Here is a 374,822-nt window from a genome sequence, read left to right on the forward strand (position 1 = left end):
TACATTCCGAACCCGGAAGTTAAGCTTCCCTGCGCCGATGGTACTGCACTCGGGAGGGTGTGGGAGAGTAGGTCATCGCCGCACAATTCTTATGGAAGAGGGCCACCCTTCGGGGTGGCCCTCTTTTTTTGTGCATATTCATGGGAAAGCGCAAGCCGCTCCTGGAAGCTCTGGAACCAGGGCGGTGCGGTCCTCTGAACAGCAAAGTCCTACCATCCACGGCGGAATACCGTTGGGCTTCTGAGATCGCGGCGGGTAAGCGCATCGCTCGCGCACCCGCCGCGATCCTCACCCGGCCGCGTTGCTCGGCGGGCCTCCCGGAGCACCTGGCGACCCGGGCTGTCCACGCCGATCCGCGCAGCCCACGACCAGGATGCGGTCGTCGTCGGCGACTGGCGAGCCGCGGCCGTCCTTGTTGCTGGTGCTGACCAACAACTGGCCGCGAGCCGTGGCGGTCACAGCACGCAGCCGGCCATACTGCCCCTCGAACAGCGACTCAGGAGTGCCCAGCGCACCGTTGGTCGAGACCGGAACGCGCCAGAGCCGGCGACCGCGCAGTGCGCCCACCCACAGAGACCCGTTGGCGTAGGCGATGCCGGCGGGGGAGGCCACGTTGGGGGTCCAGGTGAGGGCCGGATCGATGAAGCGGGGATCATGGGCCACGCCCTCGACCAGGGGCCAGCCGTAGTTCCCGCCCTTCTTGATCAGATTGATTTCGTCGAAGCGGTTGGACCCGAACTCGGTGGCGTACAGGCGGCCCGACCGGTCCCATGCCAGTCCTTCGATGTTGCGGTGACCATAACTCCAGATCCGGCTGTTGAACGGGTTGCCGGGAGCCGGTTGGCCGCTGGTGGTCAGTCGAAGGATCTTGCCGGCCAGGGAACCGAGATCCTGGGCCAGATTTGCTCGGCTTGCGTCGCCCGTGCTGGCATAAAGGTACCCGTCGGGTCCGAAGGCCAGACGGCCGCCATTGTGGATAGGGCTCTTTGGTATGCCGTTGACGATCACAGTGGCCTCGGTCAGGCCGCTGGCGCGGCTGTATCGGTAACGCACGATCCGGTTGTCGGAGTCGGTGCTGTAGTAGAGGAAGACGTAGGGGGCCCGCAAGAAATGCCGCGACACCGCCACGCCCAGCAGGCCCCCCTCACCGTCGGGTCGTGCCTCGTTGATGGTCGCGACCTCGGATACCCTGCCGGAACGGGAGATCCGGAGCAGTCGCGCCGTATCGCGCTCCGTCACTAGGGCCTCGCCTGTGGGAAGGAGCGCGATTCCCCAGGGCACCGCCAGGTTCCGCGCTATGGTTTGCGCGCTCCACTGCTGACATAGCGCGGCGTCCGTCTCGGCCTTCACCGGCGAGCACGGGCTCGCCAGCACCACCGCGACCGCGAGCGCCGTCCATGCTGTTCGGCGTGCGCCACGGTACTTCTTTCCGACCATGCAATCCTCCGTCGTAGGGTGCGATCTTGAGTCCGTACGACGTGTGCCCAGCGATGCCTCAGGAAGATCCCTTAACTTGGACAAGATGCCCCACGAGTCCCATTGGTATCGCTCGTTCAGCCGATCATCCGGCTCTGGGGTGGTTTGCTCCGCCTGTCACCCTTTTGGGGCGCCTGGCCGATTCCGTGCGCAGCTACGTTCCGGGGCTTTTCCAGTTGTTTTACTCGCGTCCACTACGCAATTCTGAGACAGCAAACAGCTGTCTGACAGGGTTGTGGCGCTTATGGCCACATGTAGGAATGCACGGGGCCTTTGGTGCGGTTCGGTGCAGGGACGCTCGTTCGTGCCATCGGTGCGCGACTCCTCGGCTGAGTGGCCTGAAGAGGTGTTCTTTCGGGTGGGCGGAGTCGAAGATGAGCCGTGGGATCTGCACGTCGCGGTGGAAGTACTACAACGTCGCCGTCGAGGGCGCCGGCCGCGACCGACCTCTGGGGTCCGCCTGCGCGACGTGAGCCGGTCCACGTCAGCCACCAGCTCCCATGACGGCGGTGTCCGCACCGCGCAGGTGTGGACACCGCTGATCATCGAGTATCACGTGCCTTTGTGTGAAGACACGCCAAGGTGCGGAAGGAAGACGGCGGGCGTCCCATGGTGGTCGCCTGGCCGGATCGCGATAACAAGGGTGTTCGTGCGGCAGATCACCGAAATCGGGATCTTGAAGGCACTCGTCACTCGATTTCGACATGTAACGGTCAGTGACAGCGAACGGTCGATCGATTACTGTCTGTGACGATCGTCTCTCGGGCGCAGTGGCAGCCGCTGCCGGATATGCGGACAGCGTCCCTCCGGGGTCATGATGACCGAGGGCTTTGACCGAAGGAGAAAGCATGTCCATCGCAAGGTCCACGACCGTCGCCCTGTCTGCTGCCCTGGCGTTCGGGGCCACTCTGATGACAGGAGTGAGCGCGCATGCCGAAGCTCGCCACGGTGTCAAGCCGGCGGCCAACGCACTGGCGGCGGATACGACCCAGAGGATCGCCTCCGGGGCAACGGCACCGGGACAGGGCTGGGTGCTCTACGACAGCAACACGCCCGGCCTCTACATCGACGTCGACACCAGCGCCGCAGGTTTCACGGGCAGCCCCACCTACACGGTCTCGGTCGGCGGCCTGGGCCATCACTTCGAGTTGACGGGCACGAGCACCGTTTACCAGGCCACCAAGACCGGATTCCGCGTCTACATCCGGTGGGCTGATGACTCGCGCGCTCCTCTGACCGTGCAGGATGCGGTGGAGTGGGGCTGGTACGTCAACTGGGTCGGCGTCGACAACCCGTGAGTCCTGTCGTAGCCGTACCTGCTGCTCTTAGGCGGGCCACGTAGGGGAGCCCGCCAGGTGTGGTCCGCTTTCGCGGACCACACCTTTGTGTAGCCGGTTACGGTGAGCGGCTTCTCGAACTACCGAATGCGGGCCCGCATGTCCGGTGGTGTGAGAGGAGGGTGAGGCAACCTCACCCTCCTACTCGATTTCAGTGAGTGCCGAGCGTGGCGGTCGCGACGCGGCCTTCGGGATGCGGGTCAGAGGCGTTCGACGTTGGGGCCGCGGCAGCGGTTCCGGGTGTCGAAGACGAAAGGGCTCGCCCGCTGGACGAGGTCGTAGTCGAACTGGTCGTGGTCGGTGAGAATGACCACCACGTCGGCCGCGGCGAGTTCCTGACGGGTGGCTTCGACGATTTCGACGCCCTGCGGTAGCTGGAAGTCGTCGATGTACGGATCGGCGGCGCGGACGTGGGCGCCGAGCTTGCAGAGCGATCGGGCGATGTGGATGGAAGGCGATTCGCGGCAGTCTCCGACGTTCTTCTTGTAGGCGAGGCCGAGGAGAAGCAGTCGGCTGCCCCTGACGGGCTTGGCGCGCTCGTTCAATGTTCCGACCAGTCGGCGTACGACCTGGTCCGGCATGCTGTTGTTGATGTCGTTGGCCAGCTCCACGAAACGGAAGTTGTGCCCGAGCCCCCGCTTGACCGCCCATGACAGGTACGACGGGTCGATCGGCAGGCAGTGGCCCCCGACGCCGGGGCCCGGGAAGAAGCGCATGTAGCCGAACGGTTTGGTGGCGGCGGCTTCGACGGCCTCCCAGACGTCGATCCCCAGCTGGTGCGCGAAAATGGACAGCTCGTTCACCAGGGCGATGTTGACGTGCCGGAAGGTGTTCTCCAGGAGCTTGCACAGCTCGGCGGCCTGGAGCGAGGACACGGGGACCACGTGCTGCACGAGCCGCTGGTAGAAGGCGCGGATCCGCTCCAGCGACGCCTCGTCGATGCCGGAGACGACCTTCGGCGTGTTCTCCAGCTGCCACCGCTGGTTGCCCGGGTCGATGCGTTCGGGACTGTAGCCCAGGTGGAAGTCCTCAGGGGCGCGCAGCCCCGAACCCTCCTCCAGGAGTGGCAGGAGGTACTCCTCCGTGGTGCCGGGGTAAGTCGTGGACTCGAGGATCACGGTGGCTCCGGGCCGTACCAGTGGTGCGATGGAACGGCCCGCCGACGCGATGTGGCGCAAGTCGGGTGCGCCATCACAGAGTGGCGTGGGCACGGTGATCAGGCAGATGTCGAACGCCTCGGCGTCCGCGTAGTCGGCGCTGGCCAGGTAGCGGCCCGAGCGAAGGGCCTCGGTCAGCCGTTCGTCGCTGATGTCTTCGACGTAGGACTCGGCGGCGTTGAGCCGCTTCACTCGCCACGGGTCCACGTCGATCCCCACGACGTCGAATCCCGCTTCGACCGCTCGCATCGCCAGGGGCAGGCCGACATAGCCCTGGCCGACGACCACTAGCTTATCTCCCATATCGTGACCCCCGTCAGTTGGAATGAGATACCCCAGACTGTAAATACCGACCTTCGCCTGTAGCCGGTTCGACGGCTGACGCGGCGTGTTGCTTGGTCAGCGCCGATCCGGGGGCGCCGTGATGGTCGTCAACCAGGCAAAGAGCGGCAATGACATGACCGCTGCCGAATGTCCCAGCGTGTCTGGAGCGGCCCGCTGACGAGACTTGCTGGCATGGCCAACCGCTCGCCTCGTTCCTGGATTTCCTTGGTGCTGGTAATGGGTGCGCTGGGTTTTCTGCCGCCGAGCGCGACCGCCCGGCAGACAGCCGTCGACCTGGACGACGCATGGGACACGGCGGTCCTGGCGGGAAGGGCCGTCAACAGCACGGATCTCACCAGGGTCACCGGCGACGTCGTCGTGAGCCCCGGCTTCATCGTCACCGGCTTCCCTCCAGGAGTGGTGGAGGAGGGGCAGATCCACAGGAACGACGCCGCGGCCCAGGCGGCGAAGGCCGACGCGGTCGCCGCCTACAACGACGCGGCGGGACGCACGCCCACCTCGACCCCGCCGGCGCAACTCGGCGGCAGGACCTTGGGCCCGGGTGTTTACAAGAGCAGGGACAACGACACGTTCCTGATCAACGGGACGCTCACTCTGAACGCCGGCGGCGACCCGGACGCCATCTTCATCTTCCAGTCCGACACTCTGCAAACGGCGAGGGTCAGCAACATCGACCTCATGAACGGCGCCCAGGAGAACAACATCGTGTGGCAGGTCGGCAACACCGCCACCTTGGGGGCGTATTCGACCTTCCGCGGGAACGTCCTGGCGCTGAACGCGGTGACGGTGTCAGAAGGGGCCGCCGTGTACGGACGGGTGATGGGCCTCAACACCACGGTCGTCCTCGACGGGACGAGCACACTGCCCGCGACCCGTGTGACCATTCCCGGCATGCCCAGTGCCACGGCGGCGCGTCGCGCAGCCCGGAGCGGGACGGCCAGAGCACCCGACCAGCCACCGTACCGCCCGCCCACCAGCACGTCAGTGTCCTCATCGCCGAACCCCTCGAGGTTGCATGAGCCGGTCACCTTCATCGCCGTGGTGAGCGGGGACTACGACGGGCAGCGCCCGACGGGCCCCGTCCTGTTCAAGGACGGCTCCACGATCATGGGCTCGGCTCTGGCCGACGACGAGGGCTTCGCCAGGTTCACCACGTCCGAGCTGACCAGAGGCGTGCATGAAATCACCGCCGTCTACGTGGACGACGGCACAGGAGCCTACGAGGCATGGGTCTACTTCGCTCCGAGCGAATCCCCCGTACTGCAACATCAAGTGCTCAGCCGCCGATGACGCCGGGCCGCCGGCATGGGCGGAGCAGAGGGGGAAACAGTGTGTCGTGTTAGGAACATGTCGGCGCTCGTGCTGACGATGGCCTGTGCCGTTTGGGGGCTGTCCGGCGTTGAGGCAGCTCAGGCGAGCCCAGTCGCGGGCCAGCAGACGCTCAAAGAGCGCTTTGTCGGCGCTCACGGGCATTGCCGCAGGAAGCGCTGCGGATGCCGGGGCCCGTGGTGCGTGCGGCGCGGACCACACGGACCGCGCGGCAGAAGGGGGCCCATAGGCCCGCGGGGGTTTCCCGGTCCTGAGGGACCCGTCGGCCCGCAGGGGTTTTCCGGCGATGACGGATCCGCCGGCCCGCGGGGGTTTTCCGGCGATGATGGACCCGCCGGCCCTCGGGGACCTGTCGGTCCTCGGGGACCCGTCGGCCCTGAGGGTCCCGCTGGGCCCGCGGGCCGTAACGGCCCGAAAGGGCCCGCCGGTCCTCCGGGTGCCACTGGCCCGCAGGGTCCTCCCGGTCGTCCTGGTCCTGCCGGCCCTCCTGGCCCCCAGGGTCCCGCCGGCCCCGCCGGAGCCACGTCGAGCGTCGACTCGACACTGGTCTCGCTCACCTTCCCTCCGTTCGACACGAACTTCACGGCGTACACGACGGATGGCGTGACCTGGATCCGCGATCCCCGCGCCGAACCGCCGCTGGCGTGGCACAGGATCGACGGGTTGGACGGCTACCCGGAAGGGGCGACAGGCGTTTCCCTGACGGAGGCCGTGCCGCTCAACGCCCTGCTGGTCACCGTCGTGGGCGCGGACGGGGTCGTGGCCCAGACCACATGTGCGATCAAGCCTGGCACGCCACCGCCTGGAGCCGACTGGGCGAAGGCGTACTGCGCCGCTTTCACCCAGATCACCCCACCGACGAAATGACGGTCCCGGTCGGTGACCGGTAAGGCTTATGCAACGGCTCGCCCACATACGGTGAGCGCAGTACGCGACGGCCGGACACGCGGGTGTTCACTGCGATCGTGAGCGCAACCGGACTGAGAACCGTTCCCTTCAACAGGCCGCATGTCACGGAGAACGAGCTCGACTACATGGCAGAAGCCGTGCGCAGCGGGCGGACCTCGGGCGACGGGCCGTTCACCCGCCGAGCCGCCGCGCTGCTGGGCGAGCTCACCGGGGCGAGCAACGTGCTGCTGACCACGTCGTGCACGCACGCGCTGGACATGTCGGCGATCCTGCTGGACCTGCGGCCCGGCGACGAGGTGATCGTGCCGTCGTTCACATTCGTGTCGACGGCCAACGCCTACGCGTTGCACGGTGCCGTCCCGGTGTTCGTCGACTGCCGGCCGGACACGTTGAACATCGACGAACGCCTCATCGAGGCGGCCGTCACCGACCGCACGCGAGCCATCGTGGTGGTCCACTACGCGGGCGTGGGCTGTGCGATGGAGGCCATCGGCGAGGTGGCCGAGAGGTACGGCCTCGTGCTCATCGAGGACAACGCGCACGGCCTGGGAGGTCACTACCAGGGCCGGCCGCTCGGCTCGTTCGGCTCCATGGCCACGCAGAGCTTTCACGAGACCAAGAACGTCCACTGCGGGGAAGGCGGTGCGCTGCTCGTCAACGACCCCGCTCTCATGGCGCGGGCCGAGATCATACGGGAGAAGGGCACCGACCGCAGCCGGTACTTCCGCGGGCAGGTGGACAAATACCGATGGGTCGACATCGGCTCCAGCTACCTTCCGTCCGACATCTTGGCGGCGCAGCTGACCTCGCAGTTGGAGTCCTTCTCGACGCTGCAGGAACAGCGGCACGCGGTGTGGCGGGCGTACCACGAGGGCCTGGCCGACTGGGCCGCGGGCAACGGCGTCTCCCAGCCCATGGTCCCCGATGCCTGCGCCCACCCGGCCCATCTGTACTACCTGCTGTTCCCTGATGTCGCCAACCGTCAGGCGTTCATCGGGCATCTCGCGGCACACCGAGTGCAGGCGCTGTTCCACTACCAGCCGCTGCATTCCGCGCCTGCCGGGCGGCGGTACGGCAGGGAGGCCCCCGGTGGCTGCCCGGTCACGGAGCAGGTGGCGGACAGGCTGGTACGGCTGCCGCTGTTCGCCGATCTCGGCGAGACGGACGTGGCGCACGTCATCGACGCTGTGTCGAGCTACGAGGTGGGCTGATGTCCTGGCAGGATGTGATGGAGGCGCGGGCCGTACGGGCACAGGAGTCCCCGCTGGAGTCGGCCAGGTTCGGGCGGTCGGTGGAGCGCCTCACCGTCGCGGCCGGATCGGAGACGCCGTTGCGGGCGGTGCTCGAGGCCGTACAGGATTCGACGGCGGATGTCGTGATCCTGCGCTACCCCGCCGAGCACGTCGGATGGTTCGCGGAGCTGGCCGGGTTGGGCAGGACGGCTCTGTTCGCCGACTGCCTGGTGTACTGGCGGTTGCGCGCGGGGGAGGGGCGCCCGCCCGAGCCCCAGCCCCGGCTGCGGACGGCATGGCTGACCGGCCCGGCGGAGGTCGAGGCGCTGGTGGGCGACATCTTCGCCGCGTACGGGAACCACTACATGGCCAACCCGCTCTTCGACGTCGCCGCGGCTCTGGAGGGCTACCAGGAATGGGCGCTGCGGTCCGCCGTCGAGGGGAGCTGCCTGGCACTCAGTGACGAGTCGCGGGTGCTCGGCATCGCCACGCTGGAGGACACGGACCCGAGAACGGAGATCCTGCTCGCCGGCGTCGTCTCGGACGCCCAGGGCCGAGGTCTGTACGCCCATCTGCTCAAAGGCGTCGAGGACCACGTGCTGGACCGCGGTGCGAAAGAGGTGGTCATCTCCACCCAGGCGCACAACACGCGGGTGCAGCGCGCCTGGGCCAGGTACGGGTTCGAGCCGGTGCAGACGCTCGTCACCGTGCACCTGGTGGGGGCACGACCGACGGGTGCGGACAAGGCGTGAGCCTACGAGCCGGCTGGTCCGGCCCGGGGCCGGGCCTCCGGCACCGGGCCGCCTATCTGGCGGGAGGGGCCATGACCGCCGTGATCTACTACGGGCTCTTCGCCTGCGCACTGTACGGCTTCCATGACCGGGTGCCGTACCTCGCCGTGGTCGTGGTGAGCCATCTCGTCGCCGTGCTGATCGTTTATCCGTGGTACCGGCTGGTCGTCTTCCCCGGCGCCGGCGGGTCCTGGCTGGCCGGTTACCTGCGGTTCTACGCGGTCGGGCTGGCGTTTCTCGCGGTCTGCGCCGTGGGGCTGCCGATACTGGTGGAGGTTGCCGGGATCCCGATCCTGGTCGCCCAGGCGTGCGTCATCCTCATGTCGGTGTCGGTCAGCTACGTGCTGCACAGGATGTGGACGTTCCGTTCTCGCAGATCATCTGGTCGTGGCAAGCAGCCCGACAATCTTCTACAAAGGGCCGGAGCGGTGAAAAGCCACTGACCCGGCGTGACGCATAGTTTCGGGCGGACGGCTGGTCAACGCGGCCATGCGCGCTTCGCGAAAGGATTTCAAGGAGCGATGAAGGCGCTTGTTCTGGCGGGTGGAAAAGGGACGAGGCTGCGTCCGCTGACCCATACCTCGGCGAAACAACTGGTTCCCGTCGCCAACAAGCCGGTCCTGTTCTACGGGTTGGAAGCTCTCAGGGATGCCGGCATCACGAGCGTGGGCATCGTCGTGGGCGACACCGGAGCGGAGGTTCGCGAGGCCGTCGGCGACGGCTCACGGTTCGGGCTCGAGGTGACCTACATCCCTCAGGAGGCCCCGCTCGGGCTTGCCCACTGCGTCCTGATCGCCGGAGACTTCCTCGGCGAGGATCCCTTCGTGCTGTACCTCGGCGACAACTTCCTGGTGGGGGGCATCGCTGATCTGGTGGAATCCTTCGGCGGAGCCGGACACGACGCCCAGATCCTGCTCACCAAGGTTGCCGAGCCGCAGTTCTACGGGGTCGCCGAACTCGGCCCGGGCGGCGAGATCCTCGCGCTGGAGGAGAAGCCCGAACATCCGCGCAGCGACCTCGCCATTGTCGGGGTCTACACCTTCTCTCCAGCCATCCATGAGGCGGTACGGGCCATCACGCCGTCCGCGCGGGGTGAACTCGAGATCACCGACGCGATCAAGTGGCTCATCGACCACGGCTACCGTGTCCACTCCCACTTCGTCAGCGGCTACTGGAAGGACACCGGGCGGCTCCAGGACATCCTGGAGTGCAACCGCATCGTCCTGGAGGCCATCGAGCCGGACAACCGTGGGACCGTGGACACGCTCTCCGAGATCAGCGGAAACGTCGTCGTGGCGCCGGGAGCCTTCGTGGAGAACTCCGTGATCAGAGGTCCTGCGGTGATCGGCACGGGCACCAGGATCAGCGACTCCTACATCGGTCCGTACACCTCCATCGGTGAGAGCTGCCTGATCGAGGACGCCGAGGTGGAGTACGCCATCGTGCTGAGGGACTCCACGATCAAGGGGATCTCCCGGCTCACGTACTCGCTGATCGGGCGGAACGTCGAGGTCACCCGGGCTGAGGGAGTGCCCAACGCCCACCAGCTCATGGTGGGCGACCACAGCAGGGTTCAAGTGAAGGCCTGAAGGTCTGGCCCACGACCGACAGGTTCGATGGAGGGGGAAGCATGGAGGCCACGGAGATTCGCCGGACGGTGGAGCTGGAAGACCACCACTGGTGGTACCGGGAGCGGCGGGCCATTCTCGCCCGTGAGCTCCGCGAACTGAGCCGCCGCGGCGCGCCCGGCAGGGCGCTCGACATCGGCGCGGCGGGCGGTGGCAACACCCGTGTGCTGGTCAGGCACGGATGGGACGCGCTGGTCGCGGACTTCTCCGAGATCGCCGTGGAGCTTGCGCGGGAGCGCGGTCTGAAGGCCATCCACGCCGACGCGCGGGACCTGCCACTGCCCGACGGGTCGTTCGATCTCGTGCTGGCCTTCGACGTGCTGGAGCACATCCAGGAGGACCACCTGGCCGCTCGCGAGATCGTGCGCGTGCTGCGGCCAGGCGGCACGGCGCTCATCACGGTGCCGTGCGACATGGAGCTCTGGTCGGCTCACGACGTGGCCTCGGGACACGTCCGAAGGTACACCCGCGACGGCCTGCGCGACCTGCTGACGAGCCAGGGACTGGTCCTGGACCGGCTCTGGAGCTGGAACGTGCTCCTACGGCCGGTCGTCGCGCTGCGCAGGAAACACACGTCGGGCTCCGACGTCGTGGAGACGTCTCGTCTGGTCAATCTCGCGCTCTCCACCGTGATCGTGGCGGAGCGGTATCTGCCGGTGAGGTCGCTTCCCGGCGTCTCCCTGATCGCGCGGGCCCATCGGCCACGGTCACTCTCGGTTAGCATAACATAGCGTTGCTGTCCAGTTACGGAGAGATTAAAGTAGCAGTAGAACTACGTTGTGAAGCACCACCAAGAGCCCTATCCAGCGACCCCGGCTCAGTCGCGTCTCTCTCTTTTCTCGCCGCGTATGCGCCACGCGCGTCGGCGGGGTGCTCTTCGCTCTGCCGCGGCGATCCTGCTCGCCTTGGGGCTGGTCGTCGTGACGCCCGGCACGGCGACGGCACAGCCGTCGATGGATCTCGGTGACGCCGCGTCGTTCGGAGTTCTCGCAAGCACGGCGGTCAACAACACCAACCAGACCGCGATCACCGGAGATCTCGGTGTCAGCCCGGGCAGCACGGTCACCGGCTTCCCGCCCGGCACCGTGAGCGGCGCCACCCACGCGGGCGATGCCACGGCGGCGGCGGCCATGTCGGATGCGACCGCGGCCTACGACGAAGCCGACGGCGCGCCGACCACGGCCTCGGTCGCCGCGCAGCTCGGCGGCACGACGCGGACACCGGGCGTCTACCAGCCGTCGTCGGGCACCTCCTTCCTGATCAACGGCACTCTTACGCTTGACGCACAGTACGACCCGACCTCGGTCTTCGTCTTCAAGACGGCGACCCTCACCACCGCCAACGTCAGTAACATCAGCCTCACCCATGGCGCACAGGCCGACAATGTGTTCTTCCAGCTCACGGACACCGCGACCCTCGGGACGTTCTCGACGTTCCAGGGGAACGTCCTGGCCTCGAACGGGGTCACCGTCAGCACCGGCGCCGCCGTGAAGGGACGCGTGTTCTCGCTCACCGACGCCGTGGTCCTGCAGGGCACCACTTCAGGACCGAAGACCCGCGTCACGGTGCCGGACGATCCGGCCACGACCACGACGCTGTCCGTATCACCCAACCCTTCGAGGGCCGGGCAGACGGTCACCCTGGCCGCCACGGTCAGCGCCGTGTCCGGCGACATCGTGCCGCAGGGGGAGGTCGCCTTCAAGGACGGGACAACCCTGCTCGGTCATGACTTCGTCGACGAGAACGGTGACGTCAGCCTTGGCGTCTCCACCCTTGATGGCGGAGAACACCAGCTCACCGCTGTCTATATGGGCGGCGACACGTCCGACGGTGAGGGGATCATCCATTTCGCCCCGAGCACATCGCCCGGAGTCGTACAGGTGGTCTACAACACCATATGGCCGAGTTCGGCCACGCCGGCGATCCAGAACGCCTCGGACACCAGGTCGGTCGTGCTGGGCGTCAAGTTCACCGCGTCCACCACAGGGCTCGTCACGGGGATCCGCTTCTACAAGGGATCGCAGAACACCGGAACGCATGTGGGCAGTCTGTGGACCAGCAGCGGCACGCAGCTCGCGAGCGTGACCTTCTCCGGTGAGACGGCCTCCGGGTGGCAGCAGGCGAACTTCTCGACGCCCGTGTCGATCAACGCGAACACTACCTATATCGCCTCGTATTTCACGACATCTGGCCGTTTCTCGTACGATGTCAACTACTTCACCAGCGCGCAGAGCAGCCCGCCTCTCACTGCGCTGGCGAACGGCGCGGAGGGCGGCAATGGCGTGTACGCCTACAGCGGCACGAACACGTTCCCCACCAGCACCTTCATGGCCGCCAACTACTGGGTCGACCCGGTGTTCCAGCCGTCGGACTCCGTGTGGGACAACTCGGCGACGCCGGCGGTCGCGAACGCGCCGGACACCCGATCGGTCGTGCTGGGGGTCAAGTTCCGAACGGCCACGGACGGAGTCGTCAGAGGGATCCGTTTCTACAAGGGATCGCAGAACACCGGGACGCATGTGGGCAGTCTGTGGACCAGTGGCGGCACGCAGCTCGCGAGCTTGACCTTCTCCGGTGAGACGGCCTCCGGGTGGCAGGAGGCCTACTTCTCGACGCCCGTGTCGATCAACGCGAACACTACCTATATCGCCTCGTATTTCACGACATCGGGGCGCTTCTCGTACACGCTCCTGGGCTTCTACCGAGCGCAGAGCAACTACCCGATCACTGCACTGGAAAGCGACGACGCCGACGGCAACGGCGTCTACGTCTACAGCGCCACGAACGCCTTCCCCACCAATACCTACCAATCCGCGAACTACTGGGTAGACGTGCTGGTCGACTCCGACTGAGCGCGCTGCGGCTCTCAGGAGCGCTCGGCGGGGAGCGCTCCTGAGAGCGCGGTTCACTCCTGGCCGCTGTCGTCCAGCGCGAGCCACCAGGGATTCGCCCGGGCCCACTCGACCGTCCGGGCGAGCCCCTCGCGCAGAGGGGTCGAGCTGCGCCAGCCGAGCACCTGGTGGGCCTTGGTGGCGTCCGGGATGCGCCGCTCCAGATCCTGGTAACGCTCACCGAGGCACTCTCGCGTGTCGACGGCGACCATGCCGGTCCCGCCTCCCGCGAGATCGGCGACGAGCTGTACGGCCTGCCGTACGGTTGTCTCGTCCGAGCTGCCGATGTTGAAGCACTCGCCGTCGGACTTCTGGCTCGTTCCCGCCATGACCGTGGCGGTGATGGCATCATCGACGTACGTGAAGCACCGGGTCTGCCTGCCGTTGTCATACACGACGGAAGGAAGACCGCGGAGCGCTCGGTGGATCGTCCTGCTGATGACGAACGCCGGCCGTTGGCGCGGGCCGTACACGTTGAAGTAGCGCACGATCGTCGCTCTCAGGCCCCGCTGGCGGATGAAGGCGAACGTCAGGTGCTCGGCCAGCGCCTTGCTCGAGGAGTAGCTCCACCGGTCGATCGCCGTGCTGCCCAGCACCCGGTCGTCGTCCTCCGACCAGGGGACCGCGGGGTTCCTGCCGAACACCTCGCTCGTACTGGCGACCACCACCTTCGCATCGGCCCGTTCGGCGAGCTCGAGCACATTCCTGGTGCCTGACAGGTTGATGTCGATGACGTCCAGCGGCTGGTCGAGATAGCGGTCGACACCCACCACGGCGGCGAGGTGGTACACGACGTCCACACCTCGAGTGATGGCCCGGGCCAGCTGAGCGCGGTCCCTGATGTCGCCCGTGACGTATTCGGGCGTGGCTCCGCGTGACAGGGCATCGCCTGGCGGCGGTCCTGCATGGTCGAAGACCGTGACCTCGTCGCCTCGCTCTGCGAGGCGTTCGGCGAGATGGCTTCCGACGAAACCGCCGCCACCGGTGACGACAACACGAGCCATGGCGTCTACCGTCCTATTCCGCGGTAGGCGAAGCCGAGCTCCCGCAGCCGGCCGATCGTGTCGCGCGGGAAGTAAGCTCGTCCGTCGACCACCGCGCACGAGGCGGCGACCCGCTCACGCAGGTCCGCGAAGTCCAGATCGTGGAACTGCTGGTGCCAGGCCAGGACCGCCAGACAGTCGGCGTCACGCACCGTCTCCTCCAACGAGCTCTCCGGACGCAGCCCGAAGGTCTTCTCGGCCTCGTCGTCGTCCACCAGCGGATCGAACAACGCAACCCGCGCTCCCGCCTCTCGCAGACCGGCGATGACCGGCTGGGTGGGCGTCGCGCGCAGGTCCCCCGTGTTGTTCTTGAAGGCCAGTCCCAGCACCGCGATCTTGGCGGCGGCCAGGGACTTACCGCACTTCGCCAGCTCTTCCGCTATGAGGCCGAAGGTGTAGTGCGGCATGCCGTCGTTCACCTCTCGCGCCGCGGGAATCGTGCGGAGCTCCAGACCGCGGTCGCGGGCCGAGCGCCACACCATCCACGGGTCCTTCGTCAGGCAGGAGCCACCGACGCCGACGCTCGGAAGCAGGATGTTGACGCTTCCGTGACCCTTCTTGATGGAGTTCGCGGCAGAGATCACGTCGAGCACGTCGACGCCGACCAGATCGCACACCTTGGCCAGTTCGTTGGCCATCGCGATGTTGTGGTCGATCCACCAGTTGTCGGCGAGCTTGACCATCTCCGCCGTCTCCAGCGAGGCGCAGCGAATGACCTCTACGCCCAGGCTGGAGTGCCAGAACGCCGCCGTGGCCGCGGCGCTTTCGTCGCACCATCCGCCGACGACTATGGGGAAGGTGCGCAGCTCGTTCAGCGCGTTGCCCTCGGACAGCCGCTCGGGGCAGAACGCGAGCCCGAAGTCGGCTCCGCACCTCAGTCCCGAGCGCTCTAGCAGCGGGACGACGAGGTCGCGCGTCATGCCGGCGGGCACGGTGCTCTTGAAGATCAGGAGCTGACCGGGGCGTAGGTGCTTGCTGAGGTCCTCACACGCGCTTCTGAGCTGGACATCCATGAGCATGCCCTGGTCGCGAACGGGCGTGCCGACCGTGACGACGATCACGTCGGCGGCCGACACCGCAGCGCAGTCCGTCGTGACGCGCATTCTCGGGGTGCCCGTCAGGCGGGACACGAGTTCCGGGAGCCCTGCTTCGCTGAACCGGCATTGCCCGGTGCCCAGCTCATCGACCAGCGTGGCGTCGGTGTCCACGCCGATGACGTCGACTCCTTTGTCGGCGAGGGCGGCGGCTACGCAGGATCCGACATATCCCAGGCCGATCACTCCGGCGGTGATGGGTTCCCGGTCAGGCAGGAAACGCACACTCACTCCATTCGACGAGTTCTTTATCGAGCCGGCGAGATCGGGTGGGCCGGTCTCGCGTTCTCCCCGGCACGTTGATGCGGAATTCCCGCTGGTCCGGGTTCTGCTCTCCTTCTAACCCGGCGGCGTGGAAACCCATCGGGAAGGCGCGCCTCCCGGCCGATTCGCGGGCGATAGCTTGGCTCGCCGGAGAAGAATCGTTGACGAAATGGGCGCCGGCGGGGATCGCCCTAAAGAGCTTTTCCGGCGCCGCTGTTCTGCAACGGAAGCTCGTAATGCGCGGGTGCCCCGACACGCTCGCGCACCACGTAAGTCGGGCGGCCCATCCCGCTGCCGTGAATGCGGCCGATGTATTCGCCGAGAACACCGATGGAAATGAGCTGCGCCGCGGAGAACAGCGCGACCATCGACGCGATCGTGGTGAATCCCGCCACCGCCGTGCCTCCCGTGGCGAACCGCCACAGAACGGCCCCTCCCAGCAGTAGGCCGAATGTGCCGACGAGGAACCCGAGGTAGCTTGCCACGCGCAGCGGAGCGGTGCTGTAGCCGAGCACCATGTTCGCCGCATGCCGGATCAGCAGGCGGAGGGAGTAGTTGGAGCGCCCGTGCTCGCGGTGGTCCATCCGCACCCGCAACGAGCCGACCCGTGTGGTCGCCCAGGACAGGGCCACATCCAGGGAGGCGTGTGGCCCCGACAGCTCCTCGAAGCCGGCACGCAGGTGGGTGCTGAACGCACGGAAAGCGCTGATCTTGCGTGCCGTGCCGATGCCCAGCGCGGCGGACATGCCCGCCTTGACCGAGCGGGACGCCAGGCTCCGGAGGAACCCGTGCTCCTCCACGTGCGGTACCCCGTAGACCAGGTCGAGCCGGTCGCCCTCCATCGCGGCCAGCAGGCGCGGCACCTCCTCGGGCAGGTGCTGCAGGTCGTCGTCCATCGTGACGACGACGTCGAGCTGCGCCTCCCTGATGCCCGCGACGAGCGCGTTGTGCTGTCCGTAGTTGCGCGACAGGTGGATCGCGCGAACACCCTGCGTACGGCGGGCCAGGCTCGCGGCGGTGTCCCAGGTGTCGTCGGGGCTTCCGTCGACCACGAGGATCACCTCGTACGGCACGCCCAGATCGCGCAGGACCGAGACGAGCCTGGGCACCAGCGTCGGAAGGGTCCGCGCTGATCGGTAACACGGGATGACCACCGATACCGACATGAGTCCTCCGATCGTTTCCCGGCATGCGCGTGCCCGGATTTCCGCCGCGGCTCCTGACGCCCCATCGCATCACATAGGTGTCGGTGGCAGGTATGACGGCTACGGCCTCTTGCGCTCTCCTTGGGCGGCTATTACCAGCCGTCGAGAAACCGGCCGTCGATACCTGTCAACCGTCGGCGTCAGTTGGCATAGAAGACCACGTCGACCCAGTAGTTGCTGGCCTTGAAGGTCTGGTTCGGCCATTTGTTGATATCGCTCGTGTACCGGTAGACGCCGTTCCCCTCGATGCCGCTCGCCGGTGCGATCAGCGGGGAGTTGAGATAGGCAGTGGTGAAGAAGTTCTGGTTATAGGAGAAGTGTCCGGTTGTCGTGTAATAGGAGGCTATATAAGTGGTATTTGCGTTGATCGGCACGGGTTGGGCGAACAGCACCTGCTGCCACCCGGATGCGGTTTCATCGGTGAACGTGGCTCTCGCGATCAGCTGACCGGTGTTCGTCCAGAGGCTCGCGGTGTGCGTGCCCGTGTTCTGCGAGCCCTTGTAGAAGCGGATACCTCTGATGGTGCCGCTCACCTCGCTGCTGAACCGCACGCCGAGGACGACGGGGCGTGCGTCGGTGGCGTTCTCCACCGCCGGCACCGCGTCGCTGGGGAAGAGGCTCGTCGGCGAGTACACCACGTCGACCCAGTAATTGGACGATCGGTAGGTGCTTGTCGGGAAGCTGCTGCTCGAGCCGTATCTGTACACGCCGTTACCTTCGGTGGCGGTGCTGGCGGGCGCGAGCAGCGGGCCGTTCACGTAGGTCGATGTGAAGTAGTTGGTGTTGATGGAGAATCGGCCGTTCGGCGCGAAATAGGAGGCGATGTAGGTGGTGCCTGGTGTGACCTGCACGGGCGTGGCGAACTTGACCTGCTGCCAGCCGCTCGCCGTCTCGTTGGTGAAGGTGGCGCTGGCCAGGAGCTGACCGGTGCTGCTCCACAGGTTGCCGATGTGCGTTCCTGTGCTGAGGTTGCCCTTGAAGAACCTGATGCCGGAAATGGCGCCTTCCTGCGTGGCCTGGAACTTCACGCCGAGCTCCACAGGCCTCGAGTCGTTGTAGTTGACGACCGCGGGCACCGTGGTGTCGGGCCACAGGGTGCACGGGCAGTTGAGGGACACCCGCACAGTGCGTGAGAAGGGTGTCGTCTGAAGGTTGCCGATGTCGTCGACCGCCCTGGACATGATCGCCACCTCTCCGATGGCTCCAGGCGTCCAGGTGAACGACCAGTTGGTGAGCCCCGTGGCCGCGTTCCATGTGGAGCCGCCGTCCACCGAGACCTCGACGCCCGCGACGGCGCCACCGCCCGTGTCGGCGGCCGTGCCGGTGATGGTCACGGGGGTGCCGATCTTCACGGAGGCGTTGGCGAGCGGGTTCGTGATGGCTGAGATGGGTGGGGCCGTGTCCGTGGAGGGGGTGGCCGGGACGAGTCCCGGCTGGAGGGTGGCCGGCTGCACGTTCATGTCCGCGAACAGGTTGACCGTGGCCTGCTGCATGCGGATGTCCGTGGGGGTGCCGTCCCTGTCATGGTGCGCGTCCAGCCCCCACGGCCACTGAACGGTTCCCGAGCCGAAGACCAGTGCGCCGCTGGGCGCCCGGTAGAGCGTGAGGTGGTGGGTGGCGGTGCCGGCGCCATAGGTGCTGCCGAAGTCGAGCAGGACTTTGTTGGTATAGGACAAGGTGGTGGACGAGAACCGGGCCAGGCCAGGAGGAGCGAAGCCGTTGTCAGGCGTGTCGTCCCACTCGAACCCGAGCGTGCCGGTGGGGAAGGTGGCGACCTGTCCCGGGGTGAGGTTGGCGATGGAGGTGTTGCGCCACAGCCGCATGGGGGCGTAGTCGGAGGGCACCGTCATCGCGTTGTTGACGAGACCGTTGATGATGAACACGGTGCCGGTGAGTTGGTTCTCCGGTTTGCCGCCGTCGGATGGGGGAGAGAAACGTGGATCACGCCAGGTGCCCGTCCACTGAGGGCTGGGGTCGATCTTGGCGTTCGCGTGTGTCTCCTTGTAGCAGACCAATGTGCGGAACGGCGTACTCGATCCGTCGATGCTGTTCTCCCAGCGGATCTTCCAGAAGACCTCGTTCGCGGAGAAGAAGCCAAGGTGGACGCCGTCGTCACGAGCGGCGGCGAAGTTGTCCCGCATCTCCTTCGACCAGTATTCGTCGTGGCCGACCGACAACAACAGATCGTGGCCGAGCAGGTCCGCCGGCCGGGCCGTCGCGTCGATGCTGGAGATGTAGCTGACGTCGTAGGCGTTGGCCTCCATCCAGCGGATCATGGGATATTCGGCGTTGTAGAAGTAGCTCTGCGGTCCGTTGGCGACCTCGCGCACGGTGAGCGGGCGGTTGTAGCTGACCTTGTAGGCGCGGTTGGCGGGCTGGCCGAAGTACAGGCTGTTGCCGCCGTACCTGTTGTACGCCTGCCAGGTCGTGTCGGAGGTCTTGAACAGGACGTCCGACGCTCGCTCGTCGTCGCGGACAACGAAGATCATTTGGCTGACGCCGATGGTGCCGTCCTCGCGGATCAGATTCCCGATGTAGACGCCGGAAACGGCGGTGGCCGGGACCGCCCAGGAGGCGGACACCGCCCAGTTGCCACAGTCGACCAGCCCTGTCGATGTGTCGCTCAGGCACGTGGGCTGCGTTTGGGGCAGGGGGACGGACGGCTGGACCGTCGTGATGAACCGCGCGCCGTCGCCACCGTAGTAACCGATGCGGTAGATGTCCAGGCGGTAGTCCGTCGCCGGAGTGTTCACCTTGAACTGGATGGTCTCGCCGTGGTTGACGCTGATCTGGGTGGGGTAGCCCTGAATGTCCGGGGTGCCGGCCTTGATGATCTCCCATTGGCTGGGCGGGGACCCCGGCAGGCTGTTCTCCTCGCAGATGATCGAACCAGGCGGACAGTTCTGCCGCGAGTGTTTGGGCCGCAGGCGTCCCGGCGCGCCGGCGGGCGCCAGCGACGCGACCGCCTCTCGTACGGCGGCGCCCTTGTGGCCCGAGATCACGCGTGGGCCGGTGACGCTCCGCGGCGAGGTCTTGAGTTCGGGAAAACGTTGCACCTGGACCTGGGCCGCAGTGAGGGTCCGGTACCGGTGCAGGTCGTCGATCACCTGACGCCAGCGCGCGCGCATGTCCGCGTACCCCTCGCCGGAGCTGCCAGGATGCCGGATGGCCGCGGCCACGTAGGCGCCCTCGGCCACGGTGAGCTCTTGGACCCTCTTGCCGAAGAACGCCTGCGCCCCCGCCTGGAGGCCCTCGGGTCCCCGGCCGACGTCCAGCACGTTCAAGTATCTCTCCAGGACCCAGTCTCTCGACTTGGTCAGTTCGACCTTGAAGGCGACCCGGAGATCTCCGAGGCGCTGCAGGAAGCCGGGTTCCTGGGCATGGTGGTTGCGGACCATGCGCATGGTCATCGCGGTGTCCTTGAGATCCCGTCCAGATACGGCGTACCACAGCACCCCGGCGAGCCGTTCCAGTGTCACGTCGCCTTTCTGGGCATATGCGCGATTCTCGGCCGCGTTGATCGCTTTGAGCAGGTGATCCGGCACCTGTTCCAGCGTGATGGGCACCTGAGCGTCGCTCGGGATGGGCGTCAAGGCCCATGCGGTCCAGAGGAGGGCGCCCAAGAGAGCGAAGCCTCCGAGAGCGGTCAGCACCACGCGGTGCGCCCGCCTCCCACGTGTTGTCTCCTTCCCGTCCCGCATGAAGCCCCCAAGAATGTGCCAGCCAGGTAAAAGCCAGGCAAAGTCGTGCGTCTACGCCTCAGAGGAAGAGTACGGATGAATTCCGCCGCGCCCGTTGCATGCACATCAATGGCTGCACTAGGTGGGGAATGGGCGTGTCGCGGGACAGTATTAGAGATGTACGAAAGTCGTAGATCTGCTCCTTGTGCCGCGATGGTTGCGGAAGTGCGAATCTTGGGCCCCGGTTATTTCACCATCTTGTTTGGGAATGGCAAGAAGTCCGCCCAGCGCCGGGTGCCCGGACTCGCGCTGATCATCGGCGCCGTCAGACTCCGTTCATGGCCACATCACAACAAGGCTATGCGCACAGGTCGCCGAAAAACCTTCAACCGACCCTGCTTCCTGGGCGGGCGCGCTTTCTGGCACGCTCCGCGTGGGCACGCCGCGCGTTCGCCTGGCTGCCGGGGCTGCTCACGGCCGGATTCACTGCGGCCGTCCTTCTTCGATACGGTGTCTCGGCCTCCGAACTGGCTGTTTACACCGCGTACCTTGTCCTTTGCCTCGTGCTCCCCGGCGTGCTGTTGATCCGTATGCTCTACCCTGGGAGGCGCACCCTGGCGGAGGAGGTGGCGCTCGGCCTGGCGCTGGGGTTCGCCGTGGAAATCGCGACCTACATCGCGGCCAGGGCCGTTGGACTTCCTCTGCTCGTTCTGGCGTGGCCCATCGGCACGTACGTCAGCTTCCTGGCCGTGCCGCGGCTCCGCGCGCTCTGGAAGGCGGGCCCCAGATCGGAGGCACCGGTCTGGTGGGCATGGGGGCTCGCGCTGATCGTCTGCTACCTGGTCGCCAAAAGCGCCTACAGCTATTTCAGCATCGGTCCGCTCACCTGGCCGGAGCTGGCGAGGTATTCCGACGACGTGCCTTTCCACCTCGGCCTGATCGGCGAGTTGAAGCACCACATGCCGCCGATGAGCGCCATAGTCGCCGGCGAATCGCAGTTCTACCACTGGTTCGTCTACGCGCACTGGGCGGCCGCGAGCTGGATCACCGGAGTCGAGCCGCTGGTGCTGCTGCTCCGCCTCGGCGTTCTGCCGATGCTGGCGGCGTTCGTCGTGTTGATCGGACTGCTCGCCCGGCAGGTGACGAACTCGTGGAAGGGAGGCATGCTCGCCGTTCTGGCCACGCTGGGCGTGGGCGCTCCTCGCCTGTTCCTCGGCTCGGTCGGAACCTTCACCTGGGGCGGGATCAACGATGCCGCGTGGGGAAGCCCCACGTTCACCTTCGGGGCGCTGCTGTTCGTGCCGGTGGTCCTGCTGGTGGCCGACCTGCTCGGGAAGCGACGGCACGAGCGCGCGGCGTGGCTGCTCCTTGGCGTCTTCCTCATTGCGGTGATGGGGGCCAAGGCCACGTATCTGCCCCTGCTCCTCGTGGGGCTGCTGCTGGCGGTGGTCGCTGGCGCGATGCGGCGCCGGGTGCCGTGGCCCGCGCTCCTCGCGCTCGTGCTGGCCGGGGCGTGCCTGCTCTTCGCGCAGTTGGTGCTCTTCGGCGGGCAGCGGCAGGGACTGCTCGTCGCGCCCTTCTCCTACATGGGGACCGTCTGGCAGGACCTCACCGGTGCGTTGGTGGACGTCAGCCCGTCACTGACCTCAGTGCTCGGCGTCACGGTGGTGTACCTGCTGGCGTGGGCCGTCACGTGGAGCCCGGTGCTCGGGCTACTGAGCCGGCCAGGTCTCGTCATCCGCTCCGACGTGGCCGTCATGCTCGGTATAGCCGCCGCGGGTCTCGGCGCGACGGTGGTGTTCGACCATCCGGGGAGGAGCCAGGTCTACTTCCTTTGGGCGTCTTATCCCTACCTCGCGGTCCTCGCGGTGTTCGGCACCCTTGTCATTCTGCGGCGAGCGTGCGTGCCGCGCCGCATGACGCTGTGCGCGGTCGGGGCCGGATTGGTCGGCGCCTACGTGATTCCTCTCTTGTGCGGCGTCCGCGCGCCGCTCGGCCCCGGACGGCCGGACTTCGTCCTGCTCCTGCCGTACATCGCGCTGGTGGTCGTCGCCGGCCTCACCGTCATCGTCCTGGCCGGCCTGCGGCGGGCGATGCGCGGGTGGGCCCTGATCATCGTGGCGATGGCCGTCATCGGGCTGCCTGCCGCTCACCACGCGCGTGCACTGTCCTTCCTCTCACGTGGCGGCACGGAGCCGTCCGCACCAGAGGTTCCGGCATCGGTGATCCCGCAGGGTGTGCTCTCAGCCGCGCGATGGGTGCGCGGTCACTCGACCCCTGACGACCTCATTGCCACGAACGTGCACTGCCGCTGGGGCTTGGAGAAACCGTGCGACAGCCGCCAGTTCTGGCTGTCCGCGCTGGCCGAGCGGCACGTGCTGGTCGAAGGATGGGCCTTCACGGCGAAGAACGTGGATCGCTGGACGCCTGGACAGGTGGAGCAGTACCAGCCCTTCTGGGATCGGGAACGTTTGGCGGCGAACGAAGCGGTCTTCCTGTCGCCGTCGACGGCCACGATCCAGCGGCTGCGGGATCAGTACGGCGTGCGGTGGCTCCTCGTGGACGAACGCCGGTTGCCTCAGGGCTCGCGGCTCGGAGATTTCGCCGAGCTGCGTTACCGCGCGGGCGACTACGCCGCGTACCGGCTTCCCGCGTAATGACGAGGACCCGCGGCCCTGGCGATGGCAAGGGCCGCGGATCCCATGGCGAGCGATGCGCCGGTCGTCAGACGGGGTAGCCGTACTTCTGCAGATGGTGGAAAAGGGAACGATCCAGCAGCGAAACCTGTCGAGGTGTGAGGTCCCTTTTGAAGGCCTCTGTCCGGCTTCCGGAGAACCTTTCGTGTTCCAGGCTCCGCTCGAAGTCGGGTGTCCAGGAAAGCCCGAGGTGCTGCAGGATGACGTCCATGTGCTTGCGCGGGTCGGCGAGCAGATCTTCGTAGCGCATCTCCAGCCAGAGATGCGGCGGCACGGCCGCACGAGCCACCTCATAGGCGTCCATCATCACCTTCCAGCCGATTCCCGCCAGATGCGCGAGGCATCGCCCAGAGCTCTCCCACTCCTCCGCATACAGGGCGGGCAGTGGGCCGAAGCGCCAGCCTGGAATGCCGAGGTGGCCGCGCCACCAAGGCATCTGAGCAAGGGAATTGGCGACGGCGCGCCCGTCCCGCACGATGTGCACGAAACGGGCCTCAGGGAAGACCTCATGGAGGAACGCGGCACGCGGCCAGCCGGTGAACTTGTGAGTGAGGTCTTCTCGCCCTGGAGATTTCCTGCGCTCGAAGAACTCCCGCAGGCGCTGCGCCAGCCATGGAGTGACGTCCCGGGCCGTCAGATCGCGGAACGGGTCGGCGAGCATGGGCGACACCTCGCGACTCAGCGCGGAGTACGCCTCGGAGGGGGCGAGCACCATTCCGCTCCTCGACATCAGCCCTCTCGGGAGTCGGCGGTAGATCGTCCCGCTGTGCCGCCGTACCGGTCCTGGGACGTGTGCCCACCGGTTGTCCAGACCTGAGATGAAATGCACCCCCGGATGGCGAGCGAGCACTCCGTATACCAAAGTGGAACCGCAGCGTCCGGTGCCGATGAGAAAATCGGGCACGTAAGCCTCCCCGTTGGAGACACTCAGGAAACGGGCCTGTTCAGGGCGGCTGGATCCGAGCGTCTCAGCATGTTCGTCAGTAGCGAGGTCACCTCGACGGTATGGCCAACGTGCGCTTTCTTGTTGGAGGTTGAGGCTGGGTCGTGTCGCTCCCGCCGGGCAGCGCCCTCATCCGGTAATGCCGGCGGCACGGGCGGGCAATATTTCCCGCAGCCGGAGCGCCACCATCGCCGCAGACTTCGCAATGGTGATGATGGCGTTTGTGGTGACCATGACGCATGTCTGCGAAGTGATCAAAACACTCGATATCGTCGGCGGTGCGGAGACGCTGCTCATCGAGCGGCTGCTCGCGGCACCGCGCCGGGCGACGCGCTACACGGTGGCGTGCCTGTCGGCATCGGATGACAGCGTTCAGCGACTTGAGGCTGGGGGCATCGACGTCGTCCACATGGCCTCGTATCCGCGCCCGCTTAGGCTCATTGGACTGGCCGCCGCGGTCAGGCGGTTGCGGCCCGACGTCATCCACCTGCATTCGCCGCTGCCCGCTTCGCTGCTCCGGTTGACGTCTTTCTTTTCCACACCTCGCCCCGCGCTGATCTCGACCGCGCATGGTGTCCGCTATCGCTTGCCGACGATGCTGCTCGACCGCGCGACAGGGTGGCTGGACACCCACACGGTAGCGGTCTCCTCCCAGGTCGCCCGCGCTTTCGTCACCAGAGGGGCCCGCAATCTGTCCACGAGGATGCACGGTGTCAAGGTCGCGGAGCAGCGTCGCCGAGCCAGGGAAGCCGGACTGGTCAGAAGAGAGTGGAACGTTCCACAGTCCTCATTCCTGATCGTGCACGTGGCCAACTGCCGCCCGGAGAAAAGGCACGAGCTCCTGCTTGAGGCGGCGGCCAAGGTAGTGAACGTCTCTCCGCGCGCGCTGTTCCTCCTGGCGGGCTCCGGCCCGCTGGAAGGCCAGATCGCCCGGCGCGTGGCCGAACTGGGATCGGACGCCGTTCGGTTTCTCGGCTGCGTGCCGCGCGCCGCGCGCCTCATTGCGGCCGCCGACCTCCTGGTGCTCAGCTCCGCCAACGAAGGGCTGCCCGTCGTGGTCATGGAGGCCCTCGCGGCGGGTGTACCGGTGGTGTCCACCGCTGTCGGAGGCGTCCCAGAGCTGATCGAGCATGGCAGGAACGGCTACCTGACCAGGCCGGGAGATTCCGACGATCTCGCTGAGAGAATCCTGGGTGCGATGCGGCCCGAGAACCACGCCTGGCTCCGTGAAGGCGCGCGGCAGAGCGCCGACCTGGTGGACATCACCCGGACGGCCGAGTGGTTCGAGCGGCTCTACGAAGAGGTTCGGGTGCCGTGACGCCACAGCGGCGTACCGAATATCCGACGCGTCATAAGAAGGACGCGTCATAACAAGGGAGCCGCGCCCTGATCGGACGCGGCTCCTACGAAATCACGGTGGTCATTTGACACCGCGGATCACGTAAATCCCTCGGTGACGTTCGACGGAGAAGCTCTGCAGCCGCAGATCTGTCGCCCACCGGTGCAGGCGACGGCGTGACTGAGGTCGCTCATATCGCGGCGCGAGCCAGTCGAACGTGTCGAGCACCGACCAGTCGCGGATGGTTTTCCTGTCCGGCAGGTTCAGGTGCCGGTGAATGGCGACGGGAACGAGCCGGGCCAGGCACGGCCCCGCGACCGGAACGTCGGCGAGCGCCATGGCGAGCGGGAGCAGCCTCGGCGCTGTCTGGTCCACGATGGAGTACAGCCGCGCGGGAGGAATGCGCTTGGTCAGCGGGCGCAGCAGTTGCCGGGGATGTAGATAGGAGACCGGGGCCGCGTACACGTCAATGCAGAACCGGCCTCCGGGGCGCAGATAACGGAACAGCGTCTTGAAGGTGCGCTCGACGTCGGGCGTGTGCTGGATGACGCCGAAACAGAACAGGAAGTCGAACGATTCCTCGGGCAGCGGCAGGTCATAGACGCTGGCCTGGAACAGTCGCAGGTTGGGAAACCGGCCGTTCGAGGCGGCGTTGGCGTGGACCGCGCTGGAGATGTCAAACGACGTCACGACGGCGCCGGTCTCGCACAGCACCTCGGTGAAACGCCCGGCCCCGCTGCCGCATTCGAGCACCTTCTTGCCGCGGAGTTCCTCAGCCGTCCAGCCGCTCGCCTTCATGACGCGATCGCGGGAGATGGTGGTGCCGGAGTGGGAATCGAGCTGGGTCAGCCGATGCCGGTTCCATTGGTACCCGAATCCATCCGCATAGTTGTCCGCAGGAACGAATCTCGGGACGCCGCAGTCAATCGGATAGGCGGCCTGGCAGCTCCGGCAGACGAGTTCGTCCCGTTCGACGTGAAGCGAGGCGCGGCAGCGGAGGCAGCGCAACGCGGAACACCAGGGAATCCCCGGATCGACGCCGGGCGGTGCTTGCTTCGGAAGAGTCATGTGACTGACCGTTCGGTAGGCGAAAGAGCTGACCGCGGCCAAGAGCGGCCACATCTCACAATCGCTTCATGTTACGATGCGTGATCGTCTCGCTACGAATATGAATGGCGGCGTGTCCCCTGGCCGACCGGCGAGCATGCGACGGGGCAGGGAAAACGCCTGCCAAGCGACGGCAAGGACATCGCGCTGTCCGGGCGTTGGCACTGCGTTCCCGACTCTTGCGTCGCCAGGCTTCGCGCATGACCGAAGCCAAGCTCTTGCCGCGTTCGGAGCCGTCTCCTGCATCCGGTGCCGAGCCGGTCAGAGGTAGTCAGGCGGCTCCATGGCGGGCCTGGAGGTGGGCTCCGGCAGCCGCCCTGGTCGCCTGCGTCGGAGCGGTGTGCGGCCGCTACGGCGTCGCCCTCTCGGATCTGACGCTGTTCAGCCTTTATGTGGTGCTGGGCCTGGCGCTGCCCGGCCTGCTGTGGATCCGCGCGCTGCACCGCCGTGATCACACCTTCCCCGAGGAGGTCGCGCTAGGCGTGGCGTTGGGCTACGCCCTGGAGGTGCTCGCCTACATTCCCGCCCGTGCGATCGGCGCGCCCTTGCTGGTCGTGGCTTGGCCGCTCGGCACGTACGTGCTGTTCCTGGTGGTGCCACGGCTGCGCGGTCACTGGAGGGGCAGGCCGCGCAGCGGCCGCGCGCCGCGCTGGTGGCCGTGGTCCCACCTGCTGATCGTGATCTGCCTGATTCTCTGGACCGCCGGTGAGTTCTACGACGCCCACGCCCTCACCTGGCCGGCGATGGCGTCGTCCTATGTCGACATGCCCTACCACCTCGCCCTGGCCGGAGAGGTGAAGCACCACATGCCGCCCACGACGCCGGGCGTCGCCGGGGAGCCCTTGGCGTACCACTGGTTCGTCCACGCGCATGTCGCGGCGGCCAGCTGGGTGACGGGGGTGGAACCGCTGGTTCTGCTCTACCGCCTCGCCGTTCTGCCCATGCTGGCCGCGCTCGTCGTGCTCCTGGGGGCGGTCGGCCGCCGGATCACGGGATCGTGGGCGGGCGGGCTGGCCGGCCTGGTGAGCGCGGTGTTCGTCGTGGCGCCCAACATGTACGTGGGCTCCGTCGCCGGCGTGTTCAGCTGGGCGTCCGCGCAGTCGTGGTCGAGCCCGAGTCAGGTCTTCGGCGCCCTGTTGTTCGCTCCTGTCGTGCTCCTTGTCATCGATCTTCTCGGCCGGTCGGGGACAGGGCGGGGCCGCTGGTTGCTTCTGGTCATCAGCATGTCAGCGGTCATGGGTGCGAAGGCGACGTATCTGCCGCTGCTGGCAGCTGGGGTGGCGGCGGTGGTGGTTGTCGAGGCGGCCCGGTCTCGCAGGCTGCCGCGGCGCGCTCCGGCCGTACTGGCGGTGACTGTGGCGTGCCTGGTCCTGTCCCAGTTGCTGCTGTATGGAGGTGCGCGGCAGGGCCTCGTCTTCGATCCGCTCTCGATCTTGCGCGTGACCTGGAGGAACCTGACCGGCGTGGGCGCGTCGGCGGAGGTGCCCTGGACCGCCGTGGCCGGGGTCGGCCTCTTGTGCCTGCTGTGTGGCGGGATCACGTGGTGTGGCGTGCTAGGCCTGGCTGTGCGGCCACAGCAGCTCCTACGGACGCCGATCGTGCTCACGCTCGGCATGAGCGTGGCCGGTTTCGCGGCGTTTCTCCTGCTCGGACACCCGGGTCTGTCACAGGGGTACTTCCTGCAGGCCGCCTGCCCCTATCTGGCCATGGTCGCGGTGTCAGGAGCGGTGCTCGCCGTCCGGGAGGCAGGACTGACGGCCAGGGTCGTCGCCTGTGCCGGAGGCGCGGGCCTGCTGACCGCGGCCGCCGTCCGGCTGCTCTTCGATGTCAGGATCCCGCTGCGTCCTGGCCAGAGCGATCTGATCCTGTACCCGCCGTATCTGGCCCTCCTCGGCGTGGTCGCCCTCGTGGCCGTCCGCCGGAGTGGGCGCCGTACGCTCGCGCTGACGATCTGCCTGGTCACGGCGGCAGGGACGCCTGCCGCGTGGTTCGGCCGTACGCTGCCGGATCCGTACGGCGAGGAATCGGCGCAGGGCGTGCCTCCAGGGCTCCTCGCGGCGGGCCGGTGGCTGCGCGACCACTCGGCCCCGGATGACATCGTGGCCACCAACACGCACTGTCGCCTCGGACGCGAGAGGCCGTGCGATCACCGTGCCTACTGGATGACCGCGCTGAGCGAGCGGCGCGTCCTCGTCGAAGGGTGGGCCTACACGGCGCACAACACCGATGGCTGGCGTCCTGGTCAGTCGGTGTCCGGTCGTCCGTTCTGGGATCGGGAGCGCATCAGGGCCAACGACACGGTCTTCGAGCGCCCTTCCGCGGAGGCGGTCCGACTGCTGCGCGAACGCCACGGAGTGCGATGGCTCTTCGTGGACGAACGCCGGCTGCCGTCCGGCTCCGCCTTCGAGACGTTCGCGAGCCTGCGGTTCCGCTCGGGTGGCTTCGGCGTCTATCAGCTGGGTCGGCCCGTCCTGCGGTGACGCAGGCAAGGGTCTGCCGCATGCGCTTCCGCGGACGGCCCGCCGGAATGAGGCGCGACACACCGCCGCCCGTTCCGCGTCGTGGACTCAAGTGCTGCTTACTGTGAGTAAGGCCATGATTTCTAAGGGTGATCACACGATATCGCCCACCCATTCAATGGAGGCATCGTGTGCGGCATAGCCGGAATGGTGTCGATGTCGCGGTCGGACCCGATGCTGGTTGGTCACATGTGCGACGTGATGAGGCATCGAGGGCCTGATGGCGTCGGGTTCCACGATGACGGCCGTGCCGTACTCGGCATGCGCAGGTTGGCGATCATCGATGTAGCGACCGGAGAGCAGCCGGTCTACAGCGAGGACGAGCGCGTCGTCGCGGTCTTCAACGGTGAGATCTACAACTTCCCCGAGCTCCGTGAGGAGCTGACGAAGCGCGGGCACCGGCTGCGCAGCACGGGCGACTCCGAGTGTCTCGTCCACCTCTACGAGGAGTACGGTGTCGATCTGGTTCATCGGCTCCGCGGCATGTTCGCGTTCGCCATCTGGGATCGGGATCGTGAAAGGCTGGTCCTCGCGAGGGACCGGGTCGGGAAGAAGCCGCTCTACTGGCGGGCGGACCACGAGTCGATCAGCTTCGCGTCCGAGCTGAAATCCCTTGCCCAGGACCCCACCATGTCCCGCGAACTGGACCTGATGGCCCTGCATCACTACCTGAGCTTCCGCTACGTCCCCGCGCCGCAGTCGATCTATCGCGACGTGCGGAAGCTGCCGCCGGGCCACGTTCTCGTCTGGGAGCGCGGGCAGGTCTCCGTACGTCGCTACTGGCGGCTCGACCACGTGCCGCGGCCGGTGGTCGACGAGAACGAGGAGCTGGAGCGGCTGCGCGAGTTGCTGCTCGAGGCCACCCGCATCCGCATGGTGAGCGAGCGTCCGCTGGGGGCCTTCCTGTCGGGAGGGATCGACTCCTCGGCGGTGGTGGCGGCGATGGCCATGCAGAGCTCCGCGCCGGTCAAGACGTTCTGCGTGGGATTCGACGACTCCTGGTACGACGAGCGCCACAAGGCGCGCATGGTGGCCAGGAAGTACGCCACGGATCACCAGGAGTTCGTCGTGACGGCCGGACTCGCCGACGTCCTGCCGACCCTCGCCTGGCATTTCGACGAGCCGTTCGCCGACTCCTCGGCCGTTCCCAGCTTCTACGTGGCACAGATGAGCCGGCGGCACGTCACCGTCGTGCTCAACGGCGACGGCGGTGACGAGTGCTTCGGTGGCTACCAGCGTTACGCCCTGATGGACAGGGCAGGCAAGATCCCCGCCATTCCCACGCCCATCGCGGCGGTTTCGGGCCGCCTCGGCACGCACATCATGAACAGGTCCCGCTTCGGCACGTTCCCCCAGCGGCTCGGGCGGCTGATGCGGTTCGTCGGAGAGAGACCGGCACACCGCTACGCCTCGCTGATGTCGTGCTTCACGCGGGAACAGAAGCTGTGCGTCTACAGCGACGCGTTGCGGGGGGAACTGGCGGACGTCGACAGCTACCGGCTCTTCACGGAGATCTTCCGGGACTCCTCGGCGGTGACCGAGGTGGGCCGCGTACAGGACGTCGACACACTCACCTATCTTCCCGGCGACCTGCTGGTGAAAGTGGACATCACCACCATGGCCAACTCACTCGAGGCGCGATCTCCCTTCCTGGACCACCATCTGATGGAGTGGGCGGCGACCGTGCCGAGCTCGTTGAAGGTACGCAACCTGCAGACGAAGCTGCTGCTCAAGAAGGCCGTCGCCCCCTGGCTTCCCGAAGAGTTGCTGCACTACCCCAAGCGCGGGTTCGGCGTGCCGCTCGCCATGTGGTTGCGCGGGGAGCTGCGCGAGCTGGCCCACGACGTACTCACCGACGACACCGCTCGCGGGAGGGGCCTTTTCAACCCCGTGGCAGTCCGTGACCTCCTCAGAGAGCACATGGAGGGCGCGGACCACGGTGAGCGGCTCTGGGCGTTGCTGCAGTTCGAGCTCTGGCACCGTGCGCACGACGTGCCGAGCGGTCCTGCCGGGACGCGGGGACCCGCACCCCGTGCCGTGACCACCTGATCGAGAAGAGCCAACGAAAGGTCCTGCGGTGGCGCCAAGAGACGGAACCAGCCTGCGGCGCGTCGCGCTCCTCATCGGGCAAATGGGATTTGGCGGCACCGAGACGCAGGTATCACTCCTGGCACGGGAACTGCGCGGTCGCGGCTTCGTCGTGGACGTACTTCTCCTGTCCGAGGGAGGCGCGCATGAGCCGGTCCTGCGCTCGGCCGGCGTCGGCGTCCATCACCTCGGCTTCTCGCGGCAGCCGTCCGGCCGGGCCGCGGTGGTGAAGAACCTGCGGGCCTTCGTTCGACTGGTGCGGTTGCTGCGCAGGCTCAGGCCCGACGTGCTGCATGCGTTCCTCCTGGAGAGCTATGTGCTCGGTGCGCCCGCCGCGCGGCTGGCCGGAGTGCCTGTCGTGATCGCCGGACGGCGTGGGATGAGGGAGGTCGAACGGGCACCGCAGTGGTGGTCCACGCTCGGAGGCGCGATGATGCCCATCATCGATCACGTGGTCGCCAACGCGGTCGCTGTGGCTGAGGAGGCCAGGACCGTGCTCGGCGTTCCCCCGAACAAGCTCAGCGTCATCTACAACGGCGTGCCGGAGTCCGCGTTCGACGCCGTCGAGCCGGAGAGTGTCGACACGAGCCTGCCTGTGGTGGTGTGTCTGGCCCGCTTTCGCCCGGAGAAGGGACACGAGCCCCTCCTCGACGCTGCCGCGCTGCTTTCCAGGCAGGGCACCCCCTGCACGCTGGTGCTCGTCGGCGACGGTCCAGAAGAGAACAGGGTCAAGGAGTACGCGAGCGGGCTGGATGTCGACGTGCGGTTCGCAGGTCCCGTGACGGATGCCAGGGCGTGGCTGGCCCGCGCCGACGTCGTCGTCCTCCCGTCGCTGTCCGAAGGGCTGAGCAACGCGGTCATGGAGGCGATGGCCCAGCGCAGGCCGATCGTCGCCACGGCCGTCGGCGGCACGCCGGAGCTCCTGGTAGACCGGGGGGTGCTCGTGCCTCCGGGCGATCCCAAGGCGCTCGCGGAGGGCATCGCCCGCCTCCTGCGCGATCCGGATCTCGCCGTCCTTCTCGGCGCTGCGGCTTGTGCCTGGGCCATGAAGCAGCTCGACGTGACCACCTTGGTCGAGGAGCATGTCAAGCTCTACCGCCGGCTCCTGGAACGACGATGCCGGAGGTAGCGACCACGAGGTCGGCCGCGGGCGTGGTCTTCCGCACGCTCGTGACGCGGGCGGTCCGGCTGGGTCTGAGCATGGTCACCGGTCTGGTGATCGCACGCATGCTCCAGCCCGAGGGAAGGGGCGTCTACGCGGTGATCACCACGGTGGCGAGTGCCGCGATCATCGTGGGTCACCTCTCGCTGGAGAAGTCCCAACTCGCCATGTGGTGCGACTCGTCGCGGCATCGCTTGCTGACGACGCACGGCGCGATCCTGGGGCTGGTCGTCGGCTCCCTCTCCGCCCTGGGTGCCATCCTGCTGGTGCCCGTGGCCGGGTGGCCGGGAGAGCTCTGGCTGTGGGCGCCGGCGCTGTCGGCCGTGCCTTTCGCCGCCGCCGCCATCAACCTGAACAGCATCCTCATCCTGCAGTCGCGCATGGACCTGCTGAATCGTAAGACGGTCTGCTGCGCGCTCGTGCAGTGTCTGCCGATCCTGGCGCTCGCCGCCGCAGACCGCGTGACCATCGCCAACGTGGTCGTCTGCTGGGCGGTGGCGGTCGCCCTGCCGTTCTTCCTCGCGGCCCACGGGCTCCGGCCCATCTCGCTCCGCTGGAACCGTGATGTCCTACGGCGCCAGCTCAGCCTTTCCAGCAGGTACCACGTGGGCTGGGTGGCGATGTACCTCGTCGCCAACACCGTTGACGTCGTGCTGCTCAACGCCATGGACTCCCCGGCCACAGTCGGCATCTACGCCGTCGCGGTCACCGTCATGGCGCTCACCCGCATCCCGGGGGAGACGATCACCCAGGTCACCCTTCCCGCGCAGGCCGCCAGCAACGTGGAAGATGCCAAGCACATCACCGCCAGGGCGCTCCGGCTCAGCATGCTCGTGTCGTTCGCCGTCGTCGTCTGCCTCGCCGCGGTTTCACCCTGGCTGATCCCGCTGCTCTACGGCCAGTCCTTCGCGGGCAGTGTCGCCCCGCTGATCGCGCTTGCGCCAGGAACGGTCGCGCTGATGATGGTGAGGCCGGTGGAGCAGCATCTCGTACGGCTCGACCGGCCGACGGCGATGACCGTCGTCTCGATCATCGCGCTGGTCGTCAACATTCTGCTCAATCTGGTGTTGATTCCCCGGTGGGGGGCGGTGGGCGCGGCATTCGCGTCGAGCGTCACCTACATCTTCATGGCATTCATGGAAGCGTCGCGCTTCGTCAGATCGACGGGCCTGCCGGTGTGCGAGCTGATCCCCGGACTGGCGGACCTGCGGTTGTTGCTCCGGCCGCTGGCCGTCAAGCTGCGGCGCGGCGCGGCGGCATCTTGATCACTATCCCTTCCGCGGCGGTGCCACCACGCGGATCAGGCGCGTCCGGCGGCCCTCTTCAGGGAGACGGCGTCTGCCTGCTCTGAGGGGACGGCCTGGTCTCGCCGGGTGCGGGTCCAGGCCACCGCGGCGAGCAGGCTGGTGACGAGGACGATGGGGATGCGCTGGCGGAAGATCAGCCCGATGTTCGCCATGGTCGTGGCATAGACGATCGTGCCTGGCACGATGAACAGCATCAGCACGAGGAGCGTCCTGCGGTCATGGCGCCAGAGCCGGAAGGCGCCACGGATCGAGCAGTAGAGCAGGAAGTACCAGATGAGCACGTCGATCTTGCCGAGCTGCAGCGCGAGGCTGCCCTCCGACCACGGGAACGGCGACAGGACCGTGTACACCAGCTTGGGCCCGAGGCCGGCCCACGCGTTGGCGCCGTCGTAGAAGTCGACCCCGGAGCCCCCGCCCGCGTTGGAATGGCGGACGGCATCCGACTGGCCCATGTCGAGCTGCTGCTGCATCTGCTCCAAGGGCGTGTTGCTGAAGACGCCGCCGGCGAACAGCATGCTCGCGGCGAGCAGAGCGCTGAAGGCGACCAGCTTGCGAACGGAGAAGCGCGACCTGGCGGCCACCACGCCCATGAGCAGTGGGATGGCGCACATGAAGACCATGTATGGACGCACATGCCATTGGCACCACAGCAACGGCGCAGCCAGCAGCAGCGTGCTCACCCTGAAGCGCTTGGCCAAGGATGCGCCGATGCCGACGCAGGCGACCACGAGGAAGGCGTTGAACCCGTCCTTGTAGGTATCGGCCGTGTGCAGGAGGAAAGCCGGCATGAAGGCCGTGAACACGAGGAGTTGGAGCGCGGCGCGCGCGTCGGCCCCGATCAGTCTCGCCAACCTGTAGATGACGAGGCAGAGCGCGCATGCGAGCAGCGCCACGACGGCCGTGCAGGCCAGTGGCGCGGGCCCGCCGCACAGGTAGATGACCAGTGCGAAGACGTTGCACGGCACGGCGACGGAATAGAGCGAGCTCAGCTCGTCGGCCGTGACGAACGAGAACCCCTCGAAATGCCAGTAGCTCACGATGTCCAGGGCACGCTGCTCGTAGTCGAGGTTGTCGCCGCCGTACTCGATGAGACCCGCGCGCAATACCAGCACGTGGACGAGCAGCCGCACCGCGAAGGCGGCGAGCAGAATCGGCACCACCCGTCGCGCCGCCGCCGCGTCCAGATTCGTCTTGACCAGCAGAACGAGCGTCACGGCTGCAGCGGCGACGATGACATATTCCATGAGAGCAGACCTTCTGGAACAAGCAACACGGCGACGACGACGCTAGCGTTGAGCGCTGCTCGACAGTGCTTTCCGCAGACCGGCCTGGCCCGCTGATTACCCCACTTTGTGAATTCTTTTCGACAAGGCCCGCTTTCTCGGTGAAGACCGTGCCGAGGGCGCGTCGCAGGACTTTGGGGAAGGTAAGCGCCGACTGCCCGACGATCACGTCTAGGTAGGGAGCGAGAAAACATTTCACCACTCACCGCGACGGCGTGAGCGTTACTGACCGATTCCCTAGCTAGCTTCGCGGACGTGGGCCAGACCGTCGTCAAGGAGCCGCATGCAGCTGGACAGTCGAATTCGCATCATGGAAGTGATCGCGCGGTTGAACGTCGGCGGTCCCGCTACTCAGGTGCTCGGGCTCTCGGAACGGCTGAACGCGGAAGAGTTCGACCACCGCCTCTACACCGGCTATGTCGACGACGAGGAGGGCGACCATCTGGGCCTGCGAGGCCGAGATGTGCGCGTGCACCGGATTCCCGGCCTCGGCCGATCCATCCGGCCGACCGACGACGCACGTGCCCTTTTCCAACTCGTGTCCGCGATGCGCGGCTTCCGGCCGCATGTCGTGCACACGCGTACGGCCAAAGCGGGCGCGCTCGGGCGGGTGGCCGCGAAGCTGTCGGGCGTCGGAGCCGCCGTCGTTCACGTCTTCCACGGCCACTTGCTCAACGGCTACTTCACCGGTGCGAAACGCGCGATTTATGTGCGCTCTGAGCGCCTCCTGGCGACCATGTCGGATCGCCTGGCGACCGTGGGCGCCGAGGTCCGCGATGACCTTCTCCGTGCGGGGATCGGGCGCCCTGAGCAGTATGTCGTGATCCCTCCGGGCGTCCGGTTGGGTCCGGTGCCGGATCGCGCGTCCGCCCGCCGCGCTCTCGACCTGCCGCTGAGCGCTCCCGTGGTGACGTATGTCGGCCGGCTCACGCAGATCAAGCGGCCCGACCGATTCGTCTCCGCGGCGAACAGGATCCTGGCGCGGGTGCCGGACTGCCGCTTCGTCATCTGCGGCGGTGGCGACCTCCTCGACCAGGTCAAGCAGGACATCGCGCCGGTGCGGCACGCCTTCCACCTGGTCGGCTGGCGCAAGGACGTGGAGACCGTCTACGCGGCGTCCGACGTGGTGCTGCTGACCTCCGACAACGAGGGCACCCCGCTCACGCTCATCGAGGCGCAGATGGCCGGCACGCCTGTGGTCTCCACCCGCGTGGGCAGCGTCGCCGAGGTCGTCCAGGACGAGCGCACCGGGTTGCTCTCTTCGACCGATCCAGCCGCACTGGCGGAACAAACCGTACGAATCATCTCAGACCCCCTGCTCGCGCACCGGCTTGGCGAGGCTGCGCGCGGCTGGTCAACCGCCTCGTTCGACGTGGGCCGCCTCGTCGCTGACACCGAGGCCCTATATCGATCACTGGGCGAGCCGCGCCGGGATCGTCGTGTCACCACAGGAGGGATCAACAGGTGAATGTACTCGTAACCGGCGGGGCCGGCTTCATCGGCGCGAATCTCTGCCGGGCGCTCGCCGCGCGGCCCGAGATCCACAACGTCACAGTGCTGGACGACCTGAGCAGCGGGGACGTCGCCAACCTCGATGGCGTCGCGGTGCGTTTCGTCCAGGGCAGCATCCTGGACCCGGCTCTGCTGGCCGACCTCGTCGCGGACGCCACGACGGTCGTGCACCTCGCGGCGCGCCCTTCGGTACCCAGGTCGCTGGCGGATCCGCTGGCCACGCACGACATCAACGCCACGGGGACGCTGCGCGTCCTCGAGGCATGCAGGGCCACGATGCCGCACGTGATCCTCGCGTCGTCGTCATCCGTCTATGGCGACTGCACGGAGCCGTACAAGCATGAAGAGCTGCCGACCAGGCCGCTCAGCCCGTACGGGGTGAGCAAACTGGCCACCGAGGCGTACGCGCTCGCGTACGCCGCCAGCTTCGGCCTGCCCGTCCTGCCGTTCCGCTTCTTCAACGTGTACGGCCCGCTCCAGCCCGCCGACCACGCCTACGCGGCGGTCATCCCCTCGTTCGTCTCCAGAGCGTTGGGGGGCCGTCCGGTGCCGATCTTCGGCGACGGGCTTCAGACGCGTGACTTCACCTACGTGGGAACGGTCACGCAAGTCATCTGCGACGCCGTCGCCTGCCGCGTGACGAGCGGGAAACCGGTCAATCTCGCATACGGCGCCCGTACGTCGCTGCTGGAGCTCAAGGACATTCTCGCCTCAGTGCTCGACAAGCCCATCGAGGCCGAGTTCCTTCCGCCGCGGGCAGGCGACATCCGTGAGTCGCAGGCATCCCCTCACCTGCTCAAAGAGCTGTTTTCCGGCGTGCATCCGGTGTCGGTTGATGACGGGCTCCGCCAGACGGTGGCCTGGTTCCAGACGGCGGTGGTCGCGAGTTCCGGCGTACCCGCCTGAGCCGCCGCCATCTCCGGCCGCAGAACGCATTAGCGAGGAAAGCCAGTGAGTAAAGCATCGAAGTGCACATATCTGATCACGGGCGGGAGTGGATTCATCGGATCCCACCTGACCGACGCATTGATCGCCCGCGGTGACTCCGTCGTCATTCTGGACAACCTCTCGACCGGGAGGCTCGCCAACCTGCGGCCGCACCCGAGCATGCGCTTCGTCCAGGGGTCGATCCTGGACGAGCTGATCGTCGACGAGCTCGTCCACCAATGCGACGTCGTCGTCCACCTCGCCGCGGCCGTTGGCGTCAAGCTGATCGTCGAGCAGCCGCTGCGATCCCTGACGACCAACATCCGGGGCTCGGAGATCGTCATCGAGGCCGCGCACCGGTATCGCAAGAAGATCCTCATCGCGAGCACGAGCGAGGTCTACGGCAAGAATTCATCTGGACCGCTCCAGGAGGACGCCGACCGCATACTCGGCAGCACAGCCGTCGTCCGCTGGGCCTACAGCACCGCCAAAACGGTGGACGAGATCCTGGCCAACGCATACCACACGGAGCGCGGCCTGCCTGCGATCGTCGTCAGGCTCTTCAACACCGTGGGGCCGCGACAGAGCCCGGCCTACGGCATGGTGATTCCCCGCCTGGTACGGCAGGCCCTGGCTGGCACGGCGCTGACCGTCTTCGGTGACGGCACCCAGACGCGCTGCTTCGCGCATGTTGCGGACGTGGTCGACGGCCTGGTCCGGCTCCTCGACGACGAGGCGGCGGTCGGTCAGACCTTCAACATCGGCTCGGGCGACGAGGTGAGCATCCTGGAGCTGGCCAAGCTGATCGTCGAACACACCGGCTCCACGTCGGGGGTCGAACTGATCCCCTATCACGAGGCCTACCAGCAGGGTTTCGAGGACATGACCCGGCGGGTCCCGGACACCACCAAGATCCGCAAGCTAACCGGCTGGGCTCCACGACACACGCTCGACGAGATCCTCAGCGACACCGTCCAGGAGGCCCGCGAGGAGCTCGCGGCGACCATGCGGTGAGCGGAACAGCGACGTTGGCTGCCGGTGCGGCGGCCTGTCTGCTCAGCGCCTCGGCGGCCATCCCGTTGAAGCGCCTCGCCTTCCGGTGGGGCCTCACCGACCGGCCAGGCGGGCACAAGTCGCACGCCCGGCCCACCCCGTACCTGGGTGGCATCGCGATCCTGCTGGCCACGGTCCTGATCACGGCGGCTGCCACTGGCCTCGCCGACTGGCAGCTCATCGCGATACTGCTGGGCGGCACGGCGGTGGCCGCGATTGGGCTCATCGACGACGTCGGGTCGCTGCCGGCCGTCACCAGACTGGTTGTGGAGACGGTGGTGACCACCGCCGTCGTGCTCTCCGGAATCAGGCTCACCGTGACAGGAGGATGGCCAGACGTCCCGATCACGGTGATCTGGATCGTCCTGATCACCAACTCCTTCAACCTTCTGGACAACATGGACGCTTCGCTCGGAGCTGTCGCCACCGTGACCGCCGTCTTTCTGGCTGCCATGGCGTTGCTACAGGGCCGGCCGGACCTGGGAATCTTCCTGGCGGTGCTCACCGGTGCCGCGTTCGGCTTCCTCCTGCACAACTGGCCTCCCGCGAAAATGTTCATGGGGGATTCGGGATCCCTGTTCATCGGCTTCGCGCTCACCTGCTCCGCGGTCGTCCTGATCGCCGGGCCTGGCCCCGACGTGGTGGCGGGAGGGCTGCTCCTGTCCACCTTCGTGGCGACGGTGGACACCGGGGTCGTCGTCCTGTCCCGGATACGGGCAGGCCGGCCGCCGCTGATGGGCGGCACCGACCACGTGTCGCACCGGCTACGCAAACTGGGCTTGAGCGCGCGGCTGGTGGCGGTCGTGCTGGGCCTCATCGCCGCGCTGACCTGCGGGTTGTGCACGGCGATGATCCTGGGCCGGGTGTCGCCGCTCGCCGCGGCGCTGGTCGCGGGAGGGGCCGCGGTCGCCTGCGTCTGCCTGCTGCAGGGTGTGAACGTCTATCCGCCACACCGCTCACTTGAGAAGCCTTCACGAATCCGCGAAAGGCGGCGATGACCAGTTGGACCTGCTCTACTTCATACGACTGGCACGTAAGAACTGGGTGCTCATCCTGCTGTCGCTGATCATCTCGCTGGGCTCGGCGCTGATCGTGACCGTCAACATGCCGCCCAAGTACGTGGCGACGATCACCATGCTGTTCTCCAGCTACGACAAGCAGGGCGGCTTCTCGCCCGCCTATCAGGTGGGCACTCTGTCGCAGGGCGCGCAGTCCTATGCCAACCTGCTGACGAGCCGGAGCATGGTCAGCCGGATCACGACGGACGAGGACATCGCGCGCCTGCAGCAGAACATCACCGCGGAGGTCGTGCCAGGAACGGTGCTGCTGCGCGCCATGGTCAGCGACCAGGATCCCGTGCGTGCCGCCTCGCTGGCCAACGCGTTGGGGGACAAGTTCGCGCTCCTCGTCGACCAGATCGAGCGGCCGACGCCCACCAGCCGGCCGACGGTCAAGGTCACCATCGTGGATCAGGCAGAGGTCCCCACGGAGCCCGTCAGCCCGATGCCCGTGGTGAACCTCCTGGTCGCCATGCTGATCGCGCTGGTCGTCGCGTTCAGCTCACTCATTCTGCGCGACCGGCTGGACACCACCATCAAGAGCCCCCACGAGCTGCAGGAGAAGTCCAACAGCTCCACGCTGGGCATCATCGGCTACGAGCGCGCGGCACGCCGCCACCCGCTGATCGTACGGACGCAGGGGCGCTCCAGCAGAGCCGAGGCGTTCCGCTCGCTCCGCACCAACCTGCAGTTCATCGGGATCGACAGGCAGCCCAAGTCGCTCGTGATCACCAGCTGCCTGCCGAACGAGGGCAAGTCCTCGACCTGCTCCAACCTCGCGATCACCCTTGCGCAGGCGGGCTGGCGGGTCCTGCTCGTGGACGCCGACCTGCGCCGTCCGCGCCTTCCCGACTACTTCGGGATCGAGGGCGCGGTCGGCCTGACGGACGTGCTCATCGGCAAGGCGCGGCTGGACCAGGTGATCCAGACGTGGGGCGAGCCGCGGCTCTTCCTGCTGCCCAGCGGCCAGATCCCACCGAACCCGAGCGAGCTGCTCGGCTCGCGCATCATGCGCCAGCTGCTCGACCAGCTCACCGGCAAGTTCGACATCGTGATCATCGACGCGCCGCCGTTGCTGCCCGTCACCGACGCCGCGACCCTCGCGGCCGTCTGCGACGGAGTGATGCTCGTCGCCAAGTACGGCGGGACGCGGCAGGAGCATCTCCAGCGCGCCATAGAGCAACTGTCGTCAATCAACGCCAGGATCGTGGGCACCGTGCTCAACTTCGTCCCGGCCAAGGCGAGCAAGTACGGCGGCTACGGATACGGCTACGGGTACTACGAGTCGGAGACGGCCAAGGAAGAGACCAAGGAGACCGTCAAGACGGCGACGGTTTGAGCAGCTCCAGCGGGACGGAGAGCGCCTTCGCGATTCTCCGTCCCGCCGCCTTGTAGGCCCAGATCCAGCGGCCCATGGGGTCGCGGATGTCCGGCCGGTCCACCTTGACCAGGCCGCGCAGCGCCTGCGCCTGCTCGACCAGAGCGCGGGCCCGCCGTACGGCGTCGCGGTGACGCGTGATCTCCTCGCGCTCCGCCGCCGCGGCGAGCGCGCCGAATTCGACGATCGTGAAGACGCGGGGCGCGGCCTGCAGATGCCTGGTCACCGACTCCGCCCGGTGCTCCCTGGCGGCGGTCAGCACCAGATCGGCGCCGGCCAGCAACTCCGCGGTCAGCGGCTGGGAGACGAACCCGGCCGGGTCACCGCCGAGGCGTGTCAGAACCTGCTGAGCCCTTTCTGCCATCTCCATGCCGGGCTCGGCGTGGGTGCCCGCGCTCGTCACCACGAACGGCGGGCCGAGAGCAGACCGGGTCAGCCGCTCGGCCAGCGGAGAGCGACACATGTTGCCCGTGCACACGAACAGGATGTGGAAGCGGGCCTCCCCTGACGTCATGGGCGTGACGATAGGGGGAACGGGCCCGGTGGCCTGTCACGGCGCACCGGGCTTTACCTCTTCTGTCGCTCGGTTCTATCGCTCGGTGTCACGATCCGCCGGGGCACAGGCCCCGCCGTACAGAGCGAGCCTGGTCTGCTGCGGGCGGGCCAGAGGCTGCACGGGGATCACCGGCAGCGCGAGTGAGGCGGGTTCCAGCATGACGAACTCCAGCGTCCGGGTCCGCCTGGGGGCGAAGTTGAGCACGGTGGAGTAGACGGGGTGGGAACGCTCGACTTCCTTGATGATCGGTGCGGGCTTCCCGTCGATGCGCACGGCTTTGATCTCGGCGCCGACAGCGGCGTAGAACGACACCCATGCCTGGTTGGATCCGACAGCGGGGCGACGTTTCCAGGCGTCGAGCCGATCGGTGACGTACGAGGGCAGCTTCACGCGCGGCACGTCGTTGGTGAGCTGGATCCGCGCCCTCGTGAGGCGCCGCCCGTCGCCACGGCAGGAGCCCAGTTCGTATTGGAGCGAGCGGTCCAGGTAGTAGTCGAGCTTGGTGCCGGCGGAGTTGTTGATCACGAGCCCGGCGAACGGCCCCGACTCCTCCGGCAGCACGCCGCCGAGCGAGGTGGCCGCCAGGCGTTCCTGCTCGGCGTCCCTGCGGCTCCAGACCTGCACTCTTCGCTCGTTCACCAGCTTCGACAAGGTCGGCAACACCGCCGTGGGATCCAGGCTGGCTCTGGTCATCGCCTCGCTCACCGCACTGGCGACCGTGATGAGAAACGCCTTGCGCTCGATCGGGTCGGTGAAGCGGGAGTAGGCCTGTCTCTCGGTGAGAAAGACCACGTTCTCCGCGGTCACTGTCTCGCCGGTCGGGAGCTTGACGGGCCCGATCAGCTTCAGCAGGTAGGACAGGCCGACCGGATCGGTGGCGATCGCGCCGTCCAGCTGCCGGCCGGTCTGTCGTCGCCACAGCGCGGTCCAGGTCTCCGCCGCGTACGGGAAGTGCGGGGAGAGGTTGGTATTGGACAGCAGGGAAGCCGCGCTGGGCCCGTAACGTGAGAGGAAGGCCGGGCCATGATCGGTCACCTGGGCAGAGCCGGACTCCAGACCGTTGTTGGGGGAGAGCCGCTTGATGCCGATGCGGCCGTGGCCGGCTTTCAGGATGCCGAACGCACCGACCAGCCCTCCGGTTCCGCGTGCTTCGGCGTTGGTCTGGAAGGCCAGGAAGTAGCGGCGCGGGCCATGGTGGCCCAGCATCGGGGGAAGCAGGGCCGCGGCGTCGTCGGCGGCGCCGAGCCAGCCGCTCAGCTCGTCGATCTCCTCGAGAGCGGTGGCGCGGGCCTGGTCGATCGCGTCCACACCGGTGCCGTCGGGAGTGGCGGCCAGGCGGGAACGCGTCAGATCGATCCGGTCGGAGGCGGCATGCAGGGCCGGCGCGGCTGATTCCAGTTTGGCCAGCAGGGTCCCCATGCTCTTCATGGAAAGCCCTCTGGCCTGGATCAGCCCGGCGCCGGCCTGCTGGAGGTCCGTCAGGGCACTCGTCAGCTCGGCTGCGGTCTCGGCGAGCCCACGGACGGTCGTCGCGCCCTCTCCCACCACGGGAGTGTGGGTGAGCAACGACCAGTCCAGGCCACTCGTGAGCCGACGTGCCTCTTCGGCACGCCGTCTCGCGTCTGCGAGCGCCACGGCCGCTCCCGCCGGGTCGCTTGTGCGAAGCCGGACCAGTGCGTCCCTGGTCGCCTGCAGGTGATCCCGCACGCTCAGACCAAGATGCGCCGACCAACCCGCGGCCAGCGCGAGGCCTGCCGAGAAGCAGAGCAGACCCGTGACGACGCGCCGGCGCTTCTTACTTGGCACTGGCTGTTCGGCGGCGCCGTACGGCGATGATCGTGCCCGCGGCACCTATGATCAGCAGGCCCGCGCCCGCTGCTGCCAGAGTCGACACGGGCGCGCCGGTGAACGGCAGTTCCCTAGCCTCGGGGCTGCGGTAGTGGTGGACGAAATCACGCGGGACGCGATCGTCGACCTCGACGTTCACGAACGACTGGTTGCGCTGGAAGGACGTATCCGTGTCGCGATCGAAGTCGTCCTCGTCCTCGATCTCGGTGCTGGGATCCTCGATCTCCACCTCCTCCACTGTGACGGTGGGTGAAGGCGGATACAGCGTCGTGGTGATGGTCGGCGTGGACGTGATATGTGTGCTCATGGGCTTGACCTGGTCGATCGGCCCCGCGCTTGCGAACGCCAGTCCGGCGCCCCCCAACGCGAGTCCGCTCCCGAGCACTGCCGCGAGCAATACAGGTCTTGCGATCTTCTCTGCCATTTCGGTCTCCCGTAACGGTTCCTCGGCCAAGCGAATATTTCGCCCGGAATGCTGGCGACATGTTCGCTACGGAACCGTTATATGTGGTCAGCCGGTGGATGCTCCTCCCCTCGTACGTTTCTTGCCAAATGGTCACCGAAGGTTCTCCGTACTTTGACGATCGAACCGATCTTGCTCGTTGACATCTTCGAACAGCGACTCTGACCAGCGGAAACGTTGATTTTACGCGGTAGTTCGCCCCGTGGGGCCGTGCGTGCGGGACACGCATTGCCGGGTGTCGGTAATCGACTTGCCCGTGCGCCTGGGCAGCCCTATATCCTGCGAATTCCGCAATATCCCGCCTCTCTTGTAAAAAAGCACAAATTCCGATCAAATGGGTATATGTCGTGCCTCAGTCGGGTGTCGTCACGGCGTGCCGCCGTCGTGGATGGACCCCTGCCCTCTCCCGTGCCGCCGAGCCGCTCCGCCCGGTAAGGGGTCAGGGTGCGGCGCGCCGGAGCCCGTGGCCGAGTCCGTCCCGGAGGCCTTTTTCTTCCACTCGAGCTCCACCGGCAGCTCGAGGCGGCTTTTCCGGCCCACGCCGCAGCGGCGTCGAGCACGTTTTCCAGGCCGTGAGCGCACCGCCATGGCCGGAAAACGATGGCGGCCCTGCCCTTCACCAGGCGATTCACGGTAAGCGAGCCGCCTGCCGTCCGGAATTCGAGCCGACCCGTGGTAGCGCCCGCCGAATAAAGTCGTGAGCGTGACGCTTGCCCCGACGCCGCATCGCCGAGCACGACGGCGGTCCCGGAGAGGTCCGGCTCGGCGGCTACGCTCCGCATGCGACGTCAGTAACCGGAGAGTCCAGTGGGCAGACAGCGGCGGGATTACCGTGGAAAGCTGTGTCCGTGAAGGCACCCACAGTGAACACGCGCAGCGCAGGGGGGCCGGATATCCAGCTGCAAGCGGGCTGCAAGCCGTACAAAATGGAATTAGGGCTGGGCGTGTCGCGTGGCGAATGCGGAATCGTCGGTTACCGTCCAATGCGTAGGGACGTGCCGATTACGGTGAGTTCCTGAAGAAAGGACAAGCCGATGGGGGCAGTGCGCAAGGTGGTGAGCTACCTTGGCCTGAGCGGGGTCGATCACTACGACGAGGGCTATGACGACGACGAGCACTACGAGGACGAGTACGTCCCCGCGACCGAGCGGGCCGCCAGGCGGTGGCGCGCGAACGTCGACTCGTCGCGCATCGTGATGGTCCAGCCGCTCAAGTACAACGACGCGCCGTTGATCGGTCAGCACTTCCGTGAAGGGCAGACGGTGATCATGGACGTCTCGGGCATGCCGATGCCCGAGGCGACGAGGATGGTCGACTTCGCCGCCGGGCTGGCCTATGGGTGCGAGGGGCGGATCGAGCGCATCGCCGACCGCGTCTTCCTGCTCGCGCCTGCTCACGTGGAGATCGAGACCACCTGAGCGAGGCGCCGGCCTCAGGCCGGCGTGGTATGCGGCGCGCGAGCGGTGCCGGGCCAGTCAGCTATGCGGCGCGCGGGCCGCGCCGGATCAGCCGGGTCAGCTCGGCTGCGTCCTCCGCGGCCTGTTTTGCGCGCGTGTCCGCCTCCCGCGCGTAGGCGTGCAGGGCCCACACCGCGCCCTCGGCCAGCTCTCCCAGCTCGTTGACCTGCGCGGCCGCGTATCGCGCGTCGGCCTCGACGAGCTTGCGGCGCTGCCAGAGCTGCCAGCCGGCGAGGCCGATCATGGCCACCCCGGCGGCGGCGAGCAGGCTGCTGGCGAACACCGCGCCGACGAGGCAGGCGACCCCCGCCACGAGCAGCACCATGGCGGCCCACGGACGAGGGCGGGGCACGAAGCCGTCCGCGATGATCGCGCTCTCGGCGGCGGCCAGCGACGCCGGCTCGGGACCCTCGGGGCGCAGCTCGATGCGATGCCCGAGCAGCGCCACGGTGAGCGTGGCGGGCGGCGCGAGGCGGCTGTCGGCCTCGAGCTCCTCGGCCATGCCCCGCAGGATCGGCGCCGCCACGTGCAGGGCGATGGCGGCGAGGTGCGGGTCGGCACCCGGGCGAAGGTCCTCGAGCAGGTACGTGTTGAGCGAGGCCATCGGCCCGGCCGGGCCGCCCGAGCCGATCAGGGAGCGCAGGACGGCGAGCGGCTCGTCCTCGGCCCAGGTGGCGGCCGGGATGCCGGAGCTGTTGTCGAGGGGGACGGAGGAGTCGCGCTCGGACTGCCGCGTCGAGGTGATCTCCGCGCACCGCCCGCGCAGCCTGGCCAGCCGGGCGGCCGCCACCGCGGGCCTGGCCAGCTCGGGGATCTCCGCCATCTCGGGGAAGTCGACCAGCGAGGGCGGGACGACGACCGACGGCTCGCCCGGCACCAGTGCCTGCACCCACTGCTCAGGATCGGTGTGCTCCTGCACGGCCAGGGCGTCGAGCTTGCGCAGCACGAAGATCTTGCCGGCGGGGCCGTACGCGCCTCTGGCGGCGGCCAACCAGAGCGAGCGCTGGCCGTGGGAGACCGGCCGGTCGAGTGACAGCTCGCCGAAGGCGGTGCCGAGCCAGGAGGCGTGGATGCGGCTGCCCTGCCCGGACACCGCGAGTGCCAGGCAGAGGAAGAGCGCGGTCTGCTGCTGGTCGCGGCCCGCGGCCTTGCTCAGGGGCTCCAGCGGGTCCTCGCCCGAGAGGATCGCGACCAGCGCTTCGACGGCCGGGGGCAGCCAATAACCGGGTATGTCGCGAAAACTCGGTGCGGCGGGAGGTGTGGCGCCCCTCGCAGCGAGGTGCGCCAGCAGCGCCTCGGCGTAGCGATGCAGCTCCGCAGCTGCTGGGGGGCTCGCAGACAGGTCCGTGCTCAAGGCAGAGAACTCCCCCATTTCAGCCTCTGTTCATGACCGCGCAAAAGCCTAGCCCTTCGGGCGCGCCAACCAGGCGAAGGCGCGCCCACGACAGATCTGCGGACTTTGAGCTGTTACATACGCTCGGGGACGGGGACGCCCAGAAGGTCGAGTCCGGTCTCCAGCACGCGCAGGGTCAGCGCGCAGAGGGCCAGGCGCTGCTCCCTGGTCTCCGGATCGACGCCCTCCTTGATCACTGGGCACTCGTCGTAGAACGTGCTGAACAGGCTGGCGGTCTGGAAGAGGAAGCCGCACAGCCGGTGCGGCTCGGACTCCACGGTGACCTGGGAGATCAGCTCACCGAAGCCCAGCACGTGGAGGCCCAGCGCGCGCTCGGCGGGCTCGGCCAGCACGATGGGGGCTTCCGCGTCGGCCGCGTCCACTCCCGCCTTACGGAAGATGGAGCGGATCCTGGCGGTCGCGTACTGCATGTAGGGGCCGGTGTTGCCGGTGAAGGCGAGCATGCGGTCGAAGTCGAGCACGTACTCGCTGTCGTGGCTAACCGACAAATCGGCATATTTCACCGCACCCATGCCGACGGTGTGCGCGATCTCCTTGATGGTGGCCTCGTCGTAGCCCCGGTCGGCGATGGCGGCCGTGGCCCGGTCGATGGCCTCCTGGAGCAGGTCCATCAGCTTGACGGACTCGCCGGAGCGGGTCTTGAACCTGCGCCCGTCCTTGCCCAGCATCATGCCGATCTGGACGTGCTCGGCCGAGACCGAGTCGGGCAGCCAGCCCGCCAGCCGCGCCCCGGCGAACACCATCCGGAAGTGCAGCGCCTGCTCGTTGCCCACGACGTAGAGGATGCGCTCGGCCTTCAGGTCGTGGACGCGGTAGCGGATCGCCGCCATGTCGGTGGTGGCGTACCCGTAGCCGCCGTCGCTCTTCCTGATGATGAGCGGCAGCGGCTTGTCGTCGGAGCCGGTGAAACCGGGCGGGAACACGCAGAGCGCGCCCTCGCTGATCACCGCCGTCCCGGACGCCTCCAGGTCGTCGCACGTCTTCTGCAGCATGGGGTTGTACATGCTCTCGCCGGCGAGGTCGGCGTCGGTGAGCGTCACGCCCAGCAGCTTGTAGACCTTGTTGAAGTAGCGGACGGTGGCGTCCATGAAGACGTGCCAGAGTCGCATCGTCTCGGGGTCGCCCGACTGCAGCGTGGTGACCCGCACCCGGGCGCGCTGCCTGAACGCGTCATCGCCGTCGAACTTGGCCCGCGCCGCCTGGTAGAACTCCGTGCCCTGACCGGCCTCCAGCTGCGCGACCGCGGCCGCCTCGCCGACCTCGAGCAGGTGCTCGATGAGCATGCCGAACGGCGTGCCCCAGTCGCCCAGGTGATTCTGCCTGATCACGGTGTTGCCGAGGTGCTCGTGCAGGCGAGCCAGCGAGTCGCCCACGATCGTGGTGCGCAGGTGGCCGACGTGCATCTCCTTGGCCGCGTTGGGCGCGGAGTAGTCGACCACCACGGTCTGCGACGGCGTGATCGTGCCGACGCCGAGCCGCGGGTCGGCCAGCATCCGCGTGGCCTCGGACTCGATCCACGACTTGTCGAGCGTGATGTTGAGGAAGCCGGGGCCGCTGACCTCGACCGTGCCGGGAAAGTCGGACAGCTCCGCCTTGATCGCCTCGGCGACCTCCCGCGGCGCCCGTCGCAGTCGCTTGGCCAGACTCATCGCGACGTTCGCCTGGAAGTCGGCGAACTGGGACGGCCGGATCAGCGGGTCTGCGTCGGCGTGCTCGGAGCCGAACGCGCGGACCAGCGCCTGCTGGACGCGCTCGGTGAGCATTATCTGCGGGTCGGTCATGTTCTAAGGGTACCGGCGACCTTGACAGCGACGCTTATCATTACCGCCGCCACGACCGAGATGCCGACGGCGGTCAGGTCGTTGCTGACGTCGCCGGGTTCGAGCGCGAAGAAATGGCGGACGAAGGGGATCGCCAGCCCGATCGCGAACGCCGCCGCCATGGCGCCGACCAGGGCGATCCGCCACCAGTTGAGCGGCCTGGCGATCAGCACGAGCACCCACCAGGTGGTGAGGAAGAGTGTGATCACCGCCGACGTCTGGTCCTCGACGAGGGTGGACGTGCCGCTGTGCGCGGCCCAGAACGACAGTAGCACCGCCGCCGCACACAACACCCCGGCCGGTACGGCGAAGCGCAGCACCCTGCGGACGAAGCCGGGCTTCGAGCGTTCGAGCGTCGGCGCGAGCGCGAGGAAGAGCGCGGGCACGCCGATGGTCAGGGCGTTCGTCAGGGTGGAGTGGCGGGGCGCGAACGGGAACATCACCCCGGCCACCCCCACGCACAGCGACAGCACGATCGCGTAGAAGGTCTTGGTGAGGAACAGGTTGGAGACCCGTTCGATGTTGGCCAGCACCCGCCGGCCCTCGCCCACGACGTGCGGCAGCGTGGCGAACTTGTCGTCGAGCAGCACCACCTGCGCCACGGCCTTGGTGGCCGGGCTGCCCGCGCCCATCGCGATGCCCAGGTCGGCGTCCTTCAGCGCGAGCACGTCGTTGACGCCGTCGCCGGTCATGGCCACGGTGTGGCCCCGGGCCTGGAGCGCCGCGACGAACTGGCGCTTCTGCCGGGGGCTGACGCGGCCGAAGACAGCGTGGGAGTCGAGCAGCTCGCCCAGCTTGTCCGGGTCGTCGTGGGGGAGGGTACGCGCGTCCACGGAGCGGTGGGCGTCCGGGATGTCCAGGCCGGCGGCGATGGCGGAGACGGCGACCGGGTTGTCGCCGGAGATGACCTTGACGGTGACGCCCTGTTTGGCGAAGTAGCGCAGGGTCTCCCGGGCGTCGGGCCTGATGCGCTGCTTGAACGTGACGAGCGCCACCGGCTCCAGGCCCTTCGCTTCCGGGAGGGACTCGGTGCGGCAGAGCGCGAGCACCCGGGTGCCGGTGGCGGCCAGTTCGGCGGCCTTGTCGTAGCCGTCCCCGCCGTCGAGCAGCACGTCGGGAGCCCCGAGCACCCACGCGCCCCGCTCGCCGAAGTCGGCCCCGCTCCACTTGCGCGCCGAGGAGAACGGCACGGTCGCGTCGGCCCGCCATCCGTCCCCGGGGGCCGGGTAACGGGCCCGGACGGCCTCGGCGGTGGCGTTCGGCCGGCTGTCGAGGTGTGCCAGGGCGGCCAGCGCGTCCTCGACCGGCTGGCCGTCGCGCAGGGGCAGCACCTGGTCGAGGTCCATGCCGCCGGCGGTGAGCGTGCCCGTCTTGTCCAGGCACAGCACGTCCACCCTGGCCAGCCCCTCGATCGCGGGCAGCTCCTGGACCAGGCACTTGCGCCGGCCGAGCCGTATGACGCCGACGGCGAACGCGATCGAGGTCATCAGCACCAGCCCCTCGGGGATCATGGTGACGATGCCCGCGACCGCGCCGGTGATCGCGGTACCGAAGTCGGCGGAGTGCTTGAGCTGGCTGTAGATCAGCAGCGCGCCGATCGGGATGACCAGCCAGGTGATGTACTTGATGAAGTTCGCCACGCCCGCACGCAGCTCGGAATGGGCGAGGTGAAACCTGCTCGCCTCTTCCGCCAGCTTCACCGCGTACGCGTCGGTGCCGACCTTCGTGGCCACGAACGCGCCCGCGCCCGCCACCGCGAAGCTGCCCGACAACACCTGGTCGCCCGGCCGCTTGTGCACGGGGTCGGCCTCGCCGGTCAGCAGCGACTCGTCCACCTCCAGCCCGTCGGACTCGACCACCTCGCCGTCGACCAGCAGGCGGTCGCCGGGGCCGAGCAGGACCAGGTCGCCCAGCACCACCTGGCGCGGCTGGACCTGCCGCTCCCGGCCGTCGCGGCGCACCCTGACCGGGGCCTCGTTGATCACCGCGAGCTTGTCGAGCGTGCGCTTGGCCCGTAACTCCTGAACGATCCCGATCAGCACGTTGGCCACGATGACCAGCCCGAACAGGCTGTCCTGCCACTCACCGAAGATCAGGACCAGCGCCCAGAGCACGCCGATGACCAGGTTGAACAGCGTGAAGACGTTCGCCCTGACGATCGCGCTCAGCGACCGGCTCGACCTGCGCGGAACATGGTTGGCCTGCGCCACCGCCGCCTGTGCCGAAGTGAGCCCGTGCACCACTGACTCCACATAGCCCCCTGTTTCTGTGGATCGGTGCCACCCTACGGGGTCACCAGAGCCGGTGGGAGCGATGCGTGGCGGCCAGCTTGTCGCCGATCCGGGAGACGATTCCGGCCCCGGACAGATCCGCCGCGAGCTTGCAGGCCGCGCTGATCCCATCGGCCCTGGACGAGCCGTGCGCGATGACGACGGTGCCGTTCAGTCCGAGCAGCACGGCGCCCCCGTACGCCTCGGGGTCGAGGCGGCGGCGCAGCTCGCGGATGCGCGAGCGCTGCATCGCGGCGCCCAGCCTGGCCACCCTGCTCTCGCTGACGGCCTCCTTGAGCTCGGAGAACGCGTAGCGGACCGCACCTTCCATGGTCTTCAGCGCCACGTTCCCGGTGAACCCGTCGGTGGTGATCACGTCCGCCTTGCCGGCCAGCAGGTCGTGGCCCTCGACGTTGCCCGTGAAGTTGATGCCGGGGGAGGCCAGGAGGAGTTCGTGGGCGCGCTTGACGAGCTTGTTGCCCTTCTCGGCCTCGCTGCCGATCGTGAGCAGGCCGACTCTGGGCGCCTCGATGCCGTACGCCTGCTCGGCGTAGGCCGTCCCCAGATGAGCGAACTGCACCAGCATTTCCGGCTTGGCCTCGGCGTTCGCGCCCGCGTCGATGAGCAGGGTGGGCTTGGGGAGGGTGGGGATGGCGACCGCGATGGCCGGTCTGAGCACGCCCTGCTGGCCTTTGAGCCGGAGCCTGCCGGTGGCCACGATGCCCGCCGTCGAGCCCGCGGACACGACCGCTGCGGCGTCGCCGCGGCGTACGAGGTGGCAGGCGACGGCGAGACTGGAGCGGGGCCGGCGCAGGCTGGCCAGCGCGCCCTCGTCCATGGACAGGGCCTCCTCGGCCCGTACGATCGGGACTTCCTTGGTGGCGTCGTGGTCGGCGAGCGCCTCGTAGAGCACGCGGGGGGAGCCGACGAGCACGACGGACAGACCGCGCTCCCGCACGGCATGCACCGCTCCCGCCACGATCTCGTGCGGTGCGTGGTCGCCGCCCATGGCATCGAGCGCGATGGGCCTGCTGTCGGACAATGATCACCTCGTACGGCATCGAGCCCGCCGCCACGGCTGGACCGGGACGCGGGCTCGGGGTATGTCCGCATCGTAGGCAAGGCAGTAGCCAGGTTAACCGGCGGGTATCAGTGGAGGTTCCAGTCGTCCTTCCCGCGCGACACGATCACCTTGGAGAACTTCGACGACCCGGTGACCCGGATCAACGGCCCGTCCGCCTGCGAGCCGCCCGTCACGTTGCGCTTGCCGAACATCGAGCTGCCCTCGTCGATCACGTGGGCGTTGTCGGGGACGCGCACGATCATCTTGCTGAACCACGCGTTCGTCTCGATGGTGATCTCGCGTCCGGGCAGCACGGCGTCCGACAGGTCGATGATGAGGGCGCCGAACCGGGCGGACAGCCGGGTGTTGCGGGAGGCCACCCACCGTCCCTTACGGACGATCTTGCTGAACTTCGAGTCGATGACCTGCTGCTCGATGGCGGCGGGCACGTCGGACGCGGACACCTCGGGCAGGTCCCGGGTGAGGGGGACGAGCTCGCCCATCGTCTTCGCCGTGTAGGCGACGTCCAGGCGATCGGCGTGCTCGACGCTGGTGAGTCTTCCTGTCGCGAGAGCCTCGGCCAGGACCGCGGCCACGCGGTCGCGATCGGCGTCGGAGGCCCGCAGGTCCGGATCGTGGGTCACAACAAATCAGTGTATGACGATTCGCGATATGTCGCGAGTGCCCACAAACCTGAAGGAAAACTTGGAGCCCTGTGGAACCGCTGACGCCGCTGATAGCGTCCGGGTATTAAGAACCGTAGACGCGCGACCGGGTCGTGAGGTTTACACGCGAGCGAACAAAAAAGATGGGAAACGCCTAGTGATCTTGAACCAAGCAGGCACGCGACGCTTCAAGGCGTACACGTCCAAGCACCTTGACGAACTCCTGAAGCGCGCGGGGCTCGACGACGAGGAGCGGCTGAAGGTCCGTGCCGTCGCCACGGTGCTGCCGTTCCGGACCAACGCCTACGTCGTCGATGAACTCATAGATTGGGCGGCCGCGCCCGACGACCCCATATACCGGCTCGTCTTCCCGCAAGAGGACATGCTGCCCGCTGCCGACGTCGCCCGGCTGGCCGACCTGCTCAAGGCCGAGGCGCCGAACGCCGAGATCCAGGCCGAGGCGAACCGGGTACGCGCGCAGCTCAACCCGCATCCCGCGGGCCAGAAGGAGCTCAACGTCCCGAAGATGGGCGACGAGCCGGTGCCTGGCATGCAGCACAAATATTCGGAGACCGCGCTGATCTTCCCCAAGCAGGGGCAGACCTGTCACGCGTACTGCACCTACTGCTTCCGGTGGGCGCAGTTCGTCGGTGACGCGGACCTGAAGTTCGCCTCCGACGACATCGGCCAGATGGTGGCCTACCTTCGCCGGCATCCCGAGATCACCAGCGTCCTGATCACCGGCGGCGACGCGATGATCATGGGCGAGCCCGTCATCAGACGATATATCGAGCCATTGCTGGAGCTGGACCAGCTGGAGTCGATCAGGATCGGCACCAAGGCGCTGGCCTACTGGCCGCAGCGCTTCACCACCGACCCCGACGCCGACGCCACGCTCGGTCTGTTCGAGGAGGTGGTGAACGCGGGCAAGAACCTCGCGTTCATGGCCCACTTCTCGCACCCGCGCGAACTGGAGTCGCCGCTCGTCGAGTCGGCGGTCAAGCGCATCCTCGGCAGCGGCGCCACGATCAGGACCCAGGCGCCGCTGATCAGGTCCATCAACGACGACCCCGCCGTGTGGTCGCAGATGTGGCGGCGGCAGCTGCGCATGGGGATGATCCCCTACTACATGTTCGTCGAGCGTGACACCGGGCCGCAGGACTACTTCGCGGTGCCGCTGGCGCGCGCCTACGAGATCTTCAGGGACGCGTACTCGAGCGTCTCCGGGCTCTGCCGCACGGTCCGCGGGCCGTCGATGTCGGCCACGCCGGGCAAGGTGTGCGTCGACGGCGTGACCGAGATCGCGGGGGAGCAGGTGTTCATGCTCCACTTCATCCAGGCGCGCGACCCCTCGCTGGTCGGGCGGCCGTTCTTCGCGCGCTACGACCCGTCGGCGGTGTGGCTGACCGACCTGCGCCCGGCCTTCGCCGACCGTTTTCCGTTCGAGCCGGCGGACGCCCTGCTGCCCGCCTGACCGGTCGCGCAACCGTCGCGACCAAGAAATCCGTGCCCCGGCCCGTGACATTTGTTTTCCCCTCCCCTCTTGTCACGGGCCGCCGGGGACTGAAATTTCCACGTGTACGCGGTCCGGGCCCGTGCGTCCGCGGCGCCGAACCCGAGCGCGTGCAATATCGGAAACAAGACCCTCCTATTTCCCGTTCTGTCCCCCCGCTCAACGGTCTCCCTCCACTCGGTAACCGACCTGCAAACCGCGGTTACATGGGCATTCATGCGCCTGCGGCCGATCATGGCCAGTGGTAGAACTGCTCGCGTAGCCCAGCCGTGACGGCACGCTCCATGCGGTGCCCATAGCGCGCCCGCCATGGCATTCGGGGGTTATCGATTCGCATTTCCACCTCATTCGAGAGCGATCGATCAGGAGCCGGGAAGGCAATCATGAATCGACTAGTCAAGACGGCGGCCGCCGTCACAGCATTCGGCTTGGCGGCGGCTTTGGCCGTGCCGGCCCACGCGGAAGTTCGATACGACACCGCCAGGTACAAGGGCCAGGGCCAGGGCACCACGGCGGGAATCCCGGTCAGCGGCCTGCTGGGCGGCGTGGTCGGCGGGAAACTGGTGAGCGGCCTGCTGGGCGGCGTCACCCAGGTCAAGCCCGGCGCTCGCCCCGCGGGCCGGATGTCAGAGGCCAAGCCCGGCGCTCGCCCCGCAGGCAGGATGTCGGAGGCCGAGCTGGCCGCCGCCTACGCGAACCGGCGCAAGCGCGCCACCACGCCGAACGCGGCTGAGGACGTCACCCGCCAGAACGGCCCGCTGCCCGAGCTGTCGCCGATCGCGAACGGGCTCACGCTCGGCGGAGGGGGCCTGACCGAGTCTCTGCCCGTGCCCGTCGTGCCGGGCGCGGCACGCCTGGCGCAGCCTGCGGCGCCCGCAGCGGTCGACGGCACCACCCTGCTGCCGGCCACCGGCTCCAGCGTGGCGGACCTCAGCCGTGCCGCGGCCAAGACCATGAACAGCACCACCAAGGGCGTCGACTCCCTGTCGGCCGGAAGTGTCGTGACCGGCCTCAGCCAGGCCGCCGGGCGCGCGCTGCCGCACGCCAGGAGCGGCCGGCTGTCGCCGGTGATCGGCCAGGTCGCGCCCTCCGAGATCGCGCCGGTCGTCGAGGCGCTGCCCGGCGCCACGCGGGCCGCCTCCATGGAGGGGCTCACGCCGCTCGTCGAGGACGCCTCCGGCTTCGTCTCCACCAACGGAACCAGGGCCGGCAGCACGTACAGCGACGTGCTGACCGCCCTTGGCTGGACCACCGACGCGCTGACGAGCTCGGTGCGGGACTCCTGGGTCCGCAACTAGACGCGGATGCAGGCGCCCGAGCGGCGGCTCGCCGAGGGCCGGCGTGACGGTTCGCGGGTGTCCTAGGTGCCGACACCCGGGGACCGGCCATGCCGGCGACGACGCGGCCCCGTCCGTGCGCCCCAGCTGTTCCCTGATGACGTCATTTCCCTTTCCCGGGGCCCAGCGCCGACGTCCGGCGCGGTGGTCCGCGTGCCGATTGCGCGGCGCGGCGACTGTGCGCGTCCGTCGGCACGGTGATTTCCACGCATCCGTCGGCACGGTGGTCTGCACGCGTCAATTGGCGCGCGCCGGCCTGTGTGCGTCCCTGTGACGCGGCAGGCTTGACGCGGCAGGCCGCAATGCCGTCGCCGTGGCGTGGCGGTCCGTGTGCCGCCGTTCCGGCGCGGCAGGCCGTAAGCCGTTGCTGGAGCGCGGCGGTCCGCGTGCCGTTCGTTCTGGTGCTGGAGGCCCGGTGCCGCCGCTCTGGTGCGGCAGGTCGGCGGGGCCGATGGGGAGACGTCGTCGCACTGACGCGGCAGGCCGAAGGGCGATCACAGGTGCCAAGACGCCCGAGGCACTGACGCGCGTTGGGTTGTGAGACCCCGCGAAAGCAGGCGGTCTCATGACGGGTCTGGGCGGACGCGCCCACGCCCTGGTTTGCGCACTGCGCCGCCACTGCAGGGCAGCGGTGCTGCGCGAGCCCCGCCGCCGGCCCCACAGCTAGTCGGGGTCGGCGGCCTTTGCTTTGTCGCGGTTACGCCGCCGCCTTCTTGACCCCCCGCTCCCTCAGGACGGCTATGGCAGGCGGACGCCGGTGCGGCGGGCTATCTGGGCCTGCAGCCTGGCCATCTGCCAGTGCAGCTCCAGCAGCTGCTCCGCGAGCTGCATCCGGGGAATCTCGGACACGTCCTCGGTGGCCAGGTGGTCGATCGCGGTCGAAAGCTCCACCATCGCGCGCTCCCACTCCATCAGCGACCCTCGGATCGAATTGACGTTCGAATCCTATCGGAACGGCAGGCTCGCTGTCAGTCATTTGCCACACGGGTCGCCCGTGTTTCGCACAAGAGATCGAACTGGTGGCGAACCCGGGTTGAGGTCCGGTAAGGGGGTGGTGGAGGTCCTGCGCGGCGTCGGGCGGGACACGTATCGGCCGGTGTCCGGGTACGCGGCGGCGGCGCCACCCTGAAGGGGGCGCTGGTGAAGACCGGCCGAGGCGCGGGAGGGAGTCAGCCCTTGTTGTAGGCGGCGATGACTTCCTTCGGGTCGCCGTCCATCTTGATCTTGCCCTTGTGCAGCCAGATGACGCGGTTGCAGGTCTCCTCGATGACCTTGAGGTCGTGGGCCACGAGGAAGACCGTGCCGGCGGACTCGCGGATCTCGCGGATGCGCTGCTCGCTCTTCTTGCGGAACTCGCGGTCTCCGGTGGCCAGGGCCTCGTCGATGAGGAGGACGTCGTGGGTCTTGGCCGAGGAGATGGCGAAGCGGAGGCGGGCGCCCATGCCGGAGGAGTAGGTGGACATGGGCAGCTGGACGAACTCGTCGATGCCGGAGAAGTCGACGATCTCCTGGTATTTCTCGCGGACCTCGGTAGGCGTCATGCCCATGGCGTAGCAGCCGAGGATGATGTTGCGCTCGCCGGTCAGCTCGCGCATGAGGGCCGCGTTGACGCCGAGCAGCGAGGGCTGGCCGTCGGTGTAGACGGCGCCCGCGTGCGGCGGGAGGAGGCCCGCGATGGCCCGCAGCAGCGTGGACTTGCCCGAGCCGTTGCGGCCCACGATGCCGATGGCGTCGCCGTGGTAGGCCACGAACGTGACGCCCTTGACCGCGTGGACCTCTTTCATCTGCGGCCGGCCCTGGCGCTTGAGCATGCGCGTGAGCGCGTTGACCGCGTTGCCCTTTTCCGTGTCCGAGGCCGCACCGTAGACGCGGTAGACGATGTGGAGGTCGTCGACGATGACGGTCGGAGTGCCCGTGGGGACGTCGAGCGGCGACTTGCCCTGAGGCTCCGGATTGGGATGCACCCTCACATCCTTGCCGGGGACGGCGGGCTTCTCGCCCTTCACCTGTGACAGCTCCTTGGTCAGTTCAGCCACGCCCGTACCTCTCCTCGGCCCGCCAGAAGTACCAGAAGCCGAATCCGAGAGCGAACACCGCCCAGGATACGCAAGACACCCACACCATCGTCGGCGGGTGGTGGCCGTACTCCTCATTGTGGGTCCGGATGAGGATCTCCCGCATCCACTCGATGTAGGACGCGGCCGGGTTGAGGTACATCACGTTGGCGACCCATTGGGGCAGCCCCGCGGACCCGACGACCTTGTCCTGGATCGCGAAGAAGACGCCCGACGCGTAGAGCCAGGTGCGCGTGATGAACGGCAGCAACTGGTTGAGGTCGCGCATGGTGGCGCCGAGCCGGGCGATCACCAGGCCGGCGCCGATGTTGAACATCGTCTGCAGCCCGAGCACGACGGGGATCATGAGCCAGTACCAGGTGGGCCATTCCTGTGTGGCGACCACGAGGGTGAGGAGCACGCCCATGGAGATGGCGAGCTGCTGGAGCTCCTGGATCGTATAGGCCAGCGGCAGCGACGCCCGGGGGAAGTGGAGCGCGCGGATGAGCGACAGGTTGCTCGAGATCGACTTGGCGCCCGCGGTGATCGTGCGCTGCGTGAACGTGAAGACGAACATCCCGGTCAGCAGGAACGCCGGGTAGTTCTTGATGTCCTTGCTGCCGCCCAGGATGAGGCCGAACATCAGAAAGTAGATCGCGGCGTTCAGGAGCGGCGTGAGCACCTGCCACAGCTGGCCGAGGGCCGAGTTGGAGTATTTCGAGACGTTGCGCGAGGTCGCGTACGTCAGGATGAAGTGTCGGCGCTCCCACAGCTGGCGCAGGTAGACAGGGAACCTCGGCCGCGCGATGGCACGGCGAAGCCCGTATCTCTTGGCGAGCTTGGCCAGCGGCTCCTGCCCGCTATGGCCGCCCGCCTGGGCGTCCGCGACAGCGGATTCCGGCTGGCTCATGGCAAGGACTCTATTGGATCCCGGTCGGTGGGGTGCCTGTCGCGCGGGTTGGCGACAGTCAGTTGGACGGAGTCTTGGGACGCCGGGTTCCCAAGGCGCCGTCAAGACCTGCTCAACCGTAGCCCAGCGAGCCGGGGTGTGGTGGCAAGGGCACGACCACTCCCGTGTAGGGGGTAATTTTCAACGTCTGTTCACGTCCGGGCCGTGCCGGTTGCATCTTGTTTGTACGGTTTAATGCTCCTTGCGCTGAATGTCTGTGACGCTGGATTGGCACACGTGTGACCGAACTGCAACGCGCCAGAGACTCCCTGGTGGCAAGTAGTAAGGGATAGTCGCGATCGACTGGCAGGGCGTCGGCTGGTTTGACCATGTCAGCCAAACCCGGGGGGATACCAGGACCCTCCGTCAGGCTGCTCACGATCACCGCAGCTCAGCGCTTACGCCCATCTGTAGAGGGAGGAATTCTTTCACCATGCGTGTTACTAAGGGCGCACAGATCGTCGCCGGTACCGCGCTGCTCGCCCTCGCGGTTGCCGCGTGTGGCGGCGGTGGCTCTGACAGTGGCGGCACTGCCGCGGGCGGCGGCGAGACGCCGGTCCGCATGGAAGTCGGTGAGCCCCAGGAGCTTCTGGTTCCGCCGAACACGTCGGAGACCGAGGGTTCCGAGGTCCTCGCCGCAGTGTTCTCGCCGCTCGTGGGCTACGACGCCAACAAGCAGCCAGTCGAGGAAGCCGCCGAGTCGATCACGACGTCGGACAGCAAGGTCTGGACGATCAAGCTCAAGTCCGGCTACACGTGGCACGACGGCACGCCGGTGACCGCCGCGGACTACGCCCGCGCGTGGAACTTCGCCGCCAACCAGGACAACGCCATGAGCGCGTCCTACTTCTTCGGTCGCGTCGACGGCTACGCCGACGTGCACCCGGGTGAGGGCAAGACGCCGACGGCCAAGGAGATGAAGGGCCTCAAGGTCGTCGACGACCTCACGCTCGAGGTCACGCTCTCGGCGCCGTTCTCGCAGTTCAAGACGATGCTCGGCTACACCGCTTTCTACCCGATGCCGAAGTCGGCCTTCGGCCCCGACGGCAAGGTGACCCAGGCCTACGGCGAGCAGCCGATCGGCCAGGGCGCGTTCAAGCTGGACAAGCCCTACAAGAAGGGCACCGACCAGACCATCGACATGACGGTCTACGACAAGTTCTTGGGGCCGAAGCCGAAGAACTGGAAGAAGCTCCAGTTCAAGATCTATACCAGCGCCGAGACCGCGTACAACGACCTGCAGGCCGAGAACCTCGACATCGACGACTCGCTGCCGGCCTCGGCGATCGCCAGCGCCAAGGCCGCGCTGGGTGACCGCTACTTCGACGAGCCCGACGCCGCTGTCGGCTACATCGGCGTGCCGCTGAAGTACAACCCGGACTACAAGAACCCGGACGTCCGCAAGGCCATCTCGATGGCCATCGACAGGAAGACCATCACCGAGACGGTCTTCTCCGGCACCCGCGCGCCCGCCGACGACTTCATCAACCCGGCCATCCCCGGCTACCGCCAGGGCGCGTGCACCTCGTGCACGTACAACCCGGCCGAGGCCAAGAAGCTGTACGACGCGGCCAAGGGCCCCAAGACGATCGAGCTGGGCTACAACGCCGACGGTGGCCACAAGGAGTGGATCGAGGCGGTCGCCAACAACCTCCGCGCCAACCTGGGCATCGAGGTGACGCCGAAGCCGTTCGAGAAGTTCCAGGGCATCCTGGACGCTCTGGACGCCAAGGAGTACAAGGGCCTGTTCCGTATGGGCTGGTCCATCGACTACCCGTCGGCCGAGAACTACCTGACCCCGATCTTCGGCACCGGTTCCATCGGCACCGGTTCGAACTACGGTGGCTACTCCAACAAGGAGTTCGACGAGCTGGTGGCCAAGGGTGACCAGGCGGCCGACCCCGCCGAGGGCCTGAAGTTCTACCAGCAGGCCGACGACATCCTGATCAAGGACCTCCCGTACATCCCGGTTTACTTCTACCGGAGCAACTTCGGGCACTCCACCAAGGTCAAGAATGTCAAGCTCAACCTGCTCAACCAGGTTGAATGGGCGGACATAGAGAAGGCCTGACGTCATTCGCGAGGTGGGCGGCGAGAGCCGCCCACCTGTCGGAGGGCTGAGCTTGGAGGCAGCCACCCGAGCCGGGTGAACCAAGGGCTCCGGGGGCTGCCTCCAAGTCATGTACCGGAGGGCTTCAATGGGCCGTTATGTCATCAGGCGTCTGATCCAGGCGATACCCGTCCTGCTCGGCGCCACCCTACTCATATTCATGATCGTCTTCGCGCTGCCAGGGGACCCCGTCGCGGCGCTCTTCGGAGACAAGCGCCCGGACCCCGCGGTGGCCGAGGTCCTGCGCGAGCAGTATCACCTGAACGATCCGCTGCTGCTGCAGTACTGGTATTACATCAGCGGCGTGCTCTTCCGCGGCGACTTCGGCGTGAACTTCGCCGACATTCCCGTGTCCCAGATCATGGCCGGCAAGTTCCAGGTCACCCTGAACCTCGCCCTGACCGCCCTCGTCATGGAGGCGATCATCGGCGTCGGCCTGGGGCTGTGGGCGGCGCTGCGCCGTGGCAAGGCCACCGACACCGCCATCCTCGCCTCCACACTGCTGCTGATCTCGGTGCCCACGCTGGTGACCGGCTTCGTACTTCAGCTCGTCCTGGGCGTGAAGCTCAAGCAGTGGACGGGTGCGGACATCTTCCCCGTGGCGGGCACGTTCGCGGGCTTCCGCAGCTACCTGCTGCCCGGCTTCGTGCTCGCGGGCACGTCGATCGCGTATCTGACCAGGCTCACCAGGACCAGCCTGGTGGAGACGCTGAGAGCGGACTACATCCGCACGGCCACGGCCAAGGGCCTGTCGAGGCGCCGCGTCATCGGCAGGCACGGGTTGCGTAACGCGCTGATCCCGCTGGTCACCTATCTCGGTGCCGACCTCGGTAACCTGATGGGCGGCGCGGTCATCACAGAAACGATCTTCAATCTCCAAGGGATCGGGAATCAGCTCTTCAATTCGGTCTACTTGCGAGAACAACCGGTCGTGGTGGGCATCGTCACCGTCCTGGTGCTGATCTACATCCTGGCCAACCTGGTCGTCGACTTGTTGTACGCCGTGCTCGACCCGAGGATCCGCTATGAGTAACCCAACCCCGCCGGTGGGGCCCGGGCTCCCGGAGACGCAGACTCTGGTCAGCGACACGGGGGCAGCCCCGGCGACCCCACGACACGGCAAGAAGGCCAAGGAGGGCAAGCCGGCCAGCCTGTGGACCGACGCCTGGTATGACCTCAGGCGCCGGCCGATGTTCATCATGTCGGTGATCATCATCCTGATCCTGCTGGTCATGTCGGTCTGGCCGTCGCTGTTCACCTCGATCGACCCGTACAACGCCAGGACCTGCGACCTGTCCACGGCGAGGCAGGTGCCCAGCGCCGGCCACCTGTTCGGGAAGGACAGCCTGGGCTGCGACGTCTACGCCAGGACGATCCACGGCGCGCGCAACTCCATCATCATCGGCGTGTTCACCACGATCATCACGGCGCTGATCGGCGGCCTGCTCGGCATCGTGGCCGGCTACCGCAGCGGTGTGGTCGACACGGTGTCGTCGCGGGTCACCGAGGTCTTCTTCGCCATCCCCCCGATTCTCGGCGCGCTGCTCATCGCCGCCACCTTCCGCGGCCGGGCCAACAGCATCATGCTGGTCATCCTCGCGCTGGCGGTGCTCGGCTGGCCGATGACGTTCCGCATCATGCGGGCGGCCGTGATCACCGCGAAGAGCCAGGACTTCGTGGTCGCGGCCAGGGCGCTGGGAGCGGGAGCGGGGCGGATCATGTTCCGCCACCTGCTGCCCAACTCGCTGGCCCCGGTCATCGTCGTGGCCACGATCAACCTGGGTGGCTTCATCGCGGCCGAGGCCGCGCTGTCGTTCCTGGGCGTCGGCGTGCAGTCGCCGGACATCTCCTGGGGCCTCATGATCGCCGACGCGCGGAACAGGTTCCTGGAGGCGCCGCTGCCGCTGGTGTTCCCGGCCGTGTTCCTCAGCATCACGGTGCTCGCCTTCATCATGATGGGCGACGCCGTACGCGACGCTCTCGATCCGAAGCTCAGGTAGAAGGGGGGATCAAGTGAAGAAGACGTCACCGGATGTGTTGCCCGCCGAGGGAGGGCTGGGCGACGAACCACTGCTGGCGGTCGACAACCTGCACGTGGAGTTCCGCACGCGCCAGGGGGTCGTTCGCGCGGTGAACGGCGTGAGCTACACGGTCGCCCCCGGCGAGACGCTCGCCGTGCTGGGCGAGTCGGGTTCGGGCAAGTCCGTGACCGCTCAGGCGATCATGGGCATCCTGGACGTGCCGCCGGCGGTCATCCCCAAGGGGGAGATCCGGTTCAGGGGCACCGACCTGCTCAGGCTGTCGGAGGAGGCACGCACGCAGGTGCGCGGCCAGCGCATCGCGATGATCTTCCAGGACGCGCTCTCCGCGCTCAACCCGGTGTTCACCGTGGGCTGGCAGATCAGCGAGATGTTCCGGGTGCACCGGGGCATGTCCAAGGCCGACGCCATGAAGAAGGCCGTCGAGCTGATGGACCGGGTGCGCATCCCGGCCGCCAGGCAGCGCGTGAACGACTATCCGCACCAGTTCTCCGGGGGCATGCGGCAGCGCATCATGATCGCGATGTCGATCGCGCTGGACCCCGAGGTGCTGATCGCGGACGAGCCGACCACGGCGCTCGACGTGACCGTCCAGGCGCAGATCATGGAGCTGCTGGCCGAGCTGCAGCGCGAGAGCCAGATGGGCCTGATCCTGATCACGCACGACCTCGGCGTCGTGGCCGACGTGGCCGACAAGATCGCCGTCATGTACGCGGGGCGCATCGTGGAGAACGCCCCCGTGCACGACATCTACAAGGGGCCCGCCCACCCGTACACGAAGGGCCTGCTCGAGTCGATCCCCCGGGTCGACCTCAAGGGCCAGGACCTGTACGCGATCAAGGGCCTGCCACCCAACCTGCTCGACCTGCCGACCGGTTGCGCGTTCCATCCCCGGTGCCCGTACCGGCAGGACAACTGCGTGACTGACAGCCCCCCGCTCCACGAGATCAGCGGCACCCGAGGCAGCGCGTGCCACTACTGGAGGGAGGTCCTCGATGGCGATCGGTGAGCGCATCCTCGAGGTGCGGGACCTGGTCAAGCACTTCCCGCTGACCCAGGGCATCGTCTTCAAGCGGCAGATCGGCGCGATCAAGGCCGTCGACGGCGTGTCGTTCGACCTGCACAAGGGCGAGACGTTGGGCGTCGTCGGCGAGTCGGGCTGCGGCAAGTCCACCCTCGCCAAGGTGCTGATGGCGCTGGAGCGGCCCACCTCCGGCTCGGTGCTGATCAACGGCCGCGACATCGGCAAGGCCAGGGGCAGCGAGCTCAAGCGGGTGCGCCGCAACATCCAGATGGTGATGCAGGACCCGTACACCTCGCTGAACCCCCGGATGACCGTCGGCGACATCATCGGGGAGCCGTACGAGATCCACACCGAGGTGGCGCCACGGGGCGACCGCCGCAAGAAGGTGCAGGAGCTGCTGGAGGTGGTCGGCCTCAACCCCGACCACATCAACCGCTACCCGCACCAGTTCTCCGGAGGGCAGCGGCAGCGCATCGGCATCGCCCGAGGGCTGGCGCTCCAGCCGGAGATCATCGTCTGTGACGAGCCGGTGTCCGCCCTGGACGTGTCCATCCAGGCACAGGTGATCAACCTGCTCGAGCGGCTGCAGAACGAGTTCAACCTGGCGTACATCTTCATCGCCCACGACCTGTCGGTGGTGCGCCACATCTCCGACCGGGTGGGCGTGATGTACCTGGGCAAGTTCGTGGAGCTCGGCAAGGACACCGAGATCTACGACAAGCCCGCGCATCCGTACACGCAGGCGCTGCTGTCGGCGGTGCCGGTGCCGGACCCGGAGGGGCGGGAGCAGCGGGAGCGGATCATCCTGCAGGGCGACCCGCCGTCCCCGGCCAACCCGCCGTCGGGGTGCCGCTTCCGTACCCGGTGCTGGAAGGCACAGGAGATCTGCGCCGAGGAGGAGCCCCTGCTGCAGGTGCGGCCGGGGACCGGGCACGAGAGCGCCTGCCACTTCGCGGAGACGCACGACGTGGTGCACGCGGGCTGACCCCCTTCGCGCCGAAGGCCCTCCGAGGAGCTCTCCTCGGGGGGCCTTCGCGTCACGTGGTGACGATCAGGGCGGAGCCGTGGCCGAAGAGGCCCTGGTTGGCGGCGAGGCCGACGCGGGCGCCGGCGACCTGGCGCCCGCCCGCCACGCCCCGCAGTTGCAGGGTGAGCTCGCAGAGCTGGGCGATCGCCTGGGCGGGGATCGCCTCGCCGAAGGAGGCCAGGCCGCCCGAGGGGTTGACCGGGATCCGGCCGCCCGGCCCCGTCTCCCCGTCGTGCAGGAGCTTGGCCGCCTCGCCGGGCGGGCACAGGCCGATGTCCTCCATCCAGTCCAGCTCCAGCGCCGTGGAAAGGTCGTACACCTCCGCCAGAGAGACGTCCTGCGGCCCGATCCCCGCCTCCTCGTACGCCGCGTGCGCGATCGCGGCTCTGAAGGGCCTCTCAGGGGCGGGTGCGGCGGCACAGGAGTCGGTGGCGAAGTTCGGCAGCTCCAGGACCGTGTTGGGGAAGGTGGGGGTGACGGTGGACACGGCGGCCACGCGTACCGAGCCGGACAGGCCCCGCCGCCGCGCGTAGGACTCGGAGGCCAGGACCACCGCCGCGCCCCCGTCCGAGGTGGCGCAGATGTCCATGAGGCGCAGCGGGTCGGCGACCATGGGGGAGGCCAGCACCTCCTCGGCGGTGACGGGCTTGCGGTAGCGGGCCATGGGGTTTAGCGATCCGGCCAGCGAGTTCTTGACCTTGACGGCCGCGAAGTCGGCGGGGGTCGAGCCGTACAGGGCCATGCGCCTGCGGGCGTACAGGGCGAAATATGCGGGGTTCGTGGCGCCCAGCAGCCGGAAGCGCTGCCAGTCCGGGTCGTCCGGGCGGTCACCGCCGACCGGTTTGAAGAAGCCCTTCGGGGTCGAGTCCGCCCCCACCACCAGCGCCACGTCGCACAGGCCCGCCAGGATGCGGGTGCGGGCGATGTCGACGGCCTGGGCGCCCGAGGCGCAGGCCGCGTAGCAGGAGGCGACCCTGGCGCCCGACCAGCCCAGCGCCTGGGCGTACGAGGCTCCCGCGATGAAGCCCGGGTAGCCGTTCCTGATCGTGTCCGCCCCGACCACGAACTCCACGTCGGTCCACGCCACCCCGGCGTCGCTCAGCGCCGCGCGGGCGGCCGCCACTCCGTACTCAAGGAAGGGGTGGCCCCACTTCCCCCACGGATGCATCCCGACGCCCAGGACCACGACACTCATGAGGCCCGCCCCCACATCCACACCAGCGGCCCGTCGGCCAGCGGCCCGGAGGTGAGCTCCAGCTCCATGCCCACCTCGAGCTCCGCCGCCGTGAGGCCCTTGACCTGCCCGAGCACCACGATCCCCACCTCGTCCAGCGCCACCGCGGCCAGCGTCACCGGCACGTACGGCTCCGCCGCGACGTAGGGCGCAGGGGGCGGATAACAGGCGTTCGTGTACGACCACACCCTTCCGCGACGGGGGAGCCGGACCGTCTCCGTCGACGTCCCATCGCAGCGTGGATCGGGGCAGAGGGCGCTGCGGGGCGGGAAGCAGACGGTTCCGCAGGTGGCGCACCTGGTGCCCAGCAGGAAGACGCCGTCCTCGTCGATGGCGAACCAGCCCTCGATCGCAAACGTCATAGTCCGGAGTATCGCACAAGCGCTTGCTAGGTTGGGAGGGGTCTCTCCGAGGGTCACCGGCGGCGTTTGCGATGGCGTACGAGCACGTGTGCCGACATCGCCGCCACCAGCACCACCATGCCCGCCACCACCGGTCCTCTGGAAACGGGTGGTGGCCCGTCGCCGGGGTACGGTCCCGGGCCGGCGAGGCGTGGCGCGGGCACGTCCAGGCGGTCGGCCTCCCGCAGGGCGAGCAGCGCGTCGGCCACCCCGTGCCCGTAGGCGGCGCTGTGGCCGTTCGCGGGCCGTTTGCGGGTGCCGAGCTCGATCGCCGTCCGTACGTCGTACGGCGACATGTCCGGATGAGCCGACTTGATCAGGGCCGCGATGCCCGCCACCATGGCCGCCGCCGAGCTGGTGCCGTCGCTCATCACGTACGAGTCGTCTCCGTCGGCCGTGACGATCTCCGTGCCGGGGGCGACCACCGAGAGGTAGTCCTGGCGGTTGGAGAACCTGGTCACGTCCAGCGACCGGTCCACCGCTCCCACGGCGATCACTCCGGGGTAGGCGGCGGGGAAGTTCTTCCTGTTGGCCGATTCGCCGTCATTGCCCGAGGAGGCCACCAACACCGCCCCCTTGTCGATCGCGTACTTGACGGCCTCCTCCTCCGACGCCGAGCCCTCCCAGGCGCCGCTGCCGCCACCCAGGGACATGCTGATCACGTCGGCGCCGTGGTCGACCGCGTACCGGATGCCCCTGGCCAGCGCGTCGTGCCCGCCGGAGCGCTGCTGCACGCGCAGCGGGTCGCCGTTCTCCAGCGTGACCCTGATGGACAGCACCCTGGCCGCGGGGGCCACCCCGATGACGCCGCCCTTGCGCTCGTCGCCGTGCCCGCGCCCGGCGATCAGGCTGGCCATGGCGGTCCCGTGCCACCCCCAGAGGCCCTTGGCGGCGCCGGTCAGGTCGGGGCCCTGGACCACGGCGCCCCGCAGGTCGGGGTGGCAGCAGTTCACGCCGGTGTCAAGCACGGCCACGACCGCGCCCTCGCCCTTGCTCGACCGCCACGCCTCGGGCAGCCGCATCGCGGCGAGCTGCCACTGCCCGGCCCGCGCGGCCTCGCCCACGTCGTCGAAGCTCACGTCGTCCGAGGCGCTCGCCGGGGCGATCCCGACCACCAGCGCGGCCACCAGGACGGGGACGAGGAGCCTGCTCATCGGGCGCGCCAGCGCTCTGACACCGGCGGCTCCGGCAGTGGCCAGATCGCGGACAGTATGGAGAGCAGCACAACGGACAGCTGGTACACGTTGACCTCGAGCGGGAGATCTCGGGAGGGGGAGGATGCCCGCGTGTGCATTCTGGCATGCGACTGGAGGTCATTTGGTGAACAGACCGATACGCGGAGTAATTTCCGATCTGCGAAGCTCATCACTAAGAAGTGGGAGAAAGTCGGACATGCGCTCCAGGCGGGAGCCCCAGCCGCTGCGCCGCGTCACCTGAATTGACCGCGATCGCGATCAGCCCCGCCGCATCCGCGAACGCCACCAGCTCGCCCGGCGGCACCGCCGCGAACGTCTCCCGGTACGGCAGCGCCAGCTGGCGCCGGCCCAGCCACACCCCGAGCGTGTCGCCCACCCGCACGCCCAGCGCGTGCAGGTCGCCGGCCGCGATCGAGAGCTGGGTGTTGCCGTAGCGGTCGACCGAGACGACCTCGCCCTCCACCGAGCCCTCGCGCAGCAGCGACGTCGGCTTCGGCAGCGAGACCAGCCGGCCGACCGGCACCTCGGGCCCCAGGTCGGCGGTTCTCAGCCCGCCGAACAGCCGCCCCGCGACCGGTGAGAACACGTCTCGCCCGTGGAAGGTCGGGGAGACCGGCCGCAGGAAGTGCTCCTCGTTGCTGATCTCGTACGCGGCCTCGGCGCCACCGCTGGCGTGCACCGCCCACGACAGCAGCCCGTTGTCCGGGCCGATGAACACCCGGCCGCCCGCCTCGATGGCGACCGCGCGCCTGGCGCCGCCCGCGCTGGGATCGACCGCGCCGATGTGGATGCCCTTGGGGAGGTAGGGGATGGTCTGGGCGAGAACCGCCGCACCGCGCCGTACGTCTCCCGACGGGATCAGGTGACACACGTCGATCACCCGCGCCTCGGGGGCGATTCCGGCGATCACTCCGTGACACGCTGCTACATAGCCGTCTTCGAGCCCATAGTCGGTGAGGAGTGTGATGACTGAGGTCACATTTCGTGACTGTACGTCGCCCAATCCGCCGTGAACAGCCGCACTCGGCACATTACGATTGGCTCGGGCCCCTGCGCGCATCGGCCCACGCCCCTTTCGAGGAGGACACCATGGGAGCACCGCTCAGCGGTGACAATGCTGCCCAGGAACCGTCCCGCCAACCACTCTCAGAACGCGATATCGAACTCCTCGCCTTCGAGCGCCAGTGGTGGCGCTACGCGGGCGCGAAGGAGCAGGCCATCAAGGAGAGCTTCGGGTTCTCCGCCACGCGCTACTACCAGTTGCTCGGCGAGTTGATCGACAGGCCGGAGGCGCTCGAGCACGATCCCATGCTGGTCAAGAGGCTGCGCAGGTTACGGTCCACCCGCCAGCGTGACCGTGCGGCCAGAAGGCTCGGCATGCGTCCCTGACCGGCTGGGTACGGCAGCCGCGTGAGGAACATCCCTGGAATGGAAGCGATCTTGAGCGATCCGGCCGGTGCCGTGATCGGGCTCGACTTCGACGGGACCCTGTCGCCGATCGTGCCCGACCCCGCCAAGGCCGTGATCCACCCGAAGGCCCCCGAAGTACTCGCCGAGCTGGGCGCCCACGTCCTGGCGGTGGCCATCGTGACCGGCAGGCCGCCTGCCACCGCGCTGGAGCTCGGGCCGGGCCTGGCCGACGTGCCCGGGCTGGTCGTGCTCGGGCACTACGGCTTCGAGCGCTGGGAGGGCGGCCGGATCTCCGGTCCGCCGCCTCCTCCGGGCGTGCCGCGGGCCGAGGCCGAGCTGCCGCTGCTGCTCGGCACGCTCGGCCTGGAGGGCGTGGCCGTCGAGGACAAGGGCCGGGCCGTGGCCGTGCACACCAGGCGCAGTCCGGACCCCGAGGGCGCGCTCGCCAAGCTGCGCGAGCCGCTGGCCAAGCTGGCCGAGAAGCACGGCCTGGTGGTCGAGCCGGGGCGCTTCGTGCTGGAGCTGCGGCCCCCCGGCATGGACAAGGGGCAGGCGCTCGGCCTGTTCCTGGCCGAGCGGGCCGCCAGGTCCGTCATGTTCGTCGGCGACGATCTGGGCGACCTGACCGCGTTCGCGGCCGTCCGCGCCTCCGGGCTGCCCGGCGTGACCGTGTGCAGCGGCTCAGCCGAGGTCATCGCCCTGGCCGAGCAGGCCGACATCGTGGTGGAGGGGCCCGACGGCGTCGTGGCGCTGCTGCAAGAACTTGCATCGGCTTTCAGCCGTTCGTGATTGGTCTGCAAGTCCCGAACTCTAGGGTCGGGCGCATGTCCAAGCGATACCTCGCCGCCGCGGCCGTGGCCGCGGCCACCCTCCTCGCCGTCCCCTCACCCGCGAGCGCCGCGCCCGCGCAGCCGCTCAAGCTCAGAGGCGGCCTGACGATCTATCTCCCGATCGAGTGGAAGGTCTATCGGGTCGACCCCGACTGGATCCGGGTGGTCACCGGCAAGTGCGGCAACCCGAAGGGCGGGTACGGCGTCCCCGAATGCGACAGCTTCTGGGTGCTCGGTCCCAAGGCCATCAAGCAGGGCGACGAGCTCTTCGCCCCCTACACCGGGGCCGAGCCCTTCTACCCGGCGACCGATGTGCAGCTGTGCCCGCACAACCGCAAGTGGGGCCAGACCATGGGCCCGGCGAAGGTCAAGGGCCTGCGCCCGGTCGGCCCCGGCCACAAGGCGGCCTACCGCGAGTGGAAGTTCAGCTGCGTCAGCTATTCGACCGGCAAGGTGAAGTCCCGGTACATGCAGCGCGAGTGGTTTCTACCGAAGACGAAGATCCTGGTCGTCGACCAGTGGAACACGCCGGGGCTGGCCGACGCGCTCAAGAACGCCGACTGGAGCTGAGGACCGTCCTAGATCTCGGCGAGGGCGTCGAGCTGGGCCGCGAGCCACTTCTGCGGCGGCAGGGCGGTGGCCGCCGCGTGCAGCTTGTCGCGGCGCATCCGGCGCTCGTCCTCCGGCATGACGAGCGCCTTGTGCAGCGCGGCGGCCGTGCCGCTGATGTCGTACGGGTTGACCACGAGCGCGTGCGGGCCCAGCTCGGCCGCCGCCCCCGCCTCGCGTGAGAGCACCAGCGCGCAGCGCGGCGACAGGATCGGGCCCTCCTTGGCGACCAGGTTCATCCCGTCGCGGATGGGGTTGACCAGCAGCACGTCGGCCAGCCGGTAGGCGGCCAGCGAGCGCGGGTAGTCGTCGTTGACGTTGAGGATCAGCGGGTCCCAGTCCTCGGTGGCGTAGTCGTCCTCGATCTGCTGGGCGCAGCGCTGCACCGACGCGGTGTACTCGCGATATTCGGGCAGGTCGTGCCGGCTCGGGTACGCGAACGCCAGATGCACCACCTTCCCGTGCCACTCGGGGTGCGCGTCGAGGAACTCGCGGTAGGCCACCAGGCCGCGCACGATGTTCTTCGACAGCTCGGTGCGGTCGATGCGGACGATCAGCCGCCGGTCGCCCACCTGCTCCCTGAGCGCGGCCATGTGCGACTCGACGTCGGGCTCGCAGGCCCGCTCCCACAGCGCCTCGCCGTCCACGCCCAGGCTGTGCACGCCGATGCGGGTGGTCCTGCCCCCGTAGGTGACGCTGCGGCCGGCCCGGTCGGCCTCCGCGCCCAGCAGCGCCTCGCAGCAGTCCATGAACGCCTGCGCCCACCGGTCGGTGAGGAACCCGGCGTGATCGGCGCCCAGAATGCCTTCCAGGACCTCTCCGGCCACTTCGTCGGGCAGCAGCGAGAAGTACTCGGGCGGCGCCCACGGGGTGTGGCTGAAGTGCGCGATGCGCAGATCGGGCCGCTCGGCGCGGAGCATCGCCGGGGTCAACGTCAGGTGGTAGTCCTGCACCATCACGCGGGCGCCGTGGCCGGCCTCCTCGGCCAGCGCCAGCGCGAACGCGCCGTTGTAGTCGCGGTAGGACTCCCACTCCCGCTCGAACCTCGTGCCGAAGTTGGGCGAGTTGGGGATGTCGTAGAGCAGGTGGTTGACGAACCACAGGGTGGAGTTGGCCACCGCGTTGTAGGCCCGGTGGAAGGTGGCGGGCGGGATGTCGAGCATGCGCAGCGGCCCCGTGTCGTAGCCGGCCTGGTCGATCCTGCCGCCGGGCGCCAGGCGGACGGCGCTGCGGTCGCCGTCCGACAGCGCCGCGCACACCCACAGGACGCCGTCCTTCTTGGCCACCCCGGACAGCCCCGACACCAGGCCGCCGCCACCGCGCTTCATGGTCAGCTCGCCGTCGTCGGAGACGGTGAACGAGACCGGTCCTCTGTTGGAGGCCACCAGGACGCTGTTCATCTGAGCTCCCTTCGCCCATAGGATCCCAGCTATGGCGCTTGATGAGCTAACCGAGGAACTCGCCCGCTCCGCCGCTGGAGGAGATCATCGCGCACTTGGCGAGCTTCTGGCGCGGATCGAGCCGGATGTGTTGCGGCACTGCGCCCGGATCCTGCCCTACCACCAGGACGCCGAGGAGGCCTCGCAGGACACCTTGCTGGCCGTGGCGCGCAACATCGGGCGGTTCGAGGGCAGGGCGAGGTTCAGCACCTGGCTCCACATCGTGACGGCCAACTGCGCGCGCACCACGTACAGGTCGCTCAAGCGCAGGGCGGCCGAGCAGAGCTCCGACGAGCTGCCCGTGCAGAAGCCCGACGTGCGGCGGGTGAGCGTGATCGCCGGCTCGCGGCTCGACCTGCTCGACGCCATGGAGGCGCTGGAGGCCGACAAGCCCGACCTGGCGCAGGCGCTGGTGCTGCGCGACATCGTCCAGCTCGACTACAACGAAGTCGCGGAGCAGCTCGGCATCCCGCTCGGCACCGCCAAGTCGCGCATTCACCAGGCGCGCAAATACGTGCAAGGAGTGCTGGGCGACGACTATCGTTGAGACGCCGCATCTCACCTGCTGAGACGAGTCGCCATTTAGGCCCCCTGGGCAGGTAGAGTCCATTTCAACAACTGAATATTGCTCATCCAGAGGGGTGGAGGGACCGGCCCTGCGAAGCCCCGGCAACCCTCCCGGCTTGAGGCTCGCGACCTGGCGAGGCCGACCGGGACAAGGTGCCAATTCCGGTCTGCGGTCAAGGTGGCCGCGGGCGAAGATGAGGGAAGGCCTCGCTTCATGTCGCTCGACTTTGGTCCTGCAGTCGCTCTCTCCTGCCGCGAATGCGGTACGCGCTACCCCCTCGGTCCCAGCTTCGCGTGTCTGGAGTGTTTCGGGCCGCTCGAGGCGGCCTATTCCTTCGGCGCCGTGACCCGTGCGGACATCGAGTCGGGTCCCGCCAACATCTGGCGTTACCGATCCTTGCTCCCGGTTCCTGCGGACGTCGCCAGTAAACCCAACATGAACCCGGGGTGGACCAAACTGGTCAAGGCCGGAAACCTCGGGCGCAAGCTCGGTCTCAAGTCCCTGTACGTGAAGGACGACTCCGGCAACCCCACGCATTCATTCAAGGACCGCGTGGTCGCCATCGCCGTCGAGGCGGCGCGTAACTTCGGCTTCCGCACGCTTTCCTGCTCCTCCACCGGCAATCTCGCGGGCGCGGTCACCGCCGCGGCGGCGCGGGCCGGGCTCGAGGCGTGCGTGTTCATCCCGGCTGATCTCGAAGCGGCGAAGATCGCCATGGCCCGGGTGTTCGGCGGCAAGCTGATCGGCATCGACGGCACGTATGACGAGGTCAACCGGTTCTGCTCCGAGCTGATTGGCGACCCGCTCGGCGACAAGTGGGGATTCGTCAACGTCAACCTGCGGCCGTACTACGCCGAGGGCTCCAAGACGCTCGCGTACGAGATCGCCGAGCAGCTCGGCTGGCGGCTGCCCCAGCAGATCGTCATCCCCATCGCCTCGGGCTCGCAGCTCACCAAGATTGACAAGGGCTTCCGCGAGCTGGTGCAGCTGGGCCTGGTCGAGGACACGCCGTACAAGATCTTCGGGGCGCAGGCGGCCGGGTGCTCGCCGGTCTCCACCGCGTACAAGGCGGGGCACGACGTCGTGCAGCCGGTCAAGCCCAACACCATCGCCAAGTCGCTGGCCATCGGCAACCCGGCCGACGGGCCTTACGTGCTGGACATCGCCCGGCGCACCGGAGGGGCCGTCGAGGACGTCAGCGACGCCGAGATCGTGGCCGCGATCAAGCTGCTGGCCTCGACCGAGGGCGTCTTCGCCGAGACCGCGGGCGGGGTGACCGTGGGCGTGCTGAAGAAGCTGGCCGAGAGCGGTCGGCTCGATCCCGAGGCCGAGACCGTGGTGCTCAACACCGGCGACGGACTCAAGACACTCGACGCGATCAGCGACGATGCCAAGCCCACGGCCGTGATCCGGCCCTCCCTCGACGCGTTCCGCGCGGCTGTCTGACAACCAGGAAAGGCGAGTTTAACCATGAGCGTTACTGTGCGGATTCCCACCATTCTGCGTACGTACACCGGGGGCAACGCGGAAGTCAGTGGCGAAGGCGCGACTCTTCGTGACGTCCTCGCCAAGCTTGACTCCGACTACCCCGGGATCGGTGCGAGAATTCTGGATGAATCGGGCAAGATTCGTCGTTTCGTCAACGTTTACGTTGGGGAAGAGGACGTCCGTTTCGCCGACGGGCTCGACACTCCAGCACCTGAGGGCACTCAGATCTCTATCATCCCGGCAGTCGCCGGCGGCTGAGTGCCATAGATCACAGTCTCGGATGAAGGCGCCCCCTAGTGGGCGCCTTCTGCTTTTCCAGGCCAAATGAACCTTTCAACGACCTTCCATCCGAAGAAATGCGCTGTTTGTGGATTGACTCTGTTGCCAAACCCCGTGCCACAGGTATGGTCGAGGGCGATCGTCTGGCTGATTTTCCGTTAAGTCAGGCGATTACGGGTCTCGCGGAGGAATGGGCGAGATCTGTGGGCCCAGTAAGAGGAGTCGGAAGTGGCGCAGGGCACCGTCAAGTGGTTCAACGCGGACAAGGGCTACGGCTTCATCGCGGTAGACGGTGGTAAGGATGTATTCGTCCATTACTCAGCGATACTGATGGACGGGTACAGAGCTCTCGAACAGGGGCAGCGCGTCGAGTTCGAGATCACGCAGGGCCAGAAGGGTCCCCAGGCAGAGGCCGTTCGCGCGGTCTGACGCGCCCCACTGGTATGCACCGGCAGGATCACGCGGCAGCGCAGTCCGGGCGAACCTGCCACCTCTCTTTCGTCGACTCGGGTGCGGCGAGCCGCATGGGGTTGGCTCGCCGCACTCCGCTGATGGCCTCCACTCCGTGGAGGCGGGCTCGGTCGCCATTGATGCCGTCGCCTTCCCCCGCTCTGGTCGCTGCGCTCCCGCCGCTCCTCCAGGCGCCGGCGGCTCCCTCGCAGGTGACCTGGGAGGAAACACCCGGCAGGAGGGTTCTCGCTTGCACTCGGCAGGGTAGAGTGCTAAACAGTTCGTTGGCACTCTGTACAGCAGAGTGCCAACGATTCGGATCGGGACGATGGGGTCTGCCGAAGGAGATGCTGACCCATGCCGTCGCGGGCGTCGGCTCGGTCCACGACAAGCCACCCTGCATCTGGGAGGTCTAGCCTTATGGCAGCCAAGATGATCGCGTTTGACGAGGACGCCCGGCGCGGTCTCGAGCGCGGTATGAACCAGCTCGCCGACGCCGTCAAGGTGACCTTGGGTCCCAAGGGCCGCAACGTCGTGCTGGAGAAGAAGTGGGGCGCTCCCACGATCACCAACGACGGTGTGTCCATCGCCAAGGAGATCGAGCTCGAGGACCCTTGGGAGAAGATCGGCGCCGAGCTGGTCAAGGAAGTCGCCAAGAAGACCGACGACGTCGCGGGCGACGGCACCACGACCGCCACCGTGCTCGCCCAGGCGCTGGTGCGTGAGGGTCTGCGCAACGTCGCCGCCGGCGCCAACCCGATGGGCCTGAAGAAGGGCATCGAGGCCGCCGTCGAGCGCGTCAGCGAGGAGCTCTCCAAGCTGGCCAAGGACGTGGAGACCAAGGAGCAGATCGCCTCCACCGCCTCCATCTCCGCCGCCGACCCCGAGATCGGCTCGCTCATCGCCGAGGCGATGGACAAGGTCGGCAAGGAAGGCGTCATCACCGTCGAGGAGAGCAACACCTTCGGCCTCGAGCTCGAGCTCACCGAGGGCATGCGCTTCGACAAGGGCATGACGTCGATGTACTTCGTCACCGACTCGGACCGCATGGAGGCCGTGCTCGAGGACCCGTACATCCTGATCGTCAACAGCAAGGTCTCGGCCAACAAGGACCTGCTGCCGCTGCTCGACAAGGTCGTCCAGTCGGGCAAGCCGCTGCTGATCATCGCCGAGGACATCGAGGGCGAGGCCCTGGCGACCCTGGTCGTCAACAAGATCCGCGGCCTGTTCCGCTCCGTGGCCGTCAAGGCCCCGGGCTTCGGCGACCGCCGCAAGGCGATGCTGAACGACATCGCCATCCTGACCGGTGGCCAGGTCATCGCCGAGGAGGTCGGTCTCAAGCTCGAGAACGCCACCCTCGACCTGCTGGGCCGCGCCCGTAAGGTCGTGGTGACCAAGGACGAGACCACGATCGTCGACGGCGCCGGTGACGCCGAGCAGATCGCCGGGCGGGTCAACGAGATCCGCGCCGAGATCGAGCGCACCGACTCCGACTACGACCGTGAGAAGCTGCAGGAGCGCCTGGCCAAGCTGGCCGGTGGCGTGGCGGTCATCAAGGCCGGCGCGGCGACCGAGGTCGAGCTGAAGGAGCGCAAGCACCGCATCGAGGACGCCGTGCGCAACGCGAAGGCGGCCGTCGAGGAGGGCATCGTGCCCGGCGGTGGCGTGGCGCTGCTGCAGGCCGGCGCCAAGGCGTTCGACAAGCTGGAGCTCAACGGTGACGAGGCCACGGGCGCGGCGATCGTGCGCAAGGCCCTGGAGGAGCCGCTGAAGCAGATCGCGGTCAACGCCGGTCTCGAGGGCGGCGTCGTGGTGGAGCGCGTTCGCAACCTCACCCCGGGTGAGGGCCTGAACGCCGCTTCGGGCGAGTACGTCAACATGTTCGAGGCGGGCATCCTCGACCCGGCCAAGGTGACGCGCTCGGCGCTGCAGAACGCCGCTTCCATCGCGGCGCTCTTCCTCACCACCGAGGCCGTCATCGCGGAGAAGCCCGAGAAGACCCCTGCCGCTCCGGCCATGCCGGGCGGCGGCGACATGGACTTCTAGGTCTCTTCTCGCCGTTCGAACGAAGGGCGGCCCGGGGTTTCCCGGGCCGCCCTTGTACGTTCCAGCACAGATCCGCCGGTCATACGCCGTAGACGGGGACGATGTGGCCGCGGGCCAGGGTGTTGGCGGTGATGTTGAAGCCCACCACCGCCGGGCTGGCGTCGCTGTCCACGCCCAGCTTGTCGACCCCCAGAGCGTGGACCGTGAAGACGTAGCGGTGCGGGGCGCCGGGAGGCGGGGCCGCGCCGCCGTACTCCTTCTTGCCGTAGTCGTTGCGGGCGTGGGCCGTCCCGGCGGGCAGGCCCTTGAACTCAGGGCCGGTGCCCGCGCCACCGGGCAGCTCGGTCACGGAGGCCGGGAGGTCGAACAGCACCCAGTGCCAGAAGCCGCTGCCCGTGGGGGCGTCGGGGTCGTAGCAGGTGACGGCGTAGCCGCGGGTCTCGGCAGGCGCGCCCGACCAGCGGAGGTGGGGCGACTGGTTCTGGCCCGTCATGCCCCAGTCGTTGAAGACGTGGAGGTCGCTCAGCCGCTCGCCGTCCCGGATGTCGTCGCTCTCGACCACGAGCGCGGGGACCGACGGCAGGTATTCGTGTGGAAGCGGTGCTGGCACGGCATCCTCCTAGGTTGAGAGCTGCTTGCCCAGCCATCCTAGAAGCGGCCGTGCCCGCCGCCGGTCAGGTGATCAGTGCGTCGCCGTGCCTAGACCGTCAGCTCGGCGGGCAAGGGCTTGTCGTGCAGGACCGTCAGTGACGTCACCGCTCGGGTCAGCACGACGTACAGCCTGGCCAGGCCTCTGGGCTCGGCCGCGACGATGTCCGCGGGCTCCACGACGATGACGTGGTCGTACTCCAAGCCCTTGGCCAGGGTCGCGGGGACGATCAGGAGGCGGTGCTCCTCGGTGGAGTCCGGGTCCAGCACGGCGTGGGGCAGGTCGGCCAGCGCGCGGGAGACGTCGCTGATCAGCGCGTCCGGGACGATGACGCCGATGGAGCCCTCTCTGGACAGGGCCTCCGCGGCGGCCTCCGTGACCGAGCCGCCGGGGCATACCGTGAGCGAGCCGAGGCCGGGGCGGAGTGAGCGGGGGGCGGCCAGGCCGGGGGCGATGGAGGAGAGCAGTTGGGCGGCGTAGTCGAGGACCTCACGCGGCACGCGGAAGCCGAGCGTCAGCTCCGTCACCTCGCCCTCGCGCTGGCCCAGATGCTCGAGCACCGACTTCCACGAGCTGGTCGACCAGGGGGTCGTGCCCTGGGCCAGGTCACCCAGGACGGTGGCCGAGCCGTTGCGGCAGCGGCGGCCGAGCGCTCTCAGCTGCATCTCGGAAAGGTCCTGGGCCTCGTCCACCACCAGGTGGCCCAGGGATGGAGTGCGTTCCATCAGGTCGCGGAGTTCGTCGAGGAGGGCGGCGTCCGCGGCCGACCATTTGGCGGACTTCCAGCTCCGGTACGGGTTCCGCCAAATGAGCATTTCTTGCTCTTCCGGCGACAAATCGGATTTGGCGGATTTCTCAAGAAAATCCGGGTCGGAGAGCAGGCGATAAAGGACCTGTTCTGGCGTTAGTTTAGGCCAGACCGTATCCACGAGCTGCTTCACTGGTTTCGACCTGGCCACCGCGTCCTGAACCCGGTCGTCGGGCGATTCGCCGCGCTGCTCCATTCGCACGAGCACCATATGAGCCAACCGCTGGGCCAGCGCCGCGCGACCCGGGTTGTACCGCGTGGTGCCGCGCAGGGAGGCCACGATCTCGCGTACCTCGTAGTCGGCCACCCGGTAGCGGTACGCCCCCTTGGTGAACACCACGCCCTCCTCGGGCTTCACGATGTGCAGCCAGAGCGCGCGCTCGAGCACCGCCGCCATCCTGGCGTCGCCCTTCACCGCCGCCACCATGGGGTCCTCCGGCGCCGCGTGCTCGCCGAGCAGCCCGGCGACGGTGGTCTGGTCGACCTTGACCTCGCCGAGGGCGGGGAGCACGGAGGAGATGTACGAGAGGAAGGCGCGGTTGGGGCCGACGATCATGACGCCCGCCCTGGCGAGGCGCTCGCGGTGGGTGAACAGCAGGTACGCCGCCCGGTGCAGGCCCACGGCGGTCTTCCCCGTGCCGGGGGCGCCCTGGACGCACACCGTCTGGGCCAGGGTGGAGCGGACGATCTCGTCCTGGTCCGGCTGGATCGTGGCGACGATGTCGCGCATCGGGCCGGTTCGGGGGCGTTCGATCTCCTCGGTGAGGATCTTCGACGGGCCGATCTCGACGCCGTCGCCGAGCGGCTCGTCCTCGAACGCCGTCAGCGCGCCGCCGTGGTATCCGAAGCGGCGCCGCCGTACGACCCCCATGGGATCTGTGGGGCTGGCCTGGTAGAACGCGCGCGACACCGGGGCGCGCCAGTCGATGACCAGGGGCTTGCTGTGGCCGTCGTGCACGTGGCGGCGGCCGACGTAGATCGTGCTGGGAAGGTCGTCTCCCGCGGCGCGGTCGAGGCGGCCGAAGAACAGCGGCGTGTCCGGATGGTCGGCGAGCGCCGCCACGCGCTGGTCGAGGAGGGCCTGGAGGATCTGCTGCGAGACCCAGTCGCCCGCCGCGTCCGCGGACAACGACTGGGTGTGTGCGCGCATGGCCTTGAGCGCGGCTCTGGACTCGGCCAGGTGCGCCTGTTCGGCGGCGAGGACGTCCGAGGGAAATATGTCGGGGGCCAACTGGTGTCCGGGCATGCGAAAGCGCCTCCCTGGGTGGTGTTCGGAGGTGGTTAAGGCAGCGAATCGGCCAGTCTAGTGGCGACGCCGGGCGGCTTCCAAAGCATTTACCGGCCGCGTCGGCTGGTCCTCCGGGCAGAAGGGCGCGAGGTCACCGCCCCGCCGCTTGGAGGTCGTCCGGGCGGGGTAGGGATGGGTGGTGGCGCGGATTCAGCTGCGTTTTTCGCCGATCATTCCCACGATCGCGAGCTTCCTGCTCGCCGCCCTCTGGGCGTTGTCGGTGTTCGCCGGTTGGGGGCTGGAGGCGTTCTGCGTGCGCGGCGAGTCCGCTTCGACGTGCTCGCAGCGACTTGGTACGGTCTCCACGGTGTCAGGGCTGTTCGCCGTGCTCGCCGCCGGCTGCACGGCGGCCGCCTGGCTCCTCCCGCAGTCCAGGAACGACCCGCGCACCTTCGGGCGGATCATGGGCGCGGGCGTGGTCGCCTGGATCGTCGCGGAGGGCGTGCTGTTCCTGGGCGGCCTGATGGCGCGGTAGGCACCGGCTCGGGCCTCACCGCAGCGAACCCCCCGATAGGCAACTAACTGGAAATACCGAAAAAATCGGGCATATCAGGTGGGTTTGTCGGATCATGGGGGTATGTCGCAGGCGGCGTGATAGTACGCAGGTGAGGGGGGTGGTTCGATTGTCTTCGGCCCGCGGAGTCTCGTGGACGTGAGACCATGCTGAACATGCCTGGTCGCTCGAGGCGAGCGGCCGGGCATCACACCCCGCCGAACACGTCGTCGGCGTCGATGATCTGGTACGCGTACCCCTGCTCGGCCAGGAACCGCTGCCGGTGCGCCGCGAACTCCTGGTCCACCGTGTCCCTGCTGACGACCGTGTAGAACCGGGCGCCCCCGCCGTCGGCCTTGGGCCGCAGCACCCGGCCGAGCCGCTGGGCCTCCTCCTGACGCGAGCCGAACGTGCCCGACACCTGGATCGCGATGGCGGCCTCCGGCAGGTCGATGGAGAAGTTCGCCACCTTCGACACCACCAGCACCTGGATCTCCTTGTCGCGGAACGCCTGATAGAGCCGCTCGCGCTCCTTGATCCGGGTCTCGCCCTTGATGACCGGCGCGTTGAGGTGCTCGCCGAGCTCGTCGAGCTGGTCGATGTACTGGCCGATGACCAGCACCTGCTCGCCCAGATGGCGGCGGACCAGGGCCTCGGTCACCTGCGTCTTGGACGGCGTGGTGGCGCAGAAGCGGTAGCGCTCCTCGGATTCGGCCATCGCGTACGCCAGCCGCTCCTCGTCCGTCAGCGTGACGCGCACCTCCACGCAGTCGGCGGGCGCGATCCAGCCCTGGTTCTCCATCTCCTTCCAGGGCGCGTCGTACCGCTTGGGCCCGATCAGCGAGAACACGTCGCCCTCGCGCCCGTCCTCGCGCACCAGCGTCGCGGTCAGCCCCACGCGCCGACGGGCCTGCAGGTCGGCGGTCATCCTGAAGATCGGCGCGGGCAGCAGGTGCACCTCGTCGTAGACGATCAGGCCCCAGTCACGGGCGTCGAACAGCTCCAGGTGCGAGTAGACCCCCTTCCGCCGGGTCGTCATCACCTGGTAGGTGGCGATGGTGACCGGGCGGATCTCCTTCTTCGAGCCGGAGTACTCGCCGATCTCGTCCTCGGTCAGCGAGGTGCGCTTGAGCAGCTCGGTCTTCCACTGGTGGGCCGAGACGGTGTTCGTCACCAGGATGAGCGTGGTGGCCTGCGCGTGCGCCATGGCGGCCGCGCCGACGATGGTCTTGCCCGCGCCACAGGGCAGCACGACCACGCCGGAGCCGCCGTTCCAGAACGCGTCCGCCGCCTCCCGCTGGTAGGGCCGCAGCGCCCACCCCTCCTGCTGCAGCTTGATCGGGTGGGCCTCGCCGTCCACGTAGCCGGCCAGGTCCTCCGCCGGCCAGCCCAGCTTGAGCAGGGCCTGCTTGACGTTGCCGCGGTCGCTCGGGTGCACGATGACCGAGTCGGCGCCGAGCCGCTCGCCCAGCATCGGCTGGATCTTCTTGGAGCGCAGCACCTCCTCCAGCACCGCCCGGTCGGTGGAGGTCAGCACCAGGCCGTTGACCGGGTCCTTCTCCAGTCGCAGCCGGCCGTACCTGGCCATGGTCTCGGCGATGTCCACCAGCAGCGCGTGCGGCACGGGGTAGCGGCTGAAGCTGATCAGCGCGTCGATGACCTGCTCGGCGTCGTGTCCGGCGGCGCGGGCGTTCCAGAGTGCCAGGGGGGTGACGCGGTAGGTGTGCACGTGTTCTGGAGCGCGCTCGAGCTCGGCGAACGGCGCGATCGCCTTGCGGCAGGCGTCCGCCCGTTCGTGGTCGACCTCGAGCAGCAGTGTCTTGTCCGACTGGACGATCAGCGGTCCATCGCTCACTGGCATGTCTCCGTGGGTTCCGTACGGGGCCTGGCGCAACAGGACCATCGTCTCCTGATCCCGGCTGCCCCGCTCCGAGACTCCAACAACCCGCGAGCCCGGATTAGTCCTTGGGCCGCCCAAGGGACGGCAGACCTCAGCTCCGGTCCTCCAGGTAGCCGGCGAGGCCCAGGAAGAGGAATATGCCGATGCTCAGCGCGAAGCCGAGCCCGAACAGGACCCAGCTCCAGATCACCATCGTGCGCGCGGCCTCGGGCTCCGTGCGGCTCCTGCCGATCGCCAGGCCCGCCAGGATCGCGCCGGGCAGGCCGAGGATGTTGCAGCACGAGACGAGCGCGAGGAGGTTGAGCACGAGTGAGACGATCGCGTTGGCGCTCGGCCCGTCGTTGCGCGGCGGGGGATAGCCGTACCCGTACCCGTAATGCGGCGGCGGCTGCTCGCCGTAAGGCGCGCCATAGGGCTGGTACGGATAGCCCGACGAATCTTCCTGGCTCATGGTCACCTCCAGACACGTCAACACTTATCACGGAATTGAGAGGTGCCTGACCGCAGTGCACGAACTGGCCATGGATCTCGGCCCCAACGGCCGGCAGGTCCCGCCTTCGAGCTAGAGCCGCGCCCGCAGGGCCTTCCTGTCGAGCTTGAGCACGCTCGTGACCGGGACCGAGTCCACGAACCTCACCTCGCGCGGATACTTCACCCGGCCCACCCGCTCGCGCGCCCACTCGATCAGCTCCTCGGCCGTCGCCGACGCTCCCTGCCTGAGCTGGACGAACGCCACGACCTCCTCCCCGACGCGCGGGTCCGGCCGGCCCACGACGCCCGAGATCACCACGTCGGGGTGCTGGTTGAGCGCGTCCTCGACGTCGCGCGGGAACACGTTGAACCCGCCGCGGATGATCAGGTCCTTCTTCCTGTCCACGATGTAGAGGTAGCCGTCGTCGTCCAGGCAGCCGATGTCTCCGGTCCGCAGCTCTTCGCCGACCAGCGCGGTGCCCTCGGGGTCCGGCTCCTGCTCACCCCAGTAACCCTGCATCAGCGAGTCGCCCGAAACACAGATCTCGCCGACGTCACCGATCTCCATCGCCTCGCCGTCGCCGTCGCGGATGGTGATCGTGTAGCCGGGCAGCGGCAGGCCGACGCTGCCTGTCCTGCGCCTGCCCGGCGGGTTGAACGTGGTGACGGCGCTGGTCTCGGTCAGGCCGTACCCCTCGAGGATCTGCACGCCCGGCATCCTGCGTTCGAACTCCTCCAGCACGTCCCTCGCGAGCGGCGCCGCGCCGCAGGTGAGGTAGGAGAGGTCGGGCAGCGGGTGCGACTCGAGCGGCTCGTCGAGGAGCTGCTGGATCATGGTGGGCACGACGGTGCCGTACTGGACGCGCTGCCCGGCGGCCAGGTCGAGGAAGGCCTTCGGCTCGAACCAGCGCATCAGCACCGTCTGCTGCGGCTCCGTGGCGTGCATCGAGGCCACCGAGATGATCAGCCCGTACGCGTGCGAGAGCGGCACGGGCAACAGGGCGCGGTTCTTCCCCTCCTGGTGGGACATGTCCCAGGCGTCCTTGGCCACTTTCCAGAGTCCCCGGTGGCTCAGCATGACGCCCTTGGCCTTGCCCGTCGTGCCGCCGGTATACATGAGCGCCGCCAGATCGCCCGGGTCCCTGGCCACCGGGCCGCGTTCGGCGGCCCGTTCCAGCTCGCCCGTCTCCACATGAATCGGGATGTCGACGGCGGCGGCGCGTACGGTCTCCGCCAGCTCCGGCGAGGTGACGATCGCGGACGCGCCGCTGTCGAGCAGGATGTGCCGCAGCTCCTCGGCGCCCACCAGGAACACCACCGGCGTCACCACCGCGCCCGCGGCCCAGAGCGCCTGGTAGATCAGCGGCACCTCGGGCGAGGTCGCCATCATCACGACCACCCGGTCGCCGGGCCTGATCCCCGCCTCGACGAACCCGCCGCACATCCGGCGTGCCCGTTCGGCGAGCGCGTGGCTGCGATGCCAGACTCCCTCGTAGAAGATCGCGTCGTGGTCGTCGAATCGGCCCCATGACTCCTCGGCCAGTCGGCCCAGCGTCTGCTCGGTCATCACATGCCCAACCTGATGCGATCAAGGTGGCGCAGTCAACCCTTGACTCGCCCCAGTGGACAGGGCTCGGCTGGGGGGTAAATAGCGACAAATCGCCTTTTATGGGTATTCGTGTTTTCTTGCTGGCCTGGATCGTGCGATGGTTGGAGATCTAGGTTCCGTGGGGTCCGCCAAGAGCGATGGAGGGCATGATCGACATGTCCTGGTCAGTGGCTCTGACTGTTACGTTCGCGCGAAACCCCTGTTCGGAGCCGCTTCGTGACGCTGTGCGATCGGCCCGTATTAGCGAAAAAACTTGTTAGGCGAAGATATTTTCTGTAGAAAAGTTTCCAGTCAACCCTGGGGTGACTTTCGTGACCGAAACGCCTGAATCGGGCGAGATCGATCTCGACGACAGAGCGCTCCGCCAGCGCCTCAAAACGGTCTCCGACTTCGTACGGTCGGTCGCCGCGCCGGTCACCAGAGACCTCAACAGGCGGGAGGCGGACGCGCTCCTGCGCTCCTACCTGGAGCCGGACTGCTTCCCCGAGGCGGTGCGCCGGCTCTCCATCCGCCACCTGCTCGTTCTCGTGGGCAAGGAGGAGTCGGGCAAACGATTAGGCGCCATGGCCCTGCTCTCCCGCATGTCCCTGGCCGACGGCGCGATCACCGTGCTGTCGCCCGCCCGTACCGCCGCGGAGCTGCTGTCCAGGATCGAGTACGAGCCGGGCAGGGCGTACCTGCTGCACGACTGGATCGCGGCGAGCACCGACAGGATCGAGCTGGTCAACCTGGCGCGCAAGCTCGCCGAGCAGGGCTCGTACCTGGTCATCACCAGGAACGGCGCGCTCTCCGAGTCGGCCGAGGTGGAGCAGCCGTGGTCCGCGCCCGATCCGGGGGAGCTGTTCGACTTCTGCCTCAGCACGTACGGCGTGCGCGCGAGGCGGCCCCCCGAGGAGCTCGCCCGGGCCAGGGACCTGGCGCTGACCCTGCCGACGCCGGCCGAGGTCGTGAGCCTGGCGCGGGCCGAGGAGCCGGTGGGGGAGGAGGTGGCCGCCTGGTTCGACACCAAGCCGCCGCTGCACGAGGTGCGGGAGGCGGCGGCGCTGGCGTTCCTGCACCGGGTTGCCGAGCCCGTCTTCGAGCAGCAGTTCGCCCGGCTCGAGCAGATCTGCCAGACACATGAGAAGCGCGGTCCCCAGCCGGCCGGGGCTCCTCATCCCTTGATCGGCTCCACTGAGGGGCTGGCCGGCTTCCTGGCGCCGCATCACCGGGGGCAGGTGCTCGCCGAGCTGGCCGGGCGGTACGGGTTCTGGCTGTGGCAGCCGTTGCACGAATGGGTACGGTCGCTGGCCTTGGAGGGGCCCGACGTGTCGGTACGGGCTTCGGAGGGCGTGGCGGTGCTGGCGGCGTACTCGCTGGGGCAGGCCCGCGAGGAGTTCCTCGAGGTGTGGGCACGGGGCGCGGGCGCGGAGCGGCTGGCGGCGGGGAACGCGCTGTCGTACATGTGCGCCGACGACACGCTCGCCCCCGAGGCGCTGAGGCTCGCGCTGGCCTGGGCCGACGACCCCGCTGACCCGCGGGCCACGGCGGCGGTGGTGGCGCTGGGCGGCGGGCTGTCCGTCCGGTACCCGGCCGACTCGCTGCGCCACCTGCGGCGGCTGGCATGCTGCGACGAGCCCGTGGCGAGGGCGGCCAAGGGGGCGCTGGCGCTGCTGCTCAAACAGGCCGCCAAACGCGACGACGCGCACGCCCGCACGCTGATCGCCCTGGCCGCCACTACCGCCACGGGCCCCTGACCTGGCATGGTCCGCGCAGAGGTCAGAGGCCGGCGACGCCGGTGATGCGGTGGAGGGCGAAGCGGTGGACGGCGGCCCGGGTCTCGTCGTACGCGGTCAGGTAGCCGCCCTCCATCCGGGCCGGCTCCAGGATGCGCGAGGTCGCGTTGCCCTGCGAGTCGAGGTAGCCGATCCACACGCGTACGCCCTGCTTGATCGCCTCCTGCAGGGCCGAGATGGTGGCCGTCGCGGGCCCGCGCGGCACCTGGCCGCCCGGCGCTTCGACGGGCTCGCGCCGCGCCAGGTGCGCCGCGTCGCCGGCCCGCAGCGCGCGTACGGCCGCCGCCGCCACCTCGGGATCCAGCCCGTTGCCTGAGGAGACGGTACGGACGGGCGCAGGCCCCTCGGTACGGCGGCTGTCGAGCTGCGAGATGATCACATCGCCGTCGAGCGACTCGGCCACGGGCGCGTACCCCATGGCACGCAGCGAGTCGACCAGCGCCGCCCTGGACGAGCGGGAGGCGATCACGGTGGGGGCCAGCCGGCGCAGCCGCAGCGCGGCGGAGCGCCGGTCGGCGGTGATCTGGTCGAGCAGCGCGGGGTCGTCGCAGCGGATGTACGCGCTGGCGGTGCCCACGCGGATGCGGCCGTGGCGCCTGGCCACGTCTGTCACGAGGTACGACAGCGCCTGCGGCACCGGCGTGGCCGAGTGGCGGGCCAGCATCGACACCAGCTCCTCGCCTCCGTGCCCGGCGTCGAGCGCCCGCCGGATGGAGCTCTCGCTGAACCGGTAGACCGTCGCGCCGCCCTTCGACTCCACGTCGGCGGTGAGCGTCATCCAGCGGTTGAGCTCGCTCGTGAGCGGCCCGGGCGCGACGGCGGTCAGATCGGCCTGGAGCAGCACGTGATCGACGGGCTCGGGCAGCAGCGGCGCCAGCGCCTCCGCCGGCTCGCCGCCCTCGAGCAGCGCCCGCCCATGCGCCGACAGCGCACCCAGCCCCGTCACGCCCACCTGCTCGGCCTCCCGCAGCGCGAACTCGGTGAGCCGCTCCCGCAACGGCCCCCGGCGGCGCGGTTGCTCCCACGCCAGCCGTTCGAGCACGGAGTCCCGTGCGGGCGCGAGGCCCGGCGCGGCGGCCAGCACGCCCAGCGTGGCCGCCCTGACTCCGGGCGCGGAGGCGCGGCGCAGGTCGGTGTGCAGGGCGTTGAGCGGCCTGTCACGCTCATCCCGCTCTCCCACCAGGCCGGGCACGCGGTCCATGTGCAGCCACGTGGTCGCGAGCGTGACCCACCGGTCGGCGGTCGCCCTGACCCGCCACAGGTCGTAGCCGGAGGTCGGCAGCCACTCGCCGTCCACGCCGCCGCCGGCCGCGATCAGCCCGGCCGCGTACGCGACCTCGATGACCAGTGCCGCCACCCACTCGGGCACGTCCAGCTCGCCCGCCGTGCGCTTCAGATCGCGCACGCCGAGGCCGCCGGTACGCAGCACGCCCGGCGGATCGACACTCCACCGATCGCAGAGCTCCTCGACCGACCTGACGAACGAGAACGCCTGCCCGGCCGCCGTTCGATCGGCCAGGTCCTTGTCACGCGTGGCGCCTTCGAGCGGCGGGGGAACGGCCAGCAGGCCGCGGTGCACCCGGCCGCCGCGCAGGTAGAGCCCCACTTCGCGGGGAAGCGTCACGCTCTCCTCGCCCGTGGCCGCCAGCAGCCCTCGGGCCAGCAGCTCCTCGATGGGCGAACGGGCGGACGCCACGCGTACCTCGCGCCTGGCGTTGGGCACGCGGCCGGTCGGCGGGCCCCAGGCGAGCTGCTCGAGAGCGCCCCTGGCCTCCGGCGAGACGGACTCGACGAGTGCGGCGGGCTCGGCCAGCGCGGCCGCCAGCCGTTCCTTGCCGGAGCCCCGGGTGTCCGGCGCGATGTCGTCGGCCATCTCGTCGAGCTGCTCCGGCGGGTGGTGCCGGAACGCGTCAACCGCTCTGGGCCCCAGCCCGGCCGGGTCCTCGAGCACCTTGCGCACGCCGGGGCCCAGCTCGAGCGCGTCGTCGGGCCCGTAGACCAGCGCCAGGTCGCACAGCCTGTCGAGCGCCGCCGACAGCGCGGGCTCGGCGTCGCCCCCGCCGCCCGCCGTGCCGGGCTCGCCGCCGGCGGGCAGGGCCGCGCTCACGAGCTCGCGCAGCCGTTCCTTGGCCACCGGCCCGTCCTGTACGGCCAGCGTCTCCACGACGGCGAGCGTGAAACGGTCGAGCCGGTCGAGCACCCTGCCGATCGCCGACGGGCTGCCCGCCCGCGACGCCAGCCCCTCCAGATGTGCGGGCACCGGAGTGATCAGCTCGGGCCGCGCGGAGACGAGCGCCCGTAGCTGTTCGTCGGTGCGCCCCCTGATCCACTCCGTGAACTCCATCGTTGCCATGGTATGTCCCCCCTGATTGGGGCAGCATTGCTAGACGTGATAGAGCGCGCGGACCAGCTCGTGCTGAACTACGTCTCCAGGGCGGCCGATGCCGCCCACGGCGTGCTCAGGGCCGACCAGCGGCTCGACTTCGCCAAGCGGCTGCGGGCCAGGATCGAGGTAGAGCGGCGCGGCAGCCAGAACGCCCGCGAGGTGTCGAAGGTGCTGGCCAGGTTCGGCGACCCGGTGGCCCTGGTGGAGCGGGAGGCCCGCAGGCTCGCCGAGGCGGGCGTCCCCACGAAGCGCGACCCGGCGGCGGGCGTCGCCGGGGCCGCGGCTGAGACGCCGCCACAGCGCGCCGCGGCGCCCGAGCAGCGTCCGGGGACGCTTGAGTCGGGGTCGGCCCTGCGCCAGGAGGCGGGCTCCACGATGCGTTTCCCCACGATCGTGGACGACGGTGACGTGCCTCCGGGCGTGCAGGCGTACCGGAGGATCGCTCAGGAGAGTCTCGGCAGGCGGCCGGGCCGGGGGCTGCCGTTCGCGGGACTGCGCAGAGTAGCCATGCGCAGCGCGAACCCGATGGCGACCGGCGGCAGGGATGCCAGGACCATCGTTAAGGAGCACTCGCGCGAGACCGCCGCGATGGCCATCCTCGTGGTGGCGGCGTTGCTGCTGCCGTTCGACCTGCCGCCGGTGGCGATCTTCGAGGTTCCCGTGCTGGTGTGGGCGGCCGGTGCGGTGATCGTGCTGTTCAGCGAGAGCTGGAACCTGCGTGACAAGCTGCTCGGGATCGGCGCGCCGCTGCTCGGCTACTCGGTGGGCGGCGTGCTCGTCGGGGGCCTGCGGGTGGGGAGCGAGCCGGGGCTGCAGGCGTTCTTCACGCAGTTCTACGACGTCAGCGGCACGATGTTCATGATCGGGACCGGGCTGGGCGTGGTGTGGCTGGCCTACCGGCTGCTCGACGTCAGCTGACGGGCGCGGGGCTTGGCAGGAGGCCGACCGCCAGGCGTACCCAGGCGGTGACGAACTGGTCCTTCTCCGCGTAACCCGGCAGCTCGCCCACGGTCTCCTGGAACAGCCGGTAGTGCACCACGGCGCCGCCGAGCACCGCCGAGATGCCCGTCCAGTCGAGCTCGACGTCCTTGTACTCGGGCTGCGCCCTGAACCAGGTCACGATCGCGTCGAACATGGGCTGCAACAGCCCCTCCCGCACCACGGCGACCAGCTCGGGGAACTGGCTGAGGTCGCGGAAGAACACCCGCGTCAGCTCGGACTCCTCGCGCACCTTGGCCAGCCCGGCGCGGCACACGTGGGACAGTCGCTCCTCCAGGTCCACCGACGCTTCCATGGCGCTCAGCTCGGCCAGGCTCTCCGCCACCTGGCTCCTGGTACGGCTGGCGTGCTCGTTGATCGCCGCGGCCAGCACCTCGTACTTGGACTTGAAGTGCCTGTAGAGCCCCCCGGCGCCGGGGGACAGCCCTGAGGCGGCCTCGATCTCCGCCACGGAAGTGGCGGAGTAGCCCCGCTCGGCGAACAACCGCAGGGCCTCATCGATGATCCGCTCACGGGTTGATCTGGTCATGTCTATCCTGTTACCTCCGCATAGAGAGTAGTCGTTACTGCAAGTAGCGGGGGCTGCGGTCATGGAGCGGCACGCCGGATCAGACCCGCGAGCGCGGAGCCGATGATCAGCCAGACGACCGCGGCGAGGCCGTAGTTGACCAGCGTCGTCCAGCGCGGGTCGGCGAGCTCGAACAGGTTGGCCAGGCCCAGGGCCAGCGACGCGGCGAGCGACTCCACGAACTGGTACCAGGCGTTGGCGGGGTTGGCCTTGAACACCGTGAACACCGCGTACAGCACCACGACCAGCGCGGCCAGTCTGGAGGCGACCTTGACCACGTAGGCCAGGGCCGACACGGTCCGGCTCCAGAGCGTCACGGTCGGGCCGCCCGGCCTGGCGGGCCTGTGCGGGCGGGGCGGGGCGGAGGAGGCGACGAGCCGGTCTCCGACATGTGGCGGCTTGGGGGTGTCAGTCACAGCCGCTCCTCTCCGATAAGTAATTCCTTTCATCCCATTCCTACGGTCCCACAACAAGGGGTGTCAGAGGGGGGCGCCGTTACGTGTGCTTGGGTGCCGTTTGGCATCCTGCACATGTGACGACTTCGGTGGGATTCGACCTTGACATGACATTGGCGGACACGCGAGAGGGTATCGCTGCTGTTTTCGACGAGCTGGCCGTGCGTTTGGGGGTTCCCATTGACTCCGCGGCAGTGGTGAGCAGGCTGGGGCCGCCGCTGGAGGTGGAGCTGGCCAACTGGCTGCCTGCCGAGGAGGTCGCGGCGGCCGCCGACCTCTATAGGGAGCTGTATCCGGAAATGGGGGTTCCGGTGCACACGGCCATGGCGGGGGCGTACGACGCGATCGAGGCCGTACGCGCCCGCGGCGGCCGGGTGATCGTGGTGACGGGCAAGAACCTGCGGGACGCCATCGGCACGGTCAAGCTCCTCGGCCTCGCCGTGGACGAAGTGGTCGGCTCGGTTTTCGGTGCTGCCAAGGGTTCGGCACTCGCGCGGTTCGGCGCGGCGGCTTATGTTGGTGACCATGTCGCGGACATCGAGGCGGCACGTGCGGGCGGCGCCGTGAGCGTGACAGTCGCGACCGGCCCTTACACGGTGGGAGAGCTGCGTGAACACGGAACAGATGTGGCGCTGGCCGACCTGACCGAATTCGCCACCTGGTTCGCCGGTTGGCGCAAGCATGATGAACTCCGGTAATTGTTCGGGATTTACCCGGTCGCCCTGGCGCGCTCAGGGGCATAACCTACATCCATCCATCTTTTCGACTGTTTGAACGAGGTCCTCCTGTGCCGAGTGGCAAGGTCAAGTGGTACGACGCCGACAAGGGTTTCGGCTTCCTCACCCGCGACGACGGCGGTGAGGTCTTCGTGCATTCATCCGCGCTGCCCACCGGTGCTGCCCCGCTCAAGCCCGGCCAGAAGGTCGAGTTCGGGGTGGCAGAGGGACGTCGTGGCCAGCAGGCGCTCTCGGTGCGGATTCTGGAGCAGCCGCCGACCCTGGCCAAGACCAAGCCCAAGGGCAAGCGGAAGAAGCCGGACGAGATGGTCGTCATCGTCGAAGATCTGATCAAGCTGCTCGACGGCGTCTCGACCTCGTACCAGCGGGGCAAGCACCCGGACTCGGCGCACGCCAAGAAGATCGCGCAGGTGCTCAGAGCCGTCGCCGACGACCTCGACGCCTGAGGAGGCCACGCCTTCGGCCGCCACAGGCGCGCATCCGACGCCGCGCATCGCACTCCGCACCCGCGCCGCCGCGTCGTGCCTGCGCCGCGTCGGCGGGTCGGCTGTGCTCGAAAGGGCGGCTCAGCCGTTGGGGTTGGTGAGGGGTTTGGTCGGGTCGAGGGTGTCGGCCCGCTGCGGGTCGCGCCCGCCGGCCTCGGCGCGTTCCCTGTGGAGCTTGGCGTCGGTCGCGCGCACGCGCTTCCGCCTGGAGATCAGCAGCCAGCCGAGCGCGGCCGTCAGCGCGACGGCCAGTGTGACCAGCCCCGCCAGGCTGCTCTGGCTCAGCGACAGCACCAGCCCGACCAGGCCGCCGAACACCCAGGCGAGCTGGAGCACCGCCTCGACCACGCCGAACGTGGACGAGCGCACCTCCTCGCCGATCTCCCGCTGCACGATCGCGTCGAGCGCCAGCTTGCCCAGCTCCTGCGCGAAGGCCGTGACCAGCGAGATGGCCAGCGCGGTCCACAGGCCGAAGAAGATCGCGCTCACGATGCTGGTCACGACGGTCACGGCCAGCGTGACCAGCACGATGACCTGCGGAGCGTGGTTGCGCGTCCAGTTGGCCACGGCGGCGCCGACCAGACCGCCCAGCCCGGCCGCGGCCGCCAGCAGCGCGATCGTCTTGGGGATGTCGAAGAACGGGTCCTGCGCCCCCGCGGCCAGCCAGGGCACCGCCCTGTCCTGCACCAGGAACAGCAGGAAGAACAGCAGGAACCCGGAGAAGACCCGGAGCGCCACGTTCGCCCAGACGGCCTCGGCGACGGCGGGGCCCACCTTGAGCAGGGTGCGCCACCGGGGCGCCGCGCCCTCCTCCTCCAGGTCAGGTGAGTCGATGTGGCGCGGCAGGCGTACCGCGACGACTCCGAGCAGCAGGAAGCCCACCATCGCGACGCGCAGCACCATCGCGCTGCCCAGCCAGGCGGTCAGCCCCGCGCCGATCGGCACCGCGATTCCCGCGGAGACCAACGTGAACAGCGCCACCCGCGCGTTCGCCGACACCAGCGTGATGTCGGCGGGCAGCACGCTCGGCATGATCGCCGCTCGCGACACGTTGAACGCCTTCGACAACACCAGCACGCCCAGCGCCCCGATGAACAGCGTCGGCAGGTCGCCAGGCCCCACCGCGGCGGCCATCGCGAAGCAGAGCAGCCCCCGCCCGAACAGCGTGCCCGCCATCACGTAGCGCCGCCCCGACCTGAACCTGTCGAGTATCGGCCCCACGAAGGGCGCGAGCAGCGCGAACGGCAGCATGGTGATGACCAGGTAGAGGGCCACCGAGCCGCGGGCCTCGCCCACGGGCACGCCGAAGAACACCGTGCTCGCCAGCGCCACCGTGACCAGGGCGTCGCTCGCGCTGTTGCCCGCCGACAGCTCGATCAGGCGGCCCAGCCCGGTGCGGTCGGCGCCATTGGCGTATGTGAGGCGGCGCGTCGCTTTGCCGACTTTTCGCGCACCTTTTGCCGTGGCCCTGCTCGCCCTGGCCGTGCCGCTGGCCGTGGCCCGGCTCGCGCGCGCAGTCGCCCGCCCCGCGTCGGCGACGCCGCGCGCCACCCGCCGCGAGACCTCACGTGCCCGGCCCCAGCCTCCCTCCACGCCTACCAGTCTTACCCGATTAGTCCGCGATCTCGGAGCCGGATCCCACGTTGTGGGCGTCTCAGGTCCGCCCATGGGTGAGAATGAAGTGTGAGCGAACAGCACCTTTCGGCGGAGGCCGCCCGATGAGCCGCACCAGGGCCCGCGTCTCCGCTCCCGACCAGGCCTGTGTCGCCGCGGTCGATCTGGCGCGCGCCGCGGCAGAGGAGCTCGCGCGTCCGGGGGAGCCCGGCGAGCACCTCGGCTTCGAGAGCGAAGGCGACCGGATCGTCACCCACTACTTCGCCTGTCTCGACAAGGCCTATCGCGGCTGGCGCTGGGCCGTCACCGTCACGCGCGCCTCGCGGGCCAAGAAGGTCACGGTCAGCGAGGCCGTCCTGCTGCCCGGCTCCGGAGCGCTGCTAGCGCCCGAGTGGCTGCCGTGGAGCGAGCGGCTGCGCCCCGGCGACCTCGGCGTGGGCGACCTGCTGCCGAGCCCGGAGGACGACGACAGGCTCACGCCCGGTTTCACCGACACCGACGACGATGCCGAGCAACAGGCGGTTTTCGAGTACGGCCTGGGCCGGGCCCGTGTGCTCTCGGCCATCGGCAAGGACCGGGCGGCCAGGCGCTGGCACTCGGGCGAGCACGGGCCGCACACGCCGATCGCACACGCCGCTCCCGCGCAGTGCTCCACCTGCGGCTTCTACTGGCTGCTCGCGGGTGGCTTGCGGCAGATGTTCGGGGTCTGCACCAATGAGTACGCGCCGGACGACGGCAAGGTCGTGGCCGCCGATCACGGCTGCGGCGCCCATTCCGAGGCCGCCGTGCTGCCGCCGACCGTCGAGCAGGCCATTCCCATCCTCGACGACCTGGGCTACGACCTGATGGAGGAGGAGGCGGCGGGCTCGGTCGACGAATCCGCCACCGAAGAACTCGGCCACTCCTGATCGCGAAGGCCGCTACCCTACGCCTGGCCTCAACCTCTCAATCAGGATCGTGATCGATGACGCTCGACAACTCTGGCACCTACGGCACTGACCGGATGCGAGCCGCCGTCCTGTCCGCGTGGACGGCCTCGCCCGCCAGGTTCCGCGAAGACGCCAACGCCGAGGAGGACTTCGCGCTCGGCGGCTACCGCGACCGGCTGATCGTCGAGCTCGCCCAGAACGCCGCCGACGCGGCCCTGCGTGCGGGCGTGCCTGGGGTGCTGCGGTTGACGCTCGAGGGCGACGTGCTGACGGCCGCCAACACCGGCGCCCCGCTCGACGCCACCGGCGTGGAGGGCCTGTCGACGCTGCGGGTCTCCGGCAAGCGCGACGAGATCGGCGCGGCGGGGCGGTTCGGCGTCGGGTTCGCGGCGGTGGTGTCGGTCTGCGACGAGCCGTCCATCGGCTCGCGCGGGAGCGGCGGGGTCCGCTGGTCGCGTGCGGAGACCTCCGCCGCGGTGTCGGAGATCCCCGCGCTCGTGGGCGAGCTGGCCGACCGCTCGGGGCACGTTCCGCTGCTCAGACTGCCGTTCGACGCGCCGCCGCTCGACGTGCCCGAGGGTTTCGACACGCTCGTACGCCTGCCGCTGCGCGACCAGACCTGCGTCGAGGCGGTCCGCCGCATGCTGGCCGAGACCAGCCCGGCGCTGCTGCTCGGCATGCCGGCGCTGGAGAGCATCGAGATCGACCTCGACGGGTCCGTACGCACCGTGGCCGCCGACGGCTGGCACGTCGTGTCGGAGTCGGGGGAGTTCACGCCCGAGGAGGTGAGCCGGCTCTTCGCCGACCGGCCCACCGAGGAGCGCGCCCGCCCCTACTGGTCACTGCGCTGGGCGGTTCCGGTCACCGGCAGCGGCGAGCCGGGGCCGCTGCCCGCCACGGTGCCGCCCGTCGTGCACGCGCCCACGCCCAGCGACGAGCCGCTCGACCTGCCCGCGCTGCTGATCGCGTCGTTCCCGATGGCCACCGACCGGCGCCACTTCGCCAAGGGGCCGCTGGCCGACTTCCTGGTCGAGCGGGTGGCCGACGCCTATGTGCGGCTGCTGCGGGAGCTGCCGCGCACGCCCAAGCTGCTCGACCTGGTGCCGTCCCTGATGGGCAAGGGCGAGCTGGACGCCAGGATCCGCCGTGCCGTGCTGGCCAGGCTGCCCTCGACGCCGCTGCTGCCAGCGCTGTCCGCGCCCGCGCCCGCCGTGCAGACGCCGTCTTTCGCCGACGCCGAGGTCTACGAGCCCGACGCCGAGTGGCGGGTCGAGCACCCCGCGCGCGAGCCCGACGGCGACGGGTGGGTGGTCGCCGGCCGTGAGGCGGCCGTGGTGCCGTCCGGCACGGGCGAGCTGCTTGCGGCGGTCGCCGACTTCGTGCCCGGGCTGCTGCCCGCCGGGTGGCCCGCCAGGCACCCGGCCATGGCCGCGCTGGGCGTGCGCCGGGTCGAGCTGGCCGACGTGGTCGATCTGCTGTCGGGCGAGGCCGTCGAGGCCCGCGAGCCGTCGTGGTGGCGTTCGCTCTACGAGGTGCTGCCCGCCGACGACCCCGAGTCGCTGGGCGCGCTGCCGGTGCCGCTGACCGACGGCCGGCTGGTGCGCGGGCCGCGCGGCACGCTGATCATCACCGACGGCGGGGCGGAGCTGGACCTGACGCCGCTGGGGCTGCGCATCGTGCACCCCGAGGCGGCCCACCCGGCGCTGCTCAGGCTGGGGGCGGCCGAGGCGACGCCGCGTACGATCCTCGAAGACCCGCTGACCAAGGCCGCCGTGGCGCAGTCGCTCGACAGCCCCGACCCCGAGCCGGTGGCGCGGGCCGTGCTGTCGCTGGTGGAGGCGTCGGCGCTGGCGCCGGGGGAGGCGCCGTGGCTGGCCGAGCTGGCCCTGCGCGGCGCGGACGGCGAGCTCTACCCGGCCGGGGAGCTCATGCTGGCCCACGGGGCGCTGGCCGGGCTCCTGGAGCCTGACACGCATCTCGGGGTGGCCGCTGCCGAGCTGGAGGAGGAGTACGGCGCGCGGGTGCTGGCGGCGGCGGGCGTGCTCGACGGGTTCGCGGTGGTGCACGAGGCCGACGTGCTGCTTGACCACGACGACTGCGACCACGACCTCGACGGCGAGGACGACTGGCTCGACCACGTGCTCGACCTGCTGCCGGAGCTCGACGTGCCGCCGCTGGTGCCGGAGTTCGTGGCGGTGCGCGACCTGGAGCTGGTGGCCGACTGGGCGGCCGCTCTGGAGCTGCTGACCCGCCCGCCGCTGCGTGCCGCCCTCCACCCGCTGCGGGTGGCCGGGGTGGAGGTGCCCTCCTATACGGCGTGGTGGCTGGCCAACCACCCGGTGCTGGGCGGACGCAAGCCCTTGGCGCTGCGGCTCCCCGGGGCCGACCCGCTGCTCCAGGGCCTGTACGAGGACGCGCCCGCGGGCCTCGACGAGACGGCCCTGTCCATGCTGGGCGTCCGCACGACGTTGTCGGAGCTGCTCGCCTCGCACGGCGGGCCCGAGGAGCTCCTTGACCTGATGGCCGACGACTCCGTCGAGGTGGACCGGGCGCAGCTGCGCGCCCTGTGGATCGCGCTGGCCGCCGTGGATCCTTCTCGAGTGGCGCCGCCGTCCCGGGTGCGTGCGGTGCTGGAAGGCGCCATCGTGGTGGCCTCCGCGGACGACGCCGTGGTGGTGGAGGCGCCCGACCTGCTGCAGCTCGTGGCCGGCCGGCCGCTGGTGCTGGCGCCGTACGATCTGGCGGAGTCGCTGTCGGAGCTGCTGGACCTGCCGCTCGCCGGCGAGCTGACGTCTGGCGAGGTCACCTCGCAGGGGCAGGTGCGTTCCGTGCCTGCTGAGGTGCTGGCCCTGCTGCCCACGGCGCCCTCCACCTATGTGGAGCACGAGAAGCTGCTGGTGGCCGGGGTGGAGTGCGCCTGGCGCTTCTTCGAGGGCATGGTGCACTGCACGGGGCTCGACGGCCTCGCGCGCGGCCTGGCCTGGGCGACCGGCCAGTGGAACGACCGCCTCGCGGTGGCGGCCCTGCTGCGCGACCCCGCCTCGGTGCCCCTCCTTCTCGCCGAGTCCGACCTGTCCTGACGACGCGGTTCCTGCCCCGGCGCTCCCTTCACGGGCGCAGGGGCAGCTCGTCGAGAATCGACTCGGCCAGCTTCGCGGCGGTGGGCCCGTAGCGGTGGGCCAGCGAGTGGAACAGCGTCTCGGCGCGGATCGCCGGCCAGTCGGCGGGCAGGTGCTCGGCGGGGAGATGCGGGTCCTGGCGTACGAGCTGGAGCCAGTCGGTGTGCAGGAGCAGCTGCCTGGCCAGGTCGTCGGCGGCGGGGAGCGGGTGCGGCGTGTCCCAGCGGTCGAGGAAGGCCCGGTAGCGTGCGGCGATCTGATCGGTGTCGAACGCCCGGCGGACGAGGTCGGCCGACTCCGTCGGCTTGAGCGCCCGAGCCTGGAGCACGGTGACGTTGTCGCCCAGCCCGAGCGGGGCGAGCGTCGCCTCGATGTCCTTCGTGCCCGGCGCGATCCACAACCCGCCCTGCAGGAGCCCGAATCCGGCCCAGATGAGCTGGGAACGCAGGTCATGGCGGGTGCTGCGCTCGCTGCCGGGCAGGGAGAAGCCGACGAGCGTCCAGGTGCCGTCCCAGCCGCGGTTGACCGCGCCGGTCTCCCAGACCCGCCTGCGCCCGTCGTCGAGCACGTCGACGGCGTGCGGGGTCAGCCCGAAGTAGACCTTCTTGCCCTGGCGGTGCCTGGTCAGCAGGTCGCGCTTGGCCATGCGGGTGAGCGTCGAGCGCACCGCCTCCTCCGAGACGCCCAGGCGGGCGAAGACGTCGATGACGCTGCCCGAATAGACCGCAATGTCACGCCCCAGCACGTAGATGCCCAGAAAGCTGAACATCAGAGACTGGGGGCGCTGCGACGGAAGCAGCGGCTGGTCCTCGAGCTCCACAGGCAAGAGCTTGAACTCCTCTCCACCGTGTGAACGGTGGAGATTCTTCCCGTCACCCTCAGGTGCGGGGGTTCGCGCTTCACCGACCCGGGCAACCCCGAGTCTCCACGCGCTGTCACCGCCGTTCCGGCGGCCTTGCTGTACCGACAAGGACACGATCTCCCGATGGGCTTGGCTATCGCCTTCCCGTTCGATCACTCGAACCATACCCACAGTGGCCGAGATAGTGCAAGAAGTTACGGTCAACGGCACGCTCGCGCCCCAGGGGGCACTCACGCGGGCCTTCACCTCCCGCCTAAAGGACTCTGCTGAGAAATTCACCTATCAGGCCGAAGCGTGACTGTCTGTCGCGCATCGTTGTGGTGACCGAGTGGCTGGCCGGATGCGGGGAAGCGCCGGGTCCGCTCTTTGCCGATGACCGTTTCGCTGAGGCGTTTTGCCGTCGGGGTCGTCCCGCGATCTCCCCTGGAGCGCTGGCGCTGGTGTCGATGTTGCAGTATGCGGAGGGGCTGACCAACCGGCAGGGCCGCTGACCAGGTGCGGGCCCGTATGGCTTGGAAGTTCCTGCTCGGGTTGGAACTGGACGATCCCGGATTATGTTGGGCAGAACTTTGACCGCAGTCATGAAAGTGACTTACATTCAGGGGGTCGGCAGAAGCCTGAGGTGTTCGGGGTGAAATAGATGGATTTGTCGGGCAAGGTGGCCGTGGTCACCGGGGCCGGGCGCGGCCTCGGGCAGGCGTACGCGCGGGCTCTGGCCGCCGCCGGCGCGGCGGTCGTCGTCAACGATGTGGACGCCGAGGCGGCCGCCCAGGTGGCCGGCGCCGTCGCCGCCGCGGGCGGCAGGGCCGTGGCCGAGGCGGGTGCGGTCGGCGGGAGTGAGGTCGCCCAGCGGCTCGTGGAGACCGCGGTCAAGGAGTTCGGCCGGCTCGATGTGATGGTGACCAATGCCGGGATCCTGCGGGACCGGGTGCTGTGGAAGATGTCCGATGAGGACTTCGACAAGGTCGTCGAGGTGCACCTGCGCGGCACGTTCACCTGCGCCCGCGCCGCCGCCGTGCGCATGCGCGAGCAGGGCGAGGGCGGCCGCCTGATCCTCGTCTCCTCGCCGGCCGGCCAGCGCGGCAACTTCGGCCAGACCAACTACGCCGCCGCCAAGGCCGGCATCGTGGCCATGGCCCGCACCTGGGCCATGGAGCTCGCCCGGTCGAACATCACGGTGAACGCCGTCGTCCCGGTCGCCGCGACCGAGATGACCAGGACGATCCCCGTCTTCGCGCCGATCCTCGAGGAGGCCGAGCGCACCGGCGTGCCGCTGCCCGCATGGCTGCGCAGGGACGAGGGCCTGGGCACGGTCGAGGACGTCGCGGGCCTGATCACGTTCCTCGCCTCGGACGCCGCCCAGGACATCACCGGGCAGGCGATCGGCATCGGCGGGGACCGGCTGGCCCTGTGGGCGCACCCGAAGGAGAAGGCGGTGGCCCTCGCCGACGGCGGCTGGAGCGCCGACGCGATCGCCGCGCAGTGGCGCACGGGCGTGGGCGCCGACCTGGAGACGTACGGCATCCCCGCCCCGAAGGGACCCTCGTCGTGAAGCTCGATGAGCTGGTCGCGATCGACGTCCACACCCACGCCGAGGTCTCCAGGGACGGGCACGGCTCGCTCAGCCCGGAGCTGTTCGGCGCCTCCGAGGAGTATTTCGGCTCCCACCAGCGGCCCACCATCGCGCAGCTGGCCGCCTATTACCGGGAGCGGAAGATGGCGGCCGTGGTGTTCACCGTGGACGCCGAGCACGCCACCGGCCATCCGCGCATCTCCAACGAGGAGATCGCCGAGAGTTGCAACGAGCACGCCGACGTGCTGATCCCGTTCGGCAGCGTGGACCCGTGGAAGGGCCGGGCGGGCGCCAGGGAGGCCCGCCGTCTGGTGGCGGAGCACGGCGTGCGGGGCTTCAAGTTCCACCCCAGCATCCAGGGCTTCTCCCCGAACGACCCGATGGCCTATCCGCTGTACGAGGTCATCGAGGAACTGGGCGCGATCGCGCTGTTCCACACCGGTCAGACCGGCATCGGCGCGGGCGTGCCAGGAGGCGCCGGCATCCGGCTGAAACACTCCAACCCGATGCTGGTCGACGACGTCGCCGCGGACTTCCCGCACCTGAAGATCATCCTGGCTCATCCGTCGTTCCCGTGGCAGGACGAGGCGCTCGCCGTCGCCACCCACAAGCCGTCCGTCCACATCGACCTGTCCGGCTGGTCGCCGAAGTACTTCCCGCCGCAGCTCGTCCGCTACGCCAACTCGCTGCTCCAGGACAAGGTGCTGTTCGGCTCCGACTATCCCGTGATCACCCCGGATCGCTGGCTGGCCGACTTCGCCAAGCTCGACATCAAGCCCGAGGTCCGCCCCAAGATCCTCAAGGACAACGCCGCCCGCCTGCTCGGCCTCACCCCCAAGGAGCTGCCATGACCACCATCGCGAACGGCCTGGAGGCGCTGAAGGGCCTCGCCGGGAAACACCTCGGCCGCAGCGACTGGCTGGAGATCACCCAGGACCGGGTGAACACCTTCGCCGATGCCACCAACGACCACCAGTGGATCCACGTCGATCCGGAGAGGGCGAAGGACGGCCCGTTCGGCGGCACGATCGCCCACGGCTACCTGACCTTGTCCCTGCTCATCCCGCTGTTCAACGAGCTGCTCGACATCCGGGGCGTGCAGATGAGCATCAACTACGGGCTGGAGAAGGTCCGTTTCCCGAGTCCGGTCAAGGTGGGCGCCAAGATCCGCCTGGCCGCCACGGTGGCCGAGGTCGAGGACGTGCCGGGGGACGGCGTGCAGATGCTGCTCGACTTCACCGTTGAGATCGACGGCGTGGCCAAGCCCGCGTGCGTCGCCCGCGCCGTCTACCGGCACTACGCCTGACCCTCCGGACCTGGGGAGGCTTGCTCATGCGGAATGCGGGCATCGGTGGCTGGCCGGCCCGGCGGGCACTGATGACGCCGGATCGCACGGCCTTCGTCTTCGGCGAAAGGTCCCTGACGTACGCGGAGGTCCACGAGCGGGTGACGAGGCTGGCGGCACGGCTGCGGGACAGCGGCGTGCGTGCCGGGGACCGGGTCGCCTACCTCGGCCCGAACCACACCGCGTTCGCCGAGACGATGTTCGCCACGCACCTGCTCGGCGCGATCTTCGTCCCGCTGAACTTCCGGCTCGCCGCGCCCGAGATCGACTACATGCTGGGCCACTGTGGCGCGAAGGTCCTGATCCACTCGCCGCAGTGCGCCGGCGTGGTGCACGCGCTGACCGGCCTCCCGGCCCTGGACGAGATCGTGGCGCTCGACGACTACGAGAGCTGGTGCGCGCAGGGCGACCCCACCCCGATCGACGTGCCGGTGGCGCTGGACGACCTCGCTCTCGTCCTCTACACGTCCGGCACCACCGGCCGCCCCAAGGGCGCCACGCTCAGCCACGCGAACCTGGTGTGGAACACGTTCAACATGCTCATCGGGGTGGACGTGGCCGGCGACGAGACGACGCTGGTCAGCGCCCCGCTGTTCCATGTCGCGGCGCTGAACCAGACGCTGCTGCCGACCTTCGCCAAGGGCGGCCGCTCGGTGATCATGCCGTCGTGGGACGTGGACGCCTGCTTCGACCTCATCGAGAGGCACGGCGTGACGTGGATGTTCGGGGTCACCACGATGTTCGCCGCGCTCGCCGGCTCGCCGCGCTGGGCGGGTGCGGACCTGTCCTCGGTGCGCACGCTGATGTCCGGGGGAGCGTCGATACCGCCCGCGCTGATCCGCGCCTACCAGGAGCGGGGGCTGGTGTTCTGCCAGGGGTACGGGCTGACCGAGACCTCGCCGGGTGCCACCTTCCTGGAGGCCAGCCAGAGCGAGCGCAAGGCCGGCTCGGCCGGTGTTCCGGTGTTCTTCGCCGATGTCCGCGTCGTCCGCCCCGACCTCACCGACGCCCGGATCGGCGAGCCCGGCGAGGTCCTCATCAAGGGCCCGAACGTCACCCCCGGCTACTGGGACGATCCCGCCGCCACCGCCGCGGCATTCGCCGGGGACGGTTGGTTCCGCTCAGGCGACATCGCCACCCTCGACGAGGAGGGGCACCTGTACATCGTGGACCGGGTCAAGGACATGTACATCTCCGGCGGCGAGAACGTCTATCCCGCGGAGGTCGAGTCGGCGCTCTTCGAGCACCCGGCGGTGGCCGAGGCAGCGGTGGTCGGCGTCCCTGACGAGAGGTGGGGGGAGACCGGTCGCGCGTTCGTGGTCACCCGCCCGGGGCACGCCGTCACGGGGGAGGAGCTTCGCGACTTCCTCCAGACCCGTCTGGCCAAGTACAAGATCCCGCGATACGTCACCTTCGTGGAGGACCTGCCGAAGACCGGCTCCGGCAAGATCCAGAAACTCAAGCTCCGCGACCTGTCACTTCCCTAGTGGGGTGGCACGTCCGACAGGGCCGTCCGGCAGCGGTTGAGGTAGGCCTCCAGGTCGCGGCGCTGCCGCGGGGTGAGGCCGGAGAGCATCCGCTCCTCCAGGGCCCCCATGGCCTCGTCGTGGGTCGCGAGCAGCTCACGGCCCGCATCGGTGAGGCTGATCAGCATGGCGCGGCGGTTGTCCGGGTCGCGGCGGCGGGCGATCAGGCCGCGCCGCTCCAGCGTGGTGATCATGTCGGCCATGGACTGGGCGGTGACGAAGGAGTTGCGGGCCAGCTGCGCCGAGCTGAGCCCGTCCCGCCGGCGCAGCACGGTGAGCGCGGTGTACTGCAGCGCGGTGATCCCGGCCGGCTTGAGCAGCTCGTCCATGTGGGACCGCGCGGCGAGCTCGACCTGCTTCACGACGTACAGCAGCGACGGGCGCGGGCCTGCCGTGACCGTGCTGTCCGTGGTGTGCGCCACGTTCTCTCCCTGGCCCTCGACAATCAGGTTTCCTGATTATGCAACACCCTCTTGCCAGCACCGTAATTCAGGCGTAATTATCAGGAAACCTGTTGGTCGCGGTGGTGTGACCAGGATCAACGCGGTGCGGCGTGCGGTCGCATCGGGAAGGTGGGCGGGCTATGACCGACTCCGCAGTTGAGAGCGTCCCGAGCGTGAGCCGGCCGCGTGCCGAGCCGGGCAAGCTCTTTGTCGGCGGCGCGTGGTGCGAGGCGAACGCCAAGGGCAGGAGGGACGTCACAGACCCGTCCACCGCGAAGGTGATCACCACCGTCGCCGAGGCCGACGCCACCGACGTGGACGCGGCGGTCGTTGCCGGGCGCGCGGCCTTCGGCGCGTGGGCGCAGACGACCGGTCGCGAACGCGCCCGCATTCTGCACCGCGTCGCGGACCTGATCAGGCGGCGCGAGGACGAGCTCGTCGCGGTGGAGAGCGCCGACGTCGGCAAGCCGGTGACCCTGTGCCGCGCCGTCGACGTGGCTACGACCGCCGAGATCTACGAGTACTACTCGGGGCTCGCGCAGACCATCGAGGGCGCGACCCGGCAGATCCCGATCCCCGCGCACGCCTACACCCGCCGCGAGCCGTTCGGCGTGGTCGGCGCGATCACCCCGTTCAACTTCCCGCTGATCCTCAGCAGCTCGAAGATCGCGCCGGCGCTCGCCGCGGGCAACGTCGTGGTGCACAAGCCGGCGGAGGAGACCCCGCTCAGCGCCCTGCTGATGGCGGAGATCCTGGCCGAGGCCGGCGTGCCGGACGGTGTGCTGAACGTGGTCACCGGCGGCGCCGAGGCTGGCGAGGCACTGCTGCGCCACCCGAGCGTCGACAAGATCGCCTTCACCGGCTCGACCAGGATCGGCCGGTACGCCGCCGGTACGGCAGGAGAGGCCCTCAAGCCCGTCACGATGGAGCTCGGCGGCAACGCCGCGCAGATCGTGTTCGAGGACGCCGATCTCGACAAGGCGATCGGCTCGGTCATCAAGGCCTTCGTCTTCAACACCGGCCAGTTCTGCATGGGCGGGCCGCGCCTGCTCGTCCAGCGCTCGCTCCACGACACCGTGCTGGAGATTCTGGCGGGAGCCGTCGCCGGGGTGCCGGTCGGCGACCCCTTCGATCCGGCGACCGTCGTGGGGCCCATGGCCGCCGAACGGCACCGCACCAAGGTCGAGGACTATGTGCGGCTCGCCACGGAAGAGGGCGGCCGGGTCGTCGTCGGAGGCGAGCGCCTGGAGCTCGGCGGCGGCTACTACTTCAGGCCGACCGTCATCGCCGGCCTGAGCAACGACTCCCGCGTCGTCCAGGAAGAGATCTTCGGCCCCGTCCTGACCGTCCAGCCCTTCGACACCGAGGACGAGGCCGTGTCCATGGCCAACAGCACGCCGTACGGGCTGGCCGCGGGCCTGCAGACCACCGACCTGGCCCGTGCCCACCGCGTGGCGGCGCGGCTGGAGGCCGGCATCGTCTGGGTGAACGACTGGGCGATGCTCGACCCCGCGATCCCCTTCGGCGGCGTCAAGCAGTCCGGCCACGGGCGGGAGTACGGGCCCGAGGTGCTGGAGTCGTACACCAAGGTCAAGTCCGTCGTCATCTCCCTCGCACCCTGACCGGGAAAGGAACCGCCATGACCACCACTGCAGCGGCCGTCGTCGAGTCCGCGGGCGCGGGCTTCCATCTGAGCGAGATCGAGCTGGCCGATCCGCGGCCGGACGAGGTGCTGGTCCGGATGGTCGCCGCCGGGATCTGCCACACCGACCTGGGCGTCGCCGCCGGCGGCCTGCCGTTCCCGCTCCCCGGAGTTCTCGGGCACGAGGGCGCGGGCGTCGTGGAGGCGGTCGGCTCCGCGGTGACCCGGGTCAGCCCCGGCGACCAGGTGCTGCTCTCCTTCACCTCGTGCGGGAGATGCGCGAACTGTCGTGACGGGCACCCCGCCTACTGCGCGGTCTGGCTGCCGCTGAACCTGCTCGGCGGCGCCCGCGCGGACGGCTCGCCCACGGTGACCAGGGACGGCGCGGTGATCGGCGGGCACTTCTTCGGCCAGTCGTCCTTCGCCAGGCACGCCCTGGTCGACGAGCGCAGCCTCGTCAAGGTGCCCGCCGACGCGCCGCTCGAACTGCTGGCGCCGCTCGGCTGCGGCGTGCAGACTGGCGCCGGGGCGGTATGGAATGTCCTGCGCCCCCGCCCCGGCGCCACCCTCGTCGTCACCGGGGCGGGCGCGGTCGGGTTGTCCGCGGTCATGGCGGCCCGGCTCACCCCGGCCACCCGTGTCATCGCGGTCGACCGCGTCCCGTCCCGGCTGGAGCTGGCCCGCGAGCTAGGCGCCACGCACACCGTCGACACCGGGACCGCCGACCTCGCGGACGCGATCTCCGAGATCACCGGCGGCCAGGGCGCCGACGGCGTGGTGGAGACGACCGGCAACCTGGCGATCGCGGCCGCGGCTGTCGCCGTACTCGCCGCCCGCGGCACCGCGGTGCTGGTGGGCGCACCGCCGTTCGGCTCCTCGGTCCCCGTGGACGTCAACTTCATGCTGCCGGGCCGCAAGGTTATGGGCCTGACTCTGGGCGACAGCGAGACGGAGTCGCTGATCCCGGTCCTCGTGGAGCTCGTGTCCGCCGGGCGGTTGCCGATCGACCGGCTGATCAGGCACTACAAGTTCGAGGAGATCCAGCGCGCGGTGGGCGACATCGCCGCCGGCGACACCATCAAGCCGGTCCTGCGGTTCTAGGGACATTCGGTTTCCGGCATCCGGGAAACGACGTTCCGCGATCTGCATACCCGAGGTAACCATCGTTCCCATCAGGGATTATCCGAAGGAGCCGTCCGATGTCGAGCATCCCCCGCGACCAGTGGTACGTCGCCGCGTACGGGCGCGAGATCGGCCAGGAGTTGTTCAGCCGCACCGTCTGCGGCGAGTCGATCCTGTTCTGGCGCACCCGCGCCGGGACCGGGACCGTCACCGCGATGTCGGACCGTTGCGTGCACCGCCGCTTCCCGCTGTCGGAGGCACCCAGCCGGCTGGTCGACGACCAGGTGGTGTGCGGCTACCACGGCTTCACCTACGGCGCCGACGGGGTCTGCGTCGCCGTCCCCGGCCAGACCCGGGTGCCGCGCACCGCCCGGCTGAAGAACTACCCGGTGGTTGAACAGGACTCGTTCGTCTGGGTCTGGATCGGCGATCCCGCCGAGGCCGACGCGGCACGCATCCCGCGGGCGCCCTGGCTGGTCTCGCCGGACTACACCACGGTGTCCGGGATGGAGCCGCTCAAGGCGCGGTTCGAGCTGCTGGTGGACAATCTCCTCGACCTGTCGCACGAGACGTACCTGCACGGCGGCTACATCGGCACCCCCGAGGTGGCCGCCACCCCGATCACCACCGCGGTGGACGAGGCGGCTGGCGTCATCCACGTCAGCCGCCACATGGACGACGCCGAATGCCCGCCCTTCTACGCCAAGTCCACCGGCCTGACCGGGCGCATCATGCGCTGGCAGGACATCGAGTACACCCCGCCGTGCCTGTACAAGCTGCACTCGCGCATCGCCCCGCTCGGCGTCCTGCCGAACGAGGACGGCAGCGATCCCGGCGCCTTCCACGTCGAGGTCGTCTACGCCATCACCCCCGAGACCGAGCACACCACCCACGACTTCTGGGCTGTCGCACGCGACTTCGCCCTCGACGATCAGGGCGTGTCGGACTTCCTGGCCGAGCAGAACCGCACAGTCGTGCTGCAGGACGTGGCCGCCCTGGACGTGCTGGAGCAGGTGATCGACACCGAGCCCCCGGGCTACCAGGAGCTGTCGATCAACATCGACACCGGCGGGCTGGCGGCCCGCCGTCTGCTTGCCGAGCTGGCCGGGCAGGACGGCCCCGCCGCGGTGCACCGCTCATGATCCCCATCCAGCCGGTGCTCGCCGGTCGCGAGGTGCTCCGGGTGATCTGGCTGCCGGGCAGCGACCTTCTGCTGGGCACCTGCCACTGCGGCGCGACACACGTGGCCGAGGGCCCGGCCGAGGTGTGGGAGTGGCTCCTCGCCCATCCCGTCGGCCACATGGCCCCTTCCACGGACGAGGCTCCCGATCCGGCCGCCCTGTCCACCGCGGGAGTCACACGATGACCGGCGTGCAGCCCGGGGGCCGCGGGACGGCCGGTGCCGGTCCGCAGGTCGAGCGCAAGCTGGTCGTCCACGGCCGTGAGCAGGTGGCCGACGGCGTCGTCGCTCTCGACCTGCGTGACCCGGCCGGCGCCGAGCTGCCCGCCTGGACGCCCGGCGCGCACGTCGACCTAATTCTCGCCGACGGCCTCGTTCGTCAGTACTCGCTGTGCGGCGACCCGGCCGACCGCATGACGTGGCGCATCGCCGTGCTGCGTGAGACCGGCGGCCGCGGCGGTTCGGCGTTCGTCCACGACGAGCTCCACCCCGGCACGACGATCCTCGCCCGCGGCCCTCGCAACCACTTTCCCTTCCACTCCGCTCCGCGCCACCTGTTCATTGCGGGAGGGATCGGCATCACCCCCATCCTGCCGATGATCGCCGTCGCGGGCCCGCAGTGGAGACTGGTCTACGGCGGCCGCACGGCCACGTCCATGGCCTTCGCCCGCGAGCTCCAGGCGGCTCATGGCGACCGGGTCGTCCTGCGGCCGCAGGACGAGCACGGACCGCTCGATCTCGACGCCATCCTGGCGGACGAGCCGCCGGATGCCCTCATCTACTGCTGCGGTCCCGCGCCGCTGCTGGAGGCCGTCGAGCAGCGCTGCGCCGACCGGCCGAGCGGCACGCTCCGCATGGAGCGCTTCACGCCCAAGGACCCGGGCGCCCCCGTCGTGGCAGAGTCCTTCGAGGTCGAGCTGGCCGTCACCGGCCGCACCCTCACTGTGCCCCCGCGGCAGTCGATCCTCGAGGTCGTGGAGGAGGCGGGCGTGCCGATCCTGTCGTCGTGCCGCGAGGGCACCTGCGGCACCTGCGAGACCACCGTGCTCGCGGGCGAGGTCGACCACAGGGACGCCCTCCTCACCCCGGACGAGCGGGCGGCCAACGACACCATGTTCATCTGCGTCTCCCGCGCCGCCTGCCCCAAACTGGTGCTCGACCTCTGACCCCAGGAGCCGCCGATGCCGATCCCCCGCGAGGTCAGGCGGCGCAGGTGGTGGCGGAGGCGGGGACCTTGCCCTCCAGCACGTACGCGTCCACCGTCCGCAGGACGCAGGCGTCGCCGGTCAGGTACGCCCCATGTCCCTCGCCCTCGTAAGTGACCAGCACACCCGTCTTGAGCTGGGCCGTGAGCCGGGTCGCCCACTGGTACGGGGTGGCGGGGTCGCCCCTGCCGCCGATGACCACGATGGGGCCGGAGCCGGTCGCGTCGATGTGCCTGGCCGCGTCGTCACCCCGGACCGCCCAGTGGGCGCAGGGGGCCGAGCCCTCGGCCGCCAGGATCGGGAAGGTCTTCTCCACCCGGTCGTTGATCTCGGCGGCCTCGGCGGCGGTGAGCCGCTCGGTGGTGTCGGCGCAGCTGATCGCCTGCATGCTCGTCATCGACGTCGTGTACGTCCCGTCCGCCTTGCGCCCCGTGTACGAGTCCGCCAGCGTGAGCAGGGTCCGGCCGTCGCCCTTGATCGCCGCCGCGGCGGCCTGCTCCAGCACCGGCCAGGCGGCCTTGGCGTACAGCGGGGTGATGACGGCGAGCTGGGCCAGCCCGTACGTGAGCTCGCGGTCCCCCACCTTGAGCGGCTTGGTCTTCAGCCCGTCGAGCAGGCCCTCGACCGCCCTCTCGACGGCGGCGGGGTCGGCGCCCAGCTCGCAGCTCTGCGCCACGCAGTCCTTCGCGAACGCCCCGAACGCCTGGTGGAACCCCTCCGCCTGCGTCACCGCGCGGTCCTCCCACGTGACCGTGGGGTCGAAGGCGCCGTCCAGGACGAAACGGCCGACGTTCTTGGGGAACTGGGTGGCGTACACGGCGCCCAGGTGCGTGCCGTACGAGAAGCCGAAGTAGTTGAGCTTCTTGTCCCCGAGCGCGGCCCGCAGCAGGTCGAGGTCCTTGGCGGCGTTCACGGTGCCGACGTACGGCAGGACCTTGCCGGAGTCCTTCTGACACGCGGAGGCGAACTCCTTGGCCAGCCGGTCGCCGTCGGTCCGCGCCGAGGCGTCGATGAGTTTGCCGATCTGGCCGCCACACTTGACGCCGGAGCTGCGCTCGACGCCGCGCGGGTCGAAGCTGACCAGGTCATAGCGGGTGCCCAGGTTGCCGAACGCCCTGGAGGCCTGTGCCAGCGTGTCCACGCCAGACGCGCCAGGACCGCCGAAGTTGAAGACCAGTGAGCCCAGGCGGTCGCCGGTGGCCTTGACGCGGATGAGCGCGAGGTCGATCTTCTCGCCGTCCGGCTTGGCGTGGTCGAGCGGGACCTGGAGCTTGCCGCACTCTATGCCGGAAGCCGGGGCGGCCGGCTTGCCGTCCGCGCCGAGCAGGTCGGTGCACATGCTCCACGCGACCGTACCCGGGTCCTGGACGGGAGCCTCGCCGCATCCGGCGAGGACGGCCGCGCCCAGGAGGAATGTCACTATGGCCTTCTTCATGCTGACAAGCATGATCAATCGGGGGTCCGCCTAGGTAGTGGGCCGAAACACCACTTGAAGATGACTAATGTCAATTCCGGCGCGGCCGGCGTACGAACCAGATGCCGAAGAACCCGAACCCGATCCCGACCAGACAGGTCCAGATCCACCACGTGTGCTCCGGGGCGGGGCGGAAGATCAGCAGGACGACCAGCGCGACGGCCCAGAGCCCGATGCCCACGGCGATGGCGTCGGTGTCGTTGGTCTTGATGGGCTCCGGATCGGGATGCCACTGCTGCTTCACGTTGTCCAGCCTAGCTTCCAATCGGGTCTCGATCTCATTACTGACTCTTTCCGCAGGTCACCGCGACTGTCACTCTTCGCGCGTGAGTGACACTCGTAACGCAATAGATCGTTTCTTCGCAATCTCCGCAAGAGGTTCAACAGTCTCCCGTGAGATACGCGGCGGCCTGGCCACGTTCTTCACCATGGCCTACATCGTGGTGCTGAACCCCATCATCATTGCCAACGGCACGGACGTGCAGAAGCAGGTCATCGGCGACGGCACGACGCCCAACGTGGCGCTCGTCGCCGCCGGGACGGCTTTCGTGGCAGGACTGCTGACGATCCTCATGGGCGTCGTCGGCAGGGTGCCCTTCGCGATGGCGGCCGGGCTCGGGCTGAACGCCTTCGTGACCTTCAACATCGCCACGGTGATGACCTGGGAGGAGGCCATGGGCCTGGTCTTCCTCGAAGGCGTCATCATCGCCGTCCTGGTGCTGACCGGGCTCAGGACGGCGGTGTTCCACGCCATCCCGGCCCAGCTCAAGACCGCCATCAGCGTCGGCATCGGCCTGTTCATCGCGTTGATCGGCTTCGTGGACGCGGGCTTCGTGCGGCGGGTGCCGGCCGGGCCGCCGCTGGAGATGGGCATCAAGGGCACGCTGACCTCGTGGCCGATCTTCGTGTTCATGGTCGGGCTGCTCGTCACGGCGGCGCTGGTCGCGCGGAAGGTCAAGGGCGCCATCCTGATCGGCATCGTCGGCACCGCCGTGCTGGCGATCATCGTCGAGCAGTTCACCAAGTCCGGCGCGTTCTCGGCCAAGAACCCGGACGGCTGGCAGCTGAACGTCCCAACCATCCCCAAAGAGATCTTCGGCTTCCACAACCCGCTCACGCTGTTCACGGAGTTCGACCCGTTCGGCGCGTTCAGCCGGGTGTCCGTGCTCCTGGCCGTGCTGTTCGTCTTCACCCTGCTCATCACGGACTTCTTCGACACGATGGGCACCATCGTGGGCGTCGGCCGCCAGGCGAACCTGGTGCAGGAGGACGGGACCCTGCCGCGTACCAGGGAGATCCTGCTCGTCGACTCGATCGGCGCGGCGGCCGGCGGCGCCGGCTCCGTCTCCTCCAACACCACCTACATCGAGTCGGCCGCCGGCGTCGGCGAGGGCGCGCGCACCGGTCTGGCCAGCGTGGTCACCGGGTTGCTGTTCCTCGTGGCGATCTTCTTCGCGCCGCTCGTCACGGTCGTCCCGTACGAGGCCGCCGCGCCCGCGCTGGTCGTGGTCGGTTTCCTGATGATGACCGCGATCCGCGAGATCGACTGGAACGACTACGAGATCGCCATCCCGGCGTTCCTCACCATCGTCGTCATGCCGTTCACCTACTCGATCTCCAACGGCATCGGCGCCGGCTTCATCAGCTACGTGCTGATCAAGGCCGTGCGGGGCAAGGCACGCGAGATCCACCCGCTGCTGTGGGGGGTCACGGTCCTGTTCGTCCTGTACTTTGCGATCGGGCCGATCCGGGCGCTGTTCGGAGTCTGAGTACGCGGGAAGGAGCCGCCCTGCGCGTGCGGGGCGGCTTCGAGGTACCAAGGAGGCAGCCCGATATTTGATTGGGGAAATATCTTGAGATGCCGTATAGTTAGCAAAGGTAATGACACATGCTAACCAACACCCAGCACAAGACAGACCTGCGCAGCGACGCAGGCCTGGCTTCAGCCCTGCGCGTCTCACTGGCAAGGCTGACCAGGCGCCTACGACGACAGGCGGCAGCCCACCCGCTGACTCCCACACAGTTCGCGACGCTCGCCGCAGTGGAACGGCATTCCGGGATAACCCCCGGCGAATTGGCCGAGCTCGAGAAGGTGCAACCGCCCTCGATGACACGCGTGATCGCCGCGCTCGAGGAGCGCGGCCTGGTGTCGCGCTCCCCGCATCCGACCGACCGGCGGCAGGTGACCGTGAGCGTGACCGAGGCCGCCCAGAAGCTGCTGAAGGAAGAGCGGCGCCGCAAGGAGGCGTGGCTGACGCAGCGGCTGAAGGAGCTCACGCCGGAGGAGCGGTCGATTCTCCGGCAGGCGGCACCGATCCTGGAGAAGCTCAGCAGGATATAGAGCCCGAAGAACCCAAGACCGGCATGTTCCGGTCTCTCAAGGTTCGTAACTATCGCATGTTCGCAGCCGGGGGCATCGTCTCCAACGTCGGCACCTGGCTGCAGCGCACCGCCCAGGACTGGCTGGTGCTCGATCTGACCCACGGCAGCGCGGCGGCGCTCGGAACGGCGACCGCCCTGCAGTTCCTGCCGATGCTGCTGTTCGGGATGTTCGGCGGCGTGCTCGCCGACCGCTACACCAAGCGGCCCATCCTCATCGCCGCCCAGTCGCTGATGGCCGCGCTGGCGCTCACCATCGGCGTGCTGACCATGACGGGCGCCGCCCAGGTCTGGCACGTGTACGTGATGGCGTTCCTGCTCGGCCTGATCTCCTGCGTCGAGGTGCCGACGCGGCAGGCGTTCGTGGTCGAGATGGTCGGGCGGCGCGACCTGCCCAACGCGATCGCCCTGAACAGCTCGATCTTCAACCTCGCCCGCGTGGTCGGGCCGGCGCTGGCCGGTGTGCTGATCTACGTGCTCGGCGGCACGGGCCCCATCTTCCTGATCAACGCGCTGACCTTCGGCGCGGTGATCTCGAGCCTGGTCTTCATGAGGTCGTCCGAGCTGAACTCCGCCGCGCCCGTGCCCCGGGCCAAGGGGCAGCTCCGCGAGGGGCTCCGCTACGTGATCCAGCGCGAAGAGCTGCTCATGCCGGTGCTGCTGATCGGGTTCGTGTCGATGTTCTCGCAGTCGTTCTCGATGTCGATCGCGCTGATGGCCCGCGAGGAGTTCGGCGCGGGAGCGTCCTCGTTCGGACTGGCCTCCAGCATGTTCGCGGTGGGTGCGCTCGGCGGCGCCCTGCTCGCGGCGCGGAGGGCGCGGCTGACGCGGAAGCTGCTGATGGCGGGGGCGCTCGGCTTCGGGCTCTTCCAGATCGCCACCGGGCTGGCCCCGTTCTACCCCGTCTACCTCTTGCTGCTGATCCCGACCGGGATCGCGCTGATCACCATCAACACGGCCGCGAACGCCAGCGTTCAGATGGCCACGTCGCCGGACATGCGGGGGCGGGTCATGGGGATCTACATGCTGGTGTTCACCGGCGGGGCTCCGCTGGGCGCGCCGCTGATCGGGTGGCTGTCCGAGCTGGGCGGTCCGCGGATGGGCGTGATCCTGTCCGGCGTGCTGGTCCTGGTCGGCACCGGACTTGCGGTGCTGATGACGCGGCTGATCAGCTCCCGGGTCGCCAGGCCGTCACTCGCCGTCGCCTGAGCCCGGCCCCTGAAAGGGGGCCCGGGGCGGTGGCGGGGGAGAATCGGGTGGCATGAGGCTCTTTGCGGCGCTGGTGCCGCCCGACGAGGTGCTGGACGAGATCTCGCACGCGATCGCCCCGTACGTCGGGCAGGTGCCGGGGCTGCGCTGGCCCGACCGGGCCACCTGGCACATCACGCTGGGCTTCTTCGGTGAGGTGCCCGAGCAGGTGCTGCCCGAGCTGGAGGTGCGCCTGGCCCGCGCCGTACACCGCTACAGCGTGCTCGACCTGGCCTTCGAGGGCTTCGGCGCCTTCTCGTCCGCCCGCCGGGCCAGGGTCTTCTGGGTGGGCGTCACCGGCGACTCCATGACCAGGCTGGCGGACTCCGTCAAGGCGGGGGCGCGGCGGGCCGGAGCCGTACAGACCGATGAGAAGCGGTTTCACCCGCACCTCACGCTCGCCCGGGCCAAGACGGAGACGGACCTCCGCCCGCTGGTGGAGTCGCTGTCCGGGTTCAGCGGCTCGCCGTGGCGGGCGGAGCACGTCCATCTCGTCCGCAGTCACTCCGGGCCTCAGGTGAGGTACGAGTCACTCGCCGAATGGGCGCTGGCACCCGCGGGCGAGAGCTAGGCTCCAGGTCGTGGATCGTCCTCGCCCGTGGCTGCTGCCCATCGTGCTCGGCCTGCTGCTGCTCATCGTCGTGATCGGCGCGCTGCTCACGTGACTTACCAGGCGTAGTCCTCAGGGGCCGTCTTGTGACCCGGGAAGATCTCGTCGAGCCGGGCCAAAGTGGCCTCGTCGAGGTCGATCTCCAGGGTGCGCAGGCTGCCCTCGAGCTGCTCAAGGGTGCGCGGGCCGATGATCGGCGCGGTGACCGCCCGCTGCTTGAGCAGCCAGGCCAGGGCCACGTGCGCCGGGTCCTCGCCCAGCTCGTCGCAGAGCTTCTCGTACTGCTCGATCTTGTCGCGGTGCTTCTCGAGCTGCGTGACCATGTGGTCGGCAGCCGAGCGGCCCTTGTCGATCTTGCGGAGCACGCCGCCGAGCAGGCCGCCGGCCAGCGGGCTCCACGGGATCACGCCGAGGCCGTAGTCCTCGCAGGCCGGCAGCACCTCCAGCTCGACCGTGCGGGTGAGCAGGTTGTAGTGGGACTGCTCGCTGACGAGGCCGTTGAAGTTGCGCCTGGCGGCCGACTCCTGGGCCTTGGCGATGTGCCAGCCGGCGAAGTTCGAGGAGCCGACGTAGACGATCTTGCCCTGCTGGCGCAGGACCTCCATCGCCTCCCAGAACTCCTCGAACGGGGTGTCCCGGTCGATGTGGTGCGCCTGGTAGATGTCGATGTAGTCGGTCTGCAGGCGCTTGAGCGAGGCGTCGCAGGCTTTGCGGATGTGGAGCGCCGAAAGCTTCTGGTCGTTGGGCCAGTCGCTCATCGGGCCGTTGAGCTTGGTTGCGATGACGGTCTTCTCCCGGCGGCCGCCGCCCTGTGCGAACCACCGGCCGATGATCTGCTCCGTGATGCCCTCGCCCAGCTTCCATCCGTAGACGTCGGCCGTGTCGAAGAAGTTGATGCCCAGATCAAGGGCCCTGTCCATGATCGCGAAGGAGTCTTCCTCCGAGGTCTGCGGGCCGAAGTTCATGGTGCCGAGGCAGAGCGGGCTCACCTGGAGGCCACTGCGTCCGAGGTTGACATAGTCCATGGCTCAACCCTAAAGAGCTGGAGTGCACTCCAGGCCATACACTAGGTCCATGATCTCGAAAGGAGCGCTGCGGGAAACCCGCGCTTCATGATCGCATTACTCCGCACGGCCGTGCCGCTCTTCCTGGCGATGATCGCGGGCACGGTCGGCTCGCTGGTGGTCACCTCGGTGCTGGGCAAGCATGACACCGTGACCCTCGCCGCGTTCGCGGTCGTGACCGCCGTGCTCAATCCGGCCGGCGCCGCGGTCCAGGGCGCGCTGCGCGGGCTCGGGCCGTTCATCGCTCCCTACCGGGACGACCCGGCGGGGGCCGTGCCGATCGTGCGGGACGCGCGCTGGCTCAGCCTCGCGACCGGCGCGGCCGGCGCCCTCGCCGTGATCTGCGTGCCGCTGCTCGCGAGCGTCACCGGAGTGCCCGGCGAGGTCGTGCGCGAGATGGGCCTGCTGCCGTACCTCCTCGCGGTGCAGCTCCTGGTCTTCGCCTCCACCGGCGGCTCGAGCACCATCCTGATCGCGCTGGGGCGCAGCCGTAGCGTGCTCTGGCCGACGCTGGTCTCCGGCATGCTGCTGAGCGTGCTGACCGTCGCGCTGGTGCCGCCGCTGGGGCTCGACGGGGTGGGCCTGGCCTGGGTGATCGCGGGCATGGCGGCGGCGGGCGTGGCCACCTACAGCGTGCGGCGCGCGCTCGGACGGGCCGTCGGGCAGGCCAGGCCCAGGGTCGGCGAGATCGTCAAGCTGGCGAAGGTGAGCATCCCGCTGGCCGGCACCGTGCTGATCAAGTTTGGTGTGCTGGGGGTCGTCACCTTCGCCGCGAGCACCACGAACACGCGCGACACCGCCGCCCACGCGGTGCTGACCACGCTCACCGGCTTCATCATGCTGGCCTCGCTCTCCATCGCCCAGGCGGCCGTGCCGGACGTGGCCCGCGCCTGCGACGCGGCCGAGGCGCGCCGGGCCAACCGGAGTGCGGCGCTGCTCGCCATCGCAGGGACGCTCGTCGGCGCCGGCTTGCTGCTCGGGTTCGGGGACCGGCTGCTGGTGCTGTTCAGCGACGACGCCGCGGTGCGGGACCGCGTGCTCTCGCTGCTGCCGCTGATGCTGCTGTCGTCGGTGCTCGACGGGGCCCAGGCGGTCCAGGGCACCGGACTCACCGCACTCAAGCGCTCGGCGTCGAGCCTGGGCTACTTCGCGATCGGGTACGGGCTGCTGGTCGTGGCCGCCGTACCCGTGGCCAGGACCTGGGGGATCACGGGCCTGTGGGTGGCCGTGACGGTGGCCAACGGGCTGCTGGTGGTGCTGCAGGGCACCGGCTTCCACCGCCACAGCGCCAAGGTGGGCTCAGAGGATCAGAACCCCGGCAGCCAGCAACGCGAGCGGGAGCGTCGGAAGCCGGCACGTGGGGCATGATGTCCGGGTGGGGGATGTCGTGTTCCGGGCGTCGGGGGCTGTGGTGGCGGCGGCCTGCCTGCTGCTCGCCGTTCCCGCCCAGGCGATGGCGGACGATGGCGAGGACCAGGTCTTCACCTTCAAGGATCCCCGGATCACCGAGTCGAGCGGCCTGGCCGTCTCGCCGACGCATGACGGCGTCTACTACACGCACAACGACAGCTCCGCCGCCCCCACCTTCTACGCCGTTGACGGCAAGGGCCGGACGAAAGCCACCTTCCGGGTACGAGGCGCCCAGGCCAGGGACTGGGAGGCCATGGCGGCGACCAAGGATCCGGCGACGGGGCGGGGCGTGCTCTGGTTCGCCGACATCGGCGACAACCTCGACGGGGCGTGGCCGGACGTCTCCGTCTACCGGGTGATGGAGCCGCAGACCCTCAAAGACGCGACGCTGCCCGCGACCCGCTACCGCTTCCGCTACGCCGACGGCGGCCGCAACGCCGAAGGCATCATGGTCAACCCTCGGACGGGCCGCCTCTACGTGGTGTCCAAGGAGTTCTCGGGGTCGGTCTACGCCGCGCCGAAGAAACTCCGCACCGACAAGACGAACATCCTGCGCAAGGTGGCCTCCGCCCCCCTCATGGCCACGGACGCCGCGTACGCCCCCGACGGCTCCTCTTACGTCATCCGCACGTACTTCTCGGCCACCCTCTACCGCCCGTCTGGCGAGACGATCGCCAAGGTGTCGATGCCGGAGCTGAAGCAGGCGGAGTCGATCGCGTACACGGCCGACGGGAAGGCCCTCCTCACGGGCACGGAGGGCTCGCGCAGCCCGGTCTACCGCGTCCCTCTCCCCGCCGGCGCCACGCCCACCCCGTCCACCTCTGCGAAGACCTCGATCCCGGCCACTCCTGCGGCCGCGGACACGGGTCAGGCACGTGCGGCGGAAGGCGGCTTCACGGCCAAGAACATCCTGATCTGGCTCGCCGCCGCCGCAACCGCCCTGGGCACCATCACCTTCATCGCCCGCCGCACCCGCTGACGCGGTCACGGGACGAGGAGCCCCCAGTACAGGGCCCAGGGGATGAACAGCGTGCCAGCGACCGCGACCATGCGCACCCTGGCCGAGGCCGTACGCCACCGGGAGAGACAGGTGATCACGGCGACGGCGGCCACGGCGGCGAGCAACTGGGAGGCGAGCCAGGTGACGGGGCGGCCGAGCAGCATGGGGCCTGTCGTGACGCCTTGGCCGTTGGACGTCATGAGCAGGCTCATCAGCGTGTACGACGTGCCGACGACCGACAGGGCGCCCGAGACGGCGAGGACGCGGGCGGGCCAGGAGCCCGCACCCAGCCGGCGGACGGCGTAGGCCAGGAAGGCCAGAAGCATCAGCGCCATGCCGCCGATCATCAGTTGCCACGACTCCCACCACGCCGACGGCGGAGTGTCCACGCTGCGCGACTCCTGCGCGGGATAGGGCTCCGCGCTGGAGGCCGGCACGTTTCCCGCGGCCACGTTCTTCACCCAGGTGCCCACCGCCTCGGCGTACCCGGGGGTGAGCGTGTTCTCGTCCGAGTGCAGCGCGTGGGGAGCGTCCTTGAAGAACTTCACGGTCAGGCTGCCGCGCACGTACGCGCGGAACCGCTCGGCGCTCTCGGCCGGCATCACCTGGTTGTCCTTGGCGCCCCACATGGCCAGCACCGGCTGCGTGAGCTTGCCGAGCGTGGCCGCCGGGTCGTAGTACGCCTCGGGGAAGCGCCCGGCGTCGGCCACGAGCCGGTGCAAGCCGGCGTAGGCCCCGCGCAACGAACCGCGTACGCCGGCACGGTCCAGCTTGTTCGCCGCGTTCCAGGACTGGGTGCGTAGCGGAGCGAGGCCGGGGCCGCCCACGGTGACCAGGAACTCCACGTCCTTCGACCGGGTGGCCGCGATCGGCGCCACCCAGCCGCCCTCACTGAGCCCCCACAGCCCGGTGTGCCCCACGCCGGGCTGCTTCTTGAGCACGGCCAGCGCAGCAAGCGCGTCATCGGCCAGTTGTGAGTAGTCGCGGTGAGTTTTGTCGTAACCGACGGCGCGCTTGTCGGGGGCCAGAACCACCATGCCCTGCTTGGCGAAGGCCTCGGCCTCGGCCCTCAGCTCCCGCCGGCTGTTGCCGGCGCCCGAGCCGTGCACGAGGAGGAGGCCCGGCAGCTCGCCGGTCGCGTGCGCGGGCTGGAGGATCTCGCCGCCCAGCCGCTGCCCGTCCGTGGTCGTGAAGGTCACGTCGGTGGTCTTCAGCTGGACGTCATGGGTGGCCGGGGTGTGGAGGGACGCTGCCAGCAGAGCTGCGGCCACGAGCTTCATCGGTGTTTCTCCGTCTACGAAGTGCTGTGAACGCCAACAAGTCTCGAAAAATCAGCTTTTGAGGGCATCGCCGACGCAGGCGATGTTGCCCCTCCCTCGCGCGGGGGAGGGGCAGGGGATACTTGGCCCTTGTGCCCGAGCTGTTCAGGAATCTCAAGGAGCGTCTGCGCGCGTTCCCACCGGCCGCCGTGGACTTCGCCATAGCGCTGGCGGTGCTGGTCGGGCAGACCGTTCCGTTCCTGTTCGCGCGCAGGATGTCCGGGCCTGAGCCGTGGACCCTGGCCGAATACTGGCCGGTGCTCCTCAGCTCGCTGCCGCTGCTGGTGCGCCGCCGCTTCCCGATGACGGTGTTCGTCGTGGTGGCGGTCGCCTCGATGGTCTACTCGCTCAAGGATCCCGACATCCCGCCCCAGCCCGTTCCCTACGGTTGGCTGGCCGGTCTCTATACGGTCGCCGAGCTGTGTCCCGGCTGGCAACGGCTGCTGGCGATCCTGCTCAGCCTGGCCCCCGGGTTCACGGTCTCGCCGGCGACCTTCGTACGCAGCGCGCTGACCGCCGGGGCCGCCTATGTCATGGGCCGCGCCGTGGTGCAGCACAGGCGGTACGCGGCTCTGGTGGAGGAGCGGGCCGCCGAGCGGGAACGGGCCAGGATCGCCCGTGACATGCATGACATCCTGGCCCACGGCATAAGCGTCATGATCGTCCAAGCGGAGGCCGGGCCGTACGCCGTGCGCAGCGCGCCGGAGCGGGCCGAGCAGGCGTTCAGAGCGATAGCCGGCGCGGGCCGGGACGCGCAGGGCCAGCTCCGCCGCATGCTCAACCTGCTCAGGGACGGCGACTCCGGGCGCGCCCCGCAGCCCACCCTGGGCACCCTCCCAGACCTGGTCGCCCGGGTCTCCGCGACGGGCCCCGCGGTACGGCTGGCCGTCGCGGGCACCCCGTACGCGCTGCCGGCGGACGCCGAGGTGGCGGCCTACCGGATCATCCAGGAAGCGCTCACGAACATGGTCAAGCACGCCCAGGCCACGACCGGCGAGGTCAGGCTCGACTGGAAGGACGACGAACTGATGATCAGGATCTCTGACGACGGCCGCGGGCCCGTTCCCGGGGGCGGCGGCCACGGCCTGGTCGGCATGCGCGAGCGGGCCGCGGCCTGCGGCGGCACCGTCACGTACGGCGCGGGCTCCACGGGGTACGAGGTCGTCGTCAGGCTGCCGGTCGGGGAGTCGATGTGACGATCAGTGTGGTGGTGGCGGACGACCAGGAGCTGGTCAGAAGCGGATTCGCGCTGATCGTGGACTCCCAGGCGGACATGCGGGTCGTCGCCGAGGCCGGCGACGGGCGGGAGGCGGTCGACGCGGTCCGCCGCCTCGCCCCCGACGTGGTCCTGCTGGACATCCGCATGCCCGGCATGGACGGCATCGAGGCCGCGAGGGTCGTGTGTGCGCAGACGACCGCGAAGGTCATCATGCTGACCACGTTCGACCAGGACGACTATGTCTACGACGCGCTCCAGGCAGGGGCGAGCGGCTTCCTCCTCAAGGATGTGCGCGCCGACGACCTGGTTCACGCGATCCGGGTTGCCGTCGGCGGGGAGGCCCTGCTGGCGCCCGCGGTCGCGCGCCGGCTGATCGACGACATCGTCCGCAAGCGGGCTCGCCCCGGGCCGCCGCCCGCGGACCTGGGCAGGCTGACAGGGCGCGAGAGGGAAACCCTCACCCTGCTCGGCCGCGGCCTGTCGAACGCCGAGATCGCGGCGCAGCTGGTGGTCAGCGAGCACACGGTGAAGACGCACGTCAGCAACGTGCTGACCAAACTCGGCCTCCGTGACCGGATCCAAGCGGTCATCGCCGCCTACGAGACGGGCCTCATCCAGGCACGCCCTGGCAATCGAACGTGAGTACGATGTACTTGTGTATCTTCCGCCGGAGTGGCCGCCTGAGGTGCGGCCCCCCAGCGTCCCTGACTGGGAGGTGTCCGCCACCGCCTGGCTCCTGGACGCGCTTCCGCCGGACTATCGGCAGTACGAAGTTCTTCCCCGGAAGATCGCCCTGTTGCCGCACCTGGTGTTGTGGCGATGCAAACAAACGTCGTGTTGCGTAGAAGCCGACAGATAGGTGTGATTGGCAGCGACCAGTGCTTTGTCCCCGGTGGCAGTCGAGTACTGCGCACTTTGTGGCCGGTTCTTCCTTATAGGCGGCTATTAAGCGTGGTCGGCCTGGCTGATCAGGTGCCTGCCCAACAGTTGCGCCGGCAGCTCCACCCATCGCCAGGTCAGCGCACACAGACCAAGCAGCACCGTGTACACCGCCACCAGCAGTGTCAGGCGCACTGCCACCGGTACGGCCGACGGGTCCGGCAGGAAGAACTCCACGCTCTCCAGCAGCAGCGGATGCAACAGGTAGATCGAGTAGGAAACCAGGCCCAGCCAGGTCAGCCACGACGGCATCGTGCGGTGGCGCAGTGCCATCCCGGCGGCGAACGTCAGCCAGGCCGCCGCGATCGCCAGCTGGGATCCCAACTCGGCGCGCGCCGGCCACAACCCCGCCAGCGGTATCAGCGCCACCCAGGCGATGTGCCGGTGACCGAATTGGCCGGTCTCAACACGGTACAGCGCAGTGCCGGCGAACATGGTCGCCAAGATGAACAGTCCCTGCCACGGCCCGGGATAACTCTGGTTGACCGCCAGCAGCAGGAGGATCGTGCCTGCAATGGCCACGGCGCCCACCTGCCGTACCCGCCTGCCGCCGCGCAGCACCACGGCTAGCCCGGCAGCCAGCACGGCGGTCACGACGACCACGACCGTGAGCATGCGGCCCGCCCCGCCGGCCGACAGGAGCGTCACCGGCAGCAACCGGCGCCCAGCACCGCGGCCGCCGCGAACGTGAGCGCGGCCGCGGTGCTGCGCCGGTGTACACCAAGGGTGAACATCGCCGTCAGCAGAAGGTAGAAGGCCATCTCGTAGGACAGCGTCCACAGCACATTGACCAAGTTCGGCACGTACATCAGGTTCTGCAGCATGCTGGCGTGCGCCAGGGCCAGTGCCACCGGCCGACTGCCCCACCAGATGTGCATGCCGTCCCAGCCGACCGCCGTCAGCAGCACCATACCGGCTACGCACACGGAGAACAGCGGCCACAACCGGAAGAACCGCGAGATCCAAAAGGCCCGCACGCTGCCCCGGCGTTCCAGCGACGCCGGCACGATGTAGCCACTGACCAAGAAGAACACCAATACGCCATACCAGCCGGGATCGAAGACGGCCTTGATCGGCAGCCGCGCCTCCGGCCACAGCGGTTTGAGCGCATGCTCGAAAACCACCACCATCGCGGCTAGTCCGCGCAGCGCGTCTAACCAGGCTAGACGCCGGGTATGTGGCGAAGCCGCGTCGGCGGCAGCGAGGGGAGCAGAGAAGAGGCTCTGTGCCTCGATCGTCCACCGCCGCACCTTCAACGCCACCATCGACACCGGCACCCGCTCCTACTGATTCGCCCGATCACAAAACCGGCACACCAACCTCGCCTGACCTTGAGCACGACCCGGCCTGGTTGTGGCAGCCGGAACTGGCGCCACCCTCGAGACGCGGCCTGCGCGGACTCCACGAGGGAGACAGCCAAGGCAGACCGGAGAGGGGCTACACCCTGGCTGGAACCGGGCGCCGTCTCCTGCTGTGGGCTCAGTCCGGCATGTCGTACCACTGGGGTTCGGGGTGCGGGCTGGGGGCGGGGCCCGTGTCCTTGCCGGGGGTCACGTACAGGTCGACGGTGTCGGAGCTGTGGAAGCGGGTGGACGCCACGATCCAGTCGTCCTTGATCCGGCTCCCCGGCGCGGCCTCGTCGAACCACGAGATACCGCCGTCGTCCTCGTCCCTGTACTTCCAGACCAGCCGGTAGCCGGCCTTCAGCCCGCGTCGGCTCAGCTCGGCCCGTACGTCCGCGACCGTCTTGCCGTGGCTGGTGTAGCCGGACAGGGCCTCATCGCCCTCCGGGTCAACAGGGCCGTCTCCGACGTACGGCTCGCCCGGCTTGGCGGGGCGGCCGATGCCGAACATCACCCGCCCGGGAAAGTCGGCCGGCATCCAGACCTTGGCGCAGAACGCCGACGAGCACGGCGTGATCCCCTGAGTGCCGATGCTGCCGTGCCACTTGAAGCCGCCCGGGACGACGGGGCCGATCAGCTTCCCCACGTCGGAGGGCGCCACCGGGACCACCTTGACCGTGACGTTCAGCCCGACCGCCCGGAACGCCTCCTCGAAGCGATGGCGGTCGGCCGTGGGATCGGTGATGTTCACGCTGAAGTACTCGCCGGTCTTCTCGATGGAGACGGCGGCGTTGGCGTAGCTGGTCACCGGGCCGCCGACCAGGCTGGTGCCGACGGCGACGGCCGCGGCTGTGGCCATGGTCGCGAGGCCCAGCACCAGCCCTCGGCGGACCTTGCGGCGGGGCCGTGTCACGATGACCGGCTTCCGCTCCACGAACATGATCGCGTGCATGAGTTCCTGAGCCTCCGGCGCGGACGCCTCTCCGGTGAGGTCCTTGTCACCGACGCGGGCGAGATCGGCGAGGTTCACAGCGAGCTCCCTTCCAGGGCGACGGCGCGAGGGTGGTCGATGCCGGCTTTCGCCAGGTCCCGAGCGAAACGCTTGCGGGCGCGGTAGAGCCTGATCCGGACCGCGTTGCGGGAGATGCCGAGCATGCGGGCGATCTGCCCATGGTCTAGCGCCTCCCAGGCGACCAAGGAGAGCAGCTCCCGGTCGTCGTCGGGCAGGCCGCGGAAGACCCTTCCCATCTGCGACATCTCGTCCTCCGGCGGGCGGGCCAGCGCGGGGGAGGCGGCGAGCCGCTCGCGCAGGGCCGCCGTACGCTGCTCGTGGCGCTCTTCGCCGCGCCGATGGTTGGCGAGCACCCGGCGCGCTACGCCGTACAGCCACAGCCTCGCCTCGTCCCCCTCGGGTAGCTCCTCGATGCGACGCCACGCTGTGGTGAACGTCTCGGCCACCACGTCGGCTGCGTCCTCCGGGTGCTGGCAGCGGCGCAGGACGTACCCGAGTATGGGTTCGTAGGCGGATTCGTAGATCTCCACGAACCGGCTACCGGGATCGGCTCCCATCCGGTCTCCTTAACTGGATCATCGGTCATCACGTCCATGTCCGGAATTTTGGGGGCATTTCCATGAAGGTCTCGCGGTTTGGAACGTCCCCTGGCTCCCGAAGAGCCCGGCGTGCGCTGTTTCACGGCCCGCCGGTCGTGGCGTCCTCGTCTTTCGGGTTCATGTGGCGGTGCGCGGGCGAAAGTCAGCCTCGCGCCAGAACAATGACGTCGTCTGGAGTGACGCGGTCGTTCGCCCGCTCCTCCAGGACGGTCACGCCGTAGGCGACATCCAGGAACGCCTGCCTGACCAGCTGGAGTTCAGGCTCTTTCTTGCTAGGACCGCTGGCGTCATAGGTGGCGATCTCGGCGGTGACCGATTCTTCGCGCTCACAGTTCTCCGGGACGGCCTGCCAGGGGTTCGGCGAGAGCGATCAGGTGACCCTCTTCACCAGGCTCCGCGTCGGCGGGCCGGGTCTGGGACGGCCGCGCCAGGCTCACACGCCCGGCTTGTGGTGGGCGGTTTCAGAGTTGGACGGGCGATTCCACTGTCGCCCTTCCGCCCACGGCGCCCGACTGCTCGTAGTGGACGTGGGCGTCAGCGCCTTCCATCCCAGGAGTAGAAGGCGCCCTGCAGGTGCTCGAAATAGTGATCGATGTGATCCTCTGACCACTCCACATCGTCAAGAAGTCGGGCTGGATCGCCCTGTGGACTCCAGGCGTAGCCGTAGGGGCTCTCCAAGGCCTTGCCCTGTTGGAAAACGACCACCCCACGCTCGCGGCGGACCTCCTCGAACTCCATCCCGCCGACGGTGCGGAGGCCGAGCCGCTCGCCGTCCCGCATTGTGCGGGCGAACGCCTCGATCTGCGGACGCGCGGAGGAACCGCTCGTCGCCGGTGCCGCCGAAAACCACGAGCGCCACCATCACGACGCCCGCGAGGGCGAGGATGCCGAAGAACGTCAACACTCCCCGACGAGAAGAGGTAGGGGGAGGCGTCTGCACCGCGTCTGGCGGTCATCGCCCAATGCCACGTAGCAAAGTTGATCATGCAGTGGACGAACCCTGCATCGATCCCTAAGAGGAACCCCTTCCGTTGGCGGCGTGGTGGAGGAAGGCGGATGCGAGAGTGGTCAGGTCGCCGGTGCGCCAGACGATGGCGTAGTCGAAGGCGGGACCGTGGGCGATCGGTAAGCAGGTTAGGCCGGGGCGTGGGTAGAGCTGTTCGGTTTGGGCGCCGACGATGGCCACGCCATGGCCAGAGGTGACGTAGGCCAGCATTTCTTGGAAACCGGGCAGCCGGGTGATCGTGGGCCGGGTGAGTGGCAGGTGGTGATCGATCCAGTAGTCGGGAAGATTCTGGGCGAACAGGAAGGTCTCCTGAGTCAGGTCCTCGGGGGTCACTTGGTCGCGTCGGGCCAGATGGTGGTCGGCGGGGACGGCGAGCAGTGCGGCTTCGGACAGCAGCACAGGCCCGACCGTGAGGTCCGGTTCGGCAACGGGCAGCGGCAGGATCGATAGGTCGACTTCGGCGCGGCGCAGTGGCCCGTAGAGGTCGTTCAGTGCGGTCTCGCGGATGGTGACCCGGCAGCTCGGCGTACCGGCGTGGAAGGCGTCGACCAACGGCAGGACGCGGCGGGCGATGGCGGCGGACATGTAGCCGAGGTGGAGCTCACCTGTGGTGCCGTGGCCGGTGGCAATCGCTCGCGCGATCGCCGTCTGGACCTGTGCGTAGGCCGGGCCGAGCTCGTCCAAGAGCTGCCGGCCGAGCGGGGTCAGCTCCACCCGGCGCGTGCTTCTGGCGAACAGTGGCGCCCCGAACCGGCGCTCGAGCTTCTTGATCGTTTGGCTGACCGAGGCAGGCGCGACCCGCAGCCGCTCTGCGGTGCGGGTGAAATGCAGCTCCTGAGCCAGAGCCAGAAACACCTCGATGTCCTGCCGTTCCATCCCCCCCATTGTTCACCCTGGCTGAACGATTGTTGACAAACCCGCCGTTGATGGCGGGGTTGCCGGCGTTCAGGATTGCCCTGATGTCACAACGAACTGCAGGACTGACGATGTGGGAAACGGTACGGCGGCTGCTGGCTCAGCATCGCTACCTCGTCCTCGGCACCGCGGACGGCGAGGGTCGGCCATGGGCCAGCCCGGTGTTCTTCGCCGCCGACGGGCAGCACCGGGTTCTGTGGGTGTCCTCGCCGGACAGCTGGCATTCACGGAATATCGCAGCGCGTCCGGAGGTGGCGATCACCGTCTTCGACACGGCTGCGCCCGTCGGCGGGGCGGAAGCGATCTACCTGGAGGCAACTGCGGGGTCGGCTGCCGACGACGCCCGCGCGGCGGACCTCGCCTTGCTCAACACCCGCCTGCCGACCGGTCACCAGCTAGTGCCGGAGGACCTCGAACCGGCTGGGCCGTTGCTGGTCTATCAGGCCGCGATCTCCAGGCATTTCGTGCTCATCCGCGGAGGGGATGCCCGTTTCGACAACGTCACCGATGCCCGGCTCGCGGTGTTTCCACCCGACCCCGAGCACACCACCCACACCATCTGAAGGAGACGCATGGCAAGGCTCATCTACTCGATGATCACCTCGCTCGACGGCTACGCCGAGGCGGCGGACGGAAACCTCGGCACCGGGGCGGAGGATCCGGAGGTGCATACCTTCATCAACGACGTCTTCCGTCCCGTCGGCACATACCTCTACGGCCGACGGATGTACGAGACGATGGTCTACTGGGAGACCGCGCACACCGAGCCCGACCAGCCACCGCACATCCTGCAGTACGCCCGCGACTGGCAGGCCGCGGAGAAGATCGTGTACTCCACGACGCTGGAGTCGGTGTCCAGCGCGAAGACCAGGATCGAGCGGACCTTCGACCCGGACGCGGTGCGCAGGCTCAAGGCCGAGGCTGATCACGACCTGACCGTCGACGGTCCGAACCTCGCGGCCCAGGCGATCGCGGCCGGCCTGGTGGACGAGTACCACCTGTTCGTCACCACGAGCGTGGTCGGCGGCGGCAAGCGGTTCTTTCCCGACGGCGTGCGCCTCGAACTCGAGCTGGTCGAGGAACGTGCCTTCGACAGCGGACTGATCTACGCGCGCTACCGGACCCGCTGAGCCGCGCCGGTTGCTGACATTGCGCCGGCTTCGGCTGTGCGGCGCTGGGGGCGTACCGCCACCTACATCGCCGTCGCGGTGCCCCTGATCTACTGCCTGACGCGATGGGCGTGGGCGCTCGGCATCCCCCTCGGCGTATCGCCCGAGCTCCTGCGGGCATCTCCACAGGCCACCGCGGGTTATCGCTCGTCTAGTGCGGTCACGGCTAACACCGCCACGGCGGTGGCTTACGACCTGAAGGTGTTCTTCGCGGTGGTTGCATGAGGCGGAGCGGGCCAAAGGTCAGCGTCCATCCGGCGTTTCGGGCCGCGTTTGCTCCCGCGTCTCGATGAGGGCAAGGTTGCCAAGAACCGGGTGCATCTCGATATCCACGTTGATGCTGACCGAAAGGTCGCCGAGGTCGAACGTCTGATAGGGCTCGGTGCCCAGCTGATCGAAACTCATAGCGATCGCGGACCCGTGACGTATGTCATGCGCGACCCGAAAGGCAATGAGTTCTGTCTGCACTAGAGCGACCTCGCGCCTGCCCTCCATGCGATCAGGAAGCCGAGGGCAGGATCGCCACGAGGCTCGATAAGGACTCCTGGAGGGGTTAAGGACACTATCTGACCGACTCCCACCGTGTCTGGGGCAGCGGAGCGCCCCGTCGAGTTTCGTGTTGGACGGGCGATGCCACTGTCGCCCTTCCGCCCACGGCGCCCGACTGCTCGTACTGGACGCAGGCGTCAGCGCCTTCCATCCCAGGAGTAGAAGGCGCCCTGCAGGTGCTCGAAATAGTGATCGATGTGATCCTCTGACCACTCCACATCGTCAAGAAGTCGGGCTGGATCGCCCTGTGGACTCCAGGCGTAGCCGTAGGGGCTCTCCAAGGCCTTGCCCTGTTGGAAAACGACCACCCCACGCTCGCGGCGGACCTCCTCGAACTCCATCCCGCCGACGGTGCGGAGGCCGAGCCGCTCGCCGTCCCGCATTGTGCGGGCGAACGCCTCGATCTCTGCGGACGCGCGGAGGAACCGCTCGTCGCCGGTGCCGCCGAAAACCACGAGCGCCACCATCACGACACCCGCGAGGGCGAGGATGCCGAAGAACGTCAACACTCCCCGACGAGAAACGCCGTCTGACACCGCGGCCTCCAGGTAATCGTCGCGAGTGGGGGGCTTCTGGTGATCGTAAACGGGCCAGCCTGGCAGGCGCCACGCGCGGGCGCATTGGTCGAGAGCGCCCTCCCGTCATCAATCGAACCTAAGTACGATTGGCGTATGTATCTCCCGCCGGAGTGGCCGCCCGAGGTCCGTCCACCCAGCGTTCCAGAGTGGGAGACCTCGGCTGTGTCCTGGTTGCTCGACGCCGTCCCGCCTGATTATCGGGCATATGAGGTGCTGCGGCGCCACCCGATAGCGCTGGCCAGGATGGCCCTTCACCACGTCAATTCGGCTGTCGAGGCCGCCAGGGCGGGATACCGGAGCGCCGCGGTGGACCTCAAAAGCCAACTCCCTCCTCATGCTGTCGAGGCGGTGCTCGACGTCTATCGCGAGGAGGGGCCACGCCTGGTCCGCCTGGCCCGCTCCATCGCCGTCGTCGAGCAAGCCTTGCGTGGCGACATGTTCACCGCGACCATGCGCAACTTCCGATGACGTACGACATGGTCATCTCCGAGCGGGGAGCTTGATCAGCTAGAGGGTCTGAGCGGCCTGAGCGCGAGAGCCGGGGGAACGCGGCGGACCGGTGGGCCGCCGCGTTCTGGAAGGGCGCGGGGTTCATGCGGCGGGGGCGGCCTGCTCCTCGTCGCGGGGGAAGAAGGGCAGCTCGAGGTAGACCCGGTCGGCGGCGGCGAGGATCTTCGAGGCGTCGTCGACCGGCGGGTGGATGTGCTGGTTGATCCGCTTCTTGACGGTCGCGCCGTCGGCACCCGAGGCCATCACCCTGCGGTCCCAGCCCCGGGTGAAGACCGCGCCGGCGCCGCCCAGGTCCAGGCAGGTGACGTACGGGCCGGGGGTGAAGTCGCGCAGCGGCACGTCGAGCAGGTCGGCCGCCGCGTTGTACCCGGCGACCTTGCCGAGCGGGGTGGCGTGCTGACATGCCTGCATGACCGTGTGCTCGGCGTCGAACGCCGCCGCGGCCGTGTCCCCGGCGACGAACACCTCGGGAAGGGCGCGCAGCCGCTGGTCCACCGGCACCCGGCCGAGGTGGTCGAGCTCGTCGGAGATCTGCCGGGTGAGCTCGCTGGCCCTGATCCCCACGGACCAGACCACCGCGTCCGCCTCGACCTTGGTGCCGTCGGAGAGGACGGCGTATCCGTCGCCCACCTCCGTCACCGTCGTCCCGAGGCGGCGTTCGACGCCGAGTTCGTCCAGCGCCGCCTCGATCTCCTCGCGCGGGCCCGGCCCGAGCTGGTCTGCGACCACCTCCGACCGGTCCACCAGCAGCACCCGGCCCTGGGCGGACAGTGCGGTCGCGGCCTCCAGGCCGACGAACCCGGCGCCGACGACCACGGCGGAGTAGTCCTCCAGGTCGCGTAGATGGTAGGTGAGCCGCCGCGCCCCGTCCAGGGTGTCGATGTCGAAGAGCCGTTCAGCGCCGGGCAGGCCCTCGGGCTGAACGAGCTTGCTGCCCGCCGCCAGCACCAGGCGGTCATAGCCGAGCTCCGCGCCGTCGGCCACCACCACGCGGCGGTCGGTGTCGATCGTGCTCACCGAGGCGTGCAGGTGCTCGACGCCGATCGGCTCGAGGATCCTGCGCAGCTCCACCTTGGCCAGGTCCGGCTCCGGCTCGTACAGGCGCGGCCGCAGCACCAGGTGCTCGTTCGGCGCGATGAGCGTGATGCGCAGGTCCGCGTCCCCGCGTGCCAGTGCCGCTCCCGCCGCGCTCCACACGCCCGCGAAACCGCCTCCGATGATCACAACGTGTGCCACTGTCTCGTCCTTCTCTCTCACCTGGGATGGTCGGCAGGGAGACAAGATGGCGGGTTCAGATGTGACCGATGCGGGCGAGTTTCTTGGGATTAGTCATTCTCCTGAACGTCGTGATCCGCCCGTCGGCGATCTCCACGGTGTCGAGCCAGACCAGCTCGCCGCCGTGGTAGGTCGCCAGGGCCGGGTGCCCGTTCACCTCGATGATCTGGACCGCGTCGGGGCGCCTGATCTCGATCTGCCTGACCGCCAGCAGGGCGATCGTCTCGGCGCCCCGGACCGGCCTGCGCGCGGCGGTCGCCTTGCCGCCGCCGTCGGCGACATAGACGGCCTCGGGGTGCAGCAGGCCGACGAGTGCGGCCATGTCTCCCGCGTCGGCGGCCGCCTTGAACGCCTTGAGCACGCGTTCGGTCTCGGCCCTGGACGCCTGGGGCCGCTCCTTGACCGCGGCCACCCGCGCCCGCGCGCGGGAGGCGAGCTTACGGCTGGCGGCGGGCGTGCCGCCGAGCACCTCGGCGATCCGGGCGAACGGGAAGTCGAAGACGTCGTGCAGCACCAGCGCGACGCGTTCGGCGGGGGTGAGCCGCTCCATGACCACCAGCATCGCGGTGCTCACCGACTCGTCCATGAGCACCTGGGCGGCGGCGTCGGGCCCGCTCAGCAGCGGTTCGGGCAGCCAGGGTCCGACATAGGACTCGCGCCGGACGCGCGCCGACTTCAGCACGTTGTAGGACGTCCGGGCGGCCAGGGTCACCAGCCAGGCCCGCAGATCCCGCACCTCGGACAGGTCGGCGGCGGCGGCGCGCAACCAGACCTCCTGCGTCACGTCCTCGGCCTCGGCCACGGTGCCGAGGATCCGGTAGGCCGCCCCGAAAACCGCGGGGCGATGCGCTTCCCAGTCGGCTGCCACCTCGGCCTCCTACGCCCTCGGATCGCTGATCGACCCCTGATTCTAGGCAGGGCGATTTCCTTCGGATCAGCGCAGGGGGTGCGGTGCAGGCCGCAAGTTACGCTTTCATCATGAACCGCCGGGGTAATCGGTCCCTGCCGACCAGCAAGGATGTCGCCGCACTCGCAGGGGTGTCGCAGAGCACGGTCTCCTATGTGATGAGCGGCAAACGCTCCATCTCGGCAGAAACGCGGAAACGTGTCGAGGACGCGATCGCTCGCCTGACCTATGAGCCCAATGCGGGAGCCCGGGCGCTACGTGAGCGTCGCTCCAACGTGATCGCGCTCGTGGTGCGGATGTCGGAGGAGGTCGATGGGGCGGACACGATCCCGTACGTCGACGCGGTCGTCGAGGAGGCCGGCAAACGCGACATCGAAGTCGTTCTGGTCACTGCCGAGGCAGGGCCGGACAGACTGATCCGCCTGGCCAAGCGCTCGATCTGCGACGGCATGGTGCTGATGGATATCCGCCGGCACGACGATCGTGTTCCCGTCGCGGCGAGTCTCGGCGTGCCGGTCGTGCTCATCGGCACGCCACAGGACAGCCATGGGCTGCACTGGGTCGATTTCGACCACCGTCGGGCCGGCGAGCTCCTGGTGGCGGAGCTCGCCGACGCCGGGCATCGGCACGCGGTCTTCATCAACGAAGACTTCGTCAGCGAGGCGCCGGGGGTCGAGACGGAGTATCACTTCATCAACGAGTTCCGCGCCGGATTGGCGAGCGCCGCCGACGCCCGCGGTCTGGATCTGGAGATGGTGCGTCCGCGGCGCCCCGGCTGGACAGGGGTCAGCGAGGTGGCCGAACGGCTGTTCCGGCGGTCGGGCGACCGCTTGGGGCTCATCGCCAGGACGCCGAAGGTGGTCGGCTGGGCCTTCCAGCTCTCTGCCATCCATCGTCTGATGCCGGGACGGGACTTCTCGCTGGTCGGTCTGTGCTCCGACAGCGTCGCACTGAGTTACGGCGTTCCCGTCACCAATGTCTCGCCCGAGCCCCGCGACACGGCCAGGCTGGCGATGTCGGTCCTCTTCGACCAGCTGGACGGCGTCGTCCCGGGCGGCGAGGACCGTCACGTCGTGGAGCCGCGCGGTCTCACGCGGCGTGCCAGTACCACGGTGTTCTCCGAAAGGCCGTGACGGCCGGCCCGAACGCCGAGCGGCCCGTACTGCCGTAGGGGCCGGAAAGTTCTCCTTGCCACATTCCTGCCCGCCGTGATGTGATGTCCCGCGATTCGATACGTATCGACAATGAGCCGATGGGGTTGAACGTGACGCGCAGGTTCGAATTCGGTGGGGGGAGCGTGCTCCTGGGACAGGACGGCGCGCCGGTGTCGTTCGAGCACGCCGCCGACCCTGACCGGCTCTATCTGCTGGACGAGGCGCTGGACACTTGGCACGGCCCCGACCACTCCTGGGGATCCGGCTTCATGATCACGCCGGAGGGATCCGGCCGCTGGGCGTCCCCGGTCGATCTCGATTGGCGTGCCGACGGTGTGACGGCTCGGCACCGCCCGCTTCCCGGGCTCGGGCTGGAGGTCACCCGACGGGCGCGCAACGGGCGTTTCACCGAGACCTACACCTGGACGAACACCGGCGACCACGAGATCGCCCTCACGGGGCTGGCCGTCAACACGCCGATCCGCGACCTCTACGACGGGGCGGCGACCGCGCTGGCGCGCAGCTGTCATGCGCACGTGTTCACCGGAGGTGCGTGGTCATGGCTGCTCGCCGAGCCGATGTCGGGGAACGCGCCGCTGCTCGGCGTGATCGTGCGAGAAGGCAGCCTGTGGGCGTACTCGGTGGAGTCCCGCAACAGGCACACGTCCTCGGACGCCCGGGGACACCTCCTGGTCCACCCCACTGACCACGCGCGGAACCCGGACTCGTTCGGCGGACAGCCGATCTTCACGCTCGCCCCCACCGAGAGCTACCAGCTGACCTGGGAAATCAGCTGGTACGACAGTCGCGAGGCCTTCCTCGCCGACACGGACGCGCCGGCGGAGCTGCCGGCGTTGACCGCACCGGCCGGCGACGCCCTGCGGGTGGAGCTCGCCGACGGGGCGAAGCTCGTCCCCGGGGACGGTGTCGCCGGCGACCGGGTCATCGCCACTCGTCACGGCGTCACGTACATCGATCTCGAGCGCGACGGGCGGCGCAGCCGGACCGGGGTCGCCTTCCTGGCACCGGTGCGCGACCTGGTCGAGGCTCGGATCGAGCGGATCCTGCGCGAGCACCGTCCGGACGAGCGACCCGAGCCCGATCGGTATGCGTTCGTCCCGGTCGACACCCGCACCGGGCTGCGGCAGACCGAGAACGCCTGGCCGGACTGGGGACACGGGGGCGAGCGGGTCGGCATGGCCGTCCTCCTCCAGCAAGCCCGGCTCCGAGGCTGGGGCGACCAGCCGGCGATCGATGACGCACTGCACGGGTTCGCCGGTTTCGCCCGCCGGCGTCTCGTGCGGCCGGACGGCTCGGTGGGACGAAGCGCCGGACAGGGCACGGAGCCGCTCCGGCTCTACAACACCCCGTGGCTGGCACACTTCTTCCAGACGCAGTTCGACCTCTACGGCGACGCCGCCGATCTGGACCTCGCCGCATCGTTATTGGCGGCCAGCTATGCGCTGGGTGTGTCCGATCACCTCTCGATCGGGCACGCGGAGGCTGTTGTCGCGGTGGCGGCGGCGCTGGAAGGGCGGGGCGACCTGGAACGTGCGGCCGCACTGCGCAAGGCCTTGATCGGGCACGCTCGCCGGTTCGCCGACCTCGGCACCGACCTGCCGGCACACGAGGTCACCTACGAACAGTCGATGGTCGCGCCCCTCGTCAGCCTGCTCGCGACCGCGTTCACCATCCAGCCCGACGACCACTTCCTCGCGCCCCTGCGTACGGCTGTCCGGTGGCTGCGGGCATTCGGTGGCCCGCAGCCGCACGTGCGGCTGCGGGACATCGGCATTCGTCATTGGGACGGCTACTGGTTCGGCATCGACCGGCAATGGGGCGACACCTTCCCGCACTACTGGAGTGTCCTCACCGCCGTCGCGCTGCGGCAGCTGCCTGACGAGCTGACGGATGACGAGACCCGTCGCGCGGCGGATGCGATCTTCGCCGCGAACCTCGTCGACTTCGGCGCCGACGGCGATGCCACCTGCGCGTTCATCATGCCCAGCTGCGTCGACGGCCGACCGGCCCACCGAGCCGACCCGCTGGCCAACGATCAGGACTGGGCGCTGGCCCTGCTCCTGAGATCCACCCCATCCCGACCATGAACGACCGACCAGCCGCGACGAGAGTCACCGCCTTGACGGCGAGGAGGAGAAGAGCGTCCAGACAAGGGAGGGCGTGATTCATCAAGATATGGCGGGGACGGCCGGTTAGCCGGAAAATCGGCAGTGTGACGGAGAAGATCGGGGTCGTGGGAGCCGGCATCGTCGGCCTGGCCGTGGCGCGCGAGCTGGCCAAGGCCAGGGGTGCCGAAGTGACCGTGCTGGAGAAGGAGTCGCGCGTCGGCGCCCACCAGACCGGGCACAACAGCGGCGTCGTCCACGCGGGCATCTACTACCCGCCCGGCTCGCTCAAGGCCAGGTTGTGCCGCGAGGGTGTGGCGCTGCTCAAGGAGTACTGCGCCGCGCACGCGCTGCCGTACGAAGAGGCCGGCAAGCTGGTCGTCGCCAGTAACCAGGCCGAGCGGCCGCTGCTGAGCGCGCTGGCCGAGCGGGCGCGCGCCAACGGCGTGCCCGGCATCGCCGAGCTCGACGCGCTCGGCCTGCGCGAGATCGAGCCGTACGCGGTCGGCGTCGGCGCGATCCACTCGCCGCACACAGCGATCTGCGACTTCCCCGCCGTCGCGCGCCGGCTCGCGCTTGATGTGGCGGAGATGGGCGGTTCTGTACGCCTTTCGCATCCGGTCAGGGGGATCAGGGAGCGTTCAGGAAAAGTCGAGGTGGTCGCGGCGAATCGGAAGTTCGCCTTCGACCGCCTGGTGGTGTGCGGCGGGCTGGAGACCGACAAGGTGGCCGAGATGGCGGGATATCCGGGTGAGGTGCGGATCGTCCCGTTCAGGGGGGAGTTCTACGCGCTCCGGGGTGCGGCCAAGGACCTGGTGCGCGGGCTGATCTACCCGGTGCCGGACCCGCGGTATCCGTTCCTGGGAGTGCATCTGACCCGGCAGATCGACGGCGGAGTGCTGGTGGGGCCGAACGCGGTGCTCGCCCTGGCTTATGAAGGCTACCAATGGCGAAATATCCGTGATTTCGGGCAAATTCTTGGCTGGCCCGGGACGTTGCGCATGGCCATGGCCCACTGGCGTACCGGGATAAAGGAGGCGTACGGATCTTTCGTCAAGAAAGCCTTCCTCAATGGAGCCCGCCGCTACATTCCCGAGCTCACCGCCGCCGACCTCGTACGAGCTCCCGGCGGCGTCCGCGCCCAGGCCGTCTCCAGGGACGGCAACCTGCTCGACGACTTCGTGGTGGACGTGCACGGCAACATCGTCCTGGTACGCAACGCGCCTTCGCCCGCGGCCACCTCCAGCCTGGCAATTGCCCGGCATATCGCCGGAATTGTCCCAGCACTCGTCCGATGAGTGCATCCTTGGATGTGATGGAATCACGCCTGCTGATAGTCGAGGACGACCCGAACATCCTCGAGCTCCTCGCCGCGAGCCTGAGGTTCGCGGGATTCGACGTGACCACCGCGAAGAGCGGCCACGACGCCGTGGCCGCCGTGCAGCGGCACCGCCCTGACCTCGTCGTGCTCGACGTGATGCTGCCCGACCTGGACGGGTTCGAGATCGTCAGGCGGCTGCGCGGCGGCGGGTTGCACACGCCCGTGGTGTTCCTCACCGCGCGTGACGAGACCGAGGACAAGATCCGCGGGCTCACGATCGGCGGCGACGACTACGTGACCAAGCCGTTCAGCCTGGAGGAGGTGGTCGCCAGGATCCACGCGGTCCTGCGCCGTACGAGCGGCGACCTCCCGGCGGCCCCGCCGCGGCTGACGTTCGCCGACATCGAGCTCGACGAGGAGAGCCACGAGGTGTGGCGCGGGGGCAACGCGGTGGCGCTGTCGCCGACCGAGTTCAAGCTGCTGCGCTACTTCATGACGAACGCCGGCCGCGTCCTGTCCAAGCCGCAGATCCTCGACCACGTGTGGGACTACGACTTCCGGGGCGAGGTGGGCATCGTCGAGTCGTACGTGTCCGTGCTGCGCCGGAAGATCGACAACCGCAGCCCCCGGCTCATCCACACCCTGCGCGGTGTCGGCTACGTCCTACGCCTGCCACCGAGTCCCTGATGCGCGGCCTGCCGCTGCGGATCAAGCTCATCGCGTCGATGCTGGCCCTGCTCGGGTTCGGCCTGACCTTCATCGGCCTGGTGAGCGTCTCGGTGCTGCACGGCTATCTCATGGATCGGGTGGACAGCCAGCTCACTCTGCTCAGCGCCCGCATGGTCAAGAAGGTCAGGAGCGACTGGCGCAACGACAGGGAGACCTCCGACCGGCCGATCCTCATCGAGTCCGACGCGATCGCCCTGGTCAAGGAGCCGGGCGGCCAGTTCGTGCCGATGCTGACCGACCGCGACGTGGACGTGAAGCCGAAGCCGGTGCTGTCGCCGTCGCCGGGCGCGGATCCGTACACCACCCGCGCGATCAGCGGCACCGGCGAGTGGCGGGTGCTGGAGAGCACGGTCCAGCGGCGCACGCTCGTGGTCGCGGTGGACATGGAGGAGGTCGACGCGATCACCAGGCGGCTCGTGCTCATCGAGCTCCTGGGCGGCGGCGGCATCCTGCTGCTGCTGGCCGTCGTGGGCATCACCATCGTGCGGCGCAGCATGCGCCCGCTCGGCCAGATCGAGCGCACGGCCGAGGCCATCGCCGGGGGAGAGCTGGGCCGCCGGGTGCCGGACGCCGACCCGCGTACCGAGGTCGGACGCCTGGCCAGGTCACTCAACGGGATGCTCGCCCAGATCGAGGCCGCGTTCACGGCGCGGTCGGCGTCCGAGGCGGCGGCCCGCCGCTCCGAGGACCGCATGCGCCAGTTCGTCGGCGACGCCTCGCACGAGCTGCGCACCCCGCTGACCTCGATCCGCGGGTTCGCCGAGTACGCCAGGCAGAACCCCGGCGCCGACCCCGCCGAGCTGATGCAGCGCGTGGAGAAGGCCGCGGGCCGGATGAGCCTGCTGGTGGACGACCTGCTGCTGCTGGCCAGGGTGGACCAGCAGCGGCCGCTCAAGATGCGCCCGGTGGACATGCTGGCCCTGGCCGCGGACGCCGTACAGGACGCCAGGATCCTCGCGCCTGACCGGATCATCAAGCTGGACGTGGTCGGCGGCGCGGCCCTGATCGTCTCGGGCGACGAGGTACGGCTGCGCCAGGTCATCAGCAACCTCGTCACCAACGCCATCATCCACACCGAACCCGGCTCGCCGATCATCGTCCGGGCCGGGGCGGGCGCGGACACGTTCTTCCTCGAAGTGGTCGACCAGGGCCCGGGACTCACCCCCGAGCAGGTCGAGCACGTCTTCGAGCGCTTCTACCGCGCCGACTCCGCCAGGTCGCGCCGCCGTTCCGGTGAGGACAGGGGCAGCGGCCTCGGCCTGGCCATCGTGCAGGCCCTCGTCCGCGCCCACGGCGGCACGGTGACGCTGGACAGCTCGCCGGCAGCCGGCTCCACCTTCCGGGTGGAACTCCCACTCGCCTTGGAGTGAGCCTTCAGCTAACCCTCAGGTGGTTGAGTCACTCTAAGTAGGTGACGAAACCCGAGGCGCTGATCATGGTGGTGGACGACGAACCCAGCATCAGGGATCTGCTCTCCGCCAGCCTGCGCTTCTCCGGGTTCGAGGTGCTGACCGCCGCCGACGGGCAGGAGGCCGTGGAGGTGGCCGATCGGGCCTCGCCCGACCTTGTGGTGCTCGACGTGATGCTGCCGGACCTGGACGGGTTCGAGGTGGCCAGGCGGATCGACGCCCCTGTGCTGTTCCTGACCGCCCGCGGCGACACCGAGGACAAGATCGCGGGGCTGCGGGTGGGCGACGACTACGTCACCAAGCCGTTCAGCCTGGAGGAGGTGCAGGCCAGGATCCGGGCGGTGCTGCGGCGCACGCGCGGGGAGGGCGTGCCCGCCAGCAAGCTCAAGGTGGCCGACCTGGAGCTGGACGAGGACGCCCGCGAGGTGTGGCGGGGCGGGCGGCAGGTGCGACTGTCGCCGACGGAGTTCAAGCTGCTGCACTACTTCATGGTCAACGCGGGCCGCGTCCTGTCGAAGGCGCAGATCCTGGACCACGTGTGGAACTACGACTTCGGCGGCGATGCCGGCGTCGTCGAGTCGTACGTCTCCTACCTCAGGCGCAAGGTGGACGACGTCGAGCCGCGGCTCATCCACACCCTCCGCAGCGTCGGCTACGTGCTCAGGGAACCGCCTCCGGGTTAGGTGCAACATCCGCTGAACGCGGTCAACCGTGGGTAGCTTGAGCTTATGGACCTGCTGGCCGCGTTGGAGGCGCTGCGCCGGCCGCTGGATCGCGAGCTGTTCCCGCTGGCGGTGGGCGAGGCAGCGCGCGATCGGCGCGCGCAGCGTGAGCTCGCCGGACAGCTCGACGACTACCTGCTGCCCCGGCTGCGCGCCCTCGACGCGCCGCTGCTGGCCGTCGTCGGTGGATCCACGGGAGCGGGCAAGTCCACGCTGGTCAATTCGCTGGTCGGGGCCGACGTGACTGAGCCCGGCGTGCTGCGGCCCACCACGCTGGTGCCCACGCTCGTGGTCAGCCCGGCCGACCGTGCCTGGTTCATGGGCCAGAACGTGCTCCCCAGCCTGTCCCGTGCCACAGGCACCGGACCGGGTGCGCTGCGGGTGGTCACGTCGGATGCGCTCGGCGCCGGTCTCGCGCTGCTCGACGCGCCCGACATCGACTCAGTGGTGGTCGCCAACCGGGAGCTCGCCGCCCAGTTGCTGGCCGCCGCCGATCTCTGGCTGTTCGTCACGACCGCTGCCCGGTACGCCGACGAGGTGCCGTGGAGCTTCCTGCGTTCCGCCCGCGAACGCAGCACCGCCCTGGCCCTCGTACTCGACCGGGTGTCCCCGGACGCGGTCGGTCCCGTCTCGCGCGACCTCTCCCGCCTGCTCGCCGAGAACGGACTCGACGGCACCCTGCTGTTCACCGTCCCCGAGGCCGTGCTCCCCGCGGAGAAGGCCAGGCTGCCTGCGGAGACCGTACGGCCCATCTCCTCCTGGCTCACCGGGCTGGCCGCCGACGCCGCGGAGAGATCTCGCGTCGTACGCCAGACGCTGTCGGGAGCGCTCGACAGCCTGGCCACCCGGGTTCCCGCGCTGGCCGAGGCCGTCGAACGCCAGCAGGCAGCCTTCGACGGCCTGCGCTCCATCGTGGCGGGCGCTTACGCGGGCGGGCTGGCCGACTTCGACGCGGGCATGCGTGACGGGTCGCTGCTGCGAGGCGAGGTGCTGGCCCGCTGGCAGGACTTCATCGGCACCGGCGACCTCATGCGCTCCCTGGAGAGCCGGGTCGGCTGGCTGCGCGACAGGATCGTCGGCTTCTTCACGGGGCGGGTGCCCGAGCTCCAGCTCAGGGACGCCCTGGAGAGCGGCGTGGAGGCGCTCATCAGGGGCGCCGCCGACGGGGCCGCCGAGCGCGCCCTGGAAGGCTGGTCGGCCGCGCCCGGCGGGCCCGACCTGCTGGAACGGCTCGGCCCCATGGAGTCCGCCCGGCTCGGCCGCGCCTCGGCCGACCTGGGCAAGCGTTCGGAGTCGGCGGTCCGCGGGTGGCAGGAGTACGTCCTTGACCTCGTACGAGAGGAGGGGGCCGAGCGGCGGACGGCCGCCCGCGTGGCGTCGTTCGGGGTGAACGGGGCGGGGCTGCTGCTCATGCTGGGCGCGTTCGCCTCGACGGGCGGGTTGACCGGGATCGAGGTGGGCATCGCGGGCGGGACGAGCCTGCTGTCGCAGAAGCTGCTGGAGGCCGTCTTCGGGGATCAGGCGGTGCGTACGCTGACCGTGGCCGCGCGGGCGGACCTGCGGGATCGGGTGCGAATGCTGCTGGAGGAGGAGTCGTACCGGTTCATGGCTCAACTGGAGGCGGTGGAGCCGCCGGGCGGGACGGCGAACGCGCTTCGGGTGGCGGCCGAGCGCATCCACATCCACCGCGCGGAGCTCCCGCTGACCACGGGGGAGAGCCCATGAAGCTGCTTCGCCGCAAGGAAGGCCCGTCTCTCGACTCCCGGCTGGCGGCCCTGCTCGAGGCGGCCTCGCTGGCCGAGGGGCGGCTGGCCGAAGAGGCGGTGTCCGGCGCACGCGCGGTCGCGGAACGAGCCGGGGCGCGCCGCAACCTCTCCGTCGACCACACGGTGGCCGCGCTGGCGGGTGCGACGGGCAGCGGCAAGTCGTCGCTCTACAACGCCCTGGCCGGGGAGGAGCTGGCGGCGGTGGGCGTCGTACGGCCCACCACCTCGACCGCCCAGGCGGCGCTGTGGGACGGCGAGGGCTCCGGTTCGCTGCTGGACTGGCTGGGCATCCCCCAGCGCCACTCCGCCGCCCCTGCCCCCGACTTGTCCGGACTTATCCTCCTGGACCTGCCCGACCACGACTCCATCCAGCTCTCCCACCGCCTGGAGGTGGACCGCCTGGTGGAGCTGGTGGACCTGCTGGTGTGGGTGGTGGACCCGCAGAAGTACGCCGACGCCGCCCTCCACGACCGCTATCTCCGCCCGCTCTCCGCCCACCGGGACGTGATGCTGGTGGTGCTCAACCAGGCGGACCGCCTCCCCGCGCACGCTGTCGAGCGCTGCCTCGGAGACCTCCGCCGCCTGCTGGACGAGGACGGCCTGACGGGCGTCCCGGCCCTTGCCGCCTCGGCCCGTACGGGTGCCGGGCTCGCGGAGCTCCGCTCGCTGCTCGGCGAGCGTGTCGCGCACCGCAGGTCCTGGTCCACGCGGCTCGCCGCCGACGTCACCACCGCCGCCACCCGTCTCGGCGGACCAGCGGCGGAGGACGGTACGGCGAGCGGGGTGGCAGAGGGCGGCGCGGGGCGGACGGCGGGGATGGACCGGGCGCTCACCGCTGCGCTGTGTGACGCGGCCGGGGTGCCGCTGGTCGTGCAGGCCGTGGCGAAAGGACATCGGCACCGTGCTGTCGTCGCCACCGGATGGCCCGTCACCCGCTGGATCCGCAAGTTCCGGCCCGACCCGCTCCGCAGGCTGCGCATCGGCACCACCGCTCCGGCAGGCGAACGGCCGAGCCGGCCGCCGGACAGGCGACCCGGCGAGCCGCCGGGCAGGCTGCGGGCCGAAGTGGCGGGCAAGCCGCGGGGCGAGCTGGCGGGCGGGCCACGGGACGAGCTGCCGGGTGAGCCGCCGGGGGGATCGGCCGACCGGCCGCCGGGGGTGGGGATCGTCGGTCGTACGTCCGTGCCCGCGGCCTCGGCCGTACAGAGGGCGAAGGTTGAGACGGCGATCAGGGACGTCGGCGAGGCGGCCGCGGCGGGTCTGCCCGGCCCGTGGGCGGCGGCGGTGCGGCAGGCGGCGCGGTCCCGGTCCCGGGAGCTGGCCGACGAGGTGGACCGCGCGGTGGCCACGACGTCCTTCCGCGCCACCAGGCGTCCCAGGTGGTGGCGGGCGGTGAACGTGCTGCAGTGGCTGGTGTTCGCGGCCATGCTGGCCGGTGCCCTGTGGCTGGGCGGGTTGTTCGCGATGGACTACCTGCGCCTGCCCCAGCCGCCGCTCCCGACCGTGGGCGTGGTGCCGTGGCCGACGGTGTTGCTGCTGGGCGGTGCGCTCGCCGGGGTGCTGATCGCGTTGTTGTCCCGGCTGGCCGCGTGGGCAGGCGGAAGGAGAAGGGCCAGGCGTACGGCCAGAGCCCTGCGTACGGCCATCGGCCAGGTGAGCGACGAGCTCGTGCTGGCACCCGTAAGAGTGGAGCTCGACCGGTACGCCCGCTTCATGGCGGCGATCAACCGAGCCCTAGACGGCACGTGAAGGCCGGAGCAGCACGGCCGCCAGCCCCACCCCGAGCACCAGCATCAGCCCCACGAGCCGTGCCCCGGCCCGGTACCCCCAAGATCGGGTGCCGTAGGCGGCGGAGGAGTCACGTGGCGGTCCTTCCAATTGGCGAACACACCGGAGGAGATGTCCGGATAAGCCGGGATGTTTCACTCTGTCCCGAGGGAGCCGGCAATCGTGCGCAGCGTCGACAGGAGCGGGCGCAGGAGGGGGTGGGCGTCGGCACCGCGGCGAATGGCGGCGAAGACGCGGCGCTCGGGCCCCGGCGTCTGGCGGACCACGACCCCCGCCAGCGCCATGTCGCGCAGGGCCAGCCGCGGCACGAGAGCCACTCCTGCCCCCGCCCCGACCAGGGCGACCACGGCGCGGAAGTCGTCGGAGCAGTGCGCGAGGTTCGGCGTGAAACCCGCCTGCCGGCACGCGAACGTGATCACGTCGTGCACCGGGTTGCCGGGATACGGCCCGATCCAGGTCGCATCGGAGAGCGACACGAGGGTGGCAGAACCCGCCAGCGGGTGGTCCTGGGGGAGCACCAGGTCGAACGGCTCGGCGTACAGCGGCAGACGCGACAGGCGCCGGTCGGCCGCGTCGGGCGCGCCTCGGTACTCGACCGTGATGGCCAGGTCGGCCTCGCCGTCCAGCAGCATGGCCAGGCTGTGGTCACCCTCGGCGTCCAGCACGCGTACGTGCACGCCGGGGGACGTGGCGCGCAGGGCGGCGATGGCGGGGGAGAGCACGGCGCTGATGGCGGTGGCGAAGCAGGCCACCGTGACCTCGCCCGCCTCGCCCGTGGTGTACGCGGCCACCTCGGCCTCGGCGCGTTCGAGCTGGGCGAGGACCTCGTTGGCGTGGCCGAGCATGATCTTGCCGACGGCGGTGAGGTGCACGCCGCGCCCGTCACGGGTGAGCAGCCGGTGGCCCACCTCGTGCTCCAGCGCGACGAGCTGCTGGGACACCGCCGACGGGGTGAGGTGCAGTGCGGCCGCCGCGCCGGTGACCGTGCCATGGTCGGCCACCGCCCGCAGCGTGCGCAACCGCCGCGTGTCTATCACGCAGCGAGAATACTCACCTTCGGGCCTGGATGAACGCCTGGACGGCGTGATCCACGTCCTGCTCCGAGTGGGCGGCCGACAGCTGGACGCGGATCCGGGCCTGGCCGTGCGGTACGACGGGATACGAGAAGCCGATGACGTAGATGCCGAGGTTGAGCAGGCGTTCGGCCATGGCGGCGGCCTCGGCCGCGTCGCCGATCATGACGGGCACGATCGGATGGTCGCCGGGCAGGATGTCGAACCCGGCCCTGGTCATCTCGCTGCGGAAGCGCGCGGTGTTGGAGCGGAGCCGCTCGCGGGCCTCGTTCGAGGTCTCCAGCAGGTCGAGGATGCGCAGCGACGCCGAGGCGATGACGGGGGCGAGCGAGTTGGAGAACAGGTACGGGCGCGAGCGCTGCCGCAGCAGATCGCAGATCTCCTTGCGGGCCGAGACGTAGCCGCCGCTGGCGCCGCCGAGCGCCTTGCCCAGCGTGCCGGTGATGATGTCGATCCGGTCGGTGACGCCGTGCAGTTCAGGGGTGCCGCGGCCGGTGGGCCCGACGAAGCCGACGGCGTGGGAGTCGTCGACCATCACCATGGCGTCGTACCGTTCGGCCAGGTCGCAGATTTCCCGCAGCGGCGCGAGATATCCGTCCATGGAGAACACGCCGTCGGTCACGATCAGCCGCCGCCGCGCCTCCGACGCCTCCTTCAGCCGGGCCTCCAGTTCGGCCATGTCGCGGTTGGCATAACGGAAGCGCTGGGCCTTGGAGAGCCTGATGCCGTCGATGATGCTGGCGTGGTTGAGCGCGTCGGAGATCACCGCGTCCTGGGCGTCGAGCAGGGTCTCGAAGACGCCGCCGTTCGCATCGAAGCACGAGCTGTAGAGGACGGTGTCCTCCATGCCGAGGAAGTCCGACAGGCGCGTTTCGAGCTCCTTGTGCACCTCCTGGGTGCCGCAGATGAACCGTACGGATGCCATGCCGAACCCCCACCGGTCCAGCGCCTCCTTGGCGGCCTCGATCACGGTGGGGTTGTCGGCGAGGCCGAGGTAGTTGTTGGCGCAGAAGTTCAGGACCTCGCGCCCGGCCACGCTCACCGACGAGCTCTGCGGGGTGGTGATCACGCGCTCGGGCTTGAGCAGCCCGGCCTCGGTGATCTCGTCGAGCGTCGTACGCAGCTGCTCGCGGACATTTGTGAACATCAGGCGCTCCTGTTCATGGTCGCGGCCGCTTCGGCCTCCGTTGGCTCGTTCCTCGCTCTCTCCGGCCGAGCTCCTCCGCTCCAGTCCAATATGACCTTGCCCGTCCTGCCGCTGGCGGCCGTGTCGAAGGCAGCGTCGAAGTCCTGGTACGGGAACCGGTCGGTGATCACAGGGGAGAGATCGAGCCCCTTCTCCAGCAGGACGGACATGTTGTACCAGGTCTCGTACATCTCCCGGCCGTACACGCCCTTGATCGTGATCATGGACGTCACGACGGTCGACCAGTCGACCGCGAACTCCTCCGCGGGCAACCCGAGCATGGCGATCTTCCCGCCGTGGGTCATGTTAGCGATCATGTCGCGCATGGCCTGCGGGTTGCCGGACATCTCCAGCCCCACGTCGAAGCCCTCGCGCAGGTGGAGCTGCCGCATGCCGTCGGCGATCGACGACCTGGAGACGTTCAGGGCGAGGGAGACGCCGAGCTTGCCGGCCAGGTCGAGCCGCTCGTCGCTGACGTCGGTGATCATCACGTTGCGCGCGCCCACGTGCGTGGCCACGGCCGCGGCCATCAGCCCGATCGGGCCCGCCCCGGTGATCAGCACGTCCTCGCCGACCAGGGGGAACGACAGAGCCGTGTGCACGGCGTTCCCGAACGGGTCGAAGATGGCCGCCACGTCGGGGTGGACGGGGACCCGGTGCACCCAGACGTTGGAGGCGGGCAGCGTGACGTATTCGGCGAAGGCGCCGTTCCTGTTGACGCCGAGGCCGATCGTGTTGCGGCACAGGTGCCTGCGGCCCGCCATGCAGTTGCGGCACTTGCCGCACACGATGTGGCCCTCACCGCTGACGAGGTCGCCGACGGAGACGTCCTCGACGCCCGGCGCCACCTCGACCACGTGGCCGCAGAACTCGTGCCCGACGATCAGCGGGAGCCGCAGGGTTTGCCGCGCCCAATCATCAAATTTCCGGATATGTAGGTCGGTGCCGCAGATGCCGGTCCGCAGCACCCGGATCTTCACCTCGCCGGGGCCCACTTCCGGCTCGGGCACGTCGGCAAGCCAGAGGCCGGCCTCGGCCTTCTCCTTGACCAGCGCTTTCATGGCTTCACTCCCCCTAGTCCGAACCTAACGCACTGTGCCCGCTCACCTCCGAGCATGTCCATCGAGGGATTCTTAAGTGCCCCCACAGCTCTGCTTCACGCCGCGGCAAAGCCAGGCATAATTAGGTAAGTAACTTGTACTTAATGCTATGGAGGTCGCGGTGCGGCAGCAGAGCGGCGACGCCTCCCTTCTGCGCAGGCTCAACTCGGCGGCGATCCTGCGCATCCTGCGCGAGGCCCAGGTCGCGACGCTGTCCGAGCTGGCCAGGGCGGCCAGGGTGTCCAGGCCGACGGCCGAGGTCATCGTGGACGAGCTGGTGGCGGAGGGCTGGGCCGAGGAGTGCGGCGAGGAGCCGGGCGATCGCCAGCGGGGGCGCCCGGCCAGGCGGTTCAGGTTCCGCGCGGCGGCGGCTCACGTGCTGGGGATCGGGATCGGCGGCTCCCGGCTGCGTGCCATGGTCACCGATCTCAACGGCACGATCGTGGTCAACCGTCGCGCGCCCAACCACCGCGACATGCCCGCGGGCGAGCGGCTCGACGCCGTCGCCGCGCTGGCCGCCGAGGCCGCCGCCGAGGCGGGCGTCGCGCTCGCGGACGTCGCCGTCGTAGGCGTGGGCACCACGGGTACGGTGGACGGCGCGGGGCGGGTCGTGAAGAGCATGGTCCTGTCCGGCTGGACCGGCCTCGACCTGCAGGGCGAGCTGAGCCGCAGGCTGCCCGCGCCGGTGCTGGTCGAGAACGACATGCGCCTGGCCGTGCTGGCCGAGCACTGGCGCGGCGCCGCCAGGGGCCGCCACGACGTGATCTACCTGTTCACCGGCGACAGGATCGGCATGGGCCTGCTCATCGGCGGCCGCCCGCACCGGGGAGCCCACGCCGCCTCCGGCGAGATCGGCGCCCAGCCGTACAACAACTGGACCGCCTACCGCCACGTGATGGACTACGCCATGGCCGTGGAGCCGGGGGAGCTGCGCTCCAGCAGGCAGAGCGCGGAGTTCGCGATCGCCAGGGCGCGGGCGGGCGACGAGAAGGCCGGGCACGCGGTCAGGGAGCTCGCGCGCGGCCTGGCCGCCGGGCTGATCACCGTGGTCAATCCGCTCGACCCCGAGATGGTGGTGATCGGCGGCAGCCTGTCCTCGGCCGGTGACCTGCTGGTGGAGCCGGTCAAAGAGCTGTTCGCGGAGTTCTGTGCTTATCCGCCCGAGGTGGTGGCCTCGGAGCTGGGCAGCGAGTGCATCACGCTCGGGGCGGTGCGGTTCGCGCTGGACCACGCCGACCGCCTGCTCTTTACGTAGACGACTTGGCTAATTAGGTAACTCTTCCGTCACGGCCAGGTCGCTGAGCGGCATCGATCCCTCTGCCGTGCTCAGAGCTGCAAGATTTACCCTAGTTATTTGCATAAATACGGACTAGCCTCCAGCCAACTCGTACGGACTGGAGGTGAGCGTGGCCGCTGTTCCCCTGCTCGGGCGGCTGAAGCGCGACTGGACGCTGCTGGTGCTGTGCCTGCCCGGCATCCTGTATTTCGCAGCGTTCTTCTACGTTCCCCTGCTGGGCAACGTGATCGCCTTCAAGGACTACGCGCCGTTCCTCGGCATCGCGGGCAGCCCGTGGGTGGGGCTGGACAACTTCGTGATGCTGCTGGAGGAGCCGGAGTTCTGGAGCGCGGTCGGCAACACCCTGCAGATCACCGTGCTGCAGCTCGTCCTCTATTTCCCCGCCCCGATCGCGCTCGCGCTCCTGCTGAACTCGCTCGTCGGCCACCGGATCAAGCGCTTCGTCCAGACCGTCGTGTACCTGCCGCACTTCCTCTCGTGGGTGGTCGTGGTCGCGATGTTCCAGCAGGTCATCGGGGGTGCGGGGACGGTCAGCACGTTCCTGAACGCGCACGGGATCACCATCGGCAACCTGATGTCGAACCCGGACACGTTCAAGCTCCTCGTGACGGCTCAGGTGATCTGGAAGGACTGCGGCTGGGGGACGATCATCTTCCTCGCCGCCATCACCGCCATCGACATGAGCCACTACGAGGCCGCCGCGATCGACGGCGCCGGCTGGAAACGCCGCCTGTGGCACGTCACGCTGCCCGGTATCCGCTCGGTCATCCTCATGATGCTCATCCTGCGCCTGGGCGACATCCTGTCCGTCGGCTTCGAGCAGATGGTCCTGCAGCGCGAGGCCGTGGGCGCGGGCGCCGCCGAGGTGATCGACACGTACGTCTACTACCACGGCATCCGCGACGGCGACTGGGGCATGAGCACCGCCGCCGGCCTCATGAAGGGCCTCATCGGCGCGGCGCTGATCTACGCGGCGAACAAGCTCGCACACCGCTTCGGAGAGCAGGGGATCTATCGATGAGGCCGCCGTGGATGGAGCGCCCGGCGATCGCGGGGCGCACGCTCAAGTTCGTGGTGCTGGCCGCGATCACGCTGGCCGTCCTGTACCCGTTCGGGCTGGCCGTCGGCACCAGCCTGATGAGCCGCGCGGAGAGCATCGCCAACGGCGGCAGCTACGTGTTGTGGCCGTCCCACCCGACCTTCGAGGCGTACGAGCTGATCCTGTCCGGCGGCGCGGTCACCAGGTCGGTGCTGATCAGCATCGGCATGACGGTCACCGGCACCGCGCTCAGCCTGATCTGCACGGTCTTCCTCGGTTACGCGCTGTCGCGGCGCGGCATGCCCGGCGGCCGGCCGATCCTGCTGATGGTGCTGGCCACGTTCCTGTTCACGCCGGGCATGATCCCCAGCTACCTCATGGTCAAGGAGCTCGGGATGATCGACACGTACCAGTCGCTCATCTTGCCCGTGCTGGTCAACGCGTTCAACGTGGTCGTCGTCAGGGCGTTCTTCCAGAACCTGCCGGAAGAGCTGTTCGAGGCGGCGCGCATCGACGGGTGCGGCGAGTTCCGGATGATGTGGCGGATCGCGATCCCGCTGTCAAAGGCGGTGATCGCGGTCGTGGGGCTGTTCTACGCGGTCTCGTACTGGAACACGTTCTTCAACGCGATTCTCTATATCAACGACCAGACCAGGCACCCGATCCAGGTCGTGCTGCGCCAGTACATCTTCCGCGGCACCGCGGCCACCGGCTCCGACGTCGCGATCGTGCGCGACCTGCCCGCCTCGTCGGTGCAGATGGCAGTGCTGATCATCGCGCTCGTGCCGATCCTGCTGGCCTACCCCTTCCTCCAGAAGTACTTCACCAAGGGCGTCCTGACCGGCGCCATCAAGGGCTGAACCCCCCGTTCGCAGGAGAGAACCATGTCATCAACCCTGTCTTCGACACTGTCCCGCCGCGGCTTTCTCGGACTCGCGCTCGCCGGCGTCACGGTCGCCGGGCTCGCCGCCTGCGGGGGCGAGGGCGGTACGGCCGGCGTGAAGAAGGGCGGCGCCGAGCTGTCCAAGAAGCTGGCCCTGCCGACCTTCACGGCGGCCAAGATCCCCGCCCCCGACCTGCCGACCGACGCCGGCCAGGACCCCGCGTACCTGAAGTACCCGAGCGAGCTGGTCAAGTCCGTCGCGGCCCCGCCCGGGGACGGCAAGAAGATCACCTCGCTCACCCAGACCTGGGACGTGGCGCCGCCCGCCCCCGGCGAGAACACCTACCTGCAGGAGCTGAGCAAGGCCCTCGGCTCCGAATGGAGCATGAACATCGTGGTCGGCGACGGCTACCCGGACAAGTTCAACGCGATCGTCGCCAGCGACAACCTGCCCGACCTCGTCTGGTTCCCGCCGAACCAGGGCCTGCAGCGGGTGCCCGAGCTGCTTGAGGCCAAGTTCCACGACCTGACGCCCTACCTGAGCGGCGACGCGATCAAGAAGTATCCGAACCTGGCCAACCTGGGCGACCTGACCTGGAAGTCCGCCGTCACCAACGGCAAGATCTTCGGCGTGGCGGTGGCGTACAGCAGGTTCGGGCAGATCTTCCTGGTGAACCAGGACTACTGGGAGCCCGTCGGGGGCGTCGGGTTCGCCAGTGCCGACGACTTCCTGGAGAAGGCCAAGCAGCTGCTCGACGTCGGCAAGAACAAGTACCCGCTCGAGCCGTCCTACTACAACCACGTCCACATGTTCAGCCACTGGTACGGCGCGCCGAACACCTGGCGGCTGGCGGGCGGCAAGCTGACCCACCAGTTCGAGACGCCCGAGTACCAGGCGGCGCTGGAGCTCGCGGTCAAGTGCTTCAAGGCGAAGCTGTTCTGGCCCGACCCCAGCCTGGCCACCATCCAGGACAAGGTGGCCAACGGCCAGATCGGGGCCTTCGTGGAGTCGTTCCCCGGCTTCGTCAACCTCGCCAGGACGCAGAAGTACAAGCTCGGCGCCATCGTGCCCTTCGCCGCCACCCCGTCGTCCAAGCCGGTCTACAACGCGGGCCTCGGCTCGGTGGGCTTCACCTCGATCAGCAAGAAGGTCGACCCCAAGCGCATCGAGACGCTGCTGGGCGTGCTGAACTACATGGCGGCGCCGTTCGGCACCGAGGAGTACCAGCTCGTCAACTTCGGCGTGGCGGGCACCCATTTCACCAAGAAGGACGGCGATCTGACCCTCACCGACAAGGGCAGGGCCGAGGTGCCCACCACGCTCCAGCCGATCTCGTTCGTGATCGGCTCGCCCTCCGCGCTCTTCCTGCCCGGCCAGCCCGAGCACACCAAGCTGATCCACGACTTCGAGACCAAGGTGGCGCCGATGCTCCAGCAACGCGTCACGACCGGCCATTTCTCCGACACCTACACGCAGAAGAACGGCGAGCTCAGCACCATGGGCTCGGACATGGTCGTGGACATCGTCACCGGCCGCAAGCCGCTCTCTGACTGGCCCGCGTTCGTGAAGAAGTGGCTGAGCAGGGGCGGCGAGGCGATGCGGGCCGAGTACGAGGCCTCCATCGCCAAAGGTTGATCATTTCTCTTGAGAGGACACCAGTGGAAGACCTGCGCATCGGCGTCATCGGCCTCGGCCTGCGGACGAGCCTCGCCCTGCACGCGCACCGGCCGGGCAGGGGCTCGATCGTGACCGCCCTGTGCGACTCCGACCCGGCGGTGCTCAAGCGGCAGGCGGGCAGGTTCGAGGCGGAGTTCCTGACGGGGGACTACCGCGAGCTGCTCGACCGGCGCGACCTCGACGCGATCGTCGTCAACACCCCCGACGACACCCACGAGACCATCGCGATCGACTGCCTCCAGGCCGGGAAGCCGGTCTACGTGGAGAAGCCGATGGCGATCACGGTGGAGGGCTGCGACAACATCCTGCGCGCCGCCCGCGACACCGGGACCCGCCTGTACGTGGGGCACAACATGCGCCACATGGGCGTGGTCCGCGTCATGCGCGACATCATCCGCAAGGGCGTCATCGGCGAGCCGAAGACCGTCTGGGTGCGCCACTTCGTGTCGTACGGCGGCGACTACTACTTCAAGGACTGGCACGCCGACCGCACCCGTACCACGGGCCTGCTGCTGCAGAAGGCGGCGCACGACCTGGACGTGATCCACTGGCTCGCCGGCGGCTACACGACCAGGGTGAACGCCTTCGGCGACCTCATGGTCTACGGCGACCTGCCGCGCCGCGCGCCCGGCACGCCGCGGCCCGACGGGTGGTTGCAGGAGTACGAGTGGCCGCCGGCCTCGCGCACCGGCCTGCACCACATCGTGGACGTCGAGGACGTGTCGGTGATGAACATGCGGCTGGACAACGGTGTCATCGCGGCGTACCAGCAGTGCCACTTCACGCCCGACTACGTGCGCAACTACACGGTCATCGGCACGGAGGGCCGCCTGGAGAACTTCGGCGACGGGCCGGGGGACACGGTCAAGGTGTGGAACACGGGCCCCACGGCCTACCGGGACGACTGCGACATCGCGTACAAGGTGCCGCCCGCGGAGGGGTCGCACGGGGGCGCGGACTCGCAGATTATGGCGGAGTTCTGCCGGTTCGTCCGGGACGGCGGCGCGACGGACACCTCTCCGGTGGCGGCCAGGATGAGCGTGGCGGCGGGCTACATGGCCACGATGTCGCTGCGGAACGGCGGCATGCCGTACGACGTGCCGCCGCTGGATCCGGAGCTGGTCGCGTACTTCGACGCCGGGCAGGGCTGACCGGGATACGCTGGGGGGAGAGATGTCTCGGGAGCGGGCCGGGAGATGACCACCTTCGAGGATCTGCCACCTGGGTTACGGGAATACGCCGAGACTGTCCTCCCCCCTTCCCTGTGCGACCTCCACGGCCCCGCACGTGGGATCCTGTCGCTGCCACGCCGGGTCGCCTGGTCGGGTCGGGTCGGGTCGACTACGACTTGTCGGTCTATGAGCAGCGCCTCGAAGCGTATGCCCGCGTGCTGGAGGCAGGGACCCGCCATGGGGGCGAACGTGGTGGTGAACTACATCCCTTACGGCAAGAAGTGCAGCCCGCAGCCGCGCAGCAGCCACTTCCTCAGTAAGGAGGAGGCGCCGCTGTCGGTCTTCCCGCGCCCTGAGGGCTGGGAGCCGAAGGAGGGCTCGGAGCCGGGCTTCCTCATCGACCCGAGCGTGATCGGCCCGGGCCAGACGGGCGTGCTGGAGTTCAGCGTCTCGGAGAACGACCGTGGGGGCATCGTGGCGGGCATCTGGGCCGCCGTCGGCCGGGACCCGATCGCGGAATGCGAGCTCGTGGACACCACGGAGGCGCCGCTGTCGCACTGACCAGGCGATACGACGGCGCCCGGCGGCACGTTCGTGTGCGGCGGGCGCCGTTGTCGTTAGTTAGGGCTCCAGGGTTGGAATTGCCGTTCTAATTGTGTAACACTGTTGCAAGCTTGGAACATGGTCAGTCGAGGTAGACATCAACACAACGAGATCAACGCGGCCCTCAGAGTGATCCGCGAGATCGGGTGGTTGACCGTGGCGGAGAGCCACAACGGTCACCGCTGGGGATCGGTCGAATGCGTCTGCGGACGCGATCCGTACACAATCTGGTGCACGCCGCGAAACCCAGGCAACCACGCGAGAAGAATTCTCAAATGGGTTCGTAAACATACCGTGTGCGCCAAGAGCGAGGAGGAGTCATGATCACCTGGGACTTCAGCATCACTCTTAACCGAGTACCCACCGGCGAAGAGGCAGATGCGCTCTACGAGGCCGGTCTCGACGACTGCTCGATAGGGGGCGCCTACCTCCATTGCGACCGTGAGGCGAAGAGCCTGATGGACGCGATCGAATCCGTTCTCATCCAGATCAGGACCGTCCCGGGTCTCTGGGCGACCGGCGTGGGAGAGGACGACGGGGTGACGCTGGGGGACGCGGCGCGCCGCCACGGGGGCCGCACGCAGGCCAGCCTGCGGCAGCTCGCCACGGGGCAGCGCGGTCCCGGTGGTTTCCCGAAGCCGCTGATCGAGGCCGACAACATCAGCCTCTACTCCTGGGCCGAAATCTCGGAGTGGCTGCGCACCAAGATGGGCGATGACATCCCGCCGGTGAACCGCGACATCGTCATCGCCGATGCTGCGGTCAAACTGGCCTGCCGCGCCCGGGAGACTCACCAGCAGGCCCAAGTGGGTCACATCTACGAGATCGCCTGCTGATCCCGGCGGACGGCTCACTCCTCAACTGACCTGCCGTCCGCCGGGAAAGGTCAGCGCTCGGCCTCCTTGGGTTCCCGGTCGAGGTCCGGGAACGGGGACGGCTCCTGGGCGCCCTCGGTGAGCTGGCGCGGCCCCCTGGGGCTCTCCGCCTCCTGGGCGTCCGCGACCGCCTCGGCGGCCGCCTCCGAGGCCTTGAGCACCTCCTCGTCCGTCTGCGACGTCTCGGGCACCTCCTCGCGCGTCGCCGCCGACCGGGGCAGCGCCTCCGTGAACGCCTTCGAGACGCCCTGCAGCGCCGACGTGACCTCGCTCGGGATCACCCAGAACGTGTTGCCGTCGCCCTGCGCGAGCTGCGGCAGCACCTGCAGATACTGGTACGCCAGCAGCTTCGGGTCGGGGTCGTTGCGGTGGACCGCCTGGAAGACCTGGTCGATGGCGCGTGACTGGCCCTCGGCCTCGAGGATGGCCGCCGTGCGCTGGCCCTCGGCGCGCAGGATGCGGCTCTGCTTGTCACCTTGTGCCGTGAGGATCTGCGACTGCCGCTGACCCTCGGCGGTGAGGATCGCGGCGCGCTTGTCGCGTTCGGCCCGCATCTGCTTCTCCATCGCGTCCTTGATGGTCTTGGGCGGGTCGATGGCCTTGATCTCGACGCGGTTGACGCGGATGCCCCACTTGCCCGTGGCCTCGTCGAGCACGCCGCGCAGCTGGCTGTTGATGGTGTCACGCGAGGTCAGGGTCTTCTCCAGGTCCATGGAGCCGACCACGTTACGCAGTGTGGTGACGGTCAGCTGCTCGACGGCCTGGATGTAGTTGGCGATCTCGTACGCCGCCGCCCGCGGGTCGGTGACCTGGAAGTAGAGGACCGTGTCGATCTCGACGACGAGGTTGTCCTCGGTGATGACGGGCTGCGGGCGGAAGGAGACGACCTGTTCGCGCAGGTCGATCATGGGGTAGACGCGGTCGATGTACGGGATGACGAAGTTGAGACCCGGCTTGAGCGTGCGGTGGTAGCGGCCGAGCCGCTCGACGTTGCGCGCCCGCGCCTGCGGGACGATCCGCACGGCCTTGAGCACGGTGAACACGGCGAAAAGTATGATCAGCAGTCCGACCAGCAACAGCGGATCCATGTGTCACTCCCGGGGATAGACGAGGGCTGTCGCCCCTTCGATCTCGATGATGTCGACGGTCGCCCCCTCGGGGATCACCAGCGTCTCGTCGTAGGCGCGCGCCGACCATTCCTCACCCCCGATGCGTACGCGACCGTCGCGGCCCGTCACCTCCGAGACGACGTAGGCGGGCTTGCCGACCAGTGCTTCCACGCCGAACCGCGGCAGCGTCGGCTGCCTGATGTGGCGCATCGCGATCGGCCTGAGCAGCAGCAGGCCGGCCGCGGACGAGACGGCGAAGCACAGCAACTGCAGAGGGACGGGCAATCCGATGGCCGCGGTGAGCGCGGTCAGGAGAGCGGCCGCGCCCAGCAGCCCGAGCGAGGCCGTGAGGGTGAATATCTCGGCCACGCCGAGGACTACCGCGAGGATTACCCAGACGATCCAGTCATCCATGTCCGGCCCTCCTGATGGGACAACGGGCCTGTGTCTCCTAGTGGTTCCCCCCCTCTACCGTAATCCTGGAATCATCCCTGCGGCACCCGGTCACCCGCGGGCTCGGCGTCGGCCAAGGCGCTTCCCTGCCGCCATCTCTTCCACGACAGCTGCCAGAAGCCCCATCCGTTGTTCCATTCGAGCTCGCGGTCGGTGCCGGTGATCGTGACCGGGTCGCCGCGCAGCGAGCTCCGGAAGAACCAAGCTGCCTGGTCAGGCCTGGAATTGATGCAGCCGTGGCTGACGTTTGCCCGGCCCTGCGCCCACACATTGTCCTTGGCGTGCACGTATTCGCCGCTGTTGGAAATGCGCACCGCATGGTCGATCATCAGGTCGTAATAGCCGGGATCGCCTTTGACGCGCCCTGGGGAAATCATGCGGACCGGGTTGCCCTTGTCCATGGTCAGGTGGATGCCGCTGGTCGTGGTGTATTCGGGGGTGGTGGCCAGGCCCGCGCTGATGGCCATCCGCTGCACGATCGCGCCGTCGCGGCGGACGAGCATCTGGTGGCTCCTGGTGTCGATCGAGCTGGTCTGCGCGCGGCCGACGGTGAAGGTGAAGGTGGAGTCGGTGGCGCCGTAGCGGCCCGTGCCCGCGCGTACGCCGGCCAGATGCGCGGTGACCGTGACCTGCTGGTGGGGGGCCCAGAACCGGCGGGGGCGGTAGACCACCTGGGTGTCGCTGGTCCACCGCCACGCGCCCTCGACCGGGCTCTCCGCCTTGACCTCCAGCGTCCGCTCGACGGCCGCCTTGTCCGCTATCGGAGTGTCGAAGTCGATGATGACCGGCATGCCGGTGCCGACCGTCTCGTCCGGCAGCGGCGTCGTCGAGGCCACCTGGAAGCCGCGCGCGACCGCGCGGGTGCGGAAGCGGCCCATGGCCACCGTGGCCGGGCCGCGGACGCCCGCGGCCGTGGCGGTCACCGTGTATTCGGCCGCGGGTTTGAGCGTCCAGGAGGAGCGCCAGACCGTACGGGAGTCGTCGAGCCGGCCGGGCACCTGCGCCCCGCCCTCGGAGACCAGCACCCGGCTGAGCGTGCCGCCGCGCGCCCTGACCACCAGGCCCCGGTCGGTGCGGGCGCGCTTGACGTCGAAGGCCGGCGAGACCTGCACGACCGGAGGCGAGAGCGGCGTCTCGGCCGTCACGGACGTGCAGCCGCTGACCAGGAAGAGGAAGGTGACACAAGTCAGCACCGCCTGCCGCATGTCACTCCTGTGAGTCCGAGGGAGGGTCGATCCCAGGGTAGCGGCGAGTCAGCAGGCAAGCACGTTGAGTCACTTATGCGATTGTTCCGGAAACTTCTCCCAATGTCAGGTCGCCGGCGGTGGCCCGGATGGTCACCGTGTCCCCGTCCTCGAGGAACGAGCGGGTCTCGCCGCTCGCGAGCTTGAGAGGCTCGCTCCCGTTCCAGGTCAGTTCGATGAGCGAGCCGCGCTCGCCCGGCGATGGCCCCGAGATTGTGCCGCTGGCGAACAGGTCTCCGGTACGCAGCGAGGCCCCGTTCACCGTCATGTGCGCGAGCATCTGGTCGGGCGTCCAGTACATGCTCGAGTACGGTGGCCGCGCCACGACCTCCCCGTTGAGCAGGACTTCGAGTGAGATGTCCAGTCCCCAGTCGCTCTGCCTGCGCAGGTAGTCCAGCGGCGGGGGATCCTGGGTGCGGCCGGGGATCCTGGGCAGCGCCTCCAGCGGCGTGATCCACGGCGAGATCGACGTGGCGAAGGACTTGCCGAGGAACGGCCCGAGCGGCACGTACTCCCACGCCTGGATGTCGCGCGCGCTCCAGTCGTTGACCAGCGTCACCCCGAACACGTGGTCCTCGAACGCCCCGGCAGGCGAGCCGAGCGAGGTCGGCGCGCCGACCACGAACCCCAGCTCCGCCTCGATGTCCAGCTTCGCGCACGGCCCGAACAGCCCCGGCCCGAGCTGCCCGTGCGGGCGCTTGACCGGCGTGCCCGACACGACGACCGTGCCCGCCCTGCCGTGGTAGCCGACGGGCAGGTGCCGCCAGTTCGGCTGCAGCGGCTCGGTGCCGGGCCGGAAGATCTGGCCGATGTTGCTCGCGTGGTCGATCGAGCAGTAGAAGTCGACGTAGTCGGCCACCTCGAACGGCAGGTGCAGCCGCACCTGCTCCAGCGGGATCAGGTGCCGCTCCGTCATCGAGGTGTCGCCGGTGAGCTTGTTCTGGATGAGCGCCCTGGTGTCGTGCCAGGCCCCGCGCCCGCGTGCCATGAACGGGTTGAGCGAGGGGGCGTTGAAGACCTCGTCGTGCAGGGCGGGCGCCAGGTCGAGCACATGGTCGCCGTACCGCACGCCCACCCGGGGCGCCTCGCCGGGGCGCGAGAAGACCCCGTAAGGAAGATTGTCCACTCCAAAAGTCACGCGATCAGCCCCAGTGTGCGCAGGTCCTCGACGGGGATGCTGGTGCTGCATGAGCCGTAGCTCACCAGCAGCTGCCGCGCCCGTTTCGCGGTGTCGTCCTGTACGGACTGCGCCAGCCGCACGATGTGGCCGACGTCGGTGGTGCGGAGCACGGGCACGGGGTCACGCCCGTCCACGGCTTCGCAGACCGCCAGCACCAGGTTCAGGAAGCCGTGCCGGTCGACGCCGAGCGAGGGGTCGAAGTGGCGTACGGCGTGGTGCAGCCCGGCCGTGGCCTTGAACGGGATGTCGTGCTCGACGCAGAACCTGATGAACGCCGCGAGATGCTCCGCCGGCGGGAACGCCTCCGCCGTCAGCCCGCCGCAGCGCACCTTCAGCCCCACGCCCTCGGGCACGTCGACGCCCAGCTTCCCCGGCGGCACCTCCACGAAGAGCCGCACGCTCGCCGGCAGCCCAAGCCCCCGCGCCAGCCGGTCGACCGTCATGTCGTCCGGCAGCGCGGCCTCCACGAAGTCCACGGGCAGGTCGTCGAAGCCGGGCACCTCCTCCTGGTCCACGATGAGCCCGATCCGCCGCGGCCGGTACTCCATGTCGCGCAGCCGGTGCAGCCGGCTGGCCGGGCAGAGGAAGCGGTGCGTGAGCACGGAGCTGCCCTGCTCCAGATCGCGCTGGTTGCGGGCCAGCGCCTCGTCCATGTGCAGGGACGTCGGCGGGAACAGCCCCGCGTCGTCCACCAGTGCCGTGTAGACGTTCATCGTGACCACGTCCAGGCGTAGCCGGGGTCCTCGCAGGACAGCGCGCCCTGGCCCAGGTCGAGCGGGCGGAACGTGTCCACCATGACGGCCTTCTCGCTCGTCGTCGTGACGCCGCGGGAGACCGCGTCGATCACCGCCTCGACCGCCCCGGGCTGCGGCCCGTGCGTGAACCCGGCGGGATGCAGCGAGATCGAGCCGACGTCGATGCCCGAGCCCTTGCGCGCGGAGTAGTCGCCGCCCACGTAGAACATGAACTCGTCGGAGTCCACGTTGTGGTGGTTGTACGGGATCGGCACGGACTCGGGATGGAAGTCGAGCGGCCGCGGGCAGAACGAGCACACCACGAACCCCGGCCCCTCGAACGTCTGGTGGACGGGCGGCGGCGCGTGCGTCTTCTTCACGATCGGCTCGAAGTCGTCGATGTTGAACGCGAACGGGTAGAGGTAGCCGTCCCAGCCCACCACGTCGAACGGGTGGTTGCGGTAGACCAGCCTGGTCAGCCCGCCACGCGTGCGCACCAGCACCGGCACCTCCTCGCCCTCGACGAGGAGCGGCTCGGCCGGGGCACGCAGGTCACGTTCGCAGTAGGGCGCGTGCTCAAGGAACTGCCCGTACTGCGACAGGTAGCGCTTGGGCGGCCTGATGTGCCCGCCCGCCTCGATGGCCAGCACGTTGACCTGGCCGTCCGGCACCCAGCGGTGGATCGTGCCGGTCGGGATGACGATGTAGTCGCCCGCCCCGGCCTCGATCACGCCGTACGTGGACTCGAACCTGACCCGGCCGCCCTGCACGTAGACGCACTCGTCGCCCATCGAGTTGCGGTAGAGCTCGCTCGGCTGGTCGCTGGTGGCGTACGACAATCGGACGTCGCCGTTGCCCGCCAGCAGCATGCGCCCCGTGACCAGGTCGCCCGCGCTGGACAGCTCCTGCGTGCGGAAATGGCGCGGCGAAAGCGGCAGGTTGGGCTCCAGCCGCGTCTCCGCCGTGGGCGTGACCGCCTCCGCCTTGATGATCGCGGTCGGCAGGTGGCGGTGGTAGAGCAGCGAGGAGTCGGACGAGAAGCCCTCCTCGCCCATCAGCTCCTCGGCGTAGAGACCGCCGTCCGGCCGCCTGAACTGCACGTGCCGCTTGCGCGGCACCTCCCCAACGACGCGGTAGTACGGCATCCCTACCTCCGAAGAAGTGTCCGTTAATCGGACGGAAGTGTCCTTTATGTGTAACAACCGTCCGCCATTCGGTCTGGAGATGTCAACCCAGCGCGGCGGCCAGCTCGGCGGCGGCGGCGATCACCCGAGAGCCCGTGGACTCCTCCAGCGGCCCGAACGTCACCACTCCCACCGACGCCTCCAACCAGGGCAGACCAGTGACGGGCGCGGCGACACCCCGCGCCCCTTCCTGCAACTGCCCCTCCGACGTGAAGTAGTCGTCACGCCCTTCGCGCAGAGCCAGGATCGCCTGGCCCGCCGCGCCTTTCGCCAGCGGATGGCGCGCGCCCTCGCGGTAGGCCACGTGCATGTCGGTCCAGGACGGCTCCACCACCGCCACGGCCAGCCCGTCATCGCCCTCGGCCACGGTCAGGTGCGCGGTCGCGCCCACGTCCTCGGCCAGCCGCCGCAACGTCGGCACGGCCGCCGCCCGCAGCAGCGGCTGCACGGCCTGCGCCAGCACCAGCACCCCGAAGCCCAGATGCACCCGCCCCTCGGCGTCCCTGCGCACGAACCCCTCGCTCATCAGCGTCGTCAGCAGCCGGTACACCACGGGACGGCTCAGCGACAGCTCGGTGCTCAGCTCGGTCGGCGTGCGACCGCCCTTGCCGTCGGCGAGCAGTCTGAGCAGGCGGAGCCCGCGTTCCAGGGTCTGAGCGGATTCAGCGGCCATGCGACCGATTATCTGTGACGCAGTGAACACACGGGGTACATAGCGGAATGGACCGTCGGGGGGATGACGATGCGGCAGTGGTGGGTGCTCGGGCTCGCTGTGCTCGCCATGTGCGCGCTGTACTCGGCTGTGCCCAGGCTCGCCGTGACGTTCATGGCCCGGCAGATCCCCCTCGATCCGCCCGGCGGCAGCCTGGTCGAGGACACGTTCGACCTCACCGAGGGCATCGAGGTGCGCAGGCAGCTGCTGCCCACCGCCAAGGGCGTCACGTTCGGCCCCGCCTATCTCGCGGTCGGGATCAAGATCGACCAGAACGGCCTGCTGTACGGCACGCCGCAGCGCCCCGGCACGTACGTCGCCCCCGTCCAGATCTGCGCCGGCCAGTCGTGCCAGGAGCAGCGGCTCACCCTCGTCGTGCACGGCAACGTGCCCTGGGAGCCGCGCGAGCTGACCTTCCCCGGCCGGACCGGCGCCCCGCTGAGCGGTGAGATCGGCGTCAACGGCGGCCCGCCGGGCGTGCTGCCCACGTTCACCGTGACCGACCGCGCCAGGCTGCCCCACGGCGTGACCATCGGCCCCGACGGCCACGTGGGCGGCGTGCCCGCGGCGGCCGGCATCTCGGAGGTGCCGGTGCGGATCTGCGTGGCGGGCAACTGCGCGGGCGTCGTGGTACGGCTCATCGTCGTCTGAGTCTTGCGGTCGCGTGCCGTTTCCGGTCACCGTGGTCCCATGAAATCGGTCATTGTGGTCGGAGCGGGCATATGGGGCTCATCGCTGGCGCTGTGGCTGGCCGACGCCGGCTGGGAGGTGACGCTCGTCGAGCAGCACAGGCCGGGCCACGTACGGCAGGCCAGCGCGGGGGAGACGCGCCTGTTGCGCTGCGCGCACGGCGACGACGACTGGTACGCCGGGCTCGCCTGGCAGGCACGGGACGGCTGGCGGCGGCTGGAGGAGAGGGCCGGCGAGCGGCTGTACCACGAGGCGGGCATGGTGTGGTTCGCGCAGACGCCGGACGGGTGGGAGCAGGCCAGCGCCCGAGTCCTGAAAAATCTGGACATTCCGTGTGAGGTGCTGGACCCGGCCGACGGGGCGCGGTTCTTCCCCGACTTCCGCGGTGACGACCTGAGCTTCCTGCTCTGGGAGCCGCACGCGGGCGTGGTCAGGGCCAGGCGGGCGACTCAGGTGACGGCCGGGCTGGCGGTGGCGGCGGGGGTCCGGCTGGTGAGGGCGCGTGCGGTGCCTGTGCAGGAGCCTGGGACGGGACCTGTGCCCGGGGCCGCGGCCGTCGAGATCGACGGCGAGGTACGGCACGCCGACCGGGTGGTGTGGGCCTGCGGCGCGTGGCTGCCCGAGCTGTTCGAGCACGTGCCCATCACGGTGACCAAGCAGGACACGCTGCACTTCGCGGTGCCGGCCGCCTGGTCCGTGCCCGAGACGCCCGCCTGGGTGGACTATGGGGCCTCCGCCTACGGGCACGGCGACGTGGACGGGGTCGGGATGAAGGCCACCTCGGACCTGGAAGGGCCGCCGTACGAGCCGGAGCACGGCGAGCGCGTGGTGGACGCGGACAGCGCCGAGCGGGCCAGGAGCTACCTGCGGCGCAGGTTCCCGTCGCTGGGCGACGTGCCGGTGCTGTTCAGCCAGGTGTGCCAGTATCCGCTCACGCCCGACGCCGAGTGGCTGATCGCCGAGGTGTCGCCCGGAGTGTGGCTGCTGGGCGGCGACTCGGGGCACGGGTTCAAGCACGCTCCCGCGCTGGCCGCGTACGTGGCGGGCGTGCTCGAGGGCGAGCACGGGCCGGAGCCGCGCTTCGGGCTGCACGAGCGGGCCCCCTCCCGCGGGCTGAGGACGAGCGGACAGCCCTGGTAGGGCGCGCCCTACCGGAACTCGGGGGACGGCGGGCATGATTTCGCCCGGGCTCGCGGCGGACACTCGTGATACAGCCGCTCAACTATCGGAGGTCCGCAATGAGCATCGTCATGGATCCGCGCAGGACCGACCCGCCGCCCGTCGTGCAGACGGCCGCCATGCTCTGGCTGGCGGCCGTGGCGTTCGGCGCGTTCGAGGCCGTCCTCATGGTCTCCCAGCAACTGTACGAGGGCACCGCCACGTTCGCGGAGATGCTGCCCCAGGCCGGGTTCCGGCTGGCGGTGTTCGCCGGGGCCGTCTTCCTGGCGCTGCGGCTCAAGCGCGGGGAGAACTGGGCGCGCCTGACCCTCGCCGTGACGCTCGGGATCTTCGGCACGCTCTCGCTCGTGATCGAGCCCGCGCGGTGGCTGCTGGCCGGGGGCTCGATCAGCGAGGCCGTGGCCGGGGCGGGCGCGATGGAGCTGATCTTCGCGGGCAGCAGGATCCTGCACCTGATCGCCGTGCTGGGGGCGGTCACGCTGATGTTCCAGCCCAGGGCCAACGCCTACGTCAAGTCAGCGTGAGACCAGCTCGCCCTCCGGCGCCCTGAGATTGCGCACCCCGGGGGAGAGCAGGGCGGCGAGCGTGGACAGCACGATGATGACCGCGCACCCGAGCAGGGACTCCTCCGTGCCGAACCAGTCCGCCGCCCGCCCCGCCAGCATCAGCCCGATCGGGCCGAACATCAGCGACCCGAGCAGGTCGTACGAGCTGACCCGCGACAGCGACTCGCGCGGGACCTCGCGCTGCATCGTGGTCTGCCACAGCACGCCGAACACGTCGAAGCACACGCCCAGCACGAACGCCCCGATCACGATCGCCCAGAGCGGCGCGTCCAGTCCGAGCAGCGCGTACGGCAGCGCCGGCGGCAGGCAGAGCAGCACGGCCACCAGAATGGGGCGGCGCGGCCGGAGCCGCATCGCGGTCAGCACCCCGACGATCGTCCCGACGGCCTCGCCCGCCAGGAACGCGGACCAGGCCGCCGGGCCGCCCAGTGACTCCTTCGCCAGCAGCGGGCCGAGCACCCCGTGACCGGCCTGGATGGCCATGACCATCAGCGAGAACTGCGCGACCACCACCCAGATCCACTGCCGCGAGCTGAACTCGCGCCAGCCTTCCCGTAGGTCGGCCAGCACCGAGTGCCGCTGCCCAGCCTCCCGCGGCTCCGCGGCCGGCTGCGATCGCATCATGGCGATCAGCAGGCCCGCCGCCGAGAACATCGCGCCGCTCACGATCAGCGCCCAGCCGCCGCCGACGAGCACCACCGTGGCGCCGCCCAGCACCGCGCCCGCCACACGCGCGGCGTTCCCGCCCAGGCCGATCAGCGCGTTGCCGGCCTGCAGCCGGTCCACGGGCACGACCTCGGGGATGATCCCGGTGAACGCGGGGAACGCGATCGCCGTGGCCACCCCGCTCAGCGCCGCCGCCACACACAGCGCGGGCAGCGGGGTCCAGCCGGTGAGCAGCATCGCCGCCAGCGCGAAGTACCCCGCCGCCATCAGGAAGTCGCCGGCCATCAGCACCCAGTTCCGCGGCAGCCGGTCCGCGAGCACGCCGCCGAACAGGGTGAACGCGATCATGGGCACCGCCTCGGCGGTCAGCACGACGGACAGGGTGGCGGCGGTGGCGCCGGGCAGGGCGAGCACGCCGAACGCCAGGGCCACCGGCGCGAACGCGCTGCCCAGGACCGCGATGGTCCTCGCCGACAGCAGCAACGCGAAGCGGCGGTCCCGGAGCAGCCCGAGATCGCGTAGATAGCTGTGCACCGCTGCAGACCCCCTGGAAAATGGCCAAACTCCGCTATTCTGCCGTTGTTCTCGGCCTCTGTCGTGTGAATATTCCTCCGGTAACAAGACCGGACGCGGAATGTGTTCACCTTTGGCAAGAATCCGGCCCCCGTTCTCCCGTAACTTGCTAGGGCCCGGCTGTCGGCGAGGGGACTCCATGGGTCGGCTGGTCTATCGCGGTAGGTGGACGCTCCTGGCGCTGAGCCTGGTGGCGGCCCTGCTCGTCGCGCCGCTGGCCATGTCAGGGCGGGTGACGAGCGGCGGCTTCGAGGACCCGAGCGCCGGCTCCGTGACCGCCGCGCGCTGGGCCGAGCAGTGGTACGGCGGCCAGAGCCCCGACGTGGTCGTCCTCTACCGGCACCCGGCGGTCAAGGTGCGCGACCCGCGGTACAAGAAGGCGGTGCACAACTCGCTGCGCGGGCTGCCGGCGGACCATGTGCGCCGGAGGGCCACGTACTGGACGACGGGGTCTGAGGAGATGGTGTCCGGGGACGAGCACTCGACGTACGCGCTGATCACGCTGAAGGGCGCCAAGAGGGAGAGCTACGCGGCGGTCGCGGAGCAGCTCAGGAGCGTCAAGAACCTCAACGTCGAGGTCGGCGGTGCGGTGCCGATGCAGGCGGAGCTGGACGGGCAGGCGGCCGCCGACCTGGCCCGCGTCTCGGCCATCGCGGGGCCGGTGCTGCTGGTGCTGCTCGTGGCGCTGTTCGGGAGCCTGGTGGCGGCGCTGCTGCCGCTGGTCGTGGGGCTGCTCGCGGTGCTCGGCGCGCTGGCGCTGCTCCCCGAGGTGTCCGTCTACTCCTGGTACGCCGTCGTGCTGCTCGGGCTCGGGCTGGCCGCCGGCCATTCGCTGCTCATGCTCAGGGCGTTCAGAGCAGAGATCGGGGGCGGGGCGTCGAACGAGCAGGCGGTGGTGCGGACGATGGCCTCGGCCGGGCGGGCCGTCGCCGTCTCAGGGGCGACGGTGGCCGCGTCGCTGCTGGGGCTGCTGCTGTTCCCGCAGCCGTTCCTGCGCTCGATCGGGCTGGGGGCGGCGGCGGTGGCGCTCGTCGCGGCCGTGGCCGCGCTCGTCGTGCTGCCTGCCCTGCTGGGGATACTCGGCCCACGCGTGGACGCGCTGAGGGTGATCCCCGACTTCGGGGCCGTACGGCAGGACGGCGGCGGGTGGCACGCCGTCGCGTCCAGCGTGGTGCGCCGGCCGGTCGTGTACCTGGTGGCGGTCACGGTCGTGCTGGTGTCGCTGGCGGCGCCGCTCTCGCACCTCCAGTTCGGGAACGCGGACCACCGGGCGCTCCCCGCCGCCTCCGAGAGCCGCCGGTTGGCCGAGACCCTCGACCGCGACTTCCCCAGGAACGCTCTCTCGCCGATCGACGTGCACGTGCTGGCGGACGGCTCACTCTATGCCCGGCCCCTCATGGAGCAGGTGGAGCGGCTGCCGCACGTCAAGGGTGTCGAGGTCGCGGGGGAGTCGAGGAAGAACGGCGCCGTGCGGCTCGCCGTACGGCACGACCTCGACCCCATGTCGGCCGAGGCAGAGGAGCTGGTCAGGTCGATCAGGTCCCTGGCTCCCGGGCCGGGCGTGCGGCAGGTCCTGGTCGGCGGGCCCACCGCCGCGCGGCTGGACCTCATGGACAGCCTCTCGGCCACCCTGCCGTGGCCGGCGGTGGCGGTCTGCTCGGTGCTGCTGGTGCTGCTGTGCGCGGCGTTCGGGTCGCTGGTGCTGCCCGTTCGCACGCTGCCGGCGATCGTGCTGTCCGTCGGGGCCTCGTTCGGGGTGCTGGCGTGGGCGTTCCAGGGTGGCCTGCTGGGTTTCGCGGGACCTGTCGATGTTTCCGTGGCCGTGCTGATCGTGGTCGTGCTCTTCGGGGTGTCCGCGAACCACGAGGTGTGCCTGGTCTCCCGGGCGCGTTCCGAGTGGCTGCGTACCGGGGACCACGCCGGGGCCGTGGCGGCGGGGCTGCGGGAGACGGGCGGAGTGATCACGGGTGCGGCGCTGCTGCCTGCGGCGGTCGCCGGGGCGTTCGCGGCGGCCGGGATCACGGTGGTGCGGCTGCTCGGGGTGGGGCTGTGTGTGGCGATCGCGGTGGACGCCCTGCTGGTGCGCGTGCTGCTGGGGCCTGCCTCCATGCGGTTGCTGGGCCCCGCGAGCTGGTGGCCGCTCCGTCCCCGCGAGCGCGCTGAGCCGCGCGAGCTGCCGCCCCGTCCGCTGCCACCAGTGGATCGTCCTTCGATCACGGCTGGTGGTTCGGAGCGTCTCCCGGTGCTGACCGTCAAGGGAAGGCCGGCCGTCTTCGGCGCGGACACCGATCCGGTGCCGGTGCCCGCCGAGCCCGCGGAGCTCGCGCGGCCGGGATGGGAGAAAGTGGCGGTGGGGCGTACCAGGGCGGTGCGCGCCAACGCCGACGGGTCCGGCTGGCAATGGGTCGAATTGGACGAGTGAGGCGGACGTTAAGTGGGATTTCATTGAACGTTATTGATCGTCCGGATAGTGTGCGATATGCCCACGATCATCCCCTGGAAGTTAAGGTGCCATGCGACTACGGTTACGGCAGCTCTTCGTCATCGGACTCGCCCTCTCACTCCTAGGCATCGGTGTTCCGGCGTGGTCGGAGGACGACCCCAAGAGCTGTAACGACCTGCTGTCCGCCGACACCCCGGCGTACGTGGTCTGCCGGTGGATGGCCACCCCCGAGGAGGCCGCGGACATCGCGGCGTTCTGGCTGGAGAACGACGGCCAGCGCATGGGTGAAGCCGACCCGGTGGATCCCATCACGGTGGACTGTACCGAAGAGGGCAACGAGTGCCCCGACTCCGAGGGCGACGGCGAGATGCACGACGTCGACTCCCCGGACGTCCCCGGCGCCGAGGACGGCGGCACGCCCGACTGCCAGAACGGTGACGAGTGCGGCTACGTCGACCCCACCGGGGTCACCGCCGCCGAGAAGACCGCCGCCCAGGCGACCCCGGCGGGCAAGGCCGCGCAGGCCGTCGCGCAGACGAACATGCGCCTCTGGATCGAGACCGAGCTGGCCGACGACTACAAGGCGGGCAAGCTGGCCGAGGCGGTCAAGAAGGTCGCCGCGCTGGTCGCCGCGCAGCCGGGCGTCGTCGGGATCAGGTTCACCTCGCAGCTCGGCTTCAACCAGACGTTCACCACGGCGGACGAGCTGGACAAGTTCGTCGCCGAGACCACGGCCGCGCTGCGTACCGCGGTGCCGGGCAAGAGGCTGGCCGCGCACACGGTGGTCCCGGTGTTCGGTTGCGGCGCGAACGACGCCTGCAAGGCCGAGATGACCAAGAAGTACCCGCTGCTCGACCCCGAGCGCATCGGCGCGTGGCTCTTCAAGGGCCTGATCGACCAGCTCGCCCTCGACAACGGCCACCTGGCCACCGAGTACGCGACCTGGAAGATCGACGCCGCCGAGGCCCAGCGCAACCAGTCGATCCAGGTACGCGCCCGCGCCTGGGACGCCTACGCCCAGATCGCCGCCGAGGACGCCACCTTCGCCGCCTCGGGGACCTCCCAGCTGACCGAGGAGCAGGCCACCAAGGCGATCACCGAACGTGTCGCCTCCCCGCTCCAGGACGACGCCGCGGAGACCGTCACGCTGTGGACCCGCTGGCAGAACGACCAGGGCCAGGTCAGCCGGGTGTACGGCGAGAAGTGGGCCGCCAACACCACCTGGGACCAGCTCAAGAAGCTCGACTCCGTGCGCGCCCGCCTGGCCACCATCTACGACCCGGCCAACCCCGAGGTCGACGTGGCCACCGACCTGAAGAACCTGTCTGAGGTCTTCGGCCAGGTCTACCTCCACGCCGCCTGACCTTCCCCGACGGCCCGGGCACCGCGTCTCCACGACGCCGGTACCCGGGCCTCGTCGTTACTGTGGAAACATGCGGCCGGCGGTCTGGGTGACCGCGAATCGCATGGCGCTAAGGGGATAAGAGCCCACAAGTCGCGCCATTCATCGACGCGCTACGACAAGTCGCCACTAAGGTCTGACGCGACATCGATTCCGTTGGAAGGGCGACACATGAGCGACTACGCCATCACCTTCGACCTCATCGACGCCGACAACGACGGCCGCATCTCCGCCGTCGAGCTCGTACGGCTGATGGAGGTGATCGGCCAGCCGATCACCCTGGAGGCCGCGCAGGAAGGCGTGCTGAAGCTCGACAAGGACGGCGACGGCCTGATCGACAAGGAGGAGTTCGCCGGCTTCCTCCAGAAGTGATAAAAACAAGCTCTTGCTACACAATCTCCTGTTGCCTGGGTCACAATGGCGACGGGAGGGACGATGATCATCACGAGTGATATCCCCGTGCAAGCACTCAGGGCGGGCATCGGCACGGTCACGGAAGAGGTGATCGAGGAGATCCAGGCCCGGATCCCCGAGTACGCCCGGCCATCGGACGATCTTTACATCAAGGTCATCAGGATGGCGGTCGAGCAGGCCATCGAGGGCTTCCTCAACCGCATCGAGAACCCGGGCGCCCCCTGGGACCCCGAGCCGTTCCGCATGATCGGCAAGGGCGAGGCGGCCGAGGGCCGCAACCTGGAGCCGCTCCAGACCGCGATGCGGCTCGGCGCCCGGGTCGGCTGGCGGCGCCTCACGGAGCTCGCGGAGCCGCTCGGGCTGTCCCCGCAGACCCTGTACGACCTGGGCGAGGCCATCTTCGTCTACCTCGACCAGCTCGCCGACGCGGCGGCCGAGGGCTTCGAGGAGGCCAGGGCGCACGCGGCCGGCGAGATCGAGCGCCGCCGCGCCCGCCTGCTCGACCTGTTGCTCAGCCGCCCGCCCGCCAGCGCGGAGGCCGTCGCCGACCTGGCCAAGTCCGCCGGGTGGCGGCTGCCCAAGACCGTCGCCTGCGTGGCGCTCGACGACCGGCACGGCGCGCCCGCGCTGGCTCCCGACGTGCTCGTGGGCGTGGACAGGACCGTCCCGTGCCTGCTCGCGCCCGACCCGAACGGACCCGGCCGGGCCAAGCTGCTCGAGCACGCCCTGCGCGGCCGCCGGGCCGCGATCGGCCCCGCCGTGCCGCTGGCCGCCGCCGAGACCTCGCTGCGGTGGGCCGGAGAGGCGCTGGAGCTGTCGCGGCGCGGCGTCCTGCCCAGGGGGCCGCTGCGGTGCGAGGACCACATGGCGACGCTGGTGGTGTTCAAGGACGAGGAGCTGGTCAACGCGCTGGCCGAAGTGCGGCTCGCGCCCCTGGCCCACCTGCGGCCCGCGCAGCAGGACCGGCTGGCGGAGACATTGCTGGCCTGGCTGCGGTACGGGCGCGGCGCGGGCGAGGTGGCCGCCAGGCTGCACGTGCACCCGCAGACCGTGCGCTACCGGGTGCGGCAGCTCGAGGAGCTGTACGGAGATCAACTCGCCGATCCGGACATCCGCTTCGAGCTGGAGATAGCGCTCCGGGCCAGGCAGGCCGCCCAGGGAGCCTGAGGGCCCGGAGCGCATTCCGGAAGCCGGCGTAGGTCACGGACAGTTGTGGACGTCGCTCCTTGCCGCGGAGACCACGACATCGGCGACCCCCGGAGCACTGATGTGGATCGCGTTGACGAGCAGTCCGGCCGAGGACCCCGGAACCGGCTTCTGCTCATTGAGCGTGATCGTCGCTGTGCCGACCCGGATGACAGTGTTCGGCGCCACCGTGGTGGTGGGCTGGACGATGCCGCCGACGGTCAGCGATCCAATGGTCACAGTCCCTGTCGCCGTCGCCGTGAACGGGCCGGCCTGGCAGGTGCTCTGCGAGGTGGCTCGCACGTTGGTGGCGCGGATGACCGGAAGGCCGGGGACACCGATCGTCACGTCCCCCGTGGTGGCCATCCCTGTTGACGTTCCCGCTCCTGTCGTGACGCTTGCGCTGACCGCGGACGCGGAGACGATCCCGAGGGACACGGAGGCAGCCGACTTCTCATTGGCCGACTTGGCCGCCGTCGAGACCTCGCCGGTGTCGCTCACGACGGTGGGCGGGAGCAGGGCGACCTTGGCCGAGAGACCGTACGACCTGCCGGTGTAGTAGAGCAGCTTGACCGTGGCGGACGCGCCGGCCGGAAGGAAGAAGTCGTCGCCGGCGAAGGCCACCTGGACGCCGGCGCCGGTGGCGGTGGCGGGCTGGGCCACGTTCGGAATGGTGCACTTCGCGTGACCTCCGGCGTCCGTGGTCCCGCTGCACTTCTGCGCCGACGAACCGCTGCCCACGGTGAAGGTGACGGTCCGGTTCTCCAGCGGAATGCTCCTGTCCTCCTGGGTCAGGGTCGCCTGGAACGTCGCCGGGAAGTCGTTGGCGATGTTGGACGGCCCTCCGTAGCTGACGGATGCCTTCCCCTTCAGGGCTTCCACTGTGGCGTCCGCGGCCGACGCGACGTAGAAGTCGTCACCCGCGAAGGCCACTCGCATCGCGGTCTGCCCCGCGGGCTGCAGCACGCGCGAGATCTCGCACCGGGCGACGCCTGCCGGGTCGGTCTTCCCGCTGCACGTCTGTGCCGTCGCTCCCGTCCCCAGGGTGAAGGACACCGTTCGGCCCTCGATCTGGTCGCCGTCCTTCTCGGCGAGGCCGGCCTGGAACGTGACGGCCGAGCCGTTCGTCACCTTGGAAGGACCGGTGTACTGGACAACCGTGTTCCGCTTGTTGATCGTGAACGTCTTCGCACTCGTCTGCGCGTTGTAGACGTCGTTGCCGGCATACGAGGCTTCAACGGAATACGTGCCGGGAACCTGGTCGAGAACGATCTGGCAGGAGGCCCGCCCGGATACGTCAGTGACGTCGGAGCAGCTCTGCGAGCCGAGCGACAGGTTGACCCGGGCGTTGGGGATCGGGGCGGCGCTGGGGTCCACCGCCAGATCGGCGGTCAGGGTGACCGGGTCATGGTAGTCGCCGCTGGTGGGGCCGGAGTAGGCGAGTTTCGCATTGATCTTGCACGAGGCGAGCGTCACGACGCCTGTGGATGCCGGGGTCGGGTCGATGGAGTTGACCGCCACATAAGCCTTCTGCGCGGCGTCCGCGTACACCTTTCCCGCGGTCATCCCGTCCGCCGCGTCCACCCAGTACGAAATGTTGTCCTGGCCCTTCAGGTGCAGGACGAAAGCATCTTGGGGAATGCCCAGATCCCAGCCCGACTTCGACCGCAGCTCGACCGTGTAGTAGTCACTGGTGGTCGTCGACGTGGTCTGGCCGCTGGAATCCGCCGCGTTGGGAATGCGCACGCTCGCCGGGATCCGCAGCTCAAGAGGGCCGCCGGCCTCGGGATGGTTCAGGGCGGCCATGGTGTAGGTCTGCTGCCGGCATTGGTTGTTGTCGAAGGTCGAGACGCGGTTCGGCGGCAGCCATTGCGCGATTTCGAGCATGACCGCGTTCAGCCCCGGCCCGCCATCTCCTTGATAGGAATGCTCGGGGGTCACATAGCACCCGAAGCAGCTCATCACGTCGTACTTGTCGTTGTAATGCGAGGTGGAGGTGGAGAGCTTACGGGAGTGGTCCAGCCCGAACGAGTGCCCGGTCTCGTGCAGGATGCCGGAGAGGGCCTGGTCCTCTTCCGCGGCCATCCTGCCGAGCGCGGGGTACGTCTTCCCGCCGATCTGCGTGGGTGGCCCGCCCCCGAACAGGGGCCCGTTCAGGTTGGTGTGGTTCGTGAGGACCACCACGCCCGCGAAGTCCTCGAAGGCGATGTCGGGGTCGGCCTTGGACGCGCACACGTCTATCTGGCTGGCCCGATTCAGCACATTGAACTCGGCCACGGTCTTGTCCGCCGTGTACCAGCCCTTCACGACTGTGCCGGTAAGGTCGAGGTTGCCGTAAGAGACATCCTTCCAATAGTCGAACACGCCTTTCTTCCCGGCTCCACTCTGGGAGAACATGTCCTCGTAGTAGGCCACATTGTGGGGCTCGTCCTGCTGGTCCGTGAATTTGCACAGCACCACGGCAAGAGGATGATTGCCGGAGATGGCACGGGCAGGGGACGGCACCGCCCATATCGCCGTCAGAGCGAGGACGGCGACCAGGAAAACGGACGGTTTTGCCAAAGGCCTGCGCATGGTATCCCTCCTTTGTAATGGTTTATGGACGGGACAGCTGAACCATCATTGTGTGCGGGTCCGCGAGCAACGACCTGAGCACCCCGCTACTCAATTTTTCCTGGCCATTGTTTTGATGAGGGCCTGGTCGTTCGGATGCCCGTGTCCGGGGTAGCGCCTGCGTATGCGTCTGACCTATACCTCTGATGTCTGGTACAAGAACGCCGTCGTCTACTGCCTCGACGTGGAGACGTTCAAGGACGGCAACGGCGACGGCGTGGGTGACTTCCGCGGGCTGACGCAGCAGATCGACTACCTCGCGAGGCTGGGCGTGACGTGCCTCTGGCTCATGCCGTTCTTCCCCACCCCCAACAGGGACGACGGGTACGACATCACCGACTTCTACCGCGTCGACCCGCGTCTGGGCACGCTGGGCGACTTCGTGGAGTTCATGCGCACCGCCCACGACCGCGGCCTGCGGGTGATCGCGGACCTCGTCGTCAATCACACGTCAGACCAGCACCCCTGGTTCGTCGAGGCCAGGTCGAGCAGGGAATCGCCCATGCGTGACTGGTACGTCTGGTCCGACGCCCCCGAGCCGGACGACCCCGCACAGATCGTCTTCCCCGACAAGGAGAACAGCGTCTGGCAGTACGACGAGGGGTCGGAACAGTACTACCTGCACAGCTTCTACCGGCACCAGCCGGACCTGAACGTCGGAAACCCCGAGGTCAGGGATGAGATCGCGCGCATACTCGGCTTCTGGATGGAGCTCGGGCTGGCCGGGTTCAGGGTGGACGCGGTGCCGTTCCTCATCGAGAACGTCAACCCGAAGCTGGCGAACCCGCACGAGTTCCTGGCGGACCTGCGGGCGTTCATGACGCGGCGCAAGGGCGGGTCGATCCTGCTGGGCGAGGTCAACGTCCCGTACCAGGACCTGATCTCATACTTCGGCGACGGCCTCGGCGACCAGCTCAGCATGTGCTTCGACTTCATCGGCATGCAGAACGCCTGGCTGTCGATGGCCCGCAACGACGCCACGCCCCTCGCCCGCGCCCTGCGCGAGCGCCCCCAGCCGCCCAAGGACTGCCAGTGGGCCATGTTCCTGCGCAACCACGACGAGCTCACCCTCGACAAGCTCACGGAGGAGGAGCGGCAGGAGGTCTTCGAGGCGTTCGGGCCGCGTGCGGACATGCAGATCTACGGCCGGGGCCTGCGCCGCCGCCTGCCGACCATGTTCGGCGGGGACCTGCGGCGCATCAAGATGGCCTACAGCCTGCTGTTCTCGCTGCCGGGCACGCCCGTGATCTTCTACGGCGAGGAGATCGGCATGGGGGAGAACCTCGACGAGGAGGGCCGCATGGCGGTCCGCATCCCCATGCAGTGGTCGGCGGACGGCGGGTTCACCCAGGGCTCGCCGGTACGCGAGATCCCGGAGGGCTCCTTCGCGCCCGACCGGGTGAACGTGGCCGACCAGAAGCGGGACGTGAACTCGCTGCTGCGCTGGTTCCAGCTGCTGATCGAGCGCTACCGCGAGTGCCCGGAGCTGGCGTGGGGCCGCCACACGGTGCTGGAGACCGGCCACCGCGCGGTCCTCGCCCATCGCTGCGACGCCGACGGGGCCACGGTGGTGGTCACGCACAACCTGTGCGACACGGCCAGGGACGTGGAGCTGACGCTGGCGGGGTTAGCGGGTTACCACCTCACGGACCTCCTGGTGGACGGCACGCTGGAGGTCTCGGCGGACGGCTCGGTACGGGTCCCGCTGGACCCGCACGGCTGCCGCTGGTTGCGCGCCTCACCCCCGGAGATCCCGCCGGAGGACGCCTCGGTCAAAGCCCAGTGACCCGCGCGGGGTCAGGGTGAGGGGGTGGCGGGCCAGGCGGACATGGCGAGGGTGGCGACGCTGAGGAGGTCCGCGTGGGAGGCGCCGTCGCGGGACTGCGTGGACATGCCCTGGATCACCGCCGCGTAGAACGTCGCCAGCCCCGCCGTGTCCGTGTCCGCGGGGAGCCGCCCGGCCGCCAGGTCCTCGTCGATCCGCGCCTTCAGCGCCGCCTTGGTGGCCTCCCTGAACCCCCGCAGCAACTCCTGGACCTCGGCCGACTCGGGCCCGCAGTTCACCGCGGCCGTGATGATCAGGCACCCCGCCGGATGGGAGTCGTTCGCGAACTCGGCGGCCGACTCCCGTAGCACCCGTTCGATGGCCGCACGCCCCGTCGGCTCCTCCGCGAGCGCCCGTGTCGTGGAAGCCCCGTACGTCTCCTGGTATCGCCGCACCGCCTCCTCGAACAGCCGCCGCTTGTCCCCGAAGGCGGCGTACAGGCTGGGCGGCCTGATCCCCATGGCGGCGGTCAGCTCGGCGACCGAGGTCGCCTCGTAGCCGTGCCGCCAGAACGTGAGCAGCGCCCGCTCCAGCGCCGCCTCCTTGTCGAACGCCCGCTGTCTGGCCATGCCAAGCATTCTATAGCGATCGCTATGTTATGGTTTCTGTATCGATCGCTAAAGAAAGGTGTGACAGGGATGAAGACTGCCCTCGTGACGGGAGCCAGCAGGGGGATCGGCCGCGCCATCGCGTTGCGCCTGGCCAGGGACGGCTTGCGCGTGGCCGTCAACTACGTCGAGGACGAGACGGCCGCCAAGGAGGTCGTCGGCCTGATCGAGCAGGAGGGTGGCAGCGCGTTCGCCGTGCAGGCCGACCTGGGACGGCAGGAGGACGTGCACCGGCTCGCGGAGCGGCTGAGAAGCGCGACGGCCGTCCTGGACGTGCTGGTCAACAATGCGGGCATCGGCATGCCCAAGCCCATCGCGGAGGAGACGCCCGAGGCTTACGACCGGGTGTTCGCGGTCAACGTCAAGGGGCTGTTCTTCCTCACCCAGCAGCTGCTGCCGCTGATCCCCGACGGCGGCAGGATCGTCAACATCACCTCGGGCGTGGCCCGCATCGCCTTCCCCGAGGGGATCGCGTACGCGATGACCAAGGGCGCCGTGCAGGTGTTCACGCTGGCGCTGGCCAAGGAGCTGGGGCCGCGCGGCATCACGGTCAACAACGTCGCGCCCGGCATCATCGACACAGACGTCAACGCCGCCTGGCTGCGTGGTGATCCGGAGGCGGAGGCGTACGCGGCAGGCAGGCACGCGCTCAACCGGATCGGCCAGGTGGACGAGATCGCGAACGCGGTGGCGTTCGTCGCCTCGCCGGAGGCGAGCTTCATCACCGGCAGCACCATCGACGCCACCGGCGGCGGGAACCTCTAGGAGACAGCGAGTACGCCGAGCTGGACAGCGGCCACGTCGTCCTGCACGAGCGGCCGGCCGAGGTCACGAAGCTGATCCGGGAGTTCATCACCGCGTAGGAGTCAAAGGTAGGAAGGTCCCGTGACCCGGTGCCTGAACGTCCACCACACCCAGCCCTGGGCGGCCACCAGCAGCGGGATCAGCGCCAGGATGACCGGCACCAGCACGGAGCCGGACGTGCCGGGGTGCAGCGGCAGCCGGAGCCCCGCCAGCACGCCCACCGCCAGGAGCGTGGCGGCCGTCAGCGCGTAGGTGCGGGCCTCGCCCGCACCGCCCGACAGCACGGCGGCCCGCTCCCGGAGGGTTCCGCGCAGCCGCAGCGCCGCGAAGGCCAGCCCGTGCGTGGCGAACAGGGCGGCCACCACCAGGGCGGACAGCACGGCGATCGGGGCGCGGACGCCGAGCAGCACATGGCTGAGCAGCGCACCCCAGCTCAGCGCCAGCCCCCAGCTCCCGGCCACGATCGCGCCGTCCCAGAACGCCTCCCACCGCGCCCCCGGCACCCGTCCACGCAGCCACAGGCCCATGTCGCGGACGATCCACGCCAGGAGCAGCGTCACGACCAGCGTGTAGTTGCCGCTCAGCAGCGTGCCCTCCAGCTCGGGGAACAGCCCGGCGAGCACCCCCGCCGTGGCCACCAGCCAGACCTCGTTGCCCAGGAAGAAGGGCGCGATGGCGGCGATCACCTCCCGCCGCTCGTCCGCCGACCTGCCCAGGTACGGCAGCGCCATGCCGACCCCGATGTCGGCCCCGGCCAGCACGAGGTAGCCGAGCGCGAAGAAGGCCAGGATGAAGATCTCCATGATGGCTCCTCAGAGGGAAAGGGCGGGGGCGGGGGCGGGGGTGGCAGCGGTGGCGCCCAGTGCCGCGGCGGCGGGCCCGCGGCGGGCGTGCCTGGCCAGCAGCCAGTAGTTGATCGCGATCAGCACGGCGAACACCGTGGCGAAGGCGGTGATGGAGAAGCGCATCTGGGCCGCGGACACCGGTGACATCGCGTCGGCCGTCTTCAGCAACCCGTACACGGCCCACGGCTGGCGCCCCACCTCGCGGAAGACCCAGCCGGCCAGCATGGTCACGAACGGGACCGGGATCGTCAGGGTCAGCAGCCAGTGCCACAGCCTGAACCCGCGCACGGCCGGGCGGAAGAGCACGAGCAGGGCGCTCAGCGACGCGACCACCGTCATCACCATCCAGAGCATCAGCATGGTGATGCCTGCGGCTTGCACGGTGTCCACCGGCGGTAGGTAGTCGCCGGCTCCGTGGGCGGCCTCCATCTGCGCCTGGATCGCGGCCCGCTCCGCGGCCGAGCCGGACCACGCCGCCGCCTTGGACGGTTGCAGGGTGTCGAACCCGAGCCCGCCGAACGCCGCGGTGACGAACAGCGCGGGCACCGCCATCCCGATCCCGATCCGCAGTGACTTGCGGAAGAAGTCCTGCTCGGCGGTGCGCTTACGCAGGTGGTACGCGCTCACCCCGGCCATGAAGAACCCGCCGGTGATCATCGCGCCGCCCATGACGTGGCCGAACGCCGACAGTCCCGCCGGGTTGGCCACCATCGCCCCGAAGTCCGCCAGCCGCAGCACGCCGCCGTCCACCACGTGGCCGGCCGGGTGCTGCAGGAAGCCGTTCGCGACCATGATCCAGAATGCCGACGCGTACGCGGTCAGCGTCACGACCCAGATCAGCGCCAGGTGCACCCACCGGTTCAGCCGGTCCCAGCCGAAGATCCACAGGCCCAGGAACGTGGACTCGACGAAGAACGCCACCAGCGTCTCGATCGCCAGCGCTGACCCGAAGACGTTGCCCGCGTACTCCGTGAGGCCGCTCCACGACAGCCCGAGCTGGAACTCCATCACCAGCCCGGTGACGATGCCCATCGCGTAGTTGATGATGTAGAGCTGGCCCCAGAACCGCGTCATCCGCAGGTGCACGGGATTGCCGCTGAAGGTGGCCCAGGTCTGGATCGCGGCGACCAGCGTCGCCAGGCCGAGCGTCAGCGCCACGAAGAGGAAGTGCGCGCCCGCCGTGAGCGCGAACTGCAGGCGGGCCAGGTCCACGGTGTCCATGGTCCGAGATTCCCGGTACGGCTCCACCCGCCGCGTCATGCCCGGGCGGCAACCTGCCGTACATCTCTGGTCGCATGAGATCGGCAGGCGTACGACTCAGGGTGTAACCCAGCCCGGGACGATCATGCCGGCCTCGTACGCGATGATCACGAGCTGCGCCCTGTCACGTACCGACAGCTTGGTCATGATGCGGCTGACGTGCGTCTTCGCCGTCGCGGGGCTGAGCACGAGCCGGGCCGCGATCTCGTCGTTCGACAGGCCGCCGGCCACCAGCGTCATGACCTCGCGCTCGCGCTCGGTGAGCGCGTTCAGCTCCGGGCCTGGCTCTGGGCGCTTGACCCGGCCCGCGAACTCGGCGATCAGCCGCCGCGTGATCGACGGGGCGATCAGCGCGTCGCCCCTGGCCACGACCCTGACCGCGTGGATCAGCTCGGCCGGCTCGGTGTCCTTGACCAGGAAGCCGCTCGCGCCGGCGCGCAGCGCGACGTACACGTAGTCGTCCAGGTCGAACGTGGTCAGGATGATGACCTTGACGCCCTCGAGCCGCGGATCGCCGGTGATCTGGCGGGTGGCCTCCAGGCCGTCGAGCTCCGGCATGCGGATGTCCATGAGCACCACGTCGGGCCGGTGCTCGCGGGCCGCGGCCACGGCCGCCGCGCCGTTGGCGGCCTCGGCGACGACCTCGAAGTCGTCCTCGTCGCTGAGTATGGACCGGAATCCGGCCCGTACCAGGGTCTGGTCGTCGGCGAGCAGTACGCGGATCATCCGGCCCCGTTCGATGGCAGGTTCAGTGGCAGGCGGGCGACCACGCGGAAGCCGCCCTCGGCGCGGGGGCCGGCCTCCAGGGTGCCACCGAGCGCGGTGGCGCGCTCGCGCATGCCCTGCAGGCCGAAGCCGCTGCCTTCGTCGTACGTGGCGCCCGGCCCATCATCCTCCACGCAGATCACGATATTTCCGGACGCGTTGTTGATCGTGAGCGTAGCCTGCGTCGTGCCGGAATGGCGGGAGACGTTGGTCAGTGACTCGCTGATGATCCGGGCGGCGGCCAGGTCCACCTCCGCCGGCACGGCGTCGAGCGGTCCTGACAACTCCGTACGCACCTCCAGCCCCGAAGCCGCGACCAGCGCGTCCAGCCGCGCCAGGCTGTCGGGGGGCGAGGTCGGCGCGTCCTCGTCCACCTGGCGCAAAACGCCCAGGGTGGTCCGCAACTCGCGCAGCGTCTCCTTGCTGGTGTCCTTGATCGTCCGCAGCGCCGTCTCGGCGTCCTCCGGCCGCTTCTTCAACCCGTGCAGCGCCGCCGCGGCCTGCACGTTGATCATGGAGATGTTGTGCCCGAGCACGTCGTGCAGCTCGCGCGCGATCCGCAGCCGCTCCTCGCTCGCCCGGCGCCTGGCCTCCTCTTCCTTGCTGTGCTCGGCCTCGAGCGCACGCTGCTCGACCGCCCGCAAATAGAGGCGGCGGCTGCGGGTGACGCTGCCGAACGCGATCGCCGCCACCTCCCAGCCGGTGATCATGAGGAACAGGGTGTTCTCCACGTGCCTGACACCGCCGAGCTCTCCCAGCCCCATGCCCAGCAGTGACGCCGCTCCGACGGCGATGGCCGCGCTGAGGTGACCTCGGTCAGCAGCGGTGTAGAGGTTGACGAACGGCAGGACGCCGAGCGGCCCGTCGAGCCCCGCATACCGGTAGTACGCAGAGACGCTCACCATCACCACGATCAGTGTGCCGACGGGATAGCGCTCCCGTAGCAGGACCACGCAGCAGGCGATGGCCGGCAGTAGCCAGTCGAGGATGTTGGTCTGCTTGTCGCCCCGCGTCGCGAAGATGAGGGCCGTGCCGGCCAGCGTGGCCGCGATCACGACGAGTGACACGATCGTGCTGGTGGACAGCCTGCGCATGCCTCCCATTGTGGGGGGTAATCGGCGGGACGCATCTGGGTAGAGCAGGTAAATGACCACAAAGGACGAACTCCGGCAGATCGAAGAGGATCTGGCCCGGTTGAAGGCCGAGAACAAGGATGTGCGCAACCAGATCCGGGACTTCGGCGCGACCGACCAGATGGAGATCTCGGCCGTGATCAGTCAGGCGGACGAGCAGGAAGAGCTGATCGCCCAGCTCGAGCGCCGCCGGGACGTGCTGCTCCAGCGCCTCCAGCAAGAAGGCGTCACGTAGGTTGGCAGGGTGATCTACACGAACACCCCGCTGACCCCCGAGATCCGCGAGGCCGTGGCCGTGACGTGGGGGTTCACGGGCGAAGGCGAGCGCCTGCACGGCGGCGAAGAGTCCGCCGCCTACCGGCTGGACGGCCACGTCGTCCGCGTCGGCCCCGCGGGGCGTGCCGCCGTCGAGTCCGAGTGGTGCCACACGACAGCCCTGCACGCCGCCACCACTCTCCCCGAGGCCGTCGCACCTGTTCCCACCGCTGACGGGGCGACGGTCATCACGGTGGCGGGCCGCCCGATCTCCTGCTGGCCGTACGTGGCGGGCGACTGGCCCGACTCCGACGTTCCCGCGCAGCGCGCGGCGGGGGCACGGCTGCTGGCCAGGCTGCACGAGTCGCTGGCCACGTTCCGCCCGGCCCCGCGCCCCGTACCCGCCTTCCAGGAGTCCGGTCTCTACGGCGATCCGCCCCAGGACGCACTCGACCTTGACGATCCCGCGCTGGACCGCTGGCTGGCGGAGTTCCACGCCCGGCACCCGCTGCGCCACCCGCTCCACGGCGACTACTACACCGGCAACACGCTGGCCAGGGACGGCGACATCGTGGCCGTGCTCGACTGGGACGAGGCGTTCGTCGGCGCCCCCGAGGTGGAGCTGGCCGCGGCGGCGCTCGAATGGGGCGATGACGAGCTCGGGCCGAGCAAGGAGTTCGTGGACGCGTACCACGAGGCGGGCGGCACCGCCGGAGAGCTGGACGAGGCGGCGCTGGCCCAGCTCATCAGGCACAAGCTCCGCAGGGAGTACGCCTACTTCCACAAGGCGGTGCGCGCGGGGATGCGGCACGACGAGGAGGACCTCGAATACCACCACGCCCGCGTGGCGCTGTTCCATCGGCTGCGCCCCTGAAAGCCGCAGGGGCGTCGACTACATCGGCTATCACGGGGAGGAGAGCGGCCTCAACGCGTACCTCTCGGGGTTCGGCATCGCCGCGCCCCTCGCCGACGCCGCGCGGTAGCCGTCCTTGCCCAGCGCGGCCAGGCACTTGCCCGCCAGCTCGTTGACATGGGGATCGGCGGACTCGTCGATCCCGCGCAACGCCCGGGCGGCGCCGAGCAGCTCGGCCGCCGCCACCGGCTCCAGGTGCTCGGCCACACCCTCCAGCACGGTCGCCCGCGCGGTCCTGTCGGAGCACGTGGCCATCAGCTCCAGCGCCCGGCGCAGCGGCTCGCGGGGCTCGCGCACCCGGGCGAGCTCGACGTTCATGTACGCCCTGAGCTGGGCCGACAGCTCGACGTCGAGCGCCAGCGCCGCCTCCAGCAGCCGGGCGGCCCCGTCCAGGTCGCCGGTGCGCCTGGCCAGCTCGGCCCTGGCGTGCATCACCCTGGCGACGATCGCCCGGTCCTCCGACCGTACGGCCGACTCCCAGGCCCGTTCCAGGGCGCGGGCCGCTCCGGCGTGATCGCCCGCGCGTGCCTTGAGCTGACCGACGCGGACCAGGAACGTCATCGGCCCGAGCGGCGTGTCGAGCCCGGAGAGCTCGGTGGCCAGCCGCTCCGGCTCCTCGGCCAGGGCGACCGCGGCGGCGAAGTCCCCGCGGTTCTCCGCGACCAGCGACAGCCAGAAGAGCCCCGCCCACTGCCCCCACCGGTCCCCGACGGCCCTGAACCCGTCGACCGCCGGCTCCAGCAGGTCCTCGGCTCCGGCCACCGCCCCGTACTCGAACCGCACGATGCCCGCGCCCAGCAGCGCAGCCGACCTGGTCCACAGGTCGGGGTGGTCGCGCAGCTGTGCCGCCTGCCGCTCGGTGAGCTGCACCACGTCGGCGGGCGTGCCGACCCCGGCCAGCGCCCACGAGTTCAGGGCGGCGGGGTGGTCGGACCCGAGCACCGCCTCGGTCGGCGGGCCCCCCGACAGCACCTGGCAGATCCCGTGCGCCAGCTCCCGGCCAGGCGGCGGCTCGTCGCCCACCCTGCGCAGCACCGACGTGGCCTGCTCGCCGATCTCGCGATGCCTGCCACGTATGATCCACGGCCAGAACCGCGGCAGGATCAGCCTGAGCGGGTCGTCGGAGTGGCGCAGCGCCGCGTCCAGGTTGCCCTGCTCGGCATCCAGCACGGCCAGCCACTTGAGCTGCTCGCCGGTCCGCAGGTGAGGGTCGGCGGTCTCGGCCAGCCCGGTGTAGTAGCGGGCGTGGGCCTGGCGGAGCGCGGGGAGGTCGGCGGCGGCGTACTGCCTGATGGTCTCCAGCATCGTGTAGCGCTCGCCCGAGACCGCGATGAGCGACTTGTCCACCAGCGAGGAGAGCAGGTCCAGGTCGCCGCCGCAGACCTGGGAGATCGCCTCGTACGTGGCGCCGCCCGAGAACACCGTCAGGCCGCGGAGCAGCTCGCGCTCACGCTCGGAGAGCAGGTTCCAGCTCCAGTCGATGACCGCGCGCAGCGTGCGGTGACGGGGCTCCGACGTGCGGCCGCCGCGGAAGGCCAGCCGGTCGCCGAGCTGCTCGACCAGCACCGACACCGGCATCGTACGCAGGCGCGCGGCGGCCAGCTCGATGGCCAGCGGGATGCCGTCGAGCTCGCGGCAGATCCGCGCGGCCTCCTGCCGCCTCAGCCGGAGGTCGGGCCTGGCGGCGGCGGCCCGGTCCACGAACAGCTCGGCCGCCTTCTCCTCCGGCAGCGGCAGGACCTGGTGCAGCGCCTCGCCCGGGATGTCGAGCGGCTCCCTGCTGGTGGCGAGGATCCTCAGCTCCGCTGCCTCGGACAGCAGCCACTGCGCGGTCCGGGCGGCGTCCTCGATCACGTGCTCGCAGTTGTCCAGCACGATCAGGGGCGCGGTGCCGCGCAGGGCTCTGGCGAGGTCGGTCGTTCTGAGCACGCTCTCCACGGCGGCCCGCACGTCGGTGGCGGCGGCCAGCTCGACCAGCCACACGCCGTCCGGCACCGTCAGTTTCGCGGCCACCTCCACGGCCAGCCGGGTCTTCCCCGCCCCGCCGGGGCCGGCGAGCGTGACCAGCCTGGCCCTGTCGAGCAGCCCGTTCAGCCGGGAGATGTCCTCGGATCGGCCCACGAAGCTCGTGAGCCGGGCGGGCAGATTGCTCTTCGGCTCGGCGTCCTTAAGCGCTTCCAGGTGGGCTTCGCGCAGCTCGGGTCCGGGATCGACGCCCAGCTCCACGGCCAGGGCGGCTCTTGTCCGTTCGAAGACGTCGAGCGCCTCCGCCCGCCGCCCATTCGCGGTCAGCGCGCGGATGAGCAGGGCGTGGAACGGCTCGTGTAACGGATGAGCGGCGACCAGCCCCTCCAGCTCGGCCACCAGCTCGGTCCCGCTGCCGGCGGTGAGGTCGCCGGCGATCCTCGTGGCCAGGGCGGTGAGGCGCAGCTCCGCCAGGCGGGCCGCCGGGGCCTCGGCGAAGGGCAGCTCGTACGCGTCCGCCAGCGCCGCGCCCCGCCACAACGCCAGCGCCCCGTGCACGTCACCGGCCCGTACGAGCCGCTCGAACGCCCACGCGTCCACCTCGTCCGGCGGCACGTCGAGCACGTATCCGGCGGGGTGGGACGTGATCAGGCCGGGTGCTTCCCTGCGTGCCCTGGACACCAGCGACTGCAGCGCCGCCATGGGATGGACGGGCGGCTCGTCCGGCCACAGGTCGTCGATCAGCCGGTCGGCGGTCACGACGCGGCCGGGGTCCAGCGCCAGCCGCACCAGCAGCGCCCGCACCCGGGCACCGCCGACCTCGCATCCCGCCACCTGAAGCGGCCCCAGGATCCCGACCCGCACCCCACCCTCCCCGCGTACGCCGACTCCACATTACGACCGCGCTCCGCTTTCCTCCGCACTCCGGCCGGGGTCCCCCGGAGGGGAGAGGGGACGTCCGCAAGGGCCGAGGCACGGGGGCACTCCGAGACAGGCGGGTCAGGAGAACGCCTTGGCCTTCAGCGAGGGGAAGCGCCGCGCCAGCCGGAGGAAGGTCTTGAACCCTGCCCGCGCCACCCGGCTGTCGCCGACGAACTGCTCGGCCGCTCGCAGCGAGTCGCGGACCGCGGCGAAGCCGTACTCGCGCATCTGGGCCTCGTAGTCCGCGATGGCCTCGATCGAGCCGCCACCGGTGAGGGCCTGGCAGAGCAGGCGGGCGTCGCGGAGCGCGGTGTTCGCGCCGATGCCGCGCATCGGCGTCATGCTGTGGATGGCGTCGCCGAGCAGGGTGATGTTCGTGGCCTGCCAGGGGGCGATCGGGACGGAGGTACGGATCGGCAGCAGGGTGACCGTGTCGGGGTGCGACATGTCGACCAGCCTGCGCAGATCGGGGTCCCAGGATTCGATCATCCGCGCCACGGTGGCCTTGAGCCGCTCGCCCGACATTTCGGAAATGTCGGCGGGGAAGCGGGAGCCGCTCGCGCCGAACGCCCACAGTATGTAGCTGCTGGTGTTGTCCATCAGCGCGCCCTCCTGCTCAGTCACCCCGATCCCGCCGTACGCGACCTCGCCGTTCAGATCGTGCGGCGCGGTGAACAGCCCCATGCCCTTCGGCGGGATGACGTTGTTCGGCCCGTCCGTCAGCCGCGGCGCCACCAGCTTCCTGGTCTCTTCGGTGAGCGGGAACTTGCCGGCCACCGTCGTGATCCCGGTCTCCACCCGCTCGGCGTGCGGCAGGTACTGCCTGCGCACCCGCGAGTTCCCGCCGTCCGCGCCGACCACGATGTCCGCGGTCTCGCTGGTGCCGTCCGCGAAGAACAGCTCGACCCGCCCGTCGGGGAGCCGCTCGTACCTCTCGTACGACTTGCCGAACCGCACCACGTCGTCCAGCCCGGACAGCAGCACCTGCCTGAGCGTGATGCGGCTGACCGAGTGATGGTCGTCGGCAGGGTCGGCCGCCTCGGGCGTCTCGAGCAGCGTGAGGAGCTCCAGCCGCTCGGTGAGGAAGCCGAAGTCCTGGCCGCTGTGGCCGGTCGTGTCGAGGAAGGCCCGCCACAGATGCGGGGGCAGGCAGTCGTGCAGCGCGCGGGCGCCGTCCGGGTCGATGTGCACGCGGTAGCCCTGCAGCCGGTCCGCCGGGGTCCTGTCCCGCTCGTAGACGGTCACGTCGAGGCCCGCCTTGCGCAGCCCCTGGGCCAGGCAGAGCCCGCCGATGCCGGCACCGATGATCGCGATGTTCTGGGTCATGGCAGCAACTATCATCCGCTTGGATGATTCTGTCAACCATCCGGATGGATGATAAAGTCCGCCGCATGAGACGAGCACCGGAGGAGAAGCAGCGCGACCCCGAGCGCACGAAGGCCCGCATCCTGCAGGCCGCGCTGGAGGAGTTCGCGGCCAAGGGGTTCGCTGGGGCACGGGTCAGCGAGATCGCCGCCCGGGCCGGGGTCAACAAGCAGCTGATCTCCTACTACTTCGGCGGCAAGGAGGGCCTGCACCAGGCCCTGACCACGCGCTGGCAGGCCGAGGAGAGCGCGTTCGCCGACCGCTCGTCCTCGCTCGGCGCGCTGGCCGCCGGATACGTGCGGGGCAACGCCGAGCGCCGCGACTACGGCAGGCTGATGCTCTGGGAGGGCCTCGCCGACGACGCCCGGCCCGACCCCGCGTTCGTCGAGGACGTACGCAGGGAGCTCGAGCACCTGCGGCAGCGCCAGCGGGACGGGGAGTTCCCCGCGGACCTCGACCCGGCGGCGATGCTGGTGGCGCTGTTCTCCATGGCGGCGGCGGGCATCTCCTTCCCGCAGCTCGTCTGGGCCGTCTGGGACCTGGACCCGGCCTCGCCGGAGTTCGCCGAGCACTACGCGCGGGAGATCGAGAAGCTCGTGGGCCACCTGGGGAACGTCCCCGGTTCGTGAAGTTTGGTGGTTTCCTGGGTGTATGCCTGATCTAGTGGTGGACGGCGGCGACAAGCTCTGCGTGCAGCTGCTCATCGAGCTGCGCGGGCACGTGCGCACGGCCGGTCCCGGAGCCGTGATCCACCTGATCGCCGCCGATCCCGCCGCGCCGGTCGACCTGCCCGCCTGGTGCCACCTGACCGGGCACACATACCTCGGGCCCGTGCCGGGGGCGCGGCGGCCCACGTACGCGCTGCGCGTGGCCGGCCAGGCCAACGAGACCGAGGAAGCCAAGCCGTGGCACGTGACTTAAGCGGTTAATTCCCTTACCGGAAGGGGTGGCCTAGAGTATGAGGGTTATCCGGTTCAGAAGGGGAGACCGTGAAGCGACCCACGATCGCCGACATCGCCAGCCGGGCCGGGGTGTCAAAGGTGGCGGTCTCCTACGCGCTCAACGGGCAGCCGGGGGTGTCGGCCGCGACACGGGCCAGGATCGTGGCCATCGCCGAGGAGATCGGCTGGCGGCCCAACAGCGCGGCGCGCGCACTCAACGGCGCCAGGGCCAACTGTGTCGGCCTCGCGCTCTGCCGTCCCGCGCGCATCCTGGGCGTCGAGCCGTTCTTCATGGAGCTGATCAGCGGCATCGAGGGCGTGCTCGCCGACCGCTCGTACGCGCTGCTGCTCCAGGTCGTCACGAGCCACGAGCAGGAGAGCGAGATCTACCGGCGCTGGTGGGGCGAGAGCCGGATCGACGGCGTGTTCCTCGTCGATCTCCACTATTCGGACACCCGGGTGGGTGAGCTGGAGCAGCTCGGCATGCCGGTCGTGGTCATCGGCCACCCCTCGGAGTCGGGCTCGCTGTCGGCCGTCTGGTCCGATGACGGTGAGGCGGTGCGCGAGACCGTCGGCTACCTGGTGGCGCTGGGCCACCGCCGCATCGCGCGGGTGGCCGGGCTGCCCGAGCTGGTGCACACGACCGTACGCGACCAGGCGTTCGCCCAGGCGTGCGAGGGCGTGGCCGAACACATCACCGTGCACACCGACTACACCGGCGAGGAGGGCGCCAGGGCCACCAGGCGGCTGCTCAGCTCCCCCCACCGGCCCACGGCGATCGTCTACGACAACGACATCATGGCTGTGGCAGGCATGTCCGTCGCCCAGGAGATGCGGGTGGAGGTGCCGCGCGACCTGTCCATCGTCGCCTGGGACGACTCGCCGCTCGCCCAGGTCGTCCGGCCGCCGCTGACGGCGCTCACCCGCGACATCCCCGCGTACGGGGCGCACGCCGCCCAACGGCTGCTCGCGCTGATCGCGGGCGAGAGCGTGCCCCCCTTCGAGGACCAGGCGGCCGTCCTCACGCCGCGCGGCAGCACCGGCCCCGCTCCTCACTCCGGCATGTAGACCTTCAGGTTCCCCCCGCGCGGTCCGCGCCATGCGGGCGCGCGTGGTGCGTTGCGGCGCGTGCCGCGGGTTCGGGAGCCAGGCGGCTGGCAGACCGCCGGTCCCGACCCGCGGCACGTGCCGTCCCCTCCTTCGCGGCACGTTCCGTGGAGCCGCCCCCGCGTCCCCCGCGCAGAGGCGGCTCCACCATGACGGAGTTCGGGGCAGAACGCCTGAGTACGCCTATACCTAAACGAGATCGGAAATCACACGAACCGTGACCAGACCCTCGAATTCAGTCTTGACAAATTTTTTTGTCGGCAACTACTGTCATCCCAGGAAAAGGGAGGACATCATGGGCAAGGTCATCTCGGCGGACGGCACCTCAATCGCGTACACCCGCGCAGGCCAGGGCCCCGCGGTCATCCTCGTGGACGGCGCGATGAGCTATCGCGGGCAGAGCATCAACACCGACCTCGCCACCGCACTGGCCACGAGCTTCACGGTCTACACCTATGACCGGCGCGGTCGCGGCGAGAGCGGCGACACCAAGCCGTTCGCCCCGGAGCGCGAGATCGAGGACCTGGCCGCGCTGGTCGCGGAGGCCGGCGGCGGGGTGCGCCTGTACGGCACGTCGTCGGGCGCCGCCGTGGCGCTGGCGGCCGTCGAGAGCGGGGTGCCGGTCGAGAGGCTCGCGCTCTACGAGCCGCCGTTCATCGTGGACGGCAGCAGGCCGCCCATCCCCGACGACTACCAGCGCCGGCTCGACGAGCTGGTGGCCGAGGGCCGCAGCGCCGACGCCGTCCGCTACTTCATGCGCAAGGGCGTCGGCCTCCCGGCGGTGATCGTGGCCATGATGCGGTTCATGCCGGCCTGGTCCAAACTGAAGGCCGTGGCGCACACGATCCCGTACGACGCGGCGTTCGTGGTCCCTTACGAGCACGGCACCCCGTACCCGGCGTCGAGCTGGGCCTCGGTGAAGGTGCCCACGCTCGTCATGGACGGCGGCAAGAGCCAGACGTGGATCCGCAACGCCGCCAGGTCGCTGGCCGAGCTCCTGCCCGACGCCGAGCACCGTACGCTCGAAGGTCAGACCCACATCGTCAAGCCGGCGGCGCTGGCGCCCGTGCTGGCGGGGTTCTTGGCTGTTGGTGTTTGAGTGTGCTGCACACATGAAGGTGCATGATGTGACTCTGGTTACGTCATCGCCATAGTGTGGATTCGGCGGCATGTGGTGCGCAGCGGCGCGTCGCCGACACGATCGCCAGGCTCGCCGACGGGATCGGCGGAAGGTGAGGACGTTTGCCCAGCGTAAGCCCTGTCCTGCCGGAAACAGGCGCGTAACGCAGTGTTCGGCGGGTATGCGGCCACCATGACTGAGGGCTTTGACACCGACATGCTGTGGGACGAGTTCCATCGGCTGGTGAACATGAACTCCGAGGAGCTGCGCGTGCACCTGCTGGCCGACGCCTCGGACGAGGACGGTTTCCCGTCCGACCCCGATCTGGGCATCGACGAGCTGGGGCGTGGCGTGCTGCACGTCCTGGGCAAGCGGAAGGGCGACCTCACCAAGGCCGACATCGATGTGATGCGGCAGGTCGTGAACCTGGTCGAGAACCTGGGCGACCGGACGGACGACGAGTCGCGGCGCGAGCTCATGTCCGTGGGCCACGATCCGCTGAGAGGGTAGGCATGGTCGAGCCGCGCCCGTGGGTCGAGGGCTACGTACGAGCCTGGAACTCGAACGATCCCGACGAGATCTCCGCCCTCTTCACCGAGGACGCCCTTTACTACACCGAGCCGCACAACCCGCCCTGGGAGGGGCGCGACGAGATCGTCTCGCAGTGGCTGGGGCGGCAGGACAAACCAGGTGAAGCCATGTTCGAGTGGCAGCCGGTGTCCGTGACCGATGAAGTGAGCGTTATCCAGGGGGTCACCACATATCCGGACAAAACGTACAGTAACCTGTGGGTGATCAGGTTCGTACCCGACGGCCGATGCCGGGAATTCACCGAATGGTGGATGCGACAGGACGTCAAATGATGCAATGGGCCGAACCGTCTTCATCCGAGGAGATCCGTTGAGAGACAACCTCGACCTCGCCGCGAGCGCTCAGGAACTGGCCGACGCCGCCCCGACGGGATCGATCGACCACGCCGCCGCCTCGTCCGTGGCCATCACGCTTGCCACCACCCGCGACATCTCGCACGCCAGGAAGACGCTGGACGGGGTCGCTCCTGACGAGGTCCGGGAAGCGGCGGTGGCCCTCTTCGAGCGGCTGTCGGCGGGCGCCTAGCGCACGGCCCGGCTCCCCGGTCGCCCTCACGGAGCACGCGACCGGGTGTACGACCCTGCCCTGTAGTGGATTTCCGTGGATGTGTCCCGCCGTGGGGTGTCGCCCTTCTGGGCAGCGGGACACAGGGGCCGAGGATTCAGAGATCCGGGCTCAGTCGGGCTCGTACGGCGCGGCGGGCGCGGTCCGGTGCCTGCGGGTCGCGGTGCAACTGGATGGCGTGGTTCAGGGCCATGGCCATGCCCAGCAGTTCGAACACGAGCTGATCGGGATCCGTCCACTCCGGCAGGTCGCCTGCGTCCACCGCGCGCCGGGCCTCCTTGCGCAGCCGCTCGCGCCAGACGTCGAACCGGGACTCGACCGCGTCCCGCACCGGCCCCGGCCTGCCGTCGAACTCGTGCGCCGCGGCCACGAAGAAGCAACCGCCGGGGAAGACCCCGCGTTGCAGGTAGGAGATCCACGCCTCGCAGAGCACCCGCAGCCGGGCCAGCCCGGGCGCGGCGGGCAGGGCGGGCTCCCAGACCTCGGCGCGGAAGACCTCCCCGGCCCGGTCGAGCACCGCGAGCTGCAACGCCTCCTTGGAGCCGAAGTGTCCCAGCACGCCTGACTTGCTCATGCCCAGCTCGCCGGCGAGGCGGCCGATGGTCAGCCCCTCGAGCCCCTCGGCGGAGGCGATGGCGACCGAGCGGTCGAGGATGGCCGCACGCGTGCCGAGGGCTTCGGCGACGGACTTACGCGGGCTCATGCCGGTTACTTTAGCGTCCGAACGTTCGGTTGCTATAGTCCGGCCCATGAACGGATCACGACTTGTCGCCACAGGCCACTATCAACCAGCAAAAATCCTGACAAATGAGGATTTGGCGGCCATGGTGGACACCAGCGACGAGTGGATCAGCAAGCGGGTCGGCATCCGTACCAGACATGTGGCCGGGCCCGAGGAGAGCGTGGCCGACCTGGCGGGTCACGCCGCCGCCAAGGCCCTGGCGGCGAGCGGCCTGGACGCCTCCGACATCGACCTCCTGCTCATCGCCACCTGCACGCAGACCGAGCGTGCCCCCAACGTCGCCTCCCGCGTCGCCGCCAAGCTCGGCGTGCCGGCCGCGGCCCTGATGGACGTCGGCGTGTCGTGCTCCGGCTTCACCCACGCCCTGGCAATGGCCGACCACGCCATCCGCGCGGGAGCGGCCACGAACGCCCTGGTCGTCGGGGCGGAGAAGATGACGGCGGTCACCGACTGGACCGACCGGACCACGTGCGTGCTGACCGGCGACGGGGCGGGGGCGGCCGTGGTCGGCGCGGCGGCCGAGGCGGAGATCGGCCCGGTGGTGTGGGGCTCCGCGCCGGAGCTGGGCACCGCCGTACGCATCGAGGGCACCCCGACCCGCTTCGCCCAGGACGGGCAGACCGTCTACCGGTGGGCCACCACGCAGCTCCCCGACATCGCCCGCCGGGCGTGCGAGCGCGGCGGCGTACGGCCCGAGGACCTGGCGGCGGTGGTCTTCCACCAGGCGAACCTGCGCATCATCGAGCCGATCGCGGCCAAGCTGGGCGCGGTCAACGCGATCGTGGCGCGTGACGTCGTGGAGTCGGGGAACACCTCGGCCGCGAGCGTGCCGCTGGCGCTGTCGAAGCTGCTGGAGCGAGGGGAGGTCCGGCGCGGGGCGCCGATGCTCCTGTTCGGCTTCGGCGGAAATCTGTCCTACGCGGGGATGGTCGTACGCTGCCCCTGAGGCGGCGGGGAGGTCAGGAGATGCCCGGCGGGGAGGTGGAGTCGCGGATCACGAGCTGGCAGGGCATCTTGTGCACTCCCGGCGTCGCCTTGCCGTCGATGGCGGCGAAGAGGTGCTGGGCGGCCGTCCTGCCTAGGACCTCGAGGTTCATGTCCACCGTGGTCAGCGCCGGCCGGGTCTCCGTGGAGAGCACCTCCCAGTTGTCGTAGCCGACCACCGCGATGTCGTCCGGCACCCGGCGCCCGCGTTCCCTGGCCGTCTCCACGAAACCGGCCGCGATCTGGTCGCTTCCGCAGAACACCGCGTCGATCTCCGGCTCGGCCATCAGCAGCATCTCGGCCGCGTGCCGCCCCCAGCGCTGCGACCACGGCCCCGTCAGCGTCTGCCCGGCCTGTGCCACGCCCGCCTCCTCGAGCGCCTGGTGCAGGCCCGCCTCGCGGTCGCGGGTCGCCTTGTAGTGCGTCGGGCCGGTGATGTGCGCGATCCTGCGGCGGCCCATGGCCAGCAGGTGGTTGACGGCCATGGCGGCCGCGCCCACGTCGTCCGGCACGAACGACACGTCCGACGGGTCCTCCGACGGCCCGTAGGCGTACACCACCGGGATCGGCAGGTCCTTGCTCACCGACGGTCGCGGGTTCGTGCTCTCGCCCACCACGATCAGCCCGTCCACGCGGCGTGACAGCAGCGCGCGCACGTGGTGCTGCTCCCTGATCGCGTCGCCCCGTGCGTCGCACAGCAGCACGGCCATCTCGCCGGCCCCGAAGGCGTCCTCCGCCCCGAGCAGCACCGGGATGCCGAACCGGCCGACGCTGTCGGAGGTCAGCAGGCCGACCGTGCGCGTCTGCCCCGAGATCAGCCCCCTGGCCAGGGCGTTCGGCTGGAAGGAGAGCTCCGCTGCGGCGGCGAGCACACGCTCGCGCGTGGCCGCCCGCACGTCCTGGCGCCCGTTCAGTGCTTTGGACGCCGTGGCGATCGAGACCCCCGCCAGCGAGGCCACATCTGAGATGGTCGCCCGCTTACTCGCCATGTTTCGAAATCCTTTTCGGCCGCCTGTGAACTGCCTAGAACCCTACCACCCATTGACATGGACTCTTGTTTCTTCTACGTTTCCGAAAACCTTTAAGTCCAGGAGCACATCATGAGACGAAGGCTGGCCGGGATCTCCCTCCTCGGCGTGTTAGCGCTCACAGCGGCGGCCTGCGGCAGCGGGGGCGGCGAGAGCGCCAAGCCGTCGGAAGGCCCCGTGACGATCACCATGTGGACCCGCGCCGCCACCCAGGCGCAGAGCGAGCGGCTGGTCCAGGCGTACAACAGCAGTCACAAAAACATCCAGGTGAAGCTCACCGTCATTCCGACCGACAACTACCAGCCGCGCATCGCCGCCGCGGCCGGTGCCAAGCAGCTCCCCGACGTGTTCGCGGCCGACGTCATCTTCGTCCCGAACTACACCTCGCAGGGCCTGTTCATGGACATCACGGACAGGATCGCCAAGCTGTCGTTCAAGGACGGCCTCGCGCCCTCGCACATGAAGCTCGGCACGCTCGACGGTAAGCAGTACACGCTCCCGCACACCCTCGACCTGTCGGTCTGGTTCTGGAACAAGGACCTGTACCAGAAGGCCGGCCTCGACCCGGAGAAGGGCCCGAAGTCACTGAAGGAGTTCGCCCAGCAGGCCACCACGATCCAGCAGAAGCTGGGCAAGGACGGCAAGGTCCACGGCACCTTCTTCGGCGGCAACTGCGGCGGCTGCTACGTGTTCACGTTCTGGCCCTCGGTCTGGGCCGCCGGCGGCCAGGTGATGAACGCCGAGGGCACCCAGTCGCTCAACGACCAGGCCGCGATGACGGATGTGTTCAAGATCTGGCGCGACCTGTACGAGAAGAAGATCACCGGGCCGACGGCCAAGGAGGAGCAGGGCCCGACCTGGACCGGCTTCTTCCCCAAGGGTGAGATCGGCGTCATGCCGATGCCCTCCACCACGCTCGGCCTGATGCCGAAGGACATGAAGATCGGCGTCACCCCGATCGCGGGCCCCGACGGCGGCGAGTCGACGTTCGTGGGCGGCGACTCCGTCGGCGTCTCCGCCACCTCCAAGAACCCCGACGCGGCCTGGGACTTCCTGTCCTGGACGGTCTCCGACGAGGCCCAGGTCGAGATCATGGCCAAGAACAAGGACGTGCTCGCGCGTACCGACCTGGCCAGCAACAAGTACTCCGCGGAGGACCCGCGCGTGGTGCTGATCAACTCGCTGGTGGCCAAAGGCCAGACGCCGTACGCGCTGCGCTTCGGCCAGACCTTCAACGACCCGCAGGGACCGTGGCTCCGGCTGGCCCGCGAGGCCGTGTTCGGTGACGCCTCGAAGGTCCCCCAGCTCAACGCCGAGATCACGAAGTCGCTGCAGCAATGACCTTGACGATTACCCGATCCGGGCGGCGGCCGGCTCACTCCGCGCCGTCCGCCCGGTGGCGGAGCAGGAAGGTCCAGGGGTGGCTCTACGCGGCCCCGACGGCCGTCATCGTGGGGGTGCTCTTCCTCGCGCCCCTGGTGCTGGTCGGCTGGATGTCGCTCAACCGCTGGCCCCTGCTCGGCCCGGCCACGTTCAACGCCCCCGACAACTACCTCAAGATCGGTGACAACCCCCTCTTCATCGACGCGGTCCTCTTCACGCTGAAGTACACCGCCATCACGACGGTGCTGCTGTCGGCCGTCGCGCTCGGCCTGGCCCTGCTGGTGCAGGACCGCAGGCGGGGCATCGGCTTCTTCAGGACCGCGTTCTTCCTGCCCGGCGCCGTCGGCTTCGCCGCCGCCGGTCTGCTGTTCTACGGGATGCTGAACAACGACTTCGGCCCCATCGACCCCATGCTCCAGGCGCTGGGCATCACCAGCGAGCCGGTCAAGTGGATCGGCACGCCCAACATGGCGCTGTTCTCCACGATCGCGCTGGTGTTGTGGCGTTTCGCCGGGTTCAACATGCTCATCCTGCTGACCGGCCTGCAGGCGATCCCGACCGAGGTGTACGAGGCCGCCAGGAGCGACGGCGCGAACCGCTGGCAGGTGTTCACCAAGATCACGCTGCCGCTGCTGCGCCCCACCCTCGCGCTGATGCTGATCCTCAGCGTCACGGGCTCGCTGCTGGCCTTCGACCAGTTCTTCGTCTTCACCAACGGCGGCCCCGACAACAGCACGGTCTCGATGGTCATGGTCGTCTACCGCGACGCGTTCTTCCGCTTCGACCTCGGCGGCGCCGCGGCGCTCTCGGTCGTCCTGCTCGTGGCCCTCGTCGGGCTCAACACGGTGATGATGCGGAGGCTGCGATGAGCCGGTACCTCACGCTGTCCGCCCTGGCGGTGCTGTTCCTGTTCCCGCTGGTGTGGAGCGGCTACGCCTCGATGGAGGAGCCGTCGAACTACCTGGAGATGGCCCGTTTCGGCGAGGGGCTCGGCACGTACGCGACCAACAGCGTGCTGGTGTCGGCGATGACCGTGGCCGGCACCCTGGTGATCTCCGCGCTCGGCGGCTACGGCTTCGCCCGCTTCGACTTCCCGGGCAAGAACGTGCTGTTCCTGGCCACGCTGGCGATCCTCATGGTGCCGTACGCGACGATCCTGATCCCGCTCTACGTCCTGCTCGGCTACCTCGGCCTGCAGAACTCGCTGGTCGGCCTGTCGCTGGTGTTCGTCATGTTCCAGCTGCCGTTCGCGCTGTTCATGATGCGCAACGCGTTCGAGGCGCTGCCGCGCGAGCTGGAGGAGGCGGCGCTGGTGGACGGGTGCGGCACGTTCCGGGCCTTCGCCAGGATCCTGCTGCACGCCGTGCGGCCCGCGCTGATCACGGTGGGCCTGTTCGCGTTCCTCGCCTCGTGGAACGACTTCTTCGCACCGCTCATCCTGCTCAACGACGGGTCCTCGTTCACCCTGCCGGTGGCCGTGGTCAGCATGACGCAGCACACGTTCGGCGCGATCGACTACGGCATGCTCCAGGCCGGCGTCATGGTCATGGCCGTCCCCTGTCTCATCCTCTTCATCGTGTTGCAGCGCCACTACGTGCGCGGATTCATGTCAGGAGCTCTGCGTGGCTAACCCTGTCCTGCCCTCATCGGGCGTCCTGTCCCCCCTCGGCCTCGACAAGGTACGGCTGAACTCCGGCTTCTGGGGCGACCGGGCCGCGCTCAACCGCGAGGTGACCATCGCCCACTGCGTGGAATGGGAGGAACGCGAAGGCTGGATCCCCAACTTCCGGGGGGTGCGTCCCCGCAGGGGCCGGGAGTTCAGCGACTCGGAGACCTACAAGCTGCTGGAGGCCATGGCCTGGGCCGACCATCCGGGGCTGCCCGCGCTGGCCGAGACCGTGGCCCAGGCGCAGGAGGGCGACGGCTACATCAACACCCGCTGGTCCGGCAGCCGCTACACCGACTTCGAGTGGGGCCACGAGCTCTACTGCTACGGCCACCTCATCCAGGCCGGGGTCGCCCGGCTGCGCATGCACGGCGAGGACCGGCTCACCCAGGTCGCCATCAAGGCCGCCGACCACGTCTGCCGCCGCTTCATGGAGGGCACCGAGACCTGCGGCCACCCCGTGATCGAGATGGCGCTCGTCGAGCTCTACCGCGTCACCGGCACCGAACGCTACCTGGAGATGGCCCGCCGCTTCGTCGAGCGCCGCGGCGTGCCCGCGCTGGCCGACATCCCCTTCGGCCGCGCCTACTACCAGGACGACATGCCGGTCAGGCAGGCGCAGGTGTTCCGCGGGCACGCGGTGCGCGCGCTCTACCTGGCCTCCGGCGTGGTCGACGTGGCCGTCGAGACCGGCGACCAGGAGCTGCTGAAGGCGGTCGAGGCGCAGTGGGAGCGCACGGTCGCCCGCCGCACGCACCTCACCGGCGGCATGGGCTCGCGGCACATCGACGAGTCGTTCGGCGAGGACTACGAGCTGCCGCCGGACCGGGCCTACAACGAGACCTGCGCGGGCATCGCCTCCATCATGCTGGCGCACCGGCTGCTGCTGGCCACCGGTGACGTCCGGTATGCCGACCTGGCCGAGCGGACCATGTACAACATGCTCGCCACGGGGGTGGCGCTGGACGGCAGGTCGTTCTTCTACGCCAACCCGCTGCAGGTGCGGGTGCCCGCGACGCCGCTCGAAGGTGTCAACCACGCCGCCGAGGGCGGGCTGCGCTCGCCCTGGTTCGACGTGTCCTGCTGCCCGCACAACATCGCCCGCACGCTCGCCTCGCTGCCCGGGTACGTCGCGACCTCGTCGGCCGACGGCATCCAGATCCACCACCACACGCCGTCGGAGATCCGGCACGGCGGGCTGGCGGTACGGGTGGAGACCGGCTACCCGTGGAACGGCTCGGTGACCGTCCGGGTGCTGGAGGGCGGCGAGGGCCGGATCGGGCTGCGTGTCCCGGCCTGGGCCGCGGATGCGACGCTCGCGCGTGTCCCGGCGTCCTCGCCGCAGGCGCCGCTGGAGGAGAGCCCGGCGATCCGCCCCGTCGATCCCGGCTACGCCTACGTCGAAGGTCCGTGGCGGGCCGGTGACGAGATCCGGCTGGAGCTGCCGATGGCGCCCAGGTGGACGTTCCCGGACCGGCGGATCGACGCGCTGCGGGGGAGCGCGGCGGTGGAGCGGGGGCCGCTGGTCTACTGCGCGGAGTCGGTGGGCGACGAGCCGCCGCTCGGCGACCTGGCCGCGCGGGTGCAGCCGCCCGTGGAGCACGAGGCGGACGGCGTCGTGGAGCTGGAGGTCGAGGCGTCGCTGGGATCCGGCGACGGCGGCGGCTGGCCGTACGCGCCGGCCTCCGACGGGCGGGCGAGCGGCGCGGACGTCAGGCTCCGGCTCGTGCCCTACCACCGGTGGGGCAACCGCGGCCCCGCGACCATGCGTGTCTGGCTACCGATCTAGGAGAGGCAAGTGCGTAAACCGTTGGTGTGCTTAGCTGTGTTAGCGCTCACAGCTTCGCTTGCCGCGTCCCCCTCGTACGCCGCGGAGGACAGCCTCGGCATGCCGGTGTTCACCGGCGCCGATCCCGTGCCCGCCGAGCCCGTGGCGTACGACTCGCGCAAGATGATGGCGGAGATCTACAAGAAGGAGAAGGGCGGCGACTCGTACTGGATCGACCGCATGCTGGCCCGGCCTGGCGATGATCCGGCGGGCACGTGGTTGATGTCGCGCGGGCGGGCGCTGTTCATGAAGGAGCACGATCCGTCGGTCATCGGGTTCGGCGGGTACGCGGCCTATTGGGAGAGCATCGACAACCGCGGCGCGTACGAGATCTCGCTGGGCACCGAGCTCGCCGAGGACGTCGCCAGGCGGCTGCAGATGCCCAGCCACTGGACCGGACAGTACACGGGCGACGGGCTCTCGGTCGGGGTGAAGAAGTTCATCACGCGCGAGAACGTGGCCGTGACGACGCTGGAGATCACCAACACGGGATCCGCGCCGCGTTCGGTGCCGATCACTGTGACCTCGCCCTACACCAGGACGGCCGACGGCGACCGGGAGCTGACCGGCACCGTGTTCGCCAAGAACAGGCTGACCACGATCTTCCCCCGGCTCAGCGGTGACGGGCTGAAGGTCTCCGACGGCACGCTGAAGGGCTCGGTGACGGTCGAGCCGGGCAAGACCGTGCGGGCCAAGGTGCAGATGGGCTTCGTCACCGAGGAGCTCCGCGGCTCCCGGGCCGAGTACGACGGTTACAAGGGACGCTCGCCGCAGGACGCGCTGCGCCGCCAGCTCCAGGACTACAACGCCTGGTGGGCCGAGAACCTGCCCTACATCGACGTGCCCGACGAGAACATCAAGAAGTTCGTGTACTACCGCTGGTGGCTCATGCGCTTCAACTTCCTCGACGCCGACATCCCCGGGAACGACTTCCAGTTCCCGACCTCGGTCGAGGGGGCGCTGGGCTACAACAACGCGATCGTGCTGACCGTGCCGATGTTCGTGCAGGACCTCAAGTATCTGCGGGACCCGATCTACTCGTACGGGCCGTGGGTGTCGGCGGGCGAGGTCTCACGTAACTCGAAGTACACCGACAATCCGGGCGACCCGGAGAACTGGTCGAACAGCTACACGCAGTACATCTCGGCCGCGGCCCTGGAGAGCTACCAGATCCACGGCGGGCAGCCGTCGATCCTGCGCAACCTCGCCCGCTACGCCGAGAAGGACGTGTACGGCCAGCTCAACGCGTACGACTCCAACAAGAACGGGGTCATCGAGTACGAGCGGGAGTACATGACCGGCAACGACGCCGACGCGGTGTCGTTCCACTACTACGGACGGGCCAACGAGCGGCTCGAAGGCGCCTACGTCTACGCCAACGCGATGGCGGCGGCGCAGGCGTACGAGCTGACCGGCGACGCGGCCAAGGCGTCTGAGATGCGCGGCGTGGCCGACAAGGTCAAGAACGGCATCCTCACGCTCTGGGACGAGCAGAACAAGCTGTTCAAGCACCGCGACCTCCAGACGGGCAACCTGATCCCGTGGAAGGAGTCGAACAACTACATCCCGCACGCCACCGGGCTCGTGCCGACGGACGACCCGAAGTACCGGGAGGCGTTGCGCCTGTGGACCGACCCTGCGGAATACCCGATATTCCCGGCATATACGGCTAACCAGAAGGACAAGGCGGAGGCCGCGGCCGCCGGGAACCCCGGCTCCAACAACTTCTCGCAGATCAACTCCACCCGGAACTTCGCGCTGTTCTCCAAGGCACTGCGGCAGTACGCCTCGCCGTACGTCACCGCCGACCAGTACAAGCAGCTCCTGTACTGGAACGCCTGGTCGCAGTACGTCGGCGGCGACACCCGCTACCCCGACGCCAACGAGTTCTGGGCCGACTGGAACCCCGCGACCAAGACCATCGGCTACCGCTCCTGGATCCACCACACGATCCTGGGCAGCAGCAACTGGACGGTCATCGAGGACGTCATGGGCCTGCGCCCGCGTTCGGACGGCAAGGTCGAGCTCTGGCCGGTGGACATCGGCTGGGACCACTTCACCGTCAACGGCATCAACTACCGGGGCCACGATCTCACCATCGCCTGGGACAAGCCGGGCGACGGGAAGAGGCACTACGCCGGGGTGCCCGAGGGGTACTCCATCCTGATCGACGGCAAGCGCAAGGTCACCCTGTCCGGGCTCGCGCACGCCGTGTGGGACCCGGCCACGGGCAAGGTCGAGGGCGGTCAGGTGGTGTACGCCGAGAAGGCCGCCTCAATGAAGGCCCCCGCCCAGGTGGAGCTGACGGGCGACCGCGTCGAGGACCTGTTCCAGAAGGCCGGTGTGGACCTGCGCTCCACCCGCCCGAACCTGGTCAAGTCCGCCACCGCCTCCCACGGCGACCCGGCCGGCGCGGTAGACGGTTTCACGATCAACGAGCCGTACTGGGGCAGCAAGGGCTCAGGCAAGCCCCAGGACTGGCTGGAGGCGGACCTCGGCTCGGCCCAGAAGGTCGACCAGGTCAAGCTGTACTTCTACAACGACCGCAAGGCGGGCGGCTACCGGGAGCCCGCCTTCTACACACTGCAGTATCAGGACGGCGACACCTGGAAGGACGTGCCGGGCCTGGCCAGGAAGCCGGTCTACCCGCGGGCGAACCTCAACGTGGTCCGCTTCCCGGCTGTGACGGCGCAGAAGCTGCGGGTGCTGGTCACGCACCAGCCCGGCTACGCGACGGGCGTGAAGGAGGTGCAGGCGTACCTGACGGGCGCCGACGCCGGCTCGGTCGTCAACAAGGCGCCGTCCGTGGTGGTCGTGCTCGATCCCACGTTCAGCCGCCCGGGCCAGGCCAGGTTCGACGCGGTGGTCAAGGACGACGCGTTGCCGTCGGGCAAGCTCACGACCCAGTGGGCCAAGGTCGACGGTCCCGGTGAGGTGTTCTTCACCGACCCGACGGGCACCGACACCGTGGTCTCGTTCTCTGAGCCGGGCACGTACCGGCTGAAGCTGACCGCCACGGACGGCGCGAAGAGCACCTCGACGACCGTGACCGTCGCCGCCACGGCGCAGGCGGCCCAGGTGAACGTGGCGCCCAAGGCCACGCCCACCGCCTCCTACACCTCGCCGTGGGAGAAGGTCACCGCGATCAACGACGGCATCGACCCGCCGCGCTCCAACGACGGCGCCAACCCGCGCTGGGGCACCTGGCCGCAGCAGGGCACGCAGTGGGTGCAGCTCGAATGGCCGTCGCCGGTGCGGTTGAACAAGGCCGACGTGTACTTCTTCGACGACACCGGCGGCGTGCGCCTGCCCGCCTCGTGGAAGATCCAGCAGTGGGACGGAGACTCGTTCGAGGACGTCACCGGCGTCGCCTCCTATCCCAAGGCGATCGACGCCTACAACACCGTCTCGTTCGACACCGTCACGACCTCGAAGCTGCGCGTCCAGCTCGAGGCCGACGGGGCGTCGGTCGGTCTGCTGGAAGTCAAGGCGTACGAGGTCCCGCCGGACACCGTGCGCCCCGTGCACGTCCCCACCCTGGTCGACACGCTGCCCAAGCTGCCGGCCACGGTGGAGACCTTGTACGCGGACGGCGCCCGCAGCTCGGCCGCCGTCACCTGGCAGCAGGTGACGCCCGACCAGGTCAAGACCGGCGGCACCAGCTTCACCGTCGTCGGGCTGGCCGAGGGCGTGCGCCAGTCCGCCCAGGCCACCGTGTACGTCCGCACGACGTCCGCGGTGACGATCACCTCGATCGCCGAGGAGGCGGTCACGACCCGGGCCGGGGTCGCTCCTTCGCTGCCGGAGACCGTCGTGGCGACGTACAACGACGGGTCCAAGGACAGCTCGGTGGCGGTCACCTGGGAGGCGATCAGCCCTGACAAGTACGCCCAGCCGGGCACGTTCACGGTGAGCGGCCAGGTTTCGGGCACGACCGTTGCCGCCAAGGCCACGGTCACCGTGGAGTAGCTCCTCGGCTCCCTGCCCTGGCCTCTGCGGGATCGCAGGCCAGGGCGGGGTCTCCGCGGGCGCCGAAACGATCACGCTCCCGCTGCTGACGCTCGCGAGGTGGCCTGAGACGCGCCTTCGCGGGCAGCAGGGGGTGAGTAAGTCGATCCCCCCGGGAGGCGAGATGCGTTCATCGATCCCTTTGGGCCGCATCGGGGGCGTGCAGGTGGGGCTCAACATCAGCGTGCTGGTCATCGTCGCCATCCTGGTGTTCGGGCTGGCCTTCGGGCGCTTCCCCGCGGTCTTCCCCGGCCACCCCCTGGTCGTCTACCTGCTGGCCGGGCTGGTGGCGGCCGTGCTGTTCCTGGCCTCGCTGCTCGCGCACGAGCTGGCGCACGCGATCATGGCGCGGCGGGAGGGCGTCGAGGTGTCGCGGATCACGCTCTGGCTGCTGGGCGGGGTGGCGGAGCTGAAGGGAGAGCCGCGCACGCCCGGTGCGGATCTGAAGATCGCGGTGGTGGGCCCCGTGACGAGCCTGCTCGCCGGGCTGGTGTTCGGGGCGGTGGCGTGGCTGGTCTCGGGGCTGGTCTCCGGGGCGTCGCTGGTGGCCGGGATGTTCGTGTACCTGGCCGGGGTGAACGTGCTGCTCGCCGTGTTCAACCTGATCCCGGCGGCGCCGCTGGACGGCGGACGGGTGCTGCGGGCGATCCTGTGGGCGCGCTGGCACGACCGGGCGCGGGCGGCGATCACCGCCGCACGGGCCGGCCGCTGGTTCGGGTACTCGCTCATCGCGATGGGGTTCCTGCAGGTGGCCACCGGGCACAGCTTCGACGGGCTGTGGCTGGCACTGATCGGCCTCTTCCTGGTGAACGCCGCCGCCGCCGAGGAGCAGCAGACCCGGCTCGGCACCGCCCTGCACGGGATCCGCGTCGCGGACGCGATGTCGTCGCACCCCGTGGTCGCCTCGCCGGACGAGACCGTGTCCGGGCTGATCGAGCGGGTGGTGCTGCGGCACCGGCTGTCCACATATCCGCTGGTGGGCCAGGACGGGTCCTTCCGCGGCATGGTGACGCTCAACCGGATCCGCGAGGTGAAGCCGGAGCTGCGCGACACTGTACGGCTCGCGGACATCGCCTGCCCGCCGCAGGACGTGCCGCGGGCCCGCCCCGACGAGCCGCTGACCGACCTGCTGGAGAGGATGCAGGGGGCCGCCGACGAGCGGGCGGTCGTGCTCGATGCGGCCGGGCGGCTGGTCGGGCTGCTGACGCCCACGGACATCAGCCGGACGATCCAGACGGCCGACCTGCGCGGCGCACTATCGGGGCCGCGCGGCGCGGACCTCGCCCCGCCCGACCACGGGCATCACCGCGACGCCGCCTGACGTCCGTGCAATCGCTTGCAGGATGGTGATCTGCTGCAACAAAACTGCACACCATACGCATTGACTCGCCTAACAATCGGTTGCATAAAGGTGTGAAGCTCGCGAGTTTCCGCAAATGGTTCCGTGGTCACGGCTTGCCCCCCATCACAACCGGAGGCCCTACGGTGCGTAGCAGGAAAGCACGCAAGACTCGCTTAGCGATCGCCGCCCTCGCGGCGGCCATGGTCACCGCGGTCTGGGCGATGCCGGGCGCGTCCGCCGCGACGCTGTTCGGCGACGACTTCGAGGACGGGAACTCCACGGGCTGGTCGACGTCCGGAGGGAGCTGGTCGGTGGTGACCGACGGCTCCCGGGCGTACCGGCAGTCGGGCACCAGCGCGGACTCCCGAGCGGTGGCCGGCACGGCCTGGACGGACCAGGCGGTGCAGGCGCGGGTGCAGCCGATCGCGTTCAACGGCGCGAACCGGCACGTCGCGGTGGTGGCCAGGGCGCAGAGCACCAGCAGCTACTACTTCCTCGGCCTGAGCAACGCCGGCACGGTCGTCCTCGGCAAGCGCACCGGCGGCGGCCCGGTGACGCTCGCCACGGCGGCGGCCACGGTGACCGCGGGCACGTGGTACACGCTCAGGCTCGAGGCGTTCGGCACGACGTTGCGCGGGTTCGTGGACAACGTGGCGGTCGTCTCGGCGAGCGACTCCGCGATCGGCTCCGGGCGGGCGGGGCTGGCCGGTTACTACGCCAGCGCCTCGTTCGACGACGTGCTGGTGACCGACGTCGGCGGTCCCACGTCCCCGCCGACCACCCCGACGCCGCCCCCTTCCGGTACGTGCTCCAGCCCCGGCACGCCCACGGGGTTCGCCTCGGTGAACGCCTGGGGGCAGAACGGCACGACGGGCGGGGCCGGCGGGCCGACGGTCGAGGTCGACACGGCCGCCGAGCTGATCTCCGCGATCGGGCAGAGCGGGCCGCTGAACATCTGCGTACGCGGGATGATCACGGTTCCGGCCGGGATGCACAACGTCGCCTCGGACAAGACCATCGTGGGCGTCGGCGGCGGTTCCGGCATCACCGGCGGCGGGCTCAACATCGGCCTGCCGGCGGACGACGCGGTCACCGCGCCGCCCGCGAACGCCGTGCACAACGTCATCATCCGCAACCTGACCTTCACCAAGGCCACGGACGACTCGATCAACGTGCAGATGTTCAGCCACCATGTCTGGATCGACCACAACGACCTGTCCGGCGGCTACGACGGGCTGATCGACATCAAGCGCGGCTCCTCGTACGTCACCGTCTCCTGGAACCACACCCACAACCACACCAAGAACATGCTGCTCGGCCACGACGACAGCAACGGAGCGCAGGACATCGGCCGGCTGAAGGTGACGTATCACCACAACTGGTTCGACCGGACGCCGCAGCGCAACCCCCGGGTGCGGTTCGGGGAGCCGGTGCACGTGTTCAACAACTACTACGTCTACAACACCGACGTCGGGGTGGCCTGCCAGGCGAACGCCGGCTGCGTGGTCGAGGGCAACTACTTCGAGCGCGTCGAGGAGCCGGTGAGCAACCACTACGCCGGCCCTGCGGGCAGGTGCGTCGCGCGGAACAACGTGTTCGTCGACGAGTCCGGCGCCCCTGACTGCAGCGGCAGCGTGCAGGAGCCGAACTCGTACTACGGCTACAGCCTGGACGACCCGAACACCGTGAAGGCCGCGGTCGCCGCGGGCTCCGGGGTGGGGAAGATCTGATCACACCTTGGGCCGCCGTCCGCGCCCGGACGGCGGCCTTTGTGGTGGTTCTAGACCGCTCGGGCGATCTGCGCTTCTTGATAGGTTATTGAGGGGTGTGCCGGGAAGTCTGGTCGGCGATCGTTCCGCCGTGCCTATTTTCCGGAGCCCTCATGACCGTCACAGCGTGGGTGGCTGTGGTGGCCTTCCTCGGCGCGTACACCCTGATCGCCACCGAGAAGGTGCACCGGGTCGCCGCGGCGCTCGGCGGCGCGGGGGTCATGCTGCTGATCCATGCCACCGACGCGGGCGCGGCGTTCTTCGACGAGCGTTCCGGGATCGACTGGAATGTGATCTTCCTGCTGCTCGGCATGATGGTCATCGTCGGCGTCCTGAAGCAGACCGGGATATTCGAATATTTGGCGATCTGGGCGGCGAAACGCGCCAAGGGGCGGCCGTTCCGGCTCATGGCGCTGCTGATCGTGATCACCGCGTCCGCCTCCGCTCTGCTGGACAACGTGACCACCGTGCTGCTGATCGCCCCCGTGACGTTCCTGGTGTGCGAGCGGCTGTCGGTGTCCGTGGCCCCGTACCTGATCGCCGAGGTCATGGCGTCCAACATCGGCGGCGCGTCCACGCTGGTCGGCGACCCGCCGAACATCATCATCGCCAGCCGCGGCGGCCTGACCTTCAACGACTTCCTCGTCCACATGGCGCCGCTGATCGTCGTGCTGGTGGCGGTGTTCGTCGGGCTGTGCAGGTGGTTGTTCAGGGCGTCGTTTCGGTACGACCCCGAGCGGGCCGCGGAGGTCATGGCGTTGAACGAGCGGGAGGCCATCGCCGACCGCGGGCTCCTGTGGCAGTCGCTCGCCGTGCTTGCCCTGGTGATGGCGGCCTTCGTGCTGCGCCCAGTGCTGCACTACGCGCCCTCCGTGGTGGCGCTGCTGGGCGCGGGGGTGCTGGTGGCGGCCACGAAGGTGACGACCGAGGAGGCCATCAGCGAGGTCGAGTGGCCGACACTGGTGTTCTTCGCGGGGCTGTTCGTCATGGTCGGGTCGCTGGTGGAGACCGGGGTCATCGGCCAGGTCTCGAAGGCCGCCGCGGAGGCCACCCACGGGCAGCTCGGCCTGACCACGATGCTGCTGCTGTGGGTCTCGACCGGGCTGTCGGCCGTCGTGGACAACATCCCGTACGTCGCCACCATGAGCCCCATCGTGGCCGACCTCGTACACGCCAACGGGGGCAGCGGACCCGCGCAGGTGCTGTGGTGGGCGCTGGCCATCGGGGCCGACCTGGGCGGGAACGCCACGGCCGTCGGGGCGGCGGCCAACGTCGTCATCCTCGGCATCGCCGCCCGCAACGGCACCCCGATCAGCTTCTGGCAGTTCACCAAGTACGGGCTGGTGGTCACGTTCGTGACCGTGGCGCTGTCGGTGCCCTATTTGTGGTTCCGCTACCTCACCTGAGGGGCAGCACGAGCTTCACAGCGGCAGCAGCTTGTCGAGCGTGATCGGCAGATCCTGGACCCGCTTGCCCGTGGCGTGGCGCACGGCGTTCGCGACGGCCGCGCCGACGCCCGTGATGCCCACCTCGCCCACGCCGATCAGCCCCAGCGGCATCGTCGGGTCCGGCTCGTCCAGGCAGTGCACGTCGATGCGCGGGATGTCGGCCTGCACGGGCACGTGGTACTCGGCCAGGCTCGCGTTCACGATCCGCCCGGTGCGGTGGTCGACCAGCGTCTCCTCCGACAGCGCCAGGCCGATGCCCATCACGATGCCGCCGCGCAGCTGGCTCGCCACCGTCTTCGCGTTGATCACCCTGCCGACGTCGAACACGCCCACCCAGCGCGACACCCGTACCTCGCCGGTGTCCCGGTCCACCCGCACTTCGCAGAACTGCGCCCCGGAGGCGGCCTTCACCCACCGCCTGCGCTCGCGGACGCTCTTCGCCAGGAACCGGAGCATGCCCATCCCGGCCGCGGCCTCCAGGTGGTCGCGCCCGGCGCGGGTAAGGATCTCCGCGTACGTCTCCCCCCGAGAGCCCTGGTAGAGCCCGCCGTCCCTGGCCTGTGGAGCGGTCACGCCGCGCAGCGGGGAGTCCGGTGACTTCCGCGCCAGATCGAGCGCGGAACGCCGGAGCTTGCGGCAGGCCTCCACCACGCTGGCCGCCACGCTCGCCGTCTGCCCGGAGCCGCCCGCCATCGGGCCCTCGGGCAACTCGGAGTCGCCGATCTCGACGCGTACCGACTCCAGCGGCACCCCCAGCTCGTCGGCGGCGATCTGCGCCTGCGCGGTCGCCGCGCCCACGCCGATCTCGTGCAGGCCACACCGGACCACGACCCCGCCGTCCGCGCCCAGCCGCACGGTGACGTTCGCCGGGAGCTGGAACGCCGGGTGGTACGCGGCCGCCACGCCCATGCCGACCAGCCACCGCCCGTCGCGCATCGACCCGGGCCGCGGATCGCGCTCGCGCCACCCGAACCGCTCCGCCCCCACCTCGTACGCCTCGCGCAACATCCGGTGCGCGAACCGCTTGCCGTCCATCGGGTTGCGCGCGGGCTCGTTGCGCATCCGCAGCTCGATCGGGTCCATGCCCAGCTCCCAGGCCAGCTCGTCCACGGCTGATTCCAGGGCGAACGTGCCGATGGACTCGCCGGGGGCCCGCATGGCCGTGTTCGAGAGCAGGTCGAGCCGGACGAGGCTCTGGCGCAGGCGGATGTTCGGGGAGTCGTACAGGTGCCGGGAGACCGTGGTGACCTGCTCGGGCATGCCGCCGACCCGGCCGGTCCTGGACACGCTGGTGTGAATCAGCGCGATCAGCTTCCCGTCGGATTCCGCGCCCAGCGCGACCCGCTGGGTGCTCGGGGTCCGGCCGCCGACCGTGTGGTAGACGCCCGCCCGGGTGAGCGCCAGCCGTACCGGGCGCTCGGTGGCCCGGGCGGCCAGCACGGCGAGCAGCGTGCCCGCCCACACCGAGCCCTTGCCGCCGAACCCGCCGCCCACGAAGGGGGAGAGCACGCGGATGTTCCCCTGGGGAACGCCGAACCGGTGTGCGAGGTGGCTGCGCAGCCACGTGATGCCCTGCGTGCTCTCGTGCACGGTCAGGCGGTCGCCGTCCCACACGGCGGTCGTCGCGTGCGGCTCGATCGCGTTGTGGTTGTGCGGCGGCGTGGTGAAGCGCAGGTCCACCGAGACCGCCGCGGCCGCCAGCGCCGCCTCGGCGTTCCCTTTGTCCGCCGCCGCCGGCATGATCGCGCTGCCCTTCTGCGGGGTGGCGTTCGGCTCCTCGGCCGCGAAGTCCACCACGGCGGGCAGCTCCTCGTACGTGGGCCGCACCAGGCCCGCCGCGTGCCGCGCCGCCTCGGGCGACTCGGCCACCACGACCGCCACCGGCTGGCCGTTCCAGTGCACCTCGTCCGTGGCCAGGTAGTTGACCGACGTCCCGATGAACAGCGTGCTGGGGTTCAGCAGGCTCTGGGCGGGCGGGGGCTTCATGGCCGGGGCGTTCTCGTGCGTGAGAACGTCGATCACGCCTTTCACGGCCCGCGCCGCCTCGGTGTCGATGGCGGTGATGCGGCCCCGGGGGATCGTGGCGTGCACGAGGGCGGCGTGGGCGAGGTCCGGGTACGGGTGCTCGGCCGCGAAACGGGCCTGCCCGGTGGTCTTGGCCCGGCCGTCGAGCCGGTCGACGGGGCGGCCGACGTACTTCTCGCTCATCACGCAAGCTCCCTCAACGTGGCCACGATCGTCGCCCTGGCCAGCTCGACCTTGAACGCGTTGCCCGGCCGGGTGACCGCGGGCGCCAGCTCGGCCTCGGCCGCGCGGCCGAACGCCTCCTCGGTCGCCGGACCGCCGACCAGGATCCGCTCCGCCTCGTGGGCGCGCCACGGCCTGGTCGCGACGCCGCCCAGCGCCAGCCGGGCCGCCGTCACGGCGCCGTCCCGCACCTCCAGCGCCGCCGCGACCGAGACCAGGGCGAACGCGTACGACGCCCGGTCGCGTACCTTCCGGTAACGGGAGTTGGCCGCGACCGGCGCGGGCGGCAGCTCCACCGCCGTGACCAACTCGTCCGCGGCCAGCGCGGTCTCGACCTCCGGCGTGTCGCCGGGCAGCAGGTGGAAGTCCGCCAGCGGGATCCGCCGCGTGCCGCGTATGCTCCTGACCTCGACCGTGGCGTCCAGGGCGGCGAGCGCCACGCACATGTCGGAGGGATGCGCGGCGATGCAGCTCTCGCTCACGCCCAGGACCGCGTGCCCGCGCGTGAACCCGCCGAGCGCGTCGCAGCCGGCGCCCGGCTCCCGCTTGTTGCAGGCGTACGCCTGGTCGTAGAAGTAGCGGCAGCGGGTGCGTTGCAGCAGGTTGCCGCCCACGGTGGCCATGTTGCGCAGCTGGGGCGAGGCTCCGGCGAGTATCGCCTGCGACAGGACCGGGTAGGCGGCGCGGATGCGGCGGTCGGCGGCGAGGGCGCTGTTGCGTACCAGCGCGCCGATCCGCAGCCCGCCGCCGGGCAGCTCGTCCACCTCGTCGAGCGGCAGCCCGGTGAGGTCGATCACCGTTTCCGGGTGTTCGATGCCCTCGCGCATGAGGTCGACCAGGTTCGTGCCGCCGCCGAGGAACTTCGTGCCGGGGCCGACCGCTTCCACGGCCTCCGCGAGGTCGAGCGGTTTCACGTACGCGAAGGGTCTCATGACGCCTCCTGCGCGGCGACGTCCCTGATGGCGTCGAGGATGCCGTTGTAGGCGCCGCAGCGGCACAGGTTTCCGCTCATGCGCTCCCTGATCTCGTCGTCGGTCAGGTGCGTGCCCCCTTGGTGCGCGGTGACGGAACTGGGCATGCCCGCGGCGTGCTCGGCCAGCATGGCGACGGCCGAGCAGATCTGGCCCGAGGTGCAGTAACCGCACTGGAGCCCGTCATGGCGCACGAACGCCTCCTGCATCGGGTGCGTGCCCTCGCCGTCCTTCGCGATCCCCTCGATCGTGGTGATCTCCTTGTCCGCGTACTGCATGGCCAGGGCCAGGCAGGCGTTGATCCGCACGCCGTCCGCGAGGACCGTGCAGGCGCCGCACGCCCCCTGGTCGCAGCCCTTCTTGGGGCCGGTCAGCCCCAGGTGGTCGCGCAGGGCGTCGAGCAGGCTCACCCACGGCTCGATGTCGAGGGACTCGACCACGCCGTTCACCCGCATCCGTATCTGGGTCACACGCTTCCTCCCTTGTCGGCAAGCCGACGCTAACAGAACGACGTTTCCTTAACAAGAGAACGGTGTTCTTTAAAGTTGGGGGTAGCTATGCTGGGGCGCGACATGACGCGGGCATTCCTCAGGGCCAGACGGCCGGAGCACAAGCAGCAGCGGCGCGAGGCGATCCTCGCCGCCGCTCGCGAGCTCGCGGTCGCCTCCGGGGTGCGCAACGTCAGCCTGGGCGCGGTCGCGGAGGCCGTCGGGCTGGCGAAGTCCAACATCATGCGATATTTCGGCACTCGCGAGGAGATCTTCCTCATCCTCGCCGCGGAGGAGTGGCGGCAGTGGTCGGCGGCGGTCATCGCCCGGCTCGAGGGCTCGGGCGACGCGGTGGCGGCCCTCGCGGAGACGCTCGAGGACCGGCCGCTCTTCTGCGACCTGCTCAGCCACACCGCGACCAGCCTGGAGCACAACGTGTCGGTCCCGGCGGCCCGCACGTTCAAGCGCGCCATCCTGGACGTCATCGCCGACCTGGGCCCGCGCGTCGCCCAGGTCGCGGGCCTCGCCGACAGGGAGGGGGTGGAACTGGTCGGGGCGGCCAGTGCTCTGGCTGGACTGCTGTATCCCGTCTCGAACCCCTCGCCGGCCCTCGCCCAGGTCTACGCCGAGGACCCGGACATCGCCGCGACCTGCCCCGACTTCGTCCCGACGCTCACCCGCACGCTCAAGGCGCTCGCCGCCGGGCTCCCCGCGATCAGGGAGAGCTGAGCCCGGTCGGCTCCGACTGCGCATGTGCCGGTGCGACGGCTCTTCGACTGTCGGTAGCCGATGTCATGAATGTCGGTCACTTGCCGAGGTTCAATCGCACAGGTCCCCTATCGTGAGGGGATGTTGACGGTCGGCATCGATCTCGCCGCGGAGGCGGCGCGGACCGCGGTGGCCTGGCTCGACTGGTCGGGCGGCCGCGCGCGGCTCGTCAGGGTGGTGGTCGGGGCGGACGACGATGTGATCGTCGAGGCGGTGATGGGTGCGAGCAAGGCGGGGATCGACTGCCCGCTCGGCTGGCCCGACAGGTTCGTCGACTTCGTCACCGCCCACCGCGCCGGGCACGTCCAGGTGCCGGAGGGCCTCGTGGGCCGGACCTGGCGGCGGGATCTGGCGCTGCGGGTCACCGACCAGGTGGTGCACCGGCAGACCGGGCTGACGCCGCTGAGCGTGTCGGCCGACCGCATCGGCCACGCCACCATGCGCTGCGCCGCCCTGCTGGCCGAACTCGCCCGGCGGGGCCGGCCGGTCGACCGGCGTGGCCGGGGCGCCGTCGTGGAGGTCTACCCGGCGGCCTGCCTGAAGCGGTGGGGGCTGCCGTACCGGGGGTACAAGCGCGCGGCCAACCTCGCCGAGCTCGACCGGCTGGTGGACCGGCTGCTGGAGGCGGCGCCCTGGCTGGGCCTCGGCGAGTACGAGCCGCTCTGTCGCGCCTCGGACGACGCGACCGACGCCGTGGTGTCGGCGCTGGCCGCACGCGCATCGGCCCGCGGCCTCGTGACCGTGCCGGCGGCGGAGCAGGAGGGAACGGCGGGCACGGAGGGCTGGATCGCCCTGCCCACCACGCCCCTGGACCGCCTCGTTGCCGACGCCTGAGCCTTTCACAGCTGCGACTGGAGCCGGCGGTGGATCCGGTCCGCCTCGGCAGCGCGATGTTGGGCCTGGTAGAGCCGGAAAGCCTGACGCCATGTCTGGTGCGCGTCCGCGCTCTCGCCGAGAGCGGCGTGCACCTGGCCGATCCGGTCCAGGGTCTCCGCCTCGTGATAGGCATCCCCGATGTCGCGTAGCAGGTCCAGAGCTTGTCGATAGTAGGCGAGCGCCTCCGTGTGCTGGTCGGACTGTTGCGCGATATAGCCGAGGGTGTCCAAGGTCGTCGCCTCCCCATCGCGGCTGCTGTGACGGCGGAACAGCGCCAGGGCCACTTCGCACTGGGCGCGGGCCTGCCGGCACTGGCCGAGCCGGGCATGGAGCCAGCCCGCCGCGTTGAGCGTGTCCGCCTCCCATACCTCATCGTCCAGATCTTGGACCAGGCGCACGGCAAGGCTGGCGTGTTCCAATGCTTGCTGGACATGCCCGTCCTGCTGTGCCCAGGCGGTCGCGAGAACCTGATGCGTGTGTGCCTGGGCGACGATGTCGCCAGTGTCCTCGGCAAGCCCAAGGGCGTGCTGGAGGTGGTCCATGGCCTCGCCGTGCCGGCCCAGTCTGATGAGGACACTGCCGAGGCGTCGATGGGACAGGACCTGACCGGCTGGATCCTCCAGTTCACGTGCGGCAGCGAGCGCGTGCCGGGAAACGGCCAACTGCTCGGGCAGGCGTCCTCGCAGGTTGTGGAAGCTGTTCAATGCCCAGGCCAACTGCCATACGCTTCGATGCCATCCCACCTCGGCCGCGAATTGCTGGATGGCCAGGAGACATGCGTGCTCGGCTTCGAACCATTTCAGCGCCGCCGTCTCGTTGGACAGCGGCTGAGGGCGGCAACCGGGCGCGGGGGTGGCGAGCTCGATCGAAGGCCGGTGCGGATCCAGAAGCCGTTCACCGGTGAAGGCGGTGTGCGTGTAGTAGTCGACCAGCCGACGCAGTGCCATGTCCCGGTCGTCGCTGGACCGATCGAGCTGGGCTCGTTCGGTGACGTGCAGCCGAATCAGGTCGTGCATCCGGTATCGGCCCGGGGTGTACTGCTGCAGCAGGGAAATCTCCGCCAACGCGCGCAGCGCATAGCCGGTCTGGACAGCGGGCAATCCGGTGAGGTTGGCTGCCGCGGGCAGATCGATATCCAGCCCAGGGGCCAGGGCGAGCAGTTCGAATACCATGGCCTGCTCCGCCGACAGGGCGTCATAGGACGAGGACAGCACGGCCGGCAGGCTCGCGGTCGGGTCTCCCCAGTCCAGCGCGGCGAGCCGGTTGGTGGCATCGCGAAGTTCGCGAGCCCGGTCGGCCAAGAGGGAACCAGGGTGAGCAGTCGCGCGACCGGCCATGATGCCCAACGCCAACGGCAGCCCTGCGCACCGAGCTAACAGATCCGCAACCGCGGCCGGCTCGGCGTCCAGCCGCCGCTGCCCAAGACGATGCGCGAGGAGATCACGAGCGTCGCGCTCGTCGAGGACATCCACTGCGAGCGAGTGAGCGCCGTGCGCGGTGATCAGTCCAGCCAGCTGATCACGACTTGTCACGAGCACCGTGCACGTGGGGCTGCCGGGCAACAGGGGCGTGACCTGCTGGGTGTCGCGGGCGTTGTCCAAAAGGACCAACATCCGCTTGTCGGCCAGGAGGCTGCGATACAGACCGAACTGGGCGTCGGGGTCAAGGGGGATACGTTCCGGCTCGACCCCCAAGGCGTGGAGAAACCCCCGGACCGCGGCGCTGGGTGACATGGGCTGTGCGTTCGGACTGAACCCACGCAAGTCGACGAACAACTGCCCGTCCGGAAACCGGTCGAGGTGCCAATGCGCCCAGTGCAGCGCCAACCAGGTCTTGCCGATCCCGCCTACCCCGGCGATCGCCGAGATCATCGTCCCGTCTACTCGCGCGGCCTCCAGCATGGCGGTCAACTGGGCCAGCTCATCACGCCGACCGGCGAACACCCTCGGCACCGACGGCAACTGGCGCGGCGTAGGCCACCGCACCAGCCCTGATCCATGCCGATCCGGTGCCGCCGGAGGCTCGGGAGGCCCGGTCTCGACGGGGTCGGGTTGTCGTCTCTCATGCTGGTGTTTGGCGATCCGAAACCACGCCTCACTCCAGACCGCCTGCTCGGCGGGTGTCGCCCCCAGGGCAATGACGATGCGATCAAGGAGCTCGACGGGAGCAAGGATCTTGCCGCTGACATAGGCGTGCACGGTCGAACGCGGCAGATCCACCCTCCCCGCGAGATCGCTCAGGCTGACGCGGACCTTTCGAGTCCCTCGAGCCGCACGACAGCGCAGTAGGTCAAGTTCGCGAGCGAGGTCTCGCAGATCGGTCACCGCACCTGGATCCGGCCCCGCGTCTTGGGCAGGCTGGCCAGCCACCGTTCCGCCTCCTCCCGCGGGTCACGTCTCCGTCCAGGAGTGTCCAGGATGTTCCAAGGTCGTCAGTCGAGTGGTGGTAAGTGGGTGACTATAGCCCAGCAAGCTTCTCGCTCGGCCAATCAGGTGCGGGTCTCCCCTCTGCACAAGACCTGTAAACCGGAACCGGGCAGACCTGGGTCAAGGAGGGATGCGGCGAACCAGAAGCGTCTCGTCATCGGAAAGCAACTGAGTTCGGAGAGGAGCACTTTGTCCAGAAATATTATGCCGAAAATCCCGACTCGCAGAGCCGCCGTACCGGCGCTCGTGCTCGCGCTACTCGCTTCGCTGTTCACGGTCACGGCACCCGCCGCCCAGGCTGAGCCGAACGGCTACTACATGCAGTGCAGCATGAACGGATGGGTCTTCAGCGTTGACGACCCGGGCGAGTGTTACGACGGCGTCGTCTCGGTAAAGAGCCTTCGAGACAATTCGCTCTATTACCGGATCGACGTATACAAAGCCCGCATGAACGTGAAACAGTTCCAGACCTGGAGCCAGGTCTACAAGGGCTGCACATCGCACTGGATCTGCAGTGCGGTCGCCACCGCAGTTCTCGCAAAATTCGTCAAACCGCTGAAACTGTTGTGGGCCTGGCTCAAGAGAACGTCCTAAGTGTCTTTCCGGAAGTCCTGCGCGTAGCGGGGTGTGAGATAGCAGACGCAGGCAGGTGTTGACAGGGCCTCGCCGGAGGTTGGATCGATGTTGCCCACGACGTCCATCCGCCCGGCGAGGTCGTGGTCGGTATGCGGTTGCGCTTGATGAGGTCCAGCGGCATCTATTGGTCGGCAGTGTGACGAGCGAGATCGAACGCCGATACTCTCAGCGGATCACCAGGCAACGGCTCCATCAGCCGGTGTTTCGGCAGCGGGTAATCCACGCGTACGAGAGCGCCTGTGCCATCTCCGGTTAGGTCACACTCCAGGAAATGCTGGCCGAGCCCATGGGGGGACACGAGGGAGGCTTCCGCTATTCGGGTTCCTACTCGCTGGCGATCTCGATCTGGGTGAGGAACAGGCGCCAATAGCCTTTGGCGATGTCGGCGCCCTCGGCGCAGAGGGCTTGGGCCTCACGCCGTAACGGCGGTGGTGGCGATGGTGCTGAGCTCAGCCCGTAACACGGTATCGACCGTTTCAGTGCGATCAGGGACTTCTCGAACTGGTCGGCCGCCTGGGTCACGAGGAAGTAGCTCTCGGCATCCTGCTTGCTCAGCCGACGCACGGTATCGGCCGCCACTTTCGATGCGGTGGTAAGCGCCGAGCCGCAGCGCTTGTCAGTGATCGGCGTCCTGGTGGTGCACCGGTCCAAGTTCACCGGCGGGTACCGCTTCGAGGCCGCCCGGAACGCGTCCGCCGCGTCGCGCGTCGGCGTCGGCGCCGGTGTGGTGGGGGCCGGTGTGGCAGGCGCCGACGAAGGCGGGACAGACGGTGGATGCGATGGTGAAGACTTCTGCGGCTGTTCGCTCCCGCAGGACGTGAGCAGTATCCCGGCAACCAGCATCACGCAATGAACCCGTCTCACGTCTGCTCCTCCGTCGGTGCGGTGATGCTAGTGACTTCGGGCGGGGAGGGGTCCCGAGTGAGACTGGCAACGCCTGGCTCCAGCCCAGGGAATTGAGAGCGTTGGCGCACCGTCGGTGCGCTTGTTCAACGTCGGCGGTCGCTGGAACGGCTCGCCGGCGCCCTTCCGGCTCGGCGCGCTTCTCGCCTTCACCTGCCGCTGCCGCCGATGCGGAGCGCCTCCTGCAAGAAGACACGGTAGACGCTCGGCGTCCCTTCGGTGGTGATGACCTCGACGATGGAGCGGACGTTGCGATCCTCGACGGCTTCGCGGATGAGCGCGTCGGCCAGGTCGCGACGCGAGGTGAACCTGCCGATCATTTGCGGTGGGCCCACGGTGTAGTCGGTGACCGCGGGGCCTTCGAACAATCCCGACGGGCGGATGATGGTCCAGTCGAGGTCCGTGCGGGCCACGATCTGCTCCATGCGGCCGGCGTCCTCATACAACGGTCGCCCCATCCTGAGCAGCGCCGGCACGATCACCTTGCGGTAGATGAGGGTCTCGCCGGGCGGGGGTTTCATCGGCACGCCGGTCGAGGTCACGCAGACCAGGCGCCGGATGCCGTGCGCGGTCATGGCGGCGATGATGTTCTTGGCGGACTCGGAGAACGTGGTGACGGCCTCGGAGCCGTAGGGGACGCCGAGCGTCGATATCACCGCGTCGTGCCCGGCCACCGCACGGTCCACCGCCTCGGGATCCAGGGCGTCGGCCTTCGCCACGTGCAGTGCGGGACCGCTGAGGGGGAACGCCTGCGGATGCCGGGTGACCGCGGTGACGGTGTGGCCCTCGGCGAGCGCCTGGGCGGTGGCCAGCCGCCCTGTCGGGCCGTTGGCTCCGAAGATCACGAGCTTCACGTTCTTCCTCCTGTTGCGCTTCGTGTCGTGACGCCAGGCTTTTTACGCATCACATATTCATTATAAGTAGCGTAAAGCATGAAGGGGATCATGAGCGAGGGGGGACGGCGCCGCTACGATTCGCTGCGCCGTACCACCCAGGCGCTGGAGACCCGGGCCGAGGTCGCGGGTGGTCGGCGCGCGGGCGATGTCGGATCTCCCTGCTCTTCCCTCTCGACCGTGATCGCCTCGTGGGCAACAATCGGCGCAGGCGCCACTAATGCGCCACAGAGCCGCCACAAGCGAGGAGCGGGCTTTGGCCGATGCCACCTACAACGTCTTGGGCCCCGTACAAGTGTGCGGGCCCGATGGCCGGCAGGTTCATCTGACCGGCATGCAGCGTGCCGTGCTCGCCAGCCTCCTTCTCAACGTCAACACGGTCGTTTCCAGGGAACGGCTGGTGGAGGCGGTGTGGGAAGATCCTCCCGCCTCGGCCGTCGCCAACCTGCAGACCTATGTCGCTCAGCTACGCAAGGCGCTGCCGTCGGGCACGCGGCTGCTCACCAAGGAGACGGGGTACCTCTTCGAGGCGCGAACCGGCGAGGTGGATCTCCTGGAATTCGAGCGGGCGGTACGGCTGGCACGGGACAGGGCCGAACAAGGCGATGTCGACTCTGCCGCCTGCCAGTTCGAAAGAGCCCTGTCGATGTGGCAGGGAAGGCTCGCCGAAGGCACCAAGCTCGCCGGTTCCATGCTCGCCCGCGTGACCGAAGTGGAAGAACGGCTCGTAGCGGCGAGACTGGACTGGGCCGAGGCGAAGCTCGCTCTCGGCCGGCCCATGGAAGTGATCGAAGACCTCCGCCCCTTCGTGACCGAGCAGCCGCTGCACGAGCGCGCCTGGGGGTTGCTCATGCTCGCGCATTCACGAGCGGGGCAACGGGACAAGGCGCTTGAGGTCTTCCGCGATGCCCGCTCGGTGCTCGTCGACGAGTTGGGCATCGAACCCAGCGAGGAGCTCCAGCGGCTCCAGGCTGACGTCCTGGCCGGCACCGCACCAGTGCGCAGCCCCGCAGCTTGGCCGTCGACCTGTCAACTCCCGTCGGACGTCAAGCATTTCAGCGGCAGGGAAGCCGAACTGGCCACTTTGGACGGGCTGCTCCCGATCCCGGGCGAAGAGCCGTACCGCACCGCCATGACATGCGTGATCAGCGGCACGGGCGGGGTCGGAAAGACCTCGCTCGCCGTGCACTGGGCCCACGGGGTGCGCGACCGCTTCCCCGACGGCCAGCTCTACGTGGACCTGCGCGGGTTCAGCCCGGCCGGGACGCCCATGCCGGCGACGGAGGCGGTGCGAATCCTGCTGGGGTTCCTCCAGCCGCTCCGCAATCGGATACCCGCCACCTTCGACGAGCAGATCGGGCTCTATCGGACTCTGCTGGCCGGTCGGCGGGTGATCATCCTCCTGGACAACGCCCGGGAGCCGGATCAGGTGCGCCCGCTGTTACCCACAGCACCGGGCAGCCTTGCCGTGGTGACCAGCCGAAACGTGCTCACCGGTCTGATCGCGGCCGAGGGCGCCCACCTGCTGCGGCTGGCGCCGCTCTCCGACGCCGAGGCCGGCCGGCTGCTGAAACGCCGCCTGGGTCAGGACCGGATGGCGGCCGAGCACGAGGCGGCGGAGGCCATCATCAAGACGTGCGCCGGGCTGCCGCTCGCCCTGGGCATCGTCGCCGCACGAGCCACCATCAACGCCGACCTTCCCCTCGCGGCGCTGGCGGAGGAACTGCAGGCGGAGAACACCCGGCTGGACGCCCTGCAGACCGACGAACTCAACACCGACCTGCGAGAGATCTTCGGCTCCTCCTATCACGTGCTCTCCCCTGAGGCAGCCGAGACCTTCGCCCATCTGGGCCTGGCGCCAGGCCCGGACATAAGCCTGATGGCCGCGGCCAACCTCATCGGACACCCGGTCGCGCACACCCGCACGCTGCTGCGCACCCTGGAGACGGCCCACCTGCTGCATCAGCATGTCCAGGGCCGTTACCGGATGCACGATCTCGTCCGCCTGTACGCCATCGAACGCGCAGCCCTTGACCTGGGCGTGGATGAGCGCGCCGCCGCGGTGCGCCGCCTGGTGGACTTCTTCCTGCACACGTCATACGCGGCCGACCGGCTGCTCTCCCCTCAGCGCATGAACGTCATCGAGCTGGATCCGCCGGCTCCCGGTTGCCTTCCGCACGCGCCGGCGGACGCGGCGGCGGCCCAGGCCTGGTTCAGAGCCGAGCACCCCTGCCTGCTCGCGGCCCAGCGGCTGGCCGTCGAGCACGGGCTGCACATGGCCGCCTGGCAACTGGCCTGGACGCTCGACACCTTCCATCTGGCCCACAATCTGCTCCAGAACTGCATCTCGGCATGGCGTACGGCATCGAGTGCCGTGGAACACCTGGACGATTCAGACGTCCATGCCTTGGTCCACCAGTTCTTCGGTCGCGCCTGCGGCCGCGCGGGAGGCCATGCGGAGTCGCTGACCCATTTGGGGGAAGCGCTGACTCTGTATGAGCGATCCGGGAACCTCGCCGGTCAGGCACAGGTTCGCCATACGCTCGCGCTCGCCTGGGGAGGTCGGAACGAGTATGAGCAGACGCTGCTCTATCTGGAAGGCGCGCTGCGACTGTACAAGGACGTAGGGGACGTCCTGGGGGAAGCCAACGTGCTCAATTCCCTGGGCTGGTTCCACGCGATACTTGCCGACTTCGCCACGGCCCAGAGGCATTGCGAGCAGGCGCTTGCGCTGCTCCGCCGTCATGACGACCGGCTCGGCGAGGCGGCGGCTCTCGACAGCCTCGGCTTCATCGCCCACAACACGGGTCAGCACGCTCAAGCTCTTGACCACTACCACCACGCCCTGACGTTGCGCCGCGAGAGCGGAAACGCCAGCACAGAGGCCGGGACGCTCTCCCGCCTCGGCGACGTGTACCGCGCCCTCGGCCGGCACGCCGAAGCCGTCCGGGTCTGGAGCCAGGCTCTCGCCATCTACCGGGACCAGCACCACACCGCGCAGCTGAAGCAGGTACAGGACAGGCTCGACGCCCTGCGGGAAGCGTCATTCCAAACCCTGTGACGGGTGCTTGATCATTGGGAGACCGTTGCGAAACAGACTCATGTTATGACTGTCCGCGAAGGCCGTACCAAAGACGGAGGAGAGCACGTGGAAAACCCGCTCGGAAATTTCGCGAACATCGACGTCGAGGCGTTCCTGCGGGATTCCGAGAAACGGGTGGCCGACTTCGCCAAGGCGCAGGAAGAGGTCGGGGCGGCGGTCGGCCGGGCCACGACCGCCGATGGCCTCATCTCGGTCGAGTGCACGGCGGAGGGTGGCGTGAGCCGGCTGGACATCGATCCGCGGGCGAAGCGGATGAGCGTCCACGACATGTCCGTGGAGATCCTCGCCGCCATCCGCGAAGCCGACGCCGACCTTCAGCGCCAGCTGTCCGCGATCATGACAAGTTCGTTCGGAGGACTGGGCGAGGCCATGGGCGATCCGGACACCGCCCAGGCACTGGCTGAGGCGCAGCAGGCCTACGAGCGGATGATGAGCGACGCGATGGGCGAGCTGGACCGCATGCGTAAGAAGCTCGGCTACTGAGTCTGCGGGCGGTCAGACCTCGGCGGTGCCGGCCCTGGTCCCTCCAGCCTCGTACTGCGGGTTCTTGAGGCCGTCCGTGAGGCTGTGCTTGGCATACCAGAGGGCCCCAAGCTTCGGGAGCAGGAACAGCGCGTTCCAGAACAGGAACTTCTTCAGCTGTAGGACTTTCTGCTCCGCAAGTATCATCTGGCTCGCTACCCGCATCTTTTCGTACAGCCTTCCTCCCGGCCCGAAGAGCAGGGCCTTGATCACACTGACCATCCCCCGGGCCGCGAAGAGCAGGTGCCAGTAGATGTACGCCGTCCAGACATTGGCCGCCACCCTGAGCCACCACGAGAGGCTGTGGGCTGAGTCGGACGCGGCGTTCGACGCCATGGCGTAGCTGGTGACCTTCTGCGCGTAAAGCTCCCGCTCTGGTGCCTGCCAGCTGGCCAAGGACACGCTGTCGTGCTGTTGCTTGGTCGTCGTGCCCGCGGCCTGGACGCCGTTTGCGAAGGCGCTCCAGCCGTCCGCGGCCCTGTGCATCACCTGTGGGTCGGCCGGTACCGTCAGCCCGTACCCGACGACCGACCATATGCCCACCCCAGGAAAGACCGCGGTGATGACCCCGTACATGGCAAGGGTGGCGTACTGGATTTCTTTGAAGTCGCCGCCCTCATCCCCCGGCTTGAACGGGTCCGGAGTGTGGATGGAGCCGGGAATCTTAAAGCCGCCGGACATTTTCCTCGTTCCTCGTCTCCACAGTCTGCATGTTGTCGGCGACCGTGTGCAGCCGGCCCCGATGATCATGCAGAGCCAGGATCGTGTTGGCGACCGTGTTCTCCGCGTAGCCGACGATCTTGTCGTGCTCCATGGCCAAGAACCATCCGAGCACCCCCATGGCCCACGGTCCCATGCGCATGTTCTGAGGGAACTCGCTGGCCTGGCTCAGGTGCGACACGGGGGAGGTGCCCTCGACATCGTCAGTGAGAGCGTCGCCGAGTGCTCTGATCGCCGGTAAATGGTGGATACGTGCTGCTTCGTCTTGGCTCAAAAACTGCTCCAAGTACGTGATCCATTACTTGACTGGACATACTAGCTGTGCCTGAGCGTGGCGGTGCGGATGCCGCGGCGCAGGAGAGCGGGAAGACACAGGATCGTGCCGAGTGCGCCGATCCACACCGTCGCCTCCAGCCCCAGGAGCGCGGTGGCGGCGGCGGCCAGCAGGGATCCGAGCGCGACCGCGCCCCACAGCAGGAACCGCTGCACGGCGGACACCCGGCCGAGCAGCTCGGGCGGGGTCTGCGTCTGACGCAGGGTCAGCGAGGTGGGGCTGAACGCGCCCTCGCCCACGCAGTGCACGATGCTGCCGATGACCAGGCCGGCGGCTCCCAGAGCGCCGTGCGCTCCCAGCACGGGCATCGCCACGATGCCCAGCACCGACACGGTGGCGGCCAGCATGAGCGCGCGCGAACTGCCCAGACGCCTGATGAGGACGGCCGAGGCGAGGTTGCCGATCGGGTAGCCGGCCGCGGCGGCGCCCACCACGACCCCGATCCACTGCGGGGACAGTCCCAGGACGTTGCGGCAGTACAGGACCAGGCTGGTCTCGACCATGGAGAGGAACAGCACATAGACGGTGCCGCAGGTAAGGACCGGCTCCAGGACCGGGTGCCGGAGCACGAATCTGAGCCCGGCCGCGACGTCCCGCCGTACCCAGCCCCGCTCCCGCACGGTGACGGCGGGCGGCTTTTCCCGGTGCCGGATCAGGACAAGCGTCACGAACGAGGCGGCGAAGCTGAGGGTGTTGGCGACGAGCGCGCCGGCCACGCCGAGCACCCCGATGACCGGTCCCGCGGCCATCGGCCCGACCGCCTTGGCGGTCGACTCAGACAGCGCCAGGCGGGTGTTGCCGGTGTGCAGCTCGCCCGGCTCGGGGAAGAGGCCGGGCAGAAATGAGGTGTACGCGACCTGGAAGAACACCACCGCGCAACCGCTCAGCAGGACCAGCGCGAACAGCAGGGGGAAGCTGAGCACACCGGTGACCGCCGAGATCCAGATGGCGCCGAACGCGATCACCTGCACGCCGTCACAGACCAGCATGACGGTACGGCGAGGCAACCGGTCCACGATGGCGCCCGCCGGCAGGCCGAGCGGCAGGAAGGGCAGGAAGAGGGCGAACGGCAGCAGCGCCGCCTGGGCCGGGGTCGCGTCCAGCACCGTCACCGCGAGCAGGGGCAGCGCCAGCGTCATGAACTGGTCGCCGAACAACGACAACGACTGCCCGGCCCACAGGAGCCCGAAGTCGCGGCGTGCCGTCGGCTCGGCCGCCTTCTGTGAGGAGGCCGTGCCTCCTGCCGGACCGTCCACTCGCTGCTGCGTGGTCTCCCGTTCAACCATGGCGCTCATCTTCGCCAAGTCCGGAGCCGGACCGATGGCGGATATCGGACCTCGCACTGGGCCCGGCGTAGATAATCCGCAACGAAACTAGAATGGGTCCATGACCGCCATGGCGCCATCACGCGCGGAGCCCGACCTGTCCTTCCTGCTCGACCACACCAGCCACGTGCTGCGTACCCAGATGGCGGCGGCGCTCGCCGAGATCGGGCTGACCGCCCGCATGCACTGCGTGCTGGTCCACGCCATCGAGGAGGAGCGCACCCAGATCCAGCTCGCGGAGATCGGCGACATGGACAAGACCACGATGGTGGTCACGGTGGACGCCCTGGAGAAGGCCGGGCTCGCCGAGCGCCGCCCGTCCAGCACCGACCGGCGGGCCAGGATCATCGCGGTCACCGACAAGGGCAGGCAAGTCGCCGAGCAGAGCCAGCGGATCGTGGACGGCGTGCACCGCAAGACCCTCCACGCGCTGCCAGAGGACGAGCGTGAGGTGCTGCTCCGCGCCATGAACCGGCTCGTCGAAGGGCACCTGGCCGCCCCCGTGGAGGCGCCGCGGCCGGCCCGGCGGGCCCGGCAATAGGTCCGCAAAGGATCGTCTATAACAAAACTATCTGCTACGGTTTCTCTTGTTGCGTCTGAACAGGAGAGACCATGTCGCATTCAAAACTCCGCGCCCTCGTGGTGCTGTCCGCCGCCATGCTGATGACGGTCCTCGACGGCAGCATCGTGACCGTGGCCATGCCCGCGATGCAGCGCGATCTGGGCTTCACCCCGGCCGGGCTGAGCTGGACCGTCAACGCGTACCTGATCGCGTTCGGCGGACTGTTGCTGCTGTCCGGCCGGCTGGGCGACCTCATCGGCCGGAAGAAGATGTTCCTGGCCGGCAACGTGGTCTTCACCGCCGCCTCCCTGCTCGCCGGGGCGGCCACCGGCCCCGGTCTGCTGATCGCCGCGCGTTTCCTGCAGGGGGTGGGCAGCGCGATGGCCTCGGCGGTGGTGCTGGGCATCCTGGTGACGCTGTTCACCGAGCCCGGTGAGCGGGCCAGGGCCATCGGCGTCTTCAGCTTCACCGGCGCGGCCGGGGCCTCGATCGGCCAGGTCCTGGGCGGGGTGCTCACCGATGCGCTCAGCTGGCACTGGATCTTCTTCATCAACGTGCCGATCGGCCTGGCCACCGTCGCGCTGGCGATCAAGGCGCTCCCGGCCGATCGGGGCGTGGGGCTGGCCGCGGGTGCCGACGTCCTGGGCGCCGTTCTGGTGACCGCGGGGCTGATGCTCGGGATCTACACGGTCGTCAAGGTCGAGGAGTACGGCTGGCTGGCCGCCCACACGCTGGGCCTCGGCGCCGTGTCGCTCGTCCTGCTTGCCGCGTTCCTCGTCCGCCAGGCGACCGCGCGTACGCCGCTCATGCCGCTGCGCGTCTTCCGCTCGCGCAACGTCTCGGGCGCCAACCTGGTGCAGATGCTGGCGCTGTCGGGCATGTTCGCCTTCCAGGTCATCGTCGCCCTCTACATGCAGAAGGTCCTCGGCTACGGCGCCCTCGCCACAGGGCTGGCGATGCTTCCCGCGGCGGTGGCCATCGGCGGGGTGTCGCTGTTCGTCTCCGCCCGGCTCAGCGACCGCTTCGGCGCACGCGCCGTGCTGGTGGCCGGTCTGGTGCTGCTGACGGGTGCGATGGGCTGGCTCACCCGGGTGCCGGTGCAGGCCTCGTACGTGGTGGACCTGCTCCCCGTGATGTTGCTCATCGCGGGCGGCGGGCTGGTGCTTCCCTCGCTGACCACGCTGGGCATGTCCGGCGCCAGGGCCGACGACGCGGGGCTGGCGTCCGGGCTGTTCAACACCACTCAGCAGATCGGCGCGGCGCTCGGCGTCGCGGTACTGTCCACGCTCGCCGCCTCGCGCACCGGCGTCCTGCTCGCCTCCGGAGCCTCCGAGGCGGCGGCGCTGACGGGCGGGTACCGGCTGGCCTTCATGGTCTCCGCCGGGCTCCTTGTGGCCGCCCTTGTCGTCAGCCTCGCCGTACTGCGCCGCCCCGCTCCGGCTCCGGCTCCGGAGGCCGAGCAGGCCGCGCTCGTCACCCCTTGAACCTGAACGACTTGACAGGAGAGAACATGAACGAGAAGCAGTCAGGGCCCGCCCCCCGCTCGCTGACCGAGCAGGAGCTGGTGAAACTCCTCGGCGAGCAGCAGTTCGGCGTGCTGGCGACGGTGAAGCGCAGCGGGCACCCCGCCATGTCCACCGTCCTCTTCCGGTGGGATCCTGCCGAACGGATCATCCGGATCTCCACGACGGCCGACCGGCTCAAGGCCCGGCAGGTGCGCAACGACCCGCACGTCGCCCTTCATGTGAGCGGTCCGAACGTCTGGTCCTTCGCCGTGGCGGAGGGGGAGGCCGAGGTGTCGGACAGCTCCGAGGAGCTGCTGGCCTTCGCCGGCGATCAGGCCGATCCCGCCGCCTACCTGGAGCAGCAGGCGCGCGAAGGCCGCGTCGTGATCAGGATCAAGGTCTCCCGCCTGTACGGCACGGCCCTGGACATCTCCTGACCGCACGTCAGGCGGCGGCCGGAAAACCGATGGGAAACTGTCGGTCGCCGGTGATAGAAAGCAGGCTCGAATACCTGCAAGCTCGCGCCCGGGGGAGGGCCTGCCCGTGACCACCAGCAGTTCGGAGTTCTCCGTCTCCGGGCCGCGCTACAACCGGCGCGGCCCGGTTCGCTGGCTCTGGTCCCATGTGCGCCGCCATCCACTCCACCTCGCCGGGTTCCTCGGCGGGTCGCTGGTCATGGTGGTGCTCAACGCCATGGTGCCGCAGTTCACCGGTGACGCCTTCGACGCCGTGCTGGGCGAGCGGGGGGAGCCGCTGGACGCGCTCGGGCTGATCGCGCTGGCGTTGCTCGCGATCGTGCTGGCCCGCGGGTTGTTCGACCTCGTGGCCCGGCTGTCGAGCGAGGTGCTGGCCAAGCGGCTGGAGCGGGACGCGCGCGACGAGCTCTACGTGAGCCTGCTCGGCAAGAGCCAGACCTTCCACAACCGGCAGCGGGTCGGCGATCTGATGGCCAGGGCCGCCAACGACATCCGGCAGCTCTCCATCATGATCACGCCAGGGGCCGACCTGATCGTGGACTCGGGGCTCACCGGGCTGGTGCCCATCTTCTTCATCGGGGCGATCGACCTGCGGCTGCTGCTGGCGCCCGGGGTGTTCGCGGTCGTGTTCGCGATCGCGCTCTGGCGCTACATGAAGCAGCTCAACCCGGTGGCGACGCGCATGCGGGAGCAGTTCGGCGACCTCAACGCGGGGCTCAACCAGGCCGTGCGGGGCATCGAGGTGATCAAGGTGACCGCGCAGGAAGGGCAGGAACGGCGGCGGTTCCGGGCCAACGCGCGCCGCTATCGCGACTCGTTCGTCGAGAACGGGCTGGTGCAGGCCCGCTACCTGCCCACCCTGCTGTTCTCCTTCGCCATGGCGGGGGCGTTGTGGCACGCCCTCTATCTCCAGAGCACCGGGGCGATCACCGTCGGGGAGCTGGTGGCGTTCATGGGGCTCATGGGCATGCTCGGGTTCCCGACGCAGATGTCGATCTTCACGTTCTCGCTGATGCAGATCGGCATCGTCTCCGCGCGCAGGATCCTCGGCATCATGACCTCGGAGAGCGAGATCGAGCAGCGGGCCGACGGGCACGCCGCGCCGATCAGCGGGGAGATCGTCTTCGACAACGTGACGTTCGGCTACGAGGACGACGAGGATCCGGTGCTGCGCGGGGTGACATTCACCGTGCAGCCGGGGGAGACGGTGGCGATCGTCGGTGAGACCGGGTCGGGCAAGAGCACGGTGACCAAGCTGGTGCCGCGCATCTACGACGTCACGTCCGGGCGGATCCTCATCGACGGCGTGGACGTGCGCGAGTGGGACCTCGACTCGCTGCGGTCGCAGATCTCCACCATCGAGCAGGACATCGTGCTGTTCTCCCGGTCCGTGGCCGAGAACATCGGCTTCAGCCTGGGGCAGCGGGCCGAGCACGAGGCCGTGGTGCGGGCGGCCGAGGACGCTCAGGCCGCCGAGTTCATCGGCGAGCTGGACGACGGCTACGACACCGTGATCGGCGAGCGCGGGGTCACGCTCTCCGGTGGGCAGCGGCAGCGGCTGGCCATCGCGCGGGCCCTGCTGACCGATCCGGCGATCCTCGTGCTCGACGACTCGACCAGCGCCATCGACTCGGCGACGGAAGACAAGATCCAGCAGGCGATCGGGCGCATCCTCGAGGGCCGTACGACCTTGCTGATCACCCACCGCCTGTCCCAGATCCGGTGGGCGGACAAGGTGCTGCTGCTGCGGCGGGGAGAGGTCGTCGACTTCGGCACGCACGACGAGCTGATCACGCGTAGCCGCCTCTACCGCCGGATCTTCGCGCACTACGACGAGGTGGAGATGGACGGAGCGGGCGCCGAGGACGGCGTCCTGGCCGGGGAGCAGGGAGGGGTGCGCTGATGGGCTTCATCATGGACGGCCTCGACGCCGAGGACTACGACCGCACTTACAGCGACCGCGACCTGATGCGCCGGATCGCCTCGTATTTCCGGCCGAAGCTGGGGGCGATGCTGCTGGTCGCCGGCATGATCGTGCTGGTGTCCGCGAGCCAGGCGGCCATCCCCACGCTGGGCAGCCTGGCCGTCGACGCGCTCGCCGACGGGACGATCGGCCAGGTGGGCTGGCTGCTCACGGTGGGGATCCTGGCCGCTGGGGCGCTCTCCTGGGTCTTCAACTACGTCCGGCAGAAGTACAGCGCGCGGGTCACCGGGGACGTGGTGCTGCGGCTGCGTGAGGACGCGTTCGACGCGGTGCTGGAGCGCGACCTGTCGTTCTACGACGAGACGCCCTCCGGCAAGATCGTCAGCCGGGTGACGTCCGACACCGACGACTTCGCCACCGTGTCCACGCTGACCATGGACCTGATCAGCCAGACCCTGATGGTGGGTTTCGTCACGGTCCTGCTGTTCGTGCGCAGTGTCGAGCTGGCCCTGCTGACGCTGCTGATCGTGCCGGTCGTGGTGGGCCTCGCGCTGCTCTTCCGGCGCCTGGCCAGGATCAGCACCCGCAGGGCGCAGCGCTCGCTGAGCCGGGTCAACGCCAACCTGCAGGAGACCATGGGCGGCATCGCCGTCTCGAAGAACTTCCGCCAGGAGCAGCAGGTCTACGACGAGTTCCGGCCCATCAACCGGCAGAGCTACGAGGTGACGCTCCGGCAGGGATTCGTCTTCTCCACCATCTTCCCCGTGCTGTTCCTCGTGGCCGGGCTCGCGACGGTGGGCCTCGTCCAGCTGGGCGGCTCGGCGGTGCTCGGCGGCAGCCTGTCCGCGGGCGACTGGTACCTGTTCCTGCAAGGAGTCTCGCTCTTCTGGTTCCCGCTGACGTCCATCGCCGCGTTCTGGTCGCAGTTCCAGCAGGGCCTGTCCGCGTCCGAGCGGGTCTTCGCGCTGATCGACGCCCCGCCGCGCGTGGTGCAGACCGCGGCGGAGCCTCCGGGGCGGCTGGCGGGCCGCATCGAGTTCCAGGGCGTCACCTTCGGGTACGACCCCGACCACCCGGTGCTGCGCGACTTCGACCTGCTCATCGAGGCCGGGGAGACCGTGGCGCTCGTCGGCCACACCGGCGCGGGGAAGTCGACACTCAGCAAGCTGATCACCCGGTTCTACGAGTTCCAGGAAGGGCGGCTGCTGATCGACGGGCGTGACATCCGCACCCTGGAGCTGGGCGCCTACCGCAGCCAGATCGGCGCGGTGCCACAGGCTCCGTTCCTGTTCAGCGGCACGGTCGCCGACAACATCCGCTACCCGAGACCGGACGCGGACGACGAGGAGGTGCGCGTGGCCGCGGCGGCGGTCGGGGGCGGCGACTGGATCGACGCGCTGCCGAACGGCCTGCAGACGGATGTGGGTGAGCACGGGCGTGCCCTGTCCATGGGGCAGCGGCAGCTCGTCGCGCTGGCGCGGCTGCTGATCCAGGATCCGGCGATCGTGGTGCTGGACGAGGCCACAGCCAGCGTCGACCCGCTGACCGAGGCCCAGATCCAGGAGGGGCTGGACCTGGTGCTCGCCGGACGGACGTCCATTGTCATCGCGCACCGGCTGTCCACGATCGAGCACGTCGACCGCATCATCGTGCTGGATCACGGGCGGATCGTCGAGGAGGGCGACCACGCGACCCTGCTGGCCAGCGGCGGTCGCTACTGCGAGGTCTACAACACCTACTTCCGGCACCAGTCGCCCCACTACCGGGCCGGCACCGGCTTCGTCGCTGTCGCGGGCCCCGGAGCCGGCTGACCGCCGGTTCGGGCTCGGGACGTGGGGGTCGGCTGATCCTCGGTTGGGGCTCGGGACGCCGGGTCGGTTGGTCTTCGGTTGGGGCTCGGGAGAATGATCAGCGCATCTCGATGATCGGTGTGCCGTGCCTGGGGCATGCGGCGGTCGTGAGCGTGTCCCCGCCGTCCGGGACCACGTCGAGCAGCACGGGCCGCGTGCGACGCAGCGCCGTGACCGCCAGCATCCCGCCGGCCGGACGGGCATGGAAGCGGCGCCACAGCAGGTGGGTTTTTCCGCAGCCGTGAACAGTGGCGGCGAAGTAGCCGAGGTGCGGATCGTACGCGACCCCCTGCTCCTGTACGGCCCGCGCGGCGGTCATGCGCTCCACGGTGATCACGCGAATGCCGCCGAACTCCGGCAGGACCGCATCGAGCGCCGACCGCTCGCCCACGAGGATCGCCTGCCCCGCGTCGGCCGCGAGCGCGAGCGCCGCCAGGTTCAGCTTCCGTCGGCGCCCGTCGTCCACGACGTTCGCGTCCGGCGCGAGCACCACCCCGTACCGCGGGCCGTTCCACCCGAGAGCGCGCCGGTCCAGCACGGCGGCGCGCACTTCCAGCACAGGCACTCGCCGCGGGACGGCCACCATGGCGAGCGCCGCCCGCAGGTCCCGCCCGTCGCCGATCCACGGCGACGGCTCGCGAGAGGGGTCGTACGGCCGCGCGAACGGGCACAGCCGGTGGAGCTGGCCGGCCAGCGCGGCGGATCTGGTGGGCTCGGGCTCGTTCAGCGCCTGGCCCGCGGCCACCCACTGATCGCGGTAGAACGGCACGCGCAGGAAAGCGGTCCCGGCCACCCGGCGGTAGGCCCGCTCCCACCGCACCGCCGAGAACTCAGCGAGCATTGTGGCCATGGGAGACGCGTCTCCCGCGGATGTAACGGCCCTTCATGCCACCTCTCTGGTGCTTCATGTCACCTCAGCCGCTATCTTGATCAAGGTTGGTTTGTACCCATGTTGTCATGGTGTGCCATGAAAGCGATCACGTGCACCTGGAACTCCTTGACCCCCGTCACGATCCGGAGCCGCCCGGCTGGGAGCAGCTGCGCCGCGCCGCCGGCCAGTACGTGACCTGGCGTTACGACCTGCTGCGGGCCTACGCGTGGGCGGCGCAGACGCCGGTGCTCCTGGCCGTGCTCAGCGAAGGAGGCATCGCGGTCGGCGCTGTATTGGCGTCCTTGCGCGGCATCCGCCCCCGGCGCGGCTCGTACGCCCGCGGTCGCGACATCGCGGGGGTTGTGGACGTGCAGGTGCCCGGCAGCCGTTCCGAGAAGGGCTGGTGGTTCACCGGAGACCCGGAGCCGGAGCGCCGCCGCGAGCTCCTGCGCGCCTACGTGCGCGGCGTGCGGCAGGCGCTGGGCCCCGGCTGGCGCTGCGTCCTGTGGCGCGAGGTGCCGTCCGGCGAATCCGCGCAGCTGCCCGGTGTGGTCAAGGTCCGGCTGCCGACTGCGCCGCTGGCCCGGCTGGCCACCCCGTGGACCGGCATCGAGGAGTGGTACGCCTGGCTCGGTGGGACCCGCGGGGCCTCGCTGAGAAGCTGGGCGCGGCGTCTCGACGCCGATCCGGGTCTGTCGATCGGCGTCGGCCCGGCTCGCGAACTGGTGACGGGAGCGGAGGCCTCTGTCCTGCGTGCGGAGAACGACCTCAAGTACCGAAACAGGCTCTTCCCGCTGGCGCCGCTGCCGCAACCGTACTTCGACGGACTGGTCGCCAGCGACGAGGTCGTGGCGGTCGCCTACCGCGATGGCAGGCGGCTGATCGGGCTTTCCCTGACAATGGACCATCCAACCTGGCCCATCTGCCTGAGCTGGGGCGCGCTGGCGCCGGAGGACGGGGGACGCAAGCACCTGTACTTCGACTTCTATGTCCGTATGGTCGAATGGGCCATCAAGGCGGGCAAGTCCGGGCTGGTCCTCGGCAAAGGGAAAGCGGAGATCAAGCGCTCCCTCGGCGCGGACCTGGTTTCCTCATCGGCGATCGCCGTACCCTGCTGACCCGTGGACGCCCCTATGAGCTGCGTGCAGTGCGGCCACCCGCACCCCGTGCCGATCACCAGACGCCCGCGCCGGCCTCGCTACTCCTGCCGGTCCTGCGGCGCCGTCTTCAGAGACGCGATCGTAGATCGGGAACGGCCGGCGCCGATCGGCCGGGACCCGCTGTCGGCGTTCATGCCCGAACGTATGGTGCGCTGGGTGCGCGAGCACGATCCCGTCACCGACGCGCCGGACCGGGTGACGCTCGCCCGCTGGTACAAGGACTTCGACGCCCTCGTGGCCGCCGCCAGGAGCTCGCCAGAGGCGCGGGCCACCGTGGAAAGGGTCAGCGAGCTCCCCGTCGATCGGCTGCCCGTCGGTGTCCCCGCGTTCTCCAAGGTCTGCGGTGCGTTACGCGCCACTTGCTACGACGCCGAGCTCGCCGCAGCCAGGCTGGGCGGCGCGGACTTCATCCTCGAACGGGTCGGCCACGTGCGGCACTGGCTCGCCACGGTGGGCCGGTCCACCACCTGGCTGGAAGCGCGGCCCGCCCCGCCCCCGGCCCGTGCGGAGGTCGAGGCCCTCCTCGCGGCGCGGGACTGGTACACCACGGAACAGGTCAGGGCCCTCTTCCGGGCGCTGTTCGGGGTGGACAAGGGGCCATCCGTGGCAGGCGTCCTGGAGCGGTTCGGCGACGAACGCGTCCGCCAGGCGCTGCTCGCCTATCTGGAGAGCGGAGCCCGCCCGCTGCGCGAGGCCGTGGCGGCCGGGCTGGACGCCGGGTGACCAGCCGGCCCTCCGCGGCCGAGTCGCATCGCATCGGTCCACGCCGCCTTCTCATGCTGCTGGGCGGCCGCGCCACCTTCCGCCTCCTGCTGTACGGCTCCGCGGGCGTGCTGGTCGCCGCGTGGAGCCAGCAGGACTTCAATCGGTACGCGGCCGCCATAGGGGCGGCGAGCTGGCTCTGCATGCTGGTCGAGTCGGGGCCGGAGAAGGCGGCACTCACGCTCATCCCGCGGGCCCGGCGTACCCGCGAGCAGATCGCCGGCATGCTGCGCGCGGTCGTCGCGTACGTCCCGCTGCCCTTCATCGCGGCCGCCGCCGTCGCTCTCCTGCTCGCCCCCGGTTCCCAGGCAGCGCTCTTCCTGCTGGCTGCCGCCTACTACGTCGCCGTGGGCTGCGGGATGCTCGGCGTGGCCGTCCACCGGGCCCTCGGCAGGTACTCCAGGGACACGGCGTACTCCTCGCTGCTCGGCTTCGGAATGCTCGGCATGGCGTGGCTGGCGTTCGCCGTGCCGCTGCCGCCCGCTGGATACCTGGTCGGGCTGCTCGCCCTGGTCACGGCCCTGAACATGGTGCTGGTACGCGGTCTGCCACGCGGGGGCGGCGCACCGCACCGCATGCTGCGCGGCGTCCTGGCCCGCACGGCGGTGCTCATGGGCGCGGCCGACGTGATGGCAAATGCCACGATCGGCACACTTTTCGTGGAGCTGTCACTCACCTCGTACGCGGACCAGAGCGGTGACCTCTACCTCATGACCCTGGGGTGGGGGTTCGCCGTCTCAGTGGTCTACACGCTGCAGCGGATCTACCAGCCTCGCCTGGCGTTACGGATGGGCGTGGACGGACAGTCCGGCGCGGCGGCGAGGGTGCGGGCGCTGGTCCGGCGTGTCGTGCGATTGTCGGTCTGGGGGAGCGGCCTCTGGCTGGTGCTCGCGGGGGCGGCGCTGGCGGGCGGCCTGGCCGGGACCCGCTCGCTGGTCGTGCTGGTCGGCCTGCTGGCGTCGTTGCTGCCGGGGAACGCGCTGGCGAGCTTCGGGATGTTCGTGCTGGAGAACACCGGTGAGGCCGGGATGCGCAACAGCGCGAGGGCGGTGGTTCTCGCCTGGGCGGTGGTGACCGTGCTGGGCGCGCTGGTGATCCCGTTCGCCGGGGCCGCGGGAGCGGTGTACTCGCTTGGAGCGCAGGGACTTGTTGTGGGACTCGTCCTGAGGAAGCACCTGTGACCCATTGCTCGCTCCGATGACGATTGTCCATTTCTGTGACAGGTGTGGTAAATCTCCTCCGTCACACTTGTCACGGAGGTCCCATGCGTACCTTGTCCATCGTCGGCTTGACGACCTTGATGCTGGCGTTGGGCACCCACGCCGCAACCGCCGAGCCGCTGGACGGGGCCGTGGCGGATGGGCCGCTCGCGCACCAGGTCCCGACGACGTTCGCGGCAGGAAGCGACTACTGGACCCCGGAGCGGATGCGCGCCGCACAGCCGCTTGCCGCCCCCGCGGGCACGGCGAGCGCCGATACCAGGAGCGCGACACCGTACGCCGCGCAGGAGCAGGTGGACATCGCACCCACCCCTTCGAAGGACACGATGCGCTGGGTCACTCCGTACGCCACCTCGGCGGCCAAGCAGCGGACGTGGAACTCCGGCGGCCTCATCGCCAAGACGGCGGGCAAGGTGTTCGGCACCGGCGGCAGCGGCAGGGACTTCGTGGCCTCCGGCAACGTCGTGAGCAGCGCGGACGGGGACGTCATCGTCACCGTCGGGCACGCGTTGATCGACGGCGAGGGCCGATGGAGCAAGAACCTGGTCTTCGTCCCGGCGTACAAGAACGGCGCGGCACCGTACGGCAAGTTCGTGGCGCGGACCATGTTCATCTGGTCCGGCTACTACAAGGACGGCGCTCACCAGCCGCCGCTCGACTTCGGCATGCTGGTCGTCAAGCCGGTGAACGGCAAGACGGCCGTGAAGACCGTGGGCGGCCAGGGCATCAGGTTCAACTCCACCGCCGTCGGATTGTCCAACCTCTTGCTCGGCTACCCGAGCAACGGCAACGGCGGACAGACCCTGCAGTATTGCAGCGGCGCCTCGGTGACCCCGGCGTACGACATGAAGTACGCGATGTTGTGTGACATGGGCGGGGGCTCCAGCGGTGGCCCATGGTTCCAGAGCTTCAACAAGGTCACCGGCACCGGCTACCAGATCTCCACCCACGCGCTGCGCAACACCACCACCAGCTACGGCTCCTACTTCGGCCCCGAGGCGCTCAAGACCTTCCGCGCCGCAGAGGCCGCCTGACCTGCGCCCGTGCCTGCGCCACCAGGCACGGGCCCCGAGTGGCGCGCTGGATGTGGTACGAAATACCCCTATTGAGGTTAATGTGACAGTAGGGGGAAATGTGACCATGCTCAGCCGCCGACGGCTCCTCCAGGCGAGCGCGGGTGCCGTGCCGGCGATCGCGCTCGGGGCGCGTCCCGCGCAGGCCGGCGTGGCCGAGCCGCTGACGACCGGTGTCGTGCCGAGCGCGCTGGCCGGGTTCGACAAGGCGATGAAGACGTTCATCACGGAGCGGAACATCTCCTGCGCCCAGCTCGCGGTCGCCAAGAACGGCAAGATCCTGCTCGCCCGCGGCTACGGGATCTACTCCAAGCCGGGCGCCTCCATCGTGCGGGTGCAGCCGACGTCCCTGTTCCGGATCGCGAGCCTCAGCAAGAGCCTCACGGCGGCCGCGATCGTCCGGCTGGTCCAGGACGGCAAGCTGACTCTGGGCGCCAAGGTGGCCCCCCTGCTGGGGTTGTCCACCACGGCCGACCCCAGGCTGGCGAACGTCACCCTGTGGCGGCTGCTCCAGCACCTCGGCGGCTGGGACAGGGCCGTCTCGAAGGACCCGCTGTGGAACGACCACACGATCTCCGCGTCGCTGGACGCGCCGCTGCCGATCGACCACGCCGACATCATCAAGTACGTCACCGCGAGGAAGCTCGACTTCGACCCGGGCACGAAGTTCGTCTACAGCAACTACGGCTACATGCTGGCCGGCCGGATCATCGAGAAGGTCTCGGGCATGAGCTACGAGTCGTACGTGCGGCAGAAGCTCCTGGCCCCCGTCGGGATCACCCGGCCACGGCTCGGCCGCAGCCTCCGCTCGGAGGCCTTCTCCACTGAGGTGACCTACCAGTCGAAGTACACGAACAAGAGCGTCGTGGACTCGTCGGGCGCCGTCGTGCCGTTCCCCTACGGCGGTTTCAACATGCCCAACCAGGACGCCAACGGCGGCTGGCTCGCCTCGGCCGTCGACATGGTCAAGTGGGGCTTCGTCTTCAACGCCGCCGGGCCCGTGCTCAACTCCACGTCGCTCTCCCGGATATTCGCCAAGCCCGAGACCGGCGTGACCGCGGGCGGCTCCTGGTACGGCCTCGGCTGGAACGTGCGCAACAACAACGCCGGAGGGCTCAACACCTGGCACACCGGCAGCATGCCGGGCACGTTCAGCTTCCTCGCGCGGGTGCAGAACGGCGTCAGCTACTGTGCGATCTTCAACCGCAGGGAGGAAGAGGGGACGCCCGACTTCGACTCGATCGACCCCATCCTCGGCCAGGCGATCGGCACCGTGCGGACGTGGCCCACCACGGATCTCACGCCGAAGTACTTCTGACCGGGCCCGCAAAGCCGGAGCGCTCTCCAAAAACAGCCTCGTGACCACCGATGTCGCGTCATGTAGCGTCGCGGGAAAGGCAAGACCTACCGAGGAGCGGTAGATGGTAGAGGAGCAGCGACTCGACGCGACAGGACAGCAGCAGACGAGAAGGCAACTGGTCCGGGCGGTGATCGCCTCCGCCGTGGGGACCTCGATCGAATGGTACGACTTCTTCCTGTACGGCTTCGCCGCCAGCACGATCTTCGCGGAGTTGTTCTTCCCGAAGAGTGACCCCACGACGGGTCTCCTGCTGTCTCTCGGCACCTACTTCGGCGGGTTCGCCGCCCGCCCGATCGGGGCGGCGATCTTCGGGCACTACGGCGATCGGATCGGCCGCAAGGCCACCCTCATCATCACGCTCCTGAGCATGGGCATCGCCACCGCGCTCGTCGGGCTGGTGCCGACGTACGCGCAGATCGGCATCTGGGGCGGCATCCTGCTGACCGTGCTCCGGCTGCTCCAGGGCATCAGCGTCGGCGGCGAGTGGGGCGGGTCCGTGCTGCTGGCCACCGAGTGGGGCAAGTCGCGTGGCGGGCGGCGCGGGTTCCTGGGCAGCTGGCCGCAGTTCGGGGTGCCGGTCGGGCTCGTGCTCGGCTACCTGGCCCTCCAGGTGTTCCAGCCGCTCGACCCCTACTGGGGATGGCGCATCCCGTTCCTGCTCAGCATCGTGATGGCCGGCGTCGGCCTCTACATCAGGCTCGGCATCCTGGAGACGCCGGTCTTCACCAAGGTCCTGCAGGAGAACCGGGTCGAGCGCGTCCCCGTGCGCGAGGTCATCGCCAGGAACTGGCGGGAGATCGTGCTGAGCGCGCTGCTCAGGACCGGCCAGCAGGCGCCGTTCTACATCTTCACCGTCTTCATCCTGACGTACGCCACCAAGACCCTGGGGTTCGACGCGGGTGAGATCTATCCGTACGTCATCGCCGCCGGGGTCGTGTCCCTGTTCACCGTGCCGTTCTGGGGATACATCTCCGACCTCGTGGGGCGGCGCAAACTGTACATTGTCGGCGCCGCGGTCATGGTGGTCTGGTCGTTCATCTACTGGCCGCTGCTCGACACCCGCGTCCCCGCGCTGGTCTTCCTGGCCATCGTGCTGGCGGCGCCCATCCACGACATCCAGTACGGCCCGCAGGCCACGTTCATCGCCGAGAGCTTCACCGGGCGGCTGCGCTACAGCGGGGCCTCGCTGGGATACCAGCTGGCCTCGGTGACGGCGGGCGGGCCCGCGCCGCTGATCGCGGTGTGGTTGTACGCCACGTACCAGAGCTCGTTCGCCATCGCCGTATATATGGCGATATGTGCGCTGATCAGCGTGGTTGCGGCGGCCGCGCTCAAGGACCGGTCGCAGCAGGACTACGCGATCGAGTACGACGACGTCCAGCCCAAGACCAGCTAGAGGCTCATCCATGAGGGGGCACCCCGACCGGGTGCCCCCTCATGCGTGTCAGCCGTAAGCGCGTACCTCAAGCAGCCCGACCGAGCCCTGGCCGCTATGTAGCACGACCCCCCGGTGCCTGATCGGTTACCCCATAACAGGATGAAGTTCGCGGACTCCTTCGTACGTTCGGGGACCCACGGCACCTCACCGGTGCTCGCCCAGCGCGGTGTTAGCGCTAACACTATGCGGCATGTCACATGTTCGAAGCGGCATAGAGTGTTCGGGCTGGCAACAAGGGCTGTCAAGACGTGGTGAAAATTTCAGGCCGCGAAGGCCGCGGCGGCCGCGTGGGCCTGGGCGAGTTCCTCCTCCTCGGCCGTCCATCCGGCGAACTCACGGGTCAGCGTGGTCGCCGCGGTGGTGCGCGTGTCGGTGCTGATGGTGACGGGCAGCCCGGTGGCCAGCAGCCGGGTGGCGGGGTGTTCGGCCAGGCTGCGGACTGCGCCGGTCAGCACGTTGCTGGTAGGGCACATCTCCAGGGTGATCCGGTCACGCCACAGCCGCCCGAGCAGCGCGCTGTCGGTCGTGCACCGTACGCCGTGACCGATCCGGCGGGCGCCGAGGATGTCGATCGCCTCCCACATGCTCTCCGGGCCCGCCGCCTCGCCGGCGTGCACCGTACACGGGAGCCCTGCCGCGTGGGCGAGGTCGAAGGCGGCCCGGTGCGGCGCGGCGGCGTGCAGCCACTCGTCGCCGGCCAGGTCGAGCCCGGCCACCTGGTCGCGGTGGCGCAGCGCCGTCTCGGCGACGGAGAGGCTCTCCTGCGGCGTCTGGTGCCGCAGGCAGCACAGCAGCAGCCCGGTACGCACTCCGGTGGCCGCCCGCCCGGCCGCCAGCCCCTCGGCGACGGCCTCGACCGCCTCGTCCTGCGACATGCCGTGCCGGCCGTGCAGCTGTGGCGCGAAGCGCACCTCGCCGTAGACCACGCCGTCGGCCTGCCAGTCCTCGACCAGCTCGCGGGCGGCCCTGCTCAACGCGTCGGGGGTCTGCAGCACCTGGAGGGGCACGTCGATGTAGGTGAGGAACCTGCCCAGGTTGCCGCAGCCGGCGGGCGCCGTGACCAGCCGCTCGACGGGGCCGTCCAGGGTGATGCCCTGGCGGCGGGCCAGGTCGGCGACGGTGCCGGGGCGTACCGATCCGTCGAGGTGGCAGTGCAGCTCGTATCGCGGGATCATCGATGTCCTTTCTGGGCGCAGGTGTCGAAGAGCAACTGCTTGAAGCCCTGCTCGTTGACCCGCCGGACCAGCGTCACGTTCGGGGCGGGAGCGGAGCGGCGGCGGTCGATGATCAGCTGGCCACGGGTGTCCGCCCCGAGGGAGACGCCCACGTACGCCTGCTCCTGCTCGACGACCAGCTCGGGCCGGAGCGCCACGGCCATCGCGACGGGGTCGGGGAGGTCGTATCCGGCCAGGCCGGTGACGACTCGGGCCCACTCGGCGAGCGTGCGGTTGACGCGATGGGCGAAGGTCGCCATGGGGGTGCCGAGCTGCTCCAGCCAGAGCTGGTCGGCGGGTGTCATGACGGCGTCCTTACGGGAGACGTCCCAGCCGATCCAGGTCACCTGCTCCGGCGTGGCCGACTCCAGCACCACCCGGGCGGCCTCGGGGTCGGCCCACACGTTGAACTCGGCGGTGGCCGAGATGTTGCCGCGCATGTCGGCGGCGCCGGCCATGCAGTACACGTGCCGGTACCGGCCGAGCAGCTTGCGGTCGCGGAGCAGGGCGACGGCGACGTTGGTGAGCGGGCCGAGGGTGACCAGCGTCAGCTCGCCCGGGTGCCGGCGCGGGTGGTCCAGGAGGACGTCGACCGCGTGCTCAGGCTGGGCGTCGCGAACGGGCGCCGGCAGGCTGATGTCGCCCATCCCGTCATGGCCGTGCACATGCTGGGCGGTGGACAACATGCGGGTCATCGGGCGTTCGCAGCCGAGATGGATGGGAATGTCGGCGCGCCCGGCCATCTGCAGGGAGATGAGCGCGTTACGGGTCCCCGTCGCCAGGGGCACGTTGCCCGCCACCGTGGTCACGGCGCGGACGTCGCCCAGACCGCTGGCGGCGGCCAGCAGCAGCGCCACGGCGTCGTCGGAACCGGTGTCGGTGTCCACGATCAAAGGCAGCACGGCACCCTCTATCTAATCGTTTAGAACGTCGAGAGCGCTATCTAATCGATTAGATGCGAGAATGTAAACCGCTATGACGAAACGCGCGAGCACTCTGGCTGACGTGGCCCGCAGAGCGGGGACCTCGACGGCGGTGGTCAGCTATGTGATGAACAACGGCCCCCGTCCCGTGGCCGCCGCCACTCGCGAACGCGTGCTGGCCGCGGCGGCCGAGCTCGGCTACCGCCCCAACCGCATCGCCCGCGCGCTGCGCTCCCGCACCACGGGGGTGGTGGGCCTGGTGCTGGCCGACGCGTCCAACCCGTACTTCGGCGCCCTGGCCAGGTTCGTCGAGCAGGCGCTCGAGTGGCGCGAGCGGCTCACGCTGGTGGGCAACGCGGGGTTCTCGGCGGAGCGACAGCGGCATCTCGTCGAACGTTTCCTGGCCGCCCAGGTCGACGGGCTGGTGATCGTCTCACCGGACACCGCCGGCGACGCGGCGGCGCCGGCCGAGGCGGCAGGCGTGCCCGCCGTGTACGTCCACAACGGCCCCGCGGGCGGGCGCGCCCCAGTGGTGGCGGCCGACAACGAGGGGGCCGTGCGGGCGGCGGTCGCGCACCTGCGTGAGCACGGGCACCGGAGCATCGCCTTCCTGGCGGGCCCGCACGACGACGGGCCCGTGGGGGTGCGGCGGGAGGCCTGGGACGCGGCCGTCGCCGGGGACCCCGCCCCCGTGCTCCTGCGCTGCTCCTACTCGCGTGCCGCGGCGGACGCCCTGACCCGCCGTCTCGTCTCGGAGGGCGCCATGCCGCGCGCCTTGATCGCGGCCACCGACGAGCAGGCCATCGGCGTCCTGTCCGGTGCCTGGGCCTGCGGCCTTCCCGTCCCCGACCGGCTCGCCCTGATCAGTCTCGACGGGACCCCGGAGAGCGCCTACACCGCCCCCGCGCTGACGGTCACCGAGCAGCCGCTCCTGGCCATGGCCGAACGCGCCGTGGACCTGCTGCTCTCCCCAGGCACGCCCGCCGAGCCACCGGCCAGGGTCGAGGCCGGGGTGGCGGCCCTTGTCCCGAGGCGCAGCTGCGGCTGCGGGGGTTGACTCGAGAGCCACAGGAGGGCGTGGCCTGGAGCGCGTAGCGCGACCCAGAACCTGAAAGTGGTTAGGCGGGTCGGCGCTGCTGTTCGATGTACTGCTTGATGATGTCGAGGGGTGCGCCGCCGCAGGAGGCGGCGAAGTATGAGGGCGACCAGAAGTGGCCGCGCATGGTGGCGGGGTTGACGCGGCCGGGGAATTCGCGGCGCAGGTAGTACGAGGACACGCCTTTGAGGCTGTTGACCAGTTTGGAGACGGCCATCTTGGGCGGGTAGTGCACCAGCAGGTGGACGTGGTCGTGTTCGCCGTTGAACTCGCGGAGCTCGGCCTCGAAGCTGTCGCACACCTCGACCATGATTTCCTCGCAGCGACGCAGCATCGCGTCGTCGAAGACGTTCCTGCGGTATTTAGTGACGAAGACCAGATGGACGTGCATCGCTGAAACTACGTGTCTGCCACGTCGGTATTCCGCTTCCTGACTCATAGATCGGACGATAATGTGTTCGAGTCGCTGTGAGCGGAGGGACCGCTGGGGGAGGTGTTTCGCACGTGTTGGCGGGGCGCAGGTACCGGCTGGAGTTCGACTTCGGCCAGGTTCTGATCGCCGAGAAGGTGGCAGGGATCTGCCGCAGCGTGTGGAACACAGCACTGGAACAGCGCCGGGAGTACCGGCGGCGCGGCGCGTTCATCGGCTACGCGCAACAGTGCGCCCAGCTGGCCGAGGCCAAGCAGGACGGCTCAGGAGGCGCCTCACCGACGGCGAGTGGGAGGACGTGAAGGCCGGCCTCCCAAGGACCTGGCCGCGGCCCTGCCCTGGTCTCTAGGGGGCGATCCACTCCGCGATGTCCGCGACGACGGCCGGGTCGACGTGCTGGGCAGGCTCGTACTCCGCCGGGCCGGAGGGACCCGCGCCGGGGAAGAACAGGTGGTTGTCGGCTTCGTAGACGCGGAACGTGACGTCGGACCGGTGCGCGAGCCCCGCCTTCCACCGCGCGAGATCGTCCTCGACGGTCACCTGGTAGTCGCGGGCGCCCTGGAGTATCAGCATCGGCCTGTCCAGCGCGGCCGCGGTCGCGACGGGGTCGTAGCCACGCATGTCCAGCCAGTACGAGCCGGAGAAGCCGAACGGCAACTCCGTCGAGGGCGTGACGGGTGACAGGTCGGGACCGGCGACCACGGCGGCCTGACGTTCGATGGTCTCGAGGGCCGCCTTGGCAGCGGGGTCCAGCGCGGCGAGGTAGCGGACCACGCGGACGGCGGCCTGGTGCATCGGCTGGGCGTCACCGGCCAGGATCACCAGACCGGCCACGGACGGCTCGGCGGCCGCGACCCGCGGGGCCGCCTTGCCGCCCATGCTGTGGCCGAGGACGAAGACCCGCGCCGCGTCCACGTCCGGCCGGCGCTGGAGCAGGTGGACGGCGGCCACCGTGTGCGGGACGTACTCGTCGGCCATCGTGAAGTCGTCCGCCATGGCATGGACGTGGGTCACCTTGTCGTACCGCAGCACTGCCACACCTCGGCTGGCCAGCCCCCAGGCCAGGTCCTTGAGCGGCTTGTTCGCCCCGCTGGTGGCGTCCCGGTCGAACGGTCCGCCGCCGCTGAGCAGCACCACGCCGGGCCGCGGGCCGCCGCCGCGCGGCAGGCCCAACGTCCCCGGCACGGCCAGCGGGCCGGCGCCGACGGTGACCTCGTACTCGTCGAACGTCTCCGGACGGGCGTAAGACGGCGGCGCCCACTCCGCGATGTCCGCGGGCGCGAACCGCAGCCCGTTCAGCAGGCCGGTGTCGTCAACCGACATGACGACCGTGAAACCCCCGTGCTCGCACGTCACCGGGACACTCACCCGGACCAGCCCCGCCTGGATCGGCTCGCTCACCGGCTCGCCGACAGCGGAGACAGGCCCTTTCACGCTGGTCTCGGCGGCCCAGGCGGCCCGCAGCGCCTCAGCGGACACCTGTGCCCGCAGCGGCGCCGCGAACAGGCCCTCGATTTCCGTGAAGCGCCCGTCGCGCGCCATCTCGACCACCGTCGTGGCGGCCACCGCCGGATCCGTCGCCATCCCACATACCTTTCTCGATTTTTGAGAAAGGTAGCACATCATGAGATCGTTGGAACATGGACCCGTTGGAGCTTCTGGGGCATCCCGTACGGTTGCGCATCGTGCACGCGATGCGCGGCGGCCGGATGCTGACCACCTCCGAGCTGTGCGCTCGCCTCCCTGACGTCTCGAAGGCCACCGTCTACCGGCACATCGAGCTGCTGGCCGGCGGGGGGATCCTGGAGGTGGCCGAGGAGCGGCGGGTGCGTGGCGCGGTGGAGCGCCTCTACCGGCTGCACCAGGACCGGGCCACGATCGACGCCGGCAGCGCCGAGTCGATGACGACCGAGGATCACCGGCGCGGGTTCGCCGTGGCGATGGCCGCCCTGCTCGCCGAGTTCAACGCCTATCTGGACAAGGAGCAGGCGGACCCGGCGGCGGACCTCGTCGGATACCGCCAGCACGCCGTCTGGCTCAGCCGGGACGAGCTCCTTGAGCTGATCGCTCAGATGCGCCGCGCGATCCTGCCCGTCCTGGACAATCCTCCCGCGCCAGGGCGCACGCAATACCTGATCAGCCCGATCCAGTTCCCGATCGAGCAGCCGTCTGCCGATCCCGGTTGAGCCCCTGACCTGGTCCGGTGACGACGCCCGATGGACGATCTGCCCGACTTCGGGCACCTCGGGGTGGAGCTGACCCGGGAGTTCCGCGGGCTGCGCCTGTGGCTGCCCCTGCACCTGCACGGCGTACGGGCCTTCGAACGGGAGCTGGACGAGAAACTCGACCTCGCTGCGTACCTCCACCGCCACCTCGCCGACGACCCGCGCTTCGAGGTGCCGTGGCAGCCGGACCTGACGGTGGTGCTCTTCCGGCTCCGCGGCACGGACGAGGACAACCGGCGGTTCCTGGCCGAGATCAACTCCAGCCGGCGCGTGTACCTGAGCAGCACCACCCTCGACGGCAGGTTCTTCCTGCGCCTGTGCGTGCTCAGCTTCCGCACCCACGCGGACCGCGTCGAGGAGGCCCTCGGAATCATCCGCTCAGCGGGCTGACCGGGACCCCGGTCAGGGGTGAGAGAGGTCGGGAACCACGCGGGTCAGTGCTTGATGGGCATGTCCCTGCGGGCCTGGGCCAGGTCCTTGGCCCAGATCCACAACCGGTGCGGCGGCGGGACCTCGTGGTATCCGTACAGGCCGACCTCGGTCAGGGTACGCAGGTCCACGCACACGCGCTGGTAGGCATCCTTGATCGCGTCCGCGGGGTCCTCCAGGCGCTGGGCGCCGAGCTTGACGCAGGCGCGGTACTCGTAACCCAGCAGCAGGTCCGGGCCGAAGTGCCCCCAGGCGCCGCGCTGCTCGCGCCATGCCACCTCTGCCTCGTTGAGCAGCAGGTTGAGGTCGAAGACGGGCGGGATGGACGGGTAGATCACGAAGGTGGCGGCCCAGCCGAGCGCCACCATGTCGAGGTTGAACGTACGCCGCTGGGGATCGCCGCGCGGCGGCAGTGGATCGGATGCGGCGCCTGAGAACCACGGCGCCGTGTAGGCCAGCAGGCGCCCGTTGCCCTCGACCAACTCGCCGGTGGCGACGACCGCCATCTTGCGCTGAGTTCCGTCCCGGCGGGTCAGCCGGGTCTTGACCATGGCCTTGTGCGCCTCGGCCGCCAGCTGGCCGGCGGTCTGGTGGTGCAGGGCGGCGTCGGGGGTGATGCGCGAGATGAGGTAGTCGCGCAGGTGCTGGGGGAGATCGTCGTACGTGCCGTCCTGCAGGCGGGCCTTGGTGCGTTCGAGCGCGGCTTGGGCGGTCGGCGGGTTGCCGCCGTAGTGGCTTTCCGGGGTGTCGATCGACACCATGCGGATCGACATCTCGATCTTCGGGGTGTCTCCGTCGGTCACCTCGACGAATTTGTAGTCGTTGGCGGGGCGGCTGGGTCCCACGAAGCGGAGATCGATCATGCTGGCGCTCCCATGACGGAGTAGACCTGGAGCACCAACATCGCAGCCGGGCAAGCTTCCGCGCCGACGGACACGCTTGTCCACACTGCCGGAGATCGTAAATTTCCGATTCGGCATCCCAACCGGTGCCCGACATGAAAGTTTCACCGAGAGAAAGCGGCGCTGTTAGCCGTTGGCCAGCGGCGATGCCTTTTGGGTTGGTGCGGCGCCCCTCTGTGGCATTGACGTGGGGAAAGCGCTTTCCTACCGTTACGGTCGTTCGCTCATGTGTGTGGCGTTCACAAGTGTGAACGGGAAACGACCTGCGAGCACGGGAGGAGTACAGAGATGCAACGCACCTCCAAACTGATCAGCGGCCTTACCGCCGCGATCACCGGGGTGGCCGGGCTGGCCATGACCGCGCAGCCGGCGTCGGCGGCCGACACCGCCCCGATCGGGTGGGCTACCCAAGGCGGCGGCACGACGGGCGGCGGCAGCGCAGGCACGACGACGGTGAACTCGTCCTCTGCCCTGTCCAGCGCGCTGTCATCCGGTTCCGCCGCGGTGATCAGGGTGTCGGGGACGATCTCCTGCTCCGGCATGCTCCGCGTGGCCTCGAACAAGACCGTCATCGGCAACTCCGGCGCGGTGATCTCCGGCTGCGGCTTCAACGTCTCCAACGCGTCCAACGTCATCATCCGCAACCTCACCTTCCGCAACTGGAACGACGACGGCATCAACGTCCAGTACTCCACGCGGGTGTGGATCGACCACAACTCCTTCAGCAACGGCTACGACGGGGCGCTGGACATCAAGCGCGCCAGTGACTACGTCACCGTCTCCTGGAACAGGTTCTCGAGCCACGACAAGACCATGCTGCTCGGGCACAGCGACAGCAACGGCGGCGAGGACCGCGGCCGGCTGAGGGTGACCTACCACCACAACTGGTTCGACGGCACCAACCAGCGCCACCCACGGGTACGCTTCGGCAACCCGGTGCACGTGTACAACAACTACTACGGCAACATCGGCGACTACGGTGTGGCGTCCACGTGCGAGGCGGGCGTCCTCGTCGAGGGCAACTACTTCGAGAACACAGAGGACCCGTTCCACCGGGGCGAGGGCAGCTCTCCCGCGGGCAACCTCGTCGCCCGCAACAACCACTTCGTGAACTCCGGCAGCGGCAGCACCGGCGGCAGTGTCGGCTCGATCCCGTACTCCTACAGCCTGGACACCCCGTCCAACGTCAAGTCGATCGTGACCGGCGGCGCGGGCGCGGGCCGCATCAGCATCTGACCTCACTCACCAGCGGCCTCCCCGGGTTTCCCGCCCGGGAGAGGCCGCTCTCATGTCGGCCCGCATGATCACGGCGACAAGGCAGGTCAGTGCGGCGGGATCCCGCCCGGGACCGACTGCCGTTCAGTTCGACAGGCTGGCGAACATGCCGGGCTCGTAGGAGCCCCCCTGGTTGCGTACGATCACGCCGAGCCGGTTGGCCGCGTTGATCATGGCGACAAGGTAGACAAGCGCGGCGATCTGATCGTCGTCGTAGTGCTTGCGCACCTGAGCCCAGGTCTCGTCGGACACCCCTTGGTGGGCGTCGGCGAGCCGGGTGCCCTCCTCGGCGAGGGCCAGCGCGGCCCGCTCGGCCTCGGTGAACACGGTGGTCTCGCGCCAGGCGGCGACCAGGTTGAGCCGGACCGCGCTTTCCCCGGCGGCCGTGGCGTCCTTGGAGTGGTAGTCGACGCAGAAGCCGCAGCCGTTGATCTGGCTGGCACGCAGCATCACCAGGTTCTGGGTGGGCTTGGGCAGCGTCGACTGCTCGATCGCCAGGCTGACGTTGTAGAACCGCTTGCCGAGCTTGGCGCCGAGTTCGTTGCTGTTCAGATTCATGCGGGGTTCCATGACTTCGTCCTCATTCGTGGAGTTGCCTGCCGCGCGGATCGTTCGCGCGGCGTCCGGACGAACATGAAGATGCCGGCGACCAGCTCCCTGTGACAGCGCGGTGATGTGACGTGTGCCACCGACCGTGGGTGTCACAAAGCGCCCGGGTCATTGCTGGCGAACAGTGCGTCGCCCGCTGCGCCACTTGGTGGCATACGGCAACACGAACAAGTACAGACCAGTGAACAGCTGCAAGACGAGCGGGGGCAGTGGCAGGTAGAACACCCAGACGGCAGGCTCCTCCTGCAGCACGCTGACGATGCTGATGATTACGGTCACCGTAAAGGCAACGGACAGCCAGCGGTGGATCCGCCGAACCCACTTGTTCCAGTTCATCGGAGACCTCCTCTGCGGACGAACACCCCCAGGCCCGTCACGTTAGGTACGGCTTCCGGTCGGCGCTTCTCGATTCCTGATCGATCTGGTCATGTGGGCCTCCCGGCGTGAAGATGCCGGCGGCACCTTGAAGATGGCTAGCTCGGGGATGGAGACGTCTTTCCCAGGGGAACGGCGGCGCTTATCGTGGTGCCTTCTCCTCGTACGCCATTGACGGTGAGGCGGCCGCCCAGTCCGGCGAATTCGGCCCGCCGGCTGCGTAGACGGGCCTCCAGCACCTCCGCCGACATCCCGGAGTCGTCATGGCTGACGGTCAAGCGCAGCCCGCTGGGGGCCACGGTGAGGGCGATGGCGACGGTACGGGTCGATGCCTGCCGTTCCACCTCCTGCAGGACATCACGGATGGTGCCATGGACGATCTCGGTGATCACGGTGGGAAGCGGTTGTTTAGGCAGAGCCCATATCTCCACCGTGATCCCGGTCTGCAGCGACCATTCCGCCAAGTAGTCCGCCAGGGCCTGTGAGGCTGTGCGGCTGCCTGATTCGAGTTCCCCGTGTGAGCTGTTGGCCATCTGTTTCTTCCCTTGCTCGTCACCGGTCAAGTGCGCCCTAGGGGGCCGTACGGAGGAGCTGCGCGGAAACGGTCATCGCTGGAGCCATGCCTGCTCGGAGGTGATCTTGCAAGGCCACTGGATCGCCTTCTTACCCTTGCGCTTCTCGCCGCTCCCGATGGCGAGGCACATCTCGGTGGCCCGGTTCTGGAACCGCTGCAGCTTCCTCTCGTTGTAGATCCACTCCTGCGCCAGTCCGCCGTCCGTGCAGGGCCACTGGATCGCGACCTTGCCCTTCTTCTTCACACCGCGCCCGATGGCCAGGCACAGCCCGGTCTTGGCGTTCATGAGCCGGTGGTCGGGCTGGAGGATCCAGCGCTGGGCCTTGCTTCCGTTACAGGGCCACTGGATCACCGGCTTGGCCGCCTTCACCTCTCCCCGGCCCACGGCCAGACACATGCCGGTCGCGCCGTTGACGTACGCCCGGCCAGGCCCGGCGGCGGCCACAGTGGCTTGTGCGGAGGCGGTGGGCGTCAGGGAGAGCAGGGTCAGGGCGGTCATGACCACGGCGGCGCTCTTGGAACTCGTACGCATGGATGTCCTTTCTCGGGCGGAACGGGTCGCGCGTGCGTGCGCCGGCTCACGGCGGTTCCCAGCCGCGAGCGGTCTCGTGACCGCTTGCCCGCCGAAGCCTGTGGCACCAGGATCGTGGCGACAAGATTGTTCGGCACCCCTGATCAGGCAGGCAAACAATGCTTTTCTCGACGAATGGCCCCTCTCCTGCAGAGAAGGGACTCACGTAACGGTGGTGGGCCGTCGCGAAAGTCCGGTGGACCCGGCAGCGGGGCCGGTTCAACGCTTTGCCTCCGAGTTACGCAAGCTGCGCCAGGAAGCGGGCGGCCTCACCTACCGGGCCATGGCCAAGCGCGCGGGCTATTCGGTCACCACGCTGTCGCAGGCGGCGGCAGGTGAGCGGCTGGCTTCGCTGCCCGTCGTCCTGGCCTTCGTGGAAACATGCGGCGGAGACGTCTCCGAGTGGGAGCGCCGCTGGCAGCAGGTCGCTCATGAACTGGCCCGTGAGAGGGCGGACAATGACGGGGCCGCCGGGCCGTACCTGGGCCTGGCCCCGTACGACACCCATGATTCCGGTCGTTTCTTCGGGCGGGAGCGGCTCGTCGAGGAATTGCACGAGCTGCTTGGCCGGCATCGTTTCGCCGCGGTGTTCGGCCCTTCGGGCAGCGGTAAGTCGTCCCTGTTGCGTGCCGGGCTGGTGCCTGCGGAGCGTGGGGAGACGACACCCTCGGGCGAATCCTTGGGGCAGAGCCTGGTACTCACGCCGGGGGAGCACCCGATGCGGCACGCCGACCGGCTCCTTGCGGGCGAGGGCGACTCCGACGCGCTGATCGTGGTCGACCAGTTCGAGGAGGTTTTCACGCTCTGCCAGGACCAGCGCGAGCGTGGGCAGTTCATCGACCTGCTGCTCAGCGCGCGGCAAGAGCAGAGCCGGATGAAGGTGGTCATAGCGGTGCGCGCCGACTTCTACGGGCGATGCGCCGAGCACCGCGAGCTCACCGCAGCCCTGCGCGAGGCGAACCTGCTGGTGGGGCCGATGCAACCGGAAGAGCTCAGGGAAGCGATCGTCCGGCCGGCCATGGCCGAGGGCTTGACGGTGGAGCGGGCGCTGACGGCCGAGATCGTCGCCGACGTCGCCGACGAGCCGGGGGCGCTTCCCCTGATGTCGCACGCCCTGCGGGAGGTCTGGCGCCGCCGTACGGGCAAGATGCTGACCTTGGACGCCTACGAGAGCGTGGGCAGGGTTCAGGGGGCGATCAGTCATACCGCGGAGGCGCTCTATGCGGGCCTGTCGCCGGCACAGGCGAGGATCGCCCGGCGGATCCTGCTCAGGCTGATCCAGCCGGGTGAGCAGGCGCAGGACACCCGCCGTCCGGCCGCCCGGGCGGAGCTGGACCCGTACGGGGATGCGGACACCGCGCTGGTCATCGAGCAGTTGGCCGGGGCCAGGCTGCTCACGCTGCATCAGGACACCGTGGAGCTCGCGCACGAGGCCTTGATCGAGTCGTGGCCGCGACTGCGTGGATGGGTGGACGAAGGACGCGATCGCCTGCGCGCGCATCGGCAGTTGACCGAGGCGGCCGAAACGTGGGAGGCGCACGGCCGGGACTCTGGGCTGCTCTACCGGGGCACCCGCCTGGCCGTCGCCGACAAGCTGTTCATCGAGCCGTCGAACCGCGACGACCTCACGCCCCTGGAACGGAACTTCGTTCAGGCGAGCTCGGCACTGGCCCGGCGCACCTCCCGCAGGCGGGTCGCCGTCTCGGCCGCTCTGGTGATCCTGCTGGTCGCCTCCATGGTCGCGGCGGGAGTCGCCGTCCGGCAGGCCGGCCTGGCCGACGATCGGCTGGAGGAGGCGACGGCCCAGCTGGCCGCCCGGCGCGCGGATGCCCTGCGGTTGAGCGATCCGAAGCTGGCGCGCCGATTGAGCGCCGCGGCCTGGCGGATCGCCCAGGTCCCCGAGGCCAGGAGCGAGCTGATCAACTCGATGGCGCTCCCCTTGGTCGACGTCGTCACCGCCCCCTACGACACCACGGACCTGGTGCATGGGCTCAGCGTGGACGGCACCAAACTGGCCGTCTACACACCCGCCACCGCGGGCCAGCCGGCCGCCCTGCGCGTGCTTGACCTGGCCACGAAGAAGGAGATCGCGAGCGCGACATGGAGGGGACAACAGATCTTCAAACTGGTGTGGAGTCCTGACGGCCGCACGGTGGCGGTGGGCGACGGTGGCGGCACACGGTTGTGGGCCGTCGACGGCGCACGCCTGACGGATCTCGGCGTGGCATTCCCCCAGCTCGTTCCTACGGAGTTCAGTCCGGACGGGCGCTTCCTCATCTTGGTCCGCGATGAGACGAACATGAACGAAGTCTGGAGTGTCGCGGACGGGACACGCGTGCTCAAAGAGCCGGTCAGTGCCATCAGCCCGGACGGCCGGCTGGCCCTGGTCATCCCAGTGGAAGCCGATGAATCGACGACCACCGTGCTGTCCCTCGGCATTGGAGCGAGCTGGAGACGGCGAGTGGAGCTGTGGGACCTCGAGAAGCGCAAGCCACTCCAGGCCCCCTGGCTACCGAAAACTGCCATAGAAGGCGTGTTCACTCCAGACGGCAGGCGCCTGGCCGTCTCCACCAAGGACGGCATCCGGCTGTGGGAAATCTCCTCGGGCAAGGAGGTCCTACGCCCGCTGCTTCCGCCTTCAGAACGCGTGGAGTTCAGCCCCGACGGCCGGTTCCTGGCCGGGACGCGGGATGGGGGGTGGGTGACTCTGTGGCGGGTAGACGACGGCACACTGCTGATGAGTTCCCCACTTTCCTCCGAGCTTTGGGCACCCGGTCCTCGTATCTCGCCGGACGCCCGGGTTCTCCGGGTGATCGGCGACTTCGGCACGGTGAACGTCCTGGACATCTCCCCCTACACTCGCCCCGAGGTGCTCGCTCCGGGAGGCGGCGAGCGGCTGTTCAGTCCTGACGGCCGCTTCCTGGTGGTGTCGAACTACCGAAAAGGCAGGCATGAGGTGGGCATCTGGGATGTAGCCGCGCGGAAACTCGTGAGCGGCCTGCTGCCCGTCGACGATCTCCCGGAAGACGACCTTTCGGAGACGCCGTACTCCCCGGTGTTCAGCCCCGATGGGCGCACGCTTGCGCTCACCCACCCCGCCTCCCCCGTGGTGACCCTGTGGGACGCCACGAACGGCCGCAACATCGGCGCATTCCGCGTCCAGAGCCAGGGAGCCACCGGAGTCATGTACTTGACCTTCTCGCCCGACGGCAGAACCGTTGCGTTCGTCCCGCTCGCGCTCAGCCCGAACCCAGATGACAAAGAGGCGATTTCCGACCTGGAGCTGTGGGACGTGCGAGCCCGGAGATGGATCCGGACCGTCTCCGGCGCGGGATCCGGGATTTTGATCTTCGAGCCGGACGGGCGCCGGTTGTTCGTGGACGTATCTGCGCAGGGACGAATCCTGGTCGATACAGCCACTGGAGAGATAAGTCGGCACCCAACCGATGCCCGCGCCGAAGGAGAGATCCTCTTCATCGAGAACAGGGCCGCGGTCGGCGACGTCGACGGGCGTTTGACGTTCTGGGACAGGGAGTTGCGCAGGCAACTGGCCCCGCCGCAGATCGCGCACACGGCATCGATCAACGCTCTTGTCCCTTACCCGCAGGGCGGGCTACTCGCCACCGTCGCCGGCGAAGGCGAGCTAGGCATCCAGCTATGGGACTGGCGGGGATATCAGCGGATCGCCGCACCGATCAGCTTCAACGCCCAGTCCGCGCCGGCCGTGGCATTCAACCGGACCGCTCTCCTCGTCTCATCCGCCGACGGCGCATTGCGCGAGATCACCGTCGATCCCGGCACCGCCATCGCCGTGATCTGCCAGCGGGACGGCGGCCTGTCCCCGGCCGAGTGGCAGGAACACATCCCAGAGCTGGCCTACCAGAAGACCTGCCACTGATGGCACCTCGACACCGCCGCGCGCCTCGTTCTGCCCGCCTATCCCGGCTATGCCTTGAGGCAGATGCGGGAATCAGCGTCGCGGCAGATGTGCGCGAGGGCTCCTGACCGAACACTGGAAGGAGCTGGACTGTCCCGTTTCCAGGGCGACGAACTGAGAGGAAGCACGATGAGACATCTTCGCACCACTATGGTCGCCGGCGCACTCGCCACGGGCCTTCTCGCCCCCACGGCGGCCTACGCTGTCGGCTCCGAGCCCACGCCCACGCCGGTCTCCGACGCCCCGGATTCTTCCCTGCCCGAGGTGGAGGGTCCCCTGGGGACTGACTCAGGCGAAGTATCAGCTCAGGCCCGCTGGAAAACCATCTGGTACGCCAACGGAAAGACCAACAAGGTGACCAGCGGGACCCGGTGGGACAGGACCAAGGTCCTGCAGATCGTCGTCCGATGCTGGAACGGCGGCGACGGCACGCGGGCAAAAGCGAAGTTCCAGTTCAACCGCCACGGCTTCTGGCTAACCGCGGGCGGGAGCACCAGCGGCCTCTGCGTCGGCGGAAAGATGTACCACCGAGTCAGGGTCAAGAACGGGCGGCCAGGCAAGTTCCGTGCCGTCGTTGAACTCAGCCCCAAGGCCCACACGGTCACCGTGTGGGTGCAGAAGTACGCCTGATCCAGGCCGCTCAGACCCGCTCCTCGCGGCGGGCGAGAAGTTCGTCGAGGTGTGTGCGGCCAGGGATAGGACCAACACCGGCCCGTCAGGTTCGGGGACCGAACAGGGCCACGGCCCTGGTGCCGATCTTGAACGAGGCGCTGGGGCGGGGGCCGTCATCCAGCGGCACCTTGCGGCCGCGGACCGCGACCGCGATCACGGCGTCGTCGGCGAGCACCGTTTCCAGGGCCCGCAGCATGCCGGCGATCCCGGCCGTGCCGTGGGGTCCACGCCAGGCGGTCTGTTCGCCGTAGGGGACATCGGTGATCACCAGACCGGGGCGGCGACCATCGAGCGCCCGGCGCAGCTGGTCGGGATCGAACACATCGGCCTGGTCCGCTGCATGCGGGACATCACCGTCCTGGGTCGCCAGCCTGCGTGCAAGCCGCCGGGCCGCCTGGGCCGCCGCGGCGTAGGAGGGCTTGTCCCAGCGTTCGGCCCGCTCCTGCAGCTCGGCGGACCGGGCGGCCAGGCCGTCCCCGCTCAGCAGGCCGAGGTTCTGTCGCGTCAGCTGCAGCGCCGCAGGATCGAGGTCGGTACCCAGCACCCTGGTGATCTGGGGGCGGTGCAGGAAAGCCAGCACGGTCAGCAGGTAACCGCTGCCGCAGCACGGATCCCACACCATGGCGGGGCGGCCTTCCCGCAGCGCCAGAGCGCGCTGGAACATCTCGCTGGCCAACCGCACCGGGAAGGCGGGAAACCCCGGAGCCGAATACAGCACTCCGCCGCTGGCCAGATCCTCCTGGTTCTCCCGGGTAAGGGCATAGCGGTAGACCACCGGCTCCCCTTAAGGTCGGCTGCCGCGCTGACGGGTGGCCTCGTACAGGGCCACCGTGGCGGCGCTGGCGGCATTCAGCGAACTGGCCGCACCACCGATCGGGATCCGCGCCGTCGTGTCGCAGTCCTCCCGCCAGCCCGCGCTCAGCCCGGACGTCTCGTTCCCGATCACCAGCAACGTCGGGCCGGTCAGGTCCACCTCGGCGAAATCAGCGGTGCCGTTCTCGTCGGCGCCGACCACGGTCAGCGGGCGGCCTGCCGGGCGCCACTGCTGCGCCCACGCCAGCACCTCCCGGTGCGAACGCACCCGGACCACCGGCACCGCCATCAGCGATCCGGTGGAGGCACGCACCGCCTTGGGATCGTACGGATCGGCGGCATGCCCGGTGATGATCAGGCCGGCACCACCGAACGCATCCACCGATCGCACCATCGTGCCGATGTTGCCCGGCCCCGACGGCCGGTCGAACACCACCCCAAGAAACGACGGCCCCACCGGAATCCGTGACAGGTCGTCGGCGGGCAACTCGACCACCGCCACCAGCTCGGGAACCTCCTGCTCCTTGCCGCTCAGCTGGTGCAACAGATCAGCGGCCATGGCCACCCGCTCGCCCCCGGCCCGCTCCAGCATCCCGGCCGCCCACCGCGACAGCGGCCGCTCGGCGTCGTAGATCAGCGCCCGCACCGGCCAGCCCCGCTCCACCGCCAGGCTGATCGGCCGGACCCCCTGCACCAGAAATTCCCCCGCCCGCTGCCGCTTGTTCTGGTTCCGCAGCAGCGCCTCCCACTGTTGGAACCGCGCATTGGGCCGCGAAATCCGCAGTACGCCCCCCACAAACACTCCAGACGCCCATCTCGCACCAGAAAGCGATCTAGTCTCCCACACGCCGATACCGGCACAGTGTCCCGCCGGGACTATCGCAGGGCAGGCAAGTCCGTGGGAAATCTCGCGCGGGACGGCTCGCCACGTCCTCACCGAGGGGCGCCGCATGGTGCAGGCGGCGTTCACCGTCAGGCGGGTGGAGTCCATGCGCCCGGCCGTGCAGAAGATCGTGGACGACATGATCGACGGCATGCTGGCCGGGCCGAAGCCGGTGGACCTGGTCGAGGCGTTCGCGCTGCCGGTGCCCTCGCTGGTGATCTGCGAGCTGCTCGGCGTGCCGTACGCCGACCACGACTTCTTCCAGGACAACAGCAAGACCATCATCAAGCGCACCGCGACACCCGAGGAGCGGGCCGCCGCCGGTGGGCGGCTGGCCCAGTACCTGGACGGCCTGGTGGGCAGGAAACTCGCCGAGCCGGCCGACGACCTGCTGTCGAGAGTGGCCGATCGGGTCAGGTCCGGCGATCTGACCCGGCAGGAGGCCGCCCAGATGGGCGTGCTCCTGCTGATCGCCGGGCACGAGACCACCGCGAACATGATCGCGCTCGGCACGCTCGCCCTGCTGCGGAATCCCGGCCAGCTGGCCATGCTGCGCGAGAGCGACGACCCCAAGCTCATCGCGGGGGCGGTGGAGGAACTGCTGCGCTACCTCAACATCACCCACAACGGGCGCCGCCGCGTCGCGCTGGAGGACATCGAGATCGCCGGCCAGACCATCCGGGCGGGCGAGGGGATCATCCTGGCCAACGACATCGGCAACCGCGACCCCGCGGCCTTCCCCGGAAACCCGGACGAGCTGGACATCCGCCGCGACGCCCGCCGCCACGTGGCCTTCGGCTTCGGCGTGCACCAGTGTCTCGGCCAGCCCCTGGCCCGCCTGGAGTTGCAGGTCGCCTACAGCACCCTCAACCGGCGCATCCCCGCCCTGAGCCTGGCGACCGACCTGGACCAGATCCCGTTCAAGCACGACGGCGCGGTCTACGGCGTCTACGAGCTTCCCGTCACCTGGTGAAGCCCGGCCCGGTGCCGGGCACCGTGGGTGAGAACCGCGTCGACGGGGTGAATCTTGCCGGGACCTTGCCGAATCGGTGGCGGCGAAATCCCCATCATCTGGGCCGGCCCACGGTGGAATGGGCGATGTCGTGCATCCGAGGAAGACGGGATGTCGAAAGTGCTCGACCGGGTCCGTGACGTCGCGGGTATGGCGCTGGTGGAAGACGTCGGCGCCGTCATCGAGGCCGCCTGCGACATGTCCGGGCGGTTCGGGCGAGGAGGCCGGCTGCTGGCGTTCGGCCGGGCAGCGGCGGCCGCGGACGCGGCGCACGTGGCGGTGGAGTTCACCCACCCCGTGATCGTGGGCAAACGCGCGCTGCCCGCGCTCTGCCTGGGCGCCGATCCTTCCCTGCTGCCGGTGCTGGGACGGCCCCAGGACATCGCCGTCGGGATCCGGCCCGCCGCCGGCGATTTCGCCGCCGCTCGCGAGCTCGGCATGCTGACCATCGCCCTGACGGCGAACGAGGCGTGCGCGCAAGCCGATCACGTGCTGCCGGCGCGGAGCGAGGATCCGCTGGTCGCGCGGGAGATCCACATCACGATGTACCACCTGCTGTGGGAGCTGGTCCATGTGTTCCAGGAGGCCGCCGCGTGACCGGGGACGAATGTGACTCCTGCGTGACGTGCGGCGATGTCGCCGTACAGGTGCGGGTCGTCGGCCTGCTGCCCGCGGGGCTGGCACGGGCCGACACCGGCGCCGGGACGGAGGAGATCAGCGTGGCGCTGGTGGACGCCCAGGTCGGCGATGTCGTGCTGGTGCACGCGGGGGAGGCGATCGCCGTGATCGGAAGGGACGGGCAATGACGGAGACGCTCTATCCGTTCCTGCGGCGCGACCCGCTGGACCTGGCGGTGTCCACCGCCGAGAAGGCCCTGGAGAGCCTGGAGTTGCGGCGGCGGGTGCTCGACGAGATGGAGGCGCCGCTGGTCGCGTGCGCCGCGGCGGTGGCCGCCGCATTCCGCGGCGGCGGGCGGCTGTTCACGTTCGGCAACGGCGGCAGCAGCACGGACGCCCAGTCGGTGGCGGCGCTGTTCACCGGCCGTGGGCTGCCCGCGGTGTCGCTGGCCTGCGACTCGGCGCTTGTCACGGCACTCGGCAACGACATCGGCTTCGAGGTGGTGTTCGCGCGCCAGCTCGCCGCGCTCGGCGGCGAGGGCGACATCGCCTGCGCCCTGTCCACCAGCGGCGGTTCGGCGAACGTGCTGCACGGGCTGGCCCAGGCCCAGAGCCAGGGGATGGTGACGATCGGCTTCGCCGGCTCAGGAGGCGGGCGTATGGCGGAGGAGCGGCTGGCCGAGCACCTGTTCGTCATCCCGTCGTCGTCGGTGCACCGCATCCAGGAGGCGCAGGCGACGCTCTACCACGTGCTGGCCGAGCTGGTCTCAGCACATGCGGGGTAACAAGCGTCTCTGCACGTGCGAAGTAGCGGTCCTCAGCAGATGCGGGGTAGCGGATCGCCCACCAGCACGTCGACCACCCTGGTGCCGCCGAAGGCGGTGCGGAGCAGGACCAGGCCGGGTGGCGCGTCGGTGACGGTCCCGATGATCGCGGCGTCGGCGCCCAGCGGGTGGGCACGCAGCGTCTCGAGTGCCGGACCGGCGTGCGCGCCGTCCACCACCGTCACGAAGCGGCCCTCGCAGGCCACGTAGAGCGGGTCGAGGCCGAGGAGCTCGCACACGCCGGTGACCTCCGGCCGTACCGGGATCTGATCCTCCTGCAGCACGACGGCCACCTCCGAGGCGCGGGCCACCTCGTTGAGCACCGTGGCCACCCCTCCCCGGGTGGCGTCTCTCAGCGCCCTGACGTGCTCCGGCAGCGCCTTCAGCAGCTCGGAGACGATCCCGTGCAGCGGGGCCGTGTCGGACGTGATGGGAGCCTCGATGCCGAAGTCGTCCCTGGCCAGCATGATGGCGGCGCCGTGCTCGCCGATCGGGCCCGACACGATGACGGCGTCACCTGGCTGCGCACGCGCGGCCGACAGCGTGACCGGCTGTTCGAGGAGGCCGACCCCGGCCGTGGTGATGTAGCAGCCGTCGGCCTTGCCGCGCTGGACGACCTTGGTGTCGCCGGTGACGATCGTCACGTCGGCCGCCGCCGCGGCCGCGGCCATCGAGGCGGTGATGCGCCGCAGGTCGGCGACGGGGAAGCCCTCCTCCAGAATGAAGCCCGCCGACAGGTGGACCGGCCGGGCCCCGCACATGGCCAGGTCGTTCACGGTGCCGTTGACGGCCAGGTCGCCGATGTCGCCGCCGGGGAAGAACAGCGGCGACACCACGTAGGAGTCGGTGGTGAAGGCCGTTCGCGCGTCCCCGAGCCGCAGGAGCGCGCCGTCGTCCAAGGGGGCGAGCAGCGGGTTGCGGAACGCCTCCAGGAAGACGGCCTCGATCAGGGTCTGCGTGGCCTTGCCACCGGCGCCGTGCGCCAGGGTGATGAGTTCCTCCCTGATGACGGGCTTGCGCCGCCGTATGCGCTCGATGCGGTCGAGAACCTGCTGTTCGCGGCTCATGCCCGGCTCGCCTCCTCCGCCAGCGGCTCGCGAGCCGCCGCGCGCATCTGCTCCCGGCTGAAACGACCGAAGTTGTAGTACGCGGCGCAGGCGCCTTCAGAGGACACCATGCAGGTGCCGATCGGCGTCTCCGGCGTGCACGCGGTGCCGAACACCTTGCACTCCCACGGCTTGAGCACGCCCTTGAGCACCTCGCCGCACTGGCACGACTTGGGGTCGGCCACGCGCACGCCGGGCAGCTCGAAGATCCGCTCGGCGTCGAAGGCGGCGTACTCGTCCGCCATGGCGAGTGCGGAGTGCGCGATGAACCCGAGCCCGCGCCACTCGAAGTGCGGTCGCAGCCGCATCACCCGGCCGATGGCCGACAGCGCGATGTGGTTGCCGTGCCAGGGCACCACGCGGGCGTACTGGTTCTCCACCTCGCAGCGGCCCTCGGCGAGCTGGGCGAGCAGCATGTGCACGGAAGCGAGGATGTCCAGCGGCTCGAACCCGGCGACCACCAGCGGCTTGCCGTAGTCGCGGGCGATGAACTCGTACGGCTCGCAGCCGATCACCGCCGAGACGTGGCCGGGACCGATGAAGCCGTCGAGCCGCAGGTCCGGCGAGTCGAGGATGGCCTTGACCGCAGGAATGATCATGACGTGGTTGCAGAAGACGGAGAAGTTGGCCAGACCCTCCTCCGCGGCCCGCAGCACGGTCATGGCCGTGGAGGGCGCGGTGGTCTCGAACCCGATCGCCATGAACACGACCCTGCGGTCCGGGTTGGCCCGCGCGATCTTGAGCGCGTCCAGCGGCGAGTACACCATCCGGATGTCGGCCCCCGCCGCCTTGGCATCCAGGAACGAGCCGGCCCCGCCGGGCACCCGCATCATGTCGCCGAACGACGTCATGATCACGTCCGGCTGGCGGGCGATGTGGATGGCGTCGTCCACCCTGCCCATCGGGATCACGCAGACCGGGCAGCCCGGCCCGTGCACGAGGTTCACCTCAGGCGGCAGATGGTCTTCCAGGCCGTGCTTGTAGATCGTGTGCGTGTGGCCGCCGCACACCTCCATGAACGTGTACCGGTGGCCCGGCCGGCAGCGCGCGGCGATCTGCGCGGCGAGCGCCCGTGCCCGGTCCGCGTCGCGGTACTCATCGACGAACCGCATCAGAGGCCCCCCTCAACCGATCTCACGCGATGTCCGAGTCGCGCAGCGCGTCGAGCTCGTCCGCGTACGGTTGCCCGAGCCCCTGCAGGTAGTCGAGCACGGCCTGCGCCTCCTTCTCGGAGATCTTGGACAGTGCGAACCCGACGTGCACGAGCACCCAGTCGCCCGGCCCGAGCCGCTCGTCGGCGAGCAGGCCGATGTTGATCCGCCGGCGCACGCCGCTGACGTCCACCACGGCCAGGTCGTCGTGCTCGGGAACGCGCTCGACGAGCTCACCGGGGATGCCGAGACACACCGGGCACCTCCTCACCGAAGGTGACGGACTCCAGGACCAGCTCGTCGCCGCCACTGATGTCGACGTCGTCACCGCCGCAGACCGGGCAGACGGCCAGCGCGTCCACGGACTCGGAGAGGCTGCCGCAGGTCTCGCAGCGCACTGTCATCGGCGTGATGACGAGCTCCACGGCGGCGTCCTCCGCGGCCGTGCCGGCCGCGGCCATCGTGAACGCCTGGTCGAAGGCGTCGTCCAGGACGGCGTGCCGGGCGCCGATGCGTACCCGGGCGGCCGTGACCCGCCTGCCTCCCGCCTGCTGCTGGATCAGCTCGACGAGGCCCTCGCACATCCCGATCTCATGCATGCTGCCCTACATTCGTTCCATCTTGAGATACCGCCGGATGTCCGGCCATTGGTGGACGATCAGCGCCGCCAGCCCGCAGACCACGAGCAGCGTCAACACGCGTGACTTCCTCATCTCACATCACCTCACCGGGGTGCCGGATCGCGGGAGCCCGGAACGGTGCTTTCCGCAATCATTTCCATAACCAGGGACTTCACAAGGCTCGCCGCCTCGCCGACCATCGCCCGTACGGGCTCGCTCAGCTCGAACGCCGCCTCCTCGACCGATGCCGGCTCGCAGCAGACGACCCGCACCAGCGGGGGGATCCGGCCGAGCTGCCGGGCCAGCCGCAGGACCCTGACCGGGTCCATGCCGTGCGCCTCCACCAGCGTGCCGCCCTCGTCCGGCAGCTCCGGCTCGAGCACGGTGAGCGTGCCAGGGGCCTGGCCGCGTGCCGCCGCGTCCACGAAGACCACGCCCGCGTAGTCCCGTTGCAGGGCGTAGGCCAGGTCCATGCCGCGGATGCCGAAGTCGACGACCTCCATGCCCGCGACGGCCGCCTCCCTGCCCATCTCCGGGGCCAGGCGGCGGACCACCTCGACGCCGAACCCGTCGTCTCCGAGGAACACGTTCCCGATCCCGGCGACCAGGACGCGGGCGGGACTCCCGAGGGGTTCGATCTCCTCGGCGGAGTAGAAGAACCGGTGCCCGGGCAGCCGGGCCTCGCCCAGGTCGCGCCCGGGATCGTCGTCGAGCGTGACCGCGACGTGGAAGGCGCCCTCGTCGTCCTGCTCCACGCTCTCCACCACCGCGACGCGGCCGTCGAGCACGAGGTCGAAAACGTCGGCCTGTTTGCCGGGCCGCAACCGGACCCGGCTGCCCGGCCCGACCGGCACTCCGCCGACCACCACCTCGCCGGGGCCGCGGCTGGTCATCTCGTCCCAGAATTCGTTCATGGCTCCGTCCTGCGCATGATGCCGTGCAGCCGCATCAGCTCCTCGGGCGTGAGGGCCTCGCAGCGGTCGAGGATCTCCCTGGCGCGTGGGTCGCCGTCCCGGATCTCGCGCCGCTCCTCGTCGCTGAGGGCGAGCACGCTCAGCGTGAGCAGCTGGTCGATCTCGGTCGCGTCGAACAGGTCGCCTGGGCTCTCCGGCGAGATCTTCGGGTTGTCGTACAGGATGATCGGCGAGGACAGGACGGTGTCCTGCCCGACGAGCACCGGCCAGGCGCCGACGTTGTCGCAGCCCGCCGCGTGCGCCCGCAGCTCCTCGGGCGGGTCCATGAGCGAGACGAACCGGGCGTCCCGCGCGCGCAGCACGGTGTGCGCGGAGACCAGCGTGCGCAGCATGACCTCGTCGCGGGTGCCTCCGTGCCAGGGCGTCGTGTTGGCCACCTCGACCGTGATCCGGAACAGGCCCGGCCGCAGCCGCCGCGCGCTCGCCTCGATCCGGCCGGACAGCGCCTCCCAGCTGCGCACCACGGCTTCGGGGCCGCGCCGCAGCCCGTCCGGAATGTCAATCTTCGTCATGACGGGGCCGGACAGCAGCTCGTCCAGGACGAGCCCCGGCACGTTCACCTCGCGCTCCCGCGCCTCCTGGCCGGGCGGGTTGCGGGTCACGACGTGCAGGAAGCGCACGCACACGTCGACGGTGTCGCCGGGCTCGGCTTCGAGCAGGCACTCGGTACGCATCAGACACGGGCTGCCGTACCCCTCGGGGTGGACGCCGCCGATCGTCCAGCGGTGCCGGTTCTTCAGCGCCGACTCCCGGTACGGCCACAGCAGGTAGCCCTCGTACAGCACGGCCTGCGCGATCTGCCTCACCTGGTCCATGCGTGATCAGCCTCCGCTCGTCTCCAACAGCGACCGCACCGCGTCGTCCCAGCCGAGCAGGGTGTGCCGCACCCGGTGCGCGTACAGGCGGTCGAACGTGTCGCGCTCCAGCCGGATCCAGGCGGTGCGCGGGAAGTGGCGGTCCATGAGCTCCTTCCACACCGACACCGGCATGCGGAAGTCCGCCTCGGTGTCCCACGGCAGGTGGGCGGCCTGCAGGCGGCCCTCGTCCAGGTAGAAGAGGGTGCCGGTGAACAGGAACCGCAGCGGTACCTCGCCGTCGGGCAGGCCGTGCAGGTATTTGGCCGCGGCCACGTCGAAGTCATACGTGCACGGGACGGTGATCGGCGTGGTGGTGCTGCCCGCGAAGGCCGGGACGTGCGTGACCGTCTGCGTCCACAGCAGGCTGGCGAGGTTGCGCCCCCATGTCGCGGGCGGGCCGAACAGCTCCGCGAGCCGCTCCCGCGCGTGCTCGTCGTAGCCGCGGCCGACGGCGTCGATGCGGAGCTGCGTGGCCAGGGTGAGCGCGCGGATCGGCGCGTCCGCGTCCAGGTGAAGCAGGAAACGCAGCGCGGGCGCGACGGCGGGCTCCGCCGCCTCGACGCCGCGCACCTCGATGCGCAGCGCCGGTGATGTCGGTGGCATGGTGATCGAGGTCAGGCGGGCGACAGGTTGGGCATGCCGGGCTCGATCGGGTCGTGCCTGCCGGGGTTGATGCCGGTCGAGCGCCTGGCCGTGGAGCGGCCGTCGGGCAGGTGCCCGTCCTGCCTGTCGTAGTTGCCGCTCGTGTTCCCCGCGTGGACGCCCTTGACGTGGGCGGGCGCGTCGGGGCGCACGTCGCGCCGGCCGGTCTTGATCGCCGTCTTCTTTTTCACGCTGTACTCCTGTCGCTGCCGGCGACCGGCGAGGACCGGTTGCCGAGGTCGGTGAAGAATCGCTTGATGTGCTCGCGTACCTCCGGGCCGCCCGTTAGGCCACGCCACCGGGTACGGATGGCGCCGACGAGCGCGTAACAGTCGTCCACCGGCACGATCCAGGCGCCGCGGTCGCGGTCGGCGAGCAGGGCCTCGACGTCGGGCTCCAGCTGCTGGAGCACCGGGTTGTCCCGCCGCAGCCGCTCCCAGGCGGGCAGGTCGACGGGCGCCTGCACCGCCCCGGCCGGGCTCGGGTAGTACTGCGCCGGGAGCCCGGTGCCCGAGTCGTGGATCACGAACACCGTGCGCACCGGCGCCCGCAGGCCGGCCCAGGTCTCCTCGTCCAGGCTGAAGCCGCTCAGCCGCAGGCGGCGCTCCGGCACCAGCCGGTAGTGCCCGCCGCCGGCCGCCGCGTGGTCGAACAGCACCTGGCAGGCGCGGCACGCGCAGCGCAGCTCGCGGGCCGGCAGCTCAAGCAGGTGGCGGTGGATGGCGGGCAGCGGCTCGCCGCACAGCTCGCAGTCCTGTTCCCGATGCGGCCGCTCGCGGGGCCGCGAGGCGAGCCGGCGCAGCAGGCCGGTCATGTCGCCCGCGCCCGGCGGACGGCCAGGCTCTCGACCGGGATCAGGGGCGTGTCGGCGAACTCGATCTCGACCCGGTCGATCTCCGGGGCCGCGTCGTGCACCGCCTGCCGCATCGCGGCCGCGGACGAGCGGCAGCCGCCCGCCCGCAGGCGCAGGCGTACCAGGTCCTCCTCGACGGTGAGCACGTCGGCCGGGCTGCCGGCGAGCGCCGTCTCCACCCGGGCCCGCGTGTCCAGCGGGTGCAGGTCGTGCAGCAGGAGCAGCGGCGAGACCAGCTCGTCCGCGGCCAGGCGCGCCGCCGCCTCCTCGTCCACGACGGTCATGACCCTGGCCAGGCCCTCGCCGTACAGGTCGAGCAGCTCGCCGACGAGCTCGGTCGCGGCCGGGTCGGCCTGCTCGAGCAGCGACTCGATCCGGTCGATGCGCTCGTTCATCCGCCCGTCCCCTCAGCCGGCGAAGCTCGCGCCGAACGTGGGCGAGTGCACCTGCTTGAGCACCTTGCCGTCGCCCAGGTACATGTGCACCCCGCAGGGCAGGCACGGGTCGAAGCTGCGCACCGTACGCATGACGTCGATGCCCTTGAACGACTCGGCGCCGTTCTCCTCGAAGATCGGCATGCCCTGCACCGCGTCCTCGTACGGGCCCGGCGTGCCGTGCACATCGCGCGGGCTGGCGTTCCACGGCGTCGGCGGGTACGGATGGTAGTTGGCGATCTTGCCCTCGCGGATCACCACGTGGTGCGAGAGCACCCCGCGCACCGCCTCGTGGAAGCCGACGCCGATCGCCTCGTCCGGCACGTCGAAGTCGGTGAACACCTGCGTGCGCCCGGCCCTGACCTCGCCCATCGCCTGCTCGAGGAAGTGCACCGCCATCGCCGCCGCGTACGCGACGAAGTACGCGCGGGCGCGGTTGCGCTCGATGGTGTTGGCCCAGCGCGGGATCTTCCATTCCAGCCGCGTCTCCGGGAACGACGCGCTCTTGGGCAGGTTGATCTCCACGCTCTGCCCGGTGGAACGGACCGTGCCGGTGTCGACGAGGCGGCCGAGCGCCGTGGCCCACAGCCGGGCCAGCGGGCCGCCGCCGGTGTCGAGCGCCAGATGGTCGCCGGTGCGCGAGTCGAACCAGCGGGGGCTCATCACCCAGCTGTAGTTGCCGCCATCCAGGTCGCGCTTCTGCGGCCTGGGCAGGGTCGTCTGGTTCCACGGGTGGCGCTGGTCCACCGGGTTGCCGAGCGGGTCGTGGGTGACGAACGTCTCCTCGGACTGCCAATCGTCGTAGTACGAGCTGCCCAGCAGGATCCTGATGCCGAGGTTGATGTCCACCAGGTTCGTGGTCAGCAGCTCGCCGTCCAGGACGATGCCCGGCGTGACGAACATCCGGCGGCCCCAGCCGTTCATGTTCCGGTAGTCGTAGTCGACCACCGCGGGGTCCTGGAAGGCGCCCCAGCAGCCGAGCATCACCCGTCTGCGGCCGACCTCCTCGTAGCCGGGCAGCGCCTCGTAGAAGAAGTCGAAGATGTCGTCGTTCATCGGGACGGCCCTCTTCACGAAGTCGAGGACCTTCAGCAGCCGCGCCAGGTAGTCGGTGAACACCTGGGGCGTCGCCACGGTGCCCACGCCGCCCGGGTACAGCGTGGACGGGTGCACGTGCCTGCCCTCCATCAGGCAGCACATCTCCCTGGTGATCCTGCTGACCTGCAGCGCCTCTTTGTAGAGGTCGCCGCTGAACGGGTTGAACGCCCGCATGATGTCGGCGATCGTCCGGTAGCCGTGGACGCCGGCGCCCGGCGCCTTGGTCGTCTCTGCCCGGCGCAGCAGGCTCGGGTTGGTCTCCTTGACCATCTGCTCGCAGTAGTCGACGAAGACCAGGTTGTCCTGGAAGAGCGTGTGGTCGAACATGTACTCGGCCGCTTCGCCCAGGTTGATGATCCAGTCGGCCAGCGGCGGCGGCTTGATCCCGTAGGCCATGTTCTGGGCGTAGATCGAGCACACCGCGTGGTTGTCGCCGCAGATGCCGCAGATGCGGCTCGTGATGAAGTGCGCGTCCCGCGGGTCCTTGCCCCTCATGAACACGCTGTAGCCGCGGAACAGCGACGAGGTGCTCTTGCACTCGACGACCTCGCGGTTCTTGAAATCGATCTTCGTGTAGATGCCCAGGTTGCCGATGATCCTGGTGATCGGGTCCCAGGACATCTCCACAAGTTCGCGGGCCTCGCCCGCCCGCTTCCTGGTCGGCGCCGTACGGATTGCCACCTCGCCGCTCTCCCTCTCAGCCGTTTCCCCAGCGCGGGTCGAACCCGCTTGTCAGCTTGCGGCGGTTGTGGCGCCACTTGGGCTCCTTGTTCGCCGCCTTGTTGGTGATCGCGCGAAGGCGGCGGATCAGCCGGCCGTACTGGCTGCTGAGCGCCACCGACACCGACGCGCCGGGGGGTTCGTCCATGAACGGCATGAACTTGTCGGGGAAGCCGGGCATCGTGCACGCGATGCAGATCCCGCCCACGTTGGGGCAGCCGCCGAGACCGTCCATCCAGCCGCGCTTGGTGACGTTGCAGTTGACCACCGGGCCCCAGCAGCCGACGCGCACCAGGCACTTCGGCGAGCTGTAGTCGCGGGCGAAGTCGCCCTGCTCGTAGTAGCCGGCGCGGTCGCAGCCCTCGTGCACCGTCTTGCCGAACAGCCAGGTCGGGCGGAGCATGTCGTCCAGCGGGATCATCGGGGCCAGGCCGGCGGACTGGTACAGCAGCCAGGTCAGCGTCTCCATGAAGTTGTCCGGCTGGACCGGGCAGCCCGGCACGTTGACGATGGGCAGGCCGCCCGCCGAGCGGAAATCCTTGCCCAGGTAGTCGGCCAGCCCCATGCAACCCGTCGGGTTGCCGGCCATCGCGTGGATGCCGCCGTACGCCGCGCAGGTGCCGATCGCGACGACCGCCCACGCCTTGGGCGCGAGCCGGTCGATCCACTCGTTGACCGTGATGGGCTCGCCGGTGGCCGGATCGTTGCCCATCGACGTCCAGTAGCCGTCGCCGTTGATCCGCTCGTTCGGGATGGAGCCCTCGACGACGAAGATGAACGGGCCCAGCTCGCCCCTGTGTGCCTGGTGGAACGGGGCCATGAAGGCGTCGCCCACCTCGGCGGCCAGCACCTTGTTGTGCAGGTGCACCTTGGGTAGTCCCGGCACGAGCCCGAGCAGGACGTCCTCGAGGCTCGGGAGTGTGGCTGCGGTGACCGAGACGGTGTCACCGTCGCAGCTCATGCCCTCCGAGGTCCACAGGATGTGCACCTCTTCCAGGGCAGTCGGCATTTGCGTGGTTGTCATGGCCCAAGCCCCCTTCTTGGCCCTGTAGAGGTTTAGGTCCCCATTCATTTGGTATCCGACCTGCGACTCTACGTAGCGGACATACCGTGTTGAGGAGGGTTGTAAACCATGACCCAGACCCTGCCGCCCCGTACCGGCCCATACGAGGACCTGCGGGAACGCGTACCCGTCCGGCCTCGCCGGTCCTTGCCGCGCGCCGCGGCACGGGGTGCGATCGGCGCCATGGCGATGTCCGGGCTCCGGCAGATGACGACGTCGATCGGCCTGGTGGCGAAGGTCCCGCCCGAGTCCGTGCTGGAACGCACCGTCCCCAGGCTCTTCCGCCGGGTGCCCTCCGAGCAGCGGCCGGCCCTCGTCGAGCTGGCGCACTGGGGGTACGGCGCGTGCGGCGGGGTGCTGTTCGGGCTGCTGCCTGCCAAGGTCCGCGGCCGTCCGTGGGTCGGGCCGATCTACGGGGCGGCGTTCTGGGCTGCCTTCGAGGCGGCCATCGCGCCCATGCTCGGCCTGCCCCGCCATCCCCGCACCGCTGGGGAGCGGCTCGCGCTACTGGCCGACCATCTTGTGTACGGGATCGTGGTCGGCGCCTCGCCATGGCCTCATCAGGAGAAACCCGCCGAGGACTGATCGCCGTACGAGCGGAGCCGGTCGCGGGCGGCGGCCACGGCCACCTGGCCGAGGCTGACGCCGCCGTCGTTGGCCGGCACTCCGGCGTGGGTGAGCACCCGGAACCCCGCGCCGCTCAGCCGCTCCACCGTGCGCCGGAGCAGCAGCAGGTTCTGGAAGACGCCGCCGGACAGCGCCACCGTCGCCAGTCCCGTGCCGTCGCGCAGCATGAGGCAGCAGCGCACGATGAGATCGCTCACGCCGTTGTGGAAGCGGGCGGAGATGACGGCCGGATCGGTGCCGGCGGCCAGGTCCGCCGCGGCGGCCCGCACCAGGTCCGCGCCGGTCACGACGAGCTCGTCGGAGATGGCCGCCGGGTAGCCGTCCCGCTCGGCGGGGTCGGCGAGCTGCTCCAGCTCGATCGCGGCCTGCCCCTCGTAGGTGATCGTGTCCCGCACGCCCAGCAGCGCCGCCACGGCGTCGAACAGCCGCCCCGCACTCGAGGTGACGAGTGCCCCGCGCAACAGCGAGGTCACGCTCGCCCACCAGCGCTCGTTGCGCCGGGCCACGTCCAGGGTCTCGCCGTCGCCGTCCAGGTAGGCGGCGGCCATGCGCCAGGGCTGGCGGATCGCCGCACTGCCGCCCGGCAGCGGCACGGGCGCCAGATGTCCGGCCCTCTCGAACGACGCCAGGTCGGCGAGGAGGAACTCGCCGCCCCACAGGGTCCCGTCAGGCCCGTAGCCGAGCCCGTCGAACGCGACGCCGATCACGCGACCCTCCTCGCCGTTGTCGACCAGGCACGAGGCGATGTGCGCGTGGTGGTGCTGCACGGCGGTCAGCTCGACGTCCCGCAGGCCCATGGCGTGCTTGGTGGACAGGTACTCCGGATGCAGGTCGTGCGCGACCACCTCGGGACGCACGCCGAAGAGCGCCGCGAAATGCTCGATCCCTTCGACGTAGGACCGGAGCGTCTCGTAGTTCTCCAGGTCGCCGATGTGCGGGGAGACGAACGCCTGACGCCCCTTCGCCAGGCAGAACGTGTTCTTCAGCTCGGCGCCGCAGCCGAGAATGTGCCGGGGCGCCTCCCGGGGCAGCGTGAACGGGCGCGGGGCGTGGCCGCGCGATCTCCGCAGGATCATCCCTTTTCCGCGGAAGGGGCGTACCACCGAGTCGTCGGCACGAAGGTGGATGGGCCTGTCATGCGTGAGGAACGCGTCCACGATGCCGCCGAGCCGGTCCAGGGCGTCGCGGTCGTCGTACGCGATGGGCTCGTCCGAGCTGTTGCCGCTCGTCAGCACGATCGGGGCGCCCGTGCCGGCGAGCAGCAGGTGGTGCAGCGGCGTGTACGGCAGCATCAGCCCGAGGCAGCGGTTGCCCGGTGCGACCGCGCCGGCCACCGCCGACTCCGGGCGGCGCGGCAGCAGCACGACGGGACGCGCGCGATCGGTGAGCAGCGCCGCCGCCGGCGCGTCCACCTCGCACAGCCGCCGGGCCTCGTCCAGGTCGGCGACCATGACGGCGAACGGCTTGCCCGCGCGCCGCTTGCGCCGCCGCAGCTCGGCGGCGGCGCCCTCGTCGGAGGCCAGCACCGAGAGGTGGTAGCCGCCGATGCCCTTCACCGCCAGCACCCCGCCCGCCCGCAGCACTCCGGCGGCGCCCGCCAGCGGGTCGCCCGCCGCGCCGACCAGGTCGAGCGTGGGGCCGCAGGCCGGGCAGCAGATGGGCTGGGCGTGGAAGCGCCGGTCGGCCGGATCGTGGTATTCGGCGCGGCAGTCGCCGCACATCTCGAACCCGGCCATCGTGGTCAGCGGCCTGTCGTACGGCATCGCCCGCACGATCGTCAGCCGCGGCCCGCAGTTGACGCAGTTGACGAAGGGGTAGCGGTAGCGCCGGTCGGCGGGGTCGGCCAGCTCCGCCAGGCAGTCCCCGCAGGTCGCGATGTCCGGCGACACCAGCGTGCGGGACGTTCCCGACGGGTCGCTCTCGGCGATGTGGAACCGGCCGCCGGCCCGCGCCGCCTTGGCGGTCGAGGTGATGGTGACCCGGTCGATCGAGGCCAGCGGGGGCGCGTCGCTCTCCAGCCGCACCAGGAACTCGCCGATCTGGTCGCGGCCGCCTTCCAGCTCGACGAAGACGCCGCGGGCGTCGTTGCCGACCCGGCCCGCCAGGCCCAGGCGCGTCGCCAGCCCGTGCACGAACGGCCGGAACCCCACCCCTTGGACCACGCCCTCGACCCGTACCCGCACCCCCATCGGGCCAGTCTGCAACGAAACCCGCACGGACTGAATCACCCTCGCCGCCCGCCCGTGTGTCGGCCGCTGCCTGCGGAAACGGAGGCGGCGTCCCGGCTCCCCAAGGAGCCGGGACCGCGGGGAAACCTCGGTCAGCCGCGCGAGATCAGCGACCAGCCGTTGTTGACGGGGGAGAAGGCCACGTTGTGGATCGGCAGGCCCTTGGCGGCGAACTTCTTCATCATCTGGAAGCACTCATTGTCGATGCCGCGGGTGTAGAAGGCCTTCCCGGCGACGACGGCCCAGCCGCCGGTGTAGGGGAAGGCGACCCTGGTCACGCGGCGCCCGGCCCGCGACAGCTGGCGCATCTTCTGGAAGCAAGCCTCGTCGATGTTGCGGGCGTAGAAGCCCTTCGTACCGACCACGACCCAGCGGTTGCCGCCCGCCGGGGGGAAGGCGACGTGCACGACCTGCTGGCCCGCCTTGTAGTACGAGAGGATCCGCTGGTAGCACTCCTCGGGGATGTTGCGGGCGAACAGCGTACGGTCGCCGGTGATCACCCAGCCGCCCTTTGGGGTGAAGGCGACGCAGTGGATCCTGTTGCGGGCCGCAATCATCTGCTTCAGCTTGGCGTAGCACTCGTCGGGGATGTTGCGCGCGAAGTAACGGCCGTTCTGCGTCACGATGACCCAGCCGTTGGACGGCGTGAACGAGAACGTGGTGATGCCGGAGGGCGCCAGCTTGCCCAGCTTCTTGTGCGCCTCGTCCAGAATTCTCCGGTTGAAGAAATACCCCCCGGCCGCTTCCGCCGGGCCGGCAAGCCCGAGGGTGGCCAGCCCGGTGGCGCCGGTCAGCGCGAGGAACCCTCTCCGGTCCAAGTCAAACTCCTCTTACAGATTGTGGATGCGCGTGCCAGTTTGGCCGCATCTGCGAGAGGATGCCATGATCTCGGCGGTTTTGCACCCGATAGTCCGTAGAACCGGCTGGTGTCTGCTGTTTCAGGGGGTTTGACCGGATGGCCGGTTTCCCGAGAGGAAGGCGCTCACCGCGGCGATGAACGCCTCCGGCTGGTCCCTGTGGACGTGATGTCCCGCCGGAATCGTCGTCATATGCCCGTCGGGTACGAGCTCTGCTATCCGGGCGAGCTCATCTTGCGGCAGCTGGCTCTGCTGCCCTCCGGCGATGACCAAGGTGGGGGCCGTGATGCGCTTGAGCAGGTCCCAGTAGGCGGGATCGGGCTCGTTGCGCTGGCGGTAGATGGCGGCGACGGCATTCCAGTCGAAGGGCGCGTCGGGGTCGGGGTCCTCCGGCAACGTCCGCGGCGGGTTGGCCGCCACCGGTGGCGGCGGCTCCTCCAGGACGAGCCGGTCCACGCGCTCGGGATCTTCGCCCGCCAGGAGCCAGGAGACCACGGCTCCGAGCGAATGCCCGATCAACGTCACCTTGGACAGGCCCAGCGCGTCCAGGGCGGCACGCAGGTCGTCGCGCATCAGCTCGAACGAGTACTCGCCGGCCCGGTCGCTGCTCCCGTGCCCGCGCAGGTCCACCGCGAAGACGCGATGGGTCCCGGCCAGCGCGGGAGCGACGACGTCCCAGGCGGAGCCACTCTCGCCGAGCGAGTGCAGAAGGATCACGGGTGGCGCCGACGCCGCCCCCCGTGTGCTGTAGGCCAGACGCAGGCCATTCGCCTCAATTGTGTCCATGCCTCACAGTGTCGCAGCGGGGCGCCCTCCCGGAGCGGGACTCAGTGCCCGGTCACGGTCTGCGGCTGCCAGGAGAAGACGGCGGGCGCCTTGGGGTCGGCGGTGACCTGCAGCCAGTGGGCGGCGGTGTCGCCGTACGTCTCCAGGCGGGTCAGGTTGGCCACCCCGGCGTACCCGGGCTCCACCTCGTAGACGTGCTCGTCACCGTGCACGAGCAGGACCGGCTTGCCGTAGGCCCGCGCCCGCTCCACGATCCTGGCCCGGATCTCGGCGAACCCGGGCGTGTCCATGGGCTCGGCCTGCATCATCAGCAGCACGCCCGGCGCGTGCGTACGGCCGGCGACGGCGAAGGCGTCGTCGATCCAGTCGAGCGCGGCGGCCTTGCGCGCCTCGAACTCGGCCAGCCGCTCCTGCGGGCGGTCACCGCCGGGCAACTGGCTCCACGGCGCCAGGTCGTTCTCGCTGCCGACCACGTGCACCGTGGCGAAGACCACGCCGGAACGGGTGAACAGCACGTTCTCCCGATAGTCACTGTGGCGCGGGTCGCGGGCCTGGGTCCGCACGCCCATCGGGTGCCCGCCGAGCGTACGCCCCGCGACCGGGTAGAACACGCGGCGGACCGCTTCCAGCCGCTCGGTGGGCAGGTAGCCGCCCGCGGCGGTGCGGTGACAGTCGGTCCACTCGTTGTCGCCGGGGGTGAGCACGAACGGGTCGTCGAAGGTGCCGAACAGCTCGGCCAGGGTGGCGAAGCGGGCGTCGTCGCACCTGGTGGAGCCGCTCTTGACGTCACCCGCGTGGAGGACGAAACGGACGTCCCGGTCGGCGTTGACGGATCCGATCAGGCTCGGCAGCGCGGCCTGCTGCTCGTCGCCGTACGGGGTGTCGCCGATGAGGGCGAAGGTGATGGCGGACCCGCCCTCCGTGCCGGAGGGGGCGGCGTGCGCCGGGCCGGACGGCACGACCAGTGACGACGCGATAAGGGCAGCCAAAAACAGAGATTTGCGCATGCGCGATTCTCAGCAGGCCCCGGACACCGGTCGGTGACGTCGAGCCAACGGTTCGGAGAACCCTGGCCGACGAGGCCTCTAGGCGAATCGGAAACCCGCGGGCTGGATGATCGACGCGGCGAGGCTCTGCATGAAGCGCGTGATCAGCGCCTCGAGCAGCATCATGGCGGCCTTGGCAAGCAGGGAGGCCAGGAACTCGGACAACTCTCTACCTCACAGACGAAACTACACTTAAGGTCATATTTCAGTAGAAAAGTGTATATACGGTCACACTTCAGGTGTCCATTCGGTGAACAGCCGATGACTACTCCGGACTCGGCCGTTCGATCATGGCCGCCACGAGGGCCGCGGCCACGGCGCAGCCCAGCCCGATCCCCCAGCCGATCGGGCCGACCGGGCGGCAGCCGAAGAGCTGGCTGAGCCCGGGCACGGAAACGATCACACCCAGCGCGCCCAGGGACGACACCGCGGCGAGCACCACCGTCCGATCCCGGCCGCCCAGCGCCAGGGTCTGCATCAGCTGGGCCGACACCAGGCCGATGAGCCCAACTGTATCCGCCCGCCCCCGGGTGCCGGTCATCCGCGCGAGCAGCCACGCCGCGCCCGCCGCGACGGCCGTGGTGACGGCGCGCAGGTAGATGTCGCGGGTCAGGGGGGCGCCGAGCGAGGCCTCGGGTCCCTCGGCGAGCAGCTTTTCCGGGCTGGCGGCGCTGGGCGGCCGGACGGCCACCGCCATGGCGGGCAACATGTCGGTGAGCATGTTGACCAGCAGGAGCTGGCGGGCGTTCAGCGCGCTACGCCCGGTGAGCAGGCTGGATCCCAGCGTGAAGGCGATCTCTCCGACGTTGCCGCCGAGCAGGATGCCCAGCGCGTCGCGGACGGAGGCCCACATGGCCCGGCCCTCGACGATCGCGTCGATGATCGTCTCGATGCGGTCGTCGATCACCACGATGTCGGCGGCGGCCCTGGTGGCGGGGGCGGCGTGCGACCCGAGGGCCACGCCCACGTCGGCCAGCCGGATCGCGGGCACGTCGTTCGCGCCGTCGCCGGTCACGGCCACGACGCTGCCGGCCTTGCGCAGGCAGGTGACGATCCGCGCCTTGTGCTCGGGCGTGACCCTGGCGAACACCGCCACCTCCGGCAGCGCCCCGGCCAGCGCGTCGTCATCCAGCTCCTCGAGTTCGGGGCCGGTCATGACACACCGGCCGTTCAGCGCGCCGGTCTCCGCGGCGATGGCCTCCGCCGTGCTTGGGTGGTCGCCGGTGAGCATGACGACGCGTACGCCGGCCCGCATGAGCCCCTCCACGCTGCGCTTGGCCGTCGGGCGCACCGGATCGGCCAGGCCGAGGAACCCGAGGAAGCACAGGCTCTCGATGCGGGACTCGTCGAGGTCGGCGCGGCTGGAGGCGGGACGCTCGGCGACGGCGAGCACGCGGTAGCCGCGCAGGGCGAGCCGGTCCACCTCCTGCTCCAGCTGCCGCCTGATCCGATCGTCCAGCGGGACCTTCGTTCCGTCGATCATGACGCTCGTGGAGCGGGTGAGCACGATCTCGGGAGCGCCCTTGACGCTCAGGAGCTGGCCCGATTCGGAACGGCCGAGCACGGCGTGGTAGCCGCGGGCCGGTTCGAAGGGCAGCTCGTCCACGCGCTGCCACGTGCGCAGCCCGTACCGGGGCGTGACGCCGAGCTTGCCCGCGCCGTCAACGATCGCGCGGTCCGTCGGGTGCGGGATGGCGCGCCCGCCCTCGAACCTGGGCCCGGCGCGCAGCGCCGCGCCGACGATGGCCCTCAGCTCGGGCGTGGCCTCCTCCACCGCCTGATCGACCCGGCCGTCCGACACCCGGCGCAGGCTGATGTGGCCCTCCGTGAGGGTGCCTGTCTTGTCGAAGCAGAGCACGTCCACCCGGCCGAGCGCCTCGATCGTGGACGGGTTGCGTACCAGCGTGTTGTGGGCCGACAGCCGCTTGGCCGAGGCGAGCTCGGCCACGGTGGCGACGAAGGGCAGCCCCTCGGGGACCGCGGCGACCATCATGCTCACGGCGGGGCCGACCGCCTGCGACAGCGGCGAGCCGCGCAGCAGCTCGACGACCATCAGGAGCAGGCCGGAGCCGAGGGCGGCCGGGAGGATCCGGCGGCTCAGCGCGCGCAGGCGGAGCTCCACCCCGCTCGGCGGCGGCCGTTCCTGGGTCAGCCTGGCGGTCCTGCCCGCCTCGGTGGCCTCCCCCGTGGCCACGACCACGGCGAGGCCGTGCCCCGCCGCGACGGTCGTCCCCTCGTACACCATCGAGGCCCGATCCGCGACGGCGGGCGCCGCGGTCGGCGCGTCGGTCTTGCTGACGAGCTGCGACTCGCCGGTGAGGGGCGACTCGTCGATCTCCAGTCCGTGTGCCTGGATGAGCCGCCCGTCAGCCGGTACGGCATCGCCGGCCCGTAGCTCGATCACGTCCCCGGGCACCAGGGAATCGGCGTAGCCCGACACGGCGCCGGTGGGGCGACGCAGGCGTACCCGGACGGCGGTGGTCTCGGTGAGGTCGTGCAGCGCCCGGTCGGCGCTTCGCCGCTGGGCGCCGCCGAGCAGGGCGTCCACCCCCATCACGCCGCCTATCAGCACGCTGTCGAGCAGTGAGCCGACCGTGGCCGACACGCCCGCGCCGGCGGCCAGCACCGGGGTCAGCGGGTTGGCCAGCTCGTGGATGGACGCGCTGAGCAGGGACTCCGGGCCGGTGACCAGGGGACGCGCCGGTGCCGTCCGACGGCGCTCGGCCTCCGCCTCGGTCAGCCCCTCGGGCGAGGTGCGCAGCCGGGCCAGGACGTCGCGGGCCGCCATGGCGTGCCAGGGCGTGTGGTCGGCGCGGATCGGCGCGGCCGTCCGCCCGGCGCCGCGGCCCGCCCACTCCCCGGCCACGAGGGCGGCCAGCGACGTGCAGTCACGCGCCAGGTTGGCACGTCCGACCGCGGCCGCGGCCGGGCCGAGGAACGCCACCCCCGCCCCGGCGATCGAGCCGGCCGCCGCCACCCACACGCTCCTGACGCTCGCCTTCCTGGCCGCCGGCAGGCACCGGAGCAGCAGGTACGCGCCCTCCAGCGCGCCGATCACATCGGCGTCCCACGGGACCCTGCGCACCCCCTCGAGCACGCCGATGCCCAGGTCGGCCTGGCGCAACCCGCTCCGGCCACGCTTCGACACCACGGCCACGGCGTGTCCCTCGGACTGCAGCGCCCGCACCGACGAGGCCAGCCGGTTGCCGTTCTCGACGACCCGGCCCACGCCCAGCCGGCGGGCGAGGGCGGGGTCCCCGCCGGCCAGGACCACCTCGCACGTCGCCTTCGGGGCCGCGACCAGAGCCTCGGCGAGCGGATGCAGCTCGCGGGCCAGGCGGACCAGGGCGATCGGGGCGCCCTCCCGCGCCACCTCGACTGACCGCACCCCCTCCTCGGGCGTCTCCGCGCGGGGCTCGGCGCTCCACCCGTCGCGCTCCCGCCGGGCCGAGGGGTCGGTGAGGTCAAGGAGCGCGTACAGGCGGGCGTGCAGATCCTCCAGATCCACGTCGGAGGCGAGCGGGACGACGCCGTCGATCGTCCACGCGCCCGTGGTGAGCACCGCGGCGTCGAGAACGACGGTGTCGATGCGGTCCATGCGGTTGAGCGCCGCGCGGTCGAGCACGATCGTGCCGCGTCCGGCGAGGCAGCGGCCGACGGCGCTGGTGAAGGCGTCCCTGCCGTGCGCCGCGGCCCTGGGGATGCCGGCGATCAGCACGGACAGGCCCCGCTGGTGGTCGCGGCTGAGCACCGTGGTGATGCCGTGCCCGGCCAGCGAGGCCGCACTGGCCGCGTCGGCGTAGCGCTCCACCGGCCCGTGGGGCAGCGGGGCAGGGCGCGGGGCAGCGGCGGCTCTGGTGTGGCGGTACGCCCCCTTCCCGGCGGCGAACTCGTCCTCGCGCAGCTCCCACGCCCGGGAACCGGCACGCGCGGCGGCGAACCGGCCGGCCGCGGCGATGGAGTCGATCAGCAGCGACGACGGCCGCATGGCCAGCGCGTACGTGACGATCCTGGTCACCGTCATCAGCGCGTCCGCGCCCGGCTTGCCGATGCGCTGCTCCAGCTCCCTGTGGACCCGTGGAGTGTTCTCGGCCAGTGAGAGGAAGCCGGGGACCGCCGTGGTCAGCCTCGGGACGTGGGCCAGCCGGCCGGCCAGGGCCAGCCCGGTGCCGGCGAGGTGCAGGCCGAGACTGACCGCGGCGCGGGCCTGCTGCTCCGCGCCGTCCAGCGCCCGAGGAGGGGGGGATCCATCACCCCCTTCATCGGGTTCGTCGAGCTCCTCCACGACGGTCACGAACTTGCCGAGGTCGTCCGTCTCGGCGTCGCAGGCCACGAACACGCAGCCGAGCGCCCCGTTCACCTCGGCGCGCGCGGCGCCCAACGCGAGCAGCCGCTCTTCCAGTACGCGGGCGGGCCGCTCGGTCCGCGGCCCGCCGATGTTCCGCAACTCGATTCGAACCCCGCCTGGGCACGGCTGCACCCGGCGGGAGCGCGGGAGGATGCTCCTTATCGGTTCGGGGAGCATGTTGAGCAGCGTGTCAGTACTGAGCAGGCCGAACAACGCCATGTAGGCCTCCCGTCTACGGCGTCGCGGCTCACTTGCTAGGTGAGGTGCTCTTTCGCCTGCTGGTCGAGCTCGAGGTCGAGGTGGTCTTTCCGGTGGTGGTCTTGCGCCCGCCGGCCCCGGCGGTGGTCGTGGCAGCCCCGCGCCGGGCGGTGGTCGTGGCCCGCCGGGTGGTCGTGGCCCGCTTGCTCGGCGGCGTCGGCTCCTCCTTGGCCGCCGGGGCGGTCTCGCGTGCCCGGCTCGGTTGCCGGGTCGGTTGCCGGCCGAACATCGGCGCCCCCGGCCGCCGCTGCGCGATGATCGTTCCGGCGCCGATGGCGGCCGCCACGGGCCACTCGAGCACGCCGAAGACCGCGAGCGCGCCGAGCGCCCCGTAGTAGGCCATGCGCTCGGGTGCCGGAAGGAACGTCCGGGCGACGTCGACGTAGTGGCCGAGCTCCTGCCTGCTGACGCGCGGCATCTCCATGTGTGGCATCTCGATGTGTGGCATCCCGATGTGCGGCATCCGGACGTCCGGTTGCCGCACCTGGATGCTCAGCATTGGCAGGTCCAGCGTGAACTGCCTTTTACCGTTGGGCGTGGCAGTGGCGCGCCCACGCTGCTGGGCAACAGCCATGACCCCTCCTCCAGGACGAGAAAACCTGTAGGTCTCCCTATCCACCCCCAGTCCCTCTATTCCGGATGGGAGGGATTTGGAGGCTTTTTCCGACCTAAATTTGGTGCTTTCGATGGGGGAGGGGCCGGCCCTTACTGCCCCGGCACCAGGCGGGCGGGGAAGCCGCCGGTCGCTATGGGACCCCAGCTGTCGATGTGGAGGCGGATCAGCGACTTGTCCTGACGGCGCATGGCGGCGCGGTATTCATCCCAGTCGGGGTGCTCGCCGGAGATGCACCGGTAGTACTCGACGAGCGCCTCGAGGGCGTCGGGCATGTCGAGGACCTCGGCGTGGCCGTCGACCTGGACGTACGGGCCGTTCCAGTCGTCGGACAGCACGCAGATCGACACGCGCTCGTCACGGCGGGCGTTGCGCGCCTTGACCCGGTCGGGGTAGGTGGAGACCACGATCCGGCCGCCCTCGTCGACCCCGCAGGTGACGGGCGAGAGCTGCGGCCGCCCGTTCTTGCGGGTGGTGGAGAGCAGGCCGTGGTGCCTGGGGCGGAGGAAATCGAGCAGTTCGGGCAGGTCTACGTGGCGGGCAGTGGCGACGTTCGGAGCCATCTCATGTGCCTTTCGGTCATACTCAGTCCTCCGATCCTTCCACCCCGCATCGGCCTCTATCCTTCATGCGGTGAACGGTGAGCAGCTCCTGCAGCGCGTCCACGGGCTGGCCGCGGCCGGTGAGCGGGTCGTGGTGGGCATCGCGGGATGCCCGGGCGCGGGCAAGTCGACGCTGGCCGGCTGGCTGGCCGAGCGCCTCACGGCGTCCGGGCTGCCGGCGGTGTGGGTGCCGATGGACGGCTTCCACCTGGCCGACGTCGAGCTCGAACGCCTCGGCCGGCTGCGGCGCAAGGGCGCCATGGACACCTTCGACGCCCACGGTTACCTGGCGCTGCTGCACCGCCTCCGTGCCGAGACCGCCACCGTCGTCTACGCCCCGTCGTTCGACCGCGAGATCGAGCAGCCGATCGCGGGCGCCATCGCGGTGCCGCCGGCCGCGCGCGTCGTGGTCAGCGAGGGCAACTACCTCCTGGCCGACGCCGACCCGTGGCGGCAGGTGCGGGCGGCCATGACCGAGGTCTGGTACGCCGAGGTCGACGACCGCGTACGCCTGGACCGCCTCACCCAGCGGCACATCCGCTTCGGCAAGTCCCCCGATCATGCCGCCCGCTGGGTCGCCGAGGTCGACGAGCCCAACGCGGTCGCCATCCGCGCGACCCGCGAGAGCGCCGACCTGCTGGTGGACCTCGGCGCGTTCTCCTGAACCCGGTCCTTACGCGGCGTGCGCCTTGATCGCCACGCTGGTCAGGGCGAGAAGCAGGTCGAGGTCGGGCTCGGCTTCGACCTTCAAGGCCACCCATGCGTGGTCGGCGCACAGCTGGACCTGATCGCAGCCGCCCAGTTCGGGCTCCAGCCGTTCGATCACGGGCTTCGTCAGGCGCAGGCGCACCTCGTCCGTGCCGGTCAAGCGCAGGATCTCGATGCCCCGGACCGCGAACGCGACGCCGCGCCGGGTGTCGCGCCCCTCCAGCGCCGGCCAGGACAGCAGCTGGGTCACCGCTCGGGCCAGATACGGCCCGCGGCGTAAGGTCGATCTCCGCCTGGCGGAAATGACTGCCACGTAACCATGCTGCTGCACACCGCCACGCCCCCGCTATCGTCCGTTCCTCAACTGTTATCCGCTGGAGAAGATCGGCCTACGCGATCGACGAATCCTTGGCCGGCGGCCCGCCCTCGTCAACCGTGTTTCCGGCGCGGCAAAGAGTTCGTGCTGATATGAGCGACACGCCGGGCGAAACCGATCGCTCCTCCTACCTACTGGGCACTTTCCACTCATTCGACATAAGAGACGCTTTGTCGGGTTCGGGTTGCTAGCCCGAGGAGGAAACATGTACCGCCCGCTTGGTGCCGCAGTCACTGCTGCCCTGGCCGCTCTGGCACTCATGCCGGAGGCTGCCCACGCATCGCCGTCGGTCGACAACATCGCGCACCGAGGCGGTGCGGCGTACGCGCCCGAGAACACCATCGTGGCCTGCGCCATGGCGCGGATGCAGCGGGCCGACGCGTGCGAGTTCGACATCCAGCAGACCAAGGATCAGCAGCTCGTCCTGATGCACGACCAGACGCTGTCCCGTACCACCAACGTCGAGCAGGTCTTCCCTGATCGGTCCCCGTGGAAGGTCGCCGACTTCACGCTCGCGGAGATCCGGCGGCTGGACGCCGGTTCGTGGTTCTCCTCGCGGTTCCGCGGCGAGAAGGTGCCCACTCTTCAGGAGGCGCTTCAGGCCATGAGGCGGTACGGCGTCGGGCTGCTGCTGGAGATCAAGCACCCGCCGAGCAGCGCGGGCATCGACCAGCGGGTGGCCACCGAACTGCGCGAAAGCCGTTCGGTGTGGAGCGGCCGCGGGCTGGTCGTGCAGGCGTTCGACTGGAACGCGATGCGGGCCTTCCACCGCATGATCCCCGAGGTCCCCATCACCCTGCTCGGCAAGCCGGACCTGAGCAAGCTCTCCGAGCTGGGCACCTTCGCCAAGGCGCTCAGCCTGCCGCGCTCCAGCCTCACGCCGGACGTCATCAGGACGGTGCACGGCAGGGGCATGCGGGTCTACACCGGGCCTACGGACCGGCCTGTCGTCATGCGTCGCCTGCTCTCGTACGGCGTCGACGGCATCATGACGAACCGGCCTGGCGAGCTCGACAGCATCCAGCGGTACTGGTAGGTCGCGAAAAATGGGGAGTACCAGCCTCTTCATATAGTTCATTCATAAATGCGACGATTGGAGTCGTTTGTCCCCCCGAGCGATAGGCGAATGCATGACAGACGAACGCGGGCGAAGGGCCCTCGTGGTGCGGGGCGGCTGGGAAGGGCACGCCCCGGTCGCGGCCACCGACCTCTTCGTGCCCTTCCTGGAGAAGCACGGGTTCGAGGTGCATCGGGCGGACTCTCCGGCGCCGTACGCGGATCCGGCGTTCATGTCCGGCGTCGATCTCATCGTGCAGTGCTACACGATGGGCACGATCGAGTCGGCGGAGCTGCGCGGTCTGGAGGCCGCGATCCGGGCGGGCACGGGAATGGCGGGCTGGCACGGCGGCATCGCGGACTCCTTCCGCAACTCCTCCGACTACCTGCACCTCATCGGCGGGCAGTTCGCCTGCCATCCGGGCAAGGATCCGGCCGAGCGGGAAGGCACGCAGGCTGACAACTACGTGCCGTACACCGTGAACATGCTGCCCGAGGCGGCCACGCACCCCATCACCGAGGGCATGGCGGACTTCGACCTCGTCACCGAGCAGTACTGGGTGCTGACCGACGACTACATCGACGTGCTGGCGACGACGACGCAGAAGATCCGCCCGTGGGACCCCTGGCACCGGGAGGTCACCTCGCCGGCGATCTGGACCCGGCAATGGGGGAGCGGACGGATCTTCGTCACGACCCCCGGGCACAGCCTCGACGTCCTGGAGAACGACAGCGTGCGCACCATCATCGAGAGAGGAATGTTGTGGGCCAGCCGGTGAACGTGGGTGTTGTCGGATGCGGTGCCATTTCGGCCCAGTATTTCCAGACCATCGACCGGCTGCCGCAGTTGCGGCTGGTGGCCGTCGCCGATCTGGACCTCGACCGGGCGCGGGAGGCGGTCCGGCCCTATGCGGGGGTCGACGTGGTGAGCGTGGCGGAGTTGATGGCGGATCCGCGCGTCGACGTCGTACTCAACCTCACCGTTCCGGCCGCGCACGCCGAGATCGCGCTGCAGGCCATAGCGGCGGGCAAGGACGTCTATTGCGAGAAGCCCCTTGCCGCGACCGTGGCGGACGCCGGGCAGATGTTGCGGGCGGCCGACGCCGCCGGGGTGCGTGTGGGGTGCGCGCCTGACACGGTGCTGGGCACGGGTACGCAGACGGCGCGCAAGGCGATCGACGACGGGCTGATCGGCAGGCCGATCGCGGCGACCGCGACGATGATGACGCCCGGCCACGAGCGCTGGCATCCCAACCCCGACTTCTACTACGTCCCCGGCGGCGGACCCCTGCTCGACATGGGGCCCTACTACATCACCAGCCTGGTGACCCTGCTCGGGCCGGTGACGACGGTCGTCGGCGCCGCCAGCCGCACGCGCGCCAAGCGCACGATCGGCTCGGGTCCCCGCCGCGGCGAGGAGATCCCGGTCACCGTCGACACCCACGTCACCGGAGTGCTCGTACACGCCTCGGGGGTGCTGACCACGCTGGTGATGAGCTTCGACGGGGCGGCGACCAAGGCGCCCAACATAGAAGTGCACGGCGAGAAGGGCTCGCTCGTCGTGCCCAATCCCAACCACTTCGACGGGTCCGTCCTGGTGTCGGGGGTGGGGGAGGAGGGCTGGCGAGCCCTTCCCGATTCGGCCGGCTACATCGGGGCCGGGCGCGGCATGGGCCTGGCGGACTTCGCCGCGACCCCGGCGGACGAGGCGCCCCGTGCGGGCGGATCGCTGGCCTTCCACGTGCTCGACGTCATGGAGTCGCTGCTGGCGTCGGCGCACTCCGGCGCGGCGGTGAGCATCACGAGCACCTGCGAGCGGCCCAGCCCCGTGGACCTGCTTCCGGCTCAAGGCACGCAGGTTTAGGCGGCCGGCGGCGCGCTTCCGCTCCGGGAGCGCGCCGCCGACCGGTTCGGTCAAGGAGTGACGATCGCTAGTCGGTCGGGTGGGTTGCGCGCTGCCGCTGTTTTCGCTGGCGGACCAGCAGTGCCAGAAGCGCCGTGAGGATCAACGCTCCGATCACCATGAGCGCGATGGCCCAGAGGGGGACAGTGCTGTCCGGGAGCTCGGTGTATGCGCCCTCGCCGGTGTGGATGAATGTTTTGGGGGTCCGGGACGGTAGTTCCACGGTGCCGGACCAGACGGCTGCCGGGCCGGTGCCGGTGCGCATCCGGACGGTGCACGGCAGGGAGCCGCTGCTCAGGCCCTTGGCGTTGATCGGCAGTACCGCGCTGGTGCCGGGCAGGACCGTTCCCATGATGACGTCGTAGGAGTGGGTCTTGCCGTCCGCCCTGCAGGAGATGGTTCCCTTGGCCCTGGCGAACGTCTGCCCGGGATTGTGCACCGGGATGGACAGGCGGGGTGTGGGCCCGACCCATCCGCCCGACACCGCTGAGACTGCCAGGGCTGTCTTCATCTGTGAGAGTGCACCGACGGTGACAGCGACACCCACGGTGACTTGCTTGACGATGATCGCTTTGGCTGATGCCTTTCCGTTCGAGCCGACCCGGACCGCGCTGGGTGGCCTGGCGGATTGGACTGTGATTCCGGTGAGGTACTGCGCCGGCTGGGCGTCAGCGGGAACATGGACCCGGAATGTCAGGGCCCTGCGTTCGCCGGGGGCCAGGGTGACCGTGGTGGGCAGTCCGGTCATCCAGCAACTGGCGCCGCTACATTTCCCGGGGATGCTTTGGTAGGCGGAGCCCGAATTCGTCGCGGTGACACCGCTGGAGATGGTGAGCTTCAGTCGCTGGGTCCTGGATCCTTCGTTGCTGATGATCGCTGTGTCCCGGCTCGTCCTGCCGGGCGGCACGGTCAGGTCGAAGTACGAGCGCGCCTGACCGGCCGAGGCCAATGACGGCTTGAGACCGAACGAGTCACCGTCCCCCACGGGGCTGGCCGCATGGGCCGGGGCGGCGGCGCCCACCCCGGCGACGAGCGCGAGGACGGCAAGTGACACGAGACCGACGGCGGCATGCGGCACGCGCGGGCGTCGGGCACGTGATGGTTTCAATGCGATCGCCTCCGGACGTTCTGCTGTGCTTCGGTTTCACGGTCCGCGACGCGACGGTCACGGTTACTCCACACCGGTGACATCGGCCCTTGTCTTCGGTATCGCCGCACGTGGCACGAGGGGGGAGGCTCGACGGGGAACACCGACGAGCCTTGCCGCGCATCAGACGGCCGCCGACGCGGAACACCACACCGTCAGCCGACAGCCAGGCGCCCTCGGCCGACACCCCGGCGGCGCAGAGCAGTCCCTTCGCCTTCGAAGAGATCACGCTGTCTCGCCGCCTCTCAGACCCCAATGCCAGGCTCAGGGCCCGGAGATGATCGCCATCGTGATGGTGGAGGTGTAGGAGCCCGCCGAGGCGCTGGCCGGAATGTTCACCCACCAGCCGACCGGATTGGCTGCTGTGCTGCCGCCGATGACCACCTCCCCGAGTCCGGACGCCGCGGCGGCGTTGTAGATGGTGACCGGGGTGGGGGAAGCCGCCGCTGTGGTGATGGCCACCGGATATGTGATCGAGTTGGTGGGCAAGGTGCATGTCCCGCTACAGGTAGCGGTCGGCGCATTGGTCGAGGAGATGGAGCTGGTGCTGCCGTTCGTCACGAACGTGCCGGCGTTTGGAAGCGTGAAGGTTCCGTTGGTGAAGGTCGTGGCGGAAGTCGTGACGTGCCAGCCCGTCCCGCTGCCGGTGGCGTCATTGACCGTGTACTGCTGGTCCGCAGCAGTCGTGTCGACCAGGCTCTGATTGTTGCCGTTCAAGGTCGTGGCCCAGGACAGCGACGCCGGCGCCGCCAGCGTCAGCGTGCCCGCGGTCAGGGCGGCCGTAGCAGTCAAGGTGCAGTCGGTGGTAGTCGGCGACCCAGGGGCGCACGGAGCCGCGCTCGCTCTGCCTGACAGCAGAGCGGCGGAGCCGGCAACCACAACGACCACCGCGCCCAGCGCTCGCGAAAACCGTCGCATCAGCATCATCCATCCCCCGGTGATGTCCCAGTCGGGACGCCTATGTCTACTACGGATTGTGATGCCAGTTTCACTGTTAGTAATCATCCATGATGGGATGCGACACCAGGTGTCGGCAACGAAGCTGTCATGAAGTAGACGCGATTGTCTTGGACCAGTTCAGGGCCTGTCCTTCCAGGACAACTCCACGCCACAGGAGACCGGATGTGCAACACCGCTTTCCGCGCCTCCAACACCGTCCTGACGCTTGAAGCTGGCGCGCAGGTCCTGGTCGGCGATTGGTCTATTGCTCTGGCTTGACCTGTACTGACTCTCCGTTGTCCTGGCATCTGATCTGATGAACTTGTCTCTTGAAGATCCGGTCACCATCCGGATGCTTGCGCGGCGGGCCGCCAAAGGGGGCAGGGGGCAGTGGCGCTAGGTTCAGGCAGGCGCGTGCTGACGAATGCGCTGCAGGTATCGATGGGCATCGTTCTCAGTGGGGTGCTGGTGTGGCAGACGTAGACTTGGCGTTCTCACCGGCCGACATTGAGCTGGCAGGATCTGCTTCGATCAGCAATGAGGCGGCCGGGCAGACGATGTCCCCAGGAAGCGGCGCCGTTGCCAGAGCCACAGAGCAGGCTCCTGCCGGTCTGACCAGATCGCTGCTGGACCGCGGATCCGGCCATGCCGGGCGGCACGCAGGACGGTTCGATTATGGATGTGGCCGTCGTCTATGAGGCGCAGAGCAGCCGAGACAGTGCATGTTAAGGGCATTGGCGGGCCAGAGAGGCTATCGCCTACCGGTTGGCTCGCTCAGCGTGGCCGTAAAGCAGATCGTGGTGGACACAAGGGCCGCGGACCAGTAGTACATAGTCAACGTCGCGACCGGGAGCGGGGCGGGATGGCATGTCACTACCTCGGCCACGACCTTCACCGCCGGTTCCCGCACACTGCCAGACAGCGGCACCTTCGTGACGAATGGCAGCATCATCTCGGTAACCGACACCGGTCTCGGATAGATGACCATCGGGGGCACGGCTGCCCACCCGATCGGCTGGTAGGAGTACGTTCCGGCCAACGCAGCAGCCGGAACGTACACCTCGACGATCACGATGTTGATCGTTTCCGGGCCATGAGCTGGCCGCGGCTGGTCATGTTCTTGGAAGTGGGCGTCGATTGAGCGCGTCTGGTCGGCGGCAGACAGCCTTGTCGGTGCTTGTGATGCTCTGGTGCGTGGTAGGCCTCATCGGGCTCGTTCCCACGGCGAGCGCCGCGACCCTCGCCGACGCCAGGTGGACGACGTCCAAGACGAAGACCGGTGCCACAGGTGTCAGCTATACCTTTTCCTTCACGGCGGCGACGACTTCATCGCTCAGCTCGGTCACGATGACCGTCCCGTCCGGGACGGCGGGAAGCGTGAGCGTAGGGACGGTCAGTCCTGCCGACGTCGCGGGCGGCAGTGTCTCCCTCACCGGCACGACGCTCACCTACTCCTTCACTCCTGTCACGGTCGCCTCAGGCACGGCCGTCTCTATCCAGATCAACGGACTGACCAACACCACCACGGTCGGCACCTACACCTCCACGGTCTCCACGATCAACGCTGGAAGCTCGGTGGACACCGGAACCACCAGTGCGGTGACCTTCACCGCCGGCGCTCTCACCCAGCTGGGCTGGTCTGCTTCGTCCACGACGATCGGCGCCACCAACGCCAGCTACACCTTCACCTTCACCACGGCGACCACCAGCGTGGCCATCACCTCAATCACGATGACCGTTCCGCCCGGAACTGCGGGAACGCCGACTCTAGGCACAGTCACCCCGGCCGGCCTGGGCGGCACTGTGACCCTCTCGGGAACGACGCTGACCTACTCGGGTATCTCGCTACTCCCGCTAACTCCCACGGCGTTCTCGATCCAGATCAACGGGCTGACCAACACCACCACGGCCGGCGCCTACACTTCAGCGATCGTCACCAGAGGCGCGGCGGGAGCCCTCATCGACTCCGGCGTTACCCCAGCCGTGTCCTTCACCGGCACCCTGAACGTGGCTGCGCCAAGTTCACTGACCTTGGCGACGACGCTGACCGGGTCTGACCAGGCCATCGTTGACGTGGTGCCGGCGGACCAGCAGTTCACCGTGGACGACGAAACCGCTTCTGGAGCCGGATGGCACATCACCGTCTCCGCGACCACGTTCACCACCGGTACGCATAGTCTGCCCGATACGGGCACTTTCGTGTTCACCGGCAGCACCTCCTCAGCCTCCGCGGCCACAGCGCCGAGCGTGACCTGCGTGACCAGTTGCACGCCCCCCAGCACCACCACCACCTACCCGGTCGCCATCACCACCGCCGCTTCTTCCCCGACACCAGCCACCGTTTACGCCGCGTCCGCTGGCAGCGGTCTGGGTTCGGCCACGCTCGGCGGCAGCACCACGCCCCACCCCATCGGCTGGTGGATCAACGTCCCTGGCAACGCCCGGGCCGGCACCTACAGCTCGACAGTGACCGTGACCGTCGTGTCGGGACCATGAGCCAAAGGCGGCACAGCATCCAAGGGTGATTACGTGCTGTTCCACAGCCTGGGCCAGGACGGCGAAGCTGAGCCGGTCCATCCGGTGTCGCCATCCTGATCGCCGCGGCGATGTTGCTCTTGTTCCGCTTCCGCCGTTCCCGCGCGCGTGCCTCCACCTCGGCCCCCGCCAACGAAGATTCACGAGCTCCACGGGCTGACACTAGGCCATGGACGGTGCCGTCATGGTCGCTGGTCGTCTCGGTGAACGTCACCACATCGTCGATCATCGACTCGACGTGGTGTGACAGGCGAGGACGACGGCCGTTTCCGTCCACGACCTCGGTGGCGTTCGAGGGGTTCCACTCTTCCCCACGCGCGCATGAGGGTTGCACGCTCGAAAGCGAACTGCCCGTCGTCACGTAGTGCCCTGCGGGCACCCATTCGAAGTCACCGCGTTGCCGGGCCCGGTCGAGTGCGGCCAGGTCCGGGTCGAGCCCGACGAGCCGCCTGCGGTGCTCGAGCCGGGGTCGCCTGCGTCCGGCTCGACCACCTGATGTTCCGCCAGCGCGAGGCTCAGGTGCAGACTGCTCTGGGCCGGCGCCTGCCTTGGTCGGTGACGCAGTTTACGGGGCTGCTCATCTCACTGCTGTGCCCGCCGGATAGGCGTGGCCGCCGGATAGTCGCATGCGGCGCGGCCCTGATCGCGCAAACGTCACAAAGCGCCTGATCGCCGAGTTCTCCCGGGCGACCGGCGCCCGCGCACCCCGCTGAAGGAGCGCGTGGGCGACCTGTCCGAACGCGAGACCTCAACCGTCACAGCCGTTCGAGCTCGGCGAAGGGCACGCGGAGTTTCAACTCCTTCGGCAGGACGACGTCCAGCGTGTCCCGATGAACGGCGGCAAGCTGGTAGTTACGTCCGGACCAATCGAGGCGGTATTCCTCGATGGAATGGACCCGCGCTCCAGCAAGGACCACGATCAGATAGACGGGGATACGCTGTGCCGCGTATTCGGCTTTCTTGTCGTTGAAGTCGGTTTCCGAGTTGGTGCTGACGATCTCGATGACCGTGAGCACACTCGCCGACGTCAACCGGGTTCCTGGCTCCAGACACCGCAACACGGTGATATCGGGTCGGCGAAGGGTGAACCGTCGCCCGGTTTCGGCCACATGCGCGTTGGCGTAGTCATAGCGCATATCGGTGTCCTGCAGCACGTCCAAGCAAGGCGCCGCAGGCCGCGCCGACTTCAGCGCCCATGCCAGGTTCAGTGATACTCGCTGGTGCTCAGGAGTGGGTGACTCACAGAAGATGACGCGCCCGTCGACGACCTCAACAGACCGCGCGACATCCTCCGGCAGCGCCTCGTACTCCTCCTCCGTGATGAGAAGACTTTCAGGGTCACTGGCCCAGATCGGCACTGACATGATCATCTGCTCCTCATCCGGTTCAGTCCATCATATGGGAGAGCCGTCTACGGAGGCCTTCTGCGATCTTCTGGATCTCGGTGAGGGCCGCGTCGAGCGCCTGCCGATGTGGCGGCGGCGGATGATCACCTCGGCGCGCTCCGGTCGGGCGTCGCCCTGGTATCCGTAGAGGGGGCAGGGCGGTCGTCATCCAATGCTCGGCCCCAAAGGTCTCCCCTTGGTCAACCGGTAAGATCGACTCATACACCATGTGCGGGGGCGTGACCATGGGCCGCGTCCCCGTCGAGTGTGTGGAGCGTTCTAAGGAGTGTTGATGAGTGCGGGTGTCAGGCTGATCCGCAATGCCGAGCTCACGCAGGCAGTGGAATACGCGTACGCGTCCGTCGTCGACGCGCCCGTGCGGTCCGTCTGGGTCGCCGGGGCGTGCCCGCTCGACACCGACGGCAACACCGTGGCGATCGGGGACTACGCCGGCCAGACCCACCAGGTGATGCGCAACCTTGTCACCGCGTTGCGCGGTGCGGGCGCATCGCTGACCGATGTGGTCAAGACGACTGTGTACGTGGCCTCCGCCGAGCAGGCCGACCTGGTGACAGCATGGAAGGTCTACCGGGAGTACATGGGCGAGCATGACGTTCCCAGCACCCTGCTCGGCGTGACGGTGCTCGGATACTCCCACCAGTTGGTCGAGGTCGAGGCGGTCGCCGTGATCGACCGGCCCGCGGACGCCGGCTGACTCAGTGACGGGCGCGTCGGTCGTGCAGCTCGACCGGCAGCACGTCCCATGACGAGGCCAGCCGCGTCAGCTCACCGGCGAGGTCTCCGCTCGCCGCACCGCCCCAATGCTCGTCCGGGCGGAAGTGGACGACCGTTCCCGTCGTGCCGTCGTCGGCGATCGACACCAGATCGGTCACGGGAACGCCGTGTTCGTAACGCTGCGTCCACGATCCGCCTTGGCGGCGGTTGGTATGGACGAGCCACTCGCTGAGCGCCGCGACGACGGACATGCCGCGGCGCGGATGGCCGTCGGGGAGCACCTGCGCGTCAGGGTGGTCGAAGAACCTGAGGTCCTTCGACGCCATGATCGGCTTCTTCACGGCGCGGCCGTCGTCGTCGGGGCGGGTGTCGGTGCCTCGCCCGCGATCCGCCACCGACACCGAGCCGTCGGGGTGGAGAGCGACGGTGCAGTGCCCGCCGTTGTCGCTGCTCTCCGCCTCGTCGGCCGCGTACGCGACGACTTCGAGCACCAGGTGCCGGAGCCCGCCGGGAGCGAACGCGACGGCGTTCTGGCGGATATGGGTGAGGTGCTCGATGTCCACGCCACTCGACCAGTCGTGTGTCGTGTTACGCCAGGAAGCCCGTGATGTGCCCACCGGAGGAGCCTATGCCCCAGGACGGCGTAGTCGCGGCCGCCCGGTGGTCCCGTTGTCTCCGCTCAAGTCGTTTCTTGCCCGGTTTCGGGCGGGGGTGCGATGCTGCTTGATCACGACCGAGGGGAGTGCGGGATGGGCGACCTCCGGCCGTCGTCATGGGGAGTCCTGGCGAGGGCCGAACCTTTCAGCGACTGCTTCGGCTACGACCGTGGCACCCCCATCGACCGCCGCTACATCGAGGCATTCCTGACGGCCGGCGCCCACCTGATCCACCCGCCGCTGCTGGAGGTCGGCGAGGACGTCTACGCGCGGCGGTTCGCGGCCGGCGCGGTGGAGACCGACGTCGTGGACATCGACCCGGACAACGAGGACGCCACGCTGATCGCCGACCTGTGCGAACAGGATTCCTTGCCCGCCGCGCGCTACCGTTGCGTCCTGCTCGTCCAGACCCTCCAGTACGTACGGGATCCCCGCGCGGCACTCGTCAACGTGCGGCGCAGCCTGGCGCCCGGCGGCAACCTGCTGGTGACGGTGCCGGGGATCAGCCGCACCGACCCCGTGGACGACGCCCTCATGGCCGACCGGTGGAGGTTCACCCCGGCGGGGCTGCGCGACCTGCTGGCCGAGGTGTTCGGGCCCGACTCCGTACGGTGCCGCGGCTACGGGGGGCTGCGCGCCGCCACAGCATTCCTGTACGGTCTGGCCGCCGAGGAGATCGGTCCCCTGGACGAGAGCATGGAGGATGCGGAGTTCCCCATCGTCGTCTGCGGCACCGCACGGGCCGGAACGTGACCGCGGTACCGACCCCGGCGCCCGGGGTGATCCTCATCGCCGGGGCGGCCGAGGAGCTGCTCTCGGACGTGGTCCGCGCCTTGCGGCGGTTGTGCGCCGGCGAGTCGGAGCGCCACCTGCGGGCACCGCCCGTCCTCGACGCCGCGGTGGCGGATCGGGCGGGCTACGCCACGTCGTTCCCTCATCTGCTCGCCGCGGTCAGCCAGGGCGGCACCGCCACGGATCTGGTGCTGACACCCGCGGCCTGCTACCACGCGTACCCCATGTACGAGGGGCGCGTCCTGGCCGGGCCGGAGGAGCTGACCGTGGTCGCCGACTGCTACCGCCAGGAGGCCACGACGGAGCCCGGCCGGCTCAGGTCGTTCCGCATGTTCGAGACGGTCCGGCTGGGTACGCCCGAGCAGTGCCTGACCTGGCGTGACGACCGCCTCGACCGGCTCGCCCGCTGGCTGGAGGCCCTGGGCGTGAAGTCCGAGGCGTGCCCGGCGAACGACCCGTTCTGGGGCCGGACGGGCAGGTTGCTCGCCGACGCCCAGCGAGCCGACGGGCTCAAGTGGGAGCTCGCCGCCGACGTCGGGGAAGGCATCCGCCAGGCAGTGGTGTCCGTGAACTACCACAAGGAGCACTTCGGCGCGGCGTTCGGCATCCGGGCCGCCGACGGGACGCCGGCGCACACCGCCTGCCTCGGCGTCGGCCTGGAGCGGCTGCTGCTGGCACTGCGGCACGCCCATGGCCCCGTGCTGGAGCGCTGGCCCACCTCGGTGCGTGACGCCCTGACGCAGTGAGCGTGTACCGCCGGCGGTACACGCCGTCGCTGTAGGTCAGCTCGCCTCCGCCGCCTCGCGCAGCGTCGCGCGGACCGCCTCGCCCAGCTCGGCGAGGCGGTGGAGCGGCAGCTCGAGGGCGGTGACCCCGTCGGCCCAGGGAGCGAACCGCAGCACGATGTCGCGCGCCTGCCGCTTGGTCAGCCCGTCGTGGGCGCCGATCAGCCCCTCCCGCCAGGTGTTGACCAGCTTGCCGTGTGCCCGGTCGAGCAGCCTGCGCAGCAGGAGCTCGGCGGGGTCGCCGGCGGGCGGGCGGCGGACGGCGTCGACGGCGGCGCCCTGGACGCTGATCTCGTAGACCGGCGACAACAACGCGGCGGTCTCTGTCACGTCGCCCGGCGGCTCGGCGATGAAGGCGCGGACGTGGTCCGCCCGGGCCGCGAGCAGCAGGCGGGGCAGCGCCGCGTCCAGGCCGGCGGGCACGGCGACGGCGACCCGCTCGGGCGCGGCGGCGTACGGCTTGGCGAGCCAGGTGGCCAGGCGCACCCGCGGCGTCCGCGGCAGGAACCCGGCAGGCCAGTCGCCCACCAGCAGGTCGGGCGCGAAGTCGGTGGCCTGCGCGAGCAGGCGCTCGTCGCCGGGTCCTGTCTTGCTCTCCACCGCCTGCGGCCCGTGGGTGTAGATGGCGGCGGCGAACCGCTCCACCCGGGCGGCCACGGCGGGCTTGGTCTTCGTGGTGGGGCGCAGGATGTAGAGGTCGGCGGCCGAGCCGATGGCTTCCGCCCCGAAATAGCGATTGAGATCGGGATACATGGCTTCGTAGGCCAGGTTGAGGTCGTACAGGGAGCTCTGCACCTTCAGGGCGAGCATCGGCGTGCGCTCGCTGGCCCCGTACGCCAGCATGACCCGCCCCTGCTCCGGGTCCTGGAGCCCCTCGACACACCTGGCGACGAACAGGCCGATGCCCTCCGGGGTGTAGGGCGGGTCCGTCACGGTCACGTCGGCGTAGCCGTGGAGGGACGGCGGCAGGCCCAGCCGCAGGTCCGCCCAGCGCGTACGCACGGACAGGCCCAGGTCGGCCGCGCACCGGTCGATGTAGGCCAGGATGCGCTCGTCGATGTCGGCCACCGCGATCTCGGTGCCGGGGTAGAGGGACGCGATGGCGAGCGAGGTCAGGTCGTGGTCGCCGACGCACAGCACGCGCGCCCCGGGCGGCCAGGACCGCGCGCCGAGCAGCAGCGCCCGCCGCACCACGGTCTCCGGGGTGGCGGAGACGTGGTCCAGCGCCTGCCTGGCGCGCGGGGCCCCCGCGATCAGCTTGGCCATCCGTTCCACCAGGTCCGCGTGGCCGGACAGGAGATGATCGACCGGTCCTGCGGGGCTGACGGGCCGGCGACCGGTGTCGATCAGTGCGCGCACGCGTGCCTGGGACAGGCGGAAGCGGTCGCCGGAGCGCTCCGGGTGGACCTCACGGAGCACGGCCTCGATCGAGCGCCTGGAGACGGCCGTCCGTCTCACCAGATCGGGGAGCGTCCACCACGAGCCGTCGCCCAGCACGGACAGCACTTCGGCGGCGCGCCTGGGATCCAGGCCGGTCGCCGCGGCCAGGTTGCGTACGTTCTGCTCCTCTTCCACAGCGAAACCCTAACGGGGCGGGCACGCCTTCGCGATCAAGCCGCGGAGCGCCACCAGCGCTCGACCGTCTCGCGGGTGGCCGCGAAGTGTTCGGCGGCGTACTGGACGGCCGCTTCCACGGCAGCTCCAGGCGTCCGCGCGCCGCCGTCAGGGAGAGCGCGGGCGGCCGCATCCAGGAAGCCAGAGATGTCCTCGTCCGTCAGCGCCGCCGACGGCATGAAGCGCTGGCCGTACGCCATCGGGTAGCCGCTCTCCTGCAACCCCGCGAAGAAGCGCCGCCCCAGCTCCGGATCGGCGAAGACGACGTCGAACATGGTCGGCCAGGCCCGCGCCCACGCCGCCACGGACGCCTCCTCGAACAGGCCGTCCAGCCCGCGCATGAGCCGCTCGCCCGCCGCCCGCATCGCCTCGACCGCGGCCCCGCCGGCGCTCGCGTCCAGCGTCGCCAGCGCCGCCGCGAAAGGAGTGGACTCCCGCTGGTAGGTGTTGCCGAGGTGGGTACGGCGGGCCGCCTCCATGACCGCGGCGCCGCCGGCGACGGCGGAGAGCGCGAAGCCGTTGGCCAGGCCCTTGCTCAGCGTGATCAGGTCGGGGCTCACTCCTGCGGCGGCGTGGTAGCCGCCCCAGGCGTAGCGGAAGCCGGTCATGACCTCGTCCACGATGAGCAGGCCGCCGTGGGCGCGGGTGACGCGCTCGACCTCGCGGAGGAACGCGGGCGGGAAGACGTTCACCTCGGGGGTCACGATCACCGCGGCCAGGTCGCCGCGCCGCCGCGCCAGCCGTTCGAGCAGGTCCAGGTCGTAGCCGAAGTCCGCGGTGTCGGGGTCGCGGTCGGCCAGCCCCATCGCGGGGCGGTACTGCAGCTGCCAGTCGTGCCACCCGTGATAGCCGGAGGTGAGCACCGTGCGGGCGCCGGTGTGCAGCCGGGCCAGGCGGACGGCGGCGGTCGTGGCGCAGGACCCCGTCCGGAAGAACTCGACGGCCTGCGCGCACGGGAAGATCTCGGCGATCCGGCGGGCCACCTCCTCGCGCAGCGGTGAGGTCGCCTCCGGCAGGATGCCGCCGCGGTGCAGCTCCGCGACCGCCGCGTCCACCACGGGCCGGTACCCGGCGCCGAGCGGCGCGGCGCCGCTGCACGACGACAGGTCCACGTGGCAGCGGCCCTGCGTGTCCCACACCCGCGCGCCGGACGCCCGCTCGAACGCCGGCCCCGAGCCGGGCAGCGCCAGTGCGCTCACCTGCCGGTCGGTGACGGTGGGCGTGGGAGCTGTACGGGCCATGGGTTCTCCCTCGAATCAGATGGTGGCCGTCGCCAGGTCCCGGGCGATCCGCCGGGCGATTCTGGAGGCGTTCGCCAGGATGGTCAGCGTCGGATTCACACCGCCGGGATAGGGAAAGAATCCGCCGTCCACGACAAAGACGTTTTCCTGGTCGTGGATCCTGCCATAGGCGTCGACCACGGAGGTGCGGGGATCGTCTCCCGCCCGGCATCCGCCGTGCAGATGGCGGCTGCCGCGTTCGTATCCGGATTCTTCGAGCCTGATATCGCCGGCCCCGGCGGAAATAAGGAGTTCGGTGGCCTGTTCGGATAGGTAATGGAGCCGTGCCGCATCCAATGGGTGCGTTTCGTACTCCATCAGTAACTGTCGTGCGCCGAGTCCGTTTCTCTTGTTGGACAGGCGTACCCGATTACGCCACATCGGCTGGTCCGCGGCGAGGTAGTGCACACGCAGCGGCATTCTCCCGTCGCGGGGAGCGCGTTCGGCGGGGCTGGCCTCGTACATGATGCCGCCCAGGCCGCTGGGGCAGGCGTCGTCGAGGTAGTGGTCGGAGAAGGACACGGTCGAGAACGGCCCGCCGGAGCCGTGGGCGGTCCTGGCGGGTTCGGCGACCGTGCCGGCCGCGTACCCGCTGACCTTGAAGCAGAGACCGCGCCCCACGACGTCGTGGCGGTTGCCGAGGCCCGCCGGTGACCAGCGGGAAGGGGAGCGCAGGAGGAGGGCCGAGGACTGTACGGCGTTCGCGGCCAGCACCACGCACCGCGCCCGGGTCGTGTGCCGGACCTCGGCGCGCTGGTCGAGCCATTCGACCGCGCCCGCCCGGTCGCAGGCGGAGGCGTGCACGCGCAGCGCCCTGCTCCCGGTCGCCACCATGAGCGAGCCCTCCTCGACGGCCGGGTCCAGCAGCGTGGCGACCACGTCCGCCTTCGCCCCGGAAGGGCAGGCGTGCTCGTTGCACGGGCCGCAGCGATGGCAGGCGGGGCGGCCCCGGTACGGGGCGGAGTTGATGAGCAGCGGCGTCGGGAAGGGGCGCAGGCCCATGCGGCGCCCCGCGCCGGCGAGCAGGCGACCGTGCGGGCTGTAGGCGTGCGGCGGGAGCGAGGCGGCGGCGCCGTCGGGTTCGAGTGGATCGGCGCCGCGGGTCCTGGCCACGCCGAGCAGGCGCTCCACCTCGTCGTAGTGCTCGCGCAGGTCCGCGTACGCGATGGGCCAACGGGGATCGAGGGCGTCGTCGGCGACGTGCTTGCGGGCGTCGAAGTCGACGTGCCGGAGCCGGAACCCGATGCCGGCGAACAACCCCATCCCGCCGCCCAGGCCCCGCGCCGACCACGGGCGCCCGACGGGGGCCGGCCGGCGCCGTGCTGACCGTACGAGTGCGGGCTCCCATTCGGGTTCGAGGGCCTCGAGTGTCGCGCCGGGGCCGATCCTGTCGCCGTCCTCCAGCAGCAGCACGCGCAGGCCGCCGCGGGCCAGCAGGTGAGCCGTGACGGCCCCGCCGGGACCGCTGCCGATGACGCACACATCGGCCGAGCGATAAACGGCCGAGGCGTCCCGCACAGCGCTCACCCGCTCCTGGAGTGCATCAACTTTCGCAATGGCCACAGGCTAGCAACGAACCCGGCGATCACGTCAAACAGCTGAACATTACTACTTGTCACGGACGCATGACAGATAGCAGTAATTGAAAGATGTAGCAATTAGGTAGAAACTGGCTGACCAAAGCTCGGGTTATGGACTGGGAGCGATCTTGTGTGCTCTCATATGGCCCTTGCGAGCCGTCGTCCCCATGGGCGCGGTTCGCACCGGTGGCCGTCTCACACACCGGGAGTAATGTGGGAGTTCAGTCAGACTGTGAAAGCGACGGGCCGCGTCAGGTTTACGCGGTGCACATCAAGCTGCTGAAAAGGGGAGACTCGCCACGCGTCCTGGGAATGGACGACGAACACGTCCGCCGCCTGGCCGACGTCGAGACCGAGCTTCCGCCCATCCTCGTGCACCGCGAGACCATGCGCGTGGTCGACGGGATGCACCGACTGGGCGCGGCGATACTCAACGGCCGGCAGATGATCGACGTGCGCTTCTTCGAGGGCAGCGACGAGGCGGCCTTCCTGGCGGCGGTGCAGGCCAACACCACACACGGGCTGCCGCTGTCGTTGCAGGACCGGCGCGTGGCCGCGCTACGCATCATCGAATCCCACCCGGCCATGTCCGACCGGTCGATCGCCGAGGTCACGGGCCTGTCGGCGAAGACGGTGAGCGGCTTGCGCCGCTGCTCAACTGTGGATTCTCCACAGTTGAGCACCCGCATCGGCAAGGACGGCCGCCGCCGCCCGCTGAACGCGGAGGAGGGGCGGCTGCGCGCGGCCCGCGTGATCGCCGCCAATCCGGACGCCTCCCTGCGGAAGATCGCTCAGGACGCCGCCGTCTCGGTCGGCACCGCGCATGCCGTACGCCAGCGGATCCGGCGCGGCGAGGACCCCATGGCGCCGCGGACGACGGAGCGGCTCACCGACGCCTCCAGGCCGGCGGCCGCGAACACCGCCGAACGCCGCCGCCCGGACCAGAGAACGACGGACGTGCTCCTGCGGCTGCAGTCGCTCCAGCGCGACCCGTCGCTGCGGCTCTCGGAGGCCGGCAGGCACCTGCTGCGCTGGATGCACAGCCACGTGATGGCCAAGGACATGCGGCCGGACCTGCTCGACGCGGTCCCCTCGCATCTGGCTCCGATCGTGGCCGACATGGCGCTGCAGTGCGCCGAGATCTGGATCGACTTCGCCCATGACGTACGGGAGCGCCTGCAGGACCAGCCGGAGCACCCGTCCCGTTCGCAGGCAGGAGAGCGGTAGTGGAACGGCGATCGGTGGAGTTCACCCGGCAGAGCACCGGATCGGGGCCCGCCACCTGCGGGCAGGTGTCCATGTGGCTCGACATCACCGACAAGGACCCGCGTGAGGCGTTCTTCAACCCCTCCGGCGAGGTGGAGGTGCCGTCCGGGCTCACCGTCGAGGACGTGCTGGACGAGCTGTGCGCGCTGATGGGCCGGCACGAGTCGCTGCGCACCTTCCTGACCGAGGACGCCGGTGGCCGGCTGACGCAGACGGTGACCGGCTCGGGCCGGCTGCCCGTGGACCTCGTCGACCTCGGCGCCGGCGGGCAGGGGCTGTGGGAGGCGCTCGCCGGACGCCAGCGGGTGGTGGAGCGGCTGCCGTGGGACCTGTCCGCGGAGTTGCCGTTGCGTCCCACGATCTTTCACGGCGCGGGCGAGCCGCTGGCCGTCCTGCTGAGCGTGGCGCACACGGCGGCGGACGGCACAGGGGTGCGCAACCTCGTCGCCGACCTGGCCGCGCTGGTCGAGGCCCGCGCCAAGGGGCTGGACCGGCCGCCGCCGCCCGCCGCCCGGCAGCCGCTGGAGCAGGCCCGCTACGAACGGTCCGCCGAGGGTGATCGGCGGCTCGCGGGCGCGCTGGAGTACTGGCGCGCCAGGCTGGCCACGATGCCGCCCACGGCGTTCCCTAAGGCCGGGGAGCCTGGCCTGCCGTCGTACCACGCGGCGGTGCTCTACTCCAGGGCCGCCGATCTCGCCCTGAACCTCCAGGCGAAGCGGTACGACCTCAGCGGCACGGCGGTCCTGCTCGCGGCCACGGGGCTGGTGCTCGGCGCGTACACCGGGATGCCGGCCTGCGCCGTCCAGCTCATCTGCGCCAACCGCACCCAGGAGGCGGAGCGGCGCGCGGTGGCCTGCATGATCCAGGGCGCGCTCGTCTCGCTGGACCTGCGCGGGGAGAGCTTCGGCGACGTCGCCGCACGGGCCTGGACGGCCTCCGTCCGCGCCTACCGCAACGGCCTGTACGACAAGCGGGAGCTGCGCCGGACCATCCGGTCGGTCGAGGCGCAGCGCGGCGTACGGCTCGACCTGTCGTGCGTGCTCAACGACATGCGCGAGGAGATGCGCCCGGGCCGCCGGCTGGCCGGCCCCGCCGACGAGGCGGCCGTGCGGGCCACGCTGCGGGACAGCCTGTTCCGGCCGGAGCCCGCGGTGGAGCAGGAGAAGTTCGCCCTGTACGCGGAGGACACGCCCGAGATGCTGCGGCTGACCCTGCACGCCGACTCCCGTTACCTGGACGCCGGGGCCGTGCGTGACGTGCTGTTCGGGATCGAGCGGCTGCTGGTCGAGTCGGCGTTCGGCGAGGTCCGCCCGGACGAGGTGGGCCGCCTGACCGGGATCGCGGCTCCCCGAGGGGAGGGGACGGCGTGAGCGCCGGGCCCGCCGTCAGCCTGAGCGGGCTGGACGAGACGCTGCGGTCGCTGCGGCTGGTCCCGGACGACGCCCGCTGCTTCGAGGTGCCGTGGAGTTCGGCCGAGCGCGACTACGGCCTGCCACCCGACGTGCTGCGGACGATGCTCGCCGCGGGGCTGGGCGAGCGGAGCGGATTCGACCACTTCGACCTGCTCAACGTCTCGCTGGACCTGGGTGTCCGGTCCCTGTGGACGTTCGGCCCGGCCTCCTGGGCGAAGGGCCTGCGCGCGAAAGCAGCCGTGCGCGCCGAGGTCGAATTCGTGCCGGAGTGCGCGCACGAACCCGACGAGGGCCGGGAATGCGACTTCCAGGTCCTGCTGCCCACCGGATGGGCACCCTGCCCCGGCGGTTCGGCCGCCGCCCGCTTCGAGTTGCCGGCCTCGTGGCCCCGGCCGCAGCCCCGCGCCGCGGAGCTGCTGGCGGAGTTCGGCCGCGTCAGGTTCGTCCGCCTGCCCATGACGGTCGGGCTGGACCTGGACTTCGTCGAGCGCACCGGCATCGCGGACTGCACGGGCGGCTCGCTCTTCCTGGTGCGCGAGGGGCGCCGCCGCGGTCTGCCGATCCGGCTGGCCCAGGGCGTGATCCTCTCGCCGCCGTTCTCCGTCCTGCACTACTGGGCCGAGATCGAGAACGACGGGGTGTGGGTGCCGCACGACCCGCTGATCGTGGGGGCGATGCTCCGCTGGGGGCTGCTCGACCCCGCCGAGTGGGACGTGCTGCGCTCCACCGGAGCGATCCTCGCCCGCGTCTCGGGGGAGATGGGGCCGGTGGGGCTGGACGCCGGCCGCCCGGCCGGGGTGTCCTTCGCGACTGTTGTGCAGACCGGATCGAGAGGATGAACGCGGTGCCTGCGAAAGCCGTACACGGCAACGAGCGAACCCACGTGGAGCGCCGGGTCCGCGACCTGCTGGCCCGGAGGGCGGTGCTGCCCGGCGTCATCGAGTCGGTCGACGCGGAGGCCGACCTGTGGGAGCTGGGGATGGAGTCGCTCGCCATGGTGGGCGTCATGGTCGCCGTGGAGGACGAGTTCGGCATCGAGTTCCCGGACGAGCTGCTCACCCGGGAGACGTTCCGGTCGCTGTCGGTCATCACGGACGCGGTCATGAGCCTGACGCAGGAAGAAGACCGCCCGTGACGGGAGATCGCGAGAGCGCCGCCGGGGCCTGCCGGGAGCTTGCCAAGGGGGTGCTGGCCGAGCACGCCGCCGAGGTCGACAGGGACGCGCGCTTCCCCAAGGAGGCGCTGCGCGCCCTGCGCGCGCACGGCCTGCTCGCCGCCGCGGCCCCGGTGGAGCGCGGCGGCCTCGGCGCGGACGTGCCCGCGCTCGCCGGCATGGCCGCCGCCCTGGCGCGCGGCTGCGGCGCCACCGCCATGATCTGGGCGATGCACCAGGTGCAGCTCGCCTGCCTGCTCGCCTGCGACGAAGGGGCCGAGCTGCGCGAGGCCGTGACCAGGGTGGTACGCGACCAGCTCCTCATCGCCTCGGCCACCAGCGAGGCGGGCATCGGCGGCGCGCTCCGCACCAGTGCCTGCGCGGTCGAGCGCGACGGGGCCTCCGCCCGCCTGGACAAGCGCGCCACCACCGTCTCCTACGGCGTCGAGGCCGACGCCCTGCTGGTCAGCGCACGCCGCGGTCCCGGCTCACCGCCCGCTGACCAGGTCGCGGTGCTCGTCGACTCCGCGCGTACGCAGCTGGAGGTCCTGGGCGGCTGGAACCCTCTCGGCATGCGCGGGACGTGCAGCCCCGCGCTGCGGGTCCGCGCCGAGTTCGAGGACTGGCGGATCCTGCCGGTGCCGTTCGGCGACCTCGTCGCCCGGGTCATGACCCCGCTGTCCCACGTGCTGTGGTCCGGGGTCTGGTACGGGCTGGCGGCCGAGGCCGCCGACCGGGCCGTGTGCCATGCCAGGGCACGCGGGGACGGCGCGGGGCCGCCGAGCGGCAGCCTGGCCGAGATGCGCTGGCGGCTGGCAGGGCTGGAGGCGCAGCTCGACGCCGCGGCCAGGGAGACGCAGGACGTGCTGACCGGGGCCGCGGAGCCGACCGTCGCCTTCACGTTGCGGGTCAACTCGCTCAAGCTGGCCATGTCGCAGGTCGCGGTGGATGTCGCGCTGGCCGCCATGCGGGTGTGCGGCATGGCCGGCTACTCCGAGGAGGGCCCCCACTCCGTGGCCCGGCTCCTGCGTGACCTGCTGTCGGCGCCCCTGATGATCAACAATGAGCGTCTGGTGGCCATCGGCGCCCAGCTGGCCCTCGTGGCCAGGGAGCGGTGATGGGCGAGACCTGGGCACACGTGCTCCCGCCCGGCGAGGTCTTCTCGCCGGCCAGCGGGGGCTCGCTCGGCACGGTCGCCGCCGAGCTCACCCGCGAGCACGCCAGGCACGGCGGCGCCACGATGATCGTCGCCGACCGCGCCGGGGAGCACGCGTCGCGGGGGGTGCGGCTGCTGCCGTACGACAGCCCCGGGGAGACGCTGGGCGAACAGGCGCGGCGGGAGGACGACGAGTCCGCCGCGCGGGGCGAGCGCCGCGCCCACTACGCCAGGTTCGTCCGGCCGGCGCTGGATGCGCTGCCGGACGGGTTCGCCGGGCCGATCGTGCTGCACAACGCGGTCGCCGCCGTTCCCGAGCTGCGGCGGCTGCGACCGCGGGCGCGGGTGTGCCTCTATCTGCACGCCGACATGTTCCGGTCGTTCCCGGCGGCCGAGCGGGCGCGCGTGGTGGCCGAGGCGGACGTGGTGGTGTGCGTGAGCCGGTTCGTGGCCGAGCGGTTCCTCGACGGGACCGGCCTGCCGCTGACGGCCGTCACGGTGGTGCACAACGGGCACGACCCGGCCAGGTTCCACCCCGCTCCGCGGCCGCCGGGCTCGGTGCCGGTCGTGCTCTTCACCGGCCGGCTCGCCCCGGAGAAGGGGCCGATGGCGCTGATCAACGCGTGTGTGGAGCTGGCGCGCACCGGTGCCGGCTTCCGGCTGCGCATGGTCGGCAACGCCGAACTGCACGCGTCGTCGGCGCCGGACCGGTTCGAGCGCCAGGTGAAGCACCGTGCCTGCCTGCTGGGGGACCGGGTGGAGTTCTCGCCGTTCGTGGACCGCGCCGCCATCGGGGACGTGTACCGGGAGGCCGACGTGTTGTGCGTGCCCTCGCTGTGTGAGGACGCCAGCCCCCTCGTCCTCACCGAGGGCCTGGCCAGCGGTCTGGCCTGCCTGGCGAGCGCGCGCGGGGGAGTGCCGGAAGTGGGGCGGGACGCGGTGCGCTACTTCGACTACCGGCGGCCCGGCGACCTCGCCCGGCAGCTCGGGCGCCTGATCAGCGAGCCGGGCCTGCGGGCCGAGCTGGGGCGGCGGGCGCTGCGCCGCGGGCGCGAGCTGACCTGGGAGAGCCGCTACCGGTTGTTGCGGTCGCGGCTGGCGGAGGTGCCCCGATGAGCCGGCCGGTGCTCGTGGTGTCCGCGCACCTCGACGACGCCGTCCTGTCCTGGGGCGGCACGATCGCCGCGCTCACCGGGCGAGGGGTGCGGGTGGTGGTGCTCACCGTGTTCGCCGGGTGCGCGGGCGATCCGCTGCCGCCGTACGCCGAGCAGTACCACACCTGGTGGCGGGCGGCCTGCGCGATGGCCGGTGACACGGCGGCCGGCGGGATGCGGCTGCGTCGCGATGAGGACGTGCGGGCGTGCGCGGTGCTCGGCGCCGAGCCCGTGCACCTGGACTTCCTCGAGGCGCTGTACCGGCGCGGAGCCGGCGGGTCGCCCCGCTGCTGCGCCGGGGACGACCTGTTCTCGCCGCCGGGGCCGGACGACCTCGTGCTGGAGAAGGCCGTCGCCGCCGAACTGGGCGGCTGGATCGCCCGGCTGGCGCCGGGAGAGGTGCACGCGCCCGCGGCGATCGGCGGCCATCTCGACCACGTGCTGACGGCGCGCGCCTGCGAGTCGGCGCTGCGCGACGCCGCGGACGAGCCGCGGGCGCGCTGGTACGAGGACCTCCCGTACGCACTCGAACCACCTGACAACGGCCCGGCGGCCGTCTCCCCCCTGACGGACGACGACTGGCGGCGCAAGATCGAGGCCGCCGCCGCGTACCGGTCACAGCACCCCATGCTCTGGGACGACGACTGGCCCGACCGGCTGCTCGCGCACGCCCGAGAGGTGGGCGGAGGAAGTCCGGGCGAACGTCACTGGGACACCGCACCGGCCCCGGATGGAGATCATTGACATGCCCGAGAAGCCCGTTGATAACATCCTGCCCGTCTCCGGAGCCGGAGGTCATATGGCCCTCGCCCAGCAGGAACAGCACGCACCGTCCCCGTCCGTCCGGTCCTTCGACGTCTCGCCCGACCAGGCCACGTGGCTGCCCGCCGCGAGCGAGGCGCTCGCCGCCGACGGCGCGGTGCTGCTCACCGGCACGGGCCTGGCCGGCATGGCCCGCGAGGTCGGCGAGCGCATGCTCGCGGAGGTCCCCCTGCTGGTGGAGTACCACGACGCCCTCATGGCCTACGACGACGGCCACATGCGGCACCGCCCGCCTGGCGGGAGCGACGGGCACGTGACGGCGTTCCTCGGCCATCCGGCCGTGCTCGCCCTGTGCCGCGAGCCGTTGACGGCGCCCCGCGTGCTCAGCTACCACGGGCACACCGTGCTCCCCGGCTCCAGGCCGCAGCCGGTCCACGCCGACTGGGAGCCGCTGTGGCCGCAGAGCGCGACCGGCCACCCGCCGTTCATGCTGGCCGTCAACATCGCGCTGGTGGACACCGGCGAGGACAACGGCAGCATCGAGGTCTGGCCGGGCACTCACCACCTCGCCTCCCAGGACGTCTACCGCCACGGCTCGCTGTGCGTACGCGAGGAGCTCCTGGCGGAACGGCGGCGGGCACGACCGCCAGAGCGCGTCGCCATGCGCGCCGGTGACGTGCTGGTACGCGACGTGCGCCTGTGGCATCGGGGCACCACGAACGCGACCGGCACCGCACGACCGATGTTGTGGCTGCTGCTGGCCGCCCCCTGGCTGCGTGCCGAGCCGTCGGTGCTCCTGGAGGCCGGCGTGCGCGGCGAGGTCGAGGCGCTGCCCGTCGAGGTGGCCGCCGAGTACGTCGGCCACCCGGTCGGCGCCCTGTCCGAAGGCGGGGCGGAGTGAGCACCGCGCCGTCCCCGTCCCGACCGTTCCCTCAGGGAGGGCAGTTGCCGTACGAGGTCCGCCTGATCACCGAGCAGGACATCGAAGAGGTGCTCGTGCTGTGGGGGTTGAACGCCGGTGAGCATGTGCCCCTGCTCTCCTATGATCGCTGGGGGCCGGGTGTGGCCGTGCCGGCGCGGCCCGAGGTGACGGAGGTGGAGGCGTTCACCCGTGACCCGCTCGACGGCACCAGGGACCTGCTCCGCGCCGCGCTCACCGACGAGCTGTCGTTCTGCCTGGTGGCCGACACGGGGCACGAGCTGGAGGGGTTCCTGACCGGGGAGCTGCACACCCAGTCCGTCAACGACTTCCGCATCGGCTCCGTCCGCGAGCTCTACGTACGTCAGGAGAGCCGGCGCCGCGGCATCGGGTCCGCCCTCGTGGCGGGCGCGATCGCGGAGTTCCGCCGGCGGCGGGCGCGGATGTTCCGCGCCGAGGTCAACCCCGACTGGAAGGACGGCATGGCGTTCTGGCGGGCACGGAGCGCGTGGCTGCAGGACGCGGTGGTGTTCAACCACTACGAGTGAGCAGCCCACCCAACCATCCGCGACACGCCTGGGGAGCATGATGAGCCTGCAGAACGACGGCGTCACAGTGGTCGCCGAGGACTCCACCCCGATCGCCGGCGACCCTGACGCGCTCCGGCGGCGCCTTCGGGAGCACGGCATGCTGCTGTTCAGGGGCCTGCTGCCGGAGGCGCGGCTGGCCGAGCTGCGCGCCCGGTTCACCGAGGTGCTGCGCCGCCACGAGTGGCTGGCCGATGACGGGCAGGACGCCGAGCCGCGCCCGGCCGCGAACCGCCGTGACGGCAGCCCCCGCTGGTGGCGCATGTACGAGGATCTGCAGCGGGTCGAGCTGATGCACGAACTGGCGCACGCGCCAGAACTCGTTGAGGTGATGCGGGCCATCCTCGGCAAGCAGCTGCTGAACCACACGCGGCGCCAGGTCAGCCTGGTGCATCCCGGCTTCTGGATCCCGCCGCACCAGGAGCACACCTACGTCCAGGGCACCCCGGACGTGCTGACCGCCTGGGTGCCGTTCACCCCGTTCCCGGCGGACGACGGCACGCTGCGCGTGCTGCGGGAGCCCTCCGTGCCCGGGGTGCGCCCGCTGACCGTGCTGGACACCGGCGGGGTCGAGGCCGTGGTCGAGCCGGGCGAGGGTGACTGGTGGCGGGCCCCGGACCTGGGGCCGGGCGACGTGGTCGTGGTGCACGCGCTGGCGACGCGGGCGGTGGACGAGAACCTCTCGCCGTACCTGCGCGGCGCCGTGGAGTACCGCTACCAGTCGTCGCGCGAGCCGGTCTGCTTCGCCTCGCTGCGCCCGCACCACTACCCCCGGGTGCCCGGCTGGGAGGACCTGGCGGCGGGCTGGGCCGAGAGGCGCTGGCTACGGGTTCCGCTGCGGGTCCGGCAGGTGGACTTCCTGCTGCCCGAACGGCAGGAGAGCTGGCACGAGCTCCTTCCGCGCCCGACGTCGCGGCTGCTCGACGTGGAGCCCGGCCGGACGTGACATCAACTGGCCGGCCCAGCAAAGGGGGCGGGGCCGGCGCGGCGAGGGTGGCGATCCGGCTCTGCTTCGAGGCGTCACCCAGGCTCCTCGTTCTCGTCCTGCTGCTGTCCACGGCCGTGTCCACGCTGCCCGCGGCGCTCCTGCTCATCGTGCGCGAGATCGTCGATGCCTTCTCGCACGGCCAGGACGGCCGGGCGACGGCGTGGATCCTGGTGCTCGGCGGGCTGACCGCGATGCGGGTCGCGCTGGGCGCGCTGTTGTCGGTGCGCCGCGAGGAGCTGACCGAGCTGGTCGGCATCACCTCCGAGCAGCGCCTGCTGCGGGTCACCGGCTTCGCGCCGCTGGAGCGGTTCGACGATCCGGCCTGGTACGACGCGGTCTCGCGGGCACACGACGGCGTGACCTGGCGGCCGGCCGCCATCGCCGGGATCCTCATCGAGTTCTGCGGCCAGATCGTCTCGCTGGCCGGCATGGTGGGCGTGCTGGCCGTACTGGACCTCCGGCTCATCGGCCTGGCCCTGCTGGCGGGGGTGCCGCTGCTGGTGCAGCGGCGGCTGGAGGCCAGGGCCGTCTACCTCGCGCGACGGGGCACCACCGAGCTGGAGCGCCGCCGTGACTACCTCACCGAGCTGCTCGTCCGCTACGACCTGGCCAAGGACGTGCGCAGCTACGGGCTGGCCACGCCGTTCGCGCGGATGCACGACGACGTCAGCCGCCGCGCTCTGCGGGCCGTCGTCGCGGCGAGCCGCCACAGCGTGGCCCGCGGGCTGGTCGCGGGCGTGCTGAGCGCCGTGTGCCTGGTGGTGGCCTACTACCTCGCCGCCGGTCAGGCGCAGTCAGGAGCGCTGACGGCGGCCGAGCTGTTCCTGGTCTTCACCGCCTTCAGCACCCTGGTGAACAGCACGGTCGACCTGTTCACCATCGTGGTGGACATCGAGGAGCACGCCGCGTACCTCACCGACTTCGTCGCGCTGGCGTACGGGGCGCCGCTGCCCGCTGAGCGCGCGTCCGCGGCTCCGCCCGCCGCCCCGGGCCAGGTGCCGAAGGTCGAGTTCCAGGGCGTCGGGTACGCCTACGCCGGCGGGTCGCCGGTGCTGCGCGAGGTGTCGTTCACGCTCGAGCCCGGCGAGTTCACCGTGCTGGTGGGACGCAACGGCGCGGGCAAGTCCACGCTCGTCAAGCTCCTGCTCGGGCTGCTCAGCCCCGTCAGCGGGCGGATCCTGATCGACGGGGCCGACCTGATGGAGCTGGACCCGGCACGGCTGCGGGAGCTGATCGGCGTGCTCTACCAGGAGTACGGACGCTACGAGTTCACGGTGGCCGAGTCGGTCCGGCTGGGACGGGCGGACCGGCCGCTGGACCGCGACCGGCTCGGCTTCGCGCTGCGGGCCGGCGGGCTCGACGGGCTCGTCGAACGGCTGCCGCACGGAGCCGACAACCCGGTCGGCCGGATGTTCCCTGGGGCCCGCGACCTGTCCGGCGGCCAGTGGCAGCGCCTGGCGCTGGCGCGGGTGCTCTACCGCGACGCGCCCGTCTGGGTGCTGGACGAGCCCACCGCGGCGCTCGACGTGCAGGCCGAGGCCGCCCTGATCCAGCGCCTGCGCGCGGAGCGCGGCAGGCGGACCGTCCTGCTGATCACCCATCGGCTGGAGACGGCGCAGACCGCGGACCGCGTGCTCGTGCTGGATGACGGGGTCCTGGTGGAGCACGGCCCGCACGAGGAGCTGATCGCGCGCGGCGGCAGCTACGCACGCCTCTGCGCCGAGTACGCCGCCCGATCCGATTAGCCCGCGGCCCTGCTCTGCTAGCCCGCGGCCCTGCGCTGCGCCGTGGCGGCCAGGAACTCCAGCACGCAGCGGTTCGCCACCAGCGCGGTGACGTCGGCGTGGTCGTACGGCGGCGCGACCTCCATGACGTCCATGCCCACGACGTCGGTGTTGCGGACCAGGTCGCGGATGCCGGCGAGCAGCTCCCTGCTGGTCAGCCCACCGGGCTCGGGGGTGCCGGTGCCGGGCGCGTACGAGGGGTCCAGCACGTCGATGTCGATGGAGATGTAGACCTTGCCGGTGACCGTGGAGATCACCTGCTGGACGATGTCCGTGAGCCCGGTCTCGTCCACGTCCATCATGGTCCAGTGCTCGACGCCGTTCTCCCCGGCCCAGGCGAAGGTCTCCCTGGACGGGCCGTAGCCGCGCAGCCCGATCTGGAACACCTGGTTGGTCAGCCCTTCCTCGATGACCCGCCGGACCGCCGTGGCGTGGGTGAGCAGGCGTTCCGGGCCGCCGTCCCAGGTGTCGGCGTGGGCGTCCCAGTGCACGAAGCTCACCGGGCCGTGTTTGTCCGCCACGGCGCGCAGCACCGGCAGCAGCACCGAGTGGTCGCCGCCGAGCACGACTACCTGCTCCGTCACGGACATGAGCTCCCGCACCCACTTCTCCGCGGCGTTCAGGTTGCGGTCGTGCTGGCCGGGGGTGACGGGCACGTCGCCCACGTCGACGATCCGCAGGTGCTCGAAGATCTCGGTCTCCAGCCCGACGTGGTAGAGGTTGCCGGCGATGAGGTTGGACGCCTCGCGGATGGCCGCGGGACCGAAGCGCGCGCCCGGCCGGCCGCCCGTGCCCGAGTCGATGGGCACACCCAGCACCACCACGTCACTCGGACGCCCCTCGAACCTGCCGTCATTTGACGGGGGAATGTCATGAAACGTCCGCGTGGGCACTCATATCCCCAATCGCACACTTGTCTCTTTGGTTATCGGTGGGCAGCATAGGTCAAAGATCGCGCGCACAACACCGTCCGCCGGACGTGGCCATAAGGGGAAATCTCATCTCTGGTTCTGATATTGGGGAAATATCCGGCCGCTGGGCCCCCAAATGGGCCGCCGAGTGGGCGTGGCCGATCCGCAAGGAGTACCGCGACGGCACGGATCGAGCGGTGAGCCCGGCCGCGACCCTCGACAGGGTGTCACCGGCCATGGCCGTCGCCGGCATCACCCGCGTGGCGAACGTGACCGGCATGGACCGGATCGGGATCCCGGTCTGGTGCGCGATCCGCCCCGCGTCGCGGAGCCTGGCCGTCTCCCAGGGCAAGGGCGTCACCGCGGACGCCGCGAAGGTCTCGGCGATCATGGAGTCGCTCGAACTGTGGCACGCCGAGACCCACCACCTCCCCCTCCGGTACGACAGTTACCGCGCGCTCGCGGCCCGCGGCGAGGCGGTCCTCGACCCGATGACCCTCGTTCGCTGCCCGTGCAGCGAGTACGCCCCGGACCGCGCGATGCGCTGGGTGCGCGGCTGGGACCTGATGGGACGCGAGCCGGTGTGGGTGCCGTACGAGGCGGTGCACTGCGACTGGCGGGTGCCGATCGCGCCGGGCGACCACGCCGTGCAGAACGGATCCAACGGCCTGGCCTCCGGCAACAGCCTCATCGAGGCCGCCGTCCACGCCCTGTGCGAGCTCGTCGAGCGCGACGCCATCGTCGCCGCGCAGGACGCCGGCGACCTGCTCGCCGCGCGGCGGATGGTGCGCCCAGAGTCGATCGACGACGCCGGCTGCCTGGCCCTGCTCGAACGGTTCCGCCAGGCCGGGATCGACGTGCTGGTCTGGGACCTGACCTCGGAGACCGGGGTGCCCGTCTTCAACTGCCTGGCCGTGGAGACCGACACGCCCTGGTACCACCCGCTGCCCCAGACGCAGGGCTCCGGCTGCCATCCCCGCCGGTCCATCGCGCTGTCCCGTGCGCTCACCGAGGCGGCGCAGGCCCGGGCCACCGTGATCGTGGGGTCCCGCGACGACATCGGCCGCGACCGGCAGAGCTGGTACTTCGACCCGGAACAGCGGCGCGCCGTCGGCGACGCGGTCCGCGACCGGCCGTCGCGCGACTACACCGAGGTGCCGGACGTCGACCACCCGACGATCAACGAGGACCTGGACTGGCTGGTGGCCCGGCTGGCGGCCACCGGGGCCGCGTCCGCCGTGGTCGTCGACCTGACGATCGAGGACCTGGGACTGCCGGTGGTCAAGGCGGTCGTGCCGGGACTGCGGTGGCGGCCATGGGAAGAGTGAGCGCGGACACCCGGCGTCCGCCGGTGGTCTTCCTGGGGCCCACGTTGCCGGCCGAGGAGGCCGCGCGCATCCTGCCCGCCGACTACCGGCCGCCCGCCGAGCTGGGCAGCGTCTACCGCGCGGCCCGCGAGCGCCCGGCCGCCATCGGGATCGTGGACGGGTACTTCGAGCGCGTCCCCGCCGTCTGGCACAAGGAGATCCTCTACGCCCTCTCGCTCGGGATCAGGGTGTACGGGGCGGCGAGCATGGGCGCGCTGCGGGCCGCCGAACTGGCTGCGTTCGGCATGATCCCCGTGGGCGAGGTGGCGGAGCAGTACCGCCTCGGACTCCTGACCGACGACGACGAGGTCGCGGTGCTGCACGCCCCGGCGCAGGGCGGATACCGGCCCATGTCGGAGCCCATGGTCAACATCAGGGCGACGTTGTCGGCCGCCGTCCGGGAGGCGGTTATCGACGAGGACGTCGCCGCCGTGCTGGCGGCACGCGCCAAGGACCTGTACTACCCCGACCGGGACTGGGCGGCGCTGCTCGACGTCGCCGCAGGTTCCGAGGCCGCGGCGCAGGTCGCCCGGCTGCGCGCGTGGCTGCCCACGGGCACGGTGGACCAGAAGAGGCTGGACGCCGAGCGGCTGCTGGCCGAGATGCGGCGGTGGCTCGAGGCGGGAGGCGGTTCGCCCGCGACGCCGCCCCGGCCGTTCGAGCAGACGGAGAACTGGCGGGAGCTCGTCGTCGGCGATGCCACTCCCGGGGCCACTCCCGGGGCCACTCCCGGGGCCGCTCCCGGGGCCGCTCCCGGGGGCCCGCCGCCGGGAGCGGCCGGTGGTGACGGGCGAGTGGCCGGCGGACGGCGCGGCCAGGGGCGAGAGGAGTCCGGGGCAGTGAACGGTGACGGCAGGCCGATGATCAGCGAGAGGCCGGAGGAGAGCGCGCCGCGCCGGCCCGCCGGGACGGTGATCCGCGCGGCCGAGGTGCCGCGGCGACATGTCACGGACATCGCCGACGTGCTCGAGCTGGAACGGGGCCGCCGGCCGGTCCTCATCGAAGGCGCCCTGGACGGCTGGCCCGCCCTGGACCGCTGGAACCCGGACTACTTCAGGGAGAAGGCCGGGGGAACGCGGGTGCCCGTCGAGTTCTACCCCTCCGGCTCCTACTACGGCAGCTGGGTGCAGGCTCCCCTGCGCATGGACCGCTACCTCGACATCCTCACCTCACCCGGGGAGGCCGAGCGCTGCTACCTCGCCCAGGTGCCGCTGCTGGACCTGCTGCCGGAGCTGGCGGACGACCTGTCGGTGCCCGGCTGCCTGTCCGGGGCGCCGGAGCTGGGACTGGCGTTCTTCCTGGGCCGCGACACGGTGACCGCCCTGCACTACCACAGCAACGAACAGGCCCTGCTGTGCCAGGTGAGCGGGGCCAAGGAAGTGCTGCTGTATCCGCCGGAGGATCACCGGTTCCTGAATTTCCATCCGTGGTATTCGTACCGGTTCAATTTCAGCCGGATAGATTTCTCCGCCGTATCGGATGGGCCTGGTTCGCCGGTGCGGTGCACCGTACGAGCGGGTGAGGTCCTTTACATCCCCCTTTACTGGGGGCACCTCGTTGAAGGGCCGGGCACCACGTCGTCGGTGACGTTCTTCTGGCAGCCCACCACCGGGCGCACCTGGCGGTCGCCCGGCATGCGGCTGCGGGCCGCCGTGGGCGGGGCCGTGCGGCGCCGCTTCGTCAGCCCGTTCAGCGAGACGTTCAACCGCCGCTTCGGTCTGGGCGGCTGACCCGCTCGGCCCCCGACAGCCACTCCTCCAGGAGCGCCAGCCGGGCCTGCGCGTCCACCGGTACGCCGTCGCCCGGAGCCAGCAGCCCGAGCTTGCGGCAGAGCGGATACTCGCCCGCCTCGCCCGGGACCGCGATGGGCGCCGCCGACGGGGGCGCGGTGGGAAGCGCGCCCCGGGCGGCCTGGGGGACGAGCGAGCCCAGCAGCCCGTTGCGCCGCAGGTGGGGCGTGGGCCGGCGCGCGTCGTACCGGGCCTCCGGGGGTAGCCGGAGTGCCCACGCGGTGAAGCCCGGATCGAGGAACGGCGACGTGCGCGGGACGGGCGCGGCGGCGGCCACCGCGGCCGGGAGCGGCCCGGCGAAGCGCGCCATGCGGGCCCGTACGTACGCGCGGACCGGGTCGCGGTCGCCGGCGAGACACTCGGCCAGCCGGCGGATCCAGCCGGCCGTCCACGCCTCCACGTGGGCGCGCAGGCCGGGCGCGAGCACGCGTGGCGCCTCTCCCAGCGCCTGCGCGAACGGCGCCAGGGCCACGTGCAGGCGGGCACGCAGCCGGCGTGCCCGCGCGCCCCGGCCCAGCACGGCCGCGGCGTCCGCGAGTGCCGCGGTGACGCCCTCGGCCTGCCACCGGTCGGCCAGCTGGCGGCCGGTGGCTCCCATCCCCGTGCGGCTGGCGGGCACCGGAAGGGGGCCGGACTGGAGGAGCTCCTCGCAGCCGTCCGCGGTGAGGAGCACCGTCGCTCCGAGCTGCGTGGCCCTGGCCTCGGCCGCCCGCACCAGCGGCGTCCGCGCCAGGTCGGGCGCGACGGGGTTCGACGCGGTGGGACCCGGTCCGAGCAGCCGGTCGGCTTCGGCCAGGAGGAACCGGTGGTGTCCGCCGAGGAGCGCGAGGACCTGCTGCGCCGGCACGGCCACGCTCGCTCCGTGCGGGTCGGGGTGGTCGGCCACCACGACGCTCACCTCGGCGCCCGCCGCCCGGCCCGCCGCCACCAGCAGCGCCGTAGCGCCGAGGCTCCCGTCGTACAGGACGGCCACCGACCGGTGCGGGCTGACGGCCCGGCGGACGGCGTCCGCCAGCCGCTCGCCCAGCTCGCGGGGGTCGGCCGTGCCTGTGCCGATTTCATTCGCTGCGCCCTGGCCGGTGGCGTCCTGCCACGGAGAGGCGGGGTACACCCCCAACGCCAGTGACGGGCGCGACAGGTACAGCGCCAACGCGGCCACGTCGATCCTCCCCAGAGCCTCCCCGCTCACGGGGAAGTCCGCGGCGGGCCGGCTCACGCCGTCGCCCCGATGCCGGCCACGCGTGCTCCGCGCGCCTCCGCGCCGCGCAGCCACAGCTCCACCGCGCTGGCCGTGGCGACCTCGAACGTGTCCCGGCACCGCGTCCGCCAGTCCGGCCGCAGCAGCCCCCGCTCGACGGCCAGCGACGGTTCCACCCGCGTCAGCCGCCAGTACCGGGCGTACGACTGCGCGCCGCGCTGCCGGTACGGCGGCAGCACGGAGCCGATCCCCTCCGGGAGCAGGTCGGCGACCAGCCGTTTCCTGCGCAGGTACTCGTTCTCGTACGCCGCCGAGTAGCGGGCGGCCAGCGGCAGGTGGAGTGCGTACTCGGCGAAGGCGGGGTCATAGTACGGAGCGGCCTCGGGCAGCTCGGTGGCCGGCACCACGACGTCGTACGGGAACGTCCGGTGGATCATCAGCGCCTCCGCCCACGACGCGCCCGCCTCGGCGGCGACCCTCGCCGACTCCCGCCGGTAGTCCTGCTCCCACGCGCACGCCTGTTCGTGGACCTCTTCGGTCAGCAGGGCCGAGCCGGGCTCCCGCGTCCGCTGCGGCCACGCGGTCGGCCAGTAGAGCGCGGCGGAGATCCCGCGGTTCAGCCGTCCGGCCAGCACCGCCGTCAGCTCCCGCAGGGGAGGCCCGCCGCCGGCCGAGGCGTCCCTGAGGTACGCGGCCAGGCCGCCGAGGGAGCCCCGGCCGAGCAGCCGTGCGGCCAGGTAACCGGGAGCCTCCAGCAGCTGGTCGGCGCCGCTGCCATGGAGCAGGACCTGCGCTCCCGCGTCGGCGGCGAGCTCGGCCATGCCGCGGTGCAGCCGGGGGAAGCCGTCGAAGCGGGGGCCGTGCTCGCACCAGTCCGGCTCCGGCCAGCGCCGGGGAGCCGCGTCCACGCGCAGGTGGAGGCAGCGGAGCCCGAGGAACTCCAGCAGCCGGTCCACCACTGTCTTGGGCCGGCGCCCCCGGTCGTCCGGGATGTCCATGGTGACGGTCAGCAGCCGCCGATCGGTACGGCGGCAGACCCGGGCGGTGACGGCGAGCAGGGCGGCGGAGTCCAGCCCGCCCGAGGTGGCGACCGCCACGTGCTCCCGGTCGCCGATCGCCCGCTCGACCGCGGCTTCGAGCCGGTCGCGCAGCTCGCCGGGGCGGGCGTGGCCGCGGGGCCGGGGCGGCGCGTGCCGTACGCGCTCGAGACCGGCCCACGGCGCGGCCGGGAACAGATCGGTGCTCAGCGCCGGCCAGGTGAACCAGGTGGCCAGCGCGGCCAGGGAGTAGGCGCCACCGGCGCCCGGCGGGCCGGCGGCACGCCCTGAGCCGGTCTCCCGGTAGGCAGGGCCGCTCACGAACGGCGAGAGCCGGTCGGGGGCCGCGGTGTAGCGGAAGGACGGGCGCTCCGCGGCGGCAACCCGCGGCGGAGTCAGGTGCGCGTGCTGAGGGCTGGTCATGTGCGCCTCTCTGCGAGGTGGAACGCGAGCTGGCGGCCAACCACCCGGGCGAGCCGGATCCGGTTGGCGGGGCGGGTGATGCCGTGGCCCTCGCCGGAGAGCACCAGGCAGTGGTGGGGATGGCGGTGTTCGGCGAGCGCGGCGGCCATGGCGGTGGAGTGGGTCCAGGGGACCAGCGGGTCGTCCCGGCCGTGCACCAGCAGCACCGGCGTGTGGCAGCCGGCGGCGTGGGTGAGGGGCGAGCGGGCACGCAGCCGGTCGGCGTCGCCTTCCGGGTCGCCCACGCGGTACAGGAAGTGCGCCCGCTCGTGGTGTGACGACTGCTTGACGTGCCGCAGGAACGCCACCAGGTCGGTGGGTGCGCAGACGGCCACGGCCAGCGCGAATGCCTTCGGCCGGGCGGTCGCGGCCATGAGCGCCGCGTACCCGCCGTACGACTGCCCCATGATGGCCACCCGGTCCGGGTGCGTGTGCCCTTGCGCGACCGCCCAGCGCAGCGTGTCCTCCAGGTCGTCGTGCATCCTGCCGCCCCAGTCGGCGCGGCCGAGGTCCAGGAAGCGGGTGCCGTACCCCTCCGAGCCGCGGAAGTTGACGCGCAGGGACGCGTACCCGAGCTCGGCCAGCCACTGGGCCTGCGGCGACAGGCCGTACGAGTCCCGCGACCACGGGCCTCCGTGCACCAGCAGCACGGTCGGGTACGGCGGCGCGAGGCCGACCGGGGTGACCAGGTAGCCGTCGAGCACGAGGCCGTCGCGTGCCGGAACGGCCACGGTGGCGGTGGGCGCGATGACCCGCCGGCTCGCCGCGCGGGTGATCCGCGCGGCCAGGCCGGGTTTCGGCCGCTCCGGGGTGAACGGATGTGCGGTGCCCGTGCCGCGCTCCCACAGCAGGTGCCCGGAATCGAGCTGGACGAGCCAGGTGGCGTTGTCCCGCGTCAGGCCCACGAGTTCGAGCTCGCCCGGATGACGAGCGGTGAGCTCGGCCAGGTCCGCGGCCAGCTCGGGGTCGAGCGCGCGGTGGCCCTGGCGGGCTCCCGACACCAGCGCGAGTTGCGGGACACGCGTCACCGGATGCAGCACGACGTCGAGGTCGTGCTCGCCGTCTTCGAGCACGGTCCGCACCTTGCCGGTACGGAGGTCCAGCAGGCGCACGCCGAGGAAACCGCCACGGCAGGGGCCGGACAGGTAGAGGCCCTGACCGTCCGCCGTGACGTCGACCGGGTGGGTGACCAGGGAGCCGGGTGGCCGCGAGCGCCACACCTCGCACCAGGTGTCCGCCTCCGCCGCGTACACCACGAGGGAACCGTCGCCGGCCCGGGCGGTGGCCGCGCACGGCCGGTCGCCGGCGTCGCTGAACAGGCGGCCTGCCGTGCCGGCCCCTGGCACACGACGGGCCGGTCCGCGGGGCGAGGACAGGATGTGCCACGCCGGTCGCCCGTCCGCGTCGGCGCCGCTCAGCAGCAGGCTTCGCAGCCGCGGCTGGTCGCGGTCCACGACGTGGATCCGGTCGGCTGCCTCCGGCGTGACGTCGGTCGTCCGTCCGCTGGCCTCGTCGTACACGATCACCCGGTCGGTCTGGCCGGCCACGACCGCGAGCAGCGCGCCGCCCCCGGGCCACCAGGCGTGATCGGCGATCCGGACGCGCCCGAGCGGAAGCCTGCGCACGCCGTGCTCCCGCCGCCAGACGAACAGGCCCGGCTCCTGCTCACTCTGCCAGCTCACCGCCCGGCCGTCGGGTGACAGGGCGAGGTTGACGGCCGGTTCGGCGCCGAACCACCTGCGTGCCGCGCCGCGCATGCTATCGGGCGGCCACCGGCTCGGCGCCGGCTTCCAGCGCACCCGCCACCCACCGCTCCACGTTGCGCACCACGATGGGCAGCCGCGGATGGACCCGCTCCAGGTCGAGCCGGTCCATCGGCTGGATCAGCCCCAGCTCCTCGACCAGGAGCGGCCCCTCGGGCAGCACGTCGAGCACGTATCGCCGGAAGGCGTCGGAGTAGCTCTGCTTGTAGCCCGGCAGCAGCGGACGCAGCGCGGGCGGCAGCAGGCGCAGGTGCAGCGCCTTGTACCACTGGTACGGGTACGGCCCCACGGCCTGGAACCGGGTGGCCGGCGGCAGCCCGAAGGCGTACCGCACGAACAGCTCGTCCACGAACGGCGAGCGCTGCCGGATCGGCGCCCCGAGCGGATGCGCGTCGTACGCCCAAGGGAAGATGGAGTCGCGCAGGCTGGCCGTCGCCCAGTCCCCGCCGGCCTGCTGGAACGACTCGAACCTGCCCGCCAGCCAGTGCTCGGTCCATGCCCGGACGGACTCCCGGTAGACGTCGGCGAGCACCGAGGGACGTCCGCTGTTGACGACGTCGCGCAGCGCGGTCGCCACGTACAGCTGGAAGGAGAGCTGCGGCGGCAGCCGTCGCGCCACGAGCGCGGCCGCCTCGCCCGCCACCTCCACCAGGGAGTCGCCCTTGCCGAAGGCCGCGAGATAGCTGCGCAGGTCGCGCCATTTGCGCCCGCGTGCCAGGGAGGCGGACAGGTGGTTCCACGCGCCGAGCACCTCGTCGCCGCCCTGGCCGCTGAGCAGGACGGTCGCCCCGATGTCCGCGGCGTGGTCCACGGTGGCCTGGTGCAGGCGCGTGTAGTAGTCGTGCCGGGGGCCGAGCGGCGACCATCGCGGCTCGGGCAGCGCCTGCCACTCGGCGGGCAGGACGTGCAGGTCGCAGGAGATGTCCACGGCCTGGAGCTGCCGGTGGACCAGGGCGGCGGTGGCCTTGCCGAACTGGTCGCGCAGGTTCCACACGACCGCGCTCAGCCGCCGTCCCTCCCGCTGGGCCTGCCGCCAGGCGTGCACGAAGACGGCCCACGAGTCCATGCCGCCCGAGAGCAGCACCACGGCGGATTCCGCATCGCCCAGGCAGCGGGAGACGGCCGCGGCGAACTCCTCGCCCAGTGCCGACTCGTCGGAGGAGCCGAGTGGCGGCAGATCGAGGGGCGGGCGGTGCCGTACCACGCCCTCCCAGGGGCACTCGGGCGGGAACTCCGCCTCGAACGGCAGCCCGTCCAGCAGCAGCGCCAGCCGCTCCAGCGAGAACCGCTTCGCGGACGTGACCAGGCGCAGCGGATCGTGGTCGAGCGCGCCGTCCTCCGTTCGCGAGTAGAGGGGCTCGGACAGGATGTCCGAAACCCCTCCAGACGTGCTGAGTTCTGATCGCAAGGAACGGTTACCGCTTCTTGTTCAGCATCTTGCGGGATGCCCGGAACGTGGCCCAGAACTCAGAAACTGCCCGGACATTGCGGCGGACCGCCGACTCGCTCGGCTGGACGGCGTTGGCGACGAGGAGATTGCCGCCGCACCGGCGAACGCCACCACAGCTGTCACGTGGTAGGTCGCTGTGCCCCATTTCGTACCTCCTATCGGGTGCGAATTTGGGCACGATTCTTAGAAATGGCGGCAATGGCGTCAACGATGAACATTTATCCGCATTGAGCGGACTGATCATGGCGACCTGCGGTGCGTATGGTGAGAAAGTTGCTCTGTACGCCATGCGCGGGGAGGGACCGCTGTTGCCCGGGTTACTGCATGACGTCCTCGCCCGGAGGGCGGCCGCCCACCCGGCGGCGCCGGCGTTCACCGTCGATGGGGTGGGCACGCTCGACTACCTGAGCTGGCACCTGGGCGCGCTGCGGGTTGCAGCGGGGCTGGCCGCTCGCGGAGCGCGGCCGGGGGAGCGGGTGGTGCTCGCCTTCGAGGACGGCGACTGGCTCTCCTTCGCCACCTGCTTCATGGGCGTGCTGGCGGCGGGCGGGGTGGCCGTGCCGGTACGCGCTCCCGTCCCCGCGCCCCACCTGCTGTCCACCGCTGCCCGGGTGGGCGCGGCCGGCCTGGTCGTCGGGGGCCGGTGGTGGGAGGCTGCCACGGAAGCGGACGAGGCCGCGTCCGGCGGATGGCTCGCGCACGCCGCCGACCTGACGGCCCCGACCGGCGCGGCTCCGACCGGCGCGGCTCCGACCGGCGGGGCCACGGCCGGCGCGGTGCGTCGCGCCGGGACGGACCCCGCCGCGGTGATCCTCACCTCCGGCACCACCGGCGCGGCCAAGGCCGTGCTGAGCAGCCACTCCTCACTCACCGACGACTGGCCGGAGGGCGACGACGTCCCGCCTCCGCAGGACAACGCCCTGTTCACCTCCGTGGCGATCGGCACGAACGCGGCGCAGTCCGTGCTGAAGAGCTGCCTGCTCAACGGCGTGCACGTGGTGCTCGGCCAGCCGTTGGCGCCCGAACGGCTGGCCGGGCTGATCGAGGAGCATCGGGTGAGCGCGCTGAGCGTGGTGCCGACCACGGCGCGACTCGCGGTGGCCGCGCTGCGGCGGCAGGGTCACGCACCGGCGCGGGTCCGTTCGGTGGTGTCGTCCTCGGCCCCGCTGGATCAGCCCACCGTGGACGGCCTCGCCGAGGTGTTCCCGCAGGCGGAGATCTTCAACGTCTACACGGTGGCCGAGGGAGGCGCCGGGCTGCAGCACCGGTGTCTCCCCGGCCGTCCCCCGGCGCTCGGCGCGCTGGGCCAGGACGCGCGCGTGGTGGACGACGCGGGCCGGGACGTGGCCCCCGGAGAGGTGGGGGAGCTCTGGCTCCGCCACACCGGCCCGGCGCTGAGCTATCTGGAGCCCGCCCCGGAGCCGGGGGACGCCTCCGCGACGGGTACGCGTTACCTGGCGGACGGCTGGATCGCGACCGGCGACCTGTGCCGGCTCGACGACGGCCTGGTGCACTTCGTGGAGCGCGCCGACGACGTCATCGTCTCCGGCGGGCTGAACATCGCCTCGGCGACGGTCGAGGCCGCACTGCGCACCCATGCGGCCGTCAAGGACGTGGCCGTGTTCGGGGTGCCGCACGCCGCGCTCGGCCGGGCCGTCGCCGCGGCGGTCGTCCTGACGGCCCCCGCCACAGCGGCCGCCCTGCGCGAACACTGCGCACAGCGGTTGCCGCGCGACCACGTGCCGCTGGACATCGTGGTGGCCGAGGAACTGCCCGTCACGCCCAACGGCAAGGTTCGCAAGCGGCTGCTGACCGAGCAGTACGTGCGCACATACCAAGCTGCCGCAGCGGCCGCGACGGAGGCCCTCGAGGACGAGGTGGAGCGGATGGTCTTCGCGGCGTTCCGCGACACCTTGGCCGTGGAGCCGATCCGGCGGGACAGCGACTTCTTCCGGCTGGGCGGACACTCCCTCCTGGCCACCCGCCTCGCCGCCGAGCTGGAACGCCGTACCGGGCAGAGCGTCGAACCCGCACTGGTCCTGCGCCATCCCCGAGCCGGCGACCTGTCCGACGCCCTGCGCCGGTCCTGGGCCCGGGGCGCCGGTCCCCGATGAGTTTCCGCCCCGCCGCAGGTCATCACAGGCATGACAACCTTCGCTCTGATCCACGGCGGCGGCGGAAGCGCCTTCGACTGGCATCTGCTCGAAGCCGAGCTGCGCGGCCTGGGGCACGACACGGTCGCGGTGGACCTCCCGATGTCCAACCCGCAGGCGCGGCTCTGGGACTACGCGGACGCCGTCGTCCAGGCCGCCGGCGAGCGCCCTGACCTGGTCGTGGTGGCCCATTCATGGGGCGGCTTCGTGGGCCCGCTCGTCTGCGCGCGGGTCAAGGCCGCCGCGCTGGTGCTGGTAACCGCCATGATCCCGAGTCCGGGCGAGGCGCCGGACGACTGGTGGGAGCGCAGCGGCCGGCCTTCCTCGGACATCGAGGACGAGTACCAGCTCTTCCTGCACGACGTCCCGCGCGAGCTGGGCGAGCGGGTGCTGGCCCATGACCGCGAGCTCGCCGGGAAGATGAGCATGGACCGCGCCGTACGCGAGCCCTGGCCGCTGGCCGCCTGGCCGGATGTGCCGACGAGCTACCTGCTCTGCCGCGACGACCGCTTCTTCACCCCGGACTTCGTCCGCCGCCACGTGCAGGAGCGGCTCGGCATCGTCCCGGACGAGCTGCCCGGCAGCCACATGGTGATGCTGTCGCGCCCACGCGAACTGGCCGACTACCTGGCCCAGGTGGCCGTCGGGGCGTGACGTGCGGCATCGCCCGGGCGCCGACGCGGCGGGCGGGTCAACGACGCGCGGCGACGACTTCGCGGAGCAGGTCGAGGAACGCCGACAGAGGTGGGTGACTCTCGGCCGTTTCCTTGACGACGACGAAAATGGAGCGGACCGGAGTGGGCCGGGTGACCGGCACGCCGGTGAACGAGGCGACGGGCATGGTACTCAGCGCGAGCCGGGGAATCATCGTCACGCCCAGTCCGGTGGCGACGAAGGCGACCGCGGTGGCGTAGTCGTGGGCCTCCACCACGAAGTTGGGGTTGAAACCGGCCGCGCCGCACGCGTCGAGCATGGTCTGCCGGCAGATGCTGGTGGGCCACTCGTTGTCGATCCATGGTTCGTCGCACAGCCTGCCCAGCTCGATGACCTCTGCGGCGGCAAGAGCGTGCCCCGGCGGCAAGATCGCCAGGAAGGGGTCATCGAGCAGGTGGATGGTCCGCAGTCCGGCCGGCAGCCGAGCGGTGTCGTCCAGCACCATGATCTCCGCGTCGGCGGCCTCGCCGGCCAGTCCCTTGCCGAGCCGTAGCTCCACCCTGACCTCCGGGAACCGACGGTTGAACTCCGCCATGACGGGCGGGATCAGGACGGCTCCGGCGGTGGCGAAGTAGCGGATGGTCAGCCGGCGGGTCTTACCGGCGCGCAGGTCGGCGAGGGCGGTCTCGGCGCGGGCGATCTGGGTCTGGATCTGCCCGGCGTGGCTCGCCAGGAGCCGGCCGGCCTCGGTGGGGCGGATGCCGCGGCCGTGGCGCTCCACGAGCGGCGTGCCCGTCTCACGCTGCAGCGCGGCGATGTGCTGGCTGATCGCGGAGGGCGTGTAGCCGAGGTTGGTGGCGGCCGCCTGGATCGAGCCGGTCTCGACAACGGCACGCAGCACGGCCAGGCGGTGAACGTCGAGCACGACCGAATCATACAGTCACACTTCACAATGGTTAAGAAATCATCGCTTGTGCTGAAATATAGGCACAGCAGAGGATTCCTGCATGGAAGTGGCAAGCAAGATCCGCCTCGGCGTCATCGGCCTGGGTGTGATGGGCGCTGAGATGCTCGATGTCGCGCAGCGGCACCCGCAGTTCGAGGTGGTCGTGGCCGCGGATCCCAGCGCGCGGGCGCTCGAACGGGCCCGGGCGGCCCACCCGGGACTGGCCTGCGTCCAGGATCCCGACGAACTGCTCGGCCAGCACGCGCTCGACGCCGTCTACATCGCCTCACCGCCCGCCACGCACGCGCGCTACGCGGTACGCGCCATGAAGGCAGGGCTGGCGGTCTTCGCCGAGAAGCCGCTCGCCGTCGACCTGGCCGAGGGCCAGGAGATGGTGACCGTGGCCGCGGCGACGGGAACGGTGAACGCCCTGAACTTCGTCATGTCCGACCGCGCCGCCGCACTGGCCGTCGCCAAGGCGTTGCGTACCGGCCAGGTCGGCGCAGTACGCCGGATCGAGATGCGGTTCACCTTTCCCCAGTGGCCACGGGCCTTCCAGGAGGACGCCCGGTGGGTGGCGGGGCAGGCGCAGGGCGGTTTCCTGCGTGAGGTCGCCTCGCACTACCTGTTCCTGACCGACCGGTTGCTGGGGCCGCTCTCACCGGTCCACACCCACGTCACCTACAGCGCAGCCGCAGAGGACGCAGCCTACGGACTGTTCCTGGCGGGCGACGTGCCCGTCACCCTCTCCGGCCAGGTCGCCGCGGGGCCGGAGACCTACGAGTGGACCCTGTACGGAACCGACCGGTCGTACCGGATCACCGACTGGGCACGCCTGTGGTGCGGCGACCACCGGGAATGGACCCCGGTGGTCCTCGAAGAGCCGCGCGGCAGCGAGCACACCAGGCTCGGCGAGTTCGCCCGCGCGATGCGGGGCGAGGACACCACCCTGGCCGATTTCGCCGCCGGCCTGCGAGTCCAGCAACTCGTGGAGCGCTTCCACCGCCAAGCCTGACGGCGATCACGCGGGCTGCGGTGGCCGATGGCCGCTCGGCGTCGCCGTCACCGGTGGCTGGTCGTTCGTGGTGCTCAGCCGGGCCGGCGACTTCGTGCCGTGGCTGCCCTGGGTGGTCGCCGGGACGACGGCGGTGGCGGTGGCAGGCCTTTTCGTGGCGGCCTTCGGAGTCCGGCGGCTGGCCGCCGTGGCCCTGGTCGCCGGGCTGTTCGGCAGCCTGGCCGGGCCCACGGCGTACGCGCTGACCCCGCTGAGCTCGGCCGTCCAGGGCACCAACCCGACCGCGGGCCCGGCCGGCAGCGGCGGCTTCGGCGGCGCGCGCCAGGAGCGGCCGGCCCTTCCCGCCGGCCAGTCGGAGAGCGGCCGGATCGCCCGGCCCGCGGGCCCCGACGGCGGCCAGGTGAGCACCCAACTGATCGAGTACCTGGAGGCCAACCAGGGCGACGCCGCCTGGCTCGTGGCCGTCAACAGCGCGCAGAGCGCGTCCTCGATCATCCTGTCCAGCGGCAAGGCGGTCATCGCGATGGGCGGCTTCACCGGCAGCGACCCGGCCATGACCGTCGCCAAGCTGACGGAGTACGTCTCCAGCGGTCAGCTGAAGTACCTCCTGATCACCAGCGGAAACGGTCCGCGAGGCACCGACTCCTCGGTGACGGAGTGGGTGAAGGCCAACGGCACCCTGGTGGACGCCTCGGCCTACGGCGGCACGGACAGCAGCGGCCAGGCCCTCTACAAACTCGGCTGAACAGGGTGAGAGGATCTCCTGGCGATATGGCCTGGTTTCGAGCGTTGGGCGGGGCGATGTACGTAACATCTCTGGGCGAAGACGGCGCCGAGTTGCGCTCGCTGGAGCCGTGGCGGGCCGAGGAGTTCCTGGCCCACATGGAGCGGGGCCGCGAGTTCATCGGTCAGTACATCGCACTGCCGGACGTGGTCAAGGACGTGGAGTCGAGCCGGTCGTACCTCCAGTCGTACGCGGACAAGGCCGCGGCCGACACCGGGCGGATCTACGGCATCTGGACGGACGGCACGCTGGTCGGCGGAGTGCTCTTCCGGACGATGGACGTGGCGCTCGGCATCGCCGAAGCGGGTTGCTGGCTGGAACCCGCGGCGGTGGGCAAGGGCCTGGTGACGAGGGCCGCACGTGTGATCATCGACTGGGCCGTCGAGGAACGGGGCATCCACCGCGTGGAGTGGCAGGTCGCGGCGGCGAACGAGGCCAGCATCGCGGTGGCCCGGCGGCTCGGGATGACGAAAGAGGGCGTGCTTCGGGAGAGCTACCCGTACCGGGGCAAGCGGCACGACATGGAGATCTGGTCGGTGCTCGCGCCCGAGTGGCGGTCGGGCAAGCAGGCGTCCTGAGAACGCTCAGGCGACGCCGCGGACCGGCCGCCGTCGCACTTCTAGGCCGCCAAAAACAGATCATGTATGGTGAGCGCGGCATATCCCCCCAACGGCCTGGAGCCCGCCGTGCCGCAGATGTCTCGTCGCCAGGTTCTCTCTCTGCTCCCCGCCGGACTGCTCGCCATAGCCTCCCCCGCGCGTGCCGCGGCGGGCGTCGATCACGCGCGGCTGGTCGCCAACACCGTGGCGATGTTGGCGGGGACACCGGACGTCAACGCCCGGCCCGAGGTCGCCGGCAAGCTCGCGGCGATCGCCGGGACCGCCAGGCAGCGGCTGGCCGCCATGGACAAGGCGGGCGCCGGCGAGCTGTTCTCCGGCCTCAAGCTCGGCACCGACGACGTCAACCTGCGACTGGCCTTCCAGTACCTGTACGAGATCGCGCTCGCGACCCGCACGCTGGGCGGCGAGCTCGACGGTGACGCCGCCGCCCAGCGGCGGGTCGTGGACGGTCTGGTGTGGCTGCACGAGCGCTACTACGGTGACCAGGCCACGGGCTACTACGGCAACTGGCACAACTGGGAGATCGGCATCCCCACCCACGTGAGCAGGACGCTGGCCCTGCTGGCCGAACGGGTGCGGGCGGAACGACCCGAGCTGACGGCGACGTACATCGCCTCGATGGACGCCTTCCTGCGCAACGGCAAGGACGGCGACGTCGACCTCGACTCGCGCTTCCACACCGGGGCGAACCTGGCCGACATCACCGCCAACCGGATCCTGCAGGGCGCGCTCGCCACCGACGACGCCCGCGTCGGCAAGGCCATCTCCGACCAGGCCACCGTCTTCGCCACGATCGACCCCTACAACCTCCAGCACGGGAACACCGACGGCTACTACCGCGACGGCTCCTTCATCCAGCACCACTCGGTCGCCTACACCGGCTCGTACGGGAAGGGCCTGCTCACCCGCGTCGTACAGACCCTCAAGACGCTCGAGGGCGCGACGAGCGGCGGCACCTCTGAGGACCTGGCCGGCGTGGTGTACCGCTGGGTCGCCGACGGCTTCGCCCCGCTGATCTTCGAGGGGTGGATGATGGAGATCGTCAAGGGGCGGGCGGTCTCGCGCACCACCACCGGCTACGCCGACGTCGGGGTAATCGTGGAGGCCATCACTGACCTGGCCGACCACGTGGCGGGCGCCGAGGCTCTCGCCCTGAAGAAGTACGTCAGGTTCCTGCCGGCCGCCGACCCGGCCGCCTTCGTCTCCCCGGTCAGCATCGCCCGCTACGCGGCCATCCGCGCCGACTCCGCCGTCCCGGCCGCCGACCTGAACCCGCCCGCGCGCTGCGTCGCGTTCAACGCCATGGACAGGACCGTCCACCGGCGCCCCGGCTACGCCTTCGCCCTGGCGCGCAGCTCCGACCGGATCAGCAAGTACGAGTACATGAGCGGCGAGAACCTCATGCCCTGGTTCCAGGGCGACGGCGCGTACTACCTCTACCTCGCGGGCGAGGACCAGCGCGAGGTCTTCGGCGTCGACTACTACACGGCCGTCTCGCCGTACCGGCTGGCCGGGATCACCGCGCCGGTGGCGGAGCGGCGGACGGTGCCCGAGCTGTACGGCCGCCTCTGGTACGAGAACCCGGGACACCCGCTCAACTTCACCTCCTCCTCGCAGTCCCAGAACACCTACGTGTACTTCCCCCGCGCCGGGAACGCCTTCTCCGGCGGCGCCACGCTCGGCGCGTACGGCGCGGCCGGCATGGTCCAGTCCGACGACGCCGCCTACACCGCCAAACAGGCGGGCATCCTGCCCGACGACTTCGTCGCATACCAGAACGCCCGCTCGACCAAGTCCTGGTTCATGCTCGACGACGAGATCGTGGTGCTGGCCGCGGGCGTCTCCGGCCAGGGCGGCCGCGACGCGGTGACCACCGTGGACAGCCGCATCGCCGCCCCCGGCGACACGGTCGCGCTCACCGGCGAGGGCTGGAGCGGCGGGGCCTGGCAGACGGGCGACACCAGGCCGCCGCGCTGGCTGCGCTACGCCAACGACACCCGCCATACGGCGATCGGCTACGTCTTCCTCACCAGGCAACCCGTCGCGGCCGGGCTGGAGACGGTGACCCGCAGCCGCAGAGTCGTGCGCACGTCCAACCCCGACACCAGCGTGACCAAGAACGTCTTCACCGCATCGATCACCCACCCCGCCGCCGGCGACGTCCCCGCCCTCGCCTACGCCCTGGTCCCGAACGCGACCGAGACCCGCCTGCGCGGCTACGCGAACAGCCCGCTGACCGTCCTGGCCAACGACCGGCACGTACAGGCGATCAAGCACAAGACCCTCGGGATCGTCGCCGCCAACGTCTTCAGCGACGGCCCGCGCCACGCCGAGCGCCTGCTCATCGACGGCCCCGCCTCGGTCATCGTCCAGTACGGCGAGCGCACGGTCGTCGCCCTGTCCGACCCCACGATGAAACGTGACCGCGTCTCCGTCGTGCTGCTCGGCACGTCTCTCCGCCTCGGCGCGGCCGACGAGGGGGTGACGGTACGACGCGTGCCGGGCGGCACCCTGGTCCAGGCGACGACCCGCCACGCCCACGGCCGCACCTTCACCGCCACCCTGCGCTGAACCGGCTCGGGGTGGCTCAATTCTTCTCGCCGGTGAGGCCGCCGACGAGGATCTTCATCCCGGCGCGGCCGACCGGTTTGCGGCGCAGCAGCCGGAACGGGACCAGGAACATCAGGATGCCCAGCCCCACGGCGACGACGACCATGATGGCGATGTCGAGGCTGCCGAAGAGGTTGAACAGTCCCCAGTAGGTCGCGCCGGACCACAGCGCGGCGATCAGCGCGGAGATCCAGGGCCGCCGCCGAACGGCCTGGATCAGCCTGCTGATGCCGAAGACGCCGTACATCTCTTCGACGCCGAGGTAGAGCACCGCGTAGAGCGCCACGCCGATCGGGACGATGACGGACCCGATGCGCTCGAGCAGTCCGAGAACGCCGCCATCGCTCTCTTCTTCCGAGGAGGTGGCGCTTTCGGAAGTCCGGGTGTCACTCTCGGGGTGCCCGGGTACATAGGCAGGATCTATCCGGATCTCGTGTGTGGACATGGCGCACCAAGGTAGGACCAGTGCGCCGACAGATCATTGACGAGAGCTAAACGCCCCTCATCCTGCCGTGGTCGCTTCTGGGCGGTTCGCCCGTACAATCCCATCGGGGGTGGGCAATGGCGACGCGTTCCAGGGGCACCACCGTTTTACTCGCCGTCGCGGCGGCAGGGCTCTGGCTGCTGGTCGTCAACGTTCTCGGGACCGGTCAGAGTTCCATCTGGCGGCACGACCCGATCTGGCTGCTCGGCGCGCTGGTCGGCGTCTCCTTCCTCACGGCCGGGATAGTGGCGTGGCGGGCGCACCCGCGTAACCGGGTCGGCCCGCTCATGGTGGCGCTCGGAGTCGCCTGGATTCCCCAGCAGCTGCTGTTCCTGCCCGGAGGCGCGCTGTGGGCGCTGGCGTTGTGCGGCATGTGGGCGGGGGTCGCCTGCCACCTGTTCCTGGCTTTCCCCACCGGCAGGCTGGGCTTGGTGTCCTACCGGGTGCTGACCGGCCTGGCGTACGTCGCAGCCTTCGTGCTGACCTCGGCCCAGGCCGCCACACACCTTCCCCTGCCCGTACCGCTCCGGCACTTCGCCACCGCCCTCGACGACTCCTCCTGGCAGGTGACCGTCCTCATCTGCGGCGTGGTGCTCGCCATCACGGTCAAGCGCTGGCGTCAGGCGAGCCTGGCGCAGCGCCGGGCGGTCGCGCCGGTCACCGGAGCCTCGGTGGTCGCCACGGTCACCTTCGCCGGGAAACGCATGGTCGGCCTCTTCGGCCCGAACCCGCTGGAGGTCCTGCTCACGCTCGTCATGCTGGGGGCGTTCATCGCGGTGCCGCTGGCGTACCTGGCCGGACTCATGCGGAGCCGGATGGACCACGGCCGCGTGGCCGACCTCGTGGTACGGCTGAGCAGGCGCGAACAGCCGGACACGCTGCGCGACGAGCTGGCCGCCACCCTGCGGGACCCGGGGCTGGCCGTGGGCTACTGGACGGCAGACCAGGACCGATACGTGGACGCCGACGGCAGCCCGGTCGACCTGGACCCGGGGCCGGGCCGCGTCGTCACCCGCGTCGACCAGGGCGAGGCGCCGCTCGCCGTACTCGTGCACGACGCCGCGCTCCTCGAGCAGCCGCTGCTCGTCGAGGCCGCGTGCGCCGCCGCGGCGCTCGCCCTGGAGAACGAGCGGCTCACCGCGGACCTGCGGGCCCGGCTGCGGCAGCTCGCGGCCTCGCGGCGGCGGATGTTGCAGTGGGGCGAGGCCGAGCGCCGCAGAATCGAACGCGACCTGCACGACGGCGTGCAGCAGCGGCTGCTGTCGGTGGCGATGACGCTCGGGCTGGCCGAGGCCGGCACCGACCCCGCGCGGACCGTACCACTGATCGGCGAGGCCAAGACGGCGGTGCTGGCCGCGCTGGACGACCTGCGCGCGGTCAGCCACGGCATCCACCCGCCGGTGCTGACCGAGCGTGGCCTGTCGGGCGCGGTCAAGGAGCTGGCCGCGGTCGCCCCCATGGCCGTCACCTGCGACCTGGCACTGGACGAGCCGCTGCCGCAGTCCGCAGAGAGCGCGGCCTACTACATCGTCAACGAGGCCCTGGCCAACGTGACCAAGCACGCCTCCGCGTCGAAGGCGTGGGTACGGCTCGCCCGCGAGGGCGGCCGCCTCGTGGTCGAGGTAGGCGACGACGGCGTGGGCGGGGCAGATCTCGCGCGCGGCTCGGGGCTCGCCGGGCTCGCCGACCGCGCCGAGGCCAACGGCGGCAAGCTCCTGATCGAAAGCCCACCGGGGGAGGGAACCGTGCTGAAGGTGGTCCTGCCGTGCGCGTAGCGATCTGCGAGGATTCCACGCTGTTCCGCGAGGGCCTGGCCCGGCTGCTGGCCGAGTCCGGGTTCGAGGTGGCGGCGTCCGTCGACCACGCCGAGGACCTGCTCGCCCACGTGGCGAAGGACCCGCCCGATGTGGCCCTGCTCGACATCCGGCTGCCGCCCACGCACACCGACGAGGGGCTGCGCGCCGCGGTTGAGCTGCGGGAACGGCATCCGCAGGTGGGGGTGCTGGTGTTGTCGCAGTACGTCCGGGTGAGCTACGCGGTCGAGCTGCTCGGCGGCCGCACCGAGGGCGTGGGCTACCTACTGAAGGACCGGGTGTCGGACCTGGCGGAGTTCGCCGCGGCCATCCGCCGGGTGGGGTCGGGCGGGTCCGCGCTGGACCCGGTCGTCGTCGAGCAGCTCGTCGGCCGTCACCGGCAGCCCGGTGACCCGCTGCGCCTGCTCACCGAGCGCGAGCGCGCCGTGCTGCGGTTGATGGCCGAGGGGCGCACGAACATGGCGATCGCCGAGCGGCTGTCCATCGCCGAGCGCACCGTGGAGAAGCACTGCACGAGCATCTTCGCCAAGCTCGGCCTGGAGGCGAGCCCGCACGACCACCGGCGGGTGCTCGCGGTGCTGCGATACCTGAACGCGTGAGGGGGGCGGGTAACCGCACCTTTCAAAGGGTGCCAGCCGGGTTCCCCTTCCGGCGGCCGTCGCGAAGGATCGGACCGACGGAAGGAGCGTGCTGATGGTGGCGGTGGATGCTGGGGTGCGGCGGTTGCTCGCGGATTCCGGGGAGGTGCGCACGTGGGTGAGCCCCCGGACAGACCTGGTCATGGCGTTGCTCGGCGTCTGGTTCGGCGTCGGGCTGATGATCGACGCTTGGGCGCACAGCAACCTGGCTGAGCTGGAGACGTTCTTCACGCCCTGGCACGCGGCGTTCTACTCGGGGTTCGCGGCAGTGTCGGGGTGGATCATCTGGCAGGTCTACCGCAACGTGCGCGCCGGCCGGAGCGGGCTGGCCGCGGTGCCGAACGGGTACCTCGCGGGGTTGCTCGCCATCCCGGGGTTCGCCGCGTTCGGGTTCGCCGACATGATGTGGCACGAGTTGCTGGGCATCGAGCAGACCATCGACATCCTGTTCAGCCCGTCCCACCTGGGGCTGATCGTGACGATGATGCTCATCATCACGACCCCGCTCCGCTCGGCCTGGAACGCCCCGGACATCGGGGACCGGCCCCGGCTGTCGCGGCTGCTGCCCGCGCTGGTCGGGCTCGGCTTCGGCGCCACGCTGGTGTCGCTGTTCCTGTCGTACGGCGACGCCATGCAGTGGAGCGCGAACGGCGTGGTCCGGGCCTTCTCCAACCTGGACGGCCAAGGCACCGACCGCCTGGCCGCAGCGATGATCATCACGAACGTGGTGCTGCTCGCTCCAGTGCTGTTCCTCCAGCGGCGGTGGCGTCTGCCGTTCGGGAGCGTGACCGTGCTGTCCGTGGTGGGCGTCCTGATGCCGGGCGCGCAGACGGCCTTCCGCAACCTGCCGATCCTGCTGGCGTTCGTGGCCGCCGGGCTGGTGAGCGACCTGCTGATCCGGTGGCTGCGTCCCTCGCGGGAGCGCCGGGCCGCCTACTGGGCCTTCGCCGGCCTGTCGGCGTTCGCCACCTGGTCCTTGTACCTCGCGGTCGCCTCCGTGGTCGCCGGACAGCTGCCCGCCGTGCCCGAACTGTGGACCGGCGCCCCGGTCGTGGCCGGTCTCATCGGCCTCGCCCTCGGCGCCCTGTTCCTCCCGAACGCGGTGCCCGCGCAGGCAGGCGAGTCCGGCGCCCGGCGGGCATGATCCGGCTTCTCTGCCTGGTCGGCCTGCTGGTGGTGGTGCTGGCGTCGCCCGCGGCGGCGCACGACGTCAAGGCGGGGGCGGACCTGCGGATCGCGCAGACGATCGCGGGTGCTGAGCTGACTCTGGTGATCAAGGCCACGACCCGGGTGCCGGGGCCGCTGCGCGTCGAGGTGGTCGGGTTCCCGTCCGCCCCAGCACTGGACCTGCGGCTCCGGTCGGTGACCGACGGGCGGGTCGTGCAGGGCACGGTGGCGCCGGGTCGCCCCGCCCAGCTGCGGGTGGAGGAGACCGGGCCGCACGAGCTGACCGTCGGCTCCGGGGGCGAGACCGCGGTGATCCCGTTCCGGGTCCTGGTGGACCGCGGGTCCGGCTGGGAGTTCCTGATCTACGGTGGCCTGTTCGTGGCCGGCCTGCTGCTGGTGGGCGGCCTGCTCACCGGGGCGTTCAACCGGCGCGGCCGGTCGGCGTTCGTGGTGACCGCGGTCGCCGCCACGGGGGTCGCGGTGGCCGCGTTGATCGTGATCCTCGAACCCTGGCTGCCCGCCCGGTCGCCCGACGGCGCCGAGCCCCGTCCCACGGACTCGGCGATCGGCCGGCCGTACGTACAGGGGGTGGTCACCACCGTCCCCGCCCGCCCGGTCGCGGGCGAGGAGTTCGTGGCGCGGGTGGAACTGTTCGACGGGGCCACCGGGCGACCCGTCGACGACCTCACCGTCCACCACGAGGCCATGGCCCACGTGGTGGTCACCAGCGAGGACGGCCGCTACTTCCGCCACGTCCATCCGCTGCGCACCGCGCCCGGCCGCCTGGAGGTACGGCTGCGCGCCGACCGCCCCGGTCGCCATCTCACCTACGTCGAGCTCGAACGCACCGACTCCGGCGGCCAGCTCCTCACCGGCGCTTTCACGGTCACCGGGACGGCGGAGCCCACGGCCTCGGCCGACCCGGCGACCCAGGACGCCACCGCCGGGCCGGCCACGGTGACGCCCGCCGTGCCGCAAGCGGGGCGGCCGGCCACCGTCGAGGTGACCACGGGCGGGACGCCGCGGCCGTGGCTCGGGATGGCGGGGCACCTCATCGTGCGCGGCGAGGACGGGGAGTTCCTCGGCCACGTCCACGAGATGGGAACACCCGGCAGCCGGTTGCGCTTCACGTTCAGCTTCCCCGCGCCGGGCCGCTACTTCGCCTGGGCGCAGTACGCCACCGACCGCGGCATCACCACCGTGCCCTTCACCGTGGAGGTCCCCCGATGACGCGGATCAAGAGCATGAGGCGCCTGCTGGTGCTCGCCGGGCTCGTGGCGGTCGTGGTCGCCGCGTTCGTGGTCGCCCGCACCTCGGGCGGGGACCCGGTGACCACGACGGGAACCCGCTACGCCGTCACCGTCACCGCCGAGCGGAACACGATCGACGTACGGCTGGACAGAGGCGAGGCCGACACGGTCACCATCGCCGCCGTGATGACCACCATGGGCCACGCGATCCCCGAGGTCACCGCGAGGAAGACCGCCCCGGGCCACTTCGTCGCCGAGGGCGAGCTGTTCTTCATGACCGGCGCATGGGAACTGTCCATCCGCCTGGCCGGCCCGTCCGGCGAGGAGACCCTCACGCTCAACACCCTCGTCACCGGCTGACACCCCAGCGGGCGACCCGGCGCACGAGCCACGCCGTCTCCCGTCACGGACGTGTTCCAGGCGCGGATGATGCGCGGCTGGCTGCACGAACCGGGGTTGGCGGCCTCGTACCTGGTCGTCGCGGACGGGCAGTGGTGGCGGCCGTTGATGGAGTATCTGGGCCAGCACGAGCTGGAACGCGGCCACGCGGACCATCCGTACGCGATCTTCGGCCACGACTGGCTGGCCGACCCGCCGCAGGAGTGGCGAGACCACCAGCTGGACGAGGAGCTGCGGGCGGAGCGGTGCCTGAACCTGTTCCTCCGGACATGAAGATTCAACAAAACGGGCATACGGCGCATCCAACGATGCATGACGCGATTCAAGCGTGCCGGATCGGCGATGGTGGCGGGCGTACTGCTGACATCGGCCGCGTCCGGCCTCTTCACATCCGATGCCGCCGCGCGTGCGGCGGCCGAGCGCTGGAGACCGGAGGCGAGAAACGGTGCCCGGCGTCCGCACGACTGATGATCATTCCTCCGGACGAGGCGGCGGCACCGAGGTGCCGCGTTGTCACAGATCGCCGTGCTGCCCTGTCTTTCAGGCGGACCCGACGTTCGCAGAGCGACAGGAGCGAGACCTTGCCACCACCCGGTACCACCATCCGGATCCGGGTCCGGATGAGCGCTCGTGCCATCGACGAGCCGCACCGCGCTTCGAGCCCGCTCGAGCTGCTGTTCGACCTCACCTTCGTGGTCGCGGTCGCGGCCGTCACCGCCCAGCTCGCGCACAGCATCGCCGACGGGCATGGCCTCACCGGACTGGTCCCGTTCCTTCAGGTGTTCTTCTCGATCTGGTGGGCGTGGATGAACTTCACCTGGTTCGCCTCGTCCTACGACACCGACGATGTCGCCTACCGGCTGCTGACCATGGTGCAGATGGCCGGCGTGCTGACCCTCGCCGCCGGCGTGCCCGCCGCGACCGCTCACGCCGACTACGGGATCATCACCCTGGGCTACGTCATCATGAGGATCGGGCTCGTCGCCCAATGGCTGCGGGCAGGTCTCGAAGACCCGGCCCGCCGCCGCACAGCGTTGCGCTACGCCATCGGCATCAGCCTCGTGACGACGGGCTGGGTGCTTCGCTTCCTGCTCGGGGAGACGGTCGCCCTGCCCGCATTCGCCGGACTGCTGTTCTTCGTCTGCCTGGATGTCCTGGAGCTCGCGGTGCCACGGTGGGCGGAACGGGCCAGGCCCACCAACTGGCACCCGCACCACATCGCCGAGCGCTACGGCCTGTTCACGATCATTCTGCTTGGTGAGAGCGTCCTTGCCGCGAGCAGGGGAGTCGAGGGAGCGCTCGAAGCGGGCCAGATCAGGGTGCCCTTCGTCGTCATCGCCGGCTGCGGCCTCGTCCTGCTGTTCGCTCTTTGGTGGCTCTACTTCCTCATCCAAGCGGGGGAGGGTCTCAGTGACCGCCGTCATCGGTCGTACCTGTGGGGATACGGCCACTTCGGCATCTTCGCGGCCCTGGCGGCCCTCGGCGCCGGGCTCGAAGTGGCGGTGGAGCAGAGCGGGAACGAGGTGGAGGCGTCGTCGTTGGCGCTCGGTTACGCGGTCGCCATCCCGGTCGGTGTGTATCTCGCCCTGCTGTGGGCGGTGCACGCGCTTGTCGTCGCAGAGGCCGTCATCTATCCCCCTGCGGTCCTGGGCTGTGTCACCCTCGTCTTGTTGCTGCCACTCGTGACGCCCGTGATCGGCGTGGCCGCCGTGGTCGCGGCGATCACGGCCCTCTGCGTCCTGCTGGTCGCCGTCACGATCACGACCGCACCGTCATCGTCGCCATCGAGGCAGCCGCCCGGCTCCGGCGAGTCGTGAAGGAGACCGCCGCCCGCCCGCCCTCGGCGGCCTTCAGCGCGGCGATCAATCACCAGGGCGGCCGACGACGACTTCAACCGCAGCCCGGAAAGAATTTCGCGGCAGCTGTCACAAGTTCGGGCGCTGCCCGGTCTTAGCTGGCGATCGGTTGGCACATGGGTGCCCCGGCAGACAGAAAGGGTTCGCCATGAAGATCGTGGTAATCGGCGGGACCGGCCTGATCGGGTCGAAGCTGGTGGCGAAGCTGGGTGAGCACGGTCACGAGGCGGTGGCGGCGGCCCCGAACACCGGCGTGAACACGATCACCGGGGAAGGGCTGGCCGAGGTGCTGGCGGGCGCGCAGGTGGTTGTCGACGTGTCGAACTCGCCGTCCTGGGAGGAGACCGCCGTACGGGAGTTCTTCGAGACCTCCACCCGCAACCTGCTCGCCGCGGAGGCCGCGGCCGGTGTCGGCCACCACGTCGCGCTGTCGATCGTGGGTACGGAGCGGCCGCCCGGGAACGCCTACTTCCGGGCGAAGGTCGCTCAGGAGCAGCTGATCGAGAAGTCGTCGATCCCGTTCTCGATCGTGCACGCCACTCAGTTCTTCGAGTTCGTCCGGGGCATTGCCGACAATGCCACGGACGGCAACACGGTGCGGATGCCGCCCGTGCTCTTCCAGCCCATAGCGGGCGACGACGTCGCGCAGGCGGTCGGCAGGGTCGCGGTGGGGACCCCGTTGAACGGCATGGTCGAGGTGGGCGGGCCCGAGCAGGTCAGGATGGACGAGTTCTTCCGCGACGCGCTGGCCGCCTGGGGCGACCCGCGCGAGGTGGTCACCGACCCGCACGCGCTCTACTTCGGCGGCGAGCTGCTCGAGCGGTCGCTGGTGCCGGACGACGGCGCCACCCTCGGCCAGATCCGCTACCGCGACTGGCTCGGCCGGAACGCCGCCGCGAAGTAACACGTCCTCATCGAAGGTGCCCAGACGAGCCGCGATCGACGGCCCGCCGCACATCCGCTCAAGCCACGCATGGAGGAAAGATGAGCTCCCCGAACGGCGAGGACGACTTCCTGTACGAGCTCAAGGCCGAGGTCGAGATCGAACTGACCGTGGCCGAGGCGAGCCGACCGCAGGAGGAGATCGACCTGCCGGTCACCGACTGGCTGTTCGACCCGACGGACGTCGAGCGCGAGGAAATCGGCCTGCGTGGCCTGATCGACGCGGTCGAGGTGCTGGAGGAGGACTCAGGGCCGGGCAATCATGCCGCGTGAGACGCGGATCGACACGCTCGACAGCCTCCGCGAGCACCTGCAGTGGGCGATCGAGCTGGAACACGCGACCTTGCCGCCGTACCTGTGCGCGCTGTACTCGCTGGACCCGGCGCGCAACCCCGAAGCCGTCGAAGTGGTGGGCAGCGTCTTCGCCGAGGAGATGCTGCACCTGGCGCTGGCCGCGAACCTGCTCAACGCCGTCGGCGGCAGCCCGCGACTGGACACGCCGCGGATGCTCCCGCCGCACCCCCGGCGGTTGCCCCACGGCGACCGCTCCCTGGAACTGTCGCTGGTGCCCTTCGGGCCGGAAGCGCTGGAGATGTTCCTGCGGATCGAGCAGCCGGCGCCGCCCGGCGCCCCTGCGGAGGGCGACGAATACGAGACGATCGGGCAGTTCTACGCCGCGATCGAACAGGGCCTGCGCCACCTGTGTGCCCAGCACGGCGAGCAGGCGGTTTTCTGCGGTGATCCGGCCCGCCAGGTGAACGCCGGCCACTTCCGGCACACCGCCGGACGGCTGATCGCGGTCCACGACCTGGACTCCGCGCTGGCGGCCCTGGAGGAGATCGTCGAGCAGGGCGAGGGCACCGCACGCGGCGAAGTCTGGGACGGCGACCAGGACGTCTTCCACCCCGAACGGGACGAGGTCGCACACTACTACCGCTTCCAGGAGCTCAAGATCGGCCGGCGCTACCGGCGCGGCGACACCCCGCAGTCCGGACCCACCGGCGACGCCATCTCCGTGGACCCGGCCGGCGTACGTCCGATGAGGCGAAACCCGCGCCTGTCCGACCACGCTCCGGGCAGCGCGATCCGCACCGCCCAGGAAGAGTTCAACCACACCTACTGCGCCGTCCTGCATCTGCTGGAGCAGGCGTTCAACGGCAGCCCGAAGCTGCTCGGGGTCGCCACCGGCACCATGTACGCGCTCAAGGCCCAAGCCCAGGCCCTCATGGCGATGCCCGACCGCGACGGCACCACGGCCGGCCCCACGTTCGAATACGCCGCACCCGAACTGCGCCGGTGGAGCGTCGGCGACCGGCAGCGGATCGTCGTCCTGCGCAACGGCCCGTACATCGTGTACGGCGGCGTCCCGCTCCGGCGCAAACGCAAGATCGTATCCTCGGAGAAAAACGCGCTGACCTGGAAAACCGGCGACGCCCTGGAGACCGAGGACACCTACGCGCTCTGCCGCTGCGGCCACTCGGGCGCCAAGCCGTTCTGCGACGGGACCCACGCCCTGATCGGGTTCGACGGCACGGAGAGCCCGGTCATGCGTCCGTACAAGGAACTGCAGCACGTGCACGACGGCGTGGGCATCTCGGCCCAACGGGTGGGGGAGCTGTGCATCCACGCCGCCTTCTGCATCGGCCGCACCAGGCCGATCGCCGAGATGCTCGCCGACACCGGCGACAGCGACGTGCGCTCCAACGTCATGGGCCGCATCGACCACTGCCCCTCCGGCTCCTACAGCTACGCACTCCAACGCGGCGGCGACACGATCGAGCCCGACCTCCCGCAGGCCATCTCGGTCCTGGAAGAAGAGGGTGAACTGGCCAGCGCTCTGTGGGTCACCGGCGGAGTGCCGGTGCTGCGGGCGGACGGCGGGCAACTGGAGACCCGCAACCGGATGACGTTGTGCCGCTGCGGCCACTCCGGCAACAAACCGCTGTGCGACGGGACCCACCGGGAGATCGGCTTCCGCGAGGAAACACCGGTCGAAGGGACACCATGAGCGGACACAGTCACAACAGGACGGGCTGTCCTGTCATAGCTGCCGACACCGAAAGACTCCACAGTCTGTGAACAGGAGAAGCTACGCCGTTCCCTGGCGTACTCTCCCGGCTGCGAGGGCGGCAGGATATGACCGAAGTGGGCGCCGAGTCGCTGGCGGAGATGCTCGACGATGAGGAACGCGCCGCGATCGAGGTGCCGCGCGCCTGGCTGACGCGGGTCGCCGGAAGCATCTGCCTGGAGCTGCTCGCCTCCGCCGCCCCGATCCACGCACCCGGCGACACATCCCAACCCGGCACGACCACAGCGCCCCTCCTCAGCGGCACATCCCAACCCGGCACGGCCGCGGCGCTGCAGGCGGTCCTGGCCACGGACGCGATAGTCGTGAGCGACGGCGGCGGCAAACTGCGGCCCCCGTAAACCCGACCTACGGCGCGGACGCGGTGGCCCGGTTCGTCACAGCCTTGCTGGCCGGCCAACCCGGCGCCGACGTGGCCCCCGGCTCCGTGAACGGCCGGACAGGTCTGGTGCTGCGCCGGGCGGGCATGGCCGTGGCGGTGGTCAGCGTGAGCGTCGCCGGAGCCCAGGTCACCGCCCTATGGATCGTGCTGAACCCGGACAAATTGCAGCACTGGCACCGCCGATGACCAATCGGCCGTCCTGGCCCGGATCGGAATGATCGCGAGCCGGGCCAGGCGGCCTCTCATTCAGTCGCATGCATCAGCGTGGCGATCTGGTCGTCGTTTCAGGGTGTGCCGAACCAGCCGGAGAGTGCTTCTCGCAGCGCGGGCGCGGCGGTGTCGGCGGGTTCGTCGATGGTCGCGGCCCAGGCGATGTGGGCGTCCGGGCGGATCAGCAGGGCGTCGGCAGGACGGTCATCGGTCTTGGCGGTGTGGACGTCGACGCGATCCTGCCAGTCGCGGGCGGCCTGGCGGAGGTCTTGGCGGTCGGCGAGGTCGAGGAGGACGGGCCGGGCGCTGTGCATGAGCTCCGCAACGCTGGTCATGCCCTGGTCGGTGTGCAGGGTGAGGTCAGGGGCGAAGGTGCCGGCCAGCGGGTGGTGGCTGGAGCCGGGCATCGGGTAGCGGATGTCGGTGCCGGCGACAAGCGCTCCCATGCGGCGCAGCGGCTGTTCGTCGGTGAGCAGTTCCTGGAAGACTTCCCGGAGCGCTTCGGCGGCCGGGTCGTGCCCGCGCCGCAGTGCCACCTGGGCGCGGGTGTGCAGCATGGTGCGGGCGCCGGCGAGGTGGCGTTCGTCGTGGTAGGTGTCCAGCAGGCCGGCCGGCGCCCAGCCGTGGATGTCGGCGGCCAGCTTCCAGGCCAGGTTGACCGCATCCAGCATGCCGGCATTGATTGCCACACCGGTGGCGGGGAACAGATGAGCCGCATCGCCGGCCAGCAGGATCCGCCTGTCACGGTAGCGCTCGGCTTGGCGGGCCTTGAAGGTGAACCGCGACAGCCGGATCGGTTCTCCCACGGGCAGCGTCACACCGAGCACGCGACGGACGCTGTCCTGGAGTTCGGACAGGGTCATCGGTGTGTCGTCGTCGTATTCGGTGCTCTCGTCTTCGATGGTGTAGAGCGAGACGACGTTGGAGTCGGGCGATGAGCCGACGCCAAAGAGACCATGGTCGGTCCGGGTGAAACCCGCGCGGATCGTGCCGAAGCCCTGGCCGTCGAGATCGCCGTTGCCGAGCACGGTCACCGTGTCGGGCAAGGTGACCTGGGCCAGCCGGTTGACCTCCGGATAAGTGGTGCCGGGGAACGGAATACCGGCCCGGTCACGGACCCGGCTGCGCGCGCCGTCGCATCCCACGAGGTAGCGGGCGGTCACCTGGTACGGCCCGTCCGGGCCCCGCACGTCCACGGTCACCGCGGCATCGTCCTGGCTCACCTCGACCACCTGGTGTCCGCGGCGGATGTCGATGCCGAGTTCGCCGGCGCGTTCGTCGAGCAGCCGCTCGAGCAGTTGTTGCGGGAGCGGCAGGGCGTGCATCGGGGGATCGGCCAGCTGGGTGAAGTCCAGATGCACACCGCCGAACGGGAATCGGGGCGCCGGGACCGGGCCGGTGCAGGCTGCCTCGAATCGTTCCAGCAAGCCTCGGTAGCGCAGCAGCTCCAGGATCTGCCCGCCGAGACCACCGGCCTTGGGGGTGTCCCGGCGCTGCGGCTGCCGCTCCAGTACGAGCGGCCGCACTCCGGCCAGACTCAGTTCGTTCGCCAGCATCAGGCCGGTCGGACCGGCGCCCACAATGATCACGTCGGCGTTCGTCATCGGCCACTTCCCTCACGGTCTGTCCTTATCAGCACCACATGCATCTCGTTACTCCTGGTTCTGTAGTTCTGGCCTTGGCTGAGGATGCCAGGGCCAGCGAGTCGGCGTGACCGTCCTGGCAGGGCTCAACCCCTCCCTGACCCGGCACGCCGCCGCGTCCCGGGGTCCGGAGAGGACCCCGGGACATTGCATCAGGCGGCGTCGAGGGCTGCGGTGATCTTGCGGGCCATGTCCGCCACGGTGGGGTCGCTGGGCTGGCCCTGGTGGGTCCGGGCGGCTGCTTCGATGGCGACGAGGACGGTGCTGCGGAAGTTGTCGGCCTCTGCCGGATCCTGCCTGTTGAGCAGGCTCATGGCCGCCGTCAGGGCCGGCAGCACGCGGTCGGCGAGTTCGGCCACGGACTTGCCGTTCAGGTTCATGCCCGTCTTCTTCTCGGCGAGCACGTGCCCGACCAGGCCGGTGGCGGAGGCCAGGGCGATGGAGCCTTCGGTGGCGACCTTGTGGGGCGAACCGGCGGCACCAGCGGCGGCCAGCAGCGAGACGGCGCCGTAGGCGGCGGTCCGCAGGGTGATCTTGTCCTGGTCGGTGAGGGTGATGGACATGGCGGTGGAGTCCTTTACAGCTGTTCTGGAAGTCACGTGAGCGGAGGGCTGAAGGCTGATCTGCGGGGCGGGGTTCGGCGTCAGTTGTCGATCGCCTGGTAGAGGGTGGTCCAGAAGTCGTGCATCAGCCGTATCGGATCCGGGACGGTCGCTCCGACCTGGGTGAGCAGGATGCCGGTGAGCTGGTTTTCCGGGTCGGCGTAGGTCGAGGTGCCGCTTCCGCCGTCCCAGCCGAACTGGCCGATGGGCGCGTAGTCGCCGCGGTAGGTGCGCACCGCCATCCCGAAGCCCCAGCCGCCGTGCTGTCCTTGGCCGTGCGAGATGTGGACGTTGTTGACGGCCATGGCGTGTCGGGCGGCTTGCTGTTCGGGGGTGAGGCGGTTGGTGGTCATCAGCTCGACGGCGGGCCGGGACAAGATCCGCTGGTTCTCGTGCATTCCGCCATTGAGCAGCATCCGGAAGTAGGCGTGGTAGTCGTCGGCGGTGGAGACCAGCCCGCCGCCGCCGCCCTGGAACGCCGGAGGCTGGCTCCACCGTCCCTGCTCGGCCTCGTCCCACACGAGGAACTCGCCGGTCTGCGGGTCGGGGGCATACAGGGTCGGCAGCCGGTCGATCTGGTCGGCGGGCACGTGGAAAGCGGTGTCCTTCATCCCCAAGGGGTCGAAGATGCGCTCACGCAGGAACGTCTCGAACGACTGGCCCGTGACCCTGGCCACCAGCACGCTGAGCACATCGTGGCTGATCTGGTACTGCCAGCGCTCGCCGGGCTGGTACATCAGCGGAAGCGCGCCCAGACGGCGCATCCACTCATCCGGCCCGGGCATCGGCTCCGGCATATTGGGCGTGAGCCCCTGCTCGAAGACCGCGTTCATGATCGGAGTGCCCAGCGACGTCATGTCCATGCCGAGCCCGAACGTGGAGGTCAGCAGGTCCCGTACGGTGATCGGCCGCTGCGCCGGCACGGTGTCGTCCAGCGGGCTGTCGATCCGCTTCAGCACCTGACGGTCGGCGAGCTCCGGCAGCCACGCCTCCACCGGGTCATCCAGCCGCAGCCGGCACTCATCGAGCAGGACCATCGCCGCCGCCATCGCGACCGGCTTGGACGTGGAGGCCATCCGGAAGATCGTGTCCCGGCGCATCGGCGCGCCACCGTCATGGCGCATCGTCCCGATCGCTTCGACGTGCGTCTCCTCGCCCCGGCTGACCAGGGCGACAAGCCCGGGGATCTTCCCGGACTCGACAGTCCGTGCCAGCACGTCATGCAGTCTGCGCAGCCCTGCTGCGGAGAAGCCGCTGTTGTTCTGTCCCATCATGAATCTCCTTGCGTACAGTGTTCGAGCTGCGAGACCAGCCCCGAGGCCGCGACCGCTGAACCGGTCATGGCGTCCACCATCGCCGACCGCGCTGATATCGGGCCGTCACCGTCCTGACGCCGCCGCTGACAGACAGCGGGAAGGTAGCCAGCCGGGCATGACCCCGTGGCCGCGTAGTGCAGACAGTCGATGGAAGTGGTGCTCGGCCTCGGGCACGAGGAGCAGCTCGGCCTGGGCGCGGGCAAGCTGGGCGACCACCTCCGTGCCCCCGCGCCGGCATGGGCCACGTGTTCCTGGGGACCACCCTGGGTGGCCGCCGGGTCGCCGTGAAAGTCATCCGGCCGGACTTGACTCAGGATCCGCAGTTCAAAGCCCGGTTCGCCCGGGAGATCGAGGCCGCCCGCAAGGTCAACAGCTTCTACACCGCACCCGTTGTGGACGCCGACCCACCATGGATGGTCACCGCGTACATACCTGGGCCGTCCCTGCACAGCCATGTCGCCGACCACGGACCGCTCCCCGAGAACGCTCTGCGCAGGCTCGGCGCAGGTTTGGCCGAAGGACTCCTGTCTGTACATGCAGCCGGACTGGTTCATCGGGATCTCAAGCCCGCTAATGTGATCATGGTTGAGGACGGGCCCCGCATCATCGACTTCGGCATCGCCCGCGCAGTTGACGCCTCCGCTCTCACCGCTCATGGCACGATCATGGGCACTTTCACCTACATGTCGCCCGAGCAGGTGCGCGGCGAACTCGCAGGTCCGAAAAGCGACGTGTTCTCACTCGCTTGCGTGCTGGCGTTCGCCGCGACCGGCCACAGCCGGTTCGAGGCTCCCACCCTGCCTGCCATCGTGCATCGGGTGCTCAACACGGAACCAGACCTGACCGGCGTGCCGCCCTCCGTCTGCGCGCTCATCGTCCATTGCCTCGCCAAGGACCAGGCCGGCCGCCCCACAGTCGCGGCGGTCCTGAACGAGCTCACGCAACCCGCACCGGCGCGCAAGGCTTCGCTACCGCCCGCGACGCGAGTGCCCTCCCCTCGGGACACGGTTTCCGAGTAACCGCTGCGCGATGCCACGTCTGGGCACCCTCACGTGCTTCCGGCTCGGAAGGTGGGGAGGCGAGCCCTTCTCGTCGGCGGGGCGACCGGTGCCGCCGCCCTCATCGCCGGCGGATGGCTGCTTCAGCGCGACAACGATCCCGGCGGCTCATACACCAGCCTCGGCGGCCAGGCCCCCAGTATGCAGTTCACGGTCTCCTCTGAGAATCTGACTCGAGGACGATCCCACCCAGCTTGCCCGACACAGGCAGGAACGGTGTCACGGCTTCGCCGGTCCCGGCTCTTTGCCCGAGTCCTCGTGCCCAGGCTTGGCTCTGGCCTCTGATGATGACTCTGCGTTCGTCGTTATCCCGACCGACGAGAGCAGCTCACGAGCCGTCTCGATCTTGTCGCGCAGGGCCGGATCGATGGCGAGGAGCAGGCAGAACACCGCCCAAGCGATGCTGATGAGCAGCGCCGACCGGTAGACGTCGCCTTCCAGTCCTATGACGGGCTTCAGCGCGGTGACCGCCAGAACGGGCAGTCCCATCACGACGACGGTCCGGCTGATCAGCAGTAGACGCTCCTTCCAGCCCCGCTGTTCGGCCGGTACCGGTGGTTCAGGGAGTTGGCGCAGGGTGGCGAGGTCTCCTGACGCGACAGCTCGTACGACGTCGCGCAGTTCCTCGCGCACCCGTTCCCTGCCCGGTCCGAGCGCCTGTTTCCGGAGCTCTCGTACAGCGCGAGCGGCTCCTCGAAGGGTTCCGTCGAGCTGGGCGTCAGGTGCCGCTCCCGCCCCTTTGAACCAGCGCGGCAGGTCGCGTTCCATCCGCTGCGCGACCTGCTCGATGCAACGGCCGATCTTGCGCCGCCCTTCCTCGTCGAGCGCGTCACAGAGCGCGTCGAGGGTGGCGCCCCTGCCGTGCACACCACGGATGCGGCTGATCCAGATGATGCTGACCAGGGAGCCCAGCTTGACGTAGCCGCCGCGGGTCACGATCGCGGCCGCTAAGCCCAGCAGAGCCACGCCTGCGACGCCCGCTCCGGTGGTGGGAAACATGCGAAGCAGCGCCGCACCCCCGATGGCGCAAGCTCCGCAGATCGATGCGCCGGTGAGGTATCCGAACGGTTTGCGGAAGAGCGTCCCGACCAGCGCGCACGCGATGATCAGCCCTGCCGCCGTCGCGGCCGTGCTCGCCGCGGGGGCGAAGGTTCCGATTACCGGCCACATGATCCACGCTCCAGCCATGCCCGCCACGGTCCTCAGGTGGAAGAGCACCCACCACCACCACGTGTCGACCCGAACCCGGCCAAGGACGTAATGTTCGGTTTCTTGCCGCGCGTCCGCGAGATCGCCGGCGGCTACCCCGTCGATCGAGTCCAGAATCCGCAGAGGGCCGTGCCAGCGCTGCATGGCTCGGGAGATGATGGTCCACTCGGTGGAGTGCAGAAGACGCCGCAGTGGCCGAATCGGGCCACCGCTGCGCCACCACGCTCGGCGCGACAAGGCCCGCTCGTCCAGCACACTGGCCGCGAGCACCGGTAGACCCAGGTGCCGGAAGTAGTCGGCGAGTCCCTGCGCCGCCTGCGGATGGCTGGCCACATTGAACAGGTCCAGCGCGGCGAAGGGCCGATCGAGTTCTTGGAGCGTGCGCGAAATGCCCAGGAACGCGTCGGGTTCGGTCTTGCGCGCCCGTTCGTAGTAGTCCAGAGCCGCCTCGGGTGCCCGCACCCAGTACTCGAGGGATGCGGCCAGCCGGATCAGCAGGTCCCCGTGCTGGTTCTCCGGAAAGGCGGCAAGAGCTTCGGCCGCCAGAGCCGGCGCATCACGTGCATCGGCGTTGCGGATCAGCCACAACCACAGATCGACATTCGCCGGATGTCCGGCCAAGCCCTGCCTGGCCACTCGCAGGCATTCCGCTTTCTGGCCGGAGTAGTAGAGGTACTCGGCCAGCGCCGCAGTCGCTTCGGCGTTGCCGGGCACCTCGTCCAGCGCCCGCTCCGCATAGCCGACCGCTCTGGTGTCCTCGTTGACGCTCGACAACCATCCGGCGACGTCGAGCAGCCCGCGTGCCCCGCCTCCAGCCAGTGCTGTCAGGCGGTTGGCGATCCGGTCGGCCTCGGCCACCCTGCCCAGCCCGTACAGCGCGTGCGCGCTCACCTCCATCGGCCGGCGGCCGGTGGGGTCGATCCGTGCGGCCTCCCTTGCGATCCGCAGCGCGTCCTCGTAACGGACCAGGCTGATCAGCTCGTCCGCGATCTGGCAGAGCAAGTCCGCGCCGTCGGGCGTGCGGGAGGCCACCGCCCTCGCTGTCTGCTCGGCGCGCCGGAAGCGACGCAGCGTGAGCAACTGGCCGACATACTCCGACTGGACCCGCAGGTCGTCAGGAGCGAGAGCGGCCGCTCGACGGGCCGCGCCGAGTGCCCGGCGGCGCCTGCCCCTTTCCTCCAGGACGCGCTGCTTCAGCAGGTAGCCGTCGGGGTCCTCCGGCCTGCGGCCGATCGCCTTCCGCAACTCGCGCGCCGCCTCCCTGTGCCGCCCTGCGTCGGTGAGGGCATCCACCAGACGTTCCGCGTGGATTCGGTCCCAGGGGGCTCGTTCGGCAGCCGCGCGCCAGTGCGTGATCGCGTCTTCGGCCCGGTCCGCCGACTCGTACAGCGAGGCGACGTCCTCGGGAGCCCATCCATCGATGAGTGCGTGAGCTTCGCCATCCCTGTGCAGCTTGAGTAAATACGTCGCCACCGATCGGCGAACGCGATCATCGACTGGGTCGATGGCCAATGCCCGTTCGGCGGCAGCCAGCGCATCGAGGTCACGTTCTCGCTCGCCATAGGAGTGGGCGAGTCTCACAAGCAGATCAGGAGTGCCGGCGACGCGATCAGCATCATCCAGGAGCCCCTGCTCGATGAGGCGCTCGACCACCTGTGGGTCGCCGGTCTGGTGTTCCCGGAGCAGCTGCCACTCCCTTTCGGCCTCGTCGAAGTGTGCGGCCTCGCGAAGGTAGTCGATGCGGGCGAGGCGGAGGCGGACGTCTTCAGGATCGTCTGCCAGCGCTCGGTCGACGAAGTCCAGCGCGACGTCAGGAAATCCGTGACCGTGGTACTCGACGGCGATGTCCGCCCGAGCGTCGTCAGGGAGGGCCTCGAATGCCTGCGCCGCTTCCGGGAGGCGCAGCAGGTCCAGGAGCAGGGCACCCCGGGCGCGGTGCAGTGCCACGTCATCAGGGGCATGCGACAGGGCGGCGTCCAGCGCGCGCAGCGCCTCGCCGCGAAGCTCGGCCTGCTCCGCCGATCGGGCCAGATCTCTCCAGAGCTCCACGCTCTCAGGGCAGCGCCGGACAGCGAGCCTGGCCAGGCGGAGCGCCTCCAGCGGGCGGCCCGCATAGCCGAGGTAGCGAATCTGATCGTGGTACGCCTCCCAGGACGAGGGATCGAAGGCGACCGCACGTCCTGCGAGCCGTGCGGCGAGCAAATCCGCGTCCTCCAGCGAGCAGATTTCGGCCACTTCCAGCAGGCGGGCAGGGAAGGGCTGCGTGACGCACTGCTCGGCGACTCGCTCAGCGGCTCTGTATCGGCCCATTTTGAGAAGGACCTTGAGCCGGAGGAGAAGGGCGTCACGATGCCTGGGGTCGGCCGCTGGAACCCCTTCGAGCAGGCGCAGGGCCACGTCATATCGGCCTGCCGCTGCTTCCGCCGCGCCCGGGATGACAGCAGAGTCGCCGGCTTCAGTCGCAAGATCAGTCGCCATACAGGCTCCTCTCGCTGGGCTCCTGTCATCCTCGAGCTCTACTCAAAAGGAGTTGTTGTCGGCGGATAGTGAGACCGGCGGGCAACAATTTACGCTATATGTGGGTCTTCGGATCCACTCGCTCGGCGGTGACGTCGCGTCCTGCCCAGTTGAGCGTCGCCGTCCCGCTCGGGTGGAAGTCCAGTTCCACTTCGCCCTTCATCCTGGCGAAGTACCGTGATTCGGACATGGGGCGCAGCTCGGTCTTGGCCAGTCCGTGGACTTCGGCCATGAGCCGGTCGCCCTCTCGGGTGATGTCCATGGTGGAGGTGCGTCCCGCGTACCGCATGGTGTAGCGGCCGACGTGCCGATCGAAGACGGCGGGATCGATGGTGACGAAGACGCGCCTGCTGGGTAGTTCGTACGGCTCGCTTCGGGCGATGGCCGCCAGGCCTCGCTCGATGTCGGTGAAGGCGGCGTTCTCGATGTTCGACAGCACGGACACGAAGAGGTCGTCGCTCTCATAGCGGGTCGAGATGCTGACGAAGCCGATGGTCCCGCCGGCGCTTTCGAAACGGCCGGGGCTCACCGCGCAGCCGTAGCCGTAGGCGGTGCCGTCGGCCTCGACGTGTGCCTTGACGAGCTGGGCGAGCGAGTCGGGGTGCAGCAGGCGGTGGCGACCGCGGTTGCCGCGGTGCAGGTCCTCGACGGTGGAGTGGAGCGCGCCCGCGGCGTCCTGGTTGGAGTTGTCGAGGTACGGGGTGGGCGTGATCCGGCCGTCGGCGGATATGTAGCCGCGGGCCTGGTCCTTGACGAGTTGCCGGCCGTCGTCCAGGCCAGTGTGGTGCATGGCGAGCGGGGTGAAGAGGTGCCGGCGTAGGTACTGGCCGTAGGTCAGGCCGGAGAGCCGCTCGATCACCTCGCCGAGCAGGACCCAGCCGGAGTTGCTGTAGCTCATGCGTTCGCCCGGCTCGAACAGCGGCGGCCGGTCCTTGAACTCGTCGATGAGCTGCCGCCTGGTGTGCGGTGCTCCCATGACGCGGGTGAAGCTCTCCGTGGTGACGTAGTCGGGGATGCCGGAGGTGTTGGTGAGCAGGTGATGCAGGGTGATCCGGTCGCCGCGCGGGTAGCCGGGCAGGTGCCGCTCGATCGGGTCGTGCACACGCAGGCTGCCCCGTTCCTGGAGTTGCAGGATCGCGATCGCGGTGAACGTCTTGGTCTGTGAGCCGATGCGGAACGCCGTGGCCGGCGTGTTGGGCACGCGGTGCTCGTGGCTGGCGAGGCCGTACCCCTTGCTGAACAGGACCCGCTCGCCGCGCGCGACCAGCACCGCGCCGCTGAACCTGCCGAGTTCTGTGTACGCGCTGACCAGCGCGTGCATCCGGCGTCGTAAGAGGATCATTGATACTCCAGTTTGTTTATTCAAGTTTGACTATCAGAGCATGGGTCGCTGATATGGTCAAGCTTGACTATCCAGCGGAGGTGTTGCGTGTCGTCGACCCGACTGCTCGTCCTGGGCCTGCTCCATGAGGGGCCGCGGCACGGCTACGAGATCAACCAGCTCGCGACCGCCGGGGCGCTGGAGCAGTGGACCGACGTGAAACCTGGCTCGATCTACCACGCGTTGGCGAAGCTGGAGCACGAAGGGCTGGCGCAGACCCATGCGGAGGAGCGCACGGGTGACCGGCTCAGGCGCGTCTACGCCATCACCGCCGAAGGGCGCCGCACGCTGCACGACCTGCTGCGCAAGACCCTGGCCGCGCCGCCCCACTCCGCCCGCTCCGACTTCGCCCTCGCATTGCGCTGGCACACCCTGCTGGAGTCAGGCGAGGCCCGTGACCTGATCGCCGCCTCCGCCCGGGAACTGGCGGCCAGGAGCACGGCCCTGGCCGCCGGTCGCGAGGCGAAGGCAGGACTGTCACCGCTGGCAGACGCCCTGTTCGACAACTCCGAGGCACATCTGGCGGCTGACGCCAAACTACTCGACGACCTCCAGCGACTACTCGACGCGCCGACAGCGCCCGGATAGCAACCACGGAGTGAGCAGGAGACGACGGTCCAGACGGCAACGTTCGGCGACAAAGTGCACCAAGACGGCTGCCCAGCGGCAGCCGTCTATGCCCAGGGGCGGGGGAAGGCGTCGCCGTCCAACCGTTTGCCCACGGTGAGTCCGAGAGGATCGGTCACGATGTGCCCGGCCCCGCTGTAGCGGGTCGCCGCGTCCATGTAGATGGTGACGTGCGCGAATCGGGCCTGGTCGGTGCGGTTGGGCAGCGCCATGTGGCCGGTGTAGCCGCTGTGGAAGGTGCAGTCGCCGGCGCGGAGCGGCACGGTGACCCGGGGGATCCAGCGCAGAGACGGATCCAGCTCGAACAGGTCTTCCTCGTGGTGGAGGTCCTGCGGGCGCAGGCCGATGCGATGCTGGGTGCCGGGCAGGAAGGTCATGCAGCCCCGCTCCGGAGGGACGTCGACCAGCGCTATCCAAGCCGACAGCGGGAGCCGGTCGCCTGCGTGCGGCCAGTACGGACGGTCCTGGTGGAACTCCGTGGCGGCGTTGTTGTGCGGCTCCTTGACCAGCATCTGGTCGTGCCAGAGCCGCAGCGAGAACCCGGCGAGTTGTTCGGCGATCCGGCCGAGTCGCCGGTCGAACGTGAGCTCTCTCAGCGTCTGGTCGCGTTGCCAGACGTTGACCAGCTGGCTGAAGACGCCCTGCTTCTCCAGGCTCTCCGCGCGGTGTGCCTCCAGGAACGCCTCGGCGCCGGCCCGGAAGCGCTCGACCTGGTCGGGCTCGAGAACGCCTCGTACCCGGACGAAACCGTATTCGCGGTACGCCGCCACAAGCTCCTCCGGCACCCGGCCGTCGGCGCCGACGTCGCTGCCGGACTGCCCGGTCGTGGTCGTTGCCATCTCTGACCTCCAAGGTTCTTGCCGTTTGGATGCTGCAAGCGTCGTCGTGGTGTGCCGCTCTGGGCTAGGCCGATCCCGGCGAGTACTCGTACGATCCCGACATGCCTGCCACGCTGCACGAGCACGCGCTGTTCGCCGGGAGCCCGGTCCTGGCAGGTGTCCACCACCCGAACCCCGACATCGAGCCGCACGCGCACGACTTCCTCGAGATCGCCGTGATCGGAACCGGTCACGGCTGGCACGTGACCAGCCAGGGCGAGCACCCGCTACGGCGCGGGCAGGTCATCGTGCTCCGCCCCGGTGCCTGGCACGGGTTCCGGGACTGCACCGACCTGACCGTCGCCAACTGCTGCCTGTCCGCCCAGGCGCTACGGTCCGAACTGGCGGCCCTGTACGACATCCCGATGCTCCGCCGGATGTTGTGGACCGATCCGGTGGCATCCGGCACGCACGGCGTGGCGCTCACGACCGTCGATCCGGCGGCCGCCGAAGCGGCCATCGCGGAGATCGGACTGCTCGAACGGGACCTCGGAGCCGATCAGCGCCGACCGGGCCGGGTGCTGGGCCGGCTGATCACCGTGCTCGGCGTCCTGTCCGACGGCCGCGACCCCGAACGGCAGACGCTCGAGTCCACCATCCACCCCGCAGTCGCCGCCACCATCGCCCGGCTCGAGGCCGCGCCTGCCCATCCGTGGCGGCTGGATGACCTCGCCCAAGCGGTCAACCTGGACCCCGCCTATCTCGGCCGGCTGTTCAGGCAATACGTCGGGTTGACGCCCCTGGGCTTCCTGGCCCGGCTGCGGGCCGAGCGCGCCGCCACGTTACTGGCGCACTCGACCCTGCCGGCTGCCCGGGTCGGCGCCGCCGTCGGCTGGGACGACCCGACGTACTTCGCCCGCCGCTTCCGGACACTGGTCGGGCTGACACCCACCGAGTACCGGCGACGTACCCGATCAGCCGCCCATACTCGGCTCAGCGCCCCGGCCGAGGCGACGAACGAGCGGAAGAGACCCTGACTCGGTCGGCCCGCTCGCGGAGGGCTCGCCACGACGCCGAGGTGTTGAAGGTGGTGCGGGCGGCTCTCCGGCGCGAGTGCTGAGCACCTCCTGGCAGCCTCGGGAGGGTGACAGCCGCTTGCGTCGAAACGACGACACCGCATTTAAGAGCACCCGTAAGTCGTATTACGGTCACTGTGTCATGAGTGGACAACTCGGCTTTTTCGCCTCCGGCTGGCTGGTTGCGCGGATCTTCGTCAAGCCACCCCGCGGTGGCCTTTTATGGTGTGGTGGCTAGAGTGTCAGGTGCCGGCGCACCTCATCGGCGGGAAAGGGGGCGAAACGGCTGCGACCGCTGGAAGAGTCACCGAAATCCCAAAGGGTTCAGCTTATTTGAGGGCAGGTGCAATGCTTGGTCGGCCTGAGCGGGCATTCATGGCTGACTGAGCTTGACTGTGGTCTATGCGCGAGACCAGAGATTGCGGTTGGAGTTCCGTCTCCGGCAGCTGCATGAGTGCGCGCACACATGGTTGTCGGAGTGCGGCGATGCTTTGATCTGCACGTTCCCCGCGCTCGCCGCCTGCGGCATCCGGACGCACATGATCGGTCGAGGTGAGGCGGTGGTAATCTGTATTTCCGTAGGGTCAGAGCGTTCTCGTGCCTGGGACGGACGGAAAAGGCGCTGGCATCAAGATTATATGCGCGAAATGCAGATCAACACGACCGCGAGCAGATCCGGAACATGCTGGCGCACGGCTGGTGGCGAGAATAGGGGAGGGGTGGGCGGCTGAAAGTCGTCGATATACTGGGACTCTTTGTAACGTTGTCGGCGTTCGTGGTCGGCGGCCGTTTCGCCATGTTGAAATCACAATACTGAGGGCAGGACTGAGTGATGAGCCTTGCACTATCGCCGTTCTTTCCAGACCTGATCGAGCCCGTCCGGGTGATCGGCGGAAAAGAATTCGACTTCTCTCGGCAAGTGGTCGTGATGGCAATCTTGAATCGAACGCCGAACTCCAACCTGGATCCGAACAAGTCCATGGACCTGGCGGCGATCGTTTCGCGGGCCGAGCAGGTCATGGCGGACGGGGCTGATTGGATCGATATCGGCGGACGAGCCTTCGTCGGTGTTCGGGAACAGTTGCCGGGGCAGGCCGAGATCGACCGCGTAGTGCCTGCCATCGAGGCTATCCGAGAGAAAACGGATGCCATCATTTCTGTGGATACGCATCTGCCCGAGGTCGCGTTGGCGGCGTTCCAGGCCGGAGCGCACATCGTGAACGACACGTACGGGCTGCAGACCCCAGGAATGGCGGAGGTCATCGGTGAGACCGGTATGAGCGTGATCATCACGCACAGCCTCACAGGTCCGGGCATCCGTCTGTCGAGGCCGGGTTATGGCGACGGCGTGACGGCGGAGGTCGTGGCGTTCCTCCGGGACCGGGTGGCCCACGCGCTGGAGTGCGGCATCAGCCCGAACCGGATTTATATCGATCCGGGGCACGATCTCAACAAGAACACTTTCCATTCGTTGGACGTGACCCGCCAGTTCGCGGATATCGCGAGGCTCGGCTACCCCGCGATGTGTGCCACGAGCAACAAGCATTTCATCCGGGAATCGCTGGGGGTCGGGCGGGGCGCGCCGGAGTTGGCGAGCGGGACTGTCGCCGCGAACGCGATGTGCGTGTTCAACGGAGCGCGGCTGATCCGGGTGCATGACGTGAAAAGCAACGTGGCTGCGATACGTGCGACCGAAACCTTGCTGGGCCTACGCGACATCGGGTAGCTGCGGAATAGCGGAAAGTTCAAGGAATCGCAGTCTTGTGCACTGCAGGCAGCCTCGCCTGAGCGTTGCCGAACGCCCTGTCCTGCCCACCTCACCGCTGACACCCACGCCCACGCCCCAGACCCCACCCTCGGCGATGGCCAGCTCCAGTCCCAAAGTGCCGAAGAAGGATCAGGCGATATCGCCGGGGAACCGACATCGACCGGCGACCTCGACGGCCGACTCGAGCACCTGCGCGGCTCCGCCCTCGGGTTCCGCAACCTCACCAACTACATCGCCAGGAGCCTGCTCGAAGCCGGCGGGTTCAGACCGCAACTACACCCTCAACTGTGAAGAGCCGGTAATACACCGATGCGCGTCAACGTCCGGGGAGCCCAGTACGCTCCGGAGGCACAACCCGAGCCGCTGCTCTTCCCGAAACGCCAGCCCCGGGAAGCCGTGGTCCAGGACGACGGCCGGCCCCCCATGCGTGTAGCACGCAGAGCTGGGGTTACCGGGAACCACATGCGATCCGTTCTCCGAAGTTGAGGCCGGGGTTCAAGAATTGTGGACGCCATACTGACTGGTCGGTATTTTCGCTGGCATGACGCTGGAACGCCGGACCTGGCGCACTCTGGAGCCGTTGCACGGCATGATCTACTTCTCTCCCGAGGCGGGAGCCGCCTACGAGAGCCTCGGGCTGAGCGGCCGGACAGGGTACTTCGCCTCCCGGGCCGCCGCTCTCGGCCCGGTTCCCGCTGAAGCGGTGATCGCGACCTTCTACAACTTCAACCCTGATCTGGTCCGGCAGGCGATCCCGGCCGCCTGGCAGATCGCCGCCCCCTCCGACATCCTGGCCGCCCGGCTCGAATCGGCCGACGCCACGCTGCGCCGCGTGCTGGGCGATGCCGTGGGCTCCCCGGAGATGTCGCGGGCAGCAGCGCTGGCCCGCCGGGCGGCGGAGACCGTCGCGGGCGAGCTCAGCGGCCGGCCGCTGTATGCCGCGCACGCGGCACTGCCCTGGCCGAAGGCTCCCCACCTGGTGCTCTGGCACGCCCAGACCCTGCTGCGCGAGTATCGCGGCGACGGCCATCTCGCCGCCCTCCTGGCCGCCGGCCTGAGCGGAATCGAGGCCCTCGTCACCCACGCGGCCACCGGCACCGTCACATCCGAGGTACTCCGGCGTACGCGAGGGTGGTCCGAGGCCGACTGGGCGGCCGCCGTACAGGGACTGGAGGAGCGCGGCTGGCTCAACAAGGGATCTCTCACCGAGGAAGGCGGCAGGCGGCGTGAGGAGATCGAAGAGGCCACCGACCGGATGGGGACGGCACCGTACACCGCACTTGGCGCCGCACGCTGCGAGGAGCTGTGCTCTCTCGCCCGGCCGTGGAGCAAGGCCCTGATGGCCGAGCTGATGCCCTGGGCGACAGGTCGTTAGCCGGAGCGCACGAGGAGATCACCCGAAGTCCGGTCACCGCGCCCGACGTTCCGCACGATGTAGGGGGCGACCGGGTCCTCACCGGCGGCCGGTCGATGCAGGTGCGCTCCATCGACATCTGGCGGGTCGAGTACGGGCTGTTTGCTGAGCACCGGACGAGGTGACCGCCTTGGAAGTGTTCGAGCAGCTCCAGCTGCGGCGGGGATTCAGGCGATCAGCAGGCGAAGGCCAAGCTCTGCCGCATCGAGATCGACCAGTTCTCGGTTGCGTTCAGCCCACCGACCGGATGCGAGGTCATCACGGAGGCTGTGCACTGCGCGCTGCTCGGCGTCCGGCCCGACTCTGGCCCAAACCGATACCCCGCGACGGACCTTCTCGTCCAGGTACGCCTCCGGCCGACGCCAGTAGGCCTCGAAGAAGCCGTCAGCGCAGTCCCACGGTATGGGCACCGGTTCCATCCGGGCTCCGATCGCGCTGGCCTGCTCGGTCACCGAAGGCCGGCCGACAGGAGGTCTGCGACCTCAGGCAGGTAGTCGCGAGTAAGCCAGAACCGATGACGCCATCCGGTGTCGCTGGTGTCGTGCGTGAACACCACCACGCGGCGAGCAACCCGCCGCATCTCGCGCAGGCCGGCAATCGGGTCCTGCCAGTGATGAACGGACGAAACGGCCATCGCGGCGTCAAAGGACTGGTCATCGAACGGCAGGCTCTCGGCGGATCCAACCAGGCACGGCGCCGCGTCCGGAAGGCGCTGCGAACGCATGAGCGCCGACGGTTCCACCGCGAGGACGTGGCGGTCGGAGGGCTCGTAGGACCCGGTGCCCGCCCCGACGTTCAGTATGGTCCGGGCGTCGCCGAGCGCAGCCCAGATCCGCGCAGCGATGCGCGGCTCAGTGCGCCGTGTCACGGTGTAGGTGGCTCCGATGGTGTCGTACAACTGCGCGCCGGACATTGACACTGCCTTTCTGGCTGTGACCATCGTCGTCCTGCACCGTGCCTGTGGCGTGACTGGCGTGCCACTGCGCGGGATGTCGCCTGATCGCTATTTCACCATACTGATCGGCCATGGGCGAGAATGACTGCCACCCGAGATCAGAGGTTCAGGAACAGGCGCTGACCTTGGCTCAGGCCTGTCGGGGAGAGCGGATCAGTAGGGTGGCCAGTGCTTCGTCCGGGCCGACAGTGCTGTAGATGTGTGGGACGTCGGCCTGCCAGGAGATGTGCTCGCCTGCCGCAGCCAGCAGGGGCGCGTCGGCCGGGCCGGCGCGCAGCACGCCCGCGTAGACCGTGACGTGTTCGGTCACGCCGGGGGCGTGGGGTGGCGAGTGTTGCACGATGCCGGGGCGGACGCGCATGCGCAGCAACTCGAACGTTGCGGTCGGCTCCTCGAAGACCTCCAGCAGGGTGGCCGTTACGGCGGCGCCGGGCACGCGGACGGCCTCTGCGGGCGGTGCGCCGGGCTCCAGAACCAGGGCCGTCAACGGTACGCCCAAGGCTCCTGCCACCGCGTAGAGCGTCTCCAGCGTCGGGTTGCGGGTGCCCAGTTCCAGGCCGGACAGGGTGGCCTTGCCGATGCCGGCGCTGCGGGCCAGCGCCGACAGGGAGATGCCGCGGGCCTCGCGCAATCGCCGCAGCCGGCTCCCGATATCCGTGTCACGGCCGTCCACCCGGCAATCCTTGCATTCCGCCGCCGGGCTTGTCCCGCGGTGGCCACGTGGTTATGGTTCGTTCCGTAAACGGAACGATTGGGAGTCTGGCGACACTGAGGGGTGGGCGTGCGGGTGCAGGCCGTCATGGCGGGGCTGGTCAGTGCGGTGGTCGGCTACGCCAGTTCGTTCACCGTCGTGCTCGCCGGGCTGCGTGCCGTCGGGGCGACGCCGGGGCAAGCCGCGTCCGGGCTGCTTGCCCTCTGCTGCGGCATCGGGGCGGCGGCGCTCTTCCTGGGGCTGCGATACCGCATGCCGATCAGCATCGCCTGGTCCACCCCTGGCGCGGCGCTGCTGGTGGCGACCGGTCCCGTGCCCGGCGGCTTCCCGGCCGCGGTCGGCGCGTTCATCGTCTGCGCCGGGCTCATCCTCCTCGCCGGCCTGTCGCCCTGGCCGGCCCGGGCGATCGCCGCCATCCCGCGTCCGATCGCCGGTGCCATGCTCGCGGGCGTCATCCTCAGCCTGTGCACCGCACCGGTCCGCGCCGTCGTCGACATCCCGCTGTTGGCCGTGCCCGTCGTCCTGACCTGGGCGGTGTTACAGCGGTACCTGCGGCAGTGGGCCGTTCCTGGCGCGCTCGTCGCGGCGGTCATCGCCATCGCGGTGCACGGGCCCGGCAACGGCCTGTCCGGCGCGGCGCTGCGGCCCGCGGTCGAGCTGACCACCCCGACGCTGAACCCGTCCGTAGTGGTGAGCATCGCCATCCCGCTGTTTCTCGTCACCATGGCTGCGCAGAACGTCCCCGGCATGGCGGTCATGGCGACATACGGGTACACGCCGCCCCTGCGCCCGGTCCTCGTCGCGACCGGCCTGGCGAGCGCGGCAGCGGCGCCGTTCGGCGGTCACGCCGTCAACCTGGCCGCGATCACCGCAGCGCTGACCGCCGGCCCGGACACCCACCCCGACCCCGCCCGCCGGTGGATCGCGACGGTGGCCCTCGGCGCCGGGCAGCTGACGCTCGGGCTCGGCGCCGGCCTGGCCATGGCTCTGGTGCTGCTGTCCCCACCCGTGCTGGTCATCGCGGTGGCCGGCCTCGCGTTGCTGTCGGCGCTCGGCTCGTCGCTGGCCAGCGCGGTGACCGAGCCGGAGGGACGGGAGGCCGCGGTGGTCACTTTCGTGGTCACCGCGTCGGGGATGACGATCCTGAGCATCGGCGCGGCGTTCTGGGGCCTGGTCGCGGGCGGCCTGACCGCACTCCTGCTGCGCAGGCGACCACCGTTGGAACAGCAACCGTCATCCACCCCGGAAGCCCGGGCGGAACGTCCCGAGGGCCAGGTGGCTGGTATGTCGGCCGATCGGCCGTCGTAGTGGAAGTGGTGGCGCCCTCCAGGGTGGCGGCCCCGAAGCTGGCCCCTGCCTCCGCGCGAGACCAGTGCTGACTCCTTCTACCTGACCTTCAGCCCAGACCGCGCGGTCGCCGTCGTCCAGAGAATCCCGGAGTACGCGCTCTACCCGTGGGACGTACGACCGCTGGGTGCCCAGCTGACCGAAAATGCGCAGAGTCTGGCCTTCACCGCCGACAACAATCTGGTGATAGCACGGGTGCGCTTCGGCGCCGACGACGTGATCCGCTTCTGGAACGCGCGCACAGGCGAGCGCATCGACCACGACCCCGGGCGACCTTCAACTATCCCGACGTGCGGAAAACGGGGCTGGCCCGTCGGGCCGACCCACGGTAGGGAGGAGTCATGACGTACGAGCTTCGTCCAATCGGAGTCGTCGAGTCGCCCTTGGTGGATCGCGCGAGTGCTCCGAAGCAGGGTGTGGAGGGCGGTCCCAAGGCTTGGCCCACCTGCTCCTCGCTGTGGATCGGTCCGATGGGGATCGAGGCATTCGCGCGGAGCGCGTGTTGGTCGGTGCCACCCGGGCTGTCCGCAGCGCTGTGAGCTGGCTGGCTGGCTCCCGCTGCACGGCCGAGGAGCGCAGGCACGTCACTTGAGGTCGAAGACCGCCTTCCCCGGTACGCGCCGGCCGCGCAACGCGTCGGATGCCTCGGCGAAACGTTCCCAGGAGCCGCGCCAGCCAATCTCAGGGACCAGGGCGCCCTCGGCCGTGAGCCGTACCAGCTCGGCCAGGTCCTCGGCGGCCCCGAACTGGTTGACGTAGGACGTGAGCGTCTTGGGCGGACCGACGGTCGCGTACGGCGGGAAGACGGCCGGCTCTCCCGAGGTCCACCCGACGGACTGGAGGCTGCCGCCGGGCGCGAGAAGCTCCCAGGCCGTGACCAGGTGGGGTCCGCCGACCGTCTCCACGACGATGTCGACGGGCTCTTTGATGTCGTCCAGGCCCACGACCACCTCATCGGCTCCCGCGTAGGCGAGGCCGTTGCCGCGAGCGGGGGAGCCGACCGAGGCGATGGTGTACGCCCCGGCATGGGCGGCGAGTCGCACGGCGTACCGTCCCACGCCGCCCGAGGCGCCGGTCACCAGCACGCGCTTGCCTGGTGCGACCGCGGCGGCGCGCAGCGAGCGCAGCGCGGCCAGGCCCGCGGTCGGCAGTGCCGCCGCCTCGGCCAGGCCGACACTGTCAGGGACTTCGGCCACCGCCAACACATCGACGGCCACCCGCTCGGCGAAAGCGCCGTCCGCGAAGAGCACCACGCGGGTCCCGGCGGCGGGGCCCGAGCCGTCCGAAGCCCCCTGCAGGACGATCCCGGCCGCGTCGAGCCCCAGCGGCGCCCCGGCCGGAACGCGTCCGGAGATCGCGTTGTTGAGGTCGGCGTAGTTGAGCGAGGCATGCACCACGTCAACGAGCAACTGCCCAGGTCCGGCGACGGGGTCTGCGATCTCGCCGAAGCCGATGTTCGCGGGGGCGGACGGGTCGACGATGAGGGCGCGCGTGGACATGACATCTCCTGTGGTCGAAGGTGCGACGACAAGTAGGACCTTAGCAGATAGTTCCGTAAAAGATGATCTGTCTATCTACTACTTTCGCCACGCCGGCATCGGACCGCCAAGAGATTGATCGGTCCTCAACGAGGGCGCTTCCTGTCAGGGGTGAAACCAGCCGGCTGCCCGGCCAGATCCAGCAGCTCGTGGTAAGTGCCTACGTCGTCTTCGCCGGCGGCTTCCTGCTGTTCGGCGGCCGGGCGGCCGACCTGCTCGGCCGCCGGCGCATCTTCGTGCTCGCCCTGGCCCGGCCCTCATCGCATTGCCCGGTCCCAGCTCAGGACGAGGCCCTGACGCTGGCGGCCTGCTCTTCTTGGATTCTGCGGGCAGTACGCAGGAAGTCGAGGATGATAGCCAGTTCATCCGTCCCGTACCGCTGCAGCGCCCGGGCGCCCGCCTGACCGACCGGGACGAAGATTTCGGCCTCGGCCGAGCGGGCGGCTTCGGTCGCGGTGACCAGGACGCGGCGGCGGTTGCCTGGATCGGGGGAGCGGACCACCATTCCTGCGCGTTCCAGACGGTCGATGACCGTGGTGGTGGCCGCCGGGCTGAGCTTCAGCGCGGCGCTGATCTGGCCCGCAGGCACCGGGCCGTCGGCCAGCACCACGTCGAGGCAACGCAGGTCGGTGCGGTTGAGGCGGAGCCGGGTGGCGGCGGCCTCGTCGAAGACGTCGAAGCTCTGCTGCAGCAGCCGGAGCTCCACGGCGATCTCTCCAATGACACCATGTTTCGACATTCGAAGCTTTCTGATATCGTACATTTCGTTGGTCGAAACAATACCATCTGTGGAGGCACCACCATGCGCTCAACCATCCTCACCGGATCCACCGCCAGCACGCGCACCGGCGACACTGCTCGGATCGAAGGGCTCTTCGCTGACTTCATGGCAGCCTGGACGGCGGGTGACGCCGAGGCGTTCGGTGCGCTGTTCACGGACGACTCCGACTACGTCTCCTACGACGGCACCATCGCTCGCGGACGCCCGCAGCACCAGCACAACCATGACAAGCTCTTCCGCGGCGTACTGGCCGGCTCGGCGCTGGTCGGAGATCTGGAATCGATCCGCTACGTCACGCCGGACGTGGCGATCGTGTACGGCACGGCCTCCGTCCTGATGCCGTGGCGATCCACGCTCCCCAAGCGGCGGCTGTCGCGGCAGACCATCGTCGTGGTGCGGACAGAAACGGGCTGGAAGATCAGCGCTATTCACAACGGCCGCGTCCGCCCCGTCACTGTTCCCGAGCCCGACGCCTTTCCGTCAAAGATGTCCCAGCTGATGGCGCGTATCGCTCACCGGCTCGGCTTGGGTCGACGCTGAGTCGGCGCAAGGGCACGGCGCCGCGTTCGCCGGCACAGGAACGCGGTGCGCGGGGTTGCTTACCTGCACAACGCCAGCGATCCGGACATCCACCATCTCTATGACCACGTTGAGGACGAGCGCACCCGGCTCTTCAGCAAGACACCACTGCCTCAAGGGCTCAGTTCGCGCCCGAGCCCGGCGCCGCGGCGGCCGATCTCCTGGAGTCCAGCGCCATCCGCCCGTCCAAGCAGTTGCTGAAGGTCGCCGCGGGCGAGATCAAGAACCGCGACCAGTTCGTCCTGCCGGCCGAGCAGCGTCTGGCGTACGAGATGGTGCTCTCCGATCGCGGCTACTCCGTTTTGCATGCCGCCGGTTCGCGCTCCTTCACCACCGACGTGCAGCCGGTGGCGGCCATGGCCATCCCGATCATTGCCGAGATGACGGCACGCATGTCCACGCCTCTACTGGCTCACCAGGTGGCGATGGCTCCGGCGGCGGTGCCTGAGCGCCACGGTCCCATCGGTGCCTGCCGGCCGGCGAGCACCGGAGCGGTCTCGGCGGGGGCCTCGGCGTCCAGGTCCGCGGCGACCATCATGGCCACCAGCTCCTCGAACCCCACCTTCGGCCGCCAGCCCAGGGCGGACTCGGCCTTGCTCCAGTCGCCGACGAGCAGGTCCACCTCGGCGGGCCGGACGAGATGCGCGGAGGTGCGGACGTACCGCGACCAGTCGCCGACGCCGATCTGCGCGAAGGCGACGTCGAGGAACTCGCGCACGGAATGGGTCACCCCGGTCGCGATGACATAGTCGTCCGGCCGGTCCTGCCGCAGCATAAGATGCATCGCCTCGACGTAGTCCCCGGCGAATCCCCAGTCGCGCATGGCGTCCAGGTTCCCGAGGACCAGCTCGTGCTGCAGGCCCAGCGCGATCCGCGCCACCGCGCGCGTGATCTTGCGGGTGACGAACTCCCGGCCGCGGCGCGGCGACTCGTGGTTGAACAGGATGCCCGACTCATGCTGCCGAGCACGGCCGTGGCGATCATGAGGAAGGCGGGCATGGCCGGCGGCGCCGGCTTCGACGTCAACTCCGGCGGCTGCCCCGGCGGGGTCTTCGCGCTCGACGTCGGGCACCGGTACGTCCAGTCCGGTGAGTACGCGCGCGTGGCGGTGGTGCTGACTGACGTCAACTCGAAGGCGTTCGACCCGGAGGATCGGACGATCGGCGTGATCTTCGGTGACGCCGCCGCCTGCTACCTGCTCGAACGGACCCGCGCCGGCCGCGGCGTCCGCCGGGTGACCCTGCGCACCGAACCTGCCGGGTACTGGACGGCGTACGTGGCGCGGGAGGCACGCCTCGACGCGGACGGAAGGTCCAAGGCCTCCGCCTTCGGCGAGAACTTCACCACGATGGAAGGCCGCGAGATCCGCGACTTCGTGCTGGGCACGCTGCCGAAGTTCATCGAGTCGTTCGTGCGCGACCAGGGGCTGGAGGTGGCGGACATCGACTTCTTCGCGTTGCATCAGGCGAACCTGCGGCTGGTCCACGGCGTGCTGGACACCCTGGGCGTACCGCTGAGCAAGACCCTGACCAACATCGAGCGGATCGGCAACACGTCGGGTGCCTCGCTCCCGCTGGTGCTGCGCGAGGCGATGGACACAGGGCGGTTGCGGCCGGGGCAGCGTGCCGTGCTGGTCGCGTTCGGCGCGGGCCTCAACTACGGCGCGGCCCTGGTGGACTGGAGCGCCCCCGACGACTTCGCCCGGCACGGTTGACGGCGGCGGCATGCGGATGGTGGCCGAAGTACGCGACGACGCCGGCGCCCTCCACCCGGGATCGTCCGCCTGCTGGAGACCCGAACCTGACCTTCAGCTGCGACAGTTTTCGTATGTGTCGTACGGCGATGAGCGGCACCGTCACGCCGATCAGGTTGCAGTACGCCACCGCGGCGTAGAAGCCGTCCGCGCTGCCGACGGCGTGTGCCGCCGCCGCGCCGACCGCGACGATCAGGCCGAAGTAGATTGCGTTGAGCACGATGGCCCGGAAGCCGCCGCCGGTCTCCTCCATTACGGTCAGCGAGGCGAGCACGGGTCCCTGGACGGCGTAGGTGAGCGCCACGGCGCTCAGGTAACTGCCCGTAGCTGCGGCCACCCCGGCGTCGCCGCCGATCAGCCGCGCCAGCGGGTCATGCAGTGACCACACCAGCGCCGCGATCACCACGTAGGTCACGACGGTGACCTCGATGCCGCCGCGCATCGATTCACGTATTCGCCGCCATTCGCCCGCGCCGCGTTGCTGGTTGATGGTGATCGCTGTGGCTGTACCCAGGACCATGCCCGGCAGCAGCACGGCGCTCTGCAGGGTGGAAGCGACCGTGAACCCGGCCACGGCGTTCTCCCCGTAGTCCCCGAGGACGCCGATGACCGCGAGATTGTACGCCGAGAGCACGAGAAAGGACATGGCGATGGGCACACCGATGCGGCGCAGGTCGGTGAACACCTCGCGCCGCCAGATCCGGGCGGCCGGCGGATGCCACAGCTCGGTGCGGCGCAGCAGCACCAGGCCCATGGTCAGGCCGGTCAGACCCGCTGCCGCCTCGGCGATGGGCACCGCCGCGATCCCGATGTCGGCACCGAGCCCGAGGCCGGCCACGAGGCCGATCCGCACGCTCGCCGTACAGATGACCAGGACGGTGGCCTGTCGCACATACCCATAGCCGCGCAGGCTGGCCGCGCACAGCTCCGCCCCGACGGCCAGCAGACTGGCGGCGCTGGTCCAGCGCAGGAAGGAGGCAAACGTGTCCTGCAGTCCGGCGTCCACATGGAGGAGACCGGTCAGGGAGGGAGCCGCGACCGCGAGGACCAGGTACAGTGCCGTGCCGAGCCCGAGCCATACCCTGGCCAGGCTGGCGGCGTTCGAAATGACGTCCTGGGGGCGCCCGGCCCCCTTGCTGATCGCGGCGGCGACCTGGTTGCAGACCGCGAAGCCCACACTCAGGGCAAGGACGATGAGGCTGACAGGCTGATACAGGGAACGCACATAAATCGCCTCTCCCCCCATACGCCCCAGAACGGCGATAATTCCGAGCTGGGCAGCGAAATTGAGGGACCCGGCCACAAAAAGAGGAACAGCGAGGCCGGAGATGGTTCGCCACACCCCCCTTCTTTTATGAGCGGCTAAGGGAAACATGCGGACCTCCGGGGACGCAACGGCTGGGGGCGCGAATTGACCTGTGGGACGATAGCTACATTCACTCGCACCCGGCCCCGTACCACTCGACCAGCACCTGCCCGTCCCGCATCACCACGAGCCCGTGCAGGTTCGGCGCCTTGCCCGAACGCAGGACCTCATCGACCCGCTCTGCCATTCCCACGATGCACCTCCTGAAGTCGGCCCCTCCTGAATACGACCTCACACCGTGTGAGACACAAGCCGCCCAAGAAAGTCGCGCACTCTCGTTTGGTTTTGTTCGCGGGAACTGACCGCACTTGCTCGTGACTTGTGACCGCGCTTGGCGACCGTAAGCATGATCGATGTTCGCGAGAAGTGACCGCACTTCAGCGGCTGGAGGAGGTCCGGGGTGCCGCGCGAGTGAGCGGAACCATGCTCCCGTCTAACGCGGTCATCGAGCGGGGCTCGGCGAGCTGAGAGGGCGATACGTGAGCTCTTGTCCACGAACGGCGGGCGCCGATCGAGCCCGTGGTCGCTCATCAGGTGCTGTTTCCATGATCGGGAGTTGCGCCGATGGCCGTACAGACCCGTGGCGGGCCCGGCGCTGGCCCGCATGGCGTGGTGTGTGGGCGTGCGGGCCGTGTGCGCGTGGGTCACTTCGCCTGGAAGCCGCCGTCGATGTTCAGGATCGCGCCGGCCACGAACGACGCTTTGTCGGACAGGAGCCAGTGGATGCCCTCGGCGATCTCCTTCGGCTGGCCCATGCGCCCGATCGGGTGCATCGCGGTGATGGTGTCCTCGTCGTACTGGCCGAGGGTGATGGCTCGCGCGATGATCGCCAAACGCGTGGAGGACGACATCCGGCGTGCCCTGGCGCCCGCGACCGGCCGCCTGGACCCGCAACAGCTCGATCAGCTCTTCAACCTGCTCGACGTCGTCTCGGCCCACTAGTCGCGTGTACACGCCGGACCGGGGCCGACGGCCGCGCGCTGATAGTCGAGCAGGGCCACGGACCGTTCCTGACGTCTGCGGCGTTCGCCCCATCGAAGTTTCCGGGCGGTGTGCCTCAGGTCGCCAGGCCTCGGCGGTAGGCGTAGACCACGGCCTGCACGCGGTCGCGCAGGTCGAGCTTGGTGAGGATGCGTGACACGTACGTCTTGACGGTCTCCTGGCTGATCACCAGCGTGGCGGCGATCTCGCTGTTGGACTGGCCGTCGGCGATGAGGCGCAGCACCTCCAGCTCGCGCGGGGTCAGCGGGACGTTGTCCGGCGTGGCCTCGGCGGGGCGGATCCGGGAGGCGTACCGGCCGACGAGCTGCCGCGTCACCTCGGGCGCCAGCAGCGCGGCGCCCGAGGCGACGGTGCGGATGCCGTGCAGGAGCTGCGCCGGTGGGGCGTCCTTGAGCAGGAAGCCGCTCGCCCCCGCGCGCAGCGCCTCGTAGACGTACTCGTCCAGGTTGAACGTTGTCACCACGAGCACCTTGACGGGGTCCGTCACCCCGGCGCCGGCCAGCAGGCGGGTCGCCTCGATGCCGTCGAGGATCGGCATGCGCACATCCATGACGACGATGTCGGGGTCGAGCCGGCGGGCGAGGTCGACCGCGGCGCGGCCGTCGCCGCACTCGCCCACCACCTCCAGGTCGGGCTGGGCGTCGATAATGGTGGCGAAGCCGGTGCGAATCAGCGCCTGGTCGTCGGAGATCAGGACCCGAATCGGTGTCGTCACGACGGGTTCTCGGCGGGGATGCGGGCCCGGACGAGGAAGCCGCCGCCCGCCTGCCGGTCGGCGCTGAACTCGCCACCGAGGGCCTCGACCCGGTCACGGAGCCCGGCCAGGCCGCGTCCGCTCCCGCTGGGAAAGGCGGCCCGGGAGCCGGGGCCGTCGGTGCTGACCTCCACGCTGATTTCCTTCTCGCCGTAGCGCACCCGGACCGCGGTGGGGCTGCCGTGGGCGTATTTGAGGGTGTTCGTCAGGGATTCCTGCACGACCCTATAGGTCACGAACTCGGCGCTGCCCGCCGATTCCGCCGGCCTGCCCTCCTCGGTGAGCTCCACCGGCTGCCCGGCCCGGCGGGTCTGCTCCACGAGCGTGTGGAGCTCACCCGCGGAGGGCATGCTGACGTCGGTGTCGTGATCGGCTTTGAGCAGGTCGAGCATGTGCCGCAGGTCGGTGATGGCCCGCCGGCCGGTGTCGGTGACGGCGCTCAGTGTCGCGTCGAGGCGATCGGGCGCGGCCGTCAGGTAGCGTGCGGCCTCGGCCTGTACGACCATCGCCGTGACGTGGTGGGTCACGACGTCGTGGAGCTCGCGGGCGATGCGGGTGCGTTCGGCGGCGCGAGTGTCCTCGGCGACGTGGCGGCGGCGTTCGGCCTCGGCGGCGCGGGTGGAGCGCAGCCAGGCCCCGATGCCCCACGCGAGAGCCAGTGCCAGGTAGAACACCACGTACCCTTCCGGCCTCTCGGTCGCGCCGAGCCGGCCGAGCGCGAGCGCCAGCGGCACGTACGCCATGGAAAGGAGGACCACGGTGACGCGTCGGCCGCGCTCCAGGTGGGCGCCCGCGCTGATGAGCGCAATGGGCATCGCGTTGCTCGCGAACACGTGGTAGGCGCGGATCTGGTCGAGGGCGAAGCCGAGCGACACCAGGACGAGGCAGACTGCCGGCCACCGCCGCCGCACAGCGAGCGGAAGGCACTCCAAGGCGATCACCACGATGGCCAGCGCGTCGAAGGGGCGGGCCGGCAGGTCGCCGACCTGCGTCCCCTTACCGTGGAGCGCCGGCAGGAGCGATACGGCGGCCATCAGCAGCCCGAACGGTAAATCCCGACCTGTGACGTCGGACCGCCGCCACAGGTCGGTGACTCGTCGTCGCTCGATCATTGGGCGAGCGTAACGGTCGCGCCGCGCCGGAGTGGGACCACGTTGCCGCGCCGGCGGGCCAGCCACATGAACCCGACCGTCAGCAGCAGGCCGAACACCACCGCGTACGGACTCGCCTCCGGTCCGAACTCGCCGCCGGTGAGCAGGGCGGGGCCCGACGTCACACCGTGCAGCAGGCCCTGCGACGCGCCGTTGCCCGAGACCTCGGTGCCGAAGATGCCGGCCGCGGCGAAGTTCCAGCCGAAGTGCACACCGATCGGCACCCACAGGGTGCGGGTGGCGGCGTAGGCGGCGGCGAGCATGCCGCCCGCCTCGATCGCAATGGCAATCGCGCCCCACAGGTCGGCGTGCGGGTTGAACAGGTGCGACAGGCCGAACAGCAGGCCGGTCAGCGCCAGCGCGATCCACGTCCCGGTGCGCTCCTCGACGATCCTGAACAGGATGCCGCGAAACAGCAGTTCCTCCGTCACCGCGGCGGCGGCCATGAACCCGACCAGCCCGACCGCTCCCGGCACCGAGCCCATGCCGTCGATCCGGTAGCCGCCCAGGAAGGCGATGTTCACGATGACGGCCGCGAACATCCCGACACCGATCAGCATCCCGCGGACGATAGCGGCGACGGCGCCCTTCGCGACCACCTCGACCGGTGCGCGGCGCTCAGACCAGCGCACCATCCGGGCGTACACGAGTACGGCGAGCACGGCCGTCGCGACGCCGAGGAGCAGGGTGAGGAGCGGGCTTCCCTGCACCGCGCCCACGATCATGCCGCCGGCGAAGGCGACTACCGCGACGGGGACGAGCTGTTTCAACAACCGCATGACGACTCTCTTACGTGGAGGACTCCGCGGCGGAGCGCCGCCGCCACGCCGGGAAACGTTAGAGATTCGGCGGCCTGAAATCGTCCCCGCGCGGTGGACATTCGCGAGTAGCTCGCACGGGGGACAGGCGCGCATGCGATTCGTCGTACGACGCCGCCGCGACGTCCGCACCGGACGTTAGAGCGCGGCGATCGCGGCCCTGCCCGGCAGACCGCATTTGTCCCTCGCACGAGCTACCGGCGAATGTCCACCGTGCGGGGACGATCTCGGACCACCCGATCCGTAGCGTTACAGCGCGGCCACGCTCCGTCTGCGTTTCCCGCTACACCACCGTGCGCATCATCCCGGCGTCGACTCCCTCACTGGAGGACCTCATGCTCCGCACGATCAAGACAGCCGTCGCGGCCGCGCTGTGCCGCACCGCGTTCGGCATGGGGGTCGCCGGCTGCGACGGCGACGCGATGGAGAACTGGGACCCCTCGCCCCCTCTGGTGCGCATCCTGCGAGCCCACCTCGCGGCCTTCGACAGGGGGCCACATGGGCGCCTGTTCTATGGGGTCAAGGCAGGGGAGTTGCCGTTCATCACCTACCGGCGCGCCTGGAAAGCCGCACGCAAGGCCGCACTGACGGACAAGGAGTTCACTTCACCGCTGGCCGCTCGGCCGTACGACCTCCGCCACGCCTGCGTGTCCATGTGGCTCAACGCCGGAGTCCCGGCGCCCCAGGTCGCCGAGTGGGCGGGACACAGCGTGGATGTGCTCTTGCGTATCTATGCCAAATGCATCGTCGGCCAGGACGAGGCCGCCAAGCGCCGTATCTCCGCTGCCCTGGACGAATAGGAGCGCGTTGACCAGCGGGAGCCCGATGCACGGACCGGGCTCCCTCCGGATCCGCTCACGCGGACTAATATCTCAACGTGATCGTCTACTAACTATCTGCTCGCAACCCGAGGGGTGACCATGAACAACCTTCCACCGTCTGCCTTCCTTCGCGGTACGCCGGCCGCGCCCCGGCGGAGGTGGCGAGGACTGTGGTTGGCGCTCGCGTTCACTGGAACCCTGGGTTTCGGCTGCGGGCTGGGTTTCTCGGTAGGACAGGCAGTCCAAGGGCCTGAACAGTCATCAACTCCGCACATCGCAGCCATGTCGGTCGGGACAGGGCCAGATGCGCCGGCCTCCCCCACTCCTCTACCGATACGTCCATCGCCGGTCGTTACCCGAACCAATGCGGCCTCCAAATCCGCCTCACGGCCAGTGTCTGAGCGGAAGGTCCATCGAAAGCGTGGTAAGGGCAATCCCCTCAAGCGACGGCACCATCACGTGAGGCACAAGCACGGAACCAGGCACAGTCGCGCGCCCCGTCGGGCGTGTGCTCAGTTTGAGGGTTTCAAGGCGCGAGTGTGCAGAAGTCTTTTTGGTGGGCGTTGAGGGCAGCAGACAGCGTTCGTGTAGCTAGGCCCAACGAGCTGAGCGTCCTTGTCCGCTCTTGGGCAGGTCGCGGTGTACTCATCCTGGGTGCAGCGGTAGTAAGCCCGTTCCTGCTCCTGGAGTGGTGGACTGCCATCAAGGCATCGGGCGCTCAGCAACAAAAGCGCAGGTAGTCCTGGAGATCGCCGAGGATGTGGGCGACGCTTTCGCGGTCACCGCGATACAGCACTTCCTTGCCGTCGCGGCGGGAGGTGACGATGCCGCCGCGGCGCAGCAGGGCCAGTTGCTGGGAGGCGGCGGACTGGCTGATGCCGGCGCGTTCCGCGACCTGGTTGACCGACAACTCGGCGCCCCGGGCGAACAGCAGCATGATCTGCTGGCGGCCCGGGTTGGCCAGCGCCTTGAGGAAATCGTGGGTGGCCTGGGACAGCTGTGGCGCGCACGAGGCGTCACCGTCGCCGTCCGGCCCGCTCGACGCGCAAGACGGCGCCATCGCTTCGGGCGTAGCCGGGATCGCGGACCCTGCGGAAGATGTTGTGGTCTCGGCCATGCCTGCTCCCTTCTGTCCGCACCCTACCGTTCACATCAACATATTGGCATATTAGGAAATGACGGTACGTCGCGGGCATGTCCGTCCATTCCGATTCCGTGCTGATCGTCGGGGCCGGGCAGTCCGGGCTGGCTGCCGCATACGCCACTGTCACGCTGGTCAGCCGTGCCCCGATTCGGTTCCTGTCGCAACGCCCGCTCGGCCGGGACGTGCATTTCTGGTTCCGCGTGACGGGCTTTGACCGGCTGCCGCTGCGCCGCGCCGACCGCCCACCCACTGGGCCGGTACTCGACCCCGGACGCTACCGCGAGGCGCTGCGCTCGGGGCGACTGGTTCGTCATCCCATGTTCGCCCGCCTCGACGGCGAGAAGGCGGAGTGGGCCGATGGCCGCCGCGAAGGCGTCGACGTGGTGCTACTGGCCACCGGCTACCGCCTCAACCTGGACTATCTGGCACCGATGGGCGCGCTGAGCGGCGATGGTCGCCCGCGCCAGGCCGGCGGGTTGTCGACCACGCACCGCGGCCTGGGCTACCTCGGGCTGGAGTGGCAACGCACCCCCGCCTCCAACAGCCTGCGCGGCGTCGGCGCCGACGCCCGCTACCTGCTGCGCAAGCTGGCCCCAGCCGGCAACCCGGCTGCTTCGACAAAGCTCTAATTTGACATCTCTCTAATCAGTGCGGCATGCTGCCGATTGATTAGAAGAACGTCTATCCAAGGGGTGGCGGTGCGTTCCGCTCCGGCTGCTCGCCCCTGGAGTCCCGTCTCATCAGGGAGAACACTCATGAGTGATGGATGCTGCGGCACCACCGCGATCGAGATCGAGCAGTTCACCACGGCCGAGCAGACCGATGCCCTGCCCGTGGTCGTGATCGGCGCCGGCCCGGTCGGCCTGGCCGCCGCCGCGCAGCTGGCCGAACGCGGCCTCGACTTCCTCGTCCTGGAGGCAGGGGAGCAGGCAGGGGCGTCCGTCGCCAAGTGGGGGCACGTGCGGGTGTTCAGCCCGTGGAAGTACAACATCGATGCCGCCGCCCGCCGCCTCCTGAAGGCCAGCGGCTGGAGCGAGCCCGAGCCGGAGTGGCTGCCCACCGGCGCCGAGCTCGTCGACAACTACCTCGCACCGCTGGCCAAGACCCTCGGCGATCGGGTACGCCTGGGCGCCAAGGTGAGCGCGATCAGCCGTCTCGGCTACGACCGGGTCCGGACCAACGGTCGCGAGCAGGCACCGTTCCTGATCCGCCTGGACAATGGCCAGGACCTGCAGGCCCGCGCCGTCATTGACGCCTCCGGCACCTACTTCAGCCCCAACGTGCTCGGCGCGAGCGGGTTGCCCGCCCACGGCGAGGAGACGGTCGCCGGACTGATCGACCACGCCCTGCCCGACGTGCTCGGCACCGACCGCGACCGGTACGAGGGCACGCGCGTTCTGGTCGTCGGCGCGGGCCACTCGGCGGCCACCACCCTGCTCGCCCTGGCCCAACTCGACGACACCCCGATCACCTGGGCGATCCGCGCGGGCAACGCCAGCCGCACCTACGGCGGCGGCGAGGCCGACGCGCTCCCCGCCCGCGGCGCGCTCGGCACCCGCCTACATGCCTTGGTAACCTCCGGCCGCATCCAGCTCGTGACCGGCTTCTTCACTCACCGCGTTGCCGCCGTAGACGGCGGGGTCGAGGTGATCAGCCGCGACCCGTTCGGCGCCGAGCAGTCGATCACCGTGGACCGGATCATCAGCGCGACCGGTTACCGCCCCGACCACTCCATCGCCGCCGAGCTGCGCCTGGACCTGGACCCCATCCTCGGCTCCACCCGGCAGCTCGCCCCGCTCATCGACCCGAACCAGCACTCCTGCGGCACCGTGCCGCCGCACGGCGTGGACGAGTTGACCCACCCCGAGCCCGGCTACTACGCCATCGGCGTCAAGAGCTACGGCCGCGCCCCCACCTTCCTGCTCGCCACCGGGTACGAGCAGGCCCGCTCGGTCGTCGCCGCTCTGGCCGGGGACTGGGAGGCGGCACGGGATGTGCAGTTGGAGTTGCCCGAGACCGGCGTGTGCTCCTCCAGCCTGGCCGAGGCCCAGGAGCAGCGTGTCGGACTGGCCACCGGCATCAGTGGCGGCCTGCTGTCCACGCCGCTCCCGCTGGCCACTGTCTCCGCCTCCGATGGCGGCGGATGCTGCGGCTGAGCGGATCAGGCATGAGCTTCACTGCCCAGGCCGCCGCCCTCAACACCGAGGGCGGCGGTCAGTCGCGTTTCTCGGCAGAGCGGGCGCATCGTGGCGGCCCTGGCCATCACCCGAACCATCGACTACGGCGGGCGCAGTCAGACTGGCGTGCGCGATTGCCGCGTTCGCGCTGTTGACCTACCACCGCCTATAATTTCGACAGATTTCGAATCAAGGAGGGTCGGATGACTGCGGTCACGAGCCAGTGCTGCGCACCGATCGCGCGTGAACCGCTGTCTGAGAGCGACGCGGCCGAGCTCGCGGTCATGCTCAAGGCGGTCGCCGACCCCGTACGGCTGCGCCTGCTGTCGATGATCGGCTCCCACGCGGGCGGCGAAGCGTGCGTATGCGACCTGACCGACGCCTTCGACCTGACCGCGCCCACCATCAGCCACCACCTGAAGGTGCTGCGCACCGCCGGCCTCATCGACGGCGAGCGGCGCGGCACCTGGGTCTACTACCGAATCCTCCCCGAGGCGGTGAACAAGCTCGGCACCCTGTTCACCCCGCTGTCCGAGTCTGTCTCCGCGTGATCCGCCCGGTCGACGTTCTGGTCGTCGGCGGCGGCCAGGCCGGGCTGGCCGCCGGCTACTACCTGCGCCGCGCCGGAGCCGACTTCGTCATCCTCGACGCCCAGGACCGCCCCGGCGGTGCGTGGCGGCATACCTGGGACTCCCTGCGGCTGTTCTCTCCCGCCCAGTACAGCTCGCTGCCCGGCAGGATGATGCCGCAGCCGCCCGGCGGCGGCTACCCGAGCGCCAATGACACCGTCTCCTACCTCACCGACTACGAACGGCGCTACGAATTCCCCATCGTCCGCCCCGTGACCGTAAAGGCGGTACGGCCCGACGCGAACCGTCTGCTGGCCGAGACCGATCAGGGGGGCTGGGCGGCCAGGATCGTGGTCAGCGCGACGGGCAGTTGGTCTCGTCCGTACGTTCCCCACTACCCAGGCATCAGCGACTTCCAGGGCGAGCAACTGCACACCGTCGACTACCGCGATCCCGAGCCCTTCCGCGGTCAACGCGTGGTGGTCGTCGGCGGCGGCAACTCCGCCGCCCAGATCGTGGCCGAACTCTCCACGGCCGCGCAGCCCACCTGGGTAGCTCGGCGCCCGCCGCGTTTGCTGCCCGACGACATTGACGGCCGGGCGCTGTTCGACCTGGCCACCCGCCGCCATCGCGCCGCCTTGGCCGGGCAGAGCGACGAGGGGGTCGGCGGCCTGGGCGACATCGTCGCCGTGCCAGCGGTGCGCGAGGCACGTGATCGCGGAGCACTCAAAGCCGAGCCCATGTTCAGCCGGATCACCCCAACCGGTGTCGCCTGGGCCGACGGCAGCCAACTGGCCTGTGACGCCATCATCTGGTGCACAGGCTTCCGCCCCGCCCTCGGACACCTGGCCCCGCTGCGACTCCGCCGGCCCGATGGCCTCATTCTCACCGAAGGCACCCGCGCCGTCGCCGAGCCCCGCCTGCACCTTCTCGGCTATGGAGACTGGACCGGCTCTGCCTCCGCCACCCTGATCGGCGCAGGCCGTACTGCACGGCAGATGGTCGCCGAGATCACTCGTCAGCTTCAAGCTTCTTGATGAGCCAAGCTCGTCGAAATGTTTGATGAGTTGCTTCGTCGTCGGATGCCTGGTCGCGAATTCGTCCAATCCTCGGGCTGTGGTGGGTTCAGCCACGCGGTGCGTACATGATGACGGCGACGCCGATCAGGCAGATCAGCGCGCCGATGATGTCCCAGCGGTCGGGGCGGAAGCCGTCCATCACGATGCCCCAGGCCAGCGATCCGGCGACGAAGACGCCGCCGTAGGCAGCCAGGATGCGGCCGAAGTGCGGATCGGATTGGAAGGTGGCGACGAAGCCGTAAGCGCCCAGGGCGAGGATGCCGGCGCCGATCCAGAGCGCGCCGCGGTGTTCGCGCCATCCCTGCCAGACGAGCCAGGCGCCGCCGATCTCGGCGACGGCGGCCAGGATGAACACGGCGACTGAGCGCAGGACGGTCATGAACTCACCCTATGAACGTGGGAATCTCTGCCAGTCGAGGTGTGGCCCAAGATCGGCGCCGTCCGCTGACCTATGCGCTCTGGTCGCGAAGATTCGCATCGGCCAGGTCTGCGAAGGGCAAGGGACAGTTCGGCGTGGCCGCGCAGGCGATCAGATCGTCGCAGCCGGCCGTGATCGCCGCCCGCAACGTGTTCGCGATGACGGTCAGGTCGGCGATCTTTGCTTGGACCTCGGCGAGCTTCACCTGAGCGCGCTGATGCAGATCGACGTCGGAGTGCTGTCGGCCCGGCCGGTGATGTGCCTGGTGTGGCCCGTCGGTGTGGTGGTGTCCGGCCTTCAGCAACTCGGCCACCTCATCCAGGCTGAATCCCAGACTTTGTGCTGCTTTGATGACCCGTACCAGCGTCACCGCCTCGGGCGGGTACAGACGGTGCCCGCCCAAGGTGCGCTGCGGCTCGGCCAGCAGGCCGCGCCGCTCGTAGTAGCGCAACGTCTGCATGTTGACCCCCGCCGCCTCGGCCACCTGGCCGCTGCGCAACCCCACGTACGGCTGAGCGGTCATCACGCCAACCCGGCCGCGTCTGCAGCCTGCCGCTGCAGCCCATCAAGCACCGCGCGGTGCTGTTGCGGCACCCGCACCCGCATCTGCAGCAGGTCCTGATCGGTGCGAGAGAAGGAGAGGGCGAAGAAGGAACAGCAAGTGCTCTCTCGCGCCGCCAGATCACGCGCCCGGGCTTCGACCTCGGCGGCGCCGTCCAACTCCAGTCGTAGGATGCCGGCCTCCTCGCGCTCCAGGCCGCGCAGCGAGGCAGCGAACAAGGCGGCGAACTCCGCCACTCGCAGTGGCTGTTCCGCACTGGGCAAGGTGCACGCCGACGGTGCCCATGAAGCATCGGCGCTGGTAGTGCTCCGGCGAATACTCATGTCTCGACGGTAAGCCTGTACTCGGGTACCGGATGCAACCCCTCTTCAGGAGGCGCCAGTCCCACCTGCCAGCCCTCCTCGGGCTCAATCCCCGGGCAGGATCTCGCTGATCAGCTTGTCGATCCGGGTACGGATCTCGTCGCGGATGGGTCGTACGGCCTCGATACCCTGTCCGGCTGGGTCGTCCAGCTTCCAGTCCTCGTACCGCTTGCCCGGGAAGATCGGGCAGGTGTCGCCGCACCCCATCGTGATGACCACATCGGACGCCTCGACCGCATCCACGGTGAGGATCTTGGGCTGCTCGGCGGTGATGTCGATGCCGACCTCGCGCATCGCCTCGACCGCGACCGGGTTGACCTGATCGGCAGGCGCCGAACCGGCGGAGCGGACCTCGATCCGATCCCCGGCCAGGTGGGCGAGCCACCCGGCGGCCAGCTGGGAACGGCCGGCGTTGTGGACGCAGACGAACAGGACACTGGGCTTGTCACTCACGCGACGGGCTCCTTCTCTTGCTGTTTGATCTTCAGGCTGTGGGGACTTCGAGTTCGTCGAGCAACCGGCGGACGCGGCGCTCGATCTCGTCGCGGATGGGCCGCACGTCCTCGGCGCTCTTGCCCTCGGGGTCGTCCAGTTCCCAGTCCATGTAGTGCTTGCCGGGGTAGACGGGGCAGGCGTCGCCGCAGCCCATGGTCACCACGACGTCGGCGGCGCGGACGATCTCCTCGGTCCACGGCTTGGGGAACTCGCGGGAGATGTCGATGCCCCGCTCGGCCATGGAGGCCACCGCGGTGGGGTTGATCTCGCTGGCGAATTCCGAGCCGCCGGACCAGGCCAGTGCGTGGTCCCCGGCCAGGTGCTGGAAGAAGCCCATGGCCATCTGGGAGCGTCCGGCGTTGTGCACGCACAGGAACAGCACGACGGGCCGCCCGTTGTTGTGGCCCTCCACACGGGCCAGGGCGTGCAGGCGCTGGCGGGCGAAGCGCTCGGCGAGCAGCGGCAGGTAGTTGGGAATCGTGCTGTGCAGGGCGAACTGGTCGTAGCTGGTGTGCAGGAACCGCTCGATGGTTTCGGTGCCGAACGTGCCGGTGAATTCCTCGGCGAGCCGGCGGGCGGCGGTGAGCAGAGCGTGTTGCTGATCGATGGGCAGGTCCAGGCGGCGGTACGTCTGCGGCATGGCTACTCCTCGGGAGGATGGATGGCGGGTGCCAGCCGTTGCACGCGGTCGGCGATGTCGGTGTAGGCGCGCTCGAACGCCTCGTCGCTGCCGATGCGGACCGGGTCCGGGATGGACCAGTGCAGCCGTTCGAGGTCGGCGAGCTGCTCGTGGGCGGCATCGCACACGGCCACCACCAGATCGTCGGGACGCAGTGTTCCCTCGACGTGGCGGGTCGCGGCATGGCCGAGGTCCAGCCCGTGGCGGGCGGCGAGGGCGAGGGCGTTGGGGTGGACGCGGGATGCGGGCTGGGTGCCTGCTGAGGTGGCGGGCACGGCGCTGGTACGGCTCCACAGGGCAGCGGCCAGCTGGGAGCGTGCGGAGTTGTGGGTGCAGACGAACACGATGCGCGGGGCAGGACGGGCTGCCGCGGGCACCAGACCGGACAGGGATTGCGGAACCAGGCGCAGGTAGGTGCGCCTGCGGTCGCCTTCGGAGCGGTGGCGTTCGATCACGCCCGCGTCCTGCAGCAGTTTCAAGTGGTGGGCGAGCAGATTGGTGGGCAGGCCGAGCACCTGCCCGACTTCGCCCGGGGAGGCGTCGCCCAGCAGCAGCCGGTCCACGATGGCCAGCCGGCCCGGGTCGCCGAGCGCCGCGTGCACCCGAGCCCGGGCCTCCAGCGAGGAAAACCCATCAATGTTCATTGAGTCAATGATTATTGAGGTATTCCTCGGTGTCAAGCGGCCGCTGGTCAGCGCGCCTCTTGATGGGGCACAACCGGCTCTTCGGCACCCACCTCAGGACGACCGAACAGGCCGTGCACCAGCACCAGGCCGATGACGCCGCCGACCAGCTGGGCCACGATGAAGCCGGGCACCGAGGCGGGCGCGATGCCGGCGAAGGTGTCGGAGAAGGCCCGGCCGATGGTGACGGCGGGGTTGGCGAAGCTGGTGGAGGAGGTGAACCAGTAGGCCGCCCCGATGTAGCCGCCCACCGCGAGCGGGGCGACGGCCGCACGACCCGACCGGGTCAGACAGAAGATCACCAGCACCAGGCCGGCGGTCGCGACCACCTCGCCCAGCCACAGATGCGCGCTCGATCGCTGGGTGACCGACAGGGCGACCACGGGCTTGTCGAACATCGCGTTGGCCAGCACCGCACCGCCGATGGCGCCCAGCACCTGGGCCACCACGTAGCCGCCAAGTTCGCCGCCGGACAGACCTTGGCCGCTCTGCCGTCCCTGCCACCAGTTGGCCAGCGACACCACCGGGTTGAAGTGGGCGCCGGAGACCGGCCCCAGCACGACGATGAGGACGGCGAGGCCGAAGACGGTGGCGGTGGAGTTCTCCAGCAACTGCAGCCCGACGTCGCCCGGGGACAGCGTCTGGGCCATGATGCCTGAGCCCACCACCACCGTCACCAGCAGCGCGGTGCCGAGGAACTCGGCCAGCAAAGGGCGCTTCACTTGCCCACCTCCACGGGCGCCGCCAGCAACGCGGACAACTCGGCGAGCCTTTCCGGCACGATCCGGTAGTACACCCACGAGGCCCGCCGTTCGCTGGTCAGCAGGCCGACATCCTTGAGCACCTTGAGGTGGTGGCTGATCGTCGGCTGGGCCAGGTCGAAGCTCGCGGTCAGGTCGCATACGCAGGCTTCGCCGCCTTGGTGGCTGGCCACGATGGAGACGATGCGCAGCCGTACCGGATCGCCCAGCGCCTTGAAGGCCCGAGCCAATCCAGTTGCCTGTTCCTCGTCCAGCGGCTCACGCGCCAGCGGCGAGCAGCAGTCCAGCACCTTCAGCGTATCCATGGGCATCGATATTGATGTCCGTGGATATCAGCTGGGACACGCCGAGATGAACCTCAGATGGACAACGACCTGGTCACCCGCTCGTGCCACCCTGAAGGCCCGCCACCAGTTTTCTGAGCGAGCCCAGCCCGGCGGCTCGTCAGCGGCCCACTGCCGTGCTGCGCCGTTCGATCATCAGCACATCGCGCCAGATGCCGTGGTGGCAGCCGATACGCTCCCGAGTGCCGACCACCCGAAAGCCCAGAGCCTGATGCAGCGACAGGCTGGCGGCGTTCTCCGGGAAGATCCCGGACTGGATGGTCCAAACTCCGGCGTCCTCGCTGGCCGCGATGAACGTCGACATCAAGGCTCGGCCTATGCCATGTGCCTGGCAGCCTGGATGAACGTAGACGCTGTGCTCCACGACCCCCGCGTACACCGGTCTGGCCGAGACCGCCGAGGCGGCCACCCAGCCGACGATCTCGCCGGTCTCGATGTCGGCGGCCACATAGCGCAGGTACGGCAGCTTGCCGGCAGCGAACCCTTCCCAGCTTGGCGCCGTCGTTTCGAAGCTGGCCTGCCCGGTGTCCAGGCCGGCCTGGTAGATGGTCAGCACCTGCTCGGCGTCAGCTGGGCGCATCGGCCGGATCTCCATTCCCGGCCCGGCCGTGGGCTTGACGGCCTGGACGATCGCCGAGTGGACACCGTCGCCGTGGCCAGCGGTCAGCGTGATGCGGACGTCTATGAACCCGGCCGCCACGAGCAGCGCTCGGTACTCGCCCACCGGCAGGGCCCCGGCGACGCAGCCGATGCGCTGCTCGGCCGCCGCCCGCCGCGCCGCGTTCGGCTCGCCGTCGACCACGATGTCGCTGACGCCGAACCGGCCGCCCGGCTGCAGTACCCGGAACGCCTCGGCCAGCACCGCCGCCTTGTCGCCGGACAGGTTGACGACGCAGTTGGAAATGATCACGTCCACCGACCGGTCCAGCAGCGGTACGCGTTCGATCGTGCCGTGCAGAAACTCGACGTTGGTCGCGCCCGCCTGCTCGGCGTTGTGCCGGGCCCGCGCCAGCATGTCCGGGCTGGCATCCAGCCCGTAGACCTTGCCCTGCTTGCCAACTCGGCGGGCTGAAAGCAGCACGTCGATGCCGCTGCCCGAGCCAAGGTCGAGCACCGTCTCACCATGCTTCAGCTCGGCGACGGCCACCGGGTTGCCGCAGCCCAGGCTGGCCCGCACCGCCCCCTCTGGCAGCATGCCGAGCTCGTCATAACCGGCCGCGCCGAAGCAGCCCTGCTCGAACGCGTCCTGCCCGCAGTCGGCGACGACTCGACCCGAGTCTGCAGCGCGGGCCAGGGCTGAGTAGTGGTCGATGATCTCGTCGTGCGCCATGCCGAAGCTCCTTCACTCGCAGGTGGGCGCGGCCGGGACCGGGTTGCCCATGACCACGTCGGCGGCGGTCGGGAAACAGCTCACGCAGTTCTCGTTGATCCGGTACAGGCTGGACGTGCCCTGCTTCTCGACCAGCACGAACCGCACCTCGGCCAGGATCTTCAGGTGGTGCGAGACGGTGGACTGGCCCACCCCGGACGCGGTCACGATCTCGCCCACGCTCATCGGCGCGCGCCGCCGGGCTAGCAACGACACGATCTGGATCCGCGTCGCGTCCGCCAGGGCCTTGAACCAGCTTGCGTACTCTTCAGCCTCCGCGCGCGGCAGCGGTCCCTTTTCCTCATTCATCGTTAATCGACGATAGTCGATGAAATGGGGGAATGGAAGCTCTCAGGCACGCCGGCGGGCACTCCTACTTCCGGAATTGCCCACTTCCGGTCGGCCTTGGGATTGCCCAGCCGCAAGTCGGTCAGTGCCGAGGTATTGTCGAAGGTCGCGCCGTAGCCACGTAAAGCATGCGGTGCGAAGATCACGGCATGCGTATCGCCGCCGCCCAAGCCCGTTGTCCCTGGCTCGACCTGGCCGCCGGAACAGCGAAGGTGCTCGACTTCCTCGGCAAAGCCGCAGCCGACGACGTCGCCCTGCTGGCCTTCCCCGAGACCTTCCTGTCCGGATACCCGTTCTGGGTGAAGCACACCGACGCAGCCAGGTTCAACGATCCTGAGCAGAAGCGGGCCTACGCCGCCTATCTGGACGCGGCCGTCGAGATAGACGGGCCGCAAGTGCGAACCATCATCGAGGCCGTCCGGGACCTTGGCGTCTTCACCTACCTGGGCATCACCGAGCGAGTCCACGGCACGGTGTACTGCACGCTGCTGGCGATCTCACCTGGTGAAGGGATCGTCAGCGCGCATCGCAAGCTGATGCCGACCCACGAGGAACGGCTGGTCTGGGGCACCGGCGACGGCCATGGGTTACGCGTGCACCAGGCCGGGGAGCTGAAGGTTGGCGGTCTGATCTGCTGGGAGAACTGGATGCCGCTGGCCCGGCATGCTCTGTACGCCCAGGGAGAGGACGTGCACATCTCAGTCTGGCCCGGCTCCACCCGTGCGACCACCGACATCACCCGTTTCATCGCCCGCGAAGGCCGGGTCTACTCACTGGCCACGGGCGCGCTGTTCTCCTACGAGGACATCCCGGCAGACTTTCCCTTCCGCGACCGGCTTGCCGACCGCGTCTCCAACTGCGACGGCGGCTCGGCCATCGCCGGGCCCGACGGCCAGTGGATCGCACCGCCAGTCTCCGGTGAGAAGCGGCTCATCATCGCCGATGCCCAACCGGCCATAGTCCGGCAAGAACGGCAGAACTTCGACCCCATCGGCCACTACGCGCGCGGCGATGTCTTCCGGGTCGAAATCGACCGCCGGCGGCTTGGGCCAGCTCGGTTCGTGGACTGAAGCAGGTGTCCTGGGACGGAGTCAGGGCGCACGACTGAACCTTCCTTGCCAGCAGCAAGCGACAGGACGACCTATCCGGCCGGGCACGGCACCCTTCGTCAGACAGATCAACCTGGTTGGGGCTCGTGCAAGGTTCTTACAGGCGCCCCTCCACGGGCCATCTCAGCGCTCTGTACGGCGATGGGGGCGCCGCAACAGCCACTTGCCCCGGCCGATGCGGTCTTGCCGCCGGCACAGTGTAGATCGTCTGAGTGCTGATCTCCAGGTCACGGGCCAGCTCGGTAACCGTGCGGCCCGCTTCGAGCAAGTTCAATACCTTGCGCCGGAACCCCGGCGAGTAGCCCTGTCGCCCCATGCCACTTTCCTCTCATCAAGTGGCACAAGAATCCAGAAAGCCGCCTCCACTTAACCCGGGGCACACCACCCGAGGGCCGGGTGGCTGGTATGTCGGCCGATCAGCCGTCGTAGTGGTAGTGGTGGTGCCCTCCAATGCGGCCGAGCATCGAAACGACGTCTCGTGCGGCATCGTGGCCACCCACGCCCCAGGTGGTGGTTGCCCTCCGGGGGGCCGAGTATCGAAAGCATCCCCGCCCGGTGGCCGGCATGCGCCGGCGCGTCTTGACGTTGCGATCGAGGTTCCAGGCTGTCGTGGGAAGGCATTGGGAAAGACTGGCCGCAAATGATCGATGACTGCCGTAGCTCACCGGACACATCAAAAAGCCCTTGGCTCGCGTTACCGCTGGTCAAGGGCGCTTTGCTGCTGGCCGAACCTGGTGCCCCCGGCAGGATTCGAACCTGCGGCACCCGCTTTAGTCTCCGATCTCCCCTGGTGGAGGAGGCCGTTCTGGCCTGAAAATCGGGGTGGTTGCCCGCTGACGTCGTATCTCCTTGGTCGTTCAGGCCGTGCTTTAGTCGGACGCCGGGAGCCGCGCTTGTGGGCCTTTCACCGCG

The 374,822-nt window shown here is 69.7% G+C and carries 353 protein-coding genes, 1 rRNA gene and 1 riboswitch; of the genes, 193 read left to right on the top strand and 161 right to left on the bottom strand.

The window, feature by feature from the left end; all coding sequences use genetic code 11:
- A 5S ribosomal RNA gene (gene rrf, locus ABN273_RS13155) occupies window positions 1-84 on the top strand; the annotation flags it as partial.
- A gap of 204 nt (window positions 85-288) precedes the next feature.
- On the opposite strand, the gene ABN273_RS13160 is transcribed toward rrf, so the two are convergent.
- Window positions 289-1,437: a PQQ-dependent sugar dehydrogenase gene (locus ABN273_RS13160; protein WP_349449016.1), complete on the bottom strand. Its 1,149-nt coding sequence runs from the start codon at window positions 1,435-1,437 to the stop codon at window positions 289-291.
- 887 nt (window positions 1,438-2,324) lie between these two features.
- On the opposite strand from ABN273_RS13160, the gene ABN273_RS13165 reads away from it, so the two are divergent.
- Entirely contained in the window at window positions 2,325-2,774 is a 450-nt protein-coding gene (locus tag ABN273_RS13165) for a hypothetical protein (RefSeq protein WP_349449017.1), read from the top strand.
- A 239-nt stretch (window positions 2,775-3,013) separates the two neighbouring features.
- Here the strand turns inward: ABN273_RS13165 and ABN273_RS13170 are convergent, their stop codons facing one another.
- Window positions 3,014-4,273: a nucleotide sugar dehydrogenase gene (locus ABN273_RS13170; RefSeq protein ID WP_349449018.1), complete on the bottom strand. Its 1,260-nt coding sequence runs from the start codon at window positions 4,271-4,273 to the stop codon at window positions 3,014-3,016.
- Between the two features lie 258 nt (window positions 4,274-4,531).
- Here ABN273_RS13170 and ABN273_RS13175 point away from each other — a divergent pair, with 258 nt between their 5' ends.
- From ABN273_RS13175 to ABN273_RS13210, 8 genes are all read left to right on the top strand, one after another.
- Entirely contained in the window at window positions 4,532-5,605 is a 1,074-nt protein-coding gene (locus ABN273_RS13175) for an ice-binding family protein (RefSeq protein WP_349449019.1), read from the top strand.
- Window positions 5,606-6,247: 642 nt separating this feature from the next.
- Window positions 6,248-6,511: a hypothetical protein gene (locus ABN273_RS13180; RefSeq protein WP_349449020.1), complete on the top strand. Its 264-nt coding sequence runs from the start codon at window positions 6,248-6,250 to the stop codon at window positions 6,509-6,511.
- A 98-nt stretch (window positions 6,512-6,609) separates the two neighbouring features.
- Entirely contained in the window at window positions 6,610-7,764 is a 1,155-nt protein-coding gene (gene rffA, locus ABN273_RS13185; protein WP_349449021.1) for a dTDP-4-amino-4,6-dideoxygalactose transaminase, read from the top strand.
- The gene (locus ABN273_RS13190; RefSeq protein ID WP_349449022.1) at window positions 7,764-8,537 is read left to right on the top strand and encodes a GNAT family N-acetyltransferase; all 774 of its coding nucleotides are present in this window, start codon (window positions 7,764-7,766) and stop codon (window positions 8,535-8,537) included. Before rffA ends, ABN273_RS13190 begins: the two co-directional genes overlap by 1 nt.
- Window positions 8,534-9,019: a GtrA family protein gene (locus tag ABN273_RS13195; protein ID WP_349449023.1), complete on the top strand. Its 486-nt coding sequence runs from the start codon at window positions 8,534-8,536 to the stop codon at window positions 9,017-9,019. The genes ABN273_RS13190 and ABN273_RS13195 overlap by 4 nt, the downstream gene beginning before the upstream one ends.
- 78 nt (window positions 9,020-9,097) lie before the next feature.
- A complete protein-coding gene (locus tag ABN273_RS13200) occupies window positions 9,098-10,165 on the top strand; it encodes a glucose-1-phosphate thymidylyltransferase (RefSeq protein WP_349449024.1) in 1,068 nt (355 codons plus the stop codon).
- Window positions 10,166-10,206: 41 nt separating this feature from the next.
- Window positions 10,207-10,935 carry a class I SAM-dependent methyltransferase gene (locus ABN273_RS13205; protein ID WP_349449025.1) on the top strand — a complete coding sequence of 243 codons (729 nt, stop codon included), beginning with the start codon at window positions 10,207-10,209 and terminating at the stop codon, window positions 10,933-10,935.
- Between the two features lie 174 nt (window positions 10,936-11,109).
- Window positions 11,110-13,056, top strand: a complete 1,947-nt coding sequence (locus ABN273_RS13210) for a DUF4082 domain-containing protein (RefSeq protein ID WP_349449026.1) — start codon at window positions 11,110-11,112, stop codon at window positions 13,054-13,056.
- A 53-nt stretch (window positions 13,057-13,109) separates the two neighbouring features.
- Here ABN273_RS13210 and ABN273_RS13215 read toward each other — a convergent pair whose 3' ends face one another.
- The 4 genes from ABN273_RS13215 to ABN273_RS13230 form a co-directional block, all read right to left on the bottom strand.
- Entirely contained in the window at window positions 13,110-14,099 is a 990-nt protein-coding gene (locus ABN273_RS13215) for an NAD-dependent epimerase/dehydratase family protein (protein WP_349449027.1), read from the bottom strand.
- A 5-nt stretch (window positions 14,100-14,104) separates the two neighbouring features.
- The gene (locus tag ABN273_RS13220; RefSeq protein WP_349449028.1) at window positions 14,105-15,457 is read right to left on the bottom strand and encodes a nucleotide sugar dehydrogenase; all 1,353 of its coding nucleotides are present in this window, start codon (window positions 15,455-15,457) and stop codon (window positions 14,105-14,107) included.
- Window positions 15,458-15,687: 230 nt separating this feature from the next.
- A complete protein-coding gene (locus ABN273_RS13225; protein WP_349449029.1) occupies window positions 15,688-16,662 on the bottom strand; it encodes a glycosyltransferase family 2 protein in 975 nt (324 codons plus the stop codon).
- Window positions 16,663-16,841: 179 nt separating this feature from the next.
- On the bottom strand, window positions 16,842-20,294 hold the full coding sequence (locus tag ABN273_RS13230) for a DUF4082 domain-containing protein (RefSeq protein WP_349449030.1): 3,453 nt from the start codon (window positions 20,292-20,294) through the stop codon (window positions 16,842-16,844).
- A 662-nt stretch (window positions 20,295-20,956) separates the two neighbouring features.
- Between ABN273_RS13230 and ABN273_RS13235 the strand changes: the two genes are divergently transcribed.
- On the top strand, window positions 20,957-23,038 hold the full coding sequence (locus ABN273_RS13235) for a hypothetical protein (RefSeq protein WP_349449031.1): 2,082 nt from the start codon (window positions 20,957-20,959) through the stop codon (window positions 23,036-23,038).
- A 67-nt stretch (window positions 23,039-23,105) separates the two neighbouring features.
- Here the strand turns inward: ABN273_RS13235 and ABN273_RS13240 are convergent, their stop codons facing one another.
- Window positions 23,106-23,981, bottom strand: coding sequence for a sulfotransferase family protein (locus ABN273_RS13240; RefSeq protein ID WP_349449032.1), 876 nt, complete (start codon window positions 23,979-23,981; stop codon window positions 23,106-23,108).
- A 178-nt stretch (window positions 23,982-24,159) separates the two neighbouring features.
- On the opposite strand from ABN273_RS13240, the gene ABN273_RS13245 reads away from it, so the two are divergent.
- Window positions 24,160-25,338 (top strand): glycosyltransferase, encoded by a 1,179-nt coding sequence (locus ABN273_RS13245; protein WP_349449033.1) that lies wholly within the window; start codon window positions 24,160-24,162, stop codon window positions 25,336-25,338.
- Between the two features lie 102 nt (window positions 25,339-25,440).
- Here ABN273_RS13245 and ABN273_RS13250 read toward each other — a convergent pair whose 3' ends face one another.
- Window positions 25,441-26,469, bottom strand: coding sequence for a methyltransferase domain-containing protein (locus ABN273_RS13250; RefSeq protein ID WP_349449034.1), 1,029 nt, complete (start codon window positions 26,467-26,469; stop codon window positions 25,441-25,443).
- Window positions 26,470-26,666: 197 nt separating this feature from the next.
- Here ABN273_RS13250 and ABN273_RS13255 point away from each other — a divergent pair, with 197 nt between their 5' ends.
- From ABN273_RS13255 to ABN273_RS13270, 4 genes are all read left to right on the top strand, one after another.
- A complete protein-coding gene (locus ABN273_RS13255) occupies window positions 26,667-28,946 on the top strand; it encodes a hypothetical protein (protein ID WP_349449035.1) in 2,280 nt (759 codons plus the stop codon).
- A 168-nt stretch (window positions 28,947-29,114) separates the two neighbouring features.
- Complete coding sequence (asnB, locus tag ABN273_RS13260; RefSeq protein ID WP_349449036.1) at window positions 29,115-31,034, top strand: asparagine synthase (glutamine-hydrolyzing); 1,920 nt, start codon at window positions 29,115-29,117, stop codon at window positions 31,032-31,034.
- 82 nt (window positions 31,035-31,116) lie between these two features.
- Entirely contained in the window at window positions 31,117-32,202 is a 1,086-nt protein-coding gene (locus ABN273_RS13265; RefSeq protein ID WP_349449037.1) for a glycosyltransferase, read from the top strand.
- Entirely contained in the window at window positions 32,190-33,500 is a 1,311-nt protein-coding gene (locus ABN273_RS13270; protein ID WP_349449038.1) for a lipopolysaccharide biosynthesis protein, read from the top strand. Before ABN273_RS13265 ends, ABN273_RS13270 begins: the two co-directional genes overlap by 13 nt.
- A 35-nt stretch (window positions 33,501-33,535) precedes the next feature.
- On the opposite strand, the gene ABN273_RS13275 is transcribed toward ABN273_RS13270, so the two are convergent.
- On the bottom strand, window positions 33,536-34,786 hold the full coding sequence (locus ABN273_RS13275) for a hypothetical protein (RefSeq protein ID WP_349449039.1): 1,251 nt from the start codon (window positions 34,784-34,786) through the stop codon (window positions 33,536-33,538).
- A gap of 322 nt (window positions 34,787-35,108) precedes the next feature.
- On the opposite strand from ABN273_RS13275, the gene ABN273_RS13280 reads away from it, so the two are divergent.
- The 5 genes from ABN273_RS13280 to ABN273_RS13300 are packed head-to-tail and all read left to right on the top strand — an operon-like array spanning window position 35,109 to window position 40,714.
- A complete protein-coding gene (locus ABN273_RS13280) occupies window positions 35,109-36,293 on the top strand; it encodes a glycosyltransferase (RefSeq protein ID WP_349449040.1) in 1,185 nt (394 codons plus the stop codon).
- A complete protein-coding gene (locus ABN273_RS13285) occupies window positions 36,290-37,243 on the top strand; it encodes an NAD-dependent epimerase/dehydratase family protein (protein ID WP_349449041.1) in 954 nt (317 codons plus the stop codon). The genes ABN273_RS13280 and ABN273_RS13285 overlap by 4 nt, the downstream gene beginning before the upstream one ends.
- A gap of 45 nt (window positions 37,244-37,288) precedes the next feature.
- A complete protein-coding gene (locus ABN273_RS13290) occupies window positions 37,289-38,278 on the top strand; it encodes an NAD-dependent epimerase/dehydratase family protein (RefSeq protein WP_349449042.1) in 990 nt (329 codons plus the stop codon).
- Complete coding sequence (locus ABN273_RS13295) at window positions 38,275-39,315, top strand: glycosyltransferase family 4 protein (RefSeq protein ID WP_349449043.1); 1,041 nt, start codon at window positions 38,275-38,277, stop codon at window positions 39,313-39,315. Before ABN273_RS13290 ends, ABN273_RS13295 begins: the two co-directional genes overlap by 4 nt.
- On the top strand, window positions 39,278-40,714 hold the full coding sequence (locus tag ABN273_RS13300) for a tyrosine-protein kinase domain-containing protein (RefSeq protein WP_349449044.1): 1,437 nt from the start codon (window positions 39,278-39,280) through the stop codon (window positions 40,712-40,714). The genes ABN273_RS13295 and ABN273_RS13300 overlap by 38 nt, the downstream gene beginning before the upstream one ends.
- Here the strand turns inward: ABN273_RS13300 and ABN273_RS13305 are convergent.
- The 3 genes from ABN273_RS13305 to ABN273_RS13315 all read right to left on the bottom strand — a co-directional run bounded on the left by ABN273_RS13305 (window position 40,695) and on the right by ABN273_RS13315 (window position 43,611).
- Window positions 40,695-41,267: an arsenate reductase/protein-tyrosine-phosphatase family protein gene (locus tag ABN273_RS13305; protein ID WP_349449045.1), complete on the bottom strand. Its 573-nt coding sequence runs from the start codon at window positions 41,265-41,267 to the stop codon at window positions 40,695-40,697. The two genes, ABN273_RS13300 and ABN273_RS13305, sit on opposite strands and share 20 nt — an antisense overlap.
- A gap of 75 nt (window positions 41,268-41,342) precedes the next feature.
- Window positions 41,343-42,944: a DUF4012 domain-containing protein gene (locus tag ABN273_RS13310; RefSeq protein WP_349449046.1), complete on the bottom strand. Its 1,602-nt coding sequence runs from the start codon at window positions 42,942-42,944 to the stop codon at window positions 41,343-41,345.
- Window positions 42,945-43,104: 160 nt separating this feature from the next.
- Complete coding sequence (locus ABN273_RS13315; protein WP_349449047.1) at window positions 43,105-43,611, bottom strand: hypothetical protein; 507 nt, start codon at window positions 43,609-43,611, stop codon at window positions 43,105-43,107.
- 1,043 nt (window positions 43,612-44,654) lie between these two features.
- On the opposite strand from ABN273_RS13315, the gene ABN273_RS13320 reads away from it, so the two are divergent.
- On the top strand, window positions 44,655-45,038 hold the full coding sequence (locus tag ABN273_RS13320; RefSeq protein WP_349449048.1) for a cell division protein SepF: 384 nt from the start codon (window positions 44,655-44,657) through the stop codon (window positions 45,036-45,038).
- A 61-nt stretch (window positions 45,039-45,099) separates the two neighbouring features.
- Here the strand turns inward: ABN273_RS13320 and ABN273_RS13325 are convergent, their stop codons facing one another.
- The 5 genes from ABN273_RS13325 to ABN273_RS13345 form a co-directional block, all read right to left on the bottom strand.
- Window positions 45,100-46,431 carry a hypothetical protein gene (locus ABN273_RS13325; protein WP_349449049.1) on the bottom strand — a complete coding sequence of 444 codons (1,332 nt, stop codon included), beginning with the start codon at window positions 46,429-46,431 and terminating at the stop codon, window positions 45,100-45,102.
- A gap of 113 nt (window positions 46,432-46,544) precedes the next feature.
- The gene (argS, locus tag ABN273_RS13330) at window positions 46,545-48,272 is read right to left on the bottom strand and encodes an arginine--tRNA ligase (RefSeq protein ID WP_349449050.1); all 1,728 of its coding nucleotides are present in this window, start codon (window positions 48,270-48,272) and stop codon (window positions 46,545-46,547) included.
- On the bottom strand, window positions 48,269-50,551 hold the full coding sequence (locus ABN273_RS13335; protein WP_349449051.1) for an HAD-IC family P-type ATPase: 2,283 nt from the start codon (window positions 50,549-50,551) through the stop codon (window positions 48,269-48,271). Before ABN273_RS13335 ends, argS begins: the two co-directional genes overlap by 4 nt.
- 52 nt (window positions 50,552-50,603) lie before the next feature.
- Window positions 50,604-51,623, bottom strand: coding sequence for a phosphate acyltransferase PlsX (gene plsX, locus ABN273_RS13340; protein WP_349449052.1), 1,020 nt, complete (start codon window positions 51,621-51,623; stop codon window positions 50,604-50,606).
- A gap of 107 nt (window positions 51,624-51,730) precedes the next feature.
- Complete coding sequence (locus ABN273_RS13345) at window positions 51,731-52,288, bottom strand: DUF1707 SHOCT-like domain-containing protein (protein ID WP_349449053.1); 558 nt, start codon at window positions 52,286-52,288, stop codon at window positions 51,731-51,733.
- Between the two features lie 178 nt (window positions 52,289-52,466).
- Here ABN273_RS13345 and ABN273_RS13350 point away from each other — a divergent pair, with 178 nt between their 5' ends.
- Both ABN273_RS13350 and ABN273_RS13355 read left to right on the top strand, forming a co-directional pair.
- Window positions 52,467-53,783 carry a KamA family radical SAM protein gene (locus ABN273_RS13350; protein WP_349449054.1) on the top strand — a complete coding sequence of 439 codons (1,317 nt, stop codon included), beginning with the start codon at window positions 52,467-52,469 and terminating at the stop codon, window positions 53,781-53,783.
- Between the two features lie 422 nt (window positions 53,784-54,205).
- Window positions 54,206-55,120: a hypothetical protein gene (locus ABN273_RS13355; protein ID WP_349449055.1), complete on the top strand. Its 915-nt coding sequence runs from the start codon at window positions 54,206-54,208 to the stop codon at window positions 55,118-55,120.
- Between the two features lie 777 nt (window positions 55,121-55,897).
- On the opposite strand, the gene ABN273_RS13360 is transcribed toward ABN273_RS13355, so the two are convergent.
- The 3 genes from ABN273_RS13360 to ABN273_RS13370 form a co-directional block, all read right to left on the bottom strand.
- Window positions 55,898-56,053: a hypothetical protein gene (locus ABN273_RS13360; RefSeq protein WP_345001379.1), complete on the bottom strand. Its 156-nt coding sequence runs from the start codon at window positions 56,051-56,053 to the stop codon at window positions 55,898-55,900.
- A 275-nt stretch (window positions 56,054-56,328) separates the two neighbouring features.
- Window positions 56,329-57,195, bottom strand: coding sequence for an ABC transporter ATP-binding protein (locus ABN273_RS13365; RefSeq protein ID WP_349449056.1), 867 nt, complete (start codon window positions 57,193-57,195; stop codon window positions 56,329-56,331).
- Window positions 57,188-58,123, bottom strand: coding sequence for an ABC transporter permease (locus ABN273_RS13370; RefSeq protein WP_349449057.1), 936 nt, complete (start codon window positions 58,121-58,123; stop codon window positions 57,188-57,190). The genes ABN273_RS13365 and ABN273_RS13370 overlap by 8 nt, the downstream gene beginning before the upstream one ends.
- Before the next feature lie 472 nt (window positions 58,124-58,595).
- Here ABN273_RS13370 and ABN273_RS13375 point away from each other — a divergent pair, with 472 nt between their 5' ends.
- The 5 genes from ABN273_RS13375 to ABN273_RS13395 all read left to right on the top strand — a co-directional run bounded on the left by ABN273_RS13375 (window position 58,596) and on the right by ABN273_RS13395 (window position 64,320).
- Entirely contained in the window at window positions 58,596-60,233 is a 1,638-nt protein-coding gene (locus ABN273_RS13375; RefSeq protein ID WP_349449058.1) for a peptide ABC transporter substrate-binding protein, read from the top strand.
- Window positions 60,234-60,360: 127 nt separating this feature from the next.
- The gene (locus ABN273_RS13380; protein WP_349449059.1) at window positions 60,361-61,305 is read left to right on the top strand and encodes an ABC transporter permease; all 945 of its coding nucleotides are present in this window, start codon (window positions 60,361-60,363) and stop codon (window positions 61,303-61,305) included.
- Window positions 61,298-62,272, top strand: coding sequence for an ABC transporter permease (locus tag ABN273_RS13385; protein ID WP_349449060.1), 975 nt, complete (start codon window positions 61,298-61,300; stop codon window positions 62,270-62,272). Before ABN273_RS13380 ends, ABN273_RS13385 begins: the two co-directional genes overlap by 8 nt.
- A gap of 13 nt (window positions 62,273-62,285) precedes the next feature.
- A complete protein-coding gene (locus tag ABN273_RS13390; protein ID WP_349449061.1) occupies window positions 62,286-63,320 on the top strand; it encodes an ABC transporter ATP-binding protein in 1,035 nt (344 codons plus the stop codon).
- Window positions 63,307-64,320: an ABC transporter ATP-binding protein gene (locus ABN273_RS13395; RefSeq protein ID WP_349449062.1), complete on the top strand. Its 1,014-nt coding sequence runs from the start codon at window positions 63,307-63,309 to the stop codon at window positions 64,318-64,320. Before ABN273_RS13390 ends, ABN273_RS13395 begins: the two co-directional genes overlap by 14 nt.
- 52 nt (window positions 64,321-64,372) lie before the next feature.
- Here ABN273_RS13395 and ABN273_RS13400 read toward each other — a convergent pair whose 3' ends face one another.
- From ABN273_RS13400 to ABN273_RS13415, 4 genes are all read right to left on the bottom strand, one after another.
- Window positions 64,373-65,557, bottom strand: a complete 1,185-nt coding sequence (locus ABN273_RS13400; protein ID WP_349449063.1) for a lipid-transfer protein — start codon at window positions 65,555-65,557, stop codon at window positions 64,373-64,375.
- A complete protein-coding gene (locus ABN273_RS13405; protein WP_349449064.1) occupies window positions 65,554-65,958 on the bottom strand; it encodes a Zn-ribbon domain-containing OB-fold protein in 405 nt (134 codons plus the stop codon). The genes ABN273_RS13400 and ABN273_RS13405 overlap by 4 nt, the downstream gene beginning before the upstream one ends.
- 53 nt (window positions 65,959-66,011) lie before the next feature.
- Window positions 66,012-67,151 carry a S8 family serine peptidase gene (locus ABN273_RS13410; protein ID WP_349449065.1) on the bottom strand — a complete coding sequence of 380 codons (1,140 nt, stop codon included), beginning with the start codon at window positions 67,149-67,151 and terminating at the stop codon, window positions 66,012-66,014.
- Between the two features lie 214 nt (window positions 67,152-67,365).
- The gene (locus ABN273_RS13415) at window positions 67,366-68,172 is read right to left on the bottom strand and encodes an SAM hydrolase/SAM-dependent halogenase family protein (RefSeq protein WP_349449066.1); all 807 of its coding nucleotides are present in this window, start codon (window positions 68,170-68,172) and stop codon (window positions 67,366-67,368) included.
- A 110-nt stretch (window positions 68,173-68,282) separates the two neighbouring features.
- On the opposite strand from ABN273_RS13415, the gene ABN273_RS13420 reads away from it, so the two are divergent.
- The 3 genes from ABN273_RS13420 to ABN273_RS13430 are packed head-to-tail and all read left to right on the top strand — an operon-like array spanning window position 68,283 to window position 70,003.
- Window positions 68,283-68,582 (top strand): DUF3263 domain-containing protein, encoded by a 300-nt coding sequence (locus ABN273_RS13420; RefSeq protein WP_349449067.1) that lies wholly within the window; start codon window positions 68,283-68,285, stop codon window positions 68,580-68,582.
- Window positions 68,583-68,621: 39 nt separating this feature from the next.
- Window positions 68,622-69,392: a trehalose-phosphatase gene (gene otsB / locus ABN273_RS13425; RefSeq protein WP_349449068.1), complete on the top strand. Its 771-nt coding sequence runs from the start codon at window positions 68,622-68,624 to the stop codon at window positions 69,390-69,392.
- Window positions 69,393-69,427: 35 nt separating this feature from the next.
- On the top strand, window positions 69,428-70,003 hold the full coding sequence (locus ABN273_RS13430; RefSeq protein ID WP_349449069.1) for a hypothetical protein: 576 nt from the start codon (window positions 69,428-69,430) through the stop codon (window positions 70,001-70,003).
- An 8-nt stretch (window positions 70,004-70,011) separates the two neighbouring features.
- On the opposite strand, the gene ABN273_RS13435 is transcribed toward ABN273_RS13430, so the two are convergent.
- A complete protein-coding gene (locus ABN273_RS13435) occupies window positions 70,012-71,442 on the bottom strand; it encodes an alpha,alpha-trehalose-phosphate synthase (UDP-forming) (protein ID WP_349449070.1) in 1,431 nt (476 codons plus the stop codon).
- A gap of 31 nt (window positions 71,443-71,473) precedes the next feature.
- Between ABN273_RS13435 and ABN273_RS13440 the strand changes: the two genes are divergently transcribed.
- From ABN273_RS13440 to groL, 5 genes are all read left to right on the top strand, one after another.
- Window positions 71,474-72,028, top strand: a complete 555-nt coding sequence (locus tag ABN273_RS13440; protein ID WP_349449071.1) for an RNA polymerase sigma factor — start codon at window positions 71,474-71,476, stop codon at window positions 72,026-72,028.
- Between the two features lie 79 nt (window positions 72,029-72,107).
- A riboswitch (SAM riboswitch) is annotated at window positions 72,108-72,249 on the top strand.
- 13 nt (window positions 72,250-72,262) lie between these two features.
- Window positions 72,263-73,495, top strand: coding sequence for a threonine synthase (gene thrC, locus ABN273_RS13445; protein ID WP_349449072.1), 1,233 nt, complete (start codon window positions 72,263-72,265; stop codon window positions 73,493-73,495).
- 24 nt (window positions 73,496-73,519) lie between these two features.
- On the top strand, window positions 73,520-73,795 hold the full coding sequence (locus ABN273_RS13450; RefSeq protein WP_349449073.1) for a MoaD/ThiS family protein: 276 nt from the start codon (window positions 73,520-73,522) through the stop codon (window positions 73,793-73,795).
- Between the two features lie 249 nt (window positions 73,796-74,044).
- Window positions 74,045-74,245 (top strand): cold-shock protein, encoded by a 201-nt coding sequence (locus ABN273_RS13455; RefSeq protein WP_238503559.1) that lies wholly within the window; start codon window positions 74,045-74,047, stop codon window positions 74,243-74,245.
- A 441-nt stretch (window positions 74,246-74,686) separates the two neighbouring features.
- Complete coding sequence (groL, locus tag ABN273_RS13460; protein ID WP_349449074.1) at window positions 74,687-76,312, top strand: chaperonin GroEL; 1,626 nt, start codon at window positions 74,687-74,689, stop codon at window positions 76,310-76,312.
- 79 nt (window positions 76,313-76,391) lie between these two features.
- On the opposite strand, the gene ABN273_RS13465 is transcribed toward groL, so the two are convergent.
- Together ABN273_RS13465 and ABN273_RS13470 are read right to left on the bottom strand one after the other, a co-directional pair.
- Window positions 76,392-76,922 carry a YbhB/YbcL family Raf kinase inhibitor-like protein gene (locus ABN273_RS13465; RefSeq protein ID WP_349449075.1) on the bottom strand — a complete coding sequence of 177 codons (531 nt, stop codon included), beginning with the start codon at window positions 76,920-76,922 and terminating at the stop codon, window positions 76,392-76,394.
- An 89-nt stretch (window positions 76,923-77,011) separates the two neighbouring features.
- A complete protein-coding gene (locus tag ABN273_RS13470; protein WP_349449076.1) occupies window positions 77,012-79,015 on the bottom strand; it encodes a HelD family protein in 2,004 nt (667 codons plus the stop codon).
- Window positions 79,016-79,196: 181 nt separating this feature from the next.
- On the opposite strand from ABN273_RS13470, the gene ABN273_RS13475 reads away from it, so the two are divergent.
- A complete protein-coding gene (locus ABN273_RS13475; protein ID WP_349449077.1) occupies window positions 79,197-79,532 on the top strand; it encodes a hypothetical protein in 336 nt (111 codons plus the stop codon).
- Window positions 79,533-79,758: 226 nt separating this feature from the next.
- Here the strand turns inward: ABN273_RS13475 and ABN273_RS13480 are convergent, their stop codons facing one another.
- The 3 genes from ABN273_RS13480 to ABN273_RS13490 form a co-directional block, all read right to left on the bottom strand.
- Window positions 79,759-81,411, bottom strand: coding sequence for a DNA repair helicase XPB (locus ABN273_RS13480; RefSeq protein ID WP_349449078.1), 1,653 nt, complete (start codon window positions 81,409-81,411; stop codon window positions 79,759-79,761).
- Window positions 81,412-81,541: 130 nt separating this feature from the next.
- Window positions 81,542-81,901: a hypothetical protein gene (locus ABN273_RS13485; protein ID WP_349449079.1), complete on the bottom strand. Its 360-nt coding sequence runs from the start codon at window positions 81,899-81,901 to the stop codon at window positions 81,542-81,544.
- Between the two features lie 111 nt (window positions 81,902-82,012).
- Complete coding sequence (locus ABN273_RS13490) at window positions 82,013-83,488, bottom strand: AMP-binding protein (protein ID WP_349449080.1); 1,476 nt, start codon at window positions 83,486-83,488, stop codon at window positions 82,013-82,015.
- 353 nt (window positions 83,489-83,841) lie between these two features.
- Between ABN273_RS13490 and ABN273_RS13495 the strand changes: the two genes are divergently transcribed.
- Window positions 83,842-85,266 carry a hypothetical protein gene (locus tag ABN273_RS13495; protein WP_349449081.1) on the top strand — a complete coding sequence of 475 codons (1,425 nt, stop codon included), beginning with the start codon at window positions 83,842-83,844 and terminating at the stop codon, window positions 85,264-85,266.
- A gap of 22 nt (window positions 85,267-85,288) precedes the next feature.
- On the opposite strand, the gene ABN273_RS13500 is transcribed toward ABN273_RS13495, so the two are convergent.
- A complete protein-coding gene (locus ABN273_RS13500) occupies window positions 85,289-87,649 on the bottom strand; it encodes a helicase-associated domain-containing protein (protein ID WP_349449082.1) in 2,361 nt (786 codons plus the stop codon).
- A 45-nt stretch (window positions 87,650-87,694) separates the two neighbouring features.
- Between ABN273_RS13500 and ABN273_RS13505 the strand changes: the two genes are divergently transcribed.
- The gene (locus ABN273_RS13505; protein ID WP_349449083.1) at window positions 87,695-88,609 is read left to right on the top strand and encodes a hypothetical protein; all 915 of its coding nucleotides are present in this window, start codon (window positions 87,695-87,697) and stop codon (window positions 88,607-88,609) included.
- On the opposite strand, the gene ABN273_RS13510 is transcribed toward ABN273_RS13505, so the two are convergent.
- Both ABN273_RS13510 and ABN273_RS13515 read right to left on the bottom strand, forming a co-directional pair.
- Window positions 88,602-89,219, bottom strand: a complete 618-nt coding sequence (locus tag ABN273_RS13510) for a TetR/AcrR family transcriptional regulator (RefSeq protein WP_349449084.1) — start codon at window positions 89,217-89,219, stop codon at window positions 88,602-88,604. The genes ABN273_RS13505 and ABN273_RS13510 overlap by 8 nt on opposite strands.
- Before the next feature lie 59 nt (window positions 89,220-89,278).
- Window positions 89,279-89,674: a hypothetical protein gene (locus ABN273_RS13515; RefSeq protein ID WP_349449085.1), complete on the bottom strand. Its 396-nt coding sequence runs from the start codon at window positions 89,672-89,674 to the stop codon at window positions 89,279-89,281.
- Window positions 89,675-89,802: 128 nt separating this feature from the next.
- Between ABN273_RS13515 and ABN273_RS13520 the strand changes: the two genes are divergently transcribed.
- Together ABN273_RS13520 and ABN273_RS13525 are read left to right on the top strand one after the other, a co-directional pair.
- Window positions 89,803-90,411, top strand: a complete 609-nt coding sequence (locus ABN273_RS13520) for an HAD family hydrolase (protein WP_349449359.1) — start codon at window positions 89,803-89,805, stop codon at window positions 90,409-90,411.
- An 89-nt stretch (window positions 90,412-90,500) separates the two neighbouring features.
- Window positions 90,501-90,896, top strand: a complete 396-nt coding sequence (locus ABN273_RS13525) for a cold-shock protein (protein WP_349449086.1) — start codon at window positions 90,501-90,503, stop codon at window positions 90,894-90,896.
- A gap of 120 nt (window positions 90,897-91,016) precedes the next feature.
- Here ABN273_RS13525 and ABN273_RS13530 read toward each other — a convergent pair whose 3' ends face one another.
- The gene (locus tag ABN273_RS13530) at window positions 91,017-92,528 is read right to left on the bottom strand and encodes an MFS transporter (RefSeq protein WP_349449087.1); all 1,512 of its coding nucleotides are present in this window, start codon (window positions 92,526-92,528) and stop codon (window positions 91,017-91,019) included.
- Window positions 92,529-92,653: 125 nt separating this feature from the next.
- Between ABN273_RS13530 and ABN273_RS13535 the strand changes: the two genes are divergently transcribed.
- A complete protein-coding gene (locus tag ABN273_RS13535) occupies window positions 92,654-93,457 on the top strand; it encodes a DUF3027 domain-containing protein (protein WP_349449088.1) in 804 nt (267 codons plus the stop codon).
- A gap of 56 nt (window positions 93,458-93,513) precedes the next feature.
- Window positions 93,514-96,558 (top strand): sacsin N-terminal ATP-binding-like domain-containing protein, encoded by a 3,045-nt coding sequence (locus ABN273_RS13540; protein WP_349449089.1) that lies wholly within the window; start codon window positions 93,514-93,516, stop codon window positions 96,556-96,558.
- Window positions 96,559-96,586: 28 nt separating this feature from the next.
- On the opposite strand, the gene ABN273_RS13545 is transcribed toward ABN273_RS13540, so the two are convergent.
- Entirely contained in the window at window positions 96,587-97,417 is an 831-nt protein-coding gene (locus ABN273_RS13545) for a PaaX family transcriptional regulator (protein WP_349449090.1), read from the bottom strand.
- Between the two features lie 362 nt (window positions 97,418-97,779).
- Here ABN273_RS13545 and ABN273_RS59445 point away from each other — a divergent pair, with 362 nt between their 5' ends.
- The 5 genes from ABN273_RS59445 (at window position 97,780) to ABN273_RS13570 (ending at window position 101,864) form a co-directional block, all read left to right on the top strand.
- Entirely contained in the window at window positions 97,780-97,950 is a 171-nt protein-coding gene (locus ABN273_RS59445) for a transposase (RefSeq protein ID WP_502911016.1), read from the top strand.
- Window positions 97,951-98,099: 149 nt separating this feature from the next.
- Window positions 98,100-99,011, top strand: coding sequence for an SDR family oxidoreductase (locus ABN273_RS13555; protein WP_349449091.1), 912 nt, complete (start codon window positions 98,100-98,102; stop codon window positions 99,009-99,011).
- Complete coding sequence (locus ABN273_RS13560; protein ID WP_349449092.1) at window positions 99,008-99,883, top strand: amidohydrolase family protein; 876 nt, start codon at window positions 99,008-99,010, stop codon at window positions 99,881-99,883. The genes ABN273_RS13555 and ABN273_RS13560 overlap by 4 nt, the downstream gene beginning before the upstream one ends.
- Window positions 99,880-100,338, top strand: coding sequence for a MaoC family dehydratase (locus ABN273_RS13565; protein ID WP_349449093.1), 459 nt, complete (start codon window positions 99,880-99,882; stop codon window positions 100,336-100,338). The genes ABN273_RS13560 and ABN273_RS13565 overlap by 4 nt, the downstream gene beginning before the upstream one ends.
- Window positions 100,339-100,364: 26 nt before the next feature.
- Window positions 100,365-101,864, top strand: coding sequence for an acyl-CoA synthetase (locus tag ABN273_RS13570; protein ID WP_349449094.1), 1,500 nt, complete (start codon window positions 100,365-100,367; stop codon window positions 101,862-101,864).
- Here the strand turns inward: ABN273_RS13570 and ABN273_RS13575 are convergent.
- On the bottom strand, window positions 101,861-102,325 hold the full coding sequence (locus tag ABN273_RS13575) for a MarR family winged helix-turn-helix transcriptional regulator (RefSeq protein ID WP_349449095.1): 465 nt from the start codon (window positions 102,323-102,325) through the stop codon (window positions 101,861-101,863). The two genes, ABN273_RS13570 and ABN273_RS13575, sit on opposite strands and share 4 nt — an antisense overlap.
- Before the next feature lie 161 nt (window positions 102,326-102,486).
- Between ABN273_RS13575 and ABN273_RS13580 the strand changes: the two genes are divergently transcribed.
- The 5 genes from ABN273_RS13580 to ABN273_RS13600 all read left to right on the top strand — a co-directional run bounded on the left by ABN273_RS13580 (window position 102,487) and on the right by ABN273_RS13600 (window position 107,456).
- Complete coding sequence (locus tag ABN273_RS13580) at window positions 102,487-103,968, top strand: aldehyde dehydrogenase family protein (RefSeq protein WP_349449096.1); 1,482 nt, start codon at window positions 102,487-102,489, stop codon at window positions 103,966-103,968.
- A 17-nt stretch (window positions 103,969-103,985) separates the two neighbouring features.
- On the top strand, window positions 103,986-105,089 hold the full coding sequence (locus ABN273_RS13585) for an NAD(P)-dependent alcohol dehydrogenase (RefSeq protein WP_349449097.1): 1,104 nt from the start codon (window positions 103,986-103,988) through the stop codon (window positions 105,087-105,089).
- Between the two features lie 98 nt (window positions 105,090-105,187).
- Window positions 105,188-106,252 (top strand): Rieske 2Fe-2S domain-containing protein, encoded by a 1,065-nt coding sequence (locus ABN273_RS13590; protein ID WP_349449098.1) that lies wholly within the window; start codon window positions 105,188-105,190, stop codon window positions 106,250-106,252.
- Window positions 106,249-106,476 carry a hypothetical protein gene (locus ABN273_RS13595; protein ID WP_349449099.1) on the top strand — a complete coding sequence of 76 codons (228 nt, stop codon included), beginning with the start codon at window positions 106,249-106,251 and terminating at the stop codon, window positions 106,474-106,476. Before ABN273_RS13590 ends, ABN273_RS13595 begins: the two co-directional genes overlap by 4 nt.
- The gene (locus tag ABN273_RS13600) at window positions 106,473-107,456 is read left to right on the top strand and encodes a PDR/VanB family oxidoreductase (protein WP_349449100.1); all 984 of its coding nucleotides are present in this window, start codon (window positions 106,473-106,475) and stop codon (window positions 107,454-107,456) included. The genes ABN273_RS13595 and ABN273_RS13600 overlap by 4 nt, the downstream gene beginning before the upstream one ends.
- A gap of 34 nt (window positions 107,457-107,490) precedes the next feature.
- On the opposite strand, the gene ABN273_RS13605 is transcribed toward ABN273_RS13600, so the two are convergent.
- Window positions 107,491-108,930: an alpha/beta hydrolase gene (locus tag ABN273_RS13605; protein ID WP_349449101.1), complete on the bottom strand. Its 1,440-nt coding sequence runs from the start codon at window positions 108,928-108,930 to the stop codon at window positions 107,491-107,493.
- Window positions 108,931-109,000: 70 nt separating this feature from the next.
- Window positions 109,001-109,213 (bottom strand): DUF2530 domain-containing protein, encoded by a 213-nt coding sequence (locus ABN273_RS13610; RefSeq protein ID WP_349449102.1) that lies wholly within the window; start codon window positions 109,211-109,213, stop codon window positions 109,001-109,003.
- 40 nt (window positions 109,214-109,253) lie between these two features.
- Here ABN273_RS13610 and ABN273_RS13615 point away from each other — a divergent pair, with 40 nt between their 5' ends.
- The 4 genes from ABN273_RS13615 to thpR all read left to right on the top strand — a co-directional run bounded on the left by ABN273_RS13615 (window position 109,254) and on the right by thpR (window position 113,167).
- Complete coding sequence (locus tag ABN273_RS13615; RefSeq protein WP_502911021.1) at window positions 109,254-110,738, top strand: NCS2 family permease; 1,485 nt, start codon at window positions 109,254-109,256, stop codon at window positions 110,736-110,738.
- 119 nt (window positions 110,739-110,857) lie between these two features.
- Window positions 110,858-111,310 (top strand): MarR family winged helix-turn-helix transcriptional regulator, encoded by a 453-nt coding sequence (locus ABN273_RS13620; protein ID WP_349449104.1) that lies wholly within the window; start codon window positions 110,858-110,860, stop codon window positions 111,308-111,310.
- 23 nt (window positions 111,311-111,333) lie between these two features.
- Entirely contained in the window at window positions 111,334-112,557 is a 1,224-nt protein-coding gene (locus tag ABN273_RS13625; protein ID WP_349449105.1) for an MFS transporter, read from the top strand.
- 52 nt (window positions 112,558-112,609) lie between these two features.
- A complete protein-coding gene (thpR, locus tag ABN273_RS13630; protein WP_349449106.1) occupies window positions 112,610-113,167 on the top strand; it encodes an RNA 2',3'-cyclic phosphodiesterase in 558 nt (185 codons plus the stop codon).
- A 95-nt stretch (window positions 113,168-113,262) separates the two neighbouring features.
- Here the strand turns inward: thpR and ABN273_RS13635 are convergent, their stop codons facing one another.
- Window positions 113,263-114,231: an aldo/keto reductase gene (locus ABN273_RS13635; RefSeq protein ID WP_349449107.1), complete on the bottom strand. Its 969-nt coding sequence runs from the start codon at window positions 114,229-114,231 to the stop codon at window positions 113,263-113,265.
- A gap of 87 nt (window positions 114,232-114,318) precedes the next feature.
- Between ABN273_RS13635 and ABN273_RS13640 the strand changes: the two genes are divergently transcribed.
- Together ABN273_RS13640 and ABN273_RS13645 are read left to right on the top strand one after the other, a co-directional pair.
- Complete coding sequence (locus ABN273_RS13640; protein ID WP_349449108.1) at window positions 114,319-115,638, top strand: MATE family efflux transporter; 1,320 nt, start codon at window positions 114,319-114,321, stop codon at window positions 115,636-115,638.
- Window positions 115,639-115,645: 7 nt separating this feature from the next.
- Window positions 115,646-116,659, top strand: coding sequence for a hypothetical protein (locus ABN273_RS13645; protein ID WP_349449109.1), 1,014 nt, complete (start codon window positions 115,646-115,648; stop codon window positions 116,657-116,659).
- A 5-nt stretch (window positions 116,660-116,664) separates the two neighbouring features.
- Here the strand turns inward: ABN273_RS13645 and ABN273_RS13650 are convergent, their stop codons facing one another.
- The gene (locus ABN273_RS13650) at window positions 116,665-117,960 is read right to left on the bottom strand and encodes an alpha/beta hydrolase family protein (protein ID WP_349449110.1); all 1,296 of its coding nucleotides are present in this window, start codon (window positions 117,958-117,960) and stop codon (window positions 116,665-116,667) included.
- 131 nt (window positions 117,961-118,091) lie between these two features.
- Between ABN273_RS13650 and ABN273_RS13655 the strand changes: the two genes are divergently transcribed.
- Both ABN273_RS13655 and ABN273_RS13660 read left to right on the top strand, forming a co-directional pair.
- The gene (locus ABN273_RS13655) at window positions 118,092-119,195 is read left to right on the top strand and encodes a sensor histidine kinase (RefSeq protein WP_349449111.1); all 1,104 of its coding nucleotides are present in this window, start codon (window positions 118,092-118,094) and stop codon (window positions 119,193-119,195) included.
- Window positions 119,192-119,860 carry a response regulator gene (locus ABN273_RS13660; protein WP_349449112.1) on the top strand — a complete coding sequence of 223 codons (669 nt, stop codon included), beginning with the start codon at window positions 119,192-119,194 and terminating at the stop codon, window positions 119,858-119,860. The genes ABN273_RS13655 and ABN273_RS13660 overlap by 4 nt, the downstream gene beginning before the upstream one ends.
- Before the next feature lie 303 nt (window positions 119,861-120,163).
- Here ABN273_RS13660 and ABN273_RS13665 read toward each other — a convergent pair whose 3' ends face one another.
- The 6 genes from ABN273_RS13665 to ABN273_RS13690 all read right to left on the bottom strand — a co-directional run bounded on the left by ABN273_RS13665 (window position 120,164) and on the right by ABN273_RS13690 (window position 124,993).
- Window positions 120,164-120,772 carry an acyltransferase family protein gene (locus tag ABN273_RS13665; RefSeq protein ID WP_349449113.1) on the bottom strand — a complete coding sequence of 203 codons (609 nt, stop codon included), beginning with the start codon at window positions 120,770-120,772 and terminating at the stop codon, window positions 120,164-120,166.
- A gap of 29 nt (window positions 120,773-120,801) precedes the next feature.
- Window positions 120,802-121,422, bottom strand: a complete 621-nt coding sequence (locus ABN273_RS13670; protein WP_349449360.1) for an acyltransferase family protein — start codon at window positions 121,420-121,422, stop codon at window positions 120,802-120,804.
- 214 nt (window positions 121,423-121,636) lie between these two features.
- The gene (locus ABN273_RS13675; RefSeq protein ID WP_349449114.1) at window positions 121,637-122,530 is read right to left on the bottom strand and encodes a hypothetical protein; all 894 of its coding nucleotides are present in this window, start codon (window positions 122,528-122,530) and stop codon (window positions 121,637-121,639) included.
- Complete coding sequence (locus tag ABN273_RS13680) at window positions 122,527-123,069, bottom strand: RNA polymerase sigma factor (protein ID WP_349449115.1); 543 nt, start codon at window positions 123,067-123,069, stop codon at window positions 122,527-122,529. The genes ABN273_RS13675 and ABN273_RS13680 overlap by 4 nt, the downstream gene beginning before the upstream one ends.
- Window positions 123,070-123,645: 576 nt before the next feature.
- Window positions 123,646-123,849, bottom strand: coding sequence for a hypothetical protein (locus tag ABN273_RS13685; protein WP_349449116.1), 204 nt, complete (start codon window positions 123,847-123,849; stop codon window positions 123,646-123,648).
- Window positions 123,850-124,123: 274 nt separating this feature from the next.
- A complete protein-coding gene (locus ABN273_RS13690; RefSeq protein ID WP_349449117.1) occupies window positions 124,124-124,993 on the bottom strand; it encodes a LysR family transcriptional regulator in 870 nt (289 codons plus the stop codon).
- 8 nt (window positions 124,994-125,001) lie between these two features.
- On the opposite strand from ABN273_RS13690, the gene ABN273_RS13695 reads away from it, so the two are divergent.
- From ABN273_RS13695 to ABN273_RS13710, 4 genes are all read left to right on the top strand, one after another.
- Window positions 125,002-125,595 carry a pyridoxamine 5'-phosphate oxidase family protein gene (locus ABN273_RS13695; RefSeq protein ID WP_349449118.1) on the top strand — a complete coding sequence of 198 codons (594 nt, stop codon included), beginning with the start codon at window positions 125,002-125,004 and terminating at the stop codon, window positions 125,593-125,595.
- A gap of 9 nt (window positions 125,596-125,604) precedes the next feature.
- A complete protein-coding gene (locus tag ABN273_RS13700) occupies window positions 125,605-126,162 on the top strand; it encodes a dihydrofolate reductase family protein (protein ID WP_349449119.1) in 558 nt (185 codons plus the stop codon).
- A gap of 36 nt (window positions 126,163-126,198) precedes the next feature.
- Entirely contained in the window at window positions 126,199-126,426 is a 228-nt protein-coding gene (locus tag ABN273_RS13705) for a hypothetical protein (RefSeq protein WP_349449120.1), read from the top strand.
- A 90-nt stretch (window positions 126,427-126,516) separates the two neighbouring features.
- Window positions 126,517-126,672 (top strand): VOC family protein, encoded by a 156-nt coding sequence (locus ABN273_RS13710; RefSeq protein ID WP_349449361.1) that lies wholly within the window; start codon window positions 126,517-126,519, stop codon window positions 126,670-126,672.
- Between the two features lie 215 nt (window positions 126,673-126,887).
- Here the strand turns inward: ABN273_RS13710 and ABN273_RS13715 are convergent, their stop codons facing one another.
- On the bottom strand, window positions 126,888-127,259 hold the full coding sequence (locus ABN273_RS13715) for a hypothetical protein (protein WP_349449121.1): 372 nt from the start codon (window positions 127,257-127,259) through the stop codon (window positions 126,888-126,890).
- Between the two features lie 162 nt (window positions 127,260-127,421).
- Between ABN273_RS13715 and ABN273_RS13720 the strand changes: the two genes are divergently transcribed.
- Window positions 127,422-127,796 (top strand): hypothetical protein, encoded by a 375-nt coding sequence (locus ABN273_RS13720; RefSeq protein WP_349449122.1) that lies wholly within the window; start codon window positions 127,422-127,424, stop codon window positions 127,794-127,796.
- A gap of 123 nt (window positions 127,797-127,919) precedes the next feature.
- Here the strand turns inward: ABN273_RS13720 and ABN273_RS13725 are convergent, their stop codons facing one another.
- Window positions 127,920-129,074, bottom strand: a complete 1,155-nt coding sequence (locus tag ABN273_RS13725; protein WP_349449123.1) for an NAD(P)/FAD-dependent oxidoreductase — start codon at window positions 129,072-129,074, stop codon at window positions 127,920-127,922.
- A gap of 55 nt (window positions 129,075-129,129) precedes the next feature.
- Window positions 129,130-129,981 carry an RNA polymerase sigma factor SigJ gene (gene sigJ, locus ABN273_RS13730; protein WP_349449124.1) on the bottom strand — a complete coding sequence of 284 codons (852 nt, stop codon included), beginning with the start codon at window positions 129,979-129,981 and terminating at the stop codon, window positions 129,130-129,132.
- Window positions 129,982-130,091: 110 nt separating this feature from the next.
- Here sigJ and ABN273_RS13735 point away from each other — a divergent pair, with 110 nt between their 5' ends.
- The 8 genes from ABN273_RS13735 to ABN273_RS13770 all read left to right on the top strand — a co-directional run bounded on the left by ABN273_RS13735 (window position 130,092) and on the right by ABN273_RS13770 (window position 140,996).
- On the top strand, window positions 130,092-131,153 hold the full coding sequence (locus ABN273_RS13735) for a LacI family DNA-binding transcriptional regulator (protein WP_349449125.1): 1,062 nt from the start codon (window positions 130,092-130,094) through the stop codon (window positions 131,151-131,153).
- A gap of 119 nt (window positions 131,154-131,272) precedes the next feature.
- Entirely contained in the window at window positions 131,273-133,282 is a 2,010-nt protein-coding gene (locus tag ABN273_RS13740; RefSeq protein WP_349449126.1) for a hypothetical protein, read from the top strand.
- Window positions 133,283-133,407: 125 nt separating this feature from the next.
- Complete coding sequence (lhgD, locus tag ABN273_RS13745) at window positions 133,408-134,598, top strand: L-2-hydroxyglutarate dehydrogenase (RefSeq protein WP_349449127.1); 1,191 nt, start codon at window positions 133,408-133,410, stop codon at window positions 134,596-134,598.
- Between the two features lie 17 nt (window positions 134,599-134,615).
- A complete protein-coding gene (locus ABN273_RS13750; RefSeq protein WP_349449128.1) occupies window positions 134,616-135,308 on the top strand; it encodes a response regulator transcription factor in 693 nt (230 codons plus the stop codon).
- Entirely contained in the window at window positions 135,308-136,720 is a 1,413-nt protein-coding gene (locus ABN273_RS13755) for a sensor histidine kinase (protein ID WP_349449129.1), read from the top strand. The genes ABN273_RS13750 and ABN273_RS13755 overlap by 1 nt, the downstream gene beginning before the upstream one ends.
- Before the next feature lie 65 nt (window positions 136,721-136,785).
- Window positions 136,786-137,442, top strand: coding sequence for a response regulator transcription factor (locus ABN273_RS13760; protein ID WP_349449362.1), 657 nt, complete (start codon window positions 136,786-136,788; stop codon window positions 137,440-137,442).
- 45 nt (window positions 137,443-137,487) lie between these two features.
- A complete protein-coding gene (locus tag ABN273_RS13765) occupies window positions 137,488-139,206 on the top strand; it encodes a GTPase family protein (RefSeq protein ID WP_349449130.1) in 1,719 nt (572 codons plus the stop codon).
- The gene (locus tag ABN273_RS13770; protein WP_349449131.1) at window positions 139,203-140,996 is read left to right on the top strand and encodes a GTPase; all 1,794 of its coding nucleotides are present in this window, start codon (window positions 139,203-139,205) and stop codon (window positions 140,994-140,996) included. Before ABN273_RS13765 ends, ABN273_RS13770 begins: the two co-directional genes overlap by 4 nt.
- On the opposite strand, the gene ABN273_RS13775 is transcribed toward ABN273_RS13770, so the two are convergent.
- The 4 genes from ABN273_RS13775 to tdh are packed head-to-tail and all read right to left on the bottom strand — an operon-like array spanning window position 140,982 to window position 144,355.
- Window positions 140,982-141,125 carry a hypothetical protein gene (locus ABN273_RS13775; RefSeq protein ID WP_349449132.1) on the bottom strand — a complete coding sequence of 48 codons (144 nt, stop codon included), beginning with the start codon at window positions 141,123-141,125 and terminating at the stop codon, window positions 140,982-140,984. The two genes, ABN273_RS13770 and ABN273_RS13775, sit on opposite strands and share 15 nt — an antisense overlap.
- Window positions 141,126-141,169: 44 nt before the next feature.
- Window positions 141,170-142,072, bottom strand: coding sequence for a LysR family transcriptional regulator (locus tag ABN273_RS13780; protein ID WP_349449133.1), 903 nt, complete (start codon window positions 142,070-142,072; stop codon window positions 141,170-141,172).
- A gap of 13 nt (window positions 142,073-142,085) precedes the next feature.
- Window positions 142,086-143,255 (bottom strand): glycine C-acetyltransferase, encoded by a 1,170-nt coding sequence (locus tag ABN273_RS13785; RefSeq protein ID WP_349449134.1) that lies wholly within the window; start codon window positions 143,253-143,255, stop codon window positions 142,086-142,088.
- Window positions 143,255-144,355, bottom strand: a complete 1,101-nt coding sequence (tdh, locus tag ABN273_RS13790; protein WP_349449135.1) for an L-threonine 3-dehydrogenase — start codon at window positions 144,353-144,355, stop codon at window positions 143,255-143,257. Before tdh ends, ABN273_RS13785 begins: the two co-directional genes overlap by 1 nt.
- A 148-nt stretch (window positions 144,356-144,503) precedes the next feature.
- Between tdh and ABN273_RS13795 the strand changes: the two genes are divergently transcribed.
- From ABN273_RS13795 to ABN273_RS13825, 7 genes are all read left to right on the top strand, one after another.
- On the top strand, window positions 144,504-145,649 hold the full coding sequence (locus ABN273_RS13795) for an ROK family transcriptional regulator (protein ID WP_349449136.1): 1,146 nt from the start codon (window positions 144,504-144,506) through the stop codon (window positions 145,647-145,649).
- A 151-nt stretch (window positions 145,650-145,800) separates the two neighbouring features.
- Window positions 145,801-146,712 carry an ABC transporter permease gene (locus tag ABN273_RS13800; RefSeq protein WP_349449137.1) on the top strand — a complete coding sequence of 304 codons (912 nt, stop codon included), beginning with the start codon at window positions 145,801-145,803 and terminating at the stop codon, window positions 146,710-146,712.
- Complete coding sequence (locus ABN273_RS13805) at window positions 146,709-147,590, top strand: carbohydrate ABC transporter permease (protein ID WP_349449138.1); 882 nt, start codon at window positions 146,709-146,711, stop codon at window positions 147,588-147,590. The genes ABN273_RS13800 and ABN273_RS13805 overlap by 4 nt, the downstream gene beginning before the upstream one ends.
- Window positions 147,591-147,614: 24 nt before the next feature.
- Window positions 147,615-149,249: a type 2 periplasmic-binding domain-containing protein gene (locus ABN273_RS13810; protein WP_349449139.1), complete on the top strand. Its 1,635-nt coding sequence runs from the start codon at window positions 147,615-147,617 to the stop codon at window positions 149,247-149,249.
- Window positions 149,250-149,272: 23 nt separating this feature from the next.
- Complete coding sequence (locus tag ABN273_RS13815; protein ID WP_349449140.1) at window positions 149,273-150,442, top strand: Gfo/Idh/MocA family protein; 1,170 nt, start codon at window positions 149,273-149,275, stop codon at window positions 150,440-150,442.
- 258 nt (window positions 150,443-150,700) lie between these two features.
- Window positions 150,701-151,024 (top strand): hypothetical protein, encoded by a 324-nt coding sequence (locus ABN273_RS13820; RefSeq protein WP_349449141.1) that lies wholly within the window; start codon window positions 150,701-150,703, stop codon window positions 151,022-151,024.
- A gap of 362 nt (window positions 151,025-151,386) precedes the next feature.
- A complete protein-coding gene (locus ABN273_RS13825; RefSeq protein ID WP_349449142.1) occupies window positions 151,387-151,902 on the top strand; it encodes a hypothetical protein in 516 nt (171 codons plus the stop codon).
- 50 nt (window positions 151,903-151,952) lie between these two features.
- On the opposite strand, the gene ABN273_RS13830 is transcribed toward ABN273_RS13825, so the two are convergent.
- The 7 genes from ABN273_RS13830 to ABN273_RS13860 form a co-directional block, all read right to left on the bottom strand.
- Entirely contained in the window at window positions 151,953-153,029 is a 1,077-nt protein-coding gene (locus ABN273_RS13830; RefSeq protein WP_349449143.1) for an SPFH domain-containing protein, read from the bottom strand.
- 3 nt (window positions 153,030-153,032) lie between these two features.
- Entirely contained in the window at window positions 153,033-153,464 is a 432-nt protein-coding gene (locus ABN273_RS13835; RefSeq protein WP_349449144.1) for an NfeD family protein, read from the bottom strand.
- Window positions 153,465-153,535: 71 nt separating this feature from the next.
- Window positions 153,536-154,708, bottom strand: coding sequence for a L,D-transpeptidase (locus ABN273_RS13840; RefSeq protein ID WP_349449145.1), 1,173 nt, complete (start codon window positions 154,706-154,708; stop codon window positions 153,536-153,538).
- Between the two features lie 73 nt (window positions 154,709-154,781).
- Window positions 154,782-155,936 carry a fumarylacetoacetase gene (fahA, locus tag ABN273_RS13845; protein ID WP_349449146.1) on the bottom strand — a complete coding sequence of 385 codons (1,155 nt, stop codon included), beginning with the start codon at window positions 155,934-155,936 and terminating at the stop codon, window positions 154,782-154,784.
- A complete protein-coding gene (locus tag ABN273_RS13850) occupies window positions 155,882-156,640 on the bottom strand; it encodes a hypothetical protein (RefSeq protein WP_349449147.1) in 759 nt (252 codons plus the stop codon). The genes fahA and ABN273_RS13850 overlap by 55 nt, the downstream gene beginning before the upstream one ends.
- Complete coding sequence (locus tag ABN273_RS13855; RefSeq protein WP_349449148.1) at window positions 156,637-157,806, bottom strand: homogentisate 1,2-dioxygenase; 1,170 nt, start codon at window positions 157,804-157,806, stop codon at window positions 156,637-156,639. Before ABN273_RS13855 ends, ABN273_RS13850 begins: the two co-directional genes overlap by 4 nt.
- An 82-nt stretch (window positions 157,807-157,888) precedes the next feature.
- Window positions 157,889-158,518 carry a helix-turn-helix domain-containing protein gene (locus tag ABN273_RS13860; RefSeq protein WP_349449149.1) on the bottom strand — a complete coding sequence of 210 codons (630 nt, stop codon included), beginning with the start codon at window positions 158,516-158,518 and terminating at the stop codon, window positions 157,889-157,891.
- Window positions 158,519-158,581: 63 nt separating this feature from the next.
- Between ABN273_RS13860 and ABN273_RS13865 the strand changes: the two genes are divergently transcribed.
- From ABN273_RS13865 to ABN273_RS13875, 3 genes are all read left to right on the top strand, one after another.
- Window positions 158,582-159,208, top strand: coding sequence for a hypothetical protein (locus tag ABN273_RS13865; RefSeq protein WP_349449150.1), 627 nt, complete (start codon window positions 158,582-158,584; stop codon window positions 159,206-159,208).
- Between the two features lie 39 nt (window positions 159,209-159,247).
- Window positions 159,248-160,387 carry an NAD(P)/FAD-dependent oxidoreductase gene (locus ABN273_RS13870; protein WP_349449151.1) on the top strand — a complete coding sequence of 380 codons (1,140 nt, stop codon included), beginning with the start codon at window positions 159,248-159,250 and terminating at the stop codon, window positions 160,385-160,387.
- Window positions 160,388-160,485: 98 nt separating this feature from the next.
- On the top strand, window positions 160,486-160,950 hold the full coding sequence (locus tag ABN273_RS13875; RefSeq protein WP_349449152.1) for a hypothetical protein: 465 nt from the start codon (window positions 160,486-160,488) through the stop codon (window positions 160,948-160,950).
- Here ABN273_RS13875 and ABN273_RS13880 read toward each other — a convergent pair.
- On the bottom strand, window positions 160,942-162,192 hold the full coding sequence (locus ABN273_RS13880; protein WP_349449153.1) for an MFS transporter: 1,251 nt from the start codon (window positions 162,190-162,192) through the stop codon (window positions 160,942-160,944). The genes ABN273_RS13875 and ABN273_RS13880 overlap by 9 nt on opposite strands.
- Before the next feature lie 178 nt (window positions 162,193-162,370).
- Between ABN273_RS13880 and ABN273_RS13885 the strand changes: the two genes are divergently transcribed.
- The 4 genes from ABN273_RS13885 to ABN273_RS13900 all read left to right on the top strand — a co-directional run bounded on the left by ABN273_RS13885 (window position 162,371) and on the right by ABN273_RS13900 (window position 167,657).
- Window positions 162,371-164,653, top strand: a complete 2,283-nt coding sequence (locus ABN273_RS13885; RefSeq protein ID WP_349449154.1) for an MMPL family transporter — start codon at window positions 162,371-162,373, stop codon at window positions 164,651-164,653.
- Window positions 164,654-164,744: 91 nt separating this feature from the next.
- Window positions 164,745-166,037, top strand: a complete 1,293-nt coding sequence (locus ABN273_RS13890) for a hypothetical protein (RefSeq protein ID WP_349449155.1) — start codon at window positions 164,745-164,747, stop codon at window positions 166,035-166,037.
- Between the two features lie 210 nt (window positions 166,038-166,247).
- A complete protein-coding gene (locus ABN273_RS13895; protein WP_349449156.1) occupies window positions 166,248-166,448 on the top strand; it encodes an EF-hand domain-containing protein in 201 nt (66 codons plus the stop codon).
- 63 nt (window positions 166,449-166,511) lie between these two features.
- Window positions 166,512-167,657, top strand: a complete 1,146-nt coding sequence (locus tag ABN273_RS13900) for a PucR family transcriptional regulator (protein ID WP_349449157.1) — start codon at window positions 166,512-166,514, stop codon at window positions 167,655-167,657.
- A gap of 33 nt (window positions 167,658-167,690) precedes the next feature.
- On the opposite strand, the gene ABN273_RS13905 is transcribed toward ABN273_RS13900, so the two are convergent.
- Window positions 167,691-170,249, bottom strand: coding sequence for a choice-of-anchor P family protein (locus ABN273_RS13905; protein ID WP_349449158.1), 2,559 nt, complete (start codon window positions 170,247-170,249; stop codon window positions 167,691-167,693).
- Window positions 170,250-170,412: 163 nt separating this feature from the next.
- Between ABN273_RS13905 and ABN273_RS13910 the strand changes: the two genes are divergently transcribed.
- Window positions 170,413-172,074, top strand: a complete 1,662-nt coding sequence (locus ABN273_RS13910) for an alpha-amylase family protein (RefSeq protein WP_349449159.1) — start codon at window positions 170,413-170,415, stop codon at window positions 172,072-172,074.
- A gap of 11 nt (window positions 172,075-172,085) precedes the next feature.
- On the opposite strand, the gene ABN273_RS13915 is transcribed toward ABN273_RS13910, so the two are convergent.
- Complete coding sequence (locus ABN273_RS13915; RefSeq protein ID WP_349449160.1) at window positions 172,086-172,682, bottom strand: TetR/AcrR family transcriptional regulator; 597 nt, start codon at window positions 172,680-172,682, stop codon at window positions 172,086-172,088.
- A gap of 69 nt (window positions 172,683-172,751) precedes the next feature.
- Here ABN273_RS13915 and ABN273_RS13920 point away from each other — a divergent pair, with 69 nt between their 5' ends.
- Window positions 172,752-173,486, top strand: a complete 735-nt coding sequence (locus ABN273_RS13920; protein ID WP_349449161.1) for an SDR family NAD(P)-dependent oxidoreductase — start codon at window positions 172,752-172,754, stop codon at window positions 173,484-173,486.
- A gap of 101 nt (window positions 173,487-173,587) precedes the next feature.
- On the opposite strand, the gene ABN273_RS13925 is transcribed toward ABN273_RS13920, so the two are convergent.
- The 4 genes from ABN273_RS13925 to ABN273_RS13940 form a co-directional block, all read right to left on the bottom strand.
- The gene (locus ABN273_RS13925; RefSeq protein ID WP_349449162.1) at window positions 173,588-174,328 is read right to left on the bottom strand and encodes a cytochrome d ubiquinol oxidase subunit II; all 741 of its coding nucleotides are present in this window, start codon (window positions 174,326-174,328) and stop codon (window positions 173,588-173,590) included.
- A gap of 9 nt (window positions 174,329-174,337) precedes the next feature.
- Window positions 174,338-175,591 (bottom strand): cytochrome ubiquinol oxidase subunit I, encoded by a 1,254-nt coding sequence (locus tag ABN273_RS13930; protein ID WP_349449163.1) that lies wholly within the window; start codon window positions 175,589-175,591, stop codon window positions 174,338-174,340.
- A gap of 96 nt (window positions 175,592-175,687) precedes the next feature.
- Window positions 175,688-176,356, bottom strand: coding sequence for a response regulator (locus tag ABN273_RS13935; RefSeq protein ID WP_349449164.1), 669 nt, complete (start codon window positions 176,354-176,356; stop codon window positions 175,688-175,690).
- Window positions 176,353-177,489 carry a sensor histidine kinase gene (locus ABN273_RS13940; RefSeq protein ID WP_349449165.1) on the bottom strand — a complete coding sequence of 379 codons (1,137 nt, stop codon included), beginning with the start codon at window positions 177,487-177,489 and terminating at the stop codon, window positions 176,353-176,355. Before ABN273_RS13940 ends, ABN273_RS13935 begins: the two co-directional genes overlap by 4 nt.
- Window positions 177,490-177,541: 52 nt before the next feature.
- Between ABN273_RS13940 and ABN273_RS13945 the strand changes: the two genes are divergently transcribed.
- Complete coding sequence (locus ABN273_RS13945; protein WP_349449166.1) at window positions 177,542-177,763, top strand: hypothetical protein; 222 nt, start codon at window positions 177,542-177,544, stop codon at window positions 177,761-177,763.
- A 9-nt stretch (window positions 177,764-177,772) separates the two neighbouring features.
- Entirely contained in the window at window positions 177,773-178,657 is an 885-nt protein-coding gene (locus ABN273_RS13950) for a phosphotransferase enzyme family protein (RefSeq protein ID WP_349449167.1), read from the top strand.
- A 30-nt stretch (window positions 178,658-178,687) separates the two neighbouring features.
- Here ABN273_RS13950 and ABN273_RS13955 read toward each other — a convergent pair whose 3' ends face one another.
- Together ABN273_RS13955 and ABN273_RS13960 are read right to left on the bottom strand one after the other, a co-directional pair.
- Window positions 178,688-181,525 (bottom strand): AfsR/SARP family transcriptional regulator, encoded by a 2,838-nt coding sequence (locus tag ABN273_RS13955; protein WP_349449168.1) that lies wholly within the window; start codon window positions 181,523-181,525, stop codon window positions 178,688-178,690.
- Window positions 181,526-181,660: 135 nt separating this feature from the next.
- Window positions 181,661-182,908, bottom strand: a complete 1,248-nt coding sequence (locus ABN273_RS13960; protein WP_349449169.1) for an FAD-dependent oxidoreductase — start codon at window positions 182,906-182,908, stop codon at window positions 181,661-181,663.
- A 65-nt stretch (window positions 182,909-182,973) separates the two neighbouring features.
- Here ABN273_RS13960 and ABN273_RS13965 point away from each other — a divergent pair, with 65 nt between their 5' ends.
- The 7 genes from ABN273_RS13965 (at window position 182,974) to ABN273_RS13995 (ending at window position 187,231) form a co-directional block, all read left to right on the top strand.
- The gene (locus tag ABN273_RS13965) at window positions 182,974-183,576 is read left to right on the top strand and encodes a TetR/AcrR family transcriptional regulator (RefSeq protein WP_349449170.1); all 603 of its coding nucleotides are present in this window, start codon (window positions 182,974-182,976) and stop codon (window positions 183,574-183,576) included.
- Between the two features lie 22 nt (window positions 183,577-183,598).
- Window positions 183,599-183,868: a sulfurtransferase TusA family protein gene (locus ABN273_RS13970; RefSeq protein ID WP_349449171.1), complete on the top strand. Its 270-nt coding sequence runs from the start codon at window positions 183,599-183,601 to the stop codon at window positions 183,866-183,868.
- A 68-nt stretch (window positions 183,869-183,936) separates the two neighbouring features.
- Window positions 183,937-184,956 carry a LacI family DNA-binding transcriptional regulator gene (locus tag ABN273_RS13975; RefSeq protein ID WP_349449172.1) on the top strand — a complete coding sequence of 340 codons (1,020 nt, stop codon included), beginning with the start codon at window positions 183,937-183,939 and terminating at the stop codon, window positions 184,954-184,956.
- A 334-nt stretch (window positions 184,957-185,290) separates the two neighbouring features.
- Complete coding sequence (locus tag ABN273_RS13980; protein ID WP_349449173.1) at window positions 185,291-186,094, top strand: alpha/beta fold hydrolase; 804 nt, start codon at window positions 185,291-185,293, stop codon at window positions 186,092-186,094.
- Window positions 186,095-186,307: 213 nt separating this feature from the next.
- Window positions 186,308-186,625 carry a DUF3140 domain-containing protein gene (locus ABN273_RS13985; protein ID WP_349449174.1) on the top strand — a complete coding sequence of 106 codons (318 nt, stop codon included), beginning with the start codon at window positions 186,308-186,310 and terminating at the stop codon, window positions 186,623-186,625.
- A gap of 2 nt (window positions 186,626-186,627) precedes the next feature.
- Window positions 186,628-186,978 (top strand): YybH family protein, encoded by a 351-nt coding sequence (locus ABN273_RS13990; RefSeq protein WP_349449175.1) that lies wholly within the window; start codon window positions 186,628-186,630, stop codon window positions 186,976-186,978.
- Window positions 186,979-187,015: 37 nt separating this feature from the next.
- Window positions 187,016-187,231, top strand: a complete 216-nt coding sequence (locus tag ABN273_RS13995; RefSeq protein ID WP_349449176.1) for a hypothetical protein — start codon at window positions 187,016-187,018, stop codon at window positions 187,229-187,231.
- 136 nt (window positions 187,232-187,367) lie between these two features.
- On the opposite strand, the gene ABN273_RS14000 is transcribed toward ABN273_RS13995, so the two are convergent.
- Window positions 187,368-187,973: a TetR/AcrR family transcriptional regulator gene (locus ABN273_RS14000; protein ID WP_349449177.1), complete on the bottom strand. Its 606-nt coding sequence runs from the start codon at window positions 187,971-187,973 to the stop codon at window positions 187,368-187,370.
- Window positions 187,974-188,019: 46 nt separating this feature from the next.
- On the opposite strand from ABN273_RS14000, the gene ABN273_RS14005 reads away from it, so the two are divergent.
- Window positions 188,020-188,958, top strand: coding sequence for a beta-ketoacyl-ACP synthase III (locus ABN273_RS14005; protein ID WP_349449178.1), 939 nt, complete (start codon window positions 188,020-188,022; stop codon window positions 188,956-188,958).
- 13 nt (window positions 188,959-188,971) lie between these two features.
- On the opposite strand, the gene ABN273_RS14010 is transcribed toward ABN273_RS14005, so the two are convergent.
- Complete coding sequence (locus ABN273_RS14010; RefSeq protein ID WP_349449179.1) at window positions 188,972-189,985, bottom strand: LacI family DNA-binding transcriptional regulator; 1,014 nt, start codon at window positions 189,983-189,985, stop codon at window positions 188,972-188,974.
- A 111-nt stretch (window positions 189,986-190,096) separates the two neighbouring features.
- On the opposite strand from ABN273_RS14010, the gene ABN273_RS14015 reads away from it, so the two are divergent.
- The 8 genes from ABN273_RS14015 to ABN273_RS14050 all read left to right on the top strand — a co-directional run bounded on the left by ABN273_RS14015 (window position 190,097) and on the right by ABN273_RS14050 (window position 203,426).
- Window positions 190,097-191,365, top strand: coding sequence for an ABC transporter substrate-binding protein (locus tag ABN273_RS14015; RefSeq protein WP_349449180.1), 1,269 nt, complete (start codon window positions 190,097-190,099; stop codon window positions 191,363-191,365).
- Entirely contained in the window at window positions 191,362-192,276 is a 915-nt protein-coding gene (locus ABN273_RS14020; protein WP_349449181.1) for a carbohydrate ABC transporter permease, read from the top strand. Before ABN273_RS14015 ends, ABN273_RS14020 begins: the two co-directional genes overlap by 4 nt.
- The gene (locus ABN273_RS14025) at window positions 192,273-193,037 is read left to right on the top strand and encodes a carbohydrate ABC transporter permease (RefSeq protein WP_349449182.1); all 765 of its coding nucleotides are present in this window, start codon (window positions 192,273-192,275) and stop codon (window positions 193,035-193,037) included. The genes ABN273_RS14020 and ABN273_RS14025 overlap by 4 nt, the downstream gene beginning before the upstream one ends.
- Window positions 193,030-194,862 (top strand): glycoside hydrolase family 127 protein, encoded by a 1,833-nt coding sequence (locus tag ABN273_RS14030; RefSeq protein ID WP_349449183.1) that lies wholly within the window; start codon window positions 193,030-193,032, stop codon window positions 194,860-194,862. The genes ABN273_RS14025 and ABN273_RS14030 overlap by 8 nt, the downstream gene beginning before the upstream one ends.
- Before the next feature lie 9 nt (window positions 194,863-194,871).
- Entirely contained in the window at window positions 194,872-198,870 is a 3,999-nt protein-coding gene (locus ABN273_RS14035) for an Ig-like domain-containing protein (protein WP_349449184.1), read from the top strand.
- 163 nt (window positions 198,871-199,033) lie between these two features.
- Window positions 199,034-200,230, top strand: coding sequence for a site-2 protease family protein (locus tag ABN273_RS14040; protein ID WP_349449185.1), 1,197 nt, complete (start codon window positions 199,034-199,036; stop codon window positions 200,228-200,230).
- Window positions 200,231-200,394: 164 nt separating this feature from the next.
- Window positions 200,395-201,981, top strand: coding sequence for a pectate lyase family protein (locus ABN273_RS14045; protein WP_349449186.1), 1,587 nt, complete (start codon window positions 200,395-200,397; stop codon window positions 201,979-201,981).
- Window positions 201,982-202,133: 152 nt separating this feature from the next.
- Window positions 202,134-203,426: an ArsB/NhaD family transporter gene (locus ABN273_RS14050; RefSeq protein WP_349449187.1), complete on the top strand. Its 1,293-nt coding sequence runs from the start codon at window positions 202,134-202,136 to the stop codon at window positions 203,424-203,426.
- 15 nt (window positions 203,427-203,441) lie between these two features.
- Here the strand turns inward: ABN273_RS14050 and ABN273_RS14055 are convergent, their stop codons facing one another.
- Genes ABN273_RS14055 through ABN273_RS14065 form a run of 3 tightly spaced genes read right to left on the bottom strand, consistent with a single transcriptional unit; the run spans window position 203,442 to window position 207,141 of the window.
- Window positions 203,442-205,676 carry a xanthine dehydrogenase family protein molybdopterin-binding subunit gene (locus ABN273_RS14055; protein WP_349449188.1) on the bottom strand — a complete coding sequence of 745 codons (2,235 nt, stop codon included), beginning with the start codon at window positions 205,674-205,676 and terminating at the stop codon, window positions 203,442-203,444.
- Entirely contained in the window at window positions 205,676-206,647 is a 972-nt protein-coding gene (locus ABN273_RS14060; protein ID WP_349449189.1) for an FAD binding domain-containing protein, read from the bottom strand. Before ABN273_RS14060 ends, ABN273_RS14055 begins: the two co-directional genes overlap by 1 nt.
- The gene (locus ABN273_RS14065; protein WP_349449363.1) at window positions 206,644-207,141 is read right to left on the bottom strand and encodes a (2Fe-2S)-binding protein; all 498 of its coding nucleotides are present in this window, start codon (window positions 207,139-207,141) and stop codon (window positions 206,644-206,646) included. Before ABN273_RS14065 ends, ABN273_RS14060 begins: the two co-directional genes overlap by 4 nt.
- Before the next feature lie 117 nt (window positions 207,142-207,258).
- Between ABN273_RS14065 and ABN273_RS14070 the strand changes: the two genes are divergently transcribed.
- Both ABN273_RS14070 and ABN273_RS14075 read left to right on the top strand, forming a co-directional pair.
- The gene (locus ABN273_RS14070) at window positions 207,259-207,903 is read left to right on the top strand and encodes a TetR/AcrR family transcriptional regulator (protein ID WP_349449190.1); all 645 of its coding nucleotides are present in this window, start codon (window positions 207,259-207,261) and stop codon (window positions 207,901-207,903) included.
- A gap of 120 nt (window positions 207,904-208,023) precedes the next feature.
- Window positions 208,024-208,776, top strand: a complete 753-nt coding sequence (locus ABN273_RS14075; RefSeq protein WP_349449191.1) for a DUF429 domain-containing protein — start codon at window positions 208,024-208,026, stop codon at window positions 208,774-208,776.
- A gap of 5 nt (window positions 208,777-208,781) precedes the next feature.
- Here ABN273_RS14075 and ABN273_RS14080 read toward each other — a convergent pair whose 3' ends face one another.
- The gene (locus ABN273_RS14080) at window positions 208,782-211,037 is read right to left on the bottom strand and encodes an ATP-binding protein (RefSeq protein WP_349449192.1); all 2,256 of its coding nucleotides are present in this window, start codon (window positions 211,035-211,037) and stop codon (window positions 208,782-208,784) included.
- A gap of 396 nt (window positions 211,038-211,433) precedes the next feature.
- Here ABN273_RS14080 and ABN273_RS14085 point away from each other — a divergent pair, with 396 nt between their 5' ends.
- Entirely contained in the window at window positions 211,434-211,838 is a 405-nt protein-coding gene (locus ABN273_RS14085; RefSeq protein WP_349449193.1) for a hypothetical protein, read from the top strand.
- A gap of 366 nt (window positions 211,839-212,204) precedes the next feature.
- On the opposite strand, the gene ABN273_RS14090 is transcribed toward ABN273_RS14085, so the two are convergent.
- Window positions 212,205-212,459, bottom strand: a complete 255-nt coding sequence (locus ABN273_RS14090) for a hypothetical protein (protein WP_349449194.1) — start codon at window positions 212,457-212,459, stop codon at window positions 212,205-212,207.
- A gap of 40 nt (window positions 212,460-212,499) precedes the next feature.
- On the opposite strand from ABN273_RS14090, the gene ABN273_RS14095 reads away from it, so the two are divergent.
- Window positions 212,500-212,733 carry a hypothetical protein gene (locus ABN273_RS14095; RefSeq protein ID WP_349449195.1) on the top strand — a complete coding sequence of 78 codons (234 nt, stop codon included), beginning with the start codon at window positions 212,500-212,502 and terminating at the stop codon, window positions 212,731-212,733.
- 199 nt (window positions 212,734-212,932) lie between these two features.
- Here the strand turns inward: ABN273_RS14095 and ABN273_RS14100 are convergent, their stop codons facing one another.
- The gene (locus ABN273_RS14100) at window positions 212,933-213,637 is read right to left on the bottom strand and encodes an NAD(P)-dependent oxidoreductase (RefSeq protein ID WP_349449196.1); all 705 of its coding nucleotides are present in this window, start codon (window positions 213,635-213,637) and stop codon (window positions 212,933-212,935) included.
- A 295-nt stretch (window positions 213,638-213,932) separates the two neighbouring features.
- Here ABN273_RS14100 and ABN273_RS14105 point away from each other — a divergent pair, with 295 nt between their 5' ends.
- Window positions 213,933-216,737 (top strand): AfsR/SARP family transcriptional regulator, encoded by a 2,805-nt coding sequence (locus tag ABN273_RS14105; RefSeq protein ID WP_349449197.1) that lies wholly within the window; start codon window positions 213,933-213,935, stop codon window positions 216,735-216,737.
- Between the two features lie 87 nt (window positions 216,738-216,824).
- Window positions 216,825-217,262: a YbaB/EbfC family nucleoid-associated protein gene (locus ABN273_RS14110; RefSeq protein WP_349449198.1), complete on the top strand. Its 438-nt coding sequence runs from the start codon at window positions 216,825-216,827 to the stop codon at window positions 217,260-217,262.
- A 12-nt stretch (window positions 217,263-217,274) separates the two neighbouring features.
- Here the strand turns inward: ABN273_RS14110 and ABN273_RS14115 are convergent, their stop codons facing one another.
- The 3 genes from ABN273_RS14115 to ABN273_RS14125 are packed head-to-tail and all read right to left on the bottom strand — an operon-like array spanning window position 217,275 to window position 219,641.
- Window positions 217,275-217,982: a hypothetical protein gene (locus ABN273_RS14115; RefSeq protein ID WP_349449199.1), complete on the bottom strand. Its 708-nt coding sequence runs from the start codon at window positions 217,980-217,982 to the stop codon at window positions 217,275-217,277.
- Window positions 217,966-218,295, bottom strand: coding sequence for a hypothetical protein (locus tag ABN273_RS14120; protein WP_349449200.1), 330 nt, complete (start codon window positions 218,293-218,295; stop codon window positions 217,966-217,968). Before ABN273_RS14120 ends, ABN273_RS14115 begins: the two co-directional genes overlap by 17 nt.
- A 41-nt stretch (window positions 218,296-218,336) precedes the next feature.
- Window positions 218,337-219,641 carry an MFS transporter gene (locus ABN273_RS14125; RefSeq protein WP_349449201.1) on the bottom strand — a complete coding sequence of 435 codons (1,305 nt, stop codon included), beginning with the start codon at window positions 219,639-219,641 and terminating at the stop codon, window positions 218,337-218,339.
- Between the two features lie 100 nt (window positions 219,642-219,741).
- Between ABN273_RS14125 and ABN273_RS14130 the strand changes: the two genes are divergently transcribed.
- From ABN273_RS14130 to ABN273_RS14150, 5 genes are all read left to right on the top strand, one after another.
- Window positions 219,742-220,221 (top strand): MarR family winged helix-turn-helix transcriptional regulator, encoded by a 480-nt coding sequence (locus ABN273_RS14130; protein ID WP_349449202.1) that lies wholly within the window; start codon window positions 219,742-219,744, stop codon window positions 220,219-220,221.
- A 71-nt stretch (window positions 220,222-220,292) separates the two neighbouring features.
- Window positions 220,293-221,726 (top strand): DHA2 family efflux MFS transporter permease subunit, encoded by a 1,434-nt coding sequence (locus ABN273_RS14135; protein ID WP_349449203.1) that lies wholly within the window; start codon window positions 220,293-220,295, stop codon window positions 221,724-221,726.
- Window positions 221,727-221,752: 26 nt separating this feature from the next.
- Window positions 221,753-222,184, top strand: coding sequence for a pyridoxamine 5'-phosphate oxidase family protein (locus ABN273_RS14140; RefSeq protein WP_349449204.1), 432 nt, complete (start codon window positions 221,753-221,755; stop codon window positions 222,182-222,184).
- Window positions 222,185-222,290: 106 nt separating this feature from the next.
- The gene (locus ABN273_RS14145; protein ID WP_349449205.1) at window positions 222,291-224,126 is read left to right on the top strand and encodes an ABC transporter ATP-binding protein; all 1,836 of its coding nucleotides are present in this window, start codon (window positions 222,291-222,293) and stop codon (window positions 224,124-224,126) included.
- Window positions 224,126-225,958 carry an ABC transporter ATP-binding protein gene (locus ABN273_RS14150; protein ID WP_349449206.1) on the top strand — a complete coding sequence of 611 codons (1,833 nt, stop codon included), beginning with the start codon at window positions 224,126-224,128 and terminating at the stop codon, window positions 225,956-225,958. Before ABN273_RS14145 ends, ABN273_RS14150 begins: the two co-directional genes overlap by 1 nt.
- Before the next feature lie 97 nt (window positions 225,959-226,055).
- Here ABN273_RS14150 and ABN273_RS14155 read toward each other — a convergent pair whose 3' ends face one another.
- Entirely contained in the window at window positions 226,056-226,838 is a 783-nt protein-coding gene (locus tag ABN273_RS14155; protein ID WP_349449207.1) for a hypothetical protein, read from the bottom strand.
- 116 nt (window positions 226,839-226,954) lie between these two features.
- Between ABN273_RS14155 and ABN273_RS14160 the strand changes: the two genes are divergently transcribed.
- The 6 genes from ABN273_RS14160 to ABN273_RS14185 all read left to right on the top strand — a co-directional run bounded on the left by ABN273_RS14160 (window position 226,955) and on the right by ABN273_RS14185 (window position 233,839).
- Window positions 226,955-227,986: a hypothetical protein gene (locus ABN273_RS14160; protein WP_349449208.1), complete on the top strand. Its 1,032-nt coding sequence runs from the start codon at window positions 226,955-226,957 to the stop codon at window positions 227,984-227,986.
- A gap of 3 nt (window positions 227,987-227,989) precedes the next feature.
- On the top strand, window positions 227,990-228,751 hold the full coding sequence (locus ABN273_RS14165) for a hypothetical protein (RefSeq protein ID WP_349449209.1): 762 nt from the start codon (window positions 227,990-227,992) through the stop codon (window positions 228,749-228,751).
- The gene (locus ABN273_RS14170; RefSeq protein WP_349449210.1) at window positions 228,748-229,971 is read left to right on the top strand and encodes a hypothetical protein; all 1,224 of its coding nucleotides are present in this window, start codon (window positions 228,748-228,750) and stop codon (window positions 229,969-229,971) included. Before ABN273_RS14165 ends, ABN273_RS14170 begins: the two co-directional genes overlap by 4 nt.
- Window positions 229,972-230,054: 83 nt before the next feature.
- A complete protein-coding gene (locus ABN273_RS14175) occupies window positions 230,055-231,044 on the top strand; it encodes a trypsin-like serine peptidase (RefSeq protein WP_349449211.1) in 990 nt (329 codons plus the stop codon).
- Between the two features lie 106 nt (window positions 231,045-231,150).
- Window positions 231,151-232,401: a serine hydrolase domain-containing protein gene (locus ABN273_RS14180; RefSeq protein WP_349449364.1), complete on the top strand. Its 1,251-nt coding sequence runs from the start codon at window positions 231,151-231,153 to the stop codon at window positions 232,399-232,401.
- 103 nt (window positions 232,402-232,504) lie between these two features.
- Window positions 232,505-233,839 (top strand): MFS transporter, encoded by a 1,335-nt coding sequence (locus ABN273_RS14185; protein ID WP_349449212.1) that lies wholly within the window; start codon window positions 232,505-232,507, stop codon window positions 233,837-233,839.
- Window positions 233,840-234,141: 302 nt separating this feature from the next.
- On the opposite strand, the gene add is transcribed toward ABN273_RS14185, so the two are convergent.
- Both add and ABN273_RS14195 read right to left on the bottom strand, forming a co-directional pair.
- Window positions 234,142-235,056, bottom strand: a complete 915-nt coding sequence (add, locus tag ABN273_RS14190; RefSeq protein WP_349449213.1) for an adenosine deaminase — start codon at window positions 235,054-235,056, stop codon at window positions 234,142-234,144.
- Complete coding sequence (locus tag ABN273_RS14195; protein ID WP_349449214.1) at window positions 235,053-235,997, bottom strand: nucleoside hydrolase; 945 nt, start codon at window positions 235,995-235,997, stop codon at window positions 235,053-235,055. Before ABN273_RS14195 ends, add begins: the two co-directional genes overlap by 4 nt.
- 103 nt (window positions 235,998-236,100) lie before the next feature.
- Here ABN273_RS14195 and ABN273_RS14200 point away from each other — a divergent pair, with 103 nt between their 5' ends.
- The gene (locus ABN273_RS14200) at window positions 236,101-237,075 is read left to right on the top strand and encodes a LacI family DNA-binding transcriptional regulator (protein WP_349449215.1); all 975 of its coding nucleotides are present in this window, start codon (window positions 236,101-236,103) and stop codon (window positions 237,073-237,075) included.
- A gap of 61 nt (window positions 237,076-237,136) precedes the next feature.
- Here ABN273_RS14200 and tnpA read toward each other — a convergent pair whose 3' ends face one another.
- Window positions 237,137-237,553: an IS200/IS605 family transposase gene (tnpA, locus tag ABN273_RS14205; RefSeq protein WP_349449216.1), complete on the bottom strand. Its 417-nt coding sequence runs from the start codon at window positions 237,551-237,553 to the stop codon at window positions 237,137-237,139.
- A 65-nt stretch (window positions 237,554-237,618) separates the two neighbouring features.
- On the opposite strand from tnpA, the gene ABN273_RS14210 reads away from it, so the two are divergent.
- Complete coding sequence (locus ABN273_RS14210) at window positions 237,619-237,846, top strand: helix-turn-helix domain-containing protein (RefSeq protein WP_349449217.1); 228 nt, start codon at window positions 237,619-237,621, stop codon at window positions 237,844-237,846.
- A 43-nt stretch (window positions 237,847-237,889) separates the two neighbouring features.
- Here ABN273_RS14210 and ABN273_RS14215 read toward each other — a convergent pair whose 3' ends face one another.
- Complete coding sequence (locus tag ABN273_RS14215) at window positions 237,890-239,128, bottom strand: alpha/beta hydrolase family protein (protein WP_349449218.1); 1,239 nt, start codon at window positions 239,126-239,128, stop codon at window positions 237,890-237,892.
- A gap of 56 nt (window positions 239,129-239,184) precedes the next feature.
- On the opposite strand from ABN273_RS14215, the gene ABN273_RS14220 reads away from it, so the two are divergent.
- Together ABN273_RS14220 and ABN273_RS14225 are read left to right on the top strand one after the other, a co-directional pair.
- Window positions 239,185-239,730, top strand: a complete 546-nt coding sequence (locus tag ABN273_RS14220; RefSeq protein WP_349449219.1) for a helix-turn-helix domain-containing protein — start codon at window positions 239,185-239,187, stop codon at window positions 239,728-239,730.
- Window positions 239,731-239,760: 30 nt separating this feature from the next.
- The gene (locus ABN273_RS14225) at window positions 239,761-240,159 is read left to right on the top strand and encodes a pyridoxal-dependent decarboxylase (RefSeq protein WP_349449220.1); all 399 of its coding nucleotides are present in this window, start codon (window positions 239,761-239,763) and stop codon (window positions 240,157-240,159) included.
- Between the two features lie 44 nt (window positions 240,160-240,203).
- Here the strand turns inward: ABN273_RS14225 and ABN273_RS14230 are convergent, their stop codons facing one another.
- The gene (locus tag ABN273_RS14230; protein WP_349449221.1) at window positions 240,204-241,061 is read right to left on the bottom strand and encodes a hypothetical protein; all 858 of its coding nucleotides are present in this window, start codon (window positions 241,059-241,061) and stop codon (window positions 240,204-240,206) included.
- A gap of 327 nt (window positions 241,062-241,388) precedes the next feature.
- Between ABN273_RS14230 and ABN273_RS14235 the strand changes: the two genes are divergently transcribed.
- Window positions 241,389-242,336, top strand: coding sequence for a pectate lyase family protein (locus ABN273_RS14235; RefSeq protein WP_349449222.1), 948 nt, complete (start codon window positions 241,389-241,391; stop codon window positions 242,334-242,336).
- A gap of 123 nt (window positions 242,337-242,459) precedes the next feature.
- Here ABN273_RS14235 and ABN273_RS14240 read toward each other — a convergent pair whose 3' ends face one another.
- From ABN273_RS14240 to ABN273_RS14255, 4 genes are all read right to left on the bottom strand, one after another.
- Window positions 242,460-242,933 carry a carboxymuconolactone decarboxylase family protein gene (locus ABN273_RS14240; protein WP_349449223.1) on the bottom strand — a complete coding sequence of 158 codons (474 nt, stop codon included), beginning with the start codon at window positions 242,931-242,933 and terminating at the stop codon, window positions 242,460-242,462.
- A gap of 159 nt (window positions 242,934-243,092) precedes the next feature.
- Window positions 243,093-243,320, bottom strand: coding sequence for a hypothetical protein (locus ABN273_RS14245; protein ID WP_349449224.1), 228 nt, complete (start codon window positions 243,318-243,320; stop codon window positions 243,093-243,095).
- A gap of 137 nt (window positions 243,321-243,457) precedes the next feature.
- On the bottom strand, window positions 243,458-243,922 hold the full coding sequence (locus tag ABN273_RS14250) for a sensor histidine kinase (protein ID WP_349449225.1): 465 nt from the start codon (window positions 243,920-243,922) through the stop codon (window positions 243,458-243,460).
- A gap of 42 nt (window positions 243,923-243,964) precedes the next feature.
- Window positions 243,965-244,465 (bottom strand): RICIN domain-containing protein, encoded by a 501-nt coding sequence (locus tag ABN273_RS14255; protein ID WP_349449226.1) that lies wholly within the window; start codon window positions 244,463-244,465, stop codon window positions 243,965-243,967.
- Window positions 244,466-244,679: 214 nt separating this feature from the next.
- Between ABN273_RS14255 and ABN273_RS14260 the strand changes: the two genes are divergently transcribed.
- Window positions 244,680-248,402, top strand: coding sequence for an nSTAND1 domain-containing NTPase (locus ABN273_RS14260; protein ID WP_349449227.1), 3,723 nt, complete (start codon window positions 244,680-244,682; stop codon window positions 248,400-248,402).
- A gap of 168 nt (window positions 248,403-248,570) precedes the next feature.
- A complete protein-coding gene (locus ABN273_RS14265; RefSeq protein ID WP_349449228.1) occupies window positions 248,571-249,071 on the top strand; it encodes a hypothetical protein in 501 nt (166 codons plus the stop codon).
- Window positions 249,072-249,156: 85 nt separating this feature from the next.
- On the opposite strand, the gene ABN273_RS14270 is transcribed toward ABN273_RS14265, so the two are convergent.
- Window positions 249,157-249,888 carry an rRNA methyltransferase gene (locus ABN273_RS14270; RefSeq protein WP_349449229.1) on the bottom strand — a complete coding sequence of 244 codons (732 nt, stop codon included), beginning with the start codon at window positions 249,886-249,888 and terminating at the stop codon, window positions 249,157-249,159.
- 9 nt (window positions 249,889-249,897) lie between these two features.
- A complete protein-coding gene (locus ABN273_RS14275; RefSeq protein ID WP_349449230.1) occupies window positions 249,898-250,722 on the bottom strand; it encodes a TrmH family RNA methyltransferase in 825 nt (274 codons plus the stop codon).
- Between the two features lie 154 nt (window positions 250,723-250,876).
- Here ABN273_RS14275 and ABN273_RS14280 point away from each other — a divergent pair, with 154 nt between their 5' ends.
- The 4 genes from ABN273_RS14280 (at window position 250,877) to ABN273_RS14295 (ending at window position 253,223) form a co-directional block, all read left to right on the top strand.
- A complete protein-coding gene (locus ABN273_RS14280) occupies window positions 250,877-251,782 on the top strand; it encodes a cytochrome P450 (protein ID WP_349449231.1) in 906 nt (301 codons plus the stop codon).
- Between the two features lie 150 nt (window positions 251,783-251,932).
- On the top strand, window positions 251,933-252,418 hold the full coding sequence (locus tag ABN273_RS14285) for a phosphoheptose isomerase (protein WP_349449232.1): 486 nt from the start codon (window positions 251,933-251,935) through the stop codon (window positions 252,416-252,418).
- Window positions 252,415-252,627: a HypC/HybG/HupF family hydrogenase formation chaperone gene (locus ABN273_RS14290; protein WP_349449233.1), complete on the top strand. Its 213-nt coding sequence runs from the start codon at window positions 252,415-252,417 to the stop codon at window positions 252,625-252,627. Before ABN273_RS14285 ends, ABN273_RS14290 begins: the two co-directional genes overlap by 4 nt.
- A complete protein-coding gene (locus tag ABN273_RS14295) occupies window positions 252,624-253,223 on the top strand; it encodes a D-sedoheptulose-7-phosphate isomerase (protein ID WP_349449234.1) in 600 nt (199 codons plus the stop codon). The genes ABN273_RS14290 and ABN273_RS14295 overlap by 4 nt, the downstream gene beginning before the upstream one ends.
- Before the next feature lie 32 nt (window positions 253,224-253,255).
- Here ABN273_RS14295 and hypE read toward each other — a convergent pair whose 3' ends face one another.
- Genes hypE through ABN273_RS14355 form a run of 13 tightly spaced genes read right to left on the bottom strand, consistent with a single transcriptional unit; the run spans window position 253,256 to window position 262,741 of the window.
- Complete coding sequence (hypE, locus tag ABN273_RS14300) at window positions 253,256-254,329, bottom strand: hydrogenase expression/formation protein HypE (protein WP_349449235.1); 1,074 nt, start codon at window positions 254,327-254,329, stop codon at window positions 253,256-253,258.
- On the bottom strand, window positions 254,326-255,480 hold the full coding sequence (hypD, locus tag ABN273_RS14305) for a hydrogenase formation protein HypD (RefSeq protein WP_349449236.1): 1,155 nt from the start codon (window positions 255,478-255,480) through the stop codon (window positions 254,326-254,328). Before hypD ends, hypE begins: the two co-directional genes overlap by 4 nt.
- A gap of 22 nt (window positions 255,481-255,502) precedes the next feature.
- Window positions 255,503-255,775, bottom strand: a complete 273-nt coding sequence (locus ABN273_RS14310; protein WP_349449237.1) for a HypC/HybG/HupF family hydrogenase formation chaperone — start codon at window positions 255,773-255,775, stop codon at window positions 255,503-255,505.
- Window positions 255,753-256,118, bottom strand: a complete 366-nt coding sequence (locus ABN273_RS14315; protein WP_349449238.1) for a hydrogenase maturation nickel metallochaperone HypA/HybF — start codon at window positions 256,116-256,118, stop codon at window positions 255,753-255,755. The genes ABN273_RS14310 and ABN273_RS14315 overlap by 23 nt, the downstream gene beginning before the upstream one ends.
- 6 nt (window positions 256,119-256,124) lie before the next feature.
- Window positions 256,125-256,232, bottom strand: a complete 108-nt coding sequence (locus tag ABN273_RS59450; RefSeq protein WP_502911018.1) for a DUF6893 family small protein — start codon at window positions 256,230-256,232, stop codon at window positions 256,125-256,127.
- Between the two features lie 11 nt (window positions 256,233-256,243).
- Window positions 256,244-257,053 carry a hydrogenase maturation protease gene (locus ABN273_RS14320; protein ID WP_349449239.1) on the bottom strand — a complete coding sequence of 270 codons (810 nt, stop codon included), beginning with the start codon at window positions 257,051-257,053 and terminating at the stop codon, window positions 256,244-256,246.
- Window positions 257,050-257,928: a hypothetical protein gene (locus ABN273_RS14325; RefSeq protein WP_349449240.1), complete on the bottom strand. Its 879-nt coding sequence runs from the start codon at window positions 257,926-257,928 to the stop codon at window positions 257,050-257,052. Before ABN273_RS14325 ends, ABN273_RS14320 begins: the two co-directional genes overlap by 4 nt.
- 6 nt (window positions 257,929-257,934) lie before the next feature.
- Window positions 257,935-258,573 (bottom strand): DUF6084 family protein, encoded by a 639-nt coding sequence (locus ABN273_RS14330; protein WP_349449241.1) that lies wholly within the window; start codon window positions 258,571-258,573, stop codon window positions 257,935-257,937.
- A gap of 11 nt (window positions 258,574-258,584) precedes the next feature.
- Complete coding sequence (locus tag ABN273_RS14335) at window positions 258,585-258,803, bottom strand: hypothetical protein (protein WP_349449242.1); 219 nt, start codon at window positions 258,801-258,803, stop codon at window positions 258,585-258,587.
- Window positions 258,800-259,426, bottom strand: coding sequence for a DUF5947 family protein (locus tag ABN273_RS14340; RefSeq protein WP_349449243.1), 627 nt, complete (start codon window positions 259,424-259,426; stop codon window positions 258,800-258,802). Before ABN273_RS14340 ends, ABN273_RS14335 begins: the two co-directional genes overlap by 4 nt.
- The gene (locus ABN273_RS14345) at window positions 259,423-259,860 is read right to left on the bottom strand and encodes a NifU-related iron-sulfur-binding protein (protein WP_349449244.1); all 438 of its coding nucleotides are present in this window, start codon (window positions 259,858-259,860) and stop codon (window positions 259,423-259,425) included. The genes ABN273_RS14340 and ABN273_RS14345 overlap by 4 nt, the downstream gene beginning before the upstream one ends.
- Before the next feature lie 12 nt (window positions 259,861-259,872).
- The gene (locus tag ABN273_RS14350; protein ID WP_349449245.1) at window positions 259,873-261,678 is read right to left on the bottom strand and encodes a nickel-dependent hydrogenase large subunit; all 1,806 of its coding nucleotides are present in this window, start codon (window positions 261,676-261,678) and stop codon (window positions 259,873-259,875) included.
- Window positions 261,679-261,694: 16 nt separating this feature from the next.
- Window positions 261,695-262,741, bottom strand: a complete 1,047-nt coding sequence (locus ABN273_RS14355; RefSeq protein WP_349449246.1) for an NADH-quinone oxidoreductase subunit B family protein — start codon at window positions 262,739-262,741, stop codon at window positions 261,695-261,697.
- A 108-nt stretch (window positions 262,742-262,849) separates the two neighbouring features.
- On the opposite strand from ABN273_RS14355, the gene ABN273_RS14360 reads away from it, so the two are divergent.
- Complete coding sequence (locus tag ABN273_RS14360; protein ID WP_349449247.1) at window positions 262,850-263,365, top strand: hypothetical protein; 516 nt, start codon at window positions 262,850-262,852, stop codon at window positions 263,363-263,365.
- Here ABN273_RS14360 and hypF read toward each other — a convergent pair.
- The 8 genes from hypF to ABN273_RS14400 form a co-directional block, all read right to left on the bottom strand.
- Window positions 263,341-265,596: a carbamoyltransferase HypF gene (hypF, locus tag ABN273_RS14365; RefSeq protein WP_349449248.1), complete on the bottom strand. Its 2,256-nt coding sequence runs from the start codon at window positions 265,594-265,596 to the stop codon at window positions 263,341-263,343. The genes ABN273_RS14360 and hypF overlap by 25 nt on opposite strands.
- Window positions 265,597-265,727: 131 nt before the next feature.
- The gene (locus tag ABN273_RS14370; RefSeq protein WP_349449249.1) at window positions 265,728-266,453 is read right to left on the bottom strand and encodes a WD40 repeat domain-containing protein; all 726 of its coding nucleotides are present in this window, start codon (window positions 266,451-266,453) and stop codon (window positions 265,728-265,730) included.
- Between the two features lie 120 nt (window positions 266,454-266,573).
- The gene (locus ABN273_RS14375) at window positions 266,574-267,278 is read right to left on the bottom strand and encodes an alpha/beta fold hydrolase (RefSeq protein ID WP_349449250.1); all 705 of its coding nucleotides are present in this window, start codon (window positions 267,276-267,278) and stop codon (window positions 266,574-266,576) included.
- A gap of 41 nt (window positions 267,279-267,319) precedes the next feature.
- Window positions 267,320-268,285 (bottom strand): metallophosphoesterase, encoded by a 966-nt coding sequence (locus ABN273_RS14380; protein ID WP_349449251.1) that lies wholly within the window; start codon window positions 268,283-268,285, stop codon window positions 267,320-267,322.
- A 78-nt stretch (window positions 268,286-268,363) separates the two neighbouring features.
- On the bottom strand, window positions 268,364-268,489 hold the full coding sequence (locus tag ABN273_RS14385) for a hypothetical protein (protein WP_349449252.1): 126 nt from the start codon (window positions 268,487-268,489) through the stop codon (window positions 268,364-268,366).
- Window positions 268,490-268,589: 100 nt separating this feature from the next.
- Window positions 268,590-272,891: a cation-translocating P-type ATPase gene (locus ABN273_RS14390; RefSeq protein ID WP_349449253.1), complete on the bottom strand. Its 4,302-nt coding sequence runs from the start codon at window positions 272,889-272,891 to the stop codon at window positions 268,590-268,592.
- A 28-nt stretch (window positions 272,892-272,919) separates the two neighbouring features.
- Window positions 272,920-273,504 (bottom strand): hypothetical protein, encoded by a 585-nt coding sequence (locus tag ABN273_RS14395; RefSeq protein ID WP_349449254.1) that lies wholly within the window; start codon window positions 273,502-273,504, stop codon window positions 272,920-272,922.
- A 131-nt stretch (window positions 273,505-273,635) separates the two neighbouring features.
- Complete coding sequence (locus ABN273_RS14400; RefSeq protein WP_349449255.1) at window positions 273,636-274,106, bottom strand: PPOX class F420-dependent oxidoreductase; 471 nt, start codon at window positions 274,104-274,106, stop codon at window positions 273,636-273,638.
- 70 nt (window positions 274,107-274,176) lie between these two features.
- On the opposite strand from ABN273_RS14400, the gene ABN273_RS14405 reads away from it, so the two are divergent.
- Entirely contained in the window at window positions 274,177-274,809 is a 633-nt protein-coding gene (locus ABN273_RS14405) for a nucleoside/nucleotide kinase family protein (protein ID WP_349449256.1), read from the top strand.
- A gap of 9 nt (window positions 274,810-274,818) precedes the next feature.
- Here ABN273_RS14405 and ABN273_RS14410 read toward each other — a convergent pair whose 3' ends face one another.
- A complete protein-coding gene (locus ABN273_RS14410) occupies window positions 274,819-275,166 on the bottom strand; it encodes a luciferase domain-containing protein (RefSeq protein ID WP_349449257.1) in 348 nt (115 codons plus the stop codon).
- A 268-nt stretch (window positions 275,167-275,434) separates the two neighbouring features.
- Here ABN273_RS14410 and ABN273_RS14415 point away from each other — a divergent pair, with 268 nt between their 5' ends.
- The 3 genes from ABN273_RS14415 to ABN273_RS14425 all read left to right on the top strand — a co-directional run bounded on the left by ABN273_RS14415 (window position 275,435) and on the right by ABN273_RS14425 (window position 278,149).
- Window positions 275,435-276,265 carry a glycerophosphodiester phosphodiesterase gene (locus ABN273_RS14415; protein ID WP_349449258.1) on the top strand — a complete coding sequence of 277 codons (831 nt, stop codon included), beginning with the start codon at window positions 275,435-275,437 and terminating at the stop codon, window positions 276,263-276,265.
- A gap of 94 nt (window positions 276,266-276,359) precedes the next feature.
- Window positions 276,360-277,064, top strand: a complete 705-nt coding sequence (locus tag ABN273_RS14420; protein WP_349449259.1) for a ThuA domain-containing protein — start codon at window positions 276,360-276,362, stop codon at window positions 277,062-277,064.
- A gap of 2 nt (window positions 277,065-277,066) precedes the next feature.
- Window positions 277,067-278,149: a Gfo/Idh/MocA family protein gene (locus tag ABN273_RS14425; protein WP_349449260.1), complete on the top strand. Its 1,083-nt coding sequence runs from the start codon at window positions 277,067-277,069 to the stop codon at window positions 278,147-278,149.
- A 67-nt stretch (window positions 278,150-278,216) separates the two neighbouring features.
- Here the strand turns inward: ABN273_RS14425 and ABN273_RS14430 are convergent, their stop codons facing one another.
- The 3 genes from ABN273_RS14430 to ABN273_RS14440 form a co-directional block, all read right to left on the bottom strand.
- Window positions 278,217-279,242 carry a WxL protein peptidoglycan domain-containing protein gene (locus tag ABN273_RS14430; RefSeq protein WP_349449261.1) on the bottom strand — a complete coding sequence of 342 codons (1,026 nt, stop codon included), beginning with the start codon at window positions 279,240-279,242 and terminating at the stop codon, window positions 278,217-278,219.
- 357 nt (window positions 279,243-279,599) lie between these two features.
- Window positions 279,600-280,127 (bottom strand): hypothetical protein, encoded by a 528-nt coding sequence (locus ABN273_RS14435; protein WP_349449262.1) that lies wholly within the window; start codon window positions 280,125-280,127, stop codon window positions 279,600-279,602.
- Window positions 280,128-281,025: 898 nt separating this feature from the next.
- The gene (locus tag ABN273_RS14440; protein WP_349449263.1) at window positions 281,026-281,346 is read right to left on the bottom strand and encodes a hypothetical protein; all 321 of its coding nucleotides are present in this window, start codon (window positions 281,344-281,346) and stop codon (window positions 281,026-281,028) included.
- Between the two features lie 122 nt (window positions 281,347-281,468).
- On the opposite strand from ABN273_RS14440, the gene ABN273_RS14445 reads away from it, so the two are divergent.
- Entirely contained in the window at window positions 281,469-282,770 is a 1,302-nt protein-coding gene (locus tag ABN273_RS14445) for a hypothetical protein (protein ID WP_349449264.1), read from the top strand.
- 794 nt (window positions 282,771-283,564) lie between these two features.
- Here ABN273_RS14445 and ABN273_RS14450 read toward each other — a convergent pair.
- On the bottom strand, window positions 283,565-284,173 hold the full coding sequence (locus ABN273_RS14450) for a Uma2 family endonuclease (RefSeq protein ID WP_349449265.1): 609 nt from the start codon (window positions 284,171-284,173) through the stop codon (window positions 283,565-283,567).
- A 313-nt stretch (window positions 284,174-284,486) separates the two neighbouring features.
- Between ABN273_RS14450 and ABN273_RS14455 the strand changes: the two genes are divergently transcribed.
- Window positions 284,487-284,909 (top strand): RidA family protein, encoded by a 423-nt coding sequence (locus ABN273_RS14455; RefSeq protein ID WP_349449266.1) that lies wholly within the window; start codon window positions 284,487-284,489, stop codon window positions 284,907-284,909.
- 1 nt (window position 284,910) lies between these two features.
- On the opposite strand, the gene ABN273_RS14460 is transcribed toward ABN273_RS14455, so the two are convergent.
- The gene (locus ABN273_RS14460) at window positions 284,911-285,546 is read right to left on the bottom strand and encodes a hypothetical protein (RefSeq protein ID WP_349449267.1); all 636 of its coding nucleotides are present in this window, start codon (window positions 285,544-285,546) and stop codon (window positions 284,911-284,913) included.
- Between the two features lie 132 nt (window positions 285,547-285,678).
- Between ABN273_RS14460 and ABN273_RS14465 the strand changes: the two genes are divergently transcribed.
- Together ABN273_RS14465 and ABN273_RS14470 are read left to right on the top strand one after the other, a co-directional pair.
- Window positions 285,679-286,338: a methyltransferase domain-containing protein gene (locus ABN273_RS14465; RefSeq protein WP_349449268.1), complete on the top strand. Its 660-nt coding sequence runs from the start codon at window positions 285,679-285,681 to the stop codon at window positions 286,336-286,338.
- The gene (locus tag ABN273_RS14470) at window positions 286,335-287,123 is read left to right on the top strand and encodes a class-II aminoacyl-tRNA synthetase family protein (RefSeq protein WP_349449269.1); all 789 of its coding nucleotides are present in this window, start codon (window positions 286,335-286,337) and stop codon (window positions 287,121-287,123) included. Before ABN273_RS14465 ends, ABN273_RS14470 begins: the two co-directional genes overlap by 4 nt.
- 36 nt (window positions 287,124-287,159) lie before the next feature.
- Here ABN273_RS14470 and ABN273_RS14475 read toward each other — a convergent pair whose 3' ends face one another.
- Genes ABN273_RS14475 through ABN273_RS14485 form a run of 3 tightly spaced genes read right to left on the bottom strand, consistent with a single transcriptional unit; the run spans window position 287,160 to window position 291,583 of the window.
- Window positions 287,160-288,737: a bis-aminopropyl spermidine synthase family protein gene (locus ABN273_RS14475; RefSeq protein WP_349449270.1), complete on the bottom strand. Its 1,578-nt coding sequence runs from the start codon at window positions 288,735-288,737 to the stop codon at window positions 287,160-287,162.
- A gap of 35 nt (window positions 288,738-288,772) precedes the next feature.
- Entirely contained in the window at window positions 288,773-290,017 is a 1,245-nt protein-coding gene (locus ABN273_RS14480; protein ID WP_349449271.1) for an aminotransferase class III-fold pyridoxal phosphate-dependent enzyme, read from the bottom strand.
- 15 nt (window positions 290,018-290,032) lie between these two features.
- Window positions 290,033-291,583: a GMC oxidoreductase gene (locus tag ABN273_RS14485; protein WP_349449272.1), complete on the bottom strand. Its 1,551-nt coding sequence runs from the start codon at window positions 291,581-291,583 to the stop codon at window positions 290,033-290,035.
- A 317-nt stretch (window positions 291,584-291,900) separates the two neighbouring features.
- On the opposite strand from ABN273_RS14485, the gene ABN273_RS14490 reads away from it, so the two are divergent.
- The 11 genes from ABN273_RS14490 to ABN273_RS14540 are packed head-to-tail and all read left to right on the top strand — an operon-like array spanning window position 291,901 to window position 302,778.
- Complete coding sequence (locus ABN273_RS14490) at window positions 291,901-292,863, top strand: ParB/RepB/Spo0J family partition protein (RefSeq protein ID WP_349449273.1); 963 nt, start codon at window positions 291,901-291,903, stop codon at window positions 292,861-292,863.
- Window positions 292,863-294,272, top strand: coding sequence for a condensation domain-containing protein (locus ABN273_RS14495; RefSeq protein WP_349449274.1), 1,410 nt, complete (start codon window positions 292,863-292,865; stop codon window positions 294,270-294,272). The genes ABN273_RS14490 and ABN273_RS14495 overlap by 1 nt, the downstream gene beginning before the upstream one ends.
- On the top strand, window positions 294,269-295,153 hold the full coding sequence (locus ABN273_RS14500) for a hypothetical protein (protein WP_349449275.1): 885 nt from the start codon (window positions 294,269-294,271) through the stop codon (window positions 295,151-295,153). The genes ABN273_RS14495 and ABN273_RS14500 overlap by 4 nt, the downstream gene beginning before the upstream one ends.
- Window positions 295,154-295,158: 5 nt before the next feature.
- Entirely contained in the window at window positions 295,159-295,449 is a 291-nt protein-coding gene (locus ABN273_RS14505) for an acyl carrier protein (protein ID WP_349449276.1), read from the top strand.
- On the top strand, window positions 295,446-296,585 hold the full coding sequence (locus ABN273_RS14510; RefSeq protein ID WP_349449277.1) for an acyl-CoA dehydrogenase family protein: 1,140 nt from the start codon (window positions 295,446-295,448) through the stop codon (window positions 296,583-296,585). The genes ABN273_RS14505 and ABN273_RS14510 overlap by 4 nt, the downstream gene beginning before the upstream one ends.
- The gene (locus ABN273_RS14515) at window positions 296,585-297,739 is read left to right on the top strand and encodes a glycosyltransferase family 4 protein (protein WP_349449278.1); all 1,155 of its coding nucleotides are present in this window, start codon (window positions 296,585-296,587) and stop codon (window positions 297,737-297,739) included. The genes ABN273_RS14510 and ABN273_RS14515 overlap by 1 nt, the downstream gene beginning before the upstream one ends.
- A complete protein-coding gene (locus ABN273_RS14520) occupies window positions 297,736-298,521 on the top strand; it encodes a PIG-L deacetylase family protein (RefSeq protein WP_349449279.1) in 786 nt (261 codons plus the stop codon). Before ABN273_RS14515 ends, ABN273_RS14520 begins: the two co-directional genes overlap by 4 nt.
- A 1-nt stretch (window position 298,522) precedes the next feature.
- The gene (locus ABN273_RS14525; RefSeq protein WP_349449280.1) at window positions 298,523-299,440 is read left to right on the top strand and encodes a phytanoyl-CoA dioxygenase family protein; all 918 of its coding nucleotides are present in this window, start codon (window positions 298,523-298,525) and stop codon (window positions 299,438-299,440) included.
- A 44-nt stretch (window positions 299,441-299,484) separates the two neighbouring features.
- Window positions 299,485-300,006, top strand: a complete 522-nt coding sequence (locus ABN273_RS14530) for a GNAT family N-acetyltransferase (RefSeq protein ID WP_349449281.1) — start codon at window positions 299,485-299,487, stop codon at window positions 300,004-300,006.
- A gap of 37 nt (window positions 300,007-300,043) precedes the next feature.
- A complete protein-coding gene (locus ABN273_RS14535) occupies window positions 300,044-300,991 on the top strand; it encodes a phytanoyl-CoA dioxygenase family protein (protein WP_349449282.1) in 948 nt (315 codons plus the stop codon).
- Window positions 300,988-302,778 (top strand): ABC transporter ATP-binding protein, encoded by a 1,791-nt coding sequence (locus ABN273_RS14540; protein WP_349449283.1) that lies wholly within the window; start codon window positions 300,988-300,990, stop codon window positions 302,776-302,778. The genes ABN273_RS14535 and ABN273_RS14540 overlap by 4 nt, the downstream gene beginning before the upstream one ends.
- Before the next feature lie 17 nt (window positions 302,779-302,795).
- On the opposite strand, the gene speB is transcribed toward ABN273_RS14540, so the two are convergent.
- A complete protein-coding gene (gene speB, locus ABN273_RS14545) occupies window positions 302,796-303,710 on the bottom strand; it encodes an agmatinase (protein ID WP_349449284.1) in 915 nt (304 codons plus the stop codon).
- Window positions 303,711-303,925: 215 nt separating this feature from the next.
- Here speB and ABN273_RS14550 point away from each other — a divergent pair, with 215 nt between their 5' ends.
- Window positions 303,926-305,056 carry a YcaO-like family protein gene (locus ABN273_RS14550; RefSeq protein WP_349449285.1) on the top strand — a complete coding sequence of 377 codons (1,131 nt, stop codon included), beginning with the start codon at window positions 303,926-303,928 and terminating at the stop codon, window positions 305,054-305,056.
- Window positions 305,044-306,825: a TfuA-like protein gene (locus tag ABN273_RS14555; protein WP_349449286.1), complete on the top strand. Its 1,782-nt coding sequence runs from the start codon at window positions 305,044-305,046 to the stop codon at window positions 306,823-306,825. Before ABN273_RS14550 ends, ABN273_RS14555 begins: the two co-directional genes overlap by 13 nt.
- Here the strand turns inward: ABN273_RS14555 and ABN273_RS14560 are convergent.
- Genes ABN273_RS14560 through ABN273_RS14575 form a run of 4 tightly spaced genes read right to left on the bottom strand, consistent with a single transcriptional unit; the run spans window position 306,797 to window position 312,753 of the window.
- A complete protein-coding gene (locus ABN273_RS14560) occupies window positions 306,797-308,101 on the bottom strand; it encodes a hypothetical protein (RefSeq protein WP_349449287.1) in 1,305 nt (434 codons plus the stop codon). The genes ABN273_RS14555 and ABN273_RS14560 overlap by 29 nt on opposite strands.
- Window positions 308,098-309,543 (bottom strand): asparagine synthase-related protein, encoded by a 1,446-nt coding sequence (locus ABN273_RS14565; RefSeq protein ID WP_349449288.1) that lies wholly within the window; start codon window positions 309,541-309,543, stop codon window positions 308,098-308,100. Before ABN273_RS14565 ends, ABN273_RS14560 begins: the two co-directional genes overlap by 4 nt.
- Window positions 309,540-311,339 (bottom strand): alpha/beta hydrolase family protein, encoded by a 1,800-nt coding sequence (locus ABN273_RS14570; protein WP_349449289.1) that lies wholly within the window; start codon window positions 311,337-311,339, stop codon window positions 309,540-309,542. The genes ABN273_RS14565 and ABN273_RS14570 overlap by 4 nt, the downstream gene beginning before the upstream one ends.
- A 1-nt stretch (window position 311,340) precedes the next feature.
- Window positions 311,341-312,753, bottom strand: coding sequence for an asparagine synthase-related protein (locus ABN273_RS14575; protein ID WP_349449290.1), 1,413 nt, complete (start codon window positions 312,751-312,753; stop codon window positions 311,341-311,343).
- Window positions 312,754-313,103: 350 nt separating this feature from the next.
- On the opposite strand from ABN273_RS14575, the gene ABN273_RS14580 reads away from it, so the two are divergent.
- Together ABN273_RS14580 and ABN273_RS14585 are read left to right on the top strand one after the other, a co-directional pair.
- Window positions 313,104-314,909: an AMP-binding protein gene (locus tag ABN273_RS14580; RefSeq protein ID WP_349449291.1), complete on the top strand. Its 1,806-nt coding sequence runs from the start codon at window positions 313,104-313,106 to the stop codon at window positions 314,907-314,909.
- Between the two features lie 30 nt (window positions 314,910-314,939).
- Window positions 314,940-315,602: an alpha/beta fold hydrolase gene (locus ABN273_RS14585; protein WP_349449292.1), complete on the top strand. Its 663-nt coding sequence runs from the start codon at window positions 314,940-314,942 to the stop codon at window positions 315,600-315,602.
- Window positions 315,603-315,639: 37 nt separating this feature from the next.
- Here ABN273_RS14585 and ABN273_RS14590 read toward each other — a convergent pair whose 3' ends face one another.
- Window positions 315,640-316,527: a LysR family transcriptional regulator gene (locus ABN273_RS14590; protein ID WP_349449293.1), complete on the bottom strand. Its 888-nt coding sequence runs from the start codon at window positions 316,525-316,527 to the stop codon at window positions 315,640-315,642.
- Window positions 316,528-316,609: 82 nt separating this feature from the next.
- Between ABN273_RS14590 and ABN273_RS14595 the strand changes: the two genes are divergently transcribed.
- From ABN273_RS14595 to ABN273_RS14610, 4 genes are all read left to right on the top strand, one after another.
- Window positions 316,610-317,563: a Gfo/Idh/MocA family protein gene (locus tag ABN273_RS14595; RefSeq protein ID WP_349449294.1), complete on the top strand. Its 954-nt coding sequence runs from the start codon at window positions 316,610-316,612 to the stop codon at window positions 317,561-317,563.
- 67 nt (window positions 317,564-317,630) lie between these two features.
- Window positions 317,631-318,308, top strand: coding sequence for a mannosyltransferase YkcB-related protein (locus tag ABN273_RS14600; RefSeq protein ID WP_349449295.1), 678 nt, complete (start codon window positions 317,631-317,633; stop codon window positions 318,306-318,308).
- Between the two features lie 26 nt (window positions 318,309-318,334).
- Entirely contained in the window at window positions 318,335-318,925 is a 591-nt protein-coding gene (locus ABN273_RS14605) for a GNAT family N-acetyltransferase (RefSeq protein WP_349449296.1), read from the top strand.
- Between the two features lie 66 nt (window positions 318,926-318,991).
- Entirely contained in the window at window positions 318,992-321,538 is a 2,547-nt protein-coding gene (locus ABN273_RS14610; RefSeq protein WP_349449297.1) for a polysaccharide lyase family 8 super-sandwich domain-containing protein, read from the top strand.
- Between the two features lie 16 nt (window positions 321,539-321,554).
- Here the strand turns inward: ABN273_RS14610 and ABN273_RS14615 are convergent, their stop codons facing one another.
- Window positions 321,555-322,022, bottom strand: coding sequence for a hypothetical protein (locus tag ABN273_RS14615; RefSeq protein WP_349449298.1), 468 nt, complete (start codon window positions 322,020-322,022; stop codon window positions 321,555-321,557).
- A 116-nt stretch (window positions 322,023-322,138) separates the two neighbouring features.
- Here ABN273_RS14615 and ABN273_RS14620 point away from each other — a divergent pair, with 116 nt between their 5' ends.
- The 13 genes from ABN273_RS14620 to ABN273_RS14680 all read left to right on the top strand — a co-directional run bounded on the left by ABN273_RS14620 (window position 322,139) and on the right by ABN273_RS14680 (window position 332,781).
- Window positions 322,139-323,836 carry a sensor histidine kinase gene (locus tag ABN273_RS14620; RefSeq protein ID WP_349449299.1) on the top strand — a complete coding sequence of 566 codons (1,698 nt, stop codon included), beginning with the start codon at window positions 322,139-322,141 and terminating at the stop codon, window positions 323,834-323,836.
- Complete coding sequence (locus ABN273_RS14625; protein WP_349449300.1) at window positions 323,827-324,474, top strand: response regulator; 648 nt, start codon at window positions 323,827-323,829, stop codon at window positions 324,472-324,474. Before ABN273_RS14620 ends, ABN273_RS14625 begins: the two co-directional genes overlap by 10 nt.
- A 94-nt stretch (window positions 324,475-324,568) precedes the next feature.
- Entirely contained in the window at window positions 324,569-325,657 is a 1,089-nt protein-coding gene (locus ABN273_RS14630) for a hypothetical protein (RefSeq protein ID WP_349449301.1), read from the top strand.
- The gene (locus ABN273_RS14635; RefSeq protein WP_349449302.1) at window positions 325,654-326,910 is read left to right on the top strand and encodes a DUF8832 domain-containing protein; all 1,257 of its coding nucleotides are present in this window, start codon (window positions 325,654-325,656) and stop codon (window positions 326,908-326,910) included. The genes ABN273_RS14630 and ABN273_RS14635 overlap by 4 nt, the downstream gene beginning before the upstream one ends.
- A complete protein-coding gene (locus ABN273_RS14640; protein WP_349449303.1) occupies window positions 326,907-327,290 on the top strand; it encodes a hypothetical protein in 384 nt (127 codons plus the stop codon). Before ABN273_RS14635 ends, ABN273_RS14640 begins: the two co-directional genes overlap by 4 nt.
- Before the next feature lie 51 nt (window positions 327,291-327,341).
- A complete protein-coding gene (locus ABN273_RS14645) occupies window positions 327,342-327,602 on the top strand; it encodes a hypothetical protein (protein WP_349449304.1) in 261 nt (86 codons plus the stop codon).
- A 39-nt stretch (window positions 327,603-327,641) separates the two neighbouring features.
- Window positions 327,642-327,797 (top strand): hypothetical protein, encoded by a 156-nt coding sequence (locus tag ABN273_RS14650; protein ID WP_349449305.1) that lies wholly within the window; start codon window positions 327,642-327,644, stop codon window positions 327,795-327,797.
- A 152-nt stretch (window positions 327,798-327,949) separates the two neighbouring features.
- Window positions 327,950-329,146 carry a low temperature requirement protein A gene (locus ABN273_RS14655; protein WP_349449306.1) on the top strand — a complete coding sequence of 399 codons (1,197 nt, stop codon included), beginning with the start codon at window positions 327,950-327,952 and terminating at the stop codon, window positions 329,144-329,146.
- 187 nt (window positions 329,147-329,333) lie between these two features.
- Window positions 329,334-330,089 (top strand): SDR family oxidoreductase, encoded by a 756-nt coding sequence (locus ABN273_RS14660; RefSeq protein WP_349449307.1) that lies wholly within the window; start codon window positions 329,334-329,336, stop codon window positions 330,087-330,089.
- A gap of 80 nt (window positions 330,090-330,169) precedes the next feature.
- The gene (locus ABN273_RS14665) at window positions 330,170-330,400 is read left to right on the top strand and encodes a hypothetical protein (protein WP_349449308.1); all 231 of its coding nucleotides are present in this window, start codon (window positions 330,170-330,172) and stop codon (window positions 330,398-330,400) included.
- A complete protein-coding gene (locus ABN273_RS14670) occupies window positions 330,390-332,135 on the top strand; it encodes a ferritin-like domain-containing protein (protein ID WP_349449309.1) in 1,746 nt (581 codons plus the stop codon). Before ABN273_RS14665 ends, ABN273_RS14670 begins: the two co-directional genes overlap by 11 nt.
- A gap of 128 nt (window positions 332,136-332,263) precedes the next feature.
- Entirely contained in the window at window positions 332,264-332,554 is a 291-nt protein-coding gene (locus ABN273_RS14675) for a hypothetical protein (RefSeq protein WP_349449310.1), read from the top strand.
- 44 nt (window positions 332,555-332,598) lie between these two features.
- On the top strand, window positions 332,599-332,781 hold the full coding sequence (locus tag ABN273_RS14680) for a hypothetical protein (protein ID WP_349449311.1): 183 nt from the start codon (window positions 332,599-332,601) through the stop codon (window positions 332,779-332,781).
- Window positions 332,782-332,879: 98 nt separating this feature from the next.
- Here ABN273_RS14680 and ABN273_RS14685 read toward each other — a convergent pair whose 3' ends face one another.
- The 3 genes from ABN273_RS14685 to ABN273_RS14695 form a co-directional block, all read right to left on the bottom strand.
- Entirely contained in the window at window positions 332,880-334,409 is a 1,530-nt protein-coding gene (locus tag ABN273_RS14685; protein ID WP_349449312.1) for an FAD-dependent monooxygenase, read from the bottom strand.
- Window positions 334,410-334,600: 191 nt separating this feature from the next.
- Window positions 334,601-335,011, bottom strand: a complete 411-nt coding sequence (locus ABN273_RS14690; protein WP_349449313.1) for a hypothetical protein — start codon at window positions 335,009-335,011, stop codon at window positions 334,601-334,603.
- Between the two features lie 80 nt (window positions 335,012-335,091).
- Window positions 335,092-336,321 carry a serine hydrolase domain-containing protein gene (locus ABN273_RS14695; protein WP_502911023.1) on the bottom strand — a complete coding sequence of 410 codons (1,230 nt, stop codon included), beginning with the start codon at window positions 336,319-336,321 and terminating at the stop codon, window positions 335,092-335,094.
- Window positions 336,322-336,513: 192 nt separating this feature from the next.
- On the opposite strand from ABN273_RS14695, the gene ABN273_RS14700 reads away from it, so the two are divergent.
- Both ABN273_RS14700 and ABN273_RS14705 read left to right on the top strand, forming a co-directional pair.
- Window positions 336,514-336,654 (top strand): hypothetical protein, encoded by a 141-nt coding sequence (locus tag ABN273_RS14700; protein WP_349449315.1) that lies wholly within the window; start codon window positions 336,514-336,516, stop codon window positions 336,652-336,654.
- Window positions 336,603-337,385 (top strand): serine/threonine-protein kinase, encoded by a 783-nt coding sequence (locus tag ABN273_RS14705; RefSeq protein ID WP_349449316.1) that lies wholly within the window; start codon window positions 336,603-336,605, stop codon window positions 337,383-337,385. The genes ABN273_RS14700 and ABN273_RS14705 overlap by 52 nt, the downstream gene beginning before the upstream one ends.
- 258 nt (window positions 337,386-337,643) lie before the next feature.
- Here the strand turns inward: ABN273_RS14705 and ABN273_RS14710 are convergent, their stop codons facing one another.
- Together ABN273_RS14710 and ABN273_RS14715 are read right to left on the bottom strand one after the other, a co-directional pair.
- A complete protein-coding gene (locus tag ABN273_RS14710) occupies window positions 337,644-341,111 on the bottom strand; it encodes a tetratricopeptide repeat protein (RefSeq protein ID WP_349449317.1) in 3,468 nt (1,155 codons plus the stop codon).
- Between the two features lie 94 nt (window positions 341,112-341,205).
- Window positions 341,206-342,492 carry a serine hydrolase domain-containing protein gene (locus ABN273_RS14715; RefSeq protein ID WP_349449318.1) on the bottom strand — a complete coding sequence of 429 codons (1,287 nt, stop codon included), beginning with the start codon at window positions 342,490-342,492 and terminating at the stop codon, window positions 341,206-341,208.
- 87 nt (window positions 342,493-342,579) lie between these two features.
- On the opposite strand from ABN273_RS14715, the gene ABN273_RS14720 reads away from it, so the two are divergent.
- Window positions 342,580-343,119 (top strand): PadR family transcriptional regulator, encoded by a 540-nt coding sequence (locus ABN273_RS14720; protein ID WP_349449319.1) that lies wholly within the window; start codon window positions 342,580-342,582, stop codon window positions 343,117-343,119.
- Window positions 343,120-343,205: 86 nt separating this feature from the next.
- Here the strand turns inward: ABN273_RS14720 and ABN273_RS14725 are convergent, their stop codons facing one another.
- The gene (locus ABN273_RS14725; RefSeq protein ID WP_349449320.1) at window positions 343,206-343,997 is read right to left on the bottom strand and encodes a phytanoyl-CoA dioxygenase family protein; all 792 of its coding nucleotides are present in this window, start codon (window positions 343,995-343,997) and stop codon (window positions 343,206-343,208) included.
- Between the two features lie 101 nt (window positions 343,998-344,098).
- Here ABN273_RS14725 and ABN273_RS14730 point away from each other — a divergent pair, with 101 nt between their 5' ends.
- The 3 genes from ABN273_RS14730 to ABN273_RS14740 all read left to right on the top strand — a co-directional run bounded on the left by ABN273_RS14730 (window position 344,099) and on the right by ABN273_RS14740 (window position 348,195).
- Complete coding sequence (locus tag ABN273_RS14730; protein WP_349449321.1) at window positions 344,099-345,013, top strand: helix-turn-helix domain-containing protein; 915 nt, start codon at window positions 344,099-344,101, stop codon at window positions 345,011-345,013.
- Between the two features lie 871 nt (window positions 345,014-345,884).
- Window positions 345,885-346,778: a dihydropteroate synthase gene (gene folP / locus ABN273_RS14735; protein WP_349449322.1), complete on the top strand. Its 894-nt coding sequence runs from the start codon at window positions 345,885-345,887 to the stop codon at window positions 346,776-346,778.
- Between the two features lie 583 nt (window positions 346,779-347,361).
- Complete coding sequence (locus tag ABN273_RS14740) at window positions 347,362-348,195, top strand: SCO6745 family protein (protein WP_349449323.1); 834 nt, start codon at window positions 347,362-347,364, stop codon at window positions 348,193-348,195.
- Window positions 348,196-348,401: 206 nt separating this feature from the next.
- Here ABN273_RS14740 and ABN273_RS14745 read toward each other — a convergent pair whose 3' ends face one another.
- The 3 genes from ABN273_RS14745 to ABN273_RS14755 form a co-directional block, all read right to left on the bottom strand.
- A complete protein-coding gene (locus tag ABN273_RS14745) occupies window positions 348,402-348,686 on the bottom strand; it encodes a hypothetical protein (RefSeq protein WP_349449324.1) in 285 nt (94 codons plus the stop codon).
- A complete protein-coding gene (locus ABN273_RS14750) occupies window positions 348,683-349,147 on the bottom strand; it encodes a class I SAM-dependent methyltransferase (protein ID WP_349449325.1) in 465 nt (154 codons plus the stop codon). The genes ABN273_RS14745 and ABN273_RS14750 overlap by 4 nt, the downstream gene beginning before the upstream one ends.
- Window positions 349,148-349,319: 172 nt before the next feature.
- Window positions 349,320-349,862, bottom strand: a complete 543-nt coding sequence (locus ABN273_RS14755) for a helix-turn-helix domain-containing protein (protein ID WP_349449326.1) — start codon at window positions 349,860-349,862, stop codon at window positions 349,320-349,322.
- A gap of 108 nt (window positions 349,863-349,970) precedes the next feature.
- On the opposite strand from ABN273_RS14755, the gene ABN273_RS14760 reads away from it, so the two are divergent.
- Window positions 349,971-351,209 (top strand): benzoate/H(+) symporter BenE family transporter, encoded by a 1,239-nt coding sequence (locus tag ABN273_RS14760; protein ID WP_349449327.1) that lies wholly within the window; start codon window positions 349,971-349,973, stop codon window positions 351,207-351,209.
- Window positions 351,210-351,832: 623 nt separating this feature from the next.
- On the opposite strand, the gene ABN273_RS14765 is transcribed toward ABN273_RS14760, so the two are convergent.
- Complete coding sequence (locus ABN273_RS14765; protein ID WP_349449328.1) at window positions 351,833-352,747, bottom strand: zinc-binding dehydrogenase; 915 nt, start codon at window positions 352,745-352,747, stop codon at window positions 351,833-351,835.
- Between the two features lie 319 nt (window positions 352,748-353,066).
- Window positions 353,067-353,525 carry a MarR family winged helix-turn-helix transcriptional regulator gene (locus tag ABN273_RS14770; protein ID WP_349449329.1) on the bottom strand — a complete coding sequence of 153 codons (459 nt, stop codon included), beginning with the start codon at window positions 353,523-353,525 and terminating at the stop codon, window positions 353,067-353,069.
- Between ABN273_RS14770 and ABN273_RS14775 the strand changes: the two genes are divergently transcribed.
- Complete coding sequence (locus ABN273_RS14775) at window positions 353,514-354,107, top strand: SgcJ/EcaC family oxidoreductase (protein WP_349449330.1); 594 nt, start codon at window positions 353,514-353,516, stop codon at window positions 354,105-354,107. The two genes, ABN273_RS14770 and ABN273_RS14775, sit on opposite strands and share 12 nt — an antisense overlap.
- Window positions 354,108-354,259: 152 nt before the next feature.
- Here ABN273_RS14775 and ABN273_RS14780 read toward each other — a convergent pair whose 3' ends face one another.
- Window positions 354,260-354,454 carry a hypothetical protein gene (locus ABN273_RS14780; protein WP_349449331.1) on the bottom strand — a complete coding sequence of 65 codons (195 nt, stop codon included), beginning with the start codon at window positions 354,452-354,454 and terminating at the stop codon, window positions 354,260-354,262.
- 104 nt (window positions 354,455-354,558) lie between these two features.
- Window positions 354,559-355,218, bottom strand: coding sequence for a GDP-mannose 4,6-dehydratase (locus tag ABN273_RS14785; protein ID WP_349449332.1), 660 nt, complete (start codon window positions 355,216-355,218; stop codon window positions 354,559-354,561).
- On the opposite strand from ABN273_RS14785, the gene ABN273_RS14790 reads away from it, so the two are divergent.
- Window positions 355,102-355,860, top strand: coding sequence for a 3-oxoacyl-ACP synthase III family protein (locus ABN273_RS14790; RefSeq protein ID WP_349449333.1), 759 nt, complete (start codon window positions 355,102-355,104; stop codon window positions 355,858-355,860). The genes ABN273_RS14785 and ABN273_RS14790 overlap by 117 nt on opposite strands.
- Here the strand turns inward: ABN273_RS14790 and ABN273_RS14795 are convergent.
- The 6 genes from ABN273_RS14795 to ABN273_RS14820 form a co-directional block, all read right to left on the bottom strand.
- Complete coding sequence (locus ABN273_RS14795; RefSeq protein WP_349449334.1) at window positions 355,799-357,274, bottom strand: MATE family efflux transporter; 1,476 nt, start codon at window positions 357,272-357,274, stop codon at window positions 355,799-355,801. The two genes, ABN273_RS14790 and ABN273_RS14795, sit on opposite strands and share 62 nt — an antisense overlap.
- Before the next feature lie 61 nt (window positions 357,275-357,335).
- On the bottom strand, window positions 357,336-357,458 hold the full coding sequence (locus tag ABN273_RS14800) for a hypothetical protein (protein WP_349449335.1): 123 nt from the start codon (window positions 357,456-357,458) through the stop codon (window positions 357,336-357,338).
- A gap of 451 nt (window positions 357,459-357,909) precedes the next feature.
- Window positions 357,910-358,098, bottom strand: a complete 189-nt coding sequence (locus ABN273_RS14805) for an SDR family oxidoreductase (protein ID WP_349449336.1) — start codon at window positions 358,096-358,098, stop codon at window positions 357,910-357,912.
- Window positions 358,099-358,322: 224 nt separating this feature from the next.
- A complete protein-coding gene (locus ABN273_RS14810) occupies window positions 358,323-358,982 on the bottom strand; it encodes a response regulator (RefSeq protein WP_349449337.1) in 660 nt (219 codons plus the stop codon).
- Complete coding sequence (locus ABN273_RS14815) at window positions 358,979-360,133, bottom strand: sensor histidine kinase (protein ID WP_349449338.1); 1,155 nt, start codon at window positions 360,131-360,133, stop codon at window positions 358,979-358,981. The genes ABN273_RS14810 and ABN273_RS14815 overlap by 4 nt, the downstream gene beginning before the upstream one ends.
- Window positions 360,130-360,951 (bottom strand): CPBP family intramembrane glutamic endopeptidase, encoded by an 822-nt coding sequence (locus tag ABN273_RS14820; protein WP_349449339.1) that lies wholly within the window; start codon window positions 360,949-360,951, stop codon window positions 360,130-360,132. Before ABN273_RS14820 ends, ABN273_RS14815 begins: the two co-directional genes overlap by 4 nt.
- Window positions 360,952-361,325: 374 nt before the next feature.
- Between ABN273_RS14820 and ABN273_RS14825 the strand changes: the two genes are divergently transcribed.
- Window positions 361,326-361,790: a hypothetical protein gene (locus ABN273_RS14825; protein ID WP_349449340.1), complete on the top strand. Its 465-nt coding sequence runs from the start codon at window positions 361,326-361,328 to the stop codon at window positions 361,788-361,790.
- Between the two features lie 739 nt (window positions 361,791-362,529).
- On the opposite strand, the gene ABN273_RS14830 is transcribed toward ABN273_RS14825, so the two are convergent.
- Window positions 362,530-362,928: an ArsR/SmtB family transcription factor gene (locus ABN273_RS14830; protein WP_349449341.1), complete on the bottom strand. Its 399-nt coding sequence runs from the start codon at window positions 362,926-362,928 to the stop codon at window positions 362,530-362,532.
- Window positions 362,929-363,005: 77 nt separating this feature from the next.
- On the opposite strand from ABN273_RS14830, the gene ABN273_RS14835 reads away from it, so the two are divergent.
- From ABN273_RS14835 to ABN273_RS14850, 4 genes are all read left to right on the top strand, one after another.
- Window positions 363,006-363,584: an NAD(P)/FAD-dependent oxidoreductase gene (locus tag ABN273_RS14835; protein ID WP_349449342.1), complete on the top strand. Its 579-nt coding sequence runs from the start codon at window positions 363,006-363,008 to the stop codon at window positions 363,582-363,584.
- Window positions 363,585-363,710: 126 nt separating this feature from the next.
- Window positions 363,711-365,111, top strand: coding sequence for an FAD-dependent oxidoreductase (locus tag ABN273_RS14840; protein ID WP_349449343.1), 1,401 nt, complete (start codon window positions 363,711-363,713; stop codon window positions 365,109-365,111).
- A gap of 224 nt (window positions 365,112-365,335) precedes the next feature.
- Window positions 365,336-365,683 carry a metalloregulator ArsR/SmtB family transcription factor gene (locus ABN273_RS14845; protein ID WP_349449344.1) on the top strand — a complete coding sequence of 116 codons (348 nt, stop codon included), beginning with the start codon at window positions 365,336-365,338 and terminating at the stop codon, window positions 365,681-365,683.
- Window positions 365,680-366,738, top strand: a complete 1,059-nt coding sequence (locus ABN273_RS14850) for an ArsO family NAD(P)H-dependent flavin-containing monooxygenase (RefSeq protein ID WP_349449345.1) — start codon at window positions 365,680-365,682, stop codon at window positions 366,736-366,738. Before ABN273_RS14845 ends, ABN273_RS14850 begins: the two co-directional genes overlap by 4 nt.
- 88 nt (window positions 366,739-366,826) lie before the next feature.
- On the opposite strand, the gene ABN273_RS14855 is transcribed toward ABN273_RS14850, so the two are convergent.
- The 11 genes from ABN273_RS14855 to ABN273_RS14905 form a co-directional block, all read right to left on the bottom strand.
- Window positions 366,827-367,159, bottom strand: coding sequence for a YnfA family protein (locus ABN273_RS14855; RefSeq protein WP_349449346.1), 333 nt, complete (start codon window positions 367,157-367,159; stop codon window positions 366,827-366,829).
- 70 nt (window positions 367,160-367,229) lie between these two features.
- Window positions 367,230-367,703, bottom strand: coding sequence for a MerR family transcriptional regulator (locus tag ABN273_RS14860; RefSeq protein WP_349449347.1), 474 nt, complete (start codon window positions 367,701-367,703; stop codon window positions 367,230-367,232).
- Between the two features lie 17 nt (window positions 367,704-367,720).
- Window positions 367,721-367,996 (bottom strand): hypothetical protein, encoded by a 276-nt coding sequence (locus ABN273_RS14865; RefSeq protein ID WP_349449348.1) that lies wholly within the window; start codon window positions 367,994-367,996, stop codon window positions 367,721-367,723.
- 171 nt (window positions 367,997-368,167) lie between these two features.
- Window positions 368,168-368,575 carry an arsenate reductase ArsC gene (locus tag ABN273_RS14870; protein ID WP_349449349.1) on the bottom strand — a complete coding sequence of 136 codons (408 nt, stop codon included), beginning with the start codon at window positions 368,573-368,575 and terminating at the stop codon, window positions 368,168-368,170.
- Between the two features lie 31 nt (window positions 368,576-368,606).
- Window positions 368,607-369,257: an arsenate reductase ArsC gene (locus tag ABN273_RS14875; protein WP_349449350.1), complete on the bottom strand. Its 651-nt coding sequence runs from the start codon at window positions 369,255-369,257 to the stop codon at window positions 368,607-368,609.
- A gap of 2 nt (window positions 369,258-369,259) precedes the next feature.
- The gene (locus ABN273_RS14880) at window positions 369,260-369,940 is read right to left on the bottom strand and encodes an arsenate reductase/protein-tyrosine-phosphatase family protein (RefSeq protein WP_349449351.1); all 681 of its coding nucleotides are present in this window, start codon (window positions 369,938-369,940) and stop codon (window positions 369,260-369,262) included.
- A gap of 47 nt (window positions 369,941-369,987) precedes the next feature.
- A complete protein-coding gene (locus tag ABN273_RS14885) occupies window positions 369,988-370,701 on the bottom strand; it encodes an MIP/aquaporin family protein (RefSeq protein WP_349449352.1) in 714 nt (237 codons plus the stop codon).
- Window positions 370,698-371,045 carry an ArsR/SmtB family transcription factor gene (locus ABN273_RS14890; protein ID WP_349449353.1) on the bottom strand — a complete coding sequence of 116 codons (348 nt, stop codon included), beginning with the start codon at window positions 371,043-371,045 and terminating at the stop codon, window positions 370,698-370,700. The genes ABN273_RS14885 and ABN273_RS14890 overlap by 4 nt, the downstream gene beginning before the upstream one ends.
- A 139-nt stretch (window positions 371,046-371,184) precedes the next feature.
- Window positions 371,185-372,414 (bottom strand): arsenite methyltransferase, encoded by a 1,230-nt coding sequence (arsM, locus tag ABN273_RS14895; protein ID WP_349449354.1) that lies wholly within the window; start codon window positions 372,412-372,414, stop codon window positions 371,185-371,187.
- 12 nt (window positions 372,415-372,426) lie between these two features.
- Complete coding sequence (locus tag ABN273_RS14900) at window positions 372,427-372,762, bottom strand: ArsR/SmtB family transcription factor (RefSeq protein ID WP_349449355.1); 336 nt, start codon at window positions 372,760-372,762, stop codon at window positions 372,427-372,429.
- A 2-nt stretch (window positions 372,763-372,764) separates the two neighbouring features.
- On the bottom strand, window positions 372,765-372,947 hold the full coding sequence (locus tag ABN273_RS14905; RefSeq protein WP_349449357.1) for a hypothetical protein: 183 nt from the start codon (window positions 372,945-372,947) through the stop codon (window positions 372,765-372,767).
- Between the two features lie 3 nt (window positions 372,948-372,950).
- Between ABN273_RS14905 and ABN273_RS14910 the strand changes: the two genes are divergently transcribed.
- Window positions 372,951-373,871 (top strand): carbon-nitrogen hydrolase family protein, encoded by a 921-nt coding sequence (locus ABN273_RS14910; protein ID WP_349449358.1) that lies wholly within the window; start codon window positions 372,951-372,953, stop codon window positions 373,869-373,871.
- A gap of 136 nt (window positions 373,872-374,007) precedes the next feature.
- On the opposite strand, the gene ABN273_RS59455 is transcribed toward ABN273_RS14910, so the two are convergent.
- Complete coding sequence (locus tag ABN273_RS59455) at window positions 374,008-374,226, bottom strand: transposase (RefSeq protein WP_502911020.1); 219 nt, start codon at window positions 374,224-374,226, stop codon at window positions 374,008-374,010.
- Between the last annotated feature and the right edge of the window lie 596 nt (window positions 374,227-374,822).

This window comes from Nonomuraea sp. B19D2 (assembly GCF_040137845.1).
In the GTDB taxonomy this organism is placed as follows: domain Bacteria; phylum Actinomycetota; class Actinomycetes; order Streptosporangiales; family Streptosporangiaceae; genus Nonomuraea.

Coding starts and splice junctions, on each gene's coding strand:
- ABN273_RS13160 (WP_349449016.1), bottom strand. CDS start 1,437: ATGGTCGGAAAGAAGTACCGTGGCGCACGCCGAACAGCATGGACGGCG.
- ABN273_RS13165 (WP_349449017.1), top strand. CDS start 2,325: ATGTCCATCGCAAGGTCCACGACCGTCGCCCTGTCTGCTGCCCTGGCG.
- ABN273_RS13170 (WP_349449018.1), bottom strand. CDS start 4,273: ATGGGAGATAAGCTAGTGGTCGTCGGCCAGGGCTATGTCGGCCTGCCC.
- ABN273_RS13175 (WP_349449019.1), top strand. CDS start 4,532: ATGGGTGCGCTGGGTTTTCTGCCGCCGAGCGCGACCGCCCGGCAGACA.
- ABN273_RS13190 (WP_349449022.1), top strand. CDS start 7,764: ATGTCCTGGCAGGATGTGATGGAGGCGCGGGCCGTACGGGCACAGGAG.
- ABN273_RS13200 (WP_349449024.1), top strand. CDS start 9,098: ATGAAGGCGCTTGTTCTGGCGGGTGGAAAAGGGACGAGGCTGCGTCCG.
- ABN273_RS13205 (WP_349449025.1), top strand. CDS start 10,207: ATGGAGGCCACGGAGATTCGCCGGACGGTGGAGCTGGAAGACCACCAC.
- ABN273_RS13215 (WP_349449027.1), bottom strand. CDS start 14,099: ATGGCTCGTGTTGTCGTCACCGGTGGCGGCGGTTTCGTCGGAAGCCAT.
- ABN273_RS13225 (WP_349449029.1), bottom strand. CDS start 16,662: ATGTCGGTATCGGTGGTCATCCCGTGTTACCGATCAGCGCGGACCCTT.
- ABN273_RS13245 (WP_349449033.1), top strand. CDS start 24,160: ATGCCGGCGGCACGGGCGGGCAATATTTCCCGCAGCCGGAGCGCCACC.
- ABN273_RS13255 (WP_349449035.1), top strand. CDS start 26,667: ATGACCGAAGCCAAGCTCTTGCCGCGTTCGGAGCCGTCTCCTGCATCC.
- ABN273_RS13265 (WP_349449037.1), top strand. CDS start 31,117: ATGGGATTTGGCGGCACCGAGACGCAGGTATCACTCCTGGCACGGGAA.
- ABN273_RS13270 (WP_349449038.1), top strand. CDS start 32,190: ATGCCGGAGGTAGCGACCACGAGGTCGGCCGCGGGCGTGGTCTTCCGC.
- ABN273_RS13275 (WP_349449039.1), bottom strand. CDS start 34,786: ATGGAATATGTCATCGTCGCCGCTGCAGCCGTGACGCTCGTTCTGCTG.
- ABN273_RS13280 (WP_349449040.1), top strand. CDS start 35,109: ATGCAGCTGGACAGTCGAATTCGCATCATGGAAGTGATCGCGCGGTTG.
- ABN273_RS13305 (WP_349449045.1), bottom strand. CDS start 41,267: ATGACGTCAGGGGAGGCCCGCTTCCACATCCTGTTCGTGTGCACGGGC.
- ABN273_RS13320 (WP_349449048.1), top strand. CDS start 44,655: ATGGGGGCAGTGCGCAAGGTGGTGAGCTACCTTGGCCTGAGCGGGGTC.
- argS (WP_349449050.1), bottom strand. CDS start 48,272: ATGACCGACCCGCAGATAATGCTCACCGAGCGCGTCCAGCAGGCGCTG.
- ABN273_RS13355 (WP_349449055.1), top strand. CDS start 54,206: ATGAATCGACTAGTCAAGACGGCGGCCGCCGTCACAGCATTCGGCTTG.
- ABN273_RS13360 (WP_345001379.1), bottom strand. CDS start 56,053: ATGGTGGAGCTTTCGACCGCGATCGACCACCTGGCCACCGAGGACGTG.
- ABN273_RS13370 (WP_349449057.1), bottom strand. CDS start 58,123: ATGAGCCAGCCGGAATCCGCTGTCGCGGACGCCCAGGCGGGCGGCCAT.
- ABN273_RS13375 (WP_349449058.1), top strand. CDS start 58,596: ATGCGTGTTACTAAGGGCGCACAGATCGTCGCCGGTACCGCGCTGCTC.
- ABN273_RS13380 (WP_349449059.1), top strand. CDS start 60,361: ATGGGCCGTTATGTCATCAGGCGTCTGATCCAGGCGATACCCGTCCTG.
- ABN273_RS13385 (WP_349449060.1), top strand. CDS start 61,298: ATGAGTAACCCAACCCCGCCGGTGGGGCCCGGGCTCCCGGAGACGCAG.
- ABN273_RS13395 (WP_349449062.1), top strand. CDS start 63,307: ATGGCGATCGGTGAGCGCATCCTCGAGGTGCGGGACCTGGTCAAGCAC.
- ABN273_RS13400 (WP_349449063.1), bottom strand. CDS start 65,557: ATGAGTGTCGTGGTCCTGGGCGTCGGGATGCATCCGTGGGGGAAGTGG.
- ABN273_RS13405 (WP_349449064.1), bottom strand. CDS start 65,958: ATGACGTTTGCGATCGAGGGCTGGTTCGCCATCGACGAGGACGGCGTC.
- ABN273_RS13410 (WP_349449065.1), bottom strand. CDS start 67,151: ATGAGCAGGCTCCTCGTCCCCGTCCTGGTGGCCGCGCTGGTGGTCGGG.
- ABN273_RS13420 (WP_349449067.1), top strand. CDS start 68,283: ATGGGAGCACCGCTCAGCGGTGACAATGCTGCCCAGGAACCGTCCCGC.
- otsB (WP_349449068.1), top strand. CDS start 68,622: ATGGAAGCGATCTTGAGCGATCCGGCCGGTGCCGTGATCGGGCTCGAC.
- ABN273_RS13430 (WP_349449069.1), top strand. CDS start 69,428: ATGTCCAAGCGATACCTCGCCGCCGCGGCCGTGGCCGCGGCCACCCTC.
- ABN273_RS13435 (WP_349449070.1), bottom strand. CDS start 71,442: ATGAACAGCGTCCTGGTGGCCTCCAACAGAGGACCGGTCTCGTTCACC.
- ABN273_RS13440 (WP_349449071.1), top strand. CDS start 71,474: ATGGCGCTTGATGAGCTAACCGAGGAACTCGCCCGCTCCGCCGCTGGA.
- thrC (WP_349449072.1), top strand. CDS start 72,263: ATGTCGCTCGACTTTGGTCCTGCAGTCGCTCTCTCCTGCCGCGAATGC.
- ABN273_RS13450 (WP_349449073.1), top strand. CDS start 73,520: ATGAGCGTTACTGTGCGGATTCCCACCATTCTGCGTACGTACACCGGG.
- groL (WP_349449074.1), top strand. CDS start 74,687: ATGGCAGCCAAGATGATCGCGTTTGACGAGGACGCCCGGCGCGGTCTC.
- ABN273_RS13470 (WP_349449076.1), bottom strand. CDS start 79,015: ATGCCCGGACACCAGTTGGCCCCCGACATATTTCCCTCGGACGTCCTC.
- ABN273_RS13480 (WP_349449078.1), bottom strand. CDS start 81,411: ATGCCAGTGAGCGATGGACCGCTGATCGTCCAGTCGGACAAGACACTG.
- ABN273_RS13485 (WP_349449079.1), bottom strand. CDS start 81,901: ATGAGCCAGGAAGATTCGTCGGGCTATCCGTACCAGCCCTATGGCGCG.
- ABN273_RS13490 (WP_349449080.1), bottom strand. CDS start 83,488: ATGACCGAGCAGACGCTGGGCCGACTGGCCGAGGAGTCATGGGGCCGA.
- ABN273_RS13500 (WP_349449082.1), bottom strand. CDS start 87,649: ATGGAGTTCACGGAGTGGATCAGGGGGCGCACCGACGAACAGCTACGG.
- ABN273_RS13510 (WP_349449084.1), bottom strand. CDS start 89,219: ATGACCAGATCAACCCGTGAGCGGATCATCGATGAGGCCCTGCGGTTG.
- ABN273_RS13535 (WP_349449088.1), top strand. CDS start 92,654: ATGAGCCGCACCAGGGCCCGCGTCTCCGCTCCCGACCAGGCCTGTGTC.
- ABN273_RS13540 (WP_349449089.1), top strand. CDS start 93,514: ATGACGCTCGACAACTCTGGCACCTACGGCACTGACCGGATGCGAGCC.
- ABN273_RS13555 (WP_349449091.1), top strand. CDS start 98,100: ATGGATTTGTCGGGCAAGGTGGCCGTGGTCACCGGGGCCGGGCGCGGC.
- ABN273_RS13565 (WP_349449093.1), top strand. CDS start 99,880: ATGACCACCATCGCGAACGGCCTGGAGGCGCTGAAGGGCCTCGCCGGG.
- ABN273_RS13570 (WP_349449094.1), top strand. CDS start 100,365: ATGCGGAATGCGGGCATCGGTGGCTGGCCGGCCCGGCGGGCACTGATG.
- ABN273_RS13580 (WP_349449096.1), top strand. CDS start 102,487: ATGACCGACTCCGCAGTTGAGAGCGTCCCGAGCGTGAGCCGGCCGCGT.
- ABN273_RS13585 (WP_349449097.1), top strand. CDS start 103,986: ATGACCACCACTGCAGCGGCCGTCGTCGAGTCCGCGGGCGCGGGCTTC.
- ABN273_RS13590 (WP_349449098.1), top strand. CDS start 105,188: ATGTCGAGCATCCCCCGCGACCAGTGGTACGTCGCCGCGTACGGGCGC.
- ABN273_RS13595 (WP_349449099.1), top strand. CDS start 106,249: ATGATCCCCATCCAGCCGGTGCTCGCCGGTCGCGAGGTGCTCCGGGTG.
- ABN273_RS13600 (WP_349449100.1), top strand. CDS start 106,473: ATGACCGGCGTGCAGCCCGGGGGCCGCGGGACGGCCGGTGCCGGTCCG.
- ABN273_RS13605 (WP_349449101.1), bottom strand. CDS start 108,930: ATGAAGAAGGCCATAGTGACATTCCTCCTGGGCGCGGCCGTCCTCGCC.
- ABN273_RS13620 (WP_349449104.1), top strand. CDS start 110,858: ATGCTAACCAACACCCAGCACAAGACAGACCTGCGCAGCGACGCAGGC.
- ABN273_RS13625 (WP_349449105.1), top strand. CDS start 111,334: ATGTTCCGGTCTCTCAAGGTTCGTAACTATCGCATGTTCGCAGCCGGG.
- thpR (WP_349449106.1), top strand. CDS start 112,610: ATGAGGCTCTTTGCGGCGCTGGTGCCGCCCGACGAGGTGCTGGACGAG.
- ABN273_RS13635 (WP_349449107.1), bottom strand. CDS start 114,231: ATGGACTATGTCAACCTCGGACGCAGTGGCCTCCAGGTGAGCCCGCTC.
- ABN273_RS13640 (WP_349449108.1), top strand. CDS start 114,319: ATGATCGCATTACTCCGCACGGCCGTGCCGCTCTTCCTGGCGATGATC.
- ABN273_RS13650 (WP_349449110.1), bottom strand. CDS start 117,960: ATGAAGCTCGTGGCCGCAGCTCTGCTGGCAGCGTCCCTCCACACCCCG.
- ABN273_RS13665 (WP_349449113.1), bottom strand. CDS start 120,772: ATGCTCACGGTCGTGGTCGTCGTGACCGCCGTGCTGGCTGCCGGGCTA.
- ABN273_RS13670 (WP_349449360.1), bottom strand. CDS start 121,422: ATGGTGGCGTTGAAGGTGCGGCGGTGGACGATCGAGGCACAGAGCCTC.
- ABN273_RS13680 (WP_349449115.1), bottom strand. CDS start 123,069: ATGGGAGCCGATCCCGGTAGCCGGTTCGTGGAGATCTACGAATCCGCC.
- ABN273_RS13685 (WP_349449116.1), bottom strand. CDS start 123,849: ATGGAGTTCGAGGAGGTCCGCCGCGAGCGTGGGGTGGTCGTTTTCCAA.
- ABN273_RS13690 (WP_349449117.1), bottom strand. CDS start 124,993: ATGGAACGGCAGGACATCGAGGTGTTTCTGGCTCTGGCTCAGGAGCTG.
- ABN273_RS13700 (WP_349449119.1), top strand. CDS start 125,605: ATGGCAAGGCTCATCTACTCGATGATCACCTCGCTCGACGGCTACGCC.
- ABN273_RS13720 (WP_349449122.1), top strand. CDS start 127,422: ATGTATCTCCCGCCGGAGTGGCCGCCCGAGGTCCGTCCACCCAGCGTT.
- ABN273_RS13735 (WP_349449125.1), top strand. CDS start 130,092: ATGAACCGCCGGGGTAATCGGTCCCTGCCGACCAGCAAGGATGTCGCC.
- ABN273_RS13740 (WP_349449126.1), top strand. CDS start 131,273: ATGGGGTTGAACGTGACGCGCAGGTTCGAATTCGGTGGGGGGAGCGTG.
- ABN273_RS13750 (WP_349449128.1), top strand. CDS start 134,616: ATGGAATCACGCCTGCTGATAGTCGAGGACGACCCGAACATCCTCGAG.
- ABN273_RS13755 (WP_349449129.1), top strand. CDS start 135,308: ATGCGCGGCCTGCCGCTGCGGATCAAGCTCATCGCGTCGATGCTGGCC.
- ABN273_RS13760 (WP_349449362.1), top strand. CDS start 136,786: ATGGTGGTGGACGACGAACCCAGCATCAGGGATCTGCTCTCCGCCAGC.
- ABN273_RS13765 (WP_349449130.1), top strand. CDS start 137,488: ATGGACCTGCTGGCCGCGTTGGAGGCGCTGCGCCGGCCGCTGGATCGC.
- ABN273_RS13770 (WP_349449131.1), top strand. CDS start 139,203: ATGAAGCTGCTTCGCCGCAAGGAAGGCCCGTCTCTCGACTCCCGGCTG.
- ABN273_RS13785 (WP_349449134.1), bottom strand. CDS start 143,255: ATGTTCACAAATGTCCGCGAGCAGCTGCGTACGACGCTCGACGAGATC.
- tdh (WP_349449135.1), bottom strand. CDS start 144,355: ATGAAAGCGCTGGTCAAGGAGAAGGCCGAGGCCGGCCTCTGGCTTGCC.
- ABN273_RS13795 (WP_349449136.1), top strand. CDS start 144,504: ATGGAGGTCGCGGTGCGGCAGCAGAGCGGCGACGCCTCCCTTCTGCGC.
- ABN273_RS13805 (WP_349449138.1), top strand. CDS start 146,709: ATGAGGCCGCCGTGGATGGAGCGCCCGGCGATCGCGGGGCGCACGCTC.
- ABN273_RS13810 (WP_349449139.1), top strand. CDS start 147,615: ATGTCATCAACCCTGTCTTCGACACTGTCCCGCCGCGGCTTTCTCGGA.
- ABN273_RS13820 (WP_349449141.1), top strand. CDS start 150,701: ATGGGGGCGAACGTGGTGGTGAACTACATCCCTTACGGCAAGAAGTGC.
- ABN273_RS13825 (WP_349449142.1), top strand. CDS start 151,387: ATGATCACCTGGGACTTCAGCATCACTCTTAACCGAGTACCCACCGGC.
- ABN273_RS13830 (WP_349449143.1), bottom strand. CDS start 153,029: ATGGATCCGCTGTTGCTGGTCGGACTGCTGATCATACTTTTCGCCGTG.
- ABN273_RS13835 (WP_349449144.1), bottom strand. CDS start 153,464: ATGGATGACTGGATCGTCTGGGTAATCCTCGCGGTAGTCCTCGGCGTG.
- ABN273_RS13840 (WP_349449145.1), bottom strand. CDS start 154,708: ATGCGGCAGGCGGTGCTGACTTGTGTCACCTTCCTCTTCCTGGTCAGC.
- fahA (WP_349449146.1), bottom strand. CDS start 155,936: ATGCAGCACCAGCATCCCCGTCGAGGACCTGCGCACACTGGGGCTGAT.
- ABN273_RS13850 (WP_349449147.1), bottom strand. CDS start 156,640: ATGAACGTCTACACGGCACTGGTGGACGACGCGGGGCTGTTCCCGCCG.
- ABN273_RS13855 (WP_349449148.1), bottom strand. CDS start 157,806: ATGCCGTACTACCGCGTCGTTGGGGAGGTGCCGCGCAAGCGGCACGTG.
- ABN273_RS13860 (WP_349449149.1), bottom strand. CDS start 158,518: ATGGCCGCTGAATCCGCTCAGACCCTGGAACGCGGGCTCCGCCTGCTC.
- ABN273_RS13865 (WP_349449150.1), top strand. CDS start 158,582: ATGACGATGCGGCAGTGGTGGGTGCTCGGGCTCGCTGTGCTCGCCATG.
- ABN273_RS13870 (WP_349449151.1), top strand. CDS start 159,248: ATGAAATCGGTCATTGTGGTCGGAGCGGGCATATGGGGCTCATCGCTG.
- ABN273_RS13875 (WP_349449152.1), top strand. CDS start 160,486: ATGAGCATCGTCATGGATCCGCGCAGGACCGACCCGCCGCCCGTCGTG.
- ABN273_RS13885 (WP_349449154.1), top strand. CDS start 162,371: ATGGGTCGGCTGGTCTATCGCGGTAGGTGGACGCTCCTGGCGCTGAGC.
- ABN273_RS13890 (WP_349449155.1), top strand. CDS start 164,745: ATGCGACTACGGTTACGGCAGCTCTTCGTCATCGGACTCGCCCTCTCA.
- ABN273_RS13895 (WP_349449156.1), top strand. CDS start 166,248: ATGAGCGACTACGCCATCACCTTCGACCTCATCGACGCCGACAACGAC.
- ABN273_RS13900 (WP_349449157.1), top strand. CDS start 166,512: ATGATCATCACGAGTGATATCCCCGTGCAAGCACTCAGGGCGGGCATC.
- ABN273_RS13905 (WP_349449158.1), bottom strand. CDS start 170,249: ATGCGCAGGCCTTTGGCAAAACCGTCCGTTTTCCTGGTCGCCGTCCTC.
- ABN273_RS13910 (WP_349449159.1), top strand. CDS start 170,413: ATGCGTCTGACCTATACCTCTGATGTCTGGTACAAGAACGCCGTCGTC.
- ABN273_RS13915 (WP_349449160.1), bottom strand. CDS start 172,682: ATGGCCAGACAGCGGGCGTTCGACAAGGAGGCGGCGCTGGAGCGGGCG.
- ABN273_RS13920 (WP_349449161.1), top strand. CDS start 172,752: ATGAAGACTGCCCTCGTGACGGGAGCCAGCAGGGGGATCGGCCGCGCC.
- ABN273_RS13925 (WP_349449162.1), bottom strand. CDS start 174,328: ATGGAGATCTTCATCCTGGCCTTCTTCGCGCTCGGCTACCTCGTGCTG.
- ABN273_RS13930 (WP_349449163.1), bottom strand. CDS start 175,591: ATGGACACCGTGGACCTGGCCCGCCTGCAGTTCGCGCTCACGGCGGGC.
- ABN273_RS13935 (WP_349449164.1), bottom strand. CDS start 176,356: ATGATCCGCGTACTGCTCGCCGACGACCAGACCCTGGTACGGGCCGGA.
- ABN273_RS13940 (WP_349449165.1), bottom strand. CDS start 177,489: ATGCGCAGGCTGTCCACCAGCACGATCGTGTCACTCGTCGTGATCGCG.
- ABN273_RS13945 (WP_349449166.1), top strand. CDS start 177,542: ATGACCACAAAGGACGAACTCCGGCAGATCGAAGAGGATCTGGCCCGG.
- ABN273_RS13960 (WP_349449169.1), bottom strand. CDS start 182,908: ATGACCCAGAACATCGCGATCATCGGTGCCGGCATCGGCGGGCTCTGC.
- ABN273_RS13965 (WP_349449170.1), top strand. CDS start 182,974: ATGAGACGAGCACCGGAGGAGAAGCAGCGCGACCCCGAGCGCACGAAG.
- ABN273_RS13970 (WP_349449171.1), top strand. CDS start 183,599: ATGCCTGATCTAGTGGTGGACGGCGGCGACAAGCTCTGCGTGCAGCTG.
- ABN273_RS13980 (WP_349449173.1), top strand. CDS start 185,291: ATGGGCAAGGTCATCTCGGCGGACGGCACCTCAATCGCGTACACCCGC.
- ABN273_RS13985 (WP_349449174.1), top strand. CDS start 186,308: ATGACTGAGGGCTTTGACACCGACATGCTGTGGGACGAGTTCCATCGG.
- ABN273_RS13990 (WP_349449175.1), top strand. CDS start 186,628: ATGGTCGAGCCGCGCCCGTGGGTCGAGGGCTACGTACGAGCCTGGAAC.
- ABN273_RS14000 (WP_349449177.1), bottom strand. CDS start 187,973: ATGAGCCCGCGTAAGTCCGTCGCCGAAGCCCTCGGCACGCGTGCGGCC.
- ABN273_RS14005 (WP_349449178.1), top strand. CDS start 188,020: ATGAACGGATCACGACTTGTCGCCACAGGCCACTATCAACCAGCAAAA.
- ABN273_RS14010 (WP_349449179.1), bottom strand. CDS start 189,985: ATGGCGAGTAAGCGGGCGACCATCTCAGATGTGGCCTCGCTGGCGGGG.
- ABN273_RS14015 (WP_349449180.1), top strand. CDS start 190,097: ATGAGACGAAGGCTGGCCGGGATCTCCCTCCTCGGCGTGTTAGCGCTC.
- ABN273_RS14020 (WP_349449181.1), top strand. CDS start 191,362: ATGACCTTGACGATTACCCGATCCGGGCGGCGGCCGGCTCACTCCGCG.
- ABN273_RS14025 (WP_349449182.1), top strand. CDS start 192,273: ATGAGCCGGTACCTCACGCTGTCCGCCCTGGCGGTGCTGTTCCTGTTC.
- ABN273_RS14040 (WP_349449185.1), top strand. CDS start 199,034: ATGCGTTCATCGATCCCTTTGGGCCGCATCGGGGGCGTGCAGGTGGGG.
- ABN273_RS14050 (WP_349449187.1), top strand. CDS start 202,134: ATGACCGTCACAGCGTGGGTGGCTGTGGTGGCCTTCCTCGGCGCGTAC.
- ABN273_RS14055 (WP_349449188.1), bottom strand. CDS start 205,676: ATGAGCGAGAAGTACGTCGGCCGCCCCGTCGACCGGCTCGACGGCCGG.
- ABN273_RS14060 (WP_349449189.1), bottom strand. CDS start 206,647: ATGAGACCCTTCGCGTACGTGAAACCGCTCGACCTCGCGGAGGCCGTG.
- ABN273_RS14065 (WP_349449363.1), bottom strand. CDS start 207,141: ATGCGGGTGAACGGCGTGGTCGAGTCCCTCGACATCGAGCCGTGGGTG.
- ABN273_RS14070 (WP_349449190.1), top strand. CDS start 207,259: ATGACGCGGGCATTCCTCAGGGCCAGACGGCCGGAGCACAAGCAGCAG.
- ABN273_RS14075 (WP_349449191.1), top strand. CDS start 208,024: ATGTTGACGGTCGGCATCGATCTCGCCGCGGAGGCGGCGCGGACCGCG.
- ABN273_RS14115 (WP_349449199.1), bottom strand. CDS start 217,982: ATGTCCGGCGGCTTTAAGATTCCCGGCTCCATCCACACTCCGGACCCG.
- ABN273_RS14125 (WP_349449201.1), bottom strand. CDS start 219,641: ATGGTTGAACGGGAGACCACGCAGCAGCGAGTGGACGGTCCGGCAGGA.
- ABN273_RS14130 (WP_349449202.1), top strand. CDS start 219,742: ATGACCGCCATGGCGCCATCACGCGCGGAGCCCGACCTGTCCTTCCTG.
- ABN273_RS14135 (WP_349449203.1), top strand. CDS start 220,293: ATGTCGCATTCAAAACTCCGCGCCCTCGTGGTGCTGTCCGCCGCCATG.
- ABN273_RS14140 (WP_349449204.1), top strand. CDS start 221,753: ATGAACGAGAAGCAGTCAGGGCCCGCCCCCCGCTCGCTGACCGAGCAG.
- ABN273_RS14150 (WP_349449206.1), top strand. CDS start 224,126: ATGGGCTTCATCATGGACGGCCTCGACGCCGAGGACTACGACCGCACT.
- ABN273_RS14155 (WP_349449207.1), bottom strand. CDS start 226,838: ATGCTCGCTGAGTTCTCGGCGGTGCGGTGGGAGCGGGCCTACCGCCGG.
- ABN273_RS14160 (WP_349449208.1), top strand. CDS start 226,955: ATGGTGTGCCATGAAAGCGATCACGTGCACCTGGAACTCCTTGACCCC.
- ABN273_RS14175 (WP_349449211.1), top strand. CDS start 230,055: ATGCGTACCTTGTCCATCGTCGGCTTGACGACCTTGATGCTGGCGTTG.
- ABN273_RS14180 (WP_349449364.1), top strand. CDS start 231,151: ATGCTCAGCCGCCGACGGCTCCTCCAGGCGAGCGCGGGTGCCGTGCCG.
- ABN273_RS14185 (WP_349449212.1), top strand. CDS start 232,505: ATGGTAGAGGAGCAGCGACTCGACGCGACAGGACAGCAGCAGACGAGA.
- add (WP_349449213.1), bottom strand. CDS start 235,056: ATGATCCCGCGATACGAGCTGCACTGCCACCTCGACGGATCGGTACGC.
- tnpA (WP_349449216.1), bottom strand. CDS start 237,553: ATGAGTCAGGAAGCGGAATACCGACGTGGCAGACACGTAGTTTCAGCG.
- ABN273_RS14215 (WP_349449218.1), bottom strand. CDS start 239,128: ATGGCGACGGATCCGGCGGTGGCCGCCACGACGGTGGTCGAGATGGCG.
- ABN273_RS14220 (WP_349449219.1), top strand. CDS start 239,185: ATGGACCCGTTGGAGCTTCTGGGGCATCCCGTACGGTTGCGCATCGTG.
- ABN273_RS14225 (WP_349449220.1), top strand. CDS start 239,761: ATGGACGATCTGCCCGACTTCGGGCACCTCGGGGTGGAGCTGACCCGG.
- ABN273_RS14230 (WP_349449221.1), bottom strand. CDS start 241,061: ATGATCGATCTCCGCTTCGTGGGACCCAGCCGCCCCGCCAACGACTAC.
- ABN273_RS14235 (WP_349449222.1), top strand. CDS start 241,389: ATGCAACGCACCTCCAAACTGATCAGCGGCCTTACCGCCGCGATCACC.
- ABN273_RS14240 (WP_349449223.1), bottom strand. CDS start 242,933: ATGAATCTGAACAGCAACGAACTCGGCGCCAAGCTCGGCAAGCGGTTC.
- ABN273_RS14245 (WP_349449224.1), bottom strand. CDS start 243,320: ATGAACTGGAACAAGTGGGTTCGGCGGATCCACCGCTGGCTGTCCGTT.
- ABN273_RS14255 (WP_349449226.1), bottom strand. CDS start 244,465: ATGCGTACGAGTTCCAAGAGCGCCGCCGTGGTCATGACCGCCCTGACC.
- ABN273_RS14265 (WP_349449228.1), top strand. CDS start 248,571: ATGAGACATCTTCGCACCACTATGGTCGCCGGCGCACTCGCCACGGGC.
- ABN273_RS14280 (WP_349449231.1), top strand. CDS start 250,877: ATGGTGCAGGCGGCGTTCACCGTCAGGCGGGTGGAGTCCATGCGCCCG.
- ABN273_RS14285 (WP_349449232.1), top strand. CDS start 251,933: ATGTCGAAAGTGCTCGACCGGGTCCGTGACGTCGCGGGTATGGCGCTG.
- ABN273_RS14295 (WP_349449234.1), top strand. CDS start 252,624: ATGACGGAGACGCTCTATCCGTTCCTGCGGCGCGACCCGCTGGACCTG.
- hypE (WP_349449235.1), bottom strand. CDS start 254,329: ATGAGCCGCGAACAGCAGGTTCTCGACCGCATCGAGCGCATACGGCGG.
- hypD (WP_349449236.1), bottom strand. CDS start 255,480: ATGCGGTTCGTCGATGAGTACCGCGACGCGGACCGGGCACGGGCGCTC.
- ABN273_RS14315 (WP_349449238.1), bottom strand. CDS start 256,118: ATGCATGAGATCGGGATGTGCGAGGGCCTCGTCGAGCTGATCCAGCAG.
- ABN273_RS59450 (WP_502911018.1), bottom strand. CDS start 256,232: ATGAGGAAGTCACGCGTGTTGACGCTGCTCGTGGTCTGCGGGCTGGCG.
- ABN273_RS14320 (WP_349449239.1), bottom strand. CDS start 257,053: ATGAACGAATTCTGGGACGAGATGACCAGCCGCGGCCCCGGCGAGGTG.
- ABN273_RS14325 (WP_349449240.1), bottom strand. CDS start 257,928: ATGGACCAGGTGAGGCAGATCGCGCAGGCCGTGCTGTACGAGGGCTAC.
- ABN273_RS14330 (WP_349449241.1), bottom strand. CDS start 258,573: ATGCCACCGACATCACCGGCGCTGCGCATCGAGGTGCGCGGCGTCGAG.
- ABN273_RS14340 (WP_349449243.1), bottom strand. CDS start 259,426: ATGACCGGCCTGCTGCGCCGGCTCGCCTCGCGGCCCCGCGAGCGGCCG.
- ABN273_RS14345 (WP_349449244.1), bottom strand. CDS start 259,860: ATGAACGAGCGCATCGACCGGATCGAGTCGCTGCTCGAGCAGGCCGAC.
- ABN273_RS14355 (WP_349449246.1), bottom strand. CDS start 262,741: ATGACAACCACGCAAATGCCGACTGCCCTGGAAGAGGTGCACATCCTG.
- ABN273_RS14360 (WP_349449247.1), top strand. CDS start 262,850: ATGACCCAGACCCTGCCGCCCCGTACCGGCCCATACGAGGACCTGCGG.
- hypF (WP_349449248.1), bottom strand. CDS start 265,596: ATGGGGGTGCGGGTACGGGTCGAGGGCGTGGTCCAAGGGGTGGGGTTC.
- ABN273_RS14375 (WP_349449250.1), bottom strand. CDS start 267,278: ATGGACACAATTGAGGCGAATGGCCTGCGTCTGGCCTACAGCACACGG.
- ABN273_RS14380 (WP_349449251.1), bottom strand. CDS start 268,285: ATGCGCAAATCTCTGTTTTTGGCTGCCCTTATCGCGTCGTCACTGGTC.
- ABN273_RS14390 (WP_349449253.1), bottom strand. CDS start 272,891: ATGGCGTTGTTCGGCCTGCTCAGTACTGACACGCTGCTCAACATGCTC.
- ABN273_RS14395 (WP_349449254.1), bottom strand. CDS start 273,504: ATGGCTGTTGCCCAGCAGCGTGGGCGCGCCACTGCCACGCCCAACGGT.
- ABN273_RS14400 (WP_349449255.1), bottom strand. CDS start 274,106: ATGGCTCCGAACGTCGCCACTGCCCGCCACGTAGACCTGCCCGAACTG.
- ABN273_RS14415 (WP_349449258.1), top strand. CDS start 275,435: ATGTACCGCCCGCTTGGTGCCGCAGTCACTGCTGCCCTGGCCGCTCTG.
- ABN273_RS14420 (WP_349449259.1), top strand. CDS start 276,360: ATGACAGACGAACGCGGGCGAAGGGCCCTCGTGGTGCGGGGCGGCTGG.
- ABN273_RS14450 (WP_349449265.1), bottom strand. CDS start 284,173: ATGTCAGTGCCGATCTGGGCCAGTGACCCTGAAAGTCTTCTCATCACG.
- ABN273_RS14455 (WP_349449266.1), top strand. CDS start 284,487: ATGAGTGCGGGTGTCAGGCTGATCCGCAATGCCGAGCTCACGCAGGCA.
- ABN273_RS14465 (WP_349449268.1), top strand. CDS start 285,679: ATGGGCGACCTCCGGCCGTCGTCATGGGGAGTCCTGGCGAGGGCCGAA.
- ABN273_RS14480 (WP_349449271.1), bottom strand. CDS start 290,017: ATGGCCCGTACAGCTCCCACGCCCACCGTCACCGACCGGCAGGTGAGC.
- ABN273_RS14515 (WP_349449278.1), top strand. CDS start 296,585: ATGGGCGAGACCTGGGCACACGTGCTCCCGCCCGGCGAGGTCTTCTCG.
- ABN273_RS14520 (WP_349449279.1), top strand. CDS start 297,736: ATGAGCCGGCCGGTGCTCGTGGTGTCCGCGCACCTCGACGACGCCGTC.
- ABN273_RS14525 (WP_349449280.1), top strand. CDS start 298,523: ATGCCCGAGAAGCCCGTTGATAACATCCTGCCCGTCTCCGGAGCCGGA.
- ABN273_RS14535 (WP_349449282.1), top strand. CDS start 300,044: ATGATGAGCCTGCAGAACGACGGCGTCACAGTGGTCGCCGAGGACTCC.
- ABN273_RS14555 (WP_349449286.1), top strand. CDS start 305,044: ATGGGAAGAGTGAGCGCGGACACCCGGCGTCCGCCGGTGGTCTTCCTG.
- ABN273_RS14565 (WP_349449288.1), bottom strand. CDS start 309,543: ATGACCAGCCCTCAGCACGCGCACCTGACTCCGCCGCGGGTTGCCGCC.
- ABN273_RS14570 (WP_349449289.1), bottom strand. CDS start 311,339: ATGCGCGGCGCGGCACGCAGGTGGTTCGGCGCCGAACCGGCCGTCAAC.
- ABN273_RS14585 (WP_349449292.1), top strand. CDS start 314,940: ATGACAACCTTCGCTCTGATCCACGGCGGCGGCGGAAGCGCCTTCGAC.
- ABN273_RS14595 (WP_349449294.1), top strand. CDS start 316,610: ATGGAAGTGGCAAGCAAGATCCGCCTCGGCGTCATCGGCCTGGGTGTG.
- ABN273_RS14605 (WP_349449296.1), top strand. CDS start 318,335: ATGGCCTGGTTTCGAGCGTTGGGCGGGGCGATGTACGTAACATCTCTG.
- ABN273_RS14610 (WP_349449297.1), top strand. CDS start 318,992: ATGGTGAGCGCGGCATATCCCCCCAACGGCCTGGAGCCCGCCGTGCCG.
- ABN273_RS14615 (WP_349449298.1), bottom strand. CDS start 322,022: ATGTCCACACACGAGATCCGGATAGATCCTGCCTATGTACCCGGGCAC.
- ABN273_RS14620 (WP_349449299.1), top strand. CDS start 322,139: ATGGCGACGCGTTCCAGGGGCACCACCGTTTTACTCGCCGTCGCGGCG.
- ABN273_RS14630 (WP_349449301.1), top strand. CDS start 324,569: ATGGTGGCGGTGGATGCTGGGGTGCGGCGGTTGCTCGCGGATTCCGGG.
- ABN273_RS14635 (WP_349449302.1), top strand. CDS start 325,654: ATGATCCGGCTTCTCTGCCTGGTCGGCCTGCTGGTGGTGGTGCTGGCG.
- ABN273_RS14640 (WP_349449303.1), top strand. CDS start 326,907: ATGACGCGGATCAAGAGCATGAGGCGCCTGCTGGTGCTCGCCGGGCTC.
- ABN273_RS14650 (WP_349449305.1), top strand. CDS start 327,642: ATGACGCGATTCAAGCGTGCCGGATCGGCGATGGTGGCGGGCGTACTG.
- ABN273_RS14655 (WP_349449306.1), top strand. CDS start 327,950: ATGAGCGCTCGTGCCATCGACGAGCCGCACCGCGCTTCGAGCCCGCTC.
- ABN273_RS14660 (WP_349449307.1), top strand. CDS start 329,334: ATGAAGATCGTGGTAATCGGCGGGACCGGCCTGATCGGGTCGAAGCTG.
- ABN273_RS14665 (WP_349449308.1), top strand. CDS start 330,170: ATGAGCTCCCCGAACGGCGAGGACGACTTCCTGTACGAGCTCAAGGCC.
- ABN273_RS14670 (WP_349449309.1), top strand. CDS start 330,390: ATGCCGCGTGAGACGCGGATCGACACGCTCGACAGCCTCCGCGAGCAC.
- ABN273_RS14675 (WP_349449310.1), top strand. CDS start 332,264: ATGACCGAAGTGGGCGCCGAGTCGCTGGCGGAGATGCTCGACGATGAG.
- ABN273_RS14685 (WP_349449312.1), bottom strand. CDS start 334,409: ATGACGAACGCCGACGTGATCATTGTGGGCGCCGGTCCGACCGGCCTG.
- ABN273_RS14690 (WP_349449313.1), bottom strand. CDS start 335,011: ATGTCCATCACCCTCACCGACCAGGACAAGATCACCCTGCGGACCGCC.
- ABN273_RS14695 (WP_502911023.1), bottom strand. CDS start 336,321: ATGGGACAGAACAACAGCGGCTTCTCCGCAGCAGGGCTGCGCAGACTG.
- ABN273_RS14700 (WP_349449315.1), top strand. CDS start 336,514: ATGGAAGTGGTGCTCGGCCTCGGGCACGAGGAGCAGCTCGGCCTGGGC.
- ABN273_RS14705 (WP_349449316.1), top strand. CDS start 336,603: ATGGGCCACGTGTTCCTGGGGACCACCCTGGGTGGCCGCCGGGTCGCC.
- ABN273_RS14710 (WP_349449317.1), bottom strand. CDS start 341,111: ATGGCGACTGATCTTGCGACTGAAGCCGGCGACTCTGCTGTCATCCCG.
- ABN273_RS14715 (WP_349449318.1), bottom strand. CDS start 342,492: ATGATCCTCTTACGACGCCGGATGCACGCGCTGGTCAGCGCGTACACA.
- ABN273_RS14725 (WP_349449320.1), bottom strand. CDS start 343,997: ATGGCAACGACCACGACCGGGCAGTCCGGCAGCGACGTCGGCGCCGAC.
- ABN273_RS14730 (WP_349449321.1), top strand. CDS start 344,099: ATGCCTGCCACGCTGCACGAGCACGCGCTGTTCGCCGGGAGCCCGGTC.
- folP (WP_349449322.1), top strand. CDS start 345,885: ATGAGCCTTGCACTATCGCCGTTCTTTCCAGACCTGATCGAGCCCGTC.
- ABN273_RS14740 (WP_349449323.1), top strand. CDS start 347,362: ATGACGCTGGAACGCCGGACCTGGCGCACTCTGGAGCCGTTGCACGGC.
- ABN273_RS14750 (WP_349449325.1), bottom strand. CDS start 349,147: ATGTCCGGCGCGCAGTTGTACGACACCATCGGAGCCACCTACACCGTG.
- ABN273_RS14765 (WP_349449328.1), bottom strand. CDS start 352,747: ATGTCCACGCGCGCCCTCATCGTCGACCCGTCCGCCCCCGCGAACATC.
- ABN273_RS14775 (WP_349449330.1), top strand. CDS start 353,514: ATGTTTCGACATTCGAAGCTTTCTGATATCGTACATTTCGTTGGTCGA.
- ABN273_RS14770 (WP_349449329.1), bottom strand. CDS start 353,525: ATGTCGAAACATGGTGTCATTGGAGAGATCGCCGTGGAGCTCCGGCTG.
- ABN273_RS14780 (WP_349449331.1), bottom strand. CDS start 354,454: ATGCAAAACGGAGTAGCCGCGATCGGAGAGCACCATCTCGTACGCCAG.
- ABN273_RS14790 (WP_349449333.1), top strand. CDS start 355,102: ATGCTGCCGAGCACGGCCGTGGCGATCATGAGGAAGGCGGGCATGGCC.
- ABN273_RS14795 (WP_349449334.1), bottom strand. CDS start 357,274: ATGTTTCCCTTAGCCGCTCATAAAAGAAGGGGGGTGTGGCGAACCATC.
- ABN273_RS14815 (WP_349449338.1), bottom strand. CDS start 360,133: ATGATCGAGCGACGACGAGTCACCGACCTGTGGCGGCGGTCCGACGTC.
- ABN273_RS14820 (WP_349449339.1), bottom strand. CDS start 360,951: ATGCGGTTGTTGAAACAGCTCGTCCCCGTCGCGGTAGTCGCCTTCGCC.
- ABN273_RS14825 (WP_349449340.1), top strand. CDS start 361,326: ATGCTCCGCACGATCAAGACAGCCGTCGCGGCCGCGCTGTGCCGCACC.
- ABN273_RS14830 (WP_349449341.1), bottom strand. CDS start 362,928: ATGGCCGAGACCACAACATCTTCCGCAGGGTCCGCGATCCCGGCTACG.
- ABN273_RS14835 (WP_349449342.1), top strand. CDS start 363,006: ATGTCCGTCCATTCCGATTCCGTGCTGATCGTCGGGGCCGGGCAGTCC.
- ABN273_RS14840 (WP_349449343.1), top strand. CDS start 363,711: ATGAGTGATGGATGCTGCGGCACCACCGCGATCGAGATCGAGCAGTTC.
- ABN273_RS14845 (WP_349449344.1), top strand. CDS start 365,336: ATGACTGCGGTCACGAGCCAGTGCTGCGCACCGATCGCGCGTGAACCG.
- ABN273_RS14855 (WP_349449346.1), bottom strand. CDS start 367,159: ATGACCGTCCTGCGCTCAGTCGCCGTGTTCATCCTGGCCGCCGTCGCC.
- ABN273_RS14875 (WP_349449350.1), bottom strand. CDS start 369,257: ATGCCGCAGACGTACCGCCGCCTGGACCTGCCCATCGATCAGCAACAC.
- ABN273_RS14880 (WP_349449351.1), bottom strand. CDS start 369,940: ATGAACATTGATGGGTTTTCCTCGCTGGAGGCCCGGGCTCGGGTGCAC.
- ABN273_RS14890 (WP_349449353.1), bottom strand. CDS start 371,045: ATGGATACGCTGAAGGTGCTGGACTGCTGCTCGCCGCTGGCGCGTGAG.
- arsM (WP_349449354.1), bottom strand. CDS start 372,414: ATGGCGCACGACGAGATCATCGACCACTACTCAGCCCTGGCCCGCGCT.
- ABN273_RS14900 (WP_349449355.1), bottom strand. CDS start 372,762: ATGAATGAGGAAAAGGGACCGCTGCCGCGCGCGGAGGCTGAAGAGTAC.
- ABN273_RS14910 (WP_349449358.1), top strand. CDS start 372,951: ATGCGTATCGCCGCCGCCCAAGCCCGTTGTCCCTGGCTCGACCTGGCC.
- ABN273_RS59455 (WP_502911020.1), bottom strand. CDS start 374,226: ATGGGGCGACAGGGCTACTCGCCGGGGTTCCGGCGCAAGGTATTGAAC.